The sequence below is a fragment of the Paraoerskovia marina genome, from assembly GCF_900105445.1.
Lineage (GTDB): Bacteria > Actinomycetota > Actinomycetes > Actinomycetales > Cellulomonadaceae > Paraoerskovia > Paraoerskovia marina.
Map to the genome: position 1 here is coordinate 1937676 of NZ_LT629776.1, position 459936 is coordinate 2397611.

At 70.7% G+C, this 459936-nt stretch carries 425 protein-coding genes, 9 tRNA genes, 3 rRNA genes, 1 other RNA gene, 4 pseudogenes and 1 riboswitch (2 of these 443 running past the window's edge); of the genes and pseudogenes, 116 read left to right on the forward strand and 326 right to left on the reverse strand.

Going from position 1 to position 459936, the window contains the following annotated elements; all coding sequences use genetic code 11:
- The 21 genes from BLU20_RS08685 to BLU20_RS08785 form a co-directional block, all read right to left on the reverse strand.
- Nucleotides 1-566, reverse strand: partial view of a DUF2804 domain-containing protein gene (locus BLU20_RS08685; protein ID WP_083372276.1) — the 5' portion only. The gene continues 436 nt to the left of window position 1, outside the view; only the first 566 of its 1002 coding nucleotides appear in the window; the start codon lies at nt 564-566; its stop codon lies off the left edge, out of view.
- 267 nt (nt 567-833) lie between these two features.
- Nucleotides 834-1628 carry a dihydrodipicolinate synthase family protein gene (locus BLU20_RS08690; RefSeq protein ID WP_083372277.1) on the reverse strand — a complete coding sequence of 265 codons (795 nt, stop codon included), beginning with the start codon at nt 1626-1628 and terminating at the stop codon, nt 834-836.
- Entirely contained in the window at nt 1625-1789 is a 165-nt protein-coding gene (locus BLU20_RS14180) for a hypothetical protein (RefSeq protein ID WP_231959166.1), read from the reverse strand. The genes BLU20_RS08690 and BLU20_RS14180 overlap by 4 nt, the downstream gene beginning before the upstream one ends.
- 179 nt (nt 1790-1968) lie before the next feature.
- Nucleotides 1969-2835, reverse strand: coding sequence for an EamA family transporter (locus BLU20_RS08700; protein ID WP_083372278.1), 867 nt, complete (start codon nt 2833-2835; stop codon nt 1969-1971).
- A 38-nt stretch (nt 2836-2873) separates the two neighbouring features.
- Nucleotides 2874-3599 carry a B3/B4 domain-containing protein gene (locus BLU20_RS08705; RefSeq protein WP_083372279.1) on the reverse strand — a complete coding sequence of 242 codons (726 nt, stop codon included), beginning with the start codon at nt 3597-3599 and terminating at the stop codon, nt 2874-2876.
- Nucleotides 3592-4152, reverse strand: coding sequence for a helix-turn-helix domain-containing protein (locus BLU20_RS08710; protein WP_331713051.1), 561 nt, complete (start codon nt 4150-4152; stop codon nt 3592-3594). The genes BLU20_RS08705 and BLU20_RS08710 overlap by 8 nt, the downstream gene beginning before the upstream one ends.
- A gap of 159 nt (nt 4153-4311) precedes the next feature.
- Nucleotides 4312-4929, reverse strand: coding sequence for a nucleotidyl transferase AbiEii/AbiGii toxin family protein (locus BLU20_RS08715; RefSeq protein WP_231959167.1), 618 nt, complete (start codon nt 4927-4929; stop codon nt 4312-4314).
- Nucleotides 4847-5164 carry a nucleotidyl transferase AbiEii/AbiGii toxin family protein gene (locus tag BLU20_RS14185; protein ID WP_157270413.1) on the reverse strand — a complete coding sequence of 106 codons (318 nt, stop codon included), beginning with the start codon at nt 5162-5164 and terminating at the stop codon, nt 4847-4849. Before BLU20_RS14185 ends, BLU20_RS08715 begins: the two co-directional genes overlap by 83 nt.
- Entirely contained in the window at nt 5161-5697 is a 537-nt protein-coding gene (locus tag BLU20_RS08720; RefSeq protein WP_083372281.1) for a type IV toxin-antitoxin system AbiEi family antitoxin domain-containing protein, read from the reverse strand. Before BLU20_RS08720 ends, BLU20_RS14185 begins: the two co-directional genes overlap by 4 nt.
- Nucleotides 5698-6421: 724 nt before the next feature.
- Nucleotides 6422-6495 (reverse strand) — tRNA-Pro (locus tag BLU20_RS08730).
- Between the two features lie 95 nt (nt 6496-6590).
- On the reverse strand, nt 6591-8114 hold the full coding sequence (der, locus tag BLU20_RS08735) for a ribosome biogenesis GTPase Der (RefSeq protein ID WP_083372283.1): 1524 nt from the start codon (nt 8112-8114) through the stop codon (nt 6591-6593).
- 67 nt (nt 8115-8181) lie between these two features.
- Nucleotides 8182-8838 carry a lysophospholipid acyltransferase family protein gene (locus tag BLU20_RS08740; protein WP_083372284.1) on the reverse strand — a complete coding sequence of 219 codons (657 nt, stop codon included), beginning with the start codon at nt 8836-8838 and terminating at the stop codon, nt 8182-8184.
- Complete coding sequence (cmk, locus tag BLU20_RS08745) at nt 8835-9554, reverse strand: (d)CMP kinase (protein WP_083372285.1); 720 nt, start codon at nt 9552-9554, stop codon at nt 8835-8837. The genes BLU20_RS08740 and cmk overlap by 4 nt, the downstream gene beginning before the upstream one ends.
- 45 nt (nt 9555-9599) lie before the next feature.
- Nucleotides 9600-9962, reverse strand: coding sequence for a chorismate mutase (aroH, locus tag BLU20_RS08750; RefSeq protein WP_083372286.1), 363 nt, complete (start codon nt 9960-9962; stop codon nt 9600-9602).
- Nucleotides 9963-9972: 10 nt separating this feature from the next.
- Nucleotides 9973-10782 (reverse strand): pseudouridine synthase, encoded by an 810-nt coding sequence (locus tag BLU20_RS08755; protein ID WP_081829754.1) that lies wholly within the window; start codon nt 10780-10782, stop codon nt 9973-9975.
- The gene (gene scpB, locus BLU20_RS08760) at nt 10782-11462 is read right to left on the reverse strand and encodes an SMC-Scp complex subunit ScpB (protein ID WP_083372287.1); all 681 of its coding nucleotides are present in this window, start codon (nt 11460-11462) and stop codon (nt 10782-10784) included. Before scpB ends, BLU20_RS08755 begins: the two co-directional genes overlap by 1 nt.
- Nucleotides 11459-12307, reverse strand: coding sequence for a segregation and condensation protein A (locus tag BLU20_RS08765; RefSeq protein WP_231959168.1), 849 nt, complete (start codon nt 12305-12307; stop codon nt 11459-11461). The genes scpB and BLU20_RS08765 overlap by 4 nt, the downstream gene beginning before the upstream one ends.
- A 1-nt stretch (nt 12308) precedes the next feature.
- Nucleotides 12309-13124 carry a ParA family protein gene (locus tag BLU20_RS08770; protein WP_081829769.1) on the reverse strand — a complete coding sequence of 272 codons (816 nt, stop codon included), beginning with the start codon at nt 13122-13124 and terminating at the stop codon, nt 12309-12311.
- 135 nt (nt 13125-13259) lie between these two features.
- Nucleotides 13260-14915 carry a GMC family oxidoreductase gene (locus tag BLU20_RS08775; protein WP_231959169.1) on the reverse strand — a complete coding sequence of 552 codons (1656 nt, stop codon included), beginning with the start codon at nt 14913-14915 and terminating at the stop codon, nt 13260-13262.
- A 62-nt stretch (nt 14916-14977) separates the two neighbouring features.
- The gene (gene xerD, locus BLU20_RS08780; protein WP_083372290.1) at nt 14978-15919 is read right to left on the reverse strand and encodes a site-specific tyrosine recombinase XerD; all 942 of its coding nucleotides are present in this window, start codon (nt 15917-15919) and stop codon (nt 14978-14980) included.
- Between the two features lie 3 nt (nt 15920-15922).
- On the reverse strand, nt 15923-16825 hold the full coding sequence (locus BLU20_RS08785; protein ID WP_231959365.1) for a heme o synthase: 903 nt from the start codon (nt 16823-16825) through the stop codon (nt 15923-15925).
- Between the two features lie 378 nt (nt 16826-17203).
- On the opposite strand from BLU20_RS08785, the gene tkt reads away from it, so the two are divergent.
- From tkt to pgl, 5 genes are all read left to right on the forward strand, one after another.
- Nucleotides 17204-19315, forward strand: coding sequence for a transketolase (gene tkt, locus BLU20_RS08790; protein WP_083372292.1), 2112 nt, complete (start codon nt 17204-17206; stop codon nt 19313-19315).
- Nucleotides 19316-19389: 74 nt separating this feature from the next.
- On the forward strand, nt 19390-20514 hold the full coding sequence (gene tal, locus BLU20_RS08795; RefSeq protein WP_083372293.1) for a transaldolase: 1125 nt from the start codon (nt 19390-19392) through the stop codon (nt 20512-20514).
- A gap of 49 nt (nt 20515-20563) precedes the next feature.
- Nucleotides 20564-22105, forward strand: a complete 1542-nt coding sequence (gene zwf, locus BLU20_RS08800) for a glucose-6-phosphate dehydrogenase (RefSeq protein WP_029253362.1) — start codon at nt 20564-20566, stop codon at nt 22103-22105.
- A gap of 34 nt (nt 22106-22139) precedes the next feature.
- Complete coding sequence (opcA, locus tag BLU20_RS08805; protein WP_029253361.1) at nt 22140-23054, forward strand: glucose-6-phosphate dehydrogenase assembly protein OpcA; 915 nt, start codon at nt 22140-22142, stop codon at nt 23052-23054.
- Nucleotides 23054-23794, forward strand: a complete 741-nt coding sequence (pgl, locus tag BLU20_RS08810) for a 6-phosphogluconolactonase (protein ID WP_083372295.1) — start codon at nt 23054-23056, stop codon at nt 23792-23794. The genes opcA and pgl overlap by 1 nt, the downstream gene beginning before the upstream one ends.
- Before the next feature lie 116 nt (nt 23795-23910).
- On the opposite strand, the gene BLU20_RS08815 is transcribed toward pgl, so the two are convergent.
- The 9 genes from BLU20_RS08815 to uvrC all read right to left on the reverse strand — a co-directional run bounded on the left by BLU20_RS08815 (nt 23911) and on the right by uvrC (nt 33169).
- Nucleotides 23911-24258 carry an RNA polymerase-binding protein RbpA gene (locus tag BLU20_RS08815; RefSeq protein WP_043109945.1) on the reverse strand — a complete coding sequence of 116 codons (348 nt, stop codon included), beginning with the start codon at nt 24256-24258 and terminating at the stop codon, nt 23911-23913.
- An 81-nt stretch (nt 24259-24339) separates the two neighbouring features.
- Nucleotides 24340-24582: a preprotein translocase subunit SecG gene (secG, locus tag BLU20_RS08820; protein WP_029253358.1), complete on the reverse strand. Its 243-nt coding sequence runs from the start codon at nt 24580-24582 to the stop codon at nt 24340-24342.
- A gap of 156 nt (nt 24583-24738) precedes the next feature.
- Nucleotides 24739-25527 (reverse strand): triose-phosphate isomerase, encoded by a 789-nt coding sequence (gene tpiA / locus BLU20_RS08825; RefSeq protein WP_029253357.1) that lies wholly within the window; start codon nt 25525-25527, stop codon nt 24739-24741.
- 96 nt (nt 25528-25623) lie between these two features.
- Nucleotides 25624-26823 carry a phosphoglycerate kinase gene (locus tag BLU20_RS08830; protein WP_029253356.1) on the reverse strand — a complete coding sequence of 400 codons (1200 nt, stop codon included), beginning with the start codon at nt 26821-26823 and terminating at the stop codon, nt 25624-25626.
- A gap of 104 nt (nt 26824-26927) precedes the next feature.
- Entirely contained in the window at nt 26928-27932 is a 1005-nt protein-coding gene (gene gap, locus BLU20_RS08835; protein ID WP_029253355.1) for a type I glyceraldehyde-3-phosphate dehydrogenase, read from the reverse strand.
- A 286-nt stretch (nt 27933-28218) separates the two neighbouring features.
- Complete coding sequence (gene whiA, locus BLU20_RS08840; RefSeq protein WP_029253354.1) at nt 28219-29199, reverse strand: DNA-binding protein WhiA; 981 nt, start codon at nt 29197-29199, stop codon at nt 28219-28221.
- A gap of 38 nt (nt 29200-29237) precedes the next feature.
- Nucleotides 29238-30197, reverse strand: a complete 960-nt coding sequence (locus BLU20_RS08845) for a gluconeogenesis factor YvcK family protein (RefSeq protein ID WP_029253353.1) — start codon at nt 30195-30197, stop codon at nt 29238-29240.
- The gene (gene rapZ, locus BLU20_RS08850; RefSeq protein ID WP_029253352.1) at nt 30194-31126 is read right to left on the reverse strand and encodes an RNase adapter RapZ; all 933 of its coding nucleotides are present in this window, start codon (nt 31124-31126) and stop codon (nt 30194-30196) included. Before rapZ ends, BLU20_RS08845 begins: the two co-directional genes overlap by 4 nt.
- A gap of 18 nt (nt 31127-31144) precedes the next feature.
- Entirely contained in the window at nt 31145-33169 is a 2025-nt protein-coding gene (gene uvrC / locus BLU20_RS08855) for an excinuclease ABC subunit UvrC (protein ID WP_083372296.1), read from the reverse strand.
- Between the two features lie 80 nt (nt 33170-33249).
- On the opposite strand from uvrC, the gene BLU20_RS08860 reads away from it, so the two are divergent.
- A complete protein-coding gene (locus tag BLU20_RS08860; protein ID WP_029253350.1) occupies nt 33250-33744 on the forward strand; it encodes an OsmC family protein in 495 nt (164 codons plus the stop codon).
- 12 nt (nt 33745-33756) lie between these two features.
- Here BLU20_RS08860 and uvrA read toward each other — a convergent pair whose 3' ends face one another.
- Nucleotides 33757-36618, reverse strand: a complete 2862-nt coding sequence (gene uvrA, locus BLU20_RS08865; RefSeq protein ID WP_083372996.1) for an excinuclease ABC subunit UvrA — start codon at nt 36616-36618, stop codon at nt 33757-33759.
- Between the two features lie 94 nt (nt 36619-36712).
- Between uvrA and BLU20_RS08870 the strand changes: the two genes are divergently transcribed.
- Both BLU20_RS08870 and BLU20_RS08875 read left to right on the forward strand, forming a co-directional pair.
- The gene (locus tag BLU20_RS08870) at nt 36713-38521 is read left to right on the forward strand and encodes a glycoside hydrolase family 15 protein (protein ID WP_083372297.1); all 1809 of its coding nucleotides are present in this window, start codon (nt 36713-36715) and stop codon (nt 38519-38521) included.
- Nucleotides 38518-39144, forward strand: coding sequence for an MBL fold metallo-hydrolase (locus tag BLU20_RS08875; protein WP_083372298.1), 627 nt, complete (start codon nt 38518-38520; stop codon nt 39142-39144). The genes BLU20_RS08870 and BLU20_RS08875 overlap by 4 nt, the downstream gene beginning before the upstream one ends.
- Before the next feature lie 4 nt (nt 39145-39148).
- Here BLU20_RS08875 and BLU20_RS08880 read toward each other — a convergent pair whose 3' ends face one another.
- Together BLU20_RS08880 and uvrB are read right to left on the reverse strand one after the other, a co-directional pair.
- Nucleotides 39149-40162, reverse strand: a complete 1014-nt coding sequence (locus tag BLU20_RS08880; protein ID WP_083372299.1) for a TerC family protein — start codon at nt 40160-40162, stop codon at nt 39149-39151.
- Between the two features lie 195 nt (nt 40163-40357).
- The gene (gene uvrB, locus BLU20_RS08885) at nt 40358-42466 is read right to left on the reverse strand and encodes an excinuclease ABC subunit UvrB (protein WP_083372300.1); all 2109 of its coding nucleotides are present in this window, start codon (nt 42464-42466) and stop codon (nt 40358-40360) included.
- A gap of 165 nt (nt 42467-42631) precedes the next feature.
- Here uvrB and BLU20_RS08890 point away from each other — a divergent pair, with 165 nt between their 5' ends.
- A complete protein-coding gene (locus BLU20_RS08890) occupies nt 42632-44032 on the forward strand; it encodes a choice-of-anchor A family protein (RefSeq protein ID WP_083372301.1) in 1401 nt (466 codons plus the stop codon).
- Nucleotides 44033-44104: 72 nt separating this feature from the next.
- On the opposite strand, the gene coaE is transcribed toward BLU20_RS08890, so the two are convergent.
- From coaE to BLU20_RS08905, 3 genes are all read right to left on the reverse strand, one after another.
- Nucleotides 44105-44728 (reverse strand): dephospho-CoA kinase, encoded by a 624-nt coding sequence (gene coaE, locus BLU20_RS08895; RefSeq protein ID WP_083372302.1) that lies wholly within the window; start codon nt 44726-44728, stop codon nt 44105-44107.
- 143 nt (nt 44729-44871) lie between these two features.
- Entirely contained in the window at nt 44872-46368 is a 1497-nt protein-coding gene (gene rpsA / locus BLU20_RS08900; RefSeq protein WP_029253342.1) for a 30S ribosomal protein S1, read from the reverse strand.
- A 196-nt stretch (nt 46369-46564) separates the two neighbouring features.
- Nucleotides 46565-47590, reverse strand: coding sequence for a 6-phosphofructokinase (locus BLU20_RS08905; protein WP_029253341.1), 1026 nt, complete (start codon nt 47588-47590; stop codon nt 46565-46567).
- Between the two features lie 138 nt (nt 47591-47728).
- Between BLU20_RS08905 and BLU20_RS08910 the strand changes: the two genes are divergently transcribed.
- A complete protein-coding gene (locus BLU20_RS08910; protein WP_083372303.1) occupies nt 47729-48547 on the forward strand; it encodes a class I SAM-dependent methyltransferase in 819 nt (272 codons plus the stop codon).
- On the opposite strand, the gene polA is transcribed toward BLU20_RS08910, so the two are convergent.
- Entirely contained in the window at nt 48548-51322 is a 2775-nt protein-coding gene (polA, locus tag BLU20_RS08915) for a DNA polymerase I (RefSeq protein WP_083372304.1), read from the reverse strand.
- Between polA and BLU20_RS08920 the strand changes: the two genes are divergently transcribed.
- Nucleotides 51240-51659, forward strand: coding sequence for a hotdog fold thioesterase (locus BLU20_RS08920; RefSeq protein ID WP_083372305.1), 420 nt, complete (start codon nt 51240-51242; stop codon nt 51657-51659). The genes polA and BLU20_RS08920 overlap by 83 nt on opposite strands.
- A gap of 3 nt (nt 51660-51662) precedes the next feature.
- Here the strand turns inward: BLU20_RS08920 and BLU20_RS08925 are convergent, their stop codons facing one another.
- Together BLU20_RS08925 and BLU20_RS08930 are read right to left on the reverse strand one after the other, a co-directional pair.
- Nucleotides 51663-52307: a GNAT family N-acetyltransferase gene (locus tag BLU20_RS08925; RefSeq protein ID WP_083372306.1), complete on the reverse strand. Its 645-nt coding sequence runs from the start codon at nt 52305-52307 to the stop codon at nt 51663-51665.
- A gap of 121 nt (nt 52308-52428) precedes the next feature.
- Nucleotides 52429-53043 carry an ANTAR domain-containing response regulator gene (locus tag BLU20_RS08930; protein ID WP_083372307.1) on the reverse strand — a complete coding sequence of 205 codons (615 nt, stop codon included), beginning with the start codon at nt 53041-53043 and terminating at the stop codon, nt 52429-52431.
- Nucleotides 53044-53201: 158 nt separating this feature from the next.
- Here BLU20_RS08930 and BLU20_RS08935 point away from each other — a divergent pair.
- Nucleotides 53202-53278: transfer RNA gene (locus BLU20_RS08935), tRNA-Leu, on the forward strand.
- Between the two features lie 53 nt (nt 53279-53331).
- Here BLU20_RS08935 and pyk read toward each other — a convergent pair.
- The 15 genes from pyk to BLU20_RS09010 all read right to left on the reverse strand — a co-directional run bounded on the left by pyk (nt 53332) and on the right by BLU20_RS09010 (nt 72858).
- Nucleotides 53332-54768, reverse strand: coding sequence for a pyruvate kinase (pyk, locus tag BLU20_RS08940; RefSeq protein ID WP_029253335.1), 1437 nt, complete (start codon nt 54766-54768; stop codon nt 53332-53334).
- Between the two features lie 93 nt (nt 54769-54861).
- Entirely contained in the window at nt 54862-56328 is a 1467-nt protein-coding gene (locus BLU20_RS08945; RefSeq protein WP_029253334.1) for a glutamate synthase subunit beta, read from the reverse strand.
- Entirely contained in the window at nt 56321-60877 is a 4557-nt protein-coding gene (gltB, locus tag BLU20_RS08950; protein ID WP_083372308.1) for a glutamate synthase large subunit, read from the reverse strand. Before gltB ends, BLU20_RS08945 begins: the two co-directional genes overlap by 8 nt.
- A 131-nt stretch (nt 60878-61008) precedes the next feature.
- Nucleotides 61009-61923, reverse strand: a complete 915-nt coding sequence (gene lgt, locus BLU20_RS08955; RefSeq protein WP_083372309.1) for a prolipoprotein diacylglyceryl transferase — start codon at nt 61921-61923, stop codon at nt 61009-61011.
- On the reverse strand, nt 61920-62702 hold the full coding sequence (gene trpA / locus BLU20_RS08960; protein ID WP_083372997.1) for a tryptophan synthase subunit alpha: 783 nt from the start codon (nt 62700-62702) through the stop codon (nt 61920-61922). Before trpA ends, lgt begins: the two co-directional genes overlap by 4 nt.
- A gap of 62 nt (nt 62703-62764) precedes the next feature.
- Complete coding sequence (trpB, locus tag BLU20_RS08965) at nt 62765-64027, reverse strand: tryptophan synthase subunit beta (protein ID WP_083372310.1); 1263 nt, start codon at nt 64025-64027, stop codon at nt 62765-62767.
- 34 nt (nt 64028-64061) lie between these two features.
- Nucleotides 64062-64874 (reverse strand): indole-3-glycerol phosphate synthase TrpC, encoded by an 813-nt coding sequence (trpC, locus tag BLU20_RS08970; protein WP_083372311.1) that lies wholly within the window; start codon nt 64872-64874, stop codon nt 64062-64064.
- Between the two features lie 138 nt (nt 64875-65012).
- Nucleotides 65013-65432, reverse strand: a complete 420-nt coding sequence (locus BLU20_RS08975; RefSeq protein ID WP_231959170.1) for a DUF2752 domain-containing protein — start codon at nt 65430-65432, stop codon at nt 65013-65015.
- 5 nt (nt 65433-65437) lie between these two features.
- Nucleotides 65438-65695 (reverse strand): HGxxPAAW family protein, encoded by a 258-nt coding sequence (locus BLU20_RS08980; protein ID WP_029253327.1) that lies wholly within the window; start codon nt 65693-65695, stop codon nt 65438-65440.
- 36 nt (nt 65696-65731) lie between these two features.
- On the reverse strand, nt 65732-66328 hold the full coding sequence (locus BLU20_RS08985) for a Trp biosynthesis-associated membrane protein (protein ID WP_083372312.1): 597 nt from the start codon (nt 66326-66328) through the stop codon (nt 65732-65734).
- Nucleotides 66328-67887: an anthranilate synthase component I gene (locus BLU20_RS08990; protein WP_029253325.1), complete on the reverse strand. Its 1560-nt coding sequence runs from the start codon at nt 67885-67887 to the stop codon at nt 66328-66330. Before BLU20_RS08990 ends, BLU20_RS08985 begins: the two co-directional genes overlap by 1 nt.
- Complete coding sequence (hisI, locus tag BLU20_RS08995; RefSeq protein WP_157270415.1) at nt 67884-68252, reverse strand: phosphoribosyl-AMP cyclohydrolase; 369 nt, start codon at nt 68250-68252, stop codon at nt 67884-67886. The genes BLU20_RS08990 and hisI overlap by 4 nt, the downstream gene beginning before the upstream one ends.
- 46 nt (nt 68253-68298) lie before the next feature.
- Complete coding sequence (locus BLU20_RS09000) at nt 68299-70098, reverse strand: ABC transporter ATP-binding protein (protein ID WP_083372314.1); 1800 nt, start codon at nt 70096-70098, stop codon at nt 68299-68301.
- On the reverse strand, nt 70095-71954 hold the full coding sequence (locus BLU20_RS09005) for an ABC transporter ATP-binding protein (RefSeq protein WP_407946456.1): 1860 nt from the start codon (nt 71952-71954) through the stop codon (nt 70095-70097). The genes BLU20_RS09000 and BLU20_RS09005 overlap by 4 nt, the downstream gene beginning before the upstream one ends.
- 64 nt (nt 71955-72018) lie before the next feature.
- A complete protein-coding gene (locus BLU20_RS09010) occupies nt 72019-72858 on the reverse strand; it encodes an alpha/beta hydrolase (RefSeq protein ID WP_083372315.1) in 840 nt (279 codons plus the stop codon).
- 66 nt (nt 72859-72924) lie between these two features.
- Here BLU20_RS09010 and BLU20_RS09015 point away from each other — a divergent pair, with 66 nt between their 5' ends.
- Nucleotides 72925-73539, forward strand: coding sequence for a TIGR03085 family metal-binding protein (locus tag BLU20_RS09015; protein WP_083372316.1), 615 nt, complete (start codon nt 72925-72927; stop codon nt 73537-73539).
- On the forward strand, nt 73536-75437 hold the full coding sequence (locus BLU20_RS09020; RefSeq protein ID WP_083372317.1) for an arylsulfotransferase family protein: 1902 nt from the start codon (nt 73536-73538) through the stop codon (nt 75435-75437). Before BLU20_RS09015 ends, BLU20_RS09020 begins: the two co-directional genes overlap by 4 nt.
- A 3-nt stretch (nt 75438-75440) precedes the next feature.
- On the opposite strand, the gene hisF is transcribed toward BLU20_RS09020, so the two are convergent.
- The 10 genes from hisF to BLU20_RS09065 form a co-directional block, all read right to left on the reverse strand.
- A complete protein-coding gene (gene hisF, locus BLU20_RS09025; RefSeq protein ID WP_029253318.1) occupies nt 75441-76211 on the reverse strand; it encodes an imidazole glycerol phosphate synthase subunit HisF in 771 nt (256 codons plus the stop codon).
- 1 nt (nt 76212) lies between these two features.
- Entirely contained in the window at nt 76213-77112 is a 900-nt protein-coding gene (locus tag BLU20_RS09030; protein ID WP_231959171.1) for an FKBP-type peptidyl-prolyl cis-trans isomerase, read from the reverse strand.
- Nucleotides 77113-77202: 90 nt separating this feature from the next.
- Nucleotides 77203-78561, reverse strand: coding sequence for a Pup--protein ligase (gene pafA / locus BLU20_RS09035; RefSeq protein WP_029253316.1), 1359 nt, complete (start codon nt 78559-78561; stop codon nt 77203-77205).
- Entirely contained in the window at nt 78558-79295 is a 738-nt protein-coding gene (gene prcA / locus BLU20_RS09040; protein ID WP_052367074.1) for a proteasome subunit alpha, read from the reverse strand. Before prcA ends, pafA begins: the two co-directional genes overlap by 4 nt.
- Complete coding sequence (gene prcB, locus BLU20_RS09045) at nt 79292-80104, reverse strand: proteasome subunit beta (protein ID WP_157270417.1); 813 nt, start codon at nt 80102-80104, stop codon at nt 79292-79294. The genes prcA and prcB overlap by 4 nt, the downstream gene beginning before the upstream one ends.
- Before the next feature lie 6 nt (nt 80105-80110).
- On the reverse strand, nt 80111-80296 hold the full coding sequence (locus BLU20_RS13780) for a ubiquitin-like protein Pup (protein WP_029253313.1): 186 nt from the start codon (nt 80294-80296) through the stop codon (nt 80111-80113).
- 53 nt (nt 80297-80349) lie between these two features.
- Nucleotides 80350-81954: a depupylase/deamidase Dop gene (dop, locus tag BLU20_RS09050; RefSeq protein WP_083372318.1), complete on the reverse strand. Its 1605-nt coding sequence runs from the start codon at nt 81952-81954 to the stop codon at nt 80350-80352.
- Nucleotides 81955-81994: 40 nt separating this feature from the next.
- A complete protein-coding gene (gene arc, locus BLU20_RS09055; RefSeq protein ID WP_083372319.1) occupies nt 81995-83626 on the reverse strand; it encodes a proteasome ATPase in 1632 nt (543 codons plus the stop codon).
- A gap of 107 nt (nt 83627-83733) precedes the next feature.
- Nucleotides 83734-84735: a tRNA (adenine-N1)-methyltransferase gene (locus BLU20_RS09060; RefSeq protein WP_083372320.1), complete on the reverse strand. Its 1002-nt coding sequence runs from the start codon at nt 84733-84735 to the stop codon at nt 83734-83736.
- Between the two features lie 25 nt (nt 84736-84760).
- Nucleotides 84761-85918 (reverse strand): site-2 protease family protein, encoded by a 1158-nt coding sequence (locus tag BLU20_RS09065; protein ID WP_231959172.1) that lies wholly within the window; start codon nt 85916-85918, stop codon nt 84761-84763.
- Between the two features lie 70 nt (nt 85919-85988).
- Here BLU20_RS09065 and BLU20_RS09070 point away from each other — a divergent pair, with 70 nt between their 5' ends.
- Nucleotides 85989-86852, forward strand: coding sequence for a RecB family exonuclease (locus BLU20_RS09070; protein WP_083372321.1), 864 nt, complete (start codon nt 85989-85991; stop codon nt 86850-86852).
- Here the strand turns inward: BLU20_RS09070 and BLU20_RS09075 are convergent.
- The gene (locus BLU20_RS09075) at nt 86849-87556 is read right to left on the reverse strand and encodes an HAD family hydrolase (protein ID WP_083372322.1); all 708 of its coding nucleotides are present in this window, start codon (nt 87554-87556) and stop codon (nt 86849-86851) included. The two genes, BLU20_RS09070 and BLU20_RS09075, sit on opposite strands and share 4 nt — an antisense overlap.
- A gap of 42 nt (nt 87557-87598) precedes the next feature.
- Between BLU20_RS09075 and BLU20_RS09080 the strand changes: the two genes are divergently transcribed.
- Entirely contained in the window at nt 87599-88465 is an 867-nt protein-coding gene (locus BLU20_RS09080; protein WP_083372323.1) for a PAC2 family protein, read from the forward strand.
- A 16-nt stretch (nt 88466-88481) separates the two neighbouring features.
- Here the strand turns inward: BLU20_RS09080 and mshC are convergent, their stop codons facing one another.
- Both mshC and BLU20_RS09090 read right to left on the reverse strand, forming a co-directional pair.
- Nucleotides 88482-89753: a cysteine--1-D-myo-inosityl 2-amino-2-deoxy-alpha-D-glucopyranoside ligase gene (gene mshC / locus BLU20_RS09085; protein ID WP_083372324.1), complete on the reverse strand. Its 1272-nt coding sequence runs from the start codon at nt 89751-89753 to the stop codon at nt 88482-88484.
- 71 nt (nt 89754-89824) lie between these two features.
- Nucleotides 89825-90691 carry an undecaprenyl-diphosphate phosphatase gene (locus BLU20_RS09090; RefSeq protein WP_083372325.1) on the reverse strand — a complete coding sequence of 289 codons (867 nt, stop codon included), beginning with the start codon at nt 90689-90691 and terminating at the stop codon, nt 89825-89827.
- A gap of 71 nt (nt 90692-90762) precedes the next feature.
- Between BLU20_RS09090 and BLU20_RS09095 the strand changes: the two genes are divergently transcribed.
- The gene (locus BLU20_RS09095) at nt 90763-91728 is read left to right on the forward strand and encodes an aldo/keto reductase (RefSeq protein ID WP_083372326.1); all 966 of its coding nucleotides are present in this window, start codon (nt 90763-90765) and stop codon (nt 91726-91728) included.
- 88 nt (nt 91729-91816) lie between these two features.
- Here the strand turns inward: BLU20_RS09095 and BLU20_RS09100 are convergent, their stop codons facing one another.
- On the reverse strand, nt 91817-92116 hold the full coding sequence (locus tag BLU20_RS09100) for a primosomal protein (protein WP_083372327.1): 300 nt from the start codon (nt 92114-92116) through the stop codon (nt 91817-91819).
- A gap of 83 nt (nt 92117-92199) precedes the next feature.
- Here BLU20_RS09100 and BLU20_RS09105 point away from each other — a divergent pair, with 83 nt between their 5' ends.
- A complete protein-coding gene (locus BLU20_RS09105) occupies nt 92200-92421 on the forward strand; it encodes a DUF5703 family protein (RefSeq protein WP_083372328.1) in 222 nt (73 codons plus the stop codon).
- Nucleotides 92418-93218 carry a fructosamine kinase family protein gene (locus BLU20_RS09110; protein ID WP_083372329.1) on the forward strand — a complete coding sequence of 267 codons (801 nt, stop codon included), beginning with the start codon at nt 92418-92420 and terminating at the stop codon, nt 93216-93218. Before BLU20_RS09105 ends, BLU20_RS09110 begins: the two co-directional genes overlap by 4 nt.
- 25 nt (nt 93219-93243) lie before the next feature.
- Here the strand turns inward: BLU20_RS09110 and BLU20_RS09115 are convergent, their stop codons facing one another.
- The 3 genes from BLU20_RS09115 to ald form a co-directional block, all read right to left on the reverse strand.
- The gene (locus tag BLU20_RS09115; RefSeq protein ID WP_083372330.1) at nt 93244-94575 is read right to left on the reverse strand and encodes a M20/M25/M40 family metallo-hydrolase; all 1332 of its coding nucleotides are present in this window, start codon (nt 94573-94575) and stop codon (nt 93244-93246) included.
- A complete protein-coding gene (locus tag BLU20_RS09120) occupies nt 94572-95192 on the reverse strand; it encodes a GNAT family N-acetyltransferase (protein ID WP_083372331.1) in 621 nt (206 codons plus the stop codon). Before BLU20_RS09120 ends, BLU20_RS09115 begins: the two co-directional genes overlap by 4 nt.
- Nucleotides 95193-95253: 61 nt before the next feature.
- Complete coding sequence (gene ald / locus BLU20_RS09125; RefSeq protein WP_083372332.1) at nt 95254-96363, reverse strand: alanine dehydrogenase; 1110 nt, start codon at nt 96361-96363, stop codon at nt 95254-95256.
- Nucleotides 96364-96496: 133 nt separating this feature from the next.
- On the opposite strand from ald, the gene BLU20_RS09130 reads away from it, so the two are divergent.
- From BLU20_RS09130 to BLU20_RS09140, 3 genes are all read left to right on the forward strand, one after another.
- Nucleotides 96497-96581 (forward strand) — tRNA-Leu (locus BLU20_RS09130).
- Between the two features lie 274 nt (nt 96582-96855).
- Nucleotides 96856-97662 carry a metal-dependent hydrolase gene (locus BLU20_RS09135; protein WP_029253296.1) on the forward strand — a complete coding sequence of 269 codons (807 nt, stop codon included), beginning with the start codon at nt 96856-96858 and terminating at the stop codon, nt 97660-97662.
- Between the two features lie 87 nt (nt 97663-97749).
- On the forward strand, nt 97750-98577 hold the full coding sequence (locus BLU20_RS09140) for a serine protein kinase RIO (protein WP_083373001.1): 828 nt from the start codon (nt 97750-97752) through the stop codon (nt 98575-98577).
- Between the two features lie 9 nt (nt 98578-98586).
- On the opposite strand, the gene BLU20_RS09145 is transcribed toward BLU20_RS09140, so the two are convergent.
- From BLU20_RS09145 to BLU20_RS09155, 3 genes are read right to left on the reverse strand one after another with little or no spacing between them, the layout of a single operon-like run.
- Nucleotides 98587-101979 carry an error-prone DNA polymerase gene (locus BLU20_RS09145; protein ID WP_083372333.1) on the reverse strand — a complete coding sequence of 1131 codons (3393 nt, stop codon included), beginning with the start codon at nt 101977-101979 and terminating at the stop codon, nt 98587-98589.
- Entirely contained in the window at nt 101972-103564 is a 1593-nt protein-coding gene (locus BLU20_RS09150; protein WP_083372334.1) for a DNA polymerase Y family protein, read from the reverse strand. The genes BLU20_RS09145 and BLU20_RS09150 overlap by 8 nt, the downstream gene beginning before the upstream one ends.
- The gene (locus BLU20_RS09155) at nt 103561-104370 is read right to left on the reverse strand and encodes a hypothetical protein (RefSeq protein ID WP_052367072.1); all 810 of its coding nucleotides are present in this window, start codon (nt 104368-104370) and stop codon (nt 103561-103563) included. The genes BLU20_RS09150 and BLU20_RS09155 overlap by 4 nt, the downstream gene beginning before the upstream one ends.
- Before the next feature lie 149 nt (nt 104371-104519).
- On the opposite strand from BLU20_RS09155, the gene BLU20_RS09160 reads away from it, so the two are divergent.
- Both BLU20_RS09160 and BLU20_RS09165 read left to right on the forward strand, forming a co-directional pair.
- Nucleotides 104520-105074 carry a YbhB/YbcL family Raf kinase inhibitor-like protein gene (locus BLU20_RS09160; protein WP_029253291.1) on the forward strand — a complete coding sequence of 185 codons (555 nt, stop codon included), beginning with the start codon at nt 104520-104522 and terminating at the stop codon, nt 105072-105074.
- On the forward strand, nt 105071-105655 hold the full coding sequence (locus BLU20_RS09165; protein WP_083372335.1) for a YbaK/EbsC family protein: 585 nt from the start codon (nt 105071-105073) through the stop codon (nt 105653-105655). Before BLU20_RS09160 ends, BLU20_RS09165 begins: the two co-directional genes overlap by 4 nt.
- Before the next feature lie 7 nt (nt 105656-105662).
- On the opposite strand, the gene BLU20_RS09170 is transcribed toward BLU20_RS09165, so the two are convergent.
- The 3 genes and pseudogenes from BLU20_RS09170 to BLU20_RS09180 form a co-directional block, all read right to left on the reverse strand.
- Nucleotides 105663-106625: a siderophore-interacting protein gene (locus tag BLU20_RS09170; RefSeq protein WP_083372336.1), complete on the reverse strand. Its 963-nt coding sequence runs from the start codon at nt 106623-106625 to the stop codon at nt 105663-105665.
- Between the two features lie 50 nt (nt 106626-106675).
- Nucleotides 106676-107920, reverse strand: coding sequence for an APC family permease (locus BLU20_RS09175; protein WP_083372337.1), 1245 nt, complete (start codon nt 107918-107920; stop codon nt 106676-106678).
- A gap of 44 nt (nt 107921-107964) precedes the next feature.
- A pseudogene (locus BLU20_RS09180) lies at nt 107965-108375 on the reverse strand (TrmH family RNA methyltransferase); the annotation flags it as partial.
- A 251-nt stretch (nt 108376-108626) separates the two neighbouring features.
- Between BLU20_RS09180 and BLU20_RS09185 the strand changes: the two are divergent.
- Complete coding sequence (locus tag BLU20_RS09185; RefSeq protein ID WP_083372338.1) at nt 108627-108944, forward strand: hypothetical protein; 318 nt, start codon at nt 108627-108629, stop codon at nt 108942-108944.
- A gap of 98 nt (nt 108945-109042) precedes the next feature.
- Here BLU20_RS09185 and BLU20_RS09190 read toward each other — a convergent pair.
- Nucleotides 109043-110086: pseudogene (locus BLU20_RS09190) on the reverse strand (IS30 family transposase).
- 354 nt (nt 110087-110440) lie between these two features.
- Here BLU20_RS09190 and BLU20_RS09195 point away from each other — a divergent pair.
- On the forward strand, nt 110441-112603 hold the full coding sequence (locus BLU20_RS09195; protein ID WP_172829055.1) for an AAA family ATPase: 2163 nt from the start codon (nt 110441-110443) through the stop codon (nt 112601-112603).
- Between the two features lie 4 nt (nt 112604-112607).
- Complete coding sequence (locus BLU20_RS13785; protein ID WP_157270419.1) at nt 112608-112853, forward strand: hypothetical protein; 246 nt, start codon at nt 112608-112610, stop codon at nt 112851-112853.
- Between the two features lie 532 nt (nt 112854-113385).
- On the opposite strand, the pseudogene BLU20_RS14195 reads toward BLU20_RS13785, so the two are convergent.
- From BLU20_RS14195 to BLU20_RS09245, 8 genes and pseudogenes are all read right to left on the reverse strand, one after another.
- A pseudogene (locus BLU20_RS14195) lies at nt 113386-113621 on the reverse strand (IS481 family transposase); the annotation flags it as partial.
- Between the two features lie 173 nt (nt 113622-113794).
- Complete coding sequence (locus BLU20_RS09210; protein WP_083372340.1) at nt 113795-115762, reverse strand: hypothetical protein; 1968 nt, start codon at nt 115760-115762, stop codon at nt 113795-113797.
- A 293-nt stretch (nt 115763-116055) separates the two neighbouring features.
- Nucleotides 116056-116988 carry a TrmH family RNA methyltransferase gene (locus tag BLU20_RS09220; RefSeq protein ID WP_083373002.1) on the reverse strand — a complete coding sequence of 311 codons (933 nt, stop codon included), beginning with the start codon at nt 116986-116988 and terminating at the stop codon, nt 116056-116058.
- A gap of 5 nt (nt 116989-116993) precedes the next feature.
- Nucleotides 116994-119114, reverse strand: coding sequence for an ABC transporter ATP-binding protein (locus BLU20_RS09225; protein WP_083372342.1), 2121 nt, complete (start codon nt 119112-119114; stop codon nt 116994-116996).
- Complete coding sequence (locus tag BLU20_RS09230; protein WP_083372343.1) at nt 119111-120850, reverse strand: ABC transporter ATP-binding protein; 1740 nt, start codon at nt 120848-120850, stop codon at nt 119111-119113. Before BLU20_RS09230 ends, BLU20_RS09225 begins: the two co-directional genes overlap by 4 nt.
- Before the next feature lie 108 nt (nt 120851-120958).
- A complete protein-coding gene (locus tag BLU20_RS09235) occupies nt 120959-122212 on the reverse strand; it encodes an SPFH domain-containing protein (RefSeq protein WP_083372344.1) in 1254 nt (417 codons plus the stop codon).
- Between the two features lie 88 nt (nt 122213-122300).
- Nucleotides 122301-122765, reverse strand: coding sequence for an NfeD family protein (locus BLU20_RS09240; protein ID WP_083372345.1), 465 nt, complete (start codon nt 122763-122765; stop codon nt 122301-122303).
- A gap of 94 nt (nt 122766-122859) precedes the next feature.
- The gene (locus tag BLU20_RS09245) at nt 122860-123645 is read right to left on the reverse strand and encodes an ABC transporter ATP-binding protein (protein WP_083372346.1); all 786 of its coding nucleotides are present in this window, start codon (nt 123643-123645) and stop codon (nt 122860-122862) included.
- 27 nt (nt 123646-123672) lie between these two features.
- Between BLU20_RS09245 and BLU20_RS09250 the strand changes: the two genes are divergently transcribed.
- Nucleotides 123673-124464 carry a hypothetical protein gene (locus BLU20_RS09250; protein ID WP_083373003.1) on the forward strand — a complete coding sequence of 264 codons (792 nt, stop codon included), beginning with the start codon at nt 123673-123675 and terminating at the stop codon, nt 124462-124464.
- Here the strand turns inward: BLU20_RS09250 and glgA are convergent.
- Nucleotides 124451-125671, reverse strand: coding sequence for a glycogen synthase (glgA, locus tag BLU20_RS09255; protein WP_083373004.1), 1221 nt, complete (start codon nt 125669-125671; stop codon nt 124451-124453). The genes BLU20_RS09250 and glgA overlap by 14 nt on opposite strands.
- 59 nt (nt 125672-125730) lie before the next feature.
- Between glgA and glgC the strand changes: the two genes are divergently transcribed.
- Both glgC and serB read left to right on the forward strand, forming a co-directional pair.
- Nucleotides 125731-126969, forward strand: a complete 1239-nt coding sequence (gene glgC, locus BLU20_RS09260; RefSeq protein ID WP_083372347.1) for a glucose-1-phosphate adenylyltransferase — start codon at nt 125731-125733, stop codon at nt 126967-126969.
- Between the two features lie 25 nt (nt 126970-126994).
- Nucleotides 126995-127651, forward strand: coding sequence for a phosphoserine phosphatase SerB (gene serB, locus BLU20_RS09265; protein ID WP_083372348.1), 657 nt, complete (start codon nt 126995-126997; stop codon nt 127649-127651).
- Here serB and BLU20_RS09270 read toward each other — a convergent pair.
- From BLU20_RS09270 to fabG, 3 genes are all read right to left on the reverse strand, one after another.
- Nucleotides 127632-128162, reverse strand: a complete 531-nt coding sequence (locus BLU20_RS09270; protein WP_029253277.1) for a SixA phosphatase family protein — start codon at nt 128160-128162, stop codon at nt 127632-127634. The genes serB and BLU20_RS09270 overlap by 20 nt on opposite strands.
- Before the next feature lie 4 nt (nt 128163-128166).
- On the reverse strand, nt 128167-128934 hold the full coding sequence (gene fabI / locus BLU20_RS09275) for an enoyl-ACP reductase FabI (protein WP_029253276.1): 768 nt from the start codon (nt 128932-128934) through the stop codon (nt 128167-128169).
- A 70-nt stretch (nt 128935-129004) separates the two neighbouring features.
- The gene (gene fabG, locus BLU20_RS09280; RefSeq protein ID WP_269457188.1) at nt 129005-129727 is read right to left on the reverse strand and encodes a 3-oxoacyl-ACP reductase FabG; all 723 of its coding nucleotides are present in this window, start codon (nt 129725-129727) and stop codon (nt 129005-129007) included.
- A gap of 26 nt (nt 129728-129753) precedes the next feature.
- Between fabG and BLU20_RS14300 the strand changes: the two are divergent.
- The 3 genes and pseudogenes from BLU20_RS14300 to BLU20_RS09295 form a co-directional block, all read left to right on the forward strand.
- Nucleotides 129754-130083 (forward strand): annotated as a pseudogene (locus BLU20_RS14300) (DUF3099 domain-containing protein); the annotation flags it as partial.
- Nucleotides 130084-130236: 153 nt separating this feature from the next.
- Entirely contained in the window at nt 130237-130476 is a 240-nt protein-coding gene (locus BLU20_RS09290) for a hypothetical protein (RefSeq protein WP_029253510.1), read from the forward strand.
- Complete coding sequence (locus BLU20_RS09295) at nt 130473-131381, forward strand: SURF1 family cytochrome oxidase biogenesis protein (protein WP_083372350.1); 909 nt, start codon at nt 130473-130475, stop codon at nt 131379-131381. Before BLU20_RS09290 ends, BLU20_RS09295 begins: the two co-directional genes overlap by 4 nt.
- Here the strand turns inward: BLU20_RS09295 and abc-f are convergent.
- Nucleotides 131354-132952, reverse strand: coding sequence for a ribosomal protection-like ABC-F family protein (gene abc-f / locus BLU20_RS09300; RefSeq protein ID WP_029253273.1), 1599 nt, complete (start codon nt 132950-132952; stop codon nt 131354-131356). The two genes, BLU20_RS09295 and abc-f, sit on opposite strands and share 28 nt — an antisense overlap.
- A gap of 160 nt (nt 132953-133112) precedes the next feature.
- Here abc-f and BLU20_RS09305 point away from each other — a divergent pair, with 160 nt between their 5' ends.
- Nucleotides 133113-133826 (forward strand): helix-turn-helix transcriptional regulator, encoded by a 714-nt coding sequence (locus BLU20_RS09305; protein ID WP_155990701.1) that lies wholly within the window; start codon nt 133113-133115, stop codon nt 133824-133826.
- Nucleotides 133827-133946: 120 nt separating this feature from the next.
- Here BLU20_RS09305 and BLU20_RS09310 read toward each other — a convergent pair whose 3' ends face one another.
- The 8 genes from BLU20_RS09310 to BLU20_RS09345 form a co-directional block, all read right to left on the reverse strand.
- On the reverse strand, nt 133947-134273 hold the full coding sequence (locus BLU20_RS09310) for a metal-sulfur cluster assembly factor (protein WP_029253271.1): 327 nt from the start codon (nt 134271-134273) through the stop codon (nt 133947-133949).
- Nucleotides 134270-134761 (reverse strand): Fe-S cluster assembly sulfur transfer protein SufU, encoded by a 492-nt coding sequence (sufU, locus tag BLU20_RS09315; RefSeq protein ID WP_029253270.1) that lies wholly within the window; start codon nt 134759-134761, stop codon nt 134270-134272. Before sufU ends, BLU20_RS09310 begins: the two co-directional genes overlap by 4 nt.
- Before the next feature lie 52 nt (nt 134762-134813).
- Nucleotides 134814-136139: a SufS family cysteine desulfurase gene (locus BLU20_RS09320; RefSeq protein WP_083372351.1), complete on the reverse strand. Its 1326-nt coding sequence runs from the start codon at nt 136137-136139 to the stop codon at nt 134814-134816.
- Between the two features lie 66 nt (nt 136140-136205).
- Entirely contained in the window at nt 136206-136970 is a 765-nt protein-coding gene (sufC, locus tag BLU20_RS09325; RefSeq protein ID WP_029253268.1) for a Fe-S cluster assembly ATPase SufC, read from the reverse strand.
- Nucleotides 136971-136988: 18 nt separating this feature from the next.
- Nucleotides 136989-137330, reverse strand: a complete 342-nt coding sequence (locus BLU20_RS09330) for a non-heme iron oxygenase ferredoxin subunit (RefSeq protein ID WP_029253267.1) — start codon at nt 137328-137330, stop codon at nt 136989-136991.
- On the reverse strand, nt 137327-138598 hold the full coding sequence (sufD, locus tag BLU20_RS09335) for a Fe-S cluster assembly protein SufD (protein WP_081829748.1): 1272 nt from the start codon (nt 138596-138598) through the stop codon (nt 137327-137329). The genes BLU20_RS09330 and sufD overlap by 4 nt, the downstream gene beginning before the upstream one ends.
- On the reverse strand, nt 138598-140037 hold the full coding sequence (gene sufB / locus BLU20_RS09340) for a Fe-S cluster assembly protein SufB (protein WP_029253265.1): 1440 nt from the start codon (nt 140035-140037) through the stop codon (nt 138598-138600). The genes sufD and sufB overlap by 1 nt, the downstream gene beginning before the upstream one ends.
- Before the next feature lies 1 nt (nt 140038).
- A complete protein-coding gene (locus BLU20_RS09345; protein ID WP_083372352.1) occupies nt 140039-140764 on the reverse strand; it encodes a helix-turn-helix transcriptional regulator in 726 nt (241 codons plus the stop codon).
- Nucleotides 140765-140898: 134 nt separating this feature from the next.
- Here BLU20_RS09345 and BLU20_RS09350 point away from each other — a divergent pair, with 134 nt between their 5' ends.
- From BLU20_RS09350 to BLU20_RS09360, 3 genes are all read left to right on the forward strand, one after another.
- A complete protein-coding gene (locus BLU20_RS09350; RefSeq protein WP_231959173.1) occupies nt 140899-141828 on the forward strand; it encodes an ABC transporter ATP-binding protein in 930 nt (309 codons plus the stop codon).
- Nucleotides 141825-142580 carry an ABC transporter permease gene (locus BLU20_RS09355; protein WP_083372353.1) on the forward strand — a complete coding sequence of 252 codons (756 nt, stop codon included), beginning with the start codon at nt 141825-141827 and terminating at the stop codon, nt 142578-142580. The genes BLU20_RS09350 and BLU20_RS09355 overlap by 4 nt, the downstream gene beginning before the upstream one ends.
- 86 nt (nt 142581-142666) lie before the next feature.
- Nucleotides 142667-143593, forward strand: a complete 927-nt coding sequence (locus tag BLU20_RS09360) for a COX15/CtaA family protein (protein ID WP_083372354.1) — start codon at nt 142667-142669, stop codon at nt 143591-143593.
- A 3-nt stretch (nt 143594-143596) separates the two neighbouring features.
- On the opposite strand, the gene BLU20_RS09365 is transcribed toward BLU20_RS09360, so the two are convergent.
- From BLU20_RS09365 to argC, 27 genes are all read right to left on the reverse strand, one after another.
- A complete protein-coding gene (locus BLU20_RS09365) occupies nt 143597-144253 on the reverse strand; it encodes an NUDIX domain-containing protein (RefSeq protein ID WP_083372355.1) in 657 nt (218 codons plus the stop codon).
- Entirely contained in the window at nt 144250-145929 is a 1680-nt protein-coding gene (locus BLU20_RS09370) for a CTP synthase (RefSeq protein WP_029253259.1), read from the reverse strand. Before BLU20_RS09370 ends, BLU20_RS09365 begins: the two co-directional genes overlap by 4 nt.
- Before the next feature lie 41 nt (nt 145930-145970).
- The gene (locus BLU20_RS09375; RefSeq protein ID WP_083372356.1) at nt 145971-147071 is read right to left on the reverse strand and encodes a glycosyltransferase family 4 protein; all 1101 of its coding nucleotides are present in this window, start codon (nt 147069-147071) and stop codon (nt 145971-145973) included.
- Nucleotides 147068-148702, reverse strand: a complete 1635-nt coding sequence (murJ, locus tag BLU20_RS09380; protein ID WP_083372357.1) for a murein biosynthesis integral membrane protein MurJ — start codon at nt 148700-148702, stop codon at nt 147068-147070. Before murJ ends, BLU20_RS09375 begins: the two co-directional genes overlap by 4 nt.
- Nucleotides 148702-149535 carry a hypothetical protein gene (locus BLU20_RS09385; RefSeq protein WP_083372358.1) on the reverse strand — a complete coding sequence of 278 codons (834 nt, stop codon included), beginning with the start codon at nt 149533-149535 and terminating at the stop codon, nt 148702-148704. The genes murJ and BLU20_RS09385 overlap by 1 nt, the downstream gene beginning before the upstream one ends.
- Nucleotides 149532-150611 (reverse strand): copper transporter, encoded by a 1080-nt coding sequence (locus BLU20_RS09390; protein WP_052367067.1) that lies wholly within the window; start codon nt 150609-150611, stop codon nt 149532-149534. Before BLU20_RS09390 ends, BLU20_RS09385 begins: the two co-directional genes overlap by 4 nt.
- A gap of 48 nt (nt 150612-150659) precedes the next feature.
- Nucleotides 150660-151841: a putative cytokinetic ring protein SteA gene (steA, locus tag BLU20_RS09395; protein ID WP_029253254.1), complete on the reverse strand. Its 1182-nt coding sequence runs from the start codon at nt 151839-151841 to the stop codon at nt 150660-150662.
- Between the two features lie 19 nt (nt 151842-151860).
- Complete coding sequence (recN, locus tag BLU20_RS09400; RefSeq protein WP_231959174.1) at nt 151861-153558, reverse strand: DNA repair protein RecN; 1698 nt, start codon at nt 153556-153558, stop codon at nt 151861-151863.
- An 8-nt stretch (nt 153559-153566) separates the two neighbouring features.
- Nucleotides 153567-154487 carry an NAD kinase gene (locus BLU20_RS09405; protein WP_083373007.1) on the reverse strand — a complete coding sequence of 307 codons (921 nt, stop codon included), beginning with the start codon at nt 154485-154487 and terminating at the stop codon, nt 153567-153569.
- Complete coding sequence (locus BLU20_RS09410; RefSeq protein ID WP_083372359.1) at nt 154484-155347, reverse strand: TlyA family RNA methyltransferase; 864 nt, start codon at nt 155345-155347, stop codon at nt 154484-154486. The genes BLU20_RS09405 and BLU20_RS09410 overlap by 4 nt, the downstream gene beginning before the upstream one ends.
- A 1-nt stretch (nt 155348) precedes the next feature.
- A complete protein-coding gene (locus BLU20_RS09415) occupies nt 155349-155543 on the reverse strand; it encodes a hypothetical protein (protein WP_083372360.1) in 195 nt (64 codons plus the stop codon).
- A gap of 60 nt (nt 155544-155603) precedes the next feature.
- Nucleotides 155604-156623, reverse strand: a complete 1020-nt coding sequence (locus BLU20_RS09420; protein WP_083372361.1) for an HAD-IIA family hydrolase — start codon at nt 156621-156623, stop codon at nt 155604-155606.
- The gene (locus BLU20_RS09425) at nt 156620-157285 is read right to left on the reverse strand and encodes a hypothetical protein (protein WP_197675387.1); all 666 of its coding nucleotides are present in this window, start codon (nt 157283-157285) and stop codon (nt 156620-156622) included. Before BLU20_RS09425 ends, BLU20_RS09420 begins: the two co-directional genes overlap by 4 nt.
- A 379-nt stretch (nt 157286-157664) precedes the next feature.
- Nucleotides 157665-157781, reverse strand: a 5S ribosomal RNA gene (rrf, locus tag BLU20_RS09435).
- A 115-nt stretch (nt 157782-157896) separates the two neighbouring features.
- A 23S ribosomal RNA gene (locus tag BLU20_RS09440) occupies nt 157897-161006 on the reverse strand.
- Nucleotides 161007-161395: 389 nt separating this feature from the next.
- A 16S ribosomal RNA gene (locus BLU20_RS09445) occupies nt 161396-162918 on the reverse strand.
- Together the 16S, 23S and 5S rRNA genes form the textbook arrangement of a ribosomal RNA operon.
- Nucleotides 162919-163440: 522 nt before the next feature.
- A complete protein-coding gene (gene tyrS / locus BLU20_RS09450) occupies nt 163441-164703 on the reverse strand; it encodes a tyrosine--tRNA ligase (RefSeq protein ID WP_083372363.1) in 1263 nt (420 codons plus the stop codon).
- Nucleotides 164704-164827: 124 nt separating this feature from the next.
- Nucleotides 164828-165448 (reverse strand): DNA-3-methyladenine glycosylase, encoded by a 621-nt coding sequence (locus BLU20_RS09455; RefSeq protein WP_083372364.1) that lies wholly within the window; start codon nt 165446-165448, stop codon nt 164828-164830.
- On the reverse strand, nt 165445-166035 hold the full coding sequence (locus BLU20_RS09460) for an AAA family ATPase (RefSeq protein WP_083372365.1): 591 nt from the start codon (nt 166033-166035) through the stop codon (nt 165445-165447). The genes BLU20_RS09455 and BLU20_RS09460 overlap by 4 nt, the downstream gene beginning before the upstream one ends.
- Before the next feature lie 4 nt (nt 166036-166039).
- Nucleotides 166040-167470 carry an argininosuccinate lyase gene (argH, locus tag BLU20_RS09465; protein WP_029252692.1) on the reverse strand — a complete coding sequence of 477 codons (1431 nt, stop codon included), beginning with the start codon at nt 167468-167470 and terminating at the stop codon, nt 166040-166042.
- A 3-nt stretch (nt 167471-167473) separates the two neighbouring features.
- Nucleotides 167474-168703: an argininosuccinate synthase gene (locus BLU20_RS09470; RefSeq protein WP_029252691.1), complete on the reverse strand. Its 1230-nt coding sequence runs from the start codon at nt 168701-168703 to the stop codon at nt 167474-167476.
- Between the two features lie 41 nt (nt 168704-168744).
- Nucleotides 168745-169278: an arginine repressor gene (locus BLU20_RS09475; RefSeq protein ID WP_083372366.1), complete on the reverse strand. Its 534-nt coding sequence runs from the start codon at nt 169276-169278 to the stop codon at nt 168745-168747.
- Entirely contained in the window at nt 169275-170222 is a 948-nt protein-coding gene (argF, locus tag BLU20_RS09480) for an ornithine carbamoyltransferase (RefSeq protein WP_083372367.1), read from the reverse strand. The genes BLU20_RS09475 and argF overlap by 4 nt, the downstream gene beginning before the upstream one ends.
- Nucleotides 170219-171520: an acetylornithine transaminase gene (locus BLU20_RS09485; RefSeq protein ID WP_083372368.1), complete on the reverse strand. Its 1302-nt coding sequence runs from the start codon at nt 171518-171520 to the stop codon at nt 170219-170221. The genes argF and BLU20_RS09485 overlap by 4 nt, the downstream gene beginning before the upstream one ends.
- Nucleotides 171517-172473 (reverse strand): acetylglutamate kinase, encoded by a 957-nt coding sequence (argB, locus tag BLU20_RS09490; protein ID WP_052366891.1) that lies wholly within the window; start codon nt 172471-172473, stop codon nt 171517-171519. Before argB ends, BLU20_RS09485 begins: the two co-directional genes overlap by 4 nt.
- Nucleotides 172470-173645 carry a bifunctional glutamate N-acetyltransferase/amino-acid acetyltransferase ArgJ gene (gene argJ, locus BLU20_RS09495; RefSeq protein WP_083372369.1) on the reverse strand — a complete coding sequence of 392 codons (1176 nt, stop codon included), beginning with the start codon at nt 173643-173645 and terminating at the stop codon, nt 172470-172472. Before argJ ends, argB begins: the two co-directional genes overlap by 4 nt.
- Nucleotides 173642-174709, reverse strand: coding sequence for an N-acetyl-gamma-glutamyl-phosphate reductase (argC, locus tag BLU20_RS09500; RefSeq protein WP_197675388.1), 1068 nt, complete (start codon nt 174707-174709; stop codon nt 173642-173644). The genes argJ and argC overlap by 4 nt, the downstream gene beginning before the upstream one ends.
- A 94-nt stretch (nt 174710-174803) precedes the next feature.
- Between argC and BLU20_RS09505 the strand changes: the two genes are divergently transcribed.
- Nucleotides 174804-175796, forward strand: coding sequence for a quinone oxidoreductase family protein (locus BLU20_RS09505; protein ID WP_029252684.1), 993 nt, complete (start codon nt 174804-174806; stop codon nt 175794-175796).
- Nucleotides 175793-176041, forward strand: coding sequence for a hypothetical protein (locus tag BLU20_RS09510; RefSeq protein ID WP_029252683.1), 249 nt, complete (start codon nt 175793-175795; stop codon nt 176039-176041). Before BLU20_RS09505 ends, BLU20_RS09510 begins: the two co-directional genes overlap by 4 nt.
- A gap of 7 nt (nt 176042-176048) precedes the next feature.
- Here BLU20_RS09510 and thiD read toward each other — a convergent pair whose 3' ends face one another.
- The 9 genes from thiD to infC all read right to left on the reverse strand — a co-directional run bounded on the left by thiD (nt 176049) and on the right by infC (nt 185225).
- Entirely contained in the window at nt 176049-176906 is an 858-nt protein-coding gene (gene thiD / locus BLU20_RS09515) for a bifunctional hydroxymethylpyrimidine kinase/phosphomethylpyrimidine kinase (RefSeq protein ID WP_083373008.1), read from the reverse strand.
- Nucleotides 176898-176994: riboswitch (TPP riboswitch) on the reverse strand. Its footprint overlaps the gene before it by 9 nt.
- A gap of 46 nt (nt 176995-177040) precedes the next feature.
- Nucleotides 177041-177937, reverse strand: a complete 897-nt coding sequence (locus BLU20_RS09520) for an SDR family NAD(P)-dependent oxidoreductase (protein ID WP_083372371.1) — start codon at nt 177935-177937, stop codon at nt 177041-177043.
- Nucleotides 177934-180507, reverse strand: a complete 2574-nt coding sequence (gene pheT / locus BLU20_RS09525) for a phenylalanine--tRNA ligase subunit beta (RefSeq protein WP_083372372.1) — start codon at nt 180505-180507, stop codon at nt 177934-177936. Before pheT ends, BLU20_RS09520 begins: the two co-directional genes overlap by 4 nt.
- Nucleotides 180507-181592: a phenylalanine--tRNA ligase subunit alpha gene (gene pheS / locus BLU20_RS09530; protein ID WP_029252679.1), complete on the reverse strand. Its 1086-nt coding sequence runs from the start codon at nt 181590-181592 to the stop codon at nt 180507-180509. The genes pheT and pheS overlap by 1 nt, the downstream gene beginning before the upstream one ends.
- A 108-nt stretch (nt 181593-181700) precedes the next feature.
- Nucleotides 181701-182480: a hypothetical protein gene (locus BLU20_RS09535; RefSeq protein ID WP_157270421.1), complete on the reverse strand. Its 780-nt coding sequence runs from the start codon at nt 182478-182480 to the stop codon at nt 181701-181703.
- Between the two features lie 171 nt (nt 182481-182651).
- Entirely contained in the window at nt 182652-183494 is an 843-nt protein-coding gene (locus tag BLU20_RS09540) for a TrmH family RNA methyltransferase (RefSeq protein ID WP_083372374.1), read from the reverse strand.
- Between the two features lie 40 nt (nt 183495-183534).
- A complete protein-coding gene (gene rplT / locus BLU20_RS09545; RefSeq protein ID WP_029252676.1) occupies nt 183535-183918 on the reverse strand; it encodes a 50S ribosomal protein L20 in 384 nt (127 codons plus the stop codon).
- A gap of 62 nt (nt 183919-183980) precedes the next feature.
- A complete protein-coding gene (rpmI, locus tag BLU20_RS09550; RefSeq protein ID WP_029252675.1) occupies nt 183981-184175 on the reverse strand; it encodes a 50S ribosomal protein L35 in 195 nt (64 codons plus the stop codon).
- A 96-nt stretch (nt 184176-184271) separates the two neighbouring features.
- A complete protein-coding gene (gene infC / locus BLU20_RS14305; RefSeq protein ID WP_083372375.1) occupies nt 184272-185225 on the reverse strand; it encodes a translation initiation factor IF-3 in 954 nt (317 codons plus the stop codon).
- A 327-nt stretch (nt 185226-185552) separates the two neighbouring features.
- On the opposite strand from infC, the gene BLU20_RS09560 reads away from it, so the two are divergent.
- The 6 genes from BLU20_RS09560 to BLU20_RS14050 all read left to right on the forward strand — a co-directional run bounded on the left by BLU20_RS09560 (nt 185553) and on the right by BLU20_RS14050 (nt 189867).
- Nucleotides 185553-185966 carry a Fur family transcriptional regulator gene (locus BLU20_RS09560; RefSeq protein WP_083372376.1) on the forward strand — a complete coding sequence of 138 codons (414 nt, stop codon included), beginning with the start codon at nt 185553-185555 and terminating at the stop codon, nt 185964-185966.
- 50 nt (nt 185967-186016) lie between these two features.
- Complete coding sequence (locus BLU20_RS09565; protein ID WP_157270423.1) at nt 186017-187525, forward strand: catalase; 1509 nt, start codon at nt 186017-186019, stop codon at nt 187523-187525.
- 106 nt (nt 187526-187631) lie between these two features.
- Nucleotides 187632-187991: a DUF1844 domain-containing protein gene (locus BLU20_RS09570; protein ID WP_029252671.1), complete on the forward strand. Its 360-nt coding sequence runs from the start codon at nt 187632-187634 to the stop codon at nt 187989-187991.
- A complete protein-coding gene (locus BLU20_RS09575; protein WP_231959175.1) occupies nt 187988-188578 on the forward strand; it encodes a hypothetical protein in 591 nt (196 codons plus the stop codon). The genes BLU20_RS09570 and BLU20_RS09575 overlap by 4 nt, the downstream gene beginning before the upstream one ends.
- Entirely contained in the window at nt 188575-189312 is a 738-nt protein-coding gene (locus tag BLU20_RS09580) for a S1 family peptidase (RefSeq protein WP_083372377.1), read from the forward strand. The genes BLU20_RS09575 and BLU20_RS09580 overlap by 4 nt, the downstream gene beginning before the upstream one ends.
- Before the next feature lie 9 nt (nt 189313-189321).
- Nucleotides 189322-189867, forward strand: a complete 546-nt coding sequence (locus tag BLU20_RS14050) for a hypothetical protein (protein WP_052366888.1) — start codon at nt 189322-189324, stop codon at nt 189865-189867.
- Between the two features lie 18 nt (nt 189868-189885).
- Here BLU20_RS14050 and BLU20_RS09590 read toward each other — a convergent pair whose 3' ends face one another.
- From BLU20_RS09590 to BLU20_RS09620, 7 genes are all read right to left on the reverse strand, one after another.
- Entirely contained in the window at nt 189886-190605 is a 720-nt protein-coding gene (locus tag BLU20_RS09590; RefSeq protein ID WP_231959176.1) for an SseB family protein, read from the reverse strand.
- Nucleotides 190602-191333, reverse strand: a complete 732-nt coding sequence (gene priA / locus BLU20_RS09595; RefSeq protein ID WP_029252666.1) for a bifunctional 1-(5-phosphoribosyl)-5-((5-phosphoribosylamino)methylideneamino)imidazole-4-carboxamide isomerase/phosphoribosylanthranilate isomerase PriA — start codon at nt 191331-191333, stop codon at nt 190602-190604. The genes BLU20_RS09590 and priA overlap by 4 nt, the downstream gene beginning before the upstream one ends.
- 32 nt (nt 191334-191365) lie before the next feature.
- Nucleotides 191366-192007, reverse strand: coding sequence for an imidazole glycerol phosphate synthase subunit HisH (gene hisH, locus BLU20_RS09600; RefSeq protein WP_083372378.1), 642 nt, complete (start codon nt 192005-192007; stop codon nt 191366-191368).
- The gene (locus BLU20_RS09605) at nt 192004-192516 is read right to left on the reverse strand and encodes a hypothetical protein (protein ID WP_083372379.1); all 513 of its coding nucleotides are present in this window, start codon (nt 192514-192516) and stop codon (nt 192004-192006) included. The genes hisH and BLU20_RS09605 overlap by 4 nt, the downstream gene beginning before the upstream one ends.
- Complete coding sequence (gene hisB / locus BLU20_RS09610) at nt 192513-193112, reverse strand: imidazoleglycerol-phosphate dehydratase HisB (protein ID WP_083372380.1); 600 nt, start codon at nt 193110-193112, stop codon at nt 192513-192515. Before hisB ends, BLU20_RS09605 begins: the two co-directional genes overlap by 4 nt.
- On the reverse strand, nt 193109-194278 hold the full coding sequence (locus tag BLU20_RS09615) for a histidinol-phosphate transaminase (protein WP_083372381.1): 1170 nt from the start codon (nt 194276-194278) through the stop codon (nt 193109-193111). The genes hisB and BLU20_RS09615 overlap by 4 nt, the downstream gene beginning before the upstream one ends.
- A gap of 70 nt (nt 194279-194348) precedes the next feature.
- Complete coding sequence (locus BLU20_RS09620) at nt 194349-194771, reverse strand: Rieske (2Fe-2S) protein (protein ID WP_029252661.1); 423 nt, start codon at nt 194769-194771, stop codon at nt 194349-194351.
- Nucleotides 194772-194883: 112 nt separating this feature from the next.
- Here BLU20_RS09620 and adhP point away from each other — a divergent pair, with 112 nt between their 5' ends.
- Nucleotides 194884-195906 (forward strand): alcohol dehydrogenase AdhP, encoded by a 1023-nt coding sequence (adhP, locus tag BLU20_RS09625; protein WP_029252660.1) that lies wholly within the window; start codon nt 194884-194886, stop codon nt 195904-195906.
- Between the two features lie 63 nt (nt 195907-195969).
- Entirely contained in the window at nt 195970-198231 is a 2262-nt protein-coding gene (locus BLU20_RS09630) for a RecQ family ATP-dependent DNA helicase (RefSeq protein WP_083372382.1), read from the forward strand.
- Between the two features lie 18 nt (nt 198232-198249).
- Here the strand turns inward: BLU20_RS09630 and hisD are convergent, their stop codons facing one another.
- Entirely contained in the window at nt 198250-199572 is a 1323-nt protein-coding gene (gene hisD / locus BLU20_RS09635; RefSeq protein WP_083372383.1) for a histidinol dehydrogenase, read from the reverse strand.
- A 65-nt stretch (nt 199573-199637) separates the two neighbouring features.
- Between hisD and BLU20_RS09640 the strand changes: the two genes are divergently transcribed.
- Entirely contained in the window at nt 199638-199865 is a 228-nt protein-coding gene (locus tag BLU20_RS09640; RefSeq protein WP_029252657.1) for an RNA-binding S4 domain-containing protein, read from the forward strand.
- A 7-nt stretch (nt 199866-199872) separates the two neighbouring features.
- On the opposite strand, the gene BLU20_RS09645 is transcribed toward BLU20_RS09640, so the two are convergent.
- The 23 genes from BLU20_RS09645 to mraZ all read right to left on the reverse strand — a co-directional run bounded on the left by BLU20_RS09645 (nt 199873) and on the right by mraZ (nt 224959).
- On the reverse strand, nt 199873-200277 hold the full coding sequence (locus BLU20_RS09645) for a pyridoxamine 5'-phosphate oxidase family protein (protein WP_029252656.1): 405 nt from the start codon (nt 200275-200277) through the stop codon (nt 199873-199875).
- A 10-nt stretch (nt 200278-200287) separates the two neighbouring features.
- The gene (dnaE, locus tag BLU20_RS09650) at nt 200288-203869 is read right to left on the reverse strand and encodes a DNA polymerase III subunit alpha (RefSeq protein ID WP_083372384.1); all 3582 of its coding nucleotides are present in this window, start codon (nt 203867-203869) and stop codon (nt 200288-200290) included.
- 60 nt (nt 203870-203929) lie between these two features.
- The gene (locus tag BLU20_RS09655; RefSeq protein WP_083372385.1) at nt 203930-204409 is read right to left on the reverse strand and encodes a GNAT family N-acetyltransferase; all 480 of its coding nucleotides are present in this window, start codon (nt 204407-204409) and stop codon (nt 203930-203932) included.
- Nucleotides 204406-205338 carry an RluA family pseudouridine synthase gene (locus BLU20_RS09660; RefSeq protein WP_083372386.1) on the reverse strand — a complete coding sequence of 311 codons (933 nt, stop codon included), beginning with the start codon at nt 205336-205338 and terminating at the stop codon, nt 204406-204408. The genes BLU20_RS09655 and BLU20_RS09660 overlap by 4 nt, the downstream gene beginning before the upstream one ends.
- Nucleotides 205335-205946 (reverse strand): signal peptidase II, encoded by a 612-nt coding sequence (locus tag BLU20_RS09665; RefSeq protein ID WP_083373011.1) that lies wholly within the window; start codon nt 205944-205946, stop codon nt 205335-205337. The genes BLU20_RS09660 and BLU20_RS09665 overlap by 4 nt, the downstream gene beginning before the upstream one ends.
- A gap of 50 nt (nt 205947-205996) precedes the next feature.
- Entirely contained in the window at nt 205997-206458 is a 462-nt protein-coding gene (locus BLU20_RS09670; RefSeq protein WP_029252651.1) for a TraR/DksA family transcriptional regulator, read from the reverse strand.
- A 115-nt stretch (nt 206459-206573) separates the two neighbouring features.
- Nucleotides 206574-207248, reverse strand: coding sequence for a DivIVA domain-containing protein (locus BLU20_RS09675; protein WP_083372387.1), 675 nt, complete (start codon nt 207246-207248; stop codon nt 206574-206576).
- A gap of 171 nt (nt 207249-207419) precedes the next feature.
- A complete protein-coding gene (locus BLU20_RS09680) occupies nt 207420-207710 on the reverse strand; it encodes a YggT family protein (protein ID WP_029252649.1) in 291 nt (96 codons plus the stop codon).
- 24 nt (nt 207711-207734) lie between these two features.
- Nucleotides 207735-208208, reverse strand: a complete 474-nt coding sequence (locus BLU20_RS09685) for a cell division protein SepF (protein ID WP_083372388.1) — start codon at nt 208206-208208, stop codon at nt 207735-207737.
- Nucleotides 208209-208351: 143 nt separating this feature from the next.
- Nucleotides 208352-209077 carry a polyphenol oxidase family protein gene (locus BLU20_RS09690; RefSeq protein WP_083372389.1) on the reverse strand — a complete coding sequence of 242 codons (726 nt, stop codon included), beginning with the start codon at nt 209075-209077 and terminating at the stop codon, nt 208352-208354.
- Between the two features lie 3 nt (nt 209078-209080).
- Nucleotides 209081-210355, reverse strand: a complete 1275-nt coding sequence (ftsZ, locus tag BLU20_RS09695) for a cell division protein FtsZ (protein WP_083372390.1) — start codon at nt 210353-210355, stop codon at nt 209081-209083.
- Nucleotides 210356-210519: 164 nt separating this feature from the next.
- Nucleotides 210520-211497, reverse strand: a complete 978-nt coding sequence (locus BLU20_RS09700) for a cell division protein FtsQ/DivIB (protein WP_083372391.1) — start codon at nt 211495-211497, stop codon at nt 210520-210522.
- Complete coding sequence (gene murC / locus BLU20_RS09705; protein ID WP_407946457.1) at nt 211494-212891, reverse strand: UDP-N-acetylmuramate--L-alanine ligase; 1398 nt, start codon at nt 212889-212891, stop codon at nt 211494-211496. Before murC ends, BLU20_RS09700 begins: the two co-directional genes overlap by 4 nt.
- Complete coding sequence (murG, locus tag BLU20_RS09710) at nt 212888-214015, reverse strand: undecaprenyldiphospho-muramoylpentapeptide beta-N-acetylglucosaminyltransferase (protein ID WP_083372392.1); 1128 nt, start codon at nt 214013-214015, stop codon at nt 212888-212890. The genes murC and murG overlap by 4 nt, the downstream gene beginning before the upstream one ends.
- A gap of 91 nt (nt 214016-214106) precedes the next feature.
- A complete protein-coding gene (locus BLU20_RS09715) occupies nt 214107-215393 on the reverse strand; it encodes an FtsW/RodA/SpoVE family cell cycle protein (RefSeq protein ID WP_083372393.1) in 1287 nt (428 codons plus the stop codon).
- Between the two features lie 4 nt (nt 215394-215397).
- Nucleotides 215398-216828: a UDP-N-acetylmuramoyl-L-alanine--D-glutamate ligase gene (murD, locus tag BLU20_RS09720; RefSeq protein WP_231959177.1), complete on the reverse strand. Its 1431-nt coding sequence runs from the start codon at nt 216826-216828 to the stop codon at nt 215398-215400.
- Nucleotides 216828-217910, reverse strand: a complete 1083-nt coding sequence (gene mraY / locus BLU20_RS09725) for a phospho-N-acetylmuramoyl-pentapeptide-transferase (RefSeq protein WP_083372395.1) — start codon at nt 217908-217910, stop codon at nt 216828-216830. Before mraY ends, murD begins: the two co-directional genes overlap by 1 nt.
- Entirely contained in the window at nt 217907-219316 is a 1410-nt protein-coding gene (locus BLU20_RS09730) for a UDP-N-acetylmuramoyl-tripeptide--D-alanyl-D-alanine ligase (protein WP_029252639.1), read from the reverse strand. The genes mraY and BLU20_RS09730 overlap by 4 nt, the downstream gene beginning before the upstream one ends.
- A complete protein-coding gene (locus BLU20_RS09735) occupies nt 219313-220917 on the reverse strand; it encodes a UDP-N-acetylmuramoyl-L-alanyl-D-glutamate--2,6-diaminopimelate ligase (RefSeq protein WP_083372396.1) in 1605 nt (534 codons plus the stop codon). Before BLU20_RS09735 ends, BLU20_RS09730 begins: the two co-directional genes overlap by 4 nt.
- Before the next feature lie 51 nt (nt 220918-220968).
- Complete coding sequence (locus BLU20_RS09740) at nt 220969-222720, reverse strand: peptidoglycan D,D-transpeptidase FtsI family protein (RefSeq protein ID WP_231959178.1); 1752 nt, start codon at nt 222718-222720, stop codon at nt 220969-220971.
- 224 nt (nt 222721-222944) lie between these two features.
- Nucleotides 222945-223217, reverse strand: coding sequence for a hypothetical protein (locus BLU20_RS09745; RefSeq protein WP_157270425.1), 273 nt, complete (start codon nt 223215-223217; stop codon nt 222945-222947).
- A gap of 122 nt (nt 223218-223339) precedes the next feature.
- Nucleotides 223340-224356 (reverse strand): 16S rRNA (cytosine(1402)-N(4))-methyltransferase RsmH, encoded by a 1017-nt coding sequence (rsmH, locus tag BLU20_RS09750; RefSeq protein ID WP_083372399.1) that lies wholly within the window; start codon nt 224354-224356, stop codon nt 223340-223342.
- A 138-nt stretch (nt 224357-224494) separates the two neighbouring features.
- Nucleotides 224495-224959 (reverse strand): division/cell wall cluster transcriptional repressor MraZ, encoded by a 465-nt coding sequence (mraZ, locus tag BLU20_RS09755; RefSeq protein WP_029252634.1) that lies wholly within the window; start codon nt 224957-224959, stop codon nt 224495-224497.
- 353 nt (nt 224960-225312) lie between these two features.
- Between mraZ and BLU20_RS09760 the strand changes: the two genes are divergently transcribed.
- Genes BLU20_RS09760 through BLU20_RS09770 form a run of 3 tightly spaced genes read left to right on the forward strand, consistent with a single transcriptional unit; the run spans nt 225313 to nt 229838 of the window.
- Nucleotides 225313-226308, forward strand: coding sequence for an AAA family ATPase (locus BLU20_RS09760; protein ID WP_231959179.1), 996 nt, complete (start codon nt 225313-225315; stop codon nt 226306-226308).
- A gap of 6 nt (nt 226309-226314) precedes the next feature.
- A complete protein-coding gene (locus tag BLU20_RS09765) occupies nt 226315-227601 on the forward strand; it encodes a DUF58 domain-containing protein (RefSeq protein ID WP_083372401.1) in 1287 nt (428 codons plus the stop codon).
- Entirely contained in the window at nt 227598-229838 is a 2241-nt protein-coding gene (locus BLU20_RS09770; RefSeq protein WP_083372402.1) for a transglutaminase family protein, read from the forward strand. Before BLU20_RS09765 ends, BLU20_RS09770 begins: the two co-directional genes overlap by 4 nt.
- Here BLU20_RS09770 and BLU20_RS09775 read toward each other — a convergent pair.
- Nucleotides 229789-230187 (reverse strand): DUF3040 domain-containing protein, encoded by a 399-nt coding sequence (locus tag BLU20_RS09775; protein ID WP_083372403.1) that lies wholly within the window; start codon nt 230185-230187, stop codon nt 229789-229791. The genes BLU20_RS09770 and BLU20_RS09775 overlap by 50 nt on opposite strands.
- A 163-nt stretch (nt 230188-230350) precedes the next feature.
- Nucleotides 230351-230791: an SAV_6107 family HEPN domain-containing protein gene (locus BLU20_RS09780; RefSeq protein ID WP_231959180.1), complete on the reverse strand. Its 441-nt coding sequence runs from the start codon at nt 230789-230791 to the stop codon at nt 230351-230353.
- A 127-nt stretch (nt 230792-230918) separates the two neighbouring features.
- Between BLU20_RS09780 and BLU20_RS09785 the strand changes: the two genes are divergently transcribed.
- On the forward strand, nt 230919-231731 hold the full coding sequence (locus BLU20_RS09785) for a spermidine synthase (protein WP_083372405.1): 813 nt from the start codon (nt 230919-230921) through the stop codon (nt 231729-231731).
- A gap of 51 nt (nt 231732-231782) precedes the next feature.
- Here BLU20_RS09785 and BLU20_RS09790 read toward each other — a convergent pair whose 3' ends face one another.
- The 5 genes from BLU20_RS09790 to BLU20_RS09810 form a co-directional block, all read right to left on the reverse strand.
- Entirely contained in the window at nt 231783-231986 is a 204-nt protein-coding gene (locus BLU20_RS09790; protein WP_029252627.1) for a cold-shock protein, read from the reverse strand.
- A gap of 161 nt (nt 231987-232147) precedes the next feature.
- Nucleotides 232148-233083, reverse strand: coding sequence for a PAC2 family protein (locus BLU20_RS09795; RefSeq protein WP_083372406.1), 936 nt, complete (start codon nt 233081-233083; stop codon nt 232148-232150).
- Between the two features lie 92 nt (nt 233084-233175).
- A complete protein-coding gene (locus BLU20_RS09800) occupies nt 233176-233613 on the reverse strand; it encodes a response regulator (RefSeq protein WP_029252625.1) in 438 nt (145 codons plus the stop codon).
- 55 nt (nt 233614-233668) lie between these two features.
- Complete coding sequence (locus tag BLU20_RS09805; protein ID WP_083373013.1) at nt 233669-235258, reverse strand: sensor histidine kinase; 1590 nt, start codon at nt 235256-235258, stop codon at nt 233669-233671.
- Nucleotides 235255-236544 (reverse strand): PP2C family protein-serine/threonine phosphatase, encoded by a 1290-nt coding sequence (locus BLU20_RS09810; protein WP_083372407.1) that lies wholly within the window; start codon nt 236542-236544, stop codon nt 235255-235257. Before BLU20_RS09810 ends, BLU20_RS09805 begins: the two co-directional genes overlap by 4 nt.
- A gap of 110 nt (nt 236545-236654) precedes the next feature.
- Here BLU20_RS09810 and BLU20_RS09815 point away from each other — a divergent pair, with 110 nt between their 5' ends.
- Nucleotides 236655-238898 carry a HelD family protein gene (locus BLU20_RS09815; protein ID WP_407946458.1) on the forward strand — a complete coding sequence of 748 codons (2244 nt, stop codon included), beginning with the start codon at nt 236655-236657 and terminating at the stop codon, nt 238896-238898.
- A gap of 64 nt (nt 238899-238962) precedes the next feature.
- Nucleotides 238963-240162 carry a phosphoglycerate dehydrogenase gene (gene serA / locus BLU20_RS09820; protein ID WP_083372409.1) on the forward strand — a complete coding sequence of 400 codons (1200 nt, stop codon included), beginning with the start codon at nt 238963-238965 and terminating at the stop codon, nt 240160-240162.
- Between the two features lie 86 nt (nt 240163-240248).
- Here the strand turns inward: serA and BLU20_RS09825 are convergent, their stop codons facing one another.
- From BLU20_RS09825 to BLU20_RS09835, 3 genes are all read right to left on the reverse strand, one after another.
- Nucleotides 240249-240443, reverse strand: a complete 195-nt coding sequence (locus BLU20_RS09825; protein WP_029252620.1) for a DUF5302 domain-containing protein — start codon at nt 240441-240443, stop codon at nt 240249-240251.
- A 75-nt stretch (nt 240444-240518) separates the two neighbouring features.
- Nucleotides 240519-240998: a transcriptional regulator NrdR gene (gene nrdR, locus BLU20_RS09830; RefSeq protein ID WP_029252619.1), complete on the reverse strand. Its 480-nt coding sequence runs from the start codon at nt 240996-240998 to the stop codon at nt 240519-240521.
- A 135-nt stretch (nt 240999-241133) separates the two neighbouring features.
- A complete protein-coding gene (locus tag BLU20_RS09835; RefSeq protein ID WP_172829058.1) occupies nt 241134-241487 on the reverse strand; it encodes a LysM peptidoglycan-binding domain-containing protein in 354 nt (117 codons plus the stop codon).
- A 203-nt stretch (nt 241488-241690) separates the two neighbouring features.
- Between BLU20_RS09835 and lexA the strand changes: the two genes are divergently transcribed.
- Nucleotides 241691-242428, forward strand: coding sequence for a transcriptional repressor LexA (gene lexA / locus BLU20_RS09840; protein WP_231959181.1), 738 nt, complete (start codon nt 241691-241693; stop codon nt 242426-242428).
- Between the two features lie 31 nt (nt 242429-242459).
- Here lexA and BLU20_RS09845 read toward each other — a convergent pair whose 3' ends face one another.
- The 3 genes from BLU20_RS09845 to hflX form a co-directional block, all read right to left on the reverse strand.
- Nucleotides 242460-243425, reverse strand: a complete 966-nt coding sequence (locus BLU20_RS09845) for an L-lactate dehydrogenase (RefSeq protein ID WP_083372411.1) — start codon at nt 243423-243425, stop codon at nt 242460-242462.
- 31 nt (nt 243426-243456) lie between these two features.
- Complete coding sequence (locus BLU20_RS09850) at nt 243457-245490, reverse strand: ATP-dependent DNA helicase (protein ID WP_083372412.1); 2034 nt, start codon at nt 245488-245490, stop codon at nt 243457-243459.
- A gap of 64 nt (nt 245491-245554) precedes the next feature.
- Nucleotides 245555-247090, reverse strand: coding sequence for a GTPase HflX (hflX, locus tag BLU20_RS09855; protein WP_083373015.1), 1536 nt, complete (start codon nt 247088-247090; stop codon nt 245555-245557).
- A gap of 116 nt (nt 247091-247206) precedes the next feature.
- Between hflX and BLU20_RS09860 the strand changes: the two genes are divergently transcribed.
- Entirely contained in the window at nt 247207-247842 is a 636-nt protein-coding gene (locus tag BLU20_RS09860) for a class I SAM-dependent methyltransferase (RefSeq protein ID WP_029252613.1), read from the forward strand.
- Nucleotides 247843-247844: 2 nt separating this feature from the next.
- Here BLU20_RS09860 and dapF read toward each other — a convergent pair whose 3' ends face one another.
- The 3 genes from dapF to BLU20_RS13945 are packed head-to-tail and all read right to left on the reverse strand — an operon-like array spanning nt 247845 to nt 250254.
- Entirely contained in the window at nt 247845-248774 is a 930-nt protein-coding gene (dapF, locus tag BLU20_RS09865; RefSeq protein WP_083372413.1) for a diaminopimelate epimerase, read from the reverse strand.
- Complete coding sequence (gene miaA / locus BLU20_RS09870) at nt 248771-249718, reverse strand: tRNA (adenosine(37)-N6)-dimethylallyltransferase MiaA (protein ID WP_083372414.1); 948 nt, start codon at nt 249716-249718, stop codon at nt 248771-248773. Before miaA ends, dapF begins: the two co-directional genes overlap by 4 nt.
- The gene (locus BLU20_RS13945; RefSeq protein WP_172829059.1) at nt 249715-250254 is read right to left on the reverse strand and encodes a hypothetical protein; all 540 of its coding nucleotides are present in this window, start codon (nt 250252-250254) and stop codon (nt 249715-249717) included. The genes miaA and BLU20_RS13945 overlap by 4 nt, the downstream gene beginning before the upstream one ends.
- A gap of 51 nt (nt 250255-250305) precedes the next feature.
- Here BLU20_RS13945 and BLU20_RS13950 point away from each other — a divergent pair, with 51 nt between their 5' ends.
- Both BLU20_RS13950 and BLU20_RS09885 read left to right on the forward strand, forming a co-directional pair.
- On the forward strand, nt 250306-250848 hold the full coding sequence (locus BLU20_RS13950; RefSeq protein ID WP_172829060.1) for a type III secretion system chaperone family protein: 543 nt from the start codon (nt 250306-250308) through the stop codon (nt 250846-250848).
- A 29-nt stretch (nt 250849-250877) separates the two neighbouring features.
- A complete protein-coding gene (locus BLU20_RS09885; protein WP_162175462.1) occupies nt 250878-251303 on the forward strand; it encodes a type III secretion system chaperone family protein in 426 nt (141 codons plus the stop codon).
- Between the two features lie 12 nt (nt 251304-251315).
- On the opposite strand, the gene miaB is transcribed toward BLU20_RS09885, so the two are convergent.
- Nucleotides 251316-252932 (reverse strand): tRNA (N6-isopentenyl adenosine(37)-C2)-methylthiotransferase MiaB, encoded by a 1617-nt coding sequence (miaB, locus tag BLU20_RS09890; RefSeq protein ID WP_083372417.1) that lies wholly within the window; start codon nt 252930-252932, stop codon nt 251316-251318.
- A 95-nt stretch (nt 252933-253027) separates the two neighbouring features.
- Between miaB and BLU20_RS09895 the strand changes: the two genes are divergently transcribed.
- The 4 genes from BLU20_RS09895 (at nt 253028) to BLU20_RS09910 (ending at nt 256332) form a co-directional block, all read left to right on the forward strand.
- Complete coding sequence (locus BLU20_RS09895) at nt 253028-253783, forward strand: amino acid ABC transporter ATP-binding protein (protein WP_029252606.1); 756 nt, start codon at nt 253028-253030, stop codon at nt 253781-253783.
- A 37-nt stretch (nt 253784-253820) separates the two neighbouring features.
- Nucleotides 253821-254696, forward strand: a complete 876-nt coding sequence (locus BLU20_RS09900) for a glutamate ABC transporter substrate-binding protein (RefSeq protein ID WP_029252605.1) — start codon at nt 253821-253823, stop codon at nt 254694-254696.
- 92 nt (nt 254697-254788) lie between these two features.
- Entirely contained in the window at nt 254789-255439 is a 651-nt protein-coding gene (locus tag BLU20_RS09905; protein ID WP_083372418.1) for an amino acid ABC transporter permease, read from the forward strand.
- Nucleotides 255436-256332, forward strand: a complete 897-nt coding sequence (locus BLU20_RS09910; RefSeq protein ID WP_083372419.1) for an amino acid ABC transporter permease — start codon at nt 255436-255438, stop codon at nt 256330-256332. Before BLU20_RS09905 ends, BLU20_RS09910 begins: the two co-directional genes overlap by 4 nt.
- Before the next feature lie 53 nt (nt 256333-256385).
- Here the strand turns inward: BLU20_RS09910 and BLU20_RS09915 are convergent, their stop codons facing one another.
- The 5 genes from BLU20_RS09915 to BLU20_RS13955 all read right to left on the reverse strand — a co-directional run bounded on the left by BLU20_RS09915 (nt 256386) and on the right by BLU20_RS13955 (nt 261364).
- Nucleotides 256386-256862 carry a regulatory protein RecX gene (locus BLU20_RS09915; RefSeq protein ID WP_231959182.1) on the reverse strand — a complete coding sequence of 159 codons (477 nt, stop codon included), beginning with the start codon at nt 256860-256862 and terminating at the stop codon, nt 256386-256388.
- A gap of 113 nt (nt 256863-256975) precedes the next feature.
- On the reverse strand, nt 256976-258076 hold the full coding sequence (recA, locus tag BLU20_RS09920; protein ID WP_029252601.1) for a recombinase RecA: 1101 nt from the start codon (nt 258074-258076) through the stop codon (nt 256976-256978).
- A gap of 180 nt (nt 258077-258256) precedes the next feature.
- Entirely contained in the window at nt 258257-259039 is a 783-nt protein-coding gene (locus BLU20_RS09925; protein WP_083372420.1) for an MBL fold metallo-hydrolase, read from the reverse strand.
- On the reverse strand, nt 259036-261111 hold the full coding sequence (locus tag BLU20_RS09930; protein ID WP_083372421.1) for an alkaline phosphatase family protein: 2076 nt from the start codon (nt 261109-261111) through the stop codon (nt 259036-259038). Before BLU20_RS09930 ends, BLU20_RS09925 begins: the two co-directional genes overlap by 4 nt.
- 4 nt (nt 261112-261115) lie before the next feature.
- Complete coding sequence (locus tag BLU20_RS13955) at nt 261116-261364, reverse strand: DUF3046 domain-containing protein (protein ID WP_029252598.1); 249 nt, start codon at nt 261362-261364, stop codon at nt 261116-261118.
- An 86-nt stretch (nt 261365-261450) separates the two neighbouring features.
- Between BLU20_RS13955 and BLU20_RS09940 the strand changes: the two genes are divergently transcribed.
- Nucleotides 261451-266136, forward strand: a complete 4686-nt coding sequence (locus BLU20_RS09940) for an ATP-dependent helicase (protein ID WP_197675389.1) — start codon at nt 261451-261453, stop codon at nt 266134-266136.
- A 28-nt stretch (nt 266137-266164) separates the two neighbouring features.
- On the opposite strand, the gene BLU20_RS09945 is transcribed toward BLU20_RS09940, so the two are convergent.
- The 4 genes from BLU20_RS09945 to BLU20_RS09960 form a co-directional block, all read right to left on the reverse strand.
- Nucleotides 266165-266503: a helix-turn-helix domain-containing protein gene (locus BLU20_RS09945; protein WP_029252596.1), complete on the reverse strand. Its 339-nt coding sequence runs from the start codon at nt 266501-266503 to the stop codon at nt 266165-266167.
- 200 nt (nt 266504-266703) lie between these two features.
- Nucleotides 266704-267183, reverse strand: coding sequence for a CinA family protein (locus tag BLU20_RS09950; protein WP_157270427.1), 480 nt, complete (start codon nt 267181-267183; stop codon nt 266704-266706).
- Nucleotides 267180-267746 carry a CDP-diacylglycerol--glycerol-3-phosphate 3-phosphatidyltransferase gene (gene pgsA / locus BLU20_RS09955; RefSeq protein WP_083372422.1) on the reverse strand — a complete coding sequence of 189 codons (567 nt, stop codon included), beginning with the start codon at nt 267744-267746 and terminating at the stop codon, nt 267180-267182. The genes BLU20_RS09950 and pgsA overlap by 4 nt, the downstream gene beginning before the upstream one ends.
- Before the next feature lie 73 nt (nt 267747-267819).
- Nucleotides 267820-270294: an FtsK/SpoIIIE family DNA translocase gene (locus BLU20_RS09960; protein WP_172829062.1), complete on the reverse strand. Its 2475-nt coding sequence runs from the start codon at nt 270292-270294 to the stop codon at nt 267820-267822.
- Nucleotides 270295-270613: 319 nt separating this feature from the next.
- Between BLU20_RS09960 and BLU20_RS09965 the strand changes: the two genes are divergently transcribed.
- A complete protein-coding gene (locus BLU20_RS09965; RefSeq protein WP_083372423.1) occupies nt 270614-271450 on the forward strand; it encodes an MBL fold metallo-hydrolase in 837 nt (278 codons plus the stop codon).
- Nucleotides 271451-271622: 172 nt separating this feature from the next.
- Here the strand turns inward: BLU20_RS09965 and BLU20_RS09970 are convergent, their stop codons facing one another.
- Nucleotides 271623-273308 (reverse strand): ribonuclease J, encoded by a 1686-nt coding sequence (locus tag BLU20_RS09970; protein ID WP_083372424.1) that lies wholly within the window; start codon nt 273306-273308, stop codon nt 271623-271625.
- A gap of 21 nt (nt 273309-273329) precedes the next feature.
- A complete protein-coding gene (dapA, locus tag BLU20_RS09975) occupies nt 273330-274265 on the reverse strand; it encodes a 4-hydroxy-tetrahydrodipicolinate synthase (protein WP_083372425.1) in 936 nt (311 codons plus the stop codon).
- Nucleotides 274266-274317: 52 nt separating this feature from the next.
- Here dapA and BLU20_RS09980 point away from each other — a divergent pair, with 52 nt between their 5' ends.
- From BLU20_RS09980 to BLU20_RS09990, 3 genes are read left to right on the forward strand one after another with little or no spacing between them, the layout of a single operon-like run.
- Complete coding sequence (locus BLU20_RS09980) at nt 274318-275073, forward strand: AzlC family ABC transporter permease (RefSeq protein ID WP_231959184.1); 756 nt, start codon at nt 274318-274320, stop codon at nt 275071-275073.
- On the forward strand, nt 275070-275387 hold the full coding sequence (locus BLU20_RS09985; protein ID WP_083372427.1) for an AzlD domain-containing protein: 318 nt from the start codon (nt 275070-275072) through the stop codon (nt 275385-275387). Before BLU20_RS09980 ends, BLU20_RS09985 begins: the two co-directional genes overlap by 4 nt.
- A gap of 10 nt (nt 275388-275397) precedes the next feature.
- Nucleotides 275398-275907, forward strand: a complete 510-nt coding sequence (locus BLU20_RS09990) for a GNAT family N-acetyltransferase (protein ID WP_083372428.1) — start codon at nt 275398-275400, stop codon at nt 275905-275907.
- Nucleotides 275908-275932: 25 nt separating this feature from the next.
- On the opposite strand, the gene BLU20_RS09995 is transcribed toward BLU20_RS09990, so the two are convergent.
- The 13 genes from BLU20_RS09995 to rimP form a co-directional block, all read right to left on the reverse strand.
- Nucleotides 275933-276406, reverse strand: coding sequence for a tetratricopeptide repeat protein (locus BLU20_RS09995; protein ID WP_043109280.1), 474 nt, complete (start codon nt 276404-276406; stop codon nt 275933-275935).
- Nucleotides 276407-276419: 13 nt separating this feature from the next.
- On the reverse strand, nt 276420-277178 hold the full coding sequence (gene dapB / locus BLU20_RS10000; protein WP_083373019.1) for a 4-hydroxy-tetrahydrodipicolinate reductase: 759 nt from the start codon (nt 277176-277178) through the stop codon (nt 276420-276422).
- An 18-nt stretch (nt 277179-277196) separates the two neighbouring features.
- Nucleotides 277197-278522: a M16 family metallopeptidase gene (locus BLU20_RS10005; RefSeq protein ID WP_029252584.1), complete on the reverse strand. Its 1326-nt coding sequence runs from the start codon at nt 278520-278522 to the stop codon at nt 277197-277199.
- 1 nt (nt 278523) lies between these two features.
- Nucleotides 278524-280746 (reverse strand): polyribonucleotide nucleotidyltransferase, encoded by a 2223-nt coding sequence (locus BLU20_RS10010; protein ID WP_029252583.1) that lies wholly within the window; start codon nt 280744-280746, stop codon nt 278524-278526.
- A gap of 206 nt (nt 280747-280952) precedes the next feature.
- The gene (gene rpsO / locus BLU20_RS10015; protein ID WP_029252582.1) at nt 280953-281222 is read right to left on the reverse strand and encodes a 30S ribosomal protein S15; all 270 of its coding nucleotides are present in this window, start codon (nt 281220-281222) and stop codon (nt 280953-280955) included.
- A 124-nt stretch (nt 281223-281346) separates the two neighbouring features.
- Nucleotides 281347-282342: a bifunctional riboflavin kinase/FAD synthetase gene (locus BLU20_RS10020; protein ID WP_157270429.1), complete on the reverse strand. Its 996-nt coding sequence runs from the start codon at nt 282340-282342 to the stop codon at nt 281347-281349.
- A 111-nt stretch (nt 282343-282453) separates the two neighbouring features.
- Entirely contained in the window at nt 282454-283410 is a 957-nt protein-coding gene (gene truB / locus BLU20_RS10025; RefSeq protein ID WP_083372430.1) for a tRNA pseudouridine(55) synthase TruB, read from the reverse strand.
- Nucleotides 283407-284003 (reverse strand): TetR/AcrR family transcriptional regulator, encoded by a 597-nt coding sequence (locus BLU20_RS10030; protein ID WP_231959185.1) that lies wholly within the window; start codon nt 284001-284003, stop codon nt 283407-283409. Before BLU20_RS10030 ends, truB begins: the two co-directional genes overlap by 4 nt.
- Before the next feature lie 16 nt (nt 284004-284019).
- Nucleotides 284020-284481, reverse strand: a complete 462-nt coding sequence (rbfA, locus tag BLU20_RS10035; protein WP_083372431.1) for a 30S ribosome-binding factor RbfA — start codon at nt 284479-284481, stop codon at nt 284020-284022.
- Between the two features lie 93 nt (nt 284482-284574).
- Nucleotides 284575-287448: a translation initiation factor IF-2 gene (gene infB, locus BLU20_RS10040; RefSeq protein WP_029252577.1), complete on the reverse strand. Its 2874-nt coding sequence runs from the start codon at nt 287446-287448 to the stop codon at nt 284575-284577.
- 169 nt (nt 287449-287617) lie between these two features.
- A complete protein-coding gene (locus BLU20_RS10045; protein WP_083372432.1) occupies nt 287618-287935 on the reverse strand; it encodes a YlxR family protein in 318 nt (105 codons plus the stop codon).
- A 23-nt stretch (nt 287936-287958) separates the two neighbouring features.
- On the reverse strand, nt 287959-289005 hold the full coding sequence (gene nusA / locus BLU20_RS10050; protein WP_083372433.1) for a transcription termination factor NusA: 1047 nt from the start codon (nt 289003-289005) through the stop codon (nt 287959-287961).
- Complete coding sequence (gene rimP, locus BLU20_RS10055) at nt 289005-289508, reverse strand: ribosome maturation factor RimP (protein ID WP_083372434.1); 504 nt, start codon at nt 289506-289508, stop codon at nt 289005-289007. Before rimP ends, nusA begins: the two co-directional genes overlap by 1 nt.
- A 153-nt stretch (nt 289509-289661) precedes the next feature.
- On the opposite strand from rimP, the gene BLU20_RS10060 reads away from it, so the two are divergent.
- Nucleotides 289662-290651, forward strand: coding sequence for a DUF4439 domain-containing protein (locus BLU20_RS10060; RefSeq protein ID WP_043109274.1), 990 nt, complete (start codon nt 289662-289664; stop codon nt 290649-290651).
- A 30-nt stretch (nt 290652-290681) separates the two neighbouring features.
- On the opposite strand, the gene BLU20_RS10065 is transcribed toward BLU20_RS10060, so the two are convergent.
- From BLU20_RS10065 to rpsB, 14 genes are all read right to left on the reverse strand, one after another.
- Nucleotides 290682-292520, reverse strand: a complete 1839-nt coding sequence (locus tag BLU20_RS10065) for a proline--tRNA ligase (protein ID WP_052366875.1) — start codon at nt 292518-292520, stop codon at nt 290682-290684.
- A 106-nt stretch (nt 292521-292626) separates the two neighbouring features.
- The gene (locus BLU20_RS10070; protein ID WP_083372435.1) at nt 292627-293808 is read right to left on the reverse strand and encodes a glycine C-acetyltransferase; all 1182 of its coding nucleotides are present in this window, start codon (nt 293806-293808) and stop codon (nt 292627-292629) included.
- Entirely contained in the window at nt 293808-294851 is a 1044-nt protein-coding gene (gene tdh / locus BLU20_RS10075; protein WP_083372436.1) for an L-threonine 3-dehydrogenase, read from the reverse strand. Before tdh ends, BLU20_RS10070 begins: the two co-directional genes overlap by 1 nt.
- Before the next feature lie 78 nt (nt 294852-294929).
- Complete coding sequence (locus tag BLU20_RS10080; protein ID WP_029252569.1) at nt 294930-295799, reverse strand: GNAT family N-acetyltransferase; 870 nt, start codon at nt 295797-295799, stop codon at nt 294930-294932.
- 46 nt (nt 295800-295845) lie between these two features.
- Nucleotides 295846-296985 carry a flavodoxin-dependent (E)-4-hydroxy-3-methylbut-2-enyl-diphosphate synthase gene (gene ispG / locus BLU20_RS10085; RefSeq protein ID WP_083373021.1) on the reverse strand — a complete coding sequence of 380 codons (1140 nt, stop codon included), beginning with the start codon at nt 296983-296985 and terminating at the stop codon, nt 295846-295848.
- A gap of 59 nt (nt 296986-297044) precedes the next feature.
- Complete coding sequence (locus tag BLU20_RS10090) at nt 297045-298358, reverse strand: M50 family metallopeptidase (protein WP_083372437.1); 1314 nt, start codon at nt 298356-298358, stop codon at nt 297045-297047.
- Nucleotides 298359-298379: 21 nt separating this feature from the next.
- On the reverse strand, nt 298380-299582 hold the full coding sequence (gene dxr / locus BLU20_RS10095; RefSeq protein WP_231959186.1) for a 1-deoxy-D-xylulose-5-phosphate reductoisomerase: 1203 nt from the start codon (nt 299580-299582) through the stop codon (nt 298380-298382).
- Between the two features lies 1 nt (nt 299583).
- A complete protein-coding gene (locus tag BLU20_RS10100) occupies nt 299584-300135 on the reverse strand; it encodes a DivIVA domain-containing protein (protein WP_083372439.1) in 552 nt (183 codons plus the stop codon).
- Nucleotides 300132-301322, reverse strand: coding sequence for a 23S rRNA (adenine(2503)-C(2))-methyltransferase RlmN (rlmN, locus tag BLU20_RS10105; protein ID WP_081829618.1), 1191 nt, complete (start codon nt 301320-301322; stop codon nt 300132-300134). Before rlmN ends, BLU20_RS10100 begins: the two co-directional genes overlap by 4 nt.
- 45 nt (nt 301323-301367) lie before the next feature.
- Nucleotides 301368-302210 (reverse strand): phosphatidate cytidylyltransferase, encoded by an 843-nt coding sequence (locus BLU20_RS10110; RefSeq protein WP_029252563.1) that lies wholly within the window; start codon nt 302208-302210, stop codon nt 301368-301370.
- A complete protein-coding gene (gene frr, locus BLU20_RS10115; protein WP_029252562.1) occupies nt 302210-302767 on the reverse strand; it encodes a ribosome recycling factor in 558 nt (185 codons plus the stop codon). The genes BLU20_RS10110 and frr overlap by 1 nt, the downstream gene beginning before the upstream one ends.
- A 64-nt stretch (nt 302768-302831) precedes the next feature.
- Nucleotides 302832-303557 (reverse strand): UMP kinase, encoded by a 726-nt coding sequence (gene pyrH / locus BLU20_RS10120; protein ID WP_029252561.1) that lies wholly within the window; start codon nt 303555-303557, stop codon nt 302832-302834.
- Between the two features lie 114 nt (nt 303558-303671).
- Entirely contained in the window at nt 303672-304511 is an 840-nt protein-coding gene (tsf, locus tag BLU20_RS10125) for a translation elongation factor Ts (protein WP_083372440.1), read from the reverse strand.
- A gap of 78 nt (nt 304512-304589) precedes the next feature.
- Complete coding sequence (rpsB, locus tag BLU20_RS10130; protein WP_029252559.1) at nt 304590-305534, reverse strand: 30S ribosomal protein S2; 945 nt, start codon at nt 305532-305534, stop codon at nt 304590-304592.
- Between the two features lie 347 nt (nt 305535-305881).
- Here rpsB and BLU20_RS10135 point away from each other — a divergent pair, with 347 nt between their 5' ends.
- On the forward strand, nt 305882-306442 hold the full coding sequence (locus tag BLU20_RS10135) for a M23 family metallopeptidase (protein ID WP_083372441.1): 561 nt from the start codon (nt 305882-305884) through the stop codon (nt 306440-306442).
- On the opposite strand, the gene BLU20_RS10140 is transcribed toward BLU20_RS10135, so the two are convergent.
- From BLU20_RS10140 to BLU20_RS10290, 31 genes are all read right to left on the reverse strand, one after another.
- Complete coding sequence (locus BLU20_RS10140; RefSeq protein WP_029252557.1) at nt 306405-307319, reverse strand: tyrosine recombinase XerC; 915 nt, start codon at nt 307317-307319, stop codon at nt 306405-306407. The two genes, BLU20_RS10135 and BLU20_RS10140, sit on opposite strands and share 38 nt — an antisense overlap.
- 57 nt (nt 307320-307376) lie before the next feature.
- On the reverse strand, nt 307377-308561 hold the full coding sequence (gene dprA, locus BLU20_RS10145; RefSeq protein WP_172829063.1) for a DNA-processing protein DprA: 1185 nt from the start codon (nt 308559-308561) through the stop codon (nt 307377-307379).
- Entirely contained in the window at nt 308554-310032 is a 1479-nt protein-coding gene (locus BLU20_RS10150; protein WP_083373022.1) for a YifB family Mg chelatase-like AAA ATPase, read from the reverse strand. The genes dprA and BLU20_RS10150 overlap by 8 nt, the downstream gene beginning before the upstream one ends.
- Before the next feature lie 38 nt (nt 310033-310070).
- Nucleotides 310071-310427, reverse strand: a complete 357-nt coding sequence (locus tag BLU20_RS10155) for a YraN family protein (protein WP_083372442.1) — start codon at nt 310425-310427, stop codon at nt 310071-310073.
- A gap of 120 nt (nt 310428-310547) precedes the next feature.
- Nucleotides 310548-310847, reverse strand: a complete 300-nt coding sequence (locus BLU20_RS10160) for a DUF2469 domain-containing protein (protein WP_029252553.1) — start codon at nt 310845-310847, stop codon at nt 310548-310550.
- A 7-nt stretch (nt 310848-310854) separates the two neighbouring features.
- Nucleotides 310855-311589 carry a ribonuclease HII gene (locus tag BLU20_RS10165; RefSeq protein ID WP_231959187.1) on the reverse strand — a complete coding sequence of 245 codons (735 nt, stop codon included), beginning with the start codon at nt 311587-311589 and terminating at the stop codon, nt 310855-310857.
- Nucleotides 311586-312311, reverse strand: a complete 726-nt coding sequence (gene lepB, locus BLU20_RS10170; RefSeq protein WP_231959188.1) for a signal peptidase I — start codon at nt 312309-312311, stop codon at nt 311586-311588. Before lepB ends, BLU20_RS10165 begins: the two co-directional genes overlap by 4 nt.
- A 99-nt stretch (nt 312312-312410) precedes the next feature.
- Entirely contained in the window at nt 312411-312761 is a 351-nt protein-coding gene (rplS, locus tag BLU20_RS10175; protein WP_029252550.1) for a 50S ribosomal protein L19, read from the reverse strand.
- Nucleotides 312762-312941: 180 nt separating this feature from the next.
- Nucleotides 312942-313733: a tRNA (guanosine(37)-N1)-methyltransferase TrmD gene (gene trmD, locus BLU20_RS10180; protein WP_083372443.1), complete on the reverse strand. Its 792-nt coding sequence runs from the start codon at nt 313731-313733 to the stop codon at nt 312942-312944.
- Nucleotides 313733-314275, reverse strand: coding sequence for a ribosome maturation factor RimM (gene rimM / locus BLU20_RS10185; protein WP_029252548.1), 543 nt, complete (start codon nt 314273-314275; stop codon nt 313733-313735). Before rimM ends, trmD begins: the two co-directional genes overlap by 1 nt.
- A gap of 91 nt (nt 314276-314366) precedes the next feature.
- Entirely contained in the window at nt 314367-314603 is a 237-nt protein-coding gene (locus tag BLU20_RS10190; RefSeq protein ID WP_029252547.1) for an RNA-binding protein, read from the reverse strand.
- Nucleotides 314603-315025, reverse strand: a complete 423-nt coding sequence (rpsP, locus tag BLU20_RS10195; protein WP_029252546.1) for a 30S ribosomal protein S16 — start codon at nt 315023-315025, stop codon at nt 314603-314605. The genes BLU20_RS10190 and rpsP overlap by 1 nt, the downstream gene beginning before the upstream one ends.
- 179 nt (nt 315026-315204) lie before the next feature.
- Nucleotides 315205-316338 carry an amidohydrolase family protein gene (locus BLU20_RS10200; protein ID WP_029252545.1) on the reverse strand — a complete coding sequence of 378 codons (1134 nt, stop codon included), beginning with the start codon at nt 316336-316338 and terminating at the stop codon, nt 315205-315207.
- Between the two features lie 30 nt (nt 316339-316368).
- Entirely contained in the window at nt 316369-317937 is a 1569-nt protein-coding gene (ffh, locus tag BLU20_RS10205) for a signal recognition particle protein (protein WP_029252544.1), read from the reverse strand.
- Nucleotides 317938-317978: 41 nt separating this feature from the next.
- Nucleotides 317979-319766: a [protein-PII] uridylyltransferase family protein gene (locus BLU20_RS10210; RefSeq protein WP_083372444.1), complete on the reverse strand. Its 1788-nt coding sequence runs from the start codon at nt 319764-319766 to the stop codon at nt 317979-317981.
- Nucleotides 319767-319772: 6 nt separating this feature from the next.
- Nucleotides 319773-320111 carry a P-II family nitrogen regulator gene (locus tag BLU20_RS10215; RefSeq protein ID WP_029252542.1) on the reverse strand — a complete coding sequence of 113 codons (339 nt, stop codon included), beginning with the start codon at nt 320109-320111 and terminating at the stop codon, nt 319773-319775.
- Complete coding sequence (locus tag BLU20_RS10220) at nt 320108-321430, reverse strand: ammonium transporter (protein ID WP_083372445.1); 1323 nt, start codon at nt 321428-321430, stop codon at nt 320108-320110. Before BLU20_RS10220 ends, BLU20_RS10215 begins: the two co-directional genes overlap by 4 nt.
- 151 nt (nt 321431-321581) lie before the next feature.
- The gene (gene ftsY, locus BLU20_RS10225) at nt 321582-322745 is read right to left on the reverse strand and encodes a signal recognition particle-docking protein FtsY (protein WP_172829064.1); all 1164 of its coding nucleotides are present in this window, start codon (nt 322743-322745) and stop codon (nt 321582-321584) included.
- Nucleotides 322746-322757: 12 nt separating this feature from the next.
- On the reverse strand, nt 322758-323174 hold the full coding sequence (locus BLU20_RS10230; protein ID WP_157270431.1) for a hypothetical protein: 417 nt from the start codon (nt 323172-323174) through the stop codon (nt 322758-322760).
- 85 nt (nt 323175-323259) lie between these two features.
- Entirely contained in the window at nt 323260-326820 is a 3561-nt protein-coding gene (gene smc / locus BLU20_RS10235; protein WP_083372447.1) for a chromosome segregation protein SMC, read from the reverse strand.
- A gap of 83 nt (nt 326821-326903) precedes the next feature.
- Entirely contained in the window at nt 326904-327338 is a 435-nt protein-coding gene (gene ndk / locus BLU20_RS10240; protein ID WP_029252537.1) for a nucleoside-diphosphate kinase, read from the reverse strand.
- Between the two features lie 23 nt (nt 327339-327361).
- Nucleotides 327362-327838, reverse strand: a complete 477-nt coding sequence (locus tag BLU20_RS10245) for a DUF4233 domain-containing protein (RefSeq protein ID WP_231959189.1) — start codon at nt 327836-327838, stop codon at nt 327362-327364.
- A 4-nt stretch (nt 327839-327842) separates the two neighbouring features.
- Complete coding sequence (locus BLU20_RS10250; RefSeq protein ID WP_083372448.1) at nt 327843-329558, reverse strand: MDR family MFS transporter; 1716 nt, start codon at nt 329556-329558, stop codon at nt 327843-327845.
- Between the two features lie 52 nt (nt 329559-329610).
- The gene (locus tag BLU20_RS10255) at nt 329611-330201 is read right to left on the reverse strand and encodes a TetR/AcrR family transcriptional regulator (protein ID WP_083372449.1); all 591 of its coding nucleotides are present in this window, start codon (nt 330199-330201) and stop codon (nt 329611-329613) included.
- A 62-nt stretch (nt 330202-330263) separates the two neighbouring features.
- Nucleotides 330264-330965, reverse strand: a complete 702-nt coding sequence (gene dhaM, locus BLU20_RS10260; RefSeq protein WP_029252533.1) for a dihydroxyacetone kinase phosphoryl donor subunit DhaM — start codon at nt 330963-330965, stop codon at nt 330264-330266.
- Entirely contained in the window at nt 330962-331600 is a 639-nt protein-coding gene (dhaL, locus tag BLU20_RS10265) for a dihydroxyacetone kinase subunit DhaL (protein WP_083372450.1), read from the reverse strand. The genes dhaM and dhaL overlap by 4 nt, the downstream gene beginning before the upstream one ends.
- A 61-nt stretch (nt 331601-331661) precedes the next feature.
- Entirely contained in the window at nt 331662-332657 is a 996-nt protein-coding gene (dhaK, locus tag BLU20_RS10270) for a dihydroxyacetone kinase subunit DhaK (RefSeq protein WP_029252531.1), read from the reverse strand.
- Between the two features lie 125 nt (nt 332658-332782).
- On the reverse strand, nt 332783-334198 hold the full coding sequence (locus BLU20_RS10275) for a bifunctional folylpolyglutamate synthase/dihydrofolate synthase (protein WP_029252530.1): 1416 nt from the start codon (nt 334196-334198) through the stop codon (nt 332783-332785).
- Nucleotides 334195-337533, reverse strand: coding sequence for an isoleucine--tRNA ligase (ileS, locus tag BLU20_RS10280; protein ID WP_083372451.1), 3339 nt, complete (start codon nt 337531-337533; stop codon nt 334195-334197). The genes BLU20_RS10275 and ileS overlap by 4 nt, the downstream gene beginning before the upstream one ends.
- Nucleotides 337534-337749: 216 nt before the next feature.
- Nucleotides 337750-337950 carry a hypothetical protein gene (locus tag BLU20_RS10285; protein WP_029252528.1) on the reverse strand — a complete coding sequence of 67 codons (201 nt, stop codon included), beginning with the start codon at nt 337948-337950 and terminating at the stop codon, nt 337750-337752.
- Between the two features lie 254 nt (nt 337951-338204).
- Nucleotides 338205-339830 carry a molybdopterin-dependent oxidoreductase gene (locus BLU20_RS10290; protein ID WP_083372452.1) on the reverse strand — a complete coding sequence of 542 codons (1626 nt, stop codon included), beginning with the start codon at nt 339828-339830 and terminating at the stop codon, nt 338205-338207.
- 121 nt (nt 339831-339951) lie between these two features.
- Between BLU20_RS10290 and BLU20_RS10295 the strand changes: the two genes are divergently transcribed.
- From BLU20_RS10295 to BLU20_RS10310, 4 genes are all read left to right on the forward strand, one after another.
- Nucleotides 339952-340980 (forward strand): glutathione S-transferase family protein, encoded by a 1029-nt coding sequence (locus BLU20_RS10295; RefSeq protein WP_083372453.1) that lies wholly within the window; start codon nt 339952-339954, stop codon nt 340978-340980.
- Nucleotides 340981-341126: 146 nt separating this feature from the next.
- Complete coding sequence (locus BLU20_RS10300; RefSeq protein ID WP_083372454.1) at nt 341127-342185, forward strand: putative F420-0 ABC transporter substrate-binding protein; 1059 nt, start codon at nt 341127-341129, stop codon at nt 342183-342185.
- Nucleotides 342186-342195: 10 nt separating this feature from the next.
- Nucleotides 342196-343281, forward strand: coding sequence for a putative F420-0 ABC transporter permease subunit (locus tag BLU20_RS10305; protein WP_083372455.1), 1086 nt, complete (start codon nt 342196-342198; stop codon nt 343279-343281).
- A complete protein-coding gene (locus BLU20_RS10310) occupies nt 343278-344054 on the forward strand; it encodes an ATP-binding cassette domain-containing protein (RefSeq protein ID WP_083372456.1) in 777 nt (258 codons plus the stop codon). The genes BLU20_RS10305 and BLU20_RS10310 overlap by 4 nt, the downstream gene beginning before the upstream one ends.
- Nucleotides 344055-344057: 3 nt before the next feature.
- Here the strand turns inward: BLU20_RS10310 and BLU20_RS13795 are convergent, their stop codons facing one another.
- Nucleotides 344058-344534 (reverse strand): anthrone oxygenase family protein, encoded by a 477-nt coding sequence (locus BLU20_RS13795; protein ID WP_029252522.1) that lies wholly within the window; start codon nt 344532-344534, stop codon nt 344058-344060.
- Nucleotides 344535-344610: 76 nt separating this feature from the next.
- Between BLU20_RS13795 and BLU20_RS14310 the strand changes: the two genes are divergently transcribed.
- From BLU20_RS14310 to cofD, 4 genes are read left to right on the forward strand one after another with little or no spacing between them, the layout of a single operon-like run.
- Nucleotides 344611-344739 (forward strand): hypothetical protein, encoded by a 129-nt coding sequence (locus BLU20_RS14310; protein ID WP_269457193.1) that lies wholly within the window; start codon nt 344611-344613, stop codon nt 344737-344739.
- Nucleotides 344736-345236, forward strand: coding sequence for a GNAT family N-acetyltransferase (locus BLU20_RS10320; RefSeq protein ID WP_029252521.1), 501 nt, complete (start codon nt 344736-344738; stop codon nt 345234-345236). Before BLU20_RS14310 ends, BLU20_RS10320 begins: the two co-directional genes overlap by 4 nt.
- Before the next feature lie 43 nt (nt 345237-345279).
- Nucleotides 345280-345867 (forward strand): HhH-GPD-type base excision DNA repair protein, encoded by a 588-nt coding sequence (locus BLU20_RS10325; RefSeq protein ID WP_083372458.1) that lies wholly within the window; start codon nt 345280-345282, stop codon nt 345865-345867.
- 3 nt (nt 345868-345870) lie between these two features.
- A complete protein-coding gene (gene cofD / locus BLU20_RS10330; RefSeq protein ID WP_083372459.1) occupies nt 345871-346917 on the forward strand; it encodes a 2-phospho-L-lactate transferase in 1047 nt (348 codons plus the stop codon).
- On the opposite strand, the gene cofC is transcribed toward cofD, so the two are convergent.
- From cofC to BLU20_RS10350, 4 genes are all read right to left on the reverse strand, one after another.
- Complete coding sequence (gene cofC, locus BLU20_RS10335; RefSeq protein ID WP_083372460.1) at nt 346914-347564, reverse strand: 2-phospho-L-lactate guanylyltransferase; 651 nt, start codon at nt 347562-347564, stop codon at nt 346914-346916. The two genes, cofD and cofC, sit on opposite strands and share 4 nt — an antisense overlap.
- The gene (gene cofE / locus BLU20_RS10340; protein ID WP_083372461.1) at nt 347548-348390 is read right to left on the reverse strand and encodes a coenzyme F420-0:L-glutamate ligase; all 843 of its coding nucleotides are present in this window, start codon (nt 348388-348390) and stop codon (nt 347548-347550) included. Before cofE ends, cofC begins: the two co-directional genes overlap by 17 nt.
- A 12-nt stretch (nt 348391-348402) precedes the next feature.
- Nucleotides 348403-349422 carry a TIGR03557 family F420-dependent LLM class oxidoreductase gene (locus BLU20_RS10345; RefSeq protein WP_029252516.1) on the reverse strand — a complete coding sequence of 340 codons (1020 nt, stop codon included), beginning with the start codon at nt 349420-349422 and terminating at the stop codon, nt 348403-348405.
- 79 nt (nt 349423-349501) lie between these two features.
- On the reverse strand, nt 349502-350392 hold the full coding sequence (locus BLU20_RS10350; RefSeq protein WP_083372462.1) for a bifunctional helix-turn-helix transcriptional regulator/GNAT family N-acetyltransferase: 891 nt from the start codon (nt 350390-350392) through the stop codon (nt 349502-349504).
- An 80-nt stretch (nt 350393-350472) separates the two neighbouring features.
- On the opposite strand from BLU20_RS10350, the gene valS reads away from it, so the two are divergent.
- Entirely contained in the window at nt 350473-353241 is a 2769-nt protein-coding gene (gene valS, locus BLU20_RS10355; protein WP_157270433.1) for a valine--tRNA ligase, read from the forward strand.
- A 2-nt stretch (nt 353242-353243) separates the two neighbouring features.
- The gene (locus BLU20_RS10360) at nt 353244-354533 is read left to right on the forward strand and encodes an MFS transporter (RefSeq protein ID WP_197675390.1); all 1290 of its coding nucleotides are present in this window, start codon (nt 353244-353246) and stop codon (nt 354531-354533) included.
- A gap of 26 nt (nt 354534-354559) precedes the next feature.
- On the opposite strand, the gene BLU20_RS10365 is transcribed toward BLU20_RS10360, so the two are convergent.
- Nucleotides 354560-355744 (reverse strand): baeRF2 domain-containing protein, encoded by a 1185-nt coding sequence (locus BLU20_RS10365; protein WP_083372464.1) that lies wholly within the window; start codon nt 355742-355744, stop codon nt 354560-354562.
- Between the two features lie 118 nt (nt 355745-355862).
- Entirely contained in the window at nt 355863-356231 is a 369-nt protein-coding gene (locus BLU20_RS10370) for a chorismate mutase (RefSeq protein WP_083372465.1), read from the reverse strand.
- Between the two features lie 58 nt (nt 356232-356289).
- On the opposite strand from BLU20_RS10370, the gene BLU20_RS10375 reads away from it, so the two are divergent.
- Nucleotides 356290-358107: an AMP-dependent synthetase/ligase gene (locus BLU20_RS10375; RefSeq protein ID WP_231959190.1), complete on the forward strand. Its 1818-nt coding sequence runs from the start codon at nt 356290-356292 to the stop codon at nt 358105-358107.
- 46 nt (nt 358108-358153) lie between these two features.
- On the opposite strand, the gene clpX is transcribed toward BLU20_RS10375, so the two are convergent.
- The 8 genes from clpX to BLU20_RS10410 all read right to left on the reverse strand — a co-directional run bounded on the left by clpX (nt 358154) and on the right by BLU20_RS10410 (nt 366892).
- Nucleotides 358154-359425 (reverse strand): ATP-dependent Clp protease ATP-binding subunit ClpX, encoded by a 1272-nt coding sequence (gene clpX / locus BLU20_RS10380; RefSeq protein WP_029252509.1) that lies wholly within the window; start codon nt 359423-359425, stop codon nt 358154-358156.
- A gap of 119 nt (nt 359426-359544) precedes the next feature.
- On the reverse strand, nt 359545-360258 hold the full coding sequence (locus BLU20_RS10385; protein WP_029252508.1) for an ATP-dependent Clp protease proteolytic subunit: 714 nt from the start codon (nt 360256-360258) through the stop codon (nt 359545-359547).
- Nucleotides 360259-360307: 49 nt separating this feature from the next.
- The gene (locus tag BLU20_RS10390) at nt 360308-360925 is read right to left on the reverse strand and encodes an ATP-dependent Clp protease proteolytic subunit (protein WP_043109623.1); all 618 of its coding nucleotides are present in this window, start codon (nt 360923-360925) and stop codon (nt 360308-360310) included.
- Nucleotides 360926-361160: 235 nt separating this feature from the next.
- On the reverse strand, nt 361161-362492 hold the full coding sequence (tig, locus tag BLU20_RS10395) for a trigger factor (RefSeq protein WP_083373028.1): 1332 nt from the start codon (nt 362490-362492) through the stop codon (nt 361161-361163).
- Nucleotides 362493-362629: 137 nt separating this feature from the next.
- Entirely contained in the window at nt 362630-364648 is a 2019-nt protein-coding gene (locus tag BLU20_RS10400) for an acyltransferase family protein (RefSeq protein ID WP_172829065.1), read from the reverse strand.
- Nucleotides 364645-364833: a hypothetical protein gene (locus tag BLU20_RS13960; protein WP_172829066.1), complete on the reverse strand. Its 189-nt coding sequence runs from the start codon at nt 364831-364833 to the stop codon at nt 364645-364647. The genes BLU20_RS10400 and BLU20_RS13960 overlap by 4 nt, the downstream gene beginning before the upstream one ends.
- A 72-nt stretch (nt 364834-364905) precedes the next feature.
- Nucleotides 364906-366528 carry a glycosyltransferase family 2 protein gene (locus tag BLU20_RS10405; protein WP_083373029.1) on the reverse strand — a complete coding sequence of 541 codons (1623 nt, stop codon included), beginning with the start codon at nt 366526-366528 and terminating at the stop codon, nt 364906-364908.
- A gap of 290 nt (nt 366529-366818) precedes the next feature.
- Nucleotides 366819-366892 (reverse strand) — tRNA-Pro (locus BLU20_RS10410).
- 134 nt (nt 366893-367026) lie between these two features.
- Between BLU20_RS10410 and BLU20_RS10415 the strand changes: the two genes are divergently transcribed.
- The 6 genes from BLU20_RS10415 to BLU20_RS10440 all read left to right on the forward strand — a co-directional run bounded on the left by BLU20_RS10415 (nt 367027) and on the right by BLU20_RS10440 (nt 371642).
- Nucleotides 367027-367097: transfer RNA gene (locus BLU20_RS10415), tRNA-Gly, on the forward strand.
- Between the two features lie 491 nt (nt 367098-367588).
- Complete coding sequence (cysK, locus tag BLU20_RS10420) at nt 367589-368524, forward strand: cysteine synthase A (RefSeq protein WP_029252503.1); 936 nt, start codon at nt 367589-367591, stop codon at nt 368522-368524.
- Between the two features lies 1 nt (nt 368525).
- The gene (epsC, locus tag BLU20_RS10425; RefSeq protein ID WP_083372467.1) at nt 368526-369119 is read left to right on the forward strand and encodes a serine O-acetyltransferase EpsC; all 594 of its coding nucleotides are present in this window, start codon (nt 368526-368528) and stop codon (nt 369117-369119) included.
- Between the two features lie 93 nt (nt 369120-369212).
- Nucleotides 369213-369566: a GntR family transcriptional regulator gene (locus tag BLU20_RS10430; RefSeq protein WP_083372468.1), complete on the forward strand. Its 354-nt coding sequence runs from the start codon at nt 369213-369215 to the stop codon at nt 369564-369566.
- Nucleotides 369563-370546: a DUF1648 domain-containing protein gene (locus BLU20_RS10435; protein WP_083372469.1), complete on the forward strand. Its 984-nt coding sequence runs from the start codon at nt 369563-369565 to the stop codon at nt 370544-370546. Before BLU20_RS10430 ends, BLU20_RS10435 begins: the two co-directional genes overlap by 4 nt.
- 61 nt (nt 370547-370607) lie before the next feature.
- Nucleotides 370608-371642, forward strand: a complete 1035-nt coding sequence (locus BLU20_RS10440) for an LLM class F420-dependent oxidoreductase (RefSeq protein ID WP_083372470.1) — start codon at nt 370608-370610, stop codon at nt 371640-371642.
- On the opposite strand, the gene BLU20_RS10445 is transcribed toward BLU20_RS10440, so the two are convergent.
- The gene (locus tag BLU20_RS10445; protein ID WP_331713053.1) at nt 371632-372015 is read right to left on the reverse strand and encodes an MGMT family protein; all 384 of its coding nucleotides are present in this window, start codon (nt 372013-372015) and stop codon (nt 371632-371634) included. The genes BLU20_RS10440 and BLU20_RS10445 overlap by 11 nt on opposite strands.
- A gap of 3 nt (nt 372016-372018) precedes the next feature.
- On the opposite strand from BLU20_RS10445, the gene BLU20_RS10450 reads away from it, so the two are divergent.
- On the forward strand, nt 372019-373308 hold the full coding sequence (locus BLU20_RS10450) for a GNAT family N-acetyltransferase (RefSeq protein WP_083372471.1): 1290 nt from the start codon (nt 372019-372021) through the stop codon (nt 373306-373308).
- 4 nt (nt 373309-373312) lie between these two features.
- Here the strand turns inward: BLU20_RS10450 and BLU20_RS10455 are convergent, their stop codons facing one another.
- Together BLU20_RS10455 and BLU20_RS10460 are read right to left on the reverse strand one after the other, a co-directional pair.
- Nucleotides 373313-374302, reverse strand: a complete 990-nt coding sequence (locus BLU20_RS10455; RefSeq protein ID WP_083372472.1) for an Fpg/Nei family DNA glycosylase — start codon at nt 374300-374302, stop codon at nt 373313-373315.
- Nucleotides 374303-374305: 3 nt separating this feature from the next.
- Complete coding sequence (locus tag BLU20_RS10460) at nt 374306-374779, reverse strand: ribose-5-phosphate isomerase (RefSeq protein WP_083372473.1); 474 nt, start codon at nt 374777-374779, stop codon at nt 374306-374308.
- Nucleotides 374780-374856: 77 nt separating this feature from the next.
- Between BLU20_RS10460 and BLU20_RS10465 the strand changes: the two genes are divergently transcribed.
- The gene (locus tag BLU20_RS10465; RefSeq protein WP_083372474.1) at nt 374857-376842 is read left to right on the forward strand and encodes a M13 family metallopeptidase; all 1986 of its coding nucleotides are present in this window, start codon (nt 374857-374859) and stop codon (nt 376840-376842) included.
- A 30-nt stretch (nt 376843-376872) separates the two neighbouring features.
- Here the strand turns inward: BLU20_RS10465 and BLU20_RS10470 are convergent, their stop codons facing one another.
- Together BLU20_RS10470 and BLU20_RS10475 are read right to left on the reverse strand one after the other, a co-directional pair.
- A complete protein-coding gene (locus BLU20_RS10470; RefSeq protein WP_083372475.1) occupies nt 376873-377817 on the reverse strand; it encodes a hypothetical protein in 945 nt (314 codons plus the stop codon).
- A gap of 81 nt (nt 377818-377898) precedes the next feature.
- Entirely contained in the window at nt 377899-378537 is a 639-nt protein-coding gene (locus BLU20_RS10475; protein WP_029252492.1) for a mycothiol-dependent nitroreductase Rv2466c family protein, read from the reverse strand.
- A 148-nt stretch (nt 378538-378685) separates the two neighbouring features.
- Between BLU20_RS10475 and pepN the strand changes: the two genes are divergently transcribed.
- Nucleotides 378686-381265, forward strand: coding sequence for an aminopeptidase N (gene pepN, locus BLU20_RS10480; protein WP_083372476.1), 2580 nt, complete (start codon nt 378686-378688; stop codon nt 381263-381265).
- Between the two features lie 78 nt (nt 381266-381343).
- Here the strand turns inward: pepN and BLU20_RS10485 are convergent, their stop codons facing one another.
- The gene (locus BLU20_RS10485) at nt 381344-383422 is read right to left on the reverse strand and encodes a 4-alpha-glucanotransferase (protein ID WP_083372477.1); all 2079 of its coding nucleotides are present in this window, start codon (nt 383420-383422) and stop codon (nt 381344-381346) included.
- A gap of 97 nt (nt 383423-383519) precedes the next feature.
- Between BLU20_RS10485 and BLU20_RS10490 the strand changes: the two genes are divergently transcribed.
- Nucleotides 383520-384473, forward strand: a complete 954-nt coding sequence (locus tag BLU20_RS10490) for a mechanosensitive ion channel family protein (protein WP_052366863.1) — start codon at nt 383520-383522, stop codon at nt 384471-384473.
- Here BLU20_RS10490 and BLU20_RS10495 read toward each other — a convergent pair.
- Nucleotides 384439-384936, reverse strand: a complete 498-nt coding sequence (locus BLU20_RS10495; RefSeq protein ID WP_083372478.1) for a PTS sugar transporter subunit IIA — start codon at nt 384934-384936, stop codon at nt 384439-384441. The two genes, BLU20_RS10490 and BLU20_RS10495, sit on opposite strands and share 35 nt — an antisense overlap.
- A gap of 11 nt (nt 384937-384947) precedes the next feature.
- A complete protein-coding gene (locus BLU20_RS10500) occupies nt 384948-385178 on the reverse strand; it encodes a glucose PTS transporter subunit EIIB (RefSeq protein WP_029252487.1) in 231 nt (76 codons plus the stop codon).
- Nucleotides 385179-385341: 163 nt separating this feature from the next.
- Here BLU20_RS10500 and ptsP point away from each other — a divergent pair, with 163 nt between their 5' ends.
- The 4 genes from ptsP (at nt 385342) to BLU20_RS10520 (ending at nt 390003) form a co-directional block, all read left to right on the forward strand.
- Nucleotides 385342-387030, forward strand: coding sequence for a phosphoenolpyruvate--protein phosphotransferase (gene ptsP / locus BLU20_RS10505; RefSeq protein ID WP_083372479.1), 1689 nt, complete (start codon nt 385342-385344; stop codon nt 387028-387030).
- 67 nt (nt 387031-387097) lie between these two features.
- Nucleotides 387098-387523: a globin gene (locus BLU20_RS10510; RefSeq protein ID WP_052366932.1), complete on the forward strand. Its 426-nt coding sequence runs from the start codon at nt 387098-387100 to the stop codon at nt 387521-387523.
- Nucleotides 387520-388440, forward strand: coding sequence for an acyl-CoA thioesterase (locus tag BLU20_RS10515; protein ID WP_231959192.1), 921 nt, complete (start codon nt 387520-387522; stop codon nt 388438-388440). The genes BLU20_RS10510 and BLU20_RS10515 overlap by 4 nt, the downstream gene beginning before the upstream one ends.
- 78 nt (nt 388441-388518) lie before the next feature.
- On the forward strand, nt 388519-390003 hold the full coding sequence (locus tag BLU20_RS10520; protein ID WP_172829099.1) for an SDR family oxidoreductase: 1485 nt from the start codon (nt 388519-388521) through the stop codon (nt 390001-390003).
- Here BLU20_RS10520 and BLU20_RS10525 read toward each other — a convergent pair.
- The 7 genes from BLU20_RS10525 to BLU20_RS10555 all read right to left on the reverse strand — a co-directional run bounded on the left by BLU20_RS10525 (nt 389990) and on the right by BLU20_RS10555 (nt 399635).
- Nucleotides 389990-390478 carry an acyl-CoA thioesterase gene (locus tag BLU20_RS10525; RefSeq protein ID WP_029252482.1) on the reverse strand — a complete coding sequence of 163 codons (489 nt, stop codon included), beginning with the start codon at nt 390476-390478 and terminating at the stop codon, nt 389990-389992. The genes BLU20_RS10520 and BLU20_RS10525 overlap by 14 nt on opposite strands.
- A 37-nt stretch (nt 390479-390515) precedes the next feature.
- Nucleotides 390516-392108, reverse strand: a complete 1593-nt coding sequence (locus tag BLU20_RS10530; RefSeq protein ID WP_231959193.1) for a GTPase — start codon at nt 392106-392108, stop codon at nt 390516-390518.
- Entirely contained in the window at nt 392105-393937 is a 1833-nt protein-coding gene (locus BLU20_RS10535; protein WP_231959194.1) for a GTPase family protein, read from the reverse strand. The genes BLU20_RS10530 and BLU20_RS10535 overlap by 4 nt, the downstream gene beginning before the upstream one ends.
- Nucleotides 393938-394060: 123 nt before the next feature.
- Entirely contained in the window at nt 394061-395743 is a 1683-nt protein-coding gene (ettA, locus tag BLU20_RS10540; RefSeq protein ID WP_029252479.1) for an energy-dependent translational throttle protein EttA, read from the reverse strand.
- 117 nt (nt 395744-395860) lie between these two features.
- Complete coding sequence (locus tag BLU20_RS10545) at nt 395861-396358, reverse strand: single-stranded DNA-binding protein (RefSeq protein ID WP_083372482.1); 498 nt, start codon at nt 396356-396358, stop codon at nt 395861-395863.
- A gap of 50 nt (nt 396359-396408) precedes the next feature.
- On the reverse strand, nt 396409-397989 hold the full coding sequence (locus BLU20_RS10550) for a GTPase (protein WP_083372483.1): 1581 nt from the start codon (nt 397987-397989) through the stop codon (nt 396409-396411).
- Nucleotides 397986-399635 carry a GTPase gene (locus BLU20_RS10555; RefSeq protein WP_083372484.1) on the reverse strand — a complete coding sequence of 550 codons (1650 nt, stop codon included), beginning with the start codon at nt 399633-399635 and terminating at the stop codon, nt 397986-397988. Before BLU20_RS10555 ends, BLU20_RS10550 begins: the two co-directional genes overlap by 4 nt.
- A 95-nt stretch (nt 399636-399730) precedes the next feature.
- Between BLU20_RS10555 and BLU20_RS10560 the strand changes: the two genes are divergently transcribed.
- From BLU20_RS10560 to BLU20_RS10600, 9 genes are all read left to right on the forward strand, one after another.
- Nucleotides 399731-399803, forward strand: a tRNA-Arg gene (locus BLU20_RS10560).
- A 27-nt stretch (nt 399804-399830) separates the two neighbouring features.
- Complete coding sequence (locus BLU20_RS10565; RefSeq protein WP_157270436.1) at nt 399831-401111, forward strand: hypothetical protein; 1281 nt, start codon at nt 399831-399833, stop codon at nt 401109-401111.
- Nucleotides 401108-402112 (forward strand): glutamate ABC transporter substrate-binding protein, encoded by a 1005-nt coding sequence (locus tag BLU20_RS10570; protein WP_083372486.1) that lies wholly within the window; start codon nt 401108-401110, stop codon nt 402110-402112. Before BLU20_RS10565 ends, BLU20_RS10570 begins: the two co-directional genes overlap by 4 nt.
- Nucleotides 402109-404292: a serine/threonine-protein kinase gene (locus BLU20_RS10575; RefSeq protein WP_083372487.1), complete on the forward strand. Its 2184-nt coding sequence runs from the start codon at nt 402109-402111 to the stop codon at nt 404290-404292. The genes BLU20_RS10570 and BLU20_RS10575 overlap by 4 nt, the downstream gene beginning before the upstream one ends.
- Before the next feature lie 76 nt (nt 404293-404368).
- Nucleotides 404369-405085, forward strand: coding sequence for an FHA domain-containing protein (locus BLU20_RS10580; protein WP_083373033.1), 717 nt, complete (start codon nt 404369-404371; stop codon nt 405083-405085).
- Between the two features lie 183 nt (nt 405086-405268).
- Nucleotides 405269-405886 (forward strand): biotin transporter BioY, encoded by a 618-nt coding sequence (locus BLU20_RS10585; RefSeq protein WP_083372488.1) that lies wholly within the window; start codon nt 405269-405271, stop codon nt 405884-405886.
- 6 nt (nt 405887-405892) lie between these two features.
- Nucleotides 405893-407275 (forward strand): AMP-binding protein, encoded by a 1383-nt coding sequence (locus BLU20_RS10590; RefSeq protein WP_083372489.1) that lies wholly within the window; start codon nt 405893-405895, stop codon nt 407273-407275.
- Nucleotides 407272-407952: an energy-coupling factor ABC transporter ATP-binding protein gene (locus BLU20_RS10595; protein WP_083372490.1), complete on the forward strand. Its 681-nt coding sequence runs from the start codon at nt 407272-407274 to the stop codon at nt 407950-407952. The genes BLU20_RS10590 and BLU20_RS10595 overlap by 4 nt, the downstream gene beginning before the upstream one ends.
- On the forward strand, nt 407949-408530 hold the full coding sequence (locus BLU20_RS10600) for an energy-coupling factor transporter transmembrane component T family protein (RefSeq protein ID WP_083372491.1): 582 nt from the start codon (nt 407949-407951) through the stop codon (nt 408528-408530). The genes BLU20_RS10595 and BLU20_RS10600 overlap by 4 nt, the downstream gene beginning before the upstream one ends.
- Here BLU20_RS10600 and BLU20_RS10605 read toward each other — a convergent pair.
- A complete protein-coding gene (locus tag BLU20_RS10605) occupies nt 408493-409203 on the reverse strand; it encodes a phosphatase PAP2 family protein (protein WP_083372492.1) in 711 nt (236 codons plus the stop codon). The two genes, BLU20_RS10600 and BLU20_RS10605, sit on opposite strands and share 38 nt — an antisense overlap.
- Before the next feature lie 58 nt (nt 409204-409261).
- Here BLU20_RS10605 and orn point away from each other — a divergent pair, with 58 nt between their 5' ends.
- Both orn and BLU20_RS10615 read left to right on the forward strand, forming a co-directional pair.
- Nucleotides 409262-409921 carry an oligoribonuclease gene (gene orn / locus BLU20_RS10610; protein WP_083373034.1) on the forward strand — a complete coding sequence of 220 codons (660 nt, stop codon included), beginning with the start codon at nt 409262-409264 and terminating at the stop codon, nt 409919-409921.
- A gap of 81 nt (nt 409922-410002) precedes the next feature.
- A tRNA-His gene (locus BLU20_RS10615) sits at nt 410003-410078 on the forward strand.
- A gap of 50 nt (nt 410079-410128) precedes the next feature.
- Here BLU20_RS10615 and BLU20_RS10620 read toward each other — a convergent pair.
- The 4 genes from BLU20_RS10620 to BLU20_RS10635 form a co-directional block, all read right to left on the reverse strand.
- A complete protein-coding gene (locus BLU20_RS10620; protein ID WP_083372493.1) occupies nt 410129-411049 on the reverse strand; it encodes an ATP-grasp domain-containing protein in 921 nt (306 codons plus the stop codon).
- A gap of 28 nt (nt 411050-411077) precedes the next feature.
- Nucleotides 411078-412562: a dihydrolipoyl dehydrogenase family protein gene (locus tag BLU20_RS10625; RefSeq protein ID WP_083372494.1), complete on the reverse strand. Its 1485-nt coding sequence runs from the start codon at nt 412560-412562 to the stop codon at nt 411078-411080.
- Nucleotides 412563-412620: 58 nt separating this feature from the next.
- Entirely contained in the window at nt 412621-413367 is a 747-nt protein-coding gene (gene trmB / locus BLU20_RS10630) for a tRNA (guanosine(46)-N7)-methyltransferase TrmB (protein ID WP_331713054.1), read from the reverse strand.
- Nucleotides 413368-413425: 58 nt separating this feature from the next.
- Nucleotides 413426-413501: transfer RNA gene (locus BLU20_RS10635), tRNA-Lys, on the reverse strand.
- A 188-nt stretch (nt 413502-413689) separates the two neighbouring features.
- Between BLU20_RS10635 and bcp the strand changes: the two genes are divergently transcribed.
- Nucleotides 413690-414166: a thioredoxin-dependent thiol peroxidase gene (gene bcp, locus BLU20_RS10640; protein WP_083372496.1), complete on the forward strand. Its 477-nt coding sequence runs from the start codon at nt 413690-413692 to the stop codon at nt 414164-414166.
- 46 nt (nt 414167-414212) lie between these two features.
- Nucleotides 414213-414294: transfer RNA gene (locus BLU20_RS10645), tRNA-Leu, on the forward strand.
- An 85-nt stretch (nt 414295-414379) separates the two neighbouring features.
- Here the strand turns inward: BLU20_RS10645 and BLU20_RS10650 are convergent.
- A complete protein-coding gene (locus BLU20_RS10650; RefSeq protein WP_155990629.1) occupies nt 414380-415207 on the reverse strand; it encodes a hypothetical protein in 828 nt (275 codons plus the stop codon).
- 151 nt (nt 415208-415358) lie between these two features.
- On the reverse strand, nt 415359-415751 hold the full coding sequence (gene trxA / locus BLU20_RS10655; protein ID WP_029252460.1) for a thioredoxin: 393 nt from the start codon (nt 415749-415751) through the stop codon (nt 415359-415361).
- 140 nt (nt 415752-415891) lie between these two features.
- On the opposite strand from trxA, the gene BLU20_RS10660 reads away from it, so the two are divergent.
- From BLU20_RS10660 to BLU20_RS10670, 3 genes are read left to right on the forward strand one after another with little or no spacing between them, the layout of a single operon-like run.
- Nucleotides 415892-417262, forward strand: a complete 1371-nt coding sequence (locus BLU20_RS10660; RefSeq protein WP_083372497.1) for an MFS transporter — start codon at nt 415892-415894, stop codon at nt 417260-417262.
- Nucleotides 417259-418839 carry a pyridoxal phosphate-dependent decarboxylase family protein gene (locus BLU20_RS10665; protein WP_231959195.1) on the forward strand — a complete coding sequence of 527 codons (1581 nt, stop codon included), beginning with the start codon at nt 417259-417261 and terminating at the stop codon, nt 418837-418839. The genes BLU20_RS10660 and BLU20_RS10665 overlap by 4 nt, the downstream gene beginning before the upstream one ends.
- Before the next feature lie 9 nt (nt 418840-418848).
- A complete protein-coding gene (locus tag BLU20_RS10670) occupies nt 418849-419424 on the forward strand; it encodes an NUDIX hydrolase family protein (RefSeq protein ID WP_029252457.1) in 576 nt (191 codons plus the stop codon).
- A gap of 4 nt (nt 419425-419428) precedes the next feature.
- Here BLU20_RS10670 and BLU20_RS10675 read toward each other — a convergent pair whose 3' ends face one another.
- Nucleotides 419429-421051, reverse strand: a complete 1623-nt coding sequence (locus BLU20_RS10675; RefSeq protein WP_083372498.1) for an ABC-F family ATP-binding cassette domain-containing protein — start codon at nt 421049-421051, stop codon at nt 419429-419431.
- A gap of 37 nt (nt 421052-421088) precedes the next feature.
- Between BLU20_RS10675 and BLU20_RS10680 the strand changes: the two genes are divergently transcribed.
- Nucleotides 421089-421517, forward strand: coding sequence for a DUF3054 domain-containing protein (locus tag BLU20_RS10680; RefSeq protein ID WP_083372499.1), 429 nt, complete (start codon nt 421089-421091; stop codon nt 421515-421517).
- Here BLU20_RS10680 and rdgB read toward each other — a convergent pair.
- The 6 genes from rdgB to clpS are packed head-to-tail and all read right to left on the reverse strand — an operon-like array spanning nt 421514 to nt 425482.
- Complete coding sequence (gene rdgB / locus BLU20_RS10685; protein ID WP_083372500.1) at nt 421514-422146, reverse strand: RdgB/HAM1 family non-canonical purine NTP pyrophosphatase; 633 nt, start codon at nt 422144-422146, stop codon at nt 421514-421516. The two genes, BLU20_RS10680 and rdgB, sit on opposite strands and share 4 nt — an antisense overlap.
- Complete coding sequence (gene rph, locus BLU20_RS10690; RefSeq protein ID WP_029252453.1) at nt 422143-422907, reverse strand: ribonuclease PH; 765 nt, start codon at nt 422905-422907, stop codon at nt 422143-422145. Before rph ends, rdgB begins: the two co-directional genes overlap by 4 nt.
- A 22-nt stretch (nt 422908-422929) precedes the next feature.
- Nucleotides 422930-423748, reverse strand: a complete 819-nt coding sequence (locus BLU20_RS10695; RefSeq protein ID WP_083372501.1) for an MBL fold metallo-hydrolase — start codon at nt 423746-423748, stop codon at nt 422930-422932.
- Nucleotides 423745-424551, reverse strand: a complete 807-nt coding sequence (murI, locus tag BLU20_RS10700) for a glutamate racemase (RefSeq protein ID WP_029252451.1) — start codon at nt 424549-424551, stop codon at nt 423745-423747. Before murI ends, BLU20_RS10695 begins: the two co-directional genes overlap by 4 nt.
- Before the next feature lie 47 nt (nt 424552-424598).
- A complete protein-coding gene (locus BLU20_RS10705) occupies nt 424599-425186 on the reverse strand; it encodes a DUF2017 family protein (protein WP_172829067.1) in 588 nt (195 codons plus the stop codon).
- On the reverse strand, nt 425186-425482 hold the full coding sequence (gene clpS / locus BLU20_RS10710; protein ID WP_029252449.1) for an ATP-dependent Clp protease adapter ClpS: 297 nt from the start codon (nt 425480-425482) through the stop codon (nt 425186-425188). Before clpS ends, BLU20_RS10705 begins: the two co-directional genes overlap by 1 nt.
- Before the next feature lie 50 nt (nt 425483-425532).
- On the opposite strand from clpS, the gene BLU20_RS10715 reads away from it, so the two are divergent.
- On the forward strand, nt 425533-426864 hold the full coding sequence (locus BLU20_RS10715) for a nicotinate phosphoribosyltransferase (RefSeq protein ID WP_269457195.1): 1332 nt from the start codon (nt 425533-425535) through the stop codon (nt 426862-426864).
- A 4-nt stretch (nt 426865-426868) separates the two neighbouring features.
- On the opposite strand, the gene BLU20_RS10720 is transcribed toward BLU20_RS10715, so the two are convergent.
- The 9 genes from BLU20_RS10720 to BLU20_RS10760 all read right to left on the reverse strand — a co-directional run bounded on the left by BLU20_RS10720 (nt 426869) and on the right by BLU20_RS10760 (nt 436415).
- Nucleotides 426869-428698: a DEAD/DEAH box helicase gene (locus tag BLU20_RS10720; protein WP_029252447.1), complete on the reverse strand. Its 1830-nt coding sequence runs from the start codon at nt 428696-428698 to the stop codon at nt 426869-426871.
- Nucleotides 428695-428994 carry a DUF3039 domain-containing protein gene (locus tag BLU20_RS10725; RefSeq protein WP_029252446.1) on the reverse strand — a complete coding sequence of 100 codons (300 nt, stop codon included), beginning with the start codon at nt 428992-428994 and terminating at the stop codon, nt 428695-428697. Before BLU20_RS10725 ends, BLU20_RS10720 begins: the two co-directional genes overlap by 4 nt.
- 139 nt (nt 428995-429133) lie before the next feature.
- Nucleotides 429134-429916, reverse strand: coding sequence for a glucosamine-6-phosphate deaminase (gene nagB, locus BLU20_RS10730; protein WP_029252445.1), 783 nt, complete (start codon nt 429914-429916; stop codon nt 429134-429136).
- A complete protein-coding gene (locus BLU20_RS10735; RefSeq protein WP_197675450.1) occupies nt 429904-430884 on the reverse strand; it encodes an ROK family protein in 981 nt (326 codons plus the stop codon). Before BLU20_RS10735 ends, nagB begins: the two co-directional genes overlap by 13 nt.
- Nucleotides 430885-430903: 19 nt before the next feature.
- On the reverse strand, nt 430904-431833 hold the full coding sequence (locus BLU20_RS10740; protein WP_081829610.1) for a carbohydrate ABC transporter permease: 930 nt from the start codon (nt 431831-431833) through the stop codon (nt 430904-430906).
- On the reverse strand, nt 431830-432783 hold the full coding sequence (locus BLU20_RS10745; protein ID WP_083372503.1) for a carbohydrate ABC transporter permease: 954 nt from the start codon (nt 432781-432783) through the stop codon (nt 431830-431832). Before BLU20_RS10745 ends, BLU20_RS10740 begins: the two co-directional genes overlap by 4 nt.
- Before the next feature lie 139 nt (nt 432784-432922).
- A complete protein-coding gene (locus tag BLU20_RS10750; protein WP_231959196.1) occupies nt 432923-434209 on the reverse strand; it encodes an extracellular solute-binding protein in 1287 nt (428 codons plus the stop codon).
- Between the two features lie 97 nt (nt 434210-434306).
- Nucleotides 434307-435470: an ROK family transcriptional regulator gene (locus BLU20_RS10755; RefSeq protein ID WP_081829608.1), complete on the reverse strand. Its 1164-nt coding sequence runs from the start codon at nt 435468-435470 to the stop codon at nt 434307-434309.
- Between the two features lie 81 nt (nt 435471-435551).
- The gene (locus BLU20_RS10760) at nt 435552-436415 is read right to left on the reverse strand and encodes a PfkB family carbohydrate kinase (protein WP_083372504.1); all 864 of its coding nucleotides are present in this window, start codon (nt 436413-436415) and stop codon (nt 435552-435554) included.
- 109 nt (nt 436416-436524) lie between these two features.
- Between BLU20_RS10760 and BLU20_RS10765 the strand changes: the two genes are divergently transcribed.
- Both BLU20_RS10765 and BLU20_RS10770 read left to right on the forward strand, forming a co-directional pair.
- Nucleotides 436525-437553 carry a DUF4349 domain-containing protein gene (locus BLU20_RS10765; protein ID WP_172829068.1) on the forward strand — a complete coding sequence of 343 codons (1029 nt, stop codon included), beginning with the start codon at nt 436525-436527 and terminating at the stop codon, nt 437551-437553.
- Nucleotides 437550-437888, forward strand: coding sequence for a hypothetical protein (locus tag BLU20_RS10770; RefSeq protein ID WP_083372506.1), 339 nt, complete (start codon nt 437550-437552; stop codon nt 437886-437888). Before BLU20_RS10765 ends, BLU20_RS10770 begins: the two co-directional genes overlap by 4 nt.
- Nucleotides 437889-437893: 5 nt before the next feature.
- Here the strand turns inward: BLU20_RS10770 and BLU20_RS10775 are convergent, their stop codons facing one another.
- From BLU20_RS10775 to BLU20_RS10855, 17 genes are all read right to left on the reverse strand, one after another.
- Nucleotides 437894-439498: an MFS transporter gene (locus tag BLU20_RS10775; RefSeq protein WP_083372507.1), complete on the reverse strand. Its 1605-nt coding sequence runs from the start codon at nt 439496-439498 to the stop codon at nt 437894-437896.
- A complete protein-coding gene (locus BLU20_RS10780) occupies nt 439495-441108 on the reverse strand; it encodes an amidohydrolase (RefSeq protein ID WP_083372508.1) in 1614 nt (537 codons plus the stop codon). Before BLU20_RS10780 ends, BLU20_RS10775 begins: the two co-directional genes overlap by 4 nt.
- Before the next feature lie 24 nt (nt 441109-441132).
- A complete protein-coding gene (locus BLU20_RS10785; RefSeq protein WP_083372509.1) occupies nt 441133-442812 on the reverse strand; it encodes an MFS transporter in 1680 nt (559 codons plus the stop codon).
- Between the two features lie 160 nt (nt 442813-442972).
- Nucleotides 442973-443339: a transfer-messenger RNA gene (ssrA, locus tag BLU20_RS10790) on the reverse strand.
- A gap of 111 nt (nt 443340-443450) precedes the next feature.
- Nucleotides 443451-443864 carry a hypothetical protein gene (locus BLU20_RS10795; protein WP_083372510.1) on the reverse strand — a complete coding sequence of 138 codons (414 nt, stop codon included), beginning with the start codon at nt 443862-443864 and terminating at the stop codon, nt 443451-443453.
- 75 nt (nt 443865-443939) lie between these two features.
- Nucleotides 443940-444410: an SsrA-binding protein SmpB gene (gene smpB / locus BLU20_RS10800; protein ID WP_083372511.1), complete on the reverse strand. Its 471-nt coding sequence runs from the start codon at nt 444408-444410 to the stop codon at nt 443940-443942.
- A 108-nt stretch (nt 444411-444518) separates the two neighbouring features.
- Nucleotides 444519-445982, reverse strand: coding sequence for a M23 family metallopeptidase (locus BLU20_RS10805; protein ID WP_083372512.1), 1464 nt, complete (start codon nt 445980-445982; stop codon nt 444519-444521).
- A gap of 6 nt (nt 445983-445988) precedes the next feature.
- Nucleotides 445989-446900, reverse strand: coding sequence for a permease-like cell division protein FtsX (gene ftsX, locus BLU20_RS10810; RefSeq protein WP_029252430.1), 912 nt, complete (start codon nt 446898-446900; stop codon nt 445989-445991).
- A gap of 3 nt (nt 446901-446903) precedes the next feature.
- The gene (gene ftsE / locus BLU20_RS10815) at nt 446904-447656 is read right to left on the reverse strand and encodes a cell division ATP-binding protein FtsE (protein ID WP_083372513.1); all 753 of its coding nucleotides are present in this window, start codon (nt 447654-447656) and stop codon (nt 446904-446906) included.
- Between the two features lie 136 nt (nt 447657-447792).
- Nucleotides 447793-448911 carry a peptide chain release factor 2 gene (gene prfB / locus BLU20_RS10820; protein WP_029252428.1) on the reverse strand — a complete coding sequence of 373 codons (1119 nt, stop codon included), beginning with the start codon at nt 448909-448911 and terminating at the stop codon, nt 447793-447795.
- A gap of 18 nt (nt 448912-448929) precedes the next feature.
- Nucleotides 448930-449406, reverse strand: a complete 477-nt coding sequence (locus BLU20_RS10825) for a pilus assembly protein TadG-related protein (RefSeq protein ID WP_083372514.1) — start codon at nt 449404-449406, stop codon at nt 448930-448932.
- Nucleotides 449403-449870 carry a hypothetical protein gene (locus tag BLU20_RS10830; protein ID WP_083372515.1) on the reverse strand — a complete coding sequence of 156 codons (468 nt, stop codon included), beginning with the start codon at nt 449868-449870 and terminating at the stop codon, nt 449403-449405. The genes BLU20_RS10825 and BLU20_RS10830 overlap by 4 nt, the downstream gene beginning before the upstream one ends.
- Entirely contained in the window at nt 449870-450220 is a 351-nt protein-coding gene (locus BLU20_RS13965) for a TadE/TadG family type IV pilus assembly protein (RefSeq protein WP_172828959.1), read from the reverse strand. Before BLU20_RS13965 ends, BLU20_RS10830 begins: the two co-directional genes overlap by 1 nt.
- Nucleotides 450221-450303: 83 nt before the next feature.
- The gene (locus BLU20_RS10840) at nt 450304-450513 is read right to left on the reverse strand and encodes a hypothetical protein (RefSeq protein WP_231959197.1); all 210 of its coding nucleotides are present in this window, start codon (nt 450511-450513) and stop codon (nt 450304-450306) included.
- 31 nt (nt 450514-450544) lie between these two features.
- Nucleotides 450545-451450 (reverse strand): type II secretion system F family protein, encoded by a 906-nt coding sequence (locus tag BLU20_RS10845; protein ID WP_083372517.1) that lies wholly within the window; start codon nt 451448-451450, stop codon nt 450545-450547.
- Entirely contained in the window at nt 451447-452304 is an 858-nt protein-coding gene (locus BLU20_RS10850; protein ID WP_083372518.1) for a type II secretion system F family protein, read from the reverse strand. Before BLU20_RS10850 ends, BLU20_RS10845 begins: the two co-directional genes overlap by 4 nt.
- Nucleotides 452304-453590: a CpaF family protein gene (locus BLU20_RS10855; RefSeq protein WP_083372519.1), complete on the reverse strand. Its 1287-nt coding sequence runs from the start codon at nt 453588-453590 to the stop codon at nt 452304-452306. The genes BLU20_RS10850 and BLU20_RS10855 overlap by 1 nt, the downstream gene beginning before the upstream one ends.
- Before the next feature lie 105 nt (nt 453591-453695).
- Here BLU20_RS10855 and BLU20_RS10860 point away from each other — a divergent pair, with 105 nt between their 5' ends.
- The gene (locus BLU20_RS10860; protein WP_083373037.1) at nt 453696-454922 is read left to right on the forward strand and encodes an aminotransferase class I/II-fold pyridoxal phosphate-dependent enzyme; all 1227 of its coding nucleotides are present in this window, start codon (nt 453696-453698) and stop codon (nt 454920-454922) included.
- Between the two features lie 15 nt (nt 454923-454937).
- Here BLU20_RS10860 and BLU20_RS10865 read toward each other — a convergent pair whose 3' ends face one another.
- A complete protein-coding gene (locus tag BLU20_RS10865; RefSeq protein WP_231959199.1) occupies nt 454938-456287 on the reverse strand; it encodes an LCP family protein in 1350 nt (449 codons plus the stop codon).
- Between the two features lie 25 nt (nt 456288-456312).
- The gene (locus BLU20_RS10870; RefSeq protein ID WP_083372520.1) at nt 456313-457536 is read right to left on the reverse strand and encodes a multidrug effflux MFS transporter; all 1224 of its coding nucleotides are present in this window, start codon (nt 457534-457536) and stop codon (nt 456313-456315) included.
- 94 nt (nt 457537-457630) lie between these two features.
- On the opposite strand from BLU20_RS10870, the gene BLU20_RS10875 reads away from it, so the two are divergent.
- Entirely contained in the window at nt 457631-458341 is a 711-nt protein-coding gene (locus tag BLU20_RS10875) for an SOS response-associated peptidase (RefSeq protein ID WP_083372521.1), read from the forward strand.
- On the opposite strand, the gene BLU20_RS10880 is transcribed toward BLU20_RS10875, so the two are convergent.
- Nucleotides 458342-459397 (reverse strand): adenylate/guanylate cyclase domain-containing protein, encoded by a 1056-nt coding sequence (locus BLU20_RS10880; protein ID WP_029252416.1) that lies wholly within the window; start codon nt 459395-459397, stop codon nt 458342-458344.
- Nucleotides 459398-459406: 9 nt separating this feature from the next.
- On the reverse strand, nt 459407-459936 hold the 3' portion of the coding sequence (locus BLU20_RS10885) for a biotin--[acetyl-CoA-carboxylase] ligase (protein ID WP_083372522.1). It continues 331 nt past the right edge of the window; 530 of the gene's 861 nt are visible here — the last part of the coding sequence; its start codon lies off the right edge, out of view — the gene reads right to left on this strand; it ends in the stop codon at nt 459407-459409.

A 459936-nucleotide genomic window follows, 5' to 3' on the forward strand; every position in this document is an offset into this window, starting at 1 on the left:
GGCGTCAGCTCCTGCGTCTCGTCCCCGACCGTCACGGTCCCGGTCGCCGGCCGCGCGACATCCTTGACCGTGTACTGGAACCGGCGGTCGCTCCACGGGACGACGACGCCCAGGGCCTCGTGCCCCGACGGCCTCGCGGCGACGACGTCGAACGAGGCGCCCTCGATCCTCGCCCGGATCCGCGTTCCACCGTCCACCTCGTCGACCGCGATGGCGAGGGCGCGCGACCGCGCCCGCACGGGGCCCTCCCCGAGCGAGCCCGGAAGCTCCGTGCCGGCGGCGAGAATCGCCGTCGTGCTCGCGGCCACGCTCGTCTTCGAGTGCCGGTCGAAGACCCAGACCTCGTGGACGCCGGCGTAGTCGAGCGAGGAGACCGTCGCCGCCAGGATGAAGCGCGGCGTGACGACGTTCCAGTACTCCCACCGCTTGTTCCGGCCCCAGGAGCGGAGGCCGCCGATCCCCTCCGTCGTCACCGACGCGGTCCGCGCCCAGCCCACCGCCTCGTGGTTGAGCCGACCGTTCGGCAACGTCAGAGGAACCGTCTGCGTGAGTTCGCGTTCGACCATGCGGCATCCTCGCACGGCTCCGCATGGACCCCGGAGTCGCCGTCGACCACAGGACGCAGCGACGACTTCCTGTGGACACGACAAAGCCCCGGCGTCGCCGATCCGGTTGAACGCGTGCAGGGCGCGGACGGCACGGAGTGCACAGGAGATCCAGTAGCCCGCGCTTGCACCCAACCCGGCTCCTGCCGCTCTCCACGGGAGCACCCAGCTCGCAGGGCGACGCAGGAGTCTCAGCACCTGTTCGACCAGATTGGTCCTGACGTGTGGTCAGGCGAGGCCGAGATGTAAGACGACTCGCGCGGCGCGGTCGCGCTCATCATTTGCGAGCGCTTGGATCGGCAGCGGCAAGCTCCGCGACCGGACGAGTCCGAGGTGCTCGGCGATCGCGGCAGTGACGCGCAGGCTTCCGAACTCGGCGAAGAGCGTCCACAAAGGTGTCAGCCACTCGGACTCTTCCGTCGCTGCGGTGGCGCGCCCTGCTCGCGCGGCACGGGTGATGGCGATCGCGGGTCCGGGGAGTGTGCCTGCGATGACGGAGTACCAGGCGTCGCATCCTGCGCTGAGACACGTCGCACCGAATGCGTCTCCTGAGACTCCGATCGTGACGTGCTCAGGTATGGCCGCACGGATAGCTGCGACGTGCTCGGCGGCCTCGCTCGGGTCGGTGGGCACTCCGGGGATCTTGATCGACGCGATCCCGGGCAGCTGTGCGATGCCGTCGGCTGTGAGGGCCTGGCAGGTCACCGGAGCGAGCAGGAGTCCTGCTGCCCCTGCCTGCCCCGCTGACTCGACGTGCGCGAGCACATGCGAAGTGCGCAGGTCTCCGACGCCGATGACGACGGGCGTCGGCCCGGAGTGATGCACAGCGAGCTGGGCGACGCGGACCCGCTCGTCCGCGTCGAGGTAAGCGTAGGATCCGGTCGATCCGAGTTCGGTGATCGAGTCCACGCCCGACGAGACGAGCCGCTCGATGAGCCTCGCGAATGCTCCTTGATCGACCTGATCGTCGTGGAACGGGGTGAGGGGGAACGCAGACAGGACCCGGACGATGTCGTTGATCATGACCGCGCACCGTCAGGGCGGCGTTCAAGACCAAGGACCGGGTTGCCGTAAACGGTCTGCACCTCGGCGATCACGACCCGGTACTCCCCCAGCCATTCGCCGTTGCGACTCTTCGCAAGGCGATGGGTGTCCCTGCGCATGATTTGTTTGAGGGTGTCCATGTCGGTCCAGTAGTAGACCTCGGCGTGCAGCCCAGTGTGGTCGTTGTGCCAGGCTTCCTCACCGAGAAGCCCTGGGATCCGACGTGCTCTGGCCGCGATCTCGGCATTGAGCCGGTGGAACTAGTCCGTCAGCACGCCGGTCTCGAAGATGAACGTCGAACTGCACTTCGGGGTGGCTGTCATGCGGAACCCTTCGCGATCGAGATAGGAACGTCGGCGTGAGGTGGATGGTCGGCTTGGCGTTGGCCTCCGCGTTGCGCGGCAGCACCGGCGATGACGACCAACGTGATCCCGCACAGTTGAACGGCGGTGGGGGTCTGGGCGAGTACGAGCAGGCCGATGAGGATTCCGAACGCGGGCTCGATCGAGAGCAGGGTGCCAAATGCGGTGTGGGTCATACGGCGTAGCGCGAGCATCTCGAGGCCGAACGCGATCACTGGCGTGATGAGCGCGATCCCTGCCGCGGCCGCGAGTACCCACCAGGTGAACTCGCCGTTGATGACTTGCGGTAGCCCGAGGGGCAGGGTCGCGACGGCTGCGACGGGGATAGTGAGTGACAGACCGGAGATGCCGGAGTGGCGGTCGCCGACGTGCTGGGTGAACACGTTGTACAGGCCCCAGCAGGTACCGGCGGCGAGGGCGAACCCGACGCCAATGAGGTCGATCGTGCCTTGCCACGGCTCCGTGAGGAGCACGACGCCGGCGAGGGCAAGCAGCGGCCAGATGAGGGCCTTTCGCTGCTTGCTCATGATCGCGGCGACCGCGAGCGGGCCGAGGAACTCGATCGCGACGGCGGTACCCAGCGGGATGCGTTCGACGGCGGCGAGGAAGAACGTGGTCATGAACCCCGTCACCACGCCGAGCAGCACCAGCGCGGGAACGTCTTTGCGGTGTAGCGATCGGATTCTCGGGCGGGCGATGAGCCACAGGATTGCGGCGCCGAAGCACATGCGCAGCCACGCGGCGCCGGCGGCGCCGACGTGTTCGATCACGGGCACCGAGAGCGCGTTCGACAGTTGCACGGCGAGCATCGCCGTGACGGCCATCGACCATGGCGGCACCCTGCTCGCTAGGACCGGCCGGTTCACGGGGTCACCAGGCGTCTCGACACCTGGACATTCTCGCCCAGGCTCGTCAGCGCTTCCTCCAGGGCGTCACCGGCGGCGTGCAACTCGTCGTCGGCGACGGGGGCGAGTGCGTCGAGGATGAACAGCGCGTTGCAGGTTGTATCGGTCAATGCGGTGCGGTGGCCTTGTCGCCAGTTCCACCTGCGGCAGGTCACTCCGGCAGCGTCGCACCAGACAACCTCGCCGGGCTCGGGGTGCTCGATAGCGGCTTCGCCGTTCGCGGACGTGCCGAAGACTTCGTCTCCGATGGCACGGATCAGCCGCGCGGGGCCGTCGTATCGATCGAGGTCCTCTCCGCCGAGGGGGATCTGGTGCAGAACCGAGATCGAGTTGTAGATGTCGGTGAGCGCGTTCACTCGGGGCAGCCCGTTGACGGCGCGTCGGGTGAGCGCCTCGAGGCTGTTGCGTGTCCGCTGTGGCTTCGCGCCGAATGCGCGGTAGGCGTCGCGCCACGAGGCAATGCCGGGCAACTCTTCTGCGGGCGATTCCGCGAGAAGATCCCGGGCGTGGGCTTCGGCCCCAGCTATGAGGCCGTCGACAACGTCATCGCCTTCACCCCACGCGGCCGGCGCAAGACCATCCGCCACGAGCAGCAGGGCACGGTAGTCCGGGCGCAGTGCGAACACGTCAACTTCGACGGTGCAGGCATTGAGGAAGGCCTCAGCCGCGGTGGACTCAGGCATCGGGGGTCACCATTCGGTGCGCGGTGCCCACGTCTGGCTCAAACACGGCCAGCGAGAAGCGGGCAGGGGAAGCGGTCGTGTTGACATACGCGTGGGGGGCATCGCCGTAGAAGGACAGGGCATCGCCGGACGCGAGCTCGTAGCGTTCACCGTCGACCTCGAGCACCAGCGCACCCTCCTGGACGTGAAGGAGCTCCCGGGTACCGTCGCTGTGCGCCTCGCTGTCGTGGCGGTCACCGGGTGCGAGCGTCCAATCCCACAACTCGACCACATCCGGCGGCTCGGTACCAGCGACGAGCACACCTCGACCACCGCCGTCGCCAGTCCACAGCACAGCCCCTCGACCGGACGGGGTGAGCTTCGCGGCGCGCGGTGTCGGAGGTTCCACCAACGCGGGAAGTCCCACCCCGAGCGCGTCCGAGAGCCGCAGAAGCGTTCCCACGCTCGGGTTCACGGCGCCCTGCTCGACATTGACGACCATGCGTCGGCTCACGCCAGCAAGTGCGGCAAGCTGATCGAGGGTCCAGCCGCGCTCCTTGCGTTGCTGCTTCACACGCGCTCCAATCGCACGCGCCAACGACTCTGCACCCACATCCATGGAGTGCAGAATAGTGCACTAAGCGGGCATAGTCGAGGTAGCGCCAACCCCGGCATCAGCAAGGGTTCGCACACCGCCCGTGAGCCATGTTGTCGCTCGACAGGTGAAGGGGCCCTACCGGTGTTCGGGCCCGTGCGCGAAGACCGGGTCGAGGATCGCAGCTACTCGCGCGACCTGCTTGTCCAGATTGGCCTCACAGTTCTCCTCGAGTTGTTGTTTGCGTCTCCACGCAGTCCACTTGGCCTGCGCCATCGCCCGATAGCCTTGCAAGTGTGGCGACACTGGCTCCAAGGTGACCTGCCGACAACGGGCGACGGCTCGCGCCGAGCGCAGGAGCTCTTCGGCGTCGTACCCGCCCTCACAGAGTTGGACGATGTCCACGTAGTCACGCCAGCGGGTGCTGGTGATGCCGCGCTCGAGGATGGTGACACCCTTTTCCGCGATCGCGGTCTCCTTGGCGTAGCCGAGCATCTCGATCGGCTCACCGATGACACGTGGCACAGCGATCTTGCGCGGTGCGGGCACGATCGGATCACCCATCGACACGTCCAGCGCCATCACCGTGCGGGCACGCCCGACGGTGGCATCAACCCTCAGCCGCAGTCCGGGATAGTCGCCGACTCCCTGATCTCCTGGACCCGGAGCGCGGTCAGGTCGAACTCGACACCGTCGTCGGACTCGACTGCTGCGATCGCCGCGAACACACGGCCAGGCCTTCCGCGGTGACGTCACTGCTCACGGCGTTCATGTCGACGTCCTTGGTGGGACGACGTGCGCTGTAGACGGCCAGGAGGATTCCGCCCTTGAGGACGAACTCGTCGGCGTGCTCGGTGAGGGTGAGCCGATGCAGGAACGACTCGAGGACGTGGCGCGTGACGTACTCCGCGGTGGGCGGCCGCTTCCCGGTTGCGGCGCCGGCACTGCGGGCGGCCGCTTGGAAGCGGTCGTAGGTCTGGTCGCCGCTCACGCGAGCAGCTCCAGCGCGTCGAGCAGCGGCTTCTTCGCGCGGGGCAGCGCGGTCGCGTACGGCAGGAGCACGGCCGGCTTGCCTCCGCGACGCAGCCACTCCTTGAGGGCGTCGCGTGCCGTCTCGTAGCCAGTCTGGCCGCGCAGGCGGAAGGCGTCGGCGATGGACCGCTCGGGCGAGTACAGGCCGATCGTCAGGTCGGTGCCGGGGATCTCGATCTCCGTGCGGCCCAGATCGAAGGCGTCCCGGCCGAAGGTGTGCCACGCGATCGCGCCGTCGCTGGCGGGGATCCGGGCGCCCCGGTGGATCGCGATATCGATCTGAGAGGGGATGTCGTCGATGAGGTCATGGTGCGCCAGCGCGGAGATGAGGCAGATGGTCGCCTCCGGTCTGCGGGTGACTGCTTCGATCTGATCCCAATCGCCCGCTGAGACATGGGCCGGCAGGTAGATGCCGCGCGCGATCCGGCGCAGCTGCCCACGCTGGAGGGCACGATGCGTTCGGGCGCGCGCCGCGCCTGAGGCTGGAGCCATGAATGCCGCCCTCCCGCGTAGTAACGATATGTACACAGATCACGTTAGCAGTAAGCGTTTCGTTACACCAGGCATCCGGCGTCTCCATCGTCGAGCAGTCGGTAGCGCTCACATGCCGAGGTGTCGGCTCGAGGTCGTCTGCATCTGCGTGATGGGTCGGATGTATGAATTCACTAGCGTGGCCAGGTCGCGGTGGCATTCCTCGACCAGCAGGGGGCGTGCCCGTCGGCGGGGTGCGTCACCGAGAATGCGGCGCAATCCCCGACGGACCCGTCTGACCAGTTCGCAGTCGGTGGGGTCGTCCACGCCCGCGACTCCGTGACGGTGGGCGATGACGGCGAGGGTGCAGGTGACCATGCCGCTGGTCATACCGCGCTCAGCCTGCGAGGTGATGTACGCGCAGACGACCTCGGGGGCGGCCGGGCGTGGAGTGTATTCGCGCTCGGCGCAGTAGCGCTCGAATCCACGCCACGCCGAGGCGTAGGTGGTCGACGTGTCGCGGGCGCGTGATGCGCCTCGATCGCAGTGTCGATCCGTGCCACGTCCGCCGGAGTGAGCCCCACCGGGAGGGCTCGTGGTGCGCCGCCTGCTGTCAGCCATGAAGTCATACGTTCAGGTCAGCAGGGCGATGCCAGTCGTCACAAAGATGACAATTCGATGGCTGGGTCATGATTCCACCGACAAGAAAGTCCTGGAAACCCGTGAGTTTCCAGGACCTTCACCGTCGGGCTGACAGGATTTGAACCTGCGACCCCTTGACCCCCAGTCAAGTGCGCTACCAAGCTGCGCCACAGCCCGAGGGACCCGTCGAGACGAGCCCCTGGCCCCGCAGGGCCAACGGAAATACTACCCCATTCTCGACCCCGGGAAGCACACCGGCGCCGAGACGGTCGTCACCGCCGACGCTTCTCGCGCACGCGAACGGAGATCTCGATGGGCGAACCCTCGAAGCCGAACTCCTCGCGGAGGCGGCGCTCGACGAAGCGGCGGTAGCCGGCCTCGATGAATCCCGTGGCGAACAGGACGAACCGCGGCGGACGTGTCGACGCCTGCGTCGCGAAGAGGATCCGCGACTGCTTGCCCCCGCGCAGCGGGTGCGGGTGTGCGGCGACGAGCTCGCCGAGGAAGGCGTTGAGCCGGCCCGTCGGGATCCGCTGGTCCCAGGAGTTCAACGCACGCTCGAGCGCCGGCACCAGGCGCGAGGTGTGCCACCCGGTCAGCGCGGAGACGTTGATCCGCGGCGCCCACTGGACCTGGACGAGGTCACGCTCGAACTCGCGCTCGAGGAACTTGCGGCGGTCCTCGTCCATCAGGTCCCACTTGTTGTAGGCGATGACCAGCGCACGGCCTGCGTCGACGACCTGGGAGATGACGCGCGTGTCCTGCTCGGTGAGCTGCTCTCCGGCGTCGAGGAGCACGACGGCGACCTCCGCCTTCTCGATCGCGGCACGGGTGCGCAGGGAGGCGTAGAAGTCGGCGCCACGCGTCTGGTGCACGCGACGGCGGATTCCCGCGGTATCGACGAACCACCACGGCTGGTCGCCGAGCACGATCAGCTCGTCGACCGGGTCGCGCGTCGTGCCGGCCATCTCGTCGACCACGACGCGCTCGGAGCCCGCCAGCTTGTTGAGCAGCGACGACTTGCCGACGTTCGGGCGCCCGACGAGGGCCACGCGGCGCGGGCCGTCCGGGCGCAGCGCGCCATGCTCGGAGACCTCGGGGAGCACCTTCATCGCGGCGTCGAGCAGGTCGCCGACGCCGCGTCCGTGCAGGGAGGAGACCGGGTACGGCTCTCCTAGGCCGAGGTTCCACAGCACGAGGGCGTCGGCCTCGCCGGAGGCACCGTCGACCTTGTTGGCGCACAGCACCACGGGCTTGCCGGCACGACGCAGCAGTCGCATGACCCGCTCGTCGGTGTCGGTGATGCCGACGGTCGCGTCGACCACGAAGACGACAGCGTCCGACAGCGAGATCGCCACCTCGGCCTGCTCGGCGACGCGCGCGTCGATCCCCGCGACGTCGACCTCCCACCCGCCGGTGTCGACGAGGGTGAAGTTGCGCCCGGCCCACTCGCCCGGGTAGCTCACGCGGTCGCGCGTGACACCCGGCTTGTCCTCGGTGACCGCCTCGCGGCGTCCGAGGATTCGGTTGACGAGCGTGGACTTGCCGACGTTCGGGCGTCCGACGATCGCCAGGACCGGCAGCGCGCCCTGCTCGGGCGCGTCGTCGAAGTCCTCACCGTCGGAGTCGAGCAGCGCCAGGTCCTCCTCGGCGAGCTCGTACTCCTCGAGCCCGGCGCGCAGGGCACGCTCACGGGAGGCGTCGTCCACGTCGGGCTCGAAGGCGTCGACGCCCTCGGGGGCGTCGTCGATCGGGCTCTCGGGGGCAGGCGAGACGGAGTCGTCGGGGTTGGTCATGCCCTCATTCTCCCAGGCTTCGACGGGTGCGCACGACACTTGTGGTCAGATGTGTCCGACGGCGCTCCTACCGGTCTTCCGGCAGCGCCGTCCCGCTCGAGGACACCGTGGCCCGCACGTGCTCCGCGAGCGCCCGCCGGAGCTGTTCGTTGGCGTCGTGCAGGGCCGCGCGCCCGCTCGTCCCGGGCGCGCGTTCGACGGTCGTCGGCGCGCCGAACGAGACGAGGAGGCGACGACGCGGGCCGGGGACGTGACCGGGACCCTCGCCGGTGCGTCGTGTGCCGAGCACGGCGCACGGCACGACCGGCGCGCCGGTGTGCAGTGCGAGCCACGCCACGCCGGCGCGGCCCGACTCGACGGTGCCGCTGCCGCGGTTGCCCTCGGGGAAGATGCCGACCGCGTCCCCGCGCTCCAGCACCTCCCGCGCGCTGTGCAGGGCGGCGCGGCCGGACTCACGGTCGACGGGGATCTGGCCCGCGGCGCGCAGGACGACACCGACGGGGCCGTGGAACATCTCCTGCTTGACCAGGATGTGCAGGGGCCGGGGGGCGGTGCCGAGCAGAAGCGGACCGTCGACGATCCCGGTGTGGTTGGCCGCGACGATGACGGGTCCGTGGGCGGGGACGTGGGAGCGCCCGTCGATCCGGGTGTTCCACAGCCCGTGGGCCAGCGCGCGCCCGACCCACCGGGACCATGCGGGCCCGGACGGTGCGGGTGCGCTCACCTGTCTGCGGTGACCTGCTCGATGACGGCGAGCACGGCGTCGACGGTCTGCTCGAAGCTGAGCGCCGAGGAGTCGACGGTCGCGACGCCGTCGGCGGCGACGTGGAACGAGGAGACGGTGGCGTCGTCGGAGTCGCGGCGCAGCACCTGGTCGCGCGTGGCCTCGACCTGGGCGACACCGGCCTGTCCGTGGATCTCGAGCGCGCGGCGGGCGAGCCGCGCCTCCTCGGAGGCGGTCAGCAGGAGGCGTGCGTCCGCGCCGGGCGCGACGACGGTGGTGATGTCCCGCCCCTCGGCGACGATGCCGCGACCGCCCGAGAACCCGCCGTCGGACCGCTCCGCGTCGATCGCCGCACGCTGCAGCCGGCGCAGCTCGTCGCGGACCTCGAGGTTCGTCGCGACGGCGGAGACCGCGGCGGAGATCTCCGTGGTGCGGATCGGCTCGGCGACGTCGGTCCCCCCGACGTGCACGCCAGGCGCCTTCGGGTCGACGCCCATCACGAGCGGCATCGCACGGACGGCTGCGGCCACGGCGTCACCGTCCACGAGAGCGACGCCCTGGTCGAGGCACCACCACGTGGCGGCACGGTACATCGCGCCCGTGTCGAGGTAGGCGAGCCCGAGCCGGGACGCCACGGCACGCGAGACGCTGGACTTGCCCGATCCGGAGGGACCGTCGACGGCGACGACGAGGGGACGGGTGGGCGTTTCGGGCACGGTGACTCCAGGTCGGTGACAGGCGGTGGATGTTCGAGAGGAAGACTACTGCGCGAGGTCGCGACGCAGCACCGCGGCTCCGCGCAGGTACACGTGACGGACGTCGGCCCGCGGCACGTCGGTCTCCACGTGCGCAAGAAGACGGACGACGCGCGGCAACGAGCCGGGGACGGCGATCTCGACCGCACACATCAGCGGGACGTCCCCCAGCCCGGCAGCGCGTGCCGCCGCCGCCGGGAAGTCGGAGACCAGGTCCGGCGTCGCCGTGAAGAACACCGAGATCAGGTCCTCGACCCCGAGGTCGTTGGCACGCAGGACCTCGTCGACGAGCTCGGTGGTCCGTGCGGCCATGTGCTCGCGGTCGTCGACGTCGAGCTGGACCGCGCCGCGGATCGCGCGCACGCTCATGCGGCGGCGCTCACAGCCCGACCTCGGACATCAGCGTGCCGAGCTCCGTCTTGCCGAGCACGCGCGTCGCCCCCGGACGAAGGTTGCCCAGGCGCACGGGACCGACCCGGGTGCGCACCAGGGAGGTGACGGGGTGGCCGACCTCGTCGAACATCCGACGCACGACGCGGTTGCGCCCCTCGTGGATGACGACCTCGACCAGGCTCTGCTGCGGCGTCGTGTCGACGACCTTGTACGCGTCGACCTTGACGACGCCGTCCTCGAGCTCGACGCCGTGCTGCAGCGTGTTCGCGAGCCCGCCCTTGACGCGCCCCTGGACGGTGGCAAGATACGTCTTCGCGATCTCGTACTTGGGGTGGGCGAGACGGTTGGCCAGCTCGCCGTCGTTCGTCAGCAGGAGGAGGCCCTCGGTCTCGGCGTCGAGACGGCCGACGTGGTACAGGCGCTCGGTGCGGTCCTTGACGAACTCCGCCAGCGAGGGTCGCCCCTCCGGGTCGTCCATCGTCGAGATGACACCGAGCGGCTTGTTGAGCGCGATCGTCACGGCGCTCTGGTCGAGCTGGACCCGCATGCCGTCGACGTGGATCACGGCGGTCGCGGGGTCCACCCGGACGCCGAGCTCCATCGCGGGGACGCCGTCGACGAGGACACGACCGTCGGAGATGAGCTGCTCGCAGGCACGGCGCGATCCGAGGCCCGCTCCTGCGAGGATCTTCTGCAGGCGCACGCCGTCCGGGTCGTGGACGTCACGCTGGGGCGTGCGCGACCGCGCCTGGCTGCGCTGGGCGCGGGTCGGGCGGCGGGGTGGCTGGGGGCTCATCAAAGGTCCTTCGTGTCGTCGGACGCCGCGAGGGCGCGTGGTGCACGTGGGACGGCGGTCAGGCCGTCCACGCCGTCGAGGTCGTCGACGTCGGGCAGGTGCGGGGCGATGGGCGGCAGGTCGTCGAGGCTCGCAAGGCCCATCCGCTCCAAGAAGTAGCTCGTCGTCCCGTACAGGACGGCGCCGGTCGCTGGATCCTGACCGACCTCGGCGACGAGACCTCGTGTAGACAGGGTACGCATGACGGCGTCCACGTTCACACCACGGACCGCGGAGACCTGCCCCCGCGTCACCGGCTGTCGGTACGCGACGACGGCGACGGTCTCGAGCGCCGCCTGGGTGAGCCTGGCCGTCTGACCGTCGACGACGAAGGCGCCGACGACGTCGGCGAACACCGGCGAGGAGTAGACGCGCCACCCTCCGCCCGCGGCGCGGACCTCGAACCCCGACGGACGCGAGCCTTCCTCGCCGCGATACTGCGCCGCGAGCTCGTGCAGGGTCCGTTCGACCTCGATCTCGGGCACCTGCAGGACCGAGGCGAGACGCACCGCGCTGATCGGCTCGTCGACCACCATGAGGACCGCCTCGACCGCCGCGCGGAGTCCGCCGGGACGCTCGACGACCGGCGTGCGGGTCTCCGACGAGTCGTCCGTCACGTCGTCCGTCTGCTCCACCGTCATCTCTCCTCCGTCGTCGCCGGCCCGACGCCGTCCGTCGTGTCGAACTCGTCCGTCACCTCGACATCGGCCGAGTCCGCCGCCCAGCGGACGGTCAGCTCCCCGAGCGGGGTGACCTGGTCGAACCCCACCGCACCCTGGCGGAACAGCTCCAGCAGCGCAAGGAAGCGCGCGACCACCACGGGCGTGTCCTCGCCGGCGACGAGCGACCGGAACGTCAGCGCTCCTGCCTCACGGAGCCGGTCCGCGACGAGCCCGGCCTGCTCCCGGACGGAGACCGCCGACCCGTGCAGGTGCGCGACGTCGACCGTCGGAGGTTCCGGCGGCGGCGCGAGCGCCGCCGCCGCGATCTCGGCGAGCCGCTCGGGGCCCGTGCGCCACACCAGCTCGGGCAGCAACGCCGCCAGGTGCGGCTCGAGCGGCACGACCCGCGGGTACCGGAGACTCGCCTCCGCGTAGCGCGCGCCGAGGTCGCCCGCGACGACCTTGTACGCGCGGTACTGCAGGAGCCGGGCGAACAGCAGGTCCCGTGCCTCGAGCAGCTCGAGGTCCTCCCGGTCCTCCACGTCGCCCGTGGGCAGGAGGCGTGCCGCCTTGAGGTCGAGCAGCGTCGCCGCCACGAGGAGGAACTCGCTGACGGCGCCGAGCGTCCACCGGCCCGTCGACTCCGCGGCCCGCGTGTGCGCGATGAACTCGTCGGTGACCCTGGCGAGGGCGATCTCCGTGATGTCGAGACGGTGCTTGGCGATCAGGGACAGCAACAGGTCGAAGGGGCCCTCGAAGTTGTCGAGGTGGACCTCGAACCCGCCGTCGGTCGGCGGCGACTCGACGGCGGTCGTGCTCGCCACCTCAGGCAGCGTCGCCGCGCGAGACGAGCTCGCGCGCGAGCCGACGGTAGGAGTCGGCACCCGGGTGGTCGGGGGCGTAGGCGGTGATCGGCTCGGCCGCCACGGAGGCGTCGGGGAACTTCACGGTCCGCCCGATGATCGTGTACAGGAGCCGGTCGCCGAAGGCTTCGTAGACCCGGGCGACGACCTCGCGCGAGTGCAGCGTCCGCGCGTCGTACATCGTCGCGAGGATGCCGTCGATCTCCAGACGCGGGTTCAGCCGGTCGCGCACCTTGTCGATCGTCTCCACGAGCAGGGCCACCCCGCGCAGCGCGAAGAACTCGCACTCGAGCGGGATGACGACGCCGTGCGCCGCGGTCAGGGCGTTGACCGTGAGCAGGCCGAGAGACGGCTGGCAGTCGATGAGGATGACGTCGTAGTCGTTCTCCACGTCGCGCAGCGCCCGGGACAGGACGGTCTCACGGGCGACCTCGCCGACGAGCTGGACCTCGGCCGCCGAGAGGTCGATGTTGGCGGGGATCAGGTCGAGTCCTTCGACGCCCGTGCGCACGAGCACGTCGGCGGCACTCGTCCCTCGCTCCATCAGCAGGTTGTAGACGGTGTGGTCGAGATCGTGCGGGTTCACGCCCAGTCCGACCGACGCCGCGCCCTGGGGGTCGAAGTCGACGATGAGGACCTTGCGGCCGTACTCCGCGAGCGCCGCCGCGAGGTTGATGGTCGTCGTCGTCTTGCCGACGCCGCCCTTCTGGTTGCACATGGCGATGATGCGGGCAGGGCCGTGGCTCGCGAGCGGTGCCGGGACCGCGAAGTCGGGCATCTCGCGCCCGGCCGCGTCGGTGGGGACGGTCGGCGTGTCGACCGCGGGCGTCGTGGTCTCACTCGGGCTGCTCACGCTCGTCACGCTACACCGGCAGTCTCGGGTCGCCACGGGTGGCGGTCGGCGTGCCGTCGATCATTCCGCATGCCGAATTCCTCTGAGCAGGTCGGCCGCCTTCTCCCCGATCACGATCGACGGGGCGTTCGTGTGCCCGCGGATGATGGTGGGCATGACCGAGGCGTCGGCGACGCGGAGCCCGTGCACGCCGCGGACCCTGAGCTCCTCGTCGACGACGGACGTGCCGTCGGTCCCCATGCGCGCGGTACCCACCGGGTGGTAGAGCGTCTGGGCGTTGTCCACGAGTGTCGCCTCGGCGCGCTCGGCCGCGGTCAGCATCTCGCCGCCGACGGGCTGCACGTACACGCCGGTCGTCCGTTCCCGCAGCGCGGGCGCCGCGAGCAGCCTCTCGCACTCGGCCAGTCCGGCGAGGAGCGCCGCCCGGTCGCGCCCGTCGGGGTCGCTGAGGTACCGCGGGTCGATGGCGGGCTTGTCGAACGGGTTCGCGCTGCGCAGCGAGACGGTCCCCACGCTCTCGGGCTTCAGGAGGATCGCCCCGAGCGTGAGCGCGTGACCTGCGGGGGCGACGAGACCCTCCTTGACGAAGGCGACCGGGGCGAAGATCAGCTCGACGTCCGGCAGGGCGAGACCGTCGTGCGAGCGGATGAACCCGTAGGCCTCGGCGACGTTGGAGGTGAGCATGCCCTGCCGGCGCGCGAGGTACCGCAGCAGCTGAGCGGGTGTCTCCGCGTCGAAGAGGGTTCCTTCCGTCGCCTCGACGGCCATTCCCGACAGAAGGTGGTCGCGCAGGTTCTTCCCGACCTCCGGGCTGTGGGCGACCACGGGGATCTCGTGCGCCTCCAGCTCGGCGCGGTCACCGATCCCGGAGAGCAGCAGGAGCTGTGGCGTGTTGACCGCTCCCCCGCAGAGGACGACCTCGCGACGGGCACGTGCCACCTCGGTCCGGCCCCGGTGCGCGTACTCGACGCCGACGGCGCGGCCGTCCTGGACGACGACGCGCGTCGCCTGCGCGTCGGTCACCACCGTCAGGTTGGGCCTGCGCGCGGCAGGCTTCAGGTAGGCGTCGGCGGCACTGAACCGGGCTCCGCGGTGCTGGGTGACCTGCGTCTGGCTGAACCCTCGTTGATCCGCCGCGTTGCCGACGACGACGGGATGTCCGGCGTCCGCCGCGCCGCGGAGGAACGCCGCGGTGTGGGCGCTGGGACTGCGCTGCGCCTCGATCCGCACGGGCCCCTGCCGACCGGCGAGGTCCGCGTCGTCGTGCAGCACCTCGGGCGCGACCCCCTCCACCCGGCGGAAGTACGGCGAGAGACTCTCCCACGACCAGCCACGTCCGGCCGCGACACCCCAGTCGTCGTAGTCCTCCGAGAATCCACGCACCCACATCATCGCGTTGATGGACGAGCTTCCTCCGAGCACACGCCCTCGCGGCCAGTACACGCGTCGACCACCGAGCCGGTCCTGCGGCTCGGTGTCGTAGTTCCAGTCGACGTCGGAGCGGAAGAGCTTGGAGAAGGCCGCCGGGACACCGATCTCCCGCTTCGTGTCGCGGGGCCCTGCCTCGAGGAGCAAGACCGTGACGGACGGATCGGCCGTGAGCCGGGCGGCGAGGGCCGACCCGGCTGATCCAGCCCCCACGACGACGTAGTCGTGCGGCCGGGCGGCGAGGGACCGGGGCTTGCTGCGAAGCGGCATCTGTTCTCCTGTGAACATGCCAGCAGTGTGACCGACGTCTCCGGCTTGGACCACCACGGCGCGCCGTCCGTCGATCGACGCTAGTCGTGCGCGCGTGGGTGCGCCGACGCATAGACCTCGCGGAGCGTGTCCGGCGTGACGAGCGTGTAGATCTGGGTCGTCGTGACGGAGGCGTGGCCGAGGAGCTCCTGGACCACCCGCACGTCGGCGCCGCCCGCCAGGAGGTGCGTCGCGAACGAGTGCCTCAGCGTGTGCGGCGAGATCTCGTGCGGCAGGCCGGCCCGCTCGGCGGCGACCCGCAGCACGGCCCAGGCGCTCTGCCGGCTCAGCGGCGCTCCCCTCGTGTTCAGGAAGATCCGCGGCGTTCCCCGTCCACGTGCGGCGAGCTCGGGCCGCGCGCGGACGAGGTAGGCGTCCACGGCGCGCCGGGCGAAGGAACCCACCGGGACGACGCGCTCCTTGCTGCCCTTGCCGAGCAGTCGAACCGCGCCCACCTCGAGGTCGACGTCGTCGACCGACAGGTTCACGGCCTCCGAGATCCGGGCCCCCGTGGAGTAGAGCAGCTCGAGCAACGCGCGGTCGCGCAGGGGCACCGCGCCGTCACCGATCGAGGACGCGTCGAGAAGCCGCTCGACCTCCGACGTCGAGATCGCCTTCGGGAGGCGACGCGCCTGGCTCGGACCACGCAGATCCACGGCGGGGTCCGGGGTCCCGTCCTCCGCGGAACAGAAACGGTGGAACCCGCGGACCGCGGCGACCGATCGGGCCGTCGACGCCGGTGACAACGGCCGGCCTCCGTCGTCGCCCGTGCGCAGGTTCGTCACGAAGGCCGAGAGATCCTCGGCCGTGACGTCCTCGGCACGGCGTCGACCCGACGCGACCAGGTGCGCGAGATACCGCTCGAGGTCGCGCCGGTAGGCCGCCAGCGTGTTCGCCGACAGTCCGCGCTCGACCCGCAGGTGCGCGAGATACGTGGACAGCGCCTGCTCCAGCGCAGAGGCCGTCCCGCCGTCGGCGCCCACCGGTCAGAACGGCAGGAAGACGTCGACCGCCACCATCGCGAACAACGCGGAGAGGTAGGTGATCGACGCGTGGAAGACCTTCATCGGCTCCAGCTTGCCCCGGCTCGGGTCGTTGGCCCGTCGCAGCAGGCGGATGCACAGGCCGAGGAACCAGGCCCCGAGCCCGGCGGCGACCACCGCGTAGGCCCAGGTCATCCCGGCGAGCGGAACGAGGGCGAGGGAGCAGGCGATCATCGCCACGGTGTGCGCCAGCATCTCCCGAGCGACACGCTTGGAGTCCGCCACGACCGGGAGCATCGGGACGCCGGCGTTCGCGTAGTCCTGCTTGAACTTCACCGACAGCGGCCAGTAGTGCGGTGGCGTCCAGAAGAAGATCACGCCGAACAGCGCGAGCGCCGACCAGCTCAGTCCCCCCGTCACCGCGGCCCAGCCGATGAACACCGGCATGCACCCGGCGATCCCGCCCCACACGATGTTCTGCGACGTGCGGCGCTTGAGGATCATGGTGTAGCCGACGACGTAGATCGCGATCGCGGCGAACGTCAGCCAGGCGGCGGCCGAGTTGACGAAGAGCTGGAACCAGAGCAGGGAGACCACGCCGAGCACGGTGGCGAAGACCAGGCCGGCTCTCGGCGTGATCTCGCCGGTCACGAGCGGGCGACGCTTGGTGCGGTTCATCACGCCGTCGATGTCGCGGTCGATGTAGCAGTTGAACGCGTTCGCCGAGCCGGCCGCGAGCGCCCCGCCGACCAGCGTGATCAGCACGAGCCCGAAACCGGGGAAGCCGTCCGCGGCGAGGATCATCGTCGGGACCGTGGTCACGAGGAGAAGCTCGATGATGCGGGGCTTCGTCAGTGCGACGTACGCCCCGATCCGACGACGGACGACCGCCCAGTCGGACGACAGATCGCGGGCCCCGTCGGAGGTGCGGGTTTCACCTGAGGGCTGGCTCGTGGTCGTCACGCGGTGATCGGTCCGTTCTGGGTGGAAGCGGTCGGAACCCCCATCGTACGGCCCATGCACAGCAAAGCACCCCTCCGACGGCGACGGATCGTGTGATCCACCTCGCCCGTGCACGGCCGGGTGGTCCGGTCGACGCCGATACGTCCGCACTCCGCACCACGGTCCACTCCACGGGCGACCGGTCCTCCCAGGACCAGCGCGTATAGGGTGGTGGGGACGACGACGCCGGTTCACCCTGCCCCGAAGGGTCGGGCGAACGCGGTCGTCCCCCCGCTCAGGCAGACGGTCCGACCACACTGCGTCGGACGGGAAAGAGGTTCGGTGAACTCGTTCGACCCGGCAATCACGCCGCTGGACTGGTCAACGCTCGACGACCAGGCCGTGCGAAGCATCAAGGCACTCGCAGCCGACGCCGTGGAGAAGGTGGGTAACGGGCACCCCGGTACCGCGATCTCCCTGGCCCCTGCGGCCTACCTGCTCTTCCAGAAGACCATGCGGCACGACCCGGCCGACCCCGACTGGGTGGGCCGCGACCGCTTCGTCCTCTCGGCCGGGCACTCGTCGCTGACGATCTACCTCCAGCTCTTCCTCGCGGGCTACGGCCTCGAGATGGACGACATCGCCGCGCTGCGGACCTGGAACTCCGCGACACCCGGTCACCCCGAGTTCCGGCACACGCGCGGCGTCGAGATCACGACCGGCCCTCTCGGGCAGGGTCTCGCGTCCGCCGTCGGCATGGCCATGGCCTCCCGCCGCGAGCGCGGGCTGCTCGACCCTCACGCGGCGGCCGGAACGAGCCCGTTCGACCACCACGTCTACGTCATCGCCTCCGACGGCGACCTGCAGGAGGGCGTCACCTCCGAGGCCTCGTCGATCGCAGGTCACCAGCAGCTGGGCAACCTGGTCGTCATCTGGGACGACAACAAGATCTCGATCGAGGACGACACCGACATCGCGTTCACCGAGGACGTGCTCGCGCGCTACGAGGCGTACGGCTGGCACACCCAGCGCGTGGACTGGACCAACGGCGGCACGGGCTACTCCGAGGACGTCCAGGGGCTGGCCGCCGCGGTGGACGCCGCGAAGTCCGAGACCGGCAAGCCCTCGATCATCGCCCTGCGCACGATCATCGGGTACCCGGCACCGACCAAGCAGAACACCGGCGGGATCCACGGCTCGGCCATGGGCGCCGACGAGGTCGCCGGCATGAAGACGGCGCTCGGGCTCGACCCCGAGGCCTCGTTCGCGATCGCGGACGACGTCCTCGCCTACACCCGCGCCGTCGCCGAGCGCCAGCAGGACGAGCGCGACGCATGGGACACGGCGTACGCCGCCTGGCGCGAGGCCTCCCCCGAGAACGCCGCGCTCCTCGACCGCCTGCGCTCGCACACGCTGCCCGAGGGCTGGACGGACGCGCTGCCGGAGTTCGAGCCCGGCAAGGGCATCGCCACGCGTGCCGCCTCCGGCAAGATCCTCTCGGCGCTCGCCGACGTCCTCCCCGAGCTCTGGGGCGGTTCGGCCGACCTCGCGGGGTCGAACAACACGACCATGGACGGGGCCGAGTCGTTCGTCCCGATCGAGCACGCCACGGCGAAGTTCCCGGGCAACGAGTACGGGCGCACGCTGCACTTCGGCATCCGTGAGCACGCGATGGGTTCGATCCTCAACGGCATCGTCCTGCACGGGCTCACGCGTCCGTACGGCGGGACGTTCCTGCAGTTCTCGGACTACATGCGTGCGGCCGTCCGGCTCGCGGCGCTGATGGGCGTCCCGTCGACGTTCGTCTGGACCCACGACTCGATCGGTCTGGGCGAGGACGGCCCCACGCACCAGCCCGTGGAGCACCTGGCCGCGCTGCGCGCCATCCCGGGCCTCGACGTCGTGCGTCCTGCCGACGCGAACGAGACCGCGTGGGCGTGGCGCACCATCCTCGAGAACACCGACAACCCGGCCGGGCTTGTCCTGACCCGCCAGGGAGTACCGACGTTCGACCGTGGCCCCGAGGCCATGGCGGACGCCTCCGGCGTCGCACGCGGCGGGTACGTCCTCGCGGACAGCGAGGGGACACCGGACGTCGTGCTGATCGGCACCGGCTCCGAGGTCCAGCTGGCCGTCGAGGCACGCGAGATCCTCGCGGGCGAGGGAGTCAACGCGCGCGTCGTCTCCATGCCGTGCCGCGAGTGGTTCGACCAGCAGGACGCCGACTACCGCGACTCCGTGATCCCGGGCGGGGTCCGGGCGCGGGTCTCGGTCGAGGCCGGGGTGGCCCAGGGCTGGCGTGAGATCGTCGGCGACGCAGGCCAGATCGTCTCGCTCGAGCACTACGGCGCGTCCGCCGACGCCGCCACGCTCTTCCGCGAGTTCGGCTTCACCGCCGAGGCGGTCGCCGAGGCCGCCCGCACGTCCGTCGCCCGCGCGGGCGACAACGCCTGACGGACCGTAGATTGCCCGGTGGCGAGGTGGGTTCACCTCGCCACCGGGCACACCTATTCGAAGGAGCGCGCGAGATGACGCAGAACGACTCGACCACACAGAACCCGCGGACCCAGGCCCTGAGCGACGCCGGGGTCGCCGTCTGGCTCGACGACCTGTCGCGCGAGCGCCTGCGCTCGGGCAGTCTCGCCCGCCTCGTGGCGGAGCACAACGTCGTCGGCGTGACCACGAACCCGACCATCTTCGCCGGCGCGCTCTCGGAGGGCGACGCGTACGACGCCCAGCTGGGCGACCTCGCGGGCACCGACGTCGAGACGGCGGTCGAGAAGATCACCACGGACGACGTCCGCAGCGCTGCCGACGTGCTGCGCCCCGTGTACGACGCGACCGGCGGCATCGACGGACGCGTGTCCATCGAGGTCGACCCCCGGCTCGCCCACGACGCCGACGCGACCGTCGAGACCGCCCGGCGCCTGTGGTCGACGGTCGACAGGCCGAACATCTTTATCAAGATCCCCGCCACCGTCGAAGGCCTGGACGCCATCGAGCGTGTGACCGCGGAGGGCATCAGCGTCAACGTGACCCTGATCTTCTCCCTCGAGCGGTACGTGGCCGTGATGGACGCCTACGCGTCCGGTCTCGAGGCGGCGCGGGCGAACGGGATCAACCTCTCCCCCGTCGCGTCCGTGGCGTCGTTCTTCATCTCTCGGGTCGACGCCGCGATCGACCCGCTCCTGACGGCCGTCGGCACACCCGAGGCCATCGAGCTGCAGGGCCGGTCGGCGATCGCGAACGCTCGACTGGCGTTCGCGGCGTACGAGCAGTTCTCCGCGAGCGACCGCTGGCAGGACCTCGCCGGCACCGGCGCCAACCCCCAGCGGCCGCTGTGGGCCTCGACCGGGGTCAAGGACCCGAACTACCCCGACACGCTCTACGTGGACCAGCTCGTCACCCGGGGTGTCGTGAATACGATGCCCGAGAAGACGCTCGACGCCTTCGCCGACCACGGTCAGGTGTCCGGGGACACCGTCACGACCCTCTACGGTGACGCACGGACCGTGCTCGCCGAGCTCTCGGACGTCGGGGTCTCGCTCTCCGACGTCACCGACCGGCTCGAGTCGGAGGGCGTCGAGAAGTTCGAGACCTCCTGGTCGGAGCTCCTTGAGACGGGTCGCTCGGGGCTCGAGAGCAACCGCTAGCCTTCGTCCGCACCCGCACCAGCCCGCCCCACCTGATCGGAGACCACCGGTGCCACCGGCCACCATCACCGCCAGCACGAACCCTCTGCGCGACTCCCGTGATCTTCGCCTGCCGCGCATCGCCGGCCCGTGCGGGCTCGTCATCTTCGGCGTCACCGGGGACCTCGCCCGCAAGAAGCTGATGCCGGCGGTCTACGACCTCGCCAATCGTGGTCTCCTGCCGCCGGGCTTCGCGCTGACAGGGTTCGGCCGTCGCCCCTGGTCGGACGAGGACTTCGCGGAGGTGGTCCGCGACGCGGTGGTCGAGCACGCCCGTACACCGTTCGACGAGTCCACGTGGGAGCAGCTCGCCTCGGGCATCCGGTTCGTGCAGGGCGAGTTCGACGACCCCGACGCGTTCACACGCCTGAGGGAGACGCTCGAACAGCTCGACGCCGACCAGGGTACCAGCGGGAACCACGCCTTCTACCTCTCCGTCCCGCCGTCGGCCTTCCCCGTCGTCTGCACCCAGCTCGCGCAGTCCGGTCTCTCCCGTGCGTCGGACGGATCGTGGCGCCGGGTGGTCATCGAGAAGCCGTTCGGCCACGACCTCGCCAGCGCGCGCGAGCTCAACGACGTCGTCTCGGAGGTCTTCGCGCCCGAGGACGTCTTCCGGATCGACCACTACCTCGGCAAGGAGACGGTCCAGAACCTGCTGGCACTGCGCTTCGCCAACCAGCTCTACGAGCCGATCTGGAACTCGCACTACGTCGACCACGTCCAGATCACGATGGCCGAGGACATCGGGATCGGGAGCCGCGCCGGGTACTACGACGGCATCGGCGCCGCGCGGGACGTCATCCAGAACCACCTGCTGCAGCTGCTCGCCCTGACCGCGATGGAGGAGCCGGTCTCCTTCGACGCCGACGAGCTCCGCACCGAGAAGATCAAGGTGCTCAACGCCGTCCGCCTCCCCGAGGACCTCGCGCTCCACACCTCCCGTGGCCAGTACGCCGCGGGCTGGCAGGGCGGGTCGGAGGTCGTGGGATACCTCGACGAGGACGGGATCGACCAGTCCTCGGCGACCGAGACCTACGCCGCCATCCGGGTCGACATCGACAACCGCCGCTGGGCCGGGGTGCCGTTCTACCTCCGCACCGGCAAGCGTCTCGGCCGACGGGTCACCGAGATCGCCGTGGTGTTCAAGAGCGCCCCGCACCTGCCGTTCGAGTCTTCCGTGTCGTCCGAGCTCGGACAGAACGCGCTCGTCATCCGCGTCCAGCCCGACGAGGGCGTCACCATCCGGTTCGGCGCGAAGGTTCCGGGCACGCTCATGGAGATCCGGGACGTCACGATGGACTTCGGGTACGGCCACGCGTTCACCGAGTCGTCGCCCGAGGCGTACGAACGCCTCATCCTCGACGTCCTCCTCGGAGACCCGCCGCTCTTCCCCAGCCACGAGGAGGTCGAGCTCTCGTGGCGGATCCTGGACCCCGTCACCGAGGCCTGGGCCGAGAGCGGCACGCCCGACCCGTACCGGTCCGGCACCTGGGGACCCGACTCAGCCAACGAGATGCTCGCACGCGACGGTCGCGTGTGGCGCCGTCCGTGACCGTCCGCCGTAGGCACCTCGAGGAGCAGCTCTCATGATCATCGATCTTCCCGACACCACGACGACGGCCGTGTCCAAGCGTCTCGTCGACCTCCGCGACGAGGGCGGAGCGGTCGCGCTCGGTCGCGTCCTGACTCTCGTCATCCAGACCTCCGAGCACGATCTCGAGGGCGCGGTGGACGCCGCGAACGAGGCGAGCCGCGAGCACCCGTGCCGCATCGTCGCCGTCGTGGACAGCGCACCCGAGGCCGACGCCCGCCTCGATGCCGAGATCCGCGTCGGCGGCGACGCCGGGGCGAGCGAGGTCGTCGTGCTTCGCACCAGCGGTGCGCTGCGAGAGCACCCGGACACGCTCGTCATGCCCCTCCTGCTCCCCGACGCCCCGATCGTCGCGTGGTGGTCGGGGACGGTACCCGAGTCCCCCGCCGAGGACCTGGTCGGCCGAATGGCGCACCGACGGATCACCGATGCGGTGAGCTGCTCGGACCCCCTCGCGGCGCTCGAGCGACTGCGCGCCAACTATCAGCCCGGCGACACCGACCTGGCCTGGACCAGGATCACGCTCTGGCGCGGCCTGCTCGCCTCGGCACTCGACGAGCCGCCGTACGAGCCGGTCACCAGGGTGTCGGTGACGGGACGTCCCGGACACCCGTCCGTCGACCTTCTCGCCGCCTGGCTCGGCCTGCGACTGGGCTGCCCCGCCACGGTCGAACGCCTCGAGGGCTCGCACGGCATCAGCCACGTCGAGCTGTTCCGCGAGTCCGGCTCGGTCGTGATCAAGCGCCCGGACGGCCGCAACGCGACCATCGAGCAGCCGGGGAAGCCTGCCCGGCACCTCGCCCTCCCCCTGCGCCGACGTCGTGAGTGCCTGAGCGAGGAGCTCCGGCGCCTCGACCCGGACGACGTCTTCGGCGAGGTCCTCACGCACGGACTGTCGGCGGTCGGCTGATGTCCACCCGATCCGTCGTCGTCCACCCGGATGCTGCCCTCCTCGCCAAGGCCACCGCGGCCCGCCTCCTGACGGCTGTTCTCGACCGCCAGTCGACCGCGCCTCGTGTCGACCTCTGCCTCACCGGCGGGACGGTCGGGATCCGTACGCTCGCAGAGGTTGCGCAGGACCCTGTCCACGAGGCGGTCGACTGGACCGGGGTTCACCTCTGGTGGGGGGACGAGCGGTTTCTCGCCGACGGCGACGGCGACCGCAACGAGACCCAGGCGCGCGCCGCCCTGCTGCGCGACCTGCCGGTCCCGGCGGAGAACATCCACCCGATCCCGGCCCGGTCGAGCTCCGTCCCGGACCCGGAGACGTCGGCCGCACTGTACGCCGACGAGCTCGCTGCCCATGCCCCCGACGGTTCGTCCGTCCCCGAGTTCGACGTCCTTCTTCTCGGCATGGGGCCCGACGCCCACGTCGCGTCGCTGTTCCCGGGGCACCCCGAGCTGAGCGCGAGCGGTTTCACCGCGCCGGTGCACGGGTCGCCCAAGCCGCCGTCGGAGCGCGTCACCCTCACCTACGCCACGATCCGCTCGGCGCGGCAGGTCTGGGTCGTCGCAGCCGGCGCGGAGAAGGCTGACGCCGTCGCGTCGTCCCTGCGTGGCGACGACGTGACCGTGGCTCCCGCGTCAGGTGCCTACGGCACCGAGCGCACTCTCTGGCTGCTCGACGCGGCTGCGGCGGGTTCGGCGTAGCAGGACGCCAACGACGTCACGTCGCAACGACGTCCGACGACGTGAGAAGGGCCCGCCCCATGTGGGGCGGGCCCTTCTCACGTCAGGTATCGCTGGATGTCAGGAGAACCGTCGCGTCACCCTCTTCGCCGTGCGCGGAGCGACTCGAGCGCCTCGTCCAGGATCGCCACACCGTCGGCATCCGAACGACGCTCCTTCACGTACGCGAGGTGCGTCTTGTAGGGCTGGGTCGACGGAGGCGGCGGCGGTGCTGACTTGTCCTGCCCGCCGGGGAAACCGCATCGCGGACAGTCCCACGTCTCGGGGGGCTCGACGTCGTTGTCCGCCGAGAAGCTCGGCGTCGTCTCGTGCCCGTTCGCGCACCAGTAGGAGACGACGACGCGCGGAGCAGCGTTCCCGCGCTCGGTCTCCCCCATGGGCCCCGCGCCCACTCGTGAACCACGGATAGCACTCGCTGCACCCACGAAGCCACTGCTCCCTCCCGCACCCGGCTCGTTCCGGCGTGCGCGTCGACTCGCGTCGCAGACCCCCTGCGACGCGGAACGTCAGTTGACCTTCTGAATCAGACCAAGCAGGACGATCACCACGGTCCACACGAGGGCGATGCCCACGGTGATCCGGTTGAGGTTACGCTCGGCGACGCCAGAGCTCCCGACGGAGCTCGTCACACCGCCGCCGAACATGTCAGACATCCCGCCGCCCTTGCCCTTGTGCAGGAGCACCAGGAGGATCAGCAGTCCGCTGCACGCGACCAGGACGATCTCAAGGATGATGCGGAGCACGTCCACGGGACACGACCTTCGCTTTCAGGGCCCTCGGGGCCAGTTGATGTCCGGACCCGAACAGGGCCCGCAGGACAGAGTAGGTGACGTGGCCCCTCCGAGGCCAACGTCGCGACGCCGGATGCCCGACATTCGGACATCCGGCGTCGCACGACTTCTCGATCAGGCGCTCAGCGAGTCAAAACGTACGATCTTCGCGAACTCCTCGGCGTCGAGGCATGCCCCGCCGACGAGCGCCCCGTCGACGTCGGGCTGAGCCATGATCGCCGCCACGTTGCCCGACTTGACGGAGCCGCCGTACAGCACGCGCACACCGTCGGCGAGCTCGGCGCCGTACAGCTCGGCGAGACGCGCGCGGATCGCACCGCAGACCTCCTGCGCGTCCTCCGGCGTCGCGACCTCACCCGTGCCGATGGCCCAGACTGGCTCGTAGGCGATGACGATCTGCGCCGCCTGCTCCGCGCCGAGCCCGTCGAGCGCGCCGTCGACCTGAGCGAGCGTGTGCTCGACCTGGTTCCCGGCCTTGCGGACGTCGAGGCCCTCGCCGACGCAGAGGATCGGAACGATCCCCTGGCCGAACGCAGAACGGATCTTGGCGTTGGTCACGGCCTCGTCCTCGCCGTGGTAGGCACGGCGCTCCGAGTGCCCGATCGCCACGTAGGTTACGCCGAGCTTGGCGAGCATCACCGGCGAGATCTCACCGGTGTATGCGCCCGACTCGTGCGCCGAGACGTCCTGCGCGCCGTAGCGGATGTCGAGCTTGTCGGCGTCGACGAGGGTCTGCACGCTGCGCAGGTCGGTGAACGGCGGCAGGACGGCGACCTCGACGGAGTCGAAGTCGTGCTTGGCGTCCTTCAGGGTCCACGCCAGCTTCTGCACGAGGTGCGTCGCCTGGTGGTGGTCCTGGTTCATCTTCCAGTTGCCCACGATGAGCGGGGTACGGTCGGCCACGGTGTGCCTCTCTAATCGGTCGGTGCGTGCTCGGAGCACGCCGTGCGGGACGGGGCGGCGCACTCGAACGGGCGCCGCCCCGTGATGTCGTGGTGCTCAGGACTCCAGGACCGCGAGGCCCGGCAGGGTCTTTCCCTCGAGCAGCTCGAGGCTGGCGCCTCCACCGGTCGAGATGTGGCTGAAGCCGGCCTCGTCGAACCCGAGACGGCGCACTGCCGCGGCAGAGTCGCCGCCGCCGACGATCGTGAACGCACCGGCTGCGGTGGCGTCGACGAGCCCCTGCGCGACGGCACGGGTCCCGCCCTCGAACGCCTTGAACTCGAAGACCCCCATGGGCCCGTTCCAGACGACGGTCTTCGCCTCGGTGATCGCACGGGCGAACGCGGCGCCGGACTCGGGCCCGATGTCGAGGCCCATGCGTCCGGCGGGGATGGCGTCGGCGGAGACGACCGCGTGCGGCGCGTCGGCCGCGAACGAGTCAGCAGCGACGATGTCCGTCGGCAGCACGATCTCGACGCCCTTCTCCTTCGCCGTGGCGAGGTAGCCCTTGACCGTCTCGATCTGGTCCTCCTCGAGCAACGACGAACCGACCTCGTGGCCCTGGGCCGCGAGGAACGTGAAGACCATCCCGCCGCCGATGAGCAGGCGATCGGCCTTGCCCAGCAGGTTGGCGATGACGCCCAGCTTGTCCGAGACCTTCGAGCCACCGAGGACGACGACATAGGGCCGCTCGGGGTCGGACGTGGCACGGCTCAGCGACTCGACCTCCTTGAGGACGAGCTCGCCCGCCGCGGCAGGGAGAACCTGCGCGACGTCGTAGACCGACGCCTGCTTGCGGTGCACGACGCCGAACCCGTCCGAGACGAACGCGTCCGCGAGCTCCGCGAGCTCGCCGGCGAGCTCCGCCCGCTCCTCGTCCACCTTGGACGTCTCCCGCGGGTCGAACCGGATGTTCTCGAGAAGGACGACCTCGCCGTCCGACAGCCCGTCGACGGCGGCGTGCGCCGACTCGCCGACGACGTCGCCGGCCAGGCGCACGGGAGCGTCCAGGAGCTCACGCAGCCGCTCGGCCACGGGAGCCAGCGAGTACTTGACGTCCGGGGTGCCCTTGGGGCGACCGAGGTGGGCCGTCACCACGAGACGAGCGCCGGCGGAAAGCAGACGGTTGAGCGTCGGCAGCGCCGCTCGGATACGGCCGTCGTCCGTGATGGTCGTCCCGTCGAGGGGGACGTTGAAGTCGGAGCGCACCAGGACGCGCTTGCCGCGCAGGTCTCCGAGGTCGTCGATCGTCTTCATGGTCAAATCTCTCCCGTCGTTCACATGACGACGTCCGCGGGTGCGGGGGCCGCACAGGCCCCGCACACCCGCGGACGCATGGTCTCAACCGTCCGTCAGGACGATCAGAGCGAGGCGCCGACCTTGGAGGTGAGCGCGACGAGGCTGTTCGAGTAGCCCCACTCGTTGTCGTACCAGGAAACAACCTTGACCTGGTCGCCCATCACCTTGGTGAGCTTCGAGTCGAAGATGCTCTGGTGCGGGTCGGTCACGATGTCCGAGGAGACGATGTCGTCCTCGACGTAGGACAGGACACCCTTGAGCGGGCCCTCGGCAGCAGCCTTGACCGCGGCGTTGACCTCCTCGATGGTGGTCTCCTTGCCGGCGGTGAACGTCAGGTCCGTCGCCGAGCCGGTGATCGTCGGCACGCGGAGCGCGTAGCCGTCGAGCTTGCCCTTGAGCTCCGGGAGGACGAGAGCGACGGCCTTGGCCGCACCGGTCGTCGTCGGAACGATGTTCTGTGCAGCGGCACGGGCGCGGCGAAGGTCCTTGTGCGGGCCGTCCTGGAGGTTCTGGTCACCCGTGTACGCGTGGATCGTGGTCATGAGACCACGCTCGATGCCGATCGAGTCGTTGAGCGCCTTCGCCAGCGGGGCGAGGCAGTTCGTCGTGCACGACGCGTTCGAGATGATGTGGTGCGCGGCGGCGTCGTACTGGTCGTCGTTGACGCCCATGACGAAGGTCGCGTCCTCGTTCTTCGCCGGGGCCGAGATGATGACCTTCTTGGCGCCGGCGTCGATGTGGGCCTTCGCCTTGGTCGCGTCGGTGAAGAATCCGGTGGACTCGATGACGATGTCGGCACCGAGCTCCTTCCACGGGAGGTTCGCGGGGTCGCGCTCGGCGAGAGCCTTAATGGCCTTGCCGTCGACGATGATCGCGTCGTCGCTGAAGTCGACCGACTGGGGGAAACGGCCCAGGACGGTGTCGTACTTCAGCAGGTGCGCGAGGGTCTTGTTGTCCGTGAGGTCGTTGACCCCGACGATCTCGATGTCCGCTCCCGACGCGATGATTGCGCGGAAGAAGTTACGTCCGATGCGGCCGAAGCCGTTGATGCCGACGCGGATGGTCACGTGCCCTCCTCAGAGCGCCCCGGTCGTTGCCGACGCGCTCGATAGATTCCGAACGAGTACGTACGACGGCGTACGCAATGAACTGGACCAGACCGAAGGTCGATACCTCAGACCACCCCAGATGGAAACGCGGGGAGTCCGGTTCGCCCGGGCAGAACCCGAGACGACCCTTGAGGCCGTCCAGATATCCCTAGCCTATACCCGAACTGCACCTTTGCGTGACCCGAACACAGCACGTGAGACAAGCTGTTTCGAGCCAGGGTCGACGACCGTCATGCACGCGTGCTCAAAGTTCCATCATGTCGGTCGAAAGAACGGCCTCTGTGTCGGGAATGCCCAGTTCGAGCGCACGCTTGTCGGCTGTCGCGAGGAGTCGACGGATGCGCCCGGCCACGGCGTCCTTGGTCAGCACCGGGTCGGCGAGCCTGCCCAGCTCCTCCAGCGAGGCCTCCTTGTTGCTGAGCCGCAGCCGGCCCGCTTCGACCAGGTGGTCGGGCACGTCGTCCCCCAGGATCTCGAAGGCCCTCTCGACCCGTGCCCCCGCTGCGACGGCCGCCCGCGCGGAACGCCGCAGGTTCGCGTCGTCGAAGTTGGCGAGCCGGTTCGCGGTGCCCCGCACCTCACGGCGCGCACGCCGCTCCTTCCAGGCGACGAGCGAGTCTGTCGCACCGAGTCGCTCGAGCATCGCCGCGATCGCGTCGCCGTCACGGATGACGACCCGGTCGACGCCGCGTACCTCCCGCGACTTGGCGGCGATCCCCATCCGGCGGGCAGCACCGACCAGGGCAAGAGCCGCCTCTGCGCCCGGGCACGTGACCTCCAGCGCCCCGGAACGTCCGGGCTCGGTCAGCGAACCGTGCGCGAGGACGGCACCGCGCCACGCGGCCTCGGACTCCCCCACGCCCCCGGAGACGACCTGCGGGGGCAAGCCACGAACGGGGCGGCCGCGGCCGTCGAGCAGACCGGTCTGACGAGCCAGCGACTCGCCACCACGGACGACCCGGACGACGAACCGACGGCTGCGTCGGATCCCTCCGGGCGACACCACGATCATCTCGCTGGCGTGCCCGTACAAGTCCGAGATCGCCGAACGAAGACGCAGCGCCGCGGTCTCCGAATCGAGCTCCGCCTCGATCACGATCCTGCCGGCGATGATGTGCAGCCCACCGGAGAATCGAAGCGTCGACGCCACCTCGGCGCGCCGCCACGACGTGCGTTCGACGCGTACACGAGCGATCTCGTCCTTCATCTGTGCAGTCAGCGCCATGGCGCACATCCTGCCACCTCATCGAACACTCGCGCGGCCTACGACCCCGGGACGTCCCCGATGACGTCCTCGAAGACGTCGCGGTAGGCAGCCGCGAGACGCAGGCGGTCGTGGCGGGGTGTCCCGTCCCCGCGCCGGACCTGACGCAGCAGCAGCTTCGCACCGACCGTCGCCGCCGTCGCGACGAGGGCCTCCGTGTCTTCGACGGCGCTCGGGTCCGCCACGACGGCGTCGATCCGCAGGTCGGGGGCATGCCGGTGCAGAGCGTGCAGGTGCTCCTCGGCACTCAGACCGTCCGTCTCGCCCTCGTCCGCCGAGAGGTTGAGCGTCACGCAGATGCGTCCGCGCGTCGTGTGCAGCGCGTCCGAGAGCTCGGGGACGAGAAGGTGCGGCATGACCGACGAGTACCAGGACCCCGGGCCGAGGACGACCCAGTCGGCCTCGCGGATGGCCGTGACGGCCTCGGGGCAGGCCGGCGGGTCGTGGGGAACGAGCCTGATCTGCTCGATCCGGCCCGGGGCGACCGCGACCGCGCTCTGGCCGTGGACGACCTCAAGTCCGTTCTCGCCGCGGACGTCCGCCTCGATCTTCAACGGCACCGAAGACATCGGCAGCACCCGACCGCGGGCGTTGAGCAGTCGAGCGACCCAGTCGAGACCGGCCACCGGCTCGTCCAGCAGCTCCCACAGCGCGACGATGAGGAGGTTCCCGACGGCGTGCTGGTCCAGGTCCCCGGGCGACGTGAACCTGTGCTGGAGCACGTCGCGCCACGTCCGGCCCCACTCGGTGTCGTCACAGAGTGCCGCGAGCGCCATACGAAGGTCACCCGGCGGCAGGACGTCGAGCTCCTGGCGGAGCCGGCCCGATGATCCGCCGTCGTCGGCGACCGTGACGACGGCGGTGAGCTGGTCGGCCATCAGCCGGAGCGCGGACAGGCTCGCGGAGAGCCCGTGTCCCCCGCCGAGCGCTGCGACGACGGGGGCCGAGGGGGAGCTCACTCCTTTCCCAGGTCTCGTGCGGTGACGTGCGTGCGCTGCCCGCGTGCCTGCAGGCGCCGGGCGAGAGCCTCGCTCATCGCCACGGACCGGTGCTTGCCTCCCGTACAGCCCACGGCGATCGTGACGAAGTGCTTCTCCTCGGCCTGGTACCCCGCCAGGACCGGCTCGAGCGCGTGCGCGTAGCGGTCGAGAAACTCCTCCGCACCGTCGAGCCCGAGGACGTAGTCCCGGACGGCCGCGTCGCGACCGGTCAACGCACGCAGCTCCGTCACCCAGTACGGGTTTCGCAGGAACCGCACGTCGACGACGTGGTCGGCGTCGAGCGGGATCCCGTACTTGAAGCCGAAAGAGACCACGTTGATCCGTAGCGGCTGGCGGCTCCGTCGGGTGACGGCGTCGCGCACCATCCGGGCGAGCTCGTGCACCGTCAGGTCGGAGGTGTCGACGACGAGGTCCGCACGCTTCTCGATCGTCTCGAGCATGCGACGTTCCTCGGCGATCCCGTCGAGGATCCGCCCGTCTCCCTGGAGGGGGTGGGGGCGCCGCACCTCCTCGAAGCGGCGGACGAGAGCCTCGTCCGATGCCTGGAGGAAGACGATGCGGGAGTCGACCCGGGCCTGCTCGAGATGGTCGAGGACCTCGACCAGGTCCTGGAAGAACTCCCGCCCGCGCACGTCGACGACCGCTGCGACGCGGCCGAGCACGGCCTGGGACCGCGACATCATGTCGACGAGCGGCACGATCATCCGGGGCGGGAGGTTGTCGACGACGTACCAGTCGAGGTCTTCGAGGACCGCTGCGGCGCGCGTCCGACCGGCGCCTGACATTCCGGTGATGATCAGGACCTCGGGAACCACCGGCTCCGGGGCGTGCGCGCTGGCCTCGACGGCGTCGATTCCGTCGGGTGCGTCCGAGTCAGGAGTGCTCATTCCACCAGCATGCCAGGCTCACTTGCTCTCGGTGGCGATCGACTCCCCGACGTCGGGCGGTGCGGCGACGGTGTCGCGCGAGACCGTCGACAGCGCCTCGACGACGGCAGCCGCGGTCGAGGCCCCCATGCCACGGACGGCGCCGATCTCCTCCACGGTCGCCGCCCGCATCTTCTTGACGGAGCCGAACTCCGCGAGGAGCGCCTTTCTGCGTGCAGGGCCCAGTCCGGGCACGTCGTCGAGCACGCTCGCCGTCATCCCCTTGCTACGGCGCTTGCGGTGGTAGGTGATCGCGAACCGGTGCGCCTCGTCGCGAAGACGTTGCAGGAGGTAGAGCCCCTCGGACGAGCGCGGCAGCACGACGGGGAACGGCTCGCCCGGGAGCCACACCTCCTCCAGCCGCTTGGCGAGCCCGCAGAGCGCCACGTCGTCGATCCCGAGATCCGCCAGCGCCCGTGCGGCGGCCGCCACCTGCGGCGGACCGCCGTCGACGACGACGAGCTGGGGTGGGTAGGCGAAGCGACGGCGCTCGGGGACCTCGGGTCCGACCTCGGCCGACTCGGGTGCGTCGGTGAAGTCCGAGTCGGGCTCGTCGGTCTCCGACCGCTCGGTGAGGTAGCGCTTGAAGCGCCGCGTGACGACCTCGTACATCGCCGCCGTGTCGTCCCTCGCCCCGTCGCCCTCCGGCCCCCGGACCGCGAAGTGTCGGTACTCGCCCTTGCGCGCCAGACCGTCCTCGAACACGACCATGGATGCGACCTGATGCGTCCCCTGGGTCGTCGAGATGTCGTAGCACTCGATCCGCAGGGGTGCCGTGTCGAGCTCCAGCGCCTCCTGAATCTCCTGCAGGGCCTGGCTCCGCGTCGTCAGGTCTCCCGCTCGCCGGGTCCGGTGCAGCATCAGGGCGTGCTCGGCGTTCGCGTGCACCGTCGCAGCCAGCTCCCGCTTGTCCCCTCGCTGCGGCACACGGAGGTCGACCCGCGACCCACGGATGCCCCGCAACCACGCGGCCATCTGCTTCGGGTCGGGCGGCAGCTGCGGTACGAGGACCTCGCGAGGCACCGCGTCGCGGACCGGAGCCGCTCCCTCGACGTCTGAGACCTCGTCGACGGCACCGTAGACCTGCTGCAGCAGGTGCTCGACGAGCTCGGCGTCCGTGACGTCCTCGACCTTCTCCACCACCCACCCGCGCTGGCCGCGGATCCGTCCGTCGCGCACGTGGAAGACCTGGACCGCTGCCTCGAGCTCGTCCCCGGCGAGTGCGAACACGTCGGCGTCGGTGCCGTCGGTGAGCACGACCGCGTTCTTCTCCGTCGCCCTGCGCAACGCCTCGATGTCGTCCCGCAGCCGTCCCGCCTGCTCGTACTCCATCTCGGCGGCGGCCTCCTTCATCCGGGCCTCGAGCCGACGGACGAACCGCGCGGTGTCCCCCGCCATGAAGTCGCAGAAGTCCTCGGCGAGCGTCCGGTGCTCCTCGGGCGACACACGACCGACGCACGGCGCCGAGCACTTGTCGATGTACCCGAGCAGACAGGGACGGCCGCTGGATGCCGCACGACGGAACACTCCGGAGGAGCAGGTGCGCACCGGGAACACGCGGAGCAGGAGGTCGAGGGTCTCGCGGATCGCCCACGCGTGGCCGTACGGACCGAAGTACCGCGTACCAGGGCGTTTGGCCCCGCGCATCACCTGTGCTCGGGGGTACTCCTCCCCCATCGTGACCGCCAGATACGGATAGGACTTGTCATCCCGGTACTTGACGTTGAACCGGGGGTCGAACTCCTTGATCCAGGTGTACTCGAGCGTCAGAGCCTCGACCTCGGTGCCCACGACCGTCCACTCCACCGCGGCGGCCGTCGTGACCATCGTGCGTGTGCGCGGGTGCAGGTTCGCGACGTCCTGGAAGTAGTTGGAGAGACGAGCCCGGAGATTCTTCGCCTTGCCGACGTAGATCACGCGGCCGTGGTCGTCGACGAAGCGGTAGACGCCCGGCGTGGTGGGAATCTCGCCGGGGCGCGGACGGTAGCTGGCGGGATCTGCCATGGTCACGAGCCTAGTTCAGACCGGGGACACCGCGGGCGGGCCGAACGGCGCGGACGACCCCGTGGGACTACCGTGCAGCCATGAGCGGAGCGACGCACGGGTACACACTGACCGTCCGCTGGACGGGAGCGGGCGAGGAGGGGACGCGCACCTACACCTCCTACAGCCGCGAGCACGAGGTCGACGCGGAGGGCAGGCCGACGCTGACCGCGTCCTCCGACGTCGCCTTCCGTGGAGACGCGGCACTGCACAGCCCCGAAGACCTCTTCGTGGCGAGCATCGCGCAGTGCCACATGCTCTGGTTCCTCCACCTCGCAGCGGCCGACGGCGTCGTCGTGATCGCCTACGAGGACGCCGTCTCGGGGACGATGCGCGTCGAGTCCGCGGGCGCAGGCCAGTTCAGCGACGTCACGTTGCGCCCACGGGTGACGATCGACGACTCCTGCGCCTCGGCGATCGATCCCGACGAGACGCTCAGCTCGCTGCACCGCCGGGCGCACGACCACTGCTTCCTCGCCCGTTCGGTCAACTTCCCCGTCCTGGTGGAGCCGAATCCCGTGCGGGTCGGCCGATAGGCCGCCCGACGCCTACGCCGCGGGTGACGCGTCGGTCTGCTCGAGAACCTCGGCCAGGAACCGCCCGGTGTGACTCGCCTCGACGCGCGCGACCTGCTCGGGGGTCCCCGCGGCGACGACGGTCCCTCCGCCGGAACCACCCTCGGGCCCCATGTCGACCACCCAGTCGGCGTTCTTGATGACGTCGAGGTTGTGCTCGATCACGAGGACCGTGTTCCCCTTGTCGACGAGCGACTGCAGCACGGCAAGCAACCGGCGGACGTCCTCGAAATGCAGGCCCGTCGTCGGCTCGTCGAGCACATAGACGGTCCGCCCCGTCGAGCGCTTGCGCAGCTCGGACGCAAGCTTGACACGCTGCGCCTCGCCTCCCGAGAGCGTCGGTGCCGGCTGCCCGAGGCGGACGTAGCCGAGGCCGACGTCACGCAACGTCTCCAGGTGCCGTGAGATCGCCGGCACCGCGGCGAAGAACTCCGCAGCCTCCTCGATCGGCATGTCGAGGACGTCCGCGACGGTCTTGCCCTTGAAGTGCACCTCGAGCGTCTCGCGGTTGTACCGCGCCCCGTGGCAGACCTCGCACGGCACGTAGACGTCCGGGAGGAAGTTCATCTCGATGCGGATCGTGCCGTCGCCGGAGCACGCCTCGCACCGACCGCCCTTCATGTTGAAGGAGAACCTTCCAGGTGTGTAGCCGCGGACCTTCGCCTCGGTCGTCTGCGCGAAGAGCTTGCGCACGTGGTCCCACACGCCGGTGTAGGTGGCGGGGTTGGACCGCGGCGTCCGGCCGATGGGGCCCTGGTCGACGTGGACGACCTTGTCCAGGTGCTCGAGCCCGTCGACGCGGCGATGGCGGCCCGGGACCTGGCGTGCTCCGTTGAGCTCGTTCGCCATCACCGTGTAGAGGATCGAGTTCACGAGGGTCGACTTGCCCGAGCCGGAGACGCCCGTCACGGCGGTGAACGTCCCGAGCGGGAACGACACGTCGACGCCCTGGAGGTTGTGCTCACGCGCACCGACGACGGTCACGCGTCGGTCCTTATCGACCGGGCGACGTTCGGCCGGCATCGGGATGCTGCGGCGGCCGGCGAGGTAGGCGCCCGTCACCGAGTCCGCCGAGGCGAGAAGGCCCGCGTAGTCGCCGGAGTGGACGACGTGCCCGCCGTGCTCCCCGGCACCAGGCCCGATGTCGACGATCCAGTCGGCCGTGCGGATCGTGTCCTCGTCGTGCTCGACCACGATCAACGTGTTGCCGAGGTCGCGCAGCCGCGTCAGCGTCTCGATCAGGCGCCGGTTGTCGCGCTGGTGCAGGCCGATGCTGGGTTCGTCGAGGACGTAGAGGACTCCGACGAGACCCGAGCCGATCTGCGTCGCGAGACGGATACGCTGCGCCTCGCCCCCGGACAGCGTCCCCGCCGGGCGTTCGAGCGAGAGATAGTCGAGACCGACGTCGAGGAGGAACCCCAGCCTCGCGTTGATCTCCTTGAGGACCTCGGCGGCGATCGCGCGGTCACGCGCGCTCTGCTCGAGGGAGCCGAGGAACTGCTCCGCCTCGGTCAGCGGCAGCCGACAGACCTGGGCGATCGACTTGCCGCCCACGCGGACCGCGAGGACCTCGGGCTTCAGGCGCGCTCCGTCGCAGACCGGACACGGCACCTCACGCATGTACGCCTCGTAGCGCTCCTTCGACCAGTCGGACTCGGTCTCGGCGTGACGGCGCTTCAGGAACGTCACGACGCCCTCGAAGCCGGTGGAGTACTGCCGCTCACGACCCCAGCGGTTGCGGTACTGCACGTGGACCTTGTGATCTTTTCCGTGCAGGACGGCCTTCTTCGCCCGGGCCGGGAGCGCCCGCCACGGAACGTCCATGCCGAAGCCGAGATCGTCGGCCAGCGCGGCAAGCACGCGCTGGAAGTAGTCGGGCGACCCGTGGGTCCAGGGAGCGACGGCTCCCTCGGCGAGCGTCTTCTCGTCGTCGGGCACCACGAGATCGGGGTCGACCTCGAGGCGGAAGCCGATGCCGGTGCACTCCGGGCACGCACCGTAGGGGGCGTTGAAGGAGAACGTGCGCGGCTCGATCTCGTCGAGCGTCAGCTCGTGGTCGTTCGGGCAGGCGCGCTTCTCCGAGAAACGGCGTTCCCGTCCGGGGTCGTCCTCGGACAGCCCCACAAGGTCGACGACGACGAGACCGCCGGCGAGGCCGAGCGCGGTCTCGATCGAGTCGGTCAGGCGCCGACGCACGCCGTCGCGGGCGACGAGTCGGTCGACCACGACCTCGATGTCGTGCTTGACGTTCTTCTCGAGTGTCGGGGGGTCCGTCAGCGGCACCACGGCACCGTCGACGCGGACGCGGGAGAACCCCTTGCCCTGGAGCTCTTCGAACAGCTCGACGTACTCGCCCTTGCGACCGCGGACGACGGGCGCGAGCACCTGGTACTTGGTCCCCTCCTCGAGCTCGAGCAGCCGGTCGACGATCTGCTGGGGCGTCTGCGCGACGATCTGCTCGTCGCAGACGGGGCAGTGCTGCACACCTGTCCTCGCGAAGAGCAGGCGGAGGTAGTCGTAGATCTCCGTGATCGTCCCGACCGTGGACCTCGGGTTGCGGTTGGTCGACTTCTGGTCGATCGACACCGCCGGCGACAGTCCCTCGATGAAGTCCACGTCAGGCTTGTCCATCTGTCCCAGGAACTGGCGGGCGTACGCCGACAGAGACTCGACGTACCGGCGCTGCCCCTCGGCGAAGATCGTGTCGAACGCGAGCGAGGACTTGCCCGACCCGGAGAGACCCGTGAAGACGATCAGCTGATCACGAGGCAGGTCGAGACTGACGTTGCGCAGGTTGTGCTCACGCGCACCTGAGATGACGAGTCGATTCTCCACCCCGACATCGTACGTTCCCTGCTGGTGTTCGTACAGGTGTTCGACGACGACGCGCCGGAGGCGACGACCACGCGGCTGCGACACACTGTCGTCGATGACTCCTGACCATCCCGTCCCGATCAAGGACTACGCCGTCGTCGGCGACGGCTCGACCGTCGCCCTGATCTCCCGCCACGGTTCCGTCGACTGGCTGTGCATGCCACGCTTCGACTCCCCTGCGTGCTTCGCAGCGCTGCTCGGCGACTCGCGGCACGGACGCTGGCTCCTGACCGTGCCCGACGCCACCCGGGTCGAGAGACGCTATCGCGGCGACGACGTCGAGCTCGTCACGACCTACACGTCGCCGACGGGAGTCGCGCAGGTCACCGACGTCATGCCGGTGCGCGACGGTGCGGCAGATCTCGTCCGTACCGTCGAGGTCCTCGAGGGAGAGGTCACTGTCGAGCACGAGTGGATCGTCCGCTTCGGCTACGGCAAGATCCTGCCCTGGGTGAGGCGGATCAGGGACGAGACCGGAGCGACGGGTGACGAAGCCCTTCGCGCGATCGCCGGCAGCGAGGCACTGCTTCTCCGCGGTGCACGGATCCCACCGGCCGACGACCACCGCCACCGCGAGACGTTCACGATGTCCACCGGTGAGTCGCTGGAGCTCACGTCGACCTGGACAGCGTCCTGGGAACCTCCACCCCCATGTCGTCCCGTGACCAAACGCATCGACGACACACGTCGATACTGGGAGTCCTGGGTGCGGACGTGCACGTACGACGGGCCGTACCGGGATGCGCTCGTCCGGTCGCTGATCACGCTCCGCCTCCTGACTCACGTCCAGACCGGTGGGATCGTCGCAGCCGCCACGACCTCGTTGCCCGAGGACGTGGGTGGCGAGCGAAACTGGGACTACCGGTACTGCTGGCTGCGGGATGCCGCGCTCACCCTGGAGGCGCTCGTGGAGTCGGGCTATCAGGACGAGGTCGCGGCGTGGCGCGACTGGCTCCTGCGCGCCGTCGCGGGCGACCCCGAGGACATGCAGATCATGTACGCCGTGGACGGCTCCCGAGAGCTGCCCGAGCGCATCCTCGACCATCTGCCCGGGTATGCCGGCTCGCGTCCGGTGCGGGTCGGGAACGCAGCCGTCGGCCAGCGCCAGAACGACGTCCTCGGGGAGGTGATGAGCGCGCTCGCCATGGCGCGGGACTTCGGGCTCCACGAATCGCCCGACGCCTGGTCGCTGCAGCAGCACCTTGTCGACGCGCAGATCGAACGGTGGCGGCAGAAGGACAGCGGCCTCTGGGAGATCCGCGGCCCGTCCCAGCACTTCGTGCACTCGAAGGTCATGTCGTGGGCCGCCGTGGACGCCGCCGTGCGCGGCGCAGAGGCGCACGGTCTGACCGGGCCGGTCGAGAGGTGGCGTCACGTCCGCGACGAGATCCACGCCGATGTGCTCGCCCACGGCTGGAACGAGGAGGTCGGGTCGTTCGTCCAGTTCTACGGGGCAGCACACACCGATGCGGCACTGCTCCAGATGCTCCAGGTCGGGTTCCTCCCACCCGACGACCCGCGCATGGTCGCGACCGTGCGAACGATCCGGCACGAGCTCGAGCGCGACGACGGATTCGTCCTGCGCTACGCCACCGAGACGGGAGTCGACGGCCTCGGGGGCGCCGAGCACCCGTTCCTCGCCTGCTCGTTCTGGCTCGTCGACGCCCTTGCCCGGATCGGCGAGCCCGACGAGGCCCGACGGCTCCTCGACGTCATCCTCGAGGCGAGCAACGACGTCGGACTGCTGGCCGAGGAGTACGACCCGGTCGACGACCGCGCGATCGGCAACTTCCCCCAGGCGTTCTCGCACCTCGGCCTCGTCCGCGCCATCCACAGCCTGGCCCGAGCGGAGGAACACCGATGACCGACGCCACCGTCACCATCGATCCCGTCCACGTCGGCCCGATGGACAACGTCGCGTACGTGGTCACGTGCGGACGAACGCAGCGTGTCCTTGTCATCGACGCCGCGGACGAGCCCCGCAAGATCCTTGCCACGGTCGGGGACGACACGTCGCGCGTCGACGCCGTCGTGACCACCCATCAGCACCAGGACCATGTCCAGGCTCTCGGAGCCGTGGTCGCGGAGACTGGCGCGACGACCTACGCCGGTGAACCCGATGCATCTGCCGTCACGGCGGCCACGGGAGTGCCGATCGACGTCGGGCTCCGCCACGGGAGCGTCGTCGACGTCGGCGAACTCCGGTTCACCGTCGTGGCGCTGCGGGGTCACACGCCCGGTTCCGTCGCGCTCGCGCTGGCGACGACGGACGGAACCCATCTGTTCACCGGGGACTCGTTGTTCCCCGGTGGCGTCGGCGCGACGGGGGGCGACCCCGATCGCTTCGAGGCACTGATCTCGGACGTCGAGAACCGGATCTTCGCCCGCTACGGCGACGACGTGGTGGTCCACCCCGGGCACGGCGCGCCCACCACGCTGGGACGCGAACGACCCGCGCTCGCGTCCTGGCGCGAGCGCGGGTGGTGAGGCCTCAGGCCTCGGTGTCGTCCGACGAGCTCTGGGCAGCGGCGAGCTTCTTCTTGTCCCGGCTGTCCTTCCAGAGGCTGAGCACGGTCGTGATCAGCAGCACGACCCCGATGTAGGTCAAGGAGAACGCGGTCGAGATCTCCGGGACGTCGAAGTGCTCACCACCGTTGATGAACGGCAGCTCGTTGGTGTGCAGGGCGTGCAGGATGAGCTTGAGCCCGATGAACGCCAGGATCGCGGCCAGACCGTAGGCAAGGTAGACCAGGCGGTCCAGCAGGCCGTCGATGAGGAAGAAGAGCTGACGAAGGCCGAGGAGCGAGAAAGCGTTGGCGGTGAAGACGAGGTAGGTCTCCTGCGTCAGACCGAAGATCGCCGGGATGGAGTCGACGGCGAACAGGACGTCGGCGCTGCCGATCGCGAGCATCACGATCAGCATCGGCGTGATGTAGCGCTTGCCGTCGATCTTCGTCGTGAGCTTGTCGCCGACGTAGTCGTCGGTCGTCGGGAAGACGCGGCGAACCCACCTCAGGACGGCGTTCTCCTTGTACTCACCGTCGTGGTCGGCGCCCGACCGGATCTGGGCCCAGGCCGTGTAGAGGAGGAAGGCACCGAAGATGTAGAAGATCCAGCTGAAGTTCTCGATCAGCGCGGCACCGGCGAAGATGAAGATCGTCCGCAGGATCAGCGCGACGGTGATACCGACCAGCAGCACCTTCTGCTGGTACTTCCGTGGCACGTTGAACGACGCCATGATCAGGACGAACACGAAGAGGTTGTCGATCGACAGACTCTTCTCGGTCACGTACCCGGCGAAGTACTCACCGCCGTAGGTCGGACCCCAGACGGCCCAGACGATGCCGCCGAAGACGAGGGCGACCGCCACGTAGCCGGCCGACCACCAGGCCGACTCGCGCAGGGTGGGGGCGTGCGGCGTCTTGACATGGCCGATGTAGTCGACCGCGAGCATCGCGACGATGATGCCGACGGTGACGATCCAGACCCAGACGGGTACGTCCATGACTTCCTCCGGTACATAGGGGTGAGCACCGGAGGTCTCTTCCGCCCACACCGTCGACGCGCTGCGTCACCCGTGCGGACCGACGGTGCCGGGCCCCGAGAGGTCCGTGATGACGACACCGCCGCGTAGGAATACTCCCCTCCACGACGCGCCGATACTACCTGAATCTGCACGACAGAGGAACCGGCCCTCCACCTACCGGGTCGCCTCCTGCATCTGGCGCAGTTCCTTCTTCAGGCCCGAGATCTCGTCGCGAAGCCGCGCCGCGAGCTCGAACTGCAGCTCTTCCGCGGCAGCGTGCATCTGCTGGCTCAGCTCCTGGACGAGCTCGGCAAGGTCGCTCGCCGCGGCTCCGGCGAGCCGGTTCCCGGACGTCGCGCCCTCCTTGGTCCCGCCAGGCACGGGCGCCGTCGACTTCCCGCCCTTGCTCGACTTGCGGTACCCACCCTGCAGGAGCTCGGCCGTGTCGATGTCCTCGCGCGCGAGCATGTCCGTGACGTCCGAGATGCGCTTGCGCAGCGGTGTCGGATCGACGCCGTGCTCGGTGTTGTACGCGACCTGCTTCTCGCGTCGGCGTCCGGTCTCGTCGATCGCCTGCGCCATCGCCGCGGTGATCTTGTCCGCGTACATGTGAACCTGGCCGGAGACGTTGCGTGCGGCACGACCGATCGTCTGGATCAGGGACGTCCCCGAACGCAGGAACCCCTCCTTGTCGGCGTCGAGGATCGCGACGAGCGAGACCTCGGGGAGGTCGAGCCCCTCCCGGAGCAGGTTGATGCCGACGAGAACGTCGTACTCGCCCATCCGCAGCTCGCGCAACAGCTCGACACGGCGCAGCGTGTCGACCTCGGAGTGCAGGTACCTGACGCGGACGCCGCGATCGAGCAGGTAGTCCGTCAAGTCCTCCGACATCTTCTTGGTGAGCGTCGTCACGAGGACGCGTTCGTTGCGCTCGACGCGTTCGCGGATCTCACCGAGTAGGTCGTCGATCTGGCCCGTCGTCGGCTTGACGACGATCTCCGGGTCCACGAGGCCCGTGGGCCGGATGATCTGCTCGACGACGCCGTCCGACATCGAGAGCTCGTACTTGCCGGGGGTCGCCGAGAGATACACCGTCTGTCCGATGCGCTCGACGAACTCCTCCCAGCGCAGAGGACGGTTGTCGGTCGCCGACGGGAGACGGAAGCCGTGCTCGACGAGGGAACGCTTGCGGGACATGTCCCCCTCGAACATCGCCCCGATCTGCGGGACCGTCACGTGCGACTCGTCCACGACCAGGAGGAAGTCCTCGGGAAAGTAGTCGAGGAGCGTGTTCGGCGCGGTCCCCCGCTCACGACCGTCGATGTGGCGGGAGTAGTTCTCGATGCCGGCGCAGGAGCCGACCTGTCGCATCATCTCGATGTCGTAGGTCGTCCGCATGCGGAGTCGCTGTGCCTCGAGGAGCTTGTTCTGAGACTCGAGCTCTGCCAAGCGTTCCGTGAGCTCGGCCTCGATCGAGGAGATCGCCCGCTCCATGCGCTCCGGCCCTGCGACGTAGTGCGTCGCGGGGAACACGTGGATGCTCTGCTCCGACCTGACGACGTCTCCCGTGATCGGGTGGAGCGTCTGGATCGACTCGATCTCGTCCCCGAAGAACTCGATGCGGATCGCCAGCTCTTCGTACACGGGAATGATCTCGACCGTGTCCCCGCGGACACGGAACGTGCCGCGCGTGAACGCCATGTCGTTGCGCGAGTACTGCATCGTCACGAACTGCCGCAACAGGTCGTCCCGCTCGACCTGGTCCCCGACGTCGAGCCGGACCATCCGGTCGACATACTCCTGCGGGGTGCCCAGACCGTAGATGCACGAGACCGACGCCACGACGACGACGTCCCGCCGAGTCAGGAGCGACGAGGTCGCCGAGTGGCGGAGACGTTCGACCTCGTCGTTGATCGACGAGTCCTTCTCGATGAAGGTGTCCGTCTGCGCGATGTACGCCTCGGGCTGGTAGTAGTCGTAGTACGAGACGAAGTACTCGACGGCGTTGTTCGGGAGCAGCTCCCGGAACTCGGTCGCCAGCTGCGCCGCGAGCGTCTTGTTCGGCGCCATCACGAGTGTGGGACGCTGCAGCTCCTCGATCATCCACGCGGTGGTCGCCGACTTCCCGGTGCCCGTGGCACCCAGCAGGGTGACGTCCTTCTCCCCCGCACGGATCCTGCGCGCAAGGTCGGCGATCGCGGTCGGCTGGTCCCCGGACGGCGAGTACTCAGAAACGACCTCGAACGGGGCGACGGTTCGCTGCAGATCGGTCACTGGACGCATACCTCGACTCTACGTCGAGCCCCGGACATCCCACCCTCCGGACGAGATGTCACGGTTTCGCATCAGAACGTTAGTTCACCCTCTCCGCCCCTGTTTATCCACGCACCCATACTGCTAACTTTCAAGCACGTTCGGTCCGCTAACTTACTTCCACACGGAGCATCGATGCCTCGCCCTGTCTCACGTCGCCTCAGCAGCACAGCCGCGCTGACGGCCGCCGGAACCCTCGCCCTCGTCTCCCTCGCGGCGCCGATGGCACACGCGACGCCCACGGGCGCAACGGCCTGCACCAACGAACTCCTCCCGGGCATCACTCAGGACGACCCACAGTTCACCGACGACGGCGTCGCCGTCTTCGTCGGGGGCGACTACGTCGCACTCAAGTCCGCCGCCGAGTCGGAGGGCCAGCTCTTCGTCGGAGGAACCACGACCGTCGACGCGGGCTTGTTCAACATCGGCCGTGCCGGTGGCGGATCGCAGATCACCCCCGTCGGCGGCAGCGACGTCCTCGTGTCAGGCGGCGCGGTCACGGTGAAGGATGGCTCCACCATCGACGTCAACCACGGCGTGACCGGCGGCGGGAACGTCGTCTCACGCTCGTCGATCACGGGGAACCTCCAGCTCAACGGTGGGATCAGCTCCGAGAAGGACAACGCGGCCGCGGCGGCCGTTGCCACCACCGAGGCGACCTTGGCCGACGTCTCCGCACGTCTGGGTTCGCTGTCGGCCAACGGAGAACTCGGAACGGCCGGCGGATTCCCCGCACTGATGGGGGACGGCACGGGCGACACGCAGGTCTTCGACCTGACCGCAGAGCAGGCAGCCGGTCTCGACGCCGTCACGTTCGTCGACGTCGGCCGGTCCGCCCCGATCGTCATCAACGTCTCGGGTACCGACGCGACCCTCGATTCCGTGCACACCGCCGCAGGATCGGTCGCAGACCGGATAGACACCTGGACCGAGCTTGGTGCGTGGGCGCCGCGGATCATCTGGAACTTCCCGGACGCCACGTCCCTCGAGCTCCGCGGCGGCAGTCAGCTCGTCGGCAGCATCCTCGCCCCACATGCGGACACGACGCAGACGACCAACACCAACGGGCGCCTCTGGATCGGTGGCGACCTCGAGTTCGGGGCGTCGGGAAGCGGGCTCGAGCACCACAACTACCCGTGGATCGGTGCCGGCGAGCTCGGGTGCGAGCCGGTGACGCCGCAGATCCCTGAGACGGACCCGGAGAAGCCCGGGCCGACCGTCCCGACCGACGCGCCGTCGAGCACGCCCACCGACGCGCCCAGCGAGGAGCCGGCGGCTCCGGCGACCGAGAAGCCCGCGACGGAGGAACCCGGGGACGAGCCGGCTGACGGGACCGTCGTCCCGGAGGCCACCGAGACCCCGACGACCGAGGTGCTCGGCACGTCGATCCCCTCCCCGGCAGAGGCTGCGGTCGCCGAGACGGACGAGGACACCCTGGCGGTCACCGGCGCCACCGTCGGGTGGATGGCATCGGTCGCCGCGCTGCTGACGGCGGCCGGCGTCACGCTCCTGATCCTCCGCCGTCGTCAGGCATAGCAGACGGCACACTCGCCACACGCATGAGGGCGGCACCCGCGACGGGTGCCGCCCTCATGCGTTCTGGCATCGTCAGGCGCTCGGCTGCTCCTCGCGCGCCTCGTCCATCAGCCGGCCCCAGAGCCGGTCCACCTGACGGTCCAGATCGTTCGTCGTAGACGAGCCGTCGAGCACGACGTCAGCGATGCTCCGGCGTTCGACGTCGCTCGCCTGGGCGCGAAGTCGCGCCTCGGCACCCTCGACCGACAGGCCCCGCTCCTCGACGAGACGCGCCAGGCGGACGTCCTCCGGCGCGTCCACCACCACGACGAGATGGTACTGACCGGTACGCCCGGACTCGGTGAGAAGGGGAACGTCATGGACGACGACCGCATTCTCCGCGGCGGCTCCGGCCTCCGCGTCACGCTCTGCGGCGAGCCTGTGGACCTCCGGATGGACGATGGAGTCAAGCGTCGCCCGGGCAGAAGGATCGTCGAAGACGAGATCGGCAAGCGCAGGGCGGTCGAGCTCTCCGTCTGTGCCCAGCACACCCTCGCCGAAAGCCTCCACGATGGAACCGAGACCGACGGAACCAGGACGAACCGCCTCCCGCGCGAGCAGGTCGTAGTCGATCACGGTCGCGCCGAGCGAGGCGAGCCGGCGCGAGGCCGTCGACTTCCCCGCCGCGATTCCCCCGGTCAGTCCTATACGAATCATCCACCCATGGTGCCACCCGAGCCCCAACCACACCGCGTGAGAGTAGACGCGGCGCGTCGATGCGGGCCTGTCGCGGACGACTGCGGCCCACGACTCCCGTAGGAGTCGTGGGCCGCAGTTCAGGCGGGAACTAGATCCTCAGATCAGTTGCCCGTGAGCTTCTCGCGCAGAGCAGCCAGAGCCTCGTCCGAGGCGAGCGTGCCGCCCGCGTCCTCGGCCGGGGCCGTTGAGGAGTACGACGAACCCGAAGCAGCCGGAGCGTTGGAGCTGCTGCTCGCGCTCGGCGTCTCGCTGGTCGAGGCCTCGATGTCCGCCTTGATGGCGTCGGCGACCTGCTTGCGGTGAGCCTCCCAGCGCTCGTGGGCCTTGGCGTACTCGCCCTCCCACGCCTCGCGCTGCGTCTCGTAGCCCTCGAGCCACTCGTTCGACTCGGGGTCGAAGCCCTCGGGGTACTTGTAGTTGCCCTGCTCGTCGTACTCGGCAGCCATGCCGTAGAGCGCGGGGTCGAAGTCGTCCGACTCCGGGTCCACGCCCTCGTTCGCCTGCTTCAGCGAGAGCGAGATACGACGACGCTCGAGGTCGATGTCGATGACCTTGACGAACACCTCTTCGCCGACCGTGACGACCTGCTCAGGCAGATCGACGTGACGCACGGCGAGCTCGGAGATGTGCACGAGACCCTCGATGCCGTCCTCGACGCGAACGAACGCACCGAACGGAACGAGCTTGGTGACCTTGCCGGGCACAACCTGTCCGATGGCGTGCGTACGAGCGAAGGTCTGCCACGGGTCCTCCTGCGTCGCCTTGAGCGACAGCGAGACGCGCTCGCGGTCGAAGTCGACGTCGAGCACCTCGACCGTGACCTCCTGGCCGACCTCGACGACCTCGGAGGGGTGGTCGATGTGCTTCCAGGAGAGCTCGGAGACGTGGACGAGTCCGTCGACGCCACCGAGGTCCACGAACGCACCGAAGTTGACGATCGAGGAGACGACGCCCGGGCGCACCTGGCCCTTCTGCAGGGTCTGCAGGAAGGTGGAACGAACCTCGGACTGCGTCTGCTCGAGCCAGGCACGGCGCGAGAGGACGACGTTGTTGCGGTTCTTGTCGAGCTCGATGATCTTCGCCTCGATCTCCTTGCCGACGTACGGCTGGAGGTCGCGGACACGACGCATCTCCACGAGCGACGCGGGGAGGAAGCCACGCAGACCGATGTCGAGGATGAGGCCGCCCTTGACGACCTCGATGACCGTGCCGGTGACGACACCGTCCTCTTCCTTGATCTTCTCGATCGTGCCCCAGGCGCGCTCGTACTGTGCGCGCTTCTTGGACAGGATCAGACGACCCTCCTTGTCCTCCTTCTGGAGGACGAGCGCCTCGACGGCGTCGCCGACCTCGACGACCTCACCGGGGTCGACGTCGTGCTTGATGGAGAGCTCGCGCGAGGGGATGACACCCTCGGTCTTGTAGCCGATGTCGAGAAGGACCTCGTCACGGTCAACCTTGACGATGGTGCCCTCGACGATGTCGCCATCGTTGAAGTACTTGATGGTGGCGTCGACGGCGGCGAGGAAGTCCTCTTCGGTACCGATGTCGTTGATGGCGACCTGGGGTACGGACTTCGCGGGGGTAGAGATGGTCATTGAGTTCGATGCTCCGATGCGGACAGGACGTAGTACGGACAGGTATGGAACGGGCCGGGACAGAAACTCGACGAAGGACTCCGGTGCTGCCGATCCGGCAGGTCAGGGTCCGACGCAAGGCGCACGGCACCGTTCACCATCGTAACTGGGCGAGCGGATCTGTACAACGCTGCTGGACAGCGTCGGACAAATCAGGTCATGCGAGCACCTGTGCGACCCGGAGCAGCTCTGACGGCACGGTCTTGAGGCGGCCGGCGACCTCCGCCAGGGGCACGGTGACGACCTGCTCACCACGGAGCGCGGTCATGACCTGCGACTCCCCGCGCATCGCCGCGTCGACGGCCGCGACGCCGAACCGGCTGCCGAGGATCCGGTCGGTCGGCGTCGGCGAGCCACCGCGCTGCACGTGCCCGAGGACGGTCAGCCGCGTGTCGAACCCCGTGCGCTCCGCGATCTCCTTCGAGACCCTCTCGCCGATCGACCCGGCGATGATCTCGCCGAACCTGCCGAGCTCCTGGGTGTAGTCCATCGAGGACCCCTCGGCAGGGATCGCACCCTCGGCGACGACCACGATCGAGAAGTTCGCGTGAGCGCGGTGCCGGTGCTTGAGGAACTTGACGAGCCGCTCGATCTCGAACGGCTCCTCGGGAGCGAGGACGACCTCGGCGCCGCCGGCGATGCCCGCGTTGACCGCGATCCACCCGGCGTGCCGCCCCATGACCTCCACGACCATGACGCGGTTGTGGCTCTCGGCCGTCGTGTGGACGCGGTCGATCGCCTCCGTCGCGATGTTCACCGCCGTGTGGAACCCGATCGAGAGGTCCGTCCCCTCGACGTCGTTGTCGATCGTCTTCGGGATGGCGATGACGTTCACGCCCGCGTCGGCGACCTGCTGCGCGGCATGCAGCGTACCGTCGCCGCCGATGCAGATCAGGCTGTCGATCCGCTCGGCCTCGAGGGTCGCGAGAACGCCGTCGAGACCGCCGTGCTCGGCGTGCGGGTGAAAGCGGGCAGTTCCGAGGAGCGTGCCGCCGACCGGCAGGACGTTGCGGATGTCCGCGCGCCCCAGGGGCACGACGTCCCCGTCGACGACGCCGCGCCATCCGTTCCGAAAGCCGGTGACAGTCGCTCCGTACTCGCCCGTCGCCTGCTTCACGACAGCGCGAATCGCTGCGTTCAACCCGGGACAGTCGCCGCCACCTGTGAGCAGACCGATGCGCACTGATTCTCCTCGTCGTCCGGCGGCCACCCGCGAGCAGCCGCGACCTCGGTCGCATCATCCAGTGCGACCGTGCTCACGCTATCGCGCGGTCACCTCCAGACGTCCCCATGTCCACCTTTTGACCCTCAGAATGGACAGATGGAGAATCTGGGTGTGGATCGGGCCGAATACCGCTCGGTGGACGACGAGCAAGGCGGCTCCGTTGCCCGTCGTTGGTGGGACGAAAACGCAACGGAGTACGCCGTCGAGCACGGTGAGTTCCTCGGGGACGCCGACTTCTGCTGGGGTCCGGAGGGGCTGCGCGAGGCGGACCTGGCTCTGCTGGGTGACGTCGCCGGGCAGGACGTCCTCGAGGTCGGCGCTGGAGCCGCTCAGTGCTCACGGTGGCTCGCCGCGCAGGGTGCGCGAGTCGTCGCCAGCGACCTGTCGCTCGAGATGCTGCGGCACGCCGCGGTGCTCGACGCGCGGGTCGGGGTCTCGGTGCCCACCGTCCAGGCCGACGCGCGGGCGCTGCCGTTCCCGCCCGCGACGTTCGACGCCGTGTTCACGTCGTTCGGTGCCATCCCCTTCGTCCCAGATCCGCTGCGGATCCACCGGGAGGCTCGACGGGTCCTGCGCCCGGGCGGACGCTGGGTCTTCTCCACGACCCACCCGCTCCGGTGGGCCTTCCCGGACGACCCGACGGAGCATGGCCTGACGGCGCACAGGTCGTACTTCGACCGTCGCCCCTACGTCGAGTCCGCTGCTACCGGGCAGGTCGTCTACGCCGAGTACCACCGGACCCTCGGCGATCATGTCCGGGACGTCGTGGCGGCGGGCCTCGAGGTCGTCGACGTCGTCGAACCGGAATGGCCGACGGACAATGACGCCGTCTGGGGCGGTTGGGGGCCCGTTCGTGGCAGGTTCTTGCCCGGAACGCTGATCGTCGTCACCCGACGACCGGCCGCTGCCGAATGATCAGTGCCCGGCGTCGTGCCAGCTCTGCCCCGACCCCACCGACACGTCCAACGGCACGGAGAGCGATGCCGCGGCCCCCATCTGGTCCCGCAGGATCTCCTCGGCCGTGCCCCGCTCCCCCGGTGCGACCTCGAGCACCAGCTCGTCGTGGACCTGCAGGAGCACGCGCGACGAGAGCTCCTGCTCCCGCAGTGCCGCGTCGACACCGAGCATCGCGACCTTGATGATGTCCGCTGCACTTCCCTGGATCGGTGCGTTGAGAGCCATCCGCTCAGCCATCTCGCGTCGCTGACGGTTGTCGCTCGTGAGGTCCGGCAGGTAGCGACGCCGTCCCATGATCGTCGCGGTGTATCCGGTCGCACGCGCCTCGGAGACGACGCTCGTCAGATAGTCCCGAACTCCCCCGAAGCGCTCGAAGTAGTCGTCCATCAGTCCGCTCGCCTCGCCCACCGAGATCCCGAGCTGCTTCGAGAGACCGAACGACGAGAGCCCGTACGCGAGACCGTACGACATCGCCTTGATCTTGGACCGCATCTGCGGCGTCACGTCGGCAGGGTCGACGTCGAACACTCGAGAACCGACGTAACGGTGCAGGTCTTCTCCGGTACGGAAGGCCTCGATCAGCCCTTCGTCGCCCGACAGGTGGGCCATGATGCGCATCTCGATCTGGCTGTAGTCGGCGGTCAGCAGCGTCTCGTAGCCCTCCCCCACGACGAACGCCCGACGGATCTGCCGCCCGGCCTCCGTCCTGATCGGGATGTTCTGGAGGTTCGGGTCCGTGGAGCTCAGTCGGCCCGTCGCCGCGATCGTCTGCTGGAACGAGGTGTGGATGCGTCCGTCGTCGGCGACGGACTTCAGCAGACCGTCGGCCGTCTGGCGCAGGCGCGTCGCGTCACGGTGCGCCAGGAGGTGCTCGAGGAACGGGTGGTTCGTCTTGACGTAGAGGTCCGCCAGGGCGGCCGCGTCGGTCGTGTAGCCAGTCTTGATCTTCTTGGTCTTGGGCATGCCGAGGTCCTCGAACAGCACCTCCTGAAGCTGCTTCGGGGAGCCGAGGTTGACCTCACGGTCGATGACGCCGTACGCGGCGTCGGCGGCGTCGGTCACCTGCGAGGCGAACTGGTCCGACAGACGCTGCAGACCGTCGACGTCGACGGCGATCCCCGTGCTCTCCATCTGTCCGAGGACCACCGCGAGCGGCATCTCCAGGTCGGTCAGGAGCGTCGTCGCGCTCCGGTCGTCGAGCTCACGCCCGAGGACGTCGACGAGGTCTCGCACGGCCGCCGCCCGCGCAGCGTGGATCGGGTCGGGGCCGCCGTCGTCGTCGAGCGACAGGTCGAGGGCTCCCTGAGCGCCTCCGCCCTCCTCCGCCCGCAGCTCGCGCTGCAGGTGGCGGAGGGTGAGGTCCGCGAGGTCGTAACCACGATGGTCGGGAAAGCACAGGTACGCGGCCAGCTCGGTGTCGAACACGACGCCCTCGAGCGGCAGACCTCGACCCGCCAGCGCGTGAGCCGCGCCCTTGGCGCCGTGCGCAGCCTTGGGTGCCTCGCGATCACCCAGCCATGCCTCGAGAGCCTGCTCGTCCTCCGCGGCGATGTCGGCCAGGTCGAGCACCACCGCGACGTCGGCAGCCAGCGCCAGCGTCCAGGCGTCTCCGCGCACGGCACCGCGGTTCCCGTCGACGTCGAGACCGACGACCTGTGTCGAGCGCGCCGTGAGCCACTGCTCCAGCTCGCCGGCCTCGAGCGAGTCGGTCTCGACCGTCAGCTCCGGAGCCGGCTCCTCGTCGCCGGGGTTCAGGGCCATCAGACGGTCCCGGAGCGCCGTGAACTCCAACGGTCCGAAGACGGCGTCAACCGCAGATCTGTCCCACCCCCGCATCTCCAGGTCGGAGATCTCGACGGGGAGATCAAGATCGCGCACCAGAGCGTTGAGCTCGCGGTTGGAGCGGACCTGATCGAGGTGCGCGCGCAGGTTCTCCCCGGCCTTGCCCTTGATCTCCTCCGCCGACCCAAGAACTCCGTCCAGATCGCCGTACGCGCCGATCCACTTGGCCGCGGTCTTCGCCCCGACCCCGGGGACCCCCGGCAGGTTGTCGGCCTTCTCGCCGACGAGAGCAGCCAGGTCCGGGTAGTGCTCGGGGTCGACGCCGTACTTCTCGCTGACGGCGTCCGGGGTCATCCGCGCGAGGTCCGAGACGCCCCGCTTGGGGTACAGAACCGTGACCTCGGAGCTCGCGAGCTGGAAGGCGTCCCTGTCCCCGGAGCAGACGAGGACCTCCATGCCCGCAGCGACGCCGCGGGTCGACAGCGTTGCGAAGATGTCGTCCGCCTCGAAGTTCTCCTTCTGCAGCTGGACGATCCCGATCGCGTCCAGCACCTCCTTGATGAGCGGCACCTGGCCCTTGAACGGCTCGGGCGTCGCGGCGCGTCCGGCCTTGTAGCTCGGCAGCCGTTCGGTCCGGAACGTCGAGCTCCCCGCGTCGAACGCCACCGCGACGTGCGTCGGCTGCTCGTCACGGATGAGGTTGATCAGCATCGACGTGAACCCGAAGACGGCGTTCGTGGACTGGCCCGTCGTCGTCGAGAAGTTCTCGACGGGCAGGGCGTAGTACGCCCGGTAGGCCATCGAGTGGCCGTCGATGAGAAGGAGCCTGGGTCGCGCGTCGGTGGTCACAGGTGCCAACCTATCCGCTATGACCGACACACAGTCACCCGAACACGTCCTCGCCGACCTCCGTGCCTCGACCCGCGGCACGCTGATCGAGAGGATGGGCATCGAGCTCCTCGAGGTCAGCGCCGCGCGGGCCGTCGCAGTCATGACGGTGGCCGGGAACACCCAGCCTGCCGGCCTCCTCCACGGTGGCGCCTCGGCCGCGCTGGCCGAGACGGTCGGGTCGTTCGCCGCGCAGGTCCACGCCGGGCCCGGCCGCGCGAGCGTGGGGACGGAGCTGAACGCGACTCATCATCGCGGGGCGCGCGAGGGATCAGTCCGTGCGGTCGCCGAGGCGGTGCACCTCGGCAGGACGACCGCGAGCTACGCGATCACGATCACGGACGAGTCCGGGCGTCGCGTCTGCTCCGCGCGTCTGAGCTGCTTCCTCCTGGACCGCTGAGACTCAGCGGGCGACGCGGTCAGAGTCCTCGCGCCGAGCGCGCTGGAACTCCCGCAGGTCGACGGGACCGCTGGTCAGTTCAGCGCGGGCACGGCGCCGACGGGCGATGAGGTCCTCGATGCCCTGACGGGCGACGGCGCGCTTGTTGGGGCCGGCCTCGGCGGCGAGGCGGCGCTGGAGAGTGGCGGTCGTGACGACCCGGTGCGCGACCGCGGGGGCGAACCCCATCCGGGCGAAGAAGCGCTGGATGCCCCGTGCGCCCGGGATCGGGACCGCGTACACGTCGACGCACCCGGTGCTGACGGCGATCTCGGCCGCCATCGCCAGGAGCGCGTGGCCGACGCCTCGGCGTCGCGCAGTCGAGCTGACGTAGACGGCCTCGATGTAGAGGCTCGGCTCGTCGTTCAGTGCACCCGGGCTCACCACGCGGGCGAGGAGGAACCCGACCGGCTCGTCGCCGTCGTACGCCCCGAGAACGACCCCTCCGGGCACCGCGAGCAGGACCGAGAGGTGTCGGACGATCCGGTCGGTGTCGGGCGTGCACACCTGGACTCCCGCCGAGGACTCACCCCGCGCCTCGGCGCAGAGCACGGCCAGCGCAGGAAGCTCACGGTGAGCCGCACCGCGGACGTCAACAGCGATTCGCATCCGTGAGGCCTCCGGTCGGGGTCGCGGTCCGTGCGGACGGGGCGCGACGGGTCGGTACAGGATCTGGCAGAACCATAGTCCGCGCTACGAGGCGTCCGCCAGAGGGAGATCGACGCGACCGTCAGGCGCCGACCTGGTCGATCACGGCGTCGGCGACCTCGCGCATGGTGAGGCGACGATCCATCGAGGTCTTCTGGATCCAACGGAACGACTCGGGCTCGGAGAGACCCATCTTCGTCATCAGCAGGCCCTTGGCACGGTCGACGCGCTTGCGCGTCTCGAAGCGCTCAGTCAGGTCGGCGACCTCGGACTCGAGCGCCGCGATCTGCGAGTACCGCGAGATCGCGATCTCGACCGCCGGCAGCAGGTCCGCGGGCGTGAACGGCTTGACGACGTACGCCATCGCACCCGCGTCACGGGCGCGCTCGACGAGCTCGGTCTGCGAGAAGGCCGTCAGCAGCACGACGGGCGCGACATGCGCCTTCCCGATGCGCTCGGCGGCAGAGATACCGTCGAGCTCCGGCATCTTGACGTCCATCACGACGACGTCCGGCTTCAGCTCGATCGCGAGCTTCACGGCCGTCTCACCGTCACCGGCCTCGCCGACGACCTCGATCCCCGCCTCGCGGAGCGTCTCGACGACATCCATGCGGATCAGCGCCTCGTCCTCGGCGACGACCGCCCGTCGCACCGGACGTGCGTTCGTCGGAGCCTCCGGCTCCGGCTCGTCGATCATCGGAGGGAGGTCAAGGGGCTCGTCTGCTTGCGTGTTGTCGTCACTCACGGTTCCATCCTAGTGCCCCGCCCACGGTGGTGCCTGCACGCACCGATTCGGCCTCCGCGCACCGATTCCGAAGTCGCGCGTTTCTGTGGTTCGATGGGCACACGCTGCCCGCCCCGGTAGCCCAACCGGCAGAGGCATCCGGCTCAAACCCGGTCCAGTGCGGGTTCGAATCCCGCCCGGGGCACCACACACGAACGGCCCGGCACTCCGAGGAGTGCCGGGCCGTTCGCCGTCCATACGTCAGCGCTGCTCGCGCACGTCCGACTGCGATCCGATCTTGTGCACCAAGATCGAGTTCGTCGTCCCCGCGACACCGACCGGTGCGCCCGAGACGACGACCACGAGGTCACCGATCTCGCCGAGTCCGTTCGCCTGGAACATCGTGTCGACCTGCTCGATCATGGCCTCGGTCGAGTCGACCTCGGGCACCTCGTACGCCTGCGTGCCCCAGGTCAGGGACAGTGTGTTGCGCACGTGCTGCTTCGGCGTGAAGGCGAGCAGCGGGATCGACGAGCGCAGGCGGGACATCCGGCGCGCGGAGTCGCCCGACTGCGTGAACGTCACCAGGTGCTTCACACCCAACGTCTCGCCGATCTCGGCCGCGGCGCGGGTGATCGCACCGCCGCGCGTGTGCGGCGTCGACCCGAGGGGCGCGATCCGCTCGCGCCCGAGCTGCTCAGTGCTCTCGATGATGCGGGCCATCGTCTCCACGGCTCCGATGGGGTACTCCCCCACGGACGTCTCGCCGGAGAGCATGACGGCGTCCGCGCCGTCGAGAACGGCGTTGGCGCAGTCGGACGCCTCCGCGCGCGTCGGCCGCGGGGCCGAGATCATCGACTCGAGCACCTGGGTGGCCACGATCACCGGCTTGGCAGCACGGCGAGCGAGCTCGACGGCGCGCTTCTGGACGAGCGGGACCTGCTCGAGCGGGAGCTCGACGCCGAGGTCGCCACGCGCGACCATGATGCCGTCGAACGCATCCACGATCTCGACGAGGTTCTCGACCGCCTGAGGCTTCTCGACCTTGGCGACGACCGGGATCACGCGTCCCTCTTCGTCCATGATGCGGCGCACGTCGTCGTAGTCGGCGGCGTTCCGGACGAACGAGAGCGCGATGATGTCCGCGCCCAGGCGCAGAGCCCAGCGCAGGTCGGCCTCGTCCTTGTCGCTCATCGCGGGCACAGAGACCGCGACGCCGGGCAGGTTGAGCCCCTTGTTGTTGGAGACCGGACCGGCCACCTCGACACGGGTGACGACGCGGGGGCCCTCCACCGCCGTCACGCGGACGAGAACACGGCCGTCGTCGATCAGGATCGGGTCACCGACGCGGGCGTCGCCCGGCAGTCCCTTGTGCGTCGTGGAGACGAGCTCCTTCGTCCCCACCACGTCCTCGGTCGTGATCGTGAAGACGTCGCCCTCGTTGAGCCACTGCTTCTCGTCGTTCGCGAAGCGCCCGAGGCGGATCTTCGGGCCCTGCAGGTCGACGAGGACGGCGACCGAGCGCCCCGACTTCTTGGAAGCCGCACGGACGTTGTTGTACACCGCCTCGTGGACCTCGGGGTCGCCGTGGCTACGGTTCAGCCGGGCGACGTCCATGCCTGCGTCGACCAGCGCCTGGATCTGCTCCGGGGACTCGGTCACCGGACCGATGGTGCATACGATCTTTGCTCTGCGCATTTCTCCAGCCTCGTAGTTCTCGCTGCCCGGAATCCGGGCTCCGGCTCCCGTCACGCGGGAGCCCGTGGATGCCCGGAGTCCCCGGGCACGATGTCAGGGCTTCAACGAGACCGTGCTCGCCCGCACGGGCGACGGCAGCTCGGTCTCTCCTTGAAGGTACGCGTCCGCCGCTGCTGCGGCAGCCCGACCCTCGGCGATGGCCCAGACGATGAGCGACTGACCGCGCCCGGCGTCGCCCGCGACAAACATGCCCGGTACCGAACCCGCAAAGTCGTCGTCACGTGCGACGAGACCCCGCGCGGTGAGCTCCGCGCCGCTCTGTGCGGTCAGCAGCTCCGTCTCCGGCCCGGTGAAGCCCATCGCGATGAGCACGAGGTCCGCAGGGATCTCGTGCTCCGACCCGGCGCGCGGGACGCGACGTCCGTCCGGGAGGTACTCGGTCTCGGCGACGCGGAGAGCACGGACGTTCCCGTCCTCGTCTGCGACGAAGTCGACGGTCGAGGCCAGGTAACGACGCTCACCGCCCTCTTCGTGGGAGGACGAGACGTCGAAGACGATCGGGTCGGTCGGCCAGGGCTGGTCGACCGCACGATCGAGCGGTGGCTGCTTCCCGATGGCCAGGGTCGTGACGCTCGCCGCCCCTTGACGCAGGGACGTGCCGAGGCAGTCCGAGCCGGTGTCACCGCCACCGATGATCACCACGTGCTTGCCCGTCGCCACGATCTGGTCCTCGACCTCGTGGCCTGCGACCACGTCGTTGGCCTGGTGCAGGAACTCCATCGCGTAGTGGATGCCCGCACTCTCGCGCCCCGGGATCGTCAGGTCGCGCGGCACGGTCGCACCCGTCGAGACGATCACGGCGTCGAAACGCCGTCGCAGCTCGTCCCAGGCGATGTCCTTGCCGACCTCCACGCCGGTCCGGAAGCGCGTGCCCTCGGCACGCATCTGCTCCAGTCGGCGCTCGACGTGAACCTTCTCGAGCTTGAAGTCGGGGATCCCGTACTGCAGGAGCCCGCCCGCGGCGCGGTCCCGCTCGTAGACCACGACAGTGTGCCCGGCGCGGGTCATCTGCTGCGCCGCGGCGAGTCCGGCCGGACCGGACCCGACGACGGCGACGGTCTTGCCCGTCAGGCGATGAGGGATCTCCGGGACGACGAGGCCCCGGGCGAATGCCTCGTCGATGATCGAGACCTCGATGTTCTTGATCGTGACGGGCGGCTGGTTGATGCCGAGGACACAGCTCGACTCGCACGGCGCGGGGCAGACACGCCCCGTGAACTCCGGGAAGTTGTTCGTCTCGTGGAGTCGCTCGATGGCGTCGGCCCACTGGTCCTGGCGAACGAGGTCGTTCCACTCGGGGATGAGGTTCCCGAGCGGGCATCCCTGATGGCAGAACGGGACGCCGCAGTCCATGCAGCGGCTCGCCTGGGTCGCGAGGAAGGGCTGGCCGTCCACACGGTGCTCGTGGACGTCCTTCCAGTCCTGCAGCCGCACCTCGACGGGTCGGTTCCGCGGGAGCTCTCGCTCTCGGGTCTTCAGAAATCCGCGGGGGTCAGCCACGTGCCACCTCCAAAAGGTTCTCCCAGGCGCCGGGCGCCTCAAGGTCGGTACCGTCCTGCGACGCCTGCTCCAGGACCGCGCGGACACGGGCAAACTCCGCCGGCAGGACGCGCGTGATGCGACTCTTCGTGGTCTCGAAGTCCTCCAGGAGCTCGGCCGCGCGCGGCGATCCGGTCTCCTCGAGGTGGCGCTGCAGCAACGACTCGACGAGCACGGCGTCCGCGTCGTCGAGCGGTTCGATCCGCAGGTCGCCCGAGCTGACGGCGGTGGTGTTGACCGCCTCCTCACGCAGGTCGAGCACGTAGGCCGTACCGCCCGACATCCCGGCCCCGAAGTTGCGTCCGGTCCGCCCGAGGACGAGCACGGTCCCACCGGTCATGTACTCGCAGCCGTGGTCGCCCACGCCCTCGACGACCAGCGTCGCACCGGAGTTGCGTACGCCGAAGCGCTCGCCGACGAGACCGCGAAGGAAGATCTCCCCCGACGTCGCGCCATACCCGATGACGTTCCCGGCGATGACGTCCTCGGCCCCGTGCAGGACCGAGGCCAGGTCGGGTCGGACGACGATGCGTCCGCCCGACAGGCCCTTGCCGACGTAGTCGTTCGCGTCGCCGAAGAGACGGAGCGAGATGCCCCGGGGCAGGAACGCCCCGAGGGACTGTCCGGCCGAACCCGTCAGCCGCACGTCGATCGTGTCGTCCGGGAGGCCCTCCCCGCGGTACCGCTTGGTCACCTCGTGCCCGAGCATCGTCCCGACCGTGCGGTTCACGTTGCGGACCGAGAGGTCGATCCGCACCGGTGTGCCGTGGGCCAGTGCATCGGCAGACTGCGCGATGAGCTGGTTGTCGAGAGCACGCTCCAGGCCGTGGTCCTGCGTCGTGGTGTTCCGGAGCGAGGAGCCCTCGACCGGTACCGGACGCTCGAGCACGGGACCCAGGTCGAGCCCGGAGGCCTTCCAGTGGTCGACGGCCTTGCGTGCGTCGAGCGCCTGGACCTGGCCGATGGCCTCCTCGACGGTCCGGTAGCCGAGCTCCGCGAGGTACTCACGCACCTCCTCGGCGATGAACTCGAAGAAGTTGACGACGAACTCAGGCTTACCCGTGAACCGCGACCGCAGCTCCGGGTCCTGCGTCGCGACGCCGACGGGGCACGTGTTCAGGTGGCAGACGCGCATCATGATGCAGCCCTCGACGACCATCGGTGCGGTGGCGAAGCCGAACTCCTCCGCGCCGAGCAGCGCCGCCACGACGACGTCGCGGCCCGTCTTCATCTGGCCGTCGACCTGGACGACGATCCGGTCACGCAGGTTGTTCAGCACGAGCGTCTGCTGCGTCTCGGCGAGCCCGATCTCCCACGGGGTCCCGGCATGCTTCAGGGAGGTCAGCGGGCTGGCTCCCGTCCCACCGTCGTGCCCAGAGATCAGGACGACGTCGGCGTGGGCCTTCGAGACCCCCGTCGCCACGGTCCCGACGCCGAACTCCGACACCAGCTTGACGTGGACGCGCGCCGACGGGTTGGCGTTCTTCGCGTCGTGGATCAGCTGGGCGAGATCCTCGATCGAGTAGATGTCGTGGTGCGGGGGCGGCGAGATGAGGCCGACGCCCGGCGTCGAGTGACGCGTCCGCGCGACCCACGGGTAGACCTTGTGCCCCGGCAGCTGACCGCCCTCGCCGGGCTTGGCTCCCTGGGCGAGCTTGATCTGGATGTCGTCGGCGTTCGTCAGGTACTCGGAGGTGACTCCGAACCTGCCCGACGCGATCTGCTTGACCTTCGACCGACGCTCCGGGTCGTAGAGCCGATCCGGGTCCTCACCCCCCTCGCCGGTGTTCGAGCGCGCACCGAGCCTGTTCATCGCGATGGCGAGCGTCTCGTGCGCCTCCTTGGAGATCGACCCGTAGGACATCGCACCGGTGTTGAACCGCTTGACGATCTCGCTGACCGGCTCGACCTCGTCGAGCGGGACGGACGGCCGCTCCGGACGCAGCTCGAGCAGGCCGCGCAGCGTCATGAGCCGCTCTGACTGCTCGTTGATCCGGCCGGTGTACTCGCGGAAGATGTCGAAGCGACGTGTCCGCGTGGCGTGCTGAAGGCGGAAGACGGTGTCCGGGTTGAAGAGGTGCTCCTCCCCGTCCCGACGCCACTGGTACTCACCACCCGTCGTCAGACGCTGGTGTGCCTGGTGGTTCCCCGACGCCGGGTAGGCCTCCGCGTGCCGCGCGGCCGTCTCGGCGGCGAGGATGTCGAGGCCGACGCCACCCAGTCGGGTCGTCGTCTCCGTGAAGTAGTCGTCGACGAGCTCGTGCGACAGGCCCACGGCCTCGAACGCCTGGGCTCCGCGGTACGAGGAGATCGTCGAGATCCCCATCTTGCTCATCACCTTCAGGACACCCTTGCCGAGAGCCTTGATGAGGTTGCGCACGGCATCGTCGGGATTGACGTCCAGATATCCACGCAGCGCCAGGTCCTCGACCGTCTCCATGGCGAGGTACGGGTTCACCGCGGCGGCGCCGTAGCCGATCAGCAGCGCGACGTGGTGCGTCTCGCGCACGTCGGCGGCCTCGACGACCAGGGACACCTGCGTGCGTGAGTGCTGGCGCAGCAGGTGGTGGTGGACGGCACTCAGGAGAAGGAGCGACGGGATCGGCGCCCGTGAGGCGTCCCCGTTGCGGTCCGACAGGACGATGAAGCTGGCCCCGGCGGCGACGTGCGCGTCGACCTCCTCGAAGATCTCCTCGAGGCGCATGTAGAGCGCCCTGCCACCGCCGTGGACCGGATAGAGCCCCTCGACCGTCACCGAGCGGAACGTCCCCGCGACGCCGGCGGCGTGGTGGACGTTGCTGATCTTGGCCAGCTGGTCGTTGTCGATCACCGGGAACGGCAGGACCAGCTTGCGCGCGTGCGCGGCCGAGTCCTCGAGCAGGTTGGGCTCTGGGCCGATGACACCGCCGATGGACGTCACGAGCTCCTCGCGGATGGCATCCAGCGGAGGGTTCGTCACCTGGGCGAACATCTGCGTGAAGTAGTCGAAGAGCAGGCGCGGCCGGTTGGACAGCACGGCGATCGGCGTGTCGGTGCCCATCGCGCCGAGCGGCTCGGCCCCCGTGTTGGCCATCGGCGTGAGGATGACCTTGAGCTCTTCCTCGGTGTACCCGAACGCGCGCTGACGGCGCTGGACCGACGCGGGCGAGTGGGCCACGTGCTCACGCTCGACGAGCTGGTCGAGCGTGACCGTGTTCTGGGCGATCCAGTCGCCGTAGGGACGCTGCGACGCGAGCTGGGACTTGATCTCGTCGTCCGCGACGATCCGACCCTGACGGGTGTCGACGAGGAACATCTTCCCCGGCTCGAGGCGGCCCTTGCGCACGATCGACGCCGGGTCGAGGTCCAGCACCCCGGCCTCGGACGCGAGCACGACGAGGCCGTCCTCGGTCACCCAGTACCGTCCGGGCCGCAGTCCGTTGCGGTCCAGGACGGCGCCGATGAGGCTGCCGTCGGTGAACGTGAGGCAGGCAGGGCCGTCCCACGGCTCGATGAGGTTGGAGTTGTACTCGTAGAACGCGCGCCGCTGGGCGTCCATCGTCGTGTGGTTCTCCCACGCCTCGGGCACCATCATGAGGACGGCGTGCGGCAGCGGACGACCGGACAGGTGCAGCAGCTCGAGCACCTCGTCGAAGGAGGCCGAGTCGCTCGAGCCCTCCGAGCACACCGGAAGCAGGGGCTCCAGATCGCCGAGGGTCTCGCTCTCGAGCATGCCCTCGCGCGCGGCCATCCAGTTGCGGTTGCCGCGAACCGTGTTGATCTCGCCGTTGTGCGCGATCAGCCGGAACGGCTGGGCCAGCGGCCACGAGGGGAACGTGTTGGTCGAGAACCGCGAGTGGACGAGCGCGATCTCCGAGGCGTACCGCGGGTCCGAGAGGTCGGGGAAGAACGGCTCGAGCTGCGACGTCGTCAGCATGCCCTTGTAGGTCAGGGTCCGCGCCGACAGGGACGCGAAGAAGAGGCGGAGCTCGTTCTCGGCGCGCTTGCGGGCACGGTAGGTGCGGCGGTCCAGCTCGAGGCCGGACAGCGCCCGGTCCGGGTCGGCGAGGACGACCTGCCGGAAGAGCGGCATCGTCGCCCGAGCGGCGGGGCCGACGAGGTCCGCGGTGACGGGCACGTCGCGCCAGGCGAGGACCTCGAGGTCCTCCTCGGCGGCGATCGCGTCGAACCGTGCGGCCGCGGCGTCCGCCTCGCCCGGGTCGCCGGGGAGGAATGCCATGCCGATGGCGTAGAAGCCCGCCGGAGGGAGGTCCGCGTCGACGACGTCACGAACGAAGGCGTCCGGGATCTGGGTAAGGATGCCAGCACCGTCGCCGCTGTTCTCCTCCGCCCCGACCGCGCCTCGGTGGTCGAGATTCAGCAGCGCGGTCAGACCGGCGTCGACGATGTCGCGCCCCGGGGTCCCGCGAAGAGTCGCCACGAAGGCGACACCACATGCGTCATGCTCGGCCGCAGGGTCGTACAGACCCTGCGCCACTGGCGCGCCTGCCCTGTGCATCGGCGTGCTCATTAACACCGTCCTCCCATGCCTCCGACAGTGCCGGATGCACAGCTAGTACCAAGTTCTGGGGCATCCTCGACCCATCGGACACGTTGGTCCGTCGGAGGTTGACCGACGAGACCGACGAGAGACGAACGTGCCTAGCTGCCCTGGTCGGGCTGCTCCTCATCGTCCGCTTCACCTTCCGGCGCGTCAGGTGTGCGTGACACCGCCGGCTCGTCGCCCGCGGGATAGCGGCGCGCGACGATCACGAACGCTACCAAGGCGATCGCGAATACCACGATTGACGTCCATACGTTCAGACGGAGACCGAAGATCACCTCGGCCGTGTCAATACGCAGCATCTCGATCCACACCCTGCCCGAGGTGTAGATCATGGCATAGAGCCAGAATACCTGACCATGACCAAGCTTGAACCGCTTCGCGAGGTACATGAGAAGAAACGCCCCCGCGATGTTCCAGATCATCTCGTAGAGGAATGTCGGGTGGAACAGAGTTCCCGGGGCACACTCGATCCCCCACTCGGCGCACGTCCGCGCCGCGACGTCCGTATCGACCTCGAGCCCCCAGGGCAGTGTCGTCGGCGCACCGAAGAGCTCCTGGTTGAACCAGTTGCCCAGACGGCCGATGCCCTGCGCGATCAGGAGCCCAGGGGCAAGTGCGTCGGCGAACTCGACGAAGCTGACGTTGAGCCGACGGCATCCGATGTACGCCCCGACGGCGCCGAGCGCGACGGCACCCCAGATCCCGAGGCCCCCGTCCCAGATCCTCAGCGCCTTCCAGGGGTCACCGTCGGGCCCCCAGTAGGGCTCCGGGGTCGTGATGACGTGATAGATCCGCCCACCGACGATCCCGAACGGGACGGCCCAGAAGGCGATCTCCAGCACGTCGTCGGGGTTGTTGCCCCGCGCGGCCCAACGCTTGGTGGTCAGCCAGACCGCGACCGCGATCCCTGCGAGAATCGCCATCGCGTACGCACGGATCGGGAACGGCCCGACGTACCAGGTGTCCTCGGCAGGGCTCGGGATGGAGGTGACGAGGGCTGCGAGGCTCATGCGCTCGCCTCGCGCGCGCCGTGCACGCCGTCGGCGATGCCTCGCACAACCGCCTGCAGAGCCTCGAGCCGTTCGGCCCAGGGCGTGTCTCCCAGCAGCGGGCGGACGAAAGCCGAGCCGACGATGACGCCGTCGGCGTAGCGCGCGACGTCGGCCGCCTGCTGCGGCGTCGAGACGCCGAGACCGACACACACCAGGTCGGCCCCTGCCGCGCGCGTGTCCGCGACGAGCGCCTCCGCGCGCGAGCCGACGGTCGCCCGCTCCCCCGTCACGCCCATCGTCGAGGCTGCGTAGACGAATCCACGCGACGCCGCCACCGTCGAGGCAAGGCGCTCCGTGGTCGAGCTGGGGGCGACGAGGAAGACCTTGTCGAGATCGTGCTCGTCGGCCGCGGCGATCCAGTCCGCGCCCTCGTCCGGGATCAGGTCCGGGGTGATCAGCCCGGCTCCACCGGCTGCCGCGAGGTCCCGGGCGAACGCGCCCACGCCGTAGCGGAGCACCGGGTTCCAGTACGTCATCACGAGCGTCGGGGCGCCCGCCGCACTCACGCGATCGACGACGCCGAACACGTCCCGGACCCGGGTTCCCGCATTCAGCGAGACGTCCACCGCGGCCTGGATCGTCGGTCCGTCCATCACGGGATCGGTGTAGGGCAGACCGAGCTCGACGACGTCGACCCCCGCCTCGACCATCGCGAGAGCCGCCTCGGCGGAGCGCTCCACGTCCGGGAAGCCCAGCGGGAGGTAGCCGATCAGCGCCGCACGGCCTTCGTCACGCATCGCGCGAAGTCGCACGCCGGTCGTGCCCGCACCCGGGCTGCCGCCCGGTCCCACCACGGCGCTCACAGGCTGCTCCCCTCGGTCGTCGCTGCGTTCTTGATGTCCTCGGCGTCGACCACGTCGAACCAGCGCGCAGCCGTCGCGACGTCCTTGTCGCCACGCCCGGAGAGGTTCACGAGGACGACGGCGTCGTCCCGACCGTCCGCAGCGAGCTCCCGGCCCACGCGCAGCGCACCGGCGAGAGCATGCGCAGACTCGATCGCGGGAATGATCCCCTCGGTGAGGCAGAGGAGACGGAACGCGTCCATCGCCTCCGCATCCGTGACCGGCCGGTACTCGGCACGTCCGGTGTCGTGCAACCACGAGTGGATGGGACTCACGCTCGGGTAGTCGAGCCCGGCAGAGACCGAGTGGCTCGGCAGGGTCTGGCCGTCCTCGTCCTGCAGCAGGTACGACCTGGCGCCGTGCAGCACGCCCGGCGCTCCTCCGCTGAACCGCGCGGAGTGCCGACCGGTGTCGACGCCGTCGCCCCCCGCCTCGAGCCCGAGGAGTCGGACGTCCGCGTCGTCGAGGAACGCGTTGAAGAGCCCGAGCGCGTTGGAACCACCGCCCACGCACGCGGCGACCACGTCCGGGAGAGTGCCCGTGCGCTCCAGGATCTGCTCCCGCGCCTCGTCGCCGATGACCTTGTGGAACTCGCGGACCATCTCGGGGAACGGGTGCGGCCCGGTCACGGTGCCGAGCAGGTAGTGGGTGTCGTCGACGTTCGCGACCCAGTCGCGCAGCGCCTCGTTGATCGCGTCCTTGAGGGTCCGCGACCCGATCGTCACGGGAACGACGGTCGCGCCGAGGAGGCGCATGCGGGCGACGTTGAGAGCCTGGCGCTGCGTGTCCTCCTCACCCATGTAGACCACGCACTCGAGGTCGAGGAGCGCAGCCGCCGTCGCCGTGGCGACCCCGTGCTGCCCCGCCCCGGTCTCGGCGATGACGCGAGACTTGCCCATGCGCTTGACCAGGAGCGCCTGGCCGAGCACGTTGTTGATCTTGTGCGACCCCGTGTGGTTGAGGTCCTCGCGCTTGAGGAACATCCGTACGCCACCGGCGTGCGCCGCGAACCGAGGCACCTCGGTCAACGGGCTCGGCCGCCCCGTGTACTCGCGCTGGAGGCGCTCGAGCTCGTCCATGAACGCCGGGTCCGCGATCGCGGAGCGGTACTCGCGCTCGAGCTCCTCGAGAGCCGCGATCAAGGCCTCGGGGACGTAGCGGCCGCCGAAGTCACCGTAATAGGGGCCCTGCGTGTTCTGCAGGGATGGGATGTCAGGCACGGGGCCAGGCCTCCTGTCGATGGTGCGGGTCGCCTCAGTGGCGGATGGCGCGGAGCGAGGGGTGGGAGCCTGCGGCGACGAGGTCGGCGACCGACGACCGCGGGGCGTCACCGGTGACGAGAGCCTCTCCCACGAGGACGGCGTGGGCACCCGACCGTGCGTAGTCGACGACGTCGTGCGGTCCACGGACGCCGGACTCCGCGATGCGGCAGATCTCGTCGGGGATCGCCGGCGCGAGCCGCGCGAACGTCGTGCGGTCGACCTCGAGGGTCTTCAGGTTCCGCGAGTTCACCCCGATGATCTGGGCCCCGGCGTCCAGCGCACGGGAGACCTCGTCCGCCGTGTGGACCTCGACGATGGCCGTCATCCCCAGGGACTGGACGCGCTCGACGAGGGAGGTCAGGACGGTCTGCTCGAGCGCTGCGACGATGAGCAGGATGATGTCGGCCCCGTGTGCCCGGGCCTCCCACACCTGGTACGGCGTGACGACGAAGTCCTTGCGGAGGACGGGGACGTCGACCTTGGCACGCACCGCGTCGAGGTCGTCCAGGCTGCCGCCGAACCGACGCTCCTCGGTGAGCACCGAGATCGCGGCCGCACCCCCGTGCGCGTACTCGACCGCCAGGGCGGCGGGGTCGGAGATCGGCGCCAGGGCACCCTTGCTGGGACTGGACCGCTTCACCTCGGCGATCACCGCGACCTGCCCGTCGACCTTCAGCCGGTCGGCGGCGTTCAGCGCCCCGGGGGTCCTCGCCGCGCGCTCCTTGAGCGCGTCCAGGGAGGTCGACGCCTGGCGGCGCGCCAGGTCCTCGCGGACACCCGCGATGATGTCGTCTAGAACGGTCATAATTTCGCTCCCGTGCTCGTGCTTGTCCCCCGGCTGGCCCCGCCCTCGCGGCCGACCGCCTCGCATGGCGACGTCTTCTGCAGGCCATCGTAGGTGCGCCAGGCCGTTCTCCGGACCACGCACCGAGGGGCGAGACGGTCAGGCAGGCCCGAGGAAGTCCCCTGCGCCGGGAATGTTGCGCACGACGCCGAAGATCACGGCGATCGCGCCGACGGTGATCCAGACGACGCGCGGCACGGTCGGCATCATCCTCCGGGGCGACCACCGGGCCGCGAGCCAGAGGGACCACAGGCCGATCACGGCCGGGAGAAGGACGACCACGAGAGGGTTCGACGCCCAGGCTCCGACGAGGTCGAGGTGTGCCAGGTCGTGCGTGGCACGGAGGCCACCGCATCCCGGGCACGCCAGGCCGAAGATCATCAGGCTCGGGCAGACGCCGTAGCTGCCGGAGACGTGCGGGTCACGCAGAGCGACGAGGAGAGTCGCTGCGCCCACGAGGGCGGCGACCACGAGCGGTTCGAGCACGGCGAGGCCACGCCGCTCCGTCGTGGTCGCCACGACGGTCAGCTCTTGCGTGCCGGTGCCTGCCCGTAGCCCATCGCGCGCATGACGCCACCGACGACGACGGCGATCAGGACCACGGCGAGACCGACCCAGGACAGCCACGGCGTCGCGACGACGAGCCCCACGGCGGTGATGAGCGAACCGAGCATGATGCCGATCATCGACGTCCAGGAGGCCGTGGTGTGCCCGTGGTTGTCGGGCGGGACCGTCGGCGGGAGGTAGTCCGCGACGGGCTGCGTGGACGTGGAATCAACCATGAGTGTGTGCGCCTTTCGTGAAGATGTCGACCAATCCTATCGTTCGTCGGGTCGACCGGCGGGCGGGCCGTCCGACTCCGCCGAACGCGTCAGCTCGTCCCACAGTGCCGCGGGATCGTCGTCGGGAACGTCCTGCCGAGGCGCTCCCCGTTCGTGGCGAGCTCCTGACGTCGTCCATCCTCGCGCCGACCAGGCGGCGGCCAGGACGACGACGAGGACGACCGCGCCGAGCACGACGACCACCCACGGGAACGGCGTCAGATCCACGGCCGTCGTGACCTCACCGACCCCCGTCGCACGCGCTGCCTCGGCGGTCATCGCGGGCAGCGGGTCGAGCGCCACGTTCAGAGCGCCGACCAGGATCGTCAGCCCGCTTCCCGCGGCCACGACCAGGACGACCCACCGGCCGACCCGACCGACAAGCCCCAGTGCGAGCGCGGAGGCCACGAGGACGAGCGCGCCGGCGCTCACGGCCGGGGCGGCCGTCGTCCCGGCCACGCCGAGGTCGACGACGTCCTCCAGCGCACTGCTGCCCTGCGCCGTCATCCAGACCGGCATCGAGAGCAGCAGCGCGGACGCGCCGAGAAGCAGGAGAGCGACCACGGCGTTGCGCCGGCTCAGGCTCGCACGCATCAGCGGAGGGGACGCAGCCGTGCCGCGAGCTGGATCGCCCGCACCGCGGCCGCCGCCTTGTTGCGGGACTCGGCGTACTCGAGCGCAGGGACGGAGTCCGCGACGACGCCTCCGCCGGCCTGCACGCTCGCCCGCCCCGCGCGCAGGAGCGCGGTGCGGATGGCGATGGCCATGTCCATGTTGCCGGCGAAGTCGAAGTACCCGACCGTTCCGCCGTAGATCCCTCGCGAGGCCGGCTCGAGCTCGTCGATCAGCGCGATCGCGCGAGGTTTCGGCGCCCCGGAGAGCGTGCCCGCCGGGAACGTCGCCCGGAGCGCGTCGAGCGCCGTCGCGCCGTCGCGCAGATGCCCGACCACCGTCGAGCTCAGGTGCATGATGTGGCTGTACCGCTTGGTGACCATGAACTCGACCACCTCGACGGACAGGGGCTCGCACACCTTGACCAGGTCGTTGCGGGACAGGTCGACGAGCATGAGGTGCTCGGCGAGCTCCTTCGGGTCCTCCCGCAGCTCGTCACCGAGCGCGACGTCCTCCGCCGGGGTCCCGCCCCGTGGTCGCGATCCGGCGATGGGGAACGTCACGGCCCGCCCGTCGGTGACCTTCACGAGCGTCTCGGGGCTGGACCCGACGACGGAGAACTCCTGCCCGTCGGAGTCGGCCAGGCTGAAGCAGTACATGTACGGGCTCGGGTTGATCGTGCGCAGCGCCCGGTACACGTCGATCGGTGCCGCGGGGCAGTCGAGGTCGAGGCGCTGGGAGAGCACGACCTGGAAGACGTCGCCCTCACGGATGGCATCCTTGCCGGCCAGGACTGCCTGCTCGAACTCGTCCCGGGTCGAGCGGAACTCCAGCTCGGGCTCCGGCAGGTCGTGGTCCACGACCACGGCAGGTATTCGTCCGCCCGACCGCAGCGCGGCCTGCATCGCGTCGAGCCGCGCGACGGCGTCTGCGTACGCCTCGTCGACCCGCTCGTCCGTGCCGTCGAAGTTGATCGCGTTGGCGACGAGCCACACGGAGGACTCCCGGTGGTCGACCGCCGCCAGGTCCGTGGCCAGGCAGAGCGTCAGCTCCGGGACACCGAGCTCGTCGGGTGCGTTCGCGGGCAGGGTCGGTTCCCAGTGCCGGACGACGTCCCAGCCGAGTGCGCCGGCGAGGCCACCGGTGAACGGGGGAAGGCCGGGGATCTCCGGTGTGCGCAACGCGTCGAGCGTCTTCTCGAGGACCTCGACGACGTCGCCGGACGTCGGCACGCCGGCCGGCACGTCGCCGGACCAGACCGCCGACCCGTCGCGCGCGGTGAGGGTCGCCCGCGACGCGGCACCGACGAAGGACCAGCGCGACCATCCGCCGTCCGACTCCGCGGACTCCATGAGGAAGGTCCCCGGACGTCCGCCCGCGAGCGTCTGGTAGAGGCCGACCGGCGTGATGTCGTCGGCCAGGAGACGCCGCACCACCGGGACGACGCGACGCGAGGCCGCGAGGTCGCGGAAGCCCTGCACGGACGGCCAGGTCGCACCCCAGGGGACGTCTGCCGCCGTGACGGTCGTCGGCCCGGTCATGCGCCCACCTCCCCGACGACGGCACCGAGATCGCCGCCCGCGTCGAAGCAGCTTTGCGCACCCGTGTGGCACGCCGCTCCGACCTGGTCGACCCGCACGAGGAGCGCGTCGCCGTCGCAGTCGAGCGCCACGGACCGCACGTGCTGGACATGGCCGGACGTGTCGCCCTTGCGCCAGTACTCCTGACGGGACCGGGACCAGAAGGTCACGCGGCCGCTCGTGAGGGTGCGGTGCAACGCCTCGTCGTCCATCCATCCCAGCATGAGCACCTCTCCGGTGTCGTGCTGCTGGACGATGGCGGCGACCAGGCCGTCGTCGCGCTTGAGCCGCGCGGCGAGGTCAGGGGTCAGTGGTGAGTCGGACACGCCTGAATCCTGCCACGCGCGGAGCGGCCGCGGGAACCGCGTCCGGTCAGTGGGTCTGGCTCCGCCAGGCCCCGTGCATGGCCGCGTAGGTCCCGTCCCGCTCCAGGAGTGCTGCATGCGTGCCGACCTCGACGACGTCGCCCTCGTCGACCACCACGACGAGATCCGCCGCTTCAGCCGTCGAGAGCCGGTGGGCGATCGTCACGGTCGTCCGGCCCGTCGTCAGTGCGGACAGTGCGCGGGCGATCCGGACCTCGGCGGCGGGGTCGACCGCCGACGTCGCCTCGTCGAGCACGAGCAGGTCGGCCTCGGCGACCGCCGCCCGCAGCAGGGCGACGAGCTGCCGCTCCCCCGCCGAGAGGTGCTCCCCGCGCTGCCCCACCTGTGTCGCGAGACCGTCGGCCAGACCGTCGACCCAGTCGTCCAGCCCGAGCATCGACACCGCGTCCTGCGCGACGGCGACCACGGCGTCCCGGTCCGCACGGACCGCGTCGTCCCGCACGCCCCACTCGATGTTCTCGAGCAGGGTGCCCGAGAAGAGGAAGCCCTCCTGCGGGACGAGCACCACGCGTTCGCGGAGCCGCGCCACGGGGATGTCACGGAGATCGGTGCCGTCGAGTCGGATCACCCCGGCGGTCGGGTCCATCAGACGCGTGACCAGCTTGGCGATCGTCGACTTCCCCGACCCGGTCTTGCCGACGACGGCGACGGAGCGCGCCGCCGGGAAGGCGACGGTGACACCGTGCAGCACCTCGGGTCCGCCCGGGTAGGAGAAGCGCACGTCGTCCAGCTCGACCGACGCCGGCCCGGACGGACTGTCGACCGTCCCCTCGTCGCGCACGTCGATCGGGGTCTCGAGCACGGCGAGCACCCGCCGCCACCCGGAGACGGCGTTCTGGAGCTCGTTGAGGATCTCCGTGGCCTGCTGGACAGGCCCGGTGAAGAGCTGGACGAGGAAGAGAAAGGCCAGGAGCTCGCCGGTGGTGACCTCTCCCGCGACACCGAGCCACGTCCCGGCGACGACGACGACCGCCAGGACGAGGTTCGCGACCAGCACGCCGGAGGAGAAGACGAGACCCACGAGCCGAGACGCACGCACCATCGCGACACGAGCTCGCTCGACCGCGGCCTCGACCCGTCGACCCGTCCGCGCCTGGACACCGTAGGCACGCACCGTCTGCGCGCCGACCACGGCCTCCGACACGGCCCCGAGGAGCTCACCCGTGCGCTGCCGCACGAGACCGAACGCCGCGCTGACCCGCTTCTGCGCCGGGTTGAGGATCATCACGAGCGGGACGAAGCAGAGCCAGACGAGAACCGTGAGCTGCCACGAGTAGATCGCCATGAGCACGGTCGCGACCGCGATCTGCAGCACGGAGACGAGGAGCTGGATGCCGCCGCGCTGCACGAACTGCGAGATCGTGTCGACGTCGGAGGTCACCCGTGAGACCAACGAGCCTCGTCGTTCGGTCCCCTGGGTCAGGACGGGCAGGTCGTGGACGTGCCGGAACGTCCGGATCCGCAGGTTCGCGAGCCCCTCCTCGCTCGACCTGAAGAGCCGGACGTTGACCAGCGCCGTGCAGACACCGGCGACGACGAGCACCACCGCGGCGACCGCGACCAACGTCGACACCCGGGCGACGTCGGGGCCGCCGTCGGCCATGATGCCGGTGTCGACCGTCTGCTGGACGGTCATCGGGACGACGACGCGCCCCGCCGCCGCGACCACGGCGAGCACGAGCGTCACGCCGATGCCGGTGACCATCTCCGGGGACGTCCGCAGGCCCTGCCGGACGGTCGCGAGGACCCCGAGCGAGCTGGTCGTCTCGATCCGTGAGTAGCTCATGCGAGTGCCTCCTCGTCGGCCCGGCGGGCCGCCTCACGGGCGTACGCCGTGGCGATGTCGCGATAGCCCGCGTCACGGCGCACGAGCTCCTCGTGCGTGCCGACGTCCACGACCCGCCCGTGGTCGAGATGGACGACGGTGTCCGCGAGCGCCACCGACGCCATGCGGTAGGCGACCATGACGACGGTGGGCCGCTCGCCGTCGTCGGTCCCGAGGCCGTGGAGGATCTCCTGCTCGACGCGCGGGTCGACGGCCGACGTGGCGTCGTCGAGGACGAGCACCCGTGGGCGGCGCACGAGGGCACGCGCGATGGCGAGTCGTTGGCGCTGTCCGCCGGAGAGGTTGGCACCGCGCTCGCCGAGCGGCGCGTCGAGCCCGTCGGGCAGCGCCCGGACCACGTCGTCGACACGTGCCGCGCGGAGCGCGTCCCAGACGGCGTCGTCGTCAGGGGCCGCGGGGTCGTCCACGTCGGCGAGCGTGACGTTCGCGCGCACCGTGTCCTCGAAGACGAAGGTCTGCTGCTCGACGAGCGCGACGTGCGCGGGCGCGTCGGCGATCTCGCGCAGGTCCTGCCCGTCGAGCAGCACCCGGCCCGTGTCGGGGTCGGAGACCCGCGCCAGGAGAGTGACGAGCGTCGTCTTCCCTGCTCCCGTCGGTCCGACGAACGCGGTCGTCGACCCGGCCGCGAGCGTCAGCGTGACGTCCTCGAGGATGGGACGGTCGGCCTGCACGCCGACCCCGTCGAGCCGCACCTCGGCGGCCGCCCCGCGCCCGTGCGCGGGCACCGTCCCGGGCACGTCGCGTCCGGAGGCGTCCAACACCTGGGTGATGCGCTCGTAGCCCACGAGGGCGCGCGGGATCTCCCCGAGCACCCAGCCGAACGCACGGACGGGCACCGCCATGACGGTGAGCAGATACGCGGCGGTCACCACGTCCCCGGTGCCGACGTCCCCGCTCGCGACGCGCGCGGCACCCACCGCGAGGACGACGAGGGTGCCGAGCGACGGCAGCAGCTCGATGACCGGGTCGAAGACGGCGCGGACGCGTCCGACCTCGACGTTGGCGTCGCGCAGGGCGTACGCGCGACCCGCGATCCTGGCCTCCTCCCGGTCGTGCGCCCCGAGGGACTTGACGACGAGCGCCCCGTCGAAGCTCTCGTGCGCGACGTCGGCCACCTCGGCGCGCAGCTGCTGCGCCCGGATCGCGATCGGGGTCATCTTGCGCTGGAACACGAGGTTCGCGGCGATGGCCAGCGGGATCACGACGAACGCGGCGGCGGCCAGCCACGGGTCGATCGCGACGAGCATCACGCCGGCGACCAGGATCATGACGACCACGCCGAGGGCGAAGGGCATGGGGTTGAAGACCCCGGTCGCGGCCTCGACGTCGGCGCTCGCGTTCGCGAGCAGCCGTCCGGTGGGGTGGGCCCGGTGCCAGGACATCGGCAGGCGCAGGTACTGGCGGGTGACCGCGTTGCGGTGCCCCGCCTGGAGGTCGGCCACGCCTGCCCCGGCGAAGATCCTCCGTCCGGCGACGCTCACCGCCAGCGTCAGCGCGACGGCGGCGAGCGCGAGTCCGGCGAGCCAGACCTGGCCGCGGGCCACGTCGTCGCCGTCCAGCGCCGGGACCACGACCTCGTCGGTGACGGTGCCGATCACCCGGCTGACGGCGACGGTGGCGGCTCCGAACAGTGCCGAGGTGCCGATGGCGAGGGTGTAGGTCCACGGCTCGGAGCGGATGCCCCGGCCCATGAGTGCCAGGGACCGACGCAGGCGCGAGCCGCGGAGCGTCGTCGTGCCGTCGGCGGCACGGAACGTGGACCGGTCCCGCGGACGCGGGCGGGCGGCTCGGGGCATGGGTTGTCCTCGCAGGATGTCGGGCAGCGGTGGACGCATCGTCTCACGCGCCCCGCCCCCGACGTCAGAATCGCGTGGTGACCCATCCCACGAGGTCGTCGAGCACCTCGTCCCGGTTGATCTCGTTGTACACCTCGTGGCGTGCCTCGGGGTACAGGATCACCGTCACGTCGGAGAGTCCCGTCCAGCGTTCGTAGGCACGTCCGAGCAGGCGAGGGCCGCGGCTCCCGCCGACCGCGTCGTGCTCGCCGCCCTGGATCAGGACCGGCAGGTCGTGCCCGGTGGTCCGAGGGACGAAGCCCGCGATCGCGGTGCTCTCCGCAAACGTCCACACCGGGTGCTCCGCGACGTCGAAGCACCAGGGGTCGTCCTCGAAGGCCTGCTGGACGGACTCGTCGGGGCTGAGCCACTCGAGCCCGCCGGCCCCGTCGGCGTCCCAGCGCTCGTTGAAGTTCCCCTGGCGCGTCAGGCCCGGCAGGGCGAGCGAGGTTCCGCTGAGGACGAGACCCGCGTAGTGGCGTCCCGACCGGGCGACGATCTTCTGCGCCATGAAGGAGCCCCAGCTGTGCCCGAGGAGGACGATCGGCAGCTCGGGGTAGGCGGCGTGGGCCGCCCGGCTCACGGTCTCGGCGGCGTCGATCGCGCCGCGGATAGCCCGGGGGCCGAGCTCTCCGAGGCCGAGGTGTCCGACACCGGTCGCGCCGTGCCCCCGGTGGTCGTCCGCGACGACCGTGAACCCGGCGTCCTGCAGTCGCCGGGCCAGCGGCGCGTAGCGCTGGGCGTGCTCACCGACACCGTGCAGGACGTGCACGAGCGCGCGAGGCTGCTCGGCCTCCCAGGTATAGGTGTGGATGCGCACGCCGTCCGCGTCGAGCACCGTCCGGTGCAGCGGGTTCTCGCTCATCGATTCCTCCCGGTCTGGGCGTTCCGATCGTCCGGCGAGGACGACGTCGTCATGAAAGCATGCACTATGCCCTGGCACCCCTGGCTCCGCGAACAGCTCGTCGACTCGCTCCGTTCCGTCCCGCCGAACGCCCCCACCCTGTGCGAGGGGTGGCAGGCGCGCCACCTGGCGGCACACCTCGTGCTGCGCGAGCACGCGCCGTGGCGACTTCTCGGCGGAGGACTGGACACCCTCGCCGACGAGGCTCGCGACGACGCGGCCTACCGAGACCTGATCGACCGGGTCTCGCAGCCACCACAGGCGTGGAGCCCGCACTCCTGGGCGGGCGACGCGATGAACGTCGCCGAGTTCTACGTGCATTCCGAGGACGTGCGCCGTGGTGGCGGTGTCGAACCGGCACCACGCGACCTGCCGCCCGACCTCGTCGAGGCGTTGCGGGGAGCACTGACCACCTTCGCGCGCCTGCGCCTCGGCCGCTGCCCCGTCGGTGTCACGTTGGTCGACGACGAGGGCCGCCGTCTCGTGGTGAGCGACCGCGAGCCCGTCGTCGAGATCCACGGGCCGGTGACGGAGCTCGTGCTGCACGTCTTCGGACGGGTCGAGGCCGCGGACACCGAGGTCCGCGGCCGCGAGGACGCCGTCGCACAGGTCGCGCAGGTTCTCGGCGGGCCGGACGCATGAGCACCGGGGAGGCGTCGGGCACGACGCCGGAGCAGCGCCCGCGACCGACGCCGTTCGGGCCGCGGTGGCTCTTCTGGCTCACGACCGGCGTCGTCGGGGTCGGGGCAGCTGCCGTCGCCGTCCTCGTGGCCGTCGAGGTGACCGACCAGCCTCCCGCCGAGCCTGCCCCCCTCGCGGCGATCGACGGGTCGGACGGCGACGTCTCCGTGTTCCCCGTCCCCGGGACCCAGGTCGTCAACCCGCAGACGCAGGTGACGCTCCGGGGGCCCGGGGCCACCGGCCTGGCCGCGGAGGACGTGACCGTCACGGGCTCGGACACCGAGGAGCACTCCGGGACGCTGCTGCCGCACTCGGACGGAGACGGGGTCAGCTACGTCCCCGACGCCCCGTTCGAGCCGGGCGAGATCGTCTCCGTGACCGTCGAGGGCATCGAGGTCCGCGGCGCCGACGACGGTCGCTGGACCTGGCGGGTGGCCGACGCGCTGGACGAGGCGGCGACCGAGGTGCCGGAGAACGGCACGGCGACCGAGGACGACGAGGTCAGCCGCTACGTCTCGGCACCCGACGTCGAGCCACCGGTCGTCACGGTCGAGCCCGCGGAGCCCACCGACGCCGCGGGCTACGTCGCGCTGGGAATCAAGAACGGCGTCGTGCAGAAGGGACCGATGCTCGTCGACGAGGACGGCGAGCCCGTCTGGTTCTCCCCGATGGCCGAGAACGACGCGCGGGACGTGACGGGCGCGACCCTCGACGGCGAACCCGTCCTGACGTGGTGGGAGGGACAGATCGGCCCCGGCTACGGGTACGGCGAGGCGGTCGTCGTGGACGAGACCTATGCCGAGGTGGCACGGTTCAACGCGGGCAACGGCTACCGGGCGGACCCGCACGAGCTCCTCCTCACGGACGACGGCACCGCATGGCTCGTCGCCTACGCGCCGATCGGCATGGACCTGAGCGAGGCGGGCGGGCCCCGGAACGGGGTGGCCGTGGACAACATCGTCCAGCAGGTCGACCTGGAGACGGGCGCGGTCCTCTTCGAGTGGCACGGCATCGGGGACGTCGCGCTGGACGAGAGCTATCTCCCGGTCGAGGGTGACCAGGACGGTACGTCCTCCGACACCGGGTACGACTACCTGCACGTGAACTCGATCGACGTCCGCGACGACGGAGACGTCCTGATCTCCGCCCGGCACACGTGCGCGGTCTACCAGCTGGACGGCGACACGGGCAGCCTCGACTGGCGTCTGGGCGGGCGCGAGTCCGACTTCACGGTCGACGACGACGCCGTCTTCCTCAAGCAGCACGACGCCCGGTGGGCCGACGACGGGACGATGACGCTCTTCGACAACGGCGGCACCTGCGGATCGACGACTCGCGAGTCCTCCCGAGGCCTCGTCCTCGACGTCGACGAGAGTGCGTCCACGGCGTCCGTCGTGACGGACTACCCCCACCCCGAAGGCGCATGGTCGCAGAGCCAGGGGTCGTTCCAGCAGCTCGACGGCGGCGACGTGCTCCTCGGGTGGGGAAGCCTGCCGCAGTGGACCCGGATGTCGGCCACGGGAGACGTCCTCGTGGACTCGTCGCTGCCCGAGGACCTGACCGTCGGCTCGTACCGTGCCCGGCAGGTCGAGTGGGAGGCGCGGCCGACGACGGACCCGGCCGCGGCCGTGCATGTCGACTCGGGCACGACGTCGGTCTACATGAGCTGGAACGGGGCGACGGCCGTCCAGACGTGGCGGGTGTCGACGTCCGACGGCGAGACCGAGGTGGCCCGGTCGGGCTTCGAGACGTCCGTCGAGCTGGAGGAGGCGGCCACGGCCGACGAGATCACGGTCGAGGCCCTCGACGCCGACGGAAGGGTGCTCGGCTCCGTCCCGACCGTAGTCGACGCGGAGTAGGCGCTATCGCACCTCGATACCGGCTTCCCGCATGACGTCCTTCACCTCGGCGACCGTCATGGCACCGAAGTGGAACACGCTGGCCGCGAGGACGGCGTCCGCCCCGGCGCGTGCGGCCGCGACGAAGTCCTCGGGCCGCCCGGCGCCACCGCTGGCGATCAGCGGGACCCTCACCTCCGACCGCACGGCCGCGAGCATCTCCAGGTCGAAGCCTGCGTTCGTCCCGTCCGCGTCCATCGAGTTGAGCAGGATCTCCCCCGCGCCCAGCTGCTCCGCCTCGGCGGCCCACCGGACGGCGTCGATCCCGGTCCCCCGGCGGCCGCCGTGGGTCGTGACCTCGTAGCCGGACTCCGTCCGCACGTCCCCGGTGACACGGCGCGCGTCGACGGAGAGGACGAGCACCTGCGAACCGAACCGGTCGGCGACGTCGGCGATGAGCTCGGGCCGGGCGATCGCCGCGGTGTTCACGCCGACCTTGTCCGCGCCCGCGCGCAGCAGGCGGTCGACGTCGTCGGGCGTCCGCACTCCCCCACCCACCGTGAGGGGGACAAAGACCTGCTCGGCCGTCCGCCGCACGACGTCGTACGTCGTCTCCCGGTTGCCCGAGGACGCGCTGACGTCGAGGAAGGTCAGCTCGTCGGCGCCCTCCGCGTCGTAACGGTGCGAGAGCTCGACCGGGTCGCCCGCGTCGCGCAGGTTCTCGAAGTTGACGCCCTTGACGACGCGCCCCGCGTCGACGTCGAGGCAGGGGATCACGCGCACGGAGACTGTCATGTCATCCTTCTTCGGTTTCTGAGAGATCCCCCGACGACGTGTCGTAGGCGACCTGGGAACGGGAGTCGAGAATGTCGATCACGAACACGAGCGTCTCCTCGGCCAGCGGAGAGTCGGTCCCGGCGTAGGCGAGCGAGGGTGGCACGACGAGCAGGACCCGGCTCCCGACCGGCTGCTCGAGGAGCCCCTGCTCCCAGCCGTCGATCACCGTCCCCACGCCGAACATCGCCGTGAGCACGGTCCCGGTGGTCCAGTTGGAGTCGAACTCGTCCCCGTTCGACCACTGCACCCCGGAGTAGCGGACCGTCACCATGTCGCCGGGCTCGACCTGGCGCCCGTGCCCGCGGACGAGCGGCTGGACCTCGAGGTCGTCCGGCGCGGCGGAGTCGGCCGGGATCTCGATCGACGGAGCGCCGTCGTCGAGGCTCACCGACGGCAGCCCCTCGGCGGGCGCGATCTCTTCGCCGTCCGCCCGGGCGGGCAGGACGTCGACCGCGAGCGCGAGCGGCACCTCGCCGTCCTCCTCGGTCACCAGGACACGCGCACCGACGCGCTCGCCCTTCAGTGCCTGGTACAGGGTCGGGCCGAGCGAGGCGGGGTCCATCCGCATCAGACGGGGGCTTGCGACGTAGGTGTCCTGAAGGATCTGACCGGTCGAGCCGTCCTCGGCGTACATGTTGAGCAGGACCTCGTCCCCGTCCTCCAGCAGCCGACCCGCGCCGGGCCAGACGGTGCTGTTGGTGGTCTCGGTCACGACCAGGGGTGTCTCGTACTCAAGCACGGGCGGCTCGTCGGCGGCCCCGGTGACGGCGATCTCGGACGCGGCCTGCTCGGGCTCGACCGGATCCGTGAAGTCCATCCCGCAACCACCGAGCAGCAGCGCGGCGACGAGGGACGACACCAGTGCAGAAGGACGGCGCACGGAACTCCAAGCTCGGGACGGGTCGACGGTCGCGACGAAGGACGGCCCACCTTAGCGGGCGCCCCGGCCTCACATCGACTCGATCAGCCTCTCGACGCGCTCGTCGACGCTCTGGAACGGGTCCTTGCACAGCACGGTGCGCTGAGCCTGGTCGTTCAGCTTCAGGTGGACCCAGTCGACGGTGTAGTCGCGCCGGGCGTCCTGGGCCGCGGCGACGAACTCCCCGCGCAACCTCGCCCGGGTCGTCTGCGGCGGCACGGACATCGACTCGAACGACTCGAGGTCGGTGACGAGCCGGTCGACCATCCCGCGTGCGGCCAGGAGGTTGTAGAGCCCGTCGGTCCGCGAGATGTCGTGGTAGGCGAGGTCCAGACGGGCGACCCTCGGGTCGTGCAGCTCGAGGCCGTGCTTGGCCCGGTACCGCTCGATGAGACGCAGCTTGATGACCCAGTCGATCTCACGCTCGACGAGGGCGAGGTTGTCCGTCTCGAGGGCCTCGAGGCCGCGCGACCAGAGGTCGACGACCCGCTTGTCGGTCGGGCTCGCCTCTGTCTCCGCGAGATACGTCTCGACCCGGCCGAGGTACTCGCGCTGGAGCTCGACGGCGGTGACCGTACGACCGGTGGCCAGGCGCACGGGCGCACGACCGGTGCGGTCGTGGCTGATCTCACGGATCGCACGGATCGGGTTCTCGAGAGTGAGGTCGCGCATCGGAAGACCCGCCTCGATCATCCGCAGGATGAGATCCGTCGACCCGACCTTGAGCATGGTGGTCGGCTCTGCCATCGACGAGTCTCCCACGATGACGTGCAGCCGCCGGTAGTGCTCGGCGTCCGCGTGCGGCTCGTCGCGGGTGTTGATGATCGGCCGCGAGCGCGTGGTCGCGCTCGAGACGGCCTCCCACATGTGGTCGGCCCGCTGCGACAGGCAGTAGGTGGCACCGCCCGACGTCGAGAGCACCTTGCCCGCCCCCGTCACCACCTGACGGGTGATGAGGAAGGGGACGAGGATCTCGGACAGCCGGGTGAAGTCTCCCTTGCGCCGGACCAGGTAGTTCTCGTGGCACCCGTAGGAGTTCCCGGCCGAGTCGGTGTTGTTCTTGAACAGGTGGATCTTGCCCGGGATCCCCTCCTCGACGAGCCGCTCCTGGGCGTCGGCGACGAGCCCCTCGCAGATTCGCTCGCCGCCACGGTCGTACGCGATGAGCTGCGTGATGTCGTCGCACTCGGCGGTCGCGTACTCGGGGTGCGACCCGACGTCGAGGTACAGCCGCGACCCGTTGCGCAGGAACACGTTCGAGGAACGGCCCCAGGCCACGACCTTGCGGAAGAGGTACCGCGCGACCTCGTCGGCCGAGAGCCCGCGCCCCTCGTCGGTCGCGCACGTCACGCCGTACTCGGTCTCCAGACCGAAGATCCTCCGGTTCATGCCCCGTCTCCTCGTCCGTCGTGGTGCTGCTCTGCGGTCCCGCCGTCGAGCGCACGTGCCAGCGCGGGCCCGGCGATCCGCCGGAACGCCCGGCGAGGTCGCGTACGGTCCAGGACGGCCACCTCGAGGTCCGCAGCCCCCAGCTCACGACCGGGTCCCTCGGCGCCGTCCGACCCGAGCGCCCGGACGGCGAGTCCCAGCACGTCGTGCAGACCCATGCCAGGAACCCAGCCCGACGCCACGATCTCCGAGAGCTCCTCCGCGCGGCCGCCCATGACGACGTACTGTCGCTCGTCGGTGACCGACCCGTCGTACGTGAGCCGGTAGATCTGGTCCTGGTCCTGCCCGGCACCGACCTGCGCGACGACCAGCTCGACCTCCAGGGGCTTGGACTCGGTGGTGAAGACCGTCCCGAGCGTCTGCGCGTAGGCGTTCGCCAGTCCCCGGGCGTCGACGTCGGACCGGTCGTAGGAGTACCCGCGCAGGTCGGCGTAGCGGATGCCGGCGACGCGGAGGTTCTCGAACTCGTTGTACTTGCCCACCGCGGCGAACCCGATGCGGTCGTAGATCTCCGAGATCTTGTGCAGGGCACGGGAGGGGTTGTGCGTCGCGAACGCGATCCCGCCGTCGTACCCGACGACCACCACCGACCGTCCACGGGCGATGCCCTTGCGCGCGAAGTCCGCCCGGTCCTTCATGAGCTGTTCGGGCGAGACGTAGAACGGCATGTTCATCGCCGTGCCTCCTCTGCTCGACGGTCGAGGACGGCGGCGACCGTCGCCGCGAGCACGTCGTCGCCGACGCGCCGGTACCCGGTCTCCGTCACCGTGGCGACGACCGGCCAGATGCGCCGGACCGTGTCGGGGCCGGCCGTGGCGGAGTCGTCGTCCGCGGCGTCGAACAGCGCCTCGACGGCCACCCGGACGCCCTCGTCCGCCGTCAGCCCCGGCCGCCAGAGCTTCTTCAGCGCGCCGCGGGCGAAGACCGCCCCGGAGCCGACGCAGTGGTGCTCCCGCTCGTCGTACCGTCCTCCGGTGACGTCGTAGGAGCAGATCCGCCCCCGGTCCTCGTCGACGTCGTACCCCGCCAGGAGGGGCACCACCGCCAGGCCCTGCATCGCCAGTCCGAGCTGGCTGCGGACGAGGGTGGCGAGCCGGTTCGCCTTGCCGTCGAAGGACAGCAGCGTGCCCTCGATCTTCTCGTAGTGCTCGAGCTCGAGCTGAAAGAGCCTGACGAGCTCGATCGCCAGGCCGGCCGTGCCGGCGATCCCCACGGCGCTGAACTCGTCCGCGTCGAAGACCTTCTGCATCTCACGGTGCGCGATCGCCGCGCCGGCGGTGGCCCGCCGGTCCCCCGCCATGACCACGCCGCCGTCCACCTCGAGGGCGACGATCGTGGTGGCGTGGGCCAGCTGCGGTACGGCGCCGGAGGTCGGCGCCCCCGGTAGCGCGTGCGGTGCGTGTGCGGCGAGGAAGTCCACGAACGACGACGACCCCGGTGTCCGGAACGCGTCGGGCAGACCACCCGTGCTGTCGAGGCTCATCGAGACCTACTGGCCGCCCTTCTGGACGAAGCCGCGGACGAACGACTCAGCGTTCGACTCCAGCACCGCGTCGATGTCGTCGAGCAACGAGTCGACCTCGGCGTCGTCCTTGCGGACGACGGGTGCGGCCACCTCGGCGGCGTCGTCGTCCGGACGTCCGCCCGGGTTCGAGATGCGTTCCTGACCAGCCATGGCGTCTCCTCGGTCGATGTGCTCCAGGCAGGTCCCACACTAGGCCCTTCTGCCTACGCCGTGCCGGAAAGGCCCGCCAGGAGAGACCGCGCGTCGGGGCTCGCGTCGAGCAGGGCTCCGAGGTCCTCACGCGTACCGCGGTGCGGGTCGAGCATCGGCACCCGCTGCAACGACTCCGCTCCCGGCACGTCGAAGATCACCGAGTCCCAGCTCGCGGCCGACACCTGCCCCCCGTAACGCGCGACGACCTCGCCGCGGAAGTACGCACGCGTGTCCGTCGGCGCATGGTGGACGGCGCGGGCCACCTCACCCTCGTCGACGAGCCGGTCGACCGCGTCCGCGGCGACGAGCCGGTGGTACACACCGCGCTCGGGACGGACGTCCGACCACTGGAGATCCAGCGCGGCGAGGCGCGGGTGGTCCCATGCCAGCCCGTCACGGCGACGCATCCGGTCGAGCAGGCGCAGCTTGGCCACCCACTCCACGTCTCGGGTGCACTCGCCGAGGTCACGGCCGAGACGGTCGAGCACCGAGGTCCAGCGGTCGAGAACCTCGGCGGTGATCTCGTCCGGCCCGCCGAGAGCGTCCTGCGCCTCGCGGACGACCGCGAGGTAGCGCTTCTGGATCTCCAGGGCGGTCGCCGTCTCTCCCGACGCCAGCCGCAGCGGGGTGGAGAGGTCCAGGTCCCGGCTGACGAGCTGTGTGTCGGCCACGGGATCAGCCAGACGCAGCTCCCTGAGCCGCGCGGCGGTGTCCAGGCCGCGCTCCGCGAGCGCGCCCAGGTTCTCGAGGAGCCACAGGACGAGCGACGTCGTCCCGAGCTTGAGGTAGGTCGCGGTCTCGAAGAGGTTCGCGTCCCCGATGATCAGGTGGAGCCGCCGCCACCGCGAGCGCTCGGCGTGCGGCTCGTCCCGTGTGTTGACGATCGGCCGACGAAGCGTCGTCTCGAGCCCCACCTCGGCCTCGACGTAGTCGGCCCGCTGGGAGATCTGGAAGCCGGCGTGCTGACCGGTCTGACCGAGCCCGACACGTCCCGACCCGGCGAAGACCTGCCGCGTCACGAGGAACGGCGTCAGACCGTCGACGAGCGTGTCGAAGGGCAGGTCGCGGTCGACGAGGAAGTTCTCGTGCGTCCCGTAGCTCGCGCCCTTGCCGTCGACGTTGTTCTTGTACGGCACGACGTCGATCCCGACCTGGGCGAGCGAGCGCGACGCGGCGAGGACCACCCGCTCACCGGCGACGTCCCAGCGCACGGCGTCCAACGGGTTCGTCACCTCGGGCGACGAGTACTCGGGGTGTGCGTGGTCGACGTAGAGGCGCGCGCCGTTGGTCAGGATGGCGTTCGCGGCGCTCGGGTCGTCGTACGCCTCGACGCTCGGACGCTCGATCCGCTGGAACGCGTCCGTCTCGCCGGACGGTGCCGGTCTCGTCGGGTCGTCCGTCAGCAGCGACGGGTGCGCGGAGGCCCGGTCCAGCCGGAATCCCCGGGCGTCGGCGAGCGGGTCCTCGTCGTCGTAGTCCCAGCGTGCACGGGCCAGCTGGCCGGCAGGACTCTGCGCGAGCGCACGGTACGTGGTCACGATCTGGCTGGACATCAGCATCGGGTTGGCCAGGGGCCGCCCCGACTGCAGCACTCCGTACTCGGTCTCGATCCCCATCACTCTGCGCGCAGTCACAGGACCACTGTAGGGCTCGGTGCTAGAGGTACTGACCCGTGCTCGAGACCGTGTCGATCGTGCGCGGGACCGCGCCGTCGCCCTCCTTCTGCACGATCGTGCGGATGAAGACGATCCGTTCGCCCTTCTTCCCCGAGATCCGTGCCCAGTCGTCCGGGTTGGTCGTGTTGGGCAGGTCCTCGTTCTCCCGGAACTCGTCGACGCACGCCGAGAGCAGGTGGTCGACACGGATTCCCCGCCGGCCCGTCGACAGGAGGTCCTTGATCGCCGCCTTCTTGGCCCGGTCGACGATGTTCTGGATCATGGCGCCGGAGTTGAAGTCCTTGAAGTACAGGATCTCCTTGTCCCCGCTCGCGTAGGTGACCTCGAGGAACTTGTTCTCGTCCGCCTCGGAGTACATCCGCTCGACGACGGACCGGATCATCGCGTCCACCGCGGCAGCCCGGGAGCCGCCGTTCACCGCGAGGTCGTCCTCGTGGATGGGAAGGTCGTCCGTGAGGTACTTGCCGAAGATCTCGCGCGAGCCCTCGGCGTCCGGACGCTCCACCTTGATCTTGACGTCGAGGCGACCCGGTCGCAGGATCGCGGGGTCGATCATGTCCTCGCGGTTCGACGCACCGATCACGATGACGTTGTCGAGGCGCTCGACACCGTCGATCTCGCTGAGGAGCTGCGGGACGATCGTCGTCTCCACGTCGGACGACTTCCCGGTGCCGCGGGTGCGGAAGAGCGACTCCATCTCGTCGAAGAACACCACCACGGGCGTGCCCTGGGACGCCTTCTCGCGTGCACGGGCGAAGATCAGCCGGATGTGGCGCTCCGTCTCCCCGACGTACTTGTTCAGGAGCTCGGGGCCCTTGACGTTCAGGAAGAAGCTGCGCACGTTCTCGGCCCCGTCGACCCCTCGTGCCCGTGCGACCGTCTGCGCGAGCGAGTTGGCGACGGCCTTCGCGATCAGCGTCTTGCCGCACCCGGGAGGCCCGTAGAGCAGGATTCCCTTGGGCGGCCGGAGCCCGTGCTCGCGGAAGAGGTCCGGGTGCGTGAACGGCAGCTCGACGGCGTCGCGGATCTGCTCGATCTGCGGCCCCAGCCCACCGATCGCGGAGTAGTCGACGTCCGGCACCTCCTCGAGGATCAGCTCCTCGACCTCCGACTTCGGCACCACCTCGAAGACGAAGCCGCTGCGTGTGTCGATCGTCAGACTGTCGCCCGTGCGCAGCGTGGTCGCGGCGAGGGAGCCGGCGAGACGCACGACGCGCTCGTCGTCGGTGCGTCCGACGACGACGGCCCGACCGTCGCCCAGCATCTCCTTGACCGTCACGAGCTCGCCTGTGCTCTCGTACCCGCCGGCGGCGACGACCGTCATCGCCTCGTTGAGCTTGACCTCCTGGCCGGGCTGCAGCGTCGTGACGTCGAGCGCGGGGCTCGAGCCGACGTGCATCTTGCGTCCGGAGGCCGAGATGTCGACGCTTCCGTCGTCGTGAGACCCGAGAAAGACGGCGTACGTCCCCGGCGGCTTCGCGAGCTCGTCGATCTGGGTGCGCAGGTCGACGATCTGGTCACGGGCCGCGCGCAGCGCCTCGGCGAGGCGCTCGTTCTTCGCGGAGAGGATCGCGACCTGGCGTTCGAGGTCCGGTGCGGGGGTCGTGGGCATCGGGCTTCCCCTTTCGACGGAACAGGCGGGCGACGGCCCGTCTGGAATACGTCGACCCTATACACACCGCCGCCGTCCGCGTCGTGCACTCACCTGTCGGGCAGGGCTCAGACCTCGGGCGCCTGCCCCACGTCGCGACGGACCCGGCGCAGCTTCTTGTCCGAGACGGCACGCTCGCCGAGCTCCTCCGGCGACCAGGTCCCCTCGTCGCCGGTCGGGTAGGCACCCTTGGCGGGACGGCGGCGACGCTCCGGCGCCTCCTCGCCGTCGGCCATGCGACGGGCCGAGAGAAGGAACCCTGTGTGCCCGATCATCCGGTGCTCCGGACGGACCGCGAGACCCTCCAGGTGCCAGCCACGGTTCATCGACTCCCACGCGGCGGGCTCGGTGAAACGGCCGTCCGCACGCAGGTCCTCGGCCGTCCGGGAGAGCTGCGTCGCGGTGGCGACATAACAGATCAGCACGCCTCCGGGCACGAGCGCGGTCGCGGCCGCGTCGATGTTCTCCCACGGAGCGAGCATGTCGAGCACGATGCGGTCGACAGCCCCGGGCTCGGCGATCTGCGGGAGGACGTCGGCGAAGTCCCCGACGGACAGCTGCCAGGCGGGGTGCGGTCCGCCGAAGAAGTTCTCGACGTTGCCGCGGGCGATCGCCGCGAAGTCCTCACGACGCTCGATCGAGTGCAGCGAGCCGTCGTCGCCGACGGCCCGCAGGAGCGACATCGAGAGGGCGCCGGAGCCGACGCCTGCCTCGACGACACGCGCACCCGGGTAGATGTCGGCCATCTGCACGATCTGCCCCGCGTCCTTGGGGTAGATCACCGCGGCGCCGCGCGGCATCGAGAGCACGTAGTCGGACAGCAACGGGCGCAGCGCCACGTACTCGATCCCCGCGGTGTTCGCGACGACCGAGCCTTCCGGACGTCCGATCAGGTCGTCGTGGCGGAAGTAGCCCTTGTGCGTGTGGAACGTCCCCTCGGGCGCCAGCACGATCGTGTGCAGCCGTCCCTTCGGGTCGGTCAGCTGGACGCGGTCGCCGACGCGCAGAGGTCCGCGTCGCTCGGCCGCGCCGGTGGCTCGGGTGGTCGGTGCGTCTGCGCTGGTGGTCACGACGGACCATCCTACGGGGGTCGGGTCAGGCCGACGTCCCGCGGACCGCCGCGAGCACCTCCCGGACGAGCACGACGCCGACGACGGTGCCGGTCTCGTCGACCACCGGCACGACGCTCGTGCCCGGCGCGGCGGCGACGACGCCGGCGACGAGGTCCGGTCCTGCACTCGTCGAACGGAGCAGCGCCTCGAGCGGCAGCCGGTGCGCGACGGCCCAGACGCTGGTCGTGGTCAGACGATCGGCGGGGACCTGCGCCGCGTTGGCGGGGTCGACGACCCCGACCGGCCGACCGGTCCCGTCCACGATCACGACGGCCCAGGCGCCGGCACCGCGACCCGCGGCCGCGGTGTCCGCGACCGTACCGTCGGCGGGGACCGTCGCCGCCGGGTGCACGAACGTGCTCACGTCGAGATGCGCCAGACGTGCCCGCGCCCGACCGCTGCGGATCGCCCCGGAGGCACCGGACCAGAGGAACATGCCGATGAACACGGCCCAGATGACCAGGAACGGCTCGACGCTCCCGCCCTGGGCGAGCGGGACCGCGATCACGGCGAGCACCGAACCGACGGCGACCACGCGGCCGACGTACCCGGCCACGACCGTCCCCCGGTCCTGCGAGCCCGTCGCCGCCCAGACGGCGGCCGCCAGCATCTGTCCCCCGTCCAGCGGGAGCCCGGGGATGAGGTTGAACAGTCCGACGAAGGCGTTCGACACCGCCGCCGCATAGCACAGGAGCCAGACGAGCACGGTGCCGGTACGCAGCTCGAACAGGAACCAGAACCCCCCGGCGAGCACCAGGTTGGTGAGCGGACCGACGACCGCCACCCAGAAGGCGTCGCGCGGACGCCTCAACGACCCGGTGAACGCCGTGTGCCCGCCCCAGACCGTGATCGCGAGCTCGGTCACGTGCTGCCCGCGAGCGCGCGCGACGAGCGCGTGCGAGACCTCGTGGAGAAAGACGGAGCCGAACAGCAGCACCACGAACGCGAACGAGACCCCGTAGATCACACCGGTCTGGCCGGGTGCGTAGAACCGGACCGTCGGGGCGAAGACGATCGTCAGGACGACAGCGGCGATGGCCCAGCTCGGCGTGAGGACCACCGGCGCGTCGGCGATCCGGCCGAGGACGAGTCCTCGGCTGCGCGGGGGGTCGGTGCGGGGCGGCATGCTCGGCGATGTCACCGCACCAGCGTAGTCGCCGCGCCGACGCGCCCCGTCGGGGGCGTCACCGGTCCGCCGTACGCTGGGCGGCATGACGGCGACGAGCAGCACGGCGGACGGCGACCCGGCCTACGTTCCCGGGCTCTCGCCGTCGCGCGCGAACGACTTCATGCAGTGCCCCCTGCTGTTCCGGTTCCGCGTGGTCGACCGGCTCCCCGAGCCGCCGAGCGAGGCGGCGGCGCGGGGCACTCTCGTGCACAGCGTCCTGGAAGAGCTCTACGACCTCCCGCTCGGTGGCCGGACGCCGGAGGCCGCGCAGGGGCTCCTCCCGGCAGCGTGGGAGTCGCTGCAGTCGACGAACCCGCAGTACGCCAAGCTCGTGACCGGCGCGGAGGAGCTCGACCGATGGCTCGCCGGTGCCGGCCGCCTCGTCTCGACCTACTTCACGCTCGAAGACCCCAACCGGCTCGAGCCCGCGGGGCGCGAGCTGCGCGTGAGCAGCGACCTGCCCGACGGACCACGCCTGCGCGGTGTGATCGACCGGCTCGACGTGGCGCCCGACGGCGCGCTCCGGGTCGTCGACTACAAGTCCGGGAAGTCGCCCCGGCCCGCGTACCAGGGTTCGGCCCTGTTCCAGATGCGCTTCTACGGCCTCGTCCTCTGGCGCGAGCGTGGCGAGGTCCCCCGCATGCTTCAGCTCGTCTACCTCGGCGACGGACAGATCCTGCGCGCGGAGCCCACGCGCGCCGACCTGGAGGGGACCGAGGCGAAGGTCCGCGCCCTCTGGGAGGCGATCCGGACCGCGGGCCGGACGGGCGAGTGGACGCCGCGCCGGAGCGCTCTGTGCGGATGGTGCGCCCACCAGGCGATCTGCCCGGAGTTCGGCGGAACCGCGCCACCCGTCCCCGAGGGACGCGTCGAGGTCGCTCTCGGCGTTCGTCCCGACCGGGCCTAGTGTCCCGACGACGCCACGAGGTCGACGAGCTCGCCACCGACGACGCGGGCCAGCATGGTCGTGTCGAGGTCCTCGAGCGACGCGAGCCGGTTCAGGCCCGCACGAGGCGGTACCGGGACGATCGCCGCGACGCCCACGGTCGCGGCGCCCGAGGCCAGGGCCGAGGCGATGCCCGGCGGCGAGTCCTCGACCGCCACGCAGTCGCGCACGTCGACCCCGAGCAGCTCGGCGGCGCGCAGATAGGGCTCCGGGTCGGGCTTTCCGTGCCGGACGTCGTCCCCGCAGACGGCCACCGTGAACGCACCCGAGGGCGCCGCGTCGAGCAGGCTCGTGGCGAGCACGCGGTAGGACATCGTGACCAGAGCGCACGGGATACCCGCGCTCCGGGCGGTCTCCAGCAGGCGGTGCGCACCTGGACGCCAGGGGACGTGCTCGCGGACCTGCTCGGCCACCCGGGACAGAAGGAACTCGACGATCTCGTCGACCTCGAGCCGGACGCCCGCCTGCTGCAGGGTCCGTGCAGAGAGGTCGAGGGGGTTGCCGACGAGGCCGAGCGCGTCCTCGTGGGTCCACACCCCGCCGTGCCGGGCGATGAGCTCCTGCTCCGCCGCCATCCAGTAAGGCTCGCTGTCGATCAGTGTGCCGTCCATGTCGAGCAGCAGGGCTGCGGGCAGCGGGCGGTCGGGCTCGGCGAGATCGGGCATGGCCCCATCGTAGGTTGCGTCGGCAAGCCATAGGGTGGACGGATGAACGATTCGACGACGAGCCCCGGCGACCGCGAGCAGCTCCGCACCGTCCTCGTCGCGGCCTTCGAGGGCTGGAACGACGCCGGCGGAGCCGCGAGCGCCGTCGTGAAGCACCTGCACGACGTGTGGGACGCGCAGCAGATTGCCGAGATCGACCCGGAGGACTACCACGACTTCCAGGTGACCCGACCGGAGGTGTCCACCACAGAGACGGGTGAGCGCGTCCTGAGCTGGCCCGCCACCCGGGTCTCGACGGCGCGGGTCCCCGAGTCCGGGCGCCAGGTCGTCCTGGTCCACGGCATCGAGCCGAGCATGCGCTGGCGGACCTTCTGCGGCGAGCTGCTCGACATCGCCGAGGCGCACGACGTCGACACGGTGGTCACGCTGGGTGCGCTCCTGGCCGACGTGCCGCACACGCGACCGATCCCGCTGACCATCACGTCGGAGAGCGTCGGCCTCCGCGCGGTGCTCGACGTCGAGTCGAGCACCTACGACGGCCCGGTCGGGATCGTCGGGGTGCTGGAGCACACCGCGACGGCGCGCGGGTTGCAGGCCGCGTCCCTGTGGGCGGCTGTTCCGCACTACGTCGCGCACCCGCCGTCGCCGAAGGCCGCCCTGACGATCCTCGCCCGCCTCGAGGAGCTGCTCGGGGAGCCGATCCCGCTCGGCGAGCTGCCGGTGGACGCGGAGGCGTGGCAGCACGGCGTGGACGAGCTGGCGGCGGAGGACGGCGAGATCGCCGAGTATGTCCGCGAGCTGGAGAAGGCGAAGGACACGGCGGACCTCCCCGAGGCGAGCGGCGAGGCGATCGCCCGCGAGTTCGAGCGGTTCCTGCGTCGTCGCGGCGACGGAGCGACGGGCCGCTAGCGGGGTCGACCGCCCGTCAGAGACGGATGCCGAGCAGCGCGTCGACCGCGCGGGCGAGAACGCCCGGTGCCCCGTCCGTGTCCTGCGTGGTGTCGCGACCCTCGGCCAGCGCCACGTCCGCCCAGGCATCGACGGCCCCGAGCGCGGTCGGCGCGTCCAGGTCGTCCGCCATCGCCGCACGGACCCGGCGGATCGTGCCCTCGGGGGACGGACCGCCGTTGCCCGACATCGCGGAGCGCCAGCGCTCCCACCGCGCAACTGCCTCGGCGAGGCCCTCGTCCGTCCACTCCCAGTCGGACCGGTAGTGGTGGGCGAGCACGGCGAGGCGGATCGCCATCGGGTCGACACCGTCCCGTCGAAGCCGCGACACGAGCACGAGGTTCCCCAGGGACTTGCTCATCTTCTCGCCCTGGTAGGCGACGAGTCCCGCGTGGACGTGCGTGCGCGCACCGGCCGACTCGGCCACTCGCGCGTGCGACGTCGACATCTCGTGGTGCGGGAAGAGCAGGTCGGCGCCGCCACCCTGGACGTCGAACGGAACTCCGAGCCCGTCCGAGGCGATCACGGCGCACTCCACGTGCCAGCCGGGCCGTCCGCTGCCGAGCACCCCGCCGGTCCAGGCCGGCTCGCCGACGCGCTCGCGGCGCCAGAGGAGCGGGTCGAGGGCGTTGCGCTTGCCCGGCCGTTCCGGGTCGCCGCCCCGCTCGGCGAACAGCGCCCGCATCGTGGCGTCGTCGAAGCCCGAGACCTCGCCGAAGTGACGGTCCGCCGCGAGATCGGCGTACACGTCCCCCAGTTCCGGGTGGTCTCCGCCGGCACCGTCCTCGAGCGGGACACGGTAGGCCGCGCCCTCCTCCAGGAGCTTCTCGACGATGGTCTGGACACGCGGCACGGTGTCGACGACGGACTCGTACACGTCGGGCGGGATGACGCCGAGGGCGGTCATGTCCTCCGAGAAGAGAGCGACCTGGTCGGCCGCGAGGTCCTGCCAGCGGACCCCCGTGGCCAGCGCGCGCTCGAGCAGGGGGTCATCGACGTCCGTGACGTTCGACGCCAGGCGCACCGCGTGCCCCGCGTCCAGCCACGCGCGGACCAGGAGGTCGAAGGCGACATAGGTGGCCGCGTGGCCGATGTGCGTCGCGTCGTACGGGGTGATCCCGCAGACGTAGAGGGTCGCCAGATCCGACTCGGACGCGACGACCAGCTCACCGGTGGAGCTGTCGTGGACCCGGACGGTGTCGCCGGTGCCGGGGATCTGCGGGACATGAGGAGAGGGCCAGGTACGCACGCGCCCACTCTATCCGCCGCCCACCTGACGATGGTCCGGCCGACGGCCGAGACCTGGCCGCCGAGGTGCCCCTACGGGGACCCCAGCGGGACGAGGACGCCCGTCCCCAGAAGGATCACCACGACGATCGCCAGGCCGATGCGGTAGTAGACGAACGGCATGTAGCTGAACGTGGAGATGATCTTCAGGAACACGATGATGACGAAGTACCCGACGACGAAGGCGACGAGGGTCGCGACGAGCGTGGCGGCGGCACCCGGTGCCCCGGCCTGGGCCGGCTCGGCGATCGACTTCACGAGCTGGAAGAGTCCCGACGCGAGCACGGCGGGTATCGCGAGCAGGAACGAGTAGCGAGCGGCAGCCTCGCGCGTGAATCCCATCAGGAGTCCGGCGGTGATCGTCCCGCCCGAGCGGGAGACACCGGGGATGAGCGCGAGGGCCTGGGCGAAGCCGTACGCGATGGCGCGTCCGACGGTGAGGTCCTCGAGCGGTCGGGTCTTGCGGCCGACGCGGTCCGCCCACCCGAGGAGGATGCCGAAGAACGCGAGGGTGAACGCCGTGATGTAGAGGTTGCGGAGCGACGTCTCGATCGCGTCCTGGAAGAGCAGACCGAGCACACCGATCGGGACGGACCCGATCGTGATGAACCAGGCCATCCGGGCGTGCGGGTCGTGCGCACCGAACCGCGACCGCAGGTCGGTCCCGTCCTTGCCCGAGACGGCGCGCCACCAGGCGCGGCAGATCGTCGCGATGTCGTGACGGAAGTACAGCAGCACGGCGGCCTCCGTGCCGATCTGGGTGATCGCGGTGAACGCGGCCCCGGGGTCGGACTCCCCGATCAGCTCACCGACGATGCGCAGGTGCGCACTCGACGAGATCGGGAGAAATTCGGTCAGGCCCTGGACGAGCCCCAGCAGTACTGCTTCCCAGGCGTTCACGAGCGGTCACCCTACCGTTCTTCGCGCGGTGGTCCACGCGCCGTGCACCAGGTGTCGATAGTCTGCAGCCCATGGAACTGAGGCAGCTGGGCAGCACGGGCCTGCACGTGTCCGCACTGGGGCTCGGCACCCTCACCTGGGGCCGTGACACGGACGAGCTGGACGCCGCCGAGCAGATCAAGAGCTTCGTCGAGGCCGGAGGGTCTCTGGTCGACACGGCGGCCCACTACGCGGACGGTGACAGCGAGTCCGTGCTCGGACACGTCCTGGCGAACGACGTCGACCGGTCCGACGTCGTCGTCTGCACCAAGGCAGGACTACGGCGCACCCGCGCCGGGACCGTCGTGGACGCGTCCCGGGCGTCGCTCCTCGACTCGCTCGACGAGTCGCTGCGCCGGCTCGGAACCGACCACGTCGACCTGTTCCTCGTCCAGGCGCCCGACCCGCGAACTCCTGCCGCCGAGACGGTCTCCGCCCTGCGCCGGGCCGTCGACTCCGGCCGTGCCCGCTACGTCGGACTGTCGAACCATCCCGGGTGGCGCACGGCGCAGGTCGGGACGCTGCTCGCGGCGTCCGGGGATGCCGAGCTCGCCGCCGTCGAGGTCGAGTACTCGCTCCTGGAGCGCGGGGTCGAGCGCGAGGTCCTGGACTGCGCCGACGGCCTCGGCGCCGGCGTGCTCGCATGGTCGCCGCTGGGGCGCGGCGTGCTGACGGGCAAGTACCGCGACTCCCTTCCGGCCGACTCCCGAGGCGCGAGCCCGCACCTCGCCGGCTTCATCGAGCCCTATCTCGACCGACGCTCGTCGAGCATCGTCCAGGCCGTCGCGACCGCTGCCGACGGTCTCGGCCGCGAACCGCTCGAGGTGGCGCTGGCCTGGCTGGGCACGCGCGGGGTCGCGAGCGCGATCGTCGGAGCACGGACTCCCGGTCAGCTCCGGGCGTCGCTCGCCGCCGCCGACCTGGTGCTGCCGCACGCCGTCGTCGGAGCTCTCGACGAGGTCAGCGCACCCTCGCTCGGCTACCCCGAGTACCGCTAGGTCGTTCCCGGCCGCGGCACGGTGCCACCGACGTCCACGACAGACCGGACCGAACGCGTCTCGCGCCGCCGGTCAACCGCCTGACGTGTCAACGACCTGACGCCGAGTCGTCGTGCAGGTCGACGTCCTCGTAGTCGTCGTCGTCGTCCGAGTCATCGTCTTCGTCGTCGTCCGAGTCGTCGTCCGAGTCGTCGTCGAGGACGAACGGCGTCGCCTCGCCGTACCGCTCCCCCAGCGACTCGTCGTAGACCTCGAAGGCGTCGGCGAGCACGTAGTACGCGTCGTCGACACGCGGGTCTTCGTCACCGATACGTGAACGCACGGCATCGTGGTGCGCCTCAAACGCGGCGATGAGGCGGTCGAGCGCGGCACGCGGATCTACGGTCATACCCTGACCGTATCCCCGCCCGGTGCACAATGGCATCCAGAATCCGTCCGGCGCGGGCGGAGACGACGTGGAGAGGGCTTGCGATGCGACCAACGGCATACCGATCGGCGTTCTCGACCCATGGCCACTACGAGTACCGGGTCCTGACGTTCTCACGCGACGTCCCGGGCGGAGACGCCCGCCAGGTCCTGACCGACGAGGCCGAGTACGGGCGTTGGGAGCTGGCGCGCACGCGCATCGCGATGGGTGGTGAGCGTCGCGTCACGCTGCGCCGGAGGGTGATCCGGGCACGCAGCACGCTATGACCGACGAGCGCGGCAGCACCTTTCGCAAGTCACGCGCCGGTGCACCCGCGGGCTTCTTCGAACGTGAGGCCGCGGGACTGGCGTGGATCGACGTGCCTGCCGGCCCTCGGGTCGTGGGGGTGCGGGACGTGGGCCCCGATTACCTCGACCTGGAGCGCATCGACCCGGCGACCCCCGACGCCCGCGCTGCCCGGTCGTTCGGGGTAAAGCTCGCACGGCTCCACGAGACCGCGGCACCGGGCTTCGGCGCGCCCCCGGACGGCACGACCGGGGACGGGTTCTTCGGTCCGACGGACGACCCCCTCGCCCTCGTCGCCGGCACGTGGTCGACCTGGCCCGAGTTCTACGCCGAGGCACGGTTACGGCCTGTGGCCGACCAGGCGGTCGAGCGGGGTGCCCTGACCAGCCCGGAGGCCGATCGGCTCCGGCGTGCCGCCGACGTCGTCGGCCGATGGGGTGGCGGTCCGTGCCGCGACGCGGACCCCGCGCGCGTGCACGGCGACCTCTGGTCCGGCAACCTGCTCTGGACCCCCGGCGTCCACGGTACGGAGGCGGTCCTCGTCGATCCTGCCGCACACGGTGGCCACCGGGAGAGCGACCTCGCGATGCTCGCCCTGTTCGGCGCACCGCACCTCGACGAGATCCTCGCCGGGTACGGCTCCGTGTCCGCGATCCCGCCCGGCTGGGAGCGACGCGCGACCCTGCACCAGCTCTACCCCGTGGCCGTGCACGCCGTGCTGTTCGGCGGTGGCTACCGCGCCAGGCTCGCGGGGATGCTCGACGCACTCGGCGGCTAGGTCCACGTCCGCCGAGACCGGGCGATCAGCAGGTGCGCAGAAGCCGGTCGAGCACCCTGCACCCGAACCTGAGCGCGTCGGTCGGCACTCGCTCGTCGATGCCGTGGAACATCCCCGAGAAGTCGAGCTCGGCCGGAAGCCTCAGCGGGGCGAACCCGTAGCCCGTGATTCCCAGGCGTGAGAGGGACTTGTTGTCCGTCCCGCCCGAGAGCGTGTAGGGCAGCACCGTCGCGCCGGGGTCCTCGGAGGTGACAGCGTCGACCATCCGGTCCACGAGCGCCCCGGAGAAGGGCACCTCGAGCGAGATGTCCTGATGGATCGGCTCGAAGGAGATACCTGGCCCCGCAAGCTCGCGGATCGTCGCCATCCCCTCGTCCTCGAGGCCGGGCAGGAACCGTGCGTCGAGCGCTGCGGTCGCGCGCCCGGGGATCACGTTCGCCTTGTACCCGGCGTCGAGCTGCGTCGGGTTCGAGGTGTGCTGCACCGTCGCGCCGACGAACTTCTGCACCGGACCGAGAGCACCGACGAGCGCGTCGACGGAGCCACGGTCCTCGGCGTCGAACGGCAGCCCGGTGAGATCGGCCACTCCCCGCAGGAGTGCGTCGACCGTCGGGGTGAGCTGATAGGGCCACTGGTGGCGACCGATCCGCGTCAGCGCCTCGGCGAGGAGGGTCACGGCGTTGTCGTCGTTGATCTGCGAGCCGTGGCCTGCCGTCCCGTCGGCGACGAGCCGGAGCCACGCAAGTCCCTTCTCGGCGGTCTGCAGCAGATAGGTCCGACGCCCCGCGATCTCCACGGAGAAGCCACCGACCTCGCTGATCGCCTCGCTGGCGCCCTCGAAGAGCTCGGGCCGGTGATCCACCGCGTACCGCGCGCCGTAGACGCCGCCGGCCTCCTCGTCGGCGAAGAAGGCGACGACGACGTCGCGGGCCGGCTTGCGACCCTCGCGCACCATCTGACGGACGACCGCGAGGATCATCGCGTCCATGTCCTTCATGTCGACGGCTCCTCTGCCCCACAGCAGCCCGTCGGTCTCCTCGCCGCCGAACGGGTCGACCTGCCAGTCCTCGGCCTGGGCCGGGACGACGTCGAGATGCCCGTGGAGCACGAGCGCGGGCCGTGAGCGGTCGAGCCCCGGCAGACGCACGACGACGTTGGCTCGACCCGGGGCAGACTCGAACAGCTCGGGCTCGAGCCCGACCTCGTGCAGGGACTCCATCACGTACTCGGCGCAGGCCCGCTCACCAGGGCCGCTGTTGTCGCCGAAGTTCGAGGAGTCGATCCGCAGCAGGTCGCGGCAGATCCTGACGACCTCGGACTCGGCGGACGGGACCGACTGCGGGCTGGGGGTGTTCATACGACGTCCTCCTGGAGACGTGTCAATGCGTCGTCCGGCCAGGGCGCCACGGGTTCACGTCCGTCGCCCGGCAGCAGCGTGGCGATCCACGCGTCGCGCCGCTCACCACGCTGGACGGCGTGGCGTCGCACCGTCCCCTCGAACGTGAAGCCGCACCGCCAGGCTACCCGCCGGGACTGCCAGTTCCCGACGTAGGCGGTCCACACGACACGGGCCGCGTCGAGACCCTCGGCGTCGAAGGCCCAGTCGAGGACCAGGTCGCTCGCGGCACTCGCGAGCCCGTGCCCCCGCGCGCCGGGGTCGAGCCAGAAGCCGATCTCGGCGTCGACGGCAGACGGCGCCGTTCTGTCGACCGTGAGCCCGATCATGCCGACCAGGTCGCTCGACGACTCCGCGCCGTGGGGCCGGATCGCCCACGTGTACGCGGTGTCCTGCGCCCACCCGGACGTGACGAGCTCGTCGACGAACCAGGCGGCGTCGGACGGGTGGTAGGGCGACGGGACGACCGTCCACCGCTGGATGTCGGCGTCCTGGCAGATTTCCGTGATGCGGTTCACGTCCGCGGCGGTCGGCACCGTCAGACGGACGCGGTCGCTGATGAGGGGGAACGGCTCCATACGGCGAATCCTTGCACGCCTGCACGAGGGAATCGAGGGAGATCCGGCGATGTCGTCCGACCTACCTCGCCAGCGCGTCGTCGACCGACGAGGCGAGCAGTTCGTGGGCGTCCGCGACCTCCGTGCTCGTCAGCGCCCCGCGGTGCGTGGCGAGCCCGGTCCGCAGACTCGGGTCCCCGAGCGCTCCCAGGCCGTGGTCGGCGATGCGGGAGAGGTACGGCAGGGTCGCGCTGGTGAGCGCCCGGGTGCTCGTCACCGGCACGACCCCCGGCATGTTCGCGACGCAGTAGAACGTCGACCCGGCGACGTCGAAGACCGGGTCGTCGTGCGTCGTCGGACGCGTGTCCTCGAAGCAGCCGCCCTGGTCGACGGCGACGTCGACCAGGACGGAACCTTGCTGCATCGACTCGACCACCTCGTGCGAGACCAGGCGTGGAGCGCGCGCCCCCGCGACGAGGACGGCCCCGACGACGAGATCGGCGTCGAGCAGCTCGGTCTCGACCGCGTGCGTCGTCGACGCGAGGGTGCGGACGCGACTGCCGAACTGCCGGTCGACGTCGCGCAGCACCGGGAGCGAGATGTCGAGCACCGTGACGTCGGCGCGCAGGCCGACCGCGATCGCGGCAGCGTGCCGCCCGACCGACCCGCCACCGAGGACCACCACCTTGCCCGGGCTGGTGCCGGGCACCCCGCCGAGCAGGACGCCGCGGCCGCCGTCCGACCTCAGGAGGTAGTGCGCGCCGACCTGGGTGGCCAACCGCCCGGCCACCTCGCTCATGGGTGCGAGGAGCGGCAACGACCCGTCCCTGGCCCGGACGGTCTCGTACGCGATCGCGGTGGTGCCGGCCTCCAGCAGGGCTCGCGTACAGCTCTCGTCCGCCGCGAGGTGCAGGTACGTGAACAAGATCTGCCCGTCGCGCAGCCGGCCGTACTCCTCGGGCACCGGCTCCTTGACCTTGCACACGACGTCGGCGGCCCAGGCGTCGTCCGCCGCGTCCACGATCCGTGCACCGACGCCCGCGTACTCCTCGTCCGTGATGTGCGACCCGGCACCGGCCCCGCTCTGCACCAGGACGTCGTGCCCGCTGGTGACGAGATGGTGAGCCCCTGCCGGGGTCAGTGCGACGCGGTACTCGTGGTTCTTGATCTCCGTGGGTATCCCGATCCTCATGCGACCAGTCTCCGCCTTCCGCACCCGTGCGCCACCAGAGGAGGCCCTCAGACCGATTTCACGTTTGCCCCCGTTCCCGTGCTATCTTTCTACCCGCACCGCAACGGCCCGCAAGGGGCGGAACGGTCCACCTGTCCGGGTGGCGGAATGGTAGACGCGCTAGCTTGAGGTGCTAGTGCCCGTATTAGGGCGTGGGGGTTCAAGTCCCCCTCCGGACACTCGTTGAGACAGCGACCACGAAGGCCCAGCGCACAGCGCTGGGCCTTCGTGCGTCTCCCGGTCGAGCCCGGGGCGGCATCGCATCAGTGCTGACGAAGAGCTCGCTCATACTGCCGCGCCGGCACCTCCCCTCCCTGCCTCTGGCGAGCCGTTCCTGCTGTGCGCGAGAGCAAGGTCGCTCCGCTTGGCACACTATTTATAGGCCCTTCTTCACGATAGTGTGTGTTTCGATCAAACGTGCGAAACCGGGCGAACCGCTAGGAGTGCAGAACCATGATGGGTGGCCACCACGCCGCGAGCGGAGCGGCCGCCTGGGTGGCCGTGACCTCGACGGCCCCGTTCGCGCTCGGCCTTCACCCGGTCTCGGAGGTCGGTGTCCTGACTGGTGCCGTCGTCTGTGCCGGCGCGGCGCTGCTCCCCGACGCCGACCACCGTTCCGGCACGATCGCACACTCGCTCCCCCCGATCTCCGAGGGCGTGACCAGGGCCGTCGCCGCCATCTCCGGGGGCCACCGCAACGGGACGCACTCGATCCTCGGGGTCGCCGTGTTCACCGCTCTCGCCTGGGCGGCCGGTCTCGTCACGGTCGAGACCGAGGCGTTCGGGACGATCGGCGTCGGCGCCGCGGTCGTGACGGTGCTGCTCGTCGCCTTCGCGCTGCGCGCGCTCAAGCTCACCCGAGACCGGAAGTTCGGACCCTGGGCGGCGTCGCTGACGATCGCCGCCGTCATCACGCTGCTCGCCCCCGAGGAGTGGAACTGGCTTCCGGTCGCCGTCGCCCTGGGGACGTCGGTGCACATCCTCGGCGACGTCCTGACGACCGGTGGCTGCCCGCTGTTGTGGCCGATCGAGATCAAGTCGCCCCGCTGGGTGCGCAACGCCGTCGTGATCGACAACGTCTGGCGCCCCGGCGGGCACTTCGCGGTCCCCTTGCTCGGCGACGCCGGGTCCTGGCGCGAGTGGCTCGTCATGATCCCCGTCAGCATCTACGCCACGGTCGGGGTGCTCTGGGCTCTCCTGACGCAGATGGGCTTCGACACCCAGGGCCTGATCGACGCCACGGCCGGTGCGCTCGGCTGACGCCCTGCACCGCCCGTCGCCCGCTCTGGCACCGCCCGCCGTAAATTCCGTTGTCCCACCGGGTGCTCCGGGGCGATGCTGGCCGGGATGACGACGAACCAGGTTCCGTGGGACTCGACCGTCGGCGCTCTGGACGCCGCGCTCGGGCCGGACAGGCGATGGTCCACCTGGGGTGCGGTGGAGCGGGGCGCACGCGGACCGGAGCCGAGGCCCGACTGGGTCGTGACCGCCGATGCCGCGGTCGACACCGAGCTTGGCGTCCTGAAGACGGGCAAGGAGGCCGACGTCTTCCTCGTCGAACGGGGCGTTCCTGACGGCGCCTCCTCGCTCCTGGCCGCGAAGAGGTACAGGTCCCCGGACCATCGCCAGTTCCACCGCAGCAGCGCGTACACCGAGGGACGACGCGTCCGACGGTCCCGCGACCAGCGAGCCCTCGACCGCGGTACGGCGCACGGCCGGAGCGTCGCCGCGGGCCAGTGGGCTCGCGCGGAGTTCGAGATGCTGAGCTCGCTGTGGGCGCAGGGCGCGTCGGTGCCGTACCCGGTGCAGGTCGACGGCACCGAGGTGCTCATGGAGTTCGTCGGGTCGCGGGACGGCGTCGCGGCACCTCGGCTCGCGCAGACGCGGCCTGACGGCTCGACCCTCTCCCGCTGGTACGAGCAGGTGCGCGCCGTGATGGTCGTGCTCGCGGCCGACGGGTTCGCGCACGGGGACCTGTCCCCGTACAACGTCCTCGCCGACGGCGACCGGGTCGTCGTCATCGACGTCCCGCAGGCCGTGGACCTCGCGGCCAACCCGAACGCCCACGACATCCTCTATCGTGACTGTCGCACGATGGGCGACTGGTTTCGCTCCCGTGGCCTCGACGTCGACGACGGCGAGCTGTTCGCCGACCTCCTCTCCCGCGCCTGGTAGCCCGCCTGGTCACCTGAAGTCACGCGACGTCGACGCCACCGGGAGACGCAGGGCCGCCAGATGCTCGGCCACGAGATTCGTCGCGCCGTCGGCCCGTTCCACCCGCCCGCGGACCACCATCGCCGCCGCCGACCGCGCGACCGGCCGGAATCTCTTCCACAGCCCCGGCGAGCAGATCACGTTCAGGATCCCCGTCTCGTCCTCCACCGACAGGAAGGTCACCCCGCCGGCCGTCCCCGGGCGCTGTCGGTGGGTCACCACTCCTCCGACGGCGACGCGACGACCGTGCTCCACCTCCGTCACGTCCTGGACGGTGAGCACGCCCGCACGCGCCAGCCCCTCCCGCAGGTGCTGGGTGGGAAAGCTCTCCGGGGAGACGCCCGTCGCCCAGACGTCGGCGACGTCCTGCTCGACGGCCGACATCCCGGGAAGGGTCGGCGCCTCCACGCCGACGCTGACCCCCGGCAGGGTTCCCGGGCCCTCCTGGGCCAGCGCTCCCGCCGCCCACAGCGCCTCGCGTCGTCCCACCCCCAGGGACTCCAGCGCTCCCCCGGTCGCCAGTGCCTCGATCTGGCCCGTGGTCAGGTCCACCCGGCGAGCCAGGTCGCGCAGACCGCCGAACTCTCCCTCCTGCCTGACCCGGACGATCTCGTCCGCGAGCGCCTCACCGATGCTCCGCACCGCCACCAGACCGGTCCGTACGGCGAGCGAGCCGTCCTCGAGCCGTTCCACGCAGGCCTGCGCGCGCGAGGCGTTGACGTCGGGGCGCAGCACCTGGACACCGTGCCGGCGCGCGTCGGCGGCGAGCGACTGTGGCGAGTAGAACCCCATCGGCTGCGCGGCGAGAAGCCCGGCGTAGAACGCCGCCGGGTGATGGACCTTCAGCCACGAGCTCGCGTAGACGAGGAACGCGAACGAGTAGGCGTGCGACTCGGGGAAGCCGAAGTCGGCGAACGCCTTGAGCTTGTCGAAGATCTTCTCCCGCGCGTCACCGTCGACGCCCTTGCGGGCCATCCCGGCCATGAGCCGCTCCCGCAACGCCTGCATCCGTTCGGCCGACCTCTTCGACCCCATCGCCCGGCGCAGCTGGTCCGCCTCCGCGGGGGTGAAGTCCGCCGCGTCGATCGCCATCTGCATCAGCTGCTCCTGGAAGAGCGGGACTCCGAGGGTCTTGGCGAGCGACTTCTCGAGCAGCGGGTGCAGGTACGTCACCGGCTCACGTCCCGCGTGCCGTTCGATGTACGGGTGCACCGACCCGCCCTGGATCGGCCCCGGACGGATGAGCGCGACCTCAATGACGATGTCGTAGAAGCAGCGGGGCTGCAGCCTCGGGAGCGTCGACATCTGCGCACGGGACTCGACCTGGAAGACGCCGACGGTGTCCGCCGCGCAGAGCAGGTCGTAGACCGCGGGGTCCTCGGGCGGGAGCCCGTGCAGGGTGAGCTCGACCCCCTCGTGCTCCGCGACGGACTCGAACGCGAGCCGCAGCGCCGTCAGCATCCCGAGGCCGAGCAGGTCGAACTTCACCAGGCCCGCGTCGGCACAGTCCTCCTTGTCCCACTGCAGGACCGTGCGCCCCTCCATCCGCGCCCACTCCACCGGGCAGACGTCGATCACCGGCCGGTCGCACATCACCATGCCGCCCGAGTGGATCCCGAGGTGACGCGGGAGGCGCAGGAACCGTTCGGCGAGAGCGAGCACGGGCTCCGGGATCTCCCCCTCCTCGGCCGCGGACTCCGGGCGGCGACGTGGGACGACGTCGTGCCTGTCGTCGGCGGCCCCGTCCGTGGGCGGCCCCCAGATCTCCTGCTGCCGCCGGTCCCGGGCGGCCGTGCGCGTCTGCACGCCCGCCTCCCCGGTGGGTTGCGCGGGGGCGCGCAACGACCCCCACCGCTCGATCGACTTGCTCCATGCGTCCTGCTGCCCGACGTCGTGGCCCAGGGCGCGGGCGGCGTCCCGGACGGCCGAACGGGGTCGGTAGGAGATGACGTTCGCGACCTGCGCCGCATGGGTCCGGCCGAAGCGCTCGTAGACGTGCTGGATGACCTCCTCCCGTCGACGGGACTCGATGTCGATGTCGATGTCCGGGGGCCCGTCGCGCTCCGGGGCGAGGAAGCGCTCGAACAGCAGCCCGTGCCGTACGGCGTCGACGGCCGTGATCCCGAGGGCGAAGCAGACGGCCGAGTTCGCGGCGGACCCGCGACCCTGCGCGAGGATGCCCCGCGTGCGGCAGAACTCCACGAGGTCGTAGACGACGAGAAAGTACCCGGGGAAGTTCAGGTCGGTGATCACCTGCAGCTCGTGGTCGATCTGTGCCCAGGCGCGCTCGTTCAGACCCTCCGTTCCCGGAACGCCCGTTCCGGGACCGCCGGTTCCTCGACCCGTCTCTCGGTACCCTCCCGCGGGCCTCGGTCCGTAGCGCTCGGTCGCTCCTCGCTCGGTCAGCACCCGCAACCAGGAGGCCTCGTCGTGCCCCGTGGGCACGGGGTAGGGCGGGAGCCGGGGCGCCACGAGCGAGAGGTCGAAGGCGCACTCCTCCCCCAGGGCCGCCGCCGTCTCGACCGCCCGCGGGTGCCGTCGGTGGCGGTCGAGCATCTCGGCGGCAGAGCGCAGGTGTGCCGTGGGAGCCCCCGGGAGCCACCCGTCCATGTCGTCGAGCGAGGACCGCGCACGCACCGCCGCCAGTGCCCCGGCGAGGTCCGCGTCGCGCGGCCGGGCGTAGTGCACGTTGCCCGTCGCGACGACAGGAAGGCCCGCATCCTCGGAGAGCGCGACGAGCGCGTCGCACACCACGCTGTCCTGTGGTCCGCCCCCGACCGTGATCTCGACCGCGACGTTCTCCCGACCGAAGCAGTCGACGAGCCGCGCGAGCTCACGCCGCGCGGCCGCGTACCCGGCCTCCCCCCGGACGGTCGGGCCGCCTCCGGTCAGGGCATGGCGGACCGCGCCCTTGCGACAGCCGGTCAGGACGAGCCAGTGCCCGTCCGCCCTCTCCCCCAGCTCCTCCAGCGTGTACTGCGCCGCACCCTTGCTCCCCGTCGCCAGGTGGGCCGTGGCGACGGCCGAGGAGAGCCGACGGTAGCCGTCCGCCCCACGGGCCAGGACCAGCAGGTGCTCCGCGCGGGGGTCCGGCACCCCCGTCGGCGCGTCGAGCACCGGCCTGGCCGCCCGACCCTGTGCCCTCGGCAGGTGCAGCTCCGCGCCGAAGACGGTCGGGAGCTCGACCGCGCGGGCCGCCTGCGCGAAGCGCACCACCCCGTACAACCCGTCGTGGTCCGTGAGGGCGAGTGCCGAGAGACCCAGCCGTGCCGCCTCCGCAGCCAGCTCTTCCGGGTGCGAGGCACCGTCGAGAAAGCTGAAGGCCGAGTGCGCGTGCAGCTCGGCATACCGGGGCCTAGTCATAGATCGCCTCCACGGCCCAGCGGCCCCCCGTCGACGCGAGGAGCAGTCCCGTCCCGTCGTCGAGCACGACCTGGAGATACACCCGGCGACGTGGTGCGGGGGTCCACCAGCGCTCGGCCATCGGCCAGGGCCCCGCCCAGGCCTGGATCACGTGATGCTCTCTCGACGGAGAGCCGTCGCGCAGCGACGCGGGCGTCCCGCTCATCGCCAGCCGGACGTCGACCGTCACCGGGCCGCCGTTCTCGTCGAGCACGACGACGTCCCGCGCGACCGGAAGGACGGTGGCGGGAGCAGGGTGCGGCAGCCGACCGGGCCAGGGAAGCGCCGGGTCCCGCTCAGGGGGCACCTGCTCACCGAAGGGCACCAGGTGGACGCGGTCCCGGTCGTCCCGCCCTCCCTGCAGCTCGACGGTGACGACCGCGTCCCCGCCGAGGAGGCCCTGGACGCGGACGAGCGCCCTGCGCGCGCGATGGTCCTCGCCGCTGGACGCGCCCCAGAGGCGGGGCTGCTGGGTCCCTGCGGCGATCACGTCCTCGGCCCGGATCGACAGCTCGACGAGGTTGCCGGGCTGCACACCGCGCACGGCAGATCCGGTGAGCCAGCCGTCCAGCTGCCAGCGCACGCGCTCGGTGATCCGTGCGGCGCTGAGCCCTCCCACGGCGTCGTCCCCGCATCGCCACGTCCGCTCCAGCTCACCACCCGACTCGGTACGCGCACCGATCCGGAGCCGCCCGGCCGACACCCCTGCCCGGACGAGCCGGGCATGCAGGTCCTCGGCGAGCCTCCGGGCGGCGAAGGTCGCGACGTCGACCCGCTCGGCAGGAGGGTCCAGGGCGGTGACGACGGCGATGTCGGGCTCGACCCGACGCCGCCCCGGGGGCCGGAGGTCGGCCCCGCCGGCCATCGCGTGCGCCCACTCCCCGAGGGCCCCGAAGCGCATACCCATGCTCGAGCCCGGCAACGCTGCCAAGGCGCCGAGGGTCGAGATGCCCAGACGTCCCAGGAGATCGGTCAGCTCAGAGACGGCACGCACCTCCACGCCCCCTCCTGCGGCGGCGTGCACGAGGTCGTGAACGGGTCGCGGACCAAGAAAGGCTGCGGACCCGCCCGGCGGGACCACCCCGTCCCCGCGCGCCGCCAGCACGGCGGCGAGCACCCCGTCGGCGACCCCCACCTGCGACTCGAAGCCGGAGTCCGCCGCCACCTGGCTCACCAGCGCCTCTGCGAGCGCCGCCTCCGACCCGTGATAACGGCTCGCGCCCGCGGCGGGTAGAAAGAGGAGCCCCGGACGGGCGATCTCGATCCCCGCCACGACCTTCTCCACGGCGACGGCCACCGGCTCGAACTCCCGCGCGTCCCGGGAGTCGTCGGGAGCCAGCAGCTCCAGGTCCGGGCAGAGCTCCTGGGCACGGCGGCGACGCATCCCGCGCCGCACTCCGTGGGCACGCGCGGTGCTGGAGACCGCGGTGATGCGGTGCGCGGCACAGATGGCGGCCGGGGTGTGCACCGGCACCTGCATGACCGCCATCGCGGCGAGCACCGGCCAGTCCGGCACCCACAGCACGGCGGTCCTGGTCGCGCTCATCCGACGAGCCTGAGGGCAGGGTGCGGCCCGTCCGCACCGGGGAGGTCGTCGACCGCACCCGGCGCGCGTCCGGGTGCCGGGGCACGCAGGGGCAGCTCGATCTCGTAGCGGACCGGGCGGGCCGCCTCTCCACGCCCTGTGCGCTCGACCGTGAGGCGACGGCTCCGCAACCACCCGGCGCCGTCGTCGATCCCCGACCAGGTCCCCGGTCCCGCCCTCAGGACGAGGTGCGCCTCCTCCCACTCCGTGGCCGAGACGAGGACCGCGCCTCGTTCCCGGGCACGGGAGGAGAGCCGACGCCGGTCGGCCGGCGTGACCGGGGCGTCCGGCCCGAGCACCACCAGGTCCAGACCGTCGAGCAGCGCGGCGATCGCCGCCGGGGCCTGCGGACCCGGGGCGGGGACGAGTGCCGTGCGCGTGAGCTCGACACCGGCGTCCGCGGCGGCCACCATGCCCACCCGAGGGTGCCCGACCATGACGGTCCACGCCCCCGCGGCAGAGGCCTGCGCGACGAGCGAGAGCAGCAGCGTCGTCGAGTGCCGGACGACGATCGTGGTCCCGCGGTGCAGCGCCCCCTGCGGCAGCAGGGGCTCCAGCTCCGGGTGCACCGGCCAGAAGCGCTCGGAGGCCGGAGAGGACTCCGCCGTCGCGCGGGGTGAGATCACCGGTGCGTGCCGGAGCCCGGGCAGAGGTGCCGGAGCCACCGCGTGGGCCACGCCGGTCCTGCGCTCGGCGGCGACCAGGGCGGCGCGCGCCCGTGCCGCGCGATCGTGCGAGGGCGCGGTCGACGACGTCGTACCCCTCATGCCACCTCCCCGATCCTGCGCACCGTTCGATCGGAGCACTGTTCGAACACCTGTTCGAACAGTCATCAGTTTTCGCTCTCCTCGAACACATGTCAACCGGAGCCCGCCCGCCTGGTGCCGATCCTGTGTTCCTGTGCACGATGGGAGGCATGAACATCACCGACCGACCCGTCGCCCCCGATCCCTACGCCCAGCTGCCGGCGGTACCGTCCTTCACGCTGACGAGCACGGACCTCACCGACGGCGAACCGCTCGACGACGCCCACGCCGCCCGCGGCGACGACCTCTCCCCGGCCCTGGGGTGGTCCGGGTTCCCCGAGGAGACCCGGTCGTTCCTCGTCAGCTGCTTCGACCCCGACGCCCCCACCCCTGCCGGCTTCTGGCACTGGACCGTCGTCGACATTCCTGCCGATGCCCTCTCCCTGCCGACAGGCGCCGGAGGTGACGACGGCGGCTCCGCCCTGCCGGCCCCCGCCTTCCAGGTGCGCAACGACGGCGGCGGGACCGGATACACCGGGGCCGCCCCACCCCCCGGGGACCGGGAGCACCGGTACGTGTTCGCGGTCCACGCCCTCGACGTCGAGACCCTCGGCCTCGACCCGGACGCGACCCCGACCGCGGTCGCCTTCACCGCCCTCTTCCACACCGTCGCCCGCGCCACCCTGACCGCGACGTACGAGATCCCCGCCGAGGAGGACGAGTGAGCGAGCCGGCACTCCCCCGGCTCGGCAGCCTCCCGTGGACACCGGCGCTCGACCGGCCGGACCTGCTGGCGGACCCCGTCCGCGACGCGCTCGCCGCCTGGGCCGAGGACGAGCCCCGCGTCCGCCACGAGGTCGCGGTCACCGAGATCGACCCCGACCATGCCGACACCGCCACCCTCAACGCGGTGTACGAGCTCCCGCCCTCGGCCTCGGCGAACTGCGTCCTTGTCGCGGGCAGACGGGGCGGGGAGGAGAGAGTCGCGGCCGTCGTCGTGCTCGCGACCACACGCGCCGACGTCAACCGTCGGGTGCGGACCCTGCTCGACGCCCGCAAGGCGTCGTTCCTCGCGCACGACCGCGCCGTGGCGGAGTCGGGGATGGAGTTCGGCGGCATCACACCGCTCGGACTCCCCGGTCAGTGGCGGGTGCTCGTCGACTCCCGGGTCACCGCACCGGGGGCTCCTGCCCTGATGGGGAGCGGGCTGCGCCGCTCGAAGATCCTGCTCCCGGGCGACCTGCTGGCCACGTTCCCGCCGGTCGAGGTCGTCGAGGACCTGGCGCTGCCGACCGTGCAGACCTGAACGGGGCTCAGCCCTCGGAGCGCCCCTGACGCCAGTAGCCCATGAAGGCCACCGAGCGGCGGTCGACGCCGAGGTCGCGCACAAGATACCGGCGCAACGACTTGATCACGCCCGCCTCGCCGGCGAGCCACGCGTAGAGCACCGTGTCCTGGACGAGGGCCGCACCGTTCTCGTCGACCGGGACCTCCCAGAGGATCCCGTGGTCGAGGTCCACGTCCTCGAAGGCCGCGTCGTTCCCGGTCGTGACCTCGTCCTGCGAGCGCCGCACGCCCATGGAGAGGAGGCGGTCGGCGGCGTCCTGCACGGCGGGCTCGAGCTGCGTGCCGTGGCGGGCGCCGTCCCGAGGGAGCCAGGTGACACGCACGCCTGCGGGGACGTCGAACGTCCACGTGTCGTCCGCCGTGGGGACCTCGAGGAAGATCTCCCCGACGGCGTCGTCGGGGAGGGACTCGCAGATCGACGTGATCGCCGGGACCGCCGTCTCGTCACCGGCGAGCAGCAGGGCGTGGCTGCAGGCGGGCGGGGCGAACTCCACACCACCGGTCGGGCCCTCGTGCCGCGCGTTGGGTCCCAGGAGGACCAGCGGGGTACCGGGACCTGCGGCGAGCGCCCACCGCGAGGCGGGACCGAGGTCGCCGTGCAGGACGACGTCGACGTCGACCTCCTTGCGGTCGTGCCGGACCGCCCGCACCGTGTAGGTGCGCAGAGGGTTGCGACGCTCCTCGGGCTGAGCACGCCAGGCGGCGTACCACTCGGGGCTGCGGTCGAGGTGCACGTACCCGCCGTCGGGGGCGGGAAGGACGAACTTGATGCGCTGGTCCCGTCCGTTGTCGGCGAAGTCGTCGAGATCGTCGCCGGTGAAGGTCACGCGGACGAAGGACGCGCAGAGCCGGGTGACGCGCGCCACCGTCACGTCGAACATGCGGTACGGCCGTTCGGTGACCTGTGCAAGGTCGGCGCTCTGCGTCATGATGGGAAGGCTAACCTAAGAACGGATGCGTTCCAACCCTCCGTGACTGATCACACCGTCGTCGGGCGGCGACGGGCGAGTGCTCGCCCGCCGAGCCCGAGCGCCAGCACGGCGAACCCGGCGACGACCGCCGTGCCCGGAAGCGTCAGGGCGAGACCCACGCACCCGACCAGTCCCAGGACCGCCAGCCACCGCGGGTACCGCCGGTGCTCGGCCTGCTGGGTGAGCGCCGCCGAGTTCGCGACGGCGTAGTACGTCAGCACGAGGAACGAGGAGACGGACACCACCTCGCGCAGGTCCAGCGTGAGGACCAGGACGACGAGCACCGCGCCGAGGGCCGTCTCCGTCCGGTGCGGGACGCCGAACCGGGGGTCGACGGCGGCGAACCACCGGGGCAGGTCACCCTCGCGGGCCATCGCCAGACCGGTGCGCCCCACGCCCGCGACGAGTCCGAGCAGAGCGCCCAGACATCCGGTGCTCGCCCCGACGACGACCAACCACACCGGTCCCCCCGCGGCGGCCACGACGTCGGCCAACGGCGCGGCGGATGCCGCAAGAGCCTCGACGCCGAGCGCACGCAGCGCGACGACGGCGATCACGAGGTAGAGCACGACGACGAGGACGAGCGCCGTGACCACCGCGCGCGGGATCGTCCGGCGCGGGTCGCGCACCTCCTCGCCGAGCGTGGCGACCCGCGCGTACCCCGCGAACGCGAAGAACATCAGGCCGGCGCCCTGGAGCACCCCGAGGACACCTGCGTCGGCCACGCCCGCCCACAGCTCGGCGACGGCGCTCCCCGGCGCCGCGGGCGCACCGGCACCGAACGCCACCACCGCGAGCAGCACGGTGGCCGTCACCGCGACGAGCACACGGGTGACCTGTGCGGTGCGGGAGATCCCCCGCAGGTTGACCGCCACGATCAGGACCACGGCGAACGCCGCACCGACACGCGGGGTGTCCGGGACGACGTAGTACCCGAACGTCAGAGCCATCGCTGCGCACGAGGCCGTCTTGCCGACGACGAACCCCCACCCGGCCACGAAACCCCAGGTGGGGCCGAGTCGCTCACGCCCGTAGAAGTACGCACCGCCCGACGTCGGGTACTGGGCGGCGAGCTGTGCCGTCGACGTCGCGTTCGCCAGCGCGACGACGCCGGCGAGCAGGATCGCGACGACGACACCGGCACCGGCGACGTCCACGGCGGGGGCGAAGACCGCGAAGACCCCGGCACCGAGCATCGACCCGACGCCGATGACGGTCGCGTCGACGAGCCCGAGACGGCGTTGCAGCGGCATGCGCAGAACCTATCCGGTCCGGGTGAACACCCGGTGCCCGCGTCAGAGCGCGTCGCCCAGAACGCCACCGCGGAGGCGGCAGCGACGTTCAGCGAGTCGACGACGCCCGCCATCGGTATTTTGACGGCAACGTCCGACGCCGAGACGGCCCTGGCCGAGAGCCCGTCACCCTCCGTCCCCAGCACGAGGGCGAGCCGCTCCGGCGGGCCCGCCTCGAGGTCGTCGAGCGAGACCGCGTCGTCGGCGAGGGCGAGGGCCGCGACCGTGAACCCGTCGTCCTGCAGCTCGTGCAGGCCCGTCGGCCACGCGTCCATCCGTGTCCACGGGACCTGGAACACGGTCCCCATGGAGACCCGTACCGAACGGCGGTACAGGGGGTCGGAGCATCGCGGCGAGACGAGCACCGCGTCGACACCGAGCGCTGCGGCACTGCGGAAGATCGCTCCGACGTTGGGTGGTGTCCGACTACCTTCAACCGGTCAAAATCATCTCCTGACCTCGCGCTATTTATCGAATGGGCCTATCGCTAGCGCAAAGCGAAAGAAGGGGAATTGACATCTAGGGTCTATCGCGCAATAGCAATCGGCTCTAGGCGATCCGTGACACGGCCAGGCCACTTGGAGATTGGAAGCCTCGAGCGCGATGATGGGGGCTGTCACCACTTTCTCGCAACGCCACCGTCGACCGACGGGGAGGAGAGCCCGCGATGATCAGCAGCGTGTTCAACACAAGCGCATCCAACTTCGGCAATGCTGCGATGCAAGCTGCCCAGATCCCGTGGAACGCTCCGGTCGAGATGAGGCTCGGAGCCCAAGGGCCAAGCGAGAACGGCGCGTACATCGAAGTCAGCAGTCAGGATGGATATCTCGAGCGCATCCCGATTGACGATGGTCGTTTGAATGAGTGTCGACAGGAGGGAAGCGGCCCCACTGCGATGGCGCTGTGCCAGCAGATGGTTGACGAATTGGCAGCGAGGATCCGGACGGCAGTAGAAGAAGCACTGAAGGGTTCATCGAGCAACTGAAGCTTCTCGCCGCCTTGAGAGGCTCCGGGCGAGTACGAACTAGAAAAGCGCGGCGATGTCGCCGAGGCATTTGGTTGGCCAACCGAGCCTGGGCGGTGTCAAAGGGTCGAAGCAACATGGGGTTCGCCGGCCAGTAGTCGAGCGAAAGATTCCGTCGGTGTCAGGAAGCGGAGCCGACGACGGGGTCGGTTGTTGATCTCCTCAGCGATCGTGGTGAGCTAGGGCTGGTGATCGGGGATCTCGGTGCCTTTGGGGAGATACTCGCGGTAGAGCCGGTTGGTGTTCTCGTTGGACGGTCTCTGCCACGGGGAGTGGGGGTCAGCGAAGTAGACCGGCATGGCTGTGGCCAGCGAGACCTTCGCATGCTGCGCCATCTCGCTGCCCTGATCCCAGGCCAGCGAGGCCCGCATCATCTCAGGCAGAGCGTTGAAGTACTCGATGACCGCGTCCGCCGTGGGACCGGCGTGCTTCGAGGGCAGGGCGAGCAGGCCCGCGAACCCGCTCATCCGCTCGGCCAGGGTCGCCGCGCACGAGGTGCCGTTCTTCCCGATGATCAGGTCTCCTTCCCAGTGCCCGGGCACACGTCGCTCGGCGGCGTCCTCGCCCCGCTCGCTGATCGGGACCATCCCCACGATCGGTCCGCCCCTCGTCCGCCCGGTCGTGCGGGGCTTGCGCCGGGTGCGCTTGGACTGAAAGAGGATGCCGCGTCGGGCGAGCTCGCACTTGGGGAGGGCGTAGATGTCCTGGTAGATCGCTTCGCCGGAGACGGTGCGGCCCTGAGCGTCGGGGGAGTTCGCCATGCGTTCAACGGTCGGGTTTGCGGCTTCCAGACGCAAGCGGCCCGCGATCTCGTTCGGCGTCCACGACGCGGCCAGATCCGCCTCCACCCTCGCCTGCAGCACCGGATCCATTGCGACCTTCCGCTGTTGCGGACGCGCGCGGCGACGCGGCGCGGCCACGTCCGCGGCCACGTCCGCGGTCACGGCCTGGTAACCGCGGGTATTCGTCGAGTTACGTCGAAGCGCTCTGGAGAACACCGAAGGGCATCTACCCAGCTGAGAAGCGATGCTGCGGACTCCCCAACCGGCCTTCGACCCCGTTGAGATCTCCATCCGCTCCGTGAACGTGAGCCGCCGCCGCACCGTCCCAGGCCTCCTCGCCTCGAGCTCTCACCGACCGGGAGTGTTGCTACGACGCTATGACACCGCCCATGGCACCGGCTCCATCATGAGACCGTCAGCGCGGACTGCATCCGACGCTCTCGTCTCGCCGCCAGCGCGGCTTGCAACCGCCAAACGGACTACGAAGACCTCGATAACCAGTACGTCGCTGCTGACGCCCCCTACCTTCGCAATAGTTGAGCGCGACATGGCGGGCTCTTGGTACTCTCAGAGGGACTTGTCAGTGTTGCCGCCTGAGCAAGATTTTTGACTCCTTGCACTCAGACGTTCAAATAATCGTTCGCATTGAAGTGGGGCGCTGTGCAAATTACCAAGGTGAAGATCGAGAACTTTCGTGCCCATACAGAGACGGAAATTCCGCTGACTCAGTTGGGCTCACTGATCGGTGAGAATAATGCTGGGAAGTCTTCGGTTCTGCATGCAATCCAGTTTGCATTGGAAGACCGAAGGGTTGAAGATTCGGACTTCCAAGACGTGAGCAAGCCGATAGTTGTGACGCTCTACCTCGCTGGCATCACGGATCAGGATCTGGAACGCACCGGAGAGACCCACCGAGAAAAGGTCTCGGGGATGCTCACAGACGGCAAGCTGACGATCGTTCGCTCCCAAAACCTCGGCATGAAAGCCGAGGCAAAGTATCTCAGGCAAGTCCCGAGTGATCCGCAGTGGAGTATTGATGCTCTCAACGCGGCAACGAAAGACAAGAAGGGTAGTGGGCTCCGTGCCGCGGCAGTTAAACTGCGCCCTGCGCTAGATGGCCTTCTAGGACGAAAACCCCTAAAGAGAGACATTACCGAAGCGTGGCACACCCTCAATGGTAAGCTCCCCCGCGAGGAACTCCAAGGACAGCTCGATCCGTTCCCGACAGGCATCGCAACGGCCATAAAGCCACTCTTCCCTTCCGTGATCTACATCGAGTCAGTCAAAGATGCTTCAATTGAAACGAAGGCCACTGGAACGTCGGCCTTCGCCAAGCTTCTCGGCATGCTCTTCGAAGAAGTGCAGGCACAGTTCTCTGATATCGAGGAGGAGTTCAAGGCCGTCCACAAGAAACTGAGTAGACACCTTGACGTGGATGGTCAGTTGCAGGATGAGCGACTACATGCTGTCCGTCAGATTGAGAACGTCATCGAACGGTACGTCACAGCGAGCTTCCCTGGCGTTAAGGTTCACATGGACATCCCTTCGCCAACGCTACCGATGTTGTTGTCATCGGCTGATCTGCTCATAAACGACGGTCATATCAGCAAGGTCTCCAGCAAAGGCGATGGCCTGAAGCACAGCGTCCTGTTCGCACTCTTGCGGGCGTATGTAGACATGCGTGACAACGGTCTAAAGATTCGAGAGGATCAAGCCAGGACGGAGCCGACCGACCACGGTTCACCTGAGGTGATCAGGGCACCCAAACGATCGTACTTGCTCCTATTCGAGGAGCCCGAGCTATACCTCCATCCTCGAGCCCAGCGGCAACTCATTGCCGCACTGGCGGAGTATGCGAAGGACCACCAGGTGCTTGTGACGACGCACTCGCCAGGCTTCTTCCAGCCGGGGGCCAAGGGGTTCACGCGCCTGTTCAAGACGGAGACAGGCGTGACCGCCAAGCCGGTAGACCTGGCGCTGAATCTCAAGGACGCCTATCAGATCGTCAGACACGAGAATAACGAAGCTGCCTTCTTCGCCAACAGTGTCGTCTTGGTTGAAGGGGACAGTGATACTTTCGTCTATCCACACCTTGCGAAGCTGTTTTCCCAAGACTGGGACGACATCGAACGAAATGTGATGTTCGTGAAGATCGGTGGGAAGGGGAACATCAGTCGCTACCGGACCTTCTTCAAGCACTTCGACGTGCCAATCCACGTAATCACCGACCTTGACGCACTGTCGAACGGGTTCGAGCACCTCACATCAGTCACGGAGATCAGGGAAACAAGGGGCAAGCTTATAAATACGGTCAAGGAGTATCTCACCGGCCCGAGTACGCCGAGTCGCGACAAAGTTAAGGAGATTGCCCGCAGCAGAAGTCCTCGGGAACTATGGGCGTCCGCACAGAACAATCTCGCCATCTGGAAACAGGATAAGACGGACATTGCGGCACAAGCTATCGAGAAAGACTTGATGACGCTCTTCGATGCTGGTAACGGGGACTCGGTCCTCGCACTTCTCACGAATCCGCCTACAGACGAGATCAGAGCGCTCATCGAGGAAGTTGTCGGGGCGCTGGCAGACGAGAATACCTATGTTCTCCGCCGCGGTGACTTAGAGCATTATTGCCGCACCGACTCCAAGAATGACAAGGTGGCGACGGCCATGAAGTTCTGCGAGGACACGGCAACGCTGGACGGACTCAAGACGGCTCACGGTGAGGCTGGGGATGCTGTCGCGGCGGAGCTGAAGGGCATCTTTGCAAGCATCTTCCAAGAAACTACCATCGCCTCGGACACGACCAGTTACGGCGGACAGGCCGTAGTTTCCGTCTAGAGTCGTGAACAGCGAGTTCGGCGACGGCGACAGCACGCCGGTGCAGGCAACTGCTGCGCCGGATGTTTTCGCAGATTTCAGGCTCGACCTCACGCAGATCGATCGCCAGGGCCGCGACTACGACCCGTCCGAGTGGCTTGCCGTGCCGCTGGAGAAGATTAACCGAGCATTTCACGGTTCGTGGAGAAGCGGAACGTCGCGTCGCTGGCGGAGAACGGCCCGTGGTCCTGCGGTGATGGGTGTTGTCTAGACAGCCACATCCCAGAGCGCCACGAGCCTGTGCACGAGAATACTGGTTCGCAGCGAGATGCTGCGAGCACGATCTTCAACCTGCCCAACTACCGCGTCACAGACGCCGCAGACCTGCCCGGTGAAGGCCGGCGGGTGGCGATCGTCTCGACCGTCCCGCCGGGCCGTCCGGCCTGTGGGGTGCTTGCGGTGAAGGTCCACTCCCATCAAATGCAGCAGGTCAGAGACGTCTTGGGCTGTGGAGGTCGTGTCGGCTAAACGCCGCTGGTTCTGCCTCTATCCAGCCAGCGCCCGGCGGACGTTCTGGGAAGCCACCGACGAGGTCCCGCACCGCGCGCTCGACAACCCGGTTGCAGCACCAGATTGTCTCCGCAGTGATCACCTCGGGCCGGGCGGCCTCGGAAGTCGCTCGGGCTCAAGGCGTCTCGTGGTGGCTGATCCAGGCCGCGTTGGCGGCTGCCGCCGTGCTCCTGTCAACCGTCGACCGATGTGCCAGTGACGCGCCTGGGCATCGATGAGCGCCGTCAGAGGAGCGCTCGCGCCCGAGAGAGGAAGGAGTAGGTGGTTTCCGCGGTCTCGTTCTCGAGGGCCTTGGTGAAGGCCGGGCGGGAGTAGCCATCGAACGCGGAGTGCAGATAGGTGTAGATAAGCGCTGCTTGCGCGCCCGCGCGCTGCCACGGCCATGGAGTCGCCAGCCTCCATCTTCGGGGATCTGTCCGGCCATCTTCACGTCCAGGTGAAGCATGTAGCCCGGGGATCTAGCGCTGATGACCGGCATCTTCAACGGCAGCGTTTCGAATCTCGGCTGGCCTGCCAAGCAGTCAGATTTCAAGTAGCAGAAGTCGCTCCTCATCAACGACACTATTTCCCGGGCCGAGAATCGACTTGAGTCGGCCTTTGAGGAGCGGGCGAGGACCGACGGGCGACGTATATTCCACGCGTCTATTTCAGGTTCGCGGAGTTCGGCTGCTCCTGTGCCGATAGACAGAAGTCATCGTTTAGTTTGATGACGAGAGCGATCATTAGCCTGAGTGCGATCACGTAGGAATGGAAGTGCGTATCCTCTCCCTCCCCGTTCGCCTGTGAGCCGTGGAGGTATTTGTTACGCAACTCCGGTCCGTTGCTGAAGTCCACCTTGTTGAGGAAGTAGTTGAAGTACTGACCCTCGGCTTCGGTGAGCAGGGAGGTGCGACGCTCGACCCAACCGCGCGCCACCATGGCGTCGACCTCGGCGCGTTCGTGGTCGGACAGGTGGTAGTAGCTGCAGGCTTCAGTCATAAACAGGGATCTGAGGATGAGGAACTGTTCTGCGTTAGCGATCTGCACCCGGGCACCTGTGTCCTCGAGGATGCCGAGCGCAACCAACTGGTCGATCGTCGATCTCTGGTACTCGTGAAAATCATCGTAGGTGACTTGGTTCTTCAGTAGTAGTTCAACAGCGTTGTCACCTCTGAGTTCGTCGCTAATGTAGGTGAGCGACGACTGGTCAGAAAAGAGCACATTCAGGATGCCGGCGATTTCCGGGCTCTGGGTCGAGTAGACGTACTTTCCGGGCACCAAGCTCGGGACCGCCTTGTAGCGAACCGGATCTGAGGTTATCGCGAGGAGGTCGGAGTCGAGCTCACCGTTGTCGACCCAGAGGCTGAACTGCGTCAAGACGCTCTCCATCTCGGCAAAGATGTGGCGGACGCGCTCCAGGTAGGAGGCCCCGCGGCTCGACGGCCGAAACGAGAAGTTTCTGGCGTCGAACTCCTCCACGAGGTATTCTTGGAAGAACCACGAAATGACATCCTCGAGATCTCTGCCCTTTTCCTGCAAGTAGTGCTGGTACAGCCGCGTCTGAAGGAGGCTACTCATGTCAACTGCACTAAATTCTGCCCCCACCTGATAATGGGTTTTGCCCGCCGTCCCCATGAAACGCTCGAAAACGCCCAGTTTCGCCGGGTATGATGGAAGGGACAAGAGTACTTGCTCATCGGCGAGCTTGAAGAGGTGCTGAAAGTTGTTGAGTATGCTGGGATTATCGTTAGACCCATCCAGCCAACGACTGCTGTAGGTGAATCGTGCGCTCACGCCGTCGGACTCATCCAGCTCAAATCGGGCTGGCTCATCCTGCGTGTCAGAAAGCCTCACCTCGGTACCCATCCTGATCCCGGGGTTGTTTTCGAATAGCTTCTCAATCATCTCGGCGTTACGACGCTTCGCTCGCAACTTCAACTTGGCGTCGACGCCCGTATCCTCTCTGACAGGCGCGGACTCGATCAAGCCGACATAGTTGGGATTGGCATCCGGGCTGTCGACGTACTGCTCGAGGAGGTCGCGTGCATCCGCCTGGGTCAGGCTGCGCGGGAGGTTCACCTCATCACGAACATCCTTCTGCAGGTGCTTACGGATCAGATGCTCGGCATTCGTCGGCGAGGCGAGGAGCTGGTCGCGAACCTCGGCGTCGTACACCGCCACGAGCTTCTTACAGGCGAGCAGTTCGCTTAGGCGGACTCCCGCCTGACCGAGTGCTTGCAACATCGTGGGAGGGTCGCAGCGCTCAAATGCCTTGTAGCGTCCGAGTAGCTCGAGGAGGTCGGCGTGGTACTCGTGGCCAACGCCACCGATAAGCGATGCACAGTTGGTGCTGTCAACCGAGGTGAAGAACCTGGCTACGGCGCTGCGGATCGCGGCAATCCGGGATGTTGCGCTTGTACGCTCCGATTCGGTGTAGTCGCGAGGGAAGAATCCGTTCTCAAGGTACTGCTGAACGTTGTGAAGTTCGAGGAGGTCCATAGTCTCCGATGGGGCATCCGCTGGGTCAAACCGCTCAACCAGCTCAGCGACGCGCTGGACATACATGCCCGCAGCAAGGTCATGGACATCGAAGAACCGCACTCGCCGCACAATGTCGTCCTCGCTGCTCACGTTCTCGCCTCCACCTTCATCTCCTGAAATGCCCACCATCCTGACGCACGGGTCCGACATTGAGAGGACCAGGCATCAACTTTCTTCGATTATGCGTCTAATCCCCTCAGACATCGACGATTTGATCGACCTGGGTAGGTCCACGAAGGCGTCGACTACTAACTTGACGTGCTCGACGCTGTCCGGGTCTTGGAGCACGTCCGTGGTTCGCTTGAGGCTTTGGTGGGAATCGTCCCCCGCGAGGGTGCATCACACCCGGTGACCACAGCCACTACGCTTTATCCTTCCGATGTCTACCGCGTCGCGTAGAAGGCCACCGCTGAAGCGGCCGCAACGTTCAGTGAGTCCACGCCGTGCATCATCGGGATCGTGACCCGCCGATCCAGCAGGACATCCGTCTCGGGCCCGAGGCCATGACCTTCACTGCCGAGTACCAGTGCGAGCTTCGAATGATCCTCAGCCACGAGTTCGTCGAGCGTGATCGCGCCCTCCCCCAGGGTCATGCCAGCGACTACATAGCCGGCGTCTTTCAACTCCTGGACGCCGGAGGGCCACGTTGGGATTCGCGTCCACGGCACCTGGAAGACCGTGCCCATGGACACTCGGATCGAGCGACGGTAGAGCGGATCAGCGCAGGTCGGAGTGACCAGGACGGCATCGACACCCATAGCTGCTGCTGACCTAAAACAGGCACCGACGTTGGTATGGTCAACCAAGCCCTCGAGCACCGCGATGCGGCTGCGTTGCCCCACGTCAGACGAGGGTTCCGGATGAGGTAGTTTGGGGCCACACACGTTCGTGTGGTCGACGATGTCCTCGAGCACGGCGACGCGCCTGGCCCCCCGACCACCTCGGGCAGAGGCCAGCAGCTCTCGCACGGACGCCAGCGGCGGGCGGTGCATCGCCGCGAGCGCGCCGCGGTGGAGGTTGAACCCGGTGATCTCCTCGAGCAGCTCCGACGGCGCGACGTACACCGGGACCGGCGTGCCGTCCTCGCGCGGGGGGAGCTCCGCGATCGTCGGGGCGAGGTCGGGCAGCCACTTCTCCGCCATGAGGAACGACCGTGGGCGGTGGCCCGCGGCGATCGCCCGTCGGATCACCGTCGCGCTCTCCGCGATGTACAGGCCCTTCTCCGGCTCGTGCCGGGACCGGAGCCGGACGTCGGTCAGGTTCGTGTAGTCACCGATCCTGTCGTCAGCCGTTTCCAGGTGGACGACGCCGGGCATCTCGGTCACTCGCGCTCCCTCGTGTCGTCTCCGTGCGGTGCGGTGCCGTCGACCGCGGCGGCGGATGCGGGTGCGGAGGCGAGGTCGGCCTCGGGCACCTCGACCTCACCGCCCTCGCCGTCGCTCACCGGCGCGGCGAACTGGCTCGCGTAGAGACGTGCGTACGCCCCCTCGGCGGCCAGCAGCTCGTCGTGGGAGCCCTGCTCGACGATCGAGCCCTGCTCCATCACGAGAATGACGTCGGCGTCCCGGATCGTGGAGAGCCGGTGAGCGATCACGAAGGCCGTGCGGCCGGACCGCAGGGCGTTCATCGCCTGCTGGACGAGCACCTCCGTGCGGGTGTCCACCGAGCTCGTGGCCTCGTCCAGGATCAGGATCGACGGGTCGGCCAGGAACGCGCGGGCGATCGTGAGCAGCTGCTTCTCCCCGGCGCTGACGGCCCCGCCGTCGTCGTCCAGACGCGTGTCGTAGCCGTCGGGAAGCGTGCGCACGAACGAGTCCACGTGGGTGGCTCGGGTCGACTCGAGGAACGCCTCCTCGTCGACGTCGACGCCGTCACGCACGCCGTAACGCAGGTTCTCCTCGATCGTCCCGCCGAACAACCACGTGTCCTGCAGCACCATCCCGATGTCCCCGCGCAGCTCGTCGCGCGTCATCTGGCGGGTGTCGACCCCGTCGAGCAAGATCCGGCCACCGTCCACCTCGTAGAACCGCATGATGAGGTTCACGAGCGTGGTCTTCCCGGCGCCGGTCGGCCCCACGATCGCGACGGTCTGTCCCGGCTCGACGACGAGGTCGAGGTGCTCGATCAGCGGAACGTCGTCCCGGTAGGAGAACGAGACGTCGTCGAACTCGACACGCCCGCGCACCGGCTGGACGGAGACTCCCCCGGCAGGGTCTGGACTCTGCTCCTCGGCATCCAGGAGTCCGAAGACCCGCTCGGCCGACGCCACCCCCGACTGCAGCAGGTTCATCATCGACGCGATCTGCGTGATCGGCTGGGTGAACTGCCGCGAGTACTGGATGAACGCCTGCACCTCACCCAGGGAGATCGCGCCGGAGGCGACCCTCAGACCGCCCACGACCGCCACGATGACGTAGTTGAGGTTGGCGATGAAGCCCATCGCCGGCTGGATCGTGCCGGAGATTGCCTGTGCTCTGAAGCTGGCGTCGTAGAGGGCCGCGTTCTCCCGGTCGAAGTCGTCGAGCGCCGACTGCTGGTGCCCGTAGACCTTGACGAGCGTGTGGCCGGTGTACATCTCCTCGACGTGGGCGTTGAGCCGTCCTGTCGCCGCCCACTGCTCGATGAACTGCGGCTTCGACCGCTTGGCGATCACGGCGGTCACGAGCACGGACAGTGGAATGGTCACGAGGGCGATGACCGCGAGGAGCGGCGAGATGTAGAACATCATGGCGAGCACGCCGACGACGGTGAGCACGGCGGTGACCAGCTGGGACAGCGTCTGCTGCATCGTCTGGGACACGTTGTCGATGTCGTTGGTGACCCGCGAGAGGATCTCTCCGCGCTGGTTGCGGTCGAAGTACGACAGCGGCAGCCGGTTGATCTTCGTCTCCGCGTCGGCCCGCAGTGTGCGGGCGGTGCGCTGGACGACGATCGCGGTCAGACGGCCCTGGAGCCATCCGAAGACGAACGCCCCGAGGTAGACCACGACGACCGCGAGGAGGATCGTCGCGAGCGCCGAGAAGTCGATCCCCTGACCGGGGACGACGTCCATCGCCCCGACCATCGCGGCCAGCTCGTCCTCGCCGGCCTGCTCGAGCCCCTGGACGGCCTGCTCCTGGGTCGCACCCGCGGGCAGCTGGGAGCCGATGATGCCCTCGAAGATCACGTTCGTCGCGTTCCCGAGGAGCTTGGGGCCAGCGACGGCCCCCGCCACCGAGACGACGGCCAGGGCAAAGATCGTGAGGATCAGCGGGCGTTCCGGGCGCAGGCGTCGGACGAACTGGCGGAAGGACCCCGTGAAGTCCGAGGCCTTCTCACCCGGCACGCCCATGCCGCCGTGAGGCCCGGGGCCCCCGCCCTGGCGCGGCGGGCGGGCCGGCGCCGCGGCACCGGACGGGCGGGTCGCGTCGGCGGGTGGTGTCGTGCGGTCGTCGGCGCTCATGCGCTCGCCTCCTCGATGGAGAGCTGCGAGTACACGATCTCCTGGTAGGTCTCGTTGGTCTCCAGGAGGTCCTCGTGGGTTCCCTCGCCGACGACCCTCCCTCCGTCGAGCACGACGATCTTCTCGGCGCCGCGGATCGTCGAGACCCGCTGGGCCACGACGAGGACCGCAGCCTCACGCGTGCGAGGTTCGAGGGCCGCGCGCAGCGCAGCGTCCGTCGCATAGTCGAGCGCGGAGAACGAGTCGTCGAAGAGATAGATCCGAGGCTCCCGGATCACCGCCCGGGCGATGGCCAGGCGTTGGCGCTGGCCTCCGGAGAAGTTCGACCCACCCTGTGCCACGGCCGCGTCGAGCTGCCCGTCGAGGTCCTGCACGAAGGACTTCGCCTGGGCGACCTCGAGCGCGTCCCACATCTGCTCCTCGGTCGCGTCGGGTCGCCCGTAGCGCAGGTTGTCGGCGACGGTCCCGGAGAACAGGAAGGCCTTCTGCGGCACGAGGCCGATGATCGAACCGAGGTCCTCGGCGGTCAGGTCCCGGACGTCGATCCCGTCGACGAGCACAGCGCCCGACGTCGTGTCGAAGAGTCGAGGGATCAGGTTGAGCAGCGTTGTCTTCCCCGACCCCGTCGACCCGATGATCGCGGTCGTCTGTCCCGGTTCCGCACTGAACGTGAGGTCGTGGAGCACGGGCTCCTCGGCACCGGGGTACCCGAAGGCCGCGCCGCGCAGCTCGACCCGGCCGGTCGGTCGTTCCGGCAACGGAGTGGGGTCGTCCGGTTCGACGACGGACGGTTCGGTCCTCAAGACCTCGCCGATCCGCTCCGCCGCCACTGCCGCCCGCGGCAGCATCACGAACATCATCGTCGACATCATGACGGCCATGAGGATGTACATGATGTAGCTGAGGAACGCGGTGAGCTCGCCGATCTCGAGCTCGCCCGCGTCGATCTGACGCCCCCCGAACCACATCACCGAGACGCTCGAGAGGTTCATGACGAGCATCACCAGCGGGAACATCAGTGCCATCAGCTTGCCGGCACCCAGGGACGTGTCGAACAGCGCCTCGTTGGCGACGGCGAACCGCTCCTGCTCGTGCCGCTCGCGCACGAACGCACGGATCACGCGGATCCCGGTGATCTGCTCGCGCATCACCTGGTTGATGCGGTCGATGCGCTTCTGCATCCGGCGGAAGTACGGGATCATCCGCGAGACGACGAGCCCGACGACGACCGCCAGGATCGGCACGATCACGACCAGCAGGAGCGACAGCCTGGCATCCTCCTGCAGCGCCATGATGATGCCGCCCACCAGCATGATCGGGGCCATCACCATGATCGTGAACGACATGAGGACGACCATCTGCACCTGCTGCACGTCGTTGGTCGACCGGGTGATGAGCGACGGGGCCCCGAACCTGTTGACCTCCTGGGCCGAGAACGACTGCACCTTCTCGAAGAACCCGCGCCGCACGTCCCGGCCCAACGACATCGCCGCTCGGGCACCGAAGAAGACGGCCAGCACCGCGCAGATCACCTGTCCGATGCTGAACGCCAGCATCACGCCACCCGTGCTCAGGATGTAGTCGGTGTCGCCCTTGGAGACGCCCTCGTCGATGATGTCCGCGTTCAGGCTCGGCAGGTACAGCGTGGCGAGGGTCTGGAGCAGTTGCAGGACGAGAACGGCGATCACCGCCCACCTGTACGGGCGCAGGTACTCCTTGAGGAGCTGGATCAGCATGGGGCCTCCGGTCTCACGATCCGCAACATGCGGCTACAAGACTCTACGCGTGACGACGCCACGCCCTCCGGGATTTCGCGGACAGCGTGGCGGCGTCGATCAGCGGCGTCAGCCCTTGGTCGGCGGCGTGTCCGTCCCGTCGTTCCCGGGCTCGTCGGCCGGCTCCGCCGCCGGCTCCGGCGTGCTCGGCACGTCCGCGTCGAGCGGCCGTGGCTGGGCGCCAGAGCCCGCGTTCTGCGCCGGACGTGCCGGACCGCCGGGGCGCTGGCCCGTCTCGACGCCGGGTTCGAACGGTCGTCCCGCGTAGGTGCCGGCGCTCGTGGCGTCGGCGGTCGCGGCCTGAGCCTGACGCCGGGCCTCGGCCAGCGCCTCGGCCGGGTCCGTGAGCGAGGAGCCGAACGTCAGCCGGTCGCGGTCCCGCCGCGCCGAGTCGCCCGTGGCGGCCGCGTCCTCGCCCGACGGGCCGGAGCCCGCGGACCCGGTGAGTCCTTGGGTGATCGAGTTGAGCGCCGCCGTGAACTCCGTCGGCATGAGCCAGAGCTTCGACGACGTGCCGTTCGCGATCTCGGGGAGCGTCTGCAGGTACTGGTATGCGAGCAGCTTCGGATCCGGGTCGCCCTCGTGGATCGCGTCGAAGACCTGCAGGATGGCGCGGGCCTCGCCCTCGGCCTCGAGGATCTTGGACTGGGCGGCACCCTCGGCACGGAGGATCTGGGACTGCTTCTCACCCTCGGCCGTGAGGATCTTCGACTGCTTGACGCCCTCGGCCGTGAGGATCGTGGCACGGCGGTCGCGCTCCGCGCGCATCTGCTGCTCCATCGCGCCCTGGACCGACTGCGGCGGGTCGATCGACTTGAGCTCGACGCGGTTGACGCGGATGCCCCACCGACCGGTCGCCTCGTCGAGCACCCCGCGCAGCTGGCCGTTGATCTGGTCGCGGCTCGTCAGTGTCTGCTCGAGGTCCATCGAACCGATGACGTTACGCAGCGTGGTGACCGTGAGCTGCTCGATCGCGGTGATGTAGTTCGCGATCTCGTAGACGGCCGACTTCGGGTCGGTGACCTGGAAGTAGATCACCGTGTCGATGCTGACGACGAGGTTGTCCGAGGTGATCACGGGCTGCGGCGGGAAGGAGACCACCTGCTCGCGGAGGTCCACCTGCGCGCGCAGCTTGTCGATGAACGGGACGAGCAGGTGCAGCCCGGCGTCCATCGTCCGCGAGTACCGGCCCAGGCGCTCGACGATGATCGACGTCGCCTGCGGGACGATCCGCACCGCCTTGAACAGGGCAACCACGACGAAGACGACGATGACTGCCAGCACGATGTACAAGATGAAGGTCCCGACACTCGGGTCGCTCATGAACTCTCCTCGTCGATCATTCACCGGCCGTCAGCGGCCGGACCCGCGAGACGCTCCCACGGAAGTTCGTGCGCTCGTGCTCCGCGGGTCACATTGCTGAGGGTGCCCGCCCGTGCGGCGCGGAGCTCGACGTCCCGACGACGGCGGTCGCGCCGTCGATGCGCAGCACGCGCACCTCCGTGCCCACGGGGAGCGACGGCGCCTCGTCCTCGGTGCGGGCGCTCCAGACCTCACCGGCCAGCTTGATGCGGCCGTGCAGCTCGGTGACGTCCTCCAGGACGACGGCCATGCGCCCGACCTGGGCGGCGGCGTTGGTCTCCGTGAGGGTCATGCGCGAGCGGAGGCTCCGCAAGAGCCAGGGCCTGAGTGCGAAGAGCAGCAGGCCGGAGGTCACGAGAAAGGCCAGGATCTGCACCCAGACGGGCGCGCCGAGAGCTGCCATCCCCGCGGCGGCGAGCGCCCCGCCGGCGAACATGATCAGGACGAGGTCGAGCGAGACGATCTCCAGGAGCGCGAGCACCGCTGCTCCGCCCAACCACCACAACCAGGCCATCGAACCCTCCCTCCCCGCCAGCACCCGTCGTCGGACACTGCATCTGCTCCAACCCTACTGCCTCGGCCGACGGGCAGGAGGGGTTTCCACAGGGTCAGCGCGCGGAACGCGCGCTCCACCGGTCACCGTCGTGCGAGACCTCGAGGGGCGTGCCGAACGTCGCCGTCAGGTTCTCGGCGGTCATGACCTCCTCCAGCGGGCCTGCCGCGTGGACGCCGCCCTCGCGCAGGAGCAGCGCGTGGGTGAACCCGGGAGGGATCTCCTCGGGGTGGTGCGTGACGAGGACGAGGACCGGGGACGCGTCGTCCTGCGCGAGCTCGGCCAGTGCACCGACGAGCTCCTCGCGGCCGCCGAGGTCGAGACCGGCAGCCGGCTCGTCGAGCAGAAGGAGCTCCGGGTCCGGCATCAGCGCGCGGGCGATCTGGACACGCTTGCGCTCGCCCTCGGACAGTGTGCCGTAGCGGCGGTCCGCCAGGCGTGCGACGTCGAAGGCGGCAAGCAGGGCGTCCGCCTGCTCGGTGTCCGTCCCCTCGTACTCCTCGCGCCAGCGTCCGGTCATGCCGTAGGCAGCGGTCAGCACCACGTCGCGGACGACCTCCCCCGGGGCGATCCGCTCGGCCAGCGACGCGCTCGCCAGACCGACACGCGGTCGCAGCTCGAAGACGTCGGTCCCACCAAGACGCTCACCGAGGATCTCCACCGTTCCAGCGGTCGGGTGCATCCGAGTGCTCGCGAGCTGCAGAGCCGTCGTCTTGCCGGCCCCGTTGGGCCCGAGGATCACCCAGCGGTCGCCGTCCTCCACCTCCCACGAGACGTCGTCGAGGATCGTTGAGGCACCGCGACGCACGCTGACACCCTGGAAGGAAAGGACCGAGCTCATAGCGACTGACCCTATAGGTTGGTCGGTGTGGAATCACAGTCCGTCATCCCGCCACGCAGTGTCGTCCTGGCGTTGTGGGCGCGCGACCTCGCGGACGGGGTCGCGCTGCTTCCCGACGCGATCCGCGCCGTGCGCGGCGACGACGAGCCGCACCGGCTCGGCAGCTCGTTCGACGGCGCCCCGCGCCGGGGCGAGGACGACGACGCCGAGCTCCGGACCCTTCTCACGATCGTGTCGTCCCCGGGGACGTCGACGGTCGCGGCACTGCCCGCACCGGGCGACCCCGCCGGGGTGCCGGCCGAGGCGAGCGCCGCCGCGACGGAGGCCGGCGAGTGCCTCCTCGTCGAGTCGACGGCCGGCGCGTTCGCGCTCGTGCCGTCGGTCGTGCGGTTCGGTTCGGCCTGGGAGCCCGGGCACCTCGTGACGTGGGACCGCGTGCCTGTCTCGAGCTGGGAGCGTCGCTTCTACGGCGTCGTCGGCGACGTCTCCGAGGCCGACCGCGCGCTACGGACGGCCCTGATCACCGCGACCCGCGCCCTGGCGGATCTCGACGTCGCACGCTGGCGGGAGGACGTCGGGGACGAGCTGGCGGCCCTGCGCGGCGAGAACCTGGGATGGCCGCTGCCACCGCGCGTCGAGGCGACGACGGCCCGGGTCACCTCGCTCGCCACGCGACTGCGTCGGATCGTCGAGCTCGCCACCGACGACGACGGCGGTGCCGCGTCGCTCTGGCAGGCGGACCAGCGCAGTGCGGCGCTGGGCGAGGTCGACCGCGCCGCTCGACGCGCCCTCGCGGCAGCGACCCTCACCGTGAGATAGCGGTCCCGAGCACCTGCGCGTAGACGTCGAGGGTCCGGCGCCCGACGGACTCCCACGAGAAGTGGTCCTCCACACGACGTCGCGCCGCACGTCCTTGATCGCGCGCGCGGGCAGGATCCGCGACCGCGTCCGACAGCGCGGCGGCGAGGTCCGAGACGAACCGCTCCGGGTCGATCGGTGTCCCCGTCCCGTCCTGCACCTGGTCGATCGGCACGAGCCTGCCGGTGACCCCGTCGTCCACCACCTCGGGGATGCCGCCCGTGGCGGTGCCGACCACCGGCAGACCGACCGCCATCGCCTCCAGGTTCACGATGCCCAGCGGCTCGTAGACCGACGGGCAGACGAAGACCGTGCACGCGGCGAGCACCGCCACGAGGTCGGGGCGCGGCAGCATCTCCTCGATCCACACCACACCGGTGCGCTCCTGAGCGAGCACCGCGACGGCGTCGGAGACCTCCGCGGCGATCTCCTGCGTGTCCGGAGCCCCGGCGCACAGGACCAGCTGGACCTCGGGCGGCAGTCGGCGAGCCGCCGCGAGGAGGTACGGCAGCCCCTTCTGGCGGGTGATCCGGCCGACGAAGACGACCGCAGGTCGGTCCGGGTCGATCCCGTGTGACCTCGCCACCGCGTCGGCCCGTTCCCGGTCGTCGCCCTCGACGGGACGCTGCCACCCGTCGAGGTCGATCCCGTTGTGCACGACGTGCACCCGGTCAGGGTCGATCGACGGGTACGCGCGCAGGATGTCGGCGCGCATGCCGCCCGAGACCGCGATGACGGCGTCCGCGGCCTCGTAGGCGGTACGCTCCACCCACGACGAGACGCGGTACCCGCCACCGAGCTGCTCGGCCTTCCAGGGACGCAACGGTTCGAGCGAGTGCGCCGAGATCACGTGCGGGACCCCGTGCAGCAGCGACGCCAGATGCCCGGCCATGTTGGCGTACCAGGTGTGCGAGTGGACGAGGTCGGCACCCGCCGTCGCCGACGCCATCTGCAGGTCGACCCCGAGCACGCCGAGCGTGGCGTCCGCGCCCTCGAGCTCGGAGGGGACGCGATAGCCGTCGACCCCGTCGGCGTCGCGCGGTCCGTCGAAGCAACGGACGCGGACGTCGACGTGCTCACGAAGGACGGCGGAGAGCTCGGCGACGTGGACGCCCGCACCCCCGTAGACGAAGGGCGGGTACTCACGCGTCAGCAGGTCGACTCTCACGTCCACACGGTATCCGGTCAGGCGTGCGGACGCGGGGTGGTCCGGCATAAGGTCGAGCCATGCCTACGCCACGAGTTCTCGCGATCGTCCTCGCCGGTGGCGAGGGCAAGCGGCTGATGCCGCTCACCCAGGCCCGCGCCAAGCCGGCCGTCCCGTTCGGCGGCCTGTACCGGCTCGTCGACTTCGCCCTGTCGAACCTGGTCAACTCGGGCTATCTGCACGTCGTCGTGCTGACCCAGTACAAGTCCCACAGCCTCGACCGGCACATCGCCCGGACGTGGCGCATGTCCCCGCTCCTGGGCAACTACGTCGCCCCCGTCCCCGCACAGCAGCGGGTGGGCAAGCACTGGTACCTCGGCAGCGCCGACGCGATCTACCAGTGCCTGAACATCATCGAGGACGAGAAGCCCGACATCGTGGTCGTGGTCGGGGCCGACCACGTGTACCGGATGGACTTCTCCCAGATGGTCGACGCCCACATCGAGTCGGGCGCGGAGATCACGGTGGCGGGAATCCGCCAGCCGATCGGGATGGCCGACCAGTTCGGCGTGATCGACACCGACCCCGAGGACCCCACCAAGATCCGGGCGTTCCTGGAGAAGCCGACCGACCCGGAGGGCCTGGCGGACTCACCCGGCGAGGTTCTCGCGTCGATGGGCAACTACGTGATGAACGCCGACGCCCTCGTCGAGGCCGTCACGCAGGACGCCGCGAGTCCCACGTCCCGTCACGACATGGGCGGTGACATCGTGCCCGCCTTCGTCGAGCGCGGAACCGCAGGTGTCTACGACTTCATCCGCAACGACGTGCCCGGCTCTACCGACCGGGACCGGGACTACTGGCGCGACGTCGGGAGCATCGACGCGTTCTACGACGCCCACAAGGACCTGATCTCGATCACGCCGGTCTTCAACCTGTACAACCAGCAGTGGCCGCTGTTCACGGGCAACACCGGCCTCCCGCCGGCGAAGTTCGTCCACGCCGCCGAGGGGCGGACGGGGCACGCCGCCGACTCCCTGGTCTCGCCGGGCGTGATCGTCTCCGGCGGGACGGTGTCGGGATCGGTGCTCTCCCCCGGGGTCTACGTCCACTCCTGGGCCACCGTCTCGGACAGCGTGCTGATGGACGGGGTCGAGATCCAGCGTCACGCCCAGGTCCACCGTGCGATCCTCGACAAGGGGGTCGTCGTCGCGGAGCGCGCCCGCGTCGGTCTCAACCCCGAGGAGGACCGCGCCCGCGGCTTCCACGTGACCGAGTCCGGCCTCACCGTCGTCCCGAAGGGAACCCTCGTTGACTGATCCCACCGCCCCCTACCTGCTCGTGATGGACGTCGACTCCACGCTCATCACCGAGGAGGTCATCGAGCTCCTCGCCGACCATGCGGGAACCCGTGCCGAGGTGGCGGAGGTCACCGAACGGGCGATGCGCGGCGAGCTCGACTTCGCCGCCTCGCTCCGCGAGCGGGTCGCGACCCTCCGCGGCGTACCGGCCGACGCGCTCGACGACGTCCGCCGACGCGCGACGTTCACGCCGGGGGCCCGAGAGCTCGTCGCCGAGGCGCACCGCCGAGGATGGGTCGTCGCTCTCGTCTCCGGAGGGTTCACCGCGATCGTCGAAGGGCTCGCGTCAGAGCTCGGCATCACCCGGTACCGGGCCAACGGGCTGGAGATCGACGAGGGTGTGCTGACGGGTCGCACGACCGGGCCGGTCGTCGACCGGGCGGCCAAGGCCACCGCACTCGCCGCCTACGCCGCACAGGAGGGAATCACGCCCGACCACACCATCGCGATCGGCGACGGCGCGAACGACCTCGACATGATCGCCGCGGCCGGTATCGGCATCGCGTTCGCGGCGAAGCCGGTCGTCCGCGAGCAGGCGCCGTACGCCGTCGACGGACCACGACTCGACGCCGTCCTGCCGCTGATCGACAGGGTCGTCGCCGAGCGGGACCGCGGCTTCGTCAGCGCGGAGGGCGCGTGACCTCGACGAGTCGCGCCGAGCGTGGTTCCCACGCGGCCCACGGCTCGGCGGACTCCAGCACGCTGTAGGTGGCGGTCGGGACCCCGACGCGCACCTGAGCGACCGCGCCGTCCAGGGAACCTGGACCCCCGAGCCGCTCTGCGGTCGCAGCCATCGTCGGCTCGTGCCCCACGACCAGCAGCGTCCGGACGCGGGCGTCGACCGTCTGCAGGACGTCGAGCAGGTCGTTGACGCTCGCCGCGTAGAGCGAGTCGTGCACGTCCACGGGGACGGTGGTGGGGAGGCGAGACGCTGCGAGCTCCCACGTCTGGCGCGTTCGCAGTGCGGACGAGCACAGGACCAGGTCGGGGACGAGCCCTGCCGCGGCCAGCGCCTCGCCGACCCGGCCCGCATGCTTGCGCCCGTTGAGGGCGAGCGGACGCAGGACGTCGTCGCCGTTGCCCGCGGGTTCCGCCTTGGCATGGCGCAGGAGCACCAGGCGGTGCAGAGGGCTCGTCCCAGATGCTGTCATGGCATCAGAGTCCCATAGCGTGCACACCGCCGTCGACGTGGACGATCTCGCCCGTCGTCGCGGGGAACCAGTCGGACAGCAGCGCGGCGACCGCTCGCGCCGTCGGCTCCGGGTCGGTCTGGTCCCAGCCGAGGGGCGCGCGCTCCGGCCAGCCGTCCTCCATGGACGCGAAACCCGGGATCGACTTCGCGGCCGTCGTCCGGATCGGGCCGGCGGAGACGAGGTTGCTGCGGATCCCGTCCGCACCCAGGTCACGTGCGAGGTAGCGGCTGGTCGACTCGAACGCGGCCTTCGCCACACCCATCCAGTCGTAGACGGGCCACGCGAAGCTCGCGTCGAACGTCAGTCCCACGATGGAGCCGCCCGAGCTGAGGAGCGGCTTCGCCGCCACCGCGAGCGACTTCAGCGAGAACGCCGATACCTCGAGGGCGGTGGAGACGTCGGCCCACTCGCCCGACAGGAAGTTGCCGCCCATCACGCTCTGGGGTGCGAACCCGATCGAGTGGACCACGCCGTCGAGGGAGTCGACGTGCTCCCGGACGCGGTCCGCGAGCGCCGCGAGGTCCTCGTCGTCGGTGACGTCGAGCTGGACGACGGGAGCCTCCTGCGGAAGCCGACGTGCGATCGCCTGGGTGAGGCGGAACTGGCGCCCGAAGGAGGTGAGCACGACCTGTGCTCCCTCCTCCTGGGCGAGCCGTGCGACGTGGAACGCGATCGAGGCGTCGGTCAGCACGCCGGTGACGAGGATCTTCTTGCCGTCGAGGAGGCCCATGGTGGGTCCTTTCCAAAGGTGTGGGGTGTGGGAACGGGACGATCGGGTCCCAGGAGTGGTGAGGGAGGGGTCAGTGCCCCATGCCGAGGCCGCCGTCGACGGGGATGACCGCGCCGCTGATGTAGGCCGCGTCGTCGGACGCGAGGAACTGCACGACACCCGCGACCTCGTCGGACTGGGCGAACCGGCCGGCGGGAATCGTGGCACGGTACTGCTTCTGTCGCTCCTCGGGCAGCTCCGCGGTCATCGCCGTCTCGATGAATCCCGGGGCGACGACGTTGGCCGTGATGCCGCGGGCACCGAGCTCGCGCGTGATCGACCGCGCCATCCCGACCAGTGCGGCCTTCGACGACGCGTAGTTGACCTGGCCAGGCCCGCCGTAGAGCCCGACGACCGAGGAGACGAGGACGATCCGCCCGCGTCGCTGCCGGATCATTCCCTTGGCCGCCCGGCGAACACAGCGGAACGTCCCGGTGAGGTTCACGTCGACGACGGACTCGAACTCCTCGTCCGTCATCCGCATCAGCAGCTGGTCCTTGGTGACACCCGCGTTGGCGACGAGCACCTCGACCGGCCCGAGCTCCGCCTCGATCTGCGAGAACGCCGCGTTCACGGCGTCGGTGTCCGTGACGTCCGCCACCGCCCCGAACACGCCGTCGGGCAGGTCTCCCCCGCGGTAGATCGTCGCGACCCGGTCGCCGGCGGCCACGAACCGTTCGGCGATCGCACGGCCGATCCCACGCGCGGCCCCCGTCACCACCACGGTGCGGGGCTCTTGTGCTGCCTGATCCACGGGACTCCTCATTCGTCGGGGCTTCGATGCGCTGCTCGGTCGACGCTACCGTCCGGACCCCGCTTCGGCGGCCGGACACAGCGCCCAAGCGCACCCTGGCTCTTTGTCGGGTTCCCACAACGGCCTACACTGACGTGGTGAAGAAACACCGCACGGGGGACGCCGTGCAAGGCGTCACCTCGGCGCTGGATCCGCTGTCCGACGACCAGGCTCGACGCTTCCGCGTCTACATGATCCAGATGACGATCCGCACGGCCTGCTTCTTCGGCGCCGTCTTCATCGACCACTGGGTCCGTTGGGTCCTCGCGGCCGGGGCCGTCGTCCTGCCGTACATCGCCGTGCTCTTCGTCAACGCCGGGCGTGACCACACAGAGCGGCGGATCGATCCCGTGCCCTACGGCCAGCTGGGCTCTGCACCGTCGCCCCTGCCGCCCACGCCCCCGGACCGGACCACCGACCCGGGTCAGACCACGCACCCCGCGCCACCCCCCGACGACACGGAGTTTTTCATGAGCACCCCCGCGGCCGACACCGTCTCCGGTGAGCTGATCTGCAGCGGCAAGGGCTGCCGCGACGAGGCGCGCTGGGGACTTCTCTGGAACAACCCGAAGCTTCACACCCCGGAACGCCGCAAGGTCTGGCTCGCGTGCGACGCGCACCGTGAGCACCTGGAGACGTTCCTGGGCGCGCGCGACTTCCTGCGTTCCACGGTTCCGGTCGCCGAGCTGGAGCACGAGGACGATCTGTGACGGACGCGCACCGGACGCCACGCGAGTGGGCCACCCTGGCCGTCGCCGTCGTCCTGCTGACCGTCGTGTGCCTGCTGGCCGCTCGGTGGCAGTGGCACCGGTACCACGTCCGTGAAGAGGCGATCGCCGTCGTCGAGTCGAACTACGAGTCGGAGCCTGTGCCGCTCGAGGAGGTCGTGACCGGCCCCGGTGACGAGCTGGACGAGGCCGACGTGTGGCGCCAGGTCACCATGACCGGGACTTACGACCCCGATCAGACGGTCCTCCTGCGGAACCGCCCGGTCGGCGGGACGCCCGGGTTCCACGTGCTCGTCCCGTTCGAGGTCACCGAGGGGTCGGCGAGCGGAACCGTCCTCGTGGTGGACCGGGGCTTCGTCACCTGGGGCGAGGACTCGATGTCCGCGGCCGCGATCCCGGACCCGCCCGAGGGAACGGTCGAGGTCACGGGTCACCTGCGCGAGGACGAGCCCGCCTCCGACCGGCAGGCGCCCGACCACCAGGTGCAGGCGATCTCGACGGACCAGGTCCTGTCCGAGGGCGCCGACGGTGGCGACTGGGCCGACGGACGGACGACGGGCGCCTACGTGGCGCTCGTGTCAGAGGACCCCGCGCCGCAGACGGCGCTCGTCCCGGTGCCCGAGCCGGACACGGACCCGGGTTCCCACCTCTCGTACACGGTCCAGTGGATCATCTTCGCCGTCGGCGCGGTGGGCGGTTTTATTGTCCTGGTCCGCCGCGAGCGCGGGCCGTCGATCGTCGCGGGCAACCTCACGACCGACGGCGAGTCGGTCACTGTCGCACCGCGCGAGCGTCGGCGCCGGGACGAGGACGACGAGGACGCCGAGATCGACTCCGCCGTCGGCGCCGGCAGCCCGCCTCAGGCCAGGGACACCAGCTCGGCGTAGGAGTCGTTCCACAGGTCCTCGTCCCCGTCCGGGAGCAGGAGCACACGTTCCGGCGCGAGCGCGGCCACAGCACCGTCGTCGTGCGTGACCATCACCACGGCTCCCTCGTACGTCGAGAGGGCACCGAGGATCTCGGCACGGGAGGCGGGGTCGAGGTTGTTGGTCGGCTCGTCCAGGAGCAGCACGTTCGCCGAGGACACGACGAGGGTCGCGAGCGCGAGCCGTGTCTTCTCGCCCCCGGAGAGCACCCGGGTCGGCTTCTCCGCGTCGTCGCCGGAGAAGAGGAACGACCCCAGCACCTTGCGCACCTCGGTCTCGCCGAGCTCCGGTGCCGAGTGCTTCATGTTCTCGAGCACCGTCAGGTTCATGTCGAGCGTCTCGTGCTCCTGGGCGTAGTAGCCGATCTTGAGCCCGTGACCCGGGTGCACCTGCCCCGTGTCCGGCTGGTCGACCCCGCCGAGGATGCGCAGGAGCGTGGTCTTCCCGGCACCGTTGAAACCGAGGATGACGACACGGCTGCCGCGGTCGATCGCGAGGTCCACACCGGTGAACACCTCCTGCGAGCCGTACGCCTTCGACAACCCGGTCGCCGTCAGGGGCGTCTTTCCGCACGGTGACGGCTTCGGGAAGCGCAGGTGCGCGACCTTGTCGCTCACGCGCTCGCCCTCGAGGCCGGACATCATGCGCTCGGCGCGCTTGATCATGTTCTGCGCGGCGACGGCCTTGGTCGCCTTCGCCCGCATCTTCTCGGCCTGCGCGAGCAGGGTGCTCGCCTTCTTCTCCGCGTTCTGACGCTCGCGTCGACGACGACGCTCGTCGGTCTCGCGCTGCTCGAGGTACTTGTCCCAGCCCATGTTGTACTGGTCGAGCTCGCCCCGGTTGGCGTCCAGGTGAAAGACCTTGTTCACGACGGCGCGCAGCAGGTCGTTGTCGTGGCTGATGATGATGAGCCCGCCCGAGTAGTTGCGCAGGTACTCCCGCAGCCACACGATCGAGTCGGCGTCGAGGTGGTTCGTCGGCTCGTCCAGCAGGAGCGTGTCGACGCCCGAGAAGAGGATGCGCGCCAGCTCGATCCGACGACGCTGACCTCCGGAGAGCGTGCCGAGCGTCTGGGCGAGGATCCGGTCGTCGAGGCCGAGGTTCGACGTGATCGTCTCCGCCTCGCTCTCCGCCGAGTACCCTCCGGCGGCGACGAACCGCGCCTCCAGCTTGGGGTACCGCTCCATCGCCGCCTCGTGGGTCGCGACGTCGGCGCTCGCCATCGCGCCCTCGGTCTCACGCATGTTGCGCACGATCTCGTCGAGCCCGCGCGCAGACAGGACGCGGTCCATCGCGACGACCTCGAGGTCGCCGGTCCGCGGGTCCTGGGGAAGATAGCCGATCTCGTTGCCACGGACGATCTTCCCGGCGCTGGGCAGGGTCTCCCCCGCGAGCGTCTTGGTCAGCGTCGTCTTGCCGGCACCGTTGCGCCCCACGAGTCCGATCCGGTCTCCCGGGGCGATGCGAAAGGTCGCGCTCTCGAGCAGCACGCGTGCACCGATGCGCAGCTCGACACCCTGGGCATTAATCACGAAGCGGGTCCTCCTGAAGTGGTGGTGGCCTCGGAACAGGTCAAGGGACGAACGAGGCACAAACGAAAGCAGTCTAGTCTCTGCCGGCTCGGCCCGGGCCCGTCGTGACCGATCACACGCTGCAGCGGGTCCGGCCGGAGCCCGTTGATAGTCTCGTGCCGTGAGAGACGGCGAGATGGCGGTCCGGCGCGCGCTCGCCTCCGAGCGCCGCGTCGCCCTGCTCGACCTTCTCGACGGCCGGGACGGCACCACGGTCGACGACCTCGCGGCGGCGACGGACCAGCACCCGAACACGGTCCGGGAACACCTGTCCGTCCTCGCACGCGCCGGACTCGTCACGAGCGAGCCCGAGCCGCGTGCCGTTCGAGGCCGTCCCCGGAGGCTTTACCGTTCCCGCCCCCGGCCCGACCAGGACCAGACGGCCGAGGCGCGTGGGCACGCCGACCAGGCCGTTCGCACGGCGCTGACGCGGGTCCTCCTCGACGGGTTCGGCACGGACGAGCCCGACCCCGCGGACGCCGCCCGGCGGGCCGGTCTGGCGGTAGCCGAGACTCTCGACCCGACCCCGGTACAGCCAGGCACGTCAGCGGTCCGACACCTGCTGGGACACCTCGAGGACCTTGGCTTCGCACCCGAGACGACCGACGACGAGCCCCGTCGGATCTCACTGCGCCGCTGCCCGTTCCTCGATCTAGCACAGCAGCGCCCGGACGTGGTCTGCGCGTTCCATCTGGGCCTGGCCCAGGGACTCCTCGACCATGCACCGGGGCATGTCGCCGCGACGCGGCTGGAGCCCTTCGTGGCACCGGACCTCTGCCTTCTCGACGTCGAGACGCGCGCGACGGCCGCCGACGACGCTCAGTCCCCCCGCTGACGTCGGTCCCACGACCACGAGCCGGACCGTCTCCCGACCAGACGGTCGCGAGCCCACCGATGCACAGAGCCCCATCCCGTCGATCGCGACGGGGTGGGGCTCTGTGCACCGGAGCGGCGGTCAGACGTTGAACCCGAGGGCTCGCAGCTGCTCCTTGCCGTCGTCCGTGATCTTCTCCGGGCCCCACGGCGGCATCCAGACCCAGTTGACGCGGAACCCGTCGACGATTCCTTCGAGGGCCTGGGCGGACTGGTCCTCGATCACGTCGGTCAACGGGCATGCCGCCGACGTGAGTGTCATGTCGACCACGGCGTGGTTGTTCTGGTCGACCTGGACGCCGTAGATCAGGCCCAGGTCGACGACGTTGATGCCGAGCTCGGGGTCGATGACGTCGCGCAGCGCCTCCTCGACGTCAGCCGCCGTGGTCGGCGTTGGTGTCGTGCTCATGCTTGCTCCTTGTTCGTCAGGACTCCTGAGGTGACCAGAGAGTCACGCAACGCCGCCCAGCCGAGCAGCGCGCACTTGATACGAGCGGGGTACAGCGACACGCCGGTGAAGGCCGTCGCGTCACCAAGAAGGTCCTCCGAGTCGTCGTCGAGACCCTTGCCGCGCGAGGACATCAGCTCGCGGAACACCTCACCGGCACGTTCACCGGCGTCGACGGACTCCCCCGCCACCAGGTCGTGCAGCACCGAGATCGAGGCCTGCGAGATGCTGCACCCCTGTCCTTCCCAGCTCAGCCGGGCGACGACCGGGTTCTCCGGGTCCGACTCGTCGATCTCGACGCGCAACGTGACGTCGTCTCCACACGTGGTGTTGACCTGGTGCGACTCTCCGACGACGTGACCGTCGGCGGGCTCCACGAGCCCCTTGCCGTGCAGCACCTTGGCATGGTCGAGAATGACCTGCTGGTACATCTGCTCGAGCGAACTCATCCGTGCAGCGCTCCTGTCGGTCGTGGTCGTCGTGCGTGGGCGGCGGACGACATCAGTCGTTCACACCGAAGAACGTGCGGACCCCGGCAAGAGATTCCCGGAACGCCGCGACGTCCTGCGCCGAGGTGTAGACCGCGGCGGACGCCCGAGCGGTCGAGACGATGCCGAACCGCCGGTGCAGGGGCTGCGCGCAGTGATGCCCCACGCGGACGGCGATCCCTGCGTCGTCGAGGATCTGGCCGACGTCGTGCGCGTGCACGCCCTCGACCACGAAGGAGACCACCGCGAGACGGTTCTCCGGGTCGGTCGGGCCGACGACCCTGATGCCCGGAAGGTCGGCGATCTTCAGCAGCTCGGCCGCCATCTCGCGCTCGTGCGCGGCGATCGCGTCCATCCCCAGCTCGCCGAGGTACTGCGCCGCGGCACCGAGCGCGACGGCCTGCGCGACCATCTGCGTGCCGGCCTCGAAGCGCTGCGGCGGTGCCATGTAGGTCGACTCCGTCATCGTGACGACCTCGATCATCGACCCACCGGTGGTCACCGGGGGCAGCGCCTCCAACAGCTCACGGCGACCGTAGAGCACGCCGACTCCGGTCGGGCCCATCATCTTGTGGCCCGAGAAGGCCGCGAAGTCGACCCCGAGCTCGTGGAGGTCGACCGGCAGGTGCGGCACGCTCTGGCACGCGTCGAGAACCGTGAGGGCCCCGACCTCGCGAGCACGTCGGACGATCGGCGCCACGTCGGTGATCGCACCGGTCACGTTCGACGCGTGGGTGAACGCGACGACCCGGGCGCGCTCGGTGATCACCCGGTCGACGACGCTCGTGTCGATCCGACCCTCGTCGTCGACCGGGAGGTAGGTCACCGTCGCGCCGGTCCGGGCCGCCAGCTCCTGCCACGGGACGATGTTGGCGTGATGCTCCGCCTCGGTGATGACGATCTCGTCCCCGGGTGCCAGGGCGAACCGCTGCGCGGCCGCCCCACCCCGCCCGAGCGTCGCGTTCGACAGCGCATAGGCCACGAGGTTGATGGCGGCCGTCGCCCCGGAGGTCCAGACGATCTCACCCACGTCGGCACCGACGAAGCGGGCGACCTCCGCCCGAGCGCCCTCGAACGCCTCCGTCGCCTCCTCCGCGAGCTGGTGGGCCCCGCGATGCACCGCGGCGTTCCGACGCTCGTAGAAGTCCTGCTCGGCGTCGAGGACGGCCGTCGGCTTCTGCGACGTCGCCGCGGAGTCGAGGTAGACGAGCGGACGACCCTGCCGCACCGTCCGCTCCAGGAGCGGGAAGTCCGCCCGGACGGCGGCCAGCTCACGCGCCGAGAGCGCACCGTACGTCGGGCAGTGGTCGAGATGCGATGTTCCGACGGTCGTCGTCATCGTGGTCCTCCTCGGTCGATCCGGGAGGTGCCGGCCCGGGCGGCGGCCCGGGCCGGCACCCGCGAGCTACGCGGAAGCCGCACCCGTGAGGTAGCGGTCGTAGCCCTCGGCCTCGAGGCGGTCGGCCAGCTCCGGGCCGCCCTCCTCGGCGATACGTCCGTCGACGAACACGTGCACGAAGTCGGGCGTGATGTAGCGCAGGATGCGCGTGTAGTGCGTGATGAGCAGGAACCCGGCGTCGGTGTTCTCCTTGACGCGGTTGACGCCCTCGGAGACGACGCGCAGCGCGTCGACGTCAAGGCCGGAGTCGGTCTCGTCCAGGACGGCGAACTTCGGCTTGAGGAGCTCCATCTGCAGGATCTCGTGGCGCTTCTTCTCGCCGCCGGAGAAGCCCTCGTTCACGGAACGCTCGGCGAAGGCCTTGTCCATGCGCAGGTTCTCCATGGCGACCTTGACGTCCTTGACCCAGTGACGCAGGGCCGGGGCGTCGCCGTCGATCGCGGTCTTCGCGGTGCGGAGGAAGTTCGAGACGCTGACGCCCGGAACCTCGACGGGGTACTGCATCGCGAGGAACAGGCCCGCGCGGGCGCGCTCGTCGACGCTCATCTCGAGCAGGTCCTCGCCGTCGAGCGTGACGGTTCCCTGCGTGATCTGGTACTTCGGGTGGCCCGCGAGCGAGTAGGCGAGCGTGGACTTGCCCGAGCCGTTCGGCCCCATGATGGCGTGGGTCTTGCCGGACTCCAGGGTCAGGTCGACCCCGCGCAGGATGGGCTTCGGGCCCTCCTTGGTCTCGACGCTGACGTGCAGGTCGCGGATCTCTAGCGTGGACATACGTTTACTCCAGAAAGTTCAGTGGGTGGTGACGGTCTGGTCGACGTCGACGAGGACCCGGTCGCCGTCGATCGTCAGTTGATATACGGCGACCGGCCTGGTCGCGGGGAGCTGGCGTGGCTGTCCGGTGCGGAGGTCGAACTGCGAGCCGTGCAACCAGCACTCGACGAGGCAGCCCTCGACCTCGCCGTCCGACAGCGAGACCGCCCCGTGCGTGCAGATGTCGTCGATCGCGTGCCAGGTACCGTCGGAGTCGCGGGCGACCGCCACCTCGACGGTTCCTGCGGCACCCTCGACCTCGACCTTCATGACCTCCTCGGGAGCAAGGTCACCGGTGTGGCAGACCAGCTCCGCGGTCATGCGCGCGGTCCTTCGATCACGCTCATCGACTTCGCCAGCTCGTCCTCGATCGACGCGAGCAGCCGCTCCTCGACCTCGGGCACCCCGATGTCCTGGATGAGCTCGGCGAAGAACCCGCGCACGACGAGACGACGCGCGTCGATCTCGGGGATCCCGCGAGCCTGCAGGTAGAAGAGCTGCTCGTCGTCGAAGCGACCGGTGGCCGAGGCGTGCCCGGCCCCCTCGATCTCGCCCGTCTCGATCTCGAGGTTCGGGACCGAGTCGGCGCGTGCACCGTCGCTGAGGACCAGGTTCCGGTTGAGCTCGTACGTGTCGGTGGCGGACGCCTCGGCACGGATCAGCACGTCGCCGATCCAGACCGCGTGCGCACCCTCGCCCTGCAGCGCGCCCTTGTAGGTCACGCGCGACTTGCACGCGGGGACCGCGTGGTCGACGAAGAGGCGGTGCTCCTGGTGCTGGTCGGTGTCCGCGAAGTAGAGCCCGACCATCTCGACGTCGCCGCCCTCGGCCGTGAACTCGGCGTCGGGGGTCACACGGACGACGTCGCCGCCGAACGTGACGACGACGTGCTTGAGGTGGGCGTCCTTGCCGATCCGCGACCGGTGCGAGCTGGCGTGCACCGCACCCTCGGCCCAGTCCTGCACGGAGACCACGGTCAGGTTCGCACCCTCGTCGACGACGATCTCGACCGTCTCGGTCAGCGTCGCGCTGCCGACGTGGTCGAGGACGACGACGGCGGAGCTGTTCTCCTCCGCGTGCACCACCAGGTGCGCCGCCGTCGCGTCGTTCGACGTGCCCTCGATGCGGATCGAGGTGACGTCGCTCGCCGTGACACCCGCGGGGACGGTCACGACCGTGGCCTGCGTCGCGGCGTTCCACGCGACGACCGCAGCGCGGTCGCCAGGGCGTCCCGCGGTACCCAGGCGCTTGTCGTCGCGACCGACGATCTCGACCTGAACCTCAGGGGCCTCGACGACGGTGGTGATGACGCCTGCGCCGGAGAGGTCGCCGTCGAACAGCGGCATGAGACGGGCGACGGGCGAGAACCGCCACTCCTCCTCGCGGCCCGACGGGACGGGGATGTCGGCGAGGTCGAACGACGTCAGGCGCTCGGCACGCGAACCCTGCGGCGAGCTGCCGTTCCCGTGGGTGTGCGCGCCGTCGACGGCAGCACGCGAGTGGTCGGTGCTCAGGCCGGCAGGCTCGCCGCCGAACGCGGCGGCCTCGTCGGCGGTGGGCGTGTTCAGATCAGTGCTGGCGGTAGTCATCAGCCGACGGACCCTTCCATCTGGAGCTCGATGAGGCGGTTCAGCTCGAGGGCGTACTCCATGGGGAGCTCGCGCGCGATGGGCTCGACGAACCCGCGCACGATCATGGCCATCGCCTCGGTCTCGGGCATGCCTCGGGACATCAGGTAGAACAGCTGGTCCTCGCTGACGCGGGAGACCGTCGCCTCGTGCCCCATCGAGACGTCGTCCTCGCGCACGTCGACGTACGGGTACGTGTCGGAGCGAGAGATCTGGTCGACGAGCAGCGCGTCGCAGAGCACGGTCGACGCGGAGTGCTCAGCACCCTCGAGGACCTGGACGAGACCGCGGTAGGACGTCCGCCCACCACCGCGCGCCACCGACTTCGAGACGATCGAGCTGGAGGTGTGCGGTGCAGCGTGGACCATCTTGGCCCCGGCGTCCTGGTGCTGGCCCTCGCCCGCGAACGCGATCGACAGCGTCTCGCCACGGGCGTGCTCGCCGAGGAGGTAGATCGCCGGGTACTTCATGGTGACCTTGGAGCCGATGTTGCCGTCGACCCACTCCATCGTCGCGCCCTCGGCGGCCGTCGCACGCTTGGTCACGAGGTTGTAGACGTTGTTCGACCAGTTCTGGATGGTCGTGTACCGGACCCGCGCGTTCTTCTTGACGACGATCTCGACGACGGCGGAGTGCAGGGAGTCGCTCGAGTAGATCGGCGCCGTGCAGCCCTCGACGTAGTGGACGTACGAGCCCTCGTCCGCGATGATCAGCGTCCGCTCGAACTGACCCATGTTCTCGGTGTTGATCCGGAAGTAGGCCTGGAGCGGGATCTCGACGTGCACGCCCGGCGGGACGTAGACGAACGACCCGCCCGACCACACCGACGTGTTGAGCGCGGCGAACTTGTTGTCACCGCTGGGGATGACCGTCCCGAAGTACTCCTCGAAGAGCTCGGGGTACTCGCGCAGGCCAGTGTCCGTGTCGACGAAGATGACGCCCTGCTCCTCCAGGTCCTCACGGATCTGGTGGTAGACGACCTCGGACTCGTACTGTGCCGCGACACCGGCGACCAGACGCTGCTTCTCGGCCTCCGGGATACCGAGGCGGTCGTACGTCGCCTTGATGTCCTCGGGAAGCTCTTCCCAGCTAGTCGCCTGCTTCTCGGTCGAGCGGACGAAGTACTTGATGTTGTCGAAGTGGATCCCGGAGAGGTCGGAACCCCAGTTCGGCATCGGCTTCTTCTCGAACAGGCTGAGGGCCTTGAGTCGACGCTTCAGCATCCACTCGGGCTCGTTCTTCAGCGCCGAGATGTTGCGCACGACGGCTTCGCTGAGACCGCGCTGCGCCGTGGCGCCGGCGGAGTCGCTGTCGTGCCAACCGTATTCGTACGAGCCGATCGAGGCGATGATCTCCTCGTCCGACTGCGGTGTCAGGTTGTCCTGCGTGGGAGCGCTCATGTCAGTCCTTCCGCGTTCCGGGGACGGTGTGGGTCGTTCTGGTCGTCAAGCTGTCTACTGGGATTGGGACGTTGGTGGTACAGGCGTGCGCTCCTCCCGCCAGGGTGGCGAGACGCTGCACGTGCGAGCCGAGGAGCTCCGAGAAGACCCGGGCCTCCGCCTCGCACAGTTCGGGAAACTCCGCCGCCACGTGCTGGATGGGGCAGTGCCCCTGGCAGAGCTGCAGGGCCATCGACCCGCCGGTGGGACGCACGCTCGCGGCGTACCCCTCGTCGCTGAGGACGTCGGCGAGCTGGACGACGCGGTCCGCGACCGTCTCCGCGTCGACGTCCTTGGCACGGCGGGAGGCAAGGTCCGCGAGCCGTAGCCGGGCGAACTCGGCGACGGCCTCGTCCCCACCCGCCGACCGCAGATAGCGCAGTGCCTGGCCTGCCAGCTCGGGGTAGGCACCCGTGAGCGACGACTGTCCGTGCTCGGTCGCCACGAACCGGCGGGCCGGGCGGCCGCGACGCACCTCGGTCGGGGGTACGACGTGAGGAGCGATGAGGCCGTCTGCCTCGAGAAGCCCGAGGTGCCGACGGACACCCGCGGGCGTCAGACCCAGCGTCGAGGCGAGGGTGGCGGCGGCGACCGGCCCGTCGGTCACGACGTGACGCAGGACACGCTCGCGCGTCGACTCGTCCGAGGTGTCGGCGAGGTCGAACTGCCGCGTGGCACCGTGCTCCATGACCCCACCTCCTCTGATCGCGTCGAAGAATGCGGACAGTCCGCATATCGCAACATCCTCGTTCTCTAATTGCCGGTTGGCAAGCAAGGCGACCCTCACAGGACCTGTCCCGCGCACCCCTCTAGACTGCCGCAGTGAGCAATCCCGCCCTCGTCGTCCGCGACCTGACGAAGAGCTATGACGGCCGCCCCGTCGTCGACCGGTTGAGCATGGAGGCGCACGCCGGCCAGGTCACGGCGGTGCTCGGTCCGAACGGCGCGGGCAAGACGACGACGATCGAGTGCTGCGAAGGCCTCCGGACGCCAGACTCGGGCGAGATCCGGGTCCTCGGCATGGACCCGGCCGCCGAGGCCTCGGCAGCACGCGCACGCGTCGGTGTCATGCTCCAGGACGGCGGCCTCCCCTCCGGCGCGCGCGCCCTCGAGGTGCTCACGCACGTCTCCACGATGTACGCCCGTCCCCGCTCCGTCGACGACCTCGTCGACAGGCTCGGCCTGGCAGGCTTCGCCGGCACGACGGTCCGTCGGCTCTCGGGCGGGCAGCGCCAGCGCCTCGCCCTCGCGATCGCCGTCGTCGGCCGTCCGGAGCTCGTCTTCCTCGACGAACCGAGTGCCGGACTCGACCCGCAGAGCCGCCGCGCCGTCTGGGACCTCGTACGTGAGCTCCGGGACACGGGCGTCGCCATCGTGCTCACCACCCACCTCATGGACGAGGCCGAGAACCTCGCGGACCGCGTCTACGTCGTCGACCACGGTTCCGTCGTCGCCGAGGGGACGACGGAGCAGCTGCTGGCGGGCCGCGAACAGACGATCCGCGTCGAGACGTCCACGGGCCTCGACGTCGCGATCGCGGCGAGCCTGCTCTCGCAGGACACAGGGTCCGACTGGAACGCCGTCGAGGAGTCCCCCGGCGTCTACCTCCTGCACGGTGAGGTCACCCCCGCCGCCCTCCGTGCGACGACGACCTGGCTCGTGCAGGCGGACGCGCTCGCCCACCGCATCAGCACGGGCCGGCGCACGCTCGAGGACGTCTTCCTCGAACTCACCGGACGGACCCTGCGATGACGACCTCCACGCCGGCTCCCGCGTCACGGCGCATCTTCGCGCAGGCGACGTTCGAGACGCGCGCGATCCTGCGCAACGGCGAGCAGCTCCTCGTCACCATCATCCTGCCCGCCATCGTGCTCGTCGGCCTCGTGGCGACCGACGTCGTCTCGATGGACACGGGTGGCCTGTCCCGGGTCGACTACGTGACGCCGGGCGTGCTCGCCCTGGCCGTCATGGCGACCGCGTTCACGTCACAGGCCATCGCGACGGCCTTCGACCGTCGGAACGGGGTGCTCCGGCTCCTGGCCACGACTCCCCTGGGCCGCGGCGGACTCGTCGCCGGAAAGGTGCTGGGGGTCCTCGCCGTGGAGGTCGTCCAGGTCCTCGTGCTCGCCACGACCGCGCTCTTCCTCGGATGGTCCCCCGACCCTTCCGGTCTCCTCGCGGCGCTCGTGGCGGTCCTGCTCGGTACCGCGGCGTTCACCGCTCTTGCCCTGCTCATCGCCGGGACCATGCGCGCAGAGGGGGTGCTGGCGGTTGCCAACCTGGTCCTGATCCTTCTCGCGCTCGGCGGAGGCGTCATCATCCCCGCCGACCACCTGCCGGGGATCCTCGGCCCGATCGTCATGGCACTGCCGTCGGGCGCGCTCGCGGAGGCGATGTCGGCGGCGCTGGTCGACGGGACGTTCGCGCTCGGCTCGCTGGCGATCCTTGCCCTCTGGGCGGCCGCACTGTCGGTTCTGACCGCGAGGACGTTCCGCTGGCAGTAGGTCGCCGGCACGACGGCCGAGGAACCCGGGCCGACGTCACACTCGCAGGCGCCGGGAACGAGGATCGGACCGACTACCGTAGAGGCGTGAGCACGCCCACGCAGACGCCCCCGCAGACCGACTGGCTGGCACGCTTCCGCCCCTGGACGCACGGAGTCCTGGTCGCGAACCTCGTCGTCCAGATCGGCATCATCGTGACCGGCGGGGCGGTCCGCCTCACCGGGTCGGGGCTCGGCTGCTCGACGTGGCCCGAGTGCGAACCCGGTCAGTTCACCGCGGCGTTCCACCCCGAGACGTCGTACCACCAGTACATCGAGTTCGGGAACCGGACGATCACCGGGGTCCTGGGTGTTCTCGCCATCGCGGTCGTCCTGCTCGTCTGCACCGACCGCAGCCGCTCGCGCGCCTACCGACTGCTCGGTCTCGTCCCGCTCGTCGGCGTCGTCGCCCAGGCCCTGCTCGGCGGAATCCTCGTGCTGCTCCACCTCCACCCCGGGCTGGTCTCGCTGCACTTCGTGATCTCGGCGTGCCTGGTCGCCGTCTCGGCACTTCTGCTGCACCGCTCCGGCGAGGGCGACGCGCCGCCGCGACGGGTCGTGGAACCCGCTCTGCACACGCTCGGCACGTGGCTCGTCGTGCTGATGGTGCCGGTCGTCGTCCTGGGTGTGATCGTCACCGGGGCGGGTCCGCACAGCGGGGACGACGAGATCGCCTACCGCATCGGGGTCGACCCGGCCCTGATGACCCGGCTTCACGCCGCCTCCGTGTGGATCTTCCTCGCGGTGCTCGCGGTGACCCTCGTGGTCGCCTTCCGCACGAACGCGCCGCGGGCGGTGACGAAGGCGCTCTGGATCGTCGTGGTGATCACGCTCGGGCAGGGCCTGATCGGCTACGTGCAGTACTTCACCGGGCTTCCGGCGCTGCTCGTCGGGCTCCACATGCTCGGCGCGGCCGTTCTCGTCGCAGGGGTCGTGAAGGTTCCGCTCACGATGCGCGTGCGCGAGGCGCTCTGACCCTCAGGCGCGCGGGTCGACGTCCGCCATCACGTGACGGCGTCGATGTGGCCACGGCGTCTCGGCCGGACGGAGCGTCGACCAGCCGCGGGCGCGTGCCTGAGCCGCGGCGAGGACGCCCACCACGGTGTTGGGGTTGTGCAGGCCGCCCGTGAGCACCGCGTCGACAGCCTCCTCCAGCGGAAGCCACCGTGCCGGCATGCCGGCCTCCTCGTGCTCCCGCTCGAAGCGCTCGGCGGCGGGAACCTCGACGAGATCACGCGCGAGGAACACGCGGAGGGCCTCCGTCGACCCGCCCGGCGTCGTCGAGTAGTCGACGAGGAGGTCCCAGCGCGTCGCGCGCAGGTCGGCCTCCTCGTAGAGCTCGCGCTGCGCCGCGGTGAGCGCGTCCTCACCCACGACGTCCAGGAGCCCCGCGGGCGGCTCCCACATCTCAAGGCCCGCGGGGTGCCGGTACTGCCGCTGGAGCAGGACACGGTCGTCGGGGTCCAGCGCGACGACCGCCACCGCACCGGGGTGATCGATCACCTCACGGGTGACGACGACGCCCGGGTCCAGCTCGACGTCGTCCGCGACGACGTCCCAGATCGGACCCCGATGGACCAGACGCCGCTCGCGGACGGTGCGCCGCGCCGGCTCGTCCGCGAGCGGCGCGCTCACCGCTGGGCCTCGACCGCCGCGGCGACCAGGCCGGAGAACAACGGGTGGGCGCGCGTGGGGCGCGACTTGAACTCGGGGTGCGCCTGCGTGCTGACGTAGTACGGGTGGACGTCCCGGGGCAGCTCCACGAACTCGACGAGCGAGCCGTCCGGAGACGTCCCGGAGATCACCAGACCGGCGTCCTCGAGCTGCGACCGGTAGGCGTTGTTCACCTCGTAGCGGTGACGGTGGCGCTCCGAGACCAGCTCCGAGCCGTAGGCCACGGCGGCGACCGACCCCGGGGCGAGAGCTGCGTCGTACGCGCCGAGACGCATGGTGCCGCCCATGTCACCCTTGCCGCCGACGAACTCGATCTGCTCCGCCATCGTGGCAACCAGCGGGTGCGCCGTGTCGGGGTCGAACTCCGTCGACGACGCGTCCGCGATGCCGACGACGTTGCGGGCGTACTCGATCACCATCGACTGGAGTCCGAGGCAGATGCCCAGCGTCGGCACCTTGTTCTCGCGCGCCCAGCGAAGCGCGCCGAGCTTCCCCTCGATACCTCGGACGCCGAAGCCGCCGGGGACGAGGATCGCGTCCACGCCGCTGAGAGCGTCGTCCGCTCCCTCAGGGGTCTGGCAGTCGTCCGAGGTCACCCAGCGGATCGAGACCTTGGCGTCGTTGTCGAACCCGCCGGCGCGGAGCGCCTCGGTCACCGACAGGTACGCGTCGGGCAGGTCGATGTACTTGCCGACGAGGGCGATCTCGACCTGGTGCGCCGGGCGGTGCACGCGCTCGAGCAGCTCCGTCCAGCCGTCCCAGTCGACGTCTCCGTGCGAGAGCCCGAGCCGACGGACGACGTAGGCGTCGAGCCCTTCGCCGTGCAGGACCCGCGGGATGTCATAGATGCTCGGCGCGTCGACGGCGGCGACGACGGCCTCGTTGTCCACGTCGCACATGAGCGCGATCTTCCGCTTGACCGACTCGGGCACCTCGCGGTCGGCCCGCAGCACGAGTGCGTCGGGCTGGATGCCGATCGACCGCAGCGCGGCGACCGAGTGCTGCGTCGGCTTGGTCTTGAGCTCGCCCGAGGGGCCGATGTACGGCACGAGCGAGACGTGCAGGAAGAAGCAGTCGTCGCGACCGAGCTCGTGGCGGATCTGCCGCGCAGCCTCGAGGAACGGCTGGGACTCGATGTCGCCGACCGTGCCACCGACCTCGGTGATGATCACGTCGTAGTCGGCACCGGCCTGGGCGCGCATCCGCGACTTGATCTCGTCGGTGATGTGCGGGATGACCTGCACGGTGTCACCGAGGTACTCGCCGCGGCGCTCCTTGGCGATGACCTGGGAGTACACCTGGCCGGTCGTCACGTTCGCGGAGGCGGGCAGGTCGTTGTCGAGGAAACGCTCGTAGTGACCGATGTCGAGGTCCGTCTCCGCCCCGTCCTCGGTCACGAAGACCTCACCGTGCTGGAACGGGTTCATCGTCCCCGGGTCGACGTTGAGGTACGGGTCGAGCTTCTGCATCGTGACGCGAAGTCCACGGCTGCGCAGCAGACGGCCGAGGCTGGAAGCCGTCAGTCCCTTGCCGAGCGAGGAGGCGACGCCTCCGGTCACGAAGATGTGCCGCGTCGTGTGGCGCGCGTCGGCGCCGGAGTCGAGGGGGCTGGGGGTCTGGATCAAAGGGTCTGCCACGGAACTCCATGCTAACAGTGGATGGCGGACGCGCCCGTCCACTAGGAGGTGACGCTCGTCCCGCCCGCGTATGCACGCAGGAGCTGTCCGACGACGTCCTCGACCCTGGGCAGGGCCAGGAACCGGTCGCGGGCCGCGGAACGGAGCCGGTCACGCTCGGCCTCGTCCCCCAGGACGTGCCCGACGGCGTCGGCCAGGCCCCGTGCGTCCCCGACAGGGACGACACGGGCGGCGTCCCCGGTGACCTCACAGGTGCCCCCCGCGTCCGTCACGACGAGAGCGGCACCCGCCCCCAGCGCCTCCTGGACGCCGATGGGCTGCCCCTCCCACACGGCCGCGCTGACCACGACGTCCGCCGCGAGCAGGAGCCGGTCGACGTCGTCTCGTCGGCCGAGAAGGCTCACGGGCGCACCACGGTCGACGGCGCGCCCGAGCAGCTCCTCCCTCAGCGGACCGTCCCCTGCGACCACCCACGTGACGTCGTGGTCGATCATGGCTGCGGCGTCGACGAGCGTCGAGAGACCCTTCTGGGGCGCCAGCCGGGCAACCGTCACCACGAGCCCCTCGTCCGGGTCGATGCCCAGCTCCTCACGCACCGACGCGACGGCCCGAGAGCGCTCACTCTCGGGTACCGGCCCGTCCGCAAGGCTCGGCGCGGGGACGAGCGCCCGCGCGACGTCGCGGGCTCCACGGGCGGCCATCGCGTCGACAAGATCTCCGGATACCCCGAGCACGACGTCGGAGCCCCGGGCGACGATGCGTTCGAGGACCGCGGAGACGCCACGCACCGCCCGGGACCCGACCGGCAGGTTGTGCACCGTGACGACGATGCGCGGCCGTGCGCGCAACCCACGCGTGGCGAGCACGACCAACGCGCCGGCGCGCAGGCCGTGCGCGTGGACGACGTCGGCGCCCACGACCGCACGCCGCAGGGCCGTCGCGGCCGCGACGTCCGCGGGACGAGGTCGGTCCGTGATCTCGACGGCGGCGAACGGCACCCCGGGAGGCGCCGCGAGCGCCTCGACCGAGCGCGGACCCACGACGCGCGTGTCGATCCCCGCGTCGGTCAGCGCCTGCGCCACCTGCGCCACGTGGCGCGCGACGCCCCCTGCGCTCGAACCCAGCACCTGGACGACTCTCATGCTTCTCCTCCGAGGACGGCGGCGAGCGCTCGCCGGTCCGCCAGCCACGAGACGGCCAGGACGATCCCCGCCCCGACGACGCCTGCCAGCAGACCGACCAGGGCGCCACCCACGAACGACGCGTCGTCCGGGAGGACGAGGCGGTTGAGCGCTGCACCCGCGGCCGCGCCGAGCGCACCCCCGAGCGTGATGACGACCGTGGTGCGCCCGGTACCGCGCATCGCCTGGTCGCCGAGGTGTCGGTGCGCGGCCGCGAGAAGCAGCACGGCCGCCACGGTCATGCCGACGGTGTTCGCCGCTCCGAGCAGGACGAGCGTGGCCTCCCGGTTCCTGTCGTCGCCCAGCACGATCGCCGGGAGGACGAACGCCAGGATCGAGACGACGAACCATCCCGCACTTGTCGCGACGACGGCGGCTCGTCCGTGGTCGACCGAGTACAGCGCTCGTGAGACGTGGAAGATGAGCGCATATCCCAGGAGCCCGGGCGCCATCCACGCCAGGCCCGCCCCCATGCCGGAGACGGTTCCGTCGGCGAACGTCGCGAAGACCGCCTCGACCGCGCCCGAGGCGGCGATCACCCCGGCGACCCCGGCGGCGACGATCGTGAGCATGGTCCGCGTCGTGCGCGAGAACAGTCGTCCCAGGCCCGGGAGGTCGTCCGCCGCGGCACGCTCGGCGATGCGAGGAAAGGCACTCGTGGCCAGCGGGACCGCGAGCAGGGCGAACGGGAGCCAGTAGACCGCCTGGGTGTACGTGTAGACGGGGAAGGTCCCGGACCCGGGGCCGCCGTACCGGTTCGCCGCCAGCATCACCGCGACGACGGACACCTGCTGGGCTGCCAGCCCACCGATCCCTGCCAGCGCGAGAGCTCGCACGCGGCGCGCCTCGCCCGGTGCGAATCGCAGGGTGGGTCGGAGCCTGACCCCCGTACGCATCGCGGGCACGACCAGGGGAAGGCTCATGGCGGCGACACCCGCGGTCGTGCCCCAGGCGAGCCATGCCAGTGCCGTGTCGGACGCCTCGGCCGCGGTCTCCGGCGCCGAGCCGACCAGGCTTCCGTAGACGAAGTACGCGACGATGACGACGACCGAGGAGAACATCGGCGCGGCGGCGGGCCAGAAGAACCGACGGTGCGCCTGCAGCACGCCGGACATGACGATCCCGACGCCGTAGAGCGGGATCTGCAGGGCGAAGACCCGCAGGAATCCCGTCGCGAGCTCCGCCGTGCCGGACTCGACAGCCGCGCCGCCGACGGCGACGACGACGAGGTCGACGAGCGGTCCCGCGAAGACCGCGACGAGACCGCCGAGCGGAACCAGGACGAGCAGGCTCCAGCACAGGAGCGCGGATGCGGTGCGTGAGACCTCGACGCGCGAGCTGCGGGCGATCGGACCGGCGAGGAGCGGGATCACCGCACCGGCCAGGGCCCCGCCCGCTGCCACCTCGAACAGGACGTTCGGGAGCAGGTTGGCGGTGGAGTAGGCCTCCGCCACGGGGTTGTCCGACCCGACCTGGCCGGCCTGGACGCCCCAGCGCAGGAAGCCCAGTGCGCGACTGATCAGCGTGACGACGGTGATCATCGCGGCGGCACCGGCAAGAGACTGGACCGCGACCCGTGCCCGCGGGGACATCAGTGCTCTCCGCCCCGGCCCCACGTGTCCAGACGGTGCAGGACCGGGTTGTCGGCGATCACGGCCGAGAAGCTCACGCGCTCGCTCGCGAGCGTCAGACCGACGATCCCTGCCAGGACGGCACATCGGACCGGGCGGGGCGCCGTGGCGGCCAGCTCGGCGCCCAGCACTGCACCCAGCGCGTTGGCTCCGCAGTCGCCGAGCATGTCCCGGCCGGCGAGGTCGGCCGGTGCCGCTGCGACGCCGGCACCGACGACGGCCCCGGTGCTCCCCGGGGACGAGGGCGCCAGGAGGACGGCACCGACCACGGAGGCCTTCAACGCCCGTCCGGGACGGAGATCGAGGAGGTTGACGAGGTTCGCCGCCCCGGCGACGAGCGCCGTGTCGACGGCCAGGTCGAGGACGCGTCCGACTCCGACGGAACGGCGCGGGACGACGGCCGCGGCGAGTGCCGCGGTCGCGCCGATGCCCAGGACCTTCAGGCCCCCGGTCGTCAGCTCGCCCCGGGCGAGCGCACCGAGGTGGCCCCGCAGCCCCTTGGCCCGGGTCGACGGGTCCTCGGTGAGATCGTCGACCAGACCGAAGGCGCCGGCACCGAGCCCCGCAATCGCGACCGCACTCCCGTGACGGGCGCTCGGCGCTCCTGCGAGGGCCCCGAGCCCTGTCCCCACGGCGACGGCCGGGCCCTCGAGCAGGCTTACCGGGTTGCCGGCATGGTTCGTGCGCGTCCAGCGCGGCGCGTCGGGGCCCGCGAGCGCCTGCCCGAGCTCGCGCGCCGTGGCCGTCACGCCCGCGGCCACGATCGCGGCGGCCACCGCGCGACGGCGCCTCACGCTGCCTCGTCGACCGACGCCGACTGGTCGCTCGCCGACGGCGCACCGTCGATCCGCTCGGGCAGCTCGACGGCGTCGGGCATGACCGACGTGGCGCTCTCCTCGAACCCGTAGTGACCGACGACGTCGACGTACGACGCCGCCAGTGCGAGCGGGACGTTGATCTGACCGGCCAGCGAACCGGTACCGGAGACCGTGGACACGGGCTCTTCCTCGTCGCGCAGGAGGGTGATCAGGTCTCCGTCGACCGCGGCCGGCCCTGCGACCACGGCGCCCTGGGCCGCCTCGGCGGACGCGAGAGCGATCGACGCCTCGATCTGCACCGGACCCGCGTCGGTCTCCGCCGTCGGCGCGTCGGTTCCCGCCTCGGTCGGCACGGCCTCTCCCTCGCTCGTGTCGGCTGCCGGGTCGGCCGGCGGCGAGAGCAGCAGGATGGTCTCGGCCGGAGCGGTCACGTCCTCGGAGACGGTAAGCAGTCCGGCGTCGACGAGAGTCTGGAGAACTGCTGACCCGTCGTCGCTGCCCTCGACAGAGGCAGGCTCCGTCAACGAGGTGGCGAGCGCGGTCGCCAGGGCCTGCACGGCGTCCTCGTCGGCCATCGACTCTTCGTCGGTGCTCTCCTCCGTGCCGGTGTCCGAGGTCTCTGCCCCGTCCTGCGACGCGAGGTCCTCCGCCGCAGCGACGCGTGCGGTGCTGTCGTCACCGGTCCACGACTCGGTGATGGCGACCGAGGCCGTCACGGTCGCCCCGGCCAGCTCGAGCTGCTCGGCCACGGGTTCGTAGCGGACCTGGTCGAGGTCGCCGAGCGCGACGACGGCCACCGAGACACCGTCCAACGAGCCGTCCACGAGCCGTGGCCCGCTCGCCTCGATGAACGCCGCCGCGGCGTCTCCCGCGTCCTCGGACTCGTCGAGCTCCTCGCGCAGCTCGTTGCGCTCGGCACGCAGCTGGTCGACCTGGCCGGTGAGCTGGTCACCGATCGGCCCCTCGAGCGGGCCCGCTCCCAGGATGATCCCCACGGCGAGCGCGAGGAACACCGAGATCAGCGAGACGATGTGGTAGCGGAAGTCGATCACGGTGTTCGTCGGTCCTTCGTCGGTGGGGCTTGGGGATCAGGGGAACGCTCAGCCTCCGAAGAGGGAGCCCACCCATGACCAGAACGTGTCGAGGTGTGCGCCGACGATACCGAAGAACGTCTGTCCGGCGGCGGTCGCCGCGAGGGCGGCCATGACCGCGCACAGTCCTGCGAGCGAGAGCAGGACGAGCTGCATGTTCGAGATGCGCTGTCGGTAGAGGCGTGAGACGCCCTTGGCGTCGACGAGCTTGCCTCCCACGCGGAGCCGCGTGAGGAACGTGCTCGCCATTCCTGCACGCCCCTTGTCGAGAAACTCGACGAGCGTCGCGTGGGTTCCGACGGCGACGATGACCTCGGCACCGGAGTCGTCCGCGAGGAGCATCGCGATGTCCTCGCTCGTGCCGGTCGCCGGAAAGACGATGGGCTCGACCCCGAGGTCCGTCACCCGGTCGAGGCCCGGCGCCTTGCCGTCGCGGTACGCGTGGACGACGATCTCCGCGCCGGACGCGAGCGCACGGTCCGACACCGAGTCCATGTCGCCGACGATCATGTCCGGCTTCCAGCCCGCGTCGATGATCGCGTCCGCCCCGCCGTCGACGCCGATCAGCACCGGCCTGTACTCCGAGATGTACGGGCGCAGCGTCGCGAGGTCCTCGCGGTAGTGATAGCCACGGACGACGATCAGGACGTGTCGGCCGTCGATCTTCGTCGACACAGCCGGCACGCCGACGCCGTCGAGCAGAAGGTCACGCTCGCGACGCAGGTAGTCCATCGTGTTCTCGGCGAACCGCTCGATCTCGTCGGACAGGCCCTCACGCGCCTCGGCCATGTTCGTGGCGATCGTCTGCGGTGTCTGCACCGTCCCCTCGGCGACGAGCGTGTCACCCAGGTACACGGCACCGCCGTCGACCCGGACGGTCTCGCCCTCGGGGATCTCCATGACGGCGTCGCCCAGGTCGTCGACGAGCACGATCCCGGCGTCGACGAGGATCTCGGGCCCGAGGTTGGGGTACCGCCCGGAGGTGGAACGTGCGGCGTTGAGGACGACGGCGGGACCCGCGGTGACCAGGGCGTCCGCGGCGACCCGGTCGATGTCGACGTGGTCGATGACCGCGACGTCGCCGTCGCGAAGCCGTTTGGTCAGGCCCTTGGTCCGGCGGTCGACACGTGCGGTGCCGTGCGTGCCGGGCGTCGTCGGTTCTGGCGCCTTCCGGCGCGTCGAGAGTCTCATCGGTGCATATCGTCCCACGTCACGGCTGAACCGTGGACGACTCGAGCAGCTCGTGCGCGTGGCGCAACGCCGTCGACGAGTCGTCCTGCCCCGAGAGCATCCTCGCGAGCTCGCTGACACGCGCGTCGTCGGTCACCTCCGAGACACCCGTCACGGTCGATCCACCCGTGGTGTCCTTCGCCACGACGAGCTGGCGGTCCGCGAAGGCGGCCACCTGCGCGAGGTGCGTCACGACGATCACCTGGGCTCGCTGCGCGAGCTGGGCGAGCCGACGACCGACCTCGACGGCGGCACGCCCTCCGACACCGGCGTCGACCTCGTCGAAGACGAAGGTCCGAGGGCCGCCACCGTGCGCGCCGCGCGTCGCCGCGAGGGCCACCTCGATGGCGAGCATCACCCGTGAGAGCTCACCACCGGACGCGCCCTTGCCCAGAGGACGGGGCGGGGCGCCCGGGTGCGGGACGAGCTGCATCGCGATCTTGTCCCCGCCGGACGCCGACAGGTCGGCCGGTTCGACCGCCGTCGACAACCTGGCCCCGGTCATCGCGAGCCCCGCCAGCTCCGCGCTGACGGCCTCGTCCAGCTCGCGAGCCGCGCGGGTCCGCCCCTCGGTGACGCGGTCGGCGAGCCGGCGCAGCTCGGCGTCGAGCTCGGCGTGGCGCTCTTGCAGCGCGTCGAGGCCGGCGCCGTCGTCGTCGAGGTCGAGGAGCTTGAGTCCTGCAGCGCTCGCCCACGCGAGCACGTCGTCGATCGACTCCCCGTAGGTCCGGGTCAGCGTCGTGAGCTCCGCGAGCCGCGCGTGCGCGCTCTCGAGCCCGCCGGGGTCGGCCTGCAACCCGTCGACGTACGCGGCGAGGTCCGACGCGACGTCGTTGAGCATGTACTCCGCCTCGACGAGACGGCGGGCCAGCGCGGACATCTCGGGGTCCGAGTCCGCGACCTGCTCCAGGGCCCGCCGCGCACGGTCGAGGCTCACGACAGCGCTCTCCGACGTGTCGGCCGACTCGTCCCCGACGAGCGAGAGATGCGCGGTCTGCGCCGCCCCGCGCAGCTCCTCGGAGTTGCCCAGGCGAGCGACGAGCGCGGTCAGGTCCGCGTCCTCCCCCGGCTGCGGGTCGACCCGCTCGATCTCGGCCAGCCCTCGGCGAAGCGCCTCGGCCTCCCGGGCCCGCTCGTCGGCGTGCGTGGTGAGATCCTCGATCCGCCTCTCGACGTCCGCACGCTCGTGCCACGTCCGGCGGTACTCGGCAAGCGTGCCCGTGTGCTCCTTGCCCGCGAACGCGTCCAGCGCATCACGCTGCCGGCTCGGGGTGCGCAGGCGGATCTGGTCGGCCTGGCCGTGGACCGTCACGAGCTCCCCGGCGACGTCGACGAGCAGCGCCTGCGGGACGCTGCGGCCACCCACGTGCGCGCGCGAGCGCCCCTCCGCGGCGACGGACCGGACGACCACGACGGACCCGTCGTCGTCGAGCTCCCCCCCGGCCTCGTGGACGATCTCACGCGCGGCAGAGCTCTCCGGGAGGTGCATCCGCCCCTCGACCACCGCACGGGTGGCACCGGGGCGCACGGACGCCGGGTCCGCCTTGCCCCCCATGAGCAGGCCGAGGCCCGTGAGCAGCATCGTCTTGCCGGCCCCGGTCTCACCGGTGATGACCGTCAGACCTGGATGAAGACAGACGCTCGTGCGGCTGATCACTCCGAGGTCTTCGATGACCATCTCTTCTATCAACGGGTTCCCCCTTCGTGCCCCCGGTGCCGCCCGCGCCATCCGACGACCGGAAGTCTGAACTTGTTCACGAGCCGGTCCGTGAACGGACCGGAGGCGAGTCGCGCCAGCAGGACCGGGTCCGACCCCCGTCGGACCTCGACCCGTGAGCCGACGGGCAGGTCGACCTGCCGGCGCCCGTCACACATCAGGACCCCGCCCGACGAGGACGTCGGTGCGACCTCGACCGCGAGGACGCTGTCGGGGCCGACCACGACGGGGCGCGCGAAGAGCGCGTGCGCGGAGATGGGGACGAGGACCGTGGCGTCGACGTCGGGCCAGACGACCGGCCCGCCGGCGGAGAACGCGTGCGCGGTCGACCCGGTCGCCGTCGACATCACGACTCCGTCGCAGCCGAACGACGACAACGGCCGCCCGTCCACCTCGACCGCCACCTCGAGCATGCGCGCCCTGCCGGCCTTCTCCACCGTGGCCTCGTTCAGCGCCCAGCCGTGGATCGGCTCGTCGACGCCCGGCTGGTGGACCGCGACGTCGACCGTCTGGCGGGCCTCGATCGCATAGTCGCCCGCCGCGAGACGCGCGACGACCTCGGACAGCTCGTCGCGGTCGCTCTCCGCGAGAAATCCGACGTGACCGAGATTGATCCCGACGAGGGGCACCGACGTCCCGTGCGTGAGCTCTGCGGCACGCAGGATCGTGCCGTCCCCGCCGAGGACGAGCACCATCTCGACCTCCTCGACCCGCTCCGCACTGCGGACGACGTCGATGGGCAGACCTGCGTTGCCAAACCCCTCAGCGAGGTCGTCGTCGTGCAGCGCGACGGAGAACCCTGCGCCCTCCAGCTCGCGCACGGCGTCCCGCACCGTCGCGACGGCGTCGGGCCGACCACCGTGCGTCACGATGAGTACCCGTCGGGTCACGGTTCCTCCGTCCACGTCGTCCGGTGCGCGATCCAGGTCGGGAAAGTCGCGATTTCGTCGTGGTCAGTCTCCCACCTCACCGCCGAGCGCACGATGTCGGCCGGGACGACGGACGCGGGGGGCTCGCCGGCTCGAAGCCGCAGGACGAACTCGCGGTTCCCGTTCGGGCCGGGCAGGCTGCTCGGGACGAGTCCGACGGAGGAGAGTCCTGCGTGGGCTGCGGCCTCGGCGACGGCCGTCACGCACTCGGCCCGCTGCTCGAGGCTCTTGACGACGCCGGTCGCCCCGAGCCGGTCGCGACCGATCTCGAACTGGGGCTTGACGAGAAGTACGATGTCGGTCTTCTCCGAGACGAGCGAGGCGACCACCGGCAGCACGAGTCGCAACGAGATGAACGAGAGGTCCCCGACCAGGACGTCGATCTCGCCGAACGCCTGTGGCTCGAGATCACGGACGTTCAGACCCTCGAGGTTCACCACCCGCGGGTCGTCCCGGAGCTCGTCGACGAGCTGACCGTGCCCGACGTCGACCGCCGTCACCTGCTCAGCGCCCTGTCGGAGCAGAACGTCCGTGAAGCCCCCGGTCGACGCCCCGAGGTCCACGCAACGCGCCCGCTCGACGGAGACGGGCGCACCGGACGCGGCGAACGCGTCGACGGCTCCGGCCAGCTTGGCACCCGCGCGCGAGACGAACTCCGCGTCGTCGACGACCAGCGCCGCGGACGGGCTGATCCTCGCCGACGGGCGGGTCGCCACGACGCCGTCCACCGTCACCGAGCCTGCCTTGACGAGACGGCTCGCGCGCTCGCGCGAGCGAACGAGGCCACGGAGCGCGAGCTCGACGTCCAGACGGTTCAACATCTCAGCTCTCAGGGTCTGCGAGTCGCTCCGCGAGTCGCGCCTGGACGGCGTCGACGACGTCGGGGTGCTCGGCAACGGGCCGCGAACCGAGGTCGTCGAGCAGCTCCCGGACGTCTTCCCCCCACGGCGCGTCCGGATCGCGCGGCTTCGGCGCCGCCCTCTCGGCCGGCACGGAGCCCTCGGGCACGTCGCCCATGCTCGCCCTCCCCATCTCGTCGAACTGCAGACCTACCACGCTACCGGCCGCGACTGACGGTCATCGGACGTCGAACTCGGGAACGGAGTCCTCGTCGATCCGAACGCCGTCGTCCCGCGCCGCCCAGACCGCACCGCACGCGGCGCGCACGGCGTCGACAGGGTCGGAGGCGTCGCCGTGGTCCAGCCGGAGCCGCCCACCGTCGACCCGCGCCGTGGCCCCGCCGCACTCCCACGAGCCGTCCTCTCGATGACGCGGCGCGGCGTGCGCCTGCGTCAGCGCACGCAGGTCCCGCCCGATGAAGTGCGGTCGCATCGACGCGTCGGCGAGGACGGCGTCACGACCCGAGTTCACACCGGTGAGGACGTGGAGTCCCGGGAACCCACCTGCACGAGCGCCGGCGAGGTCCGTGTCCAGGCGGTCGCCGATCACGAGAGTGCGGTTCCCGCCGACACGGTCGACGGCCATCTGATACATCGTCGGTGCAGGTTTGCCGGCGCTCTCCGGTTCGACGCCTGTCGCGGCGACGACCGCCGCCACGAGCGAGCCGTTCCCCGGGGCGATCCCGCGCGCCTGGGGGATCGACAGGTCGCGATTGCTCGCGACGAACCATGCACCGCGCTGCACGGCGAACGCCGCCTCGGCCAGGTCCTTCCATCCGACCTCGGGCGAGAAGCCCTGGACGACCGCGTCGGGTGCGTCGTCGGCGCTGTCCACGATCGTCAGGCCCGCCGCCGTGACGGCGGTGCGCAGGCCTGCCCCACCGATGACAAGGACCGTCGCCCCGACGTCGAGCCGTGTACGGAGCAACGCCGCGGCAGCCTGGGCCGCGGTCATCACGTCGTCGGCGGTCGCCGGGATGTCCAGCTCAGAGAGCTGCCCGGCGACGTCCTCAGGCTCCCGCGAGGCGTTGTTGGTGACGAAGACCAGGCGGACACCGGCACTGCGCGCTGCCGAGAGCCCGTCCGCGGCGTGCTCGATCGGCTGGTGGCCCGCGTACGCGACACCGTCCAGATCGACGAGTGCCAGGTCGAACGCGTCGATCAGAGGTCCCTCACAGGCAAGCAGTCCCCCGCTCACGCGTCATCTCCGCTCTCTGACCGCGTCAGAGGCTCCTCGGCCTCGAGGTCGAAGACCACGACGTCGTCGTCGTCCTCGACATAGGGCGCGAGCGTCGCGGCGGCGTCGCCAGGCCGACCGAGTGCCTCGAGGGCTGCTGCGCGGGCGTAGGCGACTCGCTCGCGAAGGACCTGTGGCACCTGTCCGAGGGAGTCGAGCACCGACAGCGCCGCTTCGGGCTCCTTCAGGTCCAGCCGAGCACCGCTCGTCACGACGCCAAGCTCGACTGCGGCGGCACGGGACAGGGTGGACGCCTCCTCAGACACGGCGAGGTCGAGCGCCCGCTCGGGGCGACCCATGCCGCGTTCGCAGTCAGCCATCATCGGAAGGTGCTCGGACGAGCCGTTCAGGCGACGAACGGTCCTGAACTCCCGGAGCGCCTCCGCGTACCGCTCGGTGCGGTATGCGGCGAGTGCCGCGGCTTCGCGGACGACGTCGATCCGGCCGGCCCGACGAACCGCAGCCTGTGCGTGCAGGTACGCGCGCTCGGGGTCGTCGTCCAGAAGTCGACCCACCATGACGAGGTGCTCCCCGACACGCTCGGCGTTCTCCTTGGTCAGACCACGGAGGCGACCACGTGCGTCCCGGTCGAGGTCGTGCCACGAGATCCCGTCCGGGATCAACGGATCGCGAGGCCGGTCACGGTCGTCCCTCCGGGGGGCGTCGGACCGGGCTCCCTCGTCCCGACGGGGCGAACCGGTGCCGGGTCGGTTTCCGTAGCGTCCTTCACCGCCATCACGACGGTCCGGGCCTCGACCCGCACCAGAGGCTCCCCCACCGTGGGTACGTGACCGATCGCCTCGGCCTCGATCGCCGCCTGCACGCTGGGAGTCTCGACGCTCGTTCACCCTGGTTCCTCTCGTCAGTTGTCAGTGCATCATCCTACGCGCCGACCCGGTAGAACCCTCGGCGCGAGGAGTCGCGAGACGGGTGGTCAGACGTGGTGGTGTGGGGGTATGCCAAAGGCCCACCCCGGTTGGGGTGGGCCTTTGGTGAATGGTTGTCCGGCGGTGTCCTACTCTCCCACCCCGTTCCCAGGGCAGTACCATCGGCGCTGAAGGGCTTAGCTTCCGGGTTCGGAATGGGACCGGGCGTTTCCCCTTCGCTGTGACCGCCGTAACTCTATGGAGATGTTGGGTTTCCTTCCCCCGGGTTGTCCGCGTGTGTGCGGGTGGGGGTTGGTGGTGCCCGTGTCTCGGGAACCGCATAGTGGACGCAAGCATTGAAGTGTTGGGTTGTGAAGTTGTTGGCTGATTAGTACCGGTCAGCTGCGGCAGTCTTTAGTCCTGCCTTCCACGTCCGGCCTATCGACCCAGTGTTCTGGCTGGGTGCCTTCCACCCCGTGGGGTGTGGAAACCTCATCTTGAAGCAGGCTTCCCGCTTAGATGCTTTCAGCGGTTATCCCTTCCGAACGTAGCTAACCAGCCGTGCCACTGGCGTGACAACTGGCATACCAGAGGTTCGTCCGTCCCGGTCCTCTCGTACTAGGGACAGCCCTTCTCAAGTTTCCTGCGCGCGCAGCGGATAGGGACCGAACTGTCTCACGACGTTCTAAACCCAGCTCGCGTACCGCTTTAATGGGCGAACAGCCCAACCCTTGGGACCTACTCCAGCCCCAGGATGCGACGAGCCGACATCGAGGTGCCAAACCATGCCGTCGATATGGACTCTTGGGCAAGATCAGCCTGTTATCCCCGGGGTACCTTTTATCCGTTGAGCGACGGCGCTTCCACAAGCCACCGCCGGATCACTAGTTCCGACTTTCGTCCCTGCTCGACTTGTCAGTCTCACAGTCAAGCTCCCTTGTGCACTTGCACTCGACACCTGATTGCCAACCAGGCTGAGGGAACCTTTGAGCGCCTCCGTTACATTTTGGGAGGCAACCGCCCCAGTTAAACTACCCACCAGACACTGTCCCTGATCCGGATTACGGACCGAGGTTAGGAATCCAGAGCGACCAGAGTGGTATTTCAACGTTGACTCCGCCCGTGCTGGCGCACGGGTTTCACAGTCTCCCACCTATCCTACACAAGCCGCACCGAACACCAATATCAAGCTATAGTAAAGGTCCCGGGGTCTTTCCGTCCTGCTGCGCGTAACGAGCATCTTTACTCGTAGTGCAATTTCGCCGAGTTCGCGGTTGAGACAGCGGAGAAGTCGTTACGCCATTCGTGCAGGTCGGAACTTACCCGACAAGGAATTTCGCTACCTTAGGATGGTTATAGTTACCACCGCCGTTTACTGGGGCTTAAATTCTGAGCTTCGCACCGAAGTGCTGACCCGTCCTCTTAACCTTCCAGCACCGGGCAGGCGTCAGTCCGTATACATCGTCTTGCGACTTAGCACGGACCTGTGTTTTTAGTAAACAGTCGCTTCTCCCTGGTCTCTGCGGCCCTCCACGCTTCGCCCAGCTAGTGGGTTGACGTTTCAGGCCCCCCTTCTCCCGAAGTTACGGGGGCATTTTGCCGAGTTCCTTAACCACGATTCTCTCGATCGCCTTAGTATTCTCTACCTGATCACCTGAGTCGGTTTGGGGTACGGGCGGCTAGAACCTCGCGTCGAGGCTTTTCTTGGCAGCATAGGATCATCGCTTTCGCACATACGTGCTCACCATCAGTTCTCAGGCTCACGCCCGGCGGATTTGCCTACCGGACACCCTACGACCTTAGACGTGGACAACCATCGCCACGCGCAACTACCTTCCTGCGTCACCCCTGTTAATACGCTTACCTAGTACGAGCTCGGGTCCCGCGCGCCCCGCCACGATGACCCCGAAGGGTCGGTGTGGAGGTTTGGGCGGTTAGCATCACTCAGTTCGGTATGGGCGGTTCTTCGCCGGTAGGAGAATATCAACTCCTTGTCCATCGACTACGCCTGTCGGCCTCGCCTTAGGTCCCGACTTACCCAGGGCGGATTAGCCTGGCCCTGGAACCCTTGATCATTCGGCGGACGGGTTTCTCACCCGTCTTTCGCTACTCATGCCTGCATTCTCACTCGTGTGGGCTCCACCGCTGGATTCCTCCGCGACTTCACTGCCCACACGACGCTCCCCTACCCATCCACACGCCTGGACCACGAAGGCCTGGCGAATGTGTGAATGCCACAGCTTCGGCGGTGTACTTGAGCCCCGCTACATTGTCGGCGCGGAATCACTTGACCAGTGAGCTATTACGCACTCTTTCAAGGGTGGCTGCTTCTAAGCCAACCTCCTGGTTGTCTGTGCAACTCCACATCCTTTCCCACTTAGCACACGCTTAGGGGCCTTAGCTGGTGGTCTGGGCTGTTTCCCTCTCGACTACGGAGCTTATCCCCCGCAGTCTCACTGCCACGCTCTCACTTACCGGCATTCGGAGTTTGGCTGACGTCAGTAACCTGGTGAGGCCCATTAGCCATCCAGTAGCTCTACCTCCGGTAAGAAACACGTGACGCTGCACCTAAATGCATTTCGGGGAGAACCAGCTATCACGAAGTTTGATTGGCCTTTCACCCCTAACCACAGGTCATCCCCCAGGTTTTCAACCCTGGTGGGTTCGGTCCTCCACGCGGTCTTACCCGCGCTTCAACCTGCCCATGGCTAGATCACTTCGCTTCGGGTCTAGACCCAGCGACTATGGTCGCCCTATTCGGACTCGCTTTCGCTACGGCTTCCCCACACGGGTTAACCTCGCCACTGAGCACTAACTCGCAGGCTCATTCTTCAAAAGGCACGCCGTCACCCCTGCTAGGGAGGCTCCGACGGATTGTAGGCACACGGTTTCAGGTACTATTTCACTCCCCTCCCGGGGTACTTTTCACCTTTCCCTCACGGTACTTGTCCGCTATCGGTCACTAGGTAGTATTTAGGCTTAGCAAGTGGTCTTGCCGGATTCACACGGGATTTCTCGGGCCCCGTGCTACTTGGGATCCCCTTCAGGAGGCCACGCGATTTCGTCTACGGGGGTTGCACCCTCTGTGCCGGGCCTTTCAATGCCCTTCGACTATCACGCGACTTTCTTACTCCTTGACCTGATGTCAGTCAGATCCGAAAGGTCCCACAACCCCGAACGTGCAACGCCTGACAGCTATCACACACGAACGGTTTGGCCTCATCCGCTTTCGCTCGCCACTACTCACGGAATATCTCTTCCTGCCGGTACTGAGATGTTTCACTTCCCGGCGTTCCCTCCACACACCCTATATATTCAGGTGCGGGTCACCACACATGACTGTGGCGGGGTTTCCCCATTCGGACATCCTCGGATCACGGTTCGTTTGCCAACTCCCCGAGGCTTATCGCAGGCTACAACGTCCTTCTTCGGCTCCTAGTGCCAAGGCATTCACCCTGTGCCCTTAAAAACTTCAACAAAACAACAAAATTGCAGAAACCAAAGATCGTTAGATCTTCGATTAATTCAAAGATGCTCGCGTCCACTATGCAGTTCTCAAGCAACGGACGATCCCACCCTACCGACACACCAAAGTGTGCTGTCGTGGTGACCCGTATCCAAACAACCAACCCGCCAAACGAGCTGATGATCTGGGGACCCAACAGTGTGCTCTACGCCAACCACCCACCGCACCAACACTTTCCAACCCACCACCAACCCCAACAGGGGCCGGCAACCAGGCGTACTCGCACCAACACGACAACTAGTCGACTTCGTCAATGTTCCACCCTTGAGCAACCACCCCCACACGCGAACGGTGTGAGCCATGGCCTCTGCCCCCCAACCGGGGGGAGAAAAGCTCCTTAGAAAGGAGGTGATCCAGCCGCACCTTCCGGTACGGCTACCTTGTTACGACTTAGTCCCAATCGCCAGTCCCACCTTCGACGGCTCCCTCCACAAGGGTTAGGCCACCGGCTTCGGGTGTTACCGACTTTCGTGACTTGACGGGCGGTGTGTACAAGGCCCGGGAACGTATTCACCGCAGCGTTGCTGATCTGCGATTACTAGCGACTCCGACTTCATGGGGTCGAGTTGCAGACCCCAATCCGAACTGAGACCGGCTTTTTGGGATTCGCTCCACCTTGCGGTATCGCAGCCCTTTGTACCGGCCATTGTAGCATGCGTGAAGCCCAAGACATAAGGGGCATGATGATTTGACGTCATCCCCACCTTCCTCCGAGTTGACCCCGGCAGTCTCCTATGAGTCCCCACCATCACGTGCTGGCAACATAGGACGAGGGTTGCGCTCGTTGCGGGACTTAACCCAACATCTCACGACACGAGCTGACGACAACCATGCACCACCTGTATACGAGTGTCCAAAGAGGCTGCTGTCTCCAGCAGATTCTCGTATATGTCAAGCCTTGGTAAGGTTCTTCGCGTTGCATCGAATTAATCCGCATGCTCCGCCGCTTGTGCGGGCCCCCGTCAATTCCTTTGAGTTTTAGCCTTGCGGCCGTACTCCCCAGGCGGGGCACTTAATGCGTTTGCTGCGGCACGGAACTCGTGGAATGAGCCCCACACCTAGTGCCCAACGTTTACGGCATGGACTACCAGGGTATCTAATCCTGTTCGCTCCCCATGCTTTCGCTCCTCAGCGTCAGTTGCGGCCCAGTGACCTGCCTTCGCCATCGGTGTTCCTCCTGATATCTGCGCATTCCACCGCTACACCAGGAATTCCAGTCACCCCTACCGCACTCTAGTCTGCCCGTACCCGATGCACGCCCAAGGTTGAGCCTTGAGTTTTCACACCAGACGCGACAAACCGCCTACGAGCTCTTTACGCCCAATAATTCCGGACAACGCTTGCGCCCTACGTATTACCGCGGCTGCTGGCACGTAGTTAGCCGGCGCTTCTTCTGCAGGTACCGTCACTTGCGCTTCTTCCCTGCTGAAAGAGGTTTACAACCCGAAGGCCTTCATCCCTCACGCGGCGTCGCTGCATCAGGCTTGCGCCCATTGTGCAATATTCCCCACTGCTGCCTCCCGTAGGAGTCTGGGCCGTGTCTCAGTCCCAGTGTGGCCGGTCGCCCTCTCAGGCCGGCTACCCGTCGTCGCCTTGGTGAGCCATTACCCCACCAACAAGCTGATAGGCCGCGAGACCATCCCCAACCGATAAATCTTTCCACACCCATCCCATGCGAGAAGGTGTCATATCCGGTATTAGACCCCGTTTCCAAGGCTTATCCCGAAGTCAGGGGCAGGTTCCTCACGTGTTACTCACCCGTTCGCCACTGATCCACCCAGCAAGCTGGGCTTCACCGTTCGACTTGCATGTGTTAAGCACGCCGCCAGCGTTCGTCCTGAGCCAGGATCAAACTCTCCGTAAATGATCAACGTCAACCAACCAACCCACAAGGAGCCAGCCAGCAAACAACCATACGAAGCACCACACACCAAACGATGCGCGGCCTCATTAATCTGGCAATCAGATTCGAAAACTAACGTTTTCAAAAACTGTTGTCCAAAGACCCCCAACCACCAACCGAAACCACCCGAACGGGCAGCCACAGTCACCAGCCAGGAGATAAAACTTTGGCATTGACTATCAAGCACACTGTTGAGTTCTCAAACAACCAGCACGCACCGTCCCGACCCGCCGAACCTCAGCGACCCGAACCCGGGGCAACCTCTCCAACCTACCAGACCCGATCTCCCGCGTCCAACTCTGCGAAACGATCGAACTCTTTCGGGGTCGAAACATTGCTTCGACCGAAGAGGATTGTCAGCCTCGGGCCGGCCATCTGCCCGAAGGCTTCTGTCCGTCTCCCCTGTCGGGCTGACTCAGAGAACATTACACGTGCCCCGCGCCGCCGCCAAGTCCGTGCGCGGTGACGCGGGGCACACCTGGTCTAAGCCTGCGACTCGGCGACGGCGAGCGTTCGCTTCCCGCGCCGTAGGACCGCGAACCTGCCGTGCAGGAACGCCGCGGCGTCGAGCTCGGCCTCGCTGCTCGTGACCTTCGCGTTGTTGACGTACACGCCGCCCTCACCGATGGCACGACGTGCCGCACCCTTGGAGGCAACGAGGCCGGCCGCGACGATGGCGTCGACGACACCATCTCCTGCGGTGACGGTGACGCTGGGGAGCTCGTGGACCGCTGCCGCGAGCGTCGCCTCGTCGAGTGCATCGAGATCACCGCGCCCGAAGAGCGCCTTGCTCGCCGTGATCACAGCCTCGGTAGCCTCGGCTCCGTGGACGAGGGTGGTCACGTCGGTCGCGAGGACCCGTTGTGCCTCCCGGGCGGCCGGCCGCTCCTGCACGGCCTCCTCGAGCTCGGCGATCTCGTCCCTGGAACGGAACGTGAAGATCTTCAGGAAGCGCACGACGTCGGCGTCCTCGGCATTCACCCAGAACTGGTAAAAGGCGTACGGACTCATCATCTCGGCGTCGAGCCATACGGCTCCACCCTCGGTCTTGCCGAACTTCGTCCCGTCGGACTTGGTGATCAGCGGCGTCGTCATGACGTGCACGGACGACTGCTCGGTCTTGCGGATGAGCTCGACGCCGGAGAGCAGGTTGCCCCACTGGTCGTTGCCACCGGTCTGCAGCGTGCAGTCGTAGCGCAGGAAAAGCTCACGGAAGTCGATCCCCTGGAGGATCTGGTAGCTGAACTCGGTGAAGCTGATCCCCTGCTCGCTGTTCAGGCGGCGCGCGACCGTGTCCTTGGCGAGCATGGTCCCGAGTCGGTAGTGCTTGCCGATCTCGCGGAGGAAGTCGATCGCGGTGAGGTCGCCTGTCCAGTCGAGGTTGTTCACCACGCGCGCAGGGTTCGCGCCGTCGAGGTCGAGGAACCGCGAAACCTGGGAGCGCAGCCGGTCCGTCCATTCCGCGACGGTGTCCTTCGTGTTGAGCACGCGCTCGCCCGACTCGCGCGGGTCCCCGATCATCCCGGTCGCGCCCCCGACGAGAGCGATCGGGCGGTGGCCCGCGAGCTGCAGGTGCCGAAGGAGCAGCAGCTGGACCAGATGCCCGTGGTGCAGGCTCGGAGCCGTCGGGTCGAACCCGCAGTAATAGGTGACGGGGCCCTCGGCCAGTGCGTCGCGCAGCGCGGTCTCGTCGGTGGACTGGGCCACCAGACCTCGCCATTGCAGCTCGTCGAGGATGTCGGTCACTACAGCTCCTTTGTCGTCGGCCCTGAGATCGGGTCGAGGTTGCTCCGGGGCGTTCGCCCGGCTCATCGCTCATTGTGCCGCGAATCGCTCCCGACGCGCACGAAGGTTCGACGGGGCGGCTGGACTACCGGGACCGCCGGTACGCGGAGACGGTGGGCTCGCCCTCGATCCAGAACCGCCAGGGGAAGAGCGCCGGGTCGCCGCCCTCGCCCGAGACACCCACCCGGGGGCCCGACAGGATCGTCGCGCCGAGGGGTCTGTCGCGCGGTACGAGGACCAGCTCGCCGCCGGTCAGGCGCGCGCCGTCGTGCCCGAGGTCGATGCCGAGAGCGACCGTGAAGTTCCCGGGGCCACGCGCAAGGTCTCGATCGGTGCGTGCCACGCCCGCGGCCGTCCGGCGCGCACGCGCGAGATCACGCCCCTCGACGATCTCCGCCGCACGCAGCAGCACGGCCGACGCCTCCCCCTCCGGCCCGCAGACGACGTTCATGCAGTGGTGGAGGCCGAGATGGCGGTAGACGTAGAGGTGCGCCGCAGGACCGAACATCGCGGCGTTGCGCACCGATCTGCCGCGGTACGCGTGAGACCCCGGGTCGTGGGCGCCTCGGTAGGCCTCGACCTCGGTGATCCGTGCCGTCACGCGTCCTGCCCCGAGACGCGTCGTGAGCAGCGCGCCGAGGAGCTCTGGGGCGACGTCGAGAGCGTCCCGCTCGAGCCACGCACCCGACGAGGCGGACGCCGTCACGGGAGCAACCGTCCCCAGCCGTCGAGACGGACGTGGGCACGACGACGCGTGTCGTGCTCCGCGAAGAACTCGCGTTCGGCGGACATCCAGCGGATCCACTCGGCCCTCATCGCCGCTCCGTCGCGTCGCAGTCCGCGTCGGAGCCGTTCGTCGTCCGGCGCCTCGACCCAGATGACGCACGCCGCGAACGCGTCGACCGAACGGGGCGCCGCTCCGCACCCCTCGACGATCAGGACCGGTGCACTCTCCACGCGGTGCGACTCGGCGAACGTCCCCCGGTCCCAGTCGTACCGGTCGTACTTGCCCGGTCGCCCCTCGGACAGCGGTCCGAGCACCCACTGGGCGCACCGTGTCGCGCCGCCACCGGGCCCGGCCTCCCAGCCCTCGTAGAGATCGTCCATGTGCACGACCTGGGCATCGAGTGCGACCGCCATCTGGCCGGCCAGCGTCGTCTTGCCCGACCCGGCCGGCCCGTCGATGCAGACCAGCCGCGTACGGACCGGGTCCGCGAGATCGCGCGGCAGGAGCGCCACGCTGTCGCGGACCCGGTCGACGAGCGTGTCCAGCACGGGCGTGCTGACGCTCATGAGGTCAGCCCTCGGTCCAGAACCGGAACTCGACAGCCTTGGCCTTGGCCTCGGTCAGCTGCTCCGCGACCCGTGCCGGCGCGGTCCCGCCCACGGCGTCCCGCGAGGCGAGCGAGCCGCTCACGCTGAGCACCTCGCGCACGCCAGGTGTCAGATGATCCGAGATGTCTGCCAGGTCCTCGTCCGACAGGTCCCAGAGCTCGATGCCACGGTCCTCGCAGACGCGGACGCACGAACCCGCGACCTCGTGGGCGACGCGGAAGGGAACGCCCTGTCGCACCAGCCACTCCGCGATGTCGGTCGCGAGAGAGAAACCCTGCGGTGCGAGCTCCGCCATACGGTCGGTGTCGAACTCGAGCGTGGCAACCATCCCGGCGAACGCCGGCAGCAGGACCTCGAGGGTGTCGACCTGGTCGAAGACCGGCTCCTTGTCCTCTTGCAGATCACGGTTGTACGCGAGCGGGAGGCCCTTCAGCGTGGCAAGAAGACCCGTCAGGTCGCCGATGATGCGCCCCGCCTTGCCGCGCGCGAGCTCGGCCACGTCGGGGTTCTTCTTCTGCGGCATGATGCTCGACCCGGTGGAGTAGGAGTCGTGCAGCCTGACGAAGCCGAACTCCTTGGTCGCCCAGGCGATGACCTCCTCGGCCAGTCGCGAGAGGTCCACCGCGAGCATCGCGGAGACGAACGCGAACTCCGCGACCACGTCGCGCGCCGCGGTGCCGTCGATCGAGTTCTCGACCGGGCCGTCGAACCCGAGCTCCGCCGCCACGGCAGCCGGGTCGAGGCCGAGGGACGAGCCCGCGAGCGCCCCCGAGCCGTAGGGCGAGCGTGCTGCGCGGACGTCCCAGTCGACGAACCGGTCGACGTCGCGCAGGAGCGGCCAGGCGTGGGCGAGGAGGTGGTGCGCGAGCAGCACCGGCTGCGCATGCTGCAGATGTGTACGCCCGGGCATCGCTGCCTCCCCCGCGGCGGTGGCCTGCTCGGTCAGCGCGTCGACCACGTCGAGCACGAGACCGACGATGACGCGGGACTCGTCGCGGAGATACATCCGGACGAGGGTCGCGATCTGGTCGTTGCGGGAGCGTCCTGCCCGGAGCTTTCCACCGAGCTCGAGCCCGGCACGCTCGATGAGCCCTCGTTCAAGCGCGGTGTGGACGTCCTCGTCGCCCTCGGCCGGGACGAACGCCCCCGACGCGACGTCCTCGCGCAGCCGGTCGAGCGCAGCGTGCATTCCTTCGAGCTCGGTGTCGTCGAGCAGACCCGCTGCGTGCAGGACCTTCGCGTGCGCCTTGGAGCCGGCGATGTCCTGACCGGCGAGCCGCCAGTCGAAGTGCGTGGACTTGCTCAGGGCTGCCAGCGCGTCGGCAGGACCACCGGCGAACCGGCCACCCCAGAGGCTGACGCGCTGGGAGTCGGAGGCGTTCGTCTCAGTCATGGCTCAGAGCTCTCCGTCGCCCAGGTCCACGCCGTTGCCGAACTTGACGTCGCGCGCGGCGGCGAGCTTGGAGGTCAGGCCGTAGATGTCGATGAATCCGACGGCGCTCGACTGGTCGAAGCTGTCGCCCTCGTCGTAGGTGGCGAGGTTGAAGTCGTAGAGGCTCTGCTCGGAGCGACGCCCGCTGACCGTCGCGCGTCCGCCGTGCAGGACGAGACGGATGTCGCCGGACACGTACTTCTGGGTGTCGGCGATGAACGTGTCGAGGTTCTTCTTCAGCGGGCTGAACCACTGTCCGTCGTAGACGAGCTCGCTCCAGCGCTGCTCGACGTTCCGCTTGAAGCGGGCCTGCTCGCGCTCGAGGGTGACGTTCTCGAGCTCGCGGTGGGCTGCGATGAGTGCCATCGCGCCCGGGGCCTCGTAGATCTCGCGGGACTTGATGCCCACCAGACGGTCCTCGACGATGTCGATCCGGCCCACGCCCTGCGCGCCGGCGCGGCGGTTGAGCTCCTGGATGGCCTGCAGGGGCGTCACCTTCTCGCCGTCGAGGGCGACGGGGACGCCCTGGTCGAAGGTGATGATGACCTCGTCCGCGACCGGGGGGAACGTCGGGTCGTCGGTGTAGTTGTAGACGTCCTTGGTCGGTGCGTTCCAGATGTCCTCGAGGAAGCCCGTCTCGATCGCACGGCCCCAGACGTTCTGGTCGATCGAGAACGGGTTCTTCTTGGTCGTCTCGATGGGCAGCTTGTGCTTCTCGGCGTAGGCGATCGCCTTTTCCCGGGTGAGCGCGAGGTCGCGGACCGGCGCGAGGCACTTCAGGTCGGGCGCGAGGGAGGTGATCGACACCTCGAACCGCACCTGGTCGTTGCCCTTGCCCGTGCATCCGTGCGCAACGGTCGTGGCGCCGAACTGGCGCGCGGCACGCACGAGGTGCTTGACGATGACGGGCCGCGAGATCCCCGAGACGAGCGGGTACGCGTCCTGGTAGAGCCCGTTCGCCGCGAGCGCCGGCATGCAGTACTCGGTCGCGAACTCGTCGCGTGCGTCGGCCACGTAGGCCTCGACGGCGCCGCAGTCGAGCGCACGCTGGCGGATCGCCTCGAGGTCCTCGCCGCCCTGGCCGACGTCGACGGCCACGGCCACGACCTCGGCCCCGGTCGCCTCCGCGATCCAACCGATGGCGACGGAGGTGTCGAGCCCTCCCGAGTAGGCGAGGACGACGCGTTCAGTCATGGTGATACTTCCTTCGGGTCTGGGGTGTGCTGCGGGTCTGGTCAGTTGTGTCCGGCCGCACCGGCGGCCATGGACAGGAATCGTGCGGCGATGTCCTCGCCGCCGTCGGTCTCGCGTCCGATCACGAGGACGGTGTCGTCACCGGCGATGGTCCCGAGAATGCCGGCGAGGACCGAGTGGTCGATCGCCGACGCGAGGTACTGGGCTCCGCCCGGCGGCGTCCGCAGGACCACCTGGTTACCGGAGGCCTCGGCGGAGACCAGGAGCTCGCCGCAGAGCCGGGCAAGCCGGGCGGCCACGTACTCCGCGTCGGTCCCCGCGCGGACGGACCGGTCTCCCCCCTCGCCGGGAACTGCGTACGCGAGCGCCCCGGAGGGCAGGCGGACCTTCTCCGCCTGCAGGTCGACCAGGTCGCGCGAGAGCGTGGCCTGCGTGACCGAGACTCCCTCGGCCGCAAGGCTCCGGGCCAGCTCTGCCTGGGAGTGGATCTCGCCGCGTCGGACGAGCTCGACAATCCGCGCGTGACGCGCGGCACGGGTCGTCGGCACGCCGGCCGGTGTGGTCCGCACACTCACGCCGACTCCTCGAGAAGCCACGTGAGCAGGGCCTTCTGGGCGTGCAGCCTGTTCTCCGCCTCGTCCCAGACGGCGCTGCGGGGGCCGTCGATCACCTCGGCGGTGATCTCCTTGCCCCGGTAGGCGGGGAGGCAGTGCAGGACGATGGCGTCGTCGGCGGCGTGCGCGAGCAGCGCGTCGTCGACCTGGAACGGGACGAAGGGCCTCGCGCGCTCCTCCGCGCTCGCCTCGTCCCCCATCGAGATCCACGTGTCGGTGACGACGACGTCGGCCCCCGAGACCGCGTCGGCCGCGTCGGTGACGACGGTGACGGATCCCCCCGTCTCCGCCGCGATCTCCTGGGCACGGGCGACGACGTCGGCGGCCGGGAGGTAGCCCTGAGGCCCTCCGACCCGGACGTGCATGCCCGCGGTCGCACCGCCGACCATGTACGACGCCGCCATGTTGTTGGCGGCGTCGCCGACGTAGGCCAGGGTCTGCCCGGCGATCGCGTCGACGCCGCCGCGCAGCTGCGCGACGGTCAACAGGTCCGCGAGGATCTGGCACGGGTGGAACGCGTCGGTCAGTGCGTTCACGACCGGAACGGACGAGTAGGCGGCCATCTCCTCGAGACGGTCCTGCCCGAACGTCCGCCAGACGATCGCCGAGCACTGCCGGTCGAGCACGCGTGCGGTGTCCGCGACCGACTCACCCCGCCCGAGCTGGCTGCTCTGCGCGTCGATGACCAGCGGGTATCCGCCGAGCTCGGCGATCCCGGCGGAGAACGAGACCCGCGTGCGTGTCGAGGGCTTGTCGAAGATCACGGCCACGGCCTGCGGGCCGCGCAGAGGTGACCGGACGTACCGGTCCTCACGGAACGCCAGACCGAGCTCGAGGACGGCGCGCTGCTCGGCCGGCGAGAGGTCGTCGTCACGCAGGAAGTGACGGACAGCGGTCGTGCTCATGAGTCCTCCCCAGGAGGTCGAAGGTCGGGCAGGGTCGAGAACAGGTCGACGACGGACCGGGCCTGGTCGCTCGTCAGGATCAGCGGCGGGGCGAGCCGGACGGTGTCGGGGGCGACGGCGTTCACGATGAACCCCTCCTCCAGCGCGTACGCGGCCACCTGTGCCGCCACCGGCCGGGTGAGCCGCACGCCGAGCAGAAGCCCCGCCCCGCGGACGTCGGCGACGAGCGGGCTGCCACAGCCCGAGATGCCGTCCCTGAGCACACCACCGACGACGCGGACGTTGTCCAGCAGTCCGTCGCGCTCGATCACGGCGATCGTCGCGAGGGCGGCCGCGGCCGCGACAGGGTTCCCTCCGAAGGTCGTCCCGTGCTGCCCCGGACCGAGCAGCGTCGCGACACGTTCTCCGTAGGCAATGACCGCACCGACGGGGAATCCGCCGCCGAGCCCCTTGGCGACGGTGACGACGTCGGGCACGACACCCTCACCGAGCGCGCTCTGGTGGTGCGCGAACCACGACCCGGTCCGGCCGATCCCCGTCTGCACCTCGTCGATGATCAGCAGGGCGCCGCAGGCGGCGGTGAGCTCACGGGCCCGGGCAAGGAAGCCGGCGGGCAGCGGTTGCACGCCCGCCTCGCCCTGGATCGGCTCGGCGACCAGCGCCGCGACCGGACCCCTGTCGTCGTCCGCGAACGCACGCTCGAGCGAGGCGGGGTCGGAGGGGTCGACGAACTCGACGCCCCCCGGCATCGGCTCGAAAGGCTCGCGGTAGGCCGCCCTGGACGTCATGGCGAGCGCACCCATCGTGCGACCGTGAAAGCCGCCGTCGAGCGCGATGATGCGCGCCGGCCGCTCGGAGGTCCCACCCAGCTGGCTCCCGGCACGGCGGGCGAGCTTGAAGGCCGCCTCGTTCGCCTCGGAGCCCGAGTTGGTGAAGAAGACCCGCGACCCGTCCGGGGCCGAGGCCAGGTCGAGCAACCGCTCCGCCAGCGCAACCTGGGTCGGCGTCGCGAAGAAGTTCGAGACGTGCCCGAGGGTGCCGAGCTGGGCGCCGACCGCAGCCGTCAGCGTCGCGTGCCCGTGCCCGAGCGCGTTGACGGCGATCCCTGCCAGCATGTCGAGGTACCGGTTGCCGTCGGCGTCCCAGACGTAGGCTCCCTCACCCCGGACCAGCACCCGCTGCGGGGTGCCGAACGTGTTCATCAGCGCTCCCGAGTACCGCTCGGTCCACCGGGCCGCCGAGCTCTCGTCTCCGCCGACCAGCGCCATCTGCGTCGTCACGTCCACGTCGTCGCTCATGCCGTCACCTCCGGAACCACCATCGTGCCGATGCCCCGCGTGGTGAAGACCTCCTGCAGGACCGAGTGGGCGACCCGACCGTCGATGACGTGCGCCCGAGGAACGCCGCCTCGGACCGCGCGCAGGCAGGCCTCCATCTTCGGGACCATGCCCGACTGCAGCGACGGCAGCAGGGACGCGAGATCGCCCTCGGTGATCTCGCTGACGAGCGAGCCACGGTCGGGCCAGCTCGTGTACAGCCCCTCGACGTCGGTCAGCACGATCAGCTTGGTGGCGCCGAGCGCGACCGCGAGCGCCGCGGCCGCCGTGTCGGCGTTGACGTTGAGCACCTGAGTCGGGTCGTCGACGTCGGGCGCGACGGTCGAGACCACGGGGATCCGGTGCGCGTCGAGGAGGTCCCGCACGGCGCGCGGGTCCACCGAGACGACGTCCCCGACCTGTCCGACGTCCACCTTCACCCCGTCGACCACCGCATGGCGGCGCTGGGCTGCGAACAGTGCACCGTCCTCGCCGGAGAGGCCGACGGCGTACGGCCCGTGGGAGTTGATGAGCCCCACGAGCTCGCGCGAGACGGACCCGGTCAGCACCATCCGGACGACGTCCATCGCCTCGGGCGTCGTGACGCGCAGTCCCCCACGGAACTCCGAGTCGATCCCGAGGCGGTTGAGCATGGAGGAGATCTGCGGGCCCCCGCCGTGCACGACGACGGGGAGGAGCCCGACCTGACGCAGGAAGACCATGTCCTGGGCGAACGCCTGCTTGAGCTCGTCGTCGACCATGGCGTTGCCGCCGTACTTCACGACGACGAGGGCACCGTGCAGCTCCTGGAGCCACGGCAGCGCCTCGACGAGCACCTCGGCCTTCTGGCTCGGCTGCAGGTCGGCGACGGCGTCGAACCCGTCCTCGTGCGGGTAGTGCGCGTTCTCCGGCACGTTCTGGTCCTTTGTCGTCATGAGGAGTACGCGCTGTTCTCGTGGACGTAGTCGTGCGTGAGGTCGTTGGTCCACACCGTGACCGTCGCGTCGCCGGCGTGCAGGTCGATCTCGACGACGACGTCCCGGCTACCGGCCAGGTCGACGCCCTCGCGCGGCTCACCCACGCCTCCCGCCCGGCACACCTGAACCCCGTTCACGGCGACGTCCAGCGTCAGCGGGTCGAACGGTGCGACGGACTCCGGGACGGTTCCGACGGCGGAGAGGATCCGCCCCCAGTTCGGGTCGTTGCCGAAGATCGCCGTCTTGAAGAGGTTGGACCGGGTCACGGCTCGCGCGACGGCGACTCCGGCGTCCTCGGTCGTCGCGTTGCGGACGGTCACCGCGATCTCGTGGCTCGCCCCCTCGGCGTCGGCGACGAGCTGGCGGGCGAGTCCGGCGCACACCTCGGTGAGCGCCTCGACGAGCTCTGCCTCGCTCACGGACTGTCCAGAGGCACCGGAGGACAGCAGCACCACGGAGTCGTTCGTCGACATGCAGCCGTCGGAGTCGACCCGGTCGAACGTGGTCCGGGTCGCCTCGCGCAGAGCGCGGTCGAGCGTCTCGGCGTCGGCGAGGGCGTCGGTCGTGACGACGCACAGCATCGTCGCCAGGCCCGGCGCGAGCATGCCGGCCCCCTTGGCCATCCCGCCCACCGTCCACGTCCCGCCCGCACCGGACCGCCGTGCGACGGCGGTCTTGGGGGTGGTGTCGGTGGTCATGATCGCGAGGGCGGCGTCGTGGCCGCCGTCGGCCACGAGCCCGGACGCCGCGGCGTCGACCCCGGCAAGGAGCCTGTCCATCGGCAGGGGAAGACCGATCAGACCGGTGGAGCACACGACGACGTCTCCCGCCGAGGCCTCGAGGGCGTCGGCGACGTGCTCGGCCGTGCGGTGGGTGTCGGCAAACCCGTCGGGCCCGGTGCAGGCGTTGGCGCCGCCCGAGTTGAGCACGACCGCCTGGGCCCGACCGTCGGCGAGCACCTGCCGGGACCAGACCACCGGGGCCGCGACGACGCGGTTGGACGTGAAGACCCCTGCGGCAGCGAGCTCCGGACCGTCGTTGACGACGAGCGCGACGTCGCGGTCCCCCGTCGACTTCAGTCCGGCGACGACTCCCGTCGCCCGAAATCCTTGTGCTGCGGTGACGCTCATGGTGCGACCCCTTCGGTGGTCAGGCCTCGGGTCTGGTCGAGGCCGAGGGCGATGTTCATGGACTGGACCGCGGCTCCGGCCGTCCCCTTCACCAGGTTGTCGATCGCGGTGACCGTGACAACCCGCCCGACGGCACGGTCGACGGCCACCTGCACGAGAGCGGTGTTCGCTCCGAGGGTCATCGCCGTCGTCGGCCACTGCCCCTCGGGGAGGAGCTGGACGAACGGCTCGCCGGCGTAGGCCTGTTCCCAGGCGCGACGCACCTCGGCGTCCGACGCCTCGGCGTGCGCCGAGGAGAGGCGCGCCGTCGTCGTCGCGAGAATTCCGCGGGACATCGGGACAAGGGTCGGGGTGAACGAGATCGAGACCGCCGCGGCCCCCGCGGCCCGGAGGTTCTGCCGGATCTCCGGGATGTGGCGGTGGGTGCCCCCGACGGCGTAGGCCTGCGCCGAACCGAGCCCCTCGCTCGCCAGCAGGTGCGGCTTCAGGGACTTGCCGGCACCCGAGTACCCGTTGGCGAGGACGGCGACGACGTCGACAGGATCGACGACGCCGGCGGCGACACCGGGCTGAAGCCCCAGGGTGACCGCGGTGACGTTGCACCCGGGGACCGCGATGCGCCGCACCCCGGCGAGCTGCTCGCGCTGCTTGGTGAGGGCGCCGTCGTGACCCGTGAGCAGAAGCTCCGGCATGCCGTAGGGCCACGTCCCGGCGTGGTCCGAGCCGTAGAACGCAGTCCAGTCATCCGCGGAGACGAGACGGTGGTCCGCCCCGAGGTCGATCGCCAGCACGCTCTCGTCGAGCTGCGCGGCGATCTCGCCCGACGCGCCGTGCGGCAGCGCGAGCACGACGACGTCGTGGCCGGCGAGGTTCTCGGCCGTCGTCGCGACGAGCTCGCGGGCCGCCAGTGCGCGCAGGTGGGGCTGGATCGCACCGAGGCGCTGCCCTGCGTTGGAGTGGGCGGTCAGCGCGCCGATCTCCACGTCGGGATGACTCGCCAGGAGGCGCAGGACCTCTCCCCCGGCGTACCCTGACGCTCCTGCTACTGCGACCCGAACTGTCATATTCATAGTGTGGCATATCTATGCAGTGAGACGCGAACCGGTGCCGCGATGACACTCCGGGTGCGGACACGGCATTCATCACTAGCCTTGCTGGATGCATGCGATCGTGGCTCGCGAAGCGGGCGGCCCTGAGGTACTCGACTACGTCACCCTGCCGGACCCCGGCCCCACGCCCGGACGACTCCTGGTCCGGGTCGCCGCGATCGGCGTCAACTACATCGACACGTACCGACGCAGCGGCGCCTACCCCTCCATGTACCCCCATCTCGTGGGTTCCGAGGGCTCCGGGTGGGTCGTCGACGCCGGAGACGTCCCCGGCTTCGCCCCGGGCGACCACGTCGCGTGGGCGGACGGACCTGCCTCGTACGCCGAGATGGTGAGCGTCGACCCCGCCCGCGCGCTGCGCGTCCCTCCGGACATGTCGTTCGAGACCGCGGCCGCGCTGCCGATCCAGTCCCTGACCGCGCACTACCTCTCACGGTCGACGTACCCCGCCACGGCCGCCGACACGGTGCTCGTGCACGCGGGTGCCGGCGGCGTCGGCCTCCTGCTGACCCAGATGCTGACCCTCAACGGCGCCCGGGTCCTGACGACCGTGTCGTCCGACGCCAAGGCGGCTCTGTCGCTCGAGGCCGGCGCCGACGCGGCCATCCGCTATGACGAGTTCACGAACATGGCGACCGACCTGCCGAAGAAGCTGCGCGCCGTGACCGGCGACAAGGGCGTCGACGCCGTCTTCGACTCCGTCGGCAAGGTGACCTTCGACGCCTCGCTGGCCTCCCTCGCCCCGCGCGGCATGCTCGTCCTGTTCGGCGCCTCGTCCGGCATGGTTCCCGCGGTCGACCCGCAGCGCCTCAAGAACGCGGGTTCGGTCTTCCTCACCCGCCCCCAGCTCTCCGACCACGTCGCCACGCGCAGCGAGCTCGTCTGGCGGGCGCAGGAGATCCTGCGCGCCGTCAACGACGGGACGCTGCAGGTCCGTATCGGTGCCACCTACCCTCTGTCCGACGCCGCGCAGGCGCACCGGGACCTCGAAGGGCGGAACTCGACCGGAAAGCTCGTCCTGATCCCCGACCACGGCGCATGAGCTGGAGCTGGGTGCCGCCCCGCGAGGGCGAGGGCGGCCCGTCCCCCGCGCTGCGCCGGGCCGTCACGGTGCTCGGTGTCCTGTTCACCGCGGTCATCGCGCTGTCCTACGTCGTCTCGGCACAGGACCGCGCCACCCGGGCGTGCGCCATCGACGCCCCCGCGGGTGCAGAGGTGAGCGCGGAGTGGCAGTGGTGGCCTCCCGGTCACGCGTGCGTGTACGACCAGGAGACGACGCAGGTCTGACCCCGCCCTAGACCGGCACCTGCGCATGCAGATGGTCGATCGGGCCGTTCCCCGAACCGACGGCGAGTGCGTCCGCCGCCTCAAGCGCTCCCGAGATCCAGGTCTTCGCCTCGCGCACCGCCGACTCCCAGTCGTCGCACCGCGGTCGCAGGGCCGCGAGCGCCGACGACAGCGAACAGCCGGTCCCGTGGACGTTGGACGTCTGCACCCGGGGAGCACTGACCTCGGTCACCACACCCTCGGGCGTGACCAGGGCGTCGGGAGACCCCGGCCCGAGCAGATGCCCACCCTTGGCGAGGACGACCACCGACGCACGTCGTGCGAGCTCGACCGCCTGTTCGAGGACGGCCGACCAGGTCGTGGCGGTCTCCTGCCCGACGAGAACCGCGAGCTCGGCCATGTTCGGCGTGACGAGGTCGACGCGAGGCAGCAGGTCGACCACCGCGCGCTCGGCGCCCGGGTCGAGAAGATGGTGACCGCTCGTGGCGACCATCACCGGGTCGAGCACCACCCATCGTGGCTGCACTCGGTCGAGCCAGAGCCCGATCTCCTGCGCGTACCCCTCGCTCGCGACCATCCCGATCTTGACCGCGTCGACCGCCACGTCGTCGCTCACCGCCTCGAGCTGGCCCACCAGCACGTCGACCGGCGGGAGGTGCACCGCACGGACCCCGTGCGTGTTCTGCGCGACGACCGCCGTCACCACGGCCATGCCGTAGGCACCGTGGGCCGCGAACGACTTCAGGTCGGCCTGGATCCCGGCGCCGCCCGTGGGGTCCGTGCCGGCGATGCTGAGGACCCGGGGCCTGCTCCCGGGCGGGTGTTCGCGCGTCTGCTGCGGCGAACGGTCGGAGGCGTGCGTCATGAGGGACATCCCTTCGCGAGTTCGAGCTCGATCAGGTTCGACGGGTGTGCTCTCAGTCCGCGCGTCGCGGACACCCCGTGTCACGGCGGCCAGACTAGCGCGACCACGGCGCCGGGTCCGTCGTCGTCCGGGTGCTAGCGGGGAGGCAGTCCGGCGGGCATCGGGTCGTCGTCGCCCCACGGGCGGACCCGGAGTCGTCGCGCGTCGCCCACGGCGCGGCCCGCGGCGGCGGCGGCGCTCAGCGTCCGCGGGTCGTCGTGCGTGACCCGGAGGTAGGCGCCGGACCAGTCGTCGAGCTCGCCCCGTGCGATCGCCCGCACCATCTCGACCAGGTCCTCGACCGGCGTCCATTCCGTGCGGTTCGCGTGCAGCGGCATCGCGGCCGTCATGTCGGTGCGGACGCTTCCGGGCGACACCTCGAAGACACGCAGCCCGTGCGGCGCCCCCGCGGCGTGCAGGTGCGCACCCATCCGGACCAGCGCCGTCTTGCTCGCGTTGTACGCGCTCGATCCGACCATCTCGTGGGTGCTGGCACCGGACGCCAGGTCGACCACGCGTCCTCCCCCGCGGGCGATCATGCCCGGGACGACGGCACGGCTCATCTCGAACGCGCCGCGCAGGTTGGTCTCGACGACGTGCCACCACTCGTCGGGGTCTGCCTCCCACAGGGGCACCTCGGCGTCGATCACCCCCGCGTTGTTCACGAGCAGGTCGACGCCTCCCCACGCTTCCTCGACCCTGGCCACCGCGGCGGCGACGGCCGCGCGGTCCAGGACGTCGGCGACGACACCGATGACGGAAGCACCCGTCGTCTCCCGGACCGACTCGACCGTCTCGTGCACGCGCTGCGCGTCACGACCGAGCAGCGCGACGGCGTGTGTGTCGCTCGACCCGTCGGGCACTGCGAGCCCTTCGGCGACCGCGCGCCCGATTCCCCGGGTCGCCCCGGTCACCAGCACCGTCCGAGCGGGCGGAACGGCTCCCGGGTCCGTCCACGCCGGAACGTCCCCGGGAACGGGCCGCGCCGTCATGCGCGCAGGGTCGCGCCGGTCTGCTCCTGCGCGGCCGCGACGGCCGCCCGGCGAACCTCGACGACCTCGTCCGCCGAGAGCGTCCGGTCCGCGGCACGGAGGCGCAGTGCGAACGCGAGCGACTTGCGGCCCTCGCCGAGCTGCTCGCCACGGAACACGTCGAAGAGCTCGACATGCTCGAGCAGGTCGCCTGCGCCGTCGACCAGTGCCTGACGCACCTGGTCGGCAGGAACGGACTCCTCGACGACGAGCGCGAGGTCCTCCTTCGCGGCCGGGAACGTCGACACCGGCCGGGCTGCGAACGGCTCTGCCTCGACGGCGTCGAGGAGGACGTCGAGGTCGACCTCGAACGCGACCGTGCGTGCGGGAAGGCCCAGGTTCTCGAGCGCCTTCGGGTGCAGCTCGCCCGCATGGCCGACCACCGTGCCGTCGACCAGGCTGAGACGTGCGCACCGCCCCGGGTGCCACGGTGCGTGGTCGGTGTCGGGCGTGACGACGACGTCGACGCCGACCCGGTCGGCGACGAGCCGCGCGCCCGCCAGGGCGTCGGTCCAGTCACCGGCCCGGCCTGGTCCCCACCACCCGCGAGGATCGGCGTTCCCGGCCACGACGCCGGCGACCCGGCGTGGCTGGGCCGGGACCGCCGCGGCGAGCACCGCGAGCTGGTCCTCCGTCGGGCGAACCCCGCCCGGCAGCTGTGGCGCCGCGGGCGCTCCGTCCTCCGGGCGCGTCACCCGTCCGATCTCGTAGAGCGCGACGTCGTCGTTCCCCCGCCCGAGGTTGCGCCGGAGCGTCTCCAGCAACGTACCGAGGAGCGACGTCCGCATCTCGGGACGGTCGCCGGCCAGCGGGTTGGCGAGGCGCAGCGCGCGACGGCGCGGATCATCGGCCGCAAGACGCAGTGCGTCGTGCTGCGCGGGGTCGACGAACGGGTACGACAGCGTCTCGACGTACCCGGCCTCGGCGAGGCTCCGCGCGACGGAGCGCCGAAGCTGCTGCGTCCTGGTCAGACCACGACCTGCGGGCGCGGGCGGCAGGACCGACGGGATCTCGTCGTACCCCACGAGCCGGGCCACCTCCTCGACGAGGTGCGCCGGGCCGACCAGGTCCGGACGCCACGTCGGCACCGTCACCCGGACCACGCCGATTCCCGGAGTGTCTCCGACCGTGCACCCGATCTCCTCCAGGATCGACCGGACCCGCGCCTCGTCGACGTCCAGGCTCGTGAGCCGCTCAACCTCCGAGACCCGAAACTCGATCGGCTCGACCCCGGGAACCGTGTCGACGTCGCTGACGGCCGCGTCGGCCGTGCCACCGCCGAGCTCGACGAGGAGGTCGACGACCCGCTGGGCCGCGACAGCGGCGAGACGAGGGTCGACCCCGCGCTCGAACCGCTTCGCCGCCTCGGACGGCAGCTTGTGCCGTCGCGCCGTGCGCGCGACGGAGACCGGGTCGAAGTGAGCCGCCTCGACGAGCACGTCCGTCGTCCGGTCGGTCACCTCGGTCGAGGCTCCACCCATCACCCCGGCGAGGCCGAGCACCCGGCTCGCGTCCTCGTCCGGCGAGTCTGTGATGAGGAGATCCTGGGGGTCGAGGGCGCGGTCGACGTCGTCGAGCGTCGTCAGACGCTCCCCCGCGCGTGCGCGACGGACGACGATCGGCGCGGCGAGACCGGCGAGGTCGTAGGCGTGCAGCGGCTGCCCCAGGTCGAGCATCACGTAGTTGGTGACGTCCACGGTCAGCGAGATCGGGCGCATTCCGGAGCCGGTCAGTCGACGCTGCATCCACGCGGGACTCGGAGCGGTGGGGTCGATCCCCCGGACGATGCGTGTGACGAACCGGTCGCAACCGACCAGCCCGTGGATCGGGGCACGGTCGTCGATCACGACGGGGAACCCGTCGGGCGTCGAGCTCGGCGGCGGGGTGCCAGGCATTCCCGGGTCCGTGAAGGACACGCCCGTCGAGTGCGCGAACTCGCGCGCGACGCCCCGGTAGGAGAAGCAGTAGCCACGGTCCGGTGTCACGTTGATCTCGAGGACCTCGTCACCCAGAGCGAGCAGCTCGACCGCGTCCTGACCCGGTTCGAGGTCGGTGCGCCCGTGCAGGAGGTCCCGGCCGAGCACGATGATGCCGTCCGATTCGTCGCCGAGCCCCAGCTCGGTCGTCGAGCAGATCATCCCGTCGGACACGTGACCGTAGGTCTTGCGGCTCGCGATCGCGAACGGGCCGGGCAGCACGGTGCCGGGCAGGGCGACGACGACGAGGTCCCCGACGCCGAAGTTGTGCGCCCCGCAGACGATGCCCCGGGGAGTCGCCGGAGCCCCGTCGACGCCCTCGACATTGTGCGTCCCGACGTCGACCTGGCACCAGTTGATGGTCTTGCCGTTCTTCTGCGGCTCCGCGACCAGCTCGAGCACACGGCCCACGACGAGCGGACCCGTCACCGCCGCGGCGTGGATCTCCTCCTCCTCCAGCCCGACCCGGACGAGGTCGGCAGCAAGCTGCTCCGCACCGAGGCCTTCCGGCAGGTCGACGTGCTCGGCGAGCCAGTCGAGAACGATGTGCGGCATCAGATCCCCATTCCGAACTGGGCCGAGAAGCGCACGTCGCCCTCGACCATGTCGTGCATGTCAGCAATTGCGTGGCGCAGCATCAGGGTGCGCTCGATCCCCATCCCGAACGCGAAGCCCGAGTACTCGGCGGGGTCGATGCCCGCGGCGAGCAGGACGTTGGGGTTGACCATGCCGCAGCCGCCCCACTCGATCCATCCGGCTCCACCCTTCTTCTGGGGGAACCAGAGATCCATCTCGGCGCTCGGCTCGGTGAAGGGGAAGAAGCTGGGTCGCAGTCGCGTCCTGGCCTCCGGCCCGAACATCGCGCGGGCGAAGTGGTCGAGCGTGCCCTTGAGGTGCGCCATGGTCAGGCCCTTGTCGATCGCCAGACCCTCGACCTGGTGGAACACCGGGGTGTGCGTCGCGTCGAGCTCGTCCGTCCGGAAGACCTTCCCGGGGCACGCGATGTAGACGGGCAGGTCGCGCTCGAGGAGCGTGCGGGCCTGGACCGGCGAGGTGTGCGTCCGTAGCACGAGACCGGCGAGTGCGTCGGCCGCTCCCTCGACCTCCGACGAACCCTCGACGAAGAAGGTGTCCTGCATCTGGCGTGCCGGGTGGTCCGGTCCGAAGTTCAGCGCGTCGAAGTTGAACCACTCCGCCTCGACCTCGGGGCCCTCGGCGATCTCCCACCCCATGGCGACGAAGAAGTCGGCGACCTGCTCCTGGAGCGTCTCGAGCGGGTGTCGCGCGCCGACGGCACGGCGCGCGACCGGAAGCGTGACGTCGACCGCCTCCTCGACCAGCACCCGCTCGTCGCGCTCGGCCTCCAGCTCGACCTGGCGGGACGCGAGCGCCTTGGCCACGCGGCCGCGTCGTGGACCGACGAGCTTTCCGGCCACCGCCTTGTCCTTCGGCTCGAGGCCGCCGATCTGCCGGTTCGCGAGGGCGAGCGGGCTCTTGTCACCCGTGTGGGCGACCTTGACGGACTTGAGCGCGTCGAGCGAGTCGGCGGCGGCGATCTCGTCGAGCGCCGTGGCGACCGCCGCGTCGAGCGCGGACTCGTCGGTGGGCGACGGGACGCCGGGAGTGGTGTCGGTGGACATGAAGACCTTCCGGAGGGGTTTCAGACGTCGGTCCCGTCGCTGCGCGGTGTGCGGCATGCCGGGCCGGAGTCGAGTCTAGAACGAGTTACCGCGACCGGGTTCGGATTCTCACCGTCCCGTCGGCTCGTGACCGACGGACATTCGCGAGTCCTGACGGAGGGCCCTGACCACGACCGCCGCGACGAGCTCGTTCCCCAGGTACGTGCCGAACGCGTGAGGGTCGTCGCGCTCGCCGCGAATCTCGACGTCCACGACCCCGTGCCCCCAGTCGTCCCGCAGCGGTGAACCGACCGTGACCGGGTCGTCGGCGGACCACACGTTCGTCCATCGGACCCTGTCGAGCTCCTCCATCGCGGGACCGATCCGTCGCTGGACGGCGTCGAGGCCGAGCGGGCTGCCGCAGGTGATCAGCTCGGACACCTGCGGCACCCGGCGGGCGCAGAGAAGATCGATCGCCGCGACCGATCCGAGGCTGTGCGCCACCAGGACCGTCTCGCCGTGCGGGGGAAGTCCGTCGAGGATCTCGCGCCGGACTTGCTCGCGTGCATCCTCGTCGGAGAGATACAGGGCGACGTCGCGGAACGCCAGCGCGAGAAGAGCCTCGTCCAGCGGGCTGTTGTCGGCGACCCACTCGAGCACGTCCCGGACCCGGTCCGTGATCTCGTCGCGCAGGTCGCGCGGAGGGTCTCCGCTCCCGGGAGACCGCGCCAGCGCCTCCACGAGCGCCTGCTCGGCCGCCACGATCTCCGGGTCCTGCGCCGTCACTCCCGAACGGTCGGAGGCATCGGAGGCCCGGACGAGCGCGTCCCCGTAGGACGGGAGCCATGCCGCACCGACCTCCGGCGGGACGAGCCCGGCTCTCCGGGCACCGTGGGCGAGATCTGACATCCACTCACGTCGAGAGGTGCGCAGGTCGACGGCGCCACGACCGTGCAGGAGAACCAGGTGCCGGTCTCCCGCCGGGGTGTCTCCCCGAAGATGCTCCGGACGATCGCCGGCCGCCTCACGCACGCGTCTCTCCTTCCGCCACGAGATCGACGGTACGGGAGCCGCGGTGGATCAGCGCGCCCGGTGCGCGCGAGAGGACGCGTAGAGACAGACGGTCGCGGCCGTCGCGAGGTTCAACGACTCGGCACGGCCCCGGAGCGGGACACGGACCGACGCGTCGGCCAGTGCGAGCTCCGAGTCGCTCAGGCCCTGGGCCTCGTTCCCGAAGAGCCAGACCGTGGGCGCCGCGAGGTCCGGCACGCCGTGCGGGGCGCCGCCGGCCACGTCCAGGAGGTCGTCGAGGTCGTGGTCACCACCGCCGTCGGCCGCGAGGATCGTGCATCCGGCGCCGCGCAACGCCGAGGTGGCGTCACTCACCGAGACACCAGAGACGACGGGCAGGTGGAACAAGGAACCCGCCGTCGACCGGATCACCTTCGGGTTGTGGACGTCGACGGACTCGCCCGCGAGGACCGCTCCGTCGGCGCCGGCCGCGTCCGCGGCTCGGATCACGGTTCCAGCGTTCCCCGGGTCGCGAACCGTGGCGAGAAGCGCCACGAGCGACGGTGCCGCAGGGAGGTCGGCAAGTCCGGAGGTGTGCTGGCGCAGGACGGCGAGGACGCCCTGGGCGTCGGCGCTCATCGCGGAGACGACGTCCTCGCCGGCGCCGCGGAGCACCAGCCGTCGCTCACGCGCGGCGTCCACGATCTCGGGATAGCGCGCGGCGGCCCGCTCGGTCAGAAAGATCTCGAGCACGTGCTCCGCGGCGGCCAGGACCGCCTCGCGGACGGCCTGGGGCCCCTCGACGAGGAACCTGCCGTGCCGTGCACGCGCAGAACGCCCGGACAACGACCGGACCGCGCGCACCCTGTCGCTGCGAGGATTCGTCAGCGACAGGGAGAGCGGACCGCTCATTGTCCGGGCGTCCGGACGGTCGTGCGCATGCAGCGCAGACTCACGCAGCCTTCGGCGCGTTGACGTCTGCAGGCAGAGCGTCCTTCGCGACCTGGACGAGGGCGTTGAACGCCACCACGTCGTTCACCGCGAGGTCGGCGAGGACACGACGGTCCACGGCGACCTCAGCAGCCTTGAGGCCCTGGATGAAACGGTTGTAGGTCATTCCCTGGGCGCGGGCCGCAGCGTTGATGCGCTGGATCCACAGCTTGCGGAAGTCACCCTTGCGAGCCTTGCGGTCGCGGTAGGAGTAGACGAGGGAGTGAGTGACCTGCTCCTTCGCCTTGCGGTAGAGACGCGAACGCTGGCCGCGGTAGCCGCTGGCGCGCTCGAGAGTTGTACGACGCTTCTTGTGGGCGTTGACCGCCCGCTTCACGCGTGCCACGTGATGCTCCTTGCAGTTCGGGTCCGGTAGTCATCGACGGCGGGCGGGGCCCACCGGTCAGATCACTTACCGAGCAGCTTCTTGATCTTCTTGACGTCGGCGGGCGCAACCTGCTGGTCCTGCGACAGGCGGCGCGTCTGCTTGCTCGGCTTGTGCTCGAGCAGGTGGCGCTTTCCGGCCTGCTCGCGCATCACCTTGCCGGTGCCGGTCACGCGGAAGCGCTTCTTCGCTCCGGAGTGGGTCTTGTTCTTCGGCATGGCTGCCAAATCTCCTTGTGTCTGGCCGAGCATCGCGAACGACGTCCGACGGATCGGGCCACGGCCAGAGGGCCGCGACTCGCTGTGTTCAGTTGGTCAGTCGGCCTTCCCGCGCGGGGTCGGCTTGGCTGCAGGACGTGCCGCTGGCTTCGGCACTGCTGCGGGCTTGGGTGCGGCAGCGGGCTTCGCTGCCGGCTTCGGTGCCACCTTGGCAGCAGGCTTGGGGGCCGCCGCCGGCTTCGGCGCGGCAGCGGGCCTGGGCGAGGTCTTCGGCGCGGACTGCGCCGCAGGCTTCGCCGGTGCCTTGCTCGGCGCCTTCGCCGGCTGCTCGGGTTCCCGTGCAGCCGGGACAGCCGTGTTGACCTCGGCCGCCGCGACAGCGGCCTGGAAGTCCTCGGCCGGCGCTGCCTCTGCCGGCGCGGGCGCAGGCTCGGGCCGCTCGTCGACCCGTGCCGCGGCCGCCTGGTCGCGACGCGTGGTCTTGGTCGGCGCCGCGGGAGCCTCGTCCTTCTTCCGGCGCTGCTCGCTCTTCGCGTCGGCCTTCTTCTTCACCGGGCCGAGGACCATCGTCATGTTGCGACCGTCCTGCTTCGGCATGCTCTCGACGAATCCGAGGTCGGCGACATCCTCTGCGAGGCGCTGCAGCAGGCGCACACCCATCTCGGGGCGAGACTGCTCGCGTCCGCGGAACATGATCATGACCTTGACCTTGTCGCCGGCCTTGAGGAACCGCTCGACGTGGCCCTTCTTGGTGCCGTAGTCGTGCGGGTCGATCTTCAGGCGGAAACGGATCTCCTTGAGAATCGTGTTCGCCTGGTTACGACGCGCCTCACGGGCCTTCATGTCCGACTCGTACTTGAACTTGCCGAAGTCCATGAGCTTGCAGACCGGAGGGCGGGCGTCGGGTGCAACCTCGACGAGGTCGAGATCTGCATCCTGGGCAAGGCTCAGGGCAACCTCCGTGCGGACGACGCCGACCTGCTCCCCGCCGGGACCGATGAGCCGGACCTCGGGGACACGGATCCGGTCGTTGATACGAGGCTCGCTGATGTGATGCTCCTAGGATTCGTCGGTTTCCGCCCGGCATGGAAAAAGCCTCCATCCCGAGATGCAGATGGAGGCCCGACGACACAGCTCGGCATCTGCTCAGCGATGCCCAGCTAGACGCTCTGACGAGCGCTGTGACGTACCCGAACTCTGTCGCAGTCGATCGCGGTCGAGAACCAGGTGGGACGGGGTCCACTTGCATACCCGAGACGAACCTCGGGTCGGTCAATCATCCAGTGTAGCAGGGATCGCTCGCCGCACCGCCACCGCCCTGGGATGGATTCGTTCTAAGAGTGGAACTACTCCAGATTACGTGCTTTGATGGTTCCCATGACCACGACCACCGCGGACGAGCTGCGCAGCCGAGGCCTTCGTGTCACCGCTCCACGGCTGGCCGTGCTGGCTGCCCTGGACGGAAACGCTCACGCAGACACCGACTTCCTGGTCCGGGCCGTGCGCGAACGACTGGGCACCGTGTCGACCCAGGCTGTCTACGACGTGCTCCGCGTCCTTACCGCGGCCTCCCTGATCCAACGCATCGAGCCGGCCGGACACCCGGCCCGGTACGAGCTGCGGGTCGGGGACAACCACCACCACGCCGTCTGCCGGCTCTGCGGAGCCGTGGTCGACGTCGACTGCTCGGTGGGTCACGCTCCCTGCCTGATCCCCCAGACGGACCACGGGTTCACCATCGAGTCGGCCGAGGTCACCTACTGGGGAACCTGCCCCGACTGCACCCCGTGACCTCAATCCCCCACGTCCCGCGACCCGGGACACCACCACGAAGGAGCACCATGACCACCCCCTTCACCACCACCACCTCCGGCGCCCCCGTCGCCTCAGACGCCCACTCGCAGTCCGTCGGCGCCGACGGTCCGGTCGTCCTGCACGACCACTACCTCGTCGAGAAGCTCGCCCAGTTCAACCGCGAGCGCGTGCCCGAGCGTGTCGTCCACGCCAAGGGCGGCGGTGCCTTCGGCACGTTCACCGTCACCGGTGACGTCTCCGCCTACACGCGTGCCGCCGTCTTCCAGCCGGGAACCGAGACGCAGATGCTCGCGCGCTTCTCGACGGTCGCCGGCGAGCAGGGCTCGCCCGACACGTGGCGCGACCCCCGCGGCTTCGCGCTGAAGTTCTACACCTCCGAGGGCAACTACGACCTGGTGGGCAACAACACGCCGGTGTTCTTCATCCGCGACGGCATCAAGTTCCCCGACTTCATCCACTCGCAGAAGCGTCTGCCGGGGTCGAACCTGCGGGACAACGACATGCAGTGGGACTTCTGGTCGCTCTCACCGGAGTCCGCGCACCAGGTCACGTGGCTGATGGGCGACCGCGGTCTGCCGCGTTCGTGGCGGGAGATGAACGGCTACGGGTCGCACACCTACCAGTGGATCAACTCCGAGGGTGAGCGCTTCTGGGTGAAGTACCACTTCATCAGCGAGCAGGGAGTCCACCACCTCAGCGGGGACGAGGCTGCTCAGCTCGCGGGTTCGGACGCCGACCACCACATCCGCGACCTCTACGACCACATCGAGGCGGGCGACCACCCTCGCTGGACGCTGTCGGTCCAGATCATGCCGTACGAGGACGCCAAGTCCTACCGCTTCAACCCGTTCGACCTCACGAAGGTCTGGCCGCACGCCGACTACCCGCTCGTCGAGGTCGGGACGATGGAGCTGAACCGCAACCCGGAGAACTACTTCGCCGAGATCGAGCAGGCGACGTTCGCGCCGTCGAACTTCGTCCCGGGTGTCGCCGCAAGCCCGGACAAGATGCTGCTGGCGCGCATCTTCTCCTACGCCGACGCGCACCGCTACCGTGTCGGGACCAACCACGCCCAGCTCCCGGTGAACGCTCCGAAAACCGAGGACGAGGGTCACTCCTACGCCAAGGACGGGGCGATGCGGTACTCGTTCGCGTCGTCGGACACCCCCGTCCACGCCCCGAACTCCCGGGGCGGCGCGCACGCGGACCCGGCACGAGCGGCCGAGTCCCGCGGCTGGGAGGCGGACGGCGAGCTCACCCGCTCCGCCGCCACCCTGCACCGCGACGACGACGACTTCGGCCAGGCCGGCACGCTCTACCGCGACGTCTACGACGACGCGGAGAAGGCCCGGTTCCTGGACACGATCACGGGACACGTCGGCGGCGTTCGTAGCGCCGACATCCGCGAGCGTGCCATCGGGTACTGGACCTCAGTGGACGCGGACCTCGGCGCCAAGCTTCGCGCCGCGCTGGACGAGGTCGCTCCGCTGGAGACCGGAGAGCCGGGCACCGCGTCCACGCCCGTCGACGCCTGACCGCAGCTAACGGCAGCTGACGGCGTCGTCTGACGACACCGAACCGATGCCTTCGCACCCGGTGCAACGCGCCCAGGCGCACCGCACCGGGTGCGAAGATGTCTTCATGAACGAGAACACCGACCACGTCCACACACCCGATGACGCGACGCGCGACATCGCAGACGTCGCCGCCGTCGAGGTCATCACGACCGCAGCGGTCCACCTCATGAGCGCCGCCGCCGTCAAGTGCGGGCTGGCAGACGACGCCGGGGACGCCGGGCATCTGGACCTGGACGAGGCCCGCAAACTCATTACCGCGCTCGCCGCGCTGGTGACGGCCTCGGCGCCGGACATCGGCAACCAGCACGCACGGTCGCTCCGCGACGGGCTCAGGTCGCTGCAGCTCGCCTTCCGCGAGGCCTCGGTCGTCCCGGACGCGCCGGGCGAGGGACCCGGCGAGAAGTGGACCGGCGCCGTCTCGTGAGCCTTCCGCCCTCGCTCCCGCCGAACGAGTCGCTGAGCACCTCGTCGGTGCCTGCCCCGGCCACCGGACGGGGCGGTGCCCGGCGTGGCTGGGTCGTCGCCACCTGGCTGCTTCTCGCCACGCTGCTCCTCGTCAGCGCCCTGGCTGCCTATCTTTGGGTCACCACGGCCCGCTGGCAGGAGTCGAGCGCCGGCTGGGAGGCCGACGCGCGCGAGCTCGGCCAACAGGTGGCCCAGCTGGACGAGTCCCTCACGGGCGCGACGGCGGAGCTCGAGCAGGCCCGCGGCCAGCTCACCACCGCACAGGACCGGATCACCGAGCTGGCCGACGAGAAGGCGCAGCTCGGGGACGAGAACGTAGTCTCGCAGCAGTACCTCGACTACCAGGAGCGTGTCTCCGACGCCGCCGGCACCGTCGCGACCGCCCTCGACCGGTGCATCGATGCGCAGGCTCAGCTCATCGGGTATCTCGAGGACCGCGACTCGTACGACCCGGACGACCTCGACCGGTTCGCCGACGACGTCGACGACCTCTGCCAGTCGGCCACGGACGCGAACGCCCAGCTCCAGACGGAGCTGACGGAATGACACGACGCCGAACCCTGGTCGCGAGCACCATGATGCTCGGTCTGCTCGCCGGGTGCTCGGGCACGCTCCCGCCGCTGCCGGACCCGGTGCCTGCGGCGACGGACCTTGTCCCGGACGACCCGTCCCCCCAGGTTCCCGACGGCGTCGACGAGCTCACCACGGACGGCTCGGCCGCCGTGCGCAGCATGGCGGTCCGCATCCGCAACGTCCAGTGCGACGGGTTGTCGACCGGGTCGGGATTCGCGCTCGACGAGCACACGCTCCTGACGAACAAGCACGTCGTCGCAGACTCCTCCGAGATCCAGCTCAGCACGTACGACGGCCGCGACGTCGCCGTCGAAGGTGCCTCGAGCGCCCGCATCGCCGACCTCGCCGTGATCCGCACGACGGAGGCGCTTCCCTCATACCCGACGCTCGCACTCTCCGACCCTGCCCCCGGCGACACGGTCACCGTCGTCGGATACCCGGAGGGCGGACGTCTGACCATCACCCAGGGCGAGGTCGTCGGCACCACGAAGGACCCGCTGAACTCGACCCTGGGCGAGGTCCTCGTCACCGACGCCGAGGTCGAGCCGGGCAGCTCCGGTTCGGCGGCGCTCGACGACGACGGCAACGTCATCGGCGTCGTCTACGCCAAGACCGCCTCCGACCAGAGCCTCCTGGTGCCGGTGAGCACCGTGCAGGCGCTGCTCGAGGACGACGGCGCGTTCGCGCCGGTGGCGTCGTGCTCCTAGTTTTGGGTCATGACGGACGACACACGCGCATGGACCCCTGACCTGTCCCAGTTCACCTCGGCGGTCGACGACACGATGACGACGGGCCGGGTCTTCGGCACGCCGTACGAGCACGAGGGCACCCTCGTGATCCCTGTCGCGAAGATCGCCGGCGGAACCGGGACCGGTGGTGGCGGCGGAACCGGGTCGGGGGCCGGGAACGGGTCCGGCACCGGCTCGGGCCGCGGAACCGGGAGCGGTGCCGGGAAAGGAGCGGGCCGCGGACCTGCCGCCGCACCGACCGACGGACTCGGCGCGGACGGCCAGGCGGAGGCGCAGGGCGAGGCCCAGGGCGAAGCCGGCGCCGAGCTCCACGGCGAAGGCAGCGGCGAGGGCGGGGCCGGCGGCGGTGGCTTCGGCCTCCGGGTCAAGCCGATCGGCGTCTACGTCGTCCAGGACGGCCGCACCCGGTGGATCCCGGCCGTCGACGTGAACCGAGCGGTCCTCGGTGGACAGGTCGCCGCCGCCGTCGGAGCACTCGCCCTCGGGTGGGCCCTCGGCCGACGTCGCAGCTAGCCCCGGACTGCGTCGGGCTCAGGCAGCCTTGCCGACCCGGAGCTCGAGCGAGTCGACCCGTTCGGCGATGACGCTCTTGCGCGCCAGGGCGCCGTTCACCTGTCCGAGGACGCGGTCGAGCCCCTGACGGTCGAGACCCGCGTGGATCGCCAGCACGACGGCGACCTCGGCCGACCGTCCCGGTTCGGCCCGAACCCCGGCGACATGCTCGATCCCCCCGACGGCGGCGACGATCGCCTCGGCGACCTCGGCCTGGACAACGCCGTCGACCACAGCCGGCTCCCACGCCTTGCCCTGCCCGATCGCCCAGACCGCGGGACGCGGCAGGAGTGCCGTGTGCGGGCCGGCGGGGTCGACGACGAGGACCGACCAGCCCTCGGAGACGGCGGACTGCGCGGCCCGCGCGGACTCCACGGGCACGGGACGCGCGTCCTTGCGCCACCGAGCCATCGACTCGACCGACGAGAAGACGGGGAGCGCACGACGTCCGTCCGGGGTCTCGAGCGCCACGACCCCCGAGGACGCCTCTCGGTCGACGGTCCCGTGCTCCCCCTCTTCGGTGACCTCGGCCTCGGCGAGAACCGGGACGAGGAGACGGGCGTCGGCCAGTGCGGAGACGACGTCGGACAGTGGCCCGTCCGCCGCGGCGTGAGCCGACAGCGCCGCCGCGAGCGCGGGGTCGGCCGACCCGTCGTCGCCGGCGAACCCGGACGACGGCGGCATCTGCCGGCCGGTCACGGACGCCCCGCCACGTCGAGCGCCTCCGGGAGCGTGAACGCACCGGCGTAGAGGGCCTTGCCGACGATCGCCGAGTCGACCCCTTCACCGACGACGGCGCGCAGGGCCGCCAGGTCGTCGAGGCTCGAGATCCCACCCGACGCGACGACCGGAGCCTGCGCACGGGCCGCGACCTCCCGCAACAGCTCGATGTTCGGACCACGCAGCGTGCCGTCCTTCGTCACGTCGGTGACGACGTAGCGCGAACAGCCGGCCGCCTCGAGACGGTCGAGGACCTCCCAGAGGTCTCCCCCGTCCTGGGTCCAGCCGCGCGCGGCGAGCGTCGTGCCCCGAACGTCGAGCCCCACGGCGATCTTCTCGCCGTGCTCCGCGATGACCTTCGCGGTCCACTCGGGGTTCTCGAGGGCGGCGGTCCCCAGGTTGACCCGTGCGCAACCCGTCGAGAGGGCTCGAGCGAGCGACTCGTCGTCACGGATCCCGCCGGAGAGCTCCACGGCCACGTCGAGCTTGCCGACGACCTCCGCGAGGAGCTCGGCGTTGCTCCCCCGACCGAATGCCGCGTCGAGGTCGACCAGATGAATCCACTCGGCACCTCCGGACTGCCAGTCGAGCGCCGCCGACAGGGGATCGCCGTACGAGGTCTCCGACCCGGCCTCCCCCTGGACGAGTCGGACAGCCTGGCCGTCGGCGACGTCGACGGCGGGCAGCAGAACGAGGCGATCAGTCATCGTGTTCCCTTCACAGATGGGTGTGGTGCGCCTCAGAGGGCGGCACACCAGTTTTCCAGGAGCGTGGCACCGGCGTCGCCGGACTTTTCGGGGTGGAACTGCGTCGCGGAGAGCGGACCGTTCTCGACGGCGGCGACGAACCGGCCGCCGTGCTCGGACCAGGTCACCATCGGCGGCCGGAGCGACTCGGCGACGACCTCTCCGGTCAGCGTGAACGACCGCGCGGCGTACGAGTGGACGAAGTAGAACCGTTGGTCCTCGACCCCGGCGAAGAGCCGGGTGCCCTCCGGGGTCTGTACCGGTGACCACCCCATGTGCGGCACGACCGGCGCCTGCAGCCGGTCGACGACGCCGGGCCACTGGGCAAGTCCCTCGGTGCTCTCCCCGCCCTCGATGCCTGCGTCGAACAGCACCTGCAGGCCGACGCAGATTCCGAGGACGGGACGCCCTCCGGCGAGGCGCCGCTCGATGATCTGGTCGCCGCGTGCCGCCCGAAGACCGGCCATGACCGCCGAGAACGCCCCGACCCCGGGCACGAGGAGTCCGTCCGCCGACATCGCGGCGTCCCGGTCGGACGTCAGCTCGACGTCGGCGCCCACGCGTTCGAGCGCCCGGACGGCCGAGCGCACGTTGCCGAACCCGTAGTCGAAGACGACGACCCGTGGTGCCGTCACTTCTTGCGGGCCTTGCGGGCCGCGGCCGTCAGCTGGCGCATCGCCTTCCACCGGGAGACGGAGCCGCTCGCGACGACGCCGTCGATCTCCGACAGGTCGCCGTCCCCGACGAGGAGGTCCTCGAGCACCTCGGGAGCTCCGCCGAGGACCAGCCCCGGGGCCAGCTCCTCCTCGACGGCCCCGTCCTGCCAGCGGAAGGCCGTGAGCTGCTCACCGGACTTCACGACGAGGACGAAGGGCACGCCGCGCACGAGCTGCGACAACGCCGACACCGCCTTCTGGGGCGCATCGCCCTTCGTGTCAGCGAGCACCGCGACCGCCCCCACCTCGGTGGGGACGGCGTCGGCCGAGATCTCGGCGATCGAGCAGGCGGCGGCGAGCGGCTGCGCGCCGGCGATCTGGGTGACGATGACAGCGAGCGACGGATCGGCCGAACCCGTCAGGGACGACAGGTCGTCCGGGATCTCGATCCCCTCGAGGCCGTCTCCGGTCGGCTGGTCGGTACTCACAGTGCTCCCTTGGTAGACGGAATGCCGTCGACGCGCGGATCGAGCGCGACGGCAGCGCGCAGCGCGCGGGCCAGAGCCTTGAACTGGGCCTCCGCGACGTGGTGCGGGTCGCGGCCCGAGATCACACTGACGTGCAGGCAGATCGCGGCGTGGTGGGCGATCGACTCGAACACGTGCCGCGTGAGCGAGCCGGTGAAGTGCCCGCCGATCAGGTGCAGCTCCTGGCCCGCGGGTTCCCCCGAGTGGACGAGGTACGGCCGGCCCGAGACGTCGACGACAGCGTGTGCCAGTGCCTCGTCCAGCGGGACGAAGGCGTCGCCGAACCGCGAGATGCCTGACTTGTCGCCGAGTGCCTCGCGGATCGCCTGGCCGAGCACGATCGCCGTGTCCTCGACGGTGTGGTGCGCGTCGATGTGCGTGTCGCCCGTCGAGCGCACCGTGAGGTCGAAGAGCGAGTGCTTCCCGAGCGCGGTGAGCATGTGGTCGAAGAACGGCACCGTCGTCGAGATGTCGGTCCGTCCGGTCCCGTCGAGGTCGAGCTCGACGAGGACGGACGACTCGGACGTCGAGCGTTCGATGCGTGCGGTACGGGTCATAGTCCTGCTACCTCCACGAGGGCACTACGGAACACGGTCATTTCTTCGGCGGTACCGATCGAGACGCGGAGGTACCCGTCAGGTCCCACGACGCGGATCAGGACGCCCCGGTCGAGCAGACCCTGCCAGATCTCGGCGCGGTCATCGAACCTCCCGAAGAGCACGAAGTTGGCATCGGACTCCACCACGTCGAGGGGCACGCCAGCGCGCGTCTGGCGACGAAGCCACGCGACGGTCTCGTCGCGACGCGCACGGAGCTCGTCCACCTGGGCGAGGAGCACGTCCGCGTGCCGCAGCGCGGCCCGCGCGACGGCCTGGGTCACCCCGGAGAGGTGGTACGGCAGCCGGACCACCCGCAGGGCGTCGACGAGGTCGACGGACGCCGCCAGATAGCCCACCCGCGCCCCCGCGAGGGCGAAAGCCTTGGACATCGTGCGGCTCACGGCCAGATTCGGGTGCGCGCCCAGCAGCTCGAGCGCCGACGGGGTCCCGGTGCGGCGGAACTCGCCGTACGCCTCGTCCACCACGACGACCCCGCACCCGGCCGCGGTCCCGTCCGGGTCGCGGACCGTGACACGGGCAGCCGCCTCGGCGATCCGTGCGATCCCCTCGAGCGTCATCGCGGTACCCGTCGGGTTGTTCGGGCTGGCGATCAGGACGACGGCCGGCGCACTCGTCTCGATCGCCTCGACCGCGGCGTCGACGTCGAGCGAGAAGTCGTCACGGCGCGGGATCGTGAGCCACCGCGTCGCCGTGTCCCTCGCGTACTCCGGGTACATCGAGTACGTCGGCGCGAACGACAGTGCAGCGCGCCCCGGTCCCCCGAACGCCTGCATGACGTGCAGCATGATCTCGTTCGAACCGTTCGCGGCCCAGAGCTGCTCCGGCACGAGCCGGACACCGGACTCCCGTGCGAGAAAGTCGGCCAGGTCGCTCCGGAGCGGAAGGAAGTCCCGGTCCGGGTAGCGGTTCAGCCCACGGACCGCGTCGGCGACGTCCGCCGCGACGGACCTGACCACGTCGTCGTCCGGCGGGTAGGGGTTCTCGTTGACGTTCAGCAGGATCGGCACGTCGAGCTGAGGTGCCCCGTACGGCGCGAAGCCCGCGTGCTCGGGCCGGACCGGCAGCCGAGCGTGCGGGGTCGAGGAATCGTCGAGGAGGGCCACGGGAGCAAGTCTACGGAACGCGCGGACGGGCGCCGTCGTCGTCCGCCTGACGGGCCGTCCGAGCGACGGACTACCCGAGGTAGACGTCCCCCGACTCGACGACGACCGGGATCGACGCCAGCGCCTCCGGCGCCGGCCCCGACAGGACGGCTGCGTCCTCGAGGGCGAACGTCGACGCGTGGCAGGGGCACCGCAGCTCGCCGTCGTCGGGGAGAACGGTGCATCCCTGGTGCGTGCAGGTGGCGCTGAAGGCACGGAACTCGCCCTCGACGGGCTGTGTGAGCAGCAGGTCCAGCCCGTCGACCGTCGTCACCGCGAGAGCTCCCCCGACCGGGACGTCCGCCACCGGCGCCAGCGGGGCGTCCGCCGACTCCTGGACGGCGGCAGGCTCCGAGCCCGTGGAACCACAGGCAGCGAGTCCCAGCGCGCAGGCTCCGATCCCGGTGCCTACGATGACAGAACGGCGGGAAGGCCCTGATGCGATAGCGGTCATGAGACAGATCATCCCATTCGGCGGCAGGCTCGGCTCGAGCATTTGTGAAAGTCTTCACGAAGAGTACGATGGAAGGCATCAGACCAACACTCAGGAGGATTCTGTGAGTACCATGCGCGCAGCCGTCGTCGACTCGTTCACCGCCCCGCTGACGGTCAAGGACGTCGAGATCCCCACCCCGGGGCCCAACGAGGCCCTCGTCAAGGTGGACTACACGGGCGTCTGTCACACGGATCTCCACGCCGCCCACGGTGACTGGCCCGCCAAGCCCCAGCCCGCCTTCATCCCCGGTCACGAAGGCGTCGGCACCGTCGTCGCCGTCGGTGACCAGGTGACCCGCGTCAGCGTCGGAGACGTCGTCGGCAACGCCTGGCTGTGGAGCGCCTGCGGCGAGTGCGAGTACTGCGAGACGGGCTGGGAGACCCTCTGCCTCAAGCAGGAGAACGGTGGATACTCCGTCGACGGTTCCTTCGGCCAGTACATGCTCGTGGACGCCCGCTACTGCCCGATCGTCCCCGACGGCGTCGACATCAGCGCCGTCGGCCCGATCCTCTGCGCCGGCGTGACCGTCTACAAGGGCCTCAAGATGACCGACACGAAGCCTGGCGACTGGGTCCTCGTCTCGGGCATCGGCGGACTCGGGCACATCGCCGTCCAGTACGCCGTCGCGATGGGCCGTCGGGTCGCCGCGGTCGACGTGGACGACGCGAAGCTCGAGCTGGCTCGCAAGCACGGCGCCGAGGTCACCGTGAACGCGGCCACGTCCGACGACGCGGCCGCCGAGATCCAGGCCCAGACCGGAGGAGGCGTCCACGGTGCTCTCGTGACGGCGGTCAACTCCCACGCCTTCCCCCAGGCCGTCGGCGCGCTGCGACGCGGAGGGACCGTCTCGCTCGTCGGACTCCCGCCCGAGCAGTTCCCGCTCGACATCTTCACGACGGTGCTGTCGGGCCTGACCGTCCGCGGCTCGATCGTGGGCTCCCGCAAGGACATGGCCGAGGCCATCGACTTCTTCGCCCGCGGCAAGGTCAGCCCGACCTACACCGTCCGCCCGCTCGACGACATCAACGAGATCTTCGGCGAGATGGAGAAGGGTGCGATCGACGGCCGCGTCGTGATGGACATGCGCTCGTAGCCCTCCGGCACGAGCCGTCGTGGGCCCGCCTCCGTGTCAGGGGGCGGGCCTACGATCGTCTTGATGACAACCACGAGCGCACCCGACCCGCAGCCCACACTCCGCACCGAGGCGGAGGACGCTCTGCGCAGACTCGTCGGACGCGACGGCGCTGCTCTTCGAGACGACCAGTGGACCGCCGTCGAGGCGCTCGTCGACCGGCACGCGCGCGCCCTGGTCGTCCAGCGGACCGGCTGGGGAAAGTCGGCGGTGTACTTCGTCGCCACGTCCCTGCTCCGGGCACGGGGCGCAGGGCCCACGGTCATCGTCTCGCCGCTCCTCGCGCTCATGCGCGACCAGATCGCCGCGGCGGACCGGGCCGGCATCCGCGCCGTGACGATCAACTCGTCCAACATGACGGAGTGGGACACGGTCCACGCCGAGATCGCCGCCGGGACGATCGACGTGCTCCTGTGCTCCCCCGAGCGCCTCAACAACCCGGACTTCCGGGACGAGGTGCTCCCCCGGCTCGCCGCCGACGCGGGTCTGGTCGTCATCGACGAGGCGCACTGCATCTCCGACTGGGGCCATGACTTCCGGCCCGACTATCGCCGGATCCGTACGCTCCTGGGCGACCTTCCCGCGGGAATCCCCGTACTGGCCACGACCGCGACGGCGAACGAACGGGTCACGGCCGACGTCGCCGAGCAGCTCGGGGTCTCGCGCACCTCGGCCGCCGGCGGCCTCGGCGAGGAGGTGCTCGTGCTCCGCGGCGGGCTGGACCGCGCCTCGCTCCATCTCGCCGTCCTGTCCCTGCCGGACCAGCCCAGCCGCGTCGCGTGGCTCGCCGACACGCTGCAGGACGTCGACGGGTCGGGCATCGTCTACTGCCTCACGGTCTCCGCGGCCGAGCAGGTGGCCACACAGCTGCGAGCCGCCGGCCTGGCCGTGCAGTCGTACACGGGGCAGACCGACCCGGCCGAGCGCGAGCAGCTCGAGGCCGACCTGAAGGACAACCGCGTCAAGGCGCTGATCGCGACGTCGGCGCTCGGGATGGGCTTCGACAAGCCCGACCTCGCGTTCGTCGTCCACCTCGGAGCACCTTCCTCGCCGATCGCCTACTACCAGCAGGTCGGGCGCGCCGGCCGCGGCGTCGATCAGGCCGTCGTGGTCCTTCTGCCCGGACAGGAGGACCGAGCCGTCTGGGAGTGGTTCGGAGCGCAGGCGTTCCCCGCGGAGGAGCAGGTGCGCGCCGCTCTCGAGGCGCTGAGCACCACGGAGACGACGTCGATCGCCGCGCTCGAGACCCGGGTCGACCTCAAGCGGTCACGACTCGAGTCCATGCTCAAGGTGCTCGACGTGGACGGCGCGGTCCGCCGCGTCAAGGGAGGATGGCTCGCCACGGGGCAGGAGTGGGCCTACGACGCCGACCGCTACGCGCGCGTCGCGCAGACACGCCGCGACGAGCAGCAGTCGATGCTCGACTACGTCGCGACGCCCGGGTGCCGCATGGCCTATCTCCGCGCGGTCCTGGACGACCCCGAGCTCGAGGCCGGGTGGGCCTGCGGCCGGTGCGACCGGTGCGGAGGGGTCGGGCTGCCCGACGCGCCCGACGCCGACGCCGTGGCCGCGACACGGGCGGAGATGGACCGGGTCGGTGTCGACGTGACGGCGCGCCGCCAATGGCCAAGCGGCATGGAGAGTCTCGGCGTCGACCTGCGGGGCCGAATCCCCGCGGCCGAGCAGGCCGGTGCGGGCCGGGCCGTCGCACGTCTCGACGGACTCGGGTGGTCCGGCGCGCTCCGCGACCTCTTCGCCGCCGTCGACGCGGAGGGCCGACCTGCGGACGGCGAGACTCCCGTCCCGCTCCGCAAGGCGGCGGTACGTGTGCTCGACGAGTGGGACGCGCTGTGGACCGCCGGGCCGTCGTCGTCCGACGACGGCGACCCGAGCACGGGAGACGACGACGGGGCCCGCGCGGAGGACCGTGCACTGACGATCGAGGGGGTCGTGGCGGTGCGGTCGACCACCCGACCCCTGCTCGTCCAGCACCTGGCGACCGGGCTCGCGGGATACCTGAGGGTGCCGTTCGTCGGTTCCGTCGGCCCGGCACCCGACCACGCCGCGCCGGCGCGGCACGACGTGAACTCCGCGATGCGACTGGCTGGTGTCTCGCGCCGTCTCCACCTCGAGCTGTCGGACGCGGCGCGGTCAGGCCTTGCGGGCCGTGCTGTCCTGCTGGTCGACGACTACACCGACTCGGGGTGGACGCTCACCGTCGCCTCTCGCCTCCTGCGCGAGGCAGGGGCGAGCGCCGTGCACCCGTTCGTGCTCGGCGTCCGGTAGCCCGGCCGGCGCGCCCGCTCAGAACCGCGCGCGGACGGCGTCGCCGTGAGCAGGCAGGTCCTCGTCGTTCGCCACGGCGACGATGCGGTCCGCGACGACGGCGAGCGCGTCCCGGTCGTACTCGATGACCTGTACCGCCTTGACGAAGCTGTGCACACCGAGGCCGGAGGCGAAACGCGCGCAGCCTCCCGTCGGCAGCACGTGGTTGGACCCTGCCATGTAGTCGCCGAGGGAGACCGGCGACCAGGGCCCCACGAAGATCGCGCCGGCGTTCCTCACCTTCTCGGCGAGCTCGGCGGCGTCGCGTGTCTGGATCTCGAGGTGCTCGGCACCGTACGCGTCGACCACGCCGAGCCCCTGCACCATGTCGTCGACGACCACGATCGCCGACTGCGGGCCGTCCAGTGCCTGCGCGACCCGTTCACGGTGGTGGGTCTCGGCAGCCACGTCCGCCACCCGCGCCTCCACGGCGGAGGCGAGCTCCACCGAGTCGGTGACCAGCACCGCGGCGGCGAGCGGGTCGTGCTCAGCCTGGCTGACGAGGTCGGCCGCGACGTGCCCGGCGTCGGCCGAGTCGTCCGCGAGGACGGCGATCTCGGTCGGCCCCGCCTCGGCGTCGATCCCGACCACACCCCGGACGAGGCGCTTCGCCGCAGCGACATAGACGTTCCCGGGCCCGGTGATCACGTCGACCGCCTCGCAGAGCACGTCGCCGTCGACCGGGTCAGAACCGTCGGCGCCGTAGGCGAACATCGCGACGGCCTGCGCACCGCCCACCGCGTAGACCTCCTCGACACCGAGCAGGGCGCACGCCGCGAGGATCGTCGGGTGCGGGAGTCCTCCGTTGTCGGCCTGGGGCGGCGAGGCCACCGCGAGCCCGGGAACCCCGGCCTCCTGGGCCGCCACGACATTCATGATGACGGAGGACGGATACACCGCGAGCCCGCCCGGCGCGTACAGCCCGACCCGCTCGACCGGTACCCAGCGCTGGCGCACCTGCGCCCCGGGAGCGATCTGCACGGTGAAGTCCTGAGGCTTCTGTGCCGCGTGCCCGCTGCGCACCCGGACGATCGACTCCTCGAGGCCCGCGCGCACGGTGCCCGGAAGCGTCTCGAGCGCGCTCGTCAGCTCAGCGGGAGGGACACGCAGATACTGCGGCCGCACGTGGTCAAAGCGCTCGGCGAGGTCACGCAGGGCAGCGGCCCCGCGGCGTCGGACGTCGGCGACGACGGGTGCGACCTGCGCCGCGGCGTCCTCGACCCCGAGCTCGGCTCGCGGAAGGACGTCGACGAGCTCGCGACGGGTGAGCTTTCGGCCACGGAGGTCCAGTCGGGATATCACGTGCCCATCCTAGGACGGCCCTGCGTGCTGCACCGAGACCATTTCAGAACGGGCACAATGAACCCATGAACTCCTCCGAACCCGTCACGATCGACGGCGAGAGCATTCGCCTCGGTCAGTTCCTCAAGCTGGCCGACCTCGCCGAGTCGGGCGCCGACGCACGCGAGCTCATCACCGACGGAGAGGTGTCCGTCAACGGCGAGGTCGAGACGCGTCGTGGACGGCAGCTCGTCCGCGGCGACGTGGTGGCGGTCGCCATGCCGCAGGGAGAGATCTCCGCGACAGTGGCGTGACGACCCGTCACTCGGCCATGTAGGCGGAGCACATGACGCGGTCGGGGGTGAGCCGAAGGACGATCCGGTCCGGGTTCTCGCTGAGCTGACGGTACCTGCGCGCGTATCGCTCGACCGCGTCCGCGATCTCGTCGACGTCGGTGACGACCTCGACCGGACCCTCGAGAGTCATCCACCGCCCGCCGTCGACCTGGCACAGAGCCGCCCGTGGCGGCACTCCCTCGGCGTCGCGGGCGGCGTTCCGCGCCTTCGTCGAACGGCGGTTCGTCGTGATGCGCGCGACCCCGGCCTCGGGGTCCCAGGTGAACGCGACCGGGACGACATGTGGCGTCCCGTCGGACCGAAGCGTCGTCAGGGTGGCCAGATGGCGTTCGGTCACGAAGACGCGCTGCTCCGGGTTCAGATGAATCATCGCGTCGAGTCTAGACGCCTGCGCCGACGCCGACGCCGACAGGCGACGATGCGAGGCACGACGGTCCGAGTAACGCCTTGAGATCACCGAAGAGCGCGGGCGAACGTTCGACCCGCAGTGTCGCCTCGAGGCGCATCACGGTGGTCCGGCCAGGACTCTGGAGGCGCAGGTGCACCTCGGCGGTCCCAGGATGGGTCGCCAGGATCTCGCGCACGCGCTCCACGAGCGGCGGCGTGCAGCGCGACTCCGGAAGGCTGACCAGCACCGGAGCGTCCGCGACGTTGGAGACGTCGGGGAGGCTCACCTCCATCGCCTGGAGCTGCATCGTGTCGTCACGACGCCGCACCCGGCCCTTGAGCACCACCACCTGGTCCTCGGCGAGGATCGTCGAGTAGGCCAGGTAGGTCTCGCCGAAGAACATCACCTCGACGCCGCCGTCGAGATCCTCGATGGTCACCGCTGCCCAGGGATTGCCGTTCTTGCTCATCTTGCGCTGGAGCGACGTCACGAGCCCGGCGATCGTGACCGTCGAGCCGTCCGTCCGCCCCTCGTCCGTCAGCAGGGCCGCGATCCCGGTGTCCGCGTGCCGGGCGAGCACGTGCTCGAGCCCGGAGAGCGGGTGGTCGGAGACGTAGAGTCCGAGCATCTCGCGCTCGAAGGCCAAGAGCTGCTTCTTGTCCCAGTCGGGCAGGTCCGGGACGTCGACCTGGAACCCCATCGCGTCGTCCTCGGAGCCGCCGAGGTCGGCGAAGAGGTCGAACTGCCCCTTGGCCTCCTCCCGCTTGACCGAGATCACCGCGTCCACGGCCTGCTCGTGGACGACGACGAGTGCCCGCCGTGGGTGTCCGAGCGAGTCGAACGCTCCTGCCTTGACGAGCGACTCGATCGTGCGCTTGTTGCAGACGACCGCCGGGACCTTGTCGAGGAAGTCGGTGAAGGAGGTGAAGTCACCCTTCTCCTCGCGGGTCGCGACGATCGCGTCCACCACGTTGCGCCCCACGTTGCGCACGGCCGTCAGACCGAACCGGATGTCGTCCCCCACCGCCGTGAAGTTCGCCGCCGAGGAGTTGACGTCAGGGGGGAGCACCGTGATGTGCATGCGACGGCACTCGTTGAGATAGAGCGCGGACTTGTCCTTGTCGTCCCGGACGCTCGTGAGCAGGCCCGCCATGTACTCGGTCGGGTAGTTCGCCTTGAGATACCCGGTCCAGTACGAGACGAGTCCGTAGCCCGCCGAGTGGGCCTTGTTGAACGCGTAGCCCGCGAACGGCACGAGGACGTCCCACACGGCCTTGATCGCGGCGTCGGAGTACCCGCGCTCGCGCATCCCCGCCTGGAACGGGATGTACTCCTTGTCCAAGACCTCCTTCTTCTTCTTGCCCATGGCACGACGAAGCAGGTCGGCCTGTCCGAGGGAGTAGCCGGCGAGGATCTGCGCGGCGCGCTGGACCTGCTCCTGATAGACGATCAGCCCGTGGGTCTCCCCGAGGATCTCCGCGAGCGGCTCCTCGAGCTCCGGGTGGATCGGGGTGACCTCCTGGAGCCCGTTCTTGCGCAGGGCGTAGTTAGTGTGCGAGTTCATCCCCATCGGCCCCGGTCGGTACAGGGCGATGACGGCCGAGACGTCCTCGAAGTTGTCCGGGCGCAGCTGGCGGAGGAGCGCGCGCATCGCCCCGCCGTCGAGCTGGAACACCCCGAGCGTCTCGCCCCGGGCGAGCAGGTCGTACGTCGCCTGGTCGTCGAGGCCGATGTGCTCGATGTCGACCGGCTCCTTGCCGTTCATCACGATGTTCTCGAGCGCGTCGTCGAGGATCGTCAGGTTGCGCAGCCCGAGGAAGTCCATCTTGATGAGCCCGAGGCCCTCGCAGGTCGGGTAGTCGAACTGCGTGATGATCGCGCCGTCCTGCGGCCGCCGCATCAGCGGGATCACGTCGATCAGGGGCGCGCTCGACATGATGAGTGCGCACGCGTGGACGCCCCACTGCCTCTTCAGCCCCTCGATCCCCTGAGCCAGGTCGACGACGCGCTGCGCCTCCGGGTCCTGCTCGTGCATCTTCCGGAACTCCTCGGCCTCCTGGTAGCGAGGGTCCTTCGGGTTGAAGATGCCGGAGACCGTGATGTCCTTGCCCATCACCGCGGGAGGCATCGCCTTCGTCAGCTTCTCCCCCATCGCGAACGGAAAGCCGAGGAGCCGCGAGGAGTCCTTCAGGGCCTGCTTGGCCTTGATGGTGCCGTACGTGACCACCTGGGCCACACGGTCGTCGCCGTACTTGTCCGTCACGTACCGGATGACCTCGCCGCGCCGGCGCTCGTCGAAGTCGACGTCGACGTCGGGCATCGAGACGCGCTCCGGGTTGAGGAAGCGCTCGAAGATGAGTCCGTGCTCCAACGGGTCCAGCTCGGTGATCCCCATCAGGTAGGACGCCATCGACCCGGCGGCCGAACCTCGGCCGGGCCCGACACGGATGCCCTGCTCCTTCGCCCAGTTGATGAAGTCGGCGACGACGAGGAAGTAGCCCGGGAACCCCATCTGGACGATGATCTCGGTCTCGTACCTCGCCTGCTCTCGCGACGCGTCCGGGATCCCGTCCGGGTACCGGCGGTGCAGGCCGTTCTCGACCTCCTTGACGAACCAGCTGACCTCGTCCTCGCCCTCGGGCACCGGGAAGTGGGGCATGTAGTTGGCACTCGTGTCGAACGAGACCTCGCACTGCTCGGCGATCCGCAGCGTGTTGTCGCACGCCTCGGGCAGCTCACGGAAGAGCTCGCGCATCTCGCGGGCCGACTTCACGTAGTAGCCGTCTCCGTCGAACTTGAACCGGTCCGGGTCGTCGAGCGTCGAGCCCGAGTTGATGCAGAGCAGGGCCTCCTGAGACTTCGAGTCCTCGCGTCGCACGTAGTGCAGGTCGTTCGTGGCCACCAGGGGCGCGCCGATCGCCTCGGACAGCCGGATCAGGTCCTTCGTGACGCGCGTCTCGATGTCGAGCCCGTGATCCATCAGCTCGACGTAGAAATTCTCCTTGCCGTAGATGTCCTGCAGCTCGCCGGCCGCGCGCACCGCCTCGTCCCACTGGCCCAGACGCAGTCGCACCTGGATCTCGCCCGAGGGGCATCCGGTCGACGCGATCATGCCCTCGGAGTACGTCGAGAGCAGGTCGCGGTCCATGCGCGGCCACTTGCCCATCTGACCCTCGAGCGAGGCGAGGGAGCTTGCACGGAACAGGTTGTGCAGACCCGTGTTGTTCTTGGCCCACATCGTCATGTGCGTGTAGGCGCCGCGGGCCGAGACGTCGTCGGACTCCTGGCCCTTCTCGCCGTACCGGACGCGCGTCTGGTCGAAGCGGCTCGTCCCGGGGGTGACGTACGCCTCGACGCCGATGATCGGCTTGATCCCCGCCGCCGTCGCCTTCGACCAGAACTCGAACGCCCCGAAGACGTACCCGTGGTCGGTGGTCCCGATCGCCTTCTGACCGAGTCGCGAGGTCTCCTCGAAGAGGTCGCCCAGCCGCGCGGCTCCGTCAAGCATGGAGTACTCGGTGTGCACGTGCAGGTGGACGAAGTCGTCCTCGGTCGTGGAGCTGGCAGACGGCATGCGACGAGTCTAGATCCCGCCGGGGACAGTCCGGGGGACGGCACGACCTCTCGTCCCGTCCTACGCTGTGAGGACCTTCACGCCGTCGCGATGGTCGATCCCGGCGTCGAGGTAGACAGGCCCCTCGACCTCGTACCCGCACCGCCGGTAGAAGCCCTCGGCCTGCGTCTGCGCGCTGAGACGGACGACGACGCGTGAGCCCGTCGGCGTCGTCGCGGCGTTCTCGGCGAGCGCCCACTGCTCGAGCGTGTCCATCACCAGTGCGCCGACGCGGGTCCCCCGCGCACGCGCGGCGACCGCGACGCGCCCGATGTGCACGTCGCCGGGCGTGTCGTCGACCAGCAGCCGACCGGTCCCGACCACGGTCCCGTCGACTGCCCGCACGAGCACGTGCGACGTCGACGGGTCCGTGTCGAGCGCATCGATCTCCTCGGCCCGTGGCACGCCCTGCTCGTCGCAGAAGACGGCGAACCGCAGCGCCCAAGCTTCCTCGAGGCCCGCCGCGTCCGCGACGCGTTCGACCGTGTACGACCCGGTCATGCGTACGCGCCCCGGACCACCTCGAGGGCCTGCGCCAGGTCGTCCGGGTACTCGCTGTTCACCTCGACCCGCCGCCCGGTGACAGGGTGGTCGAAGGCGAGTCGCATCGCGTGGAGCCACTGCCGGGTCAGGCCCGTACGCTCCGCCAGCCGGGGATCCGCCCCGTAGGTCAGATCGCCCACGAGCGGGTGCCGGACCGCCTGGAAGTGGACGCGGATCTGATGGGTGCGGCCTGTCTCCAGGTGAACCTCGACGAGCGACGCGGCCGGAAGCATCTCGAGCACCTCGTAGTGCGTGACCGAGTGCTTGCCGTCGGCGGTGACGGCGAACTTCCAGTCGTTGCCCGGATGACGCCCGATCGGTGCGTCGATCGTCCCGCGGGTCGGCTCGGGGTGGCCCTGCGCCAACGCGTGGTAGACCTTCTCGACCGTGCGCTCCTTGAACGCCCGCTTCAGCCCCGTGTACGCGACCTCGCTCTTCGCGACCGCCATCAACCCGGACGTACCGACGTCGAGGCGGTGGACGATCCCCTGACGCTCGGCCGGGCCGGACGTCGAGATCCGGTAGCCGGCTGCGACGAGCGCTCCGACCACGGTCGGTCCGGTCCATCCCGGGGACGGGTGGGCAGCCACGCCGACGGGCTTGTTCACCACGACCACGTCGTCGTCCTCATAGGCGATCGTCATCCCCGGGACCGGCTCCGCCACGACGGCCGCCGCGCTGGGCGCCGGGTCCTGGAGGTCGACCTCGAGCCAGCCGCCCTCGGGGAGCCTGTCCGACTTGCGGACGGCCGTCCCGTCGAGAAGGACGTTGCCGTCGGCGGCGAGCTCGGCGGCACGGGTCCGCGAGACGCCCAGCATCCGGGCTACCGCGGCGTCGACGCGCTCACCGACGAGTCCGTCCGGGACGGGAAGCTCCTTGCGGCTCACGCCGGCCCGTTCCCGGGCCGGTTCTCCGGGTCCGTGGGGTCGACCGCGGCGGGCTCGGCCCGCGCCGGGTCGTCCGACGACGGCGACTCGTCCCCCTCGTCGTCCACCAGCGGCTCTCCGTCGATGCCGACCCCACGCAGCGCGAGGATCGCGATCAGGACGGCGGCGGCGACGATGGCGATGTCGGCCACGTTCCCCACGAAGACCCCGTAGTCGATGAAGTCGACCACGTGCCCGCGCGCGAATCCGGGCTCGTTGGTGAGCCGGTCCACGAGGTTGCCGACCGCGCCGCCGAGGAGCAGGCCGAGAGCGATCGCCCAGCCGAGCGAACCGAGCCTGCGCAAGGACCGGATGATCACCGCGACCACGACGACCACCAGGACCGTGAGCACCCACGTCATGCCCGTGCCGATCGAGAGCGCCGCACCGGGGTTGTACACCAGGACGAGGCCCAGGAGATCGCCGACGAGCGGAATCCACCCCTCGCCGGCAAGGGCATTCTCGGCCCAGATCTTGGTGACCTGGTCGACGACGAGGACGAGGACGGCCAGCGAGACCGTCCACGCGATGAGGGAACGGCGCACCGGGCGCGCGGGCTGTGTGGACATCGGGATCAAGTCTGCCACGACGCGACCACGTCGGATCACACCCGGCGGGCTCAACGCCGCTCTTCGCGGGCCTTTGCCTCGACGCTCAGGGTCGCCCGCGGGAAGGCCTGCAGCCGTGCCTTGCCGATGGCGGCGCCCGTGGCCTCGCACGTGGCGTACGTGCCGCGCGCGACCCGCTCGAGAGCACGGTTGGTCTGCGCCAGCAGGTCGCGCATGTTGTTCACGATCGTGAGCTCTTGCTCACGCTCCAGCGCGTTGGCGCCCGAGTCCGCCTGGTCGTCACCGGCCCCCTCACCGGAGTTGCGCAAGAAGTCGGACAGCTCGACGTCCGCCTCCGTCAGCTCTCGCTGCAGGCGCTCACGCTCCGCCATCAGACCGACGACGAGGGTCTCCGCCTCGTTCAGCGTCCACGCCGACTCTCCGTCGCGCACGGGGTACTTCTTCACCTGTCGGCCGAGTTCTGGGAACTCTTCCTTGACTGCGGCACGTTCCGCAGCGCTGAGCTTCGTCATGACGGCCTCCTGGGTCGAGTGACGGCGAGACTAAACGCGACAGCCGGTGCGCACAACACACCACGCCGTGGTGTGTCGCGCGCACCGGCTGCGAAGAAACCAGACCGACGCGTGATCAGATGCTCGGCGGGAGATCTCCCGAGCGGTTGCCTGCTGCCGCGTTGCTGCGCGGCGGAAGTGCGCTGCCGCGGTTGTCGAGGTCCCCCAGCAGGTTCTGCAGGTAGCTCTTGAGACGGGTGCGGTAGTCGCGCTCGAACAGGCGCAGCTCGTCGATCTTCCGCTCGAGGAGCGAACGCTCCTGCTCCAGCTGCGTGAGGGTGCGGTGAGACGTCTCCTCCGCCTCCTGCACGAGTCGGTTGCCCTCCTCCTTCGCCTCGCTGATGAGACGGTCGCTCTCCTCCTGACCGGAGCGCACGTAGTCGTCGTGCAGCTTCTGGGCCATCTGGAGCATGCCCGTGGCGGACTCGGGCTCGGCCCCGGAGACCGCAGGGCTCGCAGCCGCGGCCGCGACGACGGCGGGCTCCGGCTCGGGCTCGGGCGACGGCTCGGGCTGTGCCTCGACGTGCGGCTCGGCGGCCGCACCTGCGGCGCCCGCACGGCTGAGCTCCGCCACGCGCCGCTCGGCGGCAGCGAGCTTGGAGGTCAGGTCCTCGTTCTCCTCTTGGACGGAGTTCAGCGTCCGGACGACCTCGTCGAGGAAGTCGTCGACCTCCTCGATGTCATAGCCCTCACGGAACTTCGTCGCGGAGAACTTCTTGTTCAGTATGTCCTCGGCAGTCAGCAGTGCCATCGTGTCACCTCGTTGCGGTTGCGCTGTCGGTCCGGGATCTGGCGATCACCTGGAACCAAAGTATCGGAGTTTGCTCGGCCAGGCCGGTCGGCGTCACGGAGCTGTGAAGCACTAAACGCCGGTTCGTCCCGGAGTTCGGTTTCGTGCGCCCTGGATCACACGAGGGCGGACCTACGTCGCGAGGATGCTTGCCCAGGTGCGGGCGATCGAGACCGCGATGAAGAGGATGATGAAACCCAGGTCAAGGCTCACCTGCCCGATGCGTAGCGGAGGGATGACCTTGCGCAGCGCACGCAGCGGCGGGTCGGTCGTCGTGTACACCGTCTCGGCGACCAGGAGCATGAATCCTTGCGGACGCCAGTCGCGGGCGAACACCTGGACCCAGTCGAGAACGAGCCGACCGATCAGCAGGATCAGGTAGAGGAAGAGCAGGAACGCGATGATTCCCCAGAATATTTGCACAGAACCACTGTGCCAGACGTCGGGTCAGCTCTGGTTGTAGAACGCGCCCGCGCTGGGCTTCTTCTGGCCCTTCGGCTCGCTCGAGACCATCACGTTCTCGGGCGACAGCAGGAACACCTTGTTCGTGACACGCTCGATGTTGCCGTGCAGTCCGAAGATCAGCCCCGCCGAGAAGTCGACCAGGCGCTTGGCATCCGCGTCGTCCATGTCCGAGAGGTTGATGATCACGGGCGTCCCGCCACGGAACGCCTCCCCGATTATCCGGGCGTCGTTGTAGGAACGCGGGTGGATCGTCGCGATACGGCCGGACTCGGCCGTGACCGCGGAGCCGGTCTCGCGCGACGAGACCGACCGGTGGATCGGTGTGACCTCGGCGGGGAAGTCCTGCGGCATGTCTGCCTCCGTCTCCTCGAACTCCTCGTCGAACTCGTCTCGTCGCTCACCCTGGTCGTCAGCGAGACCCAGGTACAACATGGTCTTGTGCAGCGCTCCGGCCATCACCTGACTCCATCCTTGTCGGCACCGTCAATCCGGTGTATAGACGCTAACTCGACGCCACCAAGGATCGAAGGCACGACACGCCAGGCCTTGCGTGTTTACCCCAGGGTGTGCCTGGGTTCGTCAGCGCGTGCCTGCCTCGGTCAGATCCGGAGGACCCCGGCAAAACGACCGGTGACGCCGCCCGCCCATGTCGCCTCCCGGTGGGAGTACCACTCGTCCTCCTCGGCGGTGCACCCGCCGACGCGGGTCGTGTCGGCGACCCCGAGGGCACGAAGCTGCGCGACGGCGCCACGCGCCAGGTCCAGGGCCGGCGCGCCGTCCCGGGTGCGTGCAGCCGCCGACGGCACCGACGCCACGACCTCGTCGTGCATCTCGGCCGGCACCTCGTAGCAGGCCCCGCACACGGACGGGCCGACGACGGCCCGGAGCGAGTCAGGACGCGCGCCCCGTGCCACCAGTGCGTCGACGGCTACGGCGACGACTCCGGCGGTCAGTCCCCGGCGACCGGCATGGACGGCGGCGCCGACGCGACGCGAGGCGTCCGCCAGGAGCACCGGAACGCAGTCGGCGACCATTACCGCGCCCGCGTGCCCCTTCCTGACGATCAGCCCGTCGGCCGCGGTCTCGTCGCTCGTGCTGTCCACGACGGTCGTGCCGTGGACCTGGTCGACGTAGCGCACCGGAACCCCGGCCCACGCGTCGACGAGCGCGCGGTTGCGACGGACGTCGGCCGCCTCGTCGCCGACGTGGAGTCCGAGATTCAGGCCCGCGTACGAACCGGAGGAGCGACCGGGGTGTCGCCGCGTGAACCCGGCCCGGACTCCCGGGCCGAGGTCCACCTCGAGAACAGAGAGATCGTCGCCCACGGCCTACTTCAAGAAGTCGGGGACGTCGAGCTCGTCCCGGCGGTGCACCGGCGCCTCGTCGTTGACCCGAGGCACCTCGACGGCGGGACGCGGTCGGGGCTCGGGCGACGACGTCGGGCCCGACGCGTCACTCTGAGACTGCGCGACCGGCGCCGGAGCGTCGAGCGAGGCCGGGACGTCGTCCGGCTCCGAGGCGATCGGAGCGAGGGTGCGGGGCATCTGGTGAGCACCCGTCTGCGGCGCGGTCGCGGGCGGCGTCGGAGTGCTCTCGGAGGTCGGGCGCGGCTGGTTGACCTGGCCCAGAGCACGCGTGTCGGTCCTGGTCTGCGGGGCACCGCCGTCGAACCCGGCGGCGATGACCGTGACACGGACCTCGTCGCCGAGCGCGTCGTCGATGACCGCGCCGAAGATGATGTTGGCCTCCGGGTGCGCGGCCTCGTGAACCAGGCGTGCCGACTCGTTGATCTCGAAGAGCCCGAGGTCGCTCCCGCCCTGGATCGAGAGGAGCACTCCGTGGGCGCCGTCGATCGAGGCCTCGAGCAGCGGCGACGAGATCGCCAGCTCGGCGGCCTGGACGGAGCGGTCGTCGCCCCGGGCGGAGCCGATCCCCATCAGCGCGCTTCCTGCGCCCTGCATCACGGACTTCACGTCCGCGAAGTCGAGGTTGATCAGCCCCGGCGTGGTGATGAGGTCCGTGATCCCCTGCACGCCGGAGAGCAGCACCTGGTCGGCGGAGTGGAACGCGTCGAGCGCCGAGACGGACTTGTCGGACATCGAGAGGAGACGGTCGTTGGGGATGACGATCAGGGTGTCGACCTCGTCCCTCAGCGCCTCGATGCCCTGGTCCGCCTGCACCGAGCGGCGTCGGCCCTCGAACGTGAACGGGCGCGTCACGACGCCGACCGTCAGCGCGCCGAGCGAGCGTGCGATCCGGGCGACCACGGGAGCACCGCCCGTACCGGTGCCGCCACCCTCGCCGGCGGTGACGAAGACCATGTCGGCTCCGCGGAGCACGTCCTCGATCTCCTCGGCGTGGTCCTCGGCCGCCTTCTTGCCGACCTCGGGGTCGGCGCCCGCGCCCAGCCCACGCGTCAGCTCACGCCCGACGTCGAGCTTGACGTCGGCGTCAGACATGAGGAGTGCCTGCGCGTCGGTGTTCACGGCGATGAACTCGACTCCCTTGAGGCCGACCTCGATCATGCGGTTGACGGCGTTCACGCCACCGCCACCGATACCGACCACCTTGATGACTGCCAGGTAGTTCTGCGGAGCTGCCACGTCGTTGCCTCTCGATCTGCTCGACCCTGAACCCTCACCCTCAAGTGGAGGGTTATCGTTATGTCAGGTTCTTCCGAGTTCGACGGTAAAGGTCACCCGGAGCTGGTTCAATCACCGGACCCGCGTGTCGCGCCGGGGATCCACCGTCACACCCCCGCGGTCGACTACCGCGTGATGGGTCGGGTGGGCGACGAGACGTCGAAGACGGTGGCGTCGGCGGACTCGTCGAGGCCCTGCAGCTCCTCGAGCACGGCGATCTTCAGCTCGACACGCTCGGCGTTGCCCCACTCGACCTCGGTGCCGTTCCTCATCACCGTCATGACGTCGTCCTGGGTGTCCGCCGACACCTCGGCCACCTCGGCCCGGGTCTCCGGCGGCAGGGTGTTGAGCACCACCAGCGCCGCCCGCATCGCCCGTGCACGTGCGGCCGCGTCGTCCGTCTCGATCTCGATCAGCGGCAGGCCCTTCGGCACAGACGTCACCGTCGCGACAGCCACGCCGTCGGCGTCGAGCAGCTCCGTGCCGTCGTCCGACGGGACGGCGGCCACCGGGGTCCGCGGACTCACGGTGACGTCCAGCCCCGCCGGCCAGGCGCGCAGCACCCGGGCGTCGTCGACGCCCGGCAGCTCGAGGAGCCGGTCACGCATCCCGACCGTGTCGATCCGCGGCAACGGCGTGCCGGCCGCGTCCGCGACGACCGCGTCCACGGCGTCCGCGTCGATGTAGGCGTCGACGCCCGCGACGGAGACGTCCTCCGCGTCGACCGCGAGCACCGGCGAGAAGAAGAGCATCCACACGATCGCTCCCGCCGCGAGGACGGCGGCAGACCAGATCGACACGAGCCTGACCCGGTGGCGTCGCCCCATCGCCCTGCGCTCGGCAAGACGCGCGGCATGGCCGTGCGTGACGACAGGCCTGGCGCCGTCGCGCCCGGCCTGCTCGGTCGCGGGCCGGGACTTCTCGCTCGTCGCCGCGCGGCGGGACCGCGCCTGGTCGAGCGAGACCGGGGCGGACGCCGGCCTCTCCGCACCAGACGTGGCCGATGCCGACTTCGCGGCTGCGGTCGTCGACGGCGCGGGCGTCGTCGACTTCTGGCGCACAGGCGTGCGAGGAGCCGGTGGCCGCGGGCGCGAGGGCGTCACGACGTGCCCTCCTCCAGCAGGTCGAGGAGCACCGGTGCAAGCTCGGTGACGTCCCCGGCACCTACCGTGAGCACCAGGTCGCCGGGCCGTGAGGCCGCGGCGACCGCCGCGGCCGCCGCGGTCTTGTCCTCGACAGCACGCGCGGATCCGGACGGCATGTGCCGGACGATCGTCGACGCGTCGACCTGAGGGTCGGGGTCCTCCCGCGCCGCGTAGACACCCGTGACCACGACCTCGTCGGCGAGCGCCAGCGCACGGGCGAACTCGGGCGCGAACGCCTTGGTACGGGAGAAGAGGTGCGGCTGGAAGAGGACGACGACACGGCCGTCTCCGGCCACCCCGCGCGCCGCACGCAGGAGTGCCTCGACCTCGGTCGGGTGGTGGGCGTAGTCGTCGACGACCCGGACTCCCCCGGCCTCGCCGCGCAGGTCGAACCGACGCCCGGTCCCCCGGAACGCGGAGACGCCGCGCACGGCGTCCTCGAGCGGGACACCCAGGACGAGCGCGGCGCCGACCGCGGCAGCCGCGTTGAGGATGTTGTGGACGCCGGGCACGGAGAGCTGCAGATCCGCGGAGGCGTCCGCAGCACGGATCGTCGCCCGACCGCCGACCGCCCCGGCACCGATCTCGACGGACACGTCAGCCCCGAGAGCCTGCCCGTACGTCAGGACGCGCCCGCCGACCGAACCGTGCTGGGCGGCCAGGCGCGCGGAGCCGTCGTCGTCGAGGCACGCGACGAGAGTCCCGGTCCGGCCGAGTCTCGCGGCGAAGTCGACGAAGACCTGCTCGAAGGCCTCGCGGCTCCCATAGTGGTCGAGGTGGTCCGGTTCGACGTTGGTCACGATCGAGACTGTCGGCGAGTAGGCAAGGAACGATCCGTCGGACTCGTCCGCCTCGGCCACCAGGATGTCGCCGGTCCCGAGGTGACCTCCGGCGACAGGACCACCCACGGTCGTGACGGTCCCGCCGACGGCGAACGACGGGTCGAGTCCGAGGGTCGCGAGCATCGTCGCCAGCATCGCGGTCGTCGTCGTCTTTCCGTGGGCCCCGGCGACGGCGACCGCACGACGGTCGACCATGAGCGCGGCGAGCGCTTCGGAGCGATGAACGACCCGGATGCCACGAGCACGTGCCGCGGCCAGCTCGACGTTGTCCTCACGGACGGCGCTTGAGACGACGACGGTGTCCACGTCCTGGAGGTTCGCAGGGTCGTGGCCGACGACGGCACGGATCCCGTCGGCCTGGAGGCCTCGCAGAGCGTCGCCGTCGCGAGCGTCGGAACCCGAGACCGCGACGCCCGCGGCGTCCAGAAGCCGGGCGACGACGGACATTCCCGCTCCCCCGACACCGATGAGATGGGTGTTCCCGAGGTCTGTGAGGGCGGTCGTCGTCACGAGACCACCTCGGCCACCAGGTCCGCGACGCGTGCTGCGCCGTCGCGTACGCCGACCTCCCCTGCAGACTGCGCCATCGTCACCAGCCGGTCCCGGTCGGTGAGCAACGGGACGAGCTGCTTCTCGACATACGCAGGGTGCAGGTCCTCGTCCTCGACGAGGATCCCTCCGCCGGCCTCGACGACGGGACGAGCGTTCAGCCGCTGCTCGCCGTTCCCGACGGGGAGGGGGACGTACACCGCCGGGATCGACAAGGCCGCGAGCTCGCTCACGGTTCCCGCCCCGGAGCGGCAGACCACGAGGTCCGCTACCGCGTACGCCAGGTGCATGCGGTCGAGGTACTCCCGGACGTGGTAGTTCGGTCCCGGCGCCTGCCCGAGCGTGCTGAGCACCTCGGCGGACTTGTCACGCCCAGTCAGGTGCAGGACCTGGATCCCGGCCTCGGCGAGCGCCGGAGCCGCCCCGGAGACAGCGCGGTTGAGGCTGACCGCCCCGAGCGATCCGCCGGTCACCAGGAGGGTAGGGAGCGCCGGGTCGAGACCGAGCTCCTTCGCCGCGTCGCGGCGCACCGCGTCGACGTCGGCCTCGCGAGCCGCGACGAGCCCGGCAACCTCGGCACGGAGCGGCAGACCCGTCACGACGCCGCCGGGCAGGGGCGTCCCCTCGAACGTCACTCCCACGCGAGCCGCCCACCGTGCTCCGAGTCGGTTGGCGAGGCCGGGACGGGCGTTCTGCTCGTGGATGACGACGGGGACCCCGCGACGTCGCGCGGCGACGTAGGCCGGTGTCGACACATACCCGCCGAAGCCCACCACGGCCTGGGCTCCCGAGTCGTCGATGGCCTGGCCCGCCGCACGGACGGCGTCCGAGAACCGTCCCGGGAACTGGAACCAGTCCATCCCGGGTCGACGCGGGAACGGGACCCGGGACAGCGGCGTCAGGGTGTAGCCGCGGGCGGGGACGAGATCGGCCTCGAGCCCCTCCGTCGTCCCCAGGATCGCCAGGGCCACGTCGGGGTCACGCCGTCGCAGCTCGTCGGCGACGGCGAGCAGGGGGTTCACGTGTCCGGCGGTCCCACCACCGGCGAGAAGAACGGCGGAGGCGGAGCGGGAAGGATGGGGCACGACGGTTCAGATCTCCTTGGTCGGTCGCCGCCCAGAACGGCAGCGAGGCGTCATGCGGGTTCGCCTGACGGTCGGTCGGGCGACAGTCTTCTCATTTTGCACTGCCGCCGCGCCGCAACGGTACCCGCCGTGTCGCGCCCGCCACGACGCTGAACGTCCGGCGGATCACGTGAGGGCGCGCGGCGAGCGCCTCCCGCGCGCCCGGTTCGTCGCGCGCGAACGCGAGGACCACACCGATCGCGAGCAACGTCGCGATGAGCGCAGAGCCGCCCGCGGACATCAGCGGCAGCGGAACCCCGATCACCGGGAGCAGCCCCACGACCACGCAGATGTTGATGATCGCCTGCCCGACGATCCACGCCGAGATCCCGGCCGTGGCCACCTTGACGAACGGGTCCGGGTGCCGCATGACGACCCGGGCCATCGCGAAGCCCAGGACACCGAAGAGTGCCAGGACGACCAGCGTCCCGAACAACCCGAACTCCTCGCCGAGCACCGAGTAGATGAAGTCGTTGACCGCCGCGGGCAGATAGCTCCACTTCTCCCGGCTCGAGCCGAGTCCGACGCCGAGAAGGCCCCCCGTGGCCAGTCCCCACATCCCGTGCACGGACTGGTAGCACGCGTCCGCCGCGTCCGCGCTCGAGACCTGGCCGCGGACGGCGTCCGCACAGGCGCCGTAGACCGCACTGATGCGGTCGGTGCGGTTGGAGTTGCCGACGACGAACAGACCGACCATCCCGACGGCGGCCAGCACCCCGCCCATCGTCAAGAGCTTCCACTCCGCGCCCGAGACGATGAACGCGGCCGCGACGACGAGGCAGAGCACGATCGTGGTCCCCAGGTCGTTGCCACCGAGCACCAGTCCGAGGGCGATCACCACGACGGGGGCCGCCGGGACCAGGACATGCCGCCACTGGCCGAGCAGCGCGCGCTTGCGTCCGAGGACGGCGCCGAGCCAGAGCGCCAGCGCGAGCTTCAGGATCTCGGCCGGCTGGACCGTCACCCCCCCGAGGTCCAACCACCCCGAGTTGCCGTTCACCGAGTGTCCGAACCCGGTCAGGGTCAGCGCCTGGAGAAACAGGGCCGCGAGCAGCAGCACCGGTGCCGAGCGGCGGTAGAAGGCGACCGGAAGACGGCTCGCGACCACCAGGCCGACGAGGCCGATCGCCGCGTAGGCCGACTGTCGGAAGAAGAGGCCGTAGGGGCTCGCCGAGGCCGCGACCTGTGTCGGTGCGGACGCCGAGAGCACCATGATCAGACCCAGGAGCAGCAGGAGACCCGTCGAACCGATGATGAGGTAGTAGCTGGTCGTGACCGTGTCCCACCGCCCCTGAGAGACCGGGCGCGGCGCAGAACGGGCTGTCGCAGCAGGTGCCATCCGATCACTCCTGAGGTGCGGCGCTCCCTGGAGCGGAGTTGAGGGCGCGCACCTGGGCGGCGAACGCGTCACCCCGCTCGGCGTACGAGCGGAACTGGTCCATCGATGCGCACGCCGGGGCCAGCAGAACGGTGTCACCCGCACGGGCGAGCTCCCGGGCAGCGACCACGGCGCTGCGCATCACGTCAGTCTCTCCCGGGGCGATCCGCACGACGGGGATCTCCGGCGCGTGTCGCGCGAGCGCATCCGTGACGGGCGTCGCATCGACACCGATGACGACGACGGCACGGAGACGGTCGCGTCGGGCCGCCACGAGGTCGTCGAACGTCGCGCCCTTCGCCAGGCCGCCCGCGATCCAGACGACGCTCGCCGGGCCGAACGCACGCAGGGCGGCGTCGGCCGCGTGGGCGTTGGTCGCCTTCGAGTCGTCGACGAAGTGCACTCCGTCGAGCGTGCCCGCCGGGGCGAGTCGATGCGCACCCGGCCGGTAGGCGCGCAGGCCCTCCGCGACCGCACCCGCGGGGACGCCGGCGGCCCGAGCCAGTGCCGCGGCCGCGAGGGCGTTCTGCACGATGTGCGGCGGATTGGCCTGCGGGGCGAGGTGCGCAAGATCGGCGAGGGTCGCGAGCTCGTCGGCCGACCCGTGCCGTCGCGGGTCGTCCACCGGGAGGTGGAACGCGCGGTCGACGAGGACGTCCTCCACGAGACCGAGCTCGCCAGGACCCGGCGCACCGAGTGTGAAGCCGACGGCGTGGGCCCCCTCGCCGACGTCCGCGTCCTCGACCATCCGCCGGGTGCGGCCGTCCGCCACGGAGTAGACACAGGCACGCTCCGCGCCGCGAAAGATCCTCGCCTTGTCGGCGACGTAGTTGTCCATCCCACCGTGCCAGTCGAGGTGGTCGGGGGCGACGTTCAGCACGGCACCCGCGAGGACCTTCATCGACCGGGTGAAGTGGAGCTGAAAGCTCGAGAGCTCGACGGCGAGCACGTCCAGGTGCGGATCGAGGACGGCCTCGACCACCGGGGTGCCGACGTTCCCGACGGCGAGCGTGCGGAGCCCGGCGGCCGCGAGGATCGACTCGAGCATCTGCACGGTCGTCGTCTTCCCGTTCGTTCCCGTCACGGCGACCCACGGCGCAGGGCCCGTGCCGTCCGCACGATCGACGCGGAGGTGCCACGCGAGCTCGACCTCGCTCCACACGGGGACGCCGGCACGACGAGCACGTTCGAGGAGCGGTGATGTCGGGGCCCACCCCGGGCTGGCGACGACCACGTCGACGTCTGCGAGATCGACGAGGTCTGCGACGTCCGCGTCGTCGGCGTCGCGGTCGACCGTCGTCACGGAGGCCGCCCGAGGAACGAGCGCTGCCCGGGCCGCGCGTCCGCTCACCCCGAGGCCCGCGACGACGACCCGGCTTCGTTCGAGCGCAAGCACTAGCCGACGACCCACTCGGCGTAGAAGATCCCGGTGCCGAGGGCGGCGAAGAGCCCGGCGATCAGCCAGAACCGGATCACGATGGTGACCTCGCCCCACCCGGAGAGCTCGAAGTGGTGGTGCAACGGCGCCATCTTGAAGACGCGCCGGCCGGTCATCTTGAAGAAGCCGATCTGGATGACGTCGGAGAGGACGATGATGACGAAGAGGCCACCGATGATGGCGGCCAGGATCTCGGTGCGGGTGAAGATCGAGAGGCCCGCGAGCGCGCCACCGAGGGCCAACGAGCCCGTGTCCCCCATGAAGATCTTGGCGGGGCTGGCGTTCCACCACAGGAAGCCGATGCACGCGCCCATGATCGACGCCGACACGATGGCCAGCCCCTGCGGGTCACGAACCTCGTAGCAGCTCGGCCCGGCCGTGTCGATGCGCTGGCACCACTGGCTCATCTGCCACAGGCTCACCAGCACGTAGGCACCGAACACGACCAGGGACGCCCCGGTCGCGAGCCCGTCGAGGCCGTCGGTCAGGTTCACCGCGTTCGACCAGGCGGTGATCAGGAAGTTCGCCCAGATGACGAAGAGGATCAGGCCGAGGGTCGCCCCGGCGAACGCCAGGTCGATGTTGGTGTCTCGCAGGAACGAGATCCGGGTGGAGGCGGGGGTCCGGAAGTTCTCGTTCGGGAACTGCAGGGCAAGGACCGCGAAGGTGATGCCCACGACCCCCTGCCCGATGATCTTTCCCTTGGCGGAGAGACCGAGGCTGCGCTGCTTGCGGATCTTCGTGAAGTCGTCCAGGAACCCCACGACCCCGAGACCCGTCATGAGGAACATGACAAGGACCGCGGAGACGCTGGGGATCGACCCCGTGAGGATCGCCGAGACGATCCAGCCGATCAGGGTGGCGGCGATGATGACGACGCCGCCCATCGTCGGCGTCCCGCGCTTGGTGAAGTGCGCCGTCGGCCCGTCCTGGCGGACGAACTGTCCGTACTGACGACGGACGAGGAACCGGATGAAGAGAGGTGTCCCGAAGAGCGCAACCAGGAGCGAGACCGTCGCCGCGACGAGGATCGCGATCATGCGTCGGTGCCTCCCACCAGCTCGTCGCCGAGACGCCAGAGGCCCGAGCCGTTCGACGCCTTGACGAGAACGACGTCACCCGGGCGGAGCTCGGTGCGAAGGAGTTCTGAGGCGGCCTCGACGTCGTCGACGAGCACGGTCTCCTCGCCCCAAGATCCCTCCTGGACGGCACCGTCGTGCAGGCCCTGGGCACCGAGGCCCACCACGATCAGGAGCTTGATGTTCAAGCGGACGGCGAGCCGGCCGATCTCGTCGTGGATGGCCCGCGACTCGGGTCCGAGCTCACGCATCTCGCCGAGCACGGCCACCGAGCGACGCTCACGACCGGACATGACGGCGAGCGTCCGCAGCGCGGCACGCATCGAGTCGGGGTTCGCGTTGTACGAGTCGTCGACGATCGTGACCCCGTCGGCACGGTCCACCACGTGCATGCGGTGCGGGCTGGCAGCGACCGTCCCCGTGAGCCGCTGGGCGACGTCCTCGAGCCCGACACCGAGGCACAACGCCGCCGCAGCCGCCGCCACCGCGTTCGTCACGTGGTGCTCGCCGACCAGACCGAGCCGGACCGGGGCACGTCGCTCGTCACCGTGCTCGTCGCGAAGGCGCAGCGTGAAGGACGCACGACCACCGGCATCGACGCGGATCGACTCCGCACGCACGTCCGCGCTGGGGATCGTCCCGCACCGGACGACCTTCCCGGGGGCCTTCTCCGACATCGCGGCGACGCGGAAGTCGTCGGCGTTCAGCACGGCGACGCCGTCGGGTGCCAGCCCCGTCACGATCTCGCTCTTGGCCTCGGCCACCGCCTCGATCCCCCCGAACTCGCCGAGGTGCGCCGCACCGACCCGGAGGACGACGGCGACGTCCGGCGGCGCGATACGGGTCAGGTAGGTCAGGTGGCCGATCCCCGACGCACCCATCTCGAGAACCAGCGTGCGGGTCGCCTCGTCGGCGCGCAGGACGGTGAGGGGAAGGCCGATCTCGTTGTTGAACGACCCGACCGGAACGACGGCGGGCCCCTCCGGACGCAGAAGAGCGCCGAGCAAATCCTTCGTCGTCGTCTTGCCGACCGACCCGGTGACGCCGACGACGCGGAGCGGGCCGCGGCGCCGCAGCTCCGCGAGGACGTATCGCGCCAGCTCGCCGAGCGCAGCCTGGACGTCGTCGACGACGACGCACGGGCCCTCGACCTCCCGCGCCGCGAGGACAAGAGTCGCTCCGGCCTCGATCGCCGCCGGCACGAAGTCGTGGCCGTCGACGTGCTCACCGGGGAGCGCGACGAAGAGCGACCCGTCCTGGACCTCGCGGGAGTCGACGACGACGGCCCCGGAGACCGCCGCGTCGGGGTCCGCCACGAGGCGCCCGCTGGTGGCTGCGGCCACCTGTGCCGCAGTCAGCTCGATCATGGGTGCTGCTCCTTCATGTCGTTGTCCAGGGGCTTCCGTGCTGCCACAGCCGCCCGCGCCTCCACGCGGTCGTCGAGCAGGTGGTCCACCCCGGCGATCTCCTGGACCGTCTCGTGTCCTCGTCCGGCCACGAGCACCGTGTCGTGCTCCCCCGCCTCGCGGATCGCCGTCGCGATCGCCTCGGCGCGCGGAGCGACCTCGTCCACCGCGACGCCGCGCCGCGGTTCCCCGAGGTCGACGCGTTCCGCCGCGGACCTGGCCCCGGCCAGGACCTGGGCCCGGATCGGGCCGGGGGCCTCCGCATGGGGGTCGTCGTCCGTGACGACGACCCGGTCAGCATATTCGACGGCGATGGCCCCCATCGTCGGCCGCTTTCCGACGTCGCGCTCCCCCGTGGCTCCGAAGACGACTGTCAGACGTCCGCGGGTCGTGGGCCGCAGCGCTTGGAGCGCGAGCCGGAGGGCGTCCGGGTTGTGCGCGAAGTCGACCACGACGCGTGGCTCGTCCGAGACCTGCTCCATCCGCCCGGGGACGGCCGGCGAGACCCCGCCAGCCGCGCCGAGCGCGTCGGCGACGTCCCGGACGTCAGAACCCGCCTCGAGCACCATCGCGAGGGCCAACGCCGCGTTCGTCACGTTGAAGCCGCCGGGCAACGACGTCCCCGTCTCGAGCGCGCGGCCGTCGCGATGCCGCAGCGTGAAGGCCGTACGCCCCGGCTCCGGGTGGACGTCGTCCACCCACCAGTCCGCGGTCGACCCTGTGCCCTGGCCGGCGGTCGTCCGCAACGTCGCCACGGGGATCTGGGCGCTCTCGACCATGCGCTCACCCCACGCGTCGTCGACGACGACGACCCCGCGGCGAGCGTGGGCGGGGGTGAAGAGCCGGGCCTTCGTGGCGAAGTACCCCTGGAGGTCGCCGTGGAAGTCGAGATGGTCCTGGCTCAGGTTCGTGAACCCTGCGACGTCGAACACGATGCCGTCGACCCGGTGCAGCGCCAAGGCGTGCGAGGAGACCTCCATCGCGAGCGTGCGGACGTCGTCCTCCCGCATCGCGGCGAGCAGCGCCTGCAGGTCGGCCGCCTCGGGAGTGGTGAGCCTGCTCGGCAGGACCCGGTCCCCGGAACGCGTCTCGACCGTTCCGACCAGTCCTCCGCGAAAACCCATCGCGCCGAGGACGTGGTCGATCATGTAGGTGGTGGTCGTCTTGCCGTTCGTCCCCGTGACGGCGAACGTGCCGAGGTCCTGCGCGGGTGCTCCGTAGACCACGCTGGCGACCGGTCCGAGCACCGTGCGCGGCTCGTCACACACGACGACCGGCACGGAGATCTCGCGAAGGAGCTCACGACCGGCGGGGTCGGTCAGGACGGCGACCGCGCCTCGTGACACGGCGTCCTCGGCGTAGGTCGCCCCGTGGACGTGGGCCCCGGGCAGCGCCACGAAGAGGGCTTGAGGCTGGACGGTGCGGTTGTCCGAGGAGACCGACGTCACCGGGACGTCGAGGCGCGCGGAGGAATCCGGCTCCAGGTCGAGCAACGCCACGACGTCGCGGAGCGGACGTCCGGCGGAGACAGCTGGCCGGAGCCTGTCGATGGGTGAACTCACGTCGCACAACCTACCTTGTGCAGCGCCCCGGCGACCGCGCGCTGCACGTCGTCACCAGGTCTCGGGAAGAGGCTCGTACGGGGTCTCGCTCGGAGGCACGTCGGCCTGCTCGAGCGCGAAGGCCATGATGTCGCGGAACGCCGGTGCGGCGACGTCGCCCCCGAAGATCGAGCTGGACGGGTCCTTGAGGAAGACCGAGACCGCGTAGCGCGGATCGTCGGCAGGCGCGACCCCGACGAACGACGCCATGATTCCCGTCAGCTCACCGTTCGGGCCCGGGACCTGGGCTGTTCCCGTCTTTCCGGCGACCCGGTATCCGGGGATCGTCGCCTTCTTGCCCGTGCCTTCCTCTCCGCTGGTCACCCCCTCCATCATGTGCAGGACCGTGTCGGCCGTCTCCTCGTCGATCACACGAGTGCCCTCGCCCCGGTCGGTCGCGAGGAAGACGTCATCGGCGTCGACCGTGCCCTCGACGAGGTTCGGCTCCATCCGGACACCGCCGTTCGCGATGGTGGAGAAGACACTCGTGATCTGCATCGCGTTGACCGCGAGCCCCTGGCCGAAGAGAACCGCGTACTCCGTCGAGCCGTCCCAGTCGTCGGGGTCCCGGAGGATCCCGGCCGACTCGCCCGGGAGGCCCAGACCCGTCGAGCTGCCGAAACCGAACTTGCTCAGGTAGTCGTAGCGGACCTGCTTGGGGATCTCCTGCCCGACGATGACCGTCCCGGTGTTCGACGAGGTCGTCAGGATCCCCGCGAGCGTGAGCTTCTGGACCGGGTGCTCGTGCGAGTCGCTGAACGTCTGGCCGTTCGGCGTCGTGTACGAGTACGGCACCTCGTACTCGCTCGTCGGCGTCGCGATCCCGAGGTCGAGGATGGCCGCCATCGTGATGACCTTCCCGGTCGACCCGGGGTCGAAGATGTTGGAGACGACCCGACTCGAGTTCGCGACCGCCGCGGACGACCGATCGTTCGGGTCAGGGGTTCCCGAGTCGGCCAGCGCGACGACGTCTCCGGTGCGAACGTCCTGGACCACCGCCATGCCGTACTCGGCGCCCGAGTCCTGCACGGCCTTCTCGAGCTCGTCCTGGGCCTTCCACTGGACGTCGAGGTCCAGCGTCGTACGTACGTCGTCACCCGGGACCGGCTCGACGCGCTCCTCGGACGCACCCGGAATCTGCTGCCCCCCGCGGGCCGAGTCGTAGGTGACGTAGCCCGACGTGCCGCTGAGGACGTCGTCGAACATCAGCTCGGCTCCCCCGCGCCCGACCTGCACTCCGTCCTCGTCGCCGAGGAATCCCAGGATGTTGCCCGCCGTCGTCTTCGCCGGGTAGACCCGCTCGCTCTCGAGCGTCGTGCTGACGTACGCCGACAGGCTGAGGTCGAGGATCGCCCGCTGCACCTCCGGGACGACGTCCTTGGCCAGCACGTGGTTGCGGTCCGGGTCTGTGCCGACCGCAGGCACGAGCTCCGCCGCCAGCTCGGGCGCGTCGCGTCCGAGCACCGGGGCGAGCAGCCGCGCGACCGCCACGGCGCCCTTGCCCTCGACGACCTCGCCGTCGATCTCGTGCCTCGAGTCGGGGACGAAGTTCTCGATCGCGAGCTGGTCGGCGGCGATGGTGTAGCGGTCCACGGAGGTCGCGAGCACCACGTCGCCGCTTGCGTCGGTGATGTCGCCGCGGTGCGCGGCCTGGACCTCCGTCCGCATGCGCTCGTCCAGCGCCCTCTCGGCGAGCGCGGGCCCGGCGACTCCTTGCACATAGATGAGACGGGCGGCGATCAGCACCATGGCGACCGCGGCCACGACCACGAGAAGGCGCTGCCGTTTCGCGGAGTCTCCGGGCGAACGCGGGACCCGCCTGGCAGAGACTGGCACCGGCCGACGCGCCCCCGCACGTGCCGGCGTCCGTGACCCGGCCGCTGCCCGCGTCTTTCCCGTGGCCGGGCGCGAGGCTGTGACGCGTGCACGCGACGTCGACGCCTTCGCGCCACGGCCCGACGGCGTCGACGACCCCGAAGAACGCGGACTCACGGCGACTCAGACGCGCCTTCGACGTCCTGCGCCGCAGGAGCGGAACCCGAAAGGGTGACCATCACCGGGTCCTCCGCCGGGACCATGCCCAGCGCCGTCGCCCGCTCGTGCAGGGACGCCGACGCGCTGTCGACGTCCATCTGCAGGTCCTGCGTGTCCTGGGCCACCGCTCCCAACTCCCTCTGCAAGGTCCGCATCTCGAACGACCCGCTCACCATGGTCGTGCTCAACAGCAGACCACACAGAAGCGCTCCGCCGAGGATCGACATGCACAGAACGATGAACGGGCCACGGGACCGGGCCTGGTCGGGAGTTCGGACGAGCTGGAGTCGGGGCCGGGGCGCCGCGATCGGCGCGGCGGAGGTCAGGGGTGCCGTGGCACGGCTCATGCTCATCGTGACTCCTGGTGGCTCATGTGGTCAGGGGTGGTGCGCAGGCGCTCGGCACCACGAAGTCGGACGGACGCCGACCGAGGGTTCTGCTCGACCTCGGCGGCGTCTGCCTCCTCCGCGCCGCGCGTCAGAAGCTTCAGATAGGGACGGTGCGTCTCCGGCTCGACGGGAAGGCCCGCCGGCGCGCTCGAGGTCGCGCCGCGGGCGAGCTCCTGCTTGACGATCCGGTCCTCAAGGGAGTGGTACGACTCGATGACGATGCGCCCACCCACGTCCAGGGCCTCGACGGCGGCCGGCACCGCGCGCCGGAGTGCGTCGAGCTCTCCGTTCACCTCGATACGCAGCGCCTGGAAGGTCCTCTTGGCGGGGTTGCCGCCGGTCCGTCGCGTCGCCGCCGGCACACTGGCCCGCACGACGTCGGCGAGCTCGTGGGTCCGGGACCACGGCTCGATCTCGCGGCGACGGACGATCGCACGGGCGATACGCCCGGCGAAGCGTTCCTCCCCGTACTCGCGGAGCACACGGGTCAGCTCCCCCACGTCGTAGGTGTTGAGGACCTCCGCCGCCGTGATGCCCGCACTCTGGTCCATCCGCATGTCCAGGGGCGCGTCGTGCGCGTAGGAGAAGCCACGCTCGGTCTCGTCCAGCTGGAGCGAGGAGACTCCGAGATCCATGAGGACGCCCTGGACGCCGGGCAGGTCGTGCGACGACACGACGTCGGCGATCTCGTCGTAGACCGCTCTCGCAGGAAGGAACCGGTCGCCGAACCGAGCGAGGCGCTCCGACGCCAGGTCGAGCGCCTGCGGGTCACGGTCGATGCCGATGACACGAACGCCGGGGACCTGCTCGAGCACGGCCTCGGTGTGACCGCCCATCCCGAGCGTGCAGTCGACGAGCACGGCGTCGGGCGTGCGGAGCGCCGGCGCGAGCAGGTCGACGCACCGCTGGCGCAGGACCGGAACATGGCGCCCCTCGGCGCCCTCGGGTCGACCCGTGCTCTCACGGTTCGTGCTCATCGGTTCTCCTCCAGATCGAGAGCCACCCGACCAGGTCTCCCTCCGCGAACCTTCTGACGCCGGGGAAGTGCGTCAGACTGAGCGGGAGGAGGCCTCGTCGTGCGGCATGTCATGCAGCGCGTCGCGTCCGTTCCACAGCTAGAAGGTGAGAGGCGGGAGCACCTCCTCCGACGTCTCGGAGTACGCAGCCTCCTGCTCCTCGAGATATGTGTCCCAGGCCCGGGCGTCCCAGACCTCGACGCGCGTCCCGGTACCGATCACCGCGACGTCCCGACCGAGACCGGCGTACTCCCGCAGCTTCGCCGGGATCGAGACCCGACCCTGCTTGTCCGGCATCTCGTCGCTCGCCCCCGAGAGGAACACCCGGAGGTAGTCACGCGCCTGCTTGCTCGCGATCGGCGCCTGGCGAATCTGCTCATACATGCGCCGGAACTCCTCCATCGGCAGGAGATACAGGCATCGTTCCTGGCCGCGCGTCATGACCAGGCCGGGAGCGAACTGCGTCCGGAACTTCGCCGGAAGGATCAACCGACCCTTCTCGTCGAGCCGGGGCGTGTACGTGCCGAGGAGCGGGCTGAGCGATCCCGCGAACGCCTCGTTCATACGACCACCACCCTTCCGCTCCCATGTCCTCCACGATACTCCACTTCGCTCCACTAAGCGCGTCAGAAGTTGTGCAGGACGGGTGAAAAACATGCATCTCCGCAGGTCAAGTGCTGTGGAGACCCGGGGAGGCCCTGGCGTGGGATTGAGGTCCTCGAGAACTCTAAATGTCCGGTATACCTGCTCTGCCCTTGTTCATCCTGTCCCGGCGCTCCCCGGCCGGCGATCCCCGCACCGACCCACGGCGCCCCGTGGAGCGATGTGGAGCGGTCTCGGGGGGCAGACTCGAACCGCCGGGCTCCGCCGCATCGACTAGTCTCGAAGTCCCCTCAACGTCGAGCCGAAGGGCCCCCGTGCTGCACGAGAACGCGCCGCTCTCCACGACGGCGACACTGTCACCCGGACCGGTCGACCTGGCCGGCGTGGTCGACCGGATCCATGCCGAGGTCTCCGCCGTCGTCGTCGGTCAGTCCGACGTCGTCACGACAGCTCTCGCGGTGCTGCTCGCCCGCGGCCACCTCCTCGTCGAGGACGTCCCCGGCGTCGGGAAGACGACCCTCGCGAAGGCGATCGCGCGCACCGTCTCGGCGGACGTCGGACGGGTGCAGTTCACGCCCGACCTGCTGCCGAGCGACCTGACGGGCGTGAGCGTCTACCGCGCCGAGAGGCACGAGTTCGAGTTCCGCCCCGGCCCGGTCTTCGCGCACATCGTGATCGCCGACGAGATCAACCGCGCCTCCCCGAAGACCCAGTCGGCGCTGCTGGAGTGCATGGCCGAGCAGCAGGTGACCGTCGACGGGACCACCTACCCGCTCCCGAGGCCTTTCTTCGTCGTCGCCACGCAGAACCCCGTCGAGATGGAGGGCACGTACGCCCTCCCCGAGGCCCAGCGCGACCGGTTCATGGCCCGGGTGGCCGTCGGCTACCCGGACTCGGCGACCGAGGTCTCCATGCTCGACGACCGCGACTCGGGCGACCCGCTCGAACGGATCACACCGGTGACGGACGCACACGGCATCGAGGCGCTCCGCGATCGCGTCGCCTCGCTGTACGCGTCGGCGGCCGTCAAGCAGTACGTCGTCGATCTCGTCTCCGGTACGCGGACACGGGACGATCTCCGACTCGGCGCCTCTCCCCGTGCGTCGCTCCAGCTCCTCGCGGCGGCGCGCGCCCACGCCGCGATCAGCGGGCGCGACCACGTCCTGCCCGACGACGTACAGAAGATGACGTCTCACGTCCTTGCGCATCGCGTCGTCCTGCGCACCGAGGCGCGCCTCGACGGTCGCTCGACCGACGACGTGATCCTCGACGTCCTACGCACCACGCCCGTTCCGGCCCACCGGAGGTAGGGCGCCGTGGGACGTCACTCACGTCGTGTCCGTCTCACGTCGCGCGGCGTCGGGCTGGTGATCGGTGGACTGCTCCTCGTCGCGACGGGAGTCGTCCTGGACCTCTCCGACCTCGTGGCGCTGGGGAGCAGCGCGGTGCTCGCATGCCTCGTCGCCGTCGTCGTCGCGTCCGTGAGTCGCCTCGACCGCGGCTCCGCGGCCGTCCACGTGCATCGTCGTGTCGAGCCCGCGCCGACCACCCGCGACCGGCCGACGATCGCGCACCTCCGTGTCTCTGCGGGCACGTCAGCGCTCTCCCGTGCCAGGCTCGCGCGACTGCGGCTCACCGAACAGGCGGCCACCGAGCTCACCCGTGGTCGTGCTCTCGACGCGCGAGTGAGGACCTCCCCCCAGCACCTCGACGTCTCCTACCCGCTCCGTCCCCCGCTCCGCGGACGGTGGCCGCTCGGGCCGCTCAGGGTCACCCAGACAGACGTGTTCGGACTTGTCCGCACCCGCCAGTCGCTCGGCGCGACGCTGACCGTCGCGGTCCGCCCCCGGGTCCACGAGCTGCCCGTGCAGCCGGACCGCGCGTTCGAGAACTCCCGGACGTCGTCCGTCGGTGTCCGCGCGCCGTCCCCCGACGACACGATGGTCCGCGACTACGTCGTCGGCGACGACCCGCGCCGGGTCCACTGGTCGAGCGCGGCGCGGCGCGGTCGACTCATCGTCCGGGCGGACGAGTCGTCGGCGACCGCTCCGGCCACCGTCCTCTTCGACCGGGGGCTCCTCGGGTCCGGCGACACCGGACGGAGGCCTGCGAGCGGCGAGTGGTCGCTCGAGCTCGCGGTCTCCGGCGCAGTCGCGACCCTCGCCGGAGGCCAGCGCACACGGTTCGTCGTCACGGCACCGCGGCCTCGACGAACGGACGAGTACGTCACGGCGCGCTCCTCGGAGGGCCGGGACCGTATCGTCGACTCGACCGTCGACCTCGTCGGGCACTCCGGGACCGCCGAGCGTGACGCGTCGATCGCGGCGACGGTGGCGAGGCTTCGCGCGTCGCACGACCCGGGCGAGCTTGTCTTCGCGGTGCTCGCGCCGCTGTCGGGCCAGGCACGGCGAGCGGTGGCGGGGCTGGCCACCCCCGGGACCCACCACGCCGTCGTCGTCGCGCCCGACCGGAACCCGGACGATCTCGTCGACGCAGAGAGCACCGCGGACGCGCTCCGGCGCGCCGGCTGGATCGCGATCGCCGCACCACGCCACGCCACGGTGACCCAGATGTGGGACCAGATCATGGAGGCAGCGCGATGAGGGGCCCCGCCGGTCAGGTCGTCGCGACCGTCCTGGTCGTGATCGCGACACTCGCCTCGGTGCACGCACTGGGTTCGATCATCGAGCCTGGAGCGTGGACGGGATCCGCCACCCGCATCACCTTGCTGTCTGCCGCGGCCGTGGTTCTGACTCGCGCGCTCCTCTCCCGACAGGCGCCACGACAGGCACTCCGCTGGCCCCTCCTGCCCAGCGTCGTGGGCGGGCTCGTCGCGCTGTGGCTGGTCCTCGGTACCTACGGCGGCCGTGCACAGGGATTCGACCCGGTCGTGGGCCTCGGGAACTTTGGCCGGCTGGCCGACCAGCTCCGCGCCGCGGCGGAGACCGTCAACAGCGAGGTGGCGCCGGTCGTACCGACGACCCCCGTCGAGCTGGTGGCCGTCCTCGGTGCGGTCGCCTGCTTCCTCGTCGCCGACCTGCTCGCGGTCGGACTCCGGCTCCCGGCCATGACGGTGCTGCCGCTCCTCGCCCTCTGGATTCCCGCGCTCGTGATCGACGGAGACATCGGCGCGGCCCCCGTGGCGCTTACGATCGCCCCGTTGCTCGCGCTCCTCGCGATCGACCCGCACGCGACGCCTCAGGACGGTGCTGCCCAGACGGTGCAGTCGACGACGACGTTGGCGACGACGGCCGCCGTGACGGCCGGCGCGCTCGTGCTCGGCGGGATCGCAAGCGGCGTGGGTCCGCTCGCTCCACGCTCCTGGTCGGACGCGTTCGCCTCCCAGGGCAGCGCCGTCCGCCTCTCGGACGACCTCGACATGCGCCGGAACCTCGACGAGCGCTCCGACCAGGTCGTGCTCACCTACTCCGGCGAGAACGCACGCAGTCTCGGACCGCTCCGCGTGTACACCGCGTCGGCCTTCGACGGCGTGCGCTGGCTGCGCAGCGACTCGTCCTCGGGCGACCTGTTCACGGCGGAGGAGCAGCTGTGGCCCGAGCGCGTGGGTGCGACCGAAGAACCGGCGAGCGTCTCGATCACCCTCGACAGCTATCGAGACTCCTTGCTCCCGATTCCCGTGGAGCCTCGTTCCGTTGACGTCGACGGCGAGTGGCGCTACGCGGCCACGCAGGACGAGATCCGCGCCACAACGTCGTCCCGCGAGGGGATGTCGTACGCGGTCACGACCGATCCGCGGGTGCTGAGCCCCGAGACCCTGCGTGGCTCGAACGGTCCCCTGGCCGTGGACAACAGATACCTGGACGTGCCGGAGAGCGCCCACCACGCCGACATCACCGAGCTCGCACGGAACGTGACGGGATCGGCCGACGACCCCTACGACCAGGCGATGGCGCTGCAGACCTGGTTCCGGGACTCGGAGAACTTCACCTACACGACGGACGTGGCCGACGCCGTCACGGGGGACGCGGTATGGGACTTCCTGCAGGACAGGAACGGCTACTGCGTCCAGTTCGCCACGTCCATGACGGTGATGGCTCGAACCTTGGGCATCCCCGCGCGCCTGGGTGTCGGATTCCTGGCCGGTGACCGAACGAGCGGGAACACCTATGTGGTGACGGGCGAGAAGTCACACGCCTGGCCCGAGCTGTACTTCCCCGGGACGGGCTGGGTGCGCTTCGAGCCGACACCCGCCACCCAGACCGGACCCACCCCTGGTTACGCTGATCCCCTGCTCGACCGCACCGGATCGGCGCCGGTGGTCGAGACCGAGTCCGAACCGACCCCGACGACCTCCGACGAGTCCACCTCGGCGCCGCGAACCGACGACCGAGAGGTCACGACCACCACCACCGTGGCGACCACGACCACGTCGACCATGCCGCGTCGCGTCGGTGCCGGGTTCCTCCTCGTCGCCGCCGGGTTCGCCCTTCTCCTGTTTCTCGCCCGTGGACGACAAGGAACTGACGAGAAGGTACAGACGCTCGACTCGGAGTGGGAGCGGCTGCGCCGGCAGCTCGAGCTACGGGGATTCGTGTGGTCGCCGTCGACGACCCCCCACGGTCTTCCGGGCGCGGTCGACGCCTACCTCGACCAGCTCGGGGTGGGCGCCGACTCACGTGCAGCGGTCGCGGACGACCTCACCGTCGTCTCGACCGTCGTCGAGCGCGAACGCTACGCACCGCGAGACGACGCGTCGGCCGGAAATCCGGCCACGGTGGCGGACGTGTCGGAGCGGGTCGACCGCCTGACCGCCGCGGTGGATCGTGGAATCAGCGACCCTCGCCGCGCCGACGATCCCAACGGTCTTCGAGTCGGCTGAAGAAGCTGCGCTTCTCCGTCGTCACGTTCGCGGTCTGCGGTCGGGACGTGACCTTGCCGTCCTCGTCGACGACCCCAGCAGGTCCCGCCTCGGACTTGCGTGGGGCGGTGAACGCGTAGAGCACACCGGCGAACATGATGGCAAAGCCCAGGATGCCGATGAGCGGCTCGCTCGAGACTCCGACGACCAGGAGGAGGAGGCCGACGACCACAGCGACGCCGGCGATCACCCACCGCAGGCCAGACCGCGGACCGCTCGACCTCATCGTCGTCGCGAGTCGGGGGTCGTCGGAAGTCAGCGCACGCTCCATTTGATCCAGCACCCGCTGCTCATACTCAGAAAGGGGCATCGGAACCTCCGGTTACACGACGTCGACGATAGGTACCCAGGATAGTTCGAGTTCCCCCCAGGGGGTAGTCGAACTCAAGAGCAGTTCGGACGTGCACACCGACGCCGGACCCTGCGCAGCGATCTCGTCCACCTCCGAGCAGCTCTCGGACATATCCCTCGGCTCAGGCGCCGGGCACCACCAGGTGCAGCGGATATCGGACGAACTCTGCTCGAGGATCGAGGAGAAGCGCCACCTCGTCGCGAAAGTCCTCGGCACAGACCACCAGCTCGTCCGCGCGAGCACGGTCGACGACGTCGAAGCGACCTGCGTCGAGCGCTGCCCGGATCTTCGCTCCTGACGCGAAGTAGATCGACCAGCGGCCGAGGTCCGGCGCGACACGCGCCAACATCTCCCACACGGTCCGTGCTCCCGTCCGCGGCGAGGGCCTGCCCCGTGCCTCCAGTACCGCCGACGCGGCTCGGATCGCCGCGAGATGCGCGTGCAGGAACTTCTCGGCCGGATCCGTGGCTCGGCGCGCGCAGACCAGCTCCGCGTCCGCGCGGACCAGACCGCGAGACCCGAGATTCGCGGGCTGAACCGACCGCGACGTCGGCTGACTCATCATCGTGCACCCTTCCCGCCTGGGATTCGCCGGTCAGAGACCGTGAACCGGCAACCGATACGGTGTGCAGGTGGCCCACCGCTCTCGCACCAACGGATCTTCCCGTCGACGAAGTCAAGCATCCACCTTGGCACCGACATTCCCCGAGGGAGCCGTCCCGACGACGACGGGAACGGCCCGTCTCGAGCGGGACCCCGACCGCCCCCGTGCCTTCACCGTCGTCGTCAACGACGCGCCCAGCTCCTACGTCGACCTTGATGACCCGGGCTTCCTCGCCTTCGAGTACATGCAGCAGATGGCAGCGCTCGTCGACCTGCTCGACGGCCCCCTCGAGGCGGTTCACCTGGGCGCGGCGGGGTGCGCCCTGCCCCGCTACATCGACCACACCCGCCGCGGCTCCCGGCAGCTCGGCGTCGATGTCGACGCCGTCCTTTTGGAGCGGGTCCGGGAATGGTTCGACCTGCCCCGGTCCCCACGGCTGCGGCTCCGGGCCGGCGATGCGCGTGCAGCCGTGGCCACGCTGCGTGACGGGAGCGCGGATCTCGTCGTCCGCGACGTCTTCGACGGGGCGACGACTCCCCCGCACCTGACGACCGTGGAGGCGACCGACGACGTCCTCCGCGTGCTCAGGGACGACGGCATCTACCTGGTCAACTGCGCAGACCGCCCTCCGCTCGCCGGACTCGCGTCCGAGCTCGCGACGCTCCGGGCCGCGGGCCTGTCCGACGAGCACGTCGCCGTCGTCGCGGAGCCCGCCCTGTTCAAGCGACGCCGCTACGGGAACTTCGTCGTCGCGGCGTCGCGGGTGCACACGTTCGACGACGCGGCGCTCGGGCGCGCACTCCGCACCCAGCCGGTCCCCGCACACCTCGTGACCGGCCCGGGACTCGAGGCCCTGCGCGGGACCGCCGCGCCTCGACACGACGACCCCGGCCCGTGACACGACGACGGGCCGCCCTCGTCAGAGGACGGCCCGTCGTGGAGAGTGAGATCAGAGCGGGCGAACCTGCTCTGCCTGCGGACCCTTGGGGCCCTGCGTCACCTCGAACTCGACCCGCTGGGCCTCTTCGAGGGTGCGGTAACCCTGCGTCTCGATTGCGGAGTAGTGAACGAACACGTCGTCACCGCCGCCGTCCTGAGCGATGAAGCCGAAGCCCTTTTCGCCGTTGAACCACTTCACGGAACCCTGCACCATGCTGATCCTCAGTCCTTCTTCCCCGAAGGGAATTTGTTAGTCGGCCCTACGCCGATCCGGTGGAACGGCGTCCTTCGTCAGAAGCGTGCCGCCGACCCCAGTCTGGCACGAGAATCGCACACCGCGCCATGCCTAGGGAAAAAACACCGGGACGACGGGGGTCAGTCGTCCCGCTGCTGGGCAAGAAACCGCTCGAACTCGTCGCCGATCTCGTCAGCGGTCGGCAAAGGCGCGTCCTGCGCCAGAAGGCTCGACTCGCCCACGGAGCGCGAGAACGCGTCGTACTGCTCCTCGAGGGCCCGCACGACCGCAGCCACCTCGTCCGACTCCGCGACCTGCCGCTCGACCTCGTCGGCGGTCTCGAGCACCGCGCTGTCGAGGCTCGACACGCGCAGGTCGAGACCGGTCACCCGCTCGACGTGGTCGATGGCCGCGACCGCAGCCGGCGGGTAGGGCGACTGCGACAGGTAGTGCGGGACGTGGACGGCGAAGCCGACCGCGTCGTGTCCCGCCTCCCCGAGCCGCAGCTCGAGCAGCGCCGCCGCACTGGCGGGTACGTCGACCCGCCCGAACCAGCTACGGGCCTCGCCGAGCAGCTCGCGTCGCGTCGCGTGCGTCGTCGTCGTGAGGGGTCGCGTGTGCGGGATCCCCATCGGGATGCCGTGCACCGTGACGGCGAGCGAGACGCCGAGCCGGTCGACGAGCTGGGTCGTCGCGGCGACGAACCGCTCCCACTGGAGGTCGGGCTCGGGCCCGCGCATCACCAGGAACCCGGTCCCCTCCGCGTCACGCAGGTGCTCGAGCCGGATCACAGGCTCGACGTAGTCGGACCAGTGGTCGGTGTCGAAGGTGATCGAGGTCCGCTTGGACCGGTAGTCGATCAGCTGGTCGGCGTCGAACGTGGCGATCGTCGTCGACTCGAACTCGTCGAGCAGGTGGTCGAGCACCAACGTGCCGGTGCTTCCTGCGTCGACGTAGCCGCGGAGCGCGTAGACGAGGACGGGGCCCGCACCGGGACCGGGGGAACCCGCGGCGCCGTCGAACAGCCGGTCGACGGCTTCCTCGTCGACCGTATAGATGTCGCGTGGATCAAGCACCGGGTCACCTCAAGATCAGATCTGGCCCGTCAGGGCACGGCCATGTGCTACCAGGAACACGCAGATCGCCTGTTTTCTTCCAGGCGGGGCGGTCAGTGCCCGGGGAGGCGGACCACCGTGACGAAGAAGTCGTCGATCTGACGCACGACGTCGATGAACCGGTCGAAGTCGACCGGCTTGGTGACGTAGGCGTTGGCGTGGAGCGAGTAGGACCGCAGGACGTCCTCCTCGGCCTCGGAGGTCGTCAGCACGACGACGGGGATGTGACGCAGGCGGTCGTCGGCCTTGAGCTCGGCGAGGACCTCGCGGCCGTCCATCCGTGGCAGGTTGAGGTCCAGCAGGACGAGATCGGGCGTGGGCGCGTCGGCGAACTCTCCCTCCTTGCGGAGGAAGCTCATCGCGCTGACACCGTCGGAGACGACGGACAGGCGGTTGGTGAGCTTGTGGTCCTCGAACGCCTCTCGCGTCATGAGGACGTCACCGGGATCGTCCTCGACCAGAAGGACGTCGATACCGCGGTTCTCCGTCATACACACCCTTTCCTCGCCTGAGCCGCCCGCCACGGGCGACCGACCGGGGCTGAGCCTATCCGACGGTCGCCGCTCTCCCGTCGTCGTCGACGTCCGCCGTGTGGGGCACCGGTTCGGGCTCAGGCTCGTGGGCGAGGGTCCACCGGACCGTCGTCCCTCCCGTCCCGGCCGGTTCGACACTGATGTCGCCGCCGTGGAACTCGACGATCCTCTTGCACATCGCCAGTCCGATGCCGGTCCCCTCGTAGACCTCTTTGGCGTGCAGACGCTGGAAGATCACGAACACCCGGTCCGCGTACTGCGGGTCGATGCCGATGCCGTTGTCCGTGCAGGTGATCTCCCACGCAGAACCAAGGTCCTGTGCGGCGAGCGTGATCTCGGGCGCCCGGTCGGGATCACGGAACTTGATCGCGTTGCCCACCACGTTGACGAGGAGCTGGCGGAGCAGGACCTCCTGCCCACGGACCGTCGGAAGCGCGTCGGCCGAGACCGTCGCGCCGGACTCCTCGATCCGCTCCGACATCTCGCTCGTGACCTGGTCGAGAAGGTGGGCGAGGTCGACGTCGGTCCGCGGGGCCGGGGTCCGCCCCACCCGGGAGAACCCGAGCAGGTCCTGGATCAGGCGCTGCATCCGCTTGGCACCGTCGACCGCGAAGTCGATGTACTGGTCGGCACGTTCGTCGAGCTGACCGCCGTACCGCTTCTTCAAGAGCTGCGTAAAGCTCGCGACCTTCCGCAGCGGCTCCTGCAGGTCGTGGGAGGCGACGTAGGCGAACTGCTCGAGGTCTCGGTTGGACCGCTCCAGCGCTGCCGCCTGCTGCTCGAGCAGGGTGTGCGACGCGGCCACCTCGGCGTGCGAGACCTCGACCTCGGCCGTCCGCGAGACAAGGGTGCGTCGCATCAGCTCGACGTCACGGGCAAGCCCCACGACCTCGCCCGAGCCTTCCATCTGGATCGGAGTCTCGGGCGAGTCCGTCGCGGCGTGCCGGACCTGGGCCGCGAGGTCCGCGACGGGTCTGGTGACACGACGCTCGACCATGCTCCACAACCACGCCGAGACGAGGATCGCGCAGAGGGCGAGAAGCACGACCGCGCCGAAGAGCGTGGCCGTCCACCGGTCCAGGACGGCGAGGTTCGCGGCCCGCTCGGACTCCAGGACCTCGATCAGCTCGTCGGTCGCCGTCCGAGCGTCTCGGTACAGCCCGTCCGAGACGGTGTCGACGGGCATTCCGGCCTGCTCCGACGCGACGGCCGGCTCGACGTAGCCGACGAACCAGACGTCGACGGCGGCCGCGGCGCGCGCCCACGCGGCCTCGATCGCCGGCTCGTCCTCCGCCAGCGCGGCGATCGCCCCGCTCTCGGGGTCGGGGGCACCCCCGGCGAGCACGCCGTTCTCGAGGGTCTCCAAGGACACGGTGTTTCCGGTCCGCTCGAAGCTGCGCACCGCGACCTCCGTGTCGACGAGCGCGAGGTTGAGGTTCTCCGCCTCGTGCAGCGCGTCGTAGTAGCCCTCCGTCACGAGGTCCTGCCTCTCGACGACCTCGGCGAGCGCGTAGCCGGCCACCGAGACGACGACCGCGAGCAGCACGCCCGCGACGACGAAGATCCGTCGCAACCACCGCCGCAACGTCCGCCTCGAGCTCATCTCCCCCACCCCGCGTCCTCGGCCGTCGTCGACGCACGCTCGCCGGCCTCGCCCGGGCCGGCCCATCCGACCAGGAGGGCCGCGGCGTCGTCGTCGAGCGGACCGCCGTGGACGTCACGAACGGCCCGGAGGGTTCGTTCGACGACGTTCGACTGTCCGTCGGCAAGCACGCGCTCGACCGTCGACGCCAGGCCGTCCAGACCCAGCCGCGCCCGGCGCGGGCGTGGGCCGTCCAGGCCCTGGACCTCCACTCCCGCGAGGGTCGCCTCGACCAGCCCGTCCGTGTACAGGAGCAGGCTCCACGGTGCCGCCAGAGGGATCGTCAGCGCCTGCCAGCCACCTGTTGACGGCACCCCCATCGCCCGTCCGCGTGCCGTCGACGGCACGGGAGCGATCCTGCCCTCGGAGATGAGCAGAGGTGCGAGGTGCCCGGCGAGGTAGAGATCGGCCGATCGCCTGTCGGGTGCGACGACCACCTGGCACAGCGTGGAGAAGATCTCGGGACGATCGCGCTCGAGCGTCAGGATGTGCTCGACGTGACCGATCACGTCGGCCGGCGCCGTACCGCTGACGACCAGCGTGCGCCAGGCCGTCCGCAGGGTCGCACCGAGCGCGGCCTCGTCCGGTCCGTGGCCCGCCACGTCGCCGATCAGGCAGACGACCCGCCCGTCCCCCAGCTCGACCGCATCGTAGAAGTCACCGCCGAGGAGCCCGTTGCCCCCGGGGATGTATCCCACGAGCACCGCGAGGTCGTCGTCGTCGACCAGCGGGGTCGGCAGCAGCGCACGCTCGAGCCGCATCGTCTCCGCCTCACGGATCTGGCTGCGGTAGATCGCACGCTGCTGGGCCTCGGACCGACGGCGCTGCACGGCATACCGGACGGAGCGCCCGAGGAGGTCAGGCTCGACCTCCCCCTTGACGAGATAGTCGTCGGCGCCCGCCGCGACGGCGCGGACCCCCTCGTCCGTACCGGACAGGCCCGTCAGGACGACGAGTGCCGGCGCGCACGGGAGTGCCCGGAGCCTCGTGACGGCGTCCAGCCCGACCGCGTCCGGGAGTCCGAGGTCGAGCAGGACGCAGTCGACGGCGCGGTCGCCGAGTGTCGAGATCGCGTCGTCGAGGGTCGTCGCACGCCTGACGACGACCGTCAGCGCGGCGTCCGCGAGGTGCTCGGTGACGAGGAACGCATCGCCGTCGTCGTCCTCGACGAGCAGGACGACGAGCTCGTCCTCGGCCCCGACGAGCGCACTCCCGCCGGATCCCTCGCCCGTTGTGTCGATGACCACGTGTGCCTCTCGTGCCGTTCCGGATTCCCGGCCACGATCCTAGCCGCGGGGAAGCCCCGGTGCGGGTCGCGTCAGGCATAATGGACGGCTGCCAGGAGACGGGAGATCACGTGGCCACGCGGCAAGACGAACTCAGACGTGAACAGCGGGTCGTCGACGACAGGTATGCGCGCCTCGACGCCCTCCGGGCACAGGCTCGCGCACGCCTCGCCGACGTCCGCCGTGCCGGCCCGTCGGGTTCTCCGCAGAACCGGAGCGAGCGCGACTCGTTCGCGACGCTCTACGAGGACCGACTCGCCCAGCTCGAGGCGGTCGAGGACCGGCTCGTGTTCGGCCGGCTCGACCTGCAGACGGACAGCACGATCTACGTCGGCAGGTTGGGCCTGACCGACGACCAGCATGCCTCCGTCCTGACGGACTGGCGGGCTCCGGCCGCGCAGGCGTTCTACCGTGCGACCTCCGCACATCCGGACGGCGTCGCCCGCAGGCGCCACCTGGTCACACGGCGACGGACCGTGACCGGGGTCGAGGACGAGCTCCTCGACCTCGACGCCCCGGCGGACGAGTCGACCCTCTCGGGCGAGGGCGCGCTCCTCGCCGCCCTGTCCACGGGCAGGACGAGCCAGATGGGCGACATCGTCGCGACGATCCAGGCCGAGCAGGACGCGATCATCAGGTCTGGGCTCGACGGAGTCCTCGTCGTCCAGGGTGGCCCAGGGACCGGGAAGACCGCCGTGGCGCTCCACCGCGCCGCCTACCTGCTCTACGCGCATCGGCGGACGCTCGAGCGCTCGGGCGTGCTCCTGGTCGGTCCGAGCTCGTCGTTCCTGCGGTACATCGACCAGGTGCTGCCGTCGCTCGGCGAGACGGGCGTCGTCTCGACCACCGTCGGCGACCTCCTGCCCGGTGTCCGGGCGACGGGGTCGGACTCCGCCGAGGCCACGCGCGTCAAGGGCCTGGCGATCATGGCGCGGGTCGTCCGCCGCGCCGTCCGCCGGCGCGAACGCGTACCGGCGCACGACCAGGCCGTCCGTGTGGAGGGGCACGACGTCGTCGTAAGGCGTCGGGACGTCCGCGACGCGATCGCCCGCGCACGGCGCACCCAGAAGCCTCACAACGAGGCGCGTCGGACCTTCGTCCGCGAGATGCTCCAGCGCCTCGCCGACCAGGTCTCGGACCAGCTCGGCGAAAGGATCGAGGGCGACGACCGGTCGATCCTCCTCGACGACCTGCGGCACTCGCACGACATCCGGGTGGCGCTGAACCTGGCATGGCTCCCCATGAGCCCGGAGTGGCTCCTCGAGGACCTCTACGCGAAGCCTGGACGCCTCGAAGAGCTTGCGCCCGAGCTGCGTGAGTCGGAGCGTCGAGCGCTGCTGCGGCCCCGCGGCAGCGCGTGGAGCGACGCCGACGTCCCGCTGCTCGACGAGGCGGCCGAACTCCTCGGAGTGGACGACCAGGTCGCGCGCGATGCCCGCCGCGTCGAGGACGCCGAACGCGCAGCACGGGTCGAGTACGCCCGCGAGATGCTGCGCTCGACCGGCGCCGGTGACGGCATCGTCGACGCGGAGACGGTCGCCGACCGGTTCAGCGCCGGCGGATCACACCTGACGACCGCCGAACGGGCGGCCCAGGACCGGTCGTGGACATACGGGCACGTCGTCGTGGACGAGGCCCAGGAGCTCTCCGCGATGGCCTGGCGCATGCTCGCCCGACGCTGCCCGACACGCTCGTTCACCGTGGTCGGGGACGTCGCCCAGACGTCCTCGCCCGCCGGGACCCGGGACTGGCGAGCGGCGCTCGAGCCTCCTCTCGGGCGCTCGGTCCGGGTCAAGGAGCTCACGGTCAACTACCGGACCCCGCGTTCCGTCGCGGACGCCGCCCAGCGGGTGGCCCGGGCCGCCGGGCTCCCGGTCTCCGCCCTGACCTCGGCACGTGACGTCGACGGCGCGCTCGAGACCGTGCAGGTCGGGACGCCGGACGAGACCGTGACCGTCGCCGTCCGGCGGCTCGAGGACGCCGCGCAGACGTTCCTCGAGGACGACGGCACCGGCCGCGTCGCGGTGATCGCGACGGCCGAGACCCTCACCCGGATCGAGCTGGCCCTCGACGACCTGGACCCTTCTGCGGCCGTGACGGCAGCGCGCGCGGGCACCGACCCGCAGATCGTCCTGCTGACCCCCGAGGCGGCCAAGGGGCTCGAGTTCGACGCCGTCGTGGTCGTGGAGCCGGCGACGATCACGGCACGTCGCAGCGGCGACTCCGACCTCTATGTCGCCCTGACGCGGCCGACGCAACGCCTTGTGGTGATCCATGCCGACGTGCTGCCGCCAGGCATAGAACCCTCGTCCTGATACATCTGTCCCGAGTGTCAAGACGACTCGGCAGATCTCTCGGGTCGCGGCGCACCATGGGCAGGTGCTGCGAGCCCTCCTTCTTGAGAACCTTCACCCCGACGCCACCGAGATCCTGACCGCTGCGGGCATCGAGGTGATCAACCACGGCGGCGCGATGGACGAGGACGAGCTCATCGAGGCCCTCCAGGGGGTTCAGATCCTCGGGATCCGGTCGAAGACGCACGTGACCGCGCGGGTCGTGGCGAACGCCCCGGACCTGATCGCCGTCGGTGCCTTCTGCATCGGGACCAACCAGATCGACCTCGAGGCCGCCGCCGACCGCGGAGTCGCCGTCTTCAACGCGCCGTTCTCGAACACGCGCTCCGTCGTCGAGATCGCGATCGCGGACATCATCTCGCTGACCCGGCGCCAGAGCGAGTTCGACAAGTCGATGCACGACGGGGTCTGGAACAAGTCTGCGGTCGGCGCGCACGAGGTCCGCGGCCGGACGCTCGGCATCATCGGGTACGGAAACATCGGCACGCAGCTCTCCGTCCTCGCCGAGAACCTCGGCATGTCCGTCGTGTTCTACGACACCGCCGAGAAGCTCGCCCTCGGCAACGCCCGCCGCATGTCGTCGCTGGACGAGCTCCTCCAGACCGCCGACGTCGTCACGCTCCACGTCGACGGCCGCCCGGGAAACGCGGGCTTCTTCGGCACGCGTGAGCTCGACCGGATGAAGCGCGGCGCGATCCTGCTCAACCTGTCCCGCGGCTTCGTCGTCGACGTCGAGGCACTGCGCGACCGCATCCAGTCCGGCCACATCTCCGGCGCGGCGATCGACGTGTTCCCGACGGAACCGAAGAAGCGCGGCGACACGTTCGAGTCCCCGCTCCGCGGTCTGAGCAACGTCATCCTCACGCCGCACACCGGCGGGTCGACAGAAGAGGCGCAGGAGGCGATCGGGAACTTCGTCGCCAACAAGCTGCGCGACTACCTCAGCACCGGCTCGACGACGCTCAGCGTCAACCTTCCGAACCTCGCGCTGGAGAAGACCACGGGAGTCCGGCGCGTGGCGCACCTGCACCGGAACACCCCGGGTGTGCTCGCCGCGGTCAACTCCACACTCTCGGCCCACGACACGAACATCGAGGGGCAGCTGCTCGCCACGCGCGGCGGCCTGGGCTACGTGGTCACCGACATCGGTGCCGACGTCTCCCCCGTCATGGTCGACGCTCTGCGAGGGATGGACCAGACCGTCCGTCTCCGCGTGATGGACTGACCCGCTCCTCGCCCTCCCCTGACGCGCCGATGGCCGCAGACTCTCGAGAGTCTGCGGCCATCGGCGTGTGCACGGGGCTCGGCGTCCTAGCCGGACTTGCGCCGGAAGGTCCGCTGCTGCATCGGCCCGGCGGTCTCGGAGCCATGGACCGCACCGGTGTTCCGGTCGCCCTCGGCCGTCCGGTGACGGGATGCCTGCTTCCGCTCGAGTGCCTCGCGGAACTTGGCGCGTGCTTCGTCCGACGGCGCCCCGGGGGCGCCCTCCTTCGAGTCTGAAGTCATCGTCGATCCTCCTTCGTCGCGGGTCGGTACCCGACAATGCCCCTAGCCTGCACCGCCACGACGGCGAGCGCGAGACTATTGCGTCGACGAGTCCGCGTCAGCCTGCTCGGCATGATCCTCACGCAGTGAGCGGATGGCCGCCTCGAAGTCGTCGAGGGACTCGAACCCGCGGTAGACGCTGGCGAAGCGCAGATACGCCACCTCGTCGAGATCGCGGAGCGGACCGAGGATCGCGAGACCGACGTCTCCCGCGTCGATCTCCGCGGTGCCGGCACTCCGGATCGCCTCCTCGACCTGTTGGGCGAGCAGGGCCAGATCGTCCTCGTCGACCGGGCGCCCCTGGCAGGCCTTGCGCACGCCGCCGACGATCTTGTCCCGGCTGAAGGTCTCGGTCACCCCCGACCTCTTCACCACGGACAGGCTGGCGGTCTCCGACGTCGAGAATCGCCGCTGGCAGGCCGGGCACTGACGACGGCGACGGATCGACGACCCGTCCTCCGACGTTCGCGAATCCACGACACGCGAGTCGGGATTGCGGCAGAACGGGCAGTGCATAGGGCTCCTTGCACGAAACGTACCGAAGCGAAACAGCTCCGGCGCCCGAAAATACGGCGAAAGGTACCAGCACCGCAAGAAGCCACACCGCGCACGCCTCGGGTCGGCCCGCGTGACCCCAGGCGTCCGAACCGTCTACTCGGAGGTGACGGGGAGCAGCACCGTTTGACCGATCTCGAGCGTCGAGGTCTGCAGACCGTTCAGCTCGACGATGTCCGCCAGGACGTCCCTGACGTCGGCGCCCACGACGGTCATCTCGCTCGCGTACGACCAGAGCGTGTCCCCCGGCTCGACGACGACCTCGCGCACCTCGACAGGCGCCGCCGGCGCATCGGCGACGACCGCCCGCGCGCCCAAGAGGCTGACGACGAACCCGACCGTCGCCGCGAGGACTGCGAGAACGACGCGCCCGCGGCGGGTCAGGCGGAGCGAGGACAGAGATCCTGCGGTGTGCCTGTGCCCCGCGGGGGCCAGAGTGAGCGTGGTCATCGATTCTCCTCTCACGGAGCTCGAGCAGCTTCCCCGGCTGATCGAACACCTGTTCGTCGAACATCTGTACGATGTATAGCACACCGGGGAGCGCCGCACACGGCAGGATCGAACACGTGTTTGAAAGAAGGGGCGTTCTGACCTACTCTGAGACATCGCCTTGTGGCGGCGACCTCGACGGAGCGGAGAGAACAGTGGAGCGAGTGCCCGGTTCAGACGTCCCCCTCGCCGAGGTGCATCCCCTGACGGCGCGGCAGCCGCTGTCAGAGCGCCAGAGACTCGTCCTCGAGACCGTCCAGGCCTCGGTCGACTCGCGGGGCTACCCACCGAGCATGCGCGAGATCGGCGAGGCCGTGGGCCTGACGAGTCCCTCCAGCGTGAAGCACCAGCTGATGACGTTGGAGCGCAAGGGATACCTCCGGCGTGACCCGAACCGTCCGCGTGCGATGGAGGTCGTGCGGATGCCGCAGGAGGCCGGTGCCCCCCTCGAGCAGGCACCGACGACGCCGATCCCACTTCTCGACCGGGCCGAGAGTTCCGGGCCCGAGTCGACGGATGCGACCCCCCGACCCTCCTACGTCCCCGTCGTGGGGCGGATCGCGGCCGGCGGTCCGATCCTCGCGGACCAGGTTGTCGAGGACGTCTTCCCGCTCCCGCGGCAGATCACCGGCGACGGAGAGCTGTTCCTGCTGAAGGTCGTCGGAGACTCGATGGTCGACGCGGCGATCTGCGACGGCGACTGGGTCGTGGTCCGCCGCCAGCCGGTGGCGGAGAACGGCGAGATCGTCGCCGCGATGATCGACGGTGAGGCGACCGTCAAGACGTTCCGGCGGACAGACGGGCACGTCTGGCTCGTGCCGCGCAACGACGCGTACGAGCCCATCCCCGGTGACGACGCTCAGGTTCTCGGACGGATCGTCTCCGTCCTCCGCAGCCTCTGAGCCGTGCTCTGCGCCACACCGTCCGAGCGCTTCAGGCGGGGTTGCGCAGGCCGACCTTCTGCAGAGTCTCGCGCATCGCCTCCGCCGAACGCCGAAGCCCTGCACGCTCTTCGTCGTTGAGGGGGACGTCGATCCGTACGTCGCAGCCGCGTCGGTCGACGAGTGCCGGGACAGAGAGGCAGATGCCGTCGAGGTCCTCGTTGCCCTGGATGAGGGTCGAGACCGGGAGCACGCGGTGCTCGTCCCCGAGGATGGCCTCGACGATGCGGGAACCCGCGAGCCCGATCGCGTAGTTCGTCGCACCCTTGCCCGCGATCACGCGATAAGCAGACTGCACGACGTCGCGCGCGATAGCCTCCCGGTCGGCGGCCGTGAGAGACCCTCGGCCCGGCAGACCCTGCCAGTCCAGCAGCGGTACGCCACCGATGGTGGCGCTCGACCAGAGCGGGATCTCCGAGTCGCCATGCTCGCCGGCGATGTACGCGTGCACGTTCTGCACGGCCACCCCGCACTGCTGGGCCACGGACTGCCGAAGCCGGGAGGAGTCGAGCACGGTGCCTGACCCGAAGACCTGGCGCGGGGGCAGTCCGGAGATCTGCAGCGCCGCGTAGGTCACGACGTCGACGGGGTTCGTCACGAGAAGGTAGATCGCGTCGGGTGCCACCTCCAGGAGCGGCGGGAGGACAGCACGCACGACGCCGATGGTCGCGTCGGCGAGGTCGAGCCGCGACTGACCGGGCCGCTGCTTGGCCCCCGCGGTGATCACGACCACGTCGGCGCCTGCGCAGACCGAGATGTCGTCCGACCCCTGGACGGTCGCCTGGGGCATGAACTCGAGCCCGTGCTGCAGGTCGAGCACCTCGGCCTCGACCTTTGCGGCATTCAGGTCGTAGAGGGCCACCGTCCGTGCTGCGCCGCGCATCAGCGCCGCATACGCCATCGTGGAACCGACGGCTCCCGCGCCGACGATCGCCAGCTTCGTCGTCCGTGACTGCACTGCGCCCTCCCAGGGATCGGATCCGAAGTGTCTAGCCTAGGGCGTCGAGGCGTTCGAGGGCACCGATGACCGTGGAGCGGTCGTGGGTGCGCCAGAAGGGCGGCATGGATCGCAGGAGGAACTGTCCGTAGCGGGCCGTCGCGAGCCGGGGGTCGAGGACCGCGACGACGCCGCGGTCGTCGATCGAGCGGACCAGCCGACCGGAGCCCTGTGCCAGGAGGAGCGCCGCATGCGCTGCCGAGACCTGCATGAACCCGTTCCCGCCGGCCTCCTCCACCGCGCGGGCGCGGGCCGACCGCACCGGGTCGTCCGGACGGGGGAACGGAATGCGGTCGATGAGCACGAGTCTGCACGCAGGCCCCGGGACGTCGACTCCCTGCCAGAGCGAGAGAGTTCCGAAGAGCGACGTCGCGTCGTCGTCGGCGAACTGGCGGACCAGCGTCGGGAGTTGATCGTCGCCCTGGCACAGGATCGGGATGTCGAGACGCTCGCGCATCGCGTCGGCGGCGACGGTCGCGGCCCGGCGCGAGGAGAAGAGCCCCAGGGTTCGTCCCCCGGCGGCCGTCATGAGGTCCGCGATCTCGTCGAGCTGGTGCTCCGTCGACGCGTCCCGCCCGGGCGCGGGCAGGTTGCGGGCGATGTACAGGATGCCCTGGCGCCCGTAGTCGAACGGACTGCCGACGTCCTCACCGGTCCACGGCGTCTCCTCGGGGTCGAGCCCGAGGGAGCGGGCGACAGGCTCGAAGCTCCCGCCGAGCGCCAGTGTCGCGGAGGTGAGCACCCCGGTCCGCTCGGCGAGGAGGTGCTCGCGGATCAGACCGTTCACCGCGAGCGGGGCTGCGTGCAGACGCGGGGACGACGGGCCGCCGTACGACGCGTCCGGCTGCGTGCACCAGAGGACGTCGTGCCCGGTCGGGTCGGCGGCCATCCGCTCGGCGACGTCGTGCAGCGCGAGGACCGACGCCTGAGCCAGCTTGAGACCGGGGTCGGGCGTCGACCCGGACTCGGGCTTCAGGGCCGACACGAGCCCGCGTGCCGCGTCCCGGACCGCACCGACCACCACGCGGACCTCGTCCGGGAGGCCGGCCGGAAAGCGTTCGGGCGGGAGCTCCTCGAGCATCGTCCCGAGCAGCGCCGCGGCGGAGTCGAGGTCGTCGGTCGTGACCCCACCGTGGCGACGGGCGAGCCGTGCGGCGTGCTCGGCGGACGGGGCGGACAGCTCGACGGTCGCCGCGGCGGTCACGCGCTCCGTCAGCTCGTGCGCCTCGTCGACCACGAGAACGTCGTGCGGAGGGAGGATCTGGGTGAGTCCCGATGCCTCGATGCCCAGCATCGCGTGATTCGTCACGACGACGTCGGCCTCCCTCGCGCGTTGCCGCGCGGCCTCGGGGAAGCAGTCGTCGATCAGGGGGCACTTGGCGCCCAGGCACTCCATCGTCGAGACGGAGACCTGGCGCCACGCCTTGTCCGAGACACCGGGCACGAGGTCGTCGCGGTCCCCCGTGGTCGTCGCCGCCGCCCACTCCCGGGCCCGCAGCACCTGCGCGCCCAGGCTCGCGTCCGCGCCGTCGGCGGGTGCAGGATGCTCCGCGCCGCCCGCCCTCTCGGCCCCGGGCAGGTCGAAGAGCGCCGGCTCGTCGTCGGGGTACCCACCGTCCACCTTGTGGGCACAGACGTAGTTGTTCCACCCCTTGAGCAGGGCGATGTCCGGGCGCCGCGGCAGCTCGCCCGCGAGAGCGTCGGCGACGAGCGGGAGGTCACGGGTGACGACCTGACGCTGCAGCGCGAGCGTCGCGGTCGAGACGACGACCTTCTCGTCGTCGACGACGGCATGTCGAACCGCGGGCACGAGGTACCCGAGCGACTTACCCGTGCCGGTCCCCGCCTGTACGAGAAGGTGCGTTCCCGAGTCGATCGCACCGCCGACCGCCTCGGCCATGCGGGTCTGCCCGGCGCGTTCGGTCCCGCCGAGCGCTGCGACGGCCGTCGCGAGAAGGTCACGCACGGGCGCGACCGTGGTCCCGGCGGCCGTACGGTCGGCCTCGTCCACTCCCGCGCTGGTCATCCGACGATCCTAGGGGTAGCGAGCCTTCCGAGGATCCCCGGGAGGGCCATCTGTGGGGAACTCGTCAGCGCACGGCCACGGACGCGATCTGCGCGGCGAGGTCTGCGTCGACACGGCCGCGGATGCGTGTTCCCGTACCGAGGTGTTCCTCCTCGTCGATCTCGCCCTCTTCGTGGATGCGGTGAACGAGGTCGCCGCGGTCGTACGGGACGACGGCGTCGATCTCGACGGCCGGGCGCGGCAGCTCTCGGGCGATCAGCTCGAGCAGGTTGTCGATCCCCTCGCCGCTGTGGGCCGAGACCACGATCGTCCGACGCTCGTGCAGCCTGACCCGGGCCACGGTCTCGGGGTCGGCGACGTCAGCCTTGTTGAGCACGACGACCTCCGGCACCCGGTCGGCGCCTGGGACGTCGGCAAGCACGGTGCGCACCGCCGCGATCTGCCCCTCGGGGTCGGGGTGGGACGCGTCGACCACGTGCAGCATGAGGTCCGCCTCCCCCGCCTCCTCGAGCGTCGACCGGAAGGCCTCGACGAGCTGGTGCGGCAGGTTCCTGACGAAGCCCACCGTGTCGGCGAGCGTGTAGACGCGCCCGTCCTCGGTCTGCGCCCGACGGATCGTCGGGTCGAGCGTCGCGAAGAGCGCGTTCTCCACCAGCACCCCCGCACCGGTCAGGGCGTTGAGCAAGGAGGACTTCCCGGCGTTCGTGTAGCCGACGATCGCGACCGACGGGATGTGTCCTCGACGTCTGGACCCGCGTTTGGTGGCCCGCGAGGGCGCCATCGCGGCAATCTCCCGACGCAGCTTGGCCATCCGGGTGCGGATGCGTCGCCGGTCGAGCTCGATCTTCGTCTCCCCGGGACCGCGCGAACCCATCCCGGCGCCCGCGCCACCGACCTGTCCGCCCGCCTGGCGGGACATCGACTCACCCCAGCCACGCAGGCGCGGCAGCATGTACTCCATCTGAGCGAGCTCGACCTGCGCCTTGCCCTCCCTGGACTTGGCGTGCTGGGCGAAGATGTCGAGGATCAGCGCGGTCCGGTCGATGACCTTGACCTTGACGACGTCCTCCAGCGACCGCCGCTGCGACGGTGCGAGCTCCGCGTCGACGACAACGGTGTCGGCCCCGCAGGCGGCGACGATCCCGGCCAGCTCCGCGGCCTTCCCGGACCCGAGATACGTCCCGGGGTCGGGCTTCTGCCGTCGCTGCAGCAGGCCGTCGAGAACCTCCGAGCCGGCCGTCTCCGCGAGCGCCGAGAGCTCACGCAGGGAGACCTCGGCGTCGTCCGCGGTCACGCCGTCGGATCCCCACAGGCCGACGAGGACGACCTTCTCCAGACGAAGCTGGCGGTACTCGACCTCGGTGACGTCCTGAAGCTCTGTGGAGAGCCCCGCGACCCGTCGGAGCGCGGCGCGCTCCGCGAGGTCCAGCTGGTCGCCGTCGTGGGCAGAGTGGACGGTGCCGCCCTCGGCCCTCGCGGTTCCCGCCCGGGCGAGCACGCGTGCCACGACCTCGTCGGCGACGTCACGCTCCGGGAGCCCGACGACGGCGTCGCGGTCGTCGAGGTCGTTCGGGGTGTTGTCGGACGGTGTCTGGGGCATGTGCGCCTTTCTGGAGGGGCCGGCGACCGCGGTCGCCCGGTCGAGGGAGAACAAGCGTGACACGTCCGCGATTCCCCGCGCGAGCGGATTTTCGTCAGCACGTAGGATCGACGACCGTGGACGACCCTGCTGAGCATTATTTCACCGCCCGCCCCGCGTCGGACGCGGAGCGTCGGACGATCGACGTGCGTCTCGCGGGCGAGGACGTCACCGTCGAGGTTGCGTCGGGCATCTTCTCCCCCGGGCGTCTCGACCTCGGCACGCAGGTGCTGCTGCGGTCGGTTCCCGGGCTCGACGCGTCGCCGCGGCCCGACGGCTCCGCGCGGCAGTACCTCGACGTGGGGTGCGGCTGGGGCCCCGTCGCCCTGACGATGGCCACCCAGGCTCCCGAGTCGGTGGTCTGGGCCGTGGACGTCAACGAGCGGTCGTTGGACCTGACGCGGCGCAACGCTCAGCGCCTGGGTCTGGGCAACGTCCGGGCCGTCGCGCCCGAGGAGGTGCCGGACGACGTCGTCTTCGACGGCATCTGGTCGAACCCGCCGATCCGGGTGGGCAAGGCGGAGCTCCACGCGCTGCTGACGCTCTGGCTCGGCCGGCTCGCCCCCGACGGCGACGCGCACCTGGTCGTGCAGCGCAACCTCGGCGCGGACTCGCTGATGCGGTGGATGAACGACTCGCTGCCCGGGCTGACGACGTCGAAGCTCGCGAGCGCCAAGGGCTTTCGGGTCCTGCACGTGACACGCGCGTCGTAGCGTCAGGGGCGGCCGGAGAGCTCGATCGTCCCGGCGAACACGAGGTCGGCCGGCCCGGCCAGCTCCACGTGGCCCGAGGCCAGGACCCGCACGCGAACGGTCCCGCCCGGCACGTCGACGAACCACACGTCGGGCGCCCCGGCGCCCGCCCACGCCCGGACGGCGAGCGCCGCGGCACAGGCTCCCGTCCCGCAGGACTGCGTCTCGCCGACACCGCGCTCGTGCACCCGCATGCGGACGCGTCCGGCGACCGCTCCGTCGTCGCGCCGGTGCTCACCGAGGGGCACCACGAGCTCGACGTTCGTCCCGGTCTCCGGGACGGGGACGACGAGCGGTGCGGCCGAGAGGTCGAGTCCCGTGAGCTCGGACTCGTCGGAGATCGCGACGACGGTGTGCGGGTTGCCCAGGTCGACGGAGAGGGCGGGCCTCCCCGTCGTCCAGCCCGCGGCCTGGACGCGAGCGTCGAACCCGTCCGTCACCGCACCCTGCCCACCAGGGAAGCGCCATGCCCCCATGTCCACGCAGTACCAGCCGTCGATGTCCCGCGTCACCCGCTTCACGCCGTCGCGGGTCGCGACGACGAACGGCGCGCGCGCACAGTCGGCAAGGCCGAGCGACTCCGCGAAGGCGGCGAACACCCGCACGCCGTTGCCGCACATCTCGGCGATCGTGCCGTCTCCGTTCCGGTAGTCCATGAACCACTCGGCGGACGGCTCGGCCACGAGCACCTCGCGCCCCTCGGGCAGCGTGGAGCTCGGTGCCAGTCGGATGACGCCGTCGGCCCCGACCCCGGAACGACGGTCCGTGAGACGTCGCACGTCCTGGGCGTCGAGCTCCAGCGTGCCCGCACGGTCGTCGACGAGGACGAAGTCGTTGCGGGTGCCGTGCCCCTTGACGAAGGGAATCAGCGTGGGGCGCGGCGCGGTGCTCATGCACCCAGGCTACGGCGTACCGGTGCGGGCCCGGGATCCGGTCCGGGCCCGCGGCGGGCGGACTCGACGACCGCCAGCGCTTCCGCGAGCAGGGTCGGTGACTGCGCGTCGAGCCAGTTCACCCGCGGGTCTCGCCCGAACCATCCCATCTGCTTGCGCGCAAGACGCCGCGTGTTCGCCGCGATCGCCGCACGGGCCTCGTCAGGGGTGAGCTCTCCGGCGTCCATCGCCAGCACCTCCGCATAGCCGACCGCACGAGCCGCCGTCCGACCGAGCGCAGGGGCGATCCGACGGACCTCGTCGACCAGACCCCGACCCCACATCGCCTCGACGCGGGCGTCCACGCGCGCGTCGAGCACGGTGCGGTCGCAGTCCAGTCCGATCTGGACGGCGGGCGACACGTACTCCTGCCGCGGGAGAAAGGCCGTGAACCTCTCACCCGTGACCTCGACGACCTCGAGCGCCCGGACGACCCGTCGCGCGTTGCGCGGGTCGATGCGTTCCGCGGCCTCCGGGTCGCGGAGCGCGAGCTCGGCGTGCAGCACGCCCGGGCCCTCAGCCACCGCCCGGGCCTCGAGGTGAGCGCGGACGACCGGGTCGGTGCCCGGGAACTCCATGTGGTCGAGAAGTGCCCGGACGTAGAGCCCGGAGCCCCCGACGACGACCGGTTGCGCGCCCCGTGCGGCGATGTCCGCGAGCGCCGCGCGCGCGTCCCGCTGATACTCGGCGACCGTGGACTCCTGATCGGGATCCAGGACGTCGACGAGATGGTGGGGGACGCCGCGCCGCTCCTCCGGCGGCACCTTGGCTGTGCCGATGTCCATGCGTCGATACGTCTGGTACGCATCCGCGTTGACGATCTCCGCGGGCGCGAGGGACTCGGCGAGGTCCAGCGCGAGGTCGGACTTGCCCGTCGCGGTCGGTCCGACGACGGCGATGATCATGCCGCCCCCCAGACCTCGACGGTCAGCTGCTCGTCGCCCACGCGGACCGACGCGACCCGGCGGCCCGGTCCGAGGGCCCGACCGGCGCACGCCCGGACCACGCCGCGACCGGCGTCGTCCCCCACGAGGACGACGTCGCCGCGTACCAGAACGGCGGACAGCTCGTCGCCCGTGGCGTCGTCGGCGATCTCGAGCACGCGTCGAGGCAGTTCGGGCGCCACGGTGTCGAGCAGCGTGAGCAGCACGGACGCCTGCAGTCCTGCCCGGGCGTCCGAGGTCGGCACGGCCCTCGTCTCTGCCGACCGGGCGGTCGACACCTCGGCCCAGGGGCCACCTGCCTGCCCGAGGTCCGGGAGAAGATCGGCGAACCGCGTCGCACTCCCTCGTGCGACGACCAGGCAGCGACCGGCCGGTCCCACGGCGTCGAGCAGCGCGGCGACCGCGGTCGCGCGCAGGTGCGCGACGGGATCCGCGCGCCCGGCCGCCCCGGGCAGCATCAGGGCGGAGGCGGGCAGACTCACGGCGGTCACGGGCACGTGCGCAACGGTACCCGGACGCAATCCGCAGGTGCGGCGTACGCTGACCACGTGAGGCTATTCGGCGGCCGTCGCCGCACCCCGGACGACGCAGGTCTTCGATCCGCGGTCGAGGACGTCCTCGTGCGAGAGCTCGGTCGTCTCCCGGACGCAGGGAACGACCGTCTCCGCCCGCTCGACGTCGACCGTCTGCACGCGCGCCTGCTCCACCTGGGGATCAACGCGGCGCGGGACGTCGAGGACGACCTGGTGTGGTCGTGGCGAGGTCGAGAGTTCACGGTCCGTGCGATCGGCGCGGACACGGAGATCCTCGACCTGCGGGCCGACTGGCCGCGGACACCGACGATCGACCGCCTGGCCGAGTTCTGGCGGCTCTGCAACGCGTGGAACGCGGAGCGAGTCTGGCCGACCGCCTCGGTCCGCGTCGACGACGACGGCGAGGTCCTGCTCGGCGGCCGCGTGAGCATCGACGTCGAGACCGGAGTGAGCGAGGCGCAGCTGGACCACCTGCTGCGCACGGCGATCGGGAGCACCGTGGCGTTCTTCGACGCCGTCGACGGGACCTATCCGGACCCGATCGCGGAGGCGCCGTGAGGCTGTGGGGGCGGCGACGACGTCCGGGCGTGGCCACCGAGGCACCGGCCCCTGTCACGCCCCGTCGGGTCGCGGACGAGCTGACCCGCCAGGGCTACGCGTTCAGGGTGGGTGGCGACGGCGTGCTGACCGGGACCTGGGACGGGCACCGGCTCTGGTTCCTCCTCCTCGGGGACGAACGTGGGCTGCTGCAGGTGCGGGGTCGAGCCGCGCGGACCACGCCCGTGGAGCACCACGACGCGCTCGTCCAGGTGCTGAACGACTGGAACCGCGACGGCCTGTGGCCTGCGGCCCACGCTCGCGAGGAGCAGGGGGTTCTCCTGGTCTACGGCGAGGTGTCGACGCCCTTCGAGCTCGGAGCAACCGACGCCCAGCTCGCGCACGCGATTCGCACCGGGGTGGCCGGCTGCCTGGCGCTCTTCGAGGCGCTCGACTCGCTCGTGCGCGTCGAGTAGCCCGCCGCGGGACTACGGCCGCAGCGTCGGGAGGCCGAGCACGACCGGACCGGGCGCCGCCGGAGCGCCGTGCCCGTGGTCGTCCTCGCCACGCAGACGCGCACGCTCGCGGGCGACCCAGGCATCGCCCGAGGCAGTCCGTCGGACGTCGAAGGTGCCGCCGGCGACGGCGGAGTCGGCGATCAGGTGGTACGGCGCGGACCGGGTCACCTCGACCGTCACGACGTCGCCCGGACGCGGCAGCCGGGGGTCGACGACGTCAGCCAGGCGCGGGTCGTCGGCGCCGCCGAACCCCTCGGCGAGGTCCTGCGCCGCGGCTGGCAGGGCGAGGTGGACGAGCCGGTTGTCCGCCGCCCGCCCGGTCACGCGGTGGGACGTCCCGTCCTTGCGGCCGGAGCCCTCCGTGACGAGCACCTCGAGCGTACGTCCGACCTGCCGCTCCGACTCTCGGCCGGAGATCGTCTCCTGAAGGGCGAGAAGACGGTCGAACCGCTCCTGGACGACCTCTTTGGGAACCTGCTCGCCGAGGTCCGCCGCCGGGGTCCCCGGACGTGGGGAGTACTGGAACGTGAACGCCGACGTGAACCGCGACGCCTCCACCACGCGCAGGGTCTCCTCGAAGTCCTCGTCCGTCTCTCCCGGGAACCCGACGATGATGTCCGTGGTGATCGAGGCGTCCGGCATCACCGCGCGGACCCGGTCCAGGATGCCGAGGAACTTCGCGCTGCGGTACGACCGGCGCATCGCCCGCAGGATCCGGTCCGAGCCGGACTGCAGGGGCATGTGGAGCTGCGGCATGACGTTGGGCGTCTCTGCCATCGCCTCGATGACGTCGTCGGTGAACGCCGCCGGGTGCGGCGACGTGAAGCGCACGCGCTCGAGTCCGTCGATCTGACCGCAGGCGCGCAACAGCTTGGCGAACGCGCCACGGTCCCCGAACTCGACCCCGTAGCTGTTCACGTTCTGGCCGAGCAGCGTGACCTCGATGGCGCCCTGGGCGACGAGTGCCTGGACCTCGGCCAGCACCTCGCCCGGACGGCGGTCCCTCTCCTTGCCGCGCAGGTGCGGGACGATGCAGAACGTGCAGGTGTTGTTGCACCCGACGCTGATCGACACCCACCCGGCGTAGACGGACTCTCTCCGGGTCGGCAGCGTCGACGGAAAGACCTGCAGCGACTCGGCGATCTCGACCTGGGCGGCGTCGTTGTGGCGAGCCCGTTCGAGCAGCACCGGCAGGGCGTCGAGGTTGTGGGTGCCGAAGACGACGTCGACCCACGGCGCCTTCTCCACGATCGTCCCGCGGTCCTTCTGCGCGAGGCAGCCGCCCACGGCGATCTGCATGCCGGGACGAGCGGCCTTCACCGACGCGAGCATGCCGAGGTTGCCGTACAGCTTGTTCGCGGCGTTCTCGCGCACGGCGCACGTGTTGATCACGACGACGTCCGCCTGGTTCGCCGCCTCGTCCTCCGGGCTCGCGCGCCGATAGCCCGCATCCTCGAGCATCCCGGCCATGTGCTCGGAGTCATGGACGTTCATCTGGCACCCCAGGGTGCGCACGGCGTAGGTGCGGCGCGGCGTGGCGGTCGTCGGCTGGGGGGCGGCGGGGCGCGGCAGGGCGGTGGTGGACATCCTCACCAGGATACGGCGCGCGGCCGCGGGCAATCGTTCCCGGACCGTTACCGGGGGAAGTAGCGCACATCACACCGATCCTCTACGTTCGGGAAATGACCGACGAATCAACCAGCGACGTTCTTGTCGAGCTCCATGACGTGAACAAGCACTTCGGCGAGCTCCACGTCCTGCAGGACATCAACCTGGAGGTGGCTCACGGGGAGGTGCTCGTCGTCATCGGCCCGTCGGGCTCCGGGAAGTCGACCCTCTGCCGGGCGATCAACCGTCTGGAGACCGTCGACTCCGGCACGATCCGGATCGACGGCGTCGACCTGCCCGCCGAGGGCCGCGCGCTCGCCCAGCTGCGATCCGACGTCGGCATGGTCTTCCAGTCCTTCAACCTCTTCGCGCACAAGACGGTCCTGCAGAACGTGACGCTGGGCCCGATCAAGGTGCGCGGCCTCAAGGTCGCCGACGCCAACGAGGAGGCGATGGCGCTCCTCGACCGCGTCGGTGTCGCGAACCAGGCCGACAAGCTGCCCGCACAGCTCTCGGGAGGCCAGCAGCAACGCGTCGCGATCGCCCGCGCGCTCGCCATGCACCCCAAGGTCATGCTCTTCGACGAGCCGACCTCTGCGCTCGACCCCGAGATGATCACCGAGGTGCTCGACGTCATGGTCCAGCTCGCGAAGGAGGGCATGACCATGGTCGTCGTCACCCACGAGATGGGCTTCGCGCGCAAGGCGGCCGACCGCGTCGTCTTCATGGCCGACGGCCAGATCGTCGAGGAGGCGACACCCGAGGAGTTCTTCACGAACCCTCGCAGCGAGCGCGCGCAGGACTTCCTCTCGAAGATCCTCACCCACTGACCACCCCAAGAAAAACCACGACACGAGGAGAACTGCAATGCGTACACGGACTGCAGGCTGGGTGGCGATCGCCGCGGCCACCACACTCATGCTCGGAGCATGTTCCGACGACTCGTCCGACGGGGACTCGTCCGAGCCGGCTGACGTCTCCGCGGGAGACTTCGCCGAGGGCAGCACCATGGCCGAGCTCGCCGAGGCGGGGTCGATCACGATCGGGACCAAGTTCGACCAGCCGCTCTTCGGCCTCCAGGGCCCCGACGGCGTCCCCGTCGGGTTCGACGTCGAGATCGCCACGATGATCGCCGCAGAGCTCGGCATCTCGGAGGACGGCATCGAGTGGGTCGAGACCGTCTCTCAGAACCGGGAGCCGTTCATCCAGGACGGCCGCGTGGACATGGTCGTCGCGACGTACACGATCAACGACGAGCGCAAGGAGGTCATCGACTTCGCCGGACCGTACTACTCGGCCGGTCAGGCTCTGATGGTGCGGGCCGACGACGACTCGATCACGACGCCCGAGGACCTCGCCGGCAAGATCGCCTGCTCGGTGGACGGTTCGACGCCCGCCAAGAACATCGAGGACAACTACCCCGACGTCGAGCTCAAGACGTTCGCGGCGTACACCGACTGCCTCGACCCCCTGCGCAACGGACAGGTCGACGCGGTCACGACCGACAACGTGATCCTGGCCGGCTACGTCGACGAGAGCCCCGACGACTTCAAGATCGCCGGCGACCAGTTCACCGAGGAGCCCTACGGGATCGGCATCGCGAAGGGCGACGACGAGTTCCGCTCCTGGATCAACGACGTGCTCGAGGCCTCCTACGACGACGGCCGCTGGCAGGCGGCCTGGGACGAGACGGCCGGCACGGTCCTGCCGACGGCCGAGCCGCCCGCGGTCGACCGGTACTGAGCCGCGCGGCACCGACACACGACGAGCACACCCCGACGAGGTAGCGGGCCGGTCGACGACGTCGACCGGCCCGCTGGCCGGAAGCAGGAACCATGGACTCAGTAATTGAGGCCCTCCCCCGGTACTGGGACGGCTTCACGATGACCCTCTATCTCGCCGTCGTCTCCGGCATCCTCTCTCTCGTGCTCGGCACGCTCCTCGCGGCCTTCCGCGTCTCGCCGTTGCGGTCCCTGCGGTTCATGGGCACCGTCTTCGTCGAGGCAGGGCGCAACACGCCGCTGACACTGGTCTTCATCTTCTTCGTCTTCATCCTTCCCGCGGCAGGGGTCATCCTGCCCCTGGGTACGACGCCCGCGATCATCGCGCTGACCGTCTACACGTCGGCGTTCGTCTGCGAGGCGGTGCGGTCCGGGATCAACAGCGTCGGCGTCGGCCAGGCCGAGGCAGCCCGGGCCATCGGGCTCGGCAGCGTCCAGACCCTCACCCTCGTCGTCCTGCCCCAGGCCCTGCGGTCGGTCGTCCCACCGCTGATCAACGTGCTGATCGCACTGACCAAGAACACCTCCGTCGCCGCAGGGTTCGCCGTCGTCGAGCTCACCGCGACCGGCCGAGGGCTCTCGCGCGACTATCCGGCGGACGTCATCTGGATGCTCCTGGGCGTCGCGTTCTTCTATCTCGTGATCACCATCCCGTCCGGCGTCCTCGCCGGGTTCGTCGAGCGCAAGGTGGTGTTCAGCCGATGAGCACGTCCGTCCTCTACGACGCGCCAGGACCGCGGACCCGACGTCTGGAGCGGATCGCGTCGATCTCCGTCGCGATCGTCGCTCTCGGCGCTCTCGTCTGGCTCGCGACCAAGATGGCTGCCGACGGGCTCTTCGACGACCGCTGGCTCGTGTTCGTCGACCCACCCAAGGGCCAGACCGCGTCCGACGTGTGGACCTCGCTCTTCAAGGCCCTGGGCAAGACGATGTCCGCCGCCGCCGTCGCCGCGCCCCTCGCCCTCGTCCTGGCCCTCACCCTGGCGGGCCTCCGCACCGCACGGACCCGCTGGATCAGTGGGCCGGCGACCGCCGTCATCGAGTTCCTGCGCGGCATGCCCGTGCTGCTCATGATGTTCTTCGGACTGCTCGCGTTCGGGCTCTCCGCCTACTGGGCGGTCGTCTTCGGCCTCGCGCTGTACAACGCCGCGATCGTCGCGGAGATCCTCCGGGCGGGTCAGGCGGCGCTTCCCCGCGGCCAGGTCGAGGCAGGGACGGCGATCGGCCTGACGCGCGGTCAGACGCTGCGCCTGATCCAGCTGCCACAGGTGGTCAGGTTGATGCTGCCGTCGCTGATCAGCCAGTTCGTCGTCCTGCTGAAGGACACGTCGCTCGGCTTCATCGTCGGGTATCGCGAGCTCCTGCGGACCATGCAGCTGAACTACAGCTTCTTCGGCGACGAGTACCGCCTGCCGCTCTTCGTCGCGGTCCTGGCCATCTACCTGACGGTGAACATCACGCTCTCGCGGACGGCGGTCGTCGTCGAACGCCGACTGGGCGCGGGTGGCAAGACGAAGAAGAAGGCCCGGAACACACCCTCCGGGGGCGGTTCACCGACGCCGGCCAGCAAGCAACCCGGCGTCATGCTCGACGAGTAGCAGAATCTCGGGGCAAGTAGCAGACTCTCGGCCAGGGCGACAGGGGCGCGCGGTCAGTTGCCCGCGTCGTCGACGCCCTGGCCGTCGAGCTCGTCCGCCTCGGTCTCGAGCTCGGAACGCACGAGTTCGAACGCGAGACCGGGGCCGTAGCCCTTGCGGCCGAGCGCGGCCACGGTGCGACGCACGCGGACGTCCCGGTCAAGACCCCGTGTCCGGGCGAGTCGTCGACGCACGAGATCCGCCGCGGCGGCTCGTTCGTCGTCGTCGTCGACCTGACCGAGCGCGTCGGCGGCGAGATCGTCGTCGATTCCCTTGCGGCGCAGCTCTTCGGCCAGCGCGCGCCGCGACAGGCCGCGTTCGGCGTACCGTGTCCGGACGAGCGAGTCCGCGTAGGCGGCGTCGTCGACGAGGCCGACCTCCTCCATCCGGTCGAGCAGAGGCTCGACGAGCTCCTCGGGGTACCCGCGCCGCCCGAGAGCCTGGGTCAGCTGGGCTCGGCTGCGCGGTGCCCCTGTCAGCGACCTCAGCACGTACTCACGAGCCTGCTCGGTCGCCTCCTCACGACTCAGGTCCCCGGTCTCGAGGCGCTCGGCGATCGACGGGCGCGGCGTCTTGCCACGCCCGTCGGGCCGTCGTCCAGGACTCAGAAGTCCACCTTCGCGGCCTTGGCCCGGCCCTTGGCAGGCGCGACCGGCGGAGCGACGTCGGCCTCAGGCTTTGCCTCGCCGGCATCCGCCGCCACCTCCGCCGGGATGATGCCGAGCTTCTCCTTGATCCGCCGTTCGATCTCGGCCGCCAGATCCGGGTTGTCACGGAGGAAGGCACGCGCCTTCTCCTTGCCCTGGCCCAGCTGGTCGCCGTCGTAGGTGAACCACGACCCGGACTTGCGGACGAACCCGTGCTCGACCCCCATGTCGATGAGGCTGCCCTCGCGGGAGATCCCCACCCCGTAGAGGATGTCGAACTCGGCCTGCTTGAAGGGCGGGGCCATCTTGTTCTTGACGACCTTGACCCGCGTCCGGTTGCCGACCGAGTCGGTCCCCTCCTTCAGCGTCTCGATCCGCCGGATGTCCATCCGCACCGACGCGTAGAACTTCAGCGCCTTGCCACCGGTCGTCGTCTCGGGCGAACCGAAGAACACACCGATCTTCTCGCGGAGCTGGTTGATGAAGATCGCCGTGGTGCCGGAGGCGCTGAGCGCACCGGTGATCTTTCGTAGCGCCTGCGACATCAGCCGGGCCTGGAGACCGACGTGGCTGTCGCCCATCTCGCCCTCGATCTCGGCCTTGGGCACGAGCGCCGCCACCGAGTCGATGACGATGATGTCGAGCGCACCCGAGCGGATCAGCATGTCCATGATCTCGAGCGCCTGCTCACCGGTGTCCGGCTGCGAGACGAGGAGGTTGTCGGTGTCGACCCCGAGCTTCTTCGCATACTCCGGGTCGAGCGCGTGCTCGGCGTCGATGAACGCGGCGACCCCGCCGGCGCGCTGTGCCGAGGCGACGGCATGCAGCGCCACGGTCGTCTTACCGCTCGACTCCGGTCCGTAGATCTCGACGACGCGCCCCCGGGGCAGTCCGCCGATGCCGAGAGCCACGTCCAGCGCGATGGATCCGGTGGGGATCACCGCGACACGCGGGCGGGTGTCGTCACCCAGCCGCATCACAGAACCCTTGCCGAAGTTGCGGTCGATCTGGGCGAGGGCTGCCTCGAGCGCCTTCTCGCGGTCTGCCGGTGCTGGCATCGTGGTTCACCTTCACTTCAGGGCACCAGGGGTGCCGACGGGTTGTGCTGTGCGTCGGGAACGACCGTACGCGGCGCCACCGACAGAGCCGGTGACGGTCGCCGCGTCGTGTGGACGGACCAGCGTCTTGGGTGCTGTGCACAACTGTAACCGAACAGGTGTTCGACCGCAGGGACCGGCTCACCCGCCGTGTCGCCAGGTCTGCCCCGGCGTCAGCACCACCGGCTCACAGCCCGGCGCGTGCTCCGCGAGCGCCACGCCGAAGGCGACACCCGGCAGGTCCATCCACCCGCGCGGGAACTGCCCCACGAACGGCGCGTGCAACGTCCCCCAGTGGACCGGGACGGCCACCCGCGCCCCGACCTGCGCACAGGCCCGCGCGGCGTCGACCGGTCCCATGTGCCCGCCCGAGAGCCGCGGACCCCAGCCCGAGACGGGGACGAGCGCGACGTCCACCGCTCCCCCGGCGAGGTCGGCGACCCGGTCCAGCTCGGGGCACAGCTCGGTGTCCCCCGCGGCCCAGATCGTCCGCACGGACGACTCGGCAGGAGTCGACAACCTCACCAGGTGACCGTTGGCGGCGTTCGGCCGGTGGGGCATGGGCCGGTCCCCGTGGACCGCGGGCACGAGGCAGACCTGGACGCCGGGTCCGACGTCGTACCACTGCCCGACGTCGAGGCCCCGGGGGTCGAGCCCCTTCTTCCTCAACCACGGCGCGTTGAGCCGGTCGACGACGACCGGGGCGGGATGCAGGGCCCGGAGGGACGCGACCTCGGCGTGATCGTGGTGCAGGTGCGACAGCAGCACCACGTCGGCACCCGCCGTCGCGGTGGCGGCCGGCGGCCGGGCGCGGCGGCGGAGAACCCCGGCGTGGCGGCCGAGCAGCGGGTCAGTCACCAGCCGGACGCCGGCGACGTCGATCACGACCGTCGAGTGGCCGAGCCACGTCACGTCCAGGGTCATCGTGGTCGCAGCCCGAGCTCGACCTGCCAGGCGACGAGCCTCTCGTGCACGCTCTCCGCCCCGACGAGCATCCGACGACCGTCCACCGCCTCGAGGAGCGTGTCGGGGACCTCCAGGCCGACCGGACGGATCAGCAGGGCGTCGTTCTGGGCTCCGCCAAGCCCGCCGTGGGAGCCGACGAGCCCTTCGAACGCGTGGACGAGTCCGGCGGCGTCGACGGACGAGACGAGAAGCAGGTCGGGCGCGTCGTCCAGGGTGACGGCGCGGTCCAGGTCGGCGGCGGCACGGGTGCTCCACCCGGCGAGGGGGTCGGTGCCGTGGACGACGCCCGAGTGCAGCTCTCGCCGGCCTCCCACCCCGTGCACGACGACCTCCGCGGGCTCGTCGCCCGTCAGGACCTCGCGGGGTGCCTCGCGGGTGACCACGAGCCCGATCCCGGCCTGGTCGACAAGTCCGTCGACGAGGCGCGGCCATCGTGCCCGGACGTCCTCTCCGCGCAGCGGAGTCGCGGACCCCGGGAACCAGACCAGGCCGAGATTTCCCGAGCCCACGACGACCACCTCGTCGGCGTGCGCGTCCGGCGACGGCCGCTCGCGCCGGGTCCGGTCCGGGCCCACGACCGTCCGTCCGTCGGGCGCGCGGGAGAACGAGCTGAGCGCCGTGTTCACCGGACCCCAGGACTCGTCCGTGCTCCGTGCCGCCGAGGTCGCGGCCGGCAGGTCCGCGTCGACGGCCATCAGGCGCCGCACGACGTCGACGAGCGGCGCACCGGCCACCGCCTCGAACGTCTCGCCCAGCGCCTGACCGTGGTCCGAGAGCACGACGACCCGGTAGTCGCGCGGCGCGGACTGGACCACGGCCTCCAGCGTGCCGACGACTCCGTCGATCCCCTCGAGCGCCCGCAACGCCTCGGGCCGGAGCGGGCCCGCGTGATGGGCGATCTCGTCGTAGTCGACCAGGTCGACGAAGATCGTCGGCGTCCCGCGGACCATCTGCTCCGCGACCATCGAGACGATCAGGTCGCGCAGCACGACGTTCGTCACCCCCCGGAGCCACGGGTACCACCCCAGCCGCGAGACCCGGGGGCGTACGCCTCGCGCAGCCTGGACCCACCCTTGGTAGAGCTCCTTGAGCGTCTCGGCCACCGTCCCGACGAGCGCTCGGGCGAGCAGGAACGGGCTCGAGAAGAAGTGGACGAAGAGCTGACCGGGACCCAGCCCTCCTCGCCGTCCGGCGCGACTCATGACGAGCAACGCCGTCTGCGCGTCGCCGCTGAACATCGTCGCGACGGCGGCGCCCCCGTGGGCGAGCAGGCCGTCGCCCGTCGACAGCCGTGCCTCGACGAGCGCGGCGTCCGGCGGCCGGTTGGTCACGACGAGACGGCCACGGGCACGGTCCCACCAGCGAAACGCCGGGATCTGCCGCGACGAGCCGTGCAGCAGACCGGCCTGGCTCGCGGGCGTCGTGGACGGGACCCGGGCCCACCACGACTCGACGGTGTGCGACCCGCGCTCCTGCCACTGCGCGAGACGCGGGACGAGCCCCGCCTGGACCGCGTAGTCGAAGGTCGACCGGGAGACGCCGTCGAGCTGGATCACCAGGAGGCCCGAATCACGGGCGGCGTGGGCCTCAACACCCCGGCGCCGAGCCTGCCGGTCGGCCCGACGGACCACGTCCGCCACCACATAGCTCTGGTCGTTGGCACCGATGACCCACCGTGCCAGCGCCATGACCACCGACGCGACGACCAGCACCAGGAGCAGCGGCCCGACCCCGCCGACATCCACACCGGGGAGAGCGACCAGAGCTGCGAGGACCACGACGACCTGGGCGAGGCTTCCCAGGACGATCGCACCGACCGCGCCGGTCCGCGGCGCGACGAGCCGCAGAAACGGCCGGAGCAGCGCGTCACCCACGGCGACGACGGCGGCGGCGACGAGCACGGCCGCGATGCTCGCCTCCCCGGCGCCCGGGACGACGGCCAGGCCGATCCAGAGCCCGAGGGCCGTGGTCGCCAACGACCACGCGGCCGCGCGCACGTCGCGCACGGTGACCGCCACCCTCGACCTCATGGCGTCATGATGCCGCAGACCCCGGCTGCGGGGGCGCCTGACGGAACTCGTCGACCCCCCAGCGGTCGGACTCCGGAACCTGCAGGGCGTTGCAGAGGGCGTGCCAGACGACCCGGGGCTCCTCACCGTCGTCGAGCGCGGCGACGGCCGTCCTGCTCCCCAGGTCGTTCAACGAGTGGTCGGACGCCAGGACGCGACCGTAGTCGGCGCCGAAGACCTCGTCGACCAGTTGCCAGAACTCCCGATATCGCACGGCCCCACTCTGCCACGCCGGCACAGCACGGGGAGGTCGACCGACCGGGACGGGCGGATGTGGGACCCCGCTGCCACGATGGTCCCGTGCCGACCGATCCGCTCCGACGATTCACCCGCCCCACGCAGGAGTGGTTCCGTGGCGCCTTCGAGGCCCCGACGGCGGCCCAGGTCGGCGCCTGGGACGCGATCCGGTCCGACGACCACGCACTCGTCGTCGCGCCCACCGGCTCGGGCAAGACCCTGGCCGCCTTCCTCTCCGCCATCGACTCGCTGGTCGGCGCCTCCGAGCCGCCCGAGCCGTCCCGTCGCTGCCGCGTTCTGTACGTCTCGCCCCTGAAGGCGCTCGCGGCCGACGTCGAGCGCAACCTCAGGTCCCCGTTGACCGGGATCGGCCACGCCGCTCGTCGCGCCGGCACCACGATCCCGGAGGTCACCGTCTCGATGCGCACGGGCGACACGCCCGCCGCCGAACGACGCGCGTTCGCGACGCGACCGACCGACATCCTGATCACCACCCCGGAGTCGCTCTTCCTCGTCCTCACGTCCGCGGCACGCGAGGGCCTGGCAGGAGTCGAGACGGTCATCCTCGACGAGATCCACGCCATCGCGGGCTCCAAGCGCGGGGCGCACCTCGCCCTGTCCCTCGAGCGACTCGACGCCCTGCTCGACCGCCCCGCGCAACGGGTCGGGCTCTCCGCGACGGTCCGGCCCGTCGACCCGGTCGCGCGGTTCCTCGCCGGGGTCCGCCCGCCGCAGGACGGGGGCCGACGCGTCACCGTCGTCCAGCCCGGCGGCGGACGACGGCCCGAGGTCGAGGTCGTCGTCCCCGTGCCCGATCTCCGCGACCTGCCCGCACCACCCGGTGACGACGCGACGACCGGCGAGACCGAGCCTGGAACCGCCGAGCACCGTCCCGCCACGCGTTCGGTGTGGCCGCACGTCGAGGAGCGCATCGTCGACCTCATCATGAGCAACCGGTCGACGATCGTCTTCACGAACGCGCGACGTGGCGCCGAACGACTCACCGCCCGGATCAACGAGATCGCCGCCCGGCGCGCAGGAACGCCCCTGCCGGACCCCGGAGCGGTCGCCCCGGCGGCCGTGCCCGGGCAGTCCGGCTCGGGGGTGGGTGCACCGCCCGTCGTCGCCCGGGCCCACCACGGCTCGATGAGCAGGGCCGAGCGTAACCAGACAGAGACCGACCTCAAGGCCGGCCGCCTCCCGGCCGTCGTGGCCACCTCGTCCCTCGAGCTCGGGATCGACATGGGCGCCGTGGACCTCGTGATCCAGGTCGGTGCACCTCCCTCGGTCGCCTCCGGGCTGCAGCGGATCGGGCGCGCCGGGCACCACGTCGGGGCCGTCTCGCACGGCGTCGTCCTCCCGACGTTCCGCGGCGAGCTCGTCTCGTCCGCGGTGATCGCCGAACGCATGCGGACCGGCGACGTCGAGGCGATCCACCTCACCCAGAACCCGCTCGACGTCCTCGCGCAGCAGGTGGTGGCCGCCGTGGCGCTCGAACCCTGGACGGTCGACGACCTCGCACAGCTCGTACGACGTGCCACCCCGTTCGCCGACCTGGGCGACGCAACGTGGGCCGGCGTCCTCGACATGCTCGCGGGACGCTACCCGAGCGAGGACTTCGGCGAGCTGCGCCCTCGCATCGTCTGGGACCGTTCCAGCGACATCCTCACCGCGAGGCCCGGCGCGCAACGCCTGGCCGTCACGAGCGGGGGGACGATCCCGGACCGCGGGCAGTACGGCGTCTTCCTGGCCGGGTCGGACGGGCCGCGCGGCGGGCGACGCGTCGGAGAGCTCGACGAGGAGATGGTCTACGAGTCGCGCGTGGGAGACACCTTCACGCTCGGCTCGAGCACGTGGCGGATCGACGACATCACCCCCGACCGCGTGCTCGTGACCCCCGCGCCGGGACAGCCCGGCCGGCTCCCGTTCTGGAAGGGTGACAGCCCCGGCCGGCCCGCCGAGCTCGGCGGCGCGCTCGGAGCGTGGGTGCGCAGGTCGGGGTCGGACCCGGCCCGGCGCCGCGACGAGCTGCTCGCGACGGGTCTCGACGCCTGGGCGGCCGACAACCTGCTCGCCTACCTCCAGGACCAGGTCAGGGCGACGGGAGTCCTTCCGGACGACCGGACGATCGTCGTCGAACGGTTCCGCGACGAGCTCGGCGACTGGCGCGTGGTGCTCCACTCCCCCTGGGGTGCCCGCGTCCACACCCCGTGGGCGCTCGCGCTCGGGGCGCGGCTCAAGGAGCGGCTCGGGGTCGACGTGGCGGCGATCCCGGCCGACGACGGAATCGTGCTGCGTGTCCCGGACACGGCCGAGACGTGGGAGGCGGGCACTCTCGGCTCGGACGAAGGCCTCCGTCTCGGTGCGGAGGACCTCGTGATCGACCCCGCGGCGGTGCGCGACGAGGTCCGCGACGCTCTCGGCGGATCCGTCATGTTCGCCGCGCGCTTCCGCGAGGCGGCGGCCCGCGCGCTGCTGCTGCCCCGGCGGAGCCCCGACCGGCGCACGCCGCTGTGGCAGCAGCGCCGCCGGGCCTCACAGCTGCTGGAGGTCGCCTCGCAGTACCCGGAGTTCCCCCTCGTGCTCGAATCCGTCCGCGAGTGCCTCCAGGACGACTTCGACGTCCCGGCCCTGACCGAGGTGCTCCAGGGCCTGACGGACGGTCGGATCCGGCTCGTCGAGCTGACCACCAGCACGCCGTCCCCCTTCGCCTCGACGCTCCTCGTCGGGTACACGGCCCAGTTTCTCTACGACGGCGACGCCCCGCTCGCCGAGCGACGAGCGGCGGCGCTCACCCTCGACCCGACGGTGCTCGCCGAGCTCCTCGGTCCCGACGCGACCTACCAGATCTCCGACCTCCTCGACGTCGAGGCGCTCGAACGCATTGAGGCGGAGGTGTCCGGACGCGCGGAGTCGCGCCGGGGCAGAGACGTCGAAGGGCTCGCCGACGTGCTGCGGCGGTTCGGCCCGCTCCCCCTCGACGAGGTCGTCGACCGGATGCAGCCGGAGACCCACGAGGCAGTACGGGGCTGGCTCGACGATCTTCGCGCGGCCGGCCGCGCGCTAAGCGTCCGGGTCGCGGGCACCGACGGCGCCGAGCGGTGGGCCGTCGTCGAGGACGCGGCACGTCTGCGCGACGGGCTCGGCGTCGCCCTGCCTCCCGGCCTCCCGGAGGCACACACCACGCCGGTCCCCGACCCCCTCGGGGACCTGATCCGTCGCCATGCCCGGACGCACGGACCCTTCCCGGCATCGGACGTCGCACGGCGGTTCGGCCTCGCGCCCGCCGTCGTGGCAGAGGTGCTCCGCCGCCTGGAGACCGAGCACCACCTCGTCTCCGGTGCGCTCCGGCCCCCCGAGCTCGGCGGGACGGGTCAGGAATGGTGCGACGTGCAGGTCCTTCGGTCGATCAAGCGGCGATCGCTCGCCGCGCTGCGTGCCGACGTCGAACCTGTCGAGGAACGCGCGCTCGGCGTCTTCGCGCCGCGATGGCACCGGATCGGCGGGCTCCGCGGCACGGACGGGGTGCTCGACGTCGTCGAACAGCTCGCTGGGCTGCCCCTGCCTGCGTCGGCCTGGGAACGACAGATCCTGCCCGCACGTGTCGTGGACTATCGACCCGGGATGCTCGACGAGCTGACGACCTCGGGCGAGGTCCTCTGGGCAGGCCACGCGGCACTGCCCGGACGTGGTGACGGCCTCGTGAGTCTCCACATCGCCGACGCGGCGGCGCTCACGCTCCCTGCTCCCCCGCCGCGCACCGACGCCGACGGCCTCGACGCCACCGTGCTCGACCTGCTCAGCTCGACGGGCGGGTACTTCCTCGGGCAGCTCGTCGACCTGGCGGACGCCGGTACCACCGACGTGCTCGACGCGCTCTGGAACCTGGTCTGGGCCGGCCACGTCACGAACGACGGATTCGCGGCGGTCCGGGAACGCCTCGGTCGACGATCGTCACGGTCGCGTGCCCGCACCCGGTCACGCCCCACCCGCCGCTTCGGCTCGATGCGGCCCGGCGGCCCTCGCGAGGCTCCGCCGGGCGGTCGCGGACGGTGGTCCGCGCTCCCGACGCCGGAGACGGACAGCACGCGACGCACCGCGGCTCTCACCCGTGTGCTCCTCGACCGGCACGGCGTCCTGACTCGTGGCTCCGCCCACGCGGAGGGGGTCACCGACTACTTCCGCGGGGTCTATCGGGCCTTGAGCGAGCTCGAGCAGCACGGAGCGGTGCGACGGGGGTACTTCGTCGAGCACCTGGGCGCCGCGCAGTTCGCACTCCCCGGAGCGGTCGACCGGCTGCGTGCCGACCGGGACGAGACGGACAGGGGCGCAGGTGCGGTCGAGCCGCTCGTGCTCGCCGCCTGCGACCCGGCCAACCCGTACGGCGCAGCTCTGGCCTGGCCCCCGACACGCGGTGCGGGAAGGCACCGGCCGCACCGCGGCGCCGGCGCGTCCCTCGTGCTCGCGGACGGCGCTCCCGGGCTGTTCGTCGAACGAGGCGGACGGTCGCTGCTCACGTTCCCCGACGCAGAAAGCCCCGACGACGGCTCGGCGCGAGCTGGATCTCTCGCGCGGGCCCTCGTCGAGGCTGTTCGTGCAGGACGCCTGGACTCGCTGACCGTGACGCACGTCGACGGCGACCCCGTCCTCGACGCCGCCGGACCCACCGGCAGGTCGTCGACGACGAGCGCGCTTCTCGACGCAGGCTTCACCCTCACCCCGCGCGGACTCCGACTACGGAGTCCGTAGGGGGCGGCGCCCGCAGGCGGCGGCAGTACTAGCCGACGGGCTGCAGGTCTTCCGGTGCGCGACGGTCGGACGAGCCGAGCTCGTCGAAGCCGTCGCTGAGGTGCGCCGGGACGGTGTCGGGGATGTCGAACCCCTCGGCCACGGCGATCCGGTCGCTGACGTCGCGCAGCACGACGGACATCGGCACGTTCAGCGCCTCGCAGATCGAGGCGAGCAGCTCGGAGGAGGCCTCCTTCTGCCCGCGCTCCACCTCACTGAGGTATCCAAGCGACACACGCGCTCCGGACGAAACCTCGCGCAGGGTCCGGCCCTGTCGCTGACGGGAGTCACGCAACACGTCACCGAGCTCTCGGCGAAGAACAATCATCTCGCGCCCCCTCTCCCTGTCGTTCGCGGGCGCCGGACGGGTGCGCTCCACGGTCTTTGACGTCGTCCCCCGGACGGGGGTGCTCGTACCGTACCGTGCAACCGGGTGGCTGCGGCGGATGGAACGGCCTTGTGGTCGGGTTGGTATCACGTCGTTGCTAACCCGGTTCATCCGTCGATTGTTCCCCATCCCGTCCGTGGTCACCGCCGTTCGCGCAGAATCTCCACACACAGACCGAGAACTTCGCCCACGGTCGACGATCGGACGGCGCTCCGGTCACCAGGAAGCGCCAGTGTTCGCGTCCGCGCGATTTCACCCACCTGGGCGGCGACCACCACCGTGCCCGCCGCGACACCGCCGTGCGCACCCGGGCCGGCCACCCCGGTCGTCGCGAGCGCGACGTCGACAGAGAGTGCTGACCGCGCCCCCGCGGACATCGCCGTCGCGACCGCCGCAGACACGACGCCGGATCGGTCGATCTCGTGCCGGTCGACGCCGAGAAGGGTGACCTTGAGATCCGTGGCATAGCTGACGACGCTCCCCCGGAACACCGCCGAGGCGCCCGGAACGTCGACGATCGTCGCCGCGACCAGGCCTCCGGTCAGCGACTCGGCCGTGCCCACCGTCAGGCCGTGCTCGGCGCACAGGTCGACAAGCTGCCGGGCACGAGGGTCGATCACCGCGACCTCTTCGCCTCGCGACTGATCCGCCACCCCTGGGCCGCGTAGTCGAGCCCCGTGGCGACGGTGACCACGAGGGCGGCGCCCATGAACGCCGCAGCAGCCCAACCGATCCAGTCCGGCAGGACGAACAGGGGCAGCAGGTAGAGCGTGATCGCGACGGTCTGAAGAACGGTCTTGATCTTTCCGCCGCGCGACGCCGGCATGACCTCGTACCGGATGAGGACGAACCGCATGAGAGTCACGCCGAGCTCACGGGCGAGGATGAGGATCGTCACCCACCACCAGACCTCCCCGATCCACGAGAGGAGCACGAGCGCTGTTCCGACGAGCAATTTGTCGGCGATCGGGTCGAGCAGCTTGCCCAGGTCGGTGACCTGGCCGGAGCGGCGGGCGAGCCATCCGTCGAGCTTGTCGGTCGAGGCCGCGAGCGCGAAGATCCAGGCCGCCACCCAGCGCCACGTCTCGTCCTGACCTCCGTCGACGACGAGCGACCAGGCGAAAAACGGCACCATGAGGATCCGGATCGCGGTGACCACGTTGGCGGCGTTCCAGGACTTCATGAAGGGAGGATTCACGGCTCCACCCTAGAGGCCCGGCGGCCGCCCGTGCGACGGGCCACCTCGCGGGGTGACCTCACTCCGCGCTCTGACCGGTGGGGACGCTCTCCTGGTCGTACGCCGCCGGCGCGGGATCGCCGCGCAGCAGGGCAAGGGTGCCTGCCAGGTCGTCGGGACCGACGAGCACGTCCCGGGCCTTCGAACCCTCCGACGGCCCGACGATCTCCCGCGACTCGAGGAGGTCCATGAGGCGCCCCGCCTTCGCGAAGCCGACCCGGAGCTTGCGCTGGAGCATCGAGGTCGACCCGAACTGCGTGGTCACCACCAGCTCCGTCGCCTGCAGCAGCAGGTCCAGGTCGTCGCCGATGTCCTCGTCGACCTGCTTCTTGGGTGCGACCTGCTGCACGTCCTCGCGGTAGACGGGCTTGAGCTGGCCCTTGACGTGCTCGACGACTGCGTGGATCTCGCTCTCGTTGACCCAGGCCCCCTGCACACGCATCGGCTTGGCGGCACCCATCGGCAGGAAGAGCGCGTCGCCCTGCCCGATCAGCTTCTCCGCCCCGGGCTGGTCGAGCACGACGCGGGAGTCGGCCAGCGACGACGTCGCGAAGGCGAGTCGCGAGGGCACGTTGGCCTTGATCAGACCGGTCACGACGTCGACCGAGGGTCGCTGAGTCGCGAGCACGAGGTGGATCCCGGCGGCGCGGGCCAACTGGGTGATGCGCTGGATGGACGCCTCGACGTCGCGCGGCGCCACCATCATCAGGTCGGCCAGCTCGTCGACGACGACCAGGAGGTACGGATACGGGGCGATCTTCCGCTCGGAACCCGGCAGGGGCTGGACCTTGCCCGCCCGCACCGCGGCGTTGAAGTCGTCGATGTGCTTGAAGCCGAACAGGGCGAGGTCGTCGTACCGGGCGTCCATCTCGCGCACGACCCACTCGAGCGCCTCGGCAGCCTTCTTGGGATTCGTGATGATGGGCGTGATCAGGTGCGGGATTCCCTCGTAGATCGTGAGCTCGACGCGCTTCGGGTCGACGAGGACGAGGCGCACCTGCTCCGGCGTGGACCGCATCAGGATCGACGTGATCATCGAGTTGATGAAGCTCGACTTTCCGGCGCCGGTCGCACCCGCGACGAGGATGTGCGGCATCTTGGCGAGGTTGGCGACGACGTACCCGCCCTCGACATCCTTGCCCACACCCATGACGAGCGGGTGCTCGGTTCGGCGGGCGGCCGAGGACCGCAGCACGTCGCCGAGCGAGACGTTCTCCCGGTCCGCGTTGGGGATCTCGATCCCGATCGCAGACTTTCCGGGAATCGGCGAGAGGATACGGACGTCCGCGCTCGCCACGGCGTAGGCGATGTTCTTCGAGAGGTTGGTGATGCGCTCGACCTTGACCGCCGGACCGACCTCGACCTCGTACCGCGTCACCGTCGGACCGCGGGTGAAGCCCGTGACGCTGGCGTCGATCGAGAACTGGTCGAACACCTTCGTCAACGACTCGACGACGCGGTCGTTGACCGCCGACCGTGTCTTGTGGGGCGGCCCCTTGGCGAGCGCGTCCTCGCTCGGGAGGAGGTAGACCGTGTCGCCGTCGAGCATGCCCTGCACTCCCGCACCCACGGATCGGTGCTCCGGCGGAACCTCGTCCTCCACGTGCAGGTCGGGGACGAGCGCCGGCGACTCCTCGCCGGTCGACGGCAGAACCTGCGTCGCGTCCGTCGGCCCGCTGGCCGACGCCGGGACGTCGTCGTCCGGCAGGGGGTCACGGTCGATCGTCGCGGCCGTCTCGAAGGCCTCGTCGCCGGAGTACCCGCCGGGGAGGTCCACGCTCGGTACGTCGGTGGCACGCGTCGGAGCCTTCTTGCGCCGCCGCTTCTTGCGAGGCGCCTCCTCCTCGCCGTCGTGCCGCGAGACGCCCTCGGCGAGCTGGAGCCCGTCGGGATCGTCGTCCGGTGCAGCATGGGCACCGGTCAGACGGGCGTAGAGCGCGCCGAGGCGCTCGGGGATCCGGTTCACGGGCGTCGCCGTGACCACGAGGATCCCGAAGAAGCCGAGCAGGAGGAAGATCGGCACCGCGAACCACTCGGTGAGTCCGGCCACCAGGGGCGTCGCGACGAGGTAGCCGATGATGCCGCCCGCGTCCTGCACCCCGGCGAACCCGTCGCGCGGGGACGGCAGCCCCTCGGCGACGTGGATCAGACCGCACGCCGCCACGGTGATGAAGCCGAGCCCGATCGCGACGCGGGAGTTCGCCTGCGCACGCTCGGGGTGCCGCATGATGCGGAGCGCCATCCAGATCAGGAGCACCGGGACGGCGATCCCCACCAGACCGAACGTTCCCGCAACCACCGCATGGACGGCGCGCCCGAAGGCACCCGGGATCCCCCACCACTCTCGCGCGGCGACGATCACGGCCAGGCCGATCAGCAGGAAGGCGATCCCGTCCCGCCGGTGTTCCGGGTCCAGCTCTCTCGCTCCCTTTCCGATCGCGCGGGTGAGACCACCCACGGCATGTGCTCCGCCCAGCCAGACGCCCCGCACCATGCGGAAGGGCCACGGCGCGGGTCGCGTCGCGCTCTTGCTCTTCGCCCCGCCCCTCGCCGCAGGCTTTGACCGCGTGGCCGTCGTCTTCTTGGACGTGCCGGCCTTGCCCCCCGACGCGCCGGTCCGGCGGGTCGAGGTGCCCGTCGAACGGGTTGCGATGCGTGCTCCACCGCGCCCTGAGCCGGCAGGACGTTTCCCTGAGGTCGATTGACGCGTGGCCATAGTGCCCTCACCGTACCCGTGCGCACGGCCAGGTCCACGGATTGGCGAGGCCGTGTCCGCATTGACTCCCGGCCCGTCGGGCCTGAGGATCGACGGCATGACGAGCACCGTGCGCGAGATCACACCGGGCGTGCTCGTCAGTCGCGCACGCCTGTGGTCCAGTCTGACCACCGTGGTGGTCGCGGACTCCCGGTGCCTGGTCGTCGACCCCGGGATCACGCCGTCCGAGATCGGCCGTGTCGCCGACGAGCTCCGCGCCCGCGATCTGCGGGTCGACGCCGGGTTCTCGACGCATCCGCACTGGGACCACGTGCTCTGGAGCCCACGATGGCTGGGCGCACCACGGTGGGCCACCACGGCCTGCGTCCGTCGCGCCGACGAGTCACGCGCGTACAACCTCGCCGAGGCCGACTCGCTGGCCCCCGGCCACGACCACGACCTCGTCGGACGCCTCGTGCCGATCCCCCGCACGGACGGCGGCGCGCTCCGGATCCCGTGGACGGGAGCGGACTCGCTCGTGGTGGAGCACGACGCGCACGCCAGGGGCCACGCGGCTCTCGTACTCCCCGGACGCCGGGTGCTTGTCGCGGGCGACATGCTGTCCGACCGCGAGGTGCCGCTGCTCGACACCGACGCGGTCGACCCCGTCACGGACTATCGTCGGGCGCTCGACCTCCTCGCGGCACAGGTCGTCGAGCATGGGGTCACGGCACTGGTCCCGGGGCACGGAAGCCCTGCCCTCGGGTCGAGGGCCGTCAATGAGAGGTTCACGGCCGACCGCCGCTACCTCGACGCGATCGAGCACGAGGCGCGCCACGGATGCGGGGACGAACCCCGCGCAGCATGCTCGACCCGCGACACCCGGCTCACCGACCCCTGGGTCGCCGGGGAGCACCGAGCCCAGGTCGCCGCTCTCGGACGATCCCGTGGGTAGCCGAGACCTCCGACGGGTGCCGCCACCGTCGTGAACCTCCGACCCACGGATCAGCAGGTCACCCGGCCCAACTGTTCGGGAACGTCGCCGGGAACGGCTCGGGACGACGCACGGGTCCGCCCCCTCGCGACGAGGGAGCGGACCCGCGGTGGTGCAGGGTGTTGGGTCGGGACTATGCCTCGACGACGACCGGCACGATCATCGGCCGACGGCGCAGCCTGTTCGAGACCCAGCGGCCGACGACGCGTCGCATGATCTGCTGCAGCTGGTGGGCGTCGGTCGCGCCCTTGGCGATCGCCTCCTCCAGCGCCTCGACCACCTTGGGCTGGATCTCGTCGAAGACCGACTCGTCCTCGGCGAACCCGCGCGCCAGGATCTGCGGGCCGGCGATGACCTTCCCGGTCGCCGTGTCGACGACGGCGAAGATCGAGACGAAGCCCTCCTCGCTGAGGATCCGACGGTCCTTGAGCTCCGAGTCGCTCACCTCGCCGACGCTCGTGCCGTCCACGTAGACGTATCCGCACGGAACGGCCCCGACGACCGAGGCCTTCCCGTCGACCAGGTCGACGACCACGCCGTCCTCCGCGAGGACCACGCGCTCCGGGGGCACACCGGTCTTGACAGCGAGCGCCCCGTTGGCGATCAGGTGGCGCACCTCGCCGTGGACGGGCATGACGTTGCGCGGCCGCAGGATGTTGTAGCAGTAGATGAGCTCGCCGGCACTTGCGTGCCCGGACACGTGCACCTTGGCGTTGCCGCCGTGGACCACGCGTGCGCCCAGTCGCATCAGTCCGTTGATGATCCGGAAGACGGCGTTCTCGTTCCCCGGGATCAGCGACGACGCGAGGATGACGGTGTCACCGTAGTTGACCTGGATCTTGTGGTCGCCGTTGGCCATCCGGCTGAGCGCGGCCATCGGCTCGCCCTGCGAGCCGGTGCACATCAGCACGACCTGGTCGTCGCGCAGCGAGTCGATCTTCTTGAGGTCGATCAGGACGCCGTCGGGCACGTTGAGGTAGCCGAGCTCGGCGGCGATGCCCATGTTGCGGATCATCGACCGACCGACGAGGGCCACTCGCCGTCCGTGCGCGTGCGCCGTGTTGAGCACCTGCTGGACGCGGTGCACGTGCGAGGAGAACGACGCGACGATGATGCGCTGGTCCGACTGGTGGAAGACGTCGTCGAGCACGGGGCCGATCTCGGCCTCCGGCGTGACGAAGCCCGGGACCTCAGCGTTGGTGGAGTCGACCATGAACAGGTCGATCCCCTTCTCCCCGAGGCGTGCGAACCCGCGCAGGTCCGTGATTCGCCCGTCGAGCGGGAGCTGGTCCATCTTGAAGTCACCCGTGTGCAGGACGGTGCCCGCCCCCGTGGTGATCGCGACCGCGAGTGCGTCCGGGATGGAGTGGTTCACGGCGACGAACTCGAGGTCGAAGACACCGACCTTGCGGGTCTCGCCCTCCTTGACCACCTGCGTCACCGGGGTGATCCGGTGCTCCTTGAGCTTCGCCGTCACGAACGCGAGCGTGAGCTGCGAGCCGAGGATCGGGATGTCACGGCGCAGCCGCAGCAAGTAGGGCACGCCACCGATGTGGTCCTCGTGGCCGTGCGTGAGGACGATCGCCTCGACGTCGTCCATCCGGTCCGCGATGTACTCGAAGTCCGGGAGGATCAGGTCGACCCCGGGCTGGGTGTCCTCGGGGAACAGCACGCCGCAGTCGACGATGAGAAGTCGGCCGTCGTACTCGAGGACGGCCATGTTGCGACCGACCTCGCCGAGACCGCCGAGGGCGACGATCCGCAGGCCGCCCTCCGGCAGCTCGGGGGGTGGTGAGAGTTCGGGGTGGGGGTGACTCATGGTGGCCTCCTGGCCTGTTCTTCAGCGCGCCGAGCGCGCAAGGTCGAGCGCGCCGGCGGCCCGCAGCACGTCGCGCACGGCCTCGCTCTCGGCGTCGCTCGCGGGGACGTTGGGGAGCCGCATCGCGCGGTTGGTGACGACGCCGAGGGCCTGCATCGCGGCCTTGGCCATCACGGCCTGGGCTCCGGCGCCGTTGAGCGCGTCGACGACGGGAAGCGCCGACCGGAGCAGGTCGAGGGCACGACCGTGGTCGCCGGCGTCCCACGCGACCGTGAGGTCGGCGAACTGGCGCGAGACGACGTGCGTCGCGACGCCGACGTGGCCGACCGCGCCCTGGGCGAGCATCGCGAGGTAGAGGCTGTCGTCACCGCAGTACCAGGCCAGGCCGGTCCGCTGCGTGTGGGCGGCGACCGCGGCGACGTCGCCCGTCGCGTCCTTCGTCGCGACGATCCTGTCGTGGTCGGCGAGACGGTCGAACGTGTCCGCCGCGATGCGCAGCCCGGTACGGCCGGGGACGTCGTAGAGCATGACGGGCAGCTCGGTCGCGTCCGCGACCGCGGTCATGTGCTGGTAGAGGCCCTCCTGCGAGGGGCGCGAGTAGTAGGGGGTGACCACGAGCAGACCGTGGGCCCCGGCGTCCGCGGCCTGCTCGGCCATCCGCACGGCGTGCACCGTGTCGTTGGAGCCTGCACCGGCGACGACGTGGGCGCGGTCTCCGACGGCGTCGACGACCGCGGCCACCAGCTCGGCCTTCTCGGGCGCGTGCGTGACGGCCGACTCACCGGTCGTCCCGTTGACGACGAGTCCGTCGTTGCCCTGGTCGACCAGGTGCTCGGCGAGGCGTGCCGCGGCGACCAGGTCGATCGCGCCGTCGTCCGTCATCGGGGTGATCATCGCCGTCAGGACGGCTCCGAACGGCCGCACCGGGCTCTGTCCGGCAAGTACAGGGGAAACCATGGGTCAAACGTACCGTGCCGACGGGCCTCGCCGTGGCCTGTACCGTCATACGGTGCACGACGAGCAACCCGACACGTCCGCGGGCGACCGGCGCCCGAGCGCCGAGGAACGCCGAGCCGTCGTCCGTCAGGCGCTCTCGGTGTCCGTGGCGACCGGCCTGTACGGCGTCTCCTTTGGGGCGCTCGCCACCGTGGCCGGCCTGAGTCTCGCCCAGTCGATGGTGCTCAGTCTGCTGATGTTCTCCGGCGGTTCGCAGTTCGCCCTCGTCGGAGTGGTGGGCTCCGGCGGCGCGCCTCTGGCTGCCGTGCTCTCCGCCTCGTTCCTGGGCGTCCGCAACGCGCTCTACGGCGTCCAGCTGAGCCCGCTCCTGGCACTGCACGGGTGGCGTCGCGCGCTTGCCGCCCACCTGACGATCGACGAGTCCACGGCGGTCGCCACCGCGCAGCCGACCCGTGCGCTGGTACGTCTCGGCTTCTGGTGGACCGGCGCGGGCGTCTTCGTGCTGTGGAACCTCCTGGTCCTCGTCGGCGCGGTCGCTGGCGACGCGCTCGGCGACCCGCAGCGGTGGGGCCTGGACGCCGCCGCCGGTGCCGCCTTCCTCGGGCTTCTCTGGCCGCGCCTCGCCTCCCGCGCCGTCGCACTGACGGTCGCGATCGCCGCCGCCGTGGCCGTGCTGCTCGTCCCGGTCACACCGGCCGGCGTCCCCGTCCTCGCGGCCGCCGCCGTGGCGATCGTGCTCGGGCAGGTCCTCCCCCGCCCGCGCGAGCCGCACCTGACGACGCCCGTCTCACCGAAGGAGGAGTCATGACCGACCTCGAGCTCTGGATCACCGTCCTCGTGGCGTCGGTCGTCTGCCTCGGGTTCAAGCTCGCGGGGCACTACCTCCCCGAGCACTGGCTCGGCGACCCCCGCGTCGCCCGTACCGCGAACCTCACGACCGCCGCGCTCCTCGCCGCGCTCGTCGTGGTGCAGACCGTCTCGGACGGGCGGGAGGTCGTGGTCGACGCGCGACTGCCCGCCCTGGGGGTGGCCGCGGTGGCGCTCGCGCTGCGGGCACCGTTCATCGTGGTCGTCGTCCTCGCCGCCGGAGTCGCCGCGGGGCTCCGGGCTCTGGGCGGGTAGGGTCGCCGCCATGGCGTTGTTCTCCGAGTCCGCAGACGTGTCCGTCCGCCCCGCCGTCGCCGGCGACGACGTCGCCGTGACCCGCGCACAGATCGCGGCGTGGCGCGGTGCCCACGACGACGCGCTGGGCGCGGACGTCCTGGACCGGCTCGACGTGGCCCGCATGCAGGAGCAGTGGGCGGCCGCCATCACCGCGCCACCCGGACCCGGGTTCGCGGTCCTCGTCGCGTGCGTCAGGGCCGACGTCGTGGGGTTCGCCGCCGTCACCCCCGGGGCCGTGATGTCGCTCGAGGTGCTGCCCGAGCACCAGCGCGCGGGCCACGGGTCGCGACTCCTGACCGCCGCGGTCGACCGGCTTCGTCAGGACGGGGCCGACACGGTCACCGCCTGGGTCCTCGACGGGGACGACGCGCGCGAGCAGTTCCTGTCCGGCGCGGGTCTCGGCCCCGACGGCATGGAACGCACCCTGGCGACCGGGCCTCGCGAGGTGGTCGAGCGTCGCTGGTCCGCCTCGATCTGAGACGGACCACGCGGACCGAGGGAGGCTACGGGGCGGAGGTACCGGCGGTGCCTGATCGCCGTGACCGGTAGATCCCTGCAGCGGTCCGCAAGGACGACCGGGCCCGCCGGCGGTCACCCGCGGCGTCGTAGGCGAACCCGAGACGGAACCAGTTGGCCCAGTCCTCCGGATCCTGCTCCACGGCCTCACGGCGCGGGCCGAACTGCGCGTCGGCGGCGGCGCGGTCCACACGCCCGCCCGGAGACCGGGGCAGGTCGTCCACGTCGAGCTCGCCCCGAGCGTCGAGCTCGTTGGACATCCGCTGCACGGTCACGGCAAGGCGGTACTCCTGGACGAGCACCCAGATCGCCACGAGCGGGATGAGGACGACCGACGCACCGATCGCGACCGCCACAGGGTCGCCGGTCCGCACGAGCGCCACCGCGCGCCCCCCGACCGCCCACGTGTACAGGACGAGCAGGGCCGTGACGAGGATCGCACCGAGCATGCCCTTCTTCATCAGCGGCGTCCCGTCACAGGTCCATGACGTTCTCGAGCCCGACGGTCAGACCAGGGCGGCCGACGACCTCCCGAATCCCGAGCAGCACGCCGGGCATGAACGACACGCGGTCGAACGAGTCCTGACGGATCGTGAGCTGCTCCCCCTCATTGCCGAGCAGGATCTCCTCGTGGGCGACCAGACCGCGCAGCCGGACCGCGTGCACACGCACCCCGTCGACGTCCGCGCCGCGGGCCTCCCAGCCGCTCTCGGTCGCGTCCGGGCTCGGCGCGACGCCGGCCTCGGAACGCGCCGCGGCCATCGCCTGAGCAGTGTGCGTCGCGGTGCCGCTCGGTGCGTCGACCTTGTTCGGGTGGTGCAGCTCGACGACCTCGGCGGACTCGAAGTACCGGGCGGCACGGGCTGCGAAGGTCATGGCCAGCACGGCCGACAGACCGAAGTTCGGGGCGATCAGCACGCCGACGGCCGTACCCTCCTCGGCCGACGTGGCGAGGTGGTCCGCGACGCGGGCACGGGACTCGTCGGTCCACCCGGTCGTCCCGACGACGGCGTGCACACCCTGGTCGACCAGCGCGTGCACGTTCGCCTCGGTGACGGCGGGGACGGTGAAGTCGACCGCGACCGACGCCCCGGACGCCGCGACCTGCGCGAGATCGTCGCCCGCATCCAGAGCGGCCACCAGCTCGAGGTCCGCGGCCGCCTCGACCGCCGCACAGACCGTCCTGCCCATGCGCCCGTTCGCGCCGAGCACTGCCACCTTGATCGTGTTCACCGTGTTCACGGGGCCACCCTATCGACCCTCGAACGGAGCGACGCGCACGGTGCTCCGGGGCCGCGACGCCAGGTCCGCCGCCAGGTCCGCGACGTCGTCGACCGTCACGGACCGGATGTTCGCGATCGCCTCGTCGACGTCCGCGACACGACCGTGCACCAGCTCGAACCTCCCGAGACGGTTCATCCGCGAACCCGAGTCCTCCAGCCCGAGCGCCAGACCACCCACGTGCTGCCCGACGCTGCGGTCGAGCTCGGCCTGGGTGATGCCGTCCGCGGCCAACCGGTCGAGCTCGGCACCGAGCAGCTCGGTCAGCTCGTCCACTCGCCCCGGTGCGCAGCCGGCGTACAGGCCGAACGTGCCGGTCTCGGCGAACCCGGACGCGAACGAGTACGTCGAGTACGCCAGGCCGCGCTTCTCACGGATCTCCTGGAAGAGCCGCGAGCTCATCCCCCCGCCGAGGACCGCATTGAGGATCGACAGGGCGAACCTGCGGTCGTCCGTCGCGGACAGACCGGTGGTCCCCACGATCACGTTCGCCTGCTCGACTCCGCGGTGCAGGTCGAGGGAGACGGGTCCCCCCGGGACGAGGGGCGCGGAGTCGCTGCGTCGGGCACGGGGTGCGCGGTCCGGGTCGAGATCCCACCCGCCACGGCCCAGGGCCGCGGTGACCTGTGCGCAGAGCGCGTCGTGGTCGACCCCGCCCGCCGCGGCGACGACGAGCGTCTCGGGCGCGTAGTGCGCACGGTAGTGCTCGTACACCGCGTCTCTTGGCACGTCCTGGATGCTCTGCGGGGTGCCGCCGATGGGCCGGCCCAGCTCGTGGTCCCCCAGGACGGCACGTGCGAACTCCTCGTGGGCGACGTCCGTCGGGTCGTCGTTGTCCATCGCGAGCTCTTCGAGGATGACCCCGCGCTCGACCTCGAGCTCGGCCGGGTCGATCGTGGCCGAGGTCACCATGTCCGCCACCACGTCGACCGCCATCGGCAGGTCGGCGTCGAGCACGCGCGCGTAGTAGCAGGTGTGCTCCTTGCCGGTGGCGGCGTTCGCCTCACCGCCGACGGCGTCGAACGACTCGGCGATGTCCATCGCCGACCGCGTCGGTGTTCCCTTGAACAGCAGGTGCTCGAGGAAGTGGGTCGAACCCAGGTGCCCGCTCGTCTCGTCGCGCGACCCGACCCCGACCCAGGCACCCATGGTGACCGAACGAAGGCCGGGCATCGTCTCGCTCAGCACACGAACGCCGCCGGGCAGGACGGTGCGACGAATGGTCGCGCCGTCCTGCCCGGCGGTCAGATCGCTGCCGGGCTCACCGGCAGTGACGAGCGGGAGGTCCCAGGGCACCTCAGGCGTCGGTGGAGGCGTCTGCCTCCGCCGACGCGTCGTCGTCCTCGGTCACGGCGACGAGCGAGAGCTTGCCGCGCGGGTCGATCTCGCCGATCTCCACCTGGACCTTCTGGCCGATGGAGAGGACGTCCTCGACCGACTCGACGCGCTTGCCGCCCACGAGCTTGCGGATCTGGCTGATGTGCAGCAGACCGTCCTTGCCCGGGGAGAGCGAGATGAACGCGCCGAAGGAGGTCGTCTTGACGACCGTCCCGACGAAGCGCTCGCCGATCTCCGGCACGTGCGGGTTCGCGATCGCGTTGATCGCGGCACGAGCGGCCTCGGCCGACGGGCCGTCGGTCGCGCCGATGAAGACGGTGCCGTCGTCCTCGATCGAGATGTCCGCGCCGGTCTCCTCCTGGATCTGGTTGATCATCTTGCCCTTCGGGCCGATGACCTCGCCGATCTTGTCGGTGGGGACCTGCACCGTGATGACGCGCGGGGCGGTGGCGCTCATCTCGTCCGGGGTGTCGATGGCCTCGTTGAGGACGTCGAGGATCGTGATGCGGGCGTCGTGCGCCTGCGTCAGAGCGCCGGCCAGGACCGAGGCGGGGATGCCGTCCAGCTTGGTGTCGAGCTGGATGGCGGTGACGAACTCACGCGTTCCGGCAACCTTGAAGTCCATGTCGCCGAAGGCGTCCTCGGCCCCGAGGATGTCGGTGAGTGCCGCGTAGCGGGTCTCACCGTCCACCGTGTCCGAGACCAGGCCCATCGCGATGCCCGCGACCGGGGCGCGCAGCGGCACACCGGCGTTGAGGAGCGAAAGCGTCGAGGCGCAGACCGAGCCCATCGACGTCGAGCCGTTGGAGCCGAGAGCCTCGGAGACCTGACGGATCGCGTAGGGGAACTCCTCGCGCGACGGCAGGACCGGCACCAGGGCGCGCTCGGCGAGCGCACCGTGGCCGATCTCGCGGCGCTTGGGGCTGCCCACACGGCCGGTCTCGCCGGTCGAGTAGGGCGGGAAGTTGTAGTTGTGCATGTAGCGCTTGCGCGTGACCGGACCCAGGGAGTCGATCTGCTGCTCCATGCGGAGCATGTTGAGCGTCGTGACGCCGAGGATCTGCGTCTCGCCACGCTCGAACAGTGCCGAGCCGTGCACGCGGGGCAGGACCTCGACCTCAGCACCCAGGGTGCGGATGTCGGCGAGCCCGCGACCGTCGATGCGGAAGCCGTCGGAGAGGATGCGCTGGCGGATGAGCTTCTTCTGCACGGCGCGGTACGCGGCGGACAGCTCCTTCTCGCGACCCTCGAAGTCTGCGGAGAGCGCTCCGACGACCTCGGCCTTGATCTCGTCGAGACGGCTCTCGCGGTCCTGCTTGTCGGCGATGGACAGGGCCTCACCCAGGGGCGCCGTCGCAGCGGACTCGACCGCGGCGTAGGAGTCGTCCTGGTAGTCGGGGAAGAGCGGAAGCTCCTTCGCCGTGTTGGTGGCCTGTGCGGCGAGCTCGGACTGAGCCTCGCAGAGCGCACGGATGAACGGCTTGGACGCCTCGATGCCCTCGGCGACGACGGCCTCGGTCGGTGCCTGGACGCCCTCGTTCTTGATGAGGTTCCAGGAGTCGTCCGTCGCCTCGGCCTCGATCATGGCGATCGCGACGTCGTCACCGACGACACGACCGGAGACGACCATCTCGAAGACGGCGCGCTCCTTGTCCGAGTACTTCGGGAACGCGACCCACTGGCCGTCGATCAGAGCGATGCGCACCGCACCGGCAGGGCCGGAGAACGGCAGACCGGAGAGCTGCGTCGAGAGCGACGCGGCGTTGATGGCGAGCGTGTCGTACGCGTCGTCGGGGTGGCTCGCGAGGACGGTCACGACGACCTGGACCTCGTTGCGCACGCCCTTGACGAACAGCGGGCGCAGCGGGCGGTCGATCAGACGGCAGGCGAGGATCGCCTCCGTCGACGGACGGCCCTCACGGCGGAAGAACGAACCGGGGATGCGGCCTGCGGCGTACATCCGCTCCTCGACGTCCACCGTCAGGGGAAAGAAGTCGAAGTGGTCCTTGGGGTGCTTGCCGACCGTCGTGGCCGACAGCAGCATCGTCTCGCCGTCGAGGTAGGCGACGGCGCTGCCGGCGGCCTGCTTGGCCAGGCGGCCCGTCTCGAAACGGACGGTGCGGGTGCCGAAGCGGCCATTGTCGATGGTGACTTCGGTGAACTTGATCTCGGGACCCTCCATGGGTGCCCTCCTCACTGTTCTGTGCGCCCGGCGACCGTCGACGGTCTTCGATCGAGGCTCACGGCTTCCCCTCGCGGGGTTCCGGGGGCCACTACCGAGGACCAGACGGATCGGGTCGGTGGGCGCGGAGTGGTTGTGTGGTGTGGATCTGACGTGTCACACCGAACCAGCCCGACCCCTGGAGGGGTCGGGCCGGGAGTCGGACGTCAGCGACGCAGGCCGAGGCGCTCGATCAGGCTGCGGTAGCGGCTGATGTCGGTCTTCTGCAGGTACTTGAGAAGACGACGACGCTGGCCCACGAGGAGCAGCAGACCACGACGGCTGTGGTGGTCGTGCTTGTGCTCCTTGAGGTGCTCGGTGAGGTCCGTGATGCGCTGCGTGAGCATCGCGATCTGGACCTCGGGCGAACCGGTGTCGCCCTCGCTGGTGGCGTACTCGGACATGATGCGCTGCTTGGTGGCAGAATCGAGCGGCACGGCTCTCCTTCAAATGGTCGTTGCGCGGCGCACCAGGGCTTGATCCCTGGGCTCTTCGATGCGATCGGCGAGCTGTCCCCGATCTCCGCGGCCGTTCAGACGGCCCTGCCAGTGTATCAGCCGGTCAGGACGGCCCGCCGGACAGGATCGCCCGGGCCCGCGCGACGTCCTCGTGCATCTGCTCGACGAGCGGCTCGATCCCGTCGAAGCGGACGGTCGGGCGCAGATGCTCGACGAGCTCGACGACGACCTCCTCGTCGTAGAGGTCGAGGTCGTCCCGGTCGAGCACATAGGCCTCCACCCGACGCTCGACGCCGTCGAACGTCGGGTTCGTCCCGACCGAGATCGCCGCGGGCAGGCGGATGTCCGCGTGGTCGGGCGCCGCGTGGGCGAGATCGGGGCGGGAGAGCCAACCGGCGTAGACACCGTCGGCCGGCACCATCCCCACGACGTCACCGAGGTTCGCCGTCGGGAAACCGAGCTCGCGACCCCGCGCGTCACCGTGCACCACCGTGCCACGCACGCGGTGCGAACGCCCGAGCACGTCCGCGGCGTCCTGCACGCGACCCGCCTGCAGAAGCTCGCGGACATAGGTCGACGACCACCGGTCGTGGCCCGGGGTCGAGCCCTCTTCTGCGTGGTCGGCCGCACCGACGTCGTCCACCGTCACGACGTCGAACCCGTAGTGCCGTCCGAGCTCGACCATCGTCCGGAGGTCGCCGGAGTTGTCCCGACCGAACCGGACGTCACGCCCGACCACGACCGTCGACGCACCCAGCGGTCCGGCGAGGTACCGCGCCACGAACTCCTCCGGCGTCTGCCGGGCGAAGTCCAGGGTGTACTCCTGGACGAGGACGGCGTCGAGACCGGTCGCCTCGAGCAGCTCGGCCCGGTCGACCAGACCGGTCAGAAGCTCCGGCGCCTGCCCGGGACGGTGCACCTGGGCGGGGTGCGGGTGGAAGGTCACGGCGACCGACCGTGCGGCGTCCTGGCGCGCAAGGTCCACGATCCGGCCGAGAACCTCGGCGTGCCCGCGATGTACGCCGTCGAAGTTGCCGATCGTCACGACCGACGGGCCGAATCCCGCGGGAACCTGACTCAGGTCGGTCCACAGGTGCACGCACATCTCCTTCTCGAGGGGGGTGCCGCTGAGACAGCGGCAAGGACTAGCGTGCCACGACTCGCGCACCAGGCAGACCTTCGCACCTGCAGACCGACCGCGGCCGGTCGTCTACGCCGGCGCGAAGACCAGGACGGGGCGCGAGCCGTCGACGCCACGTCGTCGCCGGTTCTCCAGGAGAGCCACGAGCGTGCCGTCCGGCGCGAGCCCCGCCGTCGTGCACGGCTCAGGGCTCGGGGAGATCGACTGCCCGTACGACAACGCCCGCACCTCGGCGTCGTCGAGCTCGCGCACCGGGAACACCGCGCGCGCAGCGTCGGCCATCGGACGCGTCGAGAGAACTCCGTTCTCGTCCACCTCGGCACCGAGCTCGTCGAGCGAGCGCGCGACGTCGAGGCCGAACCCACCGACCCGCGCGCGCCGCAGGGACGTCAGGTGACCACCGGTACCGAGCATCTCCCCCAGGTCGCGCGCGAGTGCCCGCACATAGGTGCCGGAGGACACGGTGACCCGGACCTGCACGTCGATCACGGGGCACGTGCCCGCAGGCACGTCGGCGAGGACGGCACGGACGTCGAGCACCTCGAACCGGGAGACCGTCACGTCACGCGCCGCGAGCTCGACCTGCTCCCCGTCGCGCACCCGCGAGTACGCGCGACGCCCGTCGACCTTGATGGCGCTGACCGCGCTGGGGACCTGAGAGATCTGCCCCGTGAGGCGCTGCACCCCCGCCTCGACGGCGACGCGGTCGACGTCCCGCGCGCCGACCGCTTCCGCGACCTCGCCCTCGGCGTCGTCCGTGACCGTCGAGACACCGAGACGGATCGTCGCGTCGTAGTCCTTGTCCGCACCGACGATGTACGTCAGCAGGCGGGTCGCACGACCGACCCCGAGAACCAGCACGCCCGTCGCCATCGGGTCCAGCGTTCCTGCATGCCCGACCTTGCGGGTGCCGGCGAGTCGCCGCATCCGTCCGACGACGTCGTGGCTCGTCCACCCAGCCGGCTTGTCGACGACGACGAGTCCGTCGGCCGCGGCAGGGTTGCGTGGTGTGGTCGGCCGGTTCATCGGGGTTCCTCAGGGTGGTGGGGGTCGGTGAGGAGGATCGAGCTGTCGAGGACGCGGGCGACCAGGTCGGCCATTCCCGGCTCGTCGCGGTGCTCGGGTGCGTCCACCGCGAGAAACACGTTGATCAGCAGGCCCTCCGCGACGAAGGCCTGCGCCCGCTCCGCGGAACCCTCCCAGTGCCGTTGCGAGATCTCGAAGGCACGGGCGATGACAGCCCGGGCCCGGGCACCGATCTCCGGGTCGTCACCCGCGATCAGCCCGTGCATCAGCACACGGGGCAGATCACGGTGCACCAGCAGGCCGAGGTACGCGTCGCCGAGCGCCGACCCGCTGCCCGGAGCGAGCGGAACGCTCTCGAAGGTCGCGATCACCTCGTCGCAGACGTCGTCGAAGACCGCCCGAAAGAGCTCCCTCTTGCCGCCGAACATCCGCACGACGTACGGCTGGGAGACCCCCGCCGCCCGCGCCACCTGCTCCGTGCTGGTCCCGGCATAGCCCCCGCGCGCGAACGCGGAGCGGGCCGCCCGCAGCACCTGCGCGCGGCGCGCCACCCGCGTCATCCGCTGCGGGGCGGGGCCCGTCGTCGGCGTCATCGTCCCGAGCACACGCCTACTCGGTCGTGTCCTCGTCGTCGCCCGCGCGGGTACCGCGCTCACCGGGCTCGCGGTACGGGTCCTGCTCCCCGGCGTACTGCGCGGTCTTTCGCAGCTTCTCGATCTCGGCGTCACGGCGGTGCGCCTCGACGATCGCCGCGTCGAGGTGCGCCGCGGTCTCGGGCACGGAGTCGAGGTGGAACTCGAGCGTCGGGGTCAACCGGATCCCAGTCTGCTTGCCGACCTCGGACCGGATCATGCCCTTCGCGCTCTCGAGCGCCGCGGCCGTTCCGTCGCGCTCCTCGTCGGATCCGTAGACGGTGTAGAAGATGCTGGCGTTCTGCAGGTCACCGGTCACCCGGACGTCGGTGATCGTCACGAAGCCGAGTCGCGGGTCCTTGATCCTGCTGTCGATCATCGAGGCGACGATCACCTTGATGCGGTCGGCGAGCTTGCGCGACCTGGGGCTGTCGCCCATGTTCGATCCTTTCTGAGGCCCAGCCCGCACCGTGCCGGAGCGGGCGAAAACCCGCCGCCCCTCGAGACGAGGAGCGGCGGGTTCCGATTCACATCACTTGCGAGGCTTCTCGCGCATCTCGAACGTCTCGATCGTGTCGCCGATCTGGACGTTGTTGAACGAGCCGAGTCCGATACCGCACTCGAAGCCCTCGCGGACCTCGGTCGCATCGTCCTTGAACCGCTTGAGGGAGTCGATCGTCAGGTTGTCGCCGACAACGGCCCCGTCACGCAGCACCCGCGCCTTGGAGTTACGCGTGATCGTCCCGGATCGGACGATCGAACCCGCGATGTTCCCGGCCTTCGAGGAGCGGAAGATCTCACGGATCTCGGCGGTGCCGAGCTGAGCCTCCTCGTACTCCGGCTTGAGCATGCCCTTGAGCGCTGCCTCGACGTCGTCGATCGCCTGGTAGATGACCGAGTACGAGCGGATGTCGACGCCCTCGCGCTCGGCGAGTGCCTCGACACGACCGTCCGACTTCACGTTGAACGCCAGGATGATCGCGTTGTCCACCGTAGCGAGGTTGACGTCGTTCTGCGTGACGTCACCGACCCCGCGGTGGATGACCCGCAGGTCGACGTCGTCGCCGACGTCGATCTGCAGCAGCGCGTCCTCCAGCGCCTCGACGGCACCGGAGACGTCACCCTTGAGGACCAGGTTGAGCGTCTCGACCTTGCCCTGCTCCAGCTGCTGCTGGAAGTCCTCGAGGCTGATGCGCTTGCGACGCTTCGCCAGCATCGCTGCACGCTGAGCAGCTTCACGCTTCTCCGCGATCTGGCGAGCCGTCCGGTCGTCGGGAGCGACGATGAACGTGTCACCGGCGCCGGGGACCGAGGTCAGACCGAGGACGAGGACCGGACGGGCCGGGCCCGCCGCCGTGACGCTCTCGCCGTGCTCGTCGAACATGGCGCGCACGCGGCCGTAGGCCGTGCCCGCGACGATCGAGTCGCCGACGTTGAGCGTGCCGGACTGCACCAGCACGGTCGCGACCGCACCGCGCCCCTTGTCGAGGTTCGCCTCGATGGCGACACCGCGGGCGTCCTTCTCGGGGTTGGCACGCAGGTCCAGGGCGGCGTCGGCCGTGAGGAGGACAGCCTCGAGCACGCTGTCGATCCCCCGGTTCTCCTTCGCGGAGACGTCGACAAACATCGTGTCGCCGCCGTACTCCTCGGCCACCAGGTTGTACTCGGTGAGCTGCTGGCGGATCTTGGAGGGGTTCGCGCCCTCCTTGTCCACCTTGTTGACCGCGACCACGATCGGCACGTCGGCCGCCTGGGCGTGGTTCAGCGCCTCGATCGTCTGCGGCATCACGCCGTCGTCCGCCGCGACCACGAGGATCGCGATGTCCGTGACCTTCGCACCACGCGCACGCATGGCGGTGAACGCCTCGTGACCCGGGGTGTCGATGAAGGTGATGGCGCGGTCGACGCCCTCGTGCTCGTGACGAACCTGGTAGGCACCGATGTGCTGGGTGATGCCACCGGCCTCGCCCGAGATGACGTCCGTCGACCGGATGGCGTCCAGAAGACGAGTCTTTCCGTGGTCGACGTGACCCATGACCGTGACGACGGGAGGACGAGGAATCAGGAGATCGTCGTCCTCGTCCGCCTCCTCGGCGTCGAGGTCGATGTCGAAGGCGCCGAGCAGCTCTCGGTCCTCGTCCTCGGCCGACACCATCTCGATCTGGTAGCCGAGCTCGGCCCCCAGCGTCTCGAAGGTGTCCTCGTCGAGCGACTGCGTCGCCGTCGCCATCTCACCGAGGTGGAAGAGGACGGTGACGAGGCTCGCCGGGTTGGCGTCGATCTTGTCCGCGAAGTCGCTCAGCGACGCTCCGCGGCGCAGGCGCACGACCGTCTCGCCGTCGCCCCGGGGAACCTGCACGCCACCGATCGACGGGGCCTGCATCTGCTCGAACTCTTGACGCTTCGCGCGCTTCGACTTGCGCCCACGGACGGGACGCCCTCCGGCACGACCGAACGCGCCCTGCGTCGAACCACGTCCGGCGCCACCACGACCGCGGAAACCGCCGCCGCCGCCCGGACGACCGGCGAAACCACCGGGACCGCCTGTGCCACCACCGGGGCCACCACGGCCACCGCCGGCGCCACCACGGCCACCGCCGGCACCGCCACGACCACCGGCTGCCGGCCGGTCACCGGGGCGCCCGATGCTCGACTTGCCCGGCATCATGTTCGGGTTGGGGCGTGAGCCGCCACCCGGACGAGGCGACGCCGGACGGGGCGCACCAGGACGCGGTCCGCCGGAGCGCTCCGGGGCGTCGCTGCGGTCCGTGCGCTCTGCGCGCTCCGGACGCTGACCCGGCCGGGGCATGCCCTGGCTGGACGCGAACGGGTTGTTGCCCGGACGCGGCGGCTGACCGCCCGAACCGGACCGGCCGCCGCGCTGACCCGGCCGGGGCATGCCCTGGCTGGACGCGAACGGGTTGTTGCCCGGGCGTGCGTCGCCCGAGGACGAGCGCGGGGGCTTGGGAGCGCCGGGCTTGGGCGCGGCGGACCGTGCAGGCGCGTCGGCCGCGGGCTTCTGGGCCGCCGGCGCCTCGGGGACCTCGGCCGCGGGAGCCGCCGTCGTCGCCGCGGGCTCGGGGGCCGGGGCAGGAGTCTTCTTCGGGGCGGGCTTCTGGGCCGCCGGCGCCTCGGGGACCTCGGCCGCAGGGGCCGGGGTCTTTGCCGCAGGCTTCGGCCCGGGCGTGGGGGCGCCCGAGCTCTTGGTCTGTGCCGCCGCCTTCGCAGGCGGGGTCGATGTCTTGTCCGCTGCGGGGAACTTGTCCCGCATGGAACGGACGATGGGGGGCTCGAGCGTCGACGACGCTGAGCGGACGTACTCGCCTGCTGACTTCAACTCGGCGAGCAAGACCTTGCTCTCCACACCGAGCTCCTTGGCGAGCTCGTATACGCGGACCTTTGCCACAACTCTCCTGTCTCGGCCCGTCCCGGACAGGGAGGACCGTCGTTAGTGCTGGGTTCTCATCGCTGAGTACTCATCGGGTGCCCATGAACTTCTGACCCGCTTCCTTGTCGACGTGTCGTGCGGTGCGGACCGGCACCTTCCCGGTTCGCGACTGGCCGCCGAGGCGACCTCAAAGGTTCTGCTCCAGATGTGCGCGCAGGCCGCTCACGTCGACCGGGGTCGTGACGCGCAGTGCGCGGGCGAACGAGCGCCGCTTCTCTGCACGGTCGAGGCATGCGAGATCCGCGTGGATCCACGCACCCCGGCCCGGAAGAGACCGGCGCACGTCGGGAACCAGCTCAGCGGTCCCTGACGACCCCGTGCGAGCGACCACACGAAGAAGAGCAGAACAGGACGTCCGCTCCCGGCAACCGACACACGTGCGCACAGGCCCGAGGGACAGTGGCGCCGTCGACGGCGCGCGGGAACTTTGCCCGTTCTCCTCCATGGTAACGCCTCGCCCCGGCGGAGTCAGCGGCCGTCGGGCACCGCGACGTCGTCGCCCGCACCCGCGCCCTGGCCACCCTGGTCCGACTGGATGTCGATGCGCCACCCGGTGAGCTTCGCCGCAAGACGGGCGTTCTGCCCCTCCTTGCCGATCGCGAGCGAGAGCTGGTAGTCCGGGACGACGACACGCGCAGCCCGGGCCGCCGCGTCGACCACCGTGACAGACGTCACCCGCGCAGGCGACAGTGCCTGGGCGACGAACCGCGCGGGGTCGTCGCTGAAGTCGACGATGTCGATCTTCTCGCCGTGCAGCTCCGCCATCACGGCGCGGACGCGCGAGCCGAGCGGGCCGATGCACGCACCCTTGGCGTTCAGCCCCTGCACGGTCGAGCGCACGGCCAGCTTGGTGCGGTGGCCCGCCTCGCGCGCGACGGCGACGATCTCGACGCTACCGTCGGCGATCTCCGGCACCTCGAGCTCGAAAAGCTTGCGCACGAGCCCCGGGTGCGAGCGGCTCAGCATCACCTGGGCGCCCTTCGGCCCCCGGGCGACGTTGATCACCAGCGCGCGCAGACGTTCTCCGTGGACGTAACGCTCCGTCGGGACCTGCTCGTGCGACGGGAGCACGGCCTCGGTGTCCCCGACGTCGACGAGCACCGTCCGCGGGTCGTTGCCCTGCTGGATGATTCCCGCGACGATCTCGCCCTCCTTGTCGCGGAACTGGCCGAGCACCTGGTCGTCCTCGGCGTCACGCAGACGCTGGATGATGACCTGACGCGCGGTCGCCGTGGCGATGCGGCCGAAGTTCGCGGGCGTGTCGTCGAACTCGGGCCCGGGCTCGGGCATCGGCGGGTAGACGCCGTCCTCGTCGGGCTCGGGGCGCTCGACCCGTTCCCGCGCCCAGACCGTGACGTGCCCGGAGCTGTCCAGCTCCACACGAGCGTCGGCGTAGGCGTCGGGCGTGCGGTGGTACGCCGACAGCAGCGCCGACTCGATCGCGGAGATCAGGACGCCGAGGCTGATGTCCCGTTCACGCTCGAGCATCCGGAGCGTGCTCATGTCGATGTCCATCAGGCCTCCTCATCCGCGCCGAATGCCTCGGCCGCGCGCTTGAGCTCTACCTCGACGTGCCCCACGGCGACGTCGGTGAGCGGAATCTGCGTCGACTCGTCGGAGCCGTCCGCCACACAGTGCAGCACGTCGTCGACGACGTCGACGAGGCGGGTCGTCGTGCTCGTCCCGTCACGAAGGTCGAGGCGCACCAGCCGGCCTCGTGCGCGCCGGAAGTGCCGCGGCGTCGTCAACGGTCGGGACGTGCCCGGGGTGCCGACCTCGAGAGTGTAGGCCCCGGGGAGGACGTCGGTCTCGTCGAGCGCGTCGGAGATCGCCCGCGACACGTCGGCGACGCCGTCGAGGTCGAGACTCCCGAGCTCGTCCTCCGGGAGGTCGACGACCACGCGCACGACAGACTTGCTCCCCGCCCTGCTCGTCCGCACCTCTTCGAGGAAGAGTCCTGCGTCGACGACGACCGGCGCTAGCAGGTCGTAAACCTCGCCGTCGGTGTGCCTGGCCATCTACATGCTCCTGGTCGGTCGCGCCCACCGGGCTCGATCCGACCGGTGTGCTGTTGTGGGCCCAGCCTATCTACTCCGGAGCGACGTCGCGGACGGAACCGGTCCGTGGGTCCGTGAGCATCGCCACCGTCCTGCGTGGCATGATCAGCATCGATGGACGCCGAACCCCTCTCCCCCACGGTGCCGACCCGACGCAGACGACTGGTGCGCGCCGTGCTCGGCGCCGCCGCCGTCGTCGCCCTGGCGGCCTGCGGAGTACGGATCGACACGCCGCCTCCCAGCGAGCCGTCCCCCGACACGCACGAGATCCTGCGCTCGACGGTCGTCGCCGACGCCCTGGACGTCGAACGGCTCGCCACCAGCGCCGCGGAGGGGACCGACGACGCGGACGTGAGCGCCGCACTGCTGCAGGCGGCCGCGTTCGCCCAGGCCCACGCCCAACAGCTCGGCGGCACCTACGAGTCAGGTCTCGCCGACGCGGCGGTCACACCGGAGGCGACCACCTCCCCCGACGACGAGGCCGCACGCGTGACGGACGTCGTCGAGGCTCTCGCCGGCGCCTCGGTGCGGGCCAGGGGCGCGGCGGACACCACGAACGACGGACCACTCGCTCGACTGCTCGCCTCGATCTCCACGTCCGACATCCTCGCGGCAGAGCAGCTCGGCGACCTCACGGGCGCCGAGCTGCCCGAGACCGTCGTCCCCACGACCGCCGTCGTTCCCGAGACACTCCCGAGCGGCGTCTCTGCAGCCGACCTCACGACGCTCGTGGAGGCCGAGGACGCCGCCGGCTACGTGTACGAGGTGCAGGCGGCGCGAACCGCGGACGCCGGTCGGGAGCGTTCCGCCGACCGCGCCCCGATCCATCGTGACCGTGCCGACGACTGGGCCCGGCTGCTCGAGATCGACTCCACGGCGCAGGACCCTCGGAGCACGGCGTACGTGATGCCCGAGGCCGAGAGCGTCGCCGCCCGGGGCCAGCTCCTCGAGAACAACCTCGCGGCGTCCTACGCCAGTCTCGTCGGCACATCAGGCCCGAGCGGACGGACCGAGCTGGTCGACCTCCTGGCCGACAGCAGCCGCAGCGCGGTCTCGTGGGGGGCACCGCTGACGGCGTTCCCCGGGCTCCCCGAGCAGGAGTAGGAGGGGGACGACGACGGGGCGGGTCTCGCCCTAGGCGAGCAGCTCGACGACCTGGCCGGTGACGTGCTCGACGACCTCGTCGACCGCGACCTTCTCGGGGTCGCCCCCGGCGCGCGGACGGACCTCGACGATCCCCTCGGCCAGCCCCCGGCCGACGACGACGATGAGCGGGACACCGAGCAGCTCGGCGTCCTTGAACTTCACACCCGGCGAGACCTTCGGTCGGTCGTCGTAGAGCACCTCGACGCCCTGGCCCGCGAGCCCGGCGACGATCCGCTCGGCCTCCTCGAAGACAGCCGCGTCCTTGCCGGTCGCGACCACGTGGACATGCGCGGGGGCGACCTGTGCCGGCCATGCCAGGCCGACGTCGTCGTGGTTCGCCTCGGCGAGGGCTGCCATGACCCGCGAGACACCGATCCCGTACGAGCCCATCGTCACGGTGACCTGCTTGCCGTTGACGTCGAGGACCTGCAGTCCGAGCGCACGCGCGTACTTGCGCCCGAGCTGGAAGATGTGTCCGATCTCAATGCCACGTGCGAGCTCCAGAGGCCCCGAGCCGTCGGGCGCCGGGTCGCCGGCACGCACCTCGGCGGCCTCGATCGTCCCGTCGACGGCGAAGTCGCGTCCGACGGTCAGGTCGAAGACGTGCTGGCCGGACGAGTTGGCGCCCGTGATCCACCGGGTCCCCTCGACCACACGGGGGTCGACGAGGTAGCGGATCGCGGTGTCCTCGGGCGAGCCCACCTCGACACCGGCGGGCCGGACGTTGGGTCCGAGCACCTGGGGGCCGATGTATCCCTTGACGAGCAGCGGACGGGCGGCAAGGTCCTCCTCGGTGGCCGGTTCGACCTCGGCCGGCTCGAAGACTGCCGCGACACGCTTGAGGTCGACGTCCCGGTCTCCCGGCAGGCCCACGACGACGAGCTCGCGCTCACCGTCCGGGTGGGTCAGGGCCAGGACGACGTTCTTCAGTGTGTCGGCGGCCTCCCACGGCCGGTCCGGGCGCGGGTGCATCTCGTTCGCGACCTGCACGAGGCGCGCGATGGTCGGCGTCTCCGGCGTGTACTCGACGTGAGCCGCCGGGGCGTCGTCGTACGGCACCGGCTCGGGCGCCGGGGTCACCACGGCCTCGACGTTCGCCGTGTAGCCGCCGGGCGACCGGACGAAGGTGTCCTCGCCGATCGGCGTGGGGGTCAGGAACTCCTCGCTGCGCGAGCCGCCCATCGCGCCCGACGTCGCCGCGACGATGACGTAGTCGAGCCCGAGCCGCTCGAAGATGCGCTGGTAGGCGTCCCGCTGCAGCTGGTACGACGTGTCCAGACCCTCGTCGTCGACGTTGAACGAGTACGCGTCCTTCATGACGAACTCGCGGCCACGGATCAGCCCGGCGCGCGGGCGCGCCTCGTCGCGGTACTTGGTCTGGATCTGGAACAGCGTGACCGGCAGGTCCTTGTACGAGGAGTACAGGTCCTTGACGAGGAGGGTGAACATCTCCTCGTGGGTGGGCGCGAGCAGGTAGTCCCCACCCCGGCGGTCGGCCAGGCGGAAGAGGTTCGACCCGTACTCCGCCCACCGGCCGGTCGCCTCGTAGGGGTCACGGGGCAGGAGCGCCGGGAAGTGCACCTCCTGCGCCCCCGCCGCGACCATCTCCTCCCGAACGACGGCCTCGACCTTCGCCAGGACGCGCAGCCCGAGCGGCAGCCAGGTGTAGATCCCCGGGGCTGCGCGACGCACGTAGCCCGCGCGCATCAGGAGACGATGACTCGCCACTTCCGCGTCGGCCGGATCTTCGCGCAGCGTGCGGACGAAGAGCGTGGACATGCGCAAGGGCTGGGGCAGCGTGGCTGCGACCGGACGAGCAGATGACATGTCGCAAGCGTACCTGCGCGCAGGCCCCGTTCGATGCCGCGACCGGGGGTGCGGTCGTCGTGATCTGCGACGCACCGCACCGCCCGCCACGGCGGTTGCCGACGCGCTACCCGAGGACCTCGTCGCGCGCCGCCACGAATGCCTCGACACACGCCTCGATCTGGTCGGACGTGTGCGCCGCCGACAGCTGGACGCGGATCCTCGCGCGACCGCGGGGCACGACCGGAAAGCTGAACGCGGTGACGTAGACGCCGCGGCGGTGCATTGCGTCGGCGACCCGGGCGGTGGCGGCCGCGTCCCCGAACATCACCGGGACGATGGGGTGGTCGCCCGGCAGCAGGTCGAATCCCTCCTCCGTCATCCGTCGACGGAAGCGAGCCGCGTTCTCACGCAGCGTCGCCCGCAGCTCACCCGAGCCCTCGACCAGCCGCAGCGCCTCGAGCGTGCCCGCGACGATCGTCGGGGCGAGGGTGTTGGAGAACAGGTACGGGCGCGCGCGCTGGCGCAGGAGGTCGACCACGGCACGGCTCGCCGCGACATACCCCCCGGACGCCCCGCCGAGCGCCTTGCCGAACGTCCCCGTGACGATGTCGACGCGATCCGCGACGCCGCAGGCCTCGGGCGTCCCGCTGCCTCGGTCGCCGAGCACCCCCACCGCGTGGGAGTCGTCGACGAGCACGAGGGCGTCGTACCGGTCGGCCAGGTCACAGATCTCTCGCAGCGGTGCCACGTAGCCGTCCATCGAGAAGACGCCGTCGGTGACGATCACCCGGAACCTCGCGTCCTGCGCCTCCACGAGCCTCGCCTCGAGATCGGCGACGTCGCGGTTCGCGTACCGGAGTCGCCGCGCCTTCGACAGCCGGATCCCGTCGATGATCGACGCGTGGTTGAGCTCGTCCGAGATGATCGCGTCGTCGGCGGTGAAGAGCGTCTCGAAGACACCGCCGTTCGCGTCGTAGCAGGAGGAGAAGAGGATCGTCGCCTCCGTCCCGAGATAGGAGGACAGCGCCTCCTCGAGGGCCGTGTGCTGGTCCTGGGTGCCGCAGATGAACCGCACGCTCGCGAGACCGTAGCCCCACTCGTCCAGCGCGCGGTGCGCCGCGTCGACGAGCCGGGGGTCGTCGGCCAGACCGAGGTAGTTGTTGGCGCAGAAGTTCAGGACCTCGCTGCCGCCCGTCGTGATCCGCGCGCCCTGAGGCCCGGTGATCCCGCGCTCGTGCTTCGTCAGCCCGGCCTTCTCGATCTCCGCCAGCTCTCCGGCCAGGTGATTGGTGAATCGTGTCCCCATCAGAGCTCCTCCCAGTTCAGCACGACCTTGCCGCCCCCACCTGAGGCTGCGGCGTCGAACCCCTCGCGCCATCGCGTCGCGGGGAAGCGGTCCGAGACGACCGCGGCGACCGACTCACGCAGACGTGCGCTGGTCTCGAGCATCGCGCTCATCGCGTTCCACGTCTCGAACATCTCGCGACCGTAGATCCCCTTGATCGTCAGCATGTGCGTGACGACCGTGCCCCAGTCCACGGCGATTTCTCCGGTGGGCAGACCGAGCATGGCGATCCGACCCCCGTGGTTGAGGTTCGCGATCATCGCCGGCAGTGCCGACGGTGCACCGCTCATCTCGAAGCCGACGTCGAACCCCTCGCGCATCCGGAGGGCCTTCTGCACCCCGTCGATTGACTCGGTGCGGACGTCGATCGCCGCGTCGGCGCCCATCGCCAGAGCCAGCCGCAGCCGCTCGGGACTGATGTCGGTGCCGACGACGTGCCGGGCACCGACGTGACGGGCGACCGCGATCGACATGAGCCCGATGGGGCCGCACCCCGAGACGAGCACGTCCTCCCCCACGACGGGAAAGGCGAGCGCGGTGTGGACCGCGTTGCCCAACGGGTCGAACAGCGCTCCGACGTCGGGGGCGACGTCTGCCTGGTGCACCCACACGTTCGTCGCCGGCAGGGCGAGGTACTCGGCGAAGGCCCCGTCGCGCTGCACCCCGACGCTCTCGGTCCGGATGCACATCTGCTTGCGCCCGGCACGGCAGTTGCGGCACGTCCCGCACACCACGTGCCCCTCCCCGGAGACACGGTCCCCCACGGTGACGTCGCGGACGCCGGAGCCGACCTCGACGACCTCGCCGTAGAACTCGTGCCCCGGGACGAGCGGCGCGGTGACGGTCGACGCGGCCCAGTCGTCCCACCTGTCGATGTGCAGGTCCGTGCCGCAGATTCCGGTACGCAGGACGCGGATGATCACGTCGTCCGGGCCGCCGTGCGGGTCCGGACGATCGGTCATATCCAGGCCCGGCCCGGGTCCGGGCTTGTACAGTGCCTTCATCTTGTCCTCTCTCTGGTGCGCGCGGAGATCGTCCGCAGGTCTGACGCTACGCGGCGCCGTCTGCAGAAGCACACCTGGTCAGAAGAGGATCGTCGCGTAGGTCCCCACCCGCTCGAACCCCACCCGGTGGTATGCGCGCAGCGCCGGTTCGTTCCAGGCGTTGACGTACAGCGAGACGACCGGTGCGAGAGCCGCCCGCACGTGGTGCACGACGGCCGCCATCCCCGGAACGGACAGCCCCTGCCCTCGCACCCGGGGCTCGACCCAGACGCCCTGGATCTGCGCGACCTGGGAGGTGAGGGCACCGACCTCCGCCTTGAACCCGATCCCGGCCGACGGGCCGTCGTGCAGGGGACGCACGAACGACCGCTCGTCACGAACGAGCGAGCGGACGCGCTGCTCGTACGCCCCACCGCTCGCGACCATCGGCGAGTAGCCGACCTCCTCCGTGAACATCCGGACGCACGCCGGGAGCAGCACGGGCATGTCGCGCAGGACTGCGCGCCGGACCCGTGGGTCCGGCGCGACCGCGGGCGGCCCGTCGATCGCGAGCGACGGCTGCTCGTCCCGGACCTCCCGCGCGGCGGGCCATGCATGGGCGAGCCGCTCCCAGAGACCCAGCGCGGCCGCGCGCTCACCGACGATCGACGAGCTTCGTCTCCCGTGGCGGAGCGCACGTCGGGCGAAGGCGTCCAGCGCGGCTCGGGAACCGTCCGGCACGACGGGTACGAGGTTCGCCCCGGCCCAGCAGATCGCCGTGAGCGCCCCGGCCGCTGGATAGCCCCAGACCTCGCCCCCGGCTGCCGTCAGGCCGGACCGACGGGCGACCTCGAGCCGGGCGGCGGCGAGCACCGAGGCGACGGGGTCGACCGCGCACACCGCGAGTGCCTCCGCGAGGTCTCCCGCTCGGAGCACGCGCGCCTCGTCGCGCACCGGAGGCCGGATCATGGACAGATTCTCCCCCGGCCCGGTCGGACGCGCCGCACGAGCCGTGTCAGCCGACGGTGACCGTGGGGGCACCCGCCTGCGCGTCGTTCTCGGGCGTCATGTCCTCGGCGATCCGCATCGCCTCCTCGATGAGCGTCTCGACGATCATCGCCTCGGGCACGGTCTTGATGACCTCGCCCTTGACGAAGATCTGGCCCTTGCCGTTGCCCGACGCGACGCCGAGATCGGCCTCGCGGGCCTCGCCCGGCCCGTTGACGACGCAGCCCATCACGGCGACGCGCAGCGGCACCTCCATACCCTCGAGACCTGCGGTGACCTTCTCGGCGAGCGAGTACACGTCCACCTGGGCACGACCGCACGACGGGCACGAGACAATCTCGAGCTTGCGCGGGCGCAGGTTCAGCGACTGCAGGATCTGGATCCCGACCTTGACCTCCTCGACCGGAGGTGCGGAGAGCGAGACGCGGATGGTGTCGCCGATGCCCTGACTGAGCAGGGCTCCGAAGGCGGTCGCCGACTTGATGGTCCCCTGGAAGGCGGGGCCCGCCTCGGTGACGCCCAGGTGCAGCGGCCAGTCGCCACGCTGCGAGAGCAGCTCGTACGCACGGACCATGATCACGGGGTCGTTGTGCTTCACGGAGATCTTGAAGTCGTGGAAGTCGTGCTCCTCGAAGAGCGATGCCTCCCAAACAGCGGACTCGACGAGCGCCTCCGGCGTCGCCTTGCCGTACTTGGCGAGCAGACGCTTGTCGAGGGAGCCCGCGTTCACGCCGATCCGCAGCGACGTGCCGTGGTCCTTGGCCGCCTGAGCGATCTCCTTGACCTGGTCGTCGAACTTCTTGATGTTGCCGGGGTTCACGCGGACCGCGGCGCACCCTGCCTCGATCGCCGAGAACACGTACTTCGGCTGGAAGTGGATGTCGGCGATGACGGGGATCTGCGACTTGCGCGCGATGATCGGCAACGCGTCGGCGTCGTCCTGCGTGGGGCAGGCCACCCGCACGATGTCGCAGCCCGAGGCGGTGAGCTCGGCGATCTGCTGCAACGTGGCGTTGACGTCGGTCGTCTTGGTCGTGGTCATCGACTGCACGCTGACCGGAGCGTCACCGCCGACGTCGACCTTCCCGACCTTGATCTTGCGCGTCGGCCGCCGCGGGGCGAGAACCGGCGGCGGTGCTTCGGGCATTCCCAGGTTGATCGAGTTCACCCGTCCATTATCCACCCCTGCGCCGGTCCTGGGGGCATTCACCCCAGGGTCACCGGGTCGACGACGTCCGCGTAGACGAGAAGCAGCCCCATCCCGACGAGGGCGACGAACATCACGTAGGCGACGGGCATCATGCGGGCGACGTCCGCGGGGCCCGGGCGGGGCAGCCCCCGCAACCGCGCGAGCTGCCGCTTGGCCCCCTCGTAGAGCGCGTTGACCACGTGCCCACCGTCGAGCGGGAGCAACGGGATCAGGTTGAAGACGAAAAGGGCGATGTTGAGGGACGACAGGAGCAGGAGCATGGTGGCGACGCGGTCCATCACCGAGGCGTCCGCGGTCGCGACGTCGACGGCGATCCGCCCCGCCCCGACCGGCCCCATGATCGACGTCGTCGCCCGCTCCTGCTCGCCGAACGCGGACCTCGCGACGTCGACGACCTGGGCTGGCAGGGTGACGACCACGGCCGCCGTCGCGCTGATCTGGTCGCCCAGGGCCGTACCGACCTCGGAGACCGGGACGGGCTGCCGCTCGACGGCGGACGAGATCCCGACGTAGCCGCCGGGATCCGTCACGGGCTCCCCGTCCGCGTCGAGGACGACGCTCCCGTCCTCGTCGTACCGGGGACGCTCGATCTCGCTCGGCGTGAGCGTCAGCTCGAACTGAGCGCCGTCCCGTTCGACCACCACCTGCGTGGGTTCCCCCGCCGCGTCGTCGATGAGCCCGACGAGCTGGTCCCAGGACTCGACGTCGGTCCCACCGAAGGCGACGACGGTGTCCCCCGACCGAAGCCCCGCGGCTGCGGCCGGAGACTCGGGGTCTGACGCCGTGCACTCCGCGGTGCCGGACGTCGCGTCCCCCGACGCCACGCAGGGCACGACGGTGGCGACCGACGTGGTCGCCGTCGGCACGCCGATCCCGACCAGGACGACGAGAAGGAGGACGGCGGCGATCACGAGGTTCATCACGGGCCCGCCGAGCATGACGACCAGCTTCTTCGGCGTCGACAGGTTGTAGAACGCTCGACGCTCCTCGCCCGGACGGATCTCCTCGGTGCTGGCGTCGCGGGCGTCGGCGACGATCTGACCGAAGAACGAGCTCGACGTCTTCGCCCCCTCGGGAGCCGGCGGGAACATGCCGACCATCCGGACGTATCCGCCGAGCGGGATCGCCTTCAGCCCGTACTCGGTCTCACCCCGCCGGCGCGACCAGAGCGTCGGCCCGAATCCGACCATGTACTGGCTGACGCGGACGCCGAACCGTTTGGCGGGGACCATGTGCCCCACCTCGTGGAGCGCGATGGACAGCAGCAGTCCCACCACCACCACGAGGATCCCGACGACCGTCGCAAGCATGCGTCCTCCTCCGTCCGCGCGTCAGCGACGCGCGAGAATCTCCCGCGCGGCGACACGCGCGCGCTGCTCCGCCTCGACGACCGCCTCGAGCGTGACGTCGGCCACCGAGGTGCCACGGTGCTCGGCCAGCACCCGCTCGACGGTCGTGACGATGTCGCCGAAACTCGCCCGGCCCCCGAGAAAGGCGTCGACGCACTCCTCGTTGGCCGCGTTGTACACGGCAGGATGCGTGGCGGACGCACTCGCGGCCTCGCGCGCCAGCCGGACGGCGGGGAAAGTCTCCTCGTCGAGCGGCTCGAACGTCCAGGACGTCGCCGCCGTCCAGTCGCACGGCGGCGCGACGGGGTCGAGCCGCTCGGGCCAGGACAGACCCAGCGCGATCGGCAGCCGCATGTCCGGCGGAGAGGCTTGCGCGACGGTCGACCCGTCGACGAACTCGACCATCGAGTGCACCACCGACTGCGGATGGACCACGACGGTGATGTCGTCGGTCGGGACGTCGAAGAGCAGGTGCGCCTCGATCAGCTCCAGCCCCTTGTTCATCAGGCTGGCCGAGTTGACCGTCACCACGGGTCCCATCGACCAGGTCGGGTGCGCGAGCGCCTGCTCCGGGGTGACCTTCTTGACGTCCTCGGACGTCCAACCACGGAAAGGGCCGCCGGAGGCCGTCAGGATGATGCGGCGCACCTCCGCGGACGTCCCCGACCGCAGGCTCTGGGCGATCGCCGAGTGCTCGGAGTCGACCGGGACGATCTGGCCCGGCCGGCGCTGCGCGGCGTGCACGAGCGCTCCACCGACCACCAGGGACTCCTTGTTCGCGAGCGCGAGGGTCGACCCGGCCGTGAGCGCGGCGAGGGTGGGACGCAGGCCGACGGAGCCCGTGATGCCGTTGAGCACCACGTCGCTCCCCGACCCTGCCACGACAGTCGCTGCGTCGGGCCCGGCGAGGACCTCGACGTCCGGGACACCACGGTCGGCCAGTGCCTGCCGGAGCGCGTCCGCCCGCGTCGCGTCGGCGACCGCGACACGCTCGACACGGAGGTGCGCCGCCTGCGCGGCCAGGGTCTCGACGTCGGAACCGCCGGCGGAGATCGCCTCCACCCGGAACCTGTCCGGGTGCGCGTCGACGACGTCGATCGCCTGCGTGCCGATCGACCCCGTCGATCCGAGCAGCGTGACGGTGCGGGTCGCACCGGAGTCGGGGACGAGTACGTTGTCGGTCACGTCACTCGACGCCGAGCAGGACCTCGACGGCCCGTGAGCAGAAGGCGTCGACCGGACCCTCCGCATAGCCCTTCGGGCCCTTGCGACGGCGGAACACCGTGTCGCGCACCTCGGCGGCCGTCAACGGCACCTGGCGGTCGAAGTAGTCGACGAGCCGGTCGCACAGGTCGTCGACGTCGTCCATGTCGTAGGCGGGCTCCCCGCGGTCCGCAGGGATGAACCTCTTGCCGTCCGGGCGGCCGAGACGGTCGTAGAGCGTCCGCGCCCGCCCCGCGAGCGCGTCCATCCAGGCCTGCTGGCCGTGGACGGAGACGTAGGCGGCCCGTTGCCGTGCGATGAAGGCCGACTCGAGCCGGTCCAAGGCCGCGTCGACCTCGTGCGTCGAGTACCCGCCCCGCACCAGCTCGAAGGTCGCGGTCTGGATCTCCCCGGACGTCAGCGTCCGGTTCTCCCGACCCTCGTACAACGCGCGGGCCTCGTCGAAGAAGTCGTCGACCTCGTCCCTCTCGTACCCCTTCTTGGTACGTGGCACAGTGCTGAACAGCGAACTCACTCGTCCTCCTCGGCTGCAAGCTGCCCACAGGCACCGTCGATGTCGCTGCCGCGGGTGTCACGGATCGTCGTCGGGATACCGTGCGCGCGCAATCGTGCCACGAACTCGTCCTCGACGTCACGGTCGCTCGCGGTCCAGATGGACCCCGGTGTCGGGTTCAGCGGAATGGGGTTCACGTGCACCCAGCCCCGACCCCGCTTGTTGAGCTTCTCCCCGAGCAGGTCGGCCCGCCACGCGTGGTCGTTCATGTCCTTGATCAGCGCGTACTCGATGCTGACCCGACGGCCCGTGACCTCGTAGTAGTGATACGCGGCGTCGATGGCCTCGTCGACCGACCAGCGCGTGTTGATCGGCACGAGCTCGCTGCGAAGTTCGTCATCCGGCGCGTGCAGGGACAGCGCGAGCGTGACGGGAATGCCCTCGTCGGCCAGCTTGCGCATCGCCGGCACGAGCCCGACCGTCGACACCGTGATGTTGCGGGCCGACATGCCGAACCCCTCGGGCGTCGGGGCCACGAGGCGCCGCACGGTCCCGATGACCGCACGGTAGTTGGCCAACGGCTCACCCATGCCCATGAAGACGAGGTTGTTGAGCCGCGTCGGTCCGCCGGGGATCTCGCCGTCGGCGAGCGACCGGGCCGCCGAGCGGACCTGCTCGACGATCTCGGCGACCGAGAGGTTGCGGGTCAGGCCGAGCTGACCGGTGGCGCAGAACGGGCAGGCCATCCCGCAACCCGCCTGGCTCGAGACGCACAGCGTCGACCGACTCGTGTAGCGCATGAGGACCGACTCGACCTTGACGTCGTCGAACAGGTGCCACAGCGTCTTGACCGTCGTGCCGCCGTCGGCCTGCATGGTGCGCTTGGCGGTCAGCAGTTCCGGGAACAGGTGTTCCGTCAACGTGTCGCGCGACGCCTTCGGCAGGTCCGTCATCGACTCGGGGTCGCGCGTCAGGTGCGCGTAGTAGTGGGTCGCGAGCTGCTTGGCACGGAACGGCTTCTCGCCCAGGCTCGTGACGACCTCGCGGACCTCGTCCGGGGTCAGGTCCGCGAAGTGGCGCGGCGGCTTCCCGCGACGCTTCGCGGTGAAGGACAGCGGCAGCGGTGCCGTCTCGTCGGACGGCCGAACGGTGGGCCGCTCGAGCGCGACGGGCTCGCGCTGTGTCGGAGTGGTCGAGTGGCCGGCCATACAAGGCTCCCAGGGTCGGGTGCGGTGAGCGGACGAGGCGGTTCCTCAGAGCGCTACGGACAACATCAGGTACACGAACGGAGCCGTGATCATCATGGAGTCGAGCCGGTCCAGGAGACCTCCGTGCCCCGGCAGCAACGAACCCATGTCCTTCAATTCTAGATCGCGCTTGATCAACGACTCGGCGAGGTCGCCGACCGTCGCGGTCAGCGGGGTCACCAGACCGAGCGCGACGCCGATCCACGGGCTGATGCCGAAGCCCCACACGGCCGCACTCACTCCGACGAGGATCGCGAGGACGAACGAGCCGCCGAGGCCCTCCCACGACTTCTTCGGACTCACCGTCGGGGCGAGCGGATGGCGCCCGTAGAGGACCCCGGCGATGTACCCGCCCACGTCGTTCGACACGGCCAGCAGGATGAAGACCAGGACCTGGAGCCGCCCCTGGGGCTCCGAGAGCATCAGCATGACGAAGCCGGCCATGAAAGGCAGGTAGGTCGCCGCGAACGCGGCGGCAGCGACGTCGCGCAGCGCACCCGGTCCGGGCCCGTCGATGAGCCGCCAGACGACGGAGCCCGCGACCGTCAGCAGGTACGAGACCATCAGCGCCTCGGACCCCGACGTGTACGTCGAGACGATGATCCCGGTCGATCCGACGATCAGCGGCACCATCGGCAGATGGATGCCGCGGCGCGTGAACGCCCGGCCCAGCTCCCAGAGGGCGCCGCCGACCGCGACGACGGCGAGCCCGACGAACAGCTCGGGCCGGTACCCGAGGCTGACCGCGACGACCAGGAGGAGACCGACCCCGACCGCGATCGCGACGGGCAGGTTGCGGCCCGCGCGTGGTTGGCGGCCCGCCGGGGTGGAGAGCGGCTCGGCAGTCATCAGACCTCGAGCAGTTCGCTCTCCTTGGCGGCAAGAATCACGTCGACCTCGTCGACGTGACGCTTGGTGAGCGCCTCGAGCTCCTTCTCGGCGCGCGAACCCTCGTCCTCGCCGGCGTCGCCGTCCTTGACGAGGCGGTCCAGCTGATCCTTGGCCTTGCGACGGACGGAACGGATCGAGACCTTGGCGTCCTCGGCCTTCGTCTTCGCCAGCTTCACGAAGTCACGGCGCCGCTCCTCGGTCAGGGCGGGCAGGGCGATGCGGATGACGTTGCCGTCGTTCGACGGGTTCACCCCGAGGTCGGAGTCGCGCAGAGCCTTCTCGATGGCGGTCATCGCCGACTTGTCGAACGGTGCGATGACGACGGTCCGGGCCTCGGGGATCTGGAACGACGCGAGCTGCTGCAGCGGCGTCGGAGCCCCGTAGTAGTCCACGGTGATCTTCGCGAACATGCCCGAGCTCGCGCGTCCACTGCGAATGCCGGCGAAGTCTTCCTTCGCGACCTCGACAGCCTTGTCCATCTTTTCCTCGGCCTCGAGGAGGGTCTCGTCGATCACGTGCGCTCCTTCAGCGGTACAGCTCGTCGTCGCCCGCGCGGCGCACGGACGGGGGTGGATGCCGTCAGGCAGCCGTTACCAGTGTCCCAATGTTCTCACCCTGCAGCGCCCGCGTGACGTTGCCGGGCTCGCCCATACCGAACACGCGCATGCGCACGTCGTTGTCCCGGCACAGGCTCATCGCGGTCGCGTCCATCACGCCGAGGTCGTCGACGAGCGCACGCGTGTACGTCAGGTGGTCCAGCTTCTCGGCAGCAGGGTCCGTCCGGGGGTCCGAGGTGTAGACACCGTCGACGCCGTTCTTTCCCATCAGGACCTCGTCACACCGCACCTCGAGCGCGCGCTGCGCCGAGACGGTGTCCGTCGAGAAGTAGGGCATCCCCGCGCCCGCGCCGAAGATGACGACACGGCCCTTCTCCAGGTGCCGGATCGCGCGCAGCGGGATGTAGGGCTCGGCGACCTGCCCCATGGTGATCGCGGTCTGGACGCGTGTGGTCGTGCCGGCCTGCTCCAGAAAGTCCTGGAGCGCGAGGCAGTTCATGACCGTTCCGAGCATGCCCATGTAGTCGGCGCGTGCCCGGTCCATCCCCGCCTTGGAGAGGTCGGCCCCGCGGAAGAAGTTCCCGCCGCCGACGACGATGGCGACCTGGATCCCGTCGGCGACAGCGACGGAGATCTCCCGTGCGACGCGCTGGACGACGTCGGCGTCAAGCCCGACGGCGCCTCCTCCGAAGGTCTCGCCCGACAGCTTGAGCAAGACCCGTCGTGCCTGCGTCCTTGAGTCGGTCACCGCATCCACCGTCCTTCGTCCGTTCAGCAAAACGTGTCGGATCCTCGCAGGTGCGAGGTCCGTGGGTGCACGTCGGCCCGGCCAATCGAAATTAGCCGGGCCGACGTGGCGTGGTCAGTTGCCGACGCGGAAACGGACGAACGAGGTGAGCGAACCCCCGGCGCCCTCGAGCGTCTGCTTCACCGTCTGCTTCGGGTCCTTCGCCAGCGGCTGCTCGAGGAGCACCGACTGCTTGAAGTACCCGTTGAGGCGGCCTTCGATGATCTTCGGGAGCGCTGCCTCGGGCTTGCCCTCGTTGCGCGAGGTCTCCTCGGCGATACGGCGCTCGTTGGCGACCGTGTCGGCCGGGACGTCGTCGCGCGAGAGGAACTCGGGCGACATCGCGGCGATGTGCTGCGCGATGTCCTTGGCAACGGCCTCGCCTGCTGCGTCCGTCGCCACGACGGCGGCGATCGACGGCGGCAGGTCCTTGGCGGTGCGGTGCAGGTAGGCGGTGACCTTCTCACCCTCGACGCGCGCGACGCGACGCAGGACGATCTTCTCGCCCATGGTGGCGGCGGCGCCGTTGATGACGTCACCCACGGTCCCGTCGGCCGTCGGCGCGGCAAGTGCGGCGTCGAGGTCCTGGGCGCCGGCTGCCGCGACGGCCGCGAGGACCGTGTTCGCGAGCTCGATGAACTTCTCGTTCTTGGCGACGAAGTCGGTCTCGGAGTTGATCTCGACGATCGTGGCGACCTGGCCGCCGTCGACGTCGTCGACCTGGACGGCGACAAGACCCTCGGAGGTCGTGTTGCCCTCGCGCTTGGCCACGCCCTTCAGGCCCTTGACGCGGATGATCTCGAGGGCCTTCTCGGCGTTGCCGTCAGCCTCGTCGAGCGCCTTCTTGACGTCGAGCATGCCGGCGCCGGTGCGCTCACGGAGCGCCTTGATGTCAGCAGCGGTGTAGTTCGCCATGTCTGCTTCCTTACGTTAGTCGACGGATCGTGCCGGGCGAGGCCCCGGGCGCGCGACGCGCTCCGGGGCCTCGTCGGATCACTTCTCGGTGGGCTCTGCAGCCTCGGCGGCCGGGGCGGCGTCAGCGGCAGGCGCTTCCTCCGCGGCGGGGGTCTCCTCGGCGGCGGCCTCGGCCGGTGCCTCCGGGGCGGACGGCTCGGCAGCAGCGTCGGCGGCGGGAGCCTCGGCGGCGGCCTCGGCCGGCGCAGCGGTCTCCTCGGAGCCGGTGAGCAGCTCCTGCTCCCACTCGGCGAGCGGCTCGGCGTCGGCAGACTCCTCGCCCTTCGAACCCTGGTGGCGCTTGATGGTGCCCTCGGCGACGGCGTCGGCGATCACACGCGTCAGCAGCGTGACGGAACGGATCGCGTCGTCGTTGCCCGGGATCTTGTAGTCGACGACGTCAGGGTCGCAGTTCGTGTCGAGGATCGCGACGATCGGGATGCGCAGCTTGCGCGCCTCGTCGACGGCGAGGTGCTCCTTGTTCGTGTCGACGATCCAGACGGCGGAGGGGACCTTCGCCATGTCGCGGATACCACCGAGGGTACGGACGAGCTTGTCCTTCTCGCGGCGGAGGACGAGGAGCTCCTTCTTGGTCAGACCCGACGCGGCGACGTCGTCGAAGTCGATCTCCTCGAGCTCCTTCATGCGCTGCAGGCGCTTGTGCACCGTGCCGAAGTTGGTCAGCATGCCACCGAGCCAGCGGTGGTTGACGTAGGGCATCCCGACGCGAGCGGCCTGCTCGGCGATGGGCTCCTGGGCCTGGCGCTTGGTGCCGACGAAGAGGATCGTCCCGCCGTGGGCGACGGTCTCCTTCACGAACTCGTAGGCACGGTCGATGTACGACAGCGACTGCTGCAGGTCGACGATGTAGATGCCGTTGCGCTCGGTGAAGATGAAGCGCTTCATCTTCGGGTTCCAACGGCGGGTCTGGTGTCCGAAGTGGACACCGCTCTCGAGGAGCTGGCGCATGGTCACGACGGCCATGGCACGTCCTTTCACGCGCGGCCGGGGGCCGCGCACCAAATCTGCGCGGTCGCGCACGGCGCGACCGCTGTTGCGGTTGTCAGCACGGGCCGGCGGCCCGTCCTCCTGGTGTCGTGGCTCGCCGACGCCGAGGAGACCTCGGACCGATGTCGGGCTCGCCCTCCCTCGTGGGAGCGGACGACACGCGATGTCGACCGGTCAGACGCACCGGTCGCATCGAAGAGTCTACCGGACGCGACGTGTGTTCTCAGCCGCCAGCCATGTCCACAGGGTCACAGCGACGCGCAGCGTCCACAGTTCCGGGTCTACGCGACCCGGCGGGCGCCCGGCCGGACCACGATACGAGGATGAGACGTCGAACGGTGCACGTCGTCGTGGGTGCTGTGCTCGCGACTGCTGTCGTCGTGGCCGGGCTCTCGCGCCCGGCCGCCTCAGGCCCACCGGCGGCCGCACCGTGGCCGGCGCCCGGCGAGTGGTGCGCGCCTCCGTCGTGCACCGCGGTGGCCGACGTGGTGCGAGGCTTCGACCCGCCGCTCCAGGACTGGCTCCCTGGCCACCGCGGTGTCGACGTCGTCGCACCGCCGGGGATGCCGGTCGCCGCGCCGGCTGCCGGGCGAGTGACGTTCGCGGGTGCCGTCGGCGGCCGGCCGGTCCTCGTCCTGGAGCACGACGACGGCCGGCGCAGCACCCTGGAACCGGTCGAGTCCGACCTGGTGCGGGGCGAATCCGTGGCCCGCGGGCAGGTCGTCGGAGTCACGGGGACGACAGGTATGCACTGCTCGTCCTGCCTGCACTGGGGCGTCAGGGAGGACGAGGTCTACGTCGACCCGCTCCTCCTCCTTGACGGAGGACCGATCGTCCTGCTGTCGACTAGGCCCGAGGGAACGCCTGCTCGAACGAAGCCCTGAGCCGGTCGGCACTCACGTGCGTGTACCGCTCCGTCGTCGCGAGGCTGGAGTGGCCGAGCACCTCCTGGACGCTGCGCAGGTCGGACCCGCCCTCGAGGAGGTGTGTCGCGGCACTGTGCCGCAGGTCGTGCGGACCGATGTCGTCCACGCCGGCCCGGGCTGCGCACGCATGCACGCACTCGCGGAGCCGACGCTGCGACCACCGGCCCCCTCGGTCGCCCAGCAGCAGGGCTGCTCCGGAGTCCGGCCGTACCAGCGTGGGCCGGACACCCAACCATGCCCGGACCGCACGCGCCGCCGGGACACCGAACGGCACGACCCGTTCCTTCGCCCCCTTGCCCATCACGCGGAGGGTCCTCTCGTCGAGGTCGACGTCGTCGACGTCGACCCCCACCAGCTCGCCGACACGCGCACCGGTGGCGTAGAGGAGCTCGACCGCTGCCCAGGCCCGGACGTCGGCCGGTTCGCCCGACTCCGCCGACGCCTTGACGTTCTCCATGAGGTGCGCGGCAGGGTCCACCCCGAGGACGGTCGGCAGCGCCTTCGGCACGCGTGGCGTCGCCAGTCGAACCGCCGGGTCCACGTCGGACCGCCCGGTGCGGCGCATCCACGCGAAGAACGCCCGCAACGCCGCTCCACGACGCGCGAGCGAGGACCGTGCCGCGCCTCCGTCCGCCATCGCCCCGAGCCAGCCGCGGACGACGGTCAGCGTGACCTGATCCGGCTCGCCATGACCCTGGTCACGGCACCAGAGGGCGAAGGCCTCCACGTCTCCGAGGTACGCCCGCACCGTGTGGTCCGAGAGTCCCCGCTCGACGGCGAGGTGGTCGCCGAAGGCGAGGATGTCGCGCTCTGTCGGCACCGGCGATGAGGTCATACCGGACAGCGTGCGCGACGGGTCCCCGTCGGCCAAGGAGGCGCACCGACGTCCAGCTCATCGTCCGCGCCGCCACCCGCCGTCGTGCCGCTCGGCCAGCCCCGCGAGCTCGAGACGCCCGAGCGCCGCGCGCGTCTCCGTGGTCGAGAGACCCGCGGCGCGTGCCAGACCGTCGACCGTGGCTCCGGAGCGGAGAGGTAGCGCCTCCCAGGTCGCACGATCCTCTGGCTCGAGCCCGTCCCCGGGCCGCGGGTCGCCCGGCGGCTCCGCACCGTACGACTCGCCGATCGATCCCACGAGCTCGAGAACCTCGTCCCCACCCGTGACACAGACCGCACCGTCACGCAGGAGCCGATGGCATCCCGTCGAGGCCGGTGACGTCACCGGCCCGGGCACCGCACCGACGGGTCGACCGAGCTCGACGGCCCGCGCCGCCGTGCTCAGCGATCCCGACCTCCACGCCGCCTCGACGACGACCGTCGCCCGGGAAGCCGCGGCGATCAGCCGGTTGCGATGCAGGAATCGGACACGGTTCGGCACAGAGCCCGGAGGGACCTCGCTCACGACGGCACCGCCGCTCTCCATCAGCTCGCGCAGGATCTCAGAGTTCCCGGCGGGGTACAGCCGGTCGACGCCTCCGGCGAGGAAGGCGACCGTCGGTCCGCCGGCGACCAGCGCCGCACGGTGGGCCGCGGCGTCGATGCCGTAGGCACCCCCGGACACCGTCGTCGTCCGCCGGGCCGCGAGCGTGCCGGCGATCTCGTCGGTCACTCGTCGTCCGTACTCGGTGCAGGCTCGTGCTCCGACAAGTGCGACCGACCCCTGCAGGAGAGATCGTAGGTCGTGCGCGCCCCGGACCCAGAGCGCGAAGGGTGCCGTCCGACCGAGATCGTCGATCGACTCCGGCCACATCTCGTCCCCGGGCACGAGCAGACGTCCTCCCAGCCGTTCGAGGACATGCACCTCCCGGAGGGGATCCGCGCACTCCAGACGCGGAGCCCACCGAGCGACCGCCCTCTGCAGTCGTGCCCGCGCAGGCAGGATCGCGGACTCCGGCCCCGAGGTCGACGAGGTGTTCGGAAGGTCGGCGCGACCTCCGACGAGGTCGTCCACCCACCGCAGCGCCGCCACCGCCCCCATCGACGCGACGAGGGCCGTGGCGACGAGGTCCCCGGGTTCCGCCAGTCGTGACCACGCGGCGGCGGCAAGCCGGGGGTCGTCGACGTCGCGAGGACTACGCACCGCTCCCCCTCGTCCGGAGCGCCAGGGCCTCGCCGATCTCGTCGCGTCCGGGCGCCTCGCGTCCGGCGAGATCGGCGAGCGTCCAGGCGATGCGCGTCGCGCGGTCCGCACCGCGAAGGCTGAGCGTCCCGCGCTCGACCGCGCGGTCCACGGCCGCCGCACGGGAACCGAGGGGCCACCGGGAGCGCAGCGCCGGCCCTGGAACCTCCACGTTCGTCCGCCAGGGTGTCCCGGCGAGTCGCGCCCGCGCGGCAGCCCGTGCCTCCTGGACACGGGCGCGGACGACCGCGGTGCTCTCGCCGGGGCTCGCCGTCGCCCGGCGCACCGGGAGCACGTCGACCTGGAGGTCGACGCGGTCCAGGAGCGGGCCCGAGAGCCGCCCGATGTAGCGCTGGACGTCGAGCGGTCGACACGTGCAGTCGAGCCCGCGGCCCACCCGCCGCCCGCACGGGCACGGGTTCGCGGCGAGCACCAGCTGGAACCTCGCCGGGAATCGCGACGCTCCCCGTGCGCGGTGTATCACCAGCTCGCCCTGCTCGAGCGGTTGCCGCAACGTCTGGAGCACGCGCGGGCTGAACTCCGGAGCCTCGTCCATGAAGAGCACGCCACGGTGGGCACGCGACGCAGCACCGGGCCGCGGCACACCGGCACCTCCTCCGACCACCGACGCCGGCGTCGCGGTGTGGTGCGGGTCCTCGAACGGAGGGCGACGGAGGAGGCCGTGACCGGGATCGAACGTCCCGGCCACCGAGTGCACGGACGTGACCTCGACGGCAGCCTCGTCGTCGAGGTCGGGCAGGACTCCGGGAAGCCGCGACGCCAGCATCGTCTTGCCCGCACCGGGCGGGCCCACCATGAGCAGGTGATGCCCACCGGCCGCGGCGACCTCGATCGCACGCCGCGCCTCGGGCTGACCGACGACGTCCGCCAGGTCCCCGCTCGGCTGGTGGCGGACGGACACGGCCGGCCGGCGGAACGGGTCGGTCGGTTCGTCCTCGACGTCGACGCCGTGCAGCCGGAGCGTTCCCGCAAGGGTCGCGGCGCCGCGCACGCGCGCGCCGGGAACCAGGCTCGCCTCCTCGACGTCCGCCGACGCGACGACGACGTCGGGGAGTCCGGCGCGCACCGCCGCAGCGACCGCCGGCAGCACACCCCGTACCGGGTGCAGCCGCCCGTCCAGCCCGACCTCGGCGAGGTGCACGACCTCACGGACCTCCGCCCGGACGACGCCGGCACCGGCGAGGATCGCGACGGCGATCGCGAGGTCGAACCCCGTGCCCGTCTTGGGAAGCGAGGCCGGCGAGAGGTTCACGGTGATCTTCCGCTGGGGCCAGGGCACTCCGCTCGAGGCGACCGCGGCGCGCACGCGGTCGCGGGACTCGTGCAGGGAGGTGTCGGGGAGCCCGACCAGGACGAAGCCGGGGACCGAGGCGGCGACGTGCGCCTGGACCTCGACGACGTGCCCGGTCATCCCGAGGAGTGCGACCGCCCGGGTGGTTCCGAGGCCGCTCACCAGACGCCTCGCAGGTGCTCGATCTGCGCGGCACCCGCTCGCGCCACGACGACGGCGACCACGTCGATGCGCACGGATGCCGGGTGTGACCGGTCGAGGGATAGCCACTCCCCCGTGAGGCGACGGATGCGCGCCAGCTTCGCGGGCGTGACCGCCTCGGCCGGATGCCCCGACACGACTCCTCGTCGTGTCTTGACCTCCACCGCGACCAGCACGTCCCCGTCCAGGGCGACGACGTCCAGCTCACCTCGCGCTGTCCGCCAGTTCCTTGCGACGATCTGCCAGCCCAACGACTCCAGATGCCGGACCGCGACACTCTCTCCGTACCGACCCACGGCGTCCTTCGCTCGCATGTCTCACCTCCACGACCGATGCTGCCGGTCGGACGGAGGGAGCGGGCGCGGACCGACGAGGCCGTGGAGACGACGCGCCGTCGCGGGTGTCTGTGGACAAGTCTGGCGCGGTGCGGGGCGTCAGAGCTGAAGATCCGCCTTGGCGAGCTCCTCGACGTTGACGTCCTTGAACGTCACGACCCGGACGGACTTGACGAACCGTGCCGAACGGTAGACGTCCCAGACCCAGGCGTCCGCCAGCGTGAGCTCGAAGTACACCTCGCCCGCCGCCGACCGGACCTGGAGATCGACCTGGTTGGCGAGGTAGAACCGTCGCTCGGTCTCCACGACGTACGAGAAGAGCGAGACCACGTCTCGGTACTCGCGGTAGAGCGCGAGCTCCATGTCGGTCTCATAGTTCTCGAGGTCTTCTGCGCTCACTCGTCCATCATGAACCATCAAGGGTCGACTGTGCCGCCTCGACAGGCGTGGGCAACGTCTCGGCTCCTGGAATCCTCCAGCTCCGGCGGTGCTGCGGCGTCGTGCCGAGCCGACGGATCGCGTCGACGTGCGCGGCCGATGCGTATCCCTTGTTGCTGTCCCACCGGTAGGCGGGGTACTGGCGGGCGAGCCCGGCGACCAGGGCGTCACGTTCCGTCTTGGCCAGCACGCTGGCGGCAGCCACGGACGAGCAGGTCATGTCTGCCTTGACGAGCGTGCGTACGGCGGGATCCGGGGGCCCGTCGTCGATGTCCAGCTCGGCGGACGCGAAGAGGTCGAACCCCGCGGGACGGGAGAGCCAGTCGTGCGAACCGTCGAGCAGGACGACGTCGACCGGGCCGACCTGTCGACGAACCTGGGCCAGCGCCCTCAGCCCGGCGATGCGCAGAGCCGTGACGATCCCGTGCGCGTCGATCTCGGCGGGTCCCGCGTGGCCGACCGCCCAGCCCACGGCCCAGGCGCGTGTCGGCTCGACCAGTCGCGCCCGCGCCCGCGGCGTCAGGAGCTTCGAGTCCGTCAGCCCCGTCGGGCAAGGACCGGTGGACGCGTCGACGACCGCCACACCCACGCTGACGGGCCCCGCGAGGGCGCCACGCCCGACCTCGTCCATGCCGGCGACGACGCGCGCGCCGGCGCCGAGCAGCGCGCGCTCGTGCCGAAGATCGGGAGGACCGGTGGTCACGGCTCGGGGACGTCGGCGAAGACGTCACCGGGATTGTGGAGCACCGCGAACCGGTCGAACGGCCAGACACGGATGAAAGCGGACCCGGTCACGTCGTCGAGCGGCACGAATCCGCCTCCAGGGTCGCCGAGGTGATAGCGGGAGTCGCCCGAGTGCTGTCGGTTGTCGCCCATGACGAACAGCGAGTCCGCGGGCACCGTGACGTCGAACTCGACCTCGCTGGGGATCGACCCCGGCTTCAGGTACGGCTCGTCGAGGGGCTCGCCGTTGACGCTGACGCGACCCTCGGCGTCACAGCACTCGACATGGTCGCCGGCGACCCCGATCGTCCGCTTGATCAGATGGTCTCCCGTGTCCTGGGGCCGCAGCCCGATCCAGGTCAGGACGCTGCCGATCGGGGTCTGCGGGTCCGAGCGTTGCGCCGGCAGCCACCCGCCGGGGTCGGTGAACACGACGATGTCCCCGCGGTGGACGTCGAAGACGCCGGGGACGAGGCGGGAGACCATGACGCGGTCGTCGACCTGCAGCGTGTCCTCCATCGACTCGCTGGGGATGAAGAACGCCTGGATGAGGAAGGTCTTGATGAGCCAGGAGAGCACGAGCGCGCTGACGAGGATGATCGCGATCTCCCGCAGCAGGGCGCCTCCGCCCCGGGCCCCGTCCTCGTGATGCCGCCCCGATTCGGTGGCGAGGCCGTTGTCGTCGATGTCGTCACGGGTCACGAGCACACTCTCCCACGCCGGACGCGACCGGAGAAACGTCCGCGCCCCGGGTACGCGAACGGGCGGCCACCCCGAAGGGTGACCGCCCGAAGCGAGAGATCAGGAGTTGGTGCGCTTCTCCTTGATCTTGGCCTTCTTGCCGCGCAGCGAGCGCAGGTAGTACAGCTTGGCGCGACGGACGTCACCGCGGGTGACGACCTCGACCGTGTCGATCGTCGGGGAGTGCACGGGGAACGTGCGCTCGACGCCGACGCCGAAGCTGACCTTGCGGACGGTGAACGTCTCGCGGACGCCGTGGCCCGAGCGAGAGATGACCGCGCCCTGGAACGCCTGGACGCGCGAGCGGTTGCCCTCGACGACCTTGACGTTGACCTTCAGCGTGTCGCCGGCGCGGAACTCCGGGATGTCGTCGCGCAGGCTCGCTGCGTCGACCGAATCAAGGGTGTGCATGTTCTTCTCCCCGCCCGCCACAGGTCGGACGCGTCTCGAGGCTCTCGACGAGAGCCGGTGTCGGTACGAAAGGTGGCGACGTCGCGACCGGGCACAGGCCCGGTCCTCAGGTCAGCAGAGAAGTCTCTGCACGCCGTCCCCCGTGGCAGAAGACGTGGACCGACGCACACCAAAGGACGATTATGCCACAGGAGCCGGCGGTGTCGGCACCAGGCGTCCGGCCTCGACCGCCCATCCGAGCTCCTCCAGGACGGCACGGTCGTGCTTGTCGAGCGCCGCGGCGTCGAGATCCTTGATCATGTCCGGCCGGCGCGCGGCGGTCCTGCGGAGCGCCTCGTCCCTCCGCCACCGGGCGATACGTGCATGGTGGCCGGAGAGAAGCACCTCCGGGGCGTCGTAGCCGTCCCAGGACGGCGGACGGGTGTAGACCGGGTACTCGAGCAGACCTGCCGCACCGTGCGACTCCTCGACGAGCGACTCCGGGTTCCCGATCACACCGGGCAGGAGGCGCGCGACGGCCTCGACCATCACCATCGTGGCGACCTCTCCCCCGTTGAGCACGTAGTCGCCGATCGACAGCTCGCTCACACGACCGCCGGCCGCGCGATGGCGTTCCGCGACCCGTGCGTCGATCCCCTCGTACCGGCCGCACGCGAAGACGAGCTGCTCCTCGCCGCTGAGAGCCTCGGCGGTCCGCTGCGTGAAGGTGCGTCCCGAGGGGGTCGGGACCACCAGGTGCGCCCCGGGTTGCGCACAGGCGTCGAGGGCCTGGCCCCAGACGTCCGGCCGCATGACCATCCCGGCGCCCCCGCCGAGCGGGGAGTCGTCGACGGTCCGGTGCCGGTCCGTCGTCCAGTCCCGCAGGTCGTGGACCCGCAGGTCCAGGAGCCCCGAGGTCCTCGCCTTGCCGACCAGGGAGAGGTCGAGCGCCCGGAGGTAGTCGGGGAAGATCGTGACGACGTCGATCCGCATCAGGAGCCGCTCGTCTCGTCGGAGATCTCCAGGTTCGCGGCGTCTCGCGCCAGGAGTCCGCCGGGCGGGTCGAGGACGACGCGGCCTCCGTCCACGTCGACGACGGGGACGAAGACCGTCACGAACGGCACGAGGGTCCGCTCGCCGCCGAGCTCGCGGACCACGAGCAGGTCGTGCGCCGCGCCGGGCTCGAGGCCGGCGACCTCTCCCACGTGCGTGCCGTCGACGAGCTCGACGCGCAGCCCGGTCAGCTCGTGCGGGTACCAGGCGTCGGGCTCGTCCGACGCCTCGACGTCGACGACGAGCTCCGTCCCGCGCAGCGCCTCGGCGGCGTTGCGGTCCTGCGCCTCGGCGAACGTGACGAACCAACGGCCGTCGAGCGACCGGTGCCGGGCGACCGTCAGCGGGCCGACGTCAGCCGGACGCGTCCGGAGGGCCTGCCCGACGGCGAACCTCGCCTCGGGCGTGTCGGTACGCACCTCGAGCCCCACCTCGCCGCGCAACCCGTGCGCGCGGCCGATCTTTGCAACGGTGAGCTCCATCGGTCCTCCTCCTGGCCGCGGCGTCAGGCTCGCGGCGCGTCAACGACGACGAGGCCCGGCCCCCTGGGGGACCGGGCCTCGTCATCACTACTCAGCGACGATCGACGTCGACGACGTCCACGCGCACAGGGCCCGTGGCGATCGCTCCGACGACGGTGCGCAGCGCTCGTGCTGTCCGGCCGCCTCGGCCGATGACCCGGCCGAGATCTTCCGGGTGGACCCGGACCTCGAGGAGGTCACCGCGTCGCAGCGTCCGGTTCGAGACCTGGACGTCGTCCGGGTGATCGACGATCCCCCGGACGAGGTGCTCGAGCGCGTCGGCAAGCATCAGGCCTGCTCGTCTGCCGTCTCAGCGGCAGCCTTGGCGGCCTCCGCCGACTTCTTCTCGGCAGCCTTGGCCTTGGCCTTCTCGGCCTCGGCGTGGACGGCCTCGACCGCAGCAGCGGTGTCGCCGGCGTCGCCCTTGGTGCGCAGGGTGCCCTCGGCGCCCGGCAGACCCTTGTGCTTCTGCCAGTCACCGGTGATCTTGAGCAGTGCAGCGACCTGCTCGGTCGGCTGAGCGCCGACGCCGAGCCAGTACTGCGCACGCTCGGAGTTGATCTCGATGAACGAGGGCTCCTCGGTGGGGTGGTACTTGCCGATCTCCTCGATCACACGACCGTCGCGCTTGGTGCGCGAGTCGGCGACGACGACACGGTAGTAGGGCGCACGGATCTTACCGAGGCGCTTGAGACGAATCTTGGTGGCCACTAGGTGGTCTCTCCTGTTTCACGTGGTGGTGACTGATCCGCGTCCTCGTGGGGCGAGGAGGCTGACCGTGTCGGGACACGGCGTCGCGCGGTGAGAGGGGCCGGGCACGCCGAGTACCTGCCCATTGTGCCAGACGGATCACCGGCCGGTCCACACGCAGCCCGTGACGTCGACGACGCCTATCGAGCGGTCGCGAGCGAACCGCCGACGATCTCTCCGCGCAGGACGATCGCCGCGGGGTGCTTGAGGACACCGACGTCGAGCCGCGGGTCCTCCGGGTAGACGACGAAGTCCGCCGACGCCCCCTCGACGAGCGACCCGTAGCCGAGGAACGCGCGACCCTCCCAGCTCGCGGCGGCGACGACGTCGCGCGCGGGCAGTCCTGCCTCGACGAGCTCGGCGCACTCCGCCGCCAGACGACCGTGGTCGATCGTCCCGCCCGCGTCGGTGCCGACGAGCAGCTGGATCCCCGCGTCGTACATCTCCCGCACCTGCTCGTAGCGTCGCTCGTGCATGCCGCGGAGCCGGCGCGCGAAGACGTCGTACTTGCCGGCGGCCTGGTCGGCGATCTGCTCGAACCGCGAGACCTGCAGCAACGTCGGAGTCACGGCGATCCCCCGCTCGGAGATCTCGTACATGATCTCCGGTGCGATCCCCGTGCCGTGCTCGATGCAGTCGACCCCTGCCTCGACGAGGTCCGGGATGACCTCCGCGGAGAACGCGTGGACGGTGACGCGTGCCGCCTCGGCATGGGCCGCCTCGACTGCCCCGACGAGCTGTTCGCGGGTCCACAACGGGCGAAGGTCGGCCCCGGGGCCCATGTCCCGGTCGATCCAGTCACCGACGAGCTTGACCCAGCCGTCGCCGGTGCGCGCCTCGGCCCGGACGACGTCGGCCAGCTGTGACGGGTCCTCGAGCTCGAGGCCGTAGTTGCGCAGATAGCGCCGCGGGCGGGCGATGTGGCGCCCCGCGCGGACGAGCCGCGGCAGGTCCGGGCGCTGCTGGACCCACCGCGTGTCGGCGGGCGATCCCGCGTCGCGGATCAGAAGGACTCCGGCGTCCCTGTCCGCCCGCGCCTGCGCCTCGGCGACGTCCTCGTCGACGGGACCGTCGGCCCCGAGGCCGACGTGGCAGTGCACGTCGACGAGCCCCGGGACGACCCACCCTGACAGCTCTGTCATGTTGGTGCCCTGGGCGGACGGCCGCGTCAGACTGAGCGCACCGTCCTTCACCCATGCGTCGCCGACCTCTTGGTCTGCGCCCAGGATGACGTGGCCTGAGACGTGGATCGTCGGGCCCTCAAGTGCAGACAATGCGACCTCCGTGTCGTGTGTCGAACGGGCCTAGCGGCCCAGATACTTCTGCAGCTCAGCCAGGTCGACGTCCTCGGGGGGCGTCGTCGGCCCGCCGCCGAAGGCCGAGCCGGGCGCCTGCGCCTTGCTGGTCGTCTCGCCCCGCTCCTGCGCGGCACGCTTGGCCGGGTTGCCCGACTTCCCCTTGCGCTTCTTCGCTGGGGCCTGCATGCGGCCCTTCGCCTTCTTGCCGCTGCCACCCATGGCCGGCATCCCCGGCATCCCCGGCATGCCGCCGCCCTTGCCCATCTGACGCATCATCTTCTGGGCCTGGGTGAAGCGTTCGAGCAGCTGGTTGACGTCGCTCGTGCGGACGCCCGAGCCCTTGGCGATCCGTGCGCGTCGCGACCCGTTGATCACGCGCGGGTTCTCGCGCTCGCCGGGGGTCATCGAGTTGATGATCGCCTCGATGCGGTCGACCTCGCGCTCGTCAAAGTTCTCGATGGCGTCCCGCATCTGGCCCATGCCCGGCAGCATGCCGAGCATCTTCTTCATCGAGCCCATCTTCTTCATCTGCTGCATCTGCACCAGGAAGTCGGCGAGCGTGAAGTCCTCTCCCGACGCGACCTTGGCCGCCATCTTCTCGGCCTCTTGGGCGTCGAAGGTCCGCTCGGCCTGCTCGATCAGCGTCAGGACGTCGCCCATGTCCAGGATGCGCGACGCCATCCGGTCGGGGTGGAACGCCTCGAACTCGGTGAGCTTCTCACCGGTGGACGCGAACAGGATCGGGCGGCCGGTGACCTTCGCGACCGACAGTGCGGCACCACCGCGTGCGTCGCCGTCGAGCTTGGAGAGCACGACACCGGTGAAGTCGACACCCTCGAGGAAGGCCTGGGCCGTGGTGACGGCGTCCTGGCCGATCATCGCGTCGATGACGAACAGCACCTCGTCCGGTGAGATCGCCTCGCGGATGTCGGCCGCCTGCTGCATCAGCAGCTCGTCGACGCCGAGACGGCCGGCCGTGTCGACGATCACGACGTCGTGCTCGCGCGCCCGGGCCGTCGCCACACCGTCGCGGGCGACGCCGACCGGGTCGCCGACGACCTCGTCGGTCTCGGCGCCCTGGTTCCCGGGGTGCGGCGCGTGCACGGGGACGCCCGCGCGCTCACCGACCACCTGCAGCTGGGTGACGGCGTTGGGGCGCTGCAGGTCGGCGGCCACGAGGATCGGGGTGTGGCCGCGACCCTTCAGGTCGAGGGCCAGCTTCCCGGCCAGGGTCGTCTTTCCCGCACCCTGGAGCCCCGCGAGCATGATCACCGTCGGCGGTGTCTTCGCCAGGTTCAGCGACCGGGACTCCCCGCCGAGGATCCCGACGAGCTCGTCGTTGACGATCTTGACGACCTGCTGGGCAGGGTTCAGCGCACCGGAGACCTCCGCGGAGAGCGCTCGCTCGCGCACCGACGCGGTGAACTCACGCACCACCGGGACGGCGACGTCGGCATCGAGGAGCGCGCGACGGATCTCGCGCACGGTGGCATCGATGTCCGCCTCAGAGAGCCGGCCCTTGGTGCGCAGGTTCTTGAAGGTGGACGTCAGACGGTCCGACAGGGTGGAGAACACCGCATGGATCCTTTGGGGTCGTGGAGCAGAGCCGTCCCAGCCTACCGTCCGGCGACCGGATCCCGACCCTCGGGCGGCAGGGAGGGCTCGAGTGCGTGCCGGGCCGCACCCACCAGCCGGTCGACGAGGCGCGCGCGCCAGGTCGTCCACGCCCCCGGACCGAGAGATGCGCCGTCTGCCTCCGTGAGCACCCGCAGGACCTCGAGGAGGTCCGCCCGACCGTCCACGGCGTCGACGAGCTCTCGCACCGTCGCCGGGTCGTCGGGGTCCGCCGTCACGGCGAGCCGGGAGAGCGTGAGGTGGTGCCGCACGAGCCGGGCGACGTCGTCCGCCGCCCTGTCGCCGAAGCCCATGCGCGCGACGGCTGCGCGGGCCAGCGGCTCGCCGGCGACGGAGTGGTCCTCGACGCCCGCGCGCTTGCCGATGTCGTGCAGGAGGCACGACAGCAGGAGCAGGTCGATCCGTTCCACGGAGCGCCGTCCCGAGGAGGCGAGCGCGACCACCTCGATCATGTGCCGGTCGACCGTGTGGCGGTGGACGGCGGCCCGCTGGGGCCGGTTGCGCACCCCCTCCCACTCCGGGATCCAGCTGGTCACGACCCCCGCGAGGTCCAGCGCCTCCCACACGGGGACCTGGGCGTGCCCCGAGCCGAGCAGGTGCAGCAGCTCCGTCCTGGCCGCGGTCGGCCACGGGACCGGCAGCGACGGGCAGGCCGACAGGCTGGCGACCGTCACCGGCGAGAGCGCGAGCCCGGTCCGGGCGGCCACGGCCCCGGCGCGCAGAGCCAGCATGGGGTCGGTCTCCGGCGTCGCGCCGACGGCAAGGACGAGCTCGCCGTCGTGCTCGACCAGGCCGGGACCCGCAGACCGGAGCCGCGGCGCAGCACGTCGTCCGCGGACGAGCAGCGGGCGCCGGGCGGGTGGTCGCTGCAACGCGCGGCGCGCTCGGCGGATGGTCCCGTCGAGGGCGTACGAGACCTCCCGGCCCGAGGCGGCCAGGCTGCCGAGCAGGTCGTCCGGGTCGTCGTAGCCCGCGAGCGCCGCGACGTCGTCCAGGTCGCCGAGACTCAGACGGTGCGAGTGTCGACCCGTGACGACCTGCAGCGCGTCGCGGACGTCGAGCAGGTGCGCGTGCGCCCGGTCGACGGCACCGTGGGGCCGGTCGGTGAGCCACGTCGCGGCCAGGGCCGAGAGCACGACGGCGTCGCGGATCCCTCCCCGGGCCTCCTTGAGGTCCGGCTCGATCAGGTAGGCGAGCTCACCGAACTTCTCGGCGCGTTCGCGGACCGACGTCAGGAGGTCCGGAAGGCGCCGACGCGAGGCGTCCCGCCAGTCGGCGAGGACGGCGCTCGCGGCACGGTGCACGACGACGGCGTCGCCGGCGATCGCCCGGACGTCGAGCCAACCCACCGCCGCCGGCACGTCCGTGGACGCGACCTGCCGGCACTGGCTCAGCGATCGAACGGCGTGGTCGACGTCGACGCCCGAGTCCCAGAGCGGGTACCAGATCCGGTCGGCCACCACGCCGACCTCGGCGGCGGAGCGGACTCGCCCGTCGTAGACGAGGACGAGGTCCAGGTCGCTGGCCGGTCCGAACTCCCCGCGGCCGAGACTCCCGACCGCGGCGAGCGCCATCCCGTGACTCTCCTCCCCCTGCAGCGCGTGCGACCACAGTGCGGCGAGGCGCTCGACGACGAGCTCGCCGAGCGCCTCTCGCCGTGCGACACCGCTGCGGCCGGGCCCGGTCAACGACCGGGCGAGGGTGGTGATCTCAGCGCGGAGGCCCCGCACCCCTGTGGGGTCCGGGGCCTCCGTGTCAGCGTCGGACATGAGCCGTCACAGTGCGCCTGCGCCGTGCTCGCCGGTGCGGACCCGGACGACGTCCTCGACGGGGACCGTCCAGACCTTGCCGTCACCGATCCGGCCGGTCTGCGCGGCCTGGACGACGACGTCGGTCACCGTCGGGGCGGTCTCGTCGTCGACGAGCACCTCGATCCGGACCTTGGGGACCAGGTCCACCGTGTACTCGGCGCCGCGGTACACCTCGGTGTGCCCCTTCTGCCGGCCGTACCCGCTGGCCTCCGAGACCGTCATGCCGCGGATCCCTGCTGCCTCCAGCGACGTCTTCACGTCGTCGAGACGGTGCGGCTGGATGATTCCTGTGACGAGCTTCATGCTCGAACCTCCTTGATGGTGCCGCCCTGTGCGGCGATCTCGTACGCGGACTCCCCGTGGACGGCGAGGTCGATACCGCCGACCTCGTCCTCCTCGCTGATGCGCCAGCCGATGGTCGACTTCAGGATCAGCCCGATCACGAACGTCACGATCCCGGCGAAGGCCACGGCGACGAGTGCGATGAGGATCTGGACGACGAGCTGCTCGACGCCCCCACCGTAGAAGAGACCGGTCTCGGTCGCGAGGAAGCCGATCGCCACGGTGCCCCAGAGTCCGGAGACCAGGTGCACGCCGACCACGTCGAGCGAGTCGTCGTAGCCGAACTTGAACTTCAGGCCGACCGCCAGGGCGGACAGGACTCCGGCGACGGCGCCGACGGCGAGCGAACCGACCGGGCTGACGGAGCCGGCGGCCGGCGTGATGGCGACAAGGCCTGCGACGACGCCGGACGCGGCACCGAGGGAGGTGGCCGAGCCGTCGCGCAGCTTCTCGGTCACGAGCCATCCGATCACGGCGGCCGCGGTCGCCGTGGTGGTGTTGACCCAGGCGAGGCCGGCGAAGCCGTCTGCCGTGAAGGCTGAGCCGCCGTTGAAGCCGAACCAGCCGAACCACAGGAGCGCAGCACCCAGCATGACGAGCGTGAGGTTGTGCGGACGCATCGGCTCCTTGCCGAAGCCCTTGCGCTTGCCGATGATGATGGCGAGCACGAGCGCCGCGATACCGGCGTTGATGTGCACCACGGTGCCACCGGCGAAGTCGATCGGAGCGACGCTCGCGACCTCGTCGGCCCCCGTGCCGGTGGTGCCGAAGACCATCGCCGCCAGGCCGTCGGCCGAGCCGGAGAGGAAGCCGCCGCCCCACACCATGTGGGCGAGCGGGAAGTAGCAGACGGTGACCCAGATGGCCGTGAAGATCATCCAGGTACCGAACTTGACGCGGTCGGCCAGCGCACCGGAGATCAGCGCGACGGTGATGATGGCGAACGTCGCCTGGAACCCGACACCGACGATGTTCGGCACACCGAACCCGTCGATGAGGAACTCACCCGACTCGTCGTAGATCGCGCCCTGCAGCCCGAACTGGTCGAACGGGTTTCCGAAGATGCCGCCGACGTCCGCCCCGTAGGACATCGACCACCCCCAGAGCACGTAGACCACGGCGACGACCGCGATCGACCCGAACGACATCATCATCATGTTCAGGACGGACTTGGTCCGTACCATCCCGCCGTAAAAGAACGCCAGTCCCGGCGTCATCAGGAGCACGAGGGATGCCGACATCAGCATCCACGCGGTCGCTCCGGTGTCCAGCTCCACCATGGTCAGTCTCCCCTCGTCGGCCCGGGCGGCCGATCTGGGTCAACCTTCGAAGACGCGGGTTTCCGCCGATAGGTCGTCGTGTTACGAGCGTGTGACAGGCGTCATCGGCGGGTAACCATCATGTTTCGCGTCTCGGCGTCCGAGACGACGGCTACGCCGGGTCGCCGAGGAGTGCGTCGACGAACTCGGCCGGGTCGAAGGGTGCGAGGTCGTCGGGACCCTCACCGAGACCGACCAGCTTGACCGGCACCCCGAGCTCGCGCTGCACGGCGACGACGATCCCGCCCTTGGCCGTGCCGTCCAGCTTGGTGAGCACGATGCCCGTGACGCCTGCGACCTCCCCGAAGACCCGGGCCTGGGTCATGCCGTTCTGCCCGGTCGTCGCGTCGAGGACGAGAAGCACCTCCGCGAGCGGTGCCTCCTTCGTGATCACCCGACGGATCTTGCCGAGCTCGTCCATCAGCCCGGCCTTGTTCTGCAGACGGCCGGCCGTGTCCACGAGCACGACGTCGGTCCCGTCCTCGCGACCGCGACGGACCGCGTCGAACGCGACGGACGCCGGGTCGCCACCCTCGCGCTCGGACCGGACGGTGGGTACGCCGACACGGGCGCCCCAGGTCTCGAGCTGGTCGGCCGCGGCGGCACGGAACGTGTCCGCGGCTCCGAGGACGACCGAGCTCCCGTCCGCGACGAGCACCCGTGCCAGCTTTCCGACGGTCGTGGTCTTCCCGGTCCCGTTGACACCGACGACGAGAGTGACCGCGGGGACGGTGACGCCGTCCTCCCTCGTGACCCGCTGCGTCGCCAGGCTCCGGTCGAGCTCCGGGTCGATGATCTCGAGCAGGGCGGAGCGCAGCATGGCGCGGACCGCTGCCGGGTCACGCACGCCCTCGACGCGGACCCGCGTCCGCAGGCCGTCGACGATCTCCCCCGTGGGCCCCGCACCGACGTCGGCGAGCAGGAGGATCTCCTCGATCTCGTCCCAGTCGTCCTCGGTGAGGCTGTCACGCGACAGGACGGCCAGCAGCGCCGATCCGAGCGGCGAGCCGGACCGGGCGAGCCGGTCCCGCAGCCGCGTGAGCCGACCAGCGGTGGGTGCGGGCGTCTCCGTCGACGGCGCAGCTGCGGACTCCGGAAGGGTCTCGACCTCGCCCCCGGCCTCGGGCGCCTCCGCCTGGTCCGGGCTGTGCTCGTCCAGGGTCGGTGGCTTCTTGGCCCCTCGTCCCCGCGGCGCGAGGAGGACGTAGAGCAGTCCTGCCACGACGAGAACTGCGAGAAGGATCCAGAGCCAGGTGAGGTCGGTCGCGTTTGTCACGCGCTGATTCTCTCAGACCTCCGTGGGCTCCTCAGGCTGGGCGTGCTCACGGGGCCTGACCGTCCCGATCCGGACGTGGCCCCGGGCGGTGCGTGCGGCGTCGACGGCCCGCGCGCCCGTCCGGGCCCACGACTCGGTGACGTCGGTGGCGTCCATGTACGGGTTCCCGTCCTCCTGCGTCGCCGCGAAGAAGTCCCCCATGCGCGTCTCGACCGGCTGCTCCGGGTCCTGCCGGCCGGTCGCCGTACCCGCGCGGCGCTGCCGGCGCCGCTCTCGCATCGCGTCCGTGGCACCCCGCAGGTCGTCGACGAAACCGCGGACGCCGCGACCCTTCTGGCCCGACTCCATGCCCGCGACCGTTCCCGCGTACACGAAGACCACGCACGCGACGAGAAGGGCTATACCCCACCACAGGAACATTCCAAGCATGTAGACAGTGTGCAGGAGCGTGCGGCACCCGACACGCCGACATCACCGTTGTCATCGAACTGTCACACGATCTCCACGGGCGCGGTCAGACGACGGGAGCAGGGTCCATCCGTTGACTGATGACCGTCGTCACACCGTCGCCGCGCATCGTGACGCCGTAGAGCGCGTCGGCGATCTCCATCGTCCGCTTCTGGTGCGTGATGACGATGAGCTGGGAGTCCTCCTGCAGCTCGCGGAAGATCTCCAGGAGCCTGCCGAGGTTCACGTCGTCGAGCGCCGCCTCGACCTCGTCCATCACGTAGAACGGGCTCGGCCGCGCCTTGAAGATCGACACGAGGATCGCCACCGCGGTCAACGACCGTTCTCCCCCCGAGAGCAACGAGAGGCGCTTGACCTTCTTGCCGGCGGGGCGGGCCTCGACCTCGATCCCCGTCGTGAGCATGTTCGTCGGGTCCGTCAGGACGAGCCTGCCCTCACCCCCGGGGAACATCCCGGCGAACACGCCCTCGAACTGGCGGGCGGTGTCGGCGAACGCCGAGGTGAACACCTCCTCCACGCGGCGGTCGATGTCGCTCACGATGTCGAGGAGGTCCGACCGGGACTTCTTCAGGTCCGCGAGCTGTGTGGTGAGGAACGTGTGCCGCTCCTCGAGCGCGGCGAACTCCTCGAGCGCGAGCGGGTTGACCTTCCCCAGGGCTCGCAACGCGCGCTCCGCCGACCGGAGACGTTTCTCCTGCTCGGCGCGGACGTACGGGACCTCACGGGGCTCACCGTCCTCGTCGAGGGCGTCGTCGCCGGTGCAGGGCACCGGGCGGTGCGGTCCGAACTCCTCGACCAGCACCGCCGGGTCCAGTCCGAGCTCGTCGACGGCGCGCTGCTCGAGCTGCTCGATGCGCAGGCGCTGCTCCGCCCGGGCGACCTCGTCACGGTGCGCCACGTCGGTGAGCTCGCGCAGGCGCTGCTCGAGCCCGGAGACGGCCGCGCGCACCACCCCGAGCGTCTCGTCCCGTACCGCACGTGCCTGCTCGAGCTCGGCCTTCCCGTCGGCCGCCCGCTGGACGGAGTGCTCCACCACGCGCACCGCCTGCTCCGCGATGTCGGAGACCTCGCGCGCGCGACGGGCACGACGCACCCGGACCTCCTCGCGCCGGGCGGCGCGCTCCCGCGCCTGGCGCTCGTTCGCGACGGCACGGTCGAGCGCCTCTGCACGCCCGGTCAGGGCTCGCTCCCGTTCCTCCTGCGTGCGGAGCGCGAGACGGGCCTCCGTCTCGGTCGCCCGTGCCGCCTGCGCCGCCTGCGCCGCCTCGTCACGCTCGCCCTGGGCGGCCACCACCGACGCCTCGGAGGCCTCGGGCTCGGCCGCCGCCACGTCGTGCCGCTCGACGAGCGCCGCGAGGAGCTCGCGCTCCTCGCCGAGGGAACGCTCGGCCCGTTCGAGGTTCACGCGCGCACGGTCGGCCTCCGCCGTCGCACCGCGCGTGGTCGCGCCCAGGTTCCCGAGACGTTCCGCCACCGCCGCGAGCGCCGCGTCGTTCTCGTCGAGACGCCCGAGGGTCTCGTCGTAGCGCTGGTCGGCCGCGGCCAGCGCGAGCTCGGCGTCGGCCAGCTCGCGAGAGATCTCTGCAACGAGGGCGTCGACGGCATCACGTCGTTCGCGCGCGTCGTCCACGGCGGCCTGCAGGTGCAGCACGCCCGGCGCGGACGCCGATCCACCCCAGGCCTGCCGGGCGCCGAGCACGTCACCGCCGCGGGTCACCGCGACGAGCCGCGGCTCGCTCTCCACCAGGATCCGTGCGGCGGTCAGGTCCTCGACGACCACCACGTCGCGCAGCAGTGCCGCGACGACGTCGCGAGCCGCGTGCGCCGGTGTGACGACGTCGGTCGCCCACGACGCCGCGACCGGCAGGTCGATCTCCGGCCGTGCCGGAGCGTCGGCGGCGTCCAGGACGACCAGCCCGGCGCGCCCCGCGTCCTCGGTCCGCAGGTGCCGCAGGGCGTCCACGGCGGCACCGACGTCCTGGACGGCGACGGCGTCGGCCGCGGGGCCGAGCGCGGCGGCGACGGCGTCCTCGTACCCCGGCGCGATGCCGACGAGCGCGGCGACCGACCCCTCGGTCCGTACTCCGTCGGCGCCGAGCAGCTCGCCGACGCCGTCCTTGCGGGTCAGGCTCAGCTCGAGCGTCTCGATGCGTGCGGCGAGGGTCGCCCGCTCCTGCTCGGCGGCGCGACGGCGCTCGACCAGTGCGTCGACGGCGTTGCGGGCCTCGGTCCGCGCCCCGGCCGCCTGCTCGTGGGCGGCGTCCAGCCCGACCTCCCCCTCCTCCGCGCCCGCGGCCTCCGCCTCGAGCGACGAGAACTCCGCGCGCGCCTGCTCGGCCCGTCGGCCCGCCTCCGCGACGACCTCGGTCAGCCGTCCGATCTCCGCCTCGACGGCCTCGACCCGGCTGCGCCGGGCGGCGACCTTCCCGGCGAGCGTCGCGAGCCCCTCCCGGCGGTCGGCCTCGCCGCGCACGAGCGTCGCGAGCGCCCGGTCGGCCGCCGCCGAGGACTCTTCCGCGGTCTGCCGTGCGGCCTGGGCCGCGGTCAGCCCGTCGCGCGCGGCCTCGACCTCGGCGGCCAGCTCCCGCTCTGCGGCACGGACACGCTCGGCCTGCCGGGCGAGCTCGTCGGGATCCTGCCCCTGGTGGGCCGGCTCGGGCGTGCCGAGCATCCGGAGCCGCTCGCCGGCGAGCTGCCGGGTGCCGACGAGCCGTTCGCGCGCGGAGGACAGCCGGAACCAGACGTCGGTGGCGGCGGCCAGCTCCGGGGCGGCCCGCGCGGCCTCCTCCTCGAGCGAGGCCAGCTCGGTGCGTCGCGACGCGAGTTCGGCCTCGACGGTCGCCTGCTGCGCACGGACGGCCGCCTCGTCCGCCGACTCCTGCTCGAGCCGCGCCGTCGCCTGGGCGACGTCGTCGGCGAGCAGTCTGGCGCGAGCGTCGCGGACGTCCACCTGCACGGTGCCCGCCCGGCGCGCGACCTCGGCCTGCTTGCCGAGCGGACCGAGCCGCTTGCGGATCTCGGTCGTCAGGTCGGCGAGCCGCGTGAGGTTGCCCTGCATCGCGTCGAGCTTGCGGAGGGCCTTCTCCTTGCGCTTGCGGTGCTTGAGAACGCCCGCGGCCTCCTCGATGAACCCGCGCCGCTCCTCCGGGGTGGCACGGAGCACGGCGTCGAGCTGCCCCTGCCCGACGACGACGTGCATCTCCCTCCCGATCCCGGAGTCAGAGAGCAGATCCTGGATGTCGAGGAGACGGCACGCGGAGCCGTTGATCGCGTACTCCGATCCCCCGGACCGGAAGAGTGTGCGCGAGATGGTGACCTCGCTGTAGTCGATCGGGAGCGCCCCGTCGGCGTTGTCGATCGTCAGCGACACCTCGGCGCGGCCGAGCGGCGGACGGCCGGCGGTCCCCGCGAAGATGACGTCCTCCATCTTTCCGCCACGCAGGGACTTCGCGCCCTGCTCGCCCATGACCCAGGCGAGCGCGTCGACCACGTTCGACTTGCCCGAGCCGTTGGGGCCGACGACGCACGTCACTCCCGGCTCGAACCCGAGCGTCGTCGCCGACGCGAACGACTTGAAGCCGCGAAGCGTCAGGGTCTTGAGGTGCACGGGTCACACACTAGCGACGCACGGCCCCGGACACACGGACGCCGCCCCGGCCGAGCGGCACGGGGCGGCGGAGACTCGTGATGTCAGCCGAGCTCGGGGAACCAGAGCCCGATCTCGCGGGTCGCCGACTCGGCGGAGTCGGATCCGTGCACGAGGTTCTGCTGGACCTTGAGCCCCCAGTCACGCCCGAGGTCGCCACGAATGGTCCCCGGGGCGGCGGCGGTGGGATCGGTCGCACCCGCGAGCGAGCGGAAACCGGGGATGACGCCCTGCCCCTCGGCGACGACCGCCAGGACCTTGCCGGAGAGCATGAACTCGACGAGCGGCTGGTAGAAGGGCTTTCCCTCGTGCTCCGCGTAGTGCTGGGCGAGGACGGCGGGGTCGGCGTCGACAAGCTTGACGGCCGCGAGCACGTAGCCCTTGGCCTCGACGCGGCGAAGAACCTCGCCCGACAGCCCCCGGCGGACGCCGTCGGGCTTGACGAGGATCAGTGTGCGTTCGATCGGTGCATCAGTCATGGCACGAGCCTACCGCCGCGTGATCAGGCGACGTTCGGGGCCGTCTCGGGGTGCGCGGCGTCGTACTCCGCACGCTCCCGGTCGATCCGCGAGCCGAGGACGAGCGAGGCGATCCACATCACGACGAAGATCGCGCCGACGAGGAGCATGAGCGGGATCGCGATCCCCGTGGCGAGCACCGGGACCTGGACGAGGCTCCCGGCCACGTACCCGCCCGTGGAGTCGAGCGTCCGGGAGAGCACGAGCAGAGCCACCATGAGCGTGCCCCCGATCACCCAGACGGTCGTCGCCGAGGGCACGTCCATCCACTCGGGCCACCCCGCCTCGTTGCGCCGCAGGGCGTGGGCGGCCATGGTCGCGAAGAGCACCAGGCACGCCTCGAGCACCAGCGTCGCCGAGGCGAACTGCTGCTTCGCCGACTTCTTCGGGCGGATGCGCGGCGCGTCCTCCCCCGACCGGACGATCGGGTCGGGGGACGCGGGCTGGGTCGAGTCGCTCACGCGGTCAGGATACCGATCTCGGGGGCTCGCCGCTGCGACCCTCGTCGTCGCCGTCCGCGACGCCCGGGTCGGCACCGGGCGCGGCGCCCACGGGGGCACTCACCGGCGACGGTTCGACCGGCTGCTCTCCCGCGCCTGCATCGGTCGTGGGCTTCGGGGCGGCGAGCGCCTCACCGCGTGCCACCATCCCGGCGGTGTCCGAGAGCTTGACCACCGGCAGGAACAGCGCGAGGACGAACCCGAGGGCCAGCAGCGGCACGAGGTACCAGAACGACGGCGCCAGCGCGTCGGCGTAGGCGTCGACGACTCCGGAGTGGAGCGGCTCCGGGAGCTGTTCGACGGCAGCCGGCGTGATCGAGTCCGCGCCGCCGGGATCGCCCGCGCCCGGGACACCGGTGAAGACCTCGGTGAGGTTCTCCGTGAGCCGCGAGGTGAAGATCGTCCCGAACAGCGCGGTGCCGACGGCGGCACCGATCTCGCGGAAGAAGTTGTTGGCGCTCGTGGCGGTCCCGATCTCCTGCGGATCCACGGAGTTCTGGACGGCGAGCACGATCGTCTGCATCACGAGTCCGATGCCCGCGCCGAGCACGAAGATCATCGCGCCGAAGAGGACCATCGACATGTCGCCGGTCATGGTGGTCATCCATACCAGGCCGAGCGTCGCGATCGCCATCCCCGCGATCGGGTACGGGCGGTAGCGGCCCGACTTGACGATCGCGAACCCGGAGATGATCGAGGTCGCCATGAGCCCGACCATCATCGGGATCATGAGCAGGCCGGACTCGGTGATCCCGGCGCCGGTGGACATCTGCAGGAACGTCGGCAGGTACGCGAGGGCGGCGAACATGCCCATGCCGATCGTGAACCCGATCGAGGTCGCGATCGTGAAGGTGCGGTTCTTGAAGAGGCGCAACGGGAGGATCGGGTCCTGGGCCCGGAGCTCGACCACCACGAAGAGAGCGACCGACACCAGCGTTCCCGCGGCCAGCGCGAGGAGCGCGGGGCTGCTCCAGTCGTAGCCTCCGTCGGCCACCGACTCCCAGCTCGTCAGGAGGATGATGCCGGAGGTCGCGAGCACGAGGAAGAAGATCCCGGCGACGTCGACTCGACGTCGCGCGGAGTGGCTGGGGAGCTTCAGCGCGACGAACGAGATGATGAAGGCCGCAATGCCGACGGGGATGTTGATCCAGAAGCACCAGCGCCAGTCGGCGTGCTCGGTGAAGAACCCGCCCAGCAGGGGGCCCGCCACGGCGGAGATCCCGAACAGGGCACCCATCGGCCCCATGTACTTCCCGCGCTCCCGCGCCGGGACGATGTCCGCGATGATCGCCTGGGACAGGATCATCAGACCGCCGCCGCCGGCGCCCTGGACGAAGCGCCAGAACACCATCTGCCCCATCGTGTCGGCCATGCCCGCGCCGGCCGAGGCGACGGTGAACAGGGCGATCGCGCCGAGGAAGAGCCAGCGACGCCCGAAGACGTCGCCGAACTTCCCGTACAGCGGCATCACGATGGCGACGGCCATGATGTAGGCGGTCACCATCCAGGCCTGGTGCTCGACACCCCCGAGGTCGCCCACGATCGTCGGCATCGCGGTGCCGATGATCGACTGGTCGAGGGAGGCCATGAACATGCCGGCCATGAGGGAGCCGAAGATCAGCCAGATCGTCTTGGGGGTCAGGACGATCAGGGGTTCGTCCTGGGTGGTCGTGGTGCTCATCGACGAGCCTTTCCGGTACAGGGTGGGATTGCGGGCCGGCGGACGCGAGTGGTCAGGCCAGCAGGGTGCGGATCTCCGCGAGGACGGGTTCGACGTGGTCGGCGGGCGTGCCGTCCGCGCCGCGCTGCTCCCAGCGCATGAAGGCGCCGCGCACGGCGGACATCATGACGACGCCGACCAGCTCGGAGGCGACGTGCTCCCCCGTCGTCGCGCGACGCCGGGCGAGCAGCTCGTCAAAGCTCGAGCGCTGGTCCTCCATCCAGGCGACGTGCCGGACGAGCAGCCGGGGCTCGGCCCGCGCGAGCTCCATCGCGGCAGCAAGTCGGTGGCCGGAGAGCGCGGGTGCGGAGAGCAGGTCCCGGAGCACCACGACGGTGTCGTCCACAAAGCGTCCCGTCGGCCCGCCGGCCACGAACGTGGCGGCGACGGTGTCGTCGACCGAGACCTCCGTGAGGCCGAGGATCGCGTGCTCCTTGGACTCGAAGTAGTTGAAGAAGGTCCGCGACGAGACTCCGACCGCGTCGCAGATCATCTCGACCGTGACGCCGTCGCTCCCGTGCTCGCGCACGAGGGCGTGGGTCGCGTCGATCAGCGCCTCGTGGCGCTCGCGCTTCTTGCGCTCGCGCAGCCCAGACTTCTCCATGGAGAATATTCTTGCACGGCCTGCACTATTTCAGTGACTGAAATAATGTGGCCCCGGACACGCTAGAGCTCGCCGAATCCCGCCTCGACCGCCTCGACGACGGCCTGACGGGCCTCGGCCGCCTGCGGGCCCTCGGCGACGATCGTGAGCTCTCGTCCCTGCGTCGCACCGAGCTTCATCAGCTCGAGGACGCTGGCGCCGTCCACACCGTCGACGCGGACCTGGGCGTCGAACCCGGCGATCATCCGGGCAAGGACCGCCGCCGGCCGGGCGTGCAGGCCCAGGGGGTTGCGGAGCACGACCACGATCTCCCCGTCGGCCGCTGCAGCACCGTCCGTCGTCGCGTCCATGACCGCATACTCCGACCCGACCGGCGCCCCGCGCAAGCTCACCGCGGCATTCTCCGCGGCGGCGACGACGTCGGACGCGGCCAGGCCGCCGTGCGCGGCCACCGCGGCAGCGACGGCACCCTCGACGAACGGACCACCGGCCAGTCGGACGTCCAGCCCGTCCTCGAGGTCGAGGACGGACTCGACCGTCAGCACCGCAGACCCGAGGTCCGCGAGCACGACCGCGGACCCACCGTCGGACGTCACGTCCGTCAGCGCCTCGAGAATCCGGTCGAAGCTCGTCCCGAGCCGCCGGTCGTCGGCTCCCCCGACCGGGACGATACGGACCCCGGGCGCCATCTGGCCGGCGAGCTCGGCAAGCCCGTCCGCCAGGGCGGCCGAATGAGAGACGAGGACCAGCGAGACGCGGCTCATCGGCCCTCGCCCACGGCCCGCACGGCTGCGTCGAGGATCAGCGCCGTGGACGTCGCGCCGGGATCCGCGCTCCCCGCGCTCCGGTCCCCGAGATAGCTGGCGCGACCCTTGGTCGCGACCATCGACGTCGTCGACGCCGCACCCGCGGTTGCCGCGGTGGATGCCCTGCGCAGGACCTCCTCGGCAGATGCACCCTCGTGCGCGGCGGCCGCAGCAGCGTCGGCGGCCGCCTGCCACGCGTCGACCATCGTCTTCTCGCCGGGCACGGCCTTGCCCCGGGCCGTCACACCGTCGAGCGCTCCCTCGACGAGAGCCACGACGGCGCTCGCGTCGAGAGAGGGGACTGCTGTCGCCTTGGCGGCACGCAGGTAGGCGGTGCCGTAGAGCGGCCCGGAGGCTCCGCCGACCTTCGACATCAGCGTCGTCGCGACGAGCTTGAGCACGTCTCCGACGTTCTCGGGCTCGGGGTCGAGCGCGTCCAGGCGTTCGACCACCGCGCGGTACCCCCGGTCAAGGTTCTCGCCGTGGTCGCCGTCCCCGATCCGTCGGTCCAGCTCGGTCAGCTCCGCCTTGGCCAACCCCACCGCCTCGGCGGTCAGTCGTACCCAGCGCACAGCCCACGAAACGTCCAGCATCCGTCACCCTCACTTCTGACATCGTCGGCATCGGCGGTCCGGGCCTTGCCCGCGGCCGTCGCTACCAGTGCAGCGCCGCGGTGCGCACGGGTGCGTCCCACAGCTGCGTCGTCTCGTCGTCGAGCCGCAGGACAGAGACCGACGCGCCCTGCATCTCCAACGACGTCACGTAGTTGCCGACGAGCGAGCGCGATACCGAGACGCCCAACCCCTCGAGCCGTGACCGCGCACGACGATAGACGACGTAGAGCTCGGAGAGCGGCGTGCCGCCCATTCCGTTAACGAACAGCAACACGCTCTCCCCGTCGGTCAGCCCCAGGTCCTCGACGACGGGGTCGAGGAGCTGGTCCGTGATCTCGTCCGCCGTGGCCACCGGTGCCCGCCGGCGACCGGGCTCGCCGTGGATGCCGATGCCGATCTCGATCTCGTCGTCGCCGAGCTCGAACCCGGGTCGTCCCACGTGGGGCACCGTGCACGGGGCGAGTGCCACGCCCATCGTCCGGACGTTGTCTGCGACGCGCTGCGCGACGGCGGTGACGGTCTCGAGGTCGTCGCCGCGGGCGGCCGCCGCACCGGCGATCTTCTCGACGGCGACCGTCCCCGCCACACCACGACGTCCCGCCGTGTAGAGCGAGTCCTCCACCGCGACGTCGTCGTTCACGAGCACCGTCGTGACGCGGTGGTCGTCGTCCCCGGCGAGCTCGACGGCCATCTCGAAGTTCAGGACGTCGCCCGTGTAGTTCTTCACGATCGCGAGAACACCGGCCCCCGAGTCGGCCGCCTCGAGCGCAGGCTGGATCTGGTCCGGCGTCGGCGACGTGAACATCTCGCCCGGGACCGCGGCGTCGAGCATGCCGTCGCCGACGAATCCTGCGTGGAGCGGTTCGTGGCCGCTCCCCCCGCCGCTGACCAGGCCCACCTTGTTCGGCACGGGGCCACCCGCACGGGTCACGTACGTCGGGTCCAGGGAGAGCTCGACGAGATCGGCATGAACCGCCGTGAATCCCTCGAGACTCTCCGTGACCGCGTTCTGCGGGTCGTTCAGCAACTTCTTCATCGCACGAACCTCCGTTGGTCGGCGGTCCGCACGCAGGACGACGGACCCGTCCCCCCATCCAACACCTCCCCGGCCGGGTCGGCGAGGGCGGGCGCCGCCGACCCGGCCGGGCGAAGGTCTCGCTCCTATCGTCGGCGCAGCAAGGCCCGCGCGTCCGCGGCGGTGATGACCGACCCGGTCACCAGCACCCCCGTCCCGGTGCCGACGCCGACCGTGTCCTCGGCCTCTGCCAGGTCCGCGGCCCGCGCCACGGCATCGCCCAGCTGCTCGACGACGTGCACGCGGTCCTCGCCGAAGACCTCGCGCGCGGTGTCGGCCAGGTCCAGCGGGTCGGCGGAGCGGTCGGCACTGTTGCTCGTGACGACGATCTCGGCAAGATGCGGCTCGAGCACGGCCAGGAGGGCCTCCGCGTCCTTGTCCGCCATGACCGCGACGACGCCGACGAGGTGCGTGAACGCGAACGACTCCTCGAGGGCGGCGACGAGCGCCTCGGCACCCGCCGGGTTGTGGGCGGCGTCGACGAGGACCGTCGGGCTTGAGCGGAGGACCTCGAGGCGCCCGGGAGACGTCACGTCGGCGAACGCGGCCTCGACGACCTCCCCGCCGAGCGCGCGACCACCGAGGAACGCCTCGACCGAGGCGAGCGCCAGGAGCGCGTTGTGCGCCTGGTGCGCGCCGAGCACGGGAAGGAAGATCTCCGTGTAGAGGCCCGCCGGTGTCCGCAGGTTCAGCAGCTGCCCGCCGACGGCCGGGGTGCGGCCGGCGACCTCGAGGTCGACGCCGTCGCGCAGGACACGGGCATTGCGCTCGGCCGCGGTCTCGAGGATGACGAGCTCGGCCACCTGCTCCTGCTCCCCCACGATCACCGTCGCGCCGTCGACGATGATGCCCGCCTTGTTCTCGGCGATCTCGGGCAGCGTGTGACCCAGCCACCGCTCGTGGTCGAAGGCGACAGGGGTGATGACCGCGACCTCGCCGTCGACGACGTTGGTGGAGTCCCAGGTCCCGCCCATGCCGACCTCCACGACGGCGACGTCGACCGGGGCGTCGGCGAAGGCGGCGAAGGCCATGACGGTCAGCACCTCGAAGAAGCTCAGGCGCGGGCCCCCGGACTCCTCCGACTCGCGGTCCACGACCCCGACGTAGGGCGCGACGTCCTCCCAGACCGCGACGAATTCACCCGCCGTGAGCGACTCGCCGTCGACCGCGATCCGCTCGGTGACGCTGGTCAGGTGCGGGCTGGTGAAGCGCCCGGTCCGCAGGCCGTGCTCGCGCACGAGCCGCTCGACCATGCGCGCCGTCGACGTCTTGCCGTTGGTCCCGGCGACGTGGATGGTCCGGTAGGCCTTCTGCGGGTCCCCGAGCAGCTCGAGCACGCGGGCGACCCGGTCGAGCGTCGGGTCGATGTCGTGCTCGGGCGCACGATCCATGATGTGCGCGTAGACCGTGGCCAGCGCCTCCTGGCTCGCGGCGTCCTCGGTCGCCTCCCGCTCCTTGCGCCGACGGTCTCGTGCATCGCGCTCGTTCTTGGACGGACTCATGCGCGCGCCACCTCCACGGTGATCGTGTCGGCCGTCCCCACCTGGACGGTGACGGCCAGCGTCTCGCGAGCGATCAGCTCACGGTGCTCCTCGACCGCGGCCACGTTCGCCTGCGGAACGCCGAGCGTCAGGACGATGCGGTCCGAGACGTCGAGGTCGGCGGACTTGCGTGCCTCCTGGACCTCGCGCACGACGTCGCGGGCGAAGCCCTCGGCGACGAGCCCCTCGTCGAGGGTCAGGTCCAGGACGACGAACCCGCCTCCGGGCAGGACGGCGGCCGCGACCTGCCCGTCGTCCCCGCCCCCGACCACGGTCGAGAGCTCGTACTCCGACGCGAGCAGCGGCACGTCGCCGGTCTCGGTGGTGACCACGACCTCGTCGCCGTCCGTGCGCCAGGAGCCGGACTTGGCGGCCTTGATCGCCGCCTGCACCCCGCGCCCGAGCCGCGGTCCGGCGGCACGGGCGTTGACGGCGAGCCGCTGGGTGATGCCGAACCGCTCGGACACGGTGTCCGTGAGCTCGACGACGTCGACCTCCTTGAGGTTCAGCTCCGCGGCGAGCAGGTCGACGTAGGGCGACAGTGCGCCCGGCTCGGCGACGGCAACGGTCAGACGGCGCAGGGGCTGACGCACCCGCTGCCGGTTCGCCTTGCGCAGCGAGAGGGTGTGGGAGACCACCGAGCGCACCTCGTCCATCGCCGCGACGAGCGCCTCGTCCGGGACGAGCGCCGCGTCGGTCGGGCCGGTTGCGCCGGTCGAGCCCGTCGAGCCCGTCGAGCCGGTCGCGTCGGTCGCGTCGGTCGAGCCCATCGAGCCGGTCGCGTCGGTCGAGCCCGTCGAGACCACGGGCCAGTCGGTCAGGTGGACCGAGCGCCCACCGGTCAGGCCCCGCCAGACCTCCTCGGCGGTCAGGGGCGCCAGCGGCGCCATGACGCGCGTGAGCACCTCGAGAGAGGTCGCGAGCGTGTCGAAGGCGTCGTGATCCTCGGACCAGAAACGGTCCCGCTGCGTCCGGACGTACCAGTTCGTCAGGACGTCCAGGTGGACGCGGACGCTCTCGCACGCCCCGGCGATGTCGTAGGAGTCGAGCTGCTCGGTGACGCGGGCGACCAGCTCGGACGTCTTGGCGAGGAGGTAGCGGTCGAGCGCCGGGAGCCCGGCCACGCGGTCCGCCGTCACGGGCTGCGCCACGTAGCCCGCTCCGTCGTGCGCCTTGTTGGCGTAGAGGGTGTGGAAGTAGTACGTGCTCCACAGGGGCAGGAGGACCTGCCGCACCGAGTCGCGGATCCCCTCCTCGGTCACGACGAGGTTGCCGCCGCGCAGGATCGGCGAGCTCATGAGGAACCAGCGCATCGCGTCGGCCCCGTCCCGGTCGAGCACCTCGGTGACGTCCGGGTAGTTGCGCAGCGACTTGCTCATCTTGCGCCCGTCGGAGCCGAGCACGATCCCGTGCGAGACGGCCGAGCTGAACGCGGGACGGTCGAAGAGCGCCGTCGACAGGACGTGCAGCAGGTAGAACCAGCCACGCGTCTGGCCGATGTACTCGACGATGAAGTCGCCCGGGAAGTGGTGCTCGAACCAGTCGGCGTTCTCGAACGGGTAGTGCACCTGGGCGAACGGCATCGACCCGGAGTCGAACCAGACGTCGAGGACGTCGGGGATCCGGCGCATCGTGGACCGCCCGGTCGGGTCGTCCGGGTTCGGGCGGGTGAGGTCGTCGATGTACGGACGGTGCAGGTCGGGCTCACCGTCGGCGTTCAGCGGGAGCCGGCCGAAGTCCGCCTCGAGCTCCGCGAGAGACCCGTAGACGTCCGTGCGCGGATAGTTGTCGTCGTCGCTGACCCAGACCGGGATCGGTGTGCCCCAGTAGCGGTTGCGGCTGATCGACCAGTCGCGCGCGCCCTCGAGCCACTTGCCGAACTGGCCGTCCTTGATGTGCTCGGGGGTCCAGTCGATCTGCTGGTTGAGCTCGACCATGCGGTCCCGGAACTCGGTGACCCGCACGAACCAGCTGGAGACGGCCTTGTAGATCAGCGGGTTCCGGCACCGCCAGCAGTGCGGGTAGGAGTGCTCGTAGGTCTCGTGCCGCAGGACGACGGCACGCCGTGCCTCGTCCACGCGTGCGAGCGGACCCGTCCCTGCCTTGAGGTCCTTGATGATCGTGGGGTTCGCGTCGAAGACCTGCTCGCCCGCGTAGTCCGCGACGGCGTTCGTGAACCGACCCCGCCCGTCGACGGTGAGGACCGCCTCGATGCCGGCGACCGAGCACACGGCCATGTCGTCCTCGCCGAAGGCCGGGGCGAGGTGCACCAGCCCGGTGCCGTCCTCGGTCGAGACGAAGTCCGCGACCAGGACACGGTGCGCGTTCTCGTGGCCCGCGAAGTAGTCGAACGGCGGGGTGTAGGACGCCCCGGCGAAGTCGCTTCCGGTCATGATCGAGAGCACCGTGGGGTCCTCCCCCAGCTCCTTCGCGTACGCCGCGAGTCGCGAGACGCCGACGACGACGCGCTCCCCCTCGAGGGAGGAGCCCTCGCCCGGCTGGACGACGACGTACTCGATGTCCGGCCCGACGGCGATCGCCAGGTTGGACGGCAGCGTCCACGGCGTGGTGGTCCAGATCAGGGCGAGGGCGCCCGAGGCCGGGCCCGCGTCGTCGGACAGCCGCACGCCGACCGTGAGCGCCGGGTCCTGCCGCGACTGGTAGACGTCGTCGTCCATCCGCAGCTCGTGGTTGGACAGCGGGGTCTCGTCGCGCCAGCAGTACGGCAGCACGCGGTAGCCCTCGTACGCGAGGCCCTTGGTGTGCAGGGTCTTGAACGCCCACAGCACAGACTCCATGAACGTCACGTCGAGCGTCTTGTAGTCGTTCTCGAAGTCGACCCAGCGCGCCTGGCGGGTGACGTACTGCTCCCACTCGGCGGTGTAGGTCAGGACCGAGCTGCGGCACGCCTCGTTGAACGCACCGATCCCCATCGCCTCGATCTGCGACTTGTCGGTGATCCCGAGGATCCGCTCGGCCTCCAGCTCGGCCGGGAGACCGTGGGTATCCCACCCGAAACGTCGCTCGACGCGCTTGCCACGCATCGTCTTGAACCGCGGGACGACGTCCTTGGCGTAGCCGGTGAGCAGGTGTCCGTAGTGCGGCAGCCCGTTGGCGAACGGGGGCCCGTCGTAGAAGACGAACTCGTTGTCACCGTCCGTCCCGGCGTCCCGAGCCTCGACCGACGCACGGAACGTGTCGTCGTCCTTCCAGAACGCGAGGACGTCGCGCTCGATCCCGGGAAGGTCCGGGGAGGCGGGGACGTCCGACGACGGGCGGTGCAGCGGGTAGGCCATGGCTCAGGCTCCAAGTTCGAGTGGTCCGGGTCTCGCATCGAGGACGACTCGCCCGTCCGGGCGCTCCGCGGTACCACCTCGCTTGCCGACGCCACCCCGAAGGGGCACCACCGACCGCTCGAACGGCTGTGACGGGCCGACCCGTCCGGTTCTACTGGGGAGGGCTCGCGCCCTCCTGTTCTTCCGGAGGCTCACCGGTGATCGCCGGGTCGACGCCTATGCACCCATGGTAGCGCGGGCGCGCGCCCGCTGTCGTACGGATTCGCGCCGGGAGTAGGCCTCGATGTCGAGCGAGACGAGGTGCTCGATCGTGACGGCCCGGGCCACCGGGGCCGAGAGACGGACAGGACGGGGCCTGCGGGTCGGGGCCGCCGTGTCGCGGACGGAGACGTCGACGGGCGGGGCGAGCAGCGACATGTGAGATTCCTGGTGATGCGCAGTGACGGCGGACTGCAGACCGGGGACGCTGTGGGTCCTCGGCGATCACGGGCGCGCGTGTGCGCGTCTGCTCACCGACCGTGGATCCGAGCTGCGTCGGGCCGGCGAGCCGTCAACAACAGGTCGCGGCGACGGACGCGCGCACGACGAGAACCGCGGCAGCGCGGTGCGTCGGGGCGTCCAGAGGTGTCACGAGAAGAATTGTGCCGGGATCCGGGACCGATGGCAAGAGGTCACCGGACGTCGACCTCCACGGAGTGCCACCCCGTGGACCCGTCCGGGGCGGGAGGTGCGTACTGCTCCGTCTGGGTGTCCCCGTCCACGTTGGTCGCCCGCACCGTGAGGGTGTGCCCCCCGGGGGTGGCGTCCCACCGGAAGACCCACTGCCGCCAGGTGTCGGCCGAGGCCGTCTCGGCGAGCTCTGCCTCCACCCACGCACCGTCGTCGACGCGCACCTCGACCTTCTCGATCCCCGTGTGCTGGTCCCAGGCCATCCCGGCGACCGCGACGGTTCCCGCGTCGACGGTGGTGTTGCTGCGCGGGGTGTCGATCCGGCTCGACATCTTGATCGGCCCCCGGGCGGTCCACCCCCGGGTGGTCCAGTACGCGACGTCCTCGGCGAACGTCGTCACCTTGAGCTCGGTGACCCACTTGGTCGCGGAGACGTAGCCGTAGAGCCCGGGCACGACGAGTCGCGCGGGAAAGCCGTGCTCCAGCGGTAGCGGCTCGCCGTTCATGCCGACGGCGAGCAGGCTCGCGCGGTTCTCGTCCTGGAGCACGTCCAGCGGGGTGCTGGCCGTCCACCCGTCCTCGGACCGCGACAGGACCATGTCCGCGCCGGCCTGGGGCTTTGCGCGGGCGAGCAGCTCCCGGAGCGGGTAGCCGAGCCAGAGCGCGTTGCCGACGAGGTCACCGCCGACGTCGTTGGAGACGCACGCGAGCGTCGCGTGGTGCTCCTCGAGCGGGAGGGCGAGGAGGTCCGCCATCGTGAGCTCGAACGGCTCGTCGACCATGCCGACGACGCGCAACGACCAGTTGTCGGGGTCGACCTGCGGCACGCGAAGCGCGGTGTCGATGCGGTAGTACTCCTCGTTCGGCGTGATGTACGGGTCGAGGCCGTCGATACCGAGCTCGGCACCCGTCGGCACGGGGTCGGCCGGGACGGCGGGGATCGGGAGGCGCAGGGTGGTCCTGGCCTGCTCGACCACCCGGGTGGTCGCCGACAACGCGCGGGCCCCCACGGCGAGCAGCACGGCGGACGCCCCCGCGACCCCGGTGTAGGTCAGGAACCGTCGGCGGTCGAGCTCCGCACGCCGACGCGCAGCGGTCAGCGGCGTCTCGACCTCCGGGGACTCGACGTGCTCCCACTCCGCGAGGCGGCGGATCGACGCACGGAGCACGCCGGCCCCGGCCAGTCCGCCGATGACCGACGGCGCGGACCAGAAGATCGTGGACCCGGGGCGGAGCACGGCCACGACCGCCGCCACGGCGGCGACGAGGAGGACGAGCGCCGCACCCCACGTGTCGCGGCGGCGTTCGAGCACGCCCGCGAGGGCGGCGCCGACCAGCATGAAGACGCCCATGAAGACGAAGAGCGCCACCTTGTCCGCGGTGCCGAACGTCTCGATGGCCCAGTCCTTGAGCCATGCCGGCGTCGCGTCGACGACGGCCGCTCCGGCCGCCGCCACCGGGCTCGACCGCGGAGAGACGAGCACGGCAAGAACCTCGGCGACGGCGAGGCCGGCGCCGGCGCCGACGACGCCGGCCAGCGCTGCCCACCACCGGGCACCCCAGACCTGCCCGGAAGGCTCGTCAGGACGCGGTGCAGCGGGGCGCGGGGCGCTGGTGGCCGTGGTCATGTACCTAGCGTCGCACCCCGTCCTGTGCCGCGAGGGCCTCGAGGCGGCAGGACCGGGAACCGTCATCCGTTTGTCAGGTCCCCGTCCGGCCGAGGATGCGGCCGACAGATATGGTTGAACGATGAACGATTCTGTCGCAGGGAACGACCGTCCGGAGCACTCCCAGGGCGGCACGTACACCGTCGAGGGCCAGGAGTTCGTCCGCGACCAGCGGTACATCCCCACCCGGATCACGCGCGACGCCGTCGACGGCTTCCCCGTCGAGCCCGGCCGGTACCGACTGGTCGCGGCCCGGGCGTGCCCCTGGGCCAACCGCTCGATCATCGTCCGCCGCCTGCTCGGACTCGAGGACGTCATCAGTCTGGGCACGCCCGGCCCGACGCACGACGAGCGCAGCTGGACATTCGACCTCGACCCCGACGGCCGTGATCCCGTGCTCGGCATCGAGCGCCTCCAGGAGGCCTACTTCGCGCGCGACCCCGAGTACCCGCGCGGCATCACGGTCCCCGCCCTCGTCGACACGCAGGACGGCGCGGTCGTGACCAACGACTTCGCGCAGATGACGCTCGACCTGTCGACCGAGTGGGCCGAGTTCCACCGGCCCGGCGCGCCGCAGCTGATCCCGCAGGATCCGACGGAGCGCGCCGAGATGGACGCCGTCATGCAGGAGGTCTACACCGAGGTCAACAACGGGGTGTACCGCTGCGGGTTCGCCGGCTCCCAGGAGGCCTACGACGAGGCCTATGCCCGGCTGTTCACGGCGCTCGACCGCCTCGAGGACCAGCTCTCCGGGCGCAGGTTCCTCATGGGCGAGAGAATCACGGAGGCGGACGTGCGCCTGTTCACGACGCTCGTCCGGTTCGACGCCGTCTACCACGGCCACTTCAAGTGCAACCGGAACAAGCTCACCGAGATGCCCGCTCTCTGGGGCTACGCTCGCGACCTCTTCCAGACCCCCGGGTTCGGCGACACCGTCGACTTCGGCCAGATCAAGGAGCACTACTACCGGGTGCACACGGACATCAACCCGACCGGGATCGTGCCCGCCGGTCCCGACCTCACGGGCTGGACGACGGCGCACGGCCGGGAGTCGTTCGGCGGCGACCCCTGGGGCGGAGGCACCCCGCCGGAGCCCGTGTCCGCACGCTAGGGTGGGACACGGATCCCGGGCACCGTTCTCGCCCGGAACGGCGGACGCACCCCTTTGCGCCGCAGGTCCTCGGCACCGGATGGCGTGCCACGCTCCCTGATCGCTGACCCCGCACGCCCGCGGGCCACCACTCTGGAGACGCCACCGTGCGCCATGTCCGTCCTCGTACCCCTGCCCGTCCTCGACGCGCCCGCCGTGCCGTCGCCGCACTGACGACTGCCACCGCGCTGCTCGGGCTCGGCGCGTGCGCCGACCCCGACCCCGGAGCCGGAGCCGGAGCCGGAACAGACCCAACCGGCGGCAGCACCTCCGCGGTCACGGACGGGTTCCCCGTCGACGTCGACAACTGCGGGTTCGACGTCACGATCCCCACCGAGCCGCAACGGGTCGTGACGATCAAGTCGTCGATGACCGAGCTCGCGCTCGCGCTCGGGGCCGGTGACCGGATCGTGGGGAGCGCCTTCCTGGACGGTCCGCTTCCCGACGAACTTGCCGCGGGCGCTCCCGAGACCGTGACCTCGCCGATGGCCGACCAGGCGCCCGGCGCCGAGGCGCTGCTCGCCCTCGAGCCGGACCTCGTCCTGGCCGGGTGGGAGTCGACGCTGACCGCCGAGGAGTCCGGCGACCGGGCAACTCTGGCGAGCCTCGACGTCGCGACGTACGTGGCACCGTCGGCCTGCAAGGAGAAGGAGTACCAGCCCGATCCCATGACCTTCGACCTGCTGTTCGACCAGATCGCCGAGGCCGGTGACGTGCTCGGCACGCCCGACGAGGCGGCCGCACTGGTCGACGAGCAGAGCGCGGAGCTCGACGCCGTCGTGCCGGACAAGCGCGGGCTGACCGCGGTCTGGTACTCCTCCGGCTCCGACGTACCCTACGTCGGCGCGGGCATCGGCACGCCGCAGATGATCATGTCGGCCGCCGGGCTGACCAACATCGCCGCGGACGTCCACGACACGTGGACCTCGATGGGCTGGGAGTCGATCGTCGAGCAGGACCCGGACGTCATCGTCCTCGTGGACGCCGCCTGGAACACCGCCGAGAGCAAGATCGAGGCGCTGGAGGCCAACCCCGCCACCGCCGAGCTCTCCGCCGTGCGCGAGGGTCGCTACGTGACGCTTCCGTTCGCGTCGACCGAGGCCGGGGTGCGGTCCGTCGACGCCGTCGCCTCGCTCGTCGAACAGCTCGGCTCCGTGACCGACTGAGGGCGGCTCCATGACCACGACGACACCCCGGACCCGGACGACGACGCGCGTGCCGGGCGAGGCCCCGCCCGCGGTCGCGCCGCGCCGCGGGCCGCGTGGAGTCGTCTGGATCCCTCTCGCCGCCGTGCTGCTCCTCGTGACCGTCGTCGCGGCCGTGACGATCGGACCCGCCGACGTCTCGGTCGGCGACGCCGCCGCGAGCGTCGCCGGGCACCTCGGGATAGGCGGGCTCGTCGAGGCCCCGTCGCGCCTGGTCGACGCGATGGTGTGGGAGCTGCGGATGCCGCGGGTCCTGACCGCCGCGTGCGTCGGCGCCGGTCTGGCGCTCTGCGGTGTCGTCATGCAGTCCCTGACGCGCAACCCGCTCGCCGACCCGTACCTGCTCGGCCTCTCGTCCGGCGCGTCGCTCGGGGCGGTGCTCGTCCTGCTCGTCGGCGTGAGCGTGCTCCTGCCCGTCGCGGCGTTCGTCGGTTCGACGGCCGCGCTCGTCGCCACCCTCCTCCTGGCCGGGGCGTCCGGCGGCGTCACGCCCGCCCGGACCGTTCTCGCCGGGCTCGCCGTCGGCCAGGCCGCGGCCGCCGCGACGTCGTTCGTGATCTTCACCTCCGCCCAGGGCGACTCCTACCGGGAGGTGCTCACCTGGCTGATGGGCTCGGTGGCCGGCTCCACGTGGACGGAGGTCGCGATCGCCGGGGGTGCAGTGCTGGTGCTCGGCGGGCTCCTCGGGAGCACCGGGAGCGTGCTCGACGCCTTCACCTACGGGGACACCGCCGCGGCGGCGCTCGGGGTGCACGTCGCCCGCACCCGCTGGACGATGCTGATCGGAGTTGCCGTCCTCACCGGCGCCCTCGTCGCCGTCTCCGGCGCGATCGGCTTCGTCGGGCTGATCCTCCCGCACGCCGTCCGGTTCCTCACCGGCGCCCGCCACCGGCTCCTCCTCCCGCTCTCCGCGCTCTTCGGTGCCAGCTTCCTCGTCTGGTCGGACACCGCAGCACGGACGGTGGTCGCGCCGAGCGAGCTCCCCGTCGGAATCGTGACGGCCGCCATCGGGGCCCCGGTCTTCGCCCTCCTCCTCTGGCGCCGCAGGGCAGCATGAGCGGTCTTCGGATCGACCACGTCAGCTGGGGCGTGGGTCGACGACTCATCGTCGACGGCGTCGACTGCACCGCCCCCGCCGGCGCGGTCACCGGCCTGTGTGGACCGAACGGTTCGGGCAAGTCGAGCCTGCTGCGTCTCGTCGGTGCGATCCGCACGCCCGCCGCGGGCGTCGTCCGGTTCGGCGAGGACGACCTGACGACGATGCGTCGTCGCGACCGGGCCCGCACCCTCGCCCTCGTCGAGCAGGACGCGCACACCGACCTCCCCCTGCTCGTCGGCGACGCGGTCCTCCTGGGACGCACTCCCCACCGGGCACCGTTGGCGGGTCCGACGGACGCCGACCACGCGGTCGCCGCAGCCGCACTGGCCCGGGCTGGCGCGGCCGGGCTGGCCGACCGCGACGTCTCGACACTCTCCGGCGGAGAGCGCCAGCGCGTCCACATGGCCCGAGCCCTCGCCCAGTCGCCCGACCTGCTCCTGCTCGACGAGCCGACCAACCACCTCGACGTCGCCGCGCGGCTCGAGACGATGCGCCTGGTGCGGTCCCTGGCGGCAGGTGGGATCACGGTGCTCGCCGCCCTGCACGACCTCGACCTCGCGGCGTCGGCGTGCGATCACGTCGTGATGCTCGCCGAGGGCCGCGTCGTCACGGCCGGCCCTGTCGACGAGGTGCTGGTCCCCGACGTCGTCGAGAAGGTCTACGGCGTCCGCTGCGCGGTCCTGCGTCACCCGAGGACGGGCCGCCCGGTCCTCGCCTTCGACCTGGAGTAGCGGTCAGGCGACGAGCGAGACCACGAGCAGCACAGCTCCGGCTCCCGCCGCGGCGGCACGCAGGTCGTTCCAGGCCGTCCACCGCTGGGCATACTCGGGCCAGAACTCCGCGGCCTCGGCCGACTCCATCGAGCCGAGCCGTCGGTCGAGCGGAATCGTCTTCACCACCGACAGGACGAACACCGAGAGCGTGAGGACGGACCCCGCGAGCACCCACCACGGACTCGGCCCCCCGGCGTCGAGCGCGAGAACGAGCACGGGAGCGACGAGCGCGGCCACGGCTGTCGCTCCGAGGACGACGAGCAGCGGCCAGCGCGCCGACGTCCGGTTGACCGAACGCATCGCGATCGCCCCGCTCGCCGGCTTGAGTCGCAGGAAGGCGGGAATGACCACCGCCGACAGCGACACGTAGATCCCGGCGACCACCGCCGCTCCCACGGCGGCAAGGACGACGACGAACACGCTGAGGAACAGGTCCATGTGCTGAGGGTGGCAGGAACTTCTCCGCGATGCCGGGCGGCGCGCCAGCCCGGCGCCACGTGGATACGCTGGCGTCGTGACCGCGCCGACGCCGTACCCCCACCTGCCCGGGACCGCCCGCCGGGCACTGACCTTCTGGGCGGAGGTCTTCGGGTACAGCACCGAGACGCACACGCTCACCGGTTTCGAGAACTCGCGCCCGTGACGACCGTCCGCGGGGCCCATGTGCGGGACGCCGAGGGAATGGGTGCCGTCCACCACGCTTCCTGGCTCGAGACCTACGGCCCGCTCCTCCCCGACGACTTCTGGGCGACCCGCTCCGTCGCCGACCGGGTCGAGCTCTGGACCAGGCTGCTCTCGACACCAGATCCCGACCACCGGATCGCCGTCGCCGTCGACGGCGATCAGGTCGTCGGCATCGCCCTGTCGGCGGCGCCGCGGGTCGGGGCGCATGGCGCCGCACCGGCGGTCCGCGACCGGGAGCTCTCGACGCTCTACCTGCTCGCCGCCCACCACGGCACGGGGGTCGGGCGCTCCCTCCTGGAGTCCGTGCTCGACCCGTCGGAACCGGCACAGCTCTGGGTGGCCGAGCAGAACCCGCGCGCCGTCGCATTCTACCGACGCAACGGCTTCGTCCCCGACGGCGCCCGCAGCACGAACGAGCGGTTCGCGGGGCTCGCCGAGATCCGCCTCGTCCGATGACGCGTCGCGGGCCCCGACACGCGGCTCCTGCGAAGATGGATCCATGACCCTCTGGATGACCGGCGACCCCGACGCCGACGAGCTGCTCGACACCAACCCGTTCGCCCTCCTGGTCGGCATGCTGCTCGACCAGCAGTTCCCGATGGAGCAGGCGTTCGCCGGCCCGCAGAAGATCCGCGAGCGACTCGGGACCTTCGACGTCGCTTCCGTCGCGACGGCCGACCCCGAGGAGTTCGCGGCACTGTGCGCCACTCCTCCGGCCGTCCACCGCTACCCCGGGTCGATGGCGGCGCGGATCCAGTCGGTGGCCACGGTGATCCTCGACATGTACGGCGGCGACGTCACGCTCCTGTGGTCGGCCGCCGAGGGCGAGGACGCGCCGTCGGGCAAGGACGTGCTCCGGCGGCTCAAGGCGCTCCCGGGCTTCGGCGAGCAGAAGGCGAAGATCTTCCTCGCTCTGCTCGCGAAGCAGCGGGGCGTGACGCCCGCGGGTTGGCACGAGGCGGCGGGCTCCTACGGCGACGAGGGGTCGCGCCGGTCGATCGCCGACGTCACCGACCCCGGGTCGTTGCAGGAGGTCCGGGACTTCAAGAAGCAGCAGAAGGCGGCCGCCAAGGCGGCGAAGGGCTGATCGGTGCGCATCACGCTGCTCGCGGGCGGGGTCGGGGGCGCACGCTTCACGCGTGGTCTCCGTGACCATCTCGCCCGGCACGGCACACCCGACGGCACCTCCGCGGAGATCACGGTGGTCGTCAACACCGGCGACGACATCTGGCTGCACGGCCTGCGCGTCTGTCCCGATCTCGACACGGTGATGTACACCCTCGGCGGCGGCATCCACGAGGGCCAGGGCTGGGGCCGGCCGGACGAGAGCCGGCGGGTGACGGACGAGCTCCACGCCTACGGCCTCGGATGGGACTGGTTCACGCTCGGCGACCTCGACCTCGGAACCCATGTCGCGCGGACGGCGATGCTCCGGGAGGGCCTGCCGCTCAGCACCGTCACCGAACGTCTCGCCGTGCGGTGGCAGCCAGGGGTTCACCTCCTCCCGATGTCCGACCAGCCCTGTGAGACGCATGTCGAGGTCGACGACGCGTCGTCCCCCTCGGGGACGCGGCTCATCCACTTCGAGGAGTGGTGGGTCCGGCACCGCGCGGCGCTGCCCGCGCGGCGGTTCGTCCAGGTCGGCCTCGACGACGCCCGCCCCGCGCCAGGCGTCCTCGACGCGATCACCCGGGCGGACCTGGTCCTCCTGCCGCCGTCCAACCCCGTCGTGTCGGTCGGCACGATCCTTGGCGTCCCCGGGATCCGCGAGGCAATGACGAGGACGTCGGCGTCCGTCGTCGGCGTCTCACCGATCCTCGGGGGTGCACCGGTACGCGGGATGGCCGACGCCTGTTTGACGACGATCGGCGTCGAGACGTCGGCCGAGGCGGTCGCCCGCCACTACGGCTCACGTCGTGAACCTTCCCCGACGCGCTCCGAGACCACAGGTGTTCTCGACGGGTGGCTCGTGGACGACGCCGACGCGTCCGCCGTCGAGCGGTTGGAAGACATCGGGATCACCGCACGTGCGTTGCCGCTCCTCATGGGCGACGAGCCGGGAGCAGACGGTCGCACGGCGACGGGCCGGATGGTCGACGCCGCGTTCGGAGTCGCGGCCGCACGGCAGACGACCTAGCGGACGTCGTCGGTCGCCAGCCCGGCGAGCACGTGTGCGGTGTGGGTGCCGACGCCGAGCCGGACCACCTCCTCGAGATCGCCGGGCGCGTCGACGTCGCGGCGCAAGCGTCGTGGCGCGTCGTCCAACGACACGTGCCCGACCCGCTCGTGGGCCCGGGCCGAGCCGGATCCGAACCTCGGTGCCAGCTCCTCACCGACGACCGCGGCCAGGAGCGTCGTCCCGGTTCCCTCGGCATCGGGCACGAACGCACGTCGAACACTGCCGGCCTGACGCAGACCCACCGAGAGATCCCCGGCCCGCAGTCCCGGGAGATCGCCCAGAAGTACGCCACGGTGGACCGGCCGGTCGATCACCCCGAGCCCTGCACCGATCGCCGCGCGCAGGCCCGCGCCGGGGTCGGGGACGACGCGGACCCGCGAGTCACCGGCGAGGCGGTCGACGACAGTCGGCTCGCTGCTGACCAGGACGACACGTTCGACCTCCGGGGTGGCGAGCACGGCCGTGAGCGTGTCGAGCGCGAACGCGCGCGCGAGCTCACGGCGCAGATCGCCTGCGAGCGCCGGGTGGAGCCGCGACTTGGCGTGCTCGAGACGCTTGACCGGAACGACGAGCCACCAGGCGGAGTCGTCAGGCGTTGTCGTCAACGTTCGGCTCGACGTCGACCTCGCGGTCGGCGTCGGCGGCCTCGGTCGCGCCGTCCTCGAATCCCGAGGCGTACCCCTCCTCGTACGCCTCCTCGCTGCCCAGCCGGAAGAGGTCCTCCTCCGCGGGCCGCACGAGCGAGGCCGTCCCGGGACCGTCCTCGTCGGTCACGTGGACCGCGAGCCCGCGGAGCACCGCGACGGGCCGTGCCGCAGCTTTTCCGCGCACGAGCTCGCTCGCCGCGGCGATCTCGTCGACGACCGCGGTGCGGGTGACGACGATCTCCCGGCCGTGGGTGTCGCGCGTCCCCCGCAGGTCGGTGAGCGGGCGCACACCGGCGGAGCCGATCGCGAAGTCGGTCTGCCCCTCCCGCCACGGCCGCCCGGCCGTGTCCGAGACGACGACACCGACCCGCACGCCGAGCCGGGCCTGCAGGCCGGCACGGAGCGCGCGAGCGGAGGCGTCCGGGTCCTCGGGCAGGAGCAGGACCGTCCCCTCCGGCGTGTTGCTCGCGTCCACGCCGGCCGCGGCCATGACGAGACCGAGCCTGTTCTCGACGATGCGGAGCACTCCCGTCGGCGAGGTCCGGGACGCGACCTCGCGGACCGTCTCCTCCGCGATCGCCTCCTCACGGCCCTCCGCCGCGCGAACCCGCCCCTCGGCCTTCGAGACGACCTTGCTCGTGACGACGACGACGTCGCCGTCCGTCACACCGCCGCTCGACTCGAGCAGGTCGGCCACGAGCGTCGCGAGGTCGTCGCCCGGCACCACCTCGCCCATGCCGTCGGGCGCCCACGCCTCGAACCGGGCGGGTACGGATCCCGTCATCGTCGTCCCCCTCTATCGACTCAGGTTCGGCAGGACGTCGGCGCCGAACGTCTCGATCCACTCGCGCTGGTTGCGACCCACGTTGTGCAGGTAGATCCGGTCGAAACCGAGGTCGACGTACTGCTGGATGTACGCACGGTGGGCATCCGGGTCCTCGGAGATCAGGAGCCGGCCCTCGAAGTCCTCAGGGCGGACGAGCTTCGCCATCTGCTCAAGGTCGTGCGGCGAGCGGATGTCTCCCTTGGGGAACTTCATGCCGCCGTTGGGCCACTGGTCGAGGGCGTTCGCCAGCGCCTCCTCGTACGTGGGTGCCCAGGACATGTGGAGCTGCAGGACCCGCGGCATCTCGTCGGCGTCGCGCCCCGACTCCTTGGCCCCCGTCGCGAAGCGGTCGAAGAGCATGCCGATCTTGTCCAGCGGCGCACCCACGGTGATGAGGCCGTCGGCGTGCTTGCCGGCACGCTTGGCCGTGATCGGCCCGGCGGTCGCGACCAGGATCTCGGGCGGCACCTCGGGCATCGTCCACAGACGCGCCGACTCGTGCTTGTAGAACTGCCCGGCGTGCTTGACGTCCTTGCCGGCGAGCGAACCCGCGAAGAGCCGCTTGATGATGTCGATCGCCTCGAACATCCGGTTGATGCGCTCGGGCGCCTCGGGCCAGTAGCCGGCCATGACGCGCTCGTTGAGCGCCTCTCCGGAGCCGAGGCCGAGCCAGTGCCGTCCCGGGTACATGGCGGCCAGCGTGGCGGAGGCCTGGGCCACCATGGCGGGGTGCCACCGGAACGTCGGCGCCGTCACGCCGGGGCCGAGGTCCCCGGTCGTCCGCTCACCGAGCGCGGTGAGCACGTTCCAGACGAAGGACGACTCGCCCTGTGCGGGGACCCACGGTTGGAAGTGGTCGGCCGCCATCGTGCCGGAGAAGCCGTGCTCCTCGGCGTAGGCGGAGTAGTTCACCACGTCGGTGGGGTGGAACTGTTCGAGTGCGGCGGCGTAGCCGACCGTGAGCCCTGATGCGGGGGTGTTCGCAGACATGCTCCGACACTAGCCCTGCTGGCGGCGGGCGACCATCACTCGACGAGAAGTCGGCCCGTCGAGCCCCGAGCCTCGGCCGTCACAGCGCCTTCTCGTAGAAGAGGCCGGCGTCGGGGTTGTCGTTGTAGCGCTCGACCGGCCGGTACCCGGCACGCTCGTACAGCGCGACGGCCTCGGAGAGCTCCCCGCGGGTGTCGAGGCGGACGACCGAGTCCCCGAGCCTCGTCGCCTCCTCCTCCAGACGACGGAGCATCCTCGACCCGAGCCCGGCACCCCGCCAGGCCGCGTCGACCCACATGCGCTTGATCTCGGCGACCCCGGGCCCGATGGTGCGCACGGCCCCGCACGCGACCGGGTCGCCGTCGCTGACGGCGACGAGGAACACCCCCCGGGGCGGCCGCAGACTGACCGCGTCCTCGCGGGTCGCCCGGGCGGCGTCGAACCCCTCCGAGAATCGCCGGTTCAGCTCGTCGACGTACGCACCGACGGCGACGACGGCGCGCGGGTCCTCGGGATCGACGGGACGGAGGTCGACGGTGGCAGCCCGCACGAGCAGGTCTGCCTCGCAGAGCGCGGCGGTCAGCCGCTCCCGCTGCCGCGGCGAGAGCGGCTCCATCAGGCCGGCCGCCCGCCGCCCGCTGGACGCCTCGATCGCGTCCCAGCGCTCCTGCCCTCCCGACGTCAGCGCGACCGTCCTCCGACGCCGGTCGGCCGGGTCCTGCGCGACGACCACCAGGTCGTCGGACTCCAGTCGACGCAGCATCCGGCTGACGTAGCCGGAGTCGAGGTCGAGACGCGCGCGCAGGGCCGCGACCGTGTCGACGCCGGTGCCGATCTCGTACAGCACCCGAGCGGTCCCGAGCGGCATGCCGCTGCCGAGGAAGGAGTCGTCCAGGGCACCGATCCGCTGGGTGTAGCTCCGGTTGAAACGGCGTAGGACGGCGGTCTGGTCGTCGTCGATCTCGTGCATAACCTCTGACTCTAGTCAGAGATTGGCCCGGCGGGCGAACGCGTCCTGTCGCCGCGCGCCCATCTGGAACAATGAGGACCATGAGCACACCTTCGTCCGCCGACGCCCCCGAGACCACGACCACCCCGCCGTCCGCCGTCGTGCGCGCCGTCGTCCGTGGCGTACCGGACAAGGTCAGCACGGACGGGCTCGAGGACAAGTACGACGCCCGCTGGGACGCCGAGCAGACCTACGCCTTCGACCGCACGCGACCGCGCTCCGAGGTCTACTCGATCGACACGCCGCCCCCCACGGTCTCCGGGTCGCTGCACGTCGGCCACGTGTTCTCCTACACGCACACGGACGTCGTCGCGCGATACCAGCGCATGCGCGGCAAGGAGGTCTTCTACCCGATGGGGTGGGACGACAACGGCCTGCCCACCGAGCGCCGCGTCCAGAACTACTACGGCGTCCGCTGCGACCCCACCCTCCCTTACACCGACGACTACGAGCCCCCGCACGAGGGCGGCGACGGCAAGTCGATCAAGGCGGCCGACCAGCAGCCGATCTCGCGGCGCAACTTCGTCGAGCTCTGCGAGCGTCTGACCGTCGAGGACGAGAAGCAGTTCGAGGCGCTCTGGCGCCGTCTGGGGCTGTCGGTGGACTGGAACCACCACTACCAGACCATCTCCGCGGACTCGCGGACCGTGGCCCAGAAGGCGTTCCTGCGCAACCTCCAGCGGGGCGAGGCCTACCAGGCTGAGGCTCCCGGACTCTGGGACGTCACGTTCCAGACCGCCGTCGCGCAGGCCGAGCTGGAGGCGCGCGACTACCCCGGGCACTTCCACCGCGTGGCGTTCCACCCGGTCTCGACAGGCTCGACCGACGAGACGACAGGCTCGGCCGACAAGACGACAGGCTCGACCGCCGCACCGATCTACATCGAGACCACGCGTCCCGAGCTCCTGCCGGCCTGTGTCGCGCTCATCGCGCACCCCGACGACGAGCGCTACCAAGGCCTGTTCGGCACCACCGTCCGCTCCCCGCTGTTCGACGTCGAGGTCCCGGTGCTTGCCCACCCCGCCGCCCAGGCGGACAAGGGTGCCGGCATCGCGATGTGCTGCACGTTCGGCGACCTCACCGACGTCCAGTGGTGGCGAGAGCTCGACCTGCCCATGCGCTCCGTCGTGCGACGCGACGGGCGTCTGACCGCCGAACCCGCCCCCTGGATCACGAGCCCCGAGGGCGCCGCGCTCTTCGCGGAGCTCGGTGGAAAGACGACCTTCAGCGCCCGGGCGCTCGTCGTCGACGCGTTGCGTGAGTCGGGCGCCCTCGACGGCGAACCCGTGGCCACGCAGCGCAAGGCGAACTTCTTCGAGAAGGGCGACAAGCCGCTCGAGATCGTGACGTCGCGCCAGTGGTACATCCGCAACGGTGGCAAGGACCTGACGCTGCGCAAGGACCTTCTGGCGCGCGGCGAGGAGATCCGGTTCCACCCGGACTTCATGAAGGTGCGGTACGAGAACTGGGTCGGCGGCCTCAACGGCGACTGGCTCGTCTCGCGCCAGCGCTTCTTCGGCGTCTCGATCCCGCTCTGGTACCCGGTCACGGACGGTGGCGACGTCAACCACGACGCCCCGATCGTCCCCGACGAGGCGTCGCTCCCCGTCGACCCAGCCTCCGACGTCCCGCCGGGCTACACCGAGGACCAGCGTGGCGAGCCGGGCGGGTTCGTGGGCGAGGCCGACGTGATGGACACCTGGGCCACGTCGTCCCTGACGCCCCAGATCGCGGGCGGCTGGGAGCGCGACGAGGACCTCTTCTCGCGCGTCTTCCCGATGGACCTGCGCCCGCAGGGCCAGGACATCATCCGGACGTGGCTCTTCTCGACGGTCGTGCGCTCGCACCTCGAGCACGGCAGCCTGCCCTGGGCGAACGCCGCGATCTCCGGCTGGATCCTCGACCCCGACCGCAAGAAGATGTCCAAGTCCAAGGGCAACGTCGTCACGCCGATGGGGCTGCTCGAGGAGCACGGGTCCGACGCCGTGCGCTACTGGGCCGCGTCGGCCCGCCTCGGGACGGACGCCGCGTTCGAGGTCGGTCAGATGAAGATCGGGCGCCGCCTGGCGATCAAGATCCTCAACGCCTCGAAGTTCGCCCTCGCGTTCGGCGGCGACGGCGAGATCGTCCTCGACCCGGCCCTCGTGACCGAGACGATCGACCGAGCGATGCTCGCCAGCCTGGCCGACGTCGTCGACAGGGCGACGGAGTCGCTCGAGACGTACGACCACACGCGCGCTCTCGAGACCGTCGAGACGTTCTTCTGGGCGTTCTGCGACGACTACCTCGAGCTGGTCAAGGACCGCGCCTACGGTGCGGGAGCCGACGAGGAGGACCTGACGCAGGAGACCCGGTCCGCACGCGTCGCCCTGGCGCTCGGGCTGGACACCATGCTCCGGCTCTTCGCCCCCTACGTGCCGTTCGCGACCGAAGAGGTCTGGTCGTGGTGGCGCGAGGGTTCGGTCCACCGCGCTCCGTGGCCGTCGGCCGCGCCTCTGCGTGCCGCGGCCGAAGGTGCCGACCCCGACGTCCTGGCCTACGCCGGCTACGCCCTCGCCGCCCTGCGTCGCCTCAAGTCCGAGGCGAAGGTCTCGATGAAGACCCCGATCCTCGCCGTGGAGCTCGCCGTGCCGGCAGCCGGCGTGAGCGGTGTCGAGGCATCCGCGGTCGACGTGCGCAACGGCGGCCGCGTGACCGGGGACCTCGTGATCGTCGAGACGACCGAGGGTCAGGGCGACGCTGCGGTCCAGGGCGGTCTCGTCGTCGTCTCGCACGAGCTCGGCGAGCCCGTCGTCCGCAAGAAGGGCTGACCGTGGCCGCATCGCCGGCTCTCCCCGCGGGTGCGGCCGGCGATGCACCCGAGCAGCGGCGGACGCTCGTCGTGCTCGTCTGCGCGCAGATCCTGTCGGGCGCCGGGCTGGCTGCCGGGATCACCGTCGGTGCGCTTCTCGCGCAGGAGATGCTCGGGTCGACGTCGCTCGCGGGGGTGCCGAGCACGCTGTTCACGCTCGGCTCGGCGCTTGCAGCCGTGTTCATCGGGGTCGCCTCGGGACGCTCTGGCCGTCGCGTGGGGCTCGCCGCGGGGTACGCCGTCGGGGCTCTCGGCAGCCTGGGGGTGATCGTCGCGGCGGTGACCGACTCGTCCCTGCTCCTCTTCGCGTCGCTCTTCGTCTACGGTGCCGGCAGCGCCGCGAACCTGCAGGCGCGCTATGCGGGGGCGGACCTCGCGGCCCCGCCACGGCGTGCCCGCGCGCTCTCGACCGTGCTCGTGGCGACGACGGTCGGCGCGGTCGTCGGTCCGACCCTGACCGGGCTGACCGGAGACATGGCCGTCGACGGGGGGCTGCCCCGGTTGGCCGGTCCCTTCGTGCTCGCGACGGTCGCGTACTCGTGCGCCGCGCTGGTTCTCTGGATCTTCCTGCGACCTGACCCGCTCCTGCGAGCGCTCGCGATCTCGCGAGACGACGTGACGGGCACCGCCGGTGACCCGGGACGGTCCTCGGACCCCGTCGCCGCACCCGGCACGGCCACAGCACCCTCCACCGTCACGGCGCGCAACCGCGGTGTGGCCCTCGGCGCGACCGTCATGGTCGTCACGCAGATCGTGATGGTCGCGATCATGACGATGACGCCGGTCCACATGGCCCACCACGGGCATGTCGGTGCGGTGGGACTGGTGATCGCGATCCACGTGGGTGCGATGTACCTCCCGTCCCCGCTCTCCGGCCGACTGGTCGACCGCCACGGACCGCGGACGGTCGCGGTGCTGGCTGCCGTCACGCTGCTCGGCGCGGGCCTCGTCGCCGCCGTCTCCGGCAGCTCGGTCGTGCTCGTGGCGATCGGGCTGGCGCTGCTCGGCCTCGGATGGAGCCTCGGGCTCGTCGCGGGCACCACGCTCGTCACCGACGCCGCACCCCTCGCCACGCGCGCCCGGACCCAGGGCCGCGTGGACGTGCTCGTCGCGCTGGCGGGGGCGGCGGGCGGTGCGCTGTCCGGGGTCGTCGTCGCGGGCGCGTCGTACACGGGCCTGGCCCTGGGGGGCGGGGTGCTCGCGCTCGTCCTCGTCCCTGTCGTGGCACGCGGCGGCCGGCCACGCCCGTAAGCGCGACCGGCCGGCACGGCACAGGACTACGAGGCGGGACGCAACCGCTCCGCGTCGCCCGACATGCTCGGCGACGCGTCGTGCGGCGTGTCCTCGTCAGCCCATCGCAGCAGTGCGCCGACGCCGCCCGGCAGGTCGTGGCCGACCACGGTGACGCCGGCGTCCTGCCCGAGGGCCGCACGCATCACCGCGACCGTCGCCGGCAGCTCCCGCACGTCGTCGGGGGCGACCCCGAGCGCCTCCACCTCCTCCTTCGACGAGGCCAGGTGCAACAGGTCGGGCCCCACCCAGAGGGAGTTCGTGTCGCCGTCGAGCGCCGAGGCCGTGATCACCAGCTCACGCACCTGACCGCGCTGGAGGACGGTGACGGCGTCCGCGAGCGACGTCACGCCCCCGGCGTCGCGCGCCACCGCAGCCTGCAGCTCCTCGAACACGGACGTCCGACGGCGCTCCCGGACCTTCGCCAGCGCCTCGGCGATGTGCGCGTCGAACGAGGCCTGGTTCACCCCGTTGTCCCGGGCACCGCCCTGGACGTCGACCAGAAGGTCGCCCGTCTTGCGGGTCGCCGCGCCCCGGACCAGGGCGCACGCCCGGACGTCGCCGCTGAGCAGCACGACCTCGGGACCGTGCTCCGCGACGATCCGGTCGACACGCGCGGCGATCGCCTCGGCGTTCCGCTCCCAGGAGTCCTCCGCCCGTCCTTCGACACGCTTCTCCTCGTAGCGACCGACCTTGGCCTTGGTGACGGCGTCGTGGTCGCCCTCGACGCTGCTCCGCTCGACCTCGATCCCACCCGTTCCGGGCGTGCTGCGGTAGAGGTCCGCGCCGGTACGGTCGGCGACGACGAGCAGGTAGTTGACGGACTCGTCAGCGGCGCGCGCCGCGGGCCCGAGCTCGGGCGCCGCACCCCAGTGGCCCCGGGAGGCGGTCGGCGGAGCGGCGAGGATCCGGTCGACCAGGACGCCGTCCTCCGCCGTCGCGATGATGACGCGGCCGTGCGGGCCGTGCACGTGGGTGGGCCGCAGGGCACGATCCTCCAGGTCGGCGACGACCGCCGCCGGAGCTCCGGCCTTGTCGAGGTCGCGCACCACCGAGCGCCATCGCGCCCGGAGCTCCCGCTCCCCCGACTCACCGCCCCGGGAGACGTCGAGCGTGGCCGTCGCGAACGGTCCCGTGCTGCCGAGCAGGGGCTTGAGCCAATCGATCTTCATGCAGATCCCTCCGTCGCTGGCTGACCGTGCGGCGACGAGCCCGCACGGCCGAGGATCACTCCAGGGTGCGACACCTCGGTCGTCCATGCCAACGCTGGCGGCCGTCGCCCCACCGAGGTCAGGCGAAGAGGTCAGGACCGTCCGTGGACGAACCGTCCCGCTCGTCCGCGATCGAGCGGTGCTGACGCTTGACCTCTCCGACGATGAACTCGCGGAACTGCTCCGCGAACGCCGGGTCGAGGCCCGAGGCCTGGGCGATCGACCCGAGTCGCTCGATCTGCGCACGCTCGCGGCCCATGTCGGCCGGGGGCAGGCCCGCCTCCGCCTTCAGCTCACCGACCCGGCGGGTGCACTTGAAGCGCTCCGCGAGCAGGTGGACGATCGCCGCGTCGATGTTGTCGATGCTCCCGCGCAGCCGCAGGATCTCGGCAGGGATCTCGACGGCGGTCGTCGTGCGGACGGTGTCGGAGGTCGGTCGCTCTTCCATGCCTCGATCGTAGAGGTGAGGCGCCTCTGTCCGACGTCAGGCGGTAAGGTCGGACATCGTGCAACCACCCATCGCGCCCCAGCCGCAGAGCATCTCGCCCAGCCTCGTCGAGGTCGGGCCACGGACCACCATCTCCGACCTCCTCGCCGACCGGGTGCGCACCCGGGGCGACGAGACGCTCGTGGAGGTCCGTGCGGAGTCCGGCGCGTGGGAGCCCACGACGGCTGCGGAGTTCGCCGAGCAGGTCCGCGCGGTCTCCCACGGCTTCTTGGGACTCGGCCTGCAGAAGGGCGACCGGGTCGCGATCATGTCGCGGACCCGCTACGAGTGGATGCTGCTCGACTTCGCCGCCTGGGACGCCGGTCTGGTCCCGGTCCCCGTCTACGAGACGTCCTCCCCGGAACAGGTTCGTTGGATCCTCGAGGACTCCGGAGCCCGCGTCGTCGTGACCGAGACGACCGCGCACGCCGCGGCGATCGCCGAGGTCCGCGACCGGCTCCCCTCCGTCGAGCGTGTCCTGGTCCTCGACGACGGGGCGATCGACACGCTCGTCGCCGCCGGCGCGGACGTCGACCCCGAACGGGCTGTCCGCCGTCGGAACGCCGCCCAGCGGGACGACATCGCCACGATCATCTACACGTCGGGTTCGACCGGGCGCCCGAAGGGCGTCGAGCTGAGCCACGGCAACTTCGTCTATCTCGCGCTGAACGGTGTCCAGGGCCTCAGCGAGATCGTCTCGCCCCCAGGCTCGCGCACGCTCCTCTTCCTGCCGCTCGCGCACGTCTTCGCGCGCTACATCCAGGTGATGGCGGTGGCCTCGCCCGGTGTCGTCGGCCACTCCCCCGACACCAAGCAGCTGCTGTCGGACCTGACGACGTTCAGGCCGACCTATCTGCTCGCGGTCCCCCGGATCTTCGAGAAGGTCTACGCGGGTGCCGAGCAGAAGGCGGGGACCGGGCTCAAGGGGAAGGTCTTCCGCTGGGCAGCACGGGCGTCACGGGACTTCTCGCACGCGCTGGACGAAGGCTCGGTGAGCGTCGGCGTCCGCGCCCGGCACGCGGTCGCGGGCAAGCTCGTCCTCGGCACGCTCCGCGAGGCTCTCGGCGGACAGGCCCGCTTCGCGATCTCGGGAGGTGCACCGCTCGGCGACGACCTCGCCCACTTCTTCCGTGGTGCAGGCCTGACGATCCTCGAGGGCTACGGACTGACGGAGACGACGGCGCCGACAGCGGTCGCCCGCCCGGGTCACACCCGGGTCGGAACCGTCGGGCAGGCGTTCCCCGGCGCCTCGCTGCGTGTGGCGGACAGCGGCGAGCTGCAGGTCTCCGGCGGCCACGTCTTCCAGGGGTACCGCAACCAGCCCGAGCTCACCGCCGAGGTGTTCGACGGCGAGTGGTTCCGCACGGGAGACCTGGGCAGGATCGACGAGGACGGCTACGTCAGCATCGTCGGCCGTCTCAAGGAGATCATCGTCACCGCGGGCGGGAAGAACGTCGCACCGGCACCCCTCGAGGACCGTCTCCGTCACCATGCCCTCGTCGGCCAGGCGGTCGTCGTCGGCGACCAGCGCCCGTTCGTGGGGGCACTCGTGACGATCGACCCCGACGGCATCGCCCACTGGTGCGCGACGCAGGGAATCCCGGCGATGGACGTCGAGACGGCGCGGACACATCCGGCGGTTCTCGCCGAGTTCGACGCCGCGATGGCACACGCCAACGAGCTGGTCTCCCGCGCGGAGTCGGTCCGGAAGATCCGCGTCCTCGACACGGACCTCACCGAGGAGAACGGGTACCTCACCCCGTCGCTGAAGGTGAAGCGCCACCTCGTGCTCGACGACTTCGCGGACGAGATCGAGGCACTCTACGCACCTCGCTAGGGCGAGTGGCGGGTCCGGCCGCGGTGTGTCGACCGCGCCGGACCGGTCAGGCGGACTTCTCGCGGGGCTCCCGCTTGGCGTCACGCGGGACGATGGTGGGGTTGACGTTCTCGAGGACGACGTCGCGGGTGATCACGACCCGCTCCACGTCGTCCCGGCTCGGCATGTCGAACATGATCTGCTGCAGGACCTCTTCGAGGATCGCGCGCAGGCCACGCGCCCCGGTGCCGCGCAGCAACGCCTGGTCGGCGATCGCCTCGATCGCGCCGGTCTCGAACTCGAGCTCCGCCCCGTCGATCTCGAACATGCGCTGGTACTGCTTGACCAGGGCGTTCTTCGGCTCCGTGAGGATCTTGACGAGCGCTTCCTGGTCCAGCGGCGAGACGGCGGCGATCACCGGGAGTCGCCCGATGAACTCGGGGATCAGCCCGTACTTCTGCAGGTCCTCGGGACGGACCTCGGAGAACAGGTCCGCGCTGTCGTCGGTCTCCATCGGCGCACCGAAGCCGATACCGCGCTTGCGGACCCGCTGGCCCACGATGTCGTCCAGGCCGGCGAACGCCCCGGCGACGATGAACAGGACGTTGGTCGTGTCGATCTGGATGAAGTCCTGGTGGGGGTGCTTGCGTCCACCCTGGGGCGGGACGGAGGCCGTCGTGCCCTCGATGATCTTGAGCAGCGCCTGCTGCACTCCCTCGCCGGAGACGTCGCGGGTGATCGACGGGTTCTCGGCCTTGCGTGCGACCTTGTCGACCTCGTCGATGTAGATGATCCCGGTCTCCGCCTTCTTCGTGTCGAAGTCGGCGGCCTGGATCAGCTTCAGCAGGATGTTCTCGACGTCCTCGCCGACATACCCCGCCTCCGTGAGCGCGGTCGCGTCGGCGATCGCGAACGGCACGTTCAGCATCTTCGCCAAGGTCTGGGCGAGGTAGGTCTTGCCGGTCCCGGTGGGACCGATCAGGAGGATGTTGGACTTCGCGATCTCGACGGCGGAGTCGTCGTGCACGGTCCCCGGCGCCTGCGCTGCCTGGATCCGCTTGTAGTGGTTGTAGACGGCGACCGCGAGGGCCTTCTTCGCCTGGTCCTGGCCGATGATGTAGTCCTCGAGGAACGAGAAGATCTCCCGAGGCTTCGGCAGGTCGACCAGCCCGAGCTCGGCGGCCTCGGTGAGCTCCTCGGTGAGGATCTCGTTGCACAGCTCGATGCACTCGTCGCAGATGTACACGCCGGGGCCGGCGATCAGCTTCTTGACCTGCTTTTGCGACTTCCCGCAGAACGAGCACTTCAACAGTTCTGCGCCGTCCGAGATCCGAGCCACGCTATATCTCCTCGCCTGGTCGACCGCTTGTCGTCGATCGTCTTCCCATTGCACACCACCGGGCGCCCGTTGTCACAAGGCGCACCGGTGGTGGCTGGGGTTTTGCCCGGATCTGTCGGTCAGGGCTTGTTGATCTTGACCGGCTTGCGGCTCTCGAGGACCTGGTCGACCAGGCCGTAGTCCTTGGCCTGCGCGGCCGTGAGGATCTTGTCGCGCTCGATGTCCTCCTGGACCTGCTCGAGCGTGCGGCCCGAGTGCAGCGAGAGCGTGCCCTCGAGCCACTCACGCATGCGGATCAGCTCGTTCGCGTGGATCTCGATGTCGGAGGCCTGCGCGTACCCGCCGCCCTCCATCGCCGGCTGGTGGATCAGGACGCGGGCGTTCGGGAGCGCGAGACGCTTGCCCGGGTGTCCGGCGGCGAGCAGCACGGCGGCGGCGGACGCGGCCTGCCCGAGGCAGACCGTCTGGATCTCCGGCTTGATGTACTGCATCGTGTCGTACAGCGCCGTCATCGCGGTGAAGGAACCACCGGGCGAGTTGATGTAGAGGATGATGTCGCGGTCGGGGTCGGAGCTCTCGAGGACGAGGAGCTGTGCCATGACGTCGTCCGCCGAGGCGTCGTCGACCTGGACGCCCAGGAAGATGATGCGGTCCTCGAACAGCTTGGTGTAGGGGTCCTGGCGCTTGTACCCGTACGCCGTGCGCTCCTCGTACTGGGGCAGGACGTAGCGGTTGGACGGCGCGCCGTAGGGCATGGCGCGGCCGCCGCTTGGCAGGCCGGCAGGCCCGGCGAGGCGCTGCGCGGTGTTGATGTACTGGGACTCGATGCTCACGGGTTCTCCTCAGCAGGTGTGGTGGGTGTGCGGCGGGGGCGTCGGGCCGTCAGGCTCCGGTGCCGCCTCCACCTGCGACCGAGTCCGCGTGCTCGACGACGTGGTCGACGAACCCGTACTCCAGTGCCTCGGACGCCGTGAACCAGTTGTCCCGGTCGTTGTCCTTGTTGATCTGCTCGACCGTCTTGCCGGTCTGCTCGGCGGTGAGCTCCGAGAGCACCCGCTTCATGTGCATGATCAGCTGGGCGTTGATGCGAACGTCCGTCGCCGTGCCGCCGATGCCGCCCGACGGCTGGTGCATCATCACTCGTGCGTGCGGCGTCGCGTAGCGCTTGCCCTTGGCCCCCGAGGAGAGCAGGAACTGCCCCATCGACGCGGCCATGCCCATCGCCACGGTCGCGACGTCCGGCTGGATGAACTGCATCGTGTCGTAGATCGCCATGCCAGCGGTGATCGAACCACCGGGCGAGTTGATGTACAGGAAGATGTCCTTCTCGGGATCTTCCGCTGCAAGAAGCATCATCTGCGCGCAGATCGCGTTCGCGTTCTCGTCGCGCACCTCCGACCCGAGCCAGATGATGCGCTCCTTGAGAAGCCGGTTGTAGATCGAGTCGTTGAGCCCGAGTCCTGAGCCCTCGGCCCGTGCCATCGGCAGCTGGTCGTTCACGTCCGTCTCCCTCGTCATCGTCTCGTCACGGGCACCCCGTGGCGGCGTGACGGTGCGATCGGGACTCCCCGGTACGCACCGTGTGCAGTGACCCTAACGCGCGGGGCCCGCGGTTATCGTCCTGATCCGCGCCCGTTTCGCTGTCGGCGCACGCCGGACGTCGATCCGGACGCACCAGGACGACGGACGGCCCCCGCCCCCGTGGGGGCGAGAGCCGTCCGGCTGGTCGTCGTGCTCAGGCCTTGGCGTCCTCGGCCGACTCCTCGGTGGCGTCCGCGGCCTCGGCAGCGTCGTCCTCGTCCGACCCGATGAACTCGGAGAGGTCGACGACCTCGCCGGCCTCGTCCTTGACGACGACGTCGCGCAGGGCGACGGCGAGAGCCTTGGACCGGGCGACCTCGCCGACCATCGCGGGGATCTGGCCGTTCTGGTCGAGCGTCTGGATGAACTGGTTCGGGTCCATGCCGTACTGACGCGACGCGCTCACGAGGTACTCGAGCAGCTCGTTCTGAGCGACCTGGATCTCGAGCTTCTCGGCGAGCGTGTCCAGCAGGATCTGGTTGCGCAGGGCCTCGGTCGCCTGCTCGGTGACCTCGGCGCGGTGCTCCTCGTCCTCGAGGCGGTTCTCGCCCTCGAGGTGACGGTGGACCTCGGCCTCGACCGCACCGGACGGCACGGGGATCTCGGTCTTCTCGACGAGGTGCTCGAGCAGTGCGTCACGCGCGGCGACGGCCTGGTTCGAGGTCTTGGCGTCGGCGACCTGCTTGCGCAGGTCGTCCTTCAGCTCGTCGATCGTGTCGAACTCGGAGGCGAGCTGGGCGAAGTCGTCGTCCGACTCCGGGAGCTCACGCTGCTTGACGGCGGTGGCCGTGACGGTGACGTCGGCCTCCTTGCCCTCGTGGTCGCCACCGGCGAGCGGCGCCTTGAAGGTGGTGGTCTCCTCGGCCGAGAGGCCCGTGAGCGCCTCGTCGAGGCCCTCGAGCATGTTGCCCGAGCCGATCTCGTAGCTGACGCCCGAGACCGAGTCCACCTCTTCGTCGTCGATGACGGCCTTGAGGTCGAGGACGACGAAGTCGCCCTCGGCGGCGGGACGGTCGACACCGACGAGGGTGCCGAAACGCTCGCGGAGCGACTCGAGACGCTCGTTGACGTCCTCGTCGCTGACCTCGCCGGCCTCGACGGTGAGCTCCAGGCCCTCGAGCTCCGGCAGCTCGAGCTCCGGGCGGACCTCGACCTCGGCCGTGAACTTCAGCGGGCCCTCGGCCTCGATCGGCACCTCGGTGACCTCGACGTCCGGCTGGCCCAGCGGGCGCAGCGACGTCTCGGAGATGGCCTGACGGTAGAAGTTGGGCAGACCCTCGTTGACGGCGTGCTCCAGCACGGCCGGGCGACCGACGCGCTGGTCGATGATCCGCGCCGGCACCTTCCCCTTGCGGAAGCCAGGAATGTTGACCTGCTCCGCGATGTGCTCGTAGGCGTGGTCGATGCTGGGCTTCAGCTCGGCGTACTCCACCTCGACGGTCAGCTTGACCTTGGTGGGCTCCAGGGTCTCGACGGCGCTCTTCACTTCGATGATCTCCAACTGATCGGGGCCGGCCGGGTACGGCTCGGTAGGTCGTTCGACATGCACGCCCGGGCGGTTCGTCGACTGCCACGACGTGGCGGACTGAATAGGTGCACGGGCAACCGTTACATCCTACGGCATCAGGAACGCGGTGTCCCGAACGCCTGGGTGGCCAGCAGCTTGCTCTCCAGCTCGCCCGTGAGCAGGCCCGTCGTCGTCCAGGTCAGGTGGCTCGCGTCCCGGTACATCAGGACTCCCCCGAGCACCGCCTGGCAGGTCTCGCTCGGGCAGAGGCTCGCGCTCATGTCGACACCCTCGACGCCCGGCTCGTCGCCGAGGACCGCACGCAGGAGCAGCGGGTCCGGGGCCAGCGACGCCGAGCGGGAGAACTCGCACCGCGACCAGTCCTCGACGTGCTCCGAGATGCAGCCCGGCACGTCAAAGTCGGGCACCGGGACGTCGCGCACGTACACCACAGGGATGTCCGCCGACCGGAAGGCGTCCAGCGTCCGGTCCCACGCGTCGTCGCGCAGGATCTCGGCCTGCGGCTTGAAGAAGTAGGACGTGGACGTCGAGACGACGACGACGTCGGCCTCCTCGCCGATGCGGGGCAGCTGGGCGGCACGCCACCGTTCGCAGTCGACCGACTCGGCGGTGAACCGCTGCGGGATGTCCGCGGCCGAGCAGCCGCCCTTGGTGACGATCGTCAGCCTCCACCCGTGGTCCTCGGCGATGGTGCGCATCGCCCCGCTCCACTGGAAGGCCTTGGAGTCGCCGAAGAGGACGACGTCGAGACCGTCGTCGGGTCCGGTGGTGCACTCCTCGTGCCAGGTCAGGTCCAGCTCGCTCATCGGCGACAGACAGGGGTACTCGAGCGGGGGCGCGTCGGCGGCCGCTTCCCCGGGACCGGGGGTCGTCGGACCACCCGTCAGAGCCGCGGCCTCCGGGGTCAGAACGTCGGAGAGGGACGTCCCCTCGAGCGTGCCCGAGGCCTGGGCAAGGTCCTCGTAGACGTCCGAACCCAGTCCGAGGCCGGCGCCGAGCGCCACGAGGACGCCCGAGACCCCGACGGCGTAGGAGTGAGCGGGGCGCAGAAGGACGACGCGGGATCTGCGGACCCGGTTCTCGACGGTCTCCATCAGACCGTAGGCGAGCACGCCGGCCACCAGGGTGAGGACCACGAGCGTCGGCCAACGGAGGTCACCCAGGACCGCCTCGGCAAGTACGAGGACGGGCCAGTGCGTGAGGTACCAGGAGAACGACAGTCGGCCGACCCACCGCACCGGCGGCGCCGCGAGGAGGACGCCGGCTCCGACCAGTCCGCCGGCGCCCGCGGCGAGGATCGCGACCGTCCCGAGCGTCGGCAGCAGCGCGGCCGTTCCCGGGAACGGCGTCTCCTCGTCGAGGACGACGGCAGCGACGACGACGGCCGCGACACCGACCCACACGAGCACCGAACGCACGCGCGGTACACCGCTGCCCCGGCGGCCGTGGAGCGCGAGCGCGGCGATCCCGCCCGCCCCGAGCTGCCACGCCCGGGTGAGCGGCGACATGTACGCCGAGCTGGGGTCCGCCGTCGTGAGGACGAGGGAGTAGAGGAACGACGCGACCGACACGCCCACGACGACCGTCCCTGCCACCGCGACGGGCGACCACCCGGCACGACGGGCGATGAACGCGGCGCCGAGGAGAAGCAGGGGGAAGACCAGGTAGAACTGCTCCTCGACCGCCAGGGACCAGTAGTGCAGCACGGGGCTCGGGGCTGCGTCGGCCGTCATGTAGTCGGTCTCCTGGGAGATGAACCGCAGGTTCGCCACCTGGAGCGCCGCGGCGACGACGTCGATCATGGTCTCGCGCACGCGGAGCGGGGGAAGCAGGAGCCAGGCAGCCACCGCGGTGGCCACGAGAACGGCCGAGGCCGCCGGGAGGATGCGGCGCGCACGGGCCGCCAGGAACGAGCCGAGGGCGATCGTCCCGGTGGTCGAGAGCTCGCGCAGGAGCATGCCCGTGATAAGGAAGCCCGAGATGACGAAGAAGACGTCCACGCCGACGTAGCCCCCGCCGATCCCGGGCACACCGGCGTGGAAGAGCAGGACCAGCACGACCGCGAGCCCGCGAAGACCCTCGACGTCGGCGCGGAACCGTGAGTCCCGGGTCACAGCGAACCGAGCAGCGGGTCGAAGGCACCGAGGGCGAGCAGCGCGCCGAAAGTCATGGCCACGGTCACGAAGATCGCGACCGGCCAGGGCAGCCCGCCGCTCCGACGACGCTCGACGGGCCGGAGCACGTCGTCGGGCACGGCTGAGTCGACGAACGGGACGTGGGGGCGGTCTGGCGATCTCATCGGGTGCTCCGTGCGTGGTGGGAGGTGTGTCGGGCGGCGCAGGACGCGCGTGACGGGCGGGGTGTTCGAGGTCTAGGGCGCGAGGCCGGCGCGCGCGTACCGCGGCACCGTCGTGCCGCTCCTGACCTGCGCCGACGCGCGCGGCGAGAACCCGCGGGGTCGCACGATGCGCAGACCGTCGACGATCAGCGGGACCGCGAGCCACGTGTATCCGGCCGCCAACGCCGCCATGCCCCAGAACTGGGCGAGCCCGTACGTCGCGACTCCGACGACGACTCCTCCGAGCCACGCGACCACCCCGACGGTCAACGTCGTGACCATCACCCGGGCGATCGAGCGGGCGAGCGCGCTCGACCCGCCACCCGAGCCGGTCGGCACCCATCCGGCGTAGTTCCCGCGGATCGCGTGCGCGAGGACGAGCAGGTGCGCAAAGCTCTGGGCGAGCTGGACGCGCAGGACCTCGATGCGCCAGTGCGAGCGGTGCACCACCGGGAACAGGACGGTCATCACCCAGAGGCTCGGGAGCAGGAGCAGCAGGTGCGCGGGGAGGACGTCCTGCGGGTAGATCCAGCACATCACCACGGAGGGCACGAAGATGTTCAGCGCGAGCGCCGAGGTCTCGGTGTAGTAGCAGAGCCCGGCCCAGAGGGCGGTTCGCTGGATCCGGCGGAGTCCTCGCAGGTCGTTCTCACGGTCCGTGACCATGGCCACGGTGCCGTTCGCCCAGCGGTACTGCTGGGTGAGGAACGGACCGAGCTCGTCGGGGCACAGCCCCTTGGCGAGTCGCAACGGGACGAACCGGGTCTCGAACCCGGCACGCATGAGCCAGATGCCGGTGTAGAGGTCCTCGCTGTGGTCGATCTCCGGGAAGCCGCCGATCAGCTCCAGCGCGCTGCGTCGGTACAGGGCGTTCGTCCCGCAGCACACGGTCGCGCCGATCCGGTCCCGGGAGGGTTGCACCCAGCGGTAGAAGATCTCCTGGGTCGCTCCTGCGGTCCGTTGGAGCCAGCCCATCGACGGGTCCGTGTCGAAGTCCTGCGGACTCTGGACGATCCCGACCTCGGGGTCGTCCAGGTACGGCACGAGCTGCCGGAGGAAGTCGGGCCGCGGACAGAAATCCGCGTCGAAGATCGCGATGACCTCGGCCCCGCTGGCGGCGAAGGCCGAGCGAAGGTTCCCCGCCTTCTTGAGGCGCCCCCGGTCCGGCCGGACGCGGTACCGGAACCCGTAGCGCTCTGCGAGCCGCGCGACGTGCGGGTCGGCCCCGTCGTCGAGGACCCAGACGGTCAGGCCACCGGTCCAGTAGAGCTGCTCCACGTGGGCGAACGTGTTCTCGAGCACCTCGAGGTCCTCGCCGCAGACGGGGACGAAGACATCGACCGACGGCACCTTCTCCGGCGCCCATCGCCGCACGAGACGCAGGTGCGACTCGGCCGAGACACGTGGCCTGCGGATGCCCGTGACCACCCAGAGGAGGAGGCTGACGGCCGTCAGGGCGAGAGTGAGGTAGAGCGGCCAGAGCCAGGGTGCCCGGCCGGCGAAGAGTGCGAGGCTCACGAGCACGGGCAGGCTGGCCGCCGCGGCGACGGGCTGCACCCACGGCCGCACGGGCCCGAGGTCGCGGAACGCCTCGACGTCGGAGGGCGGGCTCGGCAGAGCACGGCGCCCGCCGGCTCTCGTGTCGTCTCGTGTCATCTCGGTCCCTCGGTCCAGGCCCCGCGTCGCGCGGGGCGGCACCGCGACGTCGTCGGCCCGGCTCGTTGTGTATGAGAGGGACGCTAACGAACATCTCGAGCGTGGGAGCGCTCCTTCAGCAATACTGCTTAGTGGCTTTCACGTAGTGAGACTACTTATGCGCAGTTTCAACCATCTATCCACTCCTCCATGTCGACCACGCACCGGATTCCGGCCCCGACCCCGGGCACGAAAAAGGCCGGACCGACGATGTCGTCGATCCGGCCTCGCGGCGCTCTCGCACCGAGCCGTCGGGGTGACAGGATTTGAACCTGCGACCTTCCGCTCCCAAAGCGGACGCGCTACCAACCTGCGCCACACCCCGGCTCACCCTCGGAGAACCGCGGGCGGCCCGAGTCTAACCGCTCGCCCCCTCGAGCCAGGACCACCGCCCGGATGCTGGCATCGGCCGCGGCGTTTGCTAAGGTGTCCACGTTCCTGGCGCTCCGGCGCCGGTTCGCGGGTGTAGCTCAATGGTAGAGCCTCAGTCTTCCAAACTGATCACGCGAGTTCGATTCTCGTCACCCGCTCCCCTCCCTCTCCGCGCGGCCACGGCCGCGCGTGCACCGGCCCGCCGAGGTCAGGCGCCGCAGGTGCGGCCCACCGCCGTCCCGGCGTCCCGGCGGCCGGGAATGAGACGCCGTTGCGGACGGTTACAGCCCTCGCTAGTGTCGGCCGCGAGCTCCGCCCTCGAGTCACCGCTCGGTCGGCGCGAGCCGCGCACGACCACCGCCGCACGATCGGAGGGATCGAGGATGTACGAGCACTCAGCCGTCGCACCTCTCCCCGTCATGCCCGCGGCCCCCCTGCACACGCGCGCCGTGCGTTCGTGTGCCTGCTGTCCCTGCTGTCGCTAGAGCGTCGGCGCGGCCCTGCGCCCGTCCCCCGACGCTCCGCGACCCCGAGGCCCGCCCTCGGCCCGATCGCACCCCGGGGGCACGCCCCCTCCCCCTGACAGCCGGAACCCTCCGGCCTGACATCCGCATACCGGCACCCGCCGGCCAAGGAGATTGAGGTTGACATGGCACGCATCTACGACGACGTGACGACACTGGTTGGCAACACCCCGCTGGTCCGTCTCAACCGGGTGACCGACGGCGCCGAGGCCACGGTCGTCGGCAAGCTCGAGTTCTACAACCCGGCCAGCTCGGTCAAGGACCGGATCGGTGTCGCGATCATCGACGCGGCAGAGAAGTCGGGCGACCTCAAGCCCGGCGGGACGATCGTCGAGGGCACCTCGGGAAACACCGGCATCGCCCTGGCCATGGTCGGCGCGGCGCGCGGCTACAACGTCGTCCTCGCGATGCCCGAGAGCATGTCCAAGGAGCGCCGCGCGCTGCTGCGTGCGTTCGGCGCCGAGCTCATCCTCACCCCGCCGGCCGAGGGCATGAAGGGCGCGGTCTCCCGCGCCGAGCAGATCGTCGCCGAGCGTGAGGGTGCGGTGCTCGCGAGCCAGTTCGCGAACGCCGCGAACCCCGCGATCCACCGGGCGACGACGGCCGAGGAGATCTGGGCCGACACGGACGGCAAGGTCGACATCGTCGTCTCCGGCATCGGCACCGGCGGCACCATCACCGGCGTGGGTCAGGCGCTCAAGGAGCGGAACCCCGACATCAAGATCGTGGCTGTCGAGCCCGAGGAGTCGGCGATCCTCAACGGCGGCGCCCCCGGCCCGCACAAGATCCAGGGCATCGGCGCGAACTTCGTCCCGGAGATCCTCGACACGGAGATCTACGACGAGGTCATCGACGTCAACGCGGACACCGCGGTCGAGGTCGCGCGTCGCGCCGCCAAGGAAGAGGGCCTGCTGGTCGGCATCTCCTCCGGTGCCGCCATCGCCGCCGCCACGCAGGTCGCCCAGCGCCCGGAGAACAAGGGCAAGCTGATCGTCGTGATCATCCCGTCCTTCGGCGAGCGCTACCTGACCTCGGTCCTCTACTCGGACCTCATGGACTGACGTGCGCCGTCTGCGGAGGTTCGTGACGGTCCTCGGCGAGGACCTCGACGCGGCGCGCCACGGAGACCCCGCGGCACGCTCGCGCGTCGAGGTGGCTCTGAGCTACCCGGGGTTGCACGCCGTGTGGGCCTACCGCGTCGCGCACCGAATGTGGCGGGAGCCCGGTCTTCGGTTCCCCGCCCGTCTGCTGTCACAGATCGCCCGTGCGGCGACCGGGATTGAGATCCACCCCGGTGCCATGCTCGGTCGGCGACTGTTCATCGACCACGGCATGGGGGTCGTCGTGGGCGAGACGGCCGTCGTCGGCGACGACGTGCTGCTCTTCCACGGTTCCACGCTCGGTGGACGCTCGATGACCAAGGGCAAGCGTCACCCCACCCTCGGCGACCGGGTGACGGTGGGCGCCGGCGCGAAGATCCTCGGCCCCGTGTGGATCGGCGACGACGCACAGGTCGGCGCGAACGCCGTCGTCGTCAAGGACGTCCCCGACGGGGGCGTGGCCGTCGGCGTACCGGCGAGGGTGCGGGTCCCCGAGCGTCGGGTCGAACCACGATCGGTGGCCGACCCGTCGGAGCTCATCGAGTACATGATCTGAGTCGCGACCGCGAAAGGGTCCGCACCGTCCGGTGCGGGCCCTTTCGCGCATCTCGGTGATCTATTTCAACTAGAACAATATAGACTAAGCGACATGCTGTTCACCCTGAACCCCGGGACCGACGAGGCGCTCTTCGAGCAGCTCGCCGCACAGGTCCGTCGGGCCGCGGTCCGGGGAGAGCTGACCCCCGGAGACCGACTCCCCTCGGCCCGGGACGCCGCCGCCGCGCTCGACGTCAACGTGCACACCGTCCTGCGCGCGTACCAAGCGCTGCGCGACGAGGGCGTCGTCGACCTGCGGCGCGGCCGCGGCGCGGTCGTCGTCGCCGTCCCGCCACCGAGCGATCCGGCGCTCGACGCCGCGATCGCCGACGTCGTCCGCGTGTCCCGGCGCCTCGGCATCTCCGGCTCGACCACCGTCGCCCTGCTCGAGGAGGCACTTCGATGACCCACCGCACGACGTCCACCTTCCGTCGCCCCGTCCCCGTGGCCGTCGCGACCGGCGTTCTCGGCCTTCTCGCACTCGGGATCTGCGCGGCCGTCTCGTTCACCTGGATCGACGACCTGCCGGAGCAGGTGGCCGTGCACTGGGGGCCGGAGGGTGCCGACAGGTTCGCCTCGCCGACGAGCGCGATCCTCGGCCCGCTCGCCCTGGGCGCGGTGCTGACGCTCGGGTTCGCCGTGATGACCGCACTGGTCGGCCAGTCGTCGTCGACCCGCCGTATCTCCGGCGGCCTGACCGTCGGCATGCCGGTGTTCATGGGCGTGCTCACCGTGAGCACGATCTGGGCGCAGCAGGCCGTCGACGAGCCGTCGACGAGCGACATCTCTCAACTTGCCATGGGGGCCGTGGGCGCGGGCCTCCTGACCGGCGTGCTGGTCGCCGTCGCCCTCCCCGGGGACGAGGCCCGTCCGGCCACCGCCGAGGTGGCCGCCGACGCTCCGCGACTGACGCTCCCCGACGACACGCGCGCAGTGTGGGTGCAGCACGCGCAGGGCGGCCCGGGTCTGACGGTCGGGCTGGTCGCCGCCGCGTCGATCATCGTCCTCGCGATCCTGACCGAGCTCTGGTTCATGCTGCTTCTTGCTCTCGTCCTCGGACTCGCGCTGGTCGCGATGATGGCCTGGGTCGTCCGCGTCGACGCCTCGGGTCTGCACGTCCGGTCCGTCGCGGGATTTCCGCGCACGCACGTGCCCGCCGACGAGGTGGAACGGGCCGGCGTGGTGGAGGTCGCACCGATGCGGGAGTTCGGCGGCTGGGGCTGGCGGGTCGGGCGTGGCGGTCGCGTGGGTGTCGTCGTCCGCAACGGCGAGGGGCTCCTCGTCGAACGCTCCGGGGGCCGGTCCATCGTCGTGACGGTCGACGACGCCGCGACCGGCGCGGCGTTGCTCAACACGATGTCCGACAGGGCTCGCGGCACGCGATAACCTGGGCGCTACCCGATACCTCGGGTACCAGACACCCGCCCCTCAGAGCCGAGGAGAACACATGCGCATCGGAATCCACACGGGCTACTGGTCCGCCGGCCCGCCCGCAGGCATCGGTGAGGCGATCGCCGCTGCCGACCAGATGGGGGTCGACTCGATCTGGACCGCGGAGGCCTACGGCTCCGATGCCTTCACCCCCTTGGCCTGGTGGGGCGCGAGCACCCGCAACGTCCGGCTCGGGACCGCCGTCGCGCAGATGTCCGCACGCACCCCCACGGCCACGGCGATGGCGGCGCTGACGCTCGACCACCTCTCCGACGGACGGGCGATCCTCGGGCTCGGCGCGTCGGGGCCGCAGGTGGTCGAGGGCTGGTACGGGCAGCCGTACCCCCGCCCGCTCGCACGCACCCGCGAGTACGTCGACATCGTCCGCAAGGTCCTGGAGCGTGGCGCCCCGGTGGAGTACGACGGCGCGTTCTACCAGCTTCCGCTGCGGGGCGAGGGGACGACGGGGCTCGGCAAGGCCCTCCGGTCGACCGTGCACCCGCACCGCGCCGACCTGCCCATCCACCTCGCGGCCGAGGGGCCGAAGAACATCGCCCTCGCGGCGGAGATCGCCGACGGCTGGCTGCCCCTGTTCTACACGCCACGACTCGACCACGAGTTCCGCGAGCGCCTGGCCGAGGGGTTCGCGCTGCGGTCCCCGGAGCGCTCCGCCGCGGCGGACTTCGAGATCAGTGCGACGGTGCCCGTCGTCGTCGACGACGACGTCGAGAAGGCCGCGGACGCGGTGCGTCCGTTCCTCGCGCTCTACATCGGCGGGATGGGGGCGAAGTCGGCGAACTTCCACCGCAACGCGATCGACCGACTCGGGTATGCGGACGCGGCGGACGAGGTCCAGAGCCTCTACGCCGAGGGCAGGCGGGCCGAGGCGGTCGCGGCGGTGCCGACGGCACTGGTGGAGGACATCGCGCTGGTCGGCCCGCGCGAGAAGATCGCCGCCGAGCTGCAGAGGTGGGAGCAGACCGCGATCACGACGCTCCTCGTCCAGGGCGACGCGACGGCGGTCCGCACCCTCGCCGAGATCATGCGGTAGTCGGCTCCAGCGGCGGGAGCCACACGGCCCGTCGCAGGTCCACGCGGTCCCCGCGCAGCGGACAGTCGTCTGCACGCAGGCGGGCGAGCGCCTCGTCGAGGCATCGTGCGGGGGGACAGCCCGAGGCGTTGACGACGCGCCACCACGGGACCCCGCCCCCGGCGTGCGCCATCACGGCACCGACCTGGCGGGGTCCTCCCCGCCCGAGGCCGTGGCCCACGGCCTCGGCGAGGATTCCATACGTCGTCGCGCGTCCCGCCGGGACCTGCTCGACGAGCTCAAGGACGGCGTCGAGGTACTCAAGATCCACCACGGGACCGACGGTACCCGGCGCCGTCGGCTCGCGGGGAGGATCGCCGGGTGTCAGGATCACGGCGTGAACCTGCCTGCGAACCACCGTCTCGTCCAGCTCACCCCGGAGCGGCTGCGGGAGGTGCTCGACCTGGACGCCTGGTCCTTCCCGACGGCGGCGAGTCTCGACCAGCTCGAGTCGGTCCCGTTCCCGCTGACGTGGGACCGCACGGTGGGCATCGACGCGGAGCTCCCCGACGAGTCCGTCCCGCCGGCGGACGGGGCGGTCCCGAGGCGTCGTGAGCTCGTCGCTCTCCACTCCTCCTACCCGTACGGGCAGTTCCCCGTCCCGGGCGCTCGACTCGCGGCGGCCGGACTCACCTGGGTGGGCGTGCACCCCGGCCATCGGCGCCGCGGGCTGCTCCGGGCGATGATGGAGCATCACTTCGCACGCTGCAGGGCGGACGACGAGGCGATCTCGGTCCTCTTCGCGGCCGATCCGGGCATCTACGCGCGCTTCGGCTACGGCGCCGCGGCGTCGGAGGTGCACCTCCTCATCCCCCGTGCGGCGCCGATGCACGCGGTGCCCGACGCGGACCAGCACACCCTGCGGGTCGAGCACGCGACCCGCGCCGCGCACGGTGCGCTCGTCGCCGACGTCCACCGACGGGCCGGCGAGGCGTCAGGCCGTCCAGGGTGGGTCGGCCGAGAGACGCCGGAGCAGGAGGCGACGTTCTGGGCCGACCCCGAGTTCGAGCGCGGGGGCGCGGAGGACCTGCGGATCGTCGTCGTGGAGCGCGACGGCGACCCGCGTGGCTACGCACTGCTGCGGCGGGAGTTCGCCTGGCCCGGCACCGGGCCCGACGGTACGGTCGCCCTGCGCGAGGTCGCCGCGGTCGACATCGCCGCCGCCCACGCGCTCTGGGGGTCGCTGACGACGATGGACCTCATGGAACGCGTCCGCACTCCCCGCCTGGCGACCGACGACTTCGTGACGCGCCTCCTGGTCAACCCCCGCAAGGCCGACCCGCACGTGGTGGACAACCTCTGGGTCCGGCTCGTCGACGTCCCCGCGGCGCTGTCCCGCCGCCGCTACGCGACCGACCTGGACATCGTCCTGGCGGTCACCGACCACCACCTGCCGCAGAACGCCGGGCACTGGAGGCTCCGTGCCCGCGCCTTCGGCGAGGCGACCTGCACGCGCACGGACGACCCGGCCGACGTCGGCGTGGACGTGGCGAACCTCGGCGCGGCCTACCTCGGCTCCGCGAGCCTGGCCACGACCGGCGCCCAGGAGCACACCCCGAACAGCCTCGCCAGGACCGCCACCGCCTTCCGGTGGCCCGTCGAGGCGTTCTGCTCGTGGCTGTGGTGACGACCTAGCGCTGGCAGCCCGGGCAGCGGTAGAGCTTGCGGGCTGCCATGTCCTCGACGACGACGGGCGTGCCGCACCGTCGGCAGCTCTGGCCGGCGCGCTGGTAGACGTAGAACGACTCCTCGCGCGGTACCGCGCCCGGTGTCCCGTCGGTGTTCTGCCGGACGGGGCGTGCCGGTGGCACGTCGGCCCCGGGCGCCGCGCGATCCTCAGGACGGGTGGTGACGATCGCGCCGACGCGCACGCCGTCGTGCATGAGGTCGACGAGATCCGTCCAGAGCGTCCGGAGCGTCTCGGCCGGCACGTCGCGCCCCGGCGTCCAGGGGTCGAGCTCCGCCCGAAACAGCGCCTCGGCCCGGTAGATGTTGCCGACACCGGCGATCACCGACTGGTCCATGAGCTGGGCTCCGACGCTGGTCCGGGAACGGCGGACGCGCGCGACGAACGCCTCCGGGTCGGCGTCGGCCCGGATCGGGTCGGGGCCGAGTCTCGCTATCGCGCGGTCGCGCTCGGCGGCGGTGACGACCTCGCAGCGGGTCGGGCCGGTGAGATCCGCCACGGCATGCTCGCCGAGCAGCCGCACCCTGACCTGGCCGCGAGGCTCCGGAGGGTTCCACGGCCCGGGACCGTCTGCGCCGACGGCGGGCAGGGCCGAGACCGACTCGCGCTCACCGACCCGACGGCGTGGCGCCCCGATCGCGTGCGCGACGTCGTCCGTCCCGTCGCCGGCGAACGTCCACGACCCGTACAGGCCGAGGTGAACGTGCAGCCAGAGCAGGTGGTCGTCCAAAGGGTCCGATCCACCGCCGTCCTCGCGGGAGAGCCCGAGGAAGAGGTGCTTGCCCCAGGCCTGGGCGCTCTGCAGACGCAAGCCGTCGAGGAGACGCGCCCCGGCGTCGAACCGACCCTGCGGGCTGGTGACCTCGAGGATCTGCCCGCCGAACAGCTCGGCGAACGTTCGGGCGAGCCGGTGGACGGTGTGCCCCTCCGGCACCGCTCAGGCCGTCGGCTCGGCGGCAGCGCCCCGGTCGGCCTCGTACTGCGCCATCTGGTCGATCCGACGCTGGTGGCGCCCGTCCCCGCTGAACGGCTCTGCGAGGAACGCGTCGACGATCGCGACGGACTCGTCGACCGAGTGCTGACGCGCGCCCACCGCGACGACGTTGGCGTCGTTGTGCTGACGGCCCAGACGCGCGATCTCCTCGTTCCAGGCGAGCGCGGCCCGCACGCCGTCGACCTTGTTCGCGGCGATCTGCTCGCCGTTGCCCGACCCGCCGATCACGATGCCGAGGCTCCCGGCGTCCGCGACGACTGCTTCGCCGGCCGCGAGGCAGAACGCGGGGTAGTCGTCGAGGGCGTCGTACTCGTGCGCCCCGTGGTCGACGACGTCGTGCCCGGCGGCACCGAGGTGCTCGACGAGGTGGGTCTTGAGTTCGTAGCCCGCATGGTCGGCGGCAATGTGAACGCGCATGGCACCATCATGCCGCACCCGGCCGCCGCGCGTCGCCGCTCGGACCGGTCGTCGGGGTCCTGGCATACGCTGGCGCCATGACGAGTGACACACGCCCCTCAGGCATCGACCTCGACGCCCTGGACCCCACCACCCGCCCGCAGGACGACCTCTACCGCCACGTCAACGGCCGGTGGATCGACTCGCACGAGATCCCAGCCGACCGCTCGATGGACGGATCCTTCCGCGCGCTCCACGACGCCGCGGAGGAGCAGGTGCGCGACATCATCACCTCGGCGGCCGAGGGCGCGACGGGCGGTGTGGAGGCCAAGATCGGCGCGCTCTACCAGAGCTTCATGGACATCGAGGCGATCGAGACGCTGGGCAACGCGCCGCTCGCCGCCGACCTCGACCCGGTCCTGGGGGCGTCGACACCTGCAGAGCTCACGGCAGCCCTCGGAGCGCTGCAGCGGACGGGAGCCGGCGGAGCGCTCGGTCTCTGGGTCGACAACGACGCCAAGGACCCGGAGACGTACGTGGTCTACCTCGCGCAGGCCGGTCTCGGGCTGCCGGACGAGGCGTACTACCGGGACGAGCAGTACGCGCCCGTGCTCGCCGCCTACTCCCCGCACGTCGCCCGCATGCTGACGCTGGCGGGCATCGTGACGCCGGAGGCGGCCGAGGGCGCCGCCGCCCGCGTCGTCGCCCTGGAGACCCGCCTCGCCGCCCACCACTGGGACGTCGTGCGTGACCGAGACGCCGACCTCACCTACAACCCCACGACGCTCGCCGCTCTCTCGACGAGTGCGCCCGGTTTCGACTGGGCGGCCTGGGCGTTCGCCCTCGGTGCGCCGGCCGGGGCGATGGACCACGTCGTCGTGCGCGAGCCGTCGTTCGCGACGGGTTTCGCCTCGCTCTGGGCCTCCGAGGCCCTCGACGACTGGAAGCTCTGGGCCGCGTACCACGCAGTGACGGCGCGCGCGCCGTACCTGACGGACGAGCTTGTCGAGGCGAACTTCGACTTCTACGGCCGGACTCTGTCGGGCGCCCAGGAGGTCCGGGACCGCTGGAAGCGGGGCGTCACCCTTGTGCAGGGAGCCCTCGGCGAGGCCGTCGGCGAGGTCTATGTCGCGCGGCACTTCCCGCCGTCGCACAAGGAGCGGATGCTCGGACTGGTCGACCATCTCGTCGCCGCCTACCGCGAGTCCATCGAGACCCTCGACTGGATGACCGCGGAGACCAAGGAGCGGGCGCTCGTCAAGCTCGAGAAGTTCACGCCGAAGATCGGGTACCCGGTGCGGTGGCGCGACTACTCCGACCTCGTCGTCGACGCCCAGGACCTGCTCGGCAACGTCCGGCGCGCCCACGCGTTCGAGCAGGACCGGGAGCTCGCGAAGATCGGGAGTCCCCTGGACCGCGACGAGTGGTTCATGACGCCGCAGACGGTCAACGCCTACTACAACCCCGGAATGAACGAGATCGTCTTTCCGGCCGCGATCCTGCAGCCGCCGTTCTTCGACCCCGAGGCCGAGGACGCCGTCAACTACGGCGGCATCGGAGCGGTGATCGGGCACGAGATCGGGCACGGGTTCGACGACCAGGGGTCGAAGTACGACGGGGACGGTCGGCTCGAGGACTGGTGGACGGAGCAGGACCGCGCCGAGTTCGACGAGCGCACGCGGGCCCTCGTCGCCCAGTACGACGAGTTCGTCCCCGCCCAGCTCGGTGAGGACGGTCAGCACGTCAACGGGTCGCTGACCATCGGAGAGAACATCGGCGACCTCGGCGGCCTGTCGATCGCGCTCAAGGCGTACCGGATCGCCCTGGGCGGGTCGCTCGACGACGCTCCCGTGATCGACGGGCTGACCGGGGTCGAGCGGGTGCTTCTCGGCTGGGGCCAGGTCTGGCAGTCCAAGGGCCACGACGCCGAGGTCGTCCGCCGTCTCGCCACGGACCCGCACTCCCCCAACGAGTTCCGCTGCAACGGGGTCGTGCGCAACCTCGACGTCTTCCACGAGGCGTACGGGCTCACGCCCGAGGACGCGCTGTACCTCGCACCCGAGGAGCGAGTCCGCATCTGGTAGCCGCCCACCGCACCGGGGCCGGGGCCACGATCAGAAGGTCGTGACCCCGGCCCTGGCGACGTTGAAGCCGGCGCCGGTCGAGGCGTCGGTGCAGCTGACACCGGACTCGCTCGAGACGCACTCGACGTCACCGGCCTCGCGGGAGTCGCCGTAGTCGAGCGCGGGGACTCCGTCCGGTGCCGCGCCCGGCTGCTCGTCCGCGGGGACGCACGGCTCCGCGACGCCGTCGGACGTCAGTTGGACGACGTACCCGACCGTGCCGTCGCACCCGTCGACCGTGGCGGGTTCCGAGTTCAGCTGCGCGATGTCGCACCGAGCGCCCGCCTCGGAGATCTCACAGAGGATGTTGCTGCTCGGCGAGCGGAACGCGTCGCCGTCCAGGTCGACCGGGACGGCCAGGCCCGGCTCCTCCGGCTCCGCGCTCTCGGTCGCCACGGCCTCCTCGGCCGCGGCGGCCTGCGCGTCGGTCCCGCCGGAGAACGCCCGCACCCCGAGGACGACCGCAACCACGACGAGGATCACGTCGAGAAGGATGAACAGCCACCAGCCGATGCCGAGCCGGTCACGCGACGTCTTCGGGCCGGACGTGCCGTCGCCCCCGGCGGGGGCACCCGGCGCGGGGGGCGACGCGGGGGGCGACGCGGGGACGGTCCGGGGCGCGACGGTGGCCGGGGAGTCGCTTCCCGTGCTCGAGGACGTGTCGGCGGCCGGCGCCGTCCGTGTCGCGGCACGGTCCGTCCGGACGGGCGGCGCGGGGCGTGCCCACGGCGCCGCCCCGGCCGCGGTCGGCCCGTCGACGGCCGTCATGGGCGCGGTCCCCGGACCGCCATCGGTCACAGGGGCGATCTGCTCGGTGCCGTCGGCCGTATCGGCCGACGTCGCACGAGTCTGCTCGGTCGACCGTGCGCGTGGGGCGCGGAAGTACCCGCCCGGTGGTGGCGGCGGGGGCGGCGGGGTGTGGGTGTTGCCCGACATCGGACCTCCTTGTGGGTCGTCCCTCCGGACGTGTCAGCACGGGTCAGCATCCCACGGCCCGCGCGCCCCCGACGAACCGGCTCAGTCGAAGACCGGACCCTGGGTGCGAGTGCGCTTGATCTCGAAGAAGCCCGGCGTCCCCGCGACAAGCAGAGTGCCGTCCCAGAGGCGACCGGCGGCCTCTCCCCGGGGCGCCGGCGTGACGACCGGGCCGAAGAAGGCCGTTCCGTCGAACGCCACCACGGGCGTCCCCACGTCCTCGCCCACCAGGCCGATCCCCTCGGCGTGCGACGCACGGAGCTGCTCGTCGTACGCGTCCGACGTCGCGGCGTCGGCAAGGGACGCCGGCAGCCCGACCTCGGCGAGCGCCTCGGAGATCACGGCGGGGAGGTCGTCACCCCGGCCCTGCGGGTGGATCCGGGTGCCGAGCGCGTCGTACAGCGGCTTGACGACGTCGTCCCCGTGCTCCGCCTGGGCCGCGACGACGACGCGCACCGGACCCCAGGCCGCGTCCATCATCGCCCGGTACTCGTCGGGCAGGTCGCGGCCCTCGTTGAGGACGGCGAGGCTCATCACGTGCCAGCGCACGGAGACGTCGCGCACCTGCTGGACCTCGTCCATCCAGCGGCTGGTCATCCAGGCCCAGGGGCAGACGGGGTCGAACCAGAAGTCTGCGACTCCCGCGGTGGTGGCGGACGTGGCCGGGGACGTGCTCGTCATCTTTTCCTCCTCGTGGTCGGAACGACCTGTTCCGTCGGGGCAACCACGGTCCTGCGCGGAACATTCCTGACGTGACATGATCATTGACGGATATTCGCGGCGTGGCCCCACCCGGGAGCGCCGTCCCGCACTGACGAAGGAGCCATCCGTGCCCGGAGAGAACCTCACCCGTACCGAGGCCGCCCAGCGCGCCGAGTCGATCGCGACGCAGTCCTACGCCGTCGACCTCGACCTCACGACGGGTGCCTCGACGTTCACGTCGACGAGCGTCGTCCGCTTCACGGCGACGCCGGGCACGTCGACCTTCATCGACCTCGTCGCCCCCTCGGTCCGCGAGGTCGTCCTGAACGGCCGTTCCCTCGACCCCGCGACCGTGTTCGCCGACTCGCGGATCGCGCTGGACGACCTCGCGGCCGAGAACGAGCTCCGCGTCGTCGCGGACTGCGCGTACACGAACACCGGCGAGGGACTCCACCGCTTCGTCGACCCGGCCGACGACGAGGTCTACCTCTACTCGCAGTTCGAGGTGCCCGACAGCCGCCGCATGTTCGCGGTCTTCGAGCAGCCCGACCTCAAGGCGACGTTCGCGTTCACGATCACGGCGCCGACGTCCTGGCACGTCGTGAGCAACCAGCCGACGCCGCAGCCCGCCGCGCACCGGACCGTCACGGACCCGACGGGGACCGGGGCGGGCGACGTCGAGGTCGCCACCTGGGCGTTCGAGCCGACGCCGCGCATCTCCTCCTACATCACCGCCCTCGTCGCTGGTCCGTACGTCGTCGAGCGCAGCGAGCTGACGAGCGCCGACGGCCGGACGATCCCGCTCGGGGTCTTCGCCCGAGCGTCTCTGGCCGAGCACCTCGACGCCGACTACGTGTTCGAGAAGACCCGTCAGGGCTTCGAGTTCTACGAGAAGGCGTTCGAGCAGCCGTACCCGTTCGACAAGTACGACCAGCTCTTCGTCCCCGAGTTCAACATGGGGGCGATGGAGAACGCCGGGTGCGTCACCTTCACCGAGACGTATGTCTTCCGGTCCAAGGTGACCGACGCCATCAAGGAACGCCGCGTCGTCACGATCCTCCACGAGCTCGCGCACATGTGGTTCGGCGACCTCGTCACCATGAAGTGGTGGAACGACCTGTGGCTGAACGAGTCGTTCGCCGAGTACGCCTCGACCCTCGCCACGGCCGAGGCGACGGAATGGACGGAGGCCTGGACGACCTTCGCCGCGATGGAGAAGTCCTGGGCCTACCGCCAGGACCAGCTGCCGTCGACGCACCCGATCGTCGCGACGATCAACGACCTCGAGGACGTCCAGGTCAACTTCGACGGCATCACCTACGCCAAGGGCGGGTCGGTCCTCAAGCAGCTCGTCGCCTGGGTCGGTCAGGAGGAGTTCCTGGCCGGCGTCGCCGCCTACTTCCGCAAGCACGCCTGGGGCAACACCGAGCTGTCCGACCTCCTCGTCGAGCTCGAGGCGACCTCGGGGCGCGACCTCGGCGACTGGAGCCGGCTCTGGCTGGAGACCGCGGGTGTCAACACCCTGCGACCCGAGCTCGAGGTCGACGACCACGGCCGCATCACGTCGTTCCGGATCACGCAGACGGCACCGGCCGAGCACCCGACGCTGCGCCCGCACCGCCTGGCGATCGGGTTCTACGACTGGCAGGGTGACCGGCTCGTCCGCAGCCGCCGGTTCGAGATCGACATCGACGGTCCGAGCACGAACGTGCCGGACGTCCTCTCGCTCGACCGGCCCGCACTGATCCTGGTGAACGACGACGACCTCGCCTACGCCAAGGTCCGGCTCGACGAGCGGTCCTGGGCCGCGGCCCTGGAGAACCTCGACGCGATCGCCGACCCGCTGGCCCGCTCCCTCGTCTGGGGTGCGGCCTGGGACGCCACCCGTGACGGCGAGGCCCCGGCGAGCGACTACGTCCGCCTCGTCCTCGGCAACATCGGGCGCGAGTCCGAGTCCACGACCATCCGGACGACCCTGGCCCAGCTGCTCCTCGCCGCGCGCAACTACGTCGCACCCGCGCGCCGGAACGAGACGCTCGAGCTCGTGGGCGACGAGCTCTGGACCCTGGCGCAGGCGGCCGCAGCCAGCTCCGACTCCCAGCTGCAGCTCGTCAAGTACTTCGCGAACGCCGCGTGCACGGCAGCGCACGGTGACGCCCTCGGGTCGCTGCTCGACGGCACGATGACCCTGCCCGGTCTCGAGATCGACGCCGACCTGCGCTGGGAGATCCTGGAGGGCCTCGTCCTCCTCGGGCGCGCAGGCACCGCGGAGATCGACGAGGCGCTGGCCGCCGACCGCACGGCGAACGGCCAGCAGGCGGCCGCTCGTGCCCGGGCCGCCGTCCCGACCGCCGACGCGAAGGCACGGGCGTTCGACTCTGTCGTCGCCGTCGACGACGCCCCGAACGCGATCGTCCGCGCGACGACCGTGGGGTACACCCACGTGGTGGACCCGTCCGTCCTCGAGTCCGGCATGGACACGTACTTCGCCTCGCTGGACACGATCTGGGCCGAGCGGAGCTACCACATCGCCGAGACCCTGATCGAGGGACTGTACCCGTCTCCGCTCGCGTCGGAGGCGCTCGCCCAGGCGACCCGTGCGTGGCTCGCGAGCCACCCCGATGCCGCACCCGCGATGCGTCGCATGCTGGTCGAGAGCCTCGCGGGCGTCGAGCGTGCGCTCGCCGCCCAGGCGGCCGACGTCTAGTCCGTCGGGATGCCGTCCGGCCCGTCCCGCGTCTCGCGGGGCGGGCCGGACCGCTCTCTGAGAGTCGTCCGCCGTCGCTCAGGCGTCGGGACGCACGTGGTCGAAGAGCGCCCTCAGCCGCGCACTCTGCGGAAGGTCCTCGACCCGCACCAGAGCGCCGTTCGCGTCGACGAGCGGGAGTCGGCCCGACGGGTAGTCCGACCCGGCCGCGCGGACCGCCGGCACCCGACGGTCCCCGACGGCATCGGCGAGCCGGACGACGACCATCGCGGCACCCGACCGGGTGGCCCAGGCGTAGAGCCCCTCGACCTGTTCGCGCTCCGCGGCGTCAGGGCTCGTGGTCCCGGCTCGCAGGGCTCGCGCGAGCACCTGGTCACGCTCGGAGCGCCGCACCCGACGTGCGCTGTCGGCGTCGTCCAGGATCCCGAGCGAGTCCTGCAGGTCGATGTCCTCACCGGCGAGCCATGCCGCCAGCGGCGCGTCGAGGCGGCTCGTCACCCGCGCGACGACACCGGGCCGCACCCCTCGGAACGGCGGTCGGCGCAGGTCGTCGAGCCCGACGAATCCGCGATCGGCGAGACCCTGCTGCTCCGTGGCGTCCGCGAGGCGTGAGTCGTCTACGACGACGTAGACGCCGGCACGGTGGGCCTCGAGCGCCAGGATCCCCGTCAGTGCTTCCGAGTCCTGTGCGACGTAGGTGCCGGCCGAGGCACGGGCACCGCCCGGGACCCACCACGACCGGAACAGCGCTCCGGCGTCGTCGACGACGATCATGCTGGCGTGACGAGCCGCGGCGCGCACGGCGTCGCGGAACGGCGCGAAACCGGCTCGGGCTAGCTCCCGCGGGTTCCAGGCGATCTCGTGCCGGACCGAGCCGGCCGCATCCTCGGCGCCGGGCGCGGACCCGACGGCGGCACCGCGGGCGACCAGCGTGCTCGACGCCCAGGCGTCGGGCCCGTCGAGTGCGGAGCCTGCGACGACGGTCTGGCCGACACCGAGCAGTGCGCCCGCCTCCTGCGCACGGCGGTGCGTGTCGGCCCGCTGCTCGTCCGCGACCCACTGGATCCAGCGGTGCAGCTCGACCCGGTCCGCGAGGCGCGCGCGGGCAGCGTGGACGCCAGGACTGCGCGAGCTCATGACCGCCTGCGGGAGGTCGAGCCCGCCGTGATGGTCGACGAGCGCGGACCACGTGGCGAAGTTCTCGAGCGCCTGTCCACCGCTCTCGACGAACTCTTCGTAGCGGGCCTGGCGCGCGGGAGACCGCGGCACCTGGTGGACGACGTCGAGAGCGGCACGCTTGGCGGTACGCACCGCGTCGAGGTCGACGGGGCCCGCGTCGGCGCCGGCGTCGCGCGCCTCCTCCGCGGACCACTCGACGAGAGACCGGTCCGCGGAGGACAGATACCCCGTCTCGCGGATGTCCTCGACGCGCAGATAGACAGGATCGACCCACCGGTTGGTCAGCAGGCTCCCCGGGACCTGCGGGTTGGCCTGCTGAAGCGGGTCGACGAGGACGACGTCGGCCCCGTCGTTACGGGCAGCGGTCCAGGCGACGTCGACCAGGTCGCCCAGGTCTCCGACGCCCCACGACGACTGCGAGCGCAGGCTCGCCACGGCGACGGCGAGGGCGCGGACGATCACGTCGTCCGGCGGGACGTCGAGTCGGTCCGGGACGACGATCAGCGGAGCCTCGACCTCGACCCCGCCGCTGCGTGCGACCGCGACGTGGTAGCCGAGCGGCAGCCCGTCCGGCACGGTGAACGTGGCACGCCCGACGCGGCGCGACCCGACCTGGCGCGGCTCGACCCAGACGTCGGACTGCTCGAGCTCGACGACCCCCTCGTCGCCCTCGAGCTCGACGTGGACCTCGACCTCGTCGCCGTCGGTGACGTGGACGGGAACCTGGGCACCGACAGAGCTCCGCACCACGGTGCACGGCGGAAGCATCGAGCGCCAGGGCTCGGCCTCGGCCTCGGCGAGGCTGAACGCGATCTGGTCGGCGGTGGTCGCGGGCACGCCCAGGGCGCCGAGCACGGCGATCAGCGTCCCCTCCGAGACGTCGACGAGCTCGCCGTCCGCACCCGGGACAGTCGTCGCCACACCGTGCGCGGCCGCGAGGCGCTCCAACGGCGTCGTCCGGTCCATGTCGTCGTCCACCCCTTGATCTTGCCAGAGGCCCCGGCACCCTACTGCACCGGGCACGGCGCGCCGGTCTGCTACCGCCGTCCGTCCGGTGGTGGATAGCCTCGGGGCCATGCTGCACATCACCACCTCATCCATCGACACCGCTGCCCTGCCGACCGCCACGGACGACGTGAAGTCCGGGTGGGAGGCAGCCTGGGAGTGGTTCCTCGGGGCTCCTCTCCAGATCGCGATCATCGTCGTCGCGAGCCTCGTCGTCCTCGGCGTCATCCGCAGTCTGATCAAGCGGGTGACCGAAGCCATAGCGAACGGCAGCCCGGAGGTCGGCAAGGACCGGCGCGGTGCCGACTCGACGCCCCGGGGGGTCCTTGCACGGGCGGTTCCGATGGCCAACCCGCTGGCGGGCGTCCGTCGTGCGCAGCGGGCGCGCACCATCGGGTCCGTCCTGCGCTCGACGGCGAACGTGATCGTCCTGGCGATCATGATCCTGCTGGTCCTCGACACGCTCGGCGTCAACATCGCACCCTTCATCGCGTCGGCGGGGATCGTCGGCGTCGCCCTGGGCTTCGGGGCGCAGAGCCTCGTCCAGGACTACCTGTCGGGCATCTTCATGCTGCTCGAGGACCAGTACGGCGTCGGCGACACGGTCGACTTCGGCGAGGTGACCGGGACCGTCGAGGACGTCCAGCTCCGCGTGACGAAGGTCCGCGACCTCGAGGGCACCCTCTGGTTCGTCCGCAACGGCGAGATCCTGCGCACGGGGAACATGTCGCAGGAGTGGAGCCGCACGCTCGTGGAGTTCCCGGTCTCGATGACGGCTGACGTCCCGCGCGTCCGTGAGGTCCTGGAGGCGGCCGCCGCCCGGATCGCCGAGGACGAGGAGCTGGGCGCCTACGTCCTCGAGGCTCCCGAGGTCACGGGCGTGGAGTCCATCGCCCGCGGACGGCTGCTGTTCCGCATCAGGATCAAGACGCAGCCGGCGATGCAGTGGGAGGTCGCCCGCGCCCTGCGCGTCGCCGTCCGCGACGACCTCAGCGGTGCGGGGATTCCGCTGTCGTCCTGGTAGACGGGAGCGACCAGGTCACGATCGGCTCGCCGACCGTGACCGAGGAACCCAGGGGGATCGCCGCGCCGACGTGTGCGGGGTCCCCCTGGAGCGCGACCACCGGGCAGACGGTCGCCAGGCCCTCGGCCCGGGTGACCGAGGCGTCCCAGACGATCAGGGGAGCCCCTGCCTCGACCACGTCCCCCACGGCGACCTGAAGGTCGAACCCGTGCCCGTCGAGCCGGACGGTGTCGATCCCGAGATGGACCAGGACGGTCTGACCCTCCGGGATCTGGATGGCGAAGGCGTGCGGGAACAGGGACGCGACCCGACCGGAGACGGGCGCGCACACCACGACCGGGTCCGAGCCCTCGGGCTCGACTGCGACTCCCGGGCCCACGATCTCCTGGGCGAAGACGGGGTCCGGAACCGTTGCGAGCGGCACGACGACGCCCGCCAGCGGGGATCCGATCGTCACCTGCATGCGAGCGTCACTCAGCGCTTGCTGTCGAGCTCCGCGGCCAGGTCGTCGGCCTCCGGGCCGACGATGACCTGCACGACGCGACCCGAGCGGACGACACCGAAGGCGCCCGTGGCCTTGAGGGCCGCCTCGTCGACGAGTTCCGGGTCCGTGACCTCGACGCGGAGCCGGGTGATGCACGGCTCCAGCTCGACGACGTTCGCCGAGCCGCCGAGCGCTTCGAGGATCTGCAGTGCCTTGCTCATGGGGTGTTGCTCCTGAAAGGTGTGACGACGGGGGTCGCTCACGCGTGAGCGCACCTCCTAGCCTAGTCCGCTCCGAGGACGATTGCTCCCGTGTCCGGCACGCCTGGTGGCAGACGCGCGCGTGGTCGGCCAGACTCGTCGGACATCCGCCGAGGAGGACCCTGTGAACGAGCCACAACCCGCCGTCCGCGGCATCGGAGTCTCAGCTGGAACCGCTGTCGGCCCCGTCGTCGTCATGCCCGAGCCCATCGAGGAGCCGCCACCGGGCCGGAGGCTCGCCCCACGCGACGACCAGCAGGCCGAGGCCGTCAGGCTCCGCTCCGCCGCGAGCGCCGTGGCCGACGACCTCATGCGCGCGGCCGACGCCGCCGACGGCACGACCCAGGACGTCCTCGGTGCCACCGCTGCGATCGCCGCCGACCCCACGCTCCTCGCGGACGCGGAGCGGCGGGTCCTCGACGACCACCTCGTCCCCGAGCGGGCGATCTGGGAGGCGGCGGACGCCGTCGTGCGGCAGTTCACGGAGCTCGGCGGGTACTTCGCCGAGCGCACCCAGGACATCGCCGACGTCCGGGACCGGATCATCGCGAACCTGACGGGCCTACCGGCCCCGGGCGTGCCCGACCATCCCGAGCCCTTCGTCCTGGTGGCCCGGGACCTGGCACCGTCGGCGACCGCTGCCCTCGACCCGGAGCGCGTCCTCGCGATCGTGACCGAGCTGGCCGGCCCCACCTCGCACACCGCGATCGTGGCGAACGCCAAGGGCATACCTGCCGTCGTCGCCGCCACGGGTGCGGTCGGGGCGCTCGCCTCGGCGGCGCTGGTCCTCGTCGACGGGTCGAGCGGCGTCGTGACTCTCGACCCGTCTGCCGACCAGGTCGCCCGTGCCCGGGAGCTCGCGAGTCGCACACGCACGTTCGACGGCACCGGCCGGACCGCGGACGGCCATCGTGTCGCGCTGCTGGCGAACGTCGGGGACCCGACGGGCGCGGCGGCCGCGGCGGCCGCGGGCGCCGAGGGCGTGGGTCTGTTCCGTTCGGAGTTCTGCTTCCTGGGCCGCGAGGACCCGCCGGGCGTGGACGAGCAGGTCGTCGAGTACCGGCGGGTGCTCACGGAGTTCCCGGGACGCAAGGTCGTCGTGCGCACGCTCGACTCCGGCGCGGACAAGCCGTTGGAGTTCCTGAGCTCCCCGGACGAGGAGAACCCCGCCCTGGGCGTCCGTGGGCTGCGGACCGCAGAACGCTGGCCCCAGCTGCTCGAGGACCAGCTCGAGGCGATCGCGCTCGCCGCCCGGGCCGAGTCCGCCGACGTCTGGGTGATGGCGCCGATGGTCGCGACCGTCGACGAGGCGCAGTGGTTCGTAGAACGCTGCGCGGCCCACGGGCTGTCGCAGGCCGGGGTCATGGTCGAGGTCCCGGGCGCGGCGCTCCTGTCCGGCCAGATCCTCGCCTCGGCCCACTTCGCGTCGATCGGCACCAACGACCTCGCGCAGTACACGATGGCCGCCGACCGCCTCCTCGGCTCCCTGGCGGAGCTCAACGACCCGTGGCAGCCGGCGGTGCTCCGGCTCGTCGAGGCGACGTGCCGCGGCGGCGCCCAGCAGAACCGGCCCGTGGGCGTGTGCGGCGAGGCGGCGAGCAACCCGGTCCTCGCGGCCGTTCTCGTCGGCCTGGGTGTCAGCAGCCTCTCGATGACGGCGCGCTCTCTCCCCGACGTCGCTGCCCTGCTCGCGGCGGTCACGCACGACGAGTGCCGGACGCTCGCACAGGTCGCTCTGACGGCGCCGTCGGCCCGCAGTGCCCGCGACGCGGTCCGTGAGCGTCTGCCCGTCCTCGCCGAGCTGGGGCTCTGACCCGGACCGCGCGGTCGATGCGATGATGGGGCACGTGGAACCAGAACCCGCGCGCGCATCGCTGCCCCTGACCGCCGCACAGCCACCCCGGGCCGCCGCCGAACGCAGCTCCGACGGCTTCTACGCCGCGGTCGGGGGTCACGAGACCTTCGCGCTCCTCGTCGACGTCTTCTACGAGGAGGTCGCGAAGGACGACTACCTGCGGGCCATGTACCCCGAGCAGGACCTGGGCCCGGCCAAGGAGCGACTGACCATGTTCCTGGAGCAGTACTGGGGCGGTCCCACGACGTACTCGGAGCGCCGCGGGCACCCACGCCTGCGGATGCGGCACGCGGCGTTCAAGGTCACCCCGCGAGCGCGGGACGCCTGGCTCGCGCACATGCGGGTCGCGGTCACCGCCCTGAACCTCGCCCCGCTCTACGAGGCGCAGCTCTGGGACTACCTGGAGCGCGCCGCACACTCGCTGCTCAACACCTTCGAGGAGGACGCGTGACGCACGTGCCCACGGAAGCCCTGATCTCCGCGGACGACCTGGCCACGGACCCGCTCGGCCATCTGCTCTCGGCGCTGCGGCTCGAGGAGGAGCCCCTCGACGAGGCCACCGGGCGCGGGGCGGACGACCGCTTCGGCGGGTACAACCTGCACCAGCCGAACGCTCGGATCTACGGCGGTCAGGTGCTTGCCCAGGCGCTCGTCGCCGCAGGCCGCACCGTCCCCGACGGGCGGCTCCCCCACTCGATGCACGGCTACTTCCTGCGCGCCGGGGACCTGTCCACGCGGATCGAGTTCGACGTCGAGCGACTGCGCGACGGCCGGTCGTTCAGCGCACGGCGCAGCCACGCGATCCAGCACGGCCAGCCGATCCTGTCGATGATCGCGTCGTTCCAGGAGCGCCAGGATGGGTTCGAGCACACGAGCCCGATGCCCGACGCCCCCGATCCCGAGACCCTGCCGTCGGCGATGGACGAGCTCGGCGAGATCCCTCATCCCGCGGCCCGTTCGCGGTCGCACGAGTCTCCGTTCGACCTGCGCCACGTCGAAGGATCGCTGTACCTCGGCGGCGGCGAGACCCGCACGGACCACCAGAAGGTCTGGATGCGCGCGCGGGGTCCCGTCCCGCACGACCAGCTCCTGCACCGTGCGCTGCTCGCGTACGCCTGCGACCAGGTGATGCTCGAGCCGGTCCTGCGTCAGTCGGACACCTCCTGGGCGACACCCGGGATCTCGATCGCCAGCCTCGACCACGCCATGTGGTGGCACCGCGACGTCCGGGTCGACGAGTGGCTGCTCTACGTGCAGTCCTCGCCGTCGGCTCAGGGGGGCCGCGGGCTCGGCGCAGCGCGGGTCTACGCCCAGGACGGCACCCTCGTCGCAAGCATCGCCCAGGAGGGAATGCTTCGACTCCCCTAGCGACGAGCTGCATCCGGCCGCGGGTGCGAGTCCGAACCTGCTCCCGGAGGATGAATCAACCGAGAGCGGGGAGCGATGATGGCGGACAAGCCGTTGGCAGTGGTCACCGGGGTGACCGGATACGTGGGCGGACGGCTCGTGCCAGAGCTCCTCGAGGCCGGGTTCGCCGTGCGTGCGGTCGCGCGGCATCCGGACCGCCTCTCGGGGCGTCCGTGGGTCGACGACGTCGAGCGGGTCGAGGCGGACGCGAGCGAGCTGGATCAGATCCGCGACGCGCTGCACGGAGCCGACGTCGCGTACTACCTGATCCACTCGCTCGGCACCGGACCGACGTTCGAGGCCCGCGACCGTCGCACCGCGCTGACGTTCTCGCAGGCCGCCCGTGAGGCCGGGGTGGGCCGCATCGTCTACCTCGGCGGGCTGTCCCCCGACGACGAGGACCTGTCCCCGCACCTGGCGTCCCGCAAGGAGGTGGGCGAGATCCTGCTCGCCTCGGGCGTCCCGACGACGGTGCTCCAGGCCGCGGTGATCCTCGGCTCCGGCTCAGCCTCGTTCGAGATGATGCGATACCTGACCGAGCGGCTCCCGGCGATGACCACCCCGCGGTGGGTGGACAACCGGGTCCAGCCGATCGCGATCCGCGACGTCCTGCGCTACCTCGTCGGCAGCGCACGGATGCCCGCCGACGTCTCGCGGACCTTCGACGTCGGCGGGCCGGACGTCCTGACCTACCGCGACATGATGCAGCGGTACGCACAGGTCGCGGGCCTGCCCCGACGTCGGATCGTCAGCGTCCCCGTCCTGACGCCCCGGCTGTCGTCACACTGGGTCGGCCTCGTCACCCCGGTCCCGTCCGGGATCGCACGCCCGCTGGTGGAGTCGTTGCAGCACGAGGTCGTGTGCAAGGAGGACGACATCCGCGAGTACGTCCCCGACCCGGAGGACGGCCTCGTGCATTTCGAGACGGCCGTGAGCCTCGCGCTGCAGCGGATCCACGACGGCGAGGTCTCCACCCGGTGGTCCTCGGCCGCGGTACCGGGCGCGCCGTCCGACCCGTTGCCGAGCGACCCCGACTGGGCCGGTGGCTCTCTCTACGTCGACGAGCGCCGCACGTTCGTCGACGCACCACCGGCAGCCCTCTGGGAGGTCATCCGCGGCATCGGCGGCGAGGGCGGCTGGTACTCGTGGTCGCTCGCCTGGCAGGTCCGGGGCGTGCTCGACCGGCTCTCGGGCGGCCCCGGCCTGCGCCGTGGCCGGCGCGACGCCGTCGACCTGCGGGTCGACGACGCCGTCGACTTCTGGCGCGTCGAGGCCGTCGACCCCGGCCACCGGCTCCTGCTGCGCGCGGAGATGCGGCTGCCCGGACTCGCGTGGCTCGAGCTCCGCGTCGACGACACGTCCGACCCGGGCCGGACGCACTTCGTCCAGCGTGCGCTCTTCTCGCCGCAGGGCCTGACAGGTCAGGCGTACTGGTGGTCCGTCAAACCGTTCCACGGGATCGTCTTCGGCGGGATGCAGCGCAACATCCGCGAGGCCGCCGAGACGCTCGCTACCGACGCCTGAACGCGATCGGCTCCTCCACGAACGGCTCCCACGCGGCGCGCTCGACCGGGGTGAGCCGGCGCGGCGCGCCGGACCCCGCGTCGACGACGACCACGGTCGTCGACGCCCGGGCGTACGGGGCACTCCCACCGCCCGGTCCCGTCCGGGGGAACGTCGCCGCGCCGTCGTGCACCTCGTAGCAGATCTCGAGACTGGCGCCCCCGAGCCGTCCGAACCACATCTCGACGCGGACGGGCGTCCGGGTGAAGCCCAGCGGTCGCAGGTACTCCACCTCCTGACGTGCGACGAGGGTGTGCGAGGACGCGTCGGGTCCGGTGTCCAGGACCGCCGTCGGCCACGTCTCCGCCGAGTCGTCGTGCCGCCACAGCGCGGTGATCCGCGCATCCTCCATCAGGCGGAGCATCTCGACGTTGTTGACGTGCTGGTACGCGTCGAGGTCGGACCACCGCAGGGGTACGGGAACGTGCAGTCTCATCTCACTCCTTCCTGCCCGCCGGGCAGGGTCGTCCTGGTCAGCCGGCCGCGATGACCGCGGACGTCCGGCATCGTGCCAGCTCTGCCTGCTCCTCCGCCACGGGCAGCCGGACGAGCTCGTCGGCCACCTCACCGATCGAGCGGCGCAGCTGCTTGCGCACCCGGGCCGCCCGGCGGCGCGCCCCGAGCGCGGCCGCGAACCGGCTCAGGAGCGCGAGGAACAGGCCGACGACCACGGCCCCGAGGAGCATGATCGTCGGGACGGGGACGTCGTTCCACGTCGGGACCGGCAGCTCGGGCAGGCGGAAATAGTCGACGACGCCGAGCGCGGCGAGCCAGAGTCCCCCGAACACGCCGACGACCAGGACGGCCCACTGGAGGGCGTTGACCACCGACCACCAGGCCGGCCGCCGTGCGACGTCGAGACGTGTCCCGGCGATCGCGCCGTCGAGCGAGTTCGGCAGGTCGTCCGTGTTGCGGTCGACCCGGTCGCGCAGCGCGTCGCCCCAGCGCTCGGGCATGAGGTCCGCCGCGGAGCGCGCGTACTCACGGACGGCCATGTGCGCCTCCGCGACCGTGGTGACCGACGCGGCCGGCAACGACGTCCGGGCAAGGTCGGGCCGTTCGCGGCCGCGGCGCAGCCCCAGCCGCCGGAGCGGGTCGGCCCGCAGACGACCCAACCACCGGGTCGGCGGCCACCCGGTGGCAGCCTGAGCGTCGCGACGCGCCGAGACCCGCACCGCCGAGACCACCGTCTCGACCCCGGCAGCAGCCTCGAGCCCGTCGATCAACCGCTGCCGCGCGGCCTTGGTGTCCCGCGCACGCGACGGGTCTCCGCACTCGTCGACGATCCGCTCGGCAACCACGCGCACGTCCGCAGCCACCCGGGCCAGGGCGGCCTCGCGCCGTCGTGCGGCATCGCCGAGACGCTCCGAGAGATCGAGGATCCCCACGCCCGTCCGAGCCGAGGCCGCGCGCACGGTCGCGCGCGGGAGACCGTCCGCGGTGACCAGCCGCTCGAGGTCGTCGCGGACGGCGCGCGCGTCCGCGGCGGTGAGCCGGTCCACCTGGTTCAGGACCACGACGACGACGTCGTCGTGGTCGGCGAGCGGGCGCAGGTAGTCGTCGTGCAAGGACGCGTCGGCGTACTTCTGCGGATCGACGACCCAGACGAGCAGGTCCGCCCGCGCGACGACCCGCTCGGCACGTCGCCGGTGCTCCCGCACCACCGAGTCGTGGTCGGGCAGGTCCAGCAGGATCAGCCCGGGCGTCGCGACACCGGACTCGCTGCCCACGTCGACCCGGTCGCGCACCTCGAGCCACCGCAGCAGGTCGTCGCCGCCCGCGCCCCAGATCGCCGCACGGGGGTGGGACGTCGTCGGGCGCCGGGTCCCGGGGACGGCCACCTCCGTCCCGGCGAGGGCGTTGACCACGGACGACTTTCCCGATCCGGTCGAACCCGCCACCGCGACCACCGTGTGCTCGCCGGAGAGCGAGGATCGCTCCCGCGCCCGCTCCGCCACCTCCCGCGCGTCGGCGAGGAGCAGTCCGTCGAGGCGACCGTCGGCCGCCGCGACCGCGCTCTCGAGCGCGCGGACCCGCGACTCGAGGTCGATCCCCCGGGGCGTCACCGGGTGCCCCGTCCGAAGAGTCGGCGCCACCCGCTCGAACGCGGCGTCGAAGCAGGATCCGCGTGCGACTCCGGCGTGACGACGGGCACCGGTTCGACCGGCTCCGGCCGTCCTTCGCGCTCCGCCAGCGCCGCGCTCCGGACCGCGTCGGCCGCGTCGCGCAACGCCTGCCCGCCGGGCTCGCCGGCGCCGAGCGCGTCGAGCTGGGTCGTGTAGCGCCGCGCCTGCGGGTCGAGGACGGCGTCGACGCGGTCGTCCAAACGGTCCTGGGCGTCCCGGGCCAGCCGCCGCACGGCGTCGTCCCCGAAGACCGCCTCGAGGAGCTTCTGGGCGACGACGGCGGTCCCGCCCGCGATGCCGACCTCGGCACCGGTGAGTCCTCCTGTCGACGCGAAGACGACCACCATGAGGCTGACCGCCACGCCGTTGAGCCCGAAGGAGAGGGCCCGGGCCAGCCCGCGCTTGTTCGCACCCTGCTCGCGCACCAGGTCGAGCACGTCCCCCTGCCAGCCTCGGATCTCGGCACCGACCTGCTCGCGCAGACCGGCCGAGGCACGGGACAGCGAGGCGTCGTCCGTCAGAGCGCGCCCCGCGGGGTCCGAGCGCCACGACTGCCACGTCCGCTCGGCCGCGGCCTCGGCGGCGTCGAGCAGGAGCGCCTCGAGCCCGTGGGCGATCGCCTCCTGAACCTGCGGCGCCCTCGCAGGGCGGCCGCGGAAGAACCCGACGACGGAGTCGCGCGCACGCCCGACCTTCTTCTCGACCGACCGGAAGAACTCGCTCGTCCCGACGAAGTCCTGCCAGCGGGCGAGCACCTCACCGCGCAGCATCGTCCCGTCGCGCGTCGCCGCCCGGACGCGGGACCGCGCCTCGGCGTACGCCGTGCGGACCGACGCGCGCAGGCGTTCCGTCGCCTCGACCTGCTCGTCCGCCGCCGCGGCGAGGTCGAGCGTGCGGTCGACGACGTCGTCGACCGCACCGTCGCGGGTCGCGACGGCGACGCGCTCGCGCGCCGGCCCGTCACCCCCGAGCGCGGTGAGCCACGCGGACAGCTCTCGGACCTCCGAGGAGGGCAGCAGCCCGTCGACGAGGTCGGCCTCGGGGACGGTGAAGAGGCTGGCCTGCGACAGACCACGCTCGTCCATCATGGTGCGCAGGTCGGCCGGGACGTCGTGGGTCTGCTGGTCGAGCCGGTCGAGCACGAGCGCCACCTGGGCGTGCCGCGCCACCGCCGACTGCAGGACGTCCCACGGCACCGCGTCGGCATAGCGGGCGGGCGTCGTCACGAAGAGCCAGAGGTCTGCCGCCGCCAGCAGCTGAGCGGCGAGGTCCCGGTTCTCCTCGGCCACCGAGTCGACGTCGGGCGCGTCGAGGAGCGCCAGGCCGGCCGGGAGCGCGTCGCTGGGGACGAGGCGCAGCGAGCGTCCCGCCTGGCCACCGCGGGTCAGGCCCGGAAACACCCGGTCGCCGGTGAACCACCGGACGTCGTCGGGGTGATGGGCGAGCACCGGCGAGCGCGTGGTCGGGCGCAGGACACCGGGGGCCGAGACCGTGCGTCCGAGCAACGAGTTGACGAGCGTCGACTTCCCGGCACCGGTCGAGCCCCCGACGACGACGAGCAGCGGGGCGCCCGACGCGCGCAGCCGCGGCAACATGTAGTCGTCCAGCTGGTCGATGCTCCGGCGCCGGGTCCGGCGCTGCGCGTCCACGTCAGGCAGCTCGTGCGTGAGACGCAGGGCGTCGAGCCGGCCGCGAAGCACCTCCAGAGCACCGATGAGGTCCGCCGTGCTGCCGCCGGCGAGGGGTGAGGGTTCGGCGGCGGGAGACATGTCGCCATGATGCCCGACGTTCGCGGACGCCGCTGCGGGCGACGCGCCCGGACGCACGTCGCCCGCAGCAGGGCGTGCCCCGTGGGGCTCTGCAGCGGGCGACGTGGGCGGCATGCGCGCGGGTCAGTCGCGCGTCAGGCGGCGGTACGTCACGCGGTGCGGACGTGCCGCGTCGGCGCCGAGACGCTCCACCTTGTTCTCCTCGTAGGACGCGAAGTTCCCCTCGAACCAGTACCAGTTCGCCGGGTTCTCCTCGGTGCCCTCGTAGGCCAGGATGTGCGTGGCCACGCGGTCGAGGAACCACCGGTCGTGCGAGACGACGACGGCACAGCCCGGAAACTCGAGCAGTGCGTTCTCGAGCGAGCCGAGCGTCTCGGTGTCGAGGTCGTTCGTGGGCTCGTCGAGCAGCAGCAGGTTGCCGCCCTGCTTCAGCGTGAGCGCCAGGTTCAGGCGGTTGCGCTCACCGCCGGAGAGGACCCCGGCCGGCTTCTGCTGGTCCGGCCCCTTGAAGCCGAACGCCGCGACGTACGCGCGCGAGGGCATCTCGACCTGACCGACCTTGATGTAGTCGAGTCCGTCCGAGACGACCTCGAACAGGGTCTTCTTCGGGTCGATGCCGCCGCGCGACTGGTCGACGTACGAGATCGAGACCGTCTCGCCGATCTTCAGATCCCCGCCGTCGAGAGGCTCCATGCCGACGATCGACTTGAACAGCGTCGTCTTGCCGACACCGTTCGGTCCGATCACGCCGACGATGCCGTTGCGCGGGAGCGTGAACGAGAGTCCGTCGATGAGCACGCGCCCGTCGAAGCCCTTCTGCAGGTCGCTGGCCTCCAGGACGATCGACCCCAGACGCGGGCCCGGCGGGATCTGGATCTCCTCGAAGTCCAGCTTCCGGGTGCGCTCGGCCTCGGCGGCCATCTCCTCGTAGCGCGCCAGGCGCGACTTGGACTTGGTCTGACGCCCCTTCGCGTTCTGGCGGACCCACTCGAGCTCTTCCTTGAGGCGCTTGGAGAGCTTGGCGTCCTTCTTGCCCTGGACCTTCAGACGCTCCTGCTTCTTCTCCAGGTACGTCGAGTAGTTGCCCTCGTACGGGTAGAGGCGCCCACGGTCGACCTCGCAGATCCACTCCGCGACGTTGTCGAGGAAGTACCGGTCGTGGGTGACGGCGAGGATCGCGCCGGGGTAGTTGGCGAGATGCTGCTCGAGCCACAGCACCGACTCGGCGTCGAGGTGGTTCGTGGGCTCGTCGAGGAGCAGCAGGTCGGGCTTCTCGAGGAGGAGCTTGCAGAGCGCGACGCGGCGGCGCTCACCACCGGAGAGGACCGACACGTCGGCGTCCGGCGGCGGGCAGCGCAGGGCGTCCATGGCCTGCTCGAGCTGGGAGTCGAGGTCCCACGCGTCCGCGGCGTCGATGGCCTCCTGCAGGTTGCCCATCTCGGCCATGAGCGCGTCGAAGTCGGCGTCCGGCTCGGCCATGAGCGCCGAGATCTCGTTGAACCGGTCGAGCTTGCCCTTGATCTCCGCGACTCCGTCCTCGACGTTGCCGAGGACCGTCTTGGACTCGTCGAGCTCCGGCTCCTGCATGAGGATCCCGACGGTGTAGCCCGGCGACAGCCGCGCCTCACCGTTCGACGGCTGCTCGATGCCCGCCATGATCTTGAGGATCGTCGACTTCCCGGCACCGTTGGGGCCGACGACGCCGATCTTGGCGCCGGGTAGGAAGTTCAGGGTGACGTCGTCAAGGATGACCTTGTCACCGTGCGCCTTGCGCGCCTTGTACATGGAGTAGATGAACTCAGCCACTGGCTCTGTTCCACCGTTCGGTCGATCGTGGGATTCGCGGCCCGCCCGGCGTCAGGACCCGGTGCCGGACCACCCGCCCGCACCCTCACGAAGGGCGGGCGTCGTCAGCGTCTCAGCCTACGCGCTCATCGCGTACGCCGCGTCGTCCGACCGCGCCTCCTCCGCCTCCGGCTCACCCTCCGCGGCCGAGTCCTCGACGTCGGGCGCCGGGTCCCCGACCTCGCCTGCCGCGGCGTCGGTCGCCCGCTCGTCCCGGCGGGCGACCGTGTGCGCGAACCGGGCCGTTCCTCGCGTCAGGTCCGGCCCGAGCGCGGTCGCCTCGACCACGAGGTCGGTGCGGGGGCCGTCGTCGGCGGTCCACTCGTCGACCGCGAGCCGTCCCGTCACGACGACGGCGTCCCCCTTGCGGACCGACTCGGCCACGTTCGTCGCCGGCTGTCGCCAGGCCTTGACGGTGAACCAGATCGTCTTGCCGTCGACCCACGCGTTGCTCGAGCGGTCGAGGTAGCGCTTGGTGCTGGCGACCCGGAAGCTGGTGAACGGCGTGCCGTTCTGCGAGGTGAAGAGCCTCGGGGTGGTCCCGACGAATCCGGCGAGCGTGACGTTGACGTCCATGGTTCCTCCGTAGGTTCGGCACGGGCCGTGCGCCCGCGCTTGCCCTACGGTCAGTGATGCTCGCCGGTCTCCGCCGGGCTCGAGCCGGAACCTGTGGACCGGGCCGCAATCTCCGAGGCTGTGGGCAGACGTAGCGCCCCGGTGACGGGCGCAAGCCGCTCCGCCTCCCGCGCCGCCTCGGCGAGCAGCCGGACCCGGCGGTACTCCCCCAGCACGGCCTGTGTCGGTTCGACGAAGCTGCGCTGGACCACGGCCTCGACGACGGACCGGCCGGCGGCGAGCACCTCGTCGCGCCGTCGCCGCGCCAGACGGCGTCGGACGACCGCCCCGACGACGACGAGGACGAGACCGACGACGAGCAGGACGACAGCCACCGCGCCGAGGGTGGTGACGAGCGACGTGTCGAACGAGACGACGCCGAGCGCTCCGAGCGCAGCCAGCACACCCGCCACGACCGCGAGCGCCAACGATGTCATCCACGCGACCCGGACCCCTCCTGCCGACCGCGGTCCGCGGGTGTCGAGGTCGACCCGCTCCAGCCCCTCGACCAGCCGCTCGGCGACGACCGGTGTGGCACTGACCTCGTCGTTCAGGGCCGTGCGCCAGCCCGACCGCAGGGACTTGCCCGACCGGGAGAGCCAGCGGCTCCGCGACAGCGCGACCGCGTCGAGCTGCGGGGTGTCGAACCGGGGGCGGCCGTAGCCGTTCATCACGCCGGACGAGACCTGCGCGGCCACCGGCTCGAGACCCACGGCGTCAGCCAGGGCGTCGCACTCGGACGTCACCGCGTCCTCGACGCTCCACGGCGCCTCCTCTGGGGTCTGCGAGAGCAGCAGCGCGGCGGCCGAGTCCAGCTCGCCCGCCACGCGCCCGGCCGCGACGCTCCGCCGGGCGACGGCCTCCTCCAGGACGTCGACCAGGTGCGAGATGCCCTCGCCGGTCGCGGCCGAGACCGTCGCGACGTGCACACCGTCGAGCCCGTCGTCGCGCAGGAGGGACTCCATGTCGGCGACGAGGTTCTCACGCTGGCCCGTCGGGACGGTGTCGATCTGGTTCACGGCGACCACCATGGACGCCTCGTACCCGACCGACTGCCTCAGGTAGTCGCTGTGCAGGCTGTCGTCGGCGTACTTCTGCGGGTCCACGACCCAGATCAGCAGGTCGACGAAGGGCAGGACCCGGTCGACGACGGCGCGGTGCGCGGCCTCGATCGAGTCGTGGTCCGGCAGGTCCAGCAGGATCAGGCCCGCGAGCGCCTGCTCGTCGGCGGCGTCGAGCTCGTCCCCGCGCGCGATCCGGCGCTCGGGGATGACCTCGAGCCAGTCGAGCAGGCGACCGGACCGGGTGCTCCACGAGCAGGCGGTGATCTGGGCCGTCGTCGGGCGCTTGATCCCCACGTCGGCGAAGTCGAGGCGGGAGAGCCGGTTGAAGAGGCTCGACTTCCCCGAGCCGGTGCCGCCCGCCAGTGCGACGACGGTGTGGTCGACCCCGAGCGAGAGCCGTTCACGGACCCCGGCGATCGCCTGGCGCACGGGCGTCGCCACGGCCGGGTCGAGGCGCACCCCCGCGAGGTCGACGGCCTCCTGGAGCTGGTCGGTCCGCTCACGCAGGTCGCGATCGTGCGACGTCATACGAGTCTCCTCAGCTCAGCGAGCCGGACGCTGAGCGCGACCGACGCGTCGTCGTGCAGGTCTGGGACGTCGAGCGCCTCGCGGAGAGGAGCCGCCTCGGCGTCGATGATCTCGGCCGCGCGCCGGACGAGCGCCTCACGGAGCGCGCCGACCGGCTCGTCGTGGCCGCCGTCGAGCACCCGGTCGGCGAGACGCAGGGCGTCGTCGCTGCCGATCGCGGCCGTGAGCAGGACGGTCGACAGTCCTCGTCGTCCGAGCGCCCGCGCCGCGGCCTCCTCGGTCCTGGCGCCGCCCGCGAGCAGCGCGTCGACGACCGCGTCGCCCTCGTCGAGCCACGACCGCGTGGCGTCGTCCGCGCGGCGGTCGCGCGCCTCGCGGGACGGCGCGTCGTCGAGGAGCGGAGCAAGGGTGGTCGCACCGGGCGACGCGTCGGGTCCGCCGAGGCGGTCCGCGATCGCGTCGTGGGCGGTCGTCCCCGCGGCCACGAGACTGCGGCGCACGGCGCGCTCCACGCTGTCGCGCACGCTGTCCAGAGCGTCCTCGCGCGCTCGTCCGCGGCGCCGGCTGCTGCGGGCCGTGCCTGCCTTGACCTTCACGCCGTCCACCCGGGAGCCCGAGACTCCCTGGGACCAGGCGGAGCTGACCGGACCGCGCGCGACGACGCCGCCGGTGATGGCCGTGCGGGCCATGTCCTGCACCTCGGGGACGACACCGTCGACGTCGGCCCTCAGGGTGTCGGCGGCGGCGACCTGCGCGTCGACGGCGTCGGTGAGCATGGTCACCCAGGCCGGCAGCGCGGCGAGCGAGCCCTTGAGCGTACGGACGATGACGGACCGGGAACGGTCGGGGCCGCCGAGCATCGCCAACCACCGAGAGATCGGTGCGACGGCCTCCGGCTCCAGGAGCCCCTCGTGGGGACCGACGTCGGGGACGACGAAGAGCGGGACCTTCTCCATCCCGTGGTCCCGGAGTCGCTGCAGCAGGTCCGCACGGATCGTTCCGAGGTTCTGCCGGGAGACCCTGTTGAGCACGACGGCGACGCTCGCCCCCCGCTCCCGCGCCCGGCCGAGCGTCTTCCACGGCAGCGCGTCCCCGTAGCGGGACGCCGTCGTGACGAAGAGCCACAGGTCGGCAGCCTCGAGCAGCTGGCCGGCGATCTCCCGGTTCTCCGAGGCGAGCGAGTCGAGGTCCGGGGCGTCCAGGAGCGCGACCCCGCGCGGGACGGCGTCGTGGGCGACGAGCCGGGACGACCGTGTCGCCGGTCCTGTGACGAGGACGTCCTCGTCGAGCGGGTGGTGCGAGAGCACCGGGCGGCGTGTCGTCGGACGCAGCACCCCCGCCGCGGAGACCTCCTCGCCCAGCAACGAGTTGTAGAGCGTCGACTTGCCGGCGCCCGTCGAACCCGCGATCACCACGATCGCCGGGGACGAGAGCTCCTTCAACCGCGGGAGGAGGTGCTCGTCCAGCTGGACCACGAGCCGGTCGCGGGAGGCGGCGGCGTCCGCGGAGCCGGGCAGGTCGAGGGGGAACGTGGTGCTCGCCGTCACACGGCGCAGGTCCTTGGCGACGTCGTGGACCGTCGTCTCGAGCCGCCGGGAGGACGCCTCGTTGTCTGTCCCGCTGGGGGCTACGTCTCGGCTGGTCACCTGCTCATCCTGACGTGGTGAGGTGAAGACGCAAAAGATGCGCGCCGTAGCGTGACCCGATCGATTTGCCCGAACCCCCCTAAGATGGTCCCCGCGCCCCGATAGCTCAATGGATAGAGCAACGGCCTTCTAATCCGTAGGTTGCAGGTTCGAGTCCTGTTCGGGGCACTTGACCACGGACGGACAGGAGCGTCGATGGCGCAACAGGCGCGGTGGGGCGTGCACCGTCCCGCGAGCCGGACGGGAACGGTCGCAGCGGCGCTGGCCGGCACCCCGGGGCTCATTCGCGCGCTCCTCGTCCTCTGCCTCGTCGTCGTCGCCACGGCAGGTGTCGTCGTCTCCGGCGTCGCACGGTCGCAGGAGTCCGCACTGCGGACCGCGGGCGAGGAGGCGTCGAGGCTCGGCGACATCCAGGCTACGAGCACGGCGCTCGCGAGCGCCGACGCGTACGCGACGAACGCGTTCCTTGCCGCCGGGCGTGACGAGGTCGACACCCTGGCGCAGTTCGCCGCGGAGATGGACACCGCGTCGTCGATGCTCCCGCAGCTGGCGCGGACGGGTTCGAGCGGGGACGCCGCGTACCTCAGCCAGATCAACGTGGACCTGTCGACGTACAACAACCTCGCCGCGCAGGCACAGGCGAACAACCGCCACGGTCTCGCGGTCGGCGCCGCGTACCTGTCCAACGCCTCGACGCTCATGCGCGAGGACATTCGCCCCGACCTCGCGACCCTGATCTCCCGGGGCGACTACCGGGTCCGCAGCGCGATCGACGGCACCGGCGTGGCCAACGCCGTCGCGGTCCCGTTCCTGGTCGTCCTCGCCGTGCTCCTCGGTGTGCAGGTCTGGCTCGCCGTCCGCACGCACCGTCTCGTGAATCCCGGGATGGCCCTCGCCACCCTCGTGGTCTTCGCCTCCGGGACCGTGACGATCCTCCTGATCGAGGACGCGCGGACCACGGCACTCGAGGCACGCGACGGCCCGTACTCGGTCGCCACGCTGATGTCGGGCGCCCAGGCGTCGGCCAACACGGCCAAGTCGAACGAGAGTCTGGGCCTGATCCAGCAGGGATCGGGGAACGAGCGGGAGCAGGCGGTCGAGCTCGCGCTCGACCGCGCGTACGGCCAGATCCAGACCGCCAACGAGCACGGTGGCGTCGGCGGCACCGCCAAGGCGAACCTGACGACGTGGAACCAGCGGCACGACGAGATCCGCGCGCTGGACGACGCGGGCGACTGGTCCGGCGCCGTCGACATGTCCACCGACCAGAGCCACTCGAGCGCGAACGCGTCGTTCTCCCAGTTCCGCAACGCGGCCGAGACGGAGGTCCGCGCCGCGACGGCACGAGCCGACGAGGAGTTCGCTGCCGCCGAGGACATGACGTCGCTCGCGTCGACCGTCGCCGCCGTCGGCCTGACGGTCGGGGCCGCGGGTGTCTGGTGGGGTCTGGCCCGACGTCTGGACGAGTACCGATGAGGCGGGCACGCAGGAGGCTGCGGTCCACGGTGTCCGTCCTGATCGGGCTCGCGCTGCTGACCGGCTGCACTGGCACGGGCACGGCCGACGGCGGTGCGGTCGACTCGCCGCTCGAACCTCTGCCGCCCGCACCGACGGCCGACTCGACCGCACCGAACGAGGACAGCGCCGAACCGGGCGAGGCCTGCGAGGACCCGACGGCGTCGTACGCGCCCGTGGGCGAGGTTCCCGAACCCGAGGACTTCGCACCGGGATCCACGATGGCGGAGATCCGGGACCGGGGTCATCTCCGCGTCGGCGTCTCCTCCGACTCGGTCAATCTCTCGTCCCGCGACCCGTTCACGCGCGAGATCGTGGGCTTCGACGTCGACGTCGCCTCCTGGATCGCGGAGGCCGTGATCGGCGACCCGGACGCCCTCGAGTTCGTCGTTCTCGAGGCCCGGCAACGGGCCTCGGCGCTCGAGGCGGACGACGTCGACATCGTCGCCCGGGCGTACACGATCACGTGCAACCGCTGGGAGCGGGTGGCCTTCTCCGCGGAGTACCTGCACTCCAGCCAACGACTCCTCGTGGACCGGGACGACGAGATCGACGGCGTCGGCGACCTCGAGGGCCGGACCGTCTGCGCGGCAGCCCAGACGACGACGATCGAGGCGCTCGACGCCATCCCCGGGATCACGATCGTCCCGGGCCGCACGCACACCGACTGTCTCGTGAAGTTCCAGCAGCGCACCGTCGACGCGATCTCCGCGGACGACACGGTCCTCGCGGGTCTGGCCGTCCAGGACCCGCACGCCAAGGTCGTCGGCCCGCCGATGAGCGCCGAGCCGTACGGAGTCGCCACGCACCGTGACGAGGTCGACCTGGTCGAGACCATCAACGCGGTCCTCGAGGAGCGCGTCGCCGACGGGTCCTGGATGTCGTCCTACGAGACGTGGTTCGCGTCGACGCTGGGTCCGCTGGACTCGGCCCCGACGCCGGTCTACGGGAGGGCACCATGAGTGACGAGCGCACCCACGCGCTGCTCCCGCCGCAGGGCGCCGACGCGACGCACCAGGTCTCGTGGGTCCCGGACGCCCGTGAGCCCGACCTCGCCTCGGACCCGGGACCCCGGTCGTCCTCCTCGAGCCTCGCCGTCGCCCCTGTCGGCTCGTCGCGCACCCGGGGCTCCGAGCGCTCGACCGGACGCCGAGGCACCGACTCGCTGCGGCTCCGCGTGGAGCGGCTCGGCGCAGGGGTCACCAGCGTGCCGCCCGCCCCGGTCACCGACCCTCGTCGACTGATCTGGGACTCGCCCCGCGTCCCGGAGGACCGACGCCACTGCGGCGCCTGCGGTCGTCCCGTCGGACGCGCGGCGAACGGCGAGACTGGCCGCGAACGAGGCTTCTGTCCGTCCTGCGGTGCGGCGTTCGACTTCACCCCACGGCTCCGCCCGGGCGACGTCCTGGCAGGCCAGTACGAGGTGGCCGGCTGCCTTGCGCACGGGGGCCTCGGATGGGTCTATCTGGGCCGCGACCTCAACGTCTCGGGCCGTTGGGTCGTGCTCAAGGGCCTCCTCAACACCGGTGACGCGGAGGCCCAGGCGGTAGCGATCTCCGAGCGGCAGTTCCTGGCCGAGGTGTCCCACCCGTCCATCGTCGAGATCTTCAACTTCGTGATGCACGACGAGGTCGGCTACACCGTGATGGAGTACGCGGGCGGCTCGTCGCTGCGGGACATCCTCGACAGCCGGATCCGCACCTCGAAGCAGCCGATCCCGGTGGACCAGGCGATCGCGTACATCCTCGACGTCCTGCCGGCCTTCTCCTACCTGCACGACGCAGGCCTGCTGTTCTGCGACTTCAAGCCGGACAACGTGATCCAGCAGGGCGACGTCGTCAAGCTGATCGACCTCGGTGGGGTACGGCGGGCCGACGACGCCACGAGCCTCATCTACGGGACCGTCGGCTACCAGGCGCCGGAGATCGCGGCGCTGGGCCCGTCGGTCGCGTCGGACATCTTCACGATCGGGCGCACCCTGCTGCGGATGTGCACGCGCATCCCCGATCCCACGACGACGTACAGCGTCCACCTCCCACCGGTCGTCCTCGTCCCGGAGTTCGAGCGGTACGACTCGTTCTACCGGTTGCTCCAGAAGGCGTGCGCCGCTGAGCCGCTCGACCGGTTCGCCTCGGTCGACGAACTGCGCTCCCAGCTCGTCGGCGTACTGCGCGAGGTCGTCGCGACCGACGCGGAGAAGCCCGAGCCGCGGTCGACGGCCTCGGTGCACTTCGTGGTGCCGATCTACGACGCGCCCGACCGCCCGCTGCACGCCGCCGAGCTGCCCTACCTCCAGGTCGACGAGACCGACCCGTCGACGGCCTGGCTCGCGGGCGTCGAGTCGCTGGACCCCGCGGCGCGCCTGCAGGTCCTCGCCAGCGCTCCGACCGAGTCGCCCGAGGTCCACCTGCACCGCGCCCGCACCGACGCCGAGATCGGCGAGACGACCCGCGCCCGGGAGTCGACCGCCGCCGTCCTCGCGCTCGACCCCTGGGACTGGCGGGCGCTCTGGATCGAGGGCCTGACCCACCTGATCGACGGGGACGGCTCGGCCGCCTGCGCGGCGTTCAACGCCGTCTACGGGCAGGTTCCCGGGGAGCTCGCTCCCAAGCTCGCTCTGGCGACGGCGTGCGAGATGCAGGGCGACCTCGAGGTCTCGGAACGTCTGTACTCGATCTGCGCGGACACCGACGCGAACTACACGCCCGTCGCGTGCTTCGCACTGGCGCGGCTCTACCGCGAGCGCGGCGACGTCGACGCGGCACTGGCAGCGCTGGAACGCGTCGGCTCGACCCGTGCGTCGTACGCCCAGGCCCGGATCCGGCGCGCGCACCTGCTCGTCGGCGCCGGGCGTGGACTTCCCGCCCTCCACGACGCCCTCGACGGTCTCGACGTCCTCTCCCTCGTCCCGCGCGAACGGCTCGAGCTGCGGGCCGTGGTGCTCGACGCGGCGCTGCAGGAGGTCAGGGCGCACGGGGAGGACGCGTCGGTGGACATCGGCGGGGTCCGCGCGACCGAGGCCGACCTGCGCGACGCGCTCGAGGCCACGTACCGGCGGACGGCGGCGATGTCGGACTCCCCCGCCCGACGGTCCGCACTCGTCGACCGGGCGAACGCGGTGCGCCGATGGACCTGGTGGTGACCGTGTCCGATAGGCTCTACGCAACGATTCGCGACGAGGAGAATGTGATGCTTGTGCCACCCGGGGCGTGCCGACGATGACTCGTCTGTGCACCCGCGGACACTCCACCCGCACCGACCCGTGCTCGGTCTGCGGGGCACCGGTGGACGGCACGGCGTTGATCGAGCGGATGGGCGCTTCCGCTGCCGCGTGCACGCAGTGCGGGATGGCGTCCGACCCCCGTGCCGCGTTCTGCGAGGCCTGCGGCACGCCGTTGCAGAACGCCTCCCGGTCTCCGTCGGTCCCTGTCACCGGCAGCGTCGCCTCCGCCCGGGTTCGCCCGGCGACGTCCTCGACCCCCACGTACCGCCAGCAGATGACGGCTCCGACGGCCCCGTCCCCGCCGACCGCCGAGCCGTGGCTGGTCGAGCGTTCCGTCGACCTCGGGTGGCACGCCTCGCAGCACGCGCTTGGCACGCCCCCGGCGCCCGGCGACCCGGAGCTCGTCACGGCTCGCGCCGCCTCGCTCACCGTCGGCCGCGAGTCGGGCCCCAACCCCGTCACCCCCGACATCGAGTGCGGCCACGACACCGCCGTCTCTCGCGCGCACTGCCGGCTGACGACGGACGGCCGACGGTGGTGGGTCGAGGACCTGGGCTCGTCGAACGGGACCTATCTGCGACGGCGCGGCTCGCCGCTGCCCACGCACCGGCTCCCCGTCGGGCGCCAGCACGAGCTGCTCGACGGCGACCACGTCTACCTCGGCGCCTGGACCCGGATCGTCGTACGCCGGGCGCTGCCCGGAGAGTTCTAGTTTGTAGAGATCGTGCACGGAGCCCCGCGATCGCGGGCCCTGTGTTGGTGACTGTCGCCAGCCGGTTGTCGAGTGCCACCACCCGGACGGCCGAAAGAGTGGCCATGCTCCACGACGACCGGGACGAGGCGGTCGCGGAACAGTAGGGCGTGCCCGTCCCGGGCCCGACCGAAGGAGCTCTCGATGACCGAGTCAGTCACGTCCACCGCGCCGTCGTCCACCGCGCACGCCCCGACCCGTCCCGCCGCGGTCGCGGCCCAGGTCGGCACCTTCGCCGCGCTGATCGCCGTCTTCGGGGTCGCCGGGACGATCCCGGTCCCCGGACTCCTGGTTCCGGTCACGCTGCAGACGCTGGCGGTCATGCTGGCCGGGGCGCTCCTCGGTCCACGTCGCGGGGCGGCCGCCGTCCTGACACTGCTCGCGCTGGCTGCCGTCGGGCTGCCCGTGCTCTCCGGCGGACGTGGAGGCCTCGGGGTGTTCGTGAGTCCGTCGGCCGGATACCTGCTCGGCTGGGTCGTGGCCGCGTTCGTCGTCGGGCTGCTGGTTGACCGCTCGGTCCGTCGCCGTGGACGCCTGGCATTTTGGCCCGTCCTCGTCGCGTGCCTCGTCGGTGGGATCGGTGCGCTCTACGCCGTCGCGATCCCGATCCTCGCGCTCGTGACGGGCATGGACCTCGCCGCAGCAGCTCTCGCCAACGTCGTCTACCTGCCGGGAGACGCGCTGAAGGCCGTCCTGGCCGCGTCCGTCACCGTGGGCGTGGCGCGCGCCTACCCCGCCGTCCTCACGCATCGGGGGTTCTGAGGTCCCGTGCCGATCGCCCACCAGCTGCTCGCCCTGCGTGCGGAACTATCCCGGCCGTCGCTCCGCGGGCCGGGGGGCGACCGCACGAGCCACGAGGTGGCGGACGACGTGGTGGCCGGAGCCAGGGCTCTCGGCCTCTCGCCCGGAACCGTCGCCGTCGCTCTCGCCGACCCGGTCGACGCCCTGGTCGCCCTCCTGGCCGTCGACCTCGCCGGCGGGACCGGCCTGATGTGCGACGCAGCTTGGCCGCCGGCGCAGCGGTCCGAGGTGCTTGCGACCCTCCGGCCCGACGCCGTGGTCGACGTCGCCCTGCCACGCGCCTCCGCCGGCGGTCGCGCCGCGGACGAGCGGGCGGACGGCGCGGCAGGTCCGTGGCCCCGCCCGGCGCCCGACGACGTCCCGTGGGCGGGCTTCAGCGCGGGCGCCACGGGCCGCCCTCGTGCCGTGGAGCGGACCCGGGCGTCGTGGACGGACTCGTTCGCGCACGTGACCGCGGTCCTGGGCGCGCCCCCGGGGAGCCGCCTCCTGCTCCCGGGTCCCGTCTCGTCCTCGCTCTACTGCTTCGCGGCGCTGCACGCCCTGGCGGACGGCGTCGAGGCGTGCTTCACCGCGACCGCCGCCGACGCCGTCACCTCGCTGGCCCGCTGCGACGTGGTCCACACCGTCCCGTCCGTCGCCCACGACCTGCTGTCGGCGATCGGGGCCGGTGCGCCGTCGTCGGTCTCGCGGATGATCGTCGGGGGTGCGGCCCTCACCCCCGAGACCCGTGACCTCGCCGCGTCCCACGGCGTCCCGCTGGTCGCGTACTACGGCGCGGCGGAGCTCTCGTTCGTCGCGGTCGACTCGGGTGCCGGGCTCTACCCGTTCCCCGGCGTCGAGATCGACCGGAGGCCGGTCGTCGGGGCCCCGCACCTGGCCGAGGCATGGGTCCGGTCGCCGTGGACGGCCCGCAGATACCTGCGGGGTGTCCGCGGACCGCTCGTGCACGACGGCGACTGGGCGAGCGTCGGGGACCTCGTCGAAACCGACGGCCAGGCTCTGCGGCTCCGCGGCCGCGGCGAGGGCGCGATCACGACGAACGGCGCCACGGTGGTCCCCGAGGACGTCGAGGCCGCGCTGCGCCCGGTACCGGGAGTCCGGGACGTCGCCGTCGTGGGGGCGCCCCACCGCCGGCACGGATCGGTCGTCGTGGCCGTGGTCGAGTGCGAGCCGGGGTCGATGCTGCGCGGCCAGCTCGCCCGCGCGGCCCGGAGCGGGCTCGATCCGGTGCAGCGGCCCGCCCGGTGGTACGCCGTGTCGTCCTTGCCACGGGTGCACGGCAAGATCGCCCGCGGGCTCGTCAGCGCCTGGGTGCAGGACGACGTCCCCGAGCTGTCGGTGCTCGCATGAGCAGCGGGATCGTCCTCGACGACGTCCACGTCCGGCTCGGCGACCGCGACGTCCTCCGCGGCGTCGACCTGCGCCTGACCGAGCACCGGATCGGGCTCGTCGGGGCGAACGGCTCGGGCAAGTCGACGCTCGCACGCCTGCTCAACGGCCTCGTGCTCCCGACCCGCGGCCGCGTCAGCGTGGACGGGCTCGACACCGCGCGCTCCGGCCCGGCGGTGCGGCGCCGCGTCGGCTTCGTCTTCACCGACCCCGACGCGCAGATCCTGATGCCCACCGTGGCGGAGGACGTCGAATACTCGCTGCCCCGGACCCTGCCCCGCGCCGAGCGTGCACGACGGGTCGCCGAGGCCCTGACGACGGTGGGGCTCGCCGAGCACGCCGAGCACCCGGCGCACCTGCTCTCCGGCGGCCAGAAGCAGTTGCTCGCCCTGACCTCGGTGCTCGTGACCGAGCCCCGCGTCGTCGTCGCGGACGAGCCGACCACGCTCCTGGACCTGCGCAACACCCGCGAGATCGCGGCACGGCTGCTGGCGCTGCCGCAACAGCTCGTCCTCGTCAGCCACGACCTCGACGTCGTGGCGGGCACGGACCGCGTCCTCGTCGTCGACGAGGGACGCGTGGTCGCGGACGACGAACCCGGCCCCGCGCTCGACCACTACCGACGGCTGATGTCGTGACCCGGGGCCCGTCCGCCCTGCACCGCCTCCCCGCCGGAGCCAAGCTCGCCGCCCTCGCGGCGGGCTCGCTCGGCCTGATCCTCGTGGACTCGCTCCCGGGAGTGCTCATGGCCCTCGGGCTCGTCGCCGCCGGCTTCGCGGCGGCCCGGATCTCGCCGCGGCTCGCCTGGGAGCAGGTCCGTCCCGTCGCCCTGCTCGTGGCGATCCTCTTCGGGGCGCAGATCTGGATGGTCGGTCTCGAGCCCGCGGCGGTGGTCGCACTGCGGGTGGTCGTCCTCGTGGCGCTCGCCGGCCTGGTCACGCTCACCACGCGGACCGGCGACCTCCTGGCGACGATCGAGCGGGCCGCGCACCCGTTGCGCGGGGTCGGCGTCGACCCTGCCCGGGTGGCGCTCGTCCTGTCCCTCGCCATCCGGGGCATCCCTGTGCTCGCCGACGTCTCTCGCCGGGTCCAGGACGCCCAACGAGCCCGCGGGCGCCGTGACGTCCGGGCCTACGCGGTCCCGGTCGTCGTCGGGGCGCTGCGGCGCGCGGACGCCGTCAGCGAGGCCCTGGCTGCCCGGGGTCGGGCGGACTGACGTCGGCGGCCTGGGCACGGTCGTGGAGCCGTGTCACGATCACCACCACCCCGAGCACGACGACGGAGACGCAGATCCCGGCGAGGACGTCGGTGACGAAGTGATACCCCAGGTACAGCCGGCTGCCGCCCACGAGCCCGATGATCACGACGCTGGCCACGGCCCAGAGCGCCAGGCGCACCCCGCCGTGACGGCGGTGCCAGATCAGGTACCCCGCGACGAGCACCAGCGTCGACGCCCCGATCGTGTGGCCGGACGGGAACGAGAACGAGGTCTCGAAGCCCGGGACCGACATGTACTCGTCCGGCGGCCGCGGGCGGCCGACGAGGAGCTTCAGGACGACGGAGAGGCCGCTGGCCAGGATCATCGCGCCGGTCAGCATCGCGGGGTCCCACCAGCTCCCGGTCCGCCACGCGTACAGCAGCGAGACGGCCAGCACGACGATCGGCAGGACCAGCGGCCCGAAGGCGTTCGTGACGACGGTCATCACGTCGGTCATCGCCGGCGTCCGGTTCTCGGCGAGCCACTCGAGCACCGGCGAGTCGACCACGAAGAGGTCATCCTGCTCGGTGACGGCGTCGAGGAGCCCGAAGAATCCCGCCGTCCCGAGGAGGATGAGGAGCGCTCCCGGCCACACGGTCCGCCAGACGGGCGGTTGTTCGGTCGACTGCATGACGTGAGCGTAGGTGCGGACGGTGCGACGCGCAGGCGAGACGCCCTAGTGTGTGGGGGTGAGCCCTGTGACATCGAACGCCAATGACCGGATCGTCTGGATCGACTGCGAGATGACGGGACTCGACCTGGACGCCGACGTCCTCGTCGAGGTCGCCGCCGTCGTGACGGACTCCGAGCTGAACGTGCTCGGCGAGGGGGTGGACGTCGTCATCCGCCCGCCGGACGCCGCGCTCGACCAGATGAACGACTTCGTGCGCGAGATGCACACCACCTCGGGTCTGATCACCGAGCTCGAGGCCGGAACGACGATCGAGGACGCCCAGGCGCAGGTCCTTGAGTACATCCGCGCATGGGTGCCCGAGGCGGGCAAGGCTCCGCTCGCCGGGAACTCCGTCGGCACCGACAAGGGCTTCCTCGAGCGCGCGATGCCCGAGCTCGTCGAGCACCTGCACTACCGGATCGTCGACGTCTCCTCGATCAAGGAGCTCGCCCGCCGCTGGTACCCGCGCGTCTACTTCGCGTCGCCGGAGAAGACGGGCGGCCACCGCGCTCTCGGCGACATCCTCGACTCGATCGACGAGCTCCGGTACTACCGCGAGATCCTGCTCGTCCCGCAGCCCGGACCGGACACGAAGACGGCCCGTGCCGCGGCCGAGAAGGTCAAGGAGACGAGCGTCACGCACGCGATCGGTCCGAACGGCCCGACGGAGTCGTAACCGACCGCCGGGACCAGGTACACTTTTCGACGGTCGCCACGCCGTTTTCCTCGCAGAGGAACGACGTCGCAGCGTCCCCTGGTGGGTATAGCTCAGCTGGTAGAGCACCTGGTTGTGGTCCAGGGGGTCGCGGGTTCAAGTCCCGTTACTCACCCCAGCACGAAGGCCGCCCCGCATCGCGCGGGGCGGCCTTCGTCGTTCCTTCGGTCAGACCTGCGCGGCGATCGCGTCGGCGAAGCGGTCCACGGCGCCGTCGAAGGTCGACATGAACAGGGACGGCTCGGTGAGCTCGACCTCGATGATCATCGGGTCGCCGTCCTCGCCCCAGACGAGGTCCACCCGTGCGTACAGCGGCATCCCGGCGTCGGAGACGGCGTCCGTGACGACGTCGAGGGCCCTGCGGGCGACGTCGAGCTGCGCCTGCGTGGGCTCGTGGGACCGGACGATCTCGCGCCGGTAGAGGCCGCGCGTGGGCTGGTGCGGCCCCGTCAGCCGGGTGCTGGTCGTGACGGCGTAGGCGAACTCACCCTCGAAGAAGACGAGACGGGCCTCCCCCGCGGTGTCGACGCTCTTGACGTACGGCTGCACCATGACGTGGCGGCCGTCGGCCAGCAGGCGCTTGACGTGCGCGATCGCGAGCCCCCGGGAGGGCGCCTCGCCGGCGAGGTACCGGCCGGTGTCCTGGGCGCCCGCGCTCACGACGGGCTTGATGACGAAGTCTCCCTGGGCGGGCATCCGGGTGTGGATGGCTTGCGCGCTGAGCTTGCGCGCGGGGTCGAGCCAGAGGGTCGGGATGATCGACAGGCCCGCGGACTCGAGCTCGCGCAGGTAGTACTTGTCCGTGTTCCATCGCAGGATCGGCTCGGGGTTGATGATCGTGCCGACGCTCGCGGCCCAGGAGACGAACTCGTCGCGGCGCGCGGAGTAGTCGTAGACGGACCGCACGACGACGGCGTCGAACGCCGACCAGTCCACGGACGGGTCGTCCCACACGACGGCGACCGCGTCGATGCCGCGTGCCTCCAGTGCGGGGATCAGCGGTGCGTCGTCGGCGTCGAGGTTCGGCAGGACGGCGCAGGTCGCCAGGGCGACCCGAGGGCGAGAGGTGGTGTTCTGATCGTCGGTCACGACGACCAGCCTAGTCGCCGCCCGTGCGTCAGAGCCCGTACGTCTCCAGGAGCCGCAGCCAGACCTCGCTCACCGTGGGGTAGGCGGGCACCGCGTGCCAGAGACGCTCGACCGGCACGGCACCGACGACGGCGACGGTCGCGGCGTGGAGCATCTCCCCCGCCTCGGGCCCGACGAAGGTCGCCCCCACCAGCACCCGCCGGTCCTCGTCGACGACGATCGTCGCGGTCCCGGCGAAGTCGGCGCCCATGAGGTAGCCGCCGGCGGTGTCCTCGAGCGCGAACGAGACCGCCCGCACCCGCATCCCGGCGTCCCGGGCCTGCTTCTCGGTCAGCCCGACCGAGGCGACCTGCGGCCGTGTGAAGACGACCTGGGTCTGCGCCACGACGTCGGAGGTCGACGCGTACCGCGTCCAGGGCTCCGGCTCGGCGCCCGGCCCAGGCACCGGCCCGCCCCAGGCGGGCTCCTCGTCGCCGTGCCGCGCGGCGATCACGTCGCCGACCACCCGCGCCTGGTACTTGCCCTGGTGCGTCGTCGTGATCCCGGCGACGGCGTCCCCCACGCCGTAGAGCCAGTGCCCCTCGGCCTCCTGGACCAGCCCGGTCGGGTCGACGTCGAGTCCCCGTGGCGCCTCGATCCCAAGGCTCTCCAGGCCGACGTCGCCCGTGCGCGGCACGCGCCCCGAGGCGACGAGGATCTGGTCGGCCGTGACGGAGGACGTCGTGCCGTCGCTCTGGTAGGTCAGGGTCACCGACCCGTCGTCGTGCCGGACCACCTCGGTGGCCTCGGCACCGAGGACGACGTCGACACCGATCTCGCGCAGGTGCGCGGCCACGGCCTCGCCGGCCGCGGGTTCCATCGCGCCAAGGAGCCCGGAGCGGGTGACAAGTGTGACGTCGGCGCCGAGGTCCCGGTAGGCGGTCGCCATCTCCGAGCCGACGACGCCGCCACCGAGCACGACGAGCGATCCTGGCACCTCGTCGGCGCTGGTCGCCTCGCGGCTGCCCCACGGGGACGCCGTCTCGAGGCCGGGAACCGGCGGGAGCACGGGTACTGAGCCGGTCGCGACCACGACGGCGTGACGGGCGACGAGCGTGCGCTCGCGCGCGCCGTCGACCTCCGCGAGCGCCGACGACGTCACGTGGACCGTCCGGGGCGCCACGATGCGTCCGTGGCCCCGGACGAGCGTCATCCCGGCGTCCGCGATCCAGTCGGCCTGCGACTCGTCGTCCCAGCCGTGGGTCACCTCGTCACGGTGCGCGAGGATCGCCCGGACGTCCAGCGCCGGGACGTCCCCGACGCCCACGACGGACTCCGCCGCCTCGACGGCGGCACCGGGCCGCAGGAGCGCCTTCGACGGCATGCAGGCCCAGTACGAGCACTCCCCGCCTGCGAGCTCGGACTCGACGACCGCCACCGAGAGTCCCGTGCGGGCCGCGCGGTCCGCGACGTTCTCCCCGACCGGGCCCGCGCCGATCACGACAACATCAAACTCGTCCGTCTGAGATTCCATGCCTCCATCGTCGCCCGCGCCGGCAACCGACGCACCCGCGGCCCTCACCGGCCGCGACCTACCGACGACGGTAGGTCAGGTCGGTGATCTCGCGACCCGCGGCGTGCGCCTTCTCCTCGAAGGACGTCAGCACACGCCCGTCGAACCGCTCGACCTTCCCGTCGACGCCGAGGGGCTCGAAGCGGTCGTCGGCACCGACCACGGCCCGCATGTGCTCGGCGTAGTCGGCCCAGTCCGTCGCGAGCCGCCACAGTCCTCCCGGTCGCAGCACCCGGTGGACGAGCCCCGCGAACGACGGCGAGACGAGCCGGCGCTTGGTGTGCCGCGCCTTGTGCCAGGGGTCGGGGAAGAACGTCCAGACCTCCTCCACGCTGCAGGGCGCCAGCGAGTGCTCGAGCAGCTCGGGAGCGTTGACCTGCGCGAGGCGCAGGTTCGACAGGCTCGCCAGGTGCGCGCGCCGGATCGTGTGCGCGAGACCGGGCGTGTAGACCTCCAGGGCCAGGAAGTCCCGTCCCGGGTCCGCCTGGGCCGCAGCCAGCACCGCCTCTCCCTTGCCCGAGCCGACCTCGACGACCAGGGGGGCGGCACGGCCGAACGCCGCCGCGGCGTCGAGCTCCCACGCCGGGTCGACCGACGTCGTCGCCCGCGCCCGGGGCACGTCGACGAGGTACTCCTCGCGGTGCTCGTCCCACGCACGCTGCTGGCCGGTGTTGAGCCGGTCGGAGCGACGCACGAACGAGACGGTCTCTCGACGGAAGCGCGGTTCGCCGTCTCGGGTCAGGGGCATGTCGTTCTGCTCAGGCACCCGACAAGCCTACGGGGAACGCCGAAGGCCCCGGTCGAGGTGACCGGGGCCTTCGTGGTGGTGCGCCATCATGGACTCGAACCATGAACCCGCTGATTAAGAGTCAGCTGCTCTGCCAATTGAGCTAATGGCGCGCGAGAAGAAACATTAGCAGCGTCTGCCCCGATGGTAAAAACCAGATCGGCCCGCAGCCGGTGTGACCTCGGCAACAGCGGCTCGACGACGCGATCTCGGGCACGTCCGCGAGGCCGGCGGGAGGCCGTAGGCTCGCTCGGGACGCCGCCGAGGCGGCGAGGACCGCACGCGAACCACTGGAGGACCCATGACCGACCGACTGGCCGCCGGCGACACGGCGCCCGACTTCACCCTGGCGACGGCCGACGGCGGCGAGGTGACGCTCTCCGACCTTCGTGGCCGCCACGTCGTCGTCTACTTCTACCCGGCAGCCGCGACGCCGGGCTGCACGACGCAGGCCTGCGACTTCCGCGACGCCCTCGCCTCGCTCCAGGGCGCCGGCTACACGGTGCTGGGCGTCTCCCCCGATCCCGTGGAGAAGCTCGCTCGGTTCGCCGCGGACGAGTCGCTGACGTTCCCCCTCCTCAGCGACCCCGACCGGACGGTGCTCGAGGCCTACGGCGCCTACGGGGAGAAGAAGAACTACGGCAAGACCGTGGTCGGCGTGATCCGCTCCACCGTGGTCGTGGCGCCGGACGGCTCCGTCGAGCTCGCGCAGTACAACGTGCGCGCCAAGGGCCACGTCGCCAAGCTCCGCCGCGACCTCGGGATCGACGCGGCCTGAGGGCCGGAGACCGCTCCGCCTCGCGTTGGGTAGGCTGGGCGGTCGCGCGCGAGTGGCGTAATTGGCAGCCGCGCCAGGTTTAGGTCCTGGTGTCTTCGGACGTGCGGGTTCGAGTCCCGCCTCGCGCACCGACGACGAGACCCCCGGCAGCGCTGCTGCCGGGGGTCTCGTGCTGCGGGCGCCTCGGAATCCCCCGGCCAGATCGCGCCCCGACTACGAGATGCTGAGAGTCACAGGCGTGTCGTAGTCCACCATGTACTTGAACTTTCCACCGAACTCAGCGTCGTCGTACGCATACGACAGGTATGAAGTAGCGTCCGCAACGATCTCCGTGACGTTCGCCGCGACGGGTTGACGGACAACTCCATCCGGTCCGACGTATACGGGTGCATAGTCGGCGAGCGCATCGACAGTCGAATCAACCTTGAGCACGACCCAGACGGCCCCTCCGTTCGACTCGTAGGAGTTCGCTACCGTGACGACCTGACCCTTCGCAGACTTGCTGTCATGGGACGACCCGAGAACCTCTTCGAGAGCTCCTGACGCTCCAGTCCAGGACTCCAACTTGCCCGCATCGGTCACCTGAAAGTCTGACCACGTGTAGTCAGCCGGCTCACTGCCATCGCCTGTGACGTCCCGGAACGAGATGTCGACCACCTGCAGGTCCTCGTCCGGATCGAACGAATATCCAGCGTCGTAGTAGTGGGGATCGAAGCCTGCGGCCTGTTGCGCGAGATTCGAGTTTCGAATGTATGAAACGTACTCCGCCGCAGGACTCCCTTCGGCAACAATGCCCTCAGAGGCATCGACGTCGCCGTTATGCACAGCCTCGACGAAAGCCGCAACCTCACTCCAGTGCGCCGCGACAGGATCTGACGGCTCCGAGGGCGTCGGATCCGCGGCGACAGCGTCAGTAGTCACACTGACGCCTGGCTCAACATCGGCGTCAACGGCACCTTCACTCTCGCTACAAGCCCCCAAAAGCACTGCAAGCCCAACAAACATGACGAAGCCGACGATTGGTAAACCATTTCGTTTCATGCTGAATACGCTACTCGAGTTCCTACTTGCTCCCGTGCCAACGTCGGGTGAACTTTGACCCTCCAATGACACGACGAGACCCCTGGCAGCGCTGCTGCCGGGGTCTCGTGCTGCGGGCGCCAGGAGCACCCGCGCGGGGTTCAGAAGCCGATCAGGCCTTGGCCTCGTCCGCACCGTGGTCGGACGCCTCGTGCTCGGCGATCGCCTGACGGACCTCGTCCATGTCCAGGCCCTTGACGGCGTTGACGACCTCGGCGAGCTGCGGTGCGGGGAGCGCACCGGGCTGCGAGAAGACGAGGATGCCCTCGCGGAACGCCATCAGCGTCGGGATGGACGTGATCCCGGCGGCCGACGCGAGGCCCTGCTCGGCCTCGGTGTCGATCTTGCCGTGGACGATCTCGGGGTTCTCGTCCGAGGAGGCCTCGAAGACGGGGCCGAACTGCTTGCACGGCCCGCACCACTCGGCCCAGAAGTCGACCAGGACGATGTCGTTGTCCTTGATCGTGGTCTCAAAGGTGTCCTGCGTGAGGTTGGTGGTCGTCATGACCGTCCTTTCGTCTGTCGCGATCATGCGTTCATAGGGCGTAGCACCTCGAGCCTCGCAGGTATTCCCGCACAGTTCGCGGGCAACCGCAGGACCCTCGCGTGGTCCTCGTCACAGCGCAGACCCATTAGGCTGCGCGAATGACCGCTGCGCTGCGTCCTGGGACCGTCACCCGCTATGCCGTCGGATCGGTCGGCACGGGCGGGTTCGGGACGTTGCCCGGCCTGGTGCTCCTCTACTACCTCACGGACGCGCTCGCCGTCCCGGCCCTGGTCGCCGGCGGCGTCGTGACGCTCGCCAAGGTCTGGGACGTCGTCGTGAACCCGCTCGTGGGCTACGCGAGCGACCGGGACCTGGCCCGCACCGGGTCCCGGCGGCGTCTGATGGTGATCGGCGGCTTCACCATCCCCCTCACGTTCGCCCTCACGTTCGCCGTCCCCCCGGGGCTCGACCCGTGGATGTCGGCCACGTGGGTGTTCGTCGCGTTCGTCCTGACCGCCACGGCCTTCAGCCTCTTCCAGGTGCCGTACATCGCGCTCCCGGTCGAGATCGCCCCCACGTACGACGACCGCACCCGGTTGCTGGCGTGGCGGGTGGCGATCCTCGCCGTCGCGATCCTCGCCTTCGGCGGCGGCGGGCCGATCCTGCGCGGCGACGGCGACGAGCTCTGGGGCTACCTCCGGATGGGCGTCGTCGCCGGTCTGGTCATCGGCATCGGCATGCTGGTCGCCGCGGGCGCCGCGCCGCGCGGCCCGGCCCAGGCCGTCGCCCCCGAGCGGCAGCCTGTCGGCGTCGTCATCCGGGGCGCCGCACGGACGGCTCGCGCCACCCTTGCCCGCTCGCAGGCGTTCCGTGCCCTCTTCTTCGCCTTCGTCCTGCAGGCGCTCGGCGTCGGCCTGCTCCTCGCCGGGGCGCAGTACGTCGCGACGTACCTGCTGGAGTCCGAGGCCGCGGTGACCCTGCTCTTCGCCGCCCTGATCGCCCCCGCGCTCCTGACGATGCCCCTGTGGTCGGCGGTGACCCGGCGGCTCGGGAAGGAGCGCGGGTTCATCCTCGCGACGGTGCTGTTCGCCGTCGCGACGGCCGCGATGATCCCCGTCATCTGGTCGCCCGGCCCGTGGATCTACGGGCCGACGGCGCTCGCCGGGATCGCGTACGCAGGTCTCCAGGTGCTCCCGCTCGCCATGCTCCCCGACGTCGTCGAGGACGACGCCCGCCGGCACGGCGCCGGCGCCGGCGGGGCGTTCTCGGGGCTGTGGACCGCCGGCGAGACGGCGGGCATGGCACTCGGCGGGACCCTCCTGTCCCTGCTCCTCGCCGCCACGGGATTCGTCCCCAGCGCTGCCGGGGTCGACGTCACCCAGCCCTCGTCGGCACTGCTCGGGATCGGGATCGGGTTCTCCGTCCTCCCGGCGCTCCTGGCGGCAGCGAGCCTGCCGATCCTGATGAGGTACCGTCTGCGCCGGGGGGACTTTGACCGTAGTGAACTATCCCAGGAGGCCTCCCCGTGAACGCCACGCCCTCGTCCGAGCCCGTGCCCGTGAACACCGACGGGATCCTCGACCGGCTCGCCGAGCTCCGCAAGGCCGACGCGCCGACGCACGGGGGCCGCGTCCTCTCCTACGTCTACGACCCGGGCCTCGCCGCCCTGGACGAGCTCGCCGCCTCGGCGATCCGCTCCGTCCAGCACCTGAACGGGCTCGACCCGACGACGTTCACCTCGATCGGCGTCATGGAGCGCGAGCTCCTCACGTTCGCAGGCCAGGTCCTGCACGGCGACGCCGATGTCGTCGGGTCCGTGACCTCCGGCGGGACCGAGAGCTGCACCCTCGCCGTGAAGATCGGCCGCGAGGACTGGCGCGCCCGCAACCCGCGGCGTGCACCCGGTGACCGCGCCCGCATCGTCATCCCGACCACGGCGCACGCCGCGTTCCGCAAGGCCGCCGGGCTGCTCGACCTCGACCTCGACCTCGTCCCCGTCGACCCCGCCACCGGGGTCCCGACCGCAGCCGACATGATCGCGCGGCTCGGCGAGGACGTCGCACTCGTCGTCGTATCCGCACCCGCCTACCCGCACGGCGCGGTCGACCCGGTGCGCGAGGTGGCTGCCGCCGCGTCCGCGCAGGGCATCGCGGTGCACGTCGACGCGTGCGTCGGCGGGTGGGTGCTGCCGTTCTGGGAGGCCGCCGGGGGTGCCGACGTCCCCGACTTCGACTTCCGTGTCCCCGGGGTCACCAGCATCTCCGCCGACGTCCACAAGTACGGGTACGTCCCCAAGGGCACGTCCGTGCTGCTCGTACGCGGCCGTGACCTGCAGCGCCACCAGTTCTTCTCGGTGACCGACTGGCCCGGCTACCCCGTCGTCAACGCGACGCTCGCCGGCTCGCGGTCGGCCGGGCCCCTCGCCGCGGCCTGGGCCGTCACGCAGGCGCTCGGCGTCGACGGCTACGTCGCGCTGACCCGCCGGTGCCGTGAGGCGACCGACGTGCTCGCCGCCCAGGTCGACCAGATCGAGGGACTCACCGTGCTCGGGAGCCCGGACGGACCGCTGCTCGCCGTCATCACGGACGAGTCGGTCCCGGAGGACCGGCGTGTCGACCCGCACCTGTGGGCCGACGAGGTGCGGACGCTCGGCTGGGTCCTGCAGACCCAGCCCGGACTCGTCCAGTCGGACGGCACACGCCTGCCCCACACGACGCACCTGACCGTCACCCCGGTGACGGCCGACGTGGTCGACGAGCTGGCCGGCGCGCTCGTGACGGCGGCCGACCGGGTCCGCGGCACCGCCCGCCCCGCCCCGGAGCAGGTCCTCGCTCACGTGCTGGGGACCGCCGCGCCCGGGGTCGACCCGCACGCGGCGCTCGCCGTCTTCGACCAGGCCGACGCGGACGCGGTGTGGAACATCGTGCGCGGCGCACTGCTCGACGAGGGCGACGGCGGACCGACCGTCCCCACGCGCCTCACCCCGCTGCTCTCGCTCGTCGAGGCGCTCCCGCCCCACGTGAGCGGTCGCATGCTCGTCGAGGTCGTGGCACGCATCTCGGAGCCGCAGAGCGCGCCGGTGGAACCGACGGCCTCGGCGGGGTAGAACTGTCGGGTGACTGACACGGCAGACATCGGCCCCGAGGACTTCGATCCCACCGACACCACCCCGACGCCGGCGGGGTGGATGACCAGCGAGGAGATCGCGGCCGCCCGCGCCCAGCTCCCCATCGTCTACGTCGACGCGATCCCGGTCCGCGTGGACGACTCCGGTGACGTCGTCGCCGTCGGGCTGCTCCTGCGGGTCAACGCCGAGGGGCAGATGACCCGCGCGCTCGTCTCGGGGCGGGTGATGTACCACGAGCGCATCCGCGACGCGCTCCTGCGCCACATCGAGAAGGACCTGGGTTCGGTCGCGCTCCCCCAGATCCCGGCCTCACCACAGCCCTTCACCGTCGCCGAGTACTTCCCGACGCCGGGCATCACCCCGTTCCACGACCCGCGCCAGCACGCGGTCTCGCTCGCCTACGTCGTCCCTGTCACCGGGGACTGCCAGCCGCAGCAGCACTCGCTCGACCTCGCGTGGCTCACGCCCGAGGAGGCGTGCGAGGACACCGTCATGGTGGAGATGCACGGCGGCCAGGGCGCTCTGCTGCGGCAGGCGATGGCGCACGTCGGGCGCCTCGGGTGACCCGCTAACCCAGGTCGAGCGTCGGCCAGTCCGCGAGCTCGGCGCGCATCCGGCGGTCGTGGGTGGCGACGACGACGGCGGCGGGTGTGATCCGCAGCGCGCGCGTGAGCTCGTCGACGAGGTCGATCGACAGATGGTTGGTCGGCTCGTCGAGCAGCAGGACGTGGGGCACCGTCAGGAGCGCACGGGCCAGGTCGAACCGTCGACGCTGACCTGCCGAGAGCTCCGAGAGCGGCCGGTCGAGGTCCTCCTCGCTCAGCAGTCCGAGGAACGCGACGGGGACGAGGTGCTCGGGGTCCAGCGACCCGGCGGCGAGCCGGTCGAGGGCCTCGCGGGCGAACGCGTCGAAACCGCTCGACCCCGGGACGACCGCCGCGCCCTCCTGCTCGACCGCGCCGACCCGTGCGCCGTCGATCACCGTCCTCGTCCCGCGCGCGAGCCCGACCGACCCCGCGAGGGCGCGGAGCAGCGTCGACTTCCCGGAGCCGTTCGCCCCGGTCACGAGCAGGCGCCCGCTCGGCGGGACCGCGATCCGCGTGCCCGGCAGGTCGAGCAGCACCGAACCGACGCTCTCGACCCGGGGGTGCCGGACGTCCAGCACGGGTTCGCCCGGGTCCCAGCCCGGAGCCATCGCGACGAGGTCCGGGAACACCAGCTCCAGCGGCGGGACGGGGACCTCGACCGCCTGCTCCTCCAGCTTCTGGGCGAGCCGGTCGGCCGACTTCACGTGCTGCCGGGCCCGCGTGGCGCGCCGGTGCTTCTGGCTTCCCTTGGGCGGCCGCCACTCGTCCGACAGGCCCTCGTAGGAACGGTCCAGCACCTGCGCGAGATGTTCAGCACGCTGGCGTTCGGCGCGATACCGACGCCGCCACTTCTTCAGGGCCTGGTTCTTGGCGAAGCGGTAGGCGAGGTACCCCGGCTGGCCGTAGAGCACCGGTCGGCCGTCGACCGACGGGTCGAGGTCCAGGATCGCGGTCGCGACGTCGTCGAGCAGCTCACGGTCGTGCGTGACCACGACGACGCCCCCGCGCCAGGCGAGCAGCTCACCGGTGAGGAACTCGAGACCGGCGTCGTCAAGATGGTTGGTGGGCTCGTCGAGCAGAAGCAGGTCGGAACGCTCCGCGAGGCGGCACGCCAGCCGGACACGGAACCGCTGGCCGACGCTCAGCGTCGCGAGCTCCCGGTCGCGGTCGCGGCACGCGCCCAGGCGCGAGAGCGCCACGTCGACCCGGCGGTCGGCGTCCCAGACGGCGAGGTGCTCGGCGGCCGCCATCAGGTCGCCGAGACGCGCCAGGTCCCCGCTCTCGTGGTCGAAGTCGTCGGTCTCCGCCTGGAGGCGTGCGGCCACGGCCCTGAGCTCGCCGAGGCTCGCGTCGACGAGGTCGCCGACGCGCAGGTCGTCGGGCACCACCATCTCCTGCTCGACGACGGCGAGGGACCCGTCACGCCGGACGGATCCGCCCGCCGGGTCCAGCTCGCCGGCGAGCAGCCGCAGCAGCGTCGACTTTCCCGTGCCGTTCTCCCCCACCACACCGAGCCGGGCACCGGGGCCGACCGCGAGGTCGACGCGGTCCAGGACCGGCAGGTCAGGGTAGGAGAACGAGAGGTCCGAGGCGACGAGTTGCACGGCACAACCCTAGGCGGTCGCGCAGTAGGCTCGTCCTGTGAACCGTCCACGCCCCTCGGTCGTCCTCGCCGCCGCCGCCGCGGACCTGATCTGCGTGCTCGCGCTCGCCGTCGGCGGATATCAGACCCACGACGCCGGGTCGACCGGGGCGACCGTGCTCCGCATCGTCTGGCCGTTCGCCGCCGGCCTCGCGCTCGGGTGGCTCGTGTCCCGGGCGTGGCGCCGACCGACCGCACTGTGGCCCACGGGCGTCGTCGTCTGGGGATGCGCCTGGGCGGGCGGCGTCGTCCTGCGGGTGCTGACGGACCAGGGCGCCGCTCCGGCGTTCCAGATCGTCTCGTTCGGGTTCCTCGCCGTGACGCTGCTGGGATGGCGCGGGGTGGTCGCGGCGGTCTCCGTCATCTGGCCCTCGGAGCGGCGACACCGCGCACAGGCTCTGCGTGGCGCGCCGCCCCGAGGTCGCTAGACCGACTCCCGCAGCACGCGGGCGATCTCCGGTGCCAGGGCGCGGAACGCCTGACCGCGGTGGCTGATCGCGTTCTTCTCGGCGGGAGCCAGCTCCGCGCACGAGCGATCCATGCCCGTCGGACGCAGGACCGGGTCGTACCCGAACCCGCCGTCGCCCCGGGGCGCACGGAGCAGGTCGCCGCGCAGCGCACCGGTCCGCACGACCTCCGCGCCCGACGGCGTCACGAGCGCGGCCGCGCAGACGAACCCCGCCGCGCGGTCCCCGTCCGCGACGTCGGCGAGCTGTGCGAGCAGCAGGTCGAGGTTGGCCCGGTCGTCGCCGTGGCGCCCGGCCCAGCGTGCGGAGAAGATTCCCGGGGCGCCGCCCAGCACGTCGACCGCAAGACCGGAGTCGTCGGCGACGGCCGGCAGGCCCGTCGCCGACGCGAGCGCCCGCGCCTTGATCAGCGCGTTGGCCTCGAAGGTGACGCCGTCCTCGACAGGTTCCGGTGTCTGCAGGTCGGCCGCGGAGACCACCGCCTCGTCGGCGAGGTCCAGGCCGGGCTCGGCACCGAGGATCTGCCGCAGCTCGACCAGCTTGCCGCGGTTGTGCGTCGCCAGGACCAGCCGCGCGCGGGGCAGGGTCATCGTCCGGCGGGGGCGTCGGCGAGCGCCGCGCGCTGGATCTCGGCCAGGGTCGCGGTCCCGCCGACGGCCAGGTCGAGCAGGGAGTCGAGCTCGCCGCGGTTGAAGGGGGCTGCCTCGGCGGTCCCCTGCACCTCGACGAACGCGCCGCTGCCCGTGACGACGACGTTCATGTCGGTCTCCGCACGCACGTCCTCCTCGTAGGGCAGGTCGAGCATCGGGGTGCCGTCGATGATCCCGACGCTGATGGCGGACACCGAGTCGGTGAGCACCTCGGCCCCGCCGGTGATCGCCCCGTGGGCCCGCCCCCAGGCGATCGCGTCGGCGAGCGCCACGTAGGCGCCCGTGATGGCCGCGGTGCGGGTGCCGCCGTCGGCCTGCAGCACGTCGCAGTCGAGGACGATCGTGTTCTCGCCGAGCGCGGAGACGTCGACGACGGCGCGCAGGGAGCGTCCGATCAGGCGGGAGATCTCGTGCGTGCGTCCGCCGATCTTGCCCTTGACCGACTCACGGCTGTTCCGGGAGTCCGTGGCCCGCGGGAGCATCGCGTACTCGGCGGTGACCCAGCCCTCGCCCGAACCCTTCTTCCAGCGCGGCACGCCCTCCGTGAAGGACGCCGCGCACAGTACCCGCGTCCGGCCGAACTCGACGAGGACGGAGCCCTCGGCGTGGTCGAGCCACCCCCGGGTGATACGGACGTCGCGGAGCTGGTCGAGGGCGCGGCCGTCGGCACGCTGCGGGCTGTTGTCGATGCTGATGCTCATGCGACCAGCCTAGTCGCCGCGCTCAGACGGAGAAGGTCGCCCCGGTGCTGGCGATCACCGTGGGACCGGAGTACTCGCCGGCCGCCTCGGCGAGCGTCAGGTCAAGATCGTTCCACGCCGGCACGTGCGTCAGCACGAGGGAGGAGACGTCCGCGGTGCGCGCGAGCCGTCCCGCGTCCTGCCCGGTCATGTGGATGCCGGGGTCGACGTCGGCGTCCCTGCCCTCGTGGAACGCAGCCTCGCTGAGCAGGAGGTCGGCCCCGCGCGCGAGGTCCACGACGGCGTCGCAGTAGTCGGTGTCGCCCGTGAACGTGAGCACCGCCGTCTCGCCCGGGCGCTCCGTCGACGGGCCGGTCACGCGGAACCCGAAGGCCTCGACCGGGTGGTAGACCCGACGTGGCTCGATGGTCAGCGGCCCGACCGTGATCGGCTCCGTGTCACGGAGCCGGCGGAAGTCGAACTGGGCACCCATGTCCTCGCCCGGCCGGCCGGCGTAGGCCATCGACGCACGCTCGGCGGTGTCCCGCGGGCCGAACACCGGCAGCGGTGCCCGGCCACCGTGCCGCTCGGTACCGCCGGTCGGGTGGTAGCGCAGATACACGTAGAGCCCGCAGACGTCGACGAAGTGGTCCGGATGCAGGTGGGAGAGCAGCACCGCGTCCAGGTCGAGCGGGTCGATCACGCGCTGCAGCGCACCCAACCCGCCGTTGCCCAGGTCGAGCAGGACGTTCCACGCACGTCCGTCGGGCGACGTCGTCGCCGGGACCTGCACCAGGTAGCACGACGCCGGTGAGCTCGGTCCGGCGAACGACCCGGAGCACCCGACCGTCACCAGCCTCATCCGGTGGTCTCCACGATGCGCACCTCGGGTCCGAGGAACCGGCGGGCGAGCTTCTCGAACGGCTCGGGGCTGCCCGTCGCGACGAACCTGTGCTCCGGAGGACCGGCCTCCGGACTCCGCTCGAGCCCGTGCGCCACGAGCGTGCGGTAGACGTCCTTGGCGGTCTCCTCGGCGCTCGAGACGAGGGTCACGCCGTCGCCCATCACGTAGGAGATCGCACCGGTCAGCAGCGGGTAGTGCGTACAGCCCAGCACGAGCGTGTCCACCCCCGCCGCCTGCACCGGCTCGAGGTACTCCCGGGCGACGTCGAGAACCTCGGGCCCGGACGTGATCCCTGCCTCGACGAGGCGGACGAACTCGGGGCAGGCCTGGGACGTCAGCGTGAGTCCCGGCGCGACCGCGAGCGCGTCCTCGTAGGCGCGCGAGGCGATCGTCGCCTGCGTGCCGATGACGCCGACCTGCCCCGACCGCGTGGCCGCGACGGCACGACGCGCCGCCGGCAGGATCACCTCGACGACCGGCAGCCCGTGGCGCACCTCGTACCGCTCGCGCGCGTCCCGCAGGACTGCCGCGGAGGCGCTGTTGCACGCGATGACCAGCATCTTGACACCGTCGTCGACCAGACGGTCCATGATCGACATGGCCATCGCGCGGACGGCCGCGAGCGGCTTCGGGCCGTAGGGCGAGTTCGCGGTGTCGCCGATGTAGCGCAGCGACTCGTGCGGCAGCTGGTCGAGGATCGCGCGTGCCACCGTCAGGCCGCCGACCCCGGAATCGAAGATTCCGATGGGTGCGTCGTTCACCCGGTCAAGCCTAGTCGGGTCCCGTGCCGTTCGGGCGGTGACACCGCTCACGGCGCGGCGTGGTCACCCGCCCCGCGCAGGCGCGCCAGCATGGCGTCGACGAGCGACTCCTGCAGCCACCCCGTCGTGACGAAGACCCCTGCCAGAAAGCGCCAGAGTCCCCCGTCGTCGTCGGCCGTCGGGTCGACGCCCTCCTCTTCTGCCCGCAGAGCCTGGTCGAGCCGTGCGTGAAGCTCTTCGACGTCGACGTCCGACGCGAGCTCGAGCCGGTCAGCCACCACGAGGCGGATGTCGGTCAGCGCGGTCGCGACCACCTGCGCATCCGCCTCCGGGACGACCCACGGCAGGGTCCCGTGCCCGTCCGGACCGTCCAGCAGGTCGGCGAACCGGTCCAGCCCGTCGATCTTTCCGCGCGCGACGTCGTCCTGCGTCAGCCGCCGGAACTCGGCCGCGACCTCGTTGTCGTCCGACGCGTCCGGCACGAGCCGGGCCACCGCACCGTCCTGCGGAGACTCCCCCTCGACGACCGGTGCCAGCATCTGCGCGACACCGCGCGCCGCGCTCGACAGGACGTCACGCTCCGCCTCGTCCAGGGCCGCCTCGTACCCTCCGTCCACCGGTGCGAAGCCGCGCACTAGCCGTCCGCCCGCTGCATCGTGGCCCAGAGGCCGTACCCGTGCATGGCCCGCACGTCGACCTCGACCCGCTCACGCCCGCCCGTCGACACGATCGCCCGCCCCTCCTCGTGGACCTGCAGCATCAGGCGACGTGCCTTCGCCTCCGAGTACCCGAAGTAGCTCTCGAAGACGTAGGCCACGTAGGTCATCAGGTTCACCGGGTCGTTCCAGACGACGGTCGACCACGGACGGTCCGACGCCGTCAGGGTCTCCTCGCGCTCGAGCACGTCCGTGCCCGTCGACTCCTCGCTCACGCGTCCACGTTAGCCCGCCCACGCGCACGCGCACCAAGGCACCGCATAGTGTGAGAACCATGACGACCTCGCTCCTGACCGACCGCTACGAGCTGACGATGCTCCGGGCCGCGCTCGCCGACGGCACGGCGTACCGGCACTCGACGTTCGAGGTCTTCACGCGCAACCTGCCCCCCGGCCGGCGTTACGGCGTCGTCGCGGGCACGGGCCGGCTTCTCGAGGCGCTCGCGGACTTCCGGTTCGACGACGACGACCTCGCCTGGCTCTCGCAGGCGGGTGTCGTGGACCGGACCACGCTCGACTTCCTGGCGAAGTTCCGCTTCCGGGGCACGATCCACGGGTATCCCGAGGGTGAGACGTACGTCGCGGCGTCGCCGGTGCTCACCGTCACAGGGACGTTCGCCGAGTGCGTGCTCCTCGAGACCCTCGTCCTCTCGATCCTCAACCACGACTCGGCCGTCGCCGCCGCCGCGTCGCGGATGACCAGCGCCGCCGTCGACCGACCCTGCATCGAGATGGGGTCGCGCCGCACCCACGAGGAGGCCGCCGTCGCCGCGGCCCGGGCCGCCGTGATCGCCGGGTTCGGGTCCACGTCGAACCTCGAGGCCGGTCGTCGCTACGACCTGGAGACCACGGGCACCTCCGCGCACGCGTTCACCCTGCTGCACGACGACGAGCAGGCCGCGTTCGCGGGTCAGATCGCGGCGCTCGGCCCGCAGACGACGCTCCTGGTCGACACCTACGACGTCGCGGCCGGGGTCCGCCGCGCGATCGACGTCGCGGGGACGAGCCTCGGCGCGGTGCGCATCGACTCCGGCGACCTCGGGTCGCTCGCGGTCGAGGTCCGCCGTCAGCTCGACAGCCTCGGCGCGCGGGACACCAAGATCGTCGTCACGTCCGACCTGGACGAGCACGCGATCGCCGCGCTGGCCGTCGCACCGGTCGACGCGTACGGCGTCGGCACCCGGCTCGTCACCGGTTCCGGCCACCCGACGTGCGGCATGGTCTACAAGCTCGTCGCGCGCGAGGCGTCGAACGGCATGATCGAGCCCGTCGAGAAGACCTCACCGTCCAAGGCCAGCCGGGGCGGCCGCAAGACCGCCAACCGGGTCACCGGCATCGACGGTCGTTCGCAGAGCGAGGTCCTGCTCACTGGCCACGAGGACGCCGTGGCGGCCTGGAGGTCCGAGAGCGGGCAAGCCCGCGCCCTGCAGGTCCCGCTGGTGCTCGACGGTGCGATCGACTCCCGCTGGACGGGTCCGTACGGCGTCCGCACGGCCGCGAGCCGCCACGAACGCTCTCGCGCCGAGCTCCCCCGCGGTGCGCGCCGGCTCTCCGACGGCGACCCCGTCATCCCGACCGTGAACATCGACCTGGGCTGACCCGCTAGCGCCGTCCGACGAACCAGCCGCGCACCACCTCGGTGCGCTTCTGCAGCTGCTCCACGGTCGCCAGCGGGACCTCGGGCCCTCCGCAGCGACGCCGCAGCTCGGTGTGCACCGAGCCGTGGGGCTGCCCGCTGCGACGTGCCCACGCCGAGACGAGCTGCGACAGCTCCTTGCGGAGCTCGCCCGCCTTCCGGTGCTCGAGCTCGGCACGCTCCGCAGCGCTCGGGCCCTTCTTCGACCGCGCGGAGACCTGGCTCGCCTGACGCTGCCGCAGCAGCGTCGCGACCTGATCGGCGTCGAGCAGACCCGGCAGGCCCAGGAAGTCCTGCTCGTCGTCGGAGCCGACGTCCGCCCCCGTGCCGAACTCACCGCCGTCGAAGAGGACACGGTCGAACGACGCCTGCGCGTCGAGCGCCTCGAACGTGCCCTGCGCCATGTCGTCCGACGCCTTCTCCTCGCGGTTCGCCGCCGCCAGCAGGTCGGCCTCCGGATCGAACTCCTCCCCCTGCTCCTCCGCGGTCAGCGGGCGGTCGAGCGCGTGATCACGCTCGATCTCCATCGCGTTCGCCAGATCGACCAGCAGCGGGACGCTGGGCAGGAAGATCGACGCCGTCTCCCCACGACGACGCGCACGGACGAACCGGCCGACCGCCTGGGCGAAGAACAACGGGGTCGACGTCGACGTCGCGTACACGCCGACGGCGAGCCTCGGCACGTCGACGCCCTCGGAGACCATCCGGACCGCGACCATCCACCGGTCGTCCGAGTCGCTGAACTCGTCGATCCGGGCACTCGCGCCGTCGTCGTCGGAGAGCACCACCGTCGGCGACCTCCCCGTGATCCGCGCCAGGTGGCCCGCGTACGCGCGCGCATCCGTCTGGTCCGACGCGATGACGAGCCCGCCCGCGTCGGGGACCGTCCGCCGCACCTCCGTCAGCCGACGGTCTGCAGCAGCGAGCACCGACGGGATCCACTCACCGTTCGGGTCCAGCGCCGTGCGCCAGGCCTGCGCGGTGAGGTCCTTCGTCATGTCCTCGCCGAGCCGGGCGCTGACCTCGTCGCCGGCCCGCGTACGCCAGCGCATCGCGCCGGAGTACGTCATGAACAGCACCGGCCGCACGACGTGGTCGCGCAACGCCTCGCCGTAGCCGTACGTGTAGTCGGCGGCCGACCGTCGCACGCCGTGCGCGTCGCGCTCGTAGCGGACGAACGGGATCGCGGCGGTGTCGGACCGGAACGGCGTGCCGGTCAGCGCGAGACGGCGGTCGGCGCCCTCGAAGGCCTCACGGACGGCGTCGCCCCACGAGAGCGCGTCGCCACCGTGGTGAACCTCGTCGAGGATGACGAGCGTCGGCGCCGCCGCGGTCCGGGCGGTGTGGAGCGCCGGCTTGGCGGCCACCTGGGCATACGTCAGGGCGACGCCGTCGTAGTGCGCTCCGTGGCGACCCTGGCTGTTGCGGAAGTTCGGGTCGATCCGGATGCCCACCCGCGCCGCGGCGTCGGCCCACTGGTGCTTGAGGTGCTCGGTCGGCGCGACCACGGTCACCCGACGCACGACGCCCTGCTCAAGGAGCTCGGTCGCTATACGCAGCGCGAACGTCGTCTTGCCGGCCCCCGGGGTCGCGACGGCGAGGAAGTCTCGCGGTGCGGCGACCCGGTACTGCTCGATCGCCTCGGCCTGCCAGGCACGGAGCTTCGAGGCGGTCCCCCACGGGGCCCGTCGGGGGAACGCCGGGGAGAGGTTCGACGCCGCGGAGGACGACGCGTGCTGCGGTGCGGTCTGACGAAGGTCGAGCTGGTCCTGCCGGGACGAGGCGCGCTCGCTCACTTGCCGGAATCACCCTCGCCGTCCTGCGGGCTGCGCAGGCCTTCGTAGATCTCCTTGCACGCGGGGCAGACCGGGAACTTCTTGGGGTCCCGGCCGGGCACCCAGACCTTCCCGCAGAGCGCGATGACCGGCTTGCCGGACATCGCGGACTTCATGATCTTCTCCTTGCGCACGTAGTGCGCGAAGCGCTCGTGGTCGCCGGGCTCGACCTTCTCCTCGGCCTCGGTCCGTTCGAGGACGCTGGTCGACGTGCCCGTACCTTCGAGCGGGTCAGCAGGGGTGGTCGGTTCAGTCATGCCCCCGATACTACGTCCACCCACCCCCACGACGACGGACGGGTCCGGGCGACGAGCGCCTCGAGGCGCAGCCTGCGGAGACGACGACGAGCGGGAGACCGTATGGCCTCCCGCTCGTCGACGCGACGTGTCGGTCCGGTTAGAGTCCCTGCCACTCGGGCTTGGACGCGAAGGTCTGCCGGTAGTACTGGCCGAGCTGCAGACGGCTGGCCGCGGCCTCGTCCACGAGCACCGTCGCGTGCGGGTGCATCTGCATGATCGTCCCCGGCCACATGGCCGAGATCGGGCCCTCGACGAGCTGGTGGACCGCTTCCGCCTTGCCCTTGCCGGTCGCCAGGAGCACCAGGTGCTTGGCCGACATGATCGTCGCGAGCCCCTGGGTCAGGCAGTGCTGCGGGACCTGGTCCAGGTCGTCCTCGAAGAACCGCGCGTTGTCCTCACGGGTCTGCGCCGTGAGCGTCTTGATCCGGGTCCGGGACGCGAGCGACGAGCCGGGCTCGTTGAACGCGATGTGCCCGTCCGTGCCGATTCCGAGGAGCTGGACGTCCACCCCGCCGGCCGACTCGATGGCACGCTCGTAGTCCGCACAGGCTGCGACGAGGTCCTCGGCCAGCCCGTCCGGCCCGTTCACCGCGCCGGGTGCGAAGTCGACCCGCGACGCGATCTCGGTCTCGATGACGTTGCGGTAGCGCTCCGGGTGGTCGGCGTCGATCCCGACGTACTCGTCGAGCATGAACGCCTTCGCCTCGGCGAAGGACAACCCGTCCTCTGCGTGACGGCGGGCCAGCTCGTCGTACACCTTCAACGGGCTCGATCCGGTGGCGAGGCCGAGCACGGCTGCCGGGTTCTCCCGCAGCTTTGCCTCGATCGTGTCGGCGGCGAGCTTCGCAAGCTCTTCCGCCGGTGCAATCACAACTTCCATTTCGACACCTTTCTGCGACCGGCGAGGGCTGCGCCCACGGCGGCGACGGGTACGTCGGTCGGACAGAGGCGGACGCGATCCGCGATCTCCAACGACGCAAGGAACGGCGAGGACGATGCCTGCTCCTCGAGTGCGACGGCCACGGCGTCCAGCAGAGGTGCGCCGAGAATGCTGACGCCGCCGCCGAGAACGACGTGCTCGACGTCGTACGACAGGACCAGAAGACGGATCGCGGCAGCCACGGCCGTGACGAACTCGTTCTTCACGAGGACCGCCCGCTCGTCTCCGCCCGCCGCGGCCTCGAAGAGCTCCGCGGGGGCCGGACGACCGTGCTGCGACGGCCAGCGGGCACCGAGTGCCGTGCCCGAGGCGTACGTCTCGAGACATCCACGTTGACCGCACGCGCACAGCGGTCCGCGGGGGTCCACCGGGATGTGGCCGATCTCGCCGGCGGCGCCCGACACGCCACGGCGGAGCTCTCCCCCGAGGACGATTCCCGCGGCAAGCCCGGTCCCGAGCGCCAGGAACGCCAGGTCGACGTCCCCGCCGGTGACGGAGGCCGCGCCGAGCGCTGCCACGTTGAGGTCGTTGTCGACGCTCACCGGCACGCCGCCCAGGTGCTCGGAGAGCAGGGAGGCCAGCAGGAACGTCTCTGCGTCGATCCCGAGGTTGACGGCGTGCTGCACGCCTCCCGAGGCCGGATCCACGAGCCCGGGTACCCCGACGCCCACCGAGGTCAGGCGCTCGACCGGTACGCCCGCAGCGTCCAGGAGCCCTGTGACCGCTTCCGCGGCGCTCGAGACGACACCCTCGGGTCCCCACCGGGTGGGGAGCCGAAGCGTCCCCTCGACAGAGCCGTCCGGCCCGACGAGGACACCGAGAATCTTGGTTCCCCCGACGTCCAGACCCACGGCATAGCCCTGGGCCGGGCTGGCGGAGGCGGTGGCCTCGTCCGTAGACGAGGCCACCGAACTGAGCTCGCTCACATCAGCCCTTCACAGCACCGGAAACAAGACCACCAGTCATTCGGCCCTGAACGATCATGAAGAAGATGACGACCGGGATGGCGATGAGGGTCGCGCCCGCCATCAGTGCCCCCCAGTTCGTCGCCATCGTGGCCTGCTGGAACGTCCGCAGCCAGACCGGCAGCGTCATGTTCTCGGGCCGGGTCATGATGATCAGAGCCATCACGAACTCGTTCCAGGCCTGGATGAAGGCGAAGACACCCGTCGCCACGAGGCCGGGAGCCAGCAGCGGGAAGGTGACCTTCCAGAACGCCTTGGTCCGCGAGCAGCCGTCGATCATCGCGGCTTCCTCGAGGTCTGCCGGCACGGCGTTGACGAAGCCACGCAGCGTCCAGATCGTGAACGGGAGAACCGCCGCGAGATACACCATGCCGAGACCGACGATCGTGTTCAGCAGCTGCCAGGAGTCGATGATCCGGAAGATCGAGATCATCATGGCCTCGGCGGGGATCATCTGGACCGCGAGGATCGTGATGATGAACGTGTAGCGACCCTTGAACTTGAAGCGAGAGATCGCGATGGACGCGAGGAACGCGAACAGGAGGGCGAAGATCAGCGTGAAGAACGTCACCAGGAGCGACGTCTGCAGCGCGGGACCGAACGGTGACCGATCCTGTTCGAAGATCGCGACCTCGTAGTTGCGCCAGGTGAAGTTGGAACCCGGCCAGAGGTGCAGCTCCGACCCACGGATCATGGACGTGGGAAGGAACGAGGAGTTGACCATCCAGTAGACCGGGAAGATCGAGAACAGGAACACGACGACCGAGATCGCCGACCAGATCACGCTGTTGCGCGCCTTGCGTCGGGTGTCCTTGCTCCGACGGACCGCCGGAGGCTTCGTTGACGAACGCGTCTGGCGCTCGGGGGCAATCGCCGCTGCGGAGGTACTCACAGCTCTTCCTCCTTCAGGGTCTGGCGCACGTAGTAGTACGAGATCGCCATCATGATGATGACCAGGATGACCGCGATCGCGCTTGCGGGGCCGTAGTGCCCCTGCGCCATACCGACCTGGTAGATGTACGTACCGATCGTGTTCGTCTGCTCACTGATGCCGCCGACACCCTGCAGGGCGAAGATCTGGGTGAAGACGCGCAGGTCCCAGATGATCGACAGGATGATGAGCACCGTGAGGATGCTGCGGACGAACGGCACCATGATGAGGCGGAAGCGCTGGAACGGGCTGGTGCCGTCGAGCTGCGCCGCCTCGAGGACCTCTCCGGGAACCTGGCTCAGGCCCGCGTACATCGTGAACGCGATGAAGGGGACCGCCTGCCAGATGATGGCGATGCCGGCGACGAAGAAGAACGAGAGCGGGTTGATGAGCCAGGAGTGGCCCATCCAGTCGTTGCCGGTGATCGACGTCAGGACGTGGTTCACGACGCCGTACTCGGTGTCGAAGATCCACCCGAAGACGATCATCGTGGCGAGCTGCGGCATCGCCCACGCGAGCAGCAGGCCGATCGAGGTGAGGAGCTTAAAGCCCTTGTTCAGGCGAAGCATCAGGAGGGCGATCAGAATGCCCAGCAGCATCGTGAAGAAGACGCAGAAGATCATGAACACGAAGCTCCGGGTGAGCACGGTCCAGAAGTCCGGGTCGGTGAGAATGTCGGTGTAGTTCTGGAATCCCACCCATTCGGCGGGGACGCCCATGAGCTGGGCGCGCTCGTACTCCTGGAACGACATGATGATCAGGCGGATCAGCGGGTAGCCGGTCAGAACGCCCAGAACGATGAGGGTCGGCGCCAGAAGGAACCAGGGAAGCGGCGACTTGCGCTTCTTCCGTTCGGGCTGGGAACCGCTCGACCGCTCCGCGGTCGGGTTCTCCAGAGTCGTTGAGCTCATTTCCTCACTCCGTCGGTGTCTGCGCGCACGAGGTACGCGTCGCAGTGCGGTGTACTCATGCCAAGGGGCGGGGACCCGTCGGGGCCCCCACCCCTTGACAGTGCAGGGTTGTCACCGCGTGCGGTGACTCACCGTGGGATCAGCTGTTGAGGATCGACTCGATCTGCTCGTCCAGTGCCGTCGCGATCTCCGTGACGTCGCCGCCCTGAGCGATCTTGACGAACGAGTCCTGGAGGACCTTCTGCGCCTCGACGTCAGCCCACTTGGGCGACGCGGGGGTCAGCTTCGAGTTCGCAGCGGCAGCAGCACCGGCCTGCGTGATCTCGTCGTCCGGCAGGTACTCGGCCTGCGAGACCTTGGCGGGGATGAGGCCGTTGCCGGCGAGGATCTTCTGGTAGCCGTCCGAGAGCATGATCTCGAGCGCCGACTTGGCGAGCTCAGGGTTCTCCGACTTCGCGGCAACCGCGATGTTCGAGCCACCGGCGAAGACCTGGGCAGCGCCACCGTCAGCACCCGGGAGGGCGAAGGCGGCGAGGTCCGAACCGTAGGTGTCCGAGCAGCCCGGAACCTCGGCGTCGGGCTCAGCCACGATCGACCACTTGATCCAGGTCGGAGCCGACAGGTAGCCGACCGAACCCTCACAGAACGGAACCTGCAGGTCCGTCTCCTGGCCGTCGGCCGGAGCGTTCGAGGCGTTGACCATCAGGTCCTGGACCTGCTCGAGGCCCTTGATGCCACCCTCGGAGGAGAAGCCTGCCTCCCAGGTGCCGTCGTCGGCCTGCTCGGCGATGAAGCCACCGTTCTCCCAGACGAACGGGAGAGCGTTGTACCAGTCCTGACCCGGCCACCACATGCCCGACACGTCGTCGGTCGTGTTGTCCTTGGCGGTCGAGATGTACTCGTCCAGCGTGGTCGGGATCTCGTTGGTGACGATCTGCGGGGTGTAGAACACCGCACGTGCACCGGAGTAGTACGGGGCTGCGTAGAACTTGTCGTCGTACGTGCCCGCCTCGACGAAGCCCTGGAGCAGGTCGTCGCCACCGAGGGCGTCGTAGTCCTCGGTGAGGTCGGCGAAGAAGCCGGCCGACGTGAAGGCCGAGGCCTGCGTGTTTCCGACCTCGACGACGTCGGGGCTGTCGGACGAGGAGAGAGACGTCGTCAGCTTGTCGACGAGGCCGTCCCAGGCCTGCTCCTCGATGGTGAGCGTCGAGCCCTCGTTCTCGGACTCGAAGGTCTCGATGAGGTAGTCGCGTGCATCCTGCGGCGTGTCGGTGCCGACCAGCCACACGCGGAGGTCACCAGACTCGACGGCGGCGTCGGAGCTGCCCTCGTCGGAGCTGGAGTCGTCGGAGCCACACGCGGCGAGCGCGAGGGCCAGGGTGATCGTCGAAGCCACCGTGGTGGCGACGAGGCGGTTCCTCTTCACTGGGGTACTTCCTCTCGGTGTATCGCTGTGGTGGCGCTGGGGACGCCACCTGAGGTAATTCGGGAGGTCATGCGGATGTCCGCTCCTCCGGCCCGGCTCAGGAGACCCCGAGCTGTCCGGAGAGAACGAGAACCGCTGCTCCGGAGAGCACCACGTCCTCATCCAGGGACGCCATCCGGAACGTAAGACCGGCGTTGACCGCCGGCATCGTCCGATCGCGGATGACTTCGAGCGCCGTTTCTCTCAGCGGCCCGTCGAGAAGCTCGGCGGGTCCGCTCAGGAGAACCTCGGAGAGGTTCAGCGCACTGATGACAGGAGCGAGGGCGGTGCCCAGGAGCCTGCCTGCCGATGCCAGCGCGGCATCGGAGTCTTGTGTGGACAGTCCCGCGGTCGCGCTGCGCAGCGCGGGGACGGCGAGGACGGTCTCGAGGCAGCCGTCGCGCCCGCAGGCACAGCGCAGGCCACCCTCGGCGAGGACGGTGACGTGCCCGATCTCTCCTGCGGCGTTGCGGTAGCCGCGCATCGGGGACCCGTCGACGACCACGCCTGCACCGACGCCCTGACCGACCGTGACGATCATGAAGCCGTCACCGTCGGCGTTGCCGAACGTGAACTCGGCGAGCGCGGCGATGTTGGCGTCGTTCGCGACGTGGACCGGGAGACCGAGACGGTCGGCGAGGTCCGCGGCCAGCGGGACGTCGAACCACCGGCGGTTGGGGGCCTCGACGACCAGCCCCTCGGGGTCGACGACACCGGGCGAACCGATGCCGACGCCGAGCACAGGCTGCGTGGCCGACGCGATCAGGCCACGGATGAAGCGGGCGAGCAGGTCGACGAGATCGGCACCCGTGCGCCCCTCGATGTTGAGCTGCGACCGGACGACGATGGCACCGTTCAGCGACATCACGGCGCCGCGCATCTCCATGTCGTCGGTCAGGTCGACCGCGACGATCTGGTAGGCGCTGGTGCGCATTCCCACGAGGATCGCGGGCTTGCCGACGCGCTGGCCGGGGCGGACGCCGAGCTCCTCGACGAGCCCCTCGGCGATGAGCGCGGAGACGAGGTCGGAGATCGTGACGCGAGTGAGCTGCGTGGCACGCGCCAGGTCCGCCCTGGAGGTCGGCCCCTCGTGGAACAGGTGCTGCAGCACGAGCGACCTGTTGTGGGCACGCGCGTGCTCGGGCAGCACCTTGGTGAGGGGTCGGAGCCTGGAGCTCAGCCCTCGCATGGTGGCCACGTTGCGCGTGACGTCCGTCGTCATGTTTGTTAGTAGACCCCCTTTACTAAGGGAGTGTCAACCAAAACGAAGGACCGTGTCCAAACCGTTGCCAAGTGGTGACATTTAAGGTTCAACGATCCAGCCGCGCGCCCCGCTGTGCCCGACCGACACCGTGGCGACGTCCGCGGCACGCTGCAGCGCGACCCCGTCGTCGAGGCCCTGGTCGCAGAACGCGGCGAGCGCACCGTGCAGGACGTCCCCCGCCCCCAGGGTGTCGACGACCCGGTCCGGGCGTCGCACCAGGATCGTCGTCGGGACGCCACGGACCGAGGCGACGAAGCTCGCCCCGCCCGCGCTCTGCGCGACCGTCCGAGGGCCCCAGGACCGCAGGGTCTCGACGACGCCGCGCCCGCTCTCCCGCAGGTCCGTCGGGATACAGAAGTCGGCCGAGGCCACCACAAGATCGCTCGCCGCCACGAGCTCGCTCGTGCCCGGCTTCCAGGACCCGGCGTCCATCACGACGATCCCCCCGCGGCGACGCACCTCCCTCGCCAGCCCCAGGGCGACCCCCGGCAGATGGCCGTCGACGAGCAGGACGTCGCCCGGACCCATGCCCCTCGCCAGGCCGTCGACCTCGACCGACGCGCCGACGGCGGACGTCGCGTTCGTGCTCACGACGGCGCGCTCGCCGGTCCCTGCGGTCACGAGAACCGTCGACAGCGCCGGGTCACCACCGTCGGCGACGTCGGCGACGGTGACACCCGCGCGGTCGAGTCCTGACCGGGCGACCTGCGCGAGCGGACCGTCACCGACCGACGCCACGAGACGGACGCCGGAGCCCAGCGCAACCGCCGTCGCCGCCGCGTTCGCCGCCGGCCCGCCGAAGTCCACGGCGAGCTGCCGGGCGACGACCTTCTCGTCAGGACGTGGCAGCCGCTCGACGGTCTGCAGCACGTCGACGGTCAGGAGCCCGCAGCACACGATCATCCCTGCATCGTGGCACTCCGGCGACGAAGACGTCACGAACGAGCCACGAACCGATCACGATCGGCCGAAACCCCTGATGCTCCGGCGTCTGCCGCTCTACGGTCGCACCATGACGATGCGCACGAGCCGGACCACCCGCCGCGGCGGCCTCGTCGTCGCCCTCGCGACGGGTGCGGTGCTCGCCCTTGCCGGCTGCACCTCGGGCGCGTCGGACTCCGCCGACTCGTCGAGCACCGAGATGGGCGTCGAGGACTCGGCTGCCGCTGACGTCGGAGAGGTTGCCGACGGCGACCGCGCCGCGCTCCCGAGCAGCGACGCGGTCTCGCAGGACCGCGAGGTCGTGACGAGCGGCTGGGTCTCGCTGGTGGCCGACGACCCGGCCGAGACGGTCGGTGAGATCGCCACGATGGCTGAGACGGCGGGCGGGTGGGTCGAGTCGCGCAGCCAGACGGCAAGGACGGACGAGATCGAGCCGAGCGCGACGATCACGATCCGGCTCCCCGCCGACCGCGTCTCGGACACCGTCACGGCTCTCGAGGGAGCCGGGGACGTCGTGGACGTCTCCGTCGACTCTGTCGACGTCACCGCGACCGGCCAGGACCTCGATGCTCGCATCCGCGCACTCAGCGCCTCGGTGGACCGCCTCACCGAGCTGATCGACACCGCCGAGTCCACCTCTGAGCTGATCGAGGCGGAGTCCGAGCTGACGACCCGCCAGGCCGAGCTCGACAGCCTGTCGGCCCAGCGCGACCAGCTGACCGAGCAGGTGGCGATGTCGACCCTGACGGTCTCCGTCTCGTCCGCTCCCGGGCCGACCGAGCTCGCTCCGGGTGGGTTCGCCGGCGGGGTCCGGGCCGGATGGTCGGCACTGGTCTCCACCGTGGACGTCCTGATCGTGGCCATCGGGGCGGCTCTTCCCTGGATCCTTCCGGCCGCCCTCGCCTATCTGCTCGTGCGGGCGCTGCGTCGACGGCGTGCCGGCGGGTCGGCGCCCGGTGGTACCGACGCGAACGACCCGGCCGCTCCGGGGGGCGGCGGACCCGGCACCGGTCACGCGGGTGACCACGACGACGAGCCGCGTCCCGGCCGTGACGAGAGCACGTCGCGGTCGGTGCAGATGTCAGGGACAGGGCGATGACGACGTCTCCCGCCCGCGACGGCAGCGGCGCGGCCGCGTGGCTCTTCGACGGCGACCGTCGCGTGGGGACCCTCGTGACCCGCGTGCACCGGCACTGGGACCGGATCGGCCCGGCGACGCATCCCTGCCACGTCAATCCCACCGAGCAGACGGAGTGGTGCGTGACCTTCGTCGACCCCGCGCGGCCACGGCTGTTCAGCGACGAGGTCGATCTTGAGGTACCCGCCGTCGTGCAGTGGGACACCGGGACGTTCACGGTCACCGGCCAGCCCCTGCGGATGCAGTGGCTGGCCGGTGACGCACGGGACGAGGCGATCGCCCGCTCTGGCTGGTAGAGCCGCTACGCCCCGGCCGCGCCGCTCGCGGAACTGTCCGTGGGACCGGCCGACCCGTCCGGAGCCAGACCTGCTCGCGCGCGCCGACGCGGGAGGATCGCCAGGAACCAGGCCGCGACGAGGAAGAGGAGGACGAAGACGACCGCGAACACGCCCGTCGTCGTCTGGTACGCCGTGACGTAGGCGTCCGTCGCCCCCTGGACGATCTCGTCGGCCTGCGGGGAGTCGGCGACCCACCCGGGTGCCTCTCCCCCGGCGACGTAGCCAGAGATCTGCGTCTGCTGGACCGGGGTCAGCCCGACCTCGTCGTAGACGTCCTGGAGCCCGTTGCCGAAGCCCCCGTACAGAAGGCTCGAACTCAGCGCAAGGCCCAGGGCGAACGAGGCCTGCCCGATCGCCGGCTTGCTCGCGACCGTCGCACCGACGAGGTCGGCCGGCGGCTTGCCCACGAAGAACTCGCCGGCGGCGGTCTCGGTCAGCATGCGAGAGAACCCGCCGACGACCAGTCCGAGCCCGAACACCCAGTACGGGCTCGAGCCGCCCGCGAGGGCGAAGACGCCCATGGCGATCGCGACACCCGCGAGCCCGACCAGGACCATCGACTGAGCGCTCTGGCCCCGCGTCGCGAGCCGGCCCGCCGCGAACGCGCCGAGGACCATCGCGATGGTCGCCGGCAGCTGCCCGACGGTGACCTGCAGCGCGTCGTAGGAGTACACGTACTGCCACAGCAGGGAGAGCTGCAGGACCATGACCGCCTGCCACATGTTGAACGAGACGTCGGCGGTCAGCGCTCCGGCGAGGTCCGGGTCCTTGAAGAGATTCACCGGAAGCGCCGGCTCGTCGTGATGGGTCTCCCACCACAGGAAGGCGACGAGGGCCGCCACGCCGATGAGCAGCGGGACGAGAACCCGTGCCGAGGTCCACCCGCCGCTGGCGTCGGAGACCCCCCAGATGATCCCGACCAGCGCGACGGCGATCAGGCTGAGCCCGACGCCGTCGGTGCTCCGTGCGTGGACCGCCTTGGAGCGCGGCACGAACCGCTTGTTCAGCACGAACGCGATGATCCCGACGACCGGCACGACGAGGTACCCGTAACGCCAGGACCCGCCGATCAGCCACCCGCCCAGGATCGTGAGCGGGATCGTGAACGCGACCTGACCGGTGAAGAACAGCGAAAGCGCCTTGCCGACCCGGTCGGGTGCGACGGTCCTGATCAGCGCCATCGAGAGGCAGAGCGTCCCCGCCAGGCCGAAGCCGGTCAGCACACGGCCCCCGATGTAAATCTCCGCGCTCGGCGCGACGGCGGTCACGAGGCCACCTACGAGCAGCGCGCCGCACGCCCACAGCAGCACGAGCCGCCGCCCGATGCGGTCACCAAGGTTCCCGATCGCCAGGATCGACGCGGCCATCGCGAGCGTCGCGACCGACGCGGCGAAAGCCCGTTCAGAGGGCGACATCCCGAGGTCGGAGGCGGCCGACGCGATCGCGGTGTTGTGCAGGGACACGTCCGCGGCCTGGGCGACCCCGGCCATCGTGAGCGCGAAGATCGCGGCACCGGGCCGACGGGCGACGCCGTCGGCCGTCGGCTCTGCCGCTGCGTTTTTCGTCATGAGGCTGAGTACACCGTGGTTCCTCGTTTGATGGTGCGCAGGACGGAGATGTCCTTGATCGCATCATGGTCGACCTCGAGCGGGTTCGCGTCGAGGAGCACGAGGTCGGCGATCTTGCCGACCTCCAGCGAGCCGCGGTCGTCCTCGGTCCGGTGCTCGTACGCTGCGTTGATCGTCAGCGCCCGGAGTCCGTCGATCGGGGTGACCCGCTCGTCCGCGCCGAGCACGGCACCACCGGTGGATCGCCGGACGACGGACGTCCACAGGAGGACCATCGGGTTGATGGGTGTGATCGGGTAGTCGGAGTGGTTCGTGGGCCGCAGGCCCTTGGCCGTCGCCGAGCGCAGTGGCGAGATACCCGCCGCTCGATCGGGCCCGAAGTTCCGCAGGTGCGTGTCGCCGAAGATGTACGTATGGATGGTGAACATCGAGGGGTTGAAACCCTCGGCGACGTAGTCGTCGAGCTGGTCCGCACGCATGACCTGCGAGTGGATGGGGACCGTGCGGCCCGGGGACGAGACCCCGGCCTCCTTGGCGGCACGATGTGCCGCGAGCAGCTGGTCGATCGACGCGTCTCCGTTGCAGTGCGCGAAGACCTGCACCCCGTGGCGATAGGCCTGCTCGACGAGTGCGTCGGTCGTCGCCTGGTCGATCACGGCGAGCCCGTGCCAGTGCTCCTCGCCCCCGGGACCGCCGGTGACGTACTCCTCGGTGACGTACGCCGTCTTTCCCTGGGGTGAGCCGTCGAGGATGAGCTTGAGGCCCTGGACGGTGTGCCCGTGGCTGCTGGTCCCCAGGAGGCCCTCGTCGAGGGCCTCCTGGAACTCGTTGAAGATCACGAGCGAGCGGACGTCGACCGGCAGGCCTCTCGACTCCGCGAAGGAGCGCACGTACTTGATCTGGTCGACCGTGGCGGCCCCGTCCTGCACGGTGGTCATCCCGAACCGTGCGTACTCCCCGAGCATCTCGACGAACGCGTCGTCGTCGAAGTCGAAGAGCGAGAAGGCGATCGGGATCCACGCCTGCTCCCAGAGCACACCGTTGGGGGTGTCCGTCCCCGGATAGCGGACGATCGTGCCGCCGTCCGGGTCCTCGACGCCCGCCGTGAACCCCGCGGCCTCGAGCACCCGCGAGTTCACGACGCCGCCGTGCCCCGAGACGTGGACGATCGCGACGCGGTGGTCCGGGAACTCACGGTCCAGCATCTCCGCGGTGACCTCACCGCCGTCGTCCATCTCGTCCGGGTAGTAGCCCCAGCCGATCACCCACTCGCCGGGCGCAGGCCGGTTGCGGTCCTTGGCCTCGTGGAGCCTGCGCACGATGTCGGGCACCGTCCGCGTCTCCCCCACGGGCGGGGTGTGGAGGGCCGCGTGCTTGATGTACGGCGCCCCCATCGACACGTGACTGTGCGCGTCGACGAAGCCGGGGACCACCGTCGTCCCGGCGAGATCGACGACCTCCGTGTCCGGGCCTGCGAGGGCCCGGACGTCGTCTGAGGTTCCGACGGCGACGATCAGACCGTCGTCGACGGCGATCGCCTCGGCGACCGTCCCGTCCTCGTCGACCGTGACGACGGAACCGTTGACCAAGATCAGGTCGACGTTGCTCATGCGACAGCCTCTTCTCGTCGCCGGTCAGGAAGCCGGAGACGGCGGGGACGCGGGCCCGTCGGCGGAATCGCCCGGACCGGACTCGCCCGGCCGGTCGACGTCGGCCGCCTCGGCCGATCCACCGCCGACCAGAGCCGCCGGACGGCCGTCCAGCGTGAGCGGGCCGTCGACGAGCGTGCCGGCCTTGCGCATCCGGCTCGCCTTCATGAAGAACAGCGTGCTGATGATCGCGAAGACCGTCAGGAAGCCGGCGATGATGAACATCGTGCCGTTGAAGGACGAGACGAAGACGTCGCTCGCCTGGTCGACCACCGTCTGCACCTGCTCGGAGTCGTAGTCCGACATGTCGCCACCGGAGACGTAGGTCTCGATCATCCCGGTGTAGTAGCCCTGCTGCGACGGTTCGACGTTGGCGTTGTCGAAGGCCTCGGCGATGCCCCGGCCGTACTGGCCGAAGAGGAACGTCGTGCTCAGCGCGGTGCCGAGCGCGAAGCTCGTCTGGCCGATCGCCGTCTTGGACGAGGCCATCGAACCGGTCAGGGCCGCCGGCGGCTTGCCGACGAAGTACTGACCCATGGTCGTCTCGTTGAGCATCCGGGCGAAACCACCGACGATCATCGGGATGGCGAAGAAGATGTACGGCGTGGTCGTCGTGGAGAACCCGAACATCACGAGCGTGCCGATGAGCATGAGGTGGCCGGCGCTCAGCAGGATGATGACCGGGAGCTTGCGGGCGAGCAGGCGGCCGGCGACCGTGGCGCCGACGACCATCGCGAGGTTCATCGGGAGCTGTCCGAGGCTGACCTGGAGCGGCTGGTACTGGTAGACGTACTGCCACAGCATCGAGAGCTGGATCATCACGACGGCCTGCCACATGTTGAACGAGAAGCCGGTGGCGACCGAGCCCGCGAGCTCGGGGTCCTTGAAGAGCTTGACGGGGAACGCGGGGAACTCGACGCGAGCCTCCCACCAGATGAAGATGGCCATCGCGACCAGGCCGATGAGCACGGGGATGATCACCGTCGACGATCCCCAGCCGGCGTTGCCGGCGTTGGAGAGTCCGTAGATGATGCCCACGAGCGCGATGGCGACGGACGAGAGGCCGACGTAGTCGAAGGGTCCGACCTTGTCCGCCTTGGCCTCGGGCAACCCCCGCATGCACATGAGGAACGCGATCACTGCGACCGCGGGAAGAACCAGATAGCCGAAGCGCCAGCCGAAGCCGGCGACCCATCCGACGAGAACTCCGAGCACCAGTGCAGCCGCCGTCTGTCCGGCGAGCCAGAAGGCGACGGACTTGGGGATGGCGTCCGGGGCCACCGCCCGGATCAGGGCGAAGCTGAGACCGAACGCCGCCGCGATACCGATCCCGGTGACAGCGCGGCCGAGCATGAAGACACCGGTGGTCGGGGCGAACGCGGTGATCACACCGCCGGCGCCTGCGACGAGGAGACCTGCGAGCATGACCTTCCGTCGACCCAGGCGGTCTCCGAGCGCACCCGTCGTCAGGATGGCGGCGGCCAGGGCGAGCGTGCCGATGCTGGCGGCGAACGCGCGCTGGGCGGCGTCCATCCCCAGCTCGGAGCTCGCACCGACGACCGAGATGTTGTTCGCCGTGGGGTCGACGACCTGCAGGCACGACGCCGCGGTCAGCGCGACCATCGCCGCGGTCGTCCCCTTTCTCGTCGCACTCGACTGACTCATGCGTTCCTCCGGTGTTCATGACGTCGCAGACGTCGACGGCCGATCAGTGCGACGCGTTCGGTCGCACTGCCGACCATATGACCGGAACAAAGGGACGGCACGCCGAAATCGGCCGCAACGCAGCGAGCCCCACCCTGAACAGGGTGGGGCTCGTCACGAGGGGTGGAGGTGCGGGGAATCGAACCCCGGTCCGGCAGCGATTATCAAGGACTTCTCCGGGCGCAGTCCGCTCCGCTTTTCTCGGCCCCAGCACTCACACGGACAAGGTGCTGACGGGCCCAGTCGGCTGAAAGTCCCCGCGTCGTCACCGACGAACGACGCGAGCAGTGGCTCTCTAGCTGACGCCAGGAACCGGGACGAGAGCTATCCCGGGCTGACGGACTTCGAGGCTCGCTCAGGCGGCGAGGGCGAAGTCGGTGCGCTTGTTATCGGCACCTATAGGTTTGCAGACATCGTTAACGAGATAAGTCTGCATTCTCGGCCCGCTTCTCCCTGAAGCACGACCACCGTCGAAACCGATCACCCCCTGTGCAGTTGTCAATCTTGGTGGCCCGCGAGCCACCGCGTGGACCGACTGCCGCCGACCCGCGCAGGATGCATCCTACGGGGTCAACGGCGATCGGTGCACGACTATTCCGCTAGCGCTTGCGACGGAGCGCCCCGGCGACCAGCCCGCCGGCGATTCCGAGCAGGAACACGTCCTTCGCCATCCCGATGCCCTCGGGGGTCGGGCGCACGCCGTCCTCCCGGGTCAGCCCCGGCGTCTTGAGATAGATCCCGACCAGCGCACCGGAGAACGCTCCGAGCGCGACGCCGACGAGCCCCGAGGGCACGAACGGCGTGACGAGAGCGGCACCCAGCGCGATCTCACCGGTCGACAGCGCCTTGGTGAACTCCTCGGGCTCGACCTCGTCGAGGAACGGGAGTGCCGCAGCGGCGGTGCCGTGCAGGTAGGCCGCCGTGCCGGCGTCGGCGCCGCGCTTGTCCAGGCCGGAGCTGAGGATGAACGCGCCGGCGGCGAGACGCGGGATGTACTGGCTGAGCTGAGCCATGGAGGGCCTCCGAGAGTAGACGGACGAACGGCCCGTACGCTACGGCGTCGCCCGCCTCCTCACCAGCGCTGAGCCCTACCGCAGCTCACGCTGGCGCATGGCCCGGTGCGCCTCGCGGTTGTCCTGCTTCTCCCGCAGCGCCTGCCGCTTGTCGTACTCGCGCTTTCCCTGTGCGAGCGCGATCTCGACTTTCGCCCGACCGTCCAGGAAGTAGAGCTGGAGCGGGACGAGGGTATGTCCCTTCTCCCGCGTCTTGGCCTCCAGGCGGTCGATCTCGCTCCGGTGCAGCAACAGCTTGCGACGGCGCCGAGGCGCGTGGTTGTTCCACGTCCCCTGCGAGTACTCGGGGATGTAGACGTTCTCGAGCCAGGCCTCGCCGTGATCCACCGCGGCATACCCGTCGACCAGGGACGCCCTCCCCTGCCGCAGCGCCTTGACCTCGGTGCCGTTGAGGACGATTCCTGCCTCGAAGACGTCCCGGATCAGGTAGTCGTGCCGGGCCTTGCGGTTCGTCGCGACGACGTTGCGCCCCGTGTCCTTCGCCATCACCCATCCAATCCGCTCGTCGATCCACGCCGGGCGTGGGCTACGCCGTCGGGCGTCACGGACCAATCTACGCGACCGGACCCGCCGTGACCCAGCTGATATGCGTGGTCAGAGGTACGAGAGCGGGTCCACGGTCGAGCCGTTGCGATACACCTCGAAGTGCAGGTGGCAGACCTGCGAGGTCCCGGTCGTGCCCGAGTAACCGACCAGCTGACCCTTGGACACGTACTGCCCGGCCGAGACCGAACGGACCGAGAGGTGGTTGTAGCTCGACATCACGCTGTTGCCACCGTGCGAGCCATGGTTGACCAGCACCTGCTGCCCGAGCCCGCCGTACCACCGGGAATAGAGGACCGTCCCGCTCTGCGCGGCGTAGATGGCCGTCCCGCGACCGCCGGGGCACCGCGCGCGCAGGTCGAGCCCGGCGTGCAGCCGTGTGACACCGACCAGGAACGGGTGCTTGCGCATCCCGTAGTACGACGTGATCACCGGCACCGCCGTCGGCCACGAGAGCCCCCAGGACGAGCTCGAGGAGGACGAGCCGCCTGAGCCGGAGCTCCCACCAGAGCTCGAGCTGCCACCCGAGGAGGACGACCCCCCGGAGGAGGACGATCCGCCAGAGGAGGACGAACCGCTATCCTTCTCGGCCTCCTTCCGCGCAGCCTCCTCGGCCGCCGCCTTCGCGGCCGCGGCCTTCGCGGCGGCCTCCTTCTCGGCCTGGATCCGCGCGTCGCGGGCGTCCTGCTCGGCGATGACCGACTTGAGGTCAGCCTCGAGGGAGTTCTGCTCGGAGACGACGTCGGCCAGGTCCTGCTCGGCCTGCGCCTTCTGCGCCTCGATCTCCGCCTGCTTCTCCTGCTGCTCGGCCTGGAGTCGCTCGAGCTCTGCCTTGCGCTCCTCCGCGGCCTGGCGGGCGGCCTCGGCGTCGAGGACGTTCTGGTCCGCCTGCGCCTTGAGGTCGCTGATCGTCTCGCGGATGGCCTCGAGCCGCGCGGACCGGTTGCGCGCGATCGACTCCGCGTCCCTCAGCTCGTCGAGGGTCTGCGAGGTGCTGCGGGCGGCCGACGACGCGGCCGCGTACTCGTCGACGAACTCCTCGGCGCTCTGCGCACCGGTCACGATCCCCAGGCTGCTCAGCGACCCCTCGCCGCGGAACGACCGGCGTGCCATCTCCGCGAGGTTGGCGTGCGCGTCGTCGACCTCCTCGGCGCTCGTGTCGATCTCCTCGGTGACCTGCACCTCTTCGTCCTGCGCGTCCGCGAGCCGCTGCGCCAGCTGCTCGGCCTCGCGGCGGGTCCGCTCCACCTCGGCCTCGGCGGCCGCGAGCTCGACCTCGGCGCCCGGGAGCTGTGCCTCGATGTCGTGCAGCTCCAGCACGGCCGCGGCCAGTGCCGCGTCGGTTCCCTCGAGCTCGTGCGCGAGCTCCTCGCGCTCGGCGCTCGCCTGAGCCTGCTGCTGCTCGACCTCGGCGCGGCGGTCGTCGATGTCGTCGGCGACCGCCGGGGTCGCGCCCACGGCGATCAGGGCTCCGACGACTGCGGTGGCCATCCAGCGTGACGTGCGACGTGTCATGAACGATCAGACTCTCGTGTATCGACGAAGGGTGAGGTAGGACGAGCCCACCGAGAGAACCAGTGCGATCAGGATCAGGAACGGTGCGACCTGGATCACATCGCCCGTGTCGACATAGTTCACCCAGGGGACGGAACCCGCCAGCCAGTCCGTGATGAGATACCTCACGCCGACGAGGAGACCACCGATCGCGAGCAGGGAGCCGAGCACCGCCGCGATCGCGCCCTCCAGGAGGAACGGCAGCTGGATCACGGTGTTCGAGGCGCCGACGAGCCGCATGATCGACGTCTCTCGGCGCCGGCTGAACGCCGAGAGGCGAATCGTCGTGCTGATCAGCAGGACCGCCGTCACGAGCATGACGACCGCCAGCCCGGCCGCCAGGAGCGAGAGCCGGTTGAGCACCAGGAACAGCGGCTCGAAGATCGCCCGGTCGTCCTCGACGGACTCGACACCCGGCCGTCCGGTCAGGACGTCGTTGACGACCTCGTACTCCTCAGGGTCGACGAGCGTCAGGTGCAGCGAGCTCTGCATGTCGTCGACCGTCAGCGGTGTCCCGAGGTATCCGTCGGGGTACCGCTGCGTGAAGGCGTCGAACGCGTCCTCCTTGGACTCGACGCGCACCTCCTCGACGACACCGTCGAGCTCGGTCGCGATCACGCGCTCGAGGTCCTCCTGCTGCTCCTGCGTCGCCTCTCCCCCGGCGCAGGCCGCCTGCGGAGAGTCCTGCGGGCAGAGATAGACCGTCACCTCGACCTGCTCGTACCAGTCGCCCTGGAGCTTGTCGATCTGCAGCTGAAGAAGCGCCGCGGCACCGACGAACGTCAGCGACACGAACGTCACGAGCACGACCGCCACGGTCATCGAGAGGTTCCGACGCAGCCCCGCACCGACCTCCCCGAGGATGAACTGACCCCGCATCGTCTACACCTCGCCGATCGGGAGAGGCTCGCCCGCCGCGGCGATGCTCGGTGTCCCCGGATCGCCGCGCCTCGACGAGTCGTAGATCCCCTCGGCCTCGTCCCGGACGACCGTCCCGTCGTCCAGCTCGATCACACGACGCCGCCACTGGTTCACGGTCTCCTCGTCGTGCGTGGCCATCACGACCGTCGTGCCCGTCCGGTTGATCCGGTCGAGCAGACGCATGATGCCCAGCGCCGTCGTCGGGTCCAGGTTTCCCGTCGGCTCGTCGGCGAGCAGGATCGGGGGTCGGTTGACGTACGCCCGGGCCAGGGCGACGCGTTGCTGCTCCCCACCCGAGAGCTCGTGCGGGCGACGCTTCTCCTTGCCCGCGAGCCCGACGAGCTCGAGGACCTCGGGGACCGCGAGCGAGATGGTGTGCCGCCTGCGACCGAGCACCTGGAGGGCGAACGCGACGTTCTCGTAGACGGTCTTGTTGGGCAGCAGGCGAAAGTCCTGGAAGACGACGCCGATCTGACGACGCAGGTCGGGAACCTTCCAGCTCGAGAGCCTGCTCAGGTCCCGCCCCGCGACGTGGACGGCGCCGGCGGACGGCCGTTCCTCCCTCAGGACGAGACGCAGGCAGGTCGACTTTCCAGACCCTGAGGCCCCGACCAGGAAGACGAACTCACCGCGGTCGATGTCGAGCGAGACGTCGTCGAGGGCGGGTCTCGCCCCACGCGCGTACGTCTTCGTGACGTTTTCGAAGCGAATCACAGGGGCACTCACCGTCGGTCGAGGCGGGGCACGGTCGTGCCCTCGGTCGACTCGAGGCTAAGCACCGACCCTTCGCGGCACGCCGACCGACACGCCGCGGGAGGAGAGACCGCGGGGATCTGACGCGAGACCTGGATCAGTCGTCGGACGACCCCGTCCCGCGCCGCCAGCGGATCCCGGCCTCGATGAAGCCGTCGATGTCGCCGTCGAAGACGCCGGACGTGTTGCCGACCTCGTGCTCCGTCCGCAGGTCCTTGACCATCTGGTACGGGTGCAGCACGTAGGACCGCATCTGGTCGCCCCAGCTCGCCTTGATGTCGCCGGCGAGCTCCTTCTTCTTGGCGTTCTCCTCCGCCTGACGCTGCAGCAGCAAGCGCGACTGGAGAACGCGGAGCGCGGCGGCGCGGTTCTGGATCTGGGACTTCTCGTTCTGCATCGAGACGACGATCCCGGTCGGGATGTGCGTCATCCGCACCGCGGAGTCGGTCGTGTTGACCGACTGGCCACCCGGGCCGGAGGAACGGAACACGTCGACCTTGATCTCGTTCTCGGGGATCTCGACGGAGTCGGTCTGCTCGATCAGCGGGATGACCTCGACGGCGGCGAACGACGTCTGGCGGCGACCCTGGTTGTCGAACGGCGAGATCCGCACGAGGCGGTGCGTCCCGGCCTCGACCGAGAGGTTGCCGAAGGCGTACGGGGCCTTGACCTCGAACGTCGCCGACTTCAGGCCGGCCTCCTCCGCGTACGACGTGTCCAGAACCGTCGTCGGGTAGCCGTGCCGCTCGGCCCAGCGCAGGTACATCCGCATCAGCATCTCCGCGAAGTCGGCGGCGTCCACACCACCGGCACCCGCACGGATGGTGACGACCGCCTCACGGACGTCGTACTCGCCGGACAGGAGCGTGCGGACCTCGAGCTCACCGAGCGCCTTCTGCAGCGTGACGAGCTCGGACTCCGCCTCCGCGAGCGTCTCGGCGTCCCCGCCGTCCTCGGTCGCCATCTCGACGAGCGCCTCGAGGTCGTCGATCTGCCCGTTGAGGTTGTCGACGCGCTCCAGCTCGTTCTGCGCGGCCGAGAGCGCGGTCGTCACTCGGGCGGCCGACTCCGGGTCGTCCCAGAGACCGGGCGCGGACGCCTTCTCCGAGAGGTCGGCGATCTTCGCTCGCAGCGCCTCGGGGTCGCTCACGGCGGCAATGCTCGCGAGAGTCGATCGGAGGGACTTGAGCTCGTGCGGAAAGTCGATGGAGGCCACGAGAACCCAGGGTACGCGCTACCAGGCCCGTGCCGCCGCGACGGCCGTCAGGTCGATGCCGTCAGACCATCCGCGTGTCACGGGACTCACGATCGCCGGCCAGGTCCGTGCCGTCAGGACCACACGCGCGCTGCGTCCGTCCGGCGTCCCTGCCTCGACGAGCCGGACGTCCGTGAGCGTGCTCGAGCCGGCGTACGCCGCGAGATAGGCGGCGGCCGCGGTCTCCACGTCGTCCGGGTCCAGACGCGCGCCTCCCGTCGACGCGGGCGTCCCGTCGAGGCCGTCGTAGACCGACGTCGCGACCACCTCGTCCGCAGCGGCGAGCGCCGTCGCGTCAGCAAGGTCGAGGAGACGCTTGCGGTCGAGATGGACCTGCGTCACGGAGACGACGACGATCACCAGACCGAGCGTGAACGCCACGAACGCCGCCGTCATCAGCATGATCCGTCCGCTCTCGCCCTCCGGCAGCGCGCACAGCGCGCACGCGCGGGTCACGGGACCACGTGGTCACCGACGGGTGCCACGTGCACGGCCTCCACGGGGACGGACAGCGGGACGGCTTCCCCGACGAACCTCGGGACGAACGGCAGCTCGACGGGGTAGAGGACCCGGACCGTCACCTCACCGCCCGCGGCGGGACAGGTCGCGGTGGCGCAGGTCACGGCCACCTCGGCCCCGTCCGGATCGAACCCCTGGTCGTCGAGGGCGAGCCGTAGCGCCGCGTCGCTCAGCGCCGCCCGCTCGGACGCGTCCGCGGAGGTGACGACGACGCGCCCGATCTCGCGTGCCGCCGCCTCCGTCGCGAAGGTCCCCGCCTGGAGCCGAGCGAGCGCGATCCCGATGTACATCACCGGCAGCAGGAGCAGCACCGCGGCCCCGATGAACTCGACCATCGCGTTGCCGTCCTCGCGCCCAGCCCCGGCACACCGGGTGCGGAGGGCCGCAATCCCGCGGCGCATCAGCCCGGCTCCTGCACGGCGTGCCCCTGGACCTCGAGCATCCCGGAGGGGCCGAGAGTCCCGACGACGGGAAACGGCGCACGGACAGAGATCTCCATCACCGGCAACCCGTCGAACTCGGCCTCGCTGACTCGGACGTCCTCGGCGAAACGCCCGGACAGCGATCCCTCGATCAGTTGCTCGGTCCGCCGGATCCCGTCGGAGGGGAGGGAGTCTGCGCGCGCCGCGACCCGCGCCCCCTCCGCCGCGGCGTCGACGAGCAGGGACCTGACGTAGACGGCGAGGATGACCTGGACGACCGCGAGCACGAGCGCCAGCACGAGGACAGAGACCAGGGCGAACTCGGCCACCGCCGACCCCTCGTCCCCACGGACGCCGGGAACGCTACGACTGCGGGGTCGCACCGGCCGTCGGCTGTCGGGACGCCCGGCGACTACGGACCCGTGACGCTGTTGATCGCCTCGGTGAACGTCTGCTCCAGCAGGGGGCCCGCGATGGCCCACAGCGCGACGACGAGCCCCGCCGTCATGAGCGTGACGAGCACCCATCCGGGCACGTCGCCACGCTCCGGCTGCGACGCGACCCGTCGCAGGCGCGCGCGTAGGACCCCGCCGGTCCGGATCAAGATGCTGCGGCGTTCCATGGACGTCAACTCCTTCAGTGGTGGGCACGCGTCACAACCCGACGCGCAGGGTGGCAAGACTGGGGAAGACGGCGAAGACGACCGTGACGGGGAGGATGAGAAAGACCACCGGGATCATCATCAGTACCTCGCGCCGTCCTCCTTCCTCCATCAGGGCGCGGCGGCCTGCTTCACGGACGTCCTGCGCCTGCGCGCGGAGGACCTCGGCCAGCGGCGTGCCGCGGTCGACGGCGACCGTCACCGCCTCGGCGAACCGGGCGAGCGCCTTGACCTCGGTGCGGCGGCCCAGCTCCTCGAGGGCACCGTCGAGCGTCGCACCGGCACGCAGGTCGGCGCGGACCCGGGTGAACTCGTCGGAGAGGTCACCGCGCGTCGTCGCGGCGATCCGGTCGATCGCGGCGACCGGGCCCTCCCCCGCACCGACGGCGAGCGCGAGCAGCTCGGCGACCGTCGGGAACTCTGACCTGATGCGCTCCTCGCGGCGCGAGGCCTGTCGAGTCAGGTTCCAGTCGCAGAGCAGGATCCCCGCGACGGCACAGATCACGACGAGGACGACCAGGGTGAGCAGGCTCGACCCGCGTGCCGCGAGGAGCAGGACCGACAGGGCGAGTCCGGCGGCGAGGCCCACGACCGCCCAGACGACCTGCACCATGCGGAACTGCTCGACCGAGCCGCGGTTCCCGGCGCGGGCGAGACGTCGCTCGACGTCCGCCCGGGACGACCCGAGCCGCTCGAGCCAGCGGGTGATCCTGGACATCCACGGAGCCAGGGCTGAACCACCGGTCCGCGGACCGAGCTCGCCGCCGAAGGCACGCAGGTAGGGGACCACACGGTCGTCCAGGCGGATCGACCGGCGGGCGACGGCGCTGGCGACGAGCAGCAGCCCGAGACCCGCCGTCGCACCGACGGCAGCACCCACGAGCGAGACCTCGATCATCGCAGCACCCGTTCCTCGTCGGGAAGTCGCCCGATGTGCACCATCGCGCGGTAGGCCACGAGCGAGCATGCGGCGCCACCGGCGAGGACCAGCGCGCCGGTGACCGAGTCGAAGGCCGCAGCCGTCTCCGGCCTGGTCGCCAGAAGCCCGAGCACCACCCAGGGGCCCGCCACTGCGACACGCGCCCCGTTGATCGTCCACGACTGCCGAGCCTCCAGCTCGCCGCGTGTCCTGGCGTCTTCCCGGAGGAACCCGGAGAGCGTACGAAGCATGCGCCCCAGGTCCGCACCACCTACGTCGCGCGTGACCCGGAGGGCCTCGACGATCCGGTCGCCGACGGGATCGGCCAGGCGTGCCTTCAGCGCGTCGAGCGCTTCCCCGAACCTACCCGCGCTGCGATAGTCCTGACCGAACCGGCGGAACGGTTCGCGCAGGTCGTCGGGACCCCGCTCGCCCAGCTGGACGAGCGCCTCCGGAAGCGAGAGGCCCGCACGAACCCCCGACGCCAGGTGGTCGACCGCCTCGGCCCAGACGTCGCGCAGCCGCACGCGACGCCGACGCGCCTGACCGCGGACCAGAAGCCACGGGGCAGCACCGGCCATGGCGGCGAAGCACACCGAGATCGTGATCGACCGGGTGACCGCGAAGACGACGGCGAGCGCGGCGAGCCCCGCGGCGGACGAGACACCCAGGAGCGCGCCCGGCGTCACGTCAGGCAGGCCTGCCTGGCTCAACATGTCCTGGACGCGTGCCGTCCAGCCACGGGTTCGCGACCGTGCAGCAGGGTTGGTCCAGCACGACAACCAGACGAGACAGCACCCCGCGCCCAGGAGCAGACCGACGACGACTCCCATCAGATGCCCACGCCCACGGGCATCGCGTGGCGCTCCCCGTTGAGGATCGCGGTGACGTCGAGTCCGGCGCGCATGAATCGTTCACGGGCGTGCGGGTAGCCGGCGGCGCGGTGCAGACGTCCCTCGGTTCTCTGGAAGATGTCGACGGTCTCGACGACGCCCTCCTCCGTCCTGCCGGGCACGGTGACGATCTCTCGGACGCAGCGCGTCCCGTCGGCGTCGACGCCGAGGTGCACGACGACGTCGACCGAGGACGCCACCGTCGGGACGACGAAGCGATCCGTGACGTTCGGCCCTGCGAGCATCGGCAGGGTGCAGAGCTTGACGAGCGCCTCACGGGCCGAGTTCGCGTGGATCGTGCAGAGGCCGGGGACGCCTGAGTTGAGTGCGACGAGCAGGTCGAGCGACTCGGCCTCGCGCACCTCGCCGATCACGATCCGGTCGGGCCGCATGCGCAGAGCCTCCTTGACCAGCCGCCGCAGCGTGATCTCTCCGGTCCCCTCGAGCGAGGGCTGCCGGCACTGGAGGGGGACCACGTCGCGGCAGGGCATCTGCAGCTCGAAGACCTCCTCGCACGTGATCACCCGATCCGTCGCAGGGATCGACCCCGCGAGCGCGTTGAGCATCGTGGTCTTGCCCGCCTGTGTCGCGCCGGCCACGACGACGTTGAGGCCCGCTCGTACGCAGGCGTCAAGAAACTCGGCGGCATGCAGGGTCAGGGAACCGAGATCCACGAGGTCCCGCAGCGACGTGGCCCTGAGCACGTGCTTGCGGACGTTGACCGCCATGTGCTCGCGGGTCACGTCCGGGATCGCCACGTGGAGCCGCTCTCCCCCGGGCAGGCAGGCATCGACGAACGGGCTGGAGAGGTCGAGCCGACGCCCGGAGGACTTGAGCATCCGCTCGACGAGGTCCCGCAGCTGGGTTCGCGTCAGGATCGTCGTCGTCAGCTCGGAACGCCCACGGCGCGCGACGAAGACCTCCGAGGGCGAGTTGACCCACACCTCCTCGATCTCCGGGTCGTCGAGGTAGGCCTGCAGCGGACCCATTCCGGCGAGGTCGTCCAGGACCCGACGCACCGCGGCGTCCGTGTCGTCGATGACGGGCACCCCGCCGAGCGCCGCGCGCGTCTCGTAGGTGGCGAGCGCCTCGCGGATCAGCAGCTCAGCCGCCGCAGGGTCGCGGACAGGGTCGACGTCGCGGGTGCGCACCAGGTCCCGAGCGTCCCCGGCGAGGAGCACCACACCGTCGTCGTCCACCGGTCCTCTTTCGTTCGTTCCCGACATTCTTCGCAGCTCGCGCCGCCGAGTCCGAGCCTAGAGATTTCGCCGTGACGCCGTGAGGGGGCTGTGGACAACCTGACCGACGTGTCCGCGCTAGGGTCGGTCGGCATGACAGGACGATGGTTCGACGTGGCCCGAGCCACGGGTCTGGTCCGCACGGACGGCTCGGTCGCAGGCTCGATCTTCGCCGAGATGACGGACCTCGCCGCCTCGACCGGCGCGCTCAACCTCGGCCAGGGATTCCCCGACGTCGACGGCCCCGCCGCCATGCTCGACGCGGCGAAGGCGGCGATCGACGCAGGGTTCAACCAGTACCCCCCGAGCGCGGGGACCGAGTCGCTGCGCCGCGCCGTCGCCGACCACCAGGCACGGCACTACGGGCTCACGCTCGACCCCGAGAGCGAGGTCCTGGTGACCACCGGCGCGAGCGAGGCGCTCGCGGCGACGATGCTGGCCCTGGTCGGGCCCGGAGACGAGGTCGTCACCCTTGAGCCCTACTTCGACACTCACGCCGCGACGATCGCGCTCGCAGGCGGGACGCACCGCACGGTGCCGATGCTCGCCCACCCGGACGGGTTCAGGCCGGACCTCGACGCGCTCGCGGCCGTCGTCGGCCCCCGCACCCGGCTCATCCTGCTCAACTCACCGCACAACCCGACGGGCGCGGTACTGACCCGCGCCGAGCTCGAGGCCTTCGCCGACGCCGCACGACGTCACGACGCGCTCGTCGTGACGGACGAGGTGTACGAGCACCTCGTCTTCGACGGCGTCGCGCACGTGCCGATGGCCTCGCTGCCCGGGATGGCGGACCGCACGATCACGATCAGCTCCGCGGGCAAGACCTTCTCCGTCACCGGGTGGAAGATCGGGTGGCTGCACGGTCCGTCCCACCTGGTGACGGCGATCAGGACGGTCAAGCAGTACCTGACCTACGCGAGCGGGGCACCGTTCCAGCCGGCGGTCGCGTCTGTCCTCGGCGACGACGCGGTCCCGCGTGCGCTCGCGGCGTCGTTGCAAGGACGCCGGGACGTGCTGTGCGAGGGACTCGACCGGGCGGGCTTCGAGGTGTACCGACCGCAGGGAACGTACTTCGTCGTCGCCGACGCCGCTCCGCTCGGCGTCACGGACGGCGTACAGTTCTGCCGCGACCTCGCCCGTGAGGGCGGGGTGGTCGGGATCCCCGTCGCCGCGTTCTGTCGCACCGGGGACGACGGTCGTCCGTCGGCGGTCGCCGACGCTCTCGCGTCGACCGTCCGGTTCACCTTCGTCAAGCAGGAGCACGTCCTGACGGAGGCGGTCGACCGCCTGACCCGGTATGCCGCCGCCCTCCGCTGAGCGGGCACGACGACCCTAGCTCGGGCAGACGCCGGGGGCGACCGTCTCCTCGACGGCCTCCTCGGCGACGTCCTCCTCGCCGGTCTCCGCGGAGCTGTCCGACGGCGTGGCCGACGATCCGGCCGGAGCCTCGGTGGTCGCGTCGCTCTCGCGGGCGGTCTCGGTGATCTCTGCCTCGGGCGTCGGCGGTGCCTCGTCGGCCGCGAGCCGCTCCCAGATCGCGTCGGCCTCGGCGGTCCAGACCACGCGGTTGCGGTCCGTCGGGGCCTCGACCACGGGAAGGCTCGTGAAGACCACCTGTTCCGGCGGGACCTTCGCCAACGACGCCGCAAAGCCGGCGAGTGCCTCCGGGCTTCCGAGACCCGGGCTAGTCGAGATCGACTTCAGGACCGCCTCGACGAGCTTGTAGAGCGCGGGCGAGTCCGTCAGCAGGTTCTTCTGGGAGACCTCGTGCACGGCGGCGTCGACGAACGCCTGCTGTCGTTCGATCCGGGCGAGGTCGCTCCCCATCTCGAGCCCGAATCCGGTCCCCTTGCGGGCGCGGAGGAAGTTGATCGCGGTCTCGCCGTCGATCACCTGCTCGCCGGCGGGGAGGTCGAGGTCGACCTGGTAGCCGTGCATCTCCTCCGGCAGGCACATCCGCACACCGCCGATCGCGTCGACGATCGGCGTGACGCCGGCCATCTGGACGACGACGTGGTCGGTGGTCAGCACCCCGGTGAGCTGTTCGATGGTGCGTCGCGTGCAGGCCGCGGCTCCCGCGATGTCGTCGGTGTCACCGGCTCCGAGCTGGAAGGCCGTGTTGAACATCGTGTTGTAGTGCACACCGGTCGTCGTCCCGTCCGAGCGGGTGCACTCCGGGATGGTCACGAGCGAGTCGCGGGGAATCGAGACGACCTCGACGCGGCTGCGGTCGCCGGCGACGTGCACGAGCATCGTCGAGTCGCTCCGCATGCCGGCGCCCTCGAGCTCGGTCGCCGCGCCGGCCACGTCGGCGTTGTCGCCGTCGCGGAGGTCGGTCCCCATGACGACGATGTTCAACGCCTGGTCGGCATAGGGGTCGACGAGTGGCTCCGCGGGGTCCTCGGGCTGCTTCTGGACGCCGGTCGGCATCGTCGGGCGGTCGGCGCCGAGGAGGTCGTCGACGTCGTGGACGTCCATCTGGCTCCGCAGGTCGACGTAGGCCGCCCCTGCCCCGACCATGATGAACGTGAGCACTCCGGTGAGCACGAGGCCCACGACCTTGCCCGCGTGCCGGCGCGCGGTCCCGGGGGTGTGCCGCGCGGGCAGAGCGCGCGCCGGAGGATCCATCAACGAGAGGTGACTCTCGTCGTCGGATCGGGTGGGGTCCTCGTCGTCACGCACCCCGTGACAGTACCCAAGCGCGGGATCAGGTGCCCACCGCTCCCGAGTGCCAGCCGCCGCGTCGGAACGCCGGGGTGGCGACGGCGAGGATCACGATCGAGAGGGCGACGGCCGCGAGCATGACGGTCGCCATCGCCTGCGCGTCACCGCCCAGGACTCCGACGAGAGGGCTGACGACGCCGGCGATACCGGCCTGGAACGCTCCGATGACGGCTGCGGCGGTCCCGGCCATCTCACCGTGGCGCGAGAGGGCGAGGGCGGACGCGTTGGCCGGGATCAGCCCCTGCATCGAGAGGGTGAGCCAGAGCGCGGCGAGCAGCCCGACGAGACCACCGGCCCCGGTCGACGCGACGACGAGCAGCACGACGGCGAAGCCCGCCTGCATCACGAGCGCGACGCGCAGGATCCGGATCGGCGCGACCCGGCGGACGAGCGAGGCGTTGACCTGCGCGGAGACCACGAGGCCGATGCCGTTCATCGCGAAGAGCGCGGCGAACTGCCCGTCGGAGAGCCCGTACCCCTCCTGGAGGACGAAGGGCGAGCCGACCACGTAGCTCATGAGCAGCGCCATGCCGAGCCCGGGGAGGACCGCGAGCGCCACGAAGTGCCGGTCCTTGACGAGGGTGGCGTAGCCGCCCAGGACGGACCGCATCCCGCCGGTGCGACGCCGCTCGACGGGCAGGGTCTCGGGCATCCACCGCAGGACGACGAGCCCGAGCACGAGCCCCATCACGGCGAGGACGACGAAGACGGCGCGCCAGCCCGCGACACCGGCGATGGCCGCGCCCAGCGTCGGGGCGAGCAGCGGTGCCAGGCCGATGACGAGCATCAGCCGGGAGAGGATCCGCGCGGCGTCCGAGCCCGTGAACTTGTCGCGGATGACCGCGATCGAGGCGATCTGGGCCGCGGCGTTGAAGAACCCTTGCAGCACGCGCAGGACGATCAGCCACTCGATGCTGCCGACGACGGCGCACAGCAGCGAGGTCACGACGTGCAGGGCGAGCCCGATGATCACGGGCAGGCGCCTCCCGTACCGGTCGGAGAGCGGTCCGATCACGAGCTGCCCGACGGCGCCGCCGATCAGCATGCCGGAGATGGTGAGCTGTGCGAGGGCGGGCGACGCGTCCAGGTCGGAGGCGACGTCGGGGAGCGAGGGCAGGTAGGTGTCCACCGTGAAGGCGGGCAGGGTCGCCAACGCGCCGAGGAGGAGCACCCACGCGACGGTCGATCGGGAGCGAGCGGGGGTCATGGGTCGGATACTACGGCCGTTCGGCACCCGTTGTCGTATCGATTCGACCGATGCTCCGGCGGCGTACTGCCGAAAGACGGGGCACCCTGGACGCATGTGTGGACGATTCGCGGCGTTCCGAGACGCCGAAGACCTCGCGGACGAGTTCGCGATCGCGCTCGTGGCCGACGACGCACGCCTGCTGCCGCCCTCGTGGAACGTCGCCCCGACCACGGCGGTGCGGATCGTCGTCGAGCGCGGCGAGAGGTCGTCCGACGACGTCGTGCGCTCGCTCCGGGTGGCGCGGTGGGGTCTCGTCCCGCCGTGGTCGAAGGACGCCTCGGCAGGCGCACGCATGATCAACGCCCGGGCCGAGACGGTCGCCGAGAAGCCGTCGTTCCGGCGCGCGTTCGGCGCCCGGCGGTGCATCGTCCCCGTCGACGGGTACTACGAGTGGCGGCGGACGACGTCGGGCAAGCAGCCGTACCGCATCACGCCACCCGGGGACGGCATCACGCCGCTGGCCGGGCTCTACGAGTTCTGGCGCGACCCCGAGAAGGCGGACGACGACCCGGCGCGATGGCTCGTCAGCACCACGATCGTCACGCGGGCCGCCGAGGGGGCGCTCGCGGAGATCCACGACCGGACCCCGCTGACGCTGGCCCGTGCGGACTACGCGCGCTGGCTCGACCCGACCGTCCCGGGCGACGACGTCCGGGACCTCCTGGCAGCCCCGGGCGTCGAGCTCGAGGCGTACCCCGTCGCCGCGCGCGTCGGCTCGGTCGGCCAGAACGACCCCGGTCTCCTCGAGCGGATCGAGGTCTAGCTACCCCTGGTAGGCGCGCTGCAGGCGGACGGGCTCCACCTGGCCGATCCCCTGGACCTCCTGCGGCTCGATCGCGGTCAGCGCGAAGGCCGGATCGGCCGCAAGCTCCGACGCGGTCAGCCGGTCGAGCAGGACGGAACCGGGCTCGGCCAGGTCTGAGAGGCGTGCGGCGAGGTTCACGGTCGGACCGAACACGTCGCCGAACCGGGACAGCACCCGGCCCCACGTCAACGACACGCGCACGGGCGGGACCTCGCCGTCGGCGCTGTCGTCTCCCGCCTCCGCGAGCGCGAGCGCGACGTGCGCCCCGGTGACGACGTCGTCGGCGATGAAGAGCACCGCGTCGCCGATCGTCTTGACCACGCGTCCGCCGGCCGACGTGATCCGGTCCCTCGCCTGCGTCTCGAAGACCTGCACGAACTCGGCCAGCTCTGCCGAGCCGAGACCCGCGGTCCGTTTGGTGAAGGACACGATGTCCGCGAAGCCCACGGCGCGCGGGAGCGGCAGCTGACCCGACCCCTCGGTCCGCGAGCCGCGGGCACCGGAGAACTCGACCTCGAGGCGGCCCGTCACCGCCGCGAGCTGACGGCGCCACGCGTGGAGCAGCTGTCGCTCCAGCACGGGCGCGAGGGCGGGGATCCGGTCGAGGGCCAGCAGCCGCGCGGTCGTGTCGTCGAGCTCGTACCGCCTGGCCATGTGCTCGATCAGCGCCTCCATCTGCCAGAGCGCGAGGCGCTCGGTGGTGTGCCCCATCGACCGGACGAGGGTCGTCTGCGACCGGTCGTCGAGGTCCTCGCGGCGGACGAGGTCGGCCATCTCGGAGATCGCGACGACGTCCTCGTCGGTGTAGCTCTGCTCAGCTGGGTCGGTGACCGGCAGGCCGAGCCAACGCCAGTACGCCTCGACGTCCTCGGGCGTCGCGCCCGCCGCCTCGGCGAGCTCGTCCAGCGAGAGCGTGCGCGCTCCGCCGAGAAGGGCCTCGTCGAGCCGGGCGGCGGTGGTCCGCTCGGCCGGGCTGGTCGGGCTGGGGGGTGGGGTCAGGTCGTCGGTCGGCACGGGCCAAGTCTAGTGACCGTGCTCACGTTCACTGTCACGCAGGTGGTGCACGTCGCCCGCGTGGAACTCCTGCTCCCCGTCGACGGTCGAGACGACGAGGGACCCGGTCGCCCCGAGACGCTCGGCGACACCCTCGACGGCCGTACCGTCGGGCAGCTCGACGCGAACTCGGCGACCCAGTGTCACGCACAGCTCGGCGCACTCGGCCGCGAGCCCCGAGCCCTGGACGTCGCCCCCGTCGGCCACCCAGCGCCCGAGCACCTCGGAGAACCCCTCGATGAGGGCGGTCAGCACGATCGCCCGGTCCGTCGTGGCCGCGCCGGCGAGCAGGAGCGACGTCGCCGTCTCGACGGGCAGCTCGTCGCTCGACTGCGTGACGTTGACGCCGAAGCCGACGACGACGGCCCCGTCGGTCAGCACGTCCGCCAGCAGGCCCGCGACCTTCCGGAGGACGACGGCGCCGTCGTCGGACTCGACCGGGACCAGGACGTCGTTGGGCCACTTCACGACGGCGTGCACGCCGGCCGTCGCCCGGAGCC

What these genes read in the sequence shown, in the direction of transcription:
- BLU20_RS08690 (WP_083372277.1), bottom strand. Translation starts at nt 1,628, where the DNA reads ATGATCAACGACATCGTCCGGGTCCTGTCTGCGTTCCCCCTCACCCCG.
- BLU20_RS14180 (WP_231959166.1), bottom strand. Translation starts at nt 1,789, where the DNA reads ATGGACACCCTCAAACAAATCATGCGCAGGGACACCCATCGCCTTGCG.
- BLU20_RS08700 (WP_083372278.1), bottom strand. Translation starts at nt 2,835, where the DNA reads ATGGCCGTCACGGCGATGCTCGCCGTGCAACTGTCGAACGCGCTCTCG.
- BLU20_RS08705 (WP_083372279.1), bottom strand. Translation starts at nt 3,599, where the DNA reads ATGCCTGAGTCCACCGCGGCTGAGGCCTTCCTCAATGCCTGCACCGTC.
- BLU20_RS08720 (WP_083372281.1), bottom strand. Translation starts at nt 5,697, where the DNA reads ATGGCTCCAGCCTCAGGCGCGGCGCGCGCCCGAACGCATCGTGCCCTC.
- der (WP_083372283.1), bottom strand. Translation starts at nt 8,114, where the DNA reads ATGACCAACCCCGACGACTCCGTCTCGCCTGCCCCCGAGAGCCCGATC.
- aroH (WP_083372286.1), bottom strand. Translation starts at nt 9,962, where the DNA reads ATGAGCGTGCGCGCGATCCGCGGCGCGGTCCAGCTCGACGTCGACGAC.
- BLU20_RS08755 (WP_081829754.1), bottom strand. Translation starts at nt 10,782, where the DNA reads ATGAGCCCCCAGCCACCCCGCCGCCCGACCCGCGCCCAGCGCAGCCAG.
- scpB (WP_083372287.1), bottom strand. Translation starts at nt 11,462, where the DNA reads ATGACGGTGGAGCAGACGGACGACGTGACGGACGACTCGTCGGAGACC.
- BLU20_RS08770 (WP_081829769.1), bottom strand. Translation starts at nt 13,124, where the DNA reads ATGCCCGACTTCGCGGTCCCGGCACCGCTCGCGAGCCACGGCCCTGCC.
- BLU20_RS08775 (WP_231959169.1), bottom strand. Translation starts at nt 14,915, where the DNA reads ATGTTCACAGGAGAACAGATGCCGCTTCGCAGCAAGCCCCGGTCCCTC.
- tal (WP_083372293.1), top strand. Translation starts at nt 19,390, where the DNA reads ATGACGCAGAACGACTCGACCACACAGAACCCGCGGACCCAGGCCCTG.
- opcA (WP_029253361.1), top strand. Translation starts at nt 22,140, where the DNA reads ATGATCATCGATCTTCCCGACACCACGACGACGGCCGTGTCCAAGCGT.
- pgl (WP_083372295.1), top strand. Translation starts at nt 23,054, where the DNA reads ATGTCCACCCGATCCGTCGTCGTCCACCCGGATGCTGCCCTCCTCGCC.
- BLU20_RS08830 (WP_029253356.1), bottom strand. Translation starts at nt 26,823, where the DNA reads ATGAAGACGATCGACGACCTCGGAGACCTGCGCGGCAAGCGCGTCCTG.
- whiA (WP_029253354.1), bottom strand. Translation starts at nt 29,199, where the DNA reads ATGGCGCTGACTGCACAGATGAAGGACGAGATCGCTCGTGTACGCGTC.
- rapZ (WP_029253352.1), bottom strand. Translation starts at nt 31,126, where the DNA reads ATGAGCACTCCTGACTCGGACGCACCCGACGGAATCGACGCCGTCGAG.
- uvrC (WP_083372296.1), bottom strand. Translation starts at nt 33,169, where the DNA reads ATGGCAGATCCCGCCAGCTACCGTCCGCGCCCCGGCGAGATTCCCACC.
- BLU20_RS08860 (WP_029253350.1), top strand. Translation starts at nt 33,250, where the DNA reads ATGAGCGGAGCGACGCACGGGTACACACTGACCGTCCGCTGGACGGGA.
- BLU20_RS08870 (WP_083372297.1), top strand. Translation starts at nt 36,713, where the DNA reads ATGACTCCTGACCATCCCGTCCCGATCAAGGACTACGCCGTCGTCGGC.
- BLU20_RS08875 (WP_083372298.1), top strand. Translation starts at nt 38,518, where the DNA reads ATGACCGACGCCACCGTCACCATCGATCCCGTCCACGTCGGCCCGATG.
- BLU20_RS08880 (WP_083372299.1), bottom strand. Translation starts at nt 40,162, where the DNA reads ATGGACGTACCCGTCTGGGTCTGGATCGTCACCGTCGGCATCATCGTC.
- uvrB (WP_083372300.1), bottom strand. Translation starts at nt 42,466, where the DNA reads ATGCGTCCAGTGACCGATCTGCAGCGAACCGTCGCCCCGTTCGAGGTC.
- BLU20_RS08890 (WP_083372301.1), top strand. Translation starts at nt 42,632, where the DNA reads ATGCCTCGCCCTGTCTCACGTCGCCTCAGCAGCACAGCCGCGCTGACG.
- coaE (WP_083372302.1), bottom strand. Translation starts at nt 44,728, where the DNA reads ATGATTCGTATAGGACTGACCGGGGGAATCGCGGCGGGGAAGTCGACG.
- rpsA (WP_029253342.1), bottom strand. Translation starts at nt 46,368, where the DNA reads ATGACCATCTCTACCCCCGCGAAGTCCGTACCCCAGGTCGCCATCAAC.
- BLU20_RS08910 (WP_083372303.1), top strand. Translation starts at nt 47,729, where the DNA reads ATGGAGAATCTGGGTGTGGATCGGGCCGAATACCGCTCGGTGGACGAC.
- BLU20_RS08920 (WP_083372305.1), top strand. Translation starts at nt 51,240, where the DNA reads ATGACCGACACACAGTCACCCGAACACGTCCTCGCCGACCTCCGTGCC.
- polA (WP_083372304.1), bottom strand. Translation starts at nt 51,322, where the DNA reads ATGCCCATCCTCTCGATCAGCGTGCCGCGGGTCGAGGCACGGAGGTCG.
- BLU20_RS08925 (WP_083372306.1), bottom strand. Translation starts at nt 52,307, where the DNA reads ATGCGAATCGCTGTTGACGTCCGCGGTGCGGCTCACCGTGAGCTTCCT.
- BLU20_RS08930 (WP_083372307.1), bottom strand. Translation starts at nt 53,043, where the DNA reads ATGATCGACGAGCCGGAGCCGGAGGCTCCGACGAACGCACGTCCGGTG.
- pyk (WP_029253335.1), bottom strand. Translation starts at nt 54,768, where the DNA reads ATGCGCAGAGCAAAGATCGTATGCACCATCGGTCCGGTGACCGAGTCC.
- gltB (WP_083372308.1), bottom strand. Translation starts at nt 60,877, where the DNA reads ATGAGCACGCCGATGCACAGGGCAGGCGCGCCAGTGGCGCAGGGTCTG.
- lgt (WP_083372309.1), bottom strand. Translation starts at nt 61,923, where the DNA reads ATGAGCCTCGCAGCCCTCGTCACCTCCATCCCGAGCCCTGCCGAGGAC.
- trpA (WP_083372997.1), bottom strand. Translation starts at nt 62,702, where the DNA reads ATGCGTGACGAAGGCCGTGCGGCGCTGATCGGCTACCTCCCGCTGGGC.
- trpC (WP_083372311.1), bottom strand. Translation starts at nt 64,874, where the DNA reads ATGACCGTTCTAGACGACATCATCGCGGGTGTCCGCGAGGACCTGGCG.
- BLU20_RS08980 (WP_029253327.1), bottom strand. Translation starts at nt 65,695, where the DNA reads ATGGTTGATTCCACGTCCACGCAGCCCGTCGCGGACTACCTCCCGCCG.
- BLU20_RS08985 (WP_083372312.1), bottom strand. Translation starts at nt 66,328, where the DNA reads ATGCGTGCGAGCCTGAGCCGGCGCAACGCCGTGGTCGCTCTCCTGCTT.
- BLU20_RS08990 (WP_029253325.1), bottom strand. Translation starts at nt 67,887, where the DNA reads ATGACCGGGCCGACGACCGTCACGGCGGCAGACGTCCCCTGGGGTGCG.
- BLU20_RS09000 (WP_083372314.1), bottom strand. Translation starts at nt 70,098, where the DNA reads ATGAGCTACTCACGGATCGAGACGACCAGCTCGCTCGGGGTCCTCGCG.
- BLU20_RS09005 (WP_407946456.1), bottom strand. Translation starts at nt 71,954, where the DNA reads ATGCCCCGAGCCGCCCGCCCGCGTCCGCGGGACCGGTCCACGTTCCGT.
- BLU20_RS09010 (WP_083372315.1), bottom strand. Translation starts at nt 72,858, where the DNA reads ATGAGCGAGAACCCGCTGCACCGGACGGTGCTCGACGCGGACGGCGTG.
- BLU20_RS09015 (WP_083372316.1), top strand. Translation starts at nt 72,925, where the DNA reads ATGCCCTGGCACCCCTGGCTCCGCGAACAGCTCGTCGACTCGCTCCGT.
- BLU20_RS09020 (WP_083372317.1), top strand. Translation starts at nt 73,536, where the DNA reads ATGAGCACCGGGGAGGCGTCGGGCACGACGCCGGAGCAGCGCCCGCGA.
- hisF (WP_029253318.1), bottom strand. Translation starts at nt 76,211, where the DNA reads ATGACAGTCTCCGTGCGCGTGATCCCCTGCCTCGACGTCGACGCGGGG.
- pafA (WP_029253316.1), bottom strand. Translation starts at nt 78,561, where the DNA reads ATGAACCGGAGGATCTTCGGTCTGGAGACCGAGTACGGCGTGACGTGC.
- prcA (WP_052367074.1), bottom strand. Translation starts at nt 79,295, where the DNA reads ATGAACATGCCGTTCTACGTCTCGCCCGAACAGCTCATGAAGGACCGG.
- prcB (WP_157270417.1), bottom strand. Translation starts at nt 80,104, where the DNA reads ATGAGCCTCGACAGCACGGGTGGTCTGCCCGACGCGTTCCGGACACCG.
- BLU20_RS13780 (WP_029253313.1), bottom strand. Translation starts at nt 80,296, where the DNA reads ATGGCTGGTCAGGAACGCATCTCGAACCCGGGCGGACGTCCGGACGAC.
- dop (WP_083372318.1), bottom strand. Translation starts at nt 81,954, where the DNA reads ATGGGGATCGAGACCGAGTACGGAGTGCTGCAGTCGGGGCGGCCCCTG.
- arc (WP_083372319.1), bottom strand. Translation starts at nt 83,626, where the DNA reads ATGCCCACGACCCCCGCACCGGACCTCGAACGCCAGGTCGCGATCCTC.
- BLU20_RS09070 (WP_083372321.1), top strand. Translation starts at nt 85,989, where the DNA reads ATGACGGCGACGAGCAGCACGGCGGACGGCGACCCGGCCTACGTTCCC.
- BLU20_RS09075 (WP_083372322.1), bottom strand. Translation starts at nt 87,556, where the DNA reads ATGCCCGATCTCGCCGAGCCCGACCGCCCGCTGCCCGCAGCCCTGCTG.
- BLU20_RS09080 (WP_083372323.1), top strand. Translation starts at nt 87,599, where the DNA reads ATGAACGATTCGACGACGAGCCCCGGCGACCGCGAGCAGCTCCGCACC.
- BLU20_RS09095 (WP_083372326.1), top strand. Translation starts at nt 90,763, where the DNA reads ATGGAACTGAGGCAGCTGGGCAGCACGGGCCTGCACGTGTCCGCACTG.
- BLU20_RS09100 (WP_083372327.1), bottom strand. Translation starts at nt 92,116, where the DNA reads ATGACCGTAGATCCGCGTGCCGCGCTCGACCGCCTCATCGCCGCGTTT.
- BLU20_RS09105 (WP_083372328.1), top strand. Translation starts at nt 92,200, where the DNA reads ATGCGACCAACGGCATACCGATCGGCGTTCTCGACCCATGGCCACTAC.
- BLU20_RS09110 (WP_083372329.1), top strand. Translation starts at nt 92,418, where the DNA reads ATGACCGACGAGCGCGGCAGCACCTTTCGCAAGTCACGCGCCGGTGCA.
- BLU20_RS09115 (WP_083372330.1), bottom strand. Translation starts at nt 94,575, where the DNA reads ATGAACACCCCCAGCCCGCAGTCGGTCCCGTCCGCCGAGTCCGAGGTC.
- BLU20_RS09120 (WP_083372331.1), bottom strand. Translation starts at nt 95,192, where the DNA reads ATGGAGCCGTTCCCCCTCATCAGCGACCGCGTCCGTCTGACGGTGCCG.
- ald (WP_083372332.1), bottom strand. Translation starts at nt 96,363, where the DNA reads ATGAGGATCGGGATACCCACGGAGATCAAGAACCACGAGTACCGCGTC.
- BLU20_RS09135 (WP_029253296.1), top strand. Translation starts at nt 96,856, where the DNA reads ATGATGGGTGGCCACCACGCCGCGAGCGGAGCGGCCGCCTGGGTGGCC.
- BLU20_RS09140 (WP_083373001.1), top strand. Translation starts at nt 97,750, where the DNA reads ATGACGACGAACCAGGTTCCGTGGGACTCGACCGTCGGCGCTCTGGAC.
- BLU20_RS09145 (WP_083372333.1), bottom strand. Translation starts at nt 101,979, where the DNA reads ATGACTAGGCCCCGGTATGCCGAGCTGCACGCGCACTCGGCCTTCAGC.
- BLU20_RS09150 (WP_083372334.1), bottom strand. Translation starts at nt 103,564, where the DNA reads ATGAGCGCGACCAGGACCGCCGTGCTGTGGGTGCCGGACTGGCCGGTG.
- BLU20_RS09155 (WP_052367072.1), bottom strand. Translation starts at nt 104,370, where the DNA reads ATGAGGGGTACGACGTCGTCGACCGCGCCCTCGCACGATCGCGCGGCA.
- BLU20_RS09160 (WP_029253291.1), top strand. Translation starts at nt 104,520, where the DNA reads ATGAACATCACCGACCGACCCGTCGCCCCCGATCCCTACGCCCAGCTG.
- BLU20_RS09170 (WP_083372336.1), bottom strand. Translation starts at nt 106,625, where the DNA reads ATGACGCAGAGCGCCGACCTTGCACAGGTCACCGAACGGCCGTACCGC.
- BLU20_RS09175 (WP_083372337.1), bottom strand. Translation starts at nt 107,920, where the DNA reads ATGCCGCTGCAACGCCGTCTCGGGCTCGTCGACGCGACCGTCATCGGC.
- BLU20_RS09185 (WP_083372338.1), top strand. Translation starts at nt 108,627, where the DNA reads ATGATCAGCAGCGTGTTCAACACAAGCGCATCCAACTTCGGCAATGCT.
- BLU20_RS09220 (WP_083373002.1), bottom strand. Translation starts at nt 116,988, where the DNA reads ATGCCCGGCGTCGTCCACCTGGAAACGGCTGACGACAGGATCGGTGAC.
- BLU20_RS09225 (WP_083372342.1), bottom strand. Translation starts at nt 119,114, where the DNA reads ATGAGCGCCGACGACCGCACGACACCACCCGCCGACGCGACCCGCCCG.
- BLU20_RS09230 (WP_083372343.1), bottom strand. Translation starts at nt 120,850, where the DNA reads ATGCTGATCCAGCTCCTCAAGGAGTACCTGCGCCCGTACAGGTGGGCG.
- BLU20_RS09235 (WP_083372344.1), bottom strand. Translation starts at nt 122,212, where the DNA reads ATGAGCGACCCGAGTGTCGGGACCTTCATCTTGTACATCGTGCTGGCA.
- BLU20_RS09240 (WP_083372345.1), bottom strand. Translation starts at nt 122,765, where the DNA reads ATGGCCTGGTTGTGGTGGTTGGGCGGAGCAGCGGTGCTCGCGCTCCTG.
- BLU20_RS09245 (WP_083372346.1), bottom strand. Translation starts at nt 123,645, where the DNA reads ATGAGCTCGGTCCTTTCCTTCCAGGGTGTCAGCGTGCGTCGCGGTGCC.
- glgC (WP_083372347.1), top strand. Translation starts at nt 125,731, where the DNA reads ATGCCTACGCCACGAGTTCTCGCGATCGTCCTCGCCGGTGGCGAGGGC.
- serB (WP_083372348.1), top strand. Translation starts at nt 126,995, where the DNA reads ATGGACGTCGACTCCACGCTCATCACCGAGGAGGTCATCGAGCTCCTC.
- BLU20_RS09270 (WP_029253277.1), bottom strand. Translation starts at nt 128,162, where the DNA reads ATGACAGCATCTGGGACGAGCCCTCTGCACCGCCTGGTGCTCCTGCGC.
- fabI (WP_029253276.1), bottom strand. Translation starts at nt 128,934, where the DNA reads ATGGGCCTCCTCGACGGCAAGAAGATCCTCGTCACCGGCGTGCTGACC.
- BLU20_RS09290 (WP_029253510.1), top strand. Translation starts at nt 130,237, where the DNA reads ATGAGCACCCCCGCGGCCGACACCGTCTCCGGTGAGCTGATCTGCAGC.
- BLU20_RS09310 (WP_029253271.1), bottom strand. Translation starts at nt 134,273, where the DNA reads ATGAGCACGACACCAACGCCGACCACGGCGGCTGACGTCGAGGAGGCG.
- sufU (WP_029253270.1), bottom strand. Translation starts at nt 134,761, where the DNA reads ATGAGTTCGCTCGAGCAGATGTACCAGCAGGTCATTCTCGACCATGCC.
- BLU20_RS09320 (WP_083372351.1), bottom strand. Translation starts at nt 136,139, where the DNA reads ATGACGACGACCGTCGGAACATCGCATCTCGACCACTGCCCGACGTAC.
- sufC (WP_029253268.1), bottom strand. Translation starts at nt 136,970, where the DNA reads ATGTCCACGCTAGAGATCCGCGACCTGCACGTCAGCGTCGAGACCAAG.
- BLU20_RS09330 (WP_029253267.1), bottom strand. Translation starts at nt 137,330, where the DNA reads ATGACCGCGGAGCTGGTCTGCCACACCGGTGACCTTGCTCCCGAGGAG.
- sufD (WP_081829748.1), bottom strand. Translation starts at nt 138,598, where the DNA reads ATGACTACCGCCAGCACTGATCTGAACACGCCCACCGCCGACGAGGCC.
- sufB (WP_029253265.1), bottom strand. Translation starts at nt 140,037, where the DNA reads ATGAGCGCTCCCACGCAGGACAACCTGACACCGCAGTCGGACGAGGAG.
- BLU20_RS09345 (WP_083372352.1), bottom strand. Translation starts at nt 140,764, where the DNA reads ATGGAGCACGGTGCCACGCGGCAGTTCGACCTCGCCGACACCTCGGAC.
- BLU20_RS09355 (WP_083372353.1), top strand. Translation starts at nt 141,825, where the DNA reads ATGACGACCTCCACGCCGGCTCCCGCGTCACGGCGCATCTTCGCGCAG.
- BLU20_RS09375 (WP_083372356.1), bottom strand. Translation starts at nt 147,071, where the DNA reads ATGAGAGTCGTCCAGGTGCTGGGTTCGAGCGCAGGGGGCGTCGCGCGC.
- murJ (WP_083372357.1), bottom strand. Translation starts at nt 148,702, where the DNA reads ATGTCCCCGCGGGCACGGGTCGCGGTCCAGTCTCTTGCCGGTGCCGCC.
- steA (WP_029253254.1), bottom strand. Translation starts at nt 151,841, where the DNA reads ATGAGACTCTCGACGCGCCGGAAGGCGCCAGAACCGACGACGCCCGGC.
- recN (WP_231959174.1), bottom strand. Translation starts at nt 153,558, where the DNA reads ATGGTCATCGAAGACCTCGGAGTGATCAGCCGCACGAGCGTCTGTCTT.
- BLU20_RS09410 (WP_083372359.1), bottom strand. Translation starts at nt 155,347, where the DNA reads ATGTTGAACCGTCTGGACGTCGAGCTCGCGCTCCGTGGCCTCGTTCGC.
- BLU20_RS09415 (WP_083372360.1), bottom strand. Translation starts at nt 155,543, where the DNA reads ATGGGCGACGTGCCCGAGGGCTCCGTGCCGGCCGAGAGGGCGGCGCCG.
- BLU20_RS09460 (WP_083372365.1), bottom strand. Translation starts at nt 166,035, where the DNA reads ATGAGCGTCAGCACGCCCGTGCTGGACACGCTCGTCGACCGGGTCCGC.
- argH (WP_029252692.1), bottom strand. Translation starts at nt 167,470, where the DNA reads ATGACTGAGACGAACGCCTCCGACTCCCAGCGCGTCAGCCTCTGGGGT.
- BLU20_RS09470 (WP_029252691.1), bottom strand. Translation starts at nt 168,703, where the DNA reads ATGACTGAACGCGTCGTCCTCGCCTACTCGGGAGGGCTCGACACCTCC.
- argF (WP_083372367.1), bottom strand. Translation starts at nt 170,222, where the DNA reads ATGAGCACGACCGCTGTCCGTCACTTCCTGCGTGACGACGACCTCTCG.
- BLU20_RS09485 (WP_083372368.1), bottom strand. Translation starts at nt 171,520, where the DNA reads ATGAGCGACGACGTGGACGTGACGACGCAGATGGCGCTGGTCGGCGGA.
- argB (WP_052366891.1), bottom strand. Translation starts at nt 172,473, where the DNA reads ATGACGACAAAGGACCAGAACGTGCCGGAGAACGCGCACTACCCGCAC.
- argJ (WP_083372369.1), bottom strand. Translation starts at nt 173,645, where the DNA reads ATGAGCGTCACCGCAGCACAAGGATTTCGGGCGACGGGAGTCGTCGCC.
- argC (WP_197675388.1), bottom strand. Translation starts at nt 174,709, where the DNA reads ATGACAGTTCGGGTCGCAGTAGCAGGAGCGTCAGGGTACGCCGGGGGA.
- BLU20_RS09505 (WP_029252684.1), top strand. Translation starts at nt 174,804, where the DNA reads ATGCATGCGATCGTGGCTCGCGAAGCGGGCGGCCCTGAGGTACTCGAC.
- BLU20_RS09510 (WP_029252683.1), top strand. Translation starts at nt 175,793, where the DNA reads ATGAGCTGGAGCTGGGTGCCGCCCCGCGAGGGCGAGGGCGGCCCGTCC.
- thiD (WP_083373008.1), bottom strand. Translation starts at nt 176,906, where the DNA reads ATGACGCACGCCTCCGACCGTTCGCCGCAGCAGACGCGCGAACACCCG.
- BLU20_RS09520 (WP_083372371.1), bottom strand. Translation starts at nt 177,937, where the DNA reads ATGACGGCGCGGCCCGTTCCCGGGGACGTTCCGGCGTGGACGGACCCG.
- pheT (WP_083372372.1), bottom strand. Translation starts at nt 180,507, where the DNA reads ATGCCGCACATCGTTCTCGACTGGCTCGCCGAGCACGTCGACCTGCCG.
- pheS (WP_029252679.1), bottom strand. Translation starts at nt 181,592, where the DNA reads ATGTCCACCGACACCACTCCCGGCGTCCCGTCGCCCACCGACGAGTCC.
- BLU20_RS09535 (WP_157270421.1), bottom strand. Translation starts at nt 182,480, where the DNA reads ATGTCAGATCTCGCCCACGGTGCCCGGAGAGCCGGGCTCGTCCCGCCG.
- BLU20_RS09540 (WP_083372374.1), bottom strand. Translation starts at nt 183,494, where the DNA reads ATGAGCGGTCCGCTCTCCCTGTCGCTGACGAATCCTCGCAGCGACAGG.
- rpmI (WP_029252675.1), bottom strand. Translation starts at nt 184,175, where the DNA reads ATGCCGAAGAACAAGACCCACTCCGGAGCGAAGAAGCGCTTCCGCGTG.
- BLU20_RS09560 (WP_083372376.1), top strand. Translation starts at nt 185,553, where the DNA reads ATGACCACGACCACCGCGGACGAGCTGCGCAGCCGAGGCCTTCGTGTC.
- BLU20_RS09565 (WP_157270423.1), top strand. Translation starts at nt 186,017, where the DNA reads ATGACCACCCCCTTCACCACCACCACCTCCGGCGCCCCCGTCGCCTCA.
- BLU20_RS09570 (WP_029252671.1), top strand. Translation starts at nt 187,632, where the DNA reads ATGAACGAGAACACCGACCACGTCCACACACCCGATGACGCGACGCGC.
- BLU20_RS09580 (WP_083372377.1), top strand. Translation starts at nt 188,575, where the DNA reads ATGACACGACGCCGAACCCTGGTCGCGAGCACCATGATGCTCGGTCTG.
- BLU20_RS14050 (WP_052366888.1), top strand. Translation starts at nt 189,322, where the DNA reads ATGACGGACGACACACGCGCATGGACCCCTGACCTGTCCCAGTTCACC.
- priA (WP_029252666.1), bottom strand. Translation starts at nt 191,333, where the DNA reads ATGACTGATCGCCTCGTTCTGCTGCCCGCCGTCGACGTCGCCGACGGC.
- hisB (WP_083372380.1), bottom strand. Translation starts at nt 193,112, where the DNA reads ATGACCCGTACCGCACGCATCGAACGCTCGACGTCCGAGTCGTCCGTC.
- BLU20_RS09620 (WP_029252661.1), bottom strand. Translation starts at nt 194,771, where the DNA reads ATGACCGCTATCGCATCAGGGCCTTCCCGCCGTTCTGTCATCGTAGGC.
- adhP (WP_029252660.1), top strand. Translation starts at nt 194,884, where the DNA reads ATGCGCGCAGCCGTCGTCGACTCGTTCACCGCCCCGCTGACGGTCAAG.
- BLU20_RS09630 (WP_083372382.1), top strand. Translation starts at nt 195,970, where the DNA reads ATGACAACCACGAGCGCACCCGACCCGCAGCCCACACTCCGCACCGAG.
- BLU20_RS09640 (WP_029252657.1), top strand. Translation starts at nt 199,638, where the DNA reads ATGAACTCCTCCGAACCCGTCACGATCGACGGCGAGAGCATTCGCCTC.
- BLU20_RS09645 (WP_029252656.1), bottom strand. Translation starts at nt 200,277, where the DNA reads ATGATTCATCTGAACCCGGAGCAGCGCGTCTTCGTGACCGAACGCCAT.
- dnaE (WP_083372384.1), bottom strand. Translation starts at nt 203,869, where the DNA reads ATGCCGTCTGCCAGCTCCACGACCGAGGACGACTTCGTCCACCTGCAC.
- BLU20_RS09655 (WP_083372385.1), bottom strand. Translation starts at nt 204,409, where the DNA reads ATGACCGGGTCGTACACGGTCGAACGCGTCGCGGACGCGGCGGGCCTC.
- BLU20_RS09665 (WP_083373011.1), bottom strand. Translation starts at nt 205,946, where the DNA reads ATGTCCACACAGCCCGCGCGCCCGGTGCGCCGTTCCCTCATCGCGTGG.
- BLU20_RS09670 (WP_029252651.1), bottom strand. Translation starts at nt 206,458, where the DNA reads ATGACGAAGCTCAGCGCTGCGGAACGTGCCGCAGTCAAGGAAGAGTTC.
- BLU20_RS09675 (WP_083372387.1), bottom strand. Translation starts at nt 207,248, where the DNA reads ATGGCACTGCTGACTGCCGAGGACATACTGAACAAGAAGTTCTCCGCG.
- BLU20_RS09685 (WP_083372388.1), bottom strand. Translation starts at nt 208,208, where the DNA reads ATGGCCGGAGCGCTGCACAAGACCATGTTGTACCTGGGTCTCGCTGAC.
- BLU20_RS09715 (WP_083372393.1), bottom strand. Translation starts at nt 215,393, where the DNA reads ATGGCACCTGCTGCGACAGCCCGTTCTGCGCCGCGCCCGGTCTCTCAG.
- mraY (WP_083372395.1), bottom strand. Translation starts at nt 217,910, where the DNA reads ATGATCGCGATCCTCGTCGCGGCGACGGTCTCGCTCCTGGTTGCGCTC.
- BLU20_RS09730 (WP_029252639.1), bottom strand. Translation starts at nt 219,316, where the DNA reads ATGATCGAGCTGACTGCGGCACAGGTGGCCGCAGCCACCAGCGGGCGC.
- BLU20_RS09745 (WP_157270425.1), bottom strand. Translation starts at nt 223,217, where the DNA reads ATGTCGATCCTCGGCGGAGCGCTTCTGTGTGGTCTGCTGTTGAGCACG.
- rsmH (WP_083372399.1), bottom strand. Translation starts at nt 224,356, where the DNA reads ATGAGCACGAACCGTGAGAGCACGGGTCGACCCGAGGGCGCCGAGGGG.
- mraZ (WP_029252634.1), bottom strand. Translation starts at nt 224,959, where the DNA reads ATGAACGAGGCGTTCGCGGGATCGCTCAGCCCGCTCCTCGGCACGTAC.
- BLU20_RS09770 (WP_083372402.1), top strand. Translation starts at nt 227,598, where the DNA reads ATGAGGGGCCCCGCCGGTCAGGTCGTCGCGACCGTCCTGGTCGTGATC.
- BLU20_RS09775 (WP_083372403.1), bottom strand. Translation starts at nt 230,187, where the DNA reads ATGCCCCTTTCTGAGTATGAGCAGCGGGTGCTGGATCAAATGGAGCGT.
- BLU20_RS09780 (WP_231959180.1), bottom strand. Translation starts at nt 230,791, where the DNA reads ATGAGTCAGCCGACGTCGCGGTCGGTTCAGCCCGCGAATCTCGGGTCT.
- BLU20_RS09790 (WP_029252627.1), bottom strand. Translation starts at nt 231,986, where the DNA reads ATGGTGCAGGGTTCCGTGAAGTGGTTCAACGGCGAAAAGGGCTTCGGC.
- BLU20_RS09800 (WP_029252625.1), bottom strand. Translation starts at nt 233,613, where the DNA reads ATGACGGAGAACCGCGGTATCGACGTCCTTCTGGTCGAGGACGATCCC.
- BLU20_RS09805 (WP_083373013.1), bottom strand. Translation starts at nt 235,258, where the DNA reads ATGAGCTCGAGGCGGACGTTGCGGCGGTGGTTGCGACGGATCTTCGTC.
- BLU20_RS09825 (WP_029252620.1), bottom strand. Translation starts at nt 240,443, where the DNA reads ATGACTTCAGACTCGAAGGAGGGCGCCCCCGGGGCGCCGTCGGACGAA.
- nrdR (WP_029252619.1), bottom strand. Translation starts at nt 240,998, where the DNA reads ATGCACTGCCCGTTCTGCCGCAATCCCGACTCGCGTGTCGTGGATTCG.
- BLU20_RS09835 (WP_172829058.1), bottom strand. Translation starts at nt 241,487, where the DNA reads ATGACCACGCTCACTCTGGCCCCCGCGGGGCACAGGCACACCGCAGGA.
- BLU20_RS09850 (WP_083372412.1), bottom strand. Translation starts at nt 245,490, where the DNA reads ATGACCAGCGCGGGAGTGGACGAGGCCGACCGTACGGCCGCCGGGACC.
- hflX (WP_083373015.1), bottom strand. Translation starts at nt 247,090, where the DNA reads ATGCCCCAGACACCGTCCGACAACACCCCGAACGACCTCGACGACCGC.
- dapF (WP_083372413.1), bottom strand. Translation starts at nt 248,774, where the DNA reads ATGAGCACCGCGCCGCGCCCCACGCTGATTCCCTTCGTCAAGGGGCAC.
- miaA (WP_083372414.1), bottom strand. Translation starts at nt 249,718, where the DNA reads ATGATCATCGCCGTCGTCGGACCGACCGCGACGGGCAAGTCCGACCTC.
- miaB (WP_083372417.1), bottom strand. Translation starts at nt 252,932, where the DNA reads ATGTCCACCACCGCCCTGCCGCGCCCCGCCGCCCCCCAGCCGACGACC.
- BLU20_RS09895 (WP_029252606.1), top strand. Translation starts at nt 253,028, where the DNA reads ATGACCGACGAATCAACCAGCGACGTTCTTGTCGAGCTCCATGACGTG.
- BLU20_RS09900 (WP_029252605.1), top strand. Translation starts at nt 253,821, where the DNA reads ATGCGTACACGGACTGCAGGCTGGGTGGCGATCGCCGCGGCCACCACA.
- BLU20_RS09905 (WP_083372418.1), top strand. Translation starts at nt 254,789, where the DNA reads ATGGACTCAGTAATTGAGGCCCTCCCCCGGTACTGGGACGGCTTCACG.
- BLU20_RS09910 (WP_083372419.1), top strand. Translation starts at nt 255,436, where the DNA reads ATGAGCACGTCCGTCCTCTACGACGCGCCAGGACCGCGGACCCGACGT.
- recA (WP_029252601.1), bottom strand. Translation starts at nt 258,076, where the DNA reads ATGCCAGCACCGGCAGACCGCGAGAAGGCGCTCGAGGCAGCCCTCGCC.
- BLU20_RS09925 (WP_083372420.1), bottom strand. Translation starts at nt 259,039, where the DNA reads ATGACCCTGGACGTGACGTGGCTCGGCCACTCGACGGTCGTGATCGAC.
- BLU20_RS09930 (WP_083372421.1), bottom strand. Translation starts at nt 261,111, where the DNA reads ATGAGGTCGAGGGTGGCGGTCACCGTGCGCGACGTGCGCGCGGCCGCG.
- BLU20_RS09945 (WP_029252596.1), bottom strand. Translation starts at nt 266,503, where the DNA reads ATGATTGTTCTTCGCCGAGAGCTCGGTGACGTGTTGCGTGACTCCCGT.
- pgsA (WP_083372422.1), bottom strand. Translation starts at nt 267,746, where the DNA reads ATGAAGTCCTGGAACGCCGCCAACGTGGTCACCGCGATCCGGATCCTC.
- BLU20_RS09960 (WP_172829062.1), bottom strand. Translation starts at nt 270,294, where the DNA reads ATGGTGCGGGGCGTCTGGCTGGGCGGAGCACATGCCGTGGGTGGTCTC.
- BLU20_RS09965 (WP_083372423.1), top strand. Translation starts at nt 270,614, where the DNA reads ATGACGAGCACCGTGCGCGAGATCACACCGGGCGTGCTCGTCAGTCGC.
- BLU20_RS09970 (WP_083372424.1), bottom strand. Translation starts at nt 273,308, where the DNA reads ATGAGTCACCCCCACCCCGAACTCTCACCACCCCCCGAGCTGCCGGAG.
- dapA (WP_083372425.1), bottom strand. Translation starts at nt 274,265, where the DNA reads ATGGTTTCCCCTGTACTTGCCGGACAGAGCCCGGTGCGGCCGTTCGGA.
- BLU20_RS09985 (WP_083372427.1), top strand. Translation starts at nt 275,070, where the DNA reads ATGACCGACCTCGAGCTCTGGATCACCGTCCTCGTGGCGTCGGTCGTC.
- BLU20_RS09990 (WP_083372428.1), top strand. Translation starts at nt 275,398, where the DNA reads ATGGCGTTGTTCTCCGAGTCCGCAGACGTGTCCGTCCGCCCCGCCGTC.
- BLU20_RS09995 (WP_043109280.1), bottom strand. Translation starts at nt 276,406, where the DNA reads ATGAAGAAGGGCATGCTCGGTGCGATCCTCGTCACGGCCCTGCTCGTC.
- BLU20_RS10010 (WP_029252583.1), bottom strand. Translation starts at nt 280,746, where the DNA reads ATGGAGGGTCCCGAGATCAAGTTCACCGAAGTCACCATCGACAATGGC.
- truB (WP_083372430.1), bottom strand. Translation starts at nt 283,410, where the DNA reads ATGAACCGGCCGACCACACCACGCAACCCTGCCGCGGCCGACGGACTC.
- BLU20_RS10030 (WP_231959185.1), bottom strand. Translation starts at nt 284,003, where the DNA reads ATGACGCCGACGACGGGCCCCGCCCCGCAGCGGATGACGCGGGTGGCG.
- rbfA (WP_083372431.1), bottom strand. Translation starts at nt 284,481, where the DNA reads ATGGGCGACAGCCCCAGGTCGCGCAAGCTCGCCGACCGCATCAAGGTG.
- BLU20_RS10045 (WP_083372432.1), bottom strand. Translation starts at nt 287,935, where the DNA reads ATGGAGGAGAACGGGCAAAGTTCCCGCGCGCCGTCGACGGCGCCACTG.
- nusA (WP_083372433.1), bottom strand. Translation starts at nt 289,005, where the DNA reads ATGGACATCGACATGAGCACGCTCCGGATGCTCGAGCGTGAACGGGAC.
- rimP (WP_083372434.1), bottom strand. Translation starts at nt 289,508, where the DNA reads ATGGCCAGGCACACCGACGGCGAGGTTTACGACCTGCTAGCGCCGGTC.
- BLU20_RS10060 (WP_043109274.1), top strand. Translation starts at nt 289,662, where the DNA reads ATGGACGCCGAACCCCTCTCCCCCACGGTGCCGACCCGACGCAGACGA.
- BLU20_RS10065 (WP_052366875.1), bottom strand. Translation starts at nt 292,520, where the DNA reads ATGTCATCTGCTCGTCCGGTCGCAGCCACGCTGCCCCAGCCCTTGCGC.
- BLU20_RS10070 (WP_083372435.1), bottom strand. Translation starts at nt 293,808, where the DNA reads ATGGGGACACGATTCACCAATCACCTGGCCGGAGAGCTGGCGGAGATC.
- tdh (WP_083372436.1), bottom strand. Translation starts at nt 294,851, where the DNA reads ATGAAGGCACTGTACAAGCCCGGACCCGGGCCGGGCCTGGATATGACC.
- BLU20_RS10080 (WP_029252569.1), bottom strand. Translation starts at nt 295,799, where the DNA reads ATGATCCGGCCTCCGGTGCGCGACGAGGCGCGCGTGCTCCGAGCGGGA.
- ispG (WP_083373021.1), bottom strand. Translation starts at nt 296,985, where the DNA reads ATGCCCGAAGCACCGCCGCCGGTTCTCGCCCCGCGGCGGCCGACGCGC.
- BLU20_RS10090 (WP_083372437.1), bottom strand. Translation starts at nt 298,358, where the DNA reads ATGCTTGCGACGGTCGTCGGGATCCTCGTGGTGGTGGTGGGACTGCTG.
- rlmN (WP_081829618.1), bottom strand. Translation starts at nt 301,322, where the DNA reads ATGGCCGGCCACTCGACCACTCCGACACAGCGCGAGCCCGTCGCGCTC.
- BLU20_RS10110 (WP_029252563.1), bottom strand. Translation starts at nt 302,210, where the DNA reads ATGACTGCCGAGCCGCTCTCCACCCCGGCGGGCCGCCAACCACGCGCG.
- tsf (WP_083372440.1), bottom strand. Translation starts at nt 304,511, where the DNA reads ATGGCGAACTACACCGCTGCTGACATCAAGGCGCTCCGTGAGCGCACC.
- rpsB (WP_029252559.1), bottom strand. Translation starts at nt 305,534, where the DNA reads ATGGCCGTCGTGACCATGCGCCAGCTCCTCGAGAGCGGTGTCCACTTC.
- BLU20_RS10135 (WP_083372441.1), top strand. Translation starts at nt 305,882, where the DNA reads ATGAGACGTCGAACGGTGCACGTCGTCGTGGGTGCTGTGCTCGCGACT.
- BLU20_RS10140 (WP_029252557.1), bottom strand. Translation starts at nt 307,319, where the DNA reads ATGACCTCATCGCCGGTGCCGACAGAGCGCGACATCCTCGCCTTCGGC.
- BLU20_RS10150 (WP_083373022.1), bottom strand. Translation starts at nt 310,032, where the DNA reads ATGACCGGGCACGTCGTCGAGGTCCAGGCGCACGTCGCCGCCTCGGTC.
- BLU20_RS10155 (WP_083372442.1), bottom strand. Translation starts at nt 310,427, where the DNA reads ATGCGAGCGAAGGACGCCGTGGGTCGGTACGGAGAGAGTGTCGCGGTC.
- rplS (WP_029252550.1), bottom strand. Translation starts at nt 312,761, where the DNA reads ATGCACACCCTTGATTCGGTCGACGCAGCGAGCCTGCGCGACGACATC.
- trmD (WP_083372443.1), bottom strand. Translation starts at nt 313,733, where the DNA reads ATGCGGATCGACGTCGTCACGATCTTCCCCGACTACCTCCGGGCGCTC.
- rimM (WP_029252548.1), bottom strand. Translation starts at nt 314,275, where the DNA reads ATGGAGCTCACCGTTGCAAAGATCGGCCGCGCGCACGGGTTGCGCGGC.
- BLU20_RS10190 (WP_029252547.1), bottom strand. Translation starts at nt 314,603, where the DNA reads ATGCTTGCCGACGCGCTCGAGCACCTCGTCCGGGGGATCGTCGATCAC.
- BLU20_RS10210 (WP_083372444.1), bottom strand. Translation starts at nt 319,766, where the DNA reads ATGTCCGACGCTGACACGGAGGCCCCGGACCCCACAGGGGTGCGGGGC.
- BLU20_RS10215 (WP_029252542.1), bottom strand. Translation starts at nt 320,111, where the DNA reads ATGAAGCTCGTCACAGGAATCATCCAGCCGCACCGTCTCGACGACGTG.
- BLU20_RS10220 (WP_083372445.1), bottom strand. Translation starts at nt 321,430, where the DNA reads ATGGTGGAGCTGGACACCGGAGCGACCGCGTGGATGCTGATGTCGGCA.
- BLU20_RS10230 (WP_157270431.1), bottom strand. Translation starts at nt 323,174, where the DNA reads ATGCTTGGAATGTTCCTGTGGTGGGGTATAGCCCTTCTCGTCGCGTGC.
- ndk (WP_029252537.1), bottom strand. Translation starts at nt 327,338, where the DNA reads ATGACTGATGCACCGATCGAACGCACACTGATCCTCGTCAAGCCCGAC.
- BLU20_RS10250 (WP_083372448.1), bottom strand. Translation starts at nt 329,558, where the DNA reads ATGAGCACCACGACCACCCAGGACGAACCCCTGATCGTCCTGACCCCC.
- BLU20_RS10255 (WP_083372449.1), bottom strand. Translation starts at nt 330,201, where the DNA reads ATGGAGAAGTCTGGGCTGCGCGAGCGCAAGAAGCGCGAGCGCCACGAG.
- dhaM (WP_029252533.1), bottom strand. Translation starts at nt 330,965, where the DNA reads ATGAGCCGCGTCTCGCTGGTCCTCGTCTCTCATTCGGCCGCCCTGGCG.
- dhaL (WP_083372450.1), bottom strand. Translation starts at nt 331,600, where the DNA reads ATGCTGGACGTTTCGTGGGCTGTGCGCTGGGTACGACTGACCGCCGAG.
- dhaK (WP_029252531.1), bottom strand. Translation starts at nt 332,657, where the DNA reads ATGAAGAAGTTGCTGAACGACCCGCAGAACGCGGTCACGGAGAGTCTC.
- BLU20_RS10275 (WP_029252530.1), bottom strand. Translation starts at nt 334,198, where the DNA reads ATGAGTCCGTCCAAGAACGAGCGCGATGCACGAGACCGTCGGCGCAAG.
- ileS (WP_083372451.1), bottom strand. Translation starts at nt 337,533, where the DNA reads ATGGCCTACCCGCTGCACCGCCCGTCGTCGGACGTCCCCGCCTCCCCG.
- BLU20_RS10285 (WP_029252528.1), bottom strand. Translation starts at nt 337,950, where the DNA reads ATGTCGCTGCTCGCCCCGCCCGTCGACGTCTCCGTCCGCGACACGGCG.
- BLU20_RS10290 (WP_083372452.1), bottom strand. Translation starts at nt 339,830, where the DNA reads ATGACCACGGCCACCAGCGCCCCGCGCCCCGCTGCACCGCGTCCTGAC.
- BLU20_RS10295 (WP_083372453.1), top strand. Translation starts at nt 339,952, where the DNA reads ATGAACGATTCTGTCGCAGGGAACGACCGTCCGGAGCACTCCCAGGGC.
- BLU20_RS10305 (WP_083372455.1), top strand. Translation starts at nt 342,196, where the DNA reads ATGACCACGACGACACCCCGGACCCGGACGACGACGCGCGTGCCGGGC.
- BLU20_RS10310 (WP_083372456.1), top strand. Translation starts at nt 343,278, where the DNA reads ATGAGCGGTCTTCGGATCGACCACGTCAGCTGGGGCGTGGGTCGACGA.
- BLU20_RS13795 (WP_029252522.1), bottom strand. Translation starts at nt 344,534, where the DNA reads ATGGACCTGTTCCTCAGCGTGTTCGTCGTCGTCCTTGCCGCCGTGGGA.
- BLU20_RS10325 (WP_083372458.1), top strand. Translation starts at nt 345,280, where the DNA reads ATGACCCTCTGGATGACCGGCGACCCCGACGCCGACGAGCTGCTCGAC.
- cofE (WP_083372461.1), bottom strand. Translation starts at nt 348,390, where the DNA reads ATGACGGGATCCGTACCCGCCCGGTTCGAGGCGTGGGCGCCCGACGGC.
- BLU20_RS10345 (WP_029252516.1), bottom strand. Translation starts at nt 349,422, where the DNA reads ATGTCTGCGAACACCCCCGCATCAGGGCTCACGGTCGGCTACGCCGCC.
- BLU20_RS10350 (WP_083372462.1), bottom strand. Translation starts at nt 350,392, where the DNA reads ATGCACGAGATCGACGACGACCAGACCGCCGTCCTACGCCGTTTCAAC.
- valS (WP_157270433.1), top strand. Translation starts at nt 350,473, where the DNA reads ATGAGCACACCTTCGTCCGCCGACGCCCCCGAGACCACGACCACCCCG.
- BLU20_RS10365 (WP_083372464.1), bottom strand. Translation starts at nt 355,744, where the DNA reads ATGAAGATCGATTGGCTCAAGCCCCTGCTCGGCAGCACGGGACCGTTC.
- BLU20_RS10370 (WP_083372465.1), bottom strand. Translation starts at nt 356,231, where the DNA reads ATGGAAGAGCGACCGACCTCCGACACCGTCCGCACGACGACCGCCGTC.
- BLU20_RS13960 (WP_172829066.1), bottom strand. Translation starts at nt 364,833, where the DNA reads ATGAGATCGCCAGACCGCCCCCACGTCCCGTTCGTCGACTCAGCCGTG.
- BLU20_RS10405 (WP_083373029.1), bottom strand. Translation starts at nt 366,528, where the DNA reads ATGACACGAGACGACACGAGAGCCGGCGGGCGCCGTGCTCTGCCGAGC.
- cysK (WP_029252503.1), top strand. Translation starts at nt 367,589, where the DNA reads ATGGCACGCATCTACGACGACGTGACGACACTGGTTGGCAACACCCCG.
- BLU20_RS10430 (WP_083372468.1), top strand. Translation starts at nt 369,213, where the DNA reads ATGCTGTTCACCCTGAACCCCGGGACCGACGAGGCGCTCTTCGAGCAG.
- BLU20_RS10435 (WP_083372469.1), top strand. Translation starts at nt 369,563, where the DNA reads ATGACCCACCGCACGACGTCCACCTTCCGTCGCCCCGTCCCCGTGGCC.
- BLU20_RS10440 (WP_083372470.1), top strand. Translation starts at nt 370,608, where the DNA reads ATGCGCATCGGAATCCACACGGGCTACTGGTCCGCCGGCCCGCCCGCA.
- BLU20_RS10460 (WP_083372473.1), bottom strand. Translation starts at nt 374,779, where the DNA reads ATGCGCGTTCACATTGCCGCCGACCATGCGGGCTACGAACTCAAGACC.
- BLU20_RS10465 (WP_083372474.1), top strand. Translation starts at nt 374,857, where the DNA reads ATGACGAGTGACACACGCCCCTCAGGCATCGACCTCGACGCCCTGGAC.
- BLU20_RS10470 (WP_083372475.1), bottom strand. Translation starts at nt 377,817, where the DNA reads ATGTCGGGCAACACCCACACCCCGCCGCCCCCGCCGCCACCACCGGGC.
- BLU20_RS10475 (WP_029252492.1), bottom strand. Translation starts at nt 378,537, where the DNA reads ATGACGAGCACGTCCCCGGCCACGTCCGCCACCACCGCGGGAGTCGCA.
- BLU20_RS10490 (WP_052366863.1), top strand. Translation starts at nt 383,520, where the DNA reads ATGCTGCACATCACCACCTCATCCATCGACACCGCTGCCCTGCCGACC.
- BLU20_RS10495 (WP_083372478.1), bottom strand. Translation starts at nt 384,936, where the DNA reads ATGCAGGTGACGATCGGATCCCCGCTGGCGGGCGTCGTCGTGCCGCTC.
- BLU20_RS10500 (WP_029252487.1), bottom strand. Translation starts at nt 385,178, where the DNA reads ATGAGCAAGGCACTGCAGATCCTCGAAGCGCTCGGCGGCTCGGCGAAC.
- BLU20_RS10520 (WP_172829099.1), top strand. Translation starts at nt 388,519, where the DNA reads ATGGCGGACAAGCCGTTGGCAGTGGTCACCGGGGTGACCGGATACGTG.
- BLU20_RS10525 (WP_029252482.1), bottom strand. Translation starts at nt 390,478, where the DNA reads ATGAGACTGCACGTTCCCGTACCCCTGCGGTGGTCCGACCTCGACGCG.
- BLU20_RS10535 (WP_231959194.1), bottom strand. Translation starts at nt 393,937, where the DNA reads ATGTCTCCCGCCGCCGAACCCTCACCCCTCGCCGGCGGCAGCACGGCG.
- BLU20_RS10545 (WP_083372482.1), bottom strand. Translation starts at nt 396,358, where the DNA reads ATGGACGTCAACGTCACGCTCGCCGGATTCGTCGGGACCACCCCGAGG.
- BLU20_RS10550 (WP_083372483.1), bottom strand. Translation starts at nt 397,989, where the DNA reads ATGACGTCGCACGATCGCGACCTGCGTGAGCGGACCGACCAGCTCCAG.
- BLU20_RS10565 (WP_157270436.1), top strand. Translation starts at nt 399,831, where the DNA reads ATGGCGCAACAGGCGCGGTGGGGCGTGCACCGTCCCGCGAGCCGGACG.
- BLU20_RS10570 (WP_083372486.1), top strand. Translation starts at nt 401,108, where the DNA reads ATGAGGCGGGCACGCAGGAGGCTGCGGTCCACGGTGTCCGTCCTGATC.
- BLU20_RS10575 (WP_083372487.1), top strand. Translation starts at nt 402,109, where the DNA reads ATGAGTGACGAGCGCACCCACGCGCTGCTCCCGCCGCAGGGCGCCGAC.
- BLU20_RS10580 (WP_083373033.1), top strand. Translation starts at nt 404,369, where the DNA reads ATGACTCGTCTGTGCACCCGCGGACACTCCACCCGCACCGACCCGTGC.
- BLU20_RS10585 (WP_083372488.1), top strand. Translation starts at nt 405,269, where the DNA reads ATGACCGAGTCAGTCACGTCCACCGCGCCGTCGTCCACCGCGCACGCC.
- BLU20_RS10595 (WP_083372490.1), top strand. Translation starts at nt 407,272, where the DNA reads ATGAGCAGCGGGATCGTCCTCGACGACGTCCACGTCCGGCTCGGCGAC.
- BLU20_RS10605 (WP_083372492.1), bottom strand. Translation starts at nt 409,203, where the DNA reads ATGCAGTCGACCGAACAACCGCCCGTCTGGCGGACCGTGTGGCCGGGA.
- BLU20_RS10625 (WP_083372494.1), bottom strand. Translation starts at nt 412,562, where the DNA reads ATGGAATCTCAGACGGACGAGTTTGATGTTGTCGTGATCGGCGCGGGC.
- bcp (WP_083372496.1), top strand. Translation starts at nt 413,690, where the DNA reads ATGACCGACCGACTGGCCGCCGGCGACACGGCGCCCGACTTCACCCTG.
- BLU20_RS10650 (WP_155990629.1), bottom strand. Translation starts at nt 415,207, where the DNA reads ATGAAACGAAATGGTTTACCAATCGTCGGCTTCGTCATGTTTGTTGGG.
- trxA (WP_029252460.1), bottom strand. Translation starts at nt 415,751, where the DNA reads ATGACGACCACCAACCTCACGCAGGACACCTTTGAGACCACGATCAAG.
- BLU20_RS10660 (WP_083372497.1), top strand. Translation starts at nt 415,892, where the DNA reads ATGACCGCTGCGCTGCGTCCTGGGACCGTCACCCGCTATGCCGTCGGA.
- rdgB (WP_083372500.1), bottom strand. Translation starts at nt 422,146, where the DNA reads ATGACCCTGCCCCGCGCGCGGCTGGTCCTGGCGACGCACAACCGCGGC.
- rph (WP_029252453.1), bottom strand. Translation starts at nt 422,907, where the DNA reads ATGAGCATCAGCATCGACAACAGCCCGCAGCGTGCCGACGGCCGCGCC.
- BLU20_RS10695 (WP_083372501.1), bottom strand. Translation starts at nt 423,748, where the DNA reads ATGAGGCTGGTGACGGTCGGGTGCTCCGGGTCGTTCGCCGGACCGAGC.
- BLU20_RS10725 (WP_029252446.1), bottom strand. Translation starts at nt 428,994, where the DNA reads ATGACTGAACCGACCACCCCTGCTGACCCGCTCGAAGGTACGGGCACG.
- nagB (WP_029252445.1), bottom strand. Translation starts at nt 429,916, where the DNA reads ATGGAAGTTGTGATTGCACCGGCGGAAGAGCTTGCGAAGCTCGCCGCC.
- BLU20_RS10745 (WP_083372503.1), bottom strand. Translation starts at nt 432,783, where the DNA reads ATGAGCTCAACGACTCTGGAGAACCCGACCGCGGAGCGGTCGAGCGGT.
- BLU20_RS10755 (WP_081829608.1), bottom strand. Translation starts at nt 435,470, where the DNA reads ATGACGACGGACGTCACGCGCAACGTGGCCACCATGCGAGGGCTGAGC.
- BLU20_RS10760 (WP_083372504.1), bottom strand. Translation starts at nt 436,415, where the DNA reads ATGATCGTGTGCTGCGGGCTCCTGACCGTCGACGTGCTGCAGACCGTC.
- BLU20_RS10765 (WP_172829068.1), top strand. Translation starts at nt 436,525, where the DNA reads ATGACGATGCGCACGAGCCGGACCACCCGCCGCGGCGGCCTCGTCGTC.
- BLU20_RS10770 (WP_083372506.1), top strand. Translation starts at nt 437,550, where the DNA reads ATGACGACGTCTCCCGCCCGCGACGGCAGCGGCGCGGCCGCGTGGCTC.
- BLU20_RS10775 (WP_083372507.1), bottom strand. Translation starts at nt 439,498, where the DNA reads ATGACGAAAAACGCAGCGGCAGAGCCGACGGCCGACGGCGTCGCCCGT.
- BLU20_RS10780 (WP_083372508.1), bottom strand. Translation starts at nt 441,108, where the DNA reads ATGAGCAACGTCGACCTGATCTTGGTCAACGGTTCCGTCGTCACGGTC.
- BLU20_RS10785 (WP_083372509.1), bottom strand. Translation starts at nt 442,812, where the DNA reads ATGAGTCAGTCGAGTGCGACGAGAAAGGGGACGACCGCGGCGATGGTC.
- BLU20_RS10795 (WP_083372510.1), bottom strand. Translation starts at nt 443,864, where the DNA reads ATGGCTCAGCTCAGCCAGTACATCCCGCGTCTCGCCGCCGGCGCGTTC.
- smpB (WP_083372511.1), bottom strand. Translation starts at nt 444,410, where the DNA reads ATGGCGAAGGACACGGGGCGCAACGTCGTCGCGACGAACCGCAAGGCC.
- BLU20_RS10805 (WP_083372512.1), bottom strand. Translation starts at nt 445,982, where the DNA reads ATGACACGTCGCACGTCACGCTGGATGGCCACCGCAGTCGTCGGAGCC.
- ftsX (WP_029252430.1), bottom strand. Translation starts at nt 446,900, where the DNA reads ATGCGGGGTCAGTTCATCCTCGGGGAGGTCGGTGCGGGGCTGCGTCGG.
- BLU20_RS10830 (WP_083372515.1), bottom strand. Translation starts at nt 449,870, where the DNA reads ATGCGCCGCGGGATTGCGGCCCTCCGCACCCGGTGTGCCGGGGCTGGG.
- BLU20_RS10840 (WP_231959197.1), bottom strand. Translation starts at nt 450,513, where the DNA reads ATGGAACGCCGCAGCATCTTGATCCGGACCGGCGGGGTCCTACGCGCG.
- BLU20_RS10845 (WP_083372517.1), bottom strand. Translation starts at nt 451,450, where the DNA reads ATGATCGAGGTCTCGCTCGTGGGTGCTGCCGTCGGTGCGACGGCGGGT.
- BLU20_RS10850 (WP_083372518.1), bottom strand. Translation starts at nt 452,304, where the DNA reads ATGGGAGTCGTCGTCGGTCTGCTCCTGGGCGCGGGGTGCTGTCTCGTC.
- BLU20_RS10855 (WP_083372519.1), bottom strand. Translation starts at nt 453,590, where the DNA reads ATGTCGGGAACGAACGAAAGAGGACCGGTGGACGACGACGGTGTGGTG.
- BLU20_RS10860 (WP_083373037.1), top strand. Translation starts at nt 453,696, where the DNA reads ATGACAGGACGATGGTTCGACGTGGCCCGAGCCACGGGTCTGGTCCGC.
- BLU20_RS10870 (WP_083372520.1), bottom strand. Translation starts at nt 457,536, where the DNA reads ATGACCCCCGCTCGCTCCCGATCGACCGTCGCGTGGGTGCTCCTCCTC.
- BLU20_RS10875 (WP_083372521.1), top strand. Translation starts at nt 457,631, where the DNA reads ATGTGTGGACGATTCGCGGCGTTCCGAGACGCCGAAGACCTCGCGGAC.